At 41.5% G+C, this 348,107-nt stretch carries 324 protein-coding genes, 2 tRNA genes, 1 rRNA gene, 1 other RNA gene and 7 pseudogenes; 196 read left to right on the forward strand and 139 right to left on the reverse strand.

The genetic code is table 11. From position 1 onward, the window contains the following. The 4 genes from rrf to AACW90_RS12765 form a co-directional block, all read left to right on the forward strand. A 5S ribosomal RNA gene (gene rrf / locus AACW90_RS12750) occupies positions 1-113 on the forward strand; the annotation flags it as partial. 92 nt (positions 114-205) lie between these two features. Continuing rightward, positions 206-282, forward strand: a tRNA-Asp gene (locus AACW90_RS12755). A 22-nt stretch (positions 283-304) separates the two neighbouring features. Beyond that, positions 305-381 (forward strand) — tRNA-Trp (locus AACW90_RS12760). Positions 382-633: 252 nt separating this feature from the next. Next, entirely contained in the window at positions 634-1,371 is a 738-nt protein-coding gene (locus AACW90_RS12765; protein WP_390234993.1) for a hypothetical protein, read from the forward strand. A 370-nt stretch (positions 1,372-1,741) separates the two neighbouring features. On the opposite strand, the pseudogene AACW90_RS23100 reads toward AACW90_RS12765, so the two are convergent. Both AACW90_RS23100 and AACW90_RS12775 read right to left on the reverse strand, forming a co-directional pair. Then, positions 1,742-1,966 (reverse strand): annotated as a pseudogene (locus tag AACW90_RS23100) (GPO family capsid scaffolding protein); the annotation flags it as partial. An 88-nt stretch (positions 1,967-2,054) separates the two neighbouring features. Then, positions 2,055-2,228, reverse strand: a pseudogene (locus AACW90_RS12775) (P2 family phage major capsid protein); the annotation flags it as partial. 486 nt (positions 2,229-2,714) lie between these two features. On the opposite strand from AACW90_RS12775, the gene AACW90_RS12780 reads away from it, so the two are divergent. Next, entirely contained in the window at positions 2,715-3,230 is a 516-nt protein-coding gene (locus AACW90_RS12780) for a P-loop NTPase family protein (protein WP_390234998.1), read from the forward strand. A gap of 197 nt (positions 3,231-3,427) precedes the next feature. Here the strand turns inward: AACW90_RS12780 and AACW90_RS12785 are convergent, their stop codons facing one another. Next, positions 3,428-4,951 carry a methyl-accepting chemotaxis protein gene (locus AACW90_RS12785; RefSeq protein ID WP_390235001.1) on the reverse strand — a complete coding sequence of 508 codons (1,524 nt, stop codon included), beginning with the start codon at positions 4,949-4,951 and terminating at the stop codon, positions 3,428-3,430. A gap of 640 nt (positions 4,952-5,591) precedes the next feature. Here AACW90_RS12785 and AACW90_RS12790 point away from each other — a divergent pair. Beyond that, positions 5,592-6,533, forward strand: coding sequence for a sensor domain-containing diguanylate cyclase (locus tag AACW90_RS12790; RefSeq protein ID WP_390235004.1), 942 nt, complete (start codon positions 5,592-5,594; stop codon positions 6,531-6,533). A 188-nt stretch (positions 6,534-6,721) separates the two neighbouring features. Here AACW90_RS12790 and AACW90_RS12795 read toward each other — a convergent pair whose 3' ends face one another. From AACW90_RS12795 to AACW90_RS12805, 3 genes are read right to left on the reverse strand one after another with little or no spacing between them, the layout of a single operon-like run. Continuing rightward, the gene (locus tag AACW90_RS12795) at positions 6,722-7,123 is read right to left on the reverse strand and encodes a GtrA family protein (RefSeq protein WP_390235007.1); all 402 of its coding nucleotides are present in this window, start codon (positions 7,121-7,123) and stop codon (positions 6,722-6,724) included. Continuing rightward, complete coding sequence (locus AACW90_RS12800) at positions 7,110-8,528, reverse strand: ArnT family glycosyltransferase (protein ID WP_390235010.1); 1,419 nt, start codon at positions 8,526-8,528, stop codon at positions 7,110-7,112. Before AACW90_RS12800 ends, AACW90_RS12795 begins: the two co-directional genes overlap by 14 nt. Continuing rightward, a complete protein-coding gene (locus AACW90_RS12805; RefSeq protein ID WP_390235013.1) occupies positions 8,525-9,550 on the reverse strand; it encodes a glycosyltransferase family 2 protein in 1,026 nt (341 codons plus the stop codon). The genes AACW90_RS12800 and AACW90_RS12805 overlap by 4 nt, the downstream gene beginning before the upstream one ends. Before the next feature lie 124 nt (positions 9,551-9,674). Between AACW90_RS12805 and AACW90_RS12810 the strand changes: the two genes are divergently transcribed. After that, positions 9,675-10,352: a response regulator transcription factor gene (locus AACW90_RS12810; protein WP_390235015.1), complete on the forward strand. Its 678-nt coding sequence runs from the start codon at positions 9,675-9,677 to the stop codon at positions 10,350-10,352. Continuing rightward, the gene (locus AACW90_RS12815) at positions 10,349-11,593 is read left to right on the forward strand and encodes a sensor histidine kinase (RefSeq protein WP_390235018.1); all 1,245 of its coding nucleotides are present in this window, start codon (positions 10,349-10,351) and stop codon (positions 11,591-11,593) included. Before AACW90_RS12810 ends, AACW90_RS12815 begins: the two co-directional genes overlap by 4 nt. Here AACW90_RS12815 and AACW90_RS12820 read toward each other — a convergent pair whose 3' ends face one another. The 4 genes from AACW90_RS12820 to rdgC form a co-directional block, all read right to left on the reverse strand. Beyond that, a complete protein-coding gene (locus tag AACW90_RS12820) occupies positions 11,594-11,848 on the reverse strand; it encodes a YfhL family 4Fe-4S dicluster ferredoxin (RefSeq protein WP_390235020.1) in 255 nt (84 codons plus the stop codon). A 132-nt stretch (positions 11,849-11,980) separates the two neighbouring features. Continuing rightward, a complete protein-coding gene (locus AACW90_RS12825; protein WP_195702306.1) occupies positions 11,981-12,214 on the reverse strand; it encodes a hypothetical protein in 234 nt (77 codons plus the stop codon). A 185-nt stretch (positions 12,215-12,399) separates the two neighbouring features. Then, positions 12,400-13,758, reverse strand: a complete 1,359-nt coding sequence (trhP, locus tag AACW90_RS12830) for a prephenate-dependent tRNA uridine(34) hydroxylase TrhP (RefSeq protein ID WP_347997632.1) — start codon at positions 13,756-13,758, stop codon at positions 12,400-12,402. 316 nt (positions 13,759-14,074) lie between these two features. Then, the gene (gene rdgC, locus AACW90_RS12835) at positions 14,075-14,989 is read right to left on the reverse strand and encodes a recombination-associated protein RdgC (RefSeq protein ID WP_275136679.1); all 915 of its coding nucleotides are present in this window, start codon (positions 14,987-14,989) and stop codon (positions 14,075-14,077) included. Positions 14,990-15,258: 269 nt separating this feature from the next. Between rdgC and phoB the strand changes: the two genes are divergently transcribed. Genes phoB through AACW90_RS12850 form a run of 3 tightly spaced genes read left to right on the forward strand, consistent with a single transcriptional unit; the run spans position 15,259 to position 18,255 of the window. Further along, positions 15,259-15,948: a phosphate regulon transcriptional regulator PhoB gene (gene phoB, locus AACW90_RS12840; RefSeq protein WP_195702308.1), complete on the forward strand. Its 690-nt coding sequence runs from the start codon at positions 15,259-15,261 to the stop codon at positions 15,946-15,948. A gap of 21 nt (positions 15,949-15,969) precedes the next feature. Next, positions 15,970-17,268, forward strand: a complete 1,299-nt coding sequence (gene phoR, locus AACW90_RS12845) for a phosphate regulon sensor histidine kinase PhoR (RefSeq protein WP_390235023.1) — start codon at positions 15,970-15,972, stop codon at positions 17,266-17,268. A gap of 15 nt (positions 17,269-17,283) precedes the next feature. Further along, positions 17,284-18,255 carry a PstS family phosphate ABC transporter substrate-binding protein gene (locus AACW90_RS12850; RefSeq protein ID WP_390235025.1) on the forward strand — a complete coding sequence of 324 codons (972 nt, stop codon included), beginning with the start codon at positions 17,284-17,286 and terminating at the stop codon, positions 18,253-18,255. Positions 18,256-18,258: 3 nt separating this feature from the next. Here the strand turns inward: AACW90_RS12850 and ppx are convergent, their stop codons facing one another. Both ppx and ppk1 read right to left on the reverse strand, forming a co-directional pair. Continuing rightward, positions 18,259-19,770, reverse strand: a complete 1,512-nt coding sequence (gene ppx / locus AACW90_RS12855) for an exopolyphosphatase (RefSeq protein WP_390235028.1) — start codon at positions 19,768-19,770, stop codon at positions 18,259-18,261. Continuing rightward, a complete protein-coding gene (gene ppk1, locus AACW90_RS12860; protein WP_390235031.1) occupies positions 19,763-21,865 on the reverse strand; it encodes a polyphosphate kinase 1 in 2,103 nt (700 codons plus the stop codon). Before ppk1 ends, ppx begins: the two co-directional genes overlap by 8 nt. Before the next feature lie 218 nt (positions 21,866-22,083). Between ppk1 and AACW90_RS12865 the strand changes: the two genes are divergently transcribed. From AACW90_RS12865 to phoU, 4 genes are all read left to right on the forward strand, one after another. After that, positions 22,084-24,306 carry an ABC transporter permease subunit gene (locus AACW90_RS12865; protein WP_390235033.1) on the forward strand — a complete coding sequence of 741 codons (2,223 nt, stop codon included), beginning with the start codon at positions 22,084-22,086 and terminating at the stop codon, positions 24,304-24,306. Positions 24,307-24,413: 107 nt separating this feature from the next. Further along, the gene (pstA, locus tag AACW90_RS12870) at positions 24,414-26,063 is read left to right on the forward strand and encodes a phosphate ABC transporter permease PstA (protein WP_390235036.1); all 1,650 of its coding nucleotides are present in this window, start codon (positions 24,414-24,416) and stop codon (positions 26,061-26,063) included. A gap of 2 nt (positions 26,064-26,065) precedes the next feature. Continuing rightward, positions 26,066-26,884, forward strand: a complete 819-nt coding sequence (gene pstB / locus AACW90_RS12875) for a phosphate ABC transporter ATP-binding protein PstB (protein ID WP_390235038.1) — start codon at positions 26,066-26,068, stop codon at positions 26,882-26,884. Between the two features lie 82 nt (positions 26,885-26,966). Then, entirely contained in the window at positions 26,967-27,665 is a 699-nt protein-coding gene (gene phoU, locus AACW90_RS12880; RefSeq protein WP_195702316.1) for a phosphate signaling complex protein PhoU, read from the forward strand. A gap of 31 nt (positions 27,666-27,696) precedes the next feature. Here the strand turns inward: phoU and ppk2 are convergent, their stop codons facing one another. Then, positions 27,697-28,479 carry a polyphosphate kinase 2 gene (gene ppk2 / locus AACW90_RS12885; protein WP_390235041.1) on the reverse strand — a complete coding sequence of 261 codons (783 nt, stop codon included), beginning with the start codon at positions 28,477-28,479 and terminating at the stop codon, positions 27,697-27,699. 252 nt (positions 28,480-28,731) lie between these two features. Between ppk2 and AACW90_RS12890 the strand changes: the two genes are divergently transcribed. The 7 genes from AACW90_RS12890 (at position 28,732) to AACW90_RS12920 (ending at position 33,884) form a co-directional block, all read left to right on the forward strand. Further along, complete coding sequence (locus tag AACW90_RS12890) at positions 28,732-29,151, forward strand: DUF2170 family protein (protein ID WP_390235043.1); 420 nt, start codon at positions 28,732-28,734, stop codon at positions 29,149-29,151. Then, positions 29,148-29,831, forward strand: coding sequence for a PspA/IM30 family protein (locus AACW90_RS12895; RefSeq protein WP_390235045.1), 684 nt, complete (start codon positions 29,148-29,150; stop codon positions 29,829-29,831). Before AACW90_RS12890 ends, AACW90_RS12895 begins: the two co-directional genes overlap by 4 nt. A 120-nt stretch (positions 29,832-29,951) precedes the next feature. Then, positions 29,952-30,977 (forward strand): potassium channel family protein, encoded by a 1,026-nt coding sequence (locus AACW90_RS12900; RefSeq protein WP_390235047.1) that lies wholly within the window; start codon positions 29,952-29,954, stop codon positions 30,975-30,977. An 11-nt stretch (positions 30,978-30,988) separates the two neighbouring features. Beyond that, the gene (locus tag AACW90_RS12905; RefSeq protein ID WP_390235049.1) at positions 30,989-31,621 is read left to right on the forward strand and encodes a YjfK family protein; all 633 of its coding nucleotides are present in this window, start codon (positions 30,989-30,991) and stop codon (positions 31,619-31,621) included. Positions 31,622-31,663: 42 nt separating this feature from the next. Beyond that, a complete protein-coding gene (locus AACW90_RS12910) occupies positions 31,664-32,080 on the forward strand; it encodes a DUF350 domain-containing protein (protein ID WP_275135663.1) in 417 nt (138 codons plus the stop codon). A 16-nt stretch (positions 32,081-32,096) separates the two neighbouring features. Further along, entirely contained in the window at positions 32,097-32,714 is a 618-nt protein-coding gene (locus AACW90_RS12915) for a DUF1190 domain-containing protein (RefSeq protein WP_390235052.1), read from the forward strand. Between the two features lie 3 nt (positions 32,715-32,717). Next, positions 32,718-33,884, forward strand: coding sequence for a glutathionylspermidine synthase family protein (locus tag AACW90_RS12920; RefSeq protein ID WP_390235054.1), 1,167 nt, complete (start codon positions 32,718-32,720; stop codon positions 33,882-33,884). Positions 33,885-34,068: 184 nt separating this feature from the next. Here AACW90_RS12920 and AACW90_RS12925 read toward each other — a convergent pair whose 3' ends face one another. Further along, the gene (locus AACW90_RS12925) at positions 34,069-34,677 is read right to left on the reverse strand and encodes a peroxiredoxin C (protein ID WP_195702325.1); all 609 of its coding nucleotides are present in this window, start codon (positions 34,675-34,677) and stop codon (positions 34,069-34,071) included. A gap of 197 nt (positions 34,678-34,874) precedes the next feature. On the opposite strand from AACW90_RS12925, the gene AACW90_RS12930 reads away from it, so the two are divergent. Next, positions 34,875-35,780, forward strand: a complete 906-nt coding sequence (locus tag AACW90_RS12930; protein WP_390235057.1) for a hydrogen peroxide-inducible genes activator — start codon at positions 34,875-34,877, stop codon at positions 35,778-35,780. Between the two features lie 166 nt (positions 35,781-35,946). Here AACW90_RS12930 and AACW90_RS12935 read toward each other — a convergent pair whose 3' ends face one another. After that, positions 35,947-36,510, reverse strand: coding sequence for a hypothetical protein (locus AACW90_RS12935; RefSeq protein ID WP_390235059.1), 564 nt, complete (start codon positions 36,508-36,510; stop codon positions 35,947-35,949). A gap of 66 nt (positions 36,511-36,576) precedes the next feature. Then, on the reverse strand, positions 36,577-38,175 hold the full coding sequence (locus AACW90_RS12940; RefSeq protein ID WP_390235062.1) for an isocitrate lyase: 1,599 nt from the start codon (positions 38,173-38,175) through the stop codon (positions 36,577-36,579). Positions 38,176-38,310: 135 nt separating this feature from the next. Between AACW90_RS12940 and AACW90_RS12945 the strand changes: the two genes are divergently transcribed. Together AACW90_RS12945 and AACW90_RS12950 are read left to right on the forward strand one after the other, a co-directional pair. Continuing rightward, positions 38,311-39,267 (forward strand): LysR family transcriptional regulator, encoded by a 957-nt coding sequence (locus AACW90_RS12945; RefSeq protein WP_390235064.1) that lies wholly within the window; start codon positions 38,311-38,313, stop codon positions 39,265-39,267. A gap of 118 nt (positions 39,268-39,385) precedes the next feature. Beyond that, positions 39,386-41,551 carry a malate synthase G gene (locus tag AACW90_RS12950; RefSeq protein ID WP_390235066.1) on the forward strand — a complete coding sequence of 722 codons (2,166 nt, stop codon included), beginning with the start codon at positions 39,386-39,388 and terminating at the stop codon, positions 41,549-41,551. A gap of 210 nt (positions 41,552-41,761) precedes the next feature. On the opposite strand, the gene AACW90_RS12955 is transcribed toward AACW90_RS12950, so the two are convergent. Then, a complete protein-coding gene (locus tag AACW90_RS12955) occupies positions 41,762-42,241 on the reverse strand; it encodes a CBS domain-containing protein (RefSeq protein WP_390235068.1) in 480 nt (159 codons plus the stop codon). Between the two features lie 272 nt (positions 42,242-42,513). Here AACW90_RS12955 and queA point away from each other — a divergent pair, with 272 nt between their 5' ends. The 6 genes from queA to AACW90_RS12985 all read left to right on the forward strand — a co-directional run bounded on the left by queA (position 42,514) and on the right by AACW90_RS12985 (position 48,946). Continuing rightward, on the forward strand, positions 42,514-43,563 hold the full coding sequence (queA, locus tag AACW90_RS12960; RefSeq protein WP_390235071.1) for a tRNA preQ1(34) S-adenosylmethionine ribosyltransferase-isomerase QueA: 1,050 nt from the start codon (positions 42,514-42,516) through the stop codon (positions 43,561-43,563). Positions 43,564-43,641: 78 nt separating this feature from the next. After that, positions 43,642-44,766: a tRNA guanosine(34) transglycosylase Tgt gene (gene tgt, locus AACW90_RS12965; protein WP_390235073.1), complete on the forward strand. Its 1,125-nt coding sequence runs from the start codon at positions 43,642-43,644 to the stop codon at positions 44,764-44,766. 165 nt (positions 44,767-44,931) lie between these two features. Next, positions 44,932-45,267, forward strand: a complete 336-nt coding sequence (yajC, locus tag AACW90_RS12970) for a preprotein translocase subunit YajC (RefSeq protein ID WP_195702334.1) — start codon at positions 44,932-44,934, stop codon at positions 45,265-45,267. Positions 45,268-45,288: 21 nt separating this feature from the next. Beyond that, entirely contained in the window at positions 45,289-47,145 is a 1,857-nt protein-coding gene (gene secD / locus AACW90_RS12975) for a protein translocase subunit SecD (protein ID WP_275135674.1), read from the forward strand. 9 nt (positions 47,146-47,154) lie between these two features. Beyond that, complete coding sequence (gene secF / locus AACW90_RS12980; RefSeq protein ID WP_390235075.1) at positions 47,155-48,102, forward strand: protein translocase subunit SecF; 948 nt, start codon at positions 47,155-47,157, stop codon at positions 48,100-48,102. 166 nt (positions 48,103-48,268) lie between these two features. Continuing rightward, positions 48,269-48,946, forward strand: coding sequence for a helix-turn-helix transcriptional regulator (locus AACW90_RS12985; RefSeq protein ID WP_390235078.1), 678 nt, complete (start codon positions 48,269-48,271; stop codon positions 48,944-48,946). Here the strand turns inward: AACW90_RS12985 and AACW90_RS12990 are convergent. The 3 genes from AACW90_RS12990 to suhB form a co-directional block, all read right to left on the reverse strand. Then, on the reverse strand, positions 48,924-49,691 hold the full coding sequence (locus tag AACW90_RS12990; protein WP_390235080.1) for an N-acetyltransferase: 768 nt from the start codon (positions 49,689-49,691) through the stop codon (positions 48,924-48,926). The genes AACW90_RS12985 and AACW90_RS12990 overlap by 23 nt on opposite strands. A gap of 32 nt (positions 49,692-49,723) precedes the next feature. Then, positions 49,724-50,425, reverse strand: a complete 702-nt coding sequence (locus AACW90_RS12995) for a glutathione S-transferase family protein (RefSeq protein ID WP_390235083.1) — start codon at positions 50,423-50,425, stop codon at positions 49,724-49,726. Positions 50,426-50,505: 80 nt separating this feature from the next. Continuing rightward, the gene (suhB, locus tag AACW90_RS13000; RefSeq protein WP_390235085.1) at positions 50,506-51,309 is read right to left on the reverse strand and encodes an inositol-1-monophosphatase; all 804 of its coding nucleotides are present in this window, start codon (positions 51,307-51,309) and stop codon (positions 50,506-50,508) included. Between the two features lie 272 nt (positions 51,310-51,581). Between suhB and trmJ the strand changes: the two genes are divergently transcribed. The 20 genes from trmJ (at position 51,582) to AACW90_RS13100 (ending at position 70,191) form a co-directional block, all read left to right on the forward strand. Then, on the forward strand, positions 51,582-52,310 hold the full coding sequence (gene trmJ / locus AACW90_RS13005) for a tRNA (cytosine(32)/uridine(32)-2'-O)-methyltransferase TrmJ (RefSeq protein ID WP_390235087.1): 729 nt from the start codon (positions 51,582-51,584) through the stop codon (positions 52,308-52,310). Positions 52,311-52,421: 111 nt separating this feature from the next. Continuing rightward, positions 52,422-52,931, forward strand: coding sequence for a Fe-S cluster assembly transcriptional regulator IscR (gene iscR, locus AACW90_RS13010; protein ID WP_195702341.1), 510 nt, complete (start codon positions 52,422-52,424; stop codon positions 52,929-52,931). Between the two features lie 27 nt (positions 52,932-52,958). Then, a complete protein-coding gene (locus AACW90_RS13015) occupies positions 52,959-54,173 on the forward strand; it encodes an IscS subfamily cysteine desulfurase (RefSeq protein WP_195702342.1) in 1,215 nt (404 codons plus the stop codon). Positions 54,174-54,206: 33 nt separating this feature from the next. Further along, on the forward strand, positions 54,207-54,587 hold the full coding sequence (iscU, locus tag AACW90_RS13020) for a Fe-S cluster assembly scaffold IscU (protein ID WP_195702343.1): 381 nt from the start codon (positions 54,207-54,209) through the stop codon (positions 54,585-54,587). A gap of 103 nt (positions 54,588-54,690) precedes the next feature. Beyond that, positions 54,691-55,014, forward strand: a complete 324-nt coding sequence (gene iscA / locus AACW90_RS13025) for an iron-sulfur cluster assembly protein IscA (RefSeq protein WP_195702344.1) — start codon at positions 54,691-54,693, stop codon at positions 55,012-55,014. Between the two features lie 47 nt (positions 55,015-55,061). Then, positions 55,062-55,565: a co-chaperone HscB gene (gene hscB, locus AACW90_RS13030; protein ID WP_390235092.1), complete on the forward strand. Its 504-nt coding sequence runs from the start codon at positions 55,062-55,064 to the stop codon at positions 55,563-55,565. A 97-nt stretch (positions 55,566-55,662) separates the two neighbouring features. Continuing rightward, complete coding sequence (hscA, locus tag AACW90_RS13035) at positions 55,663-57,528, forward strand: Fe-S protein assembly chaperone HscA (RefSeq protein WP_390235095.1); 1,866 nt, start codon at positions 55,663-55,665, stop codon at positions 57,526-57,528. A gap of 33 nt (positions 57,529-57,561) precedes the next feature. Beyond that, the gene (gene fdx / locus AACW90_RS13040) at positions 57,562-57,900 is read left to right on the forward strand and encodes an ISC system 2Fe-2S type ferredoxin (RefSeq protein ID WP_390235097.1); all 339 of its coding nucleotides are present in this window, start codon (positions 57,562-57,564) and stop codon (positions 57,898-57,900) included. 21 nt (positions 57,901-57,921) lie between these two features. Next, positions 57,922-58,116, forward strand: coding sequence for a Fe-S cluster assembly protein IscX (gene iscX / locus AACW90_RS13045; protein ID WP_390235633.1), 195 nt, complete (start codon positions 57,922-57,924; stop codon positions 58,114-58,116). A gap of 162 nt (positions 58,117-58,278) precedes the next feature. Further along, positions 58,279-59,571, forward strand: coding sequence for an aminopeptidase PepB (gene pepB / locus AACW90_RS13050; protein WP_390235099.1), 1,293 nt, complete (start codon positions 58,279-58,281; stop codon positions 59,569-59,571). Between the two features lie 182 nt (positions 59,572-59,753). After that, entirely contained in the window at positions 59,754-60,185 is a 432-nt protein-coding gene (gene ndk / locus AACW90_RS13055; protein WP_390235102.1) for a nucleoside-diphosphate kinase, read from the forward strand. A gap of 269 nt (positions 60,186-60,454) precedes the next feature. After that, on the forward strand, positions 60,455-61,573 hold the full coding sequence (rlmN, locus tag AACW90_RS13060) for a dual-specificity RNA methyltransferase RlmN (RefSeq protein WP_275135684.1): 1,119 nt from the start codon (positions 60,455-60,457) through the stop codon (positions 61,571-61,573). Between the two features lie 58 nt (positions 61,574-61,631). Beyond that, positions 61,632-62,363, forward strand: coding sequence for a type IV pilus biogenesis/stability protein PilW (gene pilW / locus AACW90_RS13065; protein WP_390235105.1), 732 nt, complete (start codon positions 61,632-61,634; stop codon positions 62,361-62,363). A gap of 12 nt (positions 62,364-62,375) precedes the next feature. Further along, a complete protein-coding gene (locus AACW90_RS13070; protein ID WP_390235107.1) occupies positions 62,376-63,335 on the forward strand; it encodes a RodZ domain-containing protein in 960 nt (319 codons plus the stop codon). Between the two features lie 8 nt (positions 63,336-63,343). Next, positions 63,344-64,468, forward strand: coding sequence for a flavodoxin-dependent (E)-4-hydroxy-3-methylbut-2-enyl-diphosphate synthase (gene ispG, locus AACW90_RS13075; protein WP_195702353.1), 1,125 nt, complete (start codon positions 63,344-63,346; stop codon positions 64,466-64,468). Between the two features lie 25 nt (positions 64,469-64,493). Further along, positions 64,494-65,762, forward strand: coding sequence for a histidine--tRNA ligase (hisS, locus tag AACW90_RS13080; protein WP_390235110.1), 1,269 nt, complete (start codon positions 64,494-64,496; stop codon positions 65,760-65,762). Positions 65,763-65,773: 11 nt separating this feature from the next. Continuing rightward, complete coding sequence (locus AACW90_RS13085; RefSeq protein WP_390235112.1) at positions 65,774-66,388, forward strand: YfgM family protein; 615 nt, start codon at positions 65,774-65,776, stop codon at positions 66,386-66,388. Positions 66,389-66,399: 11 nt separating this feature from the next. After that, on the forward strand, positions 66,400-67,557 hold the full coding sequence (bamB, locus tag AACW90_RS13090) for an outer membrane protein assembly factor BamB (protein ID WP_390235115.1): 1,158 nt from the start codon (positions 66,400-66,402) through the stop codon (positions 67,555-67,557). A gap of 186 nt (positions 67,558-67,743) precedes the next feature. Further along, the gene (gene der, locus AACW90_RS13095) at positions 67,744-69,231 is read left to right on the forward strand and encodes a ribosome biogenesis GTPase Der (protein WP_390235118.1); all 1,488 of its coding nucleotides are present in this window, start codon (positions 67,744-67,746) and stop codon (positions 69,229-69,231) included. Positions 69,232-69,948: 717 nt separating this feature from the next. Next, entirely contained in the window at positions 69,949-70,191 is a 243-nt protein-coding gene (locus AACW90_RS13100; RefSeq protein WP_390235120.1) for a zinc ribbon domain-containing protein, read from the forward strand. Here AACW90_RS13100 and xseA read toward each other — a convergent pair. Next, a complete protein-coding gene (xseA, locus tag AACW90_RS13105) occupies positions 70,188-71,519 on the reverse strand; it encodes an exodeoxyribonuclease VII large subunit (RefSeq protein WP_390235123.1) in 1,332 nt (443 codons plus the stop codon). The two genes, AACW90_RS13100 and xseA, sit on opposite strands and share 4 nt — an antisense overlap. A 236-nt stretch (positions 71,520-71,755) precedes the next feature. On the opposite strand from xseA, the gene guaB reads away from it, so the two are divergent. The 3 genes from guaB to AACW90_RS13120 all read left to right on the forward strand — a co-directional run bounded on the left by guaB (position 71,756) and on the right by AACW90_RS13120 (position 75,718). After that, positions 71,756-73,219: an IMP dehydrogenase gene (gene guaB, locus AACW90_RS13110; RefSeq protein WP_390235126.1), complete on the forward strand. Its 1,464-nt coding sequence runs from the start codon at positions 71,756-71,758 to the stop codon at positions 73,217-73,219. Between the two features lie 116 nt (positions 73,220-73,335). Further along, positions 73,336-74,913 carry a glutamine-hydrolyzing GMP synthase gene (gene guaA / locus AACW90_RS13115; RefSeq protein ID WP_390235129.1) on the forward strand — a complete coding sequence of 526 codons (1,578 nt, stop codon included), beginning with the start codon at positions 73,336-73,338 and terminating at the stop codon, positions 74,911-74,913. 196 nt (positions 74,914-75,109) lie between these two features. After that, positions 75,110-75,718: an acetate uptake transporter gene (locus AACW90_RS13120; protein WP_390235131.1), complete on the forward strand. Its 609-nt coding sequence runs from the start codon at positions 75,110-75,112 to the stop codon at positions 75,716-75,718. Positions 75,719-75,805: 87 nt separating this feature from the next. Here the strand turns inward: AACW90_RS13120 and nqrM are convergent, their stop codons facing one another. From nqrM to AACW90_RS13135, 3 genes are read right to left on the reverse strand one after another with little or no spacing between them, the layout of a single operon-like run. Further along, positions 75,806-76,021: a (Na+)-NQR maturation NqrM gene (gene nqrM / locus AACW90_RS13125; RefSeq protein WP_390235134.1), complete on the reverse strand. Its 216-nt coding sequence runs from the start codon at positions 76,019-76,021 to the stop codon at positions 75,806-75,808. An 8-nt stretch (positions 76,022-76,029) separates the two neighbouring features. Continuing rightward, positions 76,030-76,599: a NifB/NifX family molybdenum-iron cluster-binding protein gene (locus tag AACW90_RS13130; RefSeq protein ID WP_390235136.1), complete on the reverse strand. Its 570-nt coding sequence runs from the start codon at positions 76,597-76,599 to the stop codon at positions 76,030-76,032. After that, positions 76,596-76,886, reverse strand: coding sequence for a DUF134 domain-containing protein (locus tag AACW90_RS13135; protein ID WP_275135699.1), 291 nt, complete (start codon positions 76,884-76,886; stop codon positions 76,596-76,598). The genes AACW90_RS13130 and AACW90_RS13135 overlap by 4 nt, the downstream gene beginning before the upstream one ends. Positions 76,887-77,016: 130 nt before the next feature. On the opposite strand from AACW90_RS13135, the gene AACW90_RS13140 reads away from it, so the two are divergent. The 3 genes from AACW90_RS13140 to AACW90_RS13150 all read left to right on the forward strand — a co-directional run bounded on the left by AACW90_RS13140 (position 77,017) and on the right by AACW90_RS13150 (position 79,160). Next, positions 77,017-77,427: a PaaI family thioesterase gene (locus tag AACW90_RS13140; protein WP_275135700.1), complete on the forward strand. Its 411-nt coding sequence runs from the start codon at positions 77,017-77,019 to the stop codon at positions 77,425-77,427. A gap of 126 nt (positions 77,428-77,553) precedes the next feature. Next, positions 77,554-78,468 (forward strand): dienelactone hydrolase family protein, encoded by a 915-nt coding sequence (locus AACW90_RS13145; protein ID WP_390235140.1) that lies wholly within the window; start codon positions 77,554-77,556, stop codon positions 78,466-78,468. Between the two features lie 110 nt (positions 78,469-78,578). Beyond that, positions 78,579-79,160 (forward strand): SOS response-associated peptidase, encoded by a 582-nt coding sequence (locus tag AACW90_RS13150; RefSeq protein ID WP_390235143.1) that lies wholly within the window; start codon positions 78,579-78,581, stop codon positions 79,158-79,160. Here AACW90_RS13150 and AACW90_RS13155 read toward each other — a convergent pair. Continuing rightward, entirely contained in the window at positions 79,157-79,921 is a 765-nt protein-coding gene (locus tag AACW90_RS13155; protein ID WP_390235144.1) for a DNA/RNA non-specific endonuclease, read from the reverse strand. The two genes, AACW90_RS13150 and AACW90_RS13155, sit on opposite strands and share 4 nt — an antisense overlap. A 227-nt stretch (positions 79,922-80,148) precedes the next feature. On the opposite strand from AACW90_RS13155, the gene AACW90_RS13160 reads away from it, so the two are divergent. Beyond that, positions 80,149-80,769: a hypothetical protein gene (locus tag AACW90_RS13160; RefSeq protein WP_390235145.1), complete on the forward strand. Its 621-nt coding sequence runs from the start codon at positions 80,149-80,151 to the stop codon at positions 80,767-80,769. Positions 80,770-80,912: 143 nt separating this feature from the next. Here the strand turns inward: AACW90_RS13160 and AACW90_RS13165 are convergent, their stop codons facing one another. Beyond that, a complete protein-coding gene (locus AACW90_RS13165) occupies positions 80,913-81,122 on the reverse strand; it encodes a hypothetical protein (RefSeq protein WP_390235147.1) in 210 nt (69 codons plus the stop codon). Positions 81,123-81,438: 316 nt separating this feature from the next. On the opposite strand from AACW90_RS13165, the gene AACW90_RS13170 reads away from it, so the two are divergent. Then, positions 81,439-82,128 carry a pseudouridine synthase gene (locus tag AACW90_RS13170; protein WP_390235149.1) on the forward strand — a complete coding sequence of 230 codons (690 nt, stop codon included), beginning with the start codon at positions 81,439-81,441 and terminating at the stop codon, positions 82,126-82,128. A 134-nt stretch (positions 82,129-82,262) separates the two neighbouring features. Here AACW90_RS13170 and AACW90_RS13175 read toward each other — a convergent pair whose 3' ends face one another. Together AACW90_RS13175 and AACW90_RS13180 are read right to left on the reverse strand one after the other, a co-directional pair. After that, positions 82,263-83,249, reverse strand: a complete 987-nt coding sequence (locus AACW90_RS13175) for an ABC transporter substrate-binding protein (protein ID WP_390235152.1) — start codon at positions 83,247-83,249, stop codon at positions 82,263-82,265. Between the two features lie 343 nt (positions 83,250-83,592). Then, entirely contained in the window at positions 83,593-84,267 is a 675-nt protein-coding gene (locus AACW90_RS13180; protein WP_390235154.1) for a tRNA (adenine(22)-N(1))-methyltransferase, read from the reverse strand. 232 nt (positions 84,268-84,499) lie between these two features. Between AACW90_RS13180 and AACW90_RS13185 the strand changes: the two genes are divergently transcribed. Then, entirely contained in the window at positions 84,500-85,792 is a 1,293-nt protein-coding gene (locus tag AACW90_RS13185; RefSeq protein ID WP_390235155.1) for an alpha/beta fold hydrolase, read from the forward strand. Between the two features lie 40 nt (positions 85,793-85,832). Beyond that, the gene (locus AACW90_RS13190) at positions 85,833-86,006 is read left to right on the forward strand and encodes a hypothetical protein (protein ID WP_390235157.1); all 174 of its coding nucleotides are present in this window, start codon (positions 85,833-85,835) and stop codon (positions 86,004-86,006) included. Between the two features lie 109 nt (positions 86,007-86,115). Here AACW90_RS13190 and AACW90_RS13195 read toward each other — a convergent pair whose 3' ends face one another. The 4 genes from AACW90_RS13195 to deoD all read right to left on the reverse strand — a co-directional run bounded on the left by AACW90_RS13195 (position 86,116) and on the right by deoD (position 90,574). Next, positions 86,116-87,744 carry an NAD(P)/FAD-dependent oxidoreductase gene (locus tag AACW90_RS13195; protein WP_390235160.1) on the reverse strand — a complete coding sequence of 543 codons (1,629 nt, stop codon included), beginning with the start codon at positions 87,742-87,744 and terminating at the stop codon, positions 86,116-86,118. Positions 87,745-87,853: 109 nt separating this feature from the next. Beyond that, the gene (locus AACW90_RS13200) at positions 87,854-88,504 is read right to left on the reverse strand and encodes an L-fuculose-phosphate aldolase (RefSeq protein ID WP_390235162.1); all 651 of its coding nucleotides are present in this window, start codon (positions 88,502-88,504) and stop codon (positions 87,854-87,856) included. A 130-nt stretch (positions 88,505-88,634) separates the two neighbouring features. Beyond that, a complete protein-coding gene (mtnA, locus tag AACW90_RS13205) occupies positions 88,635-89,732 on the reverse strand; it encodes an S-methyl-5-thioribose-1-phosphate isomerase (RefSeq protein WP_390235164.1) in 1,098 nt (365 codons plus the stop codon). 134 nt (positions 89,733-89,866) lie between these two features. Beyond that, on the reverse strand, positions 89,867-90,574 hold the full coding sequence (gene deoD, locus AACW90_RS13210) for a purine-nucleoside phosphorylase (RefSeq protein WP_390235166.1): 708 nt from the start codon (positions 90,572-90,574) through the stop codon (positions 89,867-89,869). Between the two features lie 288 nt (positions 90,575-90,862). On the opposite strand from deoD, the gene AACW90_RS13215 reads away from it, so the two are divergent. The 4 genes from AACW90_RS13215 to AACW90_RS13230 all read left to right on the forward strand — a co-directional run bounded on the left by AACW90_RS13215 (position 90,863) and on the right by AACW90_RS13230 (position 95,330). Further along, entirely contained in the window at positions 90,863-92,131 is a 1,269-nt protein-coding gene (locus AACW90_RS13215; protein ID WP_390235168.1) for a NupC/NupG family nucleoside CNT transporter, read from the forward strand. Between the two features lie 61 nt (positions 92,132-92,192). After that, complete coding sequence (gene add, locus AACW90_RS13220; RefSeq protein WP_390235171.1) at positions 92,193-93,344, forward strand: adenosine deaminase; 1,152 nt, start codon at positions 92,193-92,195, stop codon at positions 93,342-93,344. A 15-nt stretch (positions 93,345-93,359) separates the two neighbouring features. Continuing rightward, the gene (locus AACW90_RS13225) at positions 93,360-93,533 is read left to right on the forward strand and encodes a XapX domain-containing protein (RefSeq protein WP_195702383.1); all 174 of its coding nucleotides are present in this window, start codon (positions 93,360-93,362) and stop codon (positions 93,531-93,533) included. Positions 93,534-93,893: 360 nt separating this feature from the next. Continuing rightward, positions 93,894-95,330, forward strand: a complete 1,437-nt coding sequence (locus AACW90_RS13230) for a hypothetical protein (RefSeq protein WP_390235174.1) — start codon at positions 93,894-93,896, stop codon at positions 95,328-95,330. A 39-nt stretch (positions 95,331-95,369) separates the two neighbouring features. Here the strand turns inward: AACW90_RS13230 and AACW90_RS13235 are convergent, their stop codons facing one another. From AACW90_RS13235 to AACW90_RS13250, 4 genes are all read right to left on the reverse strand, one after another. Then, a complete protein-coding gene (locus AACW90_RS13235; RefSeq protein WP_390235177.1) occupies positions 95,370-96,368 on the reverse strand; it encodes a hypothetical protein in 999 nt (332 codons plus the stop codon). A 264-nt stretch (positions 96,369-96,632) separates the two neighbouring features. After that, a complete protein-coding gene (locus AACW90_RS13240; RefSeq protein ID WP_390235179.1) occupies positions 96,633-97,241 on the reverse strand; it encodes a DUF4326 domain-containing protein in 609 nt (202 codons plus the stop codon). Positions 97,242-97,250: 9 nt separating this feature from the next. Beyond that, positions 97,251-97,676 (reverse strand): GNAT family N-acetyltransferase, encoded by a 426-nt coding sequence (locus AACW90_RS13245; RefSeq protein WP_390235181.1) that lies wholly within the window; start codon positions 97,674-97,676, stop codon positions 97,251-97,253. A 305-nt stretch (positions 97,677-97,981) separates the two neighbouring features. Next, the gene (locus AACW90_RS13250; RefSeq protein WP_195702389.1) at positions 97,982-98,230 is read right to left on the reverse strand and encodes a DUF3297 family protein; all 249 of its coding nucleotides are present in this window, start codon (positions 98,228-98,230) and stop codon (positions 97,982-97,984) included. Between the two features lie 523 nt (positions 98,231-98,753). Here AACW90_RS13250 and AACW90_RS13255 point away from each other — a divergent pair. The 3 genes from AACW90_RS13255 (at position 98,754) to AACW90_RS13265 (ending at position 101,761) form a co-directional block, all read left to right on the forward strand. Then, positions 98,754-99,698 carry a sensor domain-containing diguanylate cyclase gene (locus AACW90_RS13255; RefSeq protein WP_390235183.1) on the forward strand — a complete coding sequence of 315 codons (945 nt, stop codon included), beginning with the start codon at positions 98,754-98,756 and terminating at the stop codon, positions 99,696-99,698. Positions 99,699-99,779: 81 nt separating this feature from the next. After that, positions 99,780-100,976, forward strand: a complete 1,197-nt coding sequence (locus AACW90_RS13260; protein ID WP_390235185.1) for a pepsin-like aspartic protease — start codon at positions 99,780-99,782, stop codon at positions 100,974-100,976. Continuing rightward, on the forward strand, positions 100,973-101,761 hold the full coding sequence (locus tag AACW90_RS13265; RefSeq protein ID WP_390235187.1) for an avidin/streptavidin family protein: 789 nt from the start codon (positions 100,973-100,975) through the stop codon (positions 101,759-101,761). The genes AACW90_RS13260 and AACW90_RS13265 overlap by 4 nt, the downstream gene beginning before the upstream one ends. A gap of 15 nt (positions 101,762-101,776) precedes the next feature. Here the strand turns inward: AACW90_RS13265 and AACW90_RS13270 are convergent, their stop codons facing one another. From AACW90_RS13270 to AACW90_RS13290, 5 genes are all read right to left on the reverse strand, one after another. Then, entirely contained in the window at positions 101,777-102,280 is a 504-nt protein-coding gene (locus AACW90_RS13270; RefSeq protein ID WP_390235189.1) for a YgjV family protein, read from the reverse strand. 145 nt (positions 102,281-102,425) lie between these two features. Continuing rightward, positions 102,426-102,851, reverse strand: coding sequence for a GFA family protein (locus tag AACW90_RS13275; RefSeq protein WP_390235191.1), 426 nt, complete (start codon positions 102,849-102,851; stop codon positions 102,426-102,428). Between the two features lie 63 nt (positions 102,852-102,914). Then, entirely contained in the window at positions 102,915-103,283 is a 369-nt protein-coding gene (locus tag AACW90_RS13280; RefSeq protein WP_390235194.1) for a VOC family protein, read from the reverse strand. Positions 103,284-103,422: 139 nt separating this feature from the next. After that, a complete protein-coding gene (locus tag AACW90_RS13285; RefSeq protein WP_390235198.1) occupies positions 103,423-103,605 on the reverse strand; it encodes a hypothetical protein in 183 nt (60 codons plus the stop codon). Next, positions 103,586-103,759, reverse strand: coding sequence for a P-loop nucleotide/nucleoside kinase family protein (locus tag AACW90_RS13290; RefSeq protein ID WP_390235200.1), 174 nt, complete (start codon positions 103,757-103,759; stop codon positions 103,586-103,588). The genes AACW90_RS13285 and AACW90_RS13290 overlap by 20 nt, the downstream gene beginning before the upstream one ends. A gap of 110 nt (positions 103,760-103,869) precedes the next feature. Here AACW90_RS13290 and AACW90_RS13295 point away from each other — a divergent pair. From AACW90_RS13295 to AACW90_RS13325, 7 genes and pseudogenes are all read left to right on the forward strand, one after another. Further along, positions 103,870-104,139, forward strand: a pseudogene (locus AACW90_RS13295) (SDR family NAD(P)-dependent oxidoreductase); the annotation flags it as partial. A 702-nt stretch (positions 104,140-104,841) separates the two neighbouring features. Then, positions 104,842-106,173: a hypothetical protein gene (locus tag AACW90_RS13300; RefSeq protein WP_390235202.1), complete on the forward strand. Its 1,332-nt coding sequence runs from the start codon at positions 104,842-104,844 to the stop codon at positions 106,171-106,173. Between the two features lie 1,328 nt (positions 106,174-107,501). Continuing rightward, the gene (locus AACW90_RS13305; protein ID WP_390235204.1) at positions 107,502-108,131 is read left to right on the forward strand and encodes a helix-turn-helix transcriptional regulator; all 630 of its coding nucleotides are present in this window, start codon (positions 107,502-107,504) and stop codon (positions 108,129-108,131) included. After that, positions 108,131-108,511: a Rid family detoxifying hydrolase gene (locus tag AACW90_RS13310; RefSeq protein WP_390235206.1), complete on the forward strand. Its 381-nt coding sequence runs from the start codon at positions 108,131-108,133 to the stop codon at positions 108,509-108,511. Before AACW90_RS13305 ends, AACW90_RS13310 begins: the two co-directional genes overlap by 1 nt. A gap of 82 nt (positions 108,512-108,593) precedes the next feature. Further along, a complete protein-coding gene (locus AACW90_RS13315) occupies positions 108,594-109,823 on the forward strand; it encodes a dicarboxylate/amino acid:cation symporter (protein ID WP_390235209.1) in 1,230 nt (409 codons plus the stop codon). 11 nt (positions 109,824-109,834) lie between these two features. Further along, entirely contained in the window at positions 109,835-111,025 is a 1,191-nt protein-coding gene (metC, locus tag AACW90_RS13320) for a cystathionine beta-lyase (RefSeq protein ID WP_390235211.1), read from the forward strand. Positions 111,026-111,263: 238 nt separating this feature from the next. Continuing rightward, the gene (locus AACW90_RS13325; protein WP_347997819.1) at positions 111,264-112,175 is read left to right on the forward strand and encodes a LysR substrate-binding domain-containing protein; all 912 of its coding nucleotides are present in this window, start codon (positions 111,264-111,266) and stop codon (positions 112,173-112,175) included. Between the two features lie 216 nt (positions 112,176-112,391). Here AACW90_RS13325 and AACW90_RS13330 read toward each other — a convergent pair whose 3' ends face one another. The 5 genes from AACW90_RS13330 to AACW90_RS13350 form a co-directional block, all read right to left on the reverse strand. Then, a complete protein-coding gene (locus AACW90_RS13330) occupies positions 112,392-113,693 on the reverse strand; it encodes a type II toxin-antitoxin system HipA family toxin (protein ID WP_390235214.1) in 1,302 nt (433 codons plus the stop codon). Further along, a complete protein-coding gene (hipB, locus tag AACW90_RS13335) occupies positions 113,693-113,938 on the reverse strand; it encodes a type II toxin-antitoxin system antitoxin HipB (protein ID WP_390235217.1) in 246 nt (81 codons plus the stop codon). The genes AACW90_RS13330 and hipB overlap by 1 nt, the downstream gene beginning before the upstream one ends. A gap of 411 nt (positions 113,939-114,349) precedes the next feature. Beyond that, the gene (locus AACW90_RS13340) at positions 114,350-115,552 is read right to left on the reverse strand and encodes an MFS transporter (RefSeq protein WP_390235219.1); all 1,203 of its coding nucleotides are present in this window, start codon (positions 115,550-115,552) and stop codon (positions 114,350-114,352) included. Next, the gene (locus AACW90_RS13345) at positions 115,552-116,298 is read right to left on the reverse strand and encodes an HAD hydrolase family protein (RefSeq protein WP_390235221.1); all 747 of its coding nucleotides are present in this window, start codon (positions 116,296-116,298) and stop codon (positions 115,552-115,554) included. The genes AACW90_RS13340 and AACW90_RS13345 overlap by 1 nt, the downstream gene beginning before the upstream one ends. A 977-nt stretch (positions 116,299-117,275) precedes the next feature. Then, on the reverse strand, positions 117,276-118,352 hold the full coding sequence (locus tag AACW90_RS13350) for a LacI family DNA-binding transcriptional regulator (RefSeq protein WP_390235223.1): 1,077 nt from the start codon (positions 118,350-118,352) through the stop codon (positions 117,276-117,278). Between the two features lie 249 nt (positions 118,353-118,601). On the opposite strand from AACW90_RS13350, the gene AACW90_RS13355 reads away from it, so the two are divergent. The 6 genes from AACW90_RS13355 (at position 118,602) to AACW90_RS13380 (ending at position 128,024) form a co-directional block, all read left to right on the forward strand. Further along, the gene (locus AACW90_RS13355) at positions 118,602-120,707 is read left to right on the forward strand and encodes an alpha-galactosidase (RefSeq protein ID WP_390235225.1); all 2,106 of its coding nucleotides are present in this window, start codon (positions 118,602-118,604) and stop codon (positions 120,705-120,707) included. A gap of 125 nt (positions 120,708-120,832) precedes the next feature. Beyond that, entirely contained in the window at positions 120,833-122,599 is a 1,767-nt protein-coding gene (locus AACW90_RS13360) for a solute:sodium symporter family transporter (RefSeq protein WP_390235227.1), read from the forward strand. Positions 122,600-123,412: 813 nt separating this feature from the next. Next, complete coding sequence (locus AACW90_RS13365) at positions 123,413-124,417, forward strand: helix-turn-helix domain-containing protein (protein WP_390235230.1); 1,005 nt, start codon at positions 123,413-123,415, stop codon at positions 124,415-124,417. A 183-nt stretch (positions 124,418-124,600) separates the two neighbouring features. Next, positions 124,601-125,857 (forward strand): carbohydrate porin, encoded by a 1,257-nt coding sequence (locus AACW90_RS13370; protein WP_390235232.1) that lies wholly within the window; start codon positions 124,601-124,603, stop codon positions 125,855-125,857. 67 nt (positions 125,858-125,924) lie between these two features. After that, positions 125,925-127,304, forward strand: coding sequence for a metal-dependent hydrolase family protein (locus AACW90_RS13375; protein ID WP_390235234.1), 1,380 nt, complete (start codon positions 125,925-125,927; stop codon positions 127,302-127,304). 87 nt (positions 127,305-127,391) lie between these two features. Then, positions 127,392-128,024, forward strand: coding sequence for a DUF3299 domain-containing protein (locus AACW90_RS13380; protein ID WP_390235237.1), 633 nt, complete (start codon positions 127,392-127,394; stop codon positions 128,022-128,024). A gap of 233 nt (positions 128,025-128,257) precedes the next feature. On the opposite strand, the pseudogene AACW90_RS13385 reads toward AACW90_RS13380, so the two are convergent. Together AACW90_RS13385 and AACW90_RS13390 are read right to left on the reverse strand one after the other, a co-directional pair. Beyond that, positions 128,258-128,386: pseudogene (locus AACW90_RS13385) on the reverse strand (IS5/IS1182 family transposase); the annotation flags it as partial. A gap of 82 nt (positions 128,387-128,468) precedes the next feature. Continuing rightward, complete coding sequence (locus AACW90_RS13390; protein ID WP_390235240.1) at positions 128,469-129,425, reverse strand: LysR family transcriptional regulator; 957 nt, start codon at positions 129,423-129,425, stop codon at positions 128,469-128,471. Positions 129,426-129,627: 202 nt separating this feature from the next. Between AACW90_RS13390 and nhaC the strand changes: the two genes are divergently transcribed. Continuing rightward, on the forward strand, positions 129,628-131,091 hold the full coding sequence (gene nhaC, locus AACW90_RS13395) for a Na+/H+ antiporter NhaC (RefSeq protein WP_390235243.1): 1,464 nt from the start codon (positions 129,628-129,630) through the stop codon (positions 131,089-131,091). Positions 131,092-131,222: 131 nt separating this feature from the next. Beyond that, a complete protein-coding gene (iadA, locus tag AACW90_RS13400; protein ID WP_390235246.1) occupies positions 131,223-132,380 on the forward strand; it encodes a beta-aspartyl-peptidase in 1,158 nt (385 codons plus the stop codon). Between the two features lie 346 nt (positions 132,381-132,726). On the opposite strand, the gene AACW90_RS13405 is transcribed toward iadA, so the two are convergent. Then, the gene (locus tag AACW90_RS13405; RefSeq protein WP_390235248.1) at positions 132,727-133,041 is read right to left on the reverse strand and encodes a hypothetical protein; all 315 of its coding nucleotides are present in this window, start codon (positions 133,039-133,041) and stop codon (positions 132,727-132,729) included. Positions 133,042-133,583: 542 nt separating this feature from the next. Beyond that, positions 133,584-134,037, reverse strand: a pseudogene (locus AACW90_RS13410) (tyrosine-type recombinase/integrase); the annotation flags it as partial. A 384-nt stretch (positions 134,038-134,421) separates the two neighbouring features. Between AACW90_RS13410 and AACW90_RS13415 the strand changes: the two are divergent. After that, positions 134,422-134,589, forward strand: a complete 168-nt coding sequence (locus AACW90_RS13415) for a hypothetical protein (RefSeq protein WP_390235250.1) — start codon at positions 134,422-134,424, stop codon at positions 134,587-134,589. Positions 134,590-134,891: 302 nt separating this feature from the next. On the opposite strand, the gene AACW90_RS13420 is transcribed toward AACW90_RS13415, so the two are convergent. After that, positions 134,892-135,491 carry a hypothetical protein gene (locus AACW90_RS13420; RefSeq protein WP_390235252.1) on the reverse strand — a complete coding sequence of 200 codons (600 nt, stop codon included), beginning with the start codon at positions 135,489-135,491 and terminating at the stop codon, positions 134,892-134,894. A gap of 94 nt (positions 135,492-135,585) precedes the next feature. After that, the gene (locus tag AACW90_RS13425; protein ID WP_390235254.1) at positions 135,586-136,317 is read right to left on the reverse strand and encodes a RepB family protein; all 732 of its coding nucleotides are present in this window, start codon (positions 136,315-136,317) and stop codon (positions 135,586-135,588) included. A 545-nt stretch (positions 136,318-136,862) separates the two neighbouring features. Between AACW90_RS13425 and AACW90_RS13430 the strand changes: the two genes are divergently transcribed. From AACW90_RS13430 to darG, 8 genes are all read left to right on the forward strand, one after another. After that, on the forward strand, positions 136,863-137,219 hold the full coding sequence (locus AACW90_RS13430) for a DUF4238 domain-containing protein (protein ID WP_390235257.1): 357 nt from the start codon (positions 136,863-136,865) through the stop codon (positions 137,217-137,219). 360 nt (positions 137,220-137,579) lie between these two features. Further along, positions 137,580-138,260 carry an inovirus Gp2 family protein gene (locus tag AACW90_RS13435; RefSeq protein ID WP_390235260.1) on the forward strand — a complete coding sequence of 227 codons (681 nt, stop codon included), beginning with the start codon at positions 137,580-137,582 and terminating at the stop codon, positions 138,258-138,260. 76 nt (positions 138,261-138,336) lie between these two features. Next, positions 138,337-138,525, forward strand: a complete 189-nt coding sequence (locus AACW90_RS13440; RefSeq protein WP_136996120.1) for an AlpA family transcriptional regulator — start codon at positions 138,337-138,339, stop codon at positions 138,523-138,525. Positions 138,526-138,605: 80 nt separating this feature from the next. Beyond that, a complete protein-coding gene (locus AACW90_RS13445; RefSeq protein WP_390235264.1) occupies positions 138,606-139,046 on the forward strand; it encodes a ribonuclease HI in 441 nt (146 codons plus the stop codon). Positions 139,047-139,387: 341 nt separating this feature from the next. Next, a complete protein-coding gene (locus AACW90_RS13450; RefSeq protein WP_390235266.1) occupies positions 139,388-139,837 on the forward strand; it encodes a hypothetical protein in 450 nt (149 codons plus the stop codon). A gap of 133 nt (positions 139,838-139,970) precedes the next feature. Then, positions 139,971-140,351 carry a hypothetical protein gene (locus AACW90_RS13455; RefSeq protein WP_390235269.1) on the forward strand — a complete coding sequence of 127 codons (381 nt, stop codon included), beginning with the start codon at positions 139,971-139,973 and terminating at the stop codon, positions 140,349-140,351. 673 nt (positions 140,352-141,024) lie between these two features. Continuing rightward, positions 141,025-141,651 (forward strand): type II toxin-antitoxin system toxin DNA ADP-ribosyl transferase DarT, encoded by a 627-nt coding sequence (gene darT / locus AACW90_RS13460; RefSeq protein ID WP_390235272.1) that lies wholly within the window; start codon positions 141,025-141,027, stop codon positions 141,649-141,651. A gap of 9 nt (positions 141,652-141,660) precedes the next feature. Continuing rightward, on the forward strand, positions 141,661-142,689 hold the full coding sequence (gene darG, locus AACW90_RS13465) for a type II toxin-antitoxin system antitoxin DNA ADP-ribosyl glycohydrolase DarG (RefSeq protein WP_390235275.1): 1,029 nt from the start codon (positions 141,661-141,663) through the stop codon (positions 142,687-142,689). 255 nt (positions 142,690-142,944) lie between these two features. Here darG and AACW90_RS13470 read toward each other — a convergent pair whose 3' ends face one another. The 7 genes from AACW90_RS13470 to radC all read right to left on the reverse strand — a co-directional run bounded on the left by AACW90_RS13470 (position 142,945) and on the right by radC (position 146,094). Next, a complete protein-coding gene (locus AACW90_RS13470; protein ID WP_390235277.1) occupies positions 142,945-143,181 on the reverse strand; it encodes a hypothetical protein in 237 nt (78 codons plus the stop codon). A gap of 50 nt (positions 143,182-143,231) precedes the next feature. Then, on the reverse strand, positions 143,232-143,612 hold the full coding sequence (locus AACW90_RS13475; RefSeq protein WP_502226696.1) for a hypothetical protein: 381 nt from the start codon (positions 143,610-143,612) through the stop codon (positions 143,232-143,234). After that, positions 143,609-144,376 carry a transcriptional regulator gene (locus tag AACW90_RS13480; RefSeq protein WP_390235279.1) on the reverse strand — a complete coding sequence of 256 codons (768 nt, stop codon included), beginning with the start codon at positions 144,374-144,376 and terminating at the stop codon, positions 143,609-143,611. Before AACW90_RS13480 ends, AACW90_RS13475 begins: the two co-directional genes overlap by 4 nt. A 137-nt stretch (positions 144,377-144,513) precedes the next feature. Then, complete coding sequence (locus AACW90_RS13485; RefSeq protein WP_390235281.1) at positions 144,514-144,690, reverse strand: hypothetical protein; 177 nt, start codon at positions 144,688-144,690, stop codon at positions 144,514-144,516. Between the two features lie 3 nt (positions 144,691-144,693). Beyond that, positions 144,694-145,137, reverse strand: coding sequence for a DUF2787 domain-containing protein (locus AACW90_RS13490; protein ID WP_390235283.1), 444 nt, complete (start codon positions 145,135-145,137; stop codon positions 144,694-144,696). A 46-nt stretch (positions 145,138-145,183) separates the two neighbouring features. Next, complete coding sequence (locus tag AACW90_RS13495) at positions 145,184-145,621, reverse strand: DUF2787 domain-containing protein (RefSeq protein WP_390235286.1); 438 nt, start codon at positions 145,619-145,621, stop codon at positions 145,184-145,186. Then, positions 145,618-146,094 carry a RadC family protein gene (radC, locus tag AACW90_RS13500; protein WP_102478615.1) on the reverse strand — a complete coding sequence of 159 codons (477 nt, stop codon included), beginning with the start codon at positions 146,092-146,094 and terminating at the stop codon, positions 145,618-145,620. The genes AACW90_RS13495 and radC overlap by 4 nt, the downstream gene beginning before the upstream one ends. 478 nt (positions 146,095-146,572) lie before the next feature. Between radC and AACW90_RS13505 the strand changes: the two genes are divergently transcribed. Together AACW90_RS13505 and AACW90_RS13510 are read left to right on the forward strand one after the other, a co-directional pair. Continuing rightward, entirely contained in the window at positions 146,573-147,232 is a 660-nt protein-coding gene (locus AACW90_RS13505; RefSeq protein ID WP_132743393.1) for a hypothetical protein, read from the forward strand. A 3-nt stretch (positions 147,233-147,235) separates the two neighbouring features. Next, on the forward strand, positions 147,236-148,303 hold the full coding sequence (locus AACW90_RS13510; protein WP_390235289.1) for a hypothetical protein: 1,068 nt from the start codon (positions 147,236-147,238) through the stop codon (positions 148,301-148,303). Positions 148,304-148,558: 255 nt separating this feature from the next. On the opposite strand, the gene AACW90_RS13515 is transcribed toward AACW90_RS13510, so the two are convergent. The 3 genes from AACW90_RS13515 to AACW90_RS13525 all read right to left on the reverse strand — a co-directional run bounded on the left by AACW90_RS13515 (position 148,559) and on the right by AACW90_RS13525 (position 150,823). Next, positions 148,559-149,473: an LPD25 domain-containing protein gene (locus AACW90_RS13515; protein WP_390235291.1), complete on the reverse strand. Its 915-nt coding sequence runs from the start codon at positions 149,471-149,473 to the stop codon at positions 148,559-148,561. 116 nt (positions 149,474-149,589) lie between these two features. Next, on the reverse strand, positions 149,590-150,282 hold the full coding sequence (locus tag AACW90_RS13520; RefSeq protein WP_390235294.1) for a hypothetical protein: 693 nt from the start codon (positions 150,280-150,282) through the stop codon (positions 149,590-149,592). Positions 150,283-150,382: 100 nt separating this feature from the next. Continuing rightward, a complete protein-coding gene (locus AACW90_RS13525) occupies positions 150,383-150,823 on the reverse strand; it encodes a DUF2787 family protein (RefSeq protein ID WP_390235297.1) in 441 nt (146 codons plus the stop codon). A 508-nt stretch (positions 150,824-151,331) separates the two neighbouring features. Between AACW90_RS13525 and AACW90_RS13530 the strand changes: the two genes are divergently transcribed. The 4 genes from AACW90_RS13530 to AACW90_RS13545 all read left to right on the forward strand — a co-directional run bounded on the left by AACW90_RS13530 (position 151,332) and on the right by AACW90_RS13545 (position 160,693). Further along, on the forward strand, positions 151,332-153,950 hold the full coding sequence (locus AACW90_RS13530) for a type I restriction-modification system subunit M (RefSeq protein WP_390235299.1): 2,619 nt from the start codon (positions 151,332-151,334) through the stop codon (positions 153,948-153,950). Position 153,951: 1 nt separating this feature from the next. Further along, positions 153,952-155,160: a restriction endonuclease subunit S gene (locus tag AACW90_RS13535; RefSeq protein ID WP_390235302.1), complete on the forward strand. Its 1,209-nt coding sequence runs from the start codon at positions 153,952-153,954 to the stop codon at positions 155,158-155,160. Between the two features lie 9 nt (positions 155,161-155,169). Continuing rightward, positions 155,170-159,006: a type I restriction endonuclease subunit R, EcoR124 family gene (locus AACW90_RS13540; RefSeq protein WP_390235305.1), complete on the forward strand. Its 3,837-nt coding sequence runs from the start codon at positions 155,170-155,172 to the stop codon at positions 159,004-159,006. A gap of 328 nt (positions 159,007-159,334) precedes the next feature. Beyond that, positions 159,335-160,693 carry a Shedu immune nuclease family protein gene (locus AACW90_RS13545; RefSeq protein ID WP_390235307.1) on the forward strand — a complete coding sequence of 453 codons (1,359 nt, stop codon included), beginning with the start codon at positions 159,335-159,337 and terminating at the stop codon, positions 160,691-160,693. A gap of 226 nt (positions 160,694-160,919) precedes the next feature. Here the strand turns inward: AACW90_RS13545 and AACW90_RS13550 are convergent, their stop codons facing one another. Further along, positions 160,920-162,161 carry an integrase domain-containing protein gene (locus AACW90_RS13550; protein ID WP_390235310.1) on the reverse strand — a complete coding sequence of 414 codons (1,242 nt, stop codon included), beginning with the start codon at positions 162,159-162,161 and terminating at the stop codon, positions 160,920-160,922. 183 nt (positions 162,162-162,344) lie between these two features. Further along, positions 162,345-162,712, reverse strand: a transfer-messenger RNA (tmRNA) gene (gene ssrA, locus AACW90_RS13555). Between the two features lie 252 nt (positions 162,713-162,964). On the opposite strand from ssrA, the gene AACW90_RS13560 reads away from it, so the two are divergent. Together AACW90_RS13560 and pbpC are read left to right on the forward strand one after the other, a co-directional pair. After that, positions 162,965-167,620 carry an alpha-2-macroglobulin family protein gene (locus tag AACW90_RS13560; RefSeq protein WP_390235313.1) on the forward strand — a complete coding sequence of 1,552 codons (4,656 nt, stop codon included), beginning with the start codon at positions 162,965-162,967 and terminating at the stop codon, positions 167,618-167,620. 3 nt (positions 167,621-167,623) lie between these two features. Beyond that, positions 167,624-169,780: a penicillin-binding protein 1C gene (pbpC, locus tag AACW90_RS13565; RefSeq protein WP_390235316.1), complete on the forward strand. Its 2,157-nt coding sequence runs from the start codon at positions 167,624-167,626 to the stop codon at positions 169,778-169,780. Positions 169,781-169,836: 56 nt separating this feature from the next. Here pbpC and smpB read toward each other — a convergent pair whose 3' ends face one another. After that, positions 169,837-170,322 (reverse strand): SsrA-binding protein SmpB, encoded by a 486-nt coding sequence (smpB, locus tag AACW90_RS13570; protein ID WP_195702414.1) that lies wholly within the window; start codon positions 170,320-170,322, stop codon positions 169,837-169,839. A 117-nt stretch (positions 170,323-170,439) separates the two neighbouring features. Here smpB and AACW90_RS13575 point away from each other — a divergent pair, with 117 nt between their 5' ends. Then, positions 170,440-170,868 carry an SRPBCC family protein gene (locus AACW90_RS13575; protein WP_390235321.1) on the forward strand — a complete coding sequence of 143 codons (429 nt, stop codon included), beginning with the start codon at positions 170,440-170,442 and terminating at the stop codon, positions 170,866-170,868. Between the two features lie 17 nt (positions 170,869-170,885). After that, on the forward strand, positions 170,886-171,233 hold the full coding sequence (locus AACW90_RS13580; RefSeq protein ID WP_390235639.1) for an RnfH family protein: 348 nt from the start codon (positions 170,886-170,888) through the stop codon (positions 171,231-171,233). 348 nt (positions 171,234-171,581) lie between these two features. Here the strand turns inward: AACW90_RS13580 and bamE are convergent, their stop codons facing one another. The 3 genes from bamE to nadK all read right to left on the reverse strand — a co-directional run bounded on the left by bamE (position 171,582) and on the right by nadK (position 174,825). Continuing rightward, entirely contained in the window at positions 171,582-171,941 is a 360-nt protein-coding gene (bamE, locus tag AACW90_RS13585; RefSeq protein WP_390235322.1) for an outer membrane protein assembly factor BamE, read from the reverse strand. Positions 171,942-172,113: 172 nt separating this feature from the next. After that, positions 172,114-173,775, reverse strand: coding sequence for a DNA repair protein RecN (gene recN / locus AACW90_RS13590; protein ID WP_390235324.1), 1,662 nt, complete (start codon positions 173,773-173,775; stop codon positions 172,114-172,116). Positions 173,776-173,940: 165 nt separating this feature from the next. After that, positions 173,941-174,825 (reverse strand): NAD(+) kinase, encoded by an 885-nt coding sequence (gene nadK, locus AACW90_RS13595; protein WP_390235326.1) that lies wholly within the window; start codon positions 174,823-174,825, stop codon positions 173,941-173,943. A 180-nt stretch (positions 174,826-175,005) separates the two neighbouring features. Between nadK and grpE the strand changes: the two genes are divergently transcribed. The 8 genes from grpE to tadA all read left to right on the forward strand — a co-directional run bounded on the left by grpE (position 175,006) and on the right by tadA (position 181,938). Then, entirely contained in the window at positions 175,006-175,617 is a 612-nt protein-coding gene (grpE, locus tag AACW90_RS13600; RefSeq protein ID WP_390235329.1) for a nucleotide exchange factor GrpE, read from the forward strand. A gap of 273 nt (positions 175,618-175,890) precedes the next feature. Beyond that, positions 175,891-177,810 (forward strand): molecular chaperone DnaK, encoded by a 1,920-nt coding sequence (gene dnaK / locus AACW90_RS13605; protein ID WP_390235332.1) that lies wholly within the window; start codon positions 175,891-175,893, stop codon positions 177,808-177,810. Positions 177,811-177,994: 184 nt separating this feature from the next. Beyond that, complete coding sequence (gene dnaJ / locus AACW90_RS13610) at positions 177,995-179,128, forward strand: molecular chaperone DnaJ (RefSeq protein WP_390235336.1); 1,134 nt, start codon at positions 177,995-177,997, stop codon at positions 179,126-179,128. Between the two features lie 268 nt (positions 179,129-179,396). Continuing rightward, positions 179,397-179,891: a prepilin-type N-terminal cleavage/methylation domain-containing protein gene (locus AACW90_RS13615; protein ID WP_390235339.1), complete on the forward strand. Its 495-nt coding sequence runs from the start codon at positions 179,397-179,399 to the stop codon at positions 179,889-179,891. After that, positions 179,872-180,423 (forward strand): prepilin-type N-terminal cleavage/methylation domain-containing protein, encoded by a 552-nt coding sequence (locus AACW90_RS13620; RefSeq protein ID WP_390235341.1) that lies wholly within the window; start codon positions 179,872-179,874, stop codon positions 180,421-180,423. The genes AACW90_RS13615 and AACW90_RS13620 overlap by 20 nt, the downstream gene beginning before the upstream one ends. Continuing rightward, positions 180,420-180,836 (forward strand): hypothetical protein, encoded by a 417-nt coding sequence (locus AACW90_RS13625; RefSeq protein ID WP_390235343.1) that lies wholly within the window; start codon positions 180,420-180,422, stop codon positions 180,834-180,836. The genes AACW90_RS13620 and AACW90_RS13625 overlap by 4 nt, the downstream gene beginning before the upstream one ends. Further along, positions 180,823-181,248, forward strand: coding sequence for a type IV pilus modification PilV family protein (locus tag AACW90_RS13630; protein WP_390235345.1), 426 nt, complete (start codon positions 180,823-180,825; stop codon positions 181,246-181,248). Before AACW90_RS13625 ends, AACW90_RS13630 begins: the two co-directional genes overlap by 14 nt. Before the next feature lie 180 nt (positions 181,249-181,428). After that, positions 181,429-181,938 (forward strand): tRNA adenosine(34) deaminase TadA, encoded by a 510-nt coding sequence (gene tadA, locus AACW90_RS13635; protein WP_390235348.1) that lies wholly within the window; start codon positions 181,429-181,431, stop codon positions 181,936-181,938. 21 nt (positions 181,939-181,959) lie between these two features. On the opposite strand, the gene AACW90_RS13640 is transcribed toward tadA, so the two are convergent. Then, positions 181,960-182,100, reverse strand: coding sequence for a hypothetical protein (locus AACW90_RS13640; protein ID WP_347997712.1), 141 nt, complete (start codon positions 182,098-182,100; stop codon positions 181,960-181,962). Positions 182,101-182,245: 145 nt separating this feature from the next. Then, positions 182,246-183,823, reverse strand: a complete 1,578-nt coding sequence (gene mltF / locus AACW90_RS13645; protein ID WP_390235351.1) for a membrane-bound lytic murein transglycosylase MltF — start codon at positions 183,821-183,823, stop codon at positions 182,246-182,248. Between the two features lie 295 nt (positions 183,824-184,118). On the opposite strand from mltF, the gene purL reads away from it, so the two are divergent. Both purL and AACW90_RS13655 read left to right on the forward strand, forming a co-directional pair. Continuing rightward, positions 184,119-188,012, forward strand: a complete 3,894-nt coding sequence (gene purL / locus AACW90_RS13650) for a phosphoribosylformylglycinamidine synthase (RefSeq protein ID WP_390235353.1) — start codon at positions 184,119-184,121, stop codon at positions 188,010-188,012. A 471-nt stretch (positions 188,013-188,483) separates the two neighbouring features. Further along, positions 188,484-188,732, forward strand: coding sequence for a DUF3622 domain-containing protein (locus tag AACW90_RS13655; RefSeq protein WP_390235356.1), 249 nt, complete (start codon positions 188,484-188,486; stop codon positions 188,730-188,732). A gap of 238 nt (positions 188,733-188,970) precedes the next feature. On the opposite strand, the gene AACW90_RS13660 is transcribed toward AACW90_RS13655, so the two are convergent. Further along, complete coding sequence (locus tag AACW90_RS13660) at positions 188,971-190,440, reverse strand: aminoacyl-histidine dipeptidase (RefSeq protein WP_390235359.1); 1,470 nt, start codon at positions 190,438-190,440, stop codon at positions 188,971-188,973. 436 nt (positions 190,441-190,876) lie between these two features. On the opposite strand from AACW90_RS13660, the gene vcdP reads away from it, so the two are divergent. The 15 genes from vcdP (at position 190,877) to pgpA (ending at position 203,994) form a co-directional block, all read left to right on the forward strand. Then, on the forward strand, positions 190,877-190,963 hold the full coding sequence (gene vcdP / locus AACW90_RS23105) for a small protein VcdP (protein ID WP_502226697.1): 87 nt from the start codon (positions 190,877-190,879) through the stop codon (positions 190,961-190,963). A gap of 482 nt (positions 190,964-191,445) precedes the next feature. After that, the gene (locus AACW90_RS13665) at positions 191,446-192,735 is read left to right on the forward strand and encodes an NCS2 family permease (RefSeq protein WP_390235362.1); all 1,290 of its coding nucleotides are present in this window, start codon (positions 191,446-191,448) and stop codon (positions 192,733-192,735) included. A 42-nt stretch (positions 192,736-192,777) separates the two neighbouring features. Beyond that, a complete protein-coding gene (gene gpt, locus AACW90_RS13670) occupies positions 192,778-193,236 on the forward strand; it encodes a xanthine phosphoribosyltransferase (RefSeq protein WP_195702432.1) in 459 nt (152 codons plus the stop codon). Between the two features lie 92 nt (positions 193,237-193,328). Further along, positions 193,329-194,585, forward strand: coding sequence for an esterase FrsA (frsA, locus tag AACW90_RS13675; protein ID WP_390235366.1), 1,257 nt, complete (start codon positions 193,329-193,331; stop codon positions 194,583-194,585). A 95-nt stretch (positions 194,586-194,680) separates the two neighbouring features. Then, entirely contained in the window at positions 194,681-195,085 is a 405-nt protein-coding gene (gene crl / locus AACW90_RS13680; RefSeq protein ID WP_275135759.1) for a sigma factor-binding protein Crl, read from the forward strand. Between the two features lie 139 nt (positions 195,086-195,224). Continuing rightward, positions 195,225-196,397, forward strand: coding sequence for a glutamate 5-kinase (gene proB / locus AACW90_RS13685; RefSeq protein WP_390235370.1), 1,173 nt, complete (start codon positions 195,225-195,227; stop codon positions 196,395-196,397). Positions 196,398-196,436: 39 nt separating this feature from the next. Beyond that, the gene (locus AACW90_RS13690; RefSeq protein WP_390235373.1) at positions 196,437-197,687 is read left to right on the forward strand and encodes a glutamate-5-semialdehyde dehydrogenase; all 1,251 of its coding nucleotides are present in this window, start codon (positions 196,437-196,439) and stop codon (positions 197,685-197,687) included. A gap of 180 nt (positions 197,688-197,867) precedes the next feature. Then, positions 197,868-198,317 (forward strand): transcriptional regulator NrdR, encoded by a 450-nt coding sequence (gene nrdR / locus AACW90_RS13695; RefSeq protein ID WP_195702437.1) that lies wholly within the window; start codon positions 197,868-197,870, stop codon positions 198,315-198,317. After that, positions 198,317-199,465, forward strand: coding sequence for a bifunctional diaminohydroxyphosphoribosylaminopyrimidine deaminase/5-amino-6-(5-phosphoribosylamino)uracil reductase RibD (gene ribD, locus AACW90_RS13700; RefSeq protein ID WP_390235376.1), 1,149 nt, complete (start codon positions 198,317-198,319; stop codon positions 199,463-199,465). Before nrdR ends, ribD begins: the two co-directional genes overlap by 1 nt. Before the next feature lie 7 nt (positions 199,466-199,472). Continuing rightward, positions 199,473-200,126, forward strand: coding sequence for a riboflavin synthase (locus AACW90_RS13705; protein WP_390235378.1), 654 nt, complete (start codon positions 199,473-199,475; stop codon positions 200,124-200,126). Between the two features lie 39 nt (positions 200,127-200,165). Then, on the forward strand, positions 200,166-201,278 hold the full coding sequence (gene ribBA, locus AACW90_RS13710; RefSeq protein ID WP_195702439.1) for a bifunctional 3,4-dihydroxy-2-butanone-4-phosphate synthase/GTP cyclohydrolase II: 1,113 nt from the start codon (positions 200,166-200,168) through the stop codon (positions 201,276-201,278). A 203-nt stretch (positions 201,279-201,481) separates the two neighbouring features. Beyond that, on the forward strand, positions 201,482-201,952 hold the full coding sequence (ribH, locus tag AACW90_RS13715; RefSeq protein WP_284191148.1) for a 6,7-dimethyl-8-ribityllumazine synthase: 471 nt from the start codon (positions 201,482-201,484) through the stop codon (positions 201,950-201,952). Continuing rightward, positions 201,952-202,419, forward strand: a complete 468-nt coding sequence (gene nusB / locus AACW90_RS13720; RefSeq protein WP_390235382.1) for a transcription antitermination factor NusB — start codon at positions 201,952-201,954, stop codon at positions 202,417-202,419. Before ribH ends, nusB begins: the two co-directional genes overlap by 1 nt. 100 nt (positions 202,420-202,519) lie before the next feature. After that, positions 202,520-203,494 (forward strand): thiamine-phosphate kinase, encoded by a 975-nt coding sequence (thiL, locus tag AACW90_RS13725; RefSeq protein ID WP_390235385.1) that lies wholly within the window; start codon positions 202,520-202,522, stop codon positions 203,492-203,494. Beyond that, positions 203,491-203,994 carry a phosphatidylglycerophosphatase A gene (gene pgpA / locus AACW90_RS13730; protein ID WP_390235387.1) on the forward strand — a complete coding sequence of 168 codons (504 nt, stop codon included), beginning with the start codon at positions 203,491-203,493 and terminating at the stop codon, positions 203,992-203,994. Before thiL ends, pgpA begins: the two co-directional genes overlap by 4 nt. A gap of 65 nt (positions 203,995-204,059) precedes the next feature. Here the strand turns inward: pgpA and dxs are convergent, their stop codons facing one another. The 3 genes from dxs to xseB are packed head-to-tail and all read right to left on the reverse strand — an operon-like array spanning position 204,060 to position 207,114. Next, entirely contained in the window at positions 204,060-205,952 is a 1,893-nt protein-coding gene (dxs, locus tag AACW90_RS13735) for a 1-deoxy-D-xylulose-5-phosphate synthase (RefSeq protein ID WP_390235389.1), read from the reverse strand. 22 nt (positions 205,953-205,974) lie between these two features. Continuing rightward, positions 205,975-206,859 carry a (2E,6E)-farnesyl diphosphate synthase gene (gene ispA / locus AACW90_RS13740; protein ID WP_390235391.1) on the reverse strand — a complete coding sequence of 295 codons (885 nt, stop codon included), beginning with the start codon at positions 206,857-206,859 and terminating at the stop codon, positions 205,975-205,977. 3 nt (positions 206,860-206,862) lie between these two features. Further along, on the reverse strand, positions 206,863-207,114 hold the full coding sequence (gene xseB, locus AACW90_RS13745) for an exodeoxyribonuclease VII small subunit (RefSeq protein WP_390235393.1): 252 nt from the start codon (positions 207,112-207,114) through the stop codon (positions 206,863-206,865). Positions 207,115-207,523: 409 nt separating this feature from the next. Between xseB and pomA the strand changes: the two genes are divergently transcribed. Beyond that, positions 207,524-208,288 carry a flagellar motor protein PomA gene (gene pomA, locus AACW90_RS13750; RefSeq protein ID WP_390235395.1) on the forward strand — a complete coding sequence of 255 codons (765 nt, stop codon included), beginning with the start codon at positions 207,524-207,526 and terminating at the stop codon, positions 208,286-208,288. Positions 208,289-208,300: 12 nt separating this feature from the next. Next, positions 208,301-209,278 carry a flagellar motor protein MotB gene (locus AACW90_RS13755; RefSeq protein ID WP_390235398.1) on the forward strand — a complete coding sequence of 326 codons (978 nt, stop codon included), beginning with the start codon at positions 208,301-208,303 and terminating at the stop codon, positions 209,276-209,278. Between the two features lie 8 nt (positions 209,279-209,286). On the opposite strand, the gene AACW90_RS13760 is transcribed toward AACW90_RS13755, so the two are convergent. The 3 genes from AACW90_RS13760 to AACW90_RS13770 all read right to left on the reverse strand — a co-directional run bounded on the left by AACW90_RS13760 (position 209,287) and on the right by AACW90_RS13770 (position 213,174). Next, positions 209,287-209,973 carry a response regulator gene (locus tag AACW90_RS13760; RefSeq protein ID WP_390235401.1) on the reverse strand — a complete coding sequence of 229 codons (687 nt, stop codon included), beginning with the start codon at positions 209,971-209,973 and terminating at the stop codon, positions 209,287-209,289. Continuing rightward, positions 209,963-211,567, reverse strand: coding sequence for an ATP-binding protein (locus tag AACW90_RS13765; RefSeq protein WP_390235403.1), 1,605 nt, complete (start codon positions 211,565-211,567; stop codon positions 209,963-209,965). Before AACW90_RS13765 ends, AACW90_RS13760 begins: the two co-directional genes overlap by 11 nt. Before the next feature lie 278 nt (positions 211,568-211,845). Beyond that, positions 211,846-213,174 carry an anaerobic C4-dicarboxylate transporter gene (locus tag AACW90_RS13770; protein WP_390235641.1) on the reverse strand — a complete coding sequence of 443 codons (1,329 nt, stop codon included), beginning with the start codon at positions 213,172-213,174 and terminating at the stop codon, positions 211,846-211,848. A 449-nt stretch (positions 213,175-213,623) separates the two neighbouring features. Here AACW90_RS13770 and thiI point away from each other — a divergent pair, with 449 nt between their 5' ends. The 4 genes from thiI to rlmM all read left to right on the forward strand — a co-directional run bounded on the left by thiI (position 213,624) and on the right by rlmM (position 217,863). After that, positions 213,624-215,072 carry a tRNA uracil 4-sulfurtransferase ThiI gene (thiI, locus tag AACW90_RS13775; RefSeq protein ID WP_390235405.1) on the forward strand — a complete coding sequence of 483 codons (1,449 nt, stop codon included), beginning with the start codon at positions 213,624-213,626 and terminating at the stop codon, positions 215,070-215,072. Between the two features lie 373 nt (positions 215,073-215,445). Next, entirely contained in the window at positions 215,446-216,357 is a 912-nt protein-coding gene (locus AACW90_RS13780) for a transcriptional regulator GcvA (RefSeq protein WP_347998152.1), read from the forward strand. Then, positions 216,347-216,775 (forward strand): DUF423 domain-containing protein, encoded by a 429-nt coding sequence (locus tag AACW90_RS13785; protein ID WP_390235643.1) that lies wholly within the window; start codon positions 216,347-216,349, stop codon positions 216,773-216,775. The genes AACW90_RS13780 and AACW90_RS13785 overlap by 11 nt, the downstream gene beginning before the upstream one ends. Further along, the gene (rlmM, locus tag AACW90_RS13790; RefSeq protein WP_390235408.1) at positions 216,772-217,863 is read left to right on the forward strand and encodes a 23S rRNA (cytidine(2498)-2'-O)-methyltransferase RlmM; all 1,092 of its coding nucleotides are present in this window, start codon (positions 216,772-216,774) and stop codon (positions 217,861-217,863) included. The genes AACW90_RS13785 and rlmM overlap by 4 nt, the downstream gene beginning before the upstream one ends. Positions 217,864-217,900: 37 nt before the next feature. Here rlmM and xni read toward each other — a convergent pair whose 3' ends face one another. From xni to queF, 5 genes are all read right to left on the reverse strand, one after another. Continuing rightward, on the reverse strand, positions 217,901-218,671 hold the full coding sequence (gene xni / locus AACW90_RS13795) for a flap endonuclease Xni (protein WP_390235410.1): 771 nt from the start codon (positions 218,669-218,671) through the stop codon (positions 217,901-217,903). 83 nt (positions 218,672-218,754) lie between these two features. Next, entirely contained in the window at positions 218,755-220,113 is a 1,359-nt protein-coding gene (gene ppnN / locus AACW90_RS13800) for a nucleotide 5'-monophosphate nucleosidase PpnN (RefSeq protein WP_390235412.1), read from the reverse strand. Positions 220,114-220,323: 210 nt separating this feature from the next. Beyond that, positions 220,324-221,898 (reverse strand): GGDEF domain-containing protein, encoded by a 1,575-nt coding sequence (locus AACW90_RS13805; RefSeq protein ID WP_390235414.1) that lies wholly within the window; start codon positions 221,896-221,898, stop codon positions 220,324-220,326. 104 nt (positions 221,899-222,002) lie between these two features. After that, on the reverse strand, positions 222,003-224,273 hold the full coding sequence (locus tag AACW90_RS13810; protein WP_390235416.1) for a tetratricopeptide repeat protein: 2,271 nt from the start codon (positions 224,271-224,273) through the stop codon (positions 222,003-222,005). 24 nt (positions 224,274-224,297) lie between these two features. Next, positions 224,298-225,143: an NADPH-dependent 7-cyano-7-deazaguanine reductase QueF gene (queF, locus tag AACW90_RS13815; protein ID WP_390235419.1), complete on the reverse strand. Its 846-nt coding sequence runs from the start codon at positions 225,141-225,143 to the stop codon at positions 224,298-224,300. A gap of 84 nt (positions 225,144-225,227) precedes the next feature. On the opposite strand from queF, the gene syd reads away from it, so the two are divergent. Further along, entirely contained in the window at positions 225,228-225,773 is a 546-nt protein-coding gene (gene syd / locus AACW90_RS13820) for a SecY-interacting protein (RefSeq protein WP_390235422.1), read from the forward strand. A gap of 4 nt (positions 225,774-225,777) precedes the next feature. Beyond that, positions 225,778-226,554 carry a Zn-ribbon-containing protein gene (locus tag AACW90_RS13825; RefSeq protein ID WP_390235425.1) on the forward strand — a complete coding sequence of 259 codons (777 nt, stop codon included), beginning with the start codon at positions 225,778-225,780 and terminating at the stop codon, positions 226,552-226,554. Between the two features lie 11 nt (positions 226,555-226,565). Here the strand turns inward: AACW90_RS13825 and AACW90_RS13830 are convergent, their stop codons facing one another. From AACW90_RS13830 to AACW90_RS13845, 4 genes are all read right to left on the reverse strand, one after another. Next, entirely contained in the window at positions 226,566-227,009 is a 444-nt protein-coding gene (locus AACW90_RS13830; protein ID WP_275135784.1) for a YaiI/YqxD family protein, read from the reverse strand. Further along, positions 227,006-227,287: a hypothetical protein gene (locus tag AACW90_RS13835; protein WP_390235428.1), complete on the reverse strand. Its 282-nt coding sequence runs from the start codon at positions 227,285-227,287 to the stop codon at positions 227,006-227,008. Before AACW90_RS13835 ends, AACW90_RS13830 begins: the two co-directional genes overlap by 4 nt. A 743-nt stretch (positions 227,288-228,030) precedes the next feature. Continuing rightward, positions 228,031-228,345 (reverse strand): DUF3301 domain-containing protein, encoded by a 315-nt coding sequence (locus AACW90_RS13840; RefSeq protein ID WP_195702462.1) that lies wholly within the window; start codon positions 228,343-228,345, stop codon positions 228,031-228,033. Next, a complete protein-coding gene (locus tag AACW90_RS13845; RefSeq protein WP_390235431.1) occupies positions 228,345-229,391 on the reverse strand; it encodes a DUF3549 family protein in 1,047 nt (348 codons plus the stop codon). Before AACW90_RS13845 ends, AACW90_RS13840 begins: the two co-directional genes overlap by 1 nt. Positions 229,392-229,472: 81 nt before the next feature. Between AACW90_RS13845 and AACW90_RS13850 the strand changes: the two genes are divergently transcribed. After that, a complete protein-coding gene (locus AACW90_RS13850) occupies positions 229,473-229,784 on the forward strand; it encodes a YqcC family protein (RefSeq protein WP_195702464.1) in 312 nt (103 codons plus the stop codon). Continuing rightward, positions 229,784-230,512 carry a tRNA pseudouridine(65) synthase TruC gene (gene truC, locus AACW90_RS13855; RefSeq protein WP_390235434.1) on the forward strand — a complete coding sequence of 243 codons (729 nt, stop codon included), beginning with the start codon at positions 229,784-229,786 and terminating at the stop codon, positions 230,510-230,512. Before AACW90_RS13850 ends, truC begins: the two co-directional genes overlap by 1 nt. A gap of 43 nt (positions 230,513-230,555) precedes the next feature. Here truC and AACW90_RS13860 read toward each other — a convergent pair whose 3' ends face one another. After that, complete coding sequence (locus AACW90_RS13860; protein WP_390235437.1) at positions 230,556-231,545, reverse strand: LacI family DNA-binding transcriptional regulator; 990 nt, start codon at positions 231,543-231,545, stop codon at positions 230,556-230,558. A 359-nt stretch (positions 231,546-231,904) separates the two neighbouring features. On the opposite strand from AACW90_RS13860, the gene AACW90_RS13865 reads away from it, so the two are divergent. From AACW90_RS13865 to AACW90_RS13885, 5 genes are read left to right on the forward strand one after another with little or no spacing between them, the layout of a single operon-like run. Then, positions 231,905-232,960, forward strand: coding sequence for a sugar phosphate isomerase/epimerase family protein (locus AACW90_RS13865; protein WP_390235440.1), 1,056 nt, complete (start codon positions 231,905-231,907; stop codon positions 232,958-232,960). A gap of 13 nt (positions 232,961-232,973) precedes the next feature. Next, complete coding sequence (locus AACW90_RS13870) at positions 232,974-234,131, forward strand: Gfo/Idh/MocA family protein (RefSeq protein ID WP_390235442.1); 1,158 nt, start codon at positions 232,974-232,976, stop codon at positions 234,129-234,131. Then, positions 234,132-235,679 (forward strand): sugar ABC transporter ATP-binding protein, encoded by a 1,548-nt coding sequence (locus AACW90_RS13875; protein WP_390235444.1) that lies wholly within the window; start codon positions 234,132-234,134, stop codon positions 235,677-235,679. It begins immediately after the preceding gene. Further along, positions 235,676-236,698, forward strand: coding sequence for an ABC transporter permease (locus AACW90_RS13880; RefSeq protein ID WP_390235446.1), 1,023 nt, complete (start codon positions 235,676-235,678; stop codon positions 236,696-236,698). The genes AACW90_RS13875 and AACW90_RS13880 overlap by 4 nt, the downstream gene beginning before the upstream one ends. Before the next feature lie 37 nt (positions 236,699-236,735). Next, on the forward strand, positions 236,736-237,710 hold the full coding sequence (locus tag AACW90_RS13885) for a substrate-binding domain-containing protein (RefSeq protein ID WP_390235448.1): 975 nt from the start codon (positions 236,736-236,738) through the stop codon (positions 237,708-237,710). Positions 237,711-237,805: 95 nt separating this feature from the next. Here the strand turns inward: AACW90_RS13885 and AACW90_RS13890 are convergent, their stop codons facing one another. From AACW90_RS13890 to map, 3 genes are all read right to left on the reverse strand, one after another. After that, complete coding sequence (locus tag AACW90_RS13890; RefSeq protein WP_390235450.1) at positions 237,806-238,189, reverse strand: DUF3461 family protein; 384 nt, start codon at positions 238,187-238,189, stop codon at positions 237,806-237,808. 168 nt (positions 238,190-238,357) lie between these two features. Further along, complete coding sequence (glnD, locus tag AACW90_RS13895; RefSeq protein ID WP_390235453.1) at positions 238,358-240,982, reverse strand: bifunctional uridylyltransferase/uridylyl-removing protein GlnD; 2,625 nt, start codon at positions 240,980-240,982, stop codon at positions 238,358-238,360. Between the two features lie 258 nt (positions 240,983-241,240). Next, positions 241,241-242,104, reverse strand: coding sequence for a type I methionyl aminopeptidase (map, locus tag AACW90_RS13900; RefSeq protein ID WP_390235456.1), 864 nt, complete (start codon positions 242,102-242,104; stop codon positions 241,241-241,243). 375 nt (positions 242,105-242,479) lie between these two features. Here map and rpsB point away from each other — a divergent pair, with 375 nt between their 5' ends. The 21 genes from rpsB to AACW90_RS14005 all read left to right on the forward strand — a co-directional run bounded on the left by rpsB (position 242,480) and on the right by AACW90_RS14005 (position 265,189). Then, positions 242,480-243,214: a 30S ribosomal protein S2 gene (gene rpsB / locus AACW90_RS13905; protein WP_195702474.1), complete on the forward strand. Its 735-nt coding sequence runs from the start codon at positions 242,480-242,482 to the stop codon at positions 243,212-243,214. Positions 243,215-243,379: 165 nt separating this feature from the next. Further along, complete coding sequence (gene tsf / locus AACW90_RS13910; RefSeq protein ID WP_275135797.1) at positions 243,380-244,225, forward strand: translation elongation factor Ts; 846 nt, start codon at positions 243,380-243,382, stop codon at positions 244,223-244,225. A gap of 180 nt (positions 244,226-244,405) precedes the next feature. Beyond that, positions 244,406-245,137: a UMP kinase gene (pyrH, locus tag AACW90_RS13915; protein ID WP_195702476.1), complete on the forward strand. Its 732-nt coding sequence runs from the start codon at positions 244,406-244,408 to the stop codon at positions 245,135-245,137. Positions 245,138-245,172: 35 nt separating this feature from the next. Next, on the forward strand, positions 245,173-245,730 hold the full coding sequence (frr, locus tag AACW90_RS13920) for a ribosome recycling factor (protein ID WP_275135798.1): 558 nt from the start codon (positions 245,173-245,175) through the stop codon (positions 245,728-245,730). A 98-nt stretch (positions 245,731-245,828) separates the two neighbouring features. After that, complete coding sequence (uppS, locus tag AACW90_RS13925) at positions 245,829-246,578, forward strand: undecaprenyl pyrophosphate synthase (protein WP_390235461.1); 750 nt, start codon at positions 245,829-245,831, stop codon at positions 246,576-246,578. A gap of 16 nt (positions 246,579-246,594) precedes the next feature. After that, positions 246,595-247,437, forward strand: a complete 843-nt coding sequence (locus AACW90_RS13930) for a phosphatidate cytidylyltransferase (protein ID WP_390235463.1) — start codon at positions 246,595-246,597, stop codon at positions 247,435-247,437. Positions 247,438-247,509: 72 nt separating this feature from the next. Beyond that, positions 247,510-248,718, forward strand: coding sequence for a 1-deoxy-D-xylulose-5-phosphate reductoisomerase (gene ispC / locus AACW90_RS13935; RefSeq protein ID WP_390235466.1), 1,209 nt, complete (start codon positions 247,510-247,512; stop codon positions 248,716-248,718). Next, positions 248,715-250,073, forward strand: coding sequence for a sigma E protease regulator RseP (gene rseP / locus AACW90_RS13940; protein WP_390235468.1), 1,359 nt, complete (start codon positions 248,715-248,717; stop codon positions 250,071-250,073). The genes ispC and rseP overlap by 4 nt, the downstream gene beginning before the upstream one ends. A 104-nt stretch (positions 250,074-250,177) precedes the next feature. Continuing rightward, the gene (bamA, locus tag AACW90_RS13945) at positions 250,178-252,592 is read left to right on the forward strand and encodes an outer membrane protein assembly factor BamA (RefSeq protein ID WP_390235470.1); all 2,415 of its coding nucleotides are present in this window, start codon (positions 250,178-250,180) and stop codon (positions 252,590-252,592) included. A 12-nt stretch (positions 252,593-252,604) separates the two neighbouring features. Continuing rightward, positions 252,605-253,114, forward strand: a complete 510-nt coding sequence (locus tag AACW90_RS13950) for an OmpH/Skp family outer membrane protein (RefSeq protein WP_390235472.1) — start codon at positions 252,605-252,607, stop codon at positions 253,112-253,114. A gap of 4 nt (positions 253,115-253,118) precedes the next feature. Continuing rightward, complete coding sequence (gene lpxD, locus AACW90_RS13955) at positions 253,119-254,138, forward strand: UDP-3-O-(3-hydroxymyristoyl)glucosamine N-acyltransferase (RefSeq protein ID WP_390235474.1); 1,020 nt, start codon at positions 253,119-253,121, stop codon at positions 254,136-254,138. Between the two features lie 119 nt (positions 254,139-254,257). Next, positions 254,258-254,695: a 3-hydroxyacyl-ACP dehydratase FabZ gene (gene fabZ, locus AACW90_RS13960; RefSeq protein ID WP_195704987.1), complete on the forward strand. Its 438-nt coding sequence runs from the start codon at positions 254,258-254,260 to the stop codon at positions 254,693-254,695. After that, complete coding sequence (gene lpxA / locus AACW90_RS13965; protein WP_348000145.1) at positions 254,692-255,480, forward strand: acyl-ACP--UDP-N-acetylglucosamine O-acyltransferase; 789 nt, start codon at positions 254,692-254,694, stop codon at positions 255,478-255,480. Before fabZ ends, lpxA begins: the two co-directional genes overlap by 4 nt. Positions 255,481-255,600: 120 nt before the next feature. Then, positions 255,601-256,755, forward strand: a complete 1,155-nt coding sequence (gene lpxB, locus AACW90_RS13970; RefSeq protein WP_390235477.1) for a lipid-A-disaccharide synthase — start codon at positions 255,601-255,603, stop codon at positions 256,753-256,755. Further along, entirely contained in the window at positions 256,748-257,362 is a 615-nt protein-coding gene (gene rnhB, locus AACW90_RS13975; RefSeq protein ID WP_390235479.1) for a ribonuclease HII, read from the forward strand. Before lpxB ends, rnhB begins: the two co-directional genes overlap by 8 nt. Before the next feature lie 24 nt (positions 257,363-257,386). Continuing rightward, positions 257,387-260,866, forward strand: coding sequence for a DNA polymerase III subunit alpha (gene dnaE / locus AACW90_RS13980; RefSeq protein WP_390235482.1), 3,480 nt, complete (start codon positions 257,387-257,389; stop codon positions 260,864-260,866). Between the two features lie 76 nt (positions 260,867-260,942). Continuing rightward, entirely contained in the window at positions 260,943-261,902 is a 960-nt protein-coding gene (gene accA, locus AACW90_RS13985; RefSeq protein WP_390235485.1) for an acetyl-CoA carboxylase carboxyl transferase subunit alpha, read from the forward strand. 152 nt (positions 261,903-262,054) lie between these two features. Then, positions 262,055-263,368: a tRNA lysidine(34) synthetase TilS gene (tilS, locus tag AACW90_RS13990; RefSeq protein ID WP_390235488.1), complete on the forward strand. Its 1,314-nt coding sequence runs from the start codon at positions 262,055-262,057 to the stop codon at positions 263,366-263,368. A gap of 45 nt (positions 263,369-263,413) precedes the next feature. Next, positions 263,414-263,725 carry a c-type cytochrome gene (locus tag AACW90_RS13995; protein ID WP_275135810.1) on the forward strand — a complete coding sequence of 104 codons (312 nt, stop codon included), beginning with the start codon at positions 263,414-263,416 and terminating at the stop codon, positions 263,723-263,725. Between the two features lie 83 nt (positions 263,726-263,808). Beyond that, positions 263,809-264,147 (forward strand): nitrogen regulatory protein P-II, encoded by a 339-nt coding sequence (gene glnB / locus AACW90_RS14000; protein ID WP_195702492.1) that lies wholly within the window; start codon positions 263,809-263,811, stop codon positions 264,145-264,147. A gap of 172 nt (positions 264,148-264,319) precedes the next feature. Next, positions 264,320-265,189, forward strand: coding sequence for an endonuclease/exonuclease/phosphatase family protein (locus tag AACW90_RS14005; RefSeq protein WP_390235493.1), 870 nt, complete (start codon positions 264,320-264,322; stop codon positions 265,187-265,189). Here AACW90_RS14005 and AACW90_RS14010 read toward each other — a convergent pair. The 3 genes from AACW90_RS14010 to gloB form a co-directional block, all read right to left on the reverse strand. Further along, entirely contained in the window at positions 265,178-265,864 is a 687-nt protein-coding gene (locus AACW90_RS14010) for a YIP1 family protein (protein ID WP_390235646.1), read from the reverse strand. The two genes, AACW90_RS14005 and AACW90_RS14010, sit on opposite strands and share 12 nt — an antisense overlap. After that, on the reverse strand, positions 265,864-267,471 hold the full coding sequence (locus AACW90_RS14015) for a lytic transglycosylase (protein ID WP_390235496.1): 1,608 nt from the start codon (positions 267,469-267,471) through the stop codon (positions 265,864-265,866). Before AACW90_RS14015 ends, AACW90_RS14010 begins: the two co-directional genes overlap by 1 nt. Positions 267,472-267,541: 70 nt before the next feature. After that, entirely contained in the window at positions 267,542-268,300 is a 759-nt protein-coding gene (gene gloB, locus AACW90_RS14020; protein WP_390235499.1) for a hydroxyacylglutathione hydrolase, read from the reverse strand. 38 nt (positions 268,301-268,338) lie between these two features. Between gloB and AACW90_RS14025 the strand changes: the two genes are divergently transcribed. Continuing rightward, complete coding sequence (locus AACW90_RS14025; RefSeq protein ID WP_390235501.1) at positions 268,339-269,085, forward strand: methyltransferase domain-containing protein; 747 nt, start codon at positions 268,339-268,341, stop codon at positions 269,083-269,085. 17 nt (positions 269,086-269,102) lie between these two features. Here the strand turns inward: AACW90_RS14025 and rnhA are convergent, their stop codons facing one another. Then, positions 269,103-269,564, reverse strand: coding sequence for a ribonuclease HI (gene rnhA, locus AACW90_RS14030; protein ID WP_348000187.1), 462 nt, complete (start codon positions 269,562-269,564; stop codon positions 269,103-269,105). Between the two features lie 63 nt (positions 269,565-269,627). Between rnhA and dnaQ the strand changes: the two genes are divergently transcribed. The 4 genes from dnaQ to AACW90_RS14050 all read left to right on the forward strand — a co-directional run bounded on the left by dnaQ (position 269,628) and on the right by AACW90_RS14050 (position 273,265). Then, a complete protein-coding gene (gene dnaQ / locus AACW90_RS14035) occupies positions 269,628-270,365 on the forward strand; it encodes a DNA polymerase III subunit epsilon (RefSeq protein ID WP_390235502.1) in 738 nt (245 codons plus the stop codon). Positions 270,366-270,373: 8 nt separating this feature from the next. Further along, the gene (locus tag AACW90_RS14040; protein WP_390235505.1) at positions 270,374-271,627 is read left to right on the forward strand and encodes a TIGR03503 family protein; all 1,254 of its coding nucleotides are present in this window, start codon (positions 270,374-270,376) and stop codon (positions 271,625-271,627) included. Positions 271,628-271,786: 159 nt separating this feature from the next. Then, positions 271,787-272,371 carry a D-sedoheptulose 7-phosphate isomerase gene (gene lpcA, locus AACW90_RS14045; protein ID WP_195702500.1) on the forward strand — a complete coding sequence of 195 codons (585 nt, stop codon included), beginning with the start codon at positions 271,787-271,789 and terminating at the stop codon, positions 272,369-272,371. Between the two features lie 75 nt (positions 272,372-272,446). Further along, positions 272,447-273,265, forward strand: a complete 819-nt coding sequence (locus AACW90_RS14050; protein ID WP_390235507.1) for a class II glutamine amidotransferase — start codon at positions 272,447-272,449, stop codon at positions 273,263-273,265. A 154-nt stretch (positions 273,266-273,419) separates the two neighbouring features. On the opposite strand, the gene purN is transcribed toward AACW90_RS14050, so the two are convergent. Both purN and purM read right to left on the reverse strand, forming a co-directional pair. Beyond that, the gene (gene purN, locus AACW90_RS14055) at positions 273,420-274,058 is read right to left on the reverse strand and encodes a phosphoribosylglycinamide formyltransferase (protein ID WP_390235649.1); all 639 of its coding nucleotides are present in this window, start codon (positions 274,056-274,058) and stop codon (positions 273,420-273,422) included. A 17-nt stretch (positions 274,059-274,075) separates the two neighbouring features. Beyond that, positions 274,076-275,116, reverse strand: coding sequence for a phosphoribosylformylglycinamidine cyclo-ligase (gene purM, locus AACW90_RS14060; protein WP_390235509.1), 1,041 nt, complete (start codon positions 275,114-275,116; stop codon positions 274,076-274,078). Between the two features lie 170 nt (positions 275,117-275,286). Here purM and upp point away from each other — a divergent pair, with 170 nt between their 5' ends. Together upp and trpB are read left to right on the forward strand one after the other, a co-directional pair. Next, entirely contained in the window at positions 275,287-275,913 is a 627-nt protein-coding gene (gene upp / locus AACW90_RS14065) for a uracil phosphoribosyltransferase (RefSeq protein WP_195702503.1), read from the forward strand. Positions 275,914-276,087: 174 nt separating this feature from the next. Beyond that, complete coding sequence (trpB, locus tag AACW90_RS14070) at positions 276,088-277,311, forward strand: tryptophan synthase subunit beta (RefSeq protein WP_275135821.1); 1,224 nt, start codon at positions 276,088-276,090, stop codon at positions 277,309-277,311. Positions 277,312-277,405: 94 nt separating this feature from the next. Here the strand turns inward: trpB and AACW90_RS14075 are convergent, their stop codons facing one another. Next, positions 277,406-278,650: a uracil-xanthine permease family protein gene (locus AACW90_RS14075; protein WP_390235513.1), complete on the reverse strand. Its 1,245-nt coding sequence runs from the start codon at positions 278,648-278,650 to the stop codon at positions 277,406-277,408. A gap of 252 nt (positions 278,651-278,902) precedes the next feature. On the opposite strand from AACW90_RS14075, the gene AACW90_RS14080 reads away from it, so the two are divergent. Beyond that, complete coding sequence (locus AACW90_RS14080; RefSeq protein WP_390235515.1) at positions 278,903-280,120, forward strand: DUF2066 domain-containing protein; 1,218 nt, start codon at positions 278,903-278,905, stop codon at positions 280,118-280,120. A gap of 211 nt (positions 280,121-280,331) precedes the next feature. On the opposite strand, the gene AACW90_RS14085 is transcribed toward AACW90_RS14080, so the two are convergent. The 3 genes from AACW90_RS14085 to bepA are packed head-to-tail and all read right to left on the reverse strand — an operon-like array spanning position 280,332 to position 282,594. Then, positions 280,332-280,760 carry a DUF2069 domain-containing protein gene (locus AACW90_RS14085; protein WP_195702507.1) on the reverse strand — a complete coding sequence of 143 codons (429 nt, stop codon included), beginning with the start codon at positions 280,758-280,760 and terminating at the stop codon, positions 280,332-280,334. A 10-nt stretch (positions 280,761-280,770) separates the two neighbouring features. Next, positions 280,771-281,121, reverse strand: coding sequence for an arsenate reductase (glutaredoxin) (arsC, locus tag AACW90_RS14090; RefSeq protein ID WP_390235520.1), 351 nt, complete (start codon positions 281,119-281,121; stop codon positions 280,771-280,773). Positions 281,122-281,145: 24 nt separating this feature from the next. Beyond that, entirely contained in the window at positions 281,146-282,594 is a 1,449-nt protein-coding gene (gene bepA / locus AACW90_RS14095) for a beta-barrel assembly-enhancing protease (protein WP_390235522.1), read from the reverse strand. A gap of 204 nt (positions 282,595-282,798) precedes the next feature. Between bepA and AACW90_RS14100 the strand changes: the two genes are divergently transcribed. Together AACW90_RS14100 and AACW90_RS14105 are read left to right on the forward strand one after the other, a co-directional pair. Further along, a complete protein-coding gene (locus AACW90_RS14100) occupies positions 282,799-283,035 on the forward strand; it encodes a sulfurtransferase TusA family protein (protein ID WP_390235526.1) in 237 nt (78 codons plus the stop codon). Then, complete coding sequence (locus tag AACW90_RS14105; protein ID WP_390235529.1) at positions 283,028-284,104, forward strand: AI-2E family transporter; 1,077 nt, start codon at positions 283,028-283,030, stop codon at positions 284,102-284,104. Before AACW90_RS14100 ends, AACW90_RS14105 begins: the two co-directional genes overlap by 8 nt. Before the next feature lie 49 nt (positions 284,105-284,153). On the opposite strand, the pseudogene AACW90_RS14110 reads toward AACW90_RS14105, so the two are convergent. From AACW90_RS14110 to AACW90_RS14180, 15 genes and pseudogenes are all read right to left on the reverse strand, one after another. Further along, positions 284,154-284,291: pseudogene (locus AACW90_RS14110) on the reverse strand (thioredoxin-dependent thiol peroxidase); the annotation flags it as partial. Positions 284,292-285,268: 977 nt separating this feature from the next. Beyond that, complete coding sequence (locus AACW90_RS14115; protein ID WP_390235532.1) at positions 285,269-285,502, reverse strand: hypothetical protein; 234 nt, start codon at positions 285,500-285,502, stop codon at positions 285,269-285,271. A 62-nt stretch (positions 285,503-285,564) separates the two neighbouring features. Then, the gene (locus AACW90_RS14120) at positions 285,565-286,479 is read right to left on the reverse strand and encodes a DUF4868 domain-containing protein (RefSeq protein WP_102522790.1); all 915 of its coding nucleotides are present in this window, start codon (positions 286,477-286,479) and stop codon (positions 285,565-285,567) included. Further along, the gene (locus AACW90_RS14125; RefSeq protein ID WP_102522789.1) at positions 286,479-287,060 is read right to left on the reverse strand and encodes a KwaA family protein; all 582 of its coding nucleotides are present in this window, start codon (positions 287,058-287,060) and stop codon (positions 286,479-286,481) included. Before AACW90_RS14125 ends, AACW90_RS14120 begins: the two co-directional genes overlap by 1 nt. An 89-nt stretch (positions 287,061-287,149) precedes the next feature. Next, complete coding sequence (locus AACW90_RS14130; protein WP_390235535.1) at positions 287,150-288,067, reverse strand: hypothetical protein; 918 nt, start codon at positions 288,065-288,067, stop codon at positions 287,150-287,152. 331 nt (positions 288,068-288,398) lie between these two features. Then, positions 288,399-290,165, reverse strand: coding sequence for a hypothetical protein (locus tag AACW90_RS14135; protein WP_390235536.1), 1,767 nt, complete (start codon positions 290,163-290,165; stop codon positions 288,399-288,401). Then, positions 290,165-291,286 carry a hypothetical protein gene (locus AACW90_RS14140; protein WP_390235539.1) on the reverse strand — a complete coding sequence of 374 codons (1,122 nt, stop codon included), beginning with the start codon at positions 291,284-291,286 and terminating at the stop codon, positions 290,165-290,167. Before AACW90_RS14140 ends, AACW90_RS14135 begins: the two co-directional genes overlap by 1 nt. A 622-nt stretch (positions 291,287-291,908) precedes the next feature. Further along, positions 291,909-292,571, reverse strand: a complete 663-nt coding sequence (locus AACW90_RS14145) for a recombinase family protein (protein WP_102522785.1) — start codon at positions 292,569-292,571, stop codon at positions 291,909-291,911. A gap of 39 nt (positions 292,572-292,610) precedes the next feature. Then, positions 292,611-293,075 carry a thioredoxin-dependent thiol peroxidase gene (gene bcp, locus AACW90_RS14150; RefSeq protein ID WP_372329138.1) on the reverse strand — a complete coding sequence of 155 codons (465 nt, stop codon included), beginning with the start codon at positions 293,073-293,075 and terminating at the stop codon, positions 292,611-292,613. Positions 293,076-293,221: 146 nt separating this feature from the next. Beyond that, entirely contained in the window at positions 293,222-293,707 is a 486-nt protein-coding gene (locus AACW90_RS14155) for a bacterioferritin comigratory protein (RefSeq protein ID WP_372066008.1), read from the reverse strand. Beyond that, the gene (locus AACW90_RS14160; protein WP_390235544.1) at positions 293,707-295,902 is read right to left on the reverse strand and encodes a site-specific integrase; all 2,196 of its coding nucleotides are present in this window, start codon (positions 295,900-295,902) and stop codon (positions 293,707-293,709) included. Before AACW90_RS14160 ends, AACW90_RS14155 begins: the two co-directional genes overlap by 1 nt. A 13-nt stretch (positions 295,903-295,915) precedes the next feature. Beyond that, on the reverse strand, positions 295,916-298,270 hold the full coding sequence (locus tag AACW90_RS14165) for a hypothetical protein (RefSeq protein ID WP_372066003.1): 2,355 nt from the start codon (positions 298,268-298,270) through the stop codon (positions 295,916-295,918). Between the two features lies 1 nt (position 298,271). Beyond that, positions 298,272-299,672 (reverse strand): tyrosine-type recombinase/integrase, encoded by a 1,401-nt coding sequence (locus AACW90_RS14170; protein WP_372066000.1) that lies wholly within the window; start codon positions 299,670-299,672, stop codon positions 298,272-298,274. 91 nt (positions 299,673-299,763) lie between these two features. Then, a pseudogene (gene bcp, locus AACW90_RS14175) lies at positions 299,764-300,096 on the reverse strand (thioredoxin-dependent thiol peroxidase); the annotation flags it as partial. Positions 300,097-300,109: 13 nt separating this feature from the next. Then, positions 300,110-300,652, reverse strand: a complete 543-nt coding sequence (locus AACW90_RS14180) for a glycine cleavage system transcriptional repressor (protein ID WP_275135830.1) — start codon at positions 300,650-300,652, stop codon at positions 300,110-300,112. 207 nt (positions 300,653-300,859) lie between these two features. On the opposite strand from AACW90_RS14180, the gene dapA reads away from it, so the two are divergent. Both dapA and bamC read left to right on the forward strand, forming a co-directional pair. Continuing rightward, positions 300,860-301,738 (forward strand): 4-hydroxy-tetrahydrodipicolinate synthase, encoded by an 879-nt coding sequence (gene dapA, locus AACW90_RS14185; protein ID WP_390235547.1) that lies wholly within the window; start codon positions 300,860-300,862, stop codon positions 301,736-301,738. Positions 301,739-301,796: 58 nt separating this feature from the next. Further along, positions 301,797-302,819 (forward strand): outer membrane protein assembly factor BamC, encoded by a 1,023-nt coding sequence (gene bamC / locus AACW90_RS14190; protein WP_390235549.1) that lies wholly within the window; start codon positions 301,797-301,799, stop codon positions 302,817-302,819. Positions 302,820-302,847: 28 nt separating this feature from the next. Here bamC and AACW90_RS14195 read toward each other — a convergent pair whose 3' ends face one another. From AACW90_RS14195 to AACW90_RS14210, 4 genes are read right to left on the reverse strand one after another with little or no spacing between them, the layout of a single operon-like run. Then, positions 302,848-303,039 (reverse strand): DUF2897 family protein, encoded by a 192-nt coding sequence (locus AACW90_RS14195; RefSeq protein WP_390235551.1) that lies wholly within the window; start codon positions 303,037-303,039, stop codon positions 302,848-302,850. Between the two features lie 4 nt (positions 303,040-303,043). Further along, positions 303,044-303,721: a M15 family metallopeptidase gene (locus tag AACW90_RS14200; RefSeq protein WP_390235553.1), complete on the reverse strand. Its 678-nt coding sequence runs from the start codon at positions 303,719-303,721 to the stop codon at positions 303,044-303,046. A gap of 55 nt (positions 303,722-303,776) precedes the next feature. Further along, a complete protein-coding gene (gene dapE, locus AACW90_RS14205) occupies positions 303,777-304,913 on the reverse strand; it encodes a succinyl-diaminopimelate desuccinylase (protein ID WP_390235555.1) in 1,137 nt (378 codons plus the stop codon). A 15-nt stretch (positions 304,914-304,928) separates the two neighbouring features. Beyond that, complete coding sequence (locus AACW90_RS14210; protein WP_390235558.1) at positions 304,929-305,276, reverse strand: ArsC family reductase; 348 nt, start codon at positions 305,274-305,276, stop codon at positions 304,929-304,931. A gap of 323 nt (positions 305,277-305,599) precedes the next feature. Here AACW90_RS14210 and AACW90_RS14215 point away from each other — a divergent pair, with 323 nt between their 5' ends. Beyond that, positions 305,600-307,513 carry a methyl-accepting chemotaxis protein gene (locus AACW90_RS14215; RefSeq protein WP_390235561.1) on the forward strand — a complete coding sequence of 638 codons (1,914 nt, stop codon included), beginning with the start codon at positions 305,600-305,602 and terminating at the stop codon, positions 307,511-307,513. Between the two features lie 417 nt (positions 307,514-307,930). Then, on the forward strand, positions 307,931-308,215 hold the full coding sequence (locus tag AACW90_RS14220; RefSeq protein WP_195702521.1) for a winged helix-turn-helix domain-containing protein: 285 nt from the start codon (positions 307,931-307,933) through the stop codon (positions 308,213-308,215). Between the two features lie 67 nt (positions 308,216-308,282). On the opposite strand, the gene AACW90_RS14225 is transcribed toward AACW90_RS14220, so the two are convergent. After that, positions 308,283-308,666 carry a DUF4156 domain-containing protein gene (locus AACW90_RS14225; protein ID WP_390235563.1) on the reverse strand — a complete coding sequence of 128 codons (384 nt, stop codon included), beginning with the start codon at positions 308,664-308,666 and terminating at the stop codon, positions 308,283-308,285. A 7-nt stretch (positions 308,667-308,673) separates the two neighbouring features. Beyond that, a complete protein-coding gene (locus AACW90_RS14230) occupies positions 308,674-309,021 on the reverse strand; it encodes a DUF2956 domain-containing protein (RefSeq protein ID WP_390235565.1) in 348 nt (115 codons plus the stop codon). Positions 309,022-309,106: 85 nt separating this feature from the next. Between AACW90_RS14230 and AACW90_RS14235 the strand changes: the two genes are divergently transcribed. The 4 genes from AACW90_RS14235 (at position 309,107) to AACW90_RS14250 (ending at position 313,160) form a co-directional block, all read left to right on the forward strand. Further along, a complete protein-coding gene (locus AACW90_RS14235; protein ID WP_390235567.1) occupies positions 309,107-309,565 on the forward strand; it encodes a DUF2919 domain-containing protein in 459 nt (152 codons plus the stop codon). A gap of 86 nt (positions 309,566-309,651) precedes the next feature. After that, complete coding sequence (locus AACW90_RS14240) at positions 309,652-310,551, forward strand: Dyp-type peroxidase (RefSeq protein ID WP_390235569.1); 900 nt, start codon at positions 309,652-309,654, stop codon at positions 310,549-310,551. A 108-nt stretch (positions 310,552-310,659) separates the two neighbouring features. After that, positions 310,660-311,793 carry a flagellin gene (locus AACW90_RS14245; protein WP_390235570.1) on the forward strand — a complete coding sequence of 378 codons (1,134 nt, stop codon included), beginning with the start codon at positions 310,660-310,662 and terminating at the stop codon, positions 311,791-311,793. 236 nt (positions 311,794-312,029) lie between these two features. Next, positions 312,030-313,160 carry a flagellin gene (locus AACW90_RS14250; protein ID WP_390235572.1) on the forward strand — a complete coding sequence of 377 codons (1,131 nt, stop codon included), beginning with the start codon at positions 312,030-312,032 and terminating at the stop codon, positions 313,158-313,160. 237 nt (positions 313,161-313,397) lie between these two features. Here AACW90_RS14250 and crr read toward each other — a convergent pair whose 3' ends face one another. The 5 genes from crr to cysZ form a co-directional block, all read right to left on the reverse strand. Next, positions 313,398-313,907: a PTS glucose transporter subunit IIA gene (gene crr / locus AACW90_RS14255; RefSeq protein WP_195702528.1), complete on the reverse strand. Its 510-nt coding sequence runs from the start codon at positions 313,905-313,907 to the stop codon at positions 313,398-313,400. A 46-nt stretch (positions 313,908-313,953) separates the two neighbouring features. Further along, positions 313,954-315,681 carry a phosphoenolpyruvate-protein phosphotransferase PtsI gene (gene ptsI, locus AACW90_RS14260; RefSeq protein WP_390235576.1) on the reverse strand — a complete coding sequence of 576 codons (1,728 nt, stop codon included), beginning with the start codon at positions 315,679-315,681 and terminating at the stop codon, positions 313,954-313,956. Between the two features lie 137 nt (positions 315,682-315,818). Beyond that, complete coding sequence (locus AACW90_RS14265) at positions 315,819-316,076, reverse strand: HPr family phosphocarrier protein (RefSeq protein ID WP_195702530.1); 258 nt, start codon at positions 316,074-316,076, stop codon at positions 315,819-315,821. A gap of 298 nt (positions 316,077-316,374) precedes the next feature. Further along, positions 316,375-317,340, reverse strand: coding sequence for a cysteine synthase A (cysK, locus tag AACW90_RS14270; protein WP_275135845.1), 966 nt, complete (start codon positions 317,338-317,340; stop codon positions 316,375-316,377). A gap of 141 nt (positions 317,341-317,481) precedes the next feature. Continuing rightward, the gene (cysZ, locus tag AACW90_RS14275; RefSeq protein ID WP_390235579.1) at positions 317,482-318,210 is read right to left on the reverse strand and encodes a sulfate transporter CysZ; all 729 of its coding nucleotides are present in this window, start codon (positions 318,208-318,210) and stop codon (positions 317,482-317,484) included. 215 nt (positions 318,211-318,425) lie between these two features. Between cysZ and zipA the strand changes: the two genes are divergently transcribed. The 3 genes from zipA (at position 318,426) to cueR (ending at position 322,100) form a co-directional block, all read left to right on the forward strand. Further along, positions 318,426-319,358, forward strand: a complete 933-nt coding sequence (gene zipA / locus AACW90_RS14280) for a cell division protein ZipA (protein WP_390235581.1) — start codon at positions 318,426-318,428, stop codon at positions 319,356-319,358. Between the two features lie 69 nt (positions 319,359-319,427). Beyond that, entirely contained in the window at positions 319,428-321,443 is a 2,016-nt protein-coding gene (gene ligA, locus AACW90_RS14285; protein WP_390235583.1) for an NAD-dependent DNA ligase LigA, read from the forward strand. Positions 321,444-321,713: 270 nt separating this feature from the next. Further along, positions 321,714-322,100, forward strand: a complete 387-nt coding sequence (cueR, locus tag AACW90_RS14290) for a Cu(I)-responsive transcriptional regulator (protein ID WP_390235651.1) — start codon at positions 321,714-321,716, stop codon at positions 322,098-322,100. A 95-nt stretch (positions 322,101-322,195) separates the two neighbouring features. Here cueR and AACW90_RS14295 read toward each other — a convergent pair whose 3' ends face one another. The 5 genes from AACW90_RS14295 to AACW90_RS14315 all read right to left on the reverse strand — a co-directional run bounded on the left by AACW90_RS14295 (position 322,196) and on the right by AACW90_RS14315 (position 326,830). Beyond that, positions 322,196-322,645, reverse strand: a complete 450-nt coding sequence (locus AACW90_RS14295; RefSeq protein ID WP_390235653.1) for an NfeD family protein — start codon at positions 322,643-322,645, stop codon at positions 322,196-322,198. Positions 322,646-322,654: 9 nt separating this feature from the next. After that, positions 322,655-323,575 carry an SPFH domain-containing protein gene (locus tag AACW90_RS14300; RefSeq protein WP_390235585.1) on the reverse strand — a complete coding sequence of 307 codons (921 nt, stop codon included), beginning with the start codon at positions 323,573-323,575 and terminating at the stop codon, positions 322,655-322,657. A 258-nt stretch (positions 323,576-323,833) separates the two neighbouring features. After that, entirely contained in the window at positions 323,834-324,688 is an 855-nt protein-coding gene (locus AACW90_RS14305) for a co-chaperone YbbN (RefSeq protein ID WP_390235587.1), read from the reverse strand. A 355-nt stretch (positions 324,689-325,043) separates the two neighbouring features. Then, positions 325,044-325,871: an SDR family oxidoreductase gene (locus AACW90_RS14310; RefSeq protein WP_390235589.1), complete on the reverse strand. Its 828-nt coding sequence runs from the start codon at positions 325,869-325,871 to the stop codon at positions 325,044-325,046. A gap of 50 nt (positions 325,872-325,921) precedes the next feature. After that, positions 325,922-326,830, reverse strand: coding sequence for a TIGR01777 family oxidoreductase (locus AACW90_RS14315; protein WP_390235591.1), 909 nt, complete (start codon positions 326,828-326,830; stop codon positions 325,922-325,924). A gap of 228 nt (positions 326,831-327,058) precedes the next feature. On the opposite strand from AACW90_RS14315, the gene AACW90_RS14320 reads away from it, so the two are divergent. Genes AACW90_RS14320 through yfcE form a run of 5 tightly spaced genes read left to right on the forward strand, consistent with a single transcriptional unit; the run spans position 327,059 to position 329,889 of the window. Beyond that, positions 327,059-327,793: a DUF1538 domain-containing protein gene (locus AACW90_RS14320; RefSeq protein ID WP_275135853.1), complete on the forward strand. Its 735-nt coding sequence runs from the start codon at positions 327,059-327,061 to the stop codon at positions 327,791-327,793. After that, positions 327,790-328,584 carry a DUF1538 domain-containing protein gene (locus AACW90_RS14325; protein ID WP_275135854.1) on the forward strand — a complete coding sequence of 265 codons (795 nt, stop codon included), beginning with the start codon at positions 327,790-327,792 and terminating at the stop codon, positions 328,582-328,584. Before AACW90_RS14320 ends, AACW90_RS14325 begins: the two co-directional genes overlap by 4 nt. Then, positions 328,574-328,924, forward strand: a complete 351-nt coding sequence (locus AACW90_RS14330; protein WP_195702542.1) for a P-II family nitrogen regulator — start codon at positions 328,574-328,576, stop codon at positions 328,922-328,924. Before AACW90_RS14325 ends, AACW90_RS14330 begins: the two co-directional genes overlap by 11 nt. Continuing rightward, a complete protein-coding gene (locus tag AACW90_RS14335; RefSeq protein ID WP_195702543.1) occupies positions 328,921-329,325 on the forward strand; it encodes a CBS domain-containing protein in 405 nt (134 codons plus the stop codon). The genes AACW90_RS14330 and AACW90_RS14335 overlap by 4 nt, the downstream gene beginning before the upstream one ends. Positions 329,326-329,343: 18 nt before the next feature. Further along, positions 329,344-329,889, forward strand: a complete 546-nt coding sequence (gene yfcE / locus AACW90_RS14340; RefSeq protein WP_390235597.1) for a phosphodiesterase — start codon at positions 329,344-329,346, stop codon at positions 329,887-329,889. Positions 329,890-329,987: 98 nt separating this feature from the next. On the opposite strand, the gene AACW90_RS14345 is transcribed toward yfcE, so the two are convergent. Beyond that, complete coding sequence (locus AACW90_RS14345; RefSeq protein ID WP_390235655.1) at positions 329,988-330,512, reverse strand: regulatory protein ToxS; 525 nt, start codon at positions 330,510-330,512, stop codon at positions 329,988-329,990. 12 nt (positions 330,513-330,524) lie between these two features. Continuing rightward, positions 330,525-331,382 carry a winged helix-turn-helix domain-containing protein gene (locus tag AACW90_RS14350; RefSeq protein WP_390235600.1) on the reverse strand — a complete coding sequence of 286 codons (858 nt, stop codon included), beginning with the start codon at positions 331,380-331,382 and terminating at the stop codon, positions 330,525-330,527. Between the two features lie 292 nt (positions 331,383-331,674). On the opposite strand from AACW90_RS14350, the gene htpG reads away from it, so the two are divergent. The 4 genes from htpG (at position 331,675) to rfaH (ending at position 336,215) form a co-directional block, all read left to right on the forward strand. Next, positions 331,675-333,579: a molecular chaperone HtpG gene (htpG, locus tag AACW90_RS14355; RefSeq protein WP_390235603.1), complete on the forward strand. Its 1,905-nt coding sequence runs from the start codon at positions 331,675-331,677 to the stop codon at positions 333,577-333,579. Between the two features lie 174 nt (positions 333,580-333,753). Further along, positions 333,754-334,398 (forward strand): adenylate kinase, encoded by a 645-nt coding sequence (adk, locus tag AACW90_RS14360; protein WP_390235605.1) that lies wholly within the window; start codon positions 333,754-333,756, stop codon positions 334,396-334,398. Between the two features lie 211 nt (positions 334,399-334,609). Then, entirely contained in the window at positions 334,610-335,575 is a 966-nt protein-coding gene (hemH, locus tag AACW90_RS14365) for a ferrochelatase (protein ID WP_390235608.1), read from the forward strand. Between the two features lie 142 nt (positions 335,576-335,717). Then, entirely contained in the window at positions 335,718-336,215 is a 498-nt protein-coding gene (gene rfaH / locus AACW90_RS14370) for a transcription/translation regulatory transformer protein RfaH (protein WP_390235610.1), read from the forward strand. A 133-nt stretch (positions 336,216-336,348) separates the two neighbouring features. On the opposite strand, the gene asnB is transcribed toward rfaH, so the two are convergent. The 5 genes from asnB to nagB form a co-directional block, all read right to left on the reverse strand. Next, entirely contained in the window at positions 336,349-338,013 is a 1,665-nt protein-coding gene (gene asnB, locus AACW90_RS14375; RefSeq protein WP_390235613.1) for an asparagine synthase B, read from the reverse strand. Between the two features lie 254 nt (positions 338,014-338,267). Continuing rightward, on the reverse strand, positions 338,268-339,848 hold the full coding sequence (locus AACW90_RS14380; protein ID WP_390235614.1) for a cation:proton antiporter domain-containing protein: 1,581 nt from the start codon (positions 339,846-339,848) through the stop codon (positions 338,268-338,270). A gap of 94 nt (positions 339,849-339,942) precedes the next feature. After that, positions 339,943-341,157, reverse strand: a complete 1,215-nt coding sequence (nagC, locus tag AACW90_RS14385) for a DNA-binding transcriptional regulator NagC (RefSeq protein WP_390235616.1) — start codon at positions 341,155-341,157, stop codon at positions 339,943-339,945. A 3-nt stretch (positions 341,158-341,160) separates the two neighbouring features. After that, positions 341,161-342,297 carry an N-acetylglucosamine-6-phosphate deacetylase gene (nagA, locus tag AACW90_RS14390; RefSeq protein WP_390235619.1) on the reverse strand — a complete coding sequence of 379 codons (1,137 nt, stop codon included), beginning with the start codon at positions 342,295-342,297 and terminating at the stop codon, positions 341,161-341,163. Between the two features lie 13 nt (positions 342,298-342,310). Then, positions 342,311-343,114, reverse strand: coding sequence for a glucosamine-6-phosphate deaminase (gene nagB, locus AACW90_RS14395; RefSeq protein WP_390235621.1), 804 nt, complete (start codon positions 343,112-343,114; stop codon positions 342,311-342,313). Positions 343,115-343,366: 252 nt separating this feature from the next. On the opposite strand from nagB, the gene nagE reads away from it, so the two are divergent. Both nagE and glnS read left to right on the forward strand, forming a co-directional pair. After that, positions 343,367-344,842: an N-acetylglucosamine-specific PTS transporter subunit IIBC gene (gene nagE / locus AACW90_RS14400; RefSeq protein ID WP_390235624.1), complete on the forward strand. Its 1,476-nt coding sequence runs from the start codon at positions 343,367-343,369 to the stop codon at positions 344,840-344,842. 164 nt (positions 344,843-345,006) lie between these two features. Further along, positions 345,007-346,674, forward strand: a complete 1,668-nt coding sequence (glnS, locus tag AACW90_RS14405; protein ID WP_390235626.1) for a glutamine--tRNA ligase — start codon at positions 345,007-345,009, stop codon at positions 346,672-346,674. Between the two features lie 108 nt (positions 346,675-346,782). Here glnS and fcrX read toward each other — a convergent pair whose 3' ends face one another. Next, positions 346,783-347,232: a ferric iron uptake transcriptional regulator FcrX gene (gene fcrX, locus AACW90_RS14410; RefSeq protein WP_390235628.1), complete on the reverse strand. Its 450-nt coding sequence runs from the start codon at positions 347,230-347,232 to the stop codon at positions 346,783-346,785. 178 nt (positions 347,233-347,410) lie between these two features. Between fcrX and AACW90_RS14415 the strand changes: the two genes are divergently transcribed. Further along, positions 347,411-347,914, forward strand: coding sequence for a DUF4442 domain-containing protein (locus AACW90_RS14415; RefSeq protein WP_390235630.1), 504 nt, complete (start codon positions 347,411-347,413; stop codon positions 347,912-347,914). The last annotated feature ends 193 nt before the right edge of the window (positions 347,915-348,107 follow it).

A 348,107-nucleotide genomic window follows, 5' to 3' on the forward strand; every position in this document is an offset into this window, starting at 1 on the left:
GGCGACCATAGCATTGTGGACCCACCTGATCCCATGCCGAACTCAGAAGTGAAACGCAATAGCGCCGATGGTAGTGTGGGGTCTCCCCATGTGAGAGTAGGACATCGCCAGGCTTTAACATCGTTTTATCTTTTTTAGAAAAGATAAGGCAAAAACAATCAAAGCTAAGTTTTATAAGACTTCGATTGTCGTAAGAATACCATGTGGAGTGGTAGTTCAGTTGGTTAGAATACCGGCCTGTCACGCCGGGGGTCGCGGGTTCGAGTCCCGTCCACTCCGCCAGTTCTTACAAAAAAACAGTTTTAGGGGTGTAGCTCCAATTGGCAGAGCAGCGGATTCCAAATCCGCGTGTTGGGAGTTCGAATCTCTCCACCCCTGCCATTACAATTGCATATCTATGCAAAAAGAAAGGCCACTCTTCGGAGTGGCCTTTTTGTTTTTCAGATTCTATTTCTAGTAAGTAACTAACCTATAACGTGTTTAATTTGACTCTTGTCACTTTTTCTTCAACGTATCAAATAAAGTTCCTATTGATCCGTCGTAATTCAATTTTAGAATGTGATGAGATATCCAAATTTATGGAAATTATATATGTAAACTAGCGTCCTTACCTTCTAACTATAAGAAAAATAAATGTTTTCATTTTTCAAACGGCTTTTCGATAAACCAAAATCTAACAACCAAGTACCGATCGAACCCCCTGCAATACATGATGAAAATTTTTGGAATAAATTCGAAGAAAGTTATGCAAACCTAGCTAGTCAAGTATCAACTGAAGATAGTCTGCCAAGATTGGATCATAAAGCTAGATCTGGTATTGAAAGCGTTCTAAAACCGATATTAGAGGCAAACTCTTTAAGAGAACAAAGACTAGAACTGCGAGGGTTAGGTCAGATTATCATTTCACGTCGAGCATACACAATGGCTTACTGTGCTAACACAGAGCAATTTAGTTCGTTAGATCAATACTTGAGTACCCTCAAGAGCCTCAACATTGACTTATCAGTTGAAAACGAAATGGAGTTAGTATCCGCGTTAAAAGAATTGTCTCTTTGGTATGCTGTTGTATTGTGTACCGCTGGGGTATTAAATGATCGTCATGAAGGCGGATGGTTTCAGTGTTACGATGTCCTTTATGCACACCATGCTAGTCAATTAATTGAAAGTGCAGAAGCTATTCAATACATATTAAATGATAAAACAAGCCCTAAAGATCCCGCTACAAATGAAGCTATTAGCATTTCTTCTCTAATATTACTGGAAAAGTTTATAGACTCATTTCATCAAAATATTATGCAAGGCGAACCAAAATCCTATAATTTACATAAAATTGCAGATACTTTGGAAAAGAAAGGGTACATCCAAATTTAAATGATAGTTAGCTACTATCTAGATTACTTCATACCACCTTTATCAATTTAGTTGAAAAAAGATCGTTTTTCGTTTCGATTAAAGGTTCTTAATGCAAGCTAAAGAACGTCCAATCTATAGCATAGGTTGATATAGAAGCAGTACCAATAATAGAAAGGCCACTAGAATTAGTGGCCTTGTGTTTGTTCGCTTTAGTTACACATTAAAGATAAATATCTTCCCCATCTTCCTTAATGTCAGACTCACCTGTGAGTGCATTGGCCTGTATGGTTAGGCTTTCGACTTGGGAAGATAATTTCGCTACTTTGTTTTTTAATACGCTGATTTGATCATCTTTTTTATAGAATGAATTCTTCTTCACAACGCTATTGCTAGATGTTGCTGAAAGGTGAATTTGAGTGGTGCCCAGAGAGGATGGATTATCCGTTAAAGCTAGACCTGTTAAATAGGCTTTACCTGTGCCTGCAAACTCTTCTATATACTCACAAGCAGCATGTAATAGTTGTCCCTGCTCAACGGTACGCAGTAGCTTTGAATTAGGCTTTAGCACGGCATACAGCTTGTTTCCCTGTTTTTCTAGCGAAGCAACAGAGCCGAGCGCATCGCCGAATGGCCCTGGCATTTTATGTATCTGGCGCATTATTCTAGTGTTACGCCCAAACGTCTGAACCGAGCTTTTTCAACTACACATTATCGAATTCCACGGTGGCCGCTTTGCCTAGTTGCTCGACCACATACGCCATGTTCATTGACTCGAAGCTTTCAACACGGTTTTTGCTGTCGTTACGTTTACCAACGGACTTTCTAATCGTGTTGCCTTGAATGTAAATAGACAGGTTGTCGAAACTGGTCACCATAAACTATCAGTTCAAGTACTATATCTTATAAGAATTTAGCCCATATATTTAGGGTCTTTAGAAATTCGAGTCGTTTCCCTAATGATGTTAAGTAACCTGACGGTTATCAATTATTATTTGGTGAAATAGACGGCAATGTTGTTGTTTTGGAACTAAAAGCAATAACAATCAATGCTATACGCTAAAATGACTAGTCTACGATAAGTATGCCTTAGAAACGCTATTGAATTATTGAGAAGAACTCGCAAAAGGTATAATCCTCAGTGCAGACGAGACAGGGGATGTTTTTTATATGTATTCATTGACAATCAGGTCCCCTTATATGAGAGTGGTTGAATGAATACAAATTTAGAGCAACATAAAGTACGAATTATCATCATTCCATAGGAATGGTGGGATTTTTGATGCGCTTTTTATTTGTCGAACCCACCCATAAGGTGGGTTTTTTGTATCTGCCTTATGAGTATTATCTCACTAGGAGCTCACATGAGAAAAATAGCCGTTTTTGGTAAGCCGGGCAGTGGAAAGTCTACGGTAAGTAAATCGTTAGCTTTAGCGACAGGTATACCACTTCATCAATTAGATTCAATAATTTATAAGAAGAATGGTGAACTTGTAGAACGCAAAATATTTGATGAAGTACACGAAAGTATTTTGTGCTCGGAAAGTTGGATCATTGATGGTTTTGGACCTATAGGCTCATTTAACAAACGTTTGGAGGCGGCGGATACATTAGTTTATATCGATCTCCCGTATTCAGTTAGTTATTGGTTTGTTACTAAGCGCTTTCTCAAGGGACTCTTTGTAAAGCCAGAAGGTTGGCCTGATGGTAGTTCAGTACTGAAAGGAACAATGGAAAGTTACAAAGTATTAAGGCTATGCCCAAAGTTCTGGAATAATGACTTTATGTCTAGGTTAAGAGAAAACTCGAATAGCAAAGATGTTCACGTAATCAAAACCGTTACCGAGTTGAACCATTTTGTCTTACAGCAATTAAAGTGATACGCATATATCAAACATTTTTGGGTATCAAGACACGCTTACTTATGCGAATGAATCTAACAAGATTAAGCGACCAAACTTGCTTTGTCTAACAGTGAATGGAGATTGTTGGCATCAATTAAATGATTCTGTAGATGAAAGGCCTCTAATCTAGCGGCCTTTCATCTACCTGAAGCCCTTACTGCGGAGTTCTGTCTCTATGATGCTGTTTTCTCGCCAACCTTGAAGAATGACAGTTCATCGTTTAATTCTTCGGTTAGCTCATTTATCGCTTGATTGGCGCGGTTGGTGTCCTCTATACCGTTAAGGTTGCTTTGAACAAGGTTGCTGATATCCTCTAATTGATTTGAAATATCTAACGTTACCGCGCTCTGTTCTTCTGCAGCTGTAGCCACTATGGAATTCACTTCTGAGATGGCCAAGACTTTGTCGGATACATGTTTAAAAGACTCGGTTAACTCAGCCGTCGTTATTTGTGTAATAGTTGTTAACTCAACATTTCTCGTCATCGATTCATCAGCTTGCTTAGATTGATCTTGAAGCAAAGAAACAATAGTTTGTATATCAACCGTAGATTTCTGAGTTTTGCCAGCTAAAGCTCTCACTTCATCGGCAACCACAGCAAACCCGCGTCCTTGTTCTCCGGCCCTTGCCGCCTCTATCGCCGCATTCAAAGCCAATAAATTGGTTTGTTCTGAAATACTATTTATAACATCAACAACAGAGCTGATTTTTTCCGAATGCTCTCTTAACGTATTCACTATCTTCTGGGCGTCATGGATTGATTCATTCACCTCTTTCGTCGTATGGTTTGATTTCATTAACACTTCTTGGCTTGATAAAATGATCTCTGTCGCATCAGATACTGCTTCTTCTGCACGAGCCGCATTCAATGCTACATCACTTGCCGTCGATGATAATTCGGTAGCGGCAGTAGCTACCTGCTCTACAGAAGACATTTCTTCAAGTGAATTGACTTTATTTTTGTCGATTGAGGCCGCTATCTCTTCCTGTTTTGTCGACAGCGATTTCATTTTATGTTGACTCTCAAACGTAACCAGAGACAGTTTTTTAGACAATTTAAACAATGATTCAGCAATCAAGTCCAACTCATTATTTGCCACTTTAGTTTTAAGTTGATAAAGGTGCCCTTCAGATAATTCTTTAAGCCATTGGAGGAGGGTAGGGAGGTTTTTTAACTCTCTTCGGACCAGAAATACTGATAAAAAAGACAGAAGGAATGCCGAAAGTACCAAAAATAACCACCCTAAGGTGTTCGAGTTATCTAAAGCTAATTTGGATTGCTGAAGTTCAACGTTAACCTCGTCTAGCTGGAGAGCGATCAGTTGAGATAAGACTTCTCCTAAATCATCTATCAGAAAATACATTTTTTTTATTAGAACAAAATCATCAATTTTTTTGGACTCATACTCATCAATAATTATTGGTAATTGAGAATGCAGTTCGTGAATTTTCCCTTCCAGTATCAGAGCCAACCTTTCTTCTTCCTTGGTGAGTTTGGTATCCATGTATGAATCAAATATGCCCTTCGCGTCATCTAAAGAACTTTGGACGCCAGATTTGAACTCCTGGTATGACATCAATCCAACGTGCTTTTTATTAGCGGCATCAATAATATTGACAGCGTATAAATCTGAGATTTTTTTTAAACTAGATAACGGAATAACCCTATCTTCGTAAACAGAGTTAAAACTTCGCATAACCTCATTTGCGGTTAGACGATTATTAAAATTCATAGCCAACATGACTAAACTGAACAAAACTGGAACGATCAAAAGTTTCGAAGATATAGATTTCAAATGTAACCCCTTAACATAACTATTTGATATTGTTGGTTTATGTTGATAAGTTTTAATAAATATCGATATACGCTAACTTCAGTATTGGTAATAGTATCAATAATTGCAATGTAATAGATGACAGAAATTATCCGTTCATCTTAGTTTGCGTATTGTTGCAAAACTCGCACTGATTATCTTGAACTCACTTAAATATATGGATTTTAAAAAGATCTTTAGAGCTTCGTTATTCCGGTTAATGTTTCTATTTGGGCTGTTTATCTATAAGCGCAAAAATGCGATGTATGGATTTATATATCAATAGAGACAGCCCTTTCCCTTGTTATTAAACATTGATTTTTTAGGACGGTAAAAGGAGGTAAAATTTACCTGCTAAGAAAGTTAAATTCTCCACACCTACCATAATTAAAGGTTTTATCAGAACTTCCGAAGTATTTATAAAGTTTTCACTCTAATTGGAAAGTGTTTTGTGGAATGCATATCACTTTTGACACAGTGCTCATGTATACTGGTGAAATTACTTACTGATACTAAATGACGCATGGAATGCAAAGATAAGTTATTTACGCGGTATTATACGGTTTTGGATTCGCTTCCCGATCATGTATTTATATTCTCCGAATCAGGCATCTATATTGATGTATACGGTGGGGAAGATAATAGAACGGGTTTCGATTGTAAGCCATTTATAGGTCGCTCTTTGTATGATGTTGCCCCTTCGGAGATGGCCACTAAGTTTCATTCCAATATTCGTCGCGCATTAGATGAGAATGCAACGCAGTTTGTTCAATACCACTTCGCTAATCAAGATATGATTGTGCTCCCTAATGATGTTACCCCTCCCAAAGATCTATGGTTTGAAGGTACGATTAAACCATTACCTATCACTGAAAATGGTGAGAGAACTGTCGTATGGATGGCTCGAAATATCACGCATCGTTATTATTTAGAGGAACGGCTTAAAAGATTATCTGAAACCGATGAATTGACCGGTATTTTGAATAGAAGAGCCTTCATGTCTCACCTTGCCGAAGAACTTAAAAGGTATCACCGGTATCAAACGAATGTGACGTTATTGATGTTGGATATTGATCGATTCAAGAATGTGAATGATCAATTTGGTCATCAGTCTGGGGATGAAGTAATAAAACATATCGTGAATTTGTGCCAATTGGGAATTCGAGAGGTCGATTGTTTAGGTCGAATTGGAGGAGAAGAGTTTGCTATTGTCCTAGGGCATACTGAAATGGATAGAGCGATCAATATTGCTGAAAGAATCAGGAAGTCAGTGTCATCTTGTCCGTGTGAGATCGATGGTTACATGGTTAATGTAACGGTGAGTATTGGTATTTCTCAGTTGAAAAACTCGGATGATAATATTAAGTTTATTTTGTCGAGAGCAGATAAAGCGATGTATTACTCAAAAGGTGATGGTAGAAATAAAGTCACGGTTTATAGGGATAATTTAAGCGACCTCTCATAACCACCGTCATCATTTTTCTGAGAACTATTTTGTTTACATTGTGAACGTATTAAAAGTTAGTCCCCCAGTTTTTTCTATTCTTTCTATTCATTTGCTAAGTATACATCTGACCCCTTTTAATATGTACACGTTAGTCCGGTCAATTTAACTGCCCTAGATGTTATAAAAAGCACTCACATTCACAGATTTTAATGCGGTTCGCGTGTCGCGAATACCCATCGTTCACTTAACAAAAAGTTACTTACCATACCGGCCAATACACCGAGGGCAAGGGCGATATAAACACTTAGAAAATAGCTGTCAATCAAGCTCATAACGAGCTTGAAAACTAAAAAATTAGGTATTGCAGAGAAGCAAGCGACAGAAATAAATTTTTGCCACTGTATAAGCTTGTTGCTTATACAGCGGCTAGAAAATGTAAAGATTCGATTGCCTAACCAGGTTGTGGTGGCAGCAACGATAAATGCGAACAGTCTAGCAACCATCATGTCGAGCTCAATTATTTGGTAGAGTAAGATAAATACCAAGGTGTCGACGACAAAGCCGACACCGCCAACCAAGACAAACTTCAATAATTTAGTGGCGTCCATGACTGACCTGACAATGGTAGAGTGTACGCTTTGAATTTGCGATGAAATCGGTACTGCAACTCAGGTTTTCTCTGGTCATTAACGGTTCTACGCTATTCGCGTTACCAATGAGATAATAGTTGTTAAGTCCAGTCAACATCTCAACAGAGTCGAGCTGTTTAGCTTTGCCATTGCTGTAGAATTGTCCAGAAAATGGGCGTTTACTGACGTAGAAAACAGGGGCGTCAGTTGTAATCTGATTGAAGATAACGCGGTCACTTTTTTCATCGGCTTTTCCTAAGTTCAGGACCAGCATCGTCACCATTAATAGAACGGGCAATACAGCCGCTATTCCTGAAAACCACCTGAAATCCTTATTAGTAACCAGTGATGCGACTAATAATCCTAATGCAGGTACGCCTGGTAATATGTAGGCTGGTAGAATATTGCCTGCCATCGTAAATAAGATGAGAGGGGACAACAACCATAAGAACAGAAAGCTGGTTAAACCTTTGTGAGAAGCAAGTATTGTGCTGTCGTTCTTTCGACGAACCCAGAGTAAAATGGGTAATACTACTGACCATGGGAGTGCAGATTCTAGCCAGAATAGCCAGATCATGCCTCTTGGTTGATCATGGGCGGAGCCGTATAAATCGCCTTCCCATCCACTGACGAAGAAACGCTTAAAGTGCTCACCGACAATGAAGTAGTCGATAAAACCTGGGGTGGCGAGTTCCGCCAAAAAATACCATGGAAGCGCAATGGCAAGCATAAGCGCGACGCCTGTTACCAATGGAAAGCGACGTTTAAACTCTATAAACGCCCCAATGAATCCATGCTGTAAAACTAACCAAGGGAATACCGCGATACCGGTAGTGACTATTGCTACGGGTCCTTTGGCTAATAAGCCACACGCAAGGCCGACAAAAAATAGATATCCCCACCTTTTTGCTTTATCTGATTGAGCTAACCAGCAGTAGTAAAACCCTAACATGGTCATTGTCATGGAAAGAGTTAGTGCCATATCGGTCATTACCGCGCCAGCCGCAATCGAAAAAATGCCACAGGTTGCAAGAACCGTCGCGGCAACCAACGCATTTAAACCGGATTTTTTCGCAAACAAGGCAATTAAGCCAATCGTGAATAAGCCCGCTAACCAATGAGGAAAACGCACTGCAAATTCGTTTAATCCAAACACGTTTATCCCAACGGCGCTCATCCAAGTGAAAAGGGGTGGTTTTCCCCAAAATGGCACACCATAGTCAAACTGAGGAGTAAGCCAGTTTCCGGTTTCCACCATAAGCCGGGCCATTTCGCCATAACGCGCTTCAGTGGTGTCCATTAATGGGTAAGTTGAAAGGGATATTAAGCGTAATAACATCGCAAAACCGAGCATTAGCCATAAGTGATTTTTATTGATATTCACGCGGTATGTCCTAGTTTAACGGTTTGTTTACTTGCAGGTTGTTCATGAATGGATTGTATTAAATAGAGTGGTCGTTGCTTAGTTTCGATGAAGATCCTACCAATGTATTCACCCATCAAGCCGATACAAAGTAATTGAATACCGCCAAGTGCCAATTGGATCACCATAATTGATGGGTAGCCCGAAACTGGGTCACCAAGAAAAACGGTTTTAATTACTATGAATGACCCATAAATAAAGGCCGCTATAGCGGTTAACGCTCCAATAATGGTGGCAATGCGTAATGGGCGAATGGAAAAAGAAGTAATACCATCTACCGCTAGTCCCAATAGTTTAAGGTAGTTCCACTTAGTTTCACCGCAAAAGCGCGCATCGCGCTGGAACGTAATTGTGGTCTGTCTAAAACCGGGCCAAGAAAAAAGACCCTTCATGTAGCGATTACGTTCAGGAAGTTGATTGATATGATTAACTACTTCGCGGCTTAACAATCGGAAGTCACCTACGTTTTCAGGCACTTCTAGTTTCGCAATACTGTTGAGTAATTTATAGAAACAAGCAGCAGAGAAGCGTTTAAACCAGCTTTCACCTAAGCGATCGCTACGTTGCATGTTAACGACATCATTACCTTCTCGCCATTTAGCTAATAAGTTTGGAATGAGCTCTGGGGGATCCTGCAAATCGGAATCTATTAGGATGATAGCTTCGCCCTTGCAGTGTTTTAATCCTGCGCTCATGGCTGACTCTTTACCAAAATTACGACTCAGTGAGATACAACGTATCAAACTCGAAGAGAGAGAAAAGGATTCAACCAAGGCTTGGCTTTTATCTGTACTACCATCATCGATATAGACAATCTCACTCACAATGGGTATCTCATCCAATGTGGCGGTTAAACGGCGATGAAACTCAGGTAACACATCTTGTTCATTATAGAATGGTACGATAACAGACAGTGTAATATGGTCATCTGAATGACGCTTAGGACTGGTTCGTTTTATGGTATGGATAGAATGCGCGGTCATAATTAACTACTCTATAATAAACAACAGAGTGCAATTTAAAGCAAGTGATGTGAAAGAGATGTCGTCGACATATTTTCCACATCAAATAAGCGATCCTTTCTTGAAGGGAACAAGGCGAATTAAGATGAAAAGAGTGTTACTGGTTGAGGATAATCGTGAAATTGCAGGCATGCTATTTGACTATTTTGAGAGCATGAATATGGAACTGGATTACGCTGACAATGGTGCATTGGGTTTAAAACTAGCTTTGGAGAATGATTTCGACATTATTTTACTCGATTTGATGTTGCCCCGTATGGATGGATTAGCCGTTTGTAATAAGCTTCGAGACAGTGGAAAAAACACCCCAATTTTAATGCTCACCGCGTTAGATAGCAGAGATGACCAGTTAAAAGGCTTTAAATATGGTGCGGATGATTATCTAACGAAACCATTTGATCTTGATATTTTACACGCACGAATGGAAGCACTGTTAAGGCGCTATAAGGGAAAAGTCGCAAACAGCAAGCTTACATTTGGTGAAATTACTATTGATCAAAAAACTCGTCGAGCTTACCGTCGAGACAAGCTGTTGGCACTCAATCCAACGACCTATACCATTTTAGAATTGCTCTGCTTAAAAGGACCGGATGTCGTGACACGTAACCAGATTGCTTACCAACTTTGGCAAGAAGATGAACCGAATAACGATGTCTTGCGTAGCCATATTTACCAGCTTAGAAATCAATTAGACAAACCATTTGAATCTGCACTTTTGATCACCGTACCCAAGATTGGTTTTAGGTTGGAGAGTGGAGAATGAAAAAGCCGCTTTTTATCAGTACCAAAAGCATGACTGGACGACTTGCGATGTTTTTTATCGGTGTCTCTATCATGGTGGGTATTTTTTGCTATGCCATTTTTAGTGTGGCATTAGATTGGTCAGAAGACAGAGTGGGTGAAAGACGAATATTATTCGATAGAGATCAAGCGATAGAACGATTTTTGACCGGGGAAAAGGGAAAAATCAGACTGGATATTCTTACCGTTGCTTACAATGACCTCTCTTTGGTCCCAGAGGTTCTTGCACAATATATAGACGGTGAGAGCTACTATTTAGGCGAGACAGAATCTCGTATGCTTTATTTAGGAGAGTATACCGATGGTGGGGTCTCGTTTCCTATCCTTCTTGAATCAGAAATAGATCGAGTTGAATTTAGTGTAGAGGAACGGGTTTATGCGATTGCCACGGTTATATCTATGATCGCTTTAATGATGTTCTCCTTTGGTGCTCTGCTTTATAAACTTTCTCAACGACTGATTGAGCCGATTAATGAGTTAACACAACAATTGGAAAAGAGTCGAGGCGAATTCAGTCAGGAATTTGAGGTACCAGATAGCGCTGCTATTGAATTTCAAACGTTAACCGATGAACTTAATAGCTATCGTTCGGAAATTAAGTCCTTAATTAAGAGAGAACAAGCGTTCGCTCGATATGCAAGCCATGAACTGAGAACCCCACTCACGGTGATGCAAGGTTCTACAAAGCTATTGTTCCGCAGTGAAAAGAATGAATTTCAAGAAAGGCAGATCACCCGCATTAGCGATGCCACCTATCAAATGAGCACTATGGTTGATGCACTACTCAGCTTGGTGCGTTATGAAAGAAGCAAAGATGATGCGCCCGTACGCCGCGTAAAGGCGAGCGAAATTCAAAAAATAGTAGAACAAAATCTGGCTCAAGCCATGGATAAAAAATTAGATTTCGAACTGAATATTAAAGATGGCCCTCAAGTTCAAGCCAGTGAAGCGGTGCTTAATATGGTGGTCGGGAACCTGATTCGAAACGCCATTGCCGCGACGAACAAAGGCAAGATTAGTATAGAGATGACACCGGACAGTTTGTCTGTTCGAGATGAAGGTAACGGGTTAACAGAAACCTATGACGAAAACGGGCACGGAATGGGGCTGCTTATCGTCGATCATCTCTGTCGCCGTTTCTCATGGGGTTTTGTATTAGAGAATCTTGCTGATGGTGGGTGTGAAGCAAGGATTACTTTCTAGTTAAGCTAAACCTTGTATAACAACAAATTTCTCTAAAAGTGCTTCTTCACTTTCTATGTGCTTAGGATCAGTGATGATACATTTAGTGATAGGGCAAACAGATTGACAGGTTGGTATGTCGTAGTGGCCTTTACATTCAGTGCAGAGGTCAGGGTCAATCTCATAGATTTCGTCACCCATTGAGATTGCCGAGTTAGGACATTCTGGTTCGCACATGTCGCAGTTTATACAGGTGTCTTGAATTAGCAGAGCCATGAAATATACCTTGGTAGCAATACGTACGCACAAAGAAGCTCATACGTAACAAGTCACGAGAGCATATTGATAAAGTGGCGCGAAGTGTACCACAGGCTAGAGAGGTGAAAAACAGGTGATGTTAGGAATTAATTATGCTGCTTTTTTACTCGCAGTCGACCAAGAGTAAAGGTCATCATCGGTTAGATTATCAGTAATACGGGCCACAAGATGCAATGCTTGCTTAGTCTGTGATTCGTTGAAAACATGATCGGTAATCAGTGCCCATCCACGAACAATACACTGACTTCCAGATTTAATAATCAAATCAGCAAGTTGCTCTTTACTTTTCTCACAATACGTTTCGATTTTGTAGATGTCATTCATAATACAATTTCACAGTTTCTAGATTAAATTCGTCAAAACTCATTTAATAGAACACAATCACTTAGTTGATTAGATTGTTAATATGCATAATTCATAACAATAAGACAATAGAAAACTTCTGATATTCAGCAATTAAATAGGGTTTATTGAATACAAACCCTATTTATTGAACATGCTATATGCAATTACTTGCCAGTAGGGTTTCTCGTGTCTTCACCATTACTAAAGTTTCTCATTAATAATGCGTATTCTAGGTTTAGTTCTTCAGGAACAGGAATGAAGACAAAATGTCCATTACCCTTGGCATCTTCAATAGATTCTGATTTACGATTTTCCATTGTTTCAAGCGTAAAAGTAATGTTTCCATTTGGTGTCATTAGCTCTAAACGATCACCAACAAGAAATTTGTTCTTAACATCAATTTCTGCCAATTCACCACGGCGCTGACCGGTAAACTCACCGACAAATTGTTGCGTATCAGAAATGGAATAACCGTATTCATAGTTCTGGTATGCATCGTGAGTATGTCGGCGTAAGAACCCTTCTGTGTAGCCACGATGAGCCAAGCTCTCAAGGGTGCCGAGTAGATTTTCATCAAAGGGCTTACCTTCCACCGCATCATCGATGGCTTTACGATAAACCTGTGCAGTACGTGCACAGTAATAAAAAGATTTCGTTCGGCCTTCAATTTTTAATGAATGAACCCCCATCTTAGTCAAACGTTCAACATGCTGCACAGCACGAAGATCTTTCGAGTTCATGATGTAAGTACCATGTTCGTCTTCAAATGCGGCCATTTTTTCATCAGGGCGGTGGCTTTCAGAGAGCAATACAACATCGTCAATCGGTTTGCCAAGGCCAAGTGTATTATCTGGGCGTTCTGTTGCTTCTTGGATCTCTACGATCTGGCCCGAATCACTCTCTTCTGCCTTCTCTACGTTGTACTCCCAACGACAAGCATTAGTGCACGTGCCTTGGTTAGGGTCGCGCTTATTCATGTAGCCAGAAAGCAAGCAACGGCCAGAGTACGCCATGCAAAGTGCGCCATGGACAAAAATTTCAAGCTCTGTTTCTGGGCAATGCTCTCGAATCTCTTCAATTTCTTCTAAAGATAGCTCTCTTGAGAGGATAACTCGCTCGACACCTTGAGTAGACCAAAACTTAACGGTAGCCCAATTTACAGCATTCGCTTGTACAGAAAGATGGATTGCGACATCAGGAAAGGTCTCTCGGACCATCATGATCAAACCAGGATCCGACATTATTAATGCGTCCGGCCCCATTTCAACTATGGGTTTCAAATCTCGAATAAAGGTTTTTAGCTTAGAGTTATGCGGCTGGATATTACATACCACATAAAGCTTTTTCCCCTGAGCATGAGCCTCATCGATACCGATCTGCAAGTTCTCATGATTGAATTCGTTGTTACGAACACGAAGGCTATAGCGTGGTTGTCCTGCGTAGACGGCATCGGCTCCATAGGCGAATGCATAACGCATATTTTTAAGACTTCCAGCAGGTGACAGTAGTTCTGGTTTAAACATATTTATATTCTCTAGTCTGATTGCAAGTCAGAATTGCACTACCAAATAGCGCAATAATTGGGAGCGCGAATATTACGTGAAAAGGGGGGAGTTTCCTAGTAATTTGGTTTTTAATTGCGTACAAATTGAGCGATAAAAAGGTAGAGGGTGTCGATTTTATGCGAGTGAAAGTTGTTTGGGTAACATATATCTAATATTGCCATTTTTTAAAACTATCATTCCTGTTTTTACAAGAATGATAGTTATTCTGGACTTAATCATAGAGTGATGGATATGGTATTAGATCTACCATCGTAGCCACAGATTTAGGCCAAGATTAAGTGGCGTTATTTGTTAACCCACCTAACTCTTTAAAAAGATTAGGTAAGAAGCTCGCTAATTCTGAACTCATCAAAGAGAAGTCAGCATCAAATCGTGCAGCTCGGTCTTCTCTTGGGATATCTTCATTTTGATCTTTTAAATCTTCATTGAATTTCAAGCGTTTGATACTGCAATCATCAGCTAGAATGAAATCGATATGCTCTTGCCAGTTTAGCGCTAGCTTAGTCACTATCTTATCCGCGTTAATGTGGTTAATGATCTCTTCCGAGCTCAGCTCCAGCTTTTTACAGCGAATAACGCCCCCATCTTCTTTAAGTGATTGCAATTCGGCTTCATTTAGCATGGTGATACCTTGCGGTGTGTTACCCGATTTGACCCACTCCGTCATCAAGCCTTCGAGTGGTTGTTCCGGAATAGCAGGAACAACGGGTAGGCTACCGATGCTCTTACGTAACAGCGCCAACACGTCTTCAGCTTTATTAAAACTACTTGCGTCTACCACGATCAGTTCTTCTTTAGGAAGGATCAATACATTGGTAAACTGACTCTTGCTGAAGGCGCGAGGAAGTAGATCGATAACGATATCTTCTTTAATATTGTCTTTCTCATTTTTCTTAAGAGGGCGACCTTCTACGAGTTCCATTGCGTCTATTTTTTCGGCCATCGATTCGTTGATAACAGAGGCCGGTAGCATTTTGTCTTCTTTCTTCGCACAGATAAGAATACGGTTCTCTGATACATGAGTAAGCATGTCACCGAATTTGCCCATTACATTACACCAACCAAATTTGCTTTTATCTTGGCTGCTACATGGCGTGAAGCGAAACTCTTCTAGTTGCTTCTCTAGTTGCTCTACATCAAATTCAATATCACGGTTAAAGCGATATACCAGACAGTTCTTAAACCACATAGTCATTCTCTTATCTTAGATTTAGGCGACACATAATAGGGGAATAATCAAAATTTGTTGAGTGCTTTATACCAAGAATCTCTGTTGCTACGAAAAAAATGCACAGTGTGCTTTCTATAAGTACCGCTAGGATAGGGTATTTTTAGACGACTTGAAGATGTGACCACTATGCGACAGTTATGTGAAAAATAGTTTGCAAAGGTCACAAAAGTGTCATACTTAGCGAAGATAATGCTTAGCGTTGATTAAAACTTAAAGGTTGCTCAATTATGTCTAGAAGGATTCTGGTTGTTGAAGATGAAGCACCAATACGTGAAATGTTGTGTTTTGTTCTTGAGCAAAAGGGTTATCAAGCAGTGGAAGCAGAAGACTATGACGCTGCTCTAAATAAACTGTGCGAACCATACCCAGATCTCATATTACTTGATTGGATGTTACCGGGTGGTTCGGGTATCAATCTAATTAAACATCTTAAGCGTGAAGAGCTTACTCGCAACATCCCTGTTGTGATGTTAACCGCTCGCGGGGAAGAAGAAGATAAAGTTCGCGGGCTCGAAGTAGGTGCCGACGACTACATCACTAAACCGTTTTCACCAAAAGAGCTTGTCGCAAGACTCAAGGCGGTTATTCGTCGAGTATCGCCAACAGCGCTAGAAGATGTCATCGATGTTCAAGGTCTTAAATTGGACCCAGTCTCACACCGAGTAACCGTTAGTGATCAAGCGGTTGATATGGGACCAACTGAATTTAAGATGTTGCATTTCTTTATGACGCATCAAGAACGAGTCTATAGTCGAGAGCAGTTACTTAATAATGTTTGGGGCACAAATGTTTATGTCGAGGATAGAACGGTCGATGTACATATTCGTCGTCTTCGTAAAGCACTCGAACTCGAAGGACACGACAAGCTAGTACAAACAGTACGTGGAGCTGGCTATCGTTTCTCAACCAAAGCTTAAAGGAACTTTTCGGATAAATAGATGGTAGAACAGTTAACATGGAAAAAGCTAGTCTGGTCACTAGCTTTTTTTTACACACCATGGATTATGATTGGCTGGTTGTTTGGCTATATGCCGTGGTTGCTTCTTGCGGCAACGGTCATTCAGCTTTTATGGCATATTCACAATCAGATCCGATTGTCGACTTGGTTGTGGGATGAAAAGCGTCTAACGCCACCCTCTGGTACTGGCCATTGGGAAGGGTTGTTTAATGGTATCTATCGTCTAGGTCAAAGACAAAGAAAGAAGCGTAAAGACCTCACTAATCTTATCCGCCGCTTTAGAAATGGCGCTGAGTCATTACCCGATGCGGTGGTGGTTTTTCGCGACGAAGGCAATATTGTTTGGTGTAATAAGCTTGCCCAACACCTTCTGGGTTTCCGGTGGCCAGATGATTCCGGACAGCCTATTTCTAACCTAATACGTACCCCTGATTTTATTAAATACCTCGGTAACAACGACTTTACAGAACCGTTAGAGATGCGATCTCCCCTGAATGTTGAACGTATGCTTGAGTTGCGTATTGTGCCTTACACAGAAGGTGAGCATTTGATGGTGGTACGTGATGTTACCCAATTGAATCAATTGGAAGGGATGCGTCGTAACTTTTTCGCTAATGTATCTCATGAGTTACGTACACCTATGACGGTTCTTCAAGGCTATCTTGAGATGACAGAAGACCAAGATATGCTCGTCGGTCCTATGTGGCCCAAGGCACATGGCGTGATGACGGAACAATTGAATCGCATGAATGCATTGGTTAATCAGCTTCTTACGTTGTCTAAGATAGAGGCAGCTCCAATGCATGACCTTGATGAGGTGGTGGATGTACCATCCATGCTCGATGTGTTGGAAAAAGAGGCTCAGGCATTGAGTGGGGATAGAGGCCATAAATTTGTGTTCGATATCGATCCGCTGTTAAAGATCCTTGGTGACGAAGATCAACTACGAAGCGCAATATCTAACCTTGTTTATAATGCGGTCAAATATACACCGGACGGCGCGAATGTACATGTCAGATGGTATCAAACCAATATGGGGGCGCATCTGGATGTAGAAGATAGTGGTGAAGGGATAGAACCTCAGCATATCGTGCGACTTACGGAGCGGTTTTATCGTGTGGATAGAGCCAGATCACGTGAAACGGGCGGCAGTGGATTAGGATTGGCAATCGTGAAGCACGCATTAAGCCATCACGATTCGGCTTTAGATATCCGTAGTGAAGTCGGTGTAGGTAGTCAATTTTCCTTTGTTTTGCCAAAACGACTCATCGTAAAATAGGAATGTAGTTTAGGAATGAGAGTGGTTACCCGTTTGTCGATAGTCTGTTTACTCTTCATCACCTTGAGCTTACTCAGTGTGAGCCCCCAGACGTTGGCAAAAGAACTACCGGACTATAATAAAGTATCTGGTTTGTCGGGTAACTTAACCTCGGTAGGCTCCGACACTCTCGCAAGTATGTTATCCCTATGGGGAGAGGCGTTCAAAACGTATTATCCTAATGTTAATGTGCAAGTTCAGGCCTCAGGTTCTTCCACTGCTTCGCCTGCATTAACGGAAGGGACAGCACAATTTGGCCCAATGAGCAGGCCTATGCGACTTAAAGAGCTTGAGGCTTTTGAAAGAGAGCATGGGTACAAACCAACAGAATTGAAGATAGCGATTGATGCTATTGGAATATTTGTTCATAAGGATAACCCTATCGAAGGGTTAAGTTTTTTTCAGATCGACAGTATTTTTTCGTCCACGTTACGTTGCGGTAGTAATAAGCCTTTAGAATATTGGTTCGAGTTAGATGTTAATAGCGAATGGGCGAAACGTCGAATCCAACTATTTGGTCGAAATTCAGTATCAGGAACTTATGGATACTTTAAGAAAACGGCGTTATGCGGTGGAGATTTTAAACGTAACGTCAATGAACTTCCGGGTTCAGCTTCGGTTGTTCAAGCTGTCGCGTCGGGAATTAATACGATTGGCTATTCTGGTGTTGGCTATAGCGTGTCAAATGCAAAACGGCTGCCTATCTCGGTTGATGGTACGCATTATGTAGAGGCGACGAGAGAGACAATTCTGAATGGTGAGTATCCGTTATCGCGATTTCTGTATGTGTATATCAACAAACACCCGGGCAAACAATTATCTCTGATCGAAACGGAATTCATTCGGTTTATCTATTCCAAGCAGGGTCAGGTAGTGGTCGAAAAAGATGGATATGTCGCGATTTCTGCCGATTTAGCCAATAAAGAACTAGAAAAAATTGGGTTGTGACGTTTAGAAATCAATCGCCCAATCTACTTTTTGCCAAAATTCGCTTTCGGTTTCTAGGTCGGCTTGAAGCAGTTTGTTATTATTGAGCCAATCTTTATCTTCACACTCTATCTCCCAATGATCGTCTCCCTTGATCTTGAGATTCAGTTCAGGCAAACCTTCTTCGTTTCTTTGGCCATTCAATACAATGGATAGGCGTAGAATTCGAATGAGTTGGATAATATGCCTTTTCTTGAATAGATTGAACTCCTGCATTTCTTGCAGCTTTAGTGATTTTCGCTGAAAGCGTGCGAGGGTAGCAAGTACAATTTGCTGTTCTTGGTTAAAGCCCGGCATGGTCGTGTGTCGAAGTATATAACTAGAGTGGCGATGAAGCCCCTGATAGCTAATGCTTAGACCAACCTCGTGCAGTAATGCGCTCCACCCCAATAATGAAGAGAGTTCACCATTTCTCTTGATGCCCGTATCGTTAGATACCTGCATTAAAAAGTTCATAGCTTGCTTTCTGACTCTATCGGCATGATTTAAATCAACAATATGCTTTCTTGCTAAGTATTCGGTAGTACGCATGCGAATGTCTGATCGCTCGAAACGTGCCTCCATTTCGTAGAGTAAGCCTTCGCGTAACGCACCATCAGAGAAATGTAATTCTTTAATACCTAGGCCAGTAACAATAGACTCCAGAATCGCAACACCCGCTGCAAATACGGGTTTACGTTCAATCGTCAAGCCTTGAAGGTCGATCTCATCGATGGATTCAAATTCACACAGTGTGTCGATAAGCTTGTTGAGACGTTTAGGGGTTATAACACCATCTTCAAAGCCCAAACCAATTAACACCTCGCGAATAGCCTTGATGGTACCAGATGAGCCTATTGCTGCTTCCCAGCCTTTTTTTCGATAAGGTTTTATGAGCGATTCAAATCGTTGCTGGCTAGCGATACTGGCGTGAGCGAAGTTGGTTTTAGAGAGCTTGCCATTGGCAAAGAACTGATCGGTAAAGCTGACACAGCCCATCAGTGTGCTGTTGACTAATTCTGGCTCAAACGCCTGGCCGATGATCATTTCGGTACTGCCGCCACCAATATCAATGACAAGCTTACTTTTTGATTCTGGTTGAGTGTGCGCGACACCTGCATAAATGAGGCGAGCCTCTTCTACACCGGGAATGATTTCAATTGGGAAAGGCAGTACCTCGCGTGCGCGACGCATAAAGGCATTCGCATTTCGAGCTTGTCTTAGTGTGTGTGTAGCCGCAATACGAACATTTTCTGGCTCAAATCCCTGTAATCGCTCTGCAAACATTGTAAGACAATCCAGACCACGAACGATGGCGGCTTCATTAAGTAATTTGTCTTTAGGGTTTAAGCCTGAAGCAAGCCGCACACGCTGTTTGTGGCGACTCACTATCTGTAGATCTTCTCCAACAATGTGTGCAACAACCATATGAAAGCTATTTGAACCCAAATCGATTGCAGCGACTTTACGTCTTTGAAGGTCTATTTTTTCATTCATCTTCTATCGAATTCTCATGTTCTATTCTGGTCTGCTTTTCAACTTGCTTGATGTAATCGTAAATAGCAAGTTGCGAGCGAATTTTTTTCCGGTTACCACGAGGTACATAATCGTTGTTCATGCCGCTATCAATAACACGAGCTTTCATCGTATCCGTGAATTGAATATTAATTATATCTATAATACGTTGTTTAAGTCGCTCATCACGTATAGGTACCGTAACTTCAATTCGATAATCGATGTTACGCGTCATCCAATCCGCCGATGAAATATGCACCGATGGATTCCCGTCGTTTTCACAGATTATTACCCTAGGATGCTCTAAGAAGCGGTCTACAATGCTGATAATTTGAATGTTATCACTAATCCCTTCTACTCCGGGAACAAGTGAACACATACCGCGAATAATCATCTTTATCTTCACACCAGCAGCGCTCGCACCATATAGCTTGCTGATTAACCCTTTATCAACTAGGTTGTTGATCTTAAGGGTTATGCCTGCCTTTTTACCTAATTTTTTGTTCGCAATTTCCTGGTCGATTAGCTTATAAAGTCGACTTCTGGAGTTGCGGGGAGAAACAATCAGATGATTGAATTTGACGGGCCGATAGGGGTTTTCAATATAGCCAAATACGTTGCGTACTTCTTCAACAATTTCTTTGTCTGCGGTTAGAAGTGCAAAGTCGGTATAGATACGGGCAGTTTTTTCATGGAAATTACCGGTACCGACATGAGCATAGCGAACGATTTCACCCTCTTCACGACGGGAGATAAGCAGTAATTTTGAATGGATTTTCAGTCCGGGAGCGCCAAATTGAACGTGTACCCCAGCGTCGGTTAATACCTTAGACCATTCAATGTTGGCTTCTTCATCAAAACGAGCCTGTAGTTCAACCACAACCGTTACGTCTTTGCCACTATGTACCGCATCAATCAGCGAGTTCATTAGCTTAGAGTTTTTAGCGACCCGGTAGATATTGATCTTAATGCCACGAACCTTTGGGTCAAAAGAGGACTGACGGACTAATTCTGCGACATGATCGAAGGTGTGATAAGGGTAATGAAGGAGAATATCTTTAGCTTTAATCGCGTCGAAACTGTTGTTATACCCTTCAAAGTCGGCACAGGTCAATGGTGGTAATGGTTTGTTTTCAAGATAGTCTCGACCGACATTTGGGAAGCCGATAAAATCTTTGAAGTTATGATAACGGCCACCGGCTATGAGGCTGTCATAGTTTGATATTTTGAGCGTTTCACACAAAAAATAGAGTATCTCTTTAGGCATCTCTCGTTCATAGACAAATCGAACAGGCATTGCGGTTAAACGCTGTGCCACGCCTTCAGACATTTGTTCTAGTAAGCTGTGTTCAACCTCGAACCCCAAATCATATTCAGCATCACGAGTCATCTTCATCGAATAGCAGTGCAGTTCTTCATATTCAAAGAACCCTTGGAAGATATCATCTAAGCAGTAACGGATAATGTTATCGAGCAAAATGATGGTTTTTCGACGCTTGCCTTTTTGTTCTGGAACCATAACAAAACGAGGCAATTGATCGGTTGGGATCTCAATAAGTGCGTATTGAGCTTTATCTTTTTTCTTTTTCTTTCTCATTTCGACCGTTAAATAGGCGTACTCATCTTTTAAGAAAGAGAGTACGTCGATATCTTCCGTCATAATAAGGGGAGAAATATGGGGCAATACTTCTTTTCTGAAGTACTTTCTGATCCATTTCTCTTGCGGCTCGCTCAATTGAGTTTCATTAACTAAAAATATACGGCGACGAGCCATCTCTAAGAGTAGTTCGTTGTATAGCTCGGCAAAGTCTTTCTCTAATTGAGCCGCTTTGGATTGCATCTTCGCAAGAAGGTTTTTTCCGTCGTCTTTATTACCGCTTTCTTGGGCAATAAGAATTCGTCGTTTTACATCAGAAAAACGGACTTTGTAAAACTCATCGAAATTATTTGAATAGATACCTAAGAAGCGGATGCGTTCAATCAGCGGAACGGTTTTGTCTGCTGCTTCTTGCAATACACGCTCATTAAAAGATAGCCAACTTAACTCTTTATCGATATAAAGTTTTTCTGCACTCATGATACCTTCCGACAAATAATAAGGGAGTTTACCGATCATCCCCTAAAAACAGGGAAAAATAGATAGTGAAAGGTAGGCCCTTTCTGTTACATAATTATTTCAATGTTGCCTACTTTTGTTTTTGGTGGCGTTTTTCAGTTGTTTACAACTTTATTGTAATGTAACTGTCACGTAAACGAAATATTATTGATGCGCTGATAAAAAGGATTAATTTCACCATGGCAAACGCCGAATTTTCATTAAACGAACGAGATAGGGTGAGGTACGTAAAGGATCGCTTAGCTCGTTTTGTCGTGAAGAGTGGTGGTATTGGTATCCTTGCGGCTATATTGCTTATCTTTTTTTACCTCGTATCGATGGTTCTGCCTATATTCTCTAGTGCTGAAGTAAACCCATTAGCCGACTACAGCTATCAACAAAAGAACAACGCGATAGGCATCGGTGTTGGAGATTACGGCGAAAATGCGTTCGTATTCGATGATGTTGGTCAGCTGGTTTATGTTGGGTTCGAACAAGGGGAAGCCAAAACATTACTGACGACAACTATTCTTGAAAATCCAGCCACATTTGCAAAGAGTGCCCAGTCACAAGGTTGGTATGCTTATGCAAATGATAATGGCGAAGTGCTGGCAGTAAAACCCGGCTTTAATGTGTCTTTTACAAATGATGGGCGCGTACTGACACCGGATCTAAAAGTGTTTAATGATGGGAATTCTATTCTTATCGATGAGAAAAAAGGCCCAATAGAGCAGTTCGCGTTTTCTATCCAAGATGAGATAGGTACGTTTGTTGCTGTGTCGACTTCCGGTGATGTGAACGCGGTTCGAATGAGTCAAAAAAATCAGGCAGGGACTGATGAACCAATCTGGCAAGCAAAGCAGTTAGAGTTACCTACATTTCCTGACCGTATCGATCAACTGAATCTATCTCCAGATGGTAAACAACTGTTTCTTTTATCGGAAGATGGCTTGATGATTGCTCAGCTTACGAAAAATCGATTCCATGCTCGTGAGTTTGTCGATTTGTCTCGTGGTAAGGTAGAAAAATCCGTCAAGCAGATCAATCTGCTCTCAGGTGCGCACTCTATTCTTGTCACACACCAAGACAATACGATTTCACAGTGGTTTGACGTGCTCAAGAGCGGTGAGAGGGTACTGACTAAAATTCGTGAGTTTCCGTTGAGCGAAGGTAATCAATTTCTATTGACGGATACCTATCGTAAAGGTTTTTATAGCTTTACAGAAAATGGCTCAATGCAGAGCTTTTATTCGACCAGCGAAAATCAGCTATTTTCAGGAAAAATCTATCTTCAACTGCCCAACATCGTTGCTATGTCGAACAATGAAAGCTATCTCATTGCGCTCGATAATAAAAAGCTACATATCCATGAGTTAAAAAATGCTCACCCAGAGGTCACCTTCTCTTCCATCTGGAGAGAGGTTTGGTATGAAAGCTATCCTGAACCTCAATATGTGTGGCAATCGACCTCTGCTAGTGACGATTTTGAAGCGAAATTTAGCTTGGTACCCATTGCATTTGGGACCCTTAAAGCGACCTTCTATGCCATGTTGTTTTCTGTCCCTCTTGCGGTGTTTGGTGCGGTGTATACGGCGTATTTCATGTCCTCATCGATGCGAAAAATTGTTAAACCATCGATAGAAATTATGGAAGCACTGCCAACCGTTATTATTGGTTTCTTGGCTGGGTTATGGTTAGCACCAATCGTCGAGTCCTACTTAACGGGCGTGGTTTTGATGCTCATTATGCTGCCTGTATCGGCTATATTGATGAGCCTGTTGTGGGCGATGATCCCCAAAGCGATAATGAGTCGGTTGCCTATCGGTTGGCATGTGGTGATCCTTATCCCTGTTATATTGATTGTTGGTTACACAAGTATCCATTACTCCGTGGACATTGAGCATTGGTTATTTGACGGGGATGTTCGAGTTTTTCTTGCTGATAATGGTATTAGCTACGATCAACGAAATGCTCTGGTGGTTGGTATCGCAATGGGATTTGCAGTAATCCCGACGATATTCACCATCGCCGAAGATGCCATTTTCTCTGTGCCGAAACACCTTTCTGACGGCTCATTGGCATTAGGTGCTACTCAATGGCAGACACTGCTTTATGTTGTTTTACTAACCGCAAGCCCCGGCATATTTTCGGCGATAATGATAGGATTAGGCCGAGCGGTAGGTGAAACTATGATAGTTCTGATGGCTACGGGTAATACGCCAATCATGGATTTTAGTATCTTTGAGGGGATGCGAAGTCTATCCGCGACGATAGCGGTTGAAATGCCAGAAACGGAAGTGGGTGATACGCACTATAGGGTTCTATTTTTGGCAGCGTTGATCCTATTTATATTTACATTTGCCGTAAATTCGCTCGCCGAATTGGTTAGACAGAGACTTAAAGATAAATACAGTTCAATGTAGGTTGAGCCTAAATTGGTCGTCCCATATTACTGTGTTGTCACTGAGGAATAATAGCCATTCTGCTGGTAAGTTTTAAAGAACCACAAATTTTAGGAATGAATTGATACGTGTTTTTTCAATGGATAAAATCAGGAAAGCCTTGGATTTGGCTTACAGGAGGAGCAGTCAGCGTTAGTCTGGTATCTGTTTTCGGCCTACTATTACTGATTGGTTGGAAAGGCCTCGTCTATTTTTGGCCTATGCCGTTGTCTGTGTGGACGGATGAGGGCGGTAATAAAATTGCAGGGCAGGTTTATCAGCGTTCGACTATTCCGGTTTCTCGCTTGTCTCATAGGCAAGAGAGCCTACCCAAAGAGGTGATTGAAGCGGGTAGTGTTGAACAACTTAGCATTAAGGTTGCGAATAGAGAGCTTTACCCACTCGATTTTATATCCGTATTGAAACCGAATCTATCCGAGCCAGAATATCCCCAAGATTGGGTGGTATTAGAACGCACTCAAAACGGCTCTTTTTTTGGTAAGCCACTAGCATATGTCACCGAGAATGGTCGATATACTTCGAATGTAAAATCTCACCTTAAATATGGTGTTGATTTTGGTAATTCAATTCGTGTTGAAATTGATCGTATTCTAAATGTAGAAGTGCGGGAGATTGGTTGGGAGCTAAGTCAGATACGGCTCAAGAAAAGAAAAGTAGAATTTGAAGGCGAGCTAACGACGCTTTACTTAGATGAATATGACGAGAAGAAAAAGGCATTAGAGTCGCTTATCTCAGAGGCTGAAGCGAAACTCGCTCAACTCCGTTCTAAACTGAGAAGTGAATACTTGGTAATAGAGGAGATGTCAGGTGGTGTACATCAGATCCCTCTTATTGATATTCTGGATGCTTGGTATCCTAACGATATGACGTATTTGGAGCAGTTTTTTCATTGGACTAAGCAAGCCCAAAAATTTCTGTTAGATGACCCAAGAGAAGCTAACTCAGAAGGGGGCGTCTTCCCTGCCATATTTGGTACGGTTTTCTTGGTTCTAATGATGTCGATTATTGTGACCCCTTTAGGAGTGTTAGCGGCTGTTTACCTACACGAATATGCTGAAAACAATGCGCTTACCCGAACGATTCGAGTTGCGGTGATCAATCTTGCTGGTGTGCCCTCCATTGTATATGGTGTTTTTGGGCTCGGTTTTTTTGTTTATACTATTGGTGGATCGATAGATGAGCTTTTTTATGCTGATAAACTGCCGACACCAACATTTGGTACGCCCGGAATACTTTGGTCGGCATTAACCCTAGCTTTGCTCACTCTGCCTGTGGTAATTGTCTCTACGGAGGAAGGTTTAGGTCGTATCCCTTCTTCAGTTAGAGATGGTTCTTATGCGCTTGGGGCGACACAGTTTGAAACGTTGTGGCGTATTGTATTGCCAATGGCTAGCCCCGCAATTATTACAGGGTTAATCCTAGCCGTAGCACGTGCTGCGGGAGAGGTGGCCCCCCTTATGTTGGTCGGTGTTGCCAAGTTGGCACCGAGCTTGCCCGTTGACGGCCATTATCCGTATGTGCATCTTGAACGTAAATTTATGCACCTTGGTTATCATATATACGATGTAGGTTTTCAGACGCCAAATATAGAAGCAGCAAGGCCGTTAGTTTACGCCACTTCCTTCCTGTTGGTAATGGTGGTGGTGGGCTTAAACTTAACGGCTATAAATATTCGCAATAATTTGCGAGAAAAATATCGTGCATTAGGACAAGATTAATCATGTTTTCAGTTAGTTCAACACTGGGTTATGAATCACCTTTAGATGTGCAAAACTTAGCCGATAAAGATACGGCTATCGCGATAGAAAACCTCAACCTGCATTATAAAAATGGTCAGGCGCTTACGGACGTCTCAATGCGAATTCCGAAAGGCAAGGTGACCGCTTTTATCGGTCCGTCAGGTTGCGGGAAATCCACATTATTACGTTGTATTAATCGAATGAATGACTTGGTGGAAGGGTGTCGTGTGGATGGCCGAGTTTATTTACATGGTAAGAATGTTTATCAAGAAGATGTCGATGTAGCCACACTACGACGTCGCGTTGGCATGGTATTTCAAAGGCCAAACCCTTTCCCAAAGTCTATCTACGAAAACGTAGTCTATGGCCTTCGACTCAAAGGGATTAGAACCGCCAGAACATTGGACGACGCCGTAGAGCAGTCACTGCGAGCCGCGGCGCTATGGGATGAAGTAAAAGACAGGCTACATGAAAATGCCTTTGGCCTTTCAGGCGGTCAACAACAAAGGTTAGTTATCGCGAGAGCCATCGCGATCGAACCGGAAGTGCTGTTACTCGATGAACCGACCTCTGCCCTCGATCCGATATCGACATTGACCATTGAAGAGTTGGTTAATGAACTGAAAACGAAGTACACCGTTGTCATCGTCACTCACAACATGCAACAAGCAGCAAGGGTAAGCGACCATACCGCGTTTATTCACCTAGGAAAGCTCATCGAATACAACGACACAGATTCAATATTTACCTCGCCTACAAAAAAACGTACCGAGGATTACATAACTGGCCGATACGGGTAATCTATGCTTGTTCCATCGAACAGGATTCATCTGTACAGTGATTGAGTCGAATTGATACCACCGTTAATTTAATAGGCAAAAAATGCATTTTGGTCGTCATATATCCGGACAGTTTAATGTAGAACTCGAATCTATCCGAACCCATGTGTTAACCATGGGTGGACTGGTTGAGCAGCAGCTTTCATTCTCAATGCAGGCACTAAACAAAGAAGATATGGAGCTTGCACAACAGGTGGTTCGTGATGACCACAAAGTGAATGCAATGGAGGTCTCTATTGATGAGGCCTGTACGTTGATCATCGCTAAGCGTCAGCCAACGGCGAAGGATTTACGCTTAGTGATGGCAATAATTAAAACGATAACGGATCTCGAGCGTATTGGTGATGTCGCGACTAGGATTGCACGTGTTGCATTGGAAACACCTTCAACAAAACATAAAAATTACCATGTTTCATTAGAGACCTTAAGCCGTCAGGCGATTGCGATGTTACATCAAGTCCTTGATGCGTTTGCTCGAATGGATATTGATGCCGCAGCAGAGGTATACAAGCTTGATAACCAGCTGGACACAGAGTACCGAGCGGTGATAGAGCAGCTTACCAAGAACATGATGGAAAACCCGAAAAATATCCCGAGTATTTTGCAAGTTATGTGGTCAGCAAGGGCGATCGAACGAGTGGGCGACCGCTGTCAGAATATCTGCGAATACATCATCTATTTTGTGAAAGGTAAAGATGTGCGTCATCTGGATGAAGATGATATTGATGAGCACATCAAATAGCCTTTCTTTTGTTACGGTGACGTGAGAATACCTACTTTTCCAAATACTCAGGTACATAAGATTGTTCCTCAATCGGCGCTCTTATGTAGCCGTCTTTGTTAATGTTGGGCAGCGTGATTTCAGGGAACTCTATGTCATGGTATTCGATACTCGATAATAGGTGACTAATACAATTGAGTCGTGCACGTTTTTTATCGTCTGATTCAACTACCCACCAAGGACACTGCTTGGTGTCGGTGTAATTGAACATCTTATCTTTCGCTTCGGAATATTCCGCCCATCGGCTACGAGACTCAAGGTCCATTGGGCTAAATTTCCAGCGTTTGATCGGAGTGCGGATCCTTTCTAGAAAGCGTTTTTCCTGTTCCTCATCGGAAACGGAGAACCAGTATTTAAGAAGGATAATGCCTGAACGGGTTAACATACGTTCAAATTCTGGACAGGAACGTAAAAACTCTTGGTATTGGTCGTCATCGCAAAAGCCCATGACCTTTTCAACGCCAGCGCGGTTGTACCAACTACGATCAAAGAGAACGATTTCACCCGCGGCTGGTAGGTGAGTGACATAACGCTGAAAATACCACTGTGTTTTTTCTTTTTCTGTTGGGGCGGGGAGTGCAGCCACGCGACAGATACGAGGATTAAGCTTCTCTGTTATTCGCTTAATGACGCCACCTTTACCAGCTGCATCACGGCCTTCAAAAATAACGACGACTTTAAGACCTTCCTGTTTTACCCAGCTTTGAAGTTTAACCAGTTCAACCTGAAGTTTTTCCAGCTCTTTTTCGTATACTTTTTTATCAGTTTTTGCCATACAAGATCTCCTCGTGGTTGCCATAATGTTAGCAACTATCAGAAAAAGAAAAAGTTTTGCCAAATGAAATTGAGAGGGTTAATGCACGTTGGATGTTATTTAATAAATTAGTAGACTGTTTCGAATGACACAGGCAGTAACACTATGCTATGGACAGGGTGAATCTCAATGCGTAGACTGTGATTTGCTGCATTAAAAATATATACTTTATTTCAATAACATACGGTTTTTCTTAATAGATACGGTGGAACTATGATTTGTCAATCTCCAGATCTAATCTCAGCTCTTAAAGAGCATGAAGGTTGGGTAGTTAAAGAAAATGAAAATACATTAGTCATTACCAATGAAGATAACATTGACGCATTTCTTGCCATATCCGGTGAGCAGATCCTTGTAGAGGTTCTTCTATTTAGTAAAGATCAAGTAAAGAACTCACAAGATCTTAACGATTATGTGCTGAAAACCCATAAGATGTTCCCGTTAACAACGATAGGCATCAATGAGATTGACGGCGATGAGTATTATGTTGCGTTTGGTTCGCTTTCGTCTCAGTCAAAATTAGAAAGTGTCATTATAGAAGTGGCAACCTTGTTTCGTAATGTCGAAGCATTTATCGAATTATATCAAGAGTTTCTAGTAGCGGGTGAACAAACAGTGGAGAGTGGACAATGAGTGTTTGGAAAAAACTATTCTCAGCGGTAAAGGGTGGCGCAAATGAAGCCGCTGAATCCGTTGCTGACAATCAAGCCTTGCGTATATTGGACCAAGAAATCAGAGAGGCGAAAACAGAATTACGCCGTTCTGATGAGGCGCTAGTGAGTATTATTGCAAAGCGTAAAATGTCACAAAACAAAGTCAATGCGTTTGATAAAAGCATCGCTGAATATGAAAATCATACTCGTGTAGCGATGGAAAAAAGCCAACAAGAACTTGCTCTTGAGTGCGCTCAAAAAGTCGCTAACTTAAGAAATGAACAAGAAGCAGAAAACGTGTATTTAGAGCAATTTAAATCATCTGCACAGAGCATGAGTACGAATATCGCTCAAGCGAAAGATAAGCTTCGTCAACTTGAGCAACAGGTCGATGTTGTGAAAGCGAATGAAGCCGTGCAGAAAGCGCAGTCCGCGGTTTCTGCGACAAATGTGGGTGCGAATGCAAAAATGCATACCGCTGTGGAATCGTTGGATCGGATTAAAAAGCGTCAGGAAGAGAGATCAGCACAACTTGAAGCCGCGGCAGAATTAGCAGACGTAGCATCGGGTAGCTCTCTAGATAAGAAACTAGCAGAAGCTGGGATAACCTCTGGCCAATCATCAGCAGAAGATGAGTTAGCTCGAATTCTGGGTAAATAAAAAAACAGAGTAAAAATGAAAGCATCGCAAGGTGCTTTTATTGATTTATACAGACTTGTTTAGATGGGTGGTTTAGCGCCGCCCATTTAGATCGTGGTCTATTGAAAAGAGGGAACGAATATGTCGTTATGGCTGGCGATGCGCCAATGGACGGTTCGTCACTTAGGTCAGTTAACCGGAAGAAACCTTGTTTTCTTGCTTATAGGTTATATTTCAACAAGTTGGTTGCTTCTTCATCTTGTTGGCGAGTCTGATCTTACGAATTCATTCAGTGTATTTATTTACTACTTGGTCGTGACGGCGTCTACTGTGGGATATGGTGATTTTTCGCCTGCTACTGATATCGGAAAATGGGTAACGTCGTTATTTATCATTCCAGTGGGACTCGGTCTATTTGCAATCGTTGTAGGGCAAGTGGCAAGTCTTCTTGTGGAATCTTGGCGTAAAGGATTAATGGGGAAGCGGAGCCTTAAAATGAAAGATCATATATTGGTGCTCGGTTGGAACGAGAAACGTACATTAAATATGTTAGACATGCTTTTGCATGAAGAAAAAAAGAATCGCGCTATCGTATTATGCGCCTGTGCGGAGATAGAAAACCCACTCCCAGGTGTTATCGAATTTGTCTCAGTTCCAAGCTACGTAGACAGTGTAGAAATGGCTCGAGCAGGGATCGCTGAAGCGAGCTGTATTATAATTGATACGCCCGAAGATGACGTTACGTTGAGTGCAGCACTTTTTGTGAGTGGTCAAAATTCTCATGCACATATTTTGGCGTATTTTAATAACGAAGAATTGAGTAACCTTCTCAAAAAGCATTGTCCAAATATCGAATGTATCCCTTCGGTATCGGTTGAAATGCTGGCTAAATCTGCGGTTGATCCTGGTTCTAGCTCTCTTCATCAAGAGTTGTTGAGCACCACGACAGGTATGACTCAGTATTCTGTTATTTATCCTTCCAATCATTCAACAACGTTGTTTGAAACCTTATTCCACTCTTTCAAACAGAAACATGATGCCATATTAATTGCCGTCGATAATGGCAATGGCCTGCAAATTAATCCAAACCTAAAAACAGAGATAGCAGAGGGTATGACCCTTTTCTATATCTCAGATGAGCGAATTTCAGATGTTAACTGGCCTTAATAGGAGCGAACATGTTTGATTGGTTTAAAAAGAAAGAACAACAACCTGAGCCGCTTAGTGCTCCTGAAGTTCTAGGGATGCGTCTAGGTGGTGCTATCGAGTTAGACGATCTCAAGTTTCGCTTAATAGAAGAGTATCTGACAATAGAAGGTGCTGCTCGAACTCAACTTATTAAAGCCGTTGGAGAAGTAAAATTAGACGGTCAAACGCGGTTGTTACGGTTTTATACTGATGACGATGGGTACTTTCAGGTGCTGCAAAATGGTAAAACAGACGCCGATGTAACGGAAGTGAAACTGGTTTATTTTTATGAAACAAAACCGGTAGACAGTGTTAAGCAGTGGGAACATTGGCTTGCCACAGAGTTGGTTTTACCGAATAAAAAACTTGATGAATACACGTTTTACAAAGCTTGGGATAATGAACGCCCGGTTGCGATGACAGAAAAAACATGGTTTGAAGATGGCAGTGTGACTGAAACAGACCAATTTGCGATGGTTTATGAAAGAGAAGTTAACTCAGAACTGTTTGAAGGTTTACAAATCATCGCGGAAGAGAAAGTTGAAAACAATCAAACACAACGTAGTGTCGTTTTTAGCACCAGTATTGATGTGTCACCAACTGATTTTAGAATTATTGGTTGATGGTAATGACAAGATTAAACAATAATTATTTAAGGGATTAGCATGCAATTACTAATAGACTCCATTGGAAATGTAGGGGCATTCTTGCTCTATTTTTCTCTCTCATTGGCATTTTTACTACTCTTCAAGGTGGTTTACGTCCGATTTACTCCTTACGATGAGTGGGCATTGATTAAAGATGGAAAGAACATTTCCGCCGCAGTAGCACTCGCTGGCTCTATACTTGGTTATAGTTTGGCCATTTCGGGCGCGGCAAGTAATTCAGTGAATATTGTTGATTTTGCTGTTTGGGGCGTGGTTGCATTTTTAGCGCAAATTGTGGCTTTCTTCTTAGTTCGTTTTACCTTTATGCCCAAGGTTGTCGAGCGAATAGAAAATGGTGAGATTCCTGCTGGTATAGTGATGGCCGCGACGTCAGTTTCGGTTGGATTGTTGAACGCAGCGTGTATGACTTACTGATAAGGAGATTGTGAGGATGAAAAAAACCAAACAAGTATCTTTGCAACGAATGCGAAAGTCATGGCGTCCATTTGCACAAAGTTCTCTTTCGGTTGCCGTTGTTTCCGCCATGTTAGCAGGGTGTGGTGATACTGAAGATGCCACTATCTACCAAGGTGTCGATGATTGCTCTGGCGATAATCCAGATTTTGCCGAGCAATGTAAGGCTGCCTATGAGTACGCGCTTGAAGAAGCAGGTCGTACGGGGCCAAAATACAATACTGAAAATGAGTGCTCTCAAGAGTTTGGTGCGAATGCCTGTGTTCAAGCTCCGCGTTCTAACTGGTTTATGCCCGCAATGACGGGCTTTATGTTTGCCCGCATGATGACGAACAATCGGCCGTACTACTCGCAACCTATGTATTCCTCGCGCTACCCCGGTAGTATTTTTCATGATCGCTGGGTTAGCTCTGATGGTCAGGACTACGGATCCAGTCGTTACAAGAAATCGACAGTAAAGGTCGGGCGAGATCAGATGAAGCCGAAACCTACGGCAACTAAAACCATGTCTAGAGGTGGTTTTGGTTCAACCGTTTCTGCTAAATCTAGCTGGGGAAGTAGCAAATCATCATCAAGTAAAAGTTGGGGTGGTTAAGTCATGTTGAGGGTCGACGCGAAAGAAAGAAAGCACTGGAAAGCGCTGGCAAAAGAGTACGGCTTTGGTTTTCATTCAGTGTATGAAAATCCTTATTGGGATGAGTCGGCTTACTATCAGTTTACCCTTGAACAAATAGAAAAAGATATTGAAGATCCAACTGAAGAGATCCACCAAATGTGCCTACAGGTGGTGGATAAAGTGGCTGGGGATGATTATTGGTTACGAAAATTTCAAATACCAGAACCGATGTGGGAAAACGTACTGACATCATGGAAGCAAAAAGAGTCGTCATTATATTCGCGACTCGATTTTGCCTATGATGGAAAAGGGGCGGCAAAATTATATGAAAACAATGCTGACACGCCCACGTCACTCTACGAAACGGGTTTTTGGCAATGGCTATGGTTAGAAGACATGGTGAATAGCTCTCAGATACGCCGTGATGCAGACCAATTTAACCTTCTGCAAGAGTTACTGATAGAACGCTTCCAAGAAATTGCTATACAGCAACCAGGGCAAACACTACATTTCAGTTGCTGCAAGGATAGCGTCGAAGATCGTGGTACCGTTCAATACATTGAAGATTGTGCTCTAGAGGCGGGTTTATCTACGTCTTTTGTCTTTACTGAAGATATTGGTCTTAACAACAAAAAAGAGTTTGTTGATCTCAATGACCAAGCTGTTCGCTGGATGTTCAAGCTCTACCCGTGGGAGTTTATGTTTAGGGAGCAGTACGCGAGTAATTTACAAGAAGCAAAGGTTAACTGGCTTGAACCTATGTGGAAATCTATTATTAGCAACAAGGCATTATTGCCTTTGCTTTGGAAAATGTTTCCTAATCATCCAAACTTGATTCCTTCTTTTTTCCCCGACGATAAGAAGATAAGCAGCCTAGGTGACTACGTCATTAAACCGCTTTTCGCTCGTGAAGGTGCCAATATATCCATTGTAGAGAAAGGAAAAAAAACACTGCAAACGGATGGCCCTTACGGAGAAGAAGGTGTTATTTATCAAGCATACCACCCATTACCTAAGTTTGGTGATAACTACACGTTGATAGGTAGTTGGCTGATAAATGATAAGCCAGCAGGCATGTCTATTCGAGAAGATACGTCAAGAGTGACTCAAGACTTATCACGTTATATTCCGCATATTATTCTTGATTAGTTAGCTTTTTAGATTGGTATAATACTAGAATCGTGAAAAGGGCAAATAATTAAATAAAAAACCCAAGCTTTCGCTTGGGCTTTGATCTTGGGCTGATGATTACTTTATAACTGATTGGCGAGCGTTTTACGCTTTTATATTTTGTCCAACCATAAACCTGCGTTGAGGACAGGCTTAGCAGTAATTACTTGTTTAAATCGTCTTCGTGCTCAGCTAGGAAAGCGGCAACGCCAGTTGGAGTCGCGTCCATACCTGCTTTACCTTCTTCCCATTGTGCAGGGCAAACTTCGCCATGTTTTAGGTGGAAGTTTAGTGCATCAACCATACGCAGCATTTCGTCGATGTTACGACCTAGTGGAAGATCGTTAACGACTTGGTGACGAACAACACCTTCATCATCGATTAAGAAAGAGGCGCGGAAAGCAACGCCAGCTTCTGGGTGCTCGATACCGTATGCTTGGCAGATTTCGTGCTTAACGTCAGCAGCGAGTGGGTATTGAACTTTACCGATACCGCCATCTGCGATAGCTGTGTTACGCCATGCGTTGTGAGAGAATTGAGAATCGATAGAAACGCCGATAACTTCAACACCTTTGTCTTGGAAGTCTTGGAAGCGTTTGTCAAAAGCAATTAGCTCTGATGGGCAAACAAAAGTAAAATCTAGTGGGTAAAAGAATACTACCGCCTTTTTACCTTTAGTGAATTCTGCGAAGTTGAAGTTATCAACGATTTCGCCGTTACCTAAAACAGCTGCAGAAGTAAAATCTGGGGCTTGACGTCCTACTAGTACCATTTTCTTGCTCCTAATTAAGTATTTTCTTCAAACCATTTGGTTTGAGTTTGTGTTTCTACAAGCAAACTATAGTACATAATTGTGCATCTAAAAAAGCGAATTAAATAGATTGATTTAATCGAAAAAAGCGATTAGGTTGATTTGCGTCTTATTGAGAAACTAAACAGTAAATAAAATGGTTGGCACGGATAGATAATATGAATAAATGGCCCAGTCTAAAACAGCTGCACTATATCGTAACACTACATGAAACACGGCACTTTAGTAACGCCGCAGAAAAATGTTTTGTGAGTCAATCTACTCTAAGCAAAGGAATACAAAACCTCGAAGAGATGATTGGCTGTCCTCTTTATGAGAAAAAGGACAAAAAAAGTCCGCTTGTATTTACGCAGGCTGGCGAACTGGTAGTGACTCATGGCAAAGAATTGCTGGCTAAAGGGCAAGATCTCATCGAGTTGGGCAAACTCTGCCAAGGTGGAACAATGCAGGGTCAACTTAGAGTGGGCTGTATTCCGACAATTGCTCCTTTTCTTCTGTGCGATTTGGTGCAAGAAGTGAATCAACGATTTCCACAGTTGAATCTTCTGCTAAGAGAAGATACCACGACAAATTTACTGGAAGCATTGAAACATGGCCAGATGGACGTGTTAATTTTGGCTCTACCAGTCGATATTGGAAATATGCATAGCAAGGTTGTTGGGCAGGATCCTTTCAGGATGGTGATTAGTCGTAATCAGGCCGATGGGATTCGAGTTCCGATAAAATATGATGAATTGCCAAACGAATCCGTGTTTTTATTAGAAAATGAGCACTGCTTAACGGAACACGCGGTTTCGGCCTGTAAATTAACGGACAAAGATAAGATCAATCCATTTACGGCCACGAGTTTACATACGTTGGTACAGATGGTCGCTAATGGGCTAGGGACAACATTTATCCCACAGATGGCGATCGAACATGGATTATTAGAAAACCAAAATTTGATTGTTGTCGATCCTCCCGGTCAACAGGCCTATCGAGATATCGGTCTTGTTTGGAGGCCAAGTTCCTCGCGATACGAGACATTTGAGAAATTAGCTGAAGTGGTTTCTGAACTTATGTAATACCAATCGAAAAATGAGTAAACCATGAACTTACTTAACTTGGAATAGCGACCATTTAAATCGTCATATGAAATAAAAAAACATTGGAAGATGGGCTTGGCCTTCCAATGTTGAAATCTTACGTGGTCAGTTACACGCTAGTTCAATATTACCTAATCTCGTCTATTTAACTTGGCAATACCTCAACGCAAGCATGGCTAACGTCTTGGTCGATATAGGCCATTCCCAATTTATTGAGAAATGCCATACGGTCGGCTTTCATAAGATCAATGTCGGGTGCTGCGAGGCCGCAACGTTCATAGATTATTGCTAGATGCGCCATAAAGTGCTCACCAGTTTTCATTAATAATAGGCTGGCTGCCCCTACATCGGGTTTCACAAAAATACGTTGTTTTTCCGACAAGTTTACCGCTAACACAATAGGTTCTTCCTTTCCTTCAAAGCGTACCGTACGGTTTTGAACGGCTTGCTCGGCCCAATAAAAGGCCAGCTCTTTACTTTGAGTTAAGAAAATCGGTTCTTGCGATTCTGTATAGCGATTACCAATGGTCGCCATGGTACTGATGGCGGCTTGGTTTAACGCTTTATCTCCTGAACGCTTTAATCCTTGTCCCTGTATTGAAGTGAGCAAAGCTGAAGAGGTGCCGTGGTACCAAACATCATTCGTTTCAAAACCATCAGACGTGAGTATTTGTTTTGCATCTTGAAGGTGAGTAGGAATTTGAGTCATTTTTGGCATCCTCATATCGGCGTTTAGTACCGCCACCCATAAGGGGATGGCGGACTTAGCAGGGGGTTAGTTAAACTGGTTAGAAGTATTCAAAGCACCACCGGCTTTAAGTGCATTTTCACCGGCGAAGTACTCTTTGTGATCATCACCCAAATCAGAACCTGACATGTTTTGGTGTTTAACACAGGCGATACCTTGGCGAATCTCTTTACGTTGTACGCCTTTAACGTAGCCCAGCATTCCTTGGTCACCAAAGTATTCTTTAGCTAGGTTGTCGGTAGACAACGCTGCGGTATGGTAGGTTGGCAGGGTAATTAAATGGTGGAAGATACCTGCATCGCGAGATGCATCTGCTTGGAAAGAGCGAATTTTATCATCCGCACGAATAGATAATTCCGTTTCATCGTATTCAACACTCATCAAGCTATCTCTGTGATAAGAAGAGACATCTTCACCTGCTTCTACCATGGCATCATAGGTTTGTTGACGGAAATTAAGCGTCCAGTTGAATGAAGGTGAGTTGTTATAAACAAGCTTCGCATTCGGGTGAACCGCGCGAACCCCATCCATCATCTCTTTAATCTGGCCAATATGTGGCTTCTCTGTTTCAATCCACAAGAGATCAGCCCCTGCGTTAATCGCTTCGATACAATCAAACACACAACGGTCTTCACCGGTTCCTGAACGGAACTGATATAAACCGGAAGGAAGGCGCTTAGGGCGAACCAGTTTTCCGTCACGATTAAAGCAAACATCGCCTTCAGCCATCTCTGAAACATCGATCTCTTCAGCATCCAAATATGAGTTATAGACATCACCTTGGTCACCGGGTTCTTTAACCACTGCGATTTCTTTCGTAAGACCAGCACCTTGTGAGTCAGTACGGGCAACGATAATACCGTTATCGATACCTAACTCTAGGAATGCATAACGAAGAGCGCGAAGTTTTGCATGGAAGTCGGCATGAGGAACCGTTACTTTACCATCCTGATGGCCGCACTGTTTTTCGTCCGCTACTTGGTTTTCAATCTGTAAGCAACAAGCACCGGCTTCGATCATCTGCTTAGCCATCAGATACGTGGCTTCAGCGTTACCAAATCCTGCATCAATATCGGCAATAATTGGAACAACGTGGGTAACATGGTTATCGATTTGATCTTGAATTGACGCTTGCGCAGCCGTATCACCAGATTCACGGGCATTGTCTAACGCGCGGAATAATCCGCCCAGCTCTCTCGCATCGGCTTGGCGTAAAAATGTGTACAGCTCTTCAACTAGGCCAGCCACCGAGGTTTTTTCATGCATTGATTGGTCTGGCAGAGGGCCAAAATCAGAACGAAGTGCAGCAACCATCCAACCGGAAAGGTAAAGGTAGCGTCCATCTGTCTTTCCACCAAAATGTTTCTTAACAGAAATCATTTTTTGTTGGCCGATAAAACCGTGCCAGCAACCTAATGACTGAGTGTAGTTGGAGTGGTCATCATCATAAGCCGCCATATCAGCACGCATAATATTTGCGGTATATTGGGCGATATCTAAACCTGTTTTAAATTTGTTTTGAGCACGCATACGAGCGGCAGATTCTGGACTAATTGCATCCCACGGGGCACCAGCTGCATTTTTAGCAGCTCCGATTGTGTCAATGTCTTTATTTATTTGTGACATAGGTATTCCTCGTTCCATGAAGTTGAGATGTAGACCAAAAAACTGGTCGATTGCTAGCGGTTAGGCATGGACAAAGTTTAACCATTCATGTGATGATTTAGCTAATTTATAGCTATTATATTCGGTATTTATTATATGAATGTAGCCAGAATCGATCTCAACTTATTGGTATATTTAGATGTTCTGCTTCGAGAGCGAAATGTTACTCGCTCTGCAAGTCAACTTGGTATCACACAACCGGCAATGAGCAATGGACTTAAACGTCTGCGTGACCTATTTGGTGACCCATTATTGATACGAACAAGCGAAGGAATGGTGCCAACGGAACGTGCTCAGAAGCTACAGCCAATTATCAGGAATGTTTTAGCGAACGTTGAAAAGGCGGTGCAACCGACAGCCGAATTTTGCTCTGAGGATAGCGATCGGTTGTTTCGTATTATGGCGAGTGATTATACTGAATCGACTCTGATTCGAGCACTATTGAAGCGATTAGGTACCGTCGCGCCCAAAGTTCGTTTGGATATTATGACACCAAGTGATGTGAGCTACCAAGATGTGGAACAGGGAACAGTAGACATTGTAATTAACCGTTTCGACCATATTCCACAATCGTTTCATCAGACCAATATCTGGCATGACACCTTCTCGTGCCTATTCAGTTGTGATAGTCCAGCAGCAAAACAATTTGATTTAGACGTTTATCTTCAAGCGCAACATGTGTGGATCAGCAAAACAGGAATGGGGACGGGAGTAGGAGTGAATCCTAGCGATTCTCAAAAGTTAGGGTGGGTCGATGCTGAATTAGTTCGGCTAGGGAAAACGCGCAATATTACGGTATTTACTCGGCACTATTTAGCGGCTGTTCTTCTAGCGGAAGAGACAAACCTGATTGTAACCATTCCAACCAAAGCCGCCCAGTTACAGATGAACAATCCTAAGCTGATGATCAAGCCAGTTCCATTCCCTGTTGCACCGTTTGAACTAAAGATGGCATGGAGTCCATTGTTGCAAAGTAACCCCGGTCATCAATGGATGCGTCGTCTTATTAAGGATGTAGCCAGTGAATTAGAAAGCGGTATTACTGCTCAATAAACAGACATACCTATATTCATGTAAAAAATACTGAATATAAAAACTATAAATTATCTAAATTATTATCTGCTCTCTAGTATAAAATACATACTATAATCGGTAAAACTAGAGAGATATTATGAGCAATCGCATTCAACAGGGCGGCTTACAGATTGATAGCACCCTCTACGCATTAGTAAATCAACACATTATTCCTGGTACCGATCTTAATGCCGATGATTTTTGGCAATCGTTTGAAGCAATTCTTGATGACCTTGCACCTAAAAATAGAGCGTTGCTGGCTAAGCGAGAAGATCTACAACGTCGTATTAACGAGTGGCACAAAGCGCGTTCAGATAAGGCGCTAGATCCAATTGAATATAAGCATTTTCTACAAAAAATTGGTTATCTCGTTGTAGAAGGTGAAGATTTCCAAGTGTCGACAAGTAACGTTGAACCAGAAATTTCTACACAAGCAGGTCCTCAGCTCGTTGTGCCGATTATGAATGCGCGTTTTGCTTTAAACGCGGCTAACTCTCGTTGGGGAAGCCTGTATGATGCACTTTACGGTACCGATGTTATAAGTGAAGAAAGCGGAGCTGAAAAAGGCACGCAATTTAACCCAGTTCGTGGTGCTAAGGTTGTCACATACGCTCGAGATTTTTTAGATAGTGCGACCCCTTTAAATGGAGCGTCACATCATGATGCCATTCGTTATACGATTAGCAATACGCTGAATGCCACTTTGAGCAACGGAGAGCAAGTCACGTTAATGGACAGCTCACAGCTGATCGGTTATCAGGGCGAAAGCACTGCGCCGACGGCTATCCTTCTCAAGCACAATAACCTGCACCTAGAGATTCAAATCGATCCAACAACACCTATTGGCAAGTTAGACAAAGCAAGCGTAAAAGACGTTGTTATTGAATCGGCTCTGACCACTATTATGGATTGCGAGGATTCTGTCGCCGCGGTTGATGGCGAAGATAAAGCCTTAGCCTATCAAAACTGGCTGGGCCTAATGAAAGGCGATTTGCAAGAATCATTCGATAAAAATGGTAAGGCTGTCGTACGCAAAATGAGCGATGATCGCTACTACACTAATATGCACGGGGGTGAGATCTCGTTGAAAGGCCGCAGCATGCTGTTTATACGCAATGTTGGTCACCTAATGACAAGCCCTGCGATATTGGATTCTGTAGGTAACGAGGTACCAGAGGGCATTATGGATGGCATGATCACCTCACTGATAGCCATGCACGATTTAAAAGGCAATAGCCCATTTCAAAACTCAACAGCGAACAGTATCAACATCGTTAAACCTAAGATGCATGGCCCCGAAGAAGTGGTGTTTACCACAGAGTTGTTTGGTCGTATTGAAGACGCTCTGGGTTTAGAACGCAATACGATTAAGGTTGGGATTATGGACGAGGAACGTCGTACATCCGTTAACCTGAAAGAGTGTATCCGTGCCGCGAAAGAGCGTGTGGTCTTTATTAATACTGGCTTTTTGGATCGAACCGGTGATGAAATACATACCAGTATGGAAGCCGGACCATTTGCGCCAAAAGTTCAATTAAAAACCATGACTTGGATCGGGGCTTATGAAGACCAAAATGTGGATATAGGTTTAGCGTGCGGTCTTAAGGGTAAGGCTCAGATAGGTAAGGGCATGTGGCCAGAACCAGATAATATGGCCAAAATGATGGGAGCCAAGATTGGTCATCCTCAAGCGGGCGCGAACACAGCATGGGTGCCTTCTCCAACAGCTGCAACACTGCATGCCTTGCATTATCATCAGGTGAATGTGCCTAGTCGCCAAGAGGAATTGCGGCATCGTGCGCAAGCGAGTGTGGATGACATTTTAACGATTCCGCTACTGGGGGATCAAAAGCTGACCGCGGATGATATTCAAAAAGAGTTGGATAACAATACCCAAGGTATATTGGGTTATGTGGTTCGCTGGATAGACCAAGGTGTCGGGTGTTCTAAAGTACCGGATATCAATGACGTCGGCTTAATGGAAGACCGCGCAACATTGCGAATATCTAGCCAACATATTGCAAATTGGCTGCATCATGGAATATGCAGCAAAGAACAAGTGATGGAAACCATGAAGAGAATGGCGGGTATCGTTGACCTGCAAAACGCGGGTGATGGCAATTACCTTAATATGTCGCCTAATTTTGATGGGAGTATTGCCTTTTCAGCGGCGTGCGAACTTGTCTTTGAAGGATGTGCACAGCCAAGCGGGTATACCGAACCGGTGTTGCACGCAATGCGTTTAAAGCTTAAAGCGCGATAGTTTCACTATTTTAGAGATGGGTCTCATCATACTTTATTCAATGAGGTCACCTCTTTGAAGGGGTCATACCATACGGTCAAAGGCAAGCACTTCGAACTCCCTATCATTTCAGTGAAAAGGTTCTTTTTTACTAAATGATAGGTGTAAAACCACACAACAATAGACAGCATTTTTATTGAAGAAATGATGTCTATTGTTACTTTCTCAAGCTCAAAACTCGTTGTTATATTTTTCTGTTTCTAATTCTGTAAATTCATCGTCACTTGGTTCTATCTCTTCTTGTAGTTCAAGAAGGTGAATAGCAATGGTTACAAAATCACTGTCAGTAATAATGCCGACTAGTTCCTGATTAAAAACAACCGGTAAACAACCGACTTTGTGCTTTTGCATATAAACCGCACTTTCTTTTAAGCCAGCATGAGGATCAACACTCATTACGTTTCTACGCATAGCGATATCCAAAGGGGTAGTCAAGGTATGAGATTGATCTTCAGGTATCTTTTGTAAGCTAGACTCTTGTGCCGCTAATACATCCCTTTGGGTGACAACGCCAAGCAACCTATTTTCGATATCCACTACAGGGATATGGCGAATATCGTGTTCTTCCATTAAATGTTTTGCATCTGATAATGAATGGGACCGCAAAAGCGTGTGAGGGTTGCGAGTCATCATGTCTTCAATTTTGATCATCTCGACCTCCAAAGGGGGCGTTATAAAGTGAACGAATAAACTTAACTATAGGAGGGTTTATAGGATTTAACTGAGAGCCAAAGCAGTATTCTTAGCCTCAGTTACAAACTTTTACAAAACAACAATGGATGATATTTTAAGGAGATAGAAGCGGGATGAATGCGTGATGAGTATTTGTCCACTTTATTGCTAGCAGGCCTTGCTATTAATGGTATGCCCCCTATACTACGCTCCTGCAAATTTATTCGTTAAATAGAGTTAAAGACAACACAATGCAAGTTTCTGATTTCAGCTTTGAGCTGCCCAATGAACTGATTGCTCGCTATCCTATGGCAGAGCGCACAGCAAGCCGATTACTTCAACTTAACGGCATTTCTGGTGAGGTAACGGATCGTACATTTAAAGATGTCCTCGATCTTGTTGAAGAAGGCGATTTGTTAGTCTTTAACAATACACGCGTCATACCCGCTCGACTTTTTGGCCGCAAGGCTAGCGGTGGGAAGATAGAAGTACTCGTTGAACGTATGCTCGATGAGCATTCAATCTTGGCACATGTGCGCTCGTCTAAATCGCCAAAACCAGGAACCGAGCTATTTCTTGGTGAAAATGACCAATTTAAAGCGGAGATGGTTGCCCGTCATGGTGCGTTGTTTGAAATTCGATTTACATCGGATAAAGCGGTATTAGAGATATTAAACGAAGTGGGTCATATGCCACTTCCTCCTTATATTGATCGTCCAGACGACGATGCAGACAAAGAGCGCTATCAGACGGTTTACAATGAAGTCCCAGGAGCCGTTGCTGCACCAACTGCCGGATTGCATTTTGATGATGAGCTTCTAGAAAAAATTCAAGCTAAAGGTGTTGAATTCGCTTTTGTGACATTGCATGTTGGTGCGGGTACATTCCAACCTGTAAAGGTTGATAATATTCTCGATCACCATATGCATGCAGAATATGTCGAAGTTTCTCAACAAGTCGTTGACGCCGTTAATGCAACGAAAGTCCGTGGTGGCCGAGTGATTGCGGTGGGTACTACGTCGGTTCGTTCTTTAGAAAGCGCAGCACAAAGTGCCGTCAAAAATGGGACAGAATTGGTTCCTTTTTTCGACGACACAGAAATATTTATCTATCCTGGTTACCAATATCAGTTGATTGATTGTTTGATCACTAATTTCCACTTACCTGAGTCAACATTGATCATGTTAGTGAGTGCGTTTTCAGGATATGACAATGTAATGGCAGCCTATGAGCATGCCGTGAATGAAAAATATCGCTTCTTTAGCTACGGCGACGCGATGTTTATCAATAAAAAAATCTAATTTTTATCTCTAGCAGTAACGTTACGGCTAGAGAGCGACACATAAGTCAGACTGTTTCTCTGGCACATCGGAGGTTTCGTGAAATACGAACTAATTAAAAAACAGGGCAATGCCCGTCGTGGTCAACTTCAATTTGAACGTGGGACAGTTGAAACACCTGCGTTTATGCCTGTAGGTACTTATGGTACGGTTAAAGGCATGACACCTGAAGAAGTGAAAGGTACGGGTGCAGAAATTTTACTAGGTAACACTTTCCATCTTTGGTTACGTCCGGGTCAGGAAGTAATGAAAATGCATGGTGACCTACATGATTTCATGAATTGGCATGGTCCAATCCTTACTGATTCAGGCGGTTTCCAAGTATTTAGCCTTGGTGATATCCGTAAGATAACCGAAGAGGGTGTGCATTTTCGTAACCCTGTGAACGGCGACAGAATCTTTATGGATGCGGAAAAGTCTATGGAGATTCAAAAAGACCTAGGCTCTGATATCGTGATGATATTCGATGAGTGTACACCGTACCCAGCGACCCACGATGAAGCCAAAAAGTCGATGGAGATGCCACTTCGTTGGGCGCAACGTAGCCGTGATCATTTTGACAAGCAGGAAAATCCGAATTCATTATTTGGTATTGTGCAAGGTGGCGTATTTGAAGACCTGCGTGATGTTTCTGTTAAAGGCTTAACCGAGATTGGTTTTGATGGTTATGCGGTGGGTGGTTTGGCTGTTGGCGAGCCTAAAGAAGATATGCATCGTGTGCTTGAGCATACATGCCCTCAACTTCCGGAAGATAAGCCCCGTTACCTGATGGGTGTGGGTAAGCCAGAAGACTTGGTTGAAGGTGTTCGTCGCGGTATCGACATGTTTGATTGTGTTATGCCAACCCGAAATGCCCGTAATGGCCATCTATTTGTTACTGGTGGTGTGATCAAGATCCGTAATGCGAAACATAAAACGGATACAGGATCACTAGATTCAGAATGTGACTGTTACACTTGTCAGAATTATTCGAAGTCATATTTGCATCATCTTGATCGTTGTAACGAAATATTAGGTGCAAGACTGAACACTATCCATAATTTGCGTTATTATCAGCGATTGATGGCAAGTATTCGTAAGGCGATTGACGAGGAGCGTTTCGAACAGTTCGTAGAAGAGTTCTACGCACGTCGAGACCGAGACGTACCGCCATTGAATAAATAAGAGCACTGATTAGACGATTATTATGTGTCAGGGATGCAATTAAGGTCGCTAACGCATAGAAATCGAACGACAATAGCTCAATATTTTGGAGTAGACCTTGAAATAAGGAAACTACTCCCCAATTTCTTATAGCAATTAAAACCTTAAAATAGAGGACGTTTTTGAATGAGTTTATTCATTTCTCAGGCTCACGCAGCAGCTGAAGGCGCGGCACCCGGTGGTGGTTTCGAGATGATAATCATGCTCGGCATGTTTGCAGCCATTTTTTACTTCATGATTTACCGCCCGCAATCTAAGCGTGCAAAAGAGCATAAAAACCTAATGTCAGCGATGGGCAAGGGTGATGAAGTGCTTACTAGTGGTGGTCTTGCTGGCAAGATTAGCAAAATCTCTGAAGACAATGATTATCTTGTGATTGCCCTAAATGACAACAATGAAGTAACGATTAAGAAAGATTACGTTACTGCAGTGCTGCCAAAGGGTACGCTCAAGTCTTTATAATTCAGCTAAAGGGTCCTTACTGTGCTGAACCGTTATCCTTTGTGGAAGTACCTGATGGTCGTGTTTGCCATTGCTATCAGTGCGCTATATGCCCTTCCAAATATCTACGGTGAAGATCCGGCTATTCAAATTACAGGGGCGCGTGGCGCCTCTGTTGATATGTCAACGCTGGATGCTGTCACTAAAACTCTTGATGAAAAGAGCTTATCAAATAAATCCATAGTATTAGAGAATGGATCGATTCTTGTTCGTTTTAACGACACAAATACTCAAATTAGTGCTCGCGATCTTGTTAGCGAATCACTAGGCGAAGATATTATTGTTGCGTTAAACCTTGCTCCAGCTACGCCTGACTGGCTTGATTCTATCGGTGCTACACCGATGAAACTTGGTTTGGATTTACGTGGTGGTGTTCACTTCCTAATGGAAGTGGATATGGATGCGGCTATGGTTAAATTAATCGAGCAGCAAGAGGAATCTTTCCGTACTGAACTGCGTGAAGAAAAAATTCGTTATCGTGCTATTCGTAAGCAGGGTAAAGAAGCGGTAGAAGTCGTACTTCGTGACGCAGAGCAACTGGCTCAGGCAAAACAAGTTCTCTCTTCACTGCATGCGGATATGAGTTTTGTTGATTCTGAATCGAATGGCAATTTCTCTCTTACAGCCACATTTTTAGAAACACGCTTAGCAGAAGTTCGCAATTATGCCGTTGAGCAAAATATCACGATACTTCGTAATCGTGTCAATGAGCTTGGCGTATCTGAGCCGATTGTTCAACGCCAAGGCGCTAGCCGTATTGTTGTTGAATTACCGGGTGTGCAAGATACTGCACGCGCCAAAGAAATTCTTGGTGCAACGGCAACGCTTGAATTTCGTGAAGTAGACGATAAAGCGGATTTAGCAGCAGCGGCCAGTGGGCGTGCACCTGCGGGTAGCGAGATTAAAACCGATCGCGATGGTCGTCCAGTGGTGCTTAAAAAGCGCATTATTCTTGGTGGTGAGAGTATTACAGACGCCAGTTCAAGTAATGATGAATATGGTCGTCCTCAAGTTAATATCTCACTGGATAGCGAAGGTGGCAGCAAAATGTCAGCATTCTCGAAAAAGAATGTCGGCAAACTGATGGCAACCATATTTGCAGAGTATAAAGACAGTGGTCGCAAGAATGCTGAAGGCAAAGTTATTTTGTCTAAGCACGAAGAAGTTATTAACCAAGCGACGATTCAAACCGCTCTTGGTCGTAATTTCCGCATTACGGGTATCGATTCACAAGCAGAAGCACACAACTTAGCGTTGCTACTTCGTGCCGGTGCTTTGATTGCACCAATCTCTATCGTTGAAGAGCGTACCATTGGACCATCAATGGGTCAGCAAAACATAGATATGGGTATTCAGGCGTGTATCTGGGGTATGATCGCAGTAATGCTATTTACTCTGGTGTATTACCGTACGTTTGGCGTAATCGCTTGTATGGCATTGAATGCAAACCTGATTTTGATTATTGGTGTAATGTCGATGATACCAGGCGCGACGATGACGCTACCGGGTATTGCCGGTATCGTATTGACCGTTGGTATGGCGGTGGATGCGAACGTACTGATTTTTGAACGTATACGTGAAGAGCTACGGGATGGACGTAATCCGCAACAGGCGATTCATCAAGGTTATTCAAATGCATTAAGTACGATTGCCGATGCGAACATCACGACGTTAATTACTGCAATTATATTATTTGCAGTAGGTACTGGCGCGATAAAAGGCTTCGCAGTTACGCTTTCTATCGGTATCTTGACCTCAATGTTTACTGCCATTATTGGTACGCGCGCTGTCGTGAACCTTATGTATGGTGGCAAGCGCATTAAGAAATTGTCGATCTAAGGAAAAGTTATGTTTCAGATAATGAAATCAGACAAAATGATCGACTTTATGCGTTGGTCGAAAGTTGCATTTGTTTTATCAATCTTAATGATCGCGACATCAATCGGTGCGCTTTCAACGAAATGGTTGAATTGGGGCCTAGATTTTACGGGCGGTACATTAATCGAAGTTGGTTTTGAGCAACCTGCTAATCTAGAAAAGATTCGCGGAGCGTTACAAGCTGAAGGTTTCGGTGATGCTACGGTTCAGAATTTTGGTTCTGCACGTGAGGTTTTGGTACGCCTTCGCCCTCGTGAAGATATGACGGGTGAAATGCTTGGTAATCAAATACTAGACACGATTAAGTTAGGTACTGGTGAGCAAGTAGAGATGCGCCGTATCGAGTTCGTAGGGCCTAATGTTGGTGATGAGCTAACCGAAGCGGGTGGTTTAGCCATTATTGCGTCGCTTATTTGTATTCTGCTTTATGTTTCCATGCGTTTTGAATGGCGACTTGCAGCAGGTGCGGTGTTAGCACTGACTCATGATGTCATTATTACGCTAGGTATTTTCTCATTGCTAGAGATTGAAGTTGACCTAACCATTGTCGCTGCTTTGTTGACGGTTGTGGGTTATTCGCTCAATGATACGATTGTTGTATTTGACCGAATACGTGAGAACTTCCGTAAGATGCGTAAGGGCGAATCGATTGAAGTAATGAACAATTCGATTACTCAAACACTGAGCCGTACTCTAATTACATCTGCAACCACGTTGTTTGTTGTTATCGCACTGTTTACACAGGGCGGAGCAATGATTCATGGCTTTGCACTAGCACTTCTATTGGGTATCACGGTTGGTACATACTCTTCAATCTACGTGGCTTCGGCGCTAGCATTGAAACTGGGTATCCAGCGTGAGCACTTGATGCCTGCTCAAATTGAGAAAGAAGGTGCAGAATTTGACGAGATGCCATAACAGAAAATGTTGAGTGTCTTATTAAGTTAAACAAAAACCGTAGCGAAAGCTGCGGTTTTTGTTTATCGCATCTTCAAAACGTAATCACAAATTTTTTGCTTTGTTTTGAATCTTTAAGTTGAATCGGTTAAGTTTCATAATAAAAACACAAACTATCGGTGTAACATTGAGTCGTATAGAAAAACAATTTCAGATGGTTGAAATTATACGCAGCAGGCGAGTGACAACAGCTTCTTACTTAGCGGAACGAATGAATGTATCCATCCGTACTATCTATCGTTATATCAATGATCTTTGTTTGTCTGGTATACCTATAGTGAGTGAAACGGGTGTCGGATACCGGCTCGATAAAAGTTTCGATATGCCACGCCTGATGTTTACTGAAGAAGAGCTGCTCGCTCTGTCTCTCGGTGCTAAACTAGTCCAGACATGTTCAGATGAATACTTGAGTGACGCTGCAAAGTCACTATTACAAAAAGTACAGTCTGCGATTCCTCAGCATAAAAAACATGTCATCAACCAGATAATTCTCCATACCCCTTCACAACTTATTAATGAACAACAGAAAAAAATAATGTCTATTTGTAGAATGGCTATTGATAGGCAAATGGTTCTTCATATCCAATATAGTGATGCAAAAGAGACACAAACTCAGCGCGCTATACGCCCATTAGGATTGGCCTTTTGGGGGAATGGTTGGACGCTAGCAAGTTGGTGTGAAATACGTGAAGACTTTCGAGTTTTTCGATTGGATAGAATACACAATGCATACTTAACAACACGTGCATTCACAATTAATAATGAAATAAGCTTGGATGCCTTTATTCTTTGTCAGATGGAATAAATCTATCAAAACGGCTATCCATACACGCACTAATATCTGTGGTTATAAACATACCATTATAATAAAGGCTGAAAATAGTGGCGGGTGATGGACAACTCTGAGCCATCTCTTTGGTCTCAAGTTTAATTACCTTAAGTGCGATTTCACGTTTATGGCAGCTCTCAACTAAAGAGTGAGTAACATGGTATTCGGAATAGGGACACCGGTTTGAATAATAGACAACACACCCTTCAACATCGACGTCGCTTTTTCTAACGCAGTCTGAAAATTTAGGTTTTTCATCGTTGTGTTCGAATGAAAGGGAGAGTAAAACAAAATCACTTTCAGTTTTATCAGTGACTATGAAGCCCTGATTAAGTAACCATTTAGTGTCACTCATAAAATGATTTTTCTTTTTCCCAACGACAGTGACTAGCCCACGCATGTTTGCTTGCTTAGCGTCCTCTACGGCTTGTGCTAACAGCTGTTTTCCATGGCCATGATTCTTATATTTACCCGATACCCAAAAGCAGCCAAGCGCTAAATAGCCGGGTGCTTCAATGGGTAACCACGCACTTTCTGCAGGACCATACTCAATGAATACTTTCGCTCTTTCATTTAGGCGCCTAAATACATACCCGTTATCAAACTCTTTTGATAGCCAAGATTTTTTCGCTTCATAACTATCGCGGCATTTTTTATCAGAATAGGCGCAGCAAATGTGTTCAGACCCAATAGTAGATGTAGACAGTGCAATGTAATTCATATGACTACTCATTCTAATTAAGAACTAAAAAACTAAGGGTGACTTGTTAGTAGAAGCTCACTCTCAACCCTTGAAATATAATCGGATAATTGAGGATATTGTCGGACTACCTCTGTTAGTTGTGTTGGCATATCCTGAGAATCAATATTCTTAATTATGGCATATGCAAACAGGTCAAAATAGCCTAATTTTTCGCCACAAATAAATAAATGATACGTTAAATGCGCATTCAGAGCTTGGATATCTTTTTGACCCTCAAGTAATATTTCGTCGAGTGTAAATCGGCCAATACCTTGAGAATATAGATCTTTCTTTACCTGAGCCCTTGAACGCCTAGAGATCATGGGTCTCAATGGCCATTTTAATGACCCAAAAATGATGGGTTCAAAACGTTCCCAGCTTGAACCAACCATCCAACGACAATACACCATTACCCAGTACAAGTGATCCTCTAATAACCTTTGCCACGCTCTTCCTTGGCTCACCTGTCTCTCATCTAATCCTGTTTCGATGGCATACTCTGAGATGAGCCTCTGAATGATCAATTCAGAATCACCAAGCGTTTCACCTTGAAATTCAATATAAGGCATTTTTTTGTAAGGACCGTGAAATGGTAGCGCATGCTTCTTAGTGAAAGGGACTTGGTAGTAGTGCATGAACAGCTCTAGCTTGGCGCAGAAAGGGCTGGCATTGATACCATCAAATTCAGTGGCTGCTTGTTTTAATACAATCATATTCATTCCTTATGTAATTATCTGAGCATAAAAAAAGCCCCCATCTTTCGATGAGGGCTGGATAGATTGAATTCTGGATTCTATTTTAGAATGGCACTGTTACCGTTTTCACGGATATGCTTTAGAATATTCTTAGTTCCGCGGGCACTTGATGCAACGACGTTACCAGATTCCATGTAATTTGTACCACCGGCGAAGTCAGTTAGGATAGCGCCAGCTTCACGAGCGATAAGTTCACCCGCAGCCATATCCCATGGTTTAAGACCAAGCTCAAAGAAACCGTCTACACGGCCAGCCGCTACATAACATAGATCAAGCGCTGCTGAGCCCGCACGACGAAAGTCAGAACACTCAGTAAATAGTGATGTCATGATTTTAAAATAAGCTTCAGAATGTTGTTTCTGCTTGAATGGGAAACCTGTTCCTAGAACAGTACCTTCCAGATCTTTAAGTTGTTTTACGCGAATACGTGAGTTATTTAGCTGTGCGCCAGAACCACGTTGAGCGGTGAAAAGCTCATTTAACATTGGGTCATAAACACAGGCAACTTCAGTTCTGCCGTTCATACGAACTGCAATTGAAACTGAGAATTGAGGGAAACCTTTTACAAAGTTAGTAGTGCCATCTAGTGGGTCAATGATCCATTGCACGCCTTTATCTTTGCCTTCGATTGTGCCGACTTCTTCTGCAAGGATGCAGTGATCAGGATAGGCTGCTTTGATGATATCAATGATGATAACTTCAGCTTCTTTGTCTACGTTCGTTACGTAGTCATTACTACCTTTTAGTGTAGCTTCGATTTTTTCAGCGTTTTCTAATGATTTGGCAATATGATTGCCAGCTTTTCGCGCAGCGCGAATAGCGATATTTAGCATAGGATGCATAAATTTATACCCAACAGATGTTAAAGAACAGAAAGCGGCCGCGAGTATAGCAGAGCTATCAAAAAATGGAAGTGGTTATTTTTTGCACTATGGAAGGTGGTGAAGAAGGGTATCGATAGATGGATATCAGTTTAGGTTTTAATTTGGCTTGTATGCGGAATATTTAACCAATAATTTTCTGCTTATATTGAGCGAACAGTCGCACTCTCAGTTTCCCGGAAACCCTAGCTGTGCTACCATTCTACGGTTTTTCAAATTGGGCAATTTTGAGCATGTTAGATAACGTTAAAGTAATACTCATTGGGACATCTCATCCCGGTAATATTGGTTCTGCTGCACGGGCAATGAAAGTCATGGGGCTAAGCCAACTTGTTTTGGTCAAGCCGGAGTGTGAAGTCGATGCCCAAACTCGAGCATTAGCGGCAGGGGCGGCAGATATCGCTCAAAATGCAGTTATAGTCAATAGTTTAGAAGAAGCGGTAGCCGATTGTGGATTGGTTGTTGGTTCAAGTGCACGTTCTCGCACATTAGAATGGCCAATGCTTGAACCAAGGGAGTGTGGTGAAAAGTTTGCTATTGAAGGTGAAAATCACCCTGTTGCGCTGATTTTTGGTCGCGAACGCACCGGGCTCACAAATGAAGAGCTGCAGGCCTGTCACTATCATGTTTGCATTCCAGCGAATCCAGAATACAGTTCTTTGAACCTTGCTATGGCAGTACAGACGCTCTCCTATGAAGTGAGAGTTGCCCATCTTAATCGTTTACAAAGTGGTTACCCAACGCGTGTAGAAGAGTATCCACGTCACAAAGAGCTAGAGATGTTCTATGAACACCTTGAAAAAGTGATAACGAGTACCCAATTTATTGCTCAGGACAAACCCAATATGGTGATGACTAAACTGAGACGATTATTTAATCGCGCTCGACCAGAGTCTCAAGAAATCAACATTTTAAGAGGAATTTTAACCTCTGTTGAGAAGCAGTTACCAAGCAAAGAATAACCCTTTTTATTGAAAGGTTAAATACTTGACTAATTTAGTCAAATAAATACTTGACCAATTTAGTCGGGTATGAAAAACTCTTACTATATTAGACATAGCAAAGAGTGTGATATGAGACTTACATCTAAAGGAAGATATGCAGTAACTGCAATGCTAGATGTAGCACTTAATTCCCAAGAGGGACCAGTGCCACTAGCCGATATATCTGAGCGCCAAGGTATTTCGCTCTCGTATTTAGAGCAATTATTTTCAAAACTGCGCAAGGCAGGTTTGGTGGCCAGCGTAAGAGGCCCAGGTGGTGGTTACCGCTTAGGTAGACAAGCGTTTGATATATCTATCGGCATTATTATTTCTGCCGTTGATGAGTCCGTTGACGCAACAAAATGCGGTGGAAAGAGTGGTTGCCAAGGTGGCACACGCTGTCTAACTCATACGCTCTGGCGGGATCTAAGTGATCGAATAAGTGATTTCTTAGACAACATCACGCTTGGTCAACTTATGACAGATAATGAAGTACTAGAGATCGCTGATCGCCAGGGAATTGAACTGGTGGTTAATAACGGGTATACACAAAAAACAAAAAGCACTGTCGAGCCCATCAGTGCAAATGTTCGCTCATAGCGGCAATTTTTTTCACTGGAGTAAAAAATGAAACTGCCTATTTATTTTGATTATTCAGCTACGTGCCCTGTTGACCCAAGAGTCGCAGAAAAAATGGTTCAGTGTATGACGATGGACGGTAATTTTGGTAACCCTGCATCGCGTTCACATCGTTATGGCTGGCAGGCAGAAGAAGCGGTAGACACCGCTCGTGAGCAAATCGCCGATCTTATCAATGCGGATCCACGTGAGATAGTTATCACATCCGGCGCAACAGAATCAGATAACCTTGCCATTAAAGGTGCTGCACATTTTTACGGTAAAAAAGGTAAGCATATTATTACCTGTAAAACGGAGCATAAAGCGGTTCTAGACCCTTGTCGTCAGTTGGAGCGTGAAGGATTTGAAGTAACGTACCTTACGCCGGAAACAAACGGTCTTATCGACCTGAATAAATTACAAGACGCATTGCGTGAAGACACAGTTTTGGTCTCGTTCATGCATGTAAACAATGAAATTGGTGTCATCCAAGACATCAGCTCTATCGGCGAGTTATGCCGTGAACGAAAAATTATATTCCACGTAGATGCTGCTCAGTCTGCGGGTAAATTACCTATTGATGTGCAAGAGATGAAAGTAGACCTTATCTCTTTCTCTGCTCATAAAGTTTACGGACCAAAAGGGATTGGCGCGTTATATGTTCGTCGCAAGCCCCGTATCCGTTTAGAGGCACAAATGCACGGTGGTGGTCATGAACGCGGATTCCGTTCTGGTACTTTAGCTACTCATCAAATTGTTGGTATGGGTGAAGCGTTCCGTATCGCTAAAGAAGAAATGCAACAAGATTTCGACCATGGATTAGCGATGCGTGAAAGAATGCTTGCGGGCCTTGAAGGCATGGAAGCATTGACGATTAACGGTGACCTTGAGCAACGCTTACCAAATAATTTAAATATCAGCTTTGCTTTTGTTGAAGGTGAGTCTTTATTGATGGCACTGAAAGACCTTGCGGTATCTTCAGGCTCTGCTTGTACATCAGCGAGTCTAGAGCCATCTTATGTTTTACGTGCTCTTGGTCTTGACGACGAACTGGCACACAGCTCGGTACGATTCTCTTTTGGTCGTTTTACGACAGAAGAAGAAATTGATTACGCGGTTCAACAAATTCGTGTTGCCGTAAGCAAGTTACGAGACATGTCTCCTCTATGGGATATGTATAAAGAAGGGGTTGATTTGAGCTCGGTAGAGTGGGCCCATCATTGATCTTAATGAAATAGAGGATTCGAGGAAAAAATTATGGCTTATAGTGAAAAAGTAATCGACCATTATGAAAACCCACGCAATGTAGGGTCTTTTGATAAAGAAGATCCAAGCGTAGGTAGTGGCATGGTAGGTGCACCAGCTTGTGGCGACGTGATGAAGCTACAGATTAAAGTGTCACCAGAAGGTATTATCGAAGATGCGAAATTCAAAACCTATGGTTGTGGTTCCGCTATTGCTTCTAGCTCATTAGTTACAGAGTGGGTCAAAGGCAAAAGTATTGATGAAGCCGCAGCGATCCAGAACTCAGAAATTGCAGAGGAACTGGAACTTCCACCCGTAAAAGTGCATTGTTCTATTCTTGCTGAAGATGCGATCAAAGCAGCAGTATCCGACTACAAAAAAAAGCATCAATAATAGCGATTGCTAACGGTAGCGCCGTTAGCTAATTATTAGCATTAACTGGAAATAAGGGAGGGTTTTCCTCCCTAGTACAAGAACGAAATTCTAAGGTTTAAGTATGGCCATCTCGATGACTGAAGCGGCAGCAAGCCGAGTACAAACATTTCTTGATAACCGAGGTTCAGGTATTGGATTGCGTCTTGGGGTGAAAACCACGGGGTGCTCAGGAATGGCGTATGTGTTGGAGTTTGTTGACCAGTTAAACGAAGAAGATGAAGTGTTCGAGACGAACACGGTTAAGATTATCATTGATCCAAAAAGCTTGGTTTACCTTGATGGTACTGAACTAGATTTTGTGAAAGAAGGCTTAAATGAAGGCTTTCAGTTTAATAATCCGAACGTAAAAGATGAGTGTGGTTGTGGTGAAAGCTTTACCGTTTAACTGCTATTTCTAGTTCTCATCTCTCTAGCAAACTGGAACTTATCTTAATGACTCATTTTGAACTATTCGGGCTACCTATCCAATATGAATTGGATGGTAGCCTTCTTTCTTCTAAGTTTAGAGACTTACAGCGTCAATTTCATCCCGATAATTTTGCAATGGCTTCAGAAAGAGATCGTCTTCTGTCAGTGCAAAAAGCGGCGCAGATAAATGACGCGTATCAAGCATTAAAGCAACCCATTACTCGTGCAGAATATATCCTGATGCTTAACGGCTTTGATATTAAGGGCGAGCAAAAAACATTGCAAGATCCGGTGTTTTTGATGGAGCAAATGGAGCTTCGCGAAGAGTTAGAAAATATTGCTTCTGAAGATGACCTGTTTGACTTTGACATCAAGGTCAGCAAAATGTACAAACAAATCCTACTCGATGTTAAAAAAGAACTCGATGAATCCCTTTGGGAACAAGCGACCGATCGAGTACGTAAACTAAAATTTATTGTAAAACTTAAAAATGAAGTTGAGCGCGTTGAAGACAAACTCGTTGGTTAATCAACAGGTCAGATACGAAACTCAATTTTGTTGTAAAAATTAAGAATAAAATTGAGCATGTTGAATAAGATATTCGCGGCTCAAATAAGGACGCTCAATGTTATTGCAAATTGCTGAACCTGGACAAAGCCCAGCGCCACATGAAAGTAAACTTGCTGTCGGTATTGATTTAGGCACGACAAACTCACTTGTTGCCTCTGTACGAAGCGGTACCGCTTCACCTTTACCGGATGAAAACGGAAACCATATTCTACCTTCAGTTGTCTACTATCAAAATAAAAAACACCAAGACCAAGGCCATCAAGTTGGCGCTGAAGCGAGAAGTTACGCTCAAACAGACCCCAGTAATACCATCATCTCCGTGAAACGACTTATTGGTCGATCATTGGCTGATATCCAAACACGTTATCCATTGTTGCCATATGATTTCCTTGAAAGTGACAATGGTTTGCCATTACTGCAAACCAAAGCCGGTGTTAAAAATCCTATCGAAGTGTCGGCTGATATCCTAAAAGCGTTAAACGAGCGAGCTGAAAATACATTAGGCGGAGAGTTAGAAGGTGTTGTCATTACGGTTCCCGCTTATTTTGATGATGCGCAGCGAGCCGGTACAAAAGACGCGGCAACATTAGCAGGAATGAAGGTGCTCAGGTTACTCAATGAACCTACCGCAGCGGCTATCGCGTATGGACTAGACTCGGGAAAGGAAGGCGTTATCGCGGTTTACGACTTAGGTGGCGGTACATTTGATATCTCCATTTTGCGTCTTTCTAAAGGCATATTTGAAGTACTTGCTACTGGTGGTGACTCTGCGTTAGGTGGTGATGATTTCGACCATTTGATCGCGAATTATTTCCAGAAACAGCTCGGGTTAGCGTCCCCATTATCTGCGCAACAAAACAGAGCATTATTGGATGCGGCGACAGAAGCGAAAATTGCCCTATCAAAAGAGCCGTCCGCCGAAGTCTCTCTTTTCAATGAGACGTGTGTGTTAACACGTGACGAATTTGAAAGCCTGATACAACCCCTCATTAAGAAAACACTGCTTTCTTGTCGCCGTGTATTGAAAGATGCCGATGTGGAGAGTGAAGAGGTGTTAGAAGTCGTTATGGTTGGAGGGTCAACTCGTATTCTTCTTGTACGCGAGATGGTCGGAGACTTCTTTGGTCGCACGCCACTTACCACAATAAATCCAGATGAAGTGGTCGCTATTGGTGCCGCGATTCAGGCCGATATATTGGTTGGCAACAAGCCTGACTCTGAAATGCTATTGCTAGATGTTATCCCGCTTTCATTGGGCATTGAAACCATGGGTGGACTGGTCGAAAAAATCATTCCACGTAATACCACAATACCTGTCGCTAAAGCACAAGAGTTCACAACCTTTAAAGACGGGCAAACAGGGATGATTGTGCACGTCACACAAGGTGAACGAGAGCTAATTGACGACTGTCGTTCCCTCGCTAAGTTTTCTCTTAAAGGTATTCCTCCAATGGCGGCTGGTGCCGCTCATATACGTGTGACCTATCAGGTTGATGCGGATGGGTTGTTGTCTGTTACCGCGATGGAAAAAAGTACAGGGGTTCAAGCCGAGATTCAGGTTAAGCCTTCGTACGGACTCAGCGATGATGAAATAGCTAACATGCTAAGAGACTCGATGACGCATGCTCGAGATGATATGGAAGCGAGAGCATTATCAGAGCAAAAAGTTGAAGCTGACAGAGTAATCGAAGGATTAGTCGCCGCGATGAAAGCCGATGGTGATGCATTGCTTACGGATGACGAAAGTAAAGAACTTATAAAAGCCATCGAAGCATTGATTGCGCTTCGAAATGGCAATAATGCAGATGCAATAGAGCAAGGTATTAAAGAAACGGACAAAGCGAGCCAAGAATTTGCGTCTCGTCGAATGGATATTTCGATTCGTCGTGCACTTTCGGGTCAATCTGTTGATGATATTTAGTTTGTTGTACTGATTTAAGAGTAGGAAGAGAATATGCCCAAAATAGTTGTATTACCCCATGAAGATCTTTGCCCTGAAGGTGCAGTGTTGGAAGCAAAATCAGGTGAAACAGTTCTTGATGTAGCGTTAAAAAATGGTATTGGAATTGAGCATGCGTGTGAGAAATCATGCTCATGTACAACGTGCCATATCGTCGTTCGTGAAGGGTTTGATTCTCTCAATGAGAGTGATGAAATAGAAGATGATATGTTAGACAAAGCGTGGGGGCTTGAGCCTGAATCCCGCTTAGGTTGTCAAGCTATCGTCGCGGATGAAGATCTCGTGGTTGAAATACCAAAGTATACGGTTAACCACGCATCAGAAGACCACTAAGTTTACGAAAGGGAGCAAATGATGAAATGGATTGATTCTCTAGATATTGCGATTGAATTGTGTGATTTGTATCCAGATACTGATCCTAAAACGGTACGGTTTACTGATTTACATAAATGGATCACAGAACTGGAAGGGTTTGATGACGATCCTCAACGTTCTAATGAGAAAATATTAGAAGCCATCATTCTCTGCTGGATGGATGAAATGGATTAATCGTAAGATTAATGTTGAAGAGTAAAAAGTAATTAATTTAAAAAATAGAAGGGCATAGCCCTTCTATTTCGTTTGTAATAGTGACAACTTAGACGGTAATTACGATCGCCGAAAAAAGACGCAGTTATAAAAAAAGAGCTGCATATAGAGCTAGGAGAAATTATGTCTACACAGATGCAAGTACAGATATCAAAAGATCAAGCGGATGCCCAATGGGGCGAAAAAGCGGTTATTTCATTTAACGAAAATGGCGCGCAGATACATACAAATGGTTCACACGATACGGGTGTTATTCAAAAAGCGGCAAGAAAACTTGAAGGCAATGGAATTAAGTCAATCCAATTAGTCGGAGATGGCTGGGGACTAGAGGAAGTTTGGACTTTTTTACAAGGATTCCGTTCTCCAAAAAACAAAGGTAATGTGGATTGGACTGCATTAGATGATGCCGATCAAAAAGAGTTAGAAGCAAGAATAAAAACCACTGATTGGGTTCGCGATATAATCAATAAACCAGCAGAAGAGGTAGCGCCAAGGCAGCTTGCTTCTATGGCGGGTGAGTTCATAAAATCGCTCTCTCCAGAAAACGTTACTTACCGTATTGTCAAAGATAAAGATTTGTTGTCAGAAGGTTGGACAGGGATTTTTGCTGTGGGTCGTGGTTCTGAAAGGACATCGGCAATGCTTCAGCTAGATTACAACCCAACGGGCGATAAAGATGCTCCTGTCTTTGCTTGCCTAGTCGGTAAAGGTATCACTTTTGATTCTGGTGGTTATAGTTTAAAACCTTCTAACGGCATGACATCGATGAAGGCTGATATGGGTGGTGCTGGTACTATTACTGGTGGTTTAGGGTTGGCAATTCTTCGCGGTTTGAATAAGCGCGTTAAGCTTATCCTATGTTGTGCAGAAAATATGGTGTCAGGTCGAGCACTAAAACTCGGTGATATCATTACCTATAAAAATGGCAAAACTGTCGAAATAATGAACACAGATGCGGAAGGGCGTTTGGTTTTGGCTGATGGCCTGATCTTTGCCAGTGAGCAAAACCCAGAGCTTATTATAGACTGTGCTACGTTAACAGGCGCCGCTAAAAACGCATTGGGTAACGATTTCCATGCACTGTTGTCTTTTGATGATGAGTTGTCCCATAAAGTATTAACCAGTGCAAACGAAGAGAAAGAAGGTCTGTGGCCATTACCATTAGCCGACTTTCACAGAGGTATGTTACCTTCCAGTTTTGCCGATTTGTCTAATATCAGCAGTGGTGATTTCGCACCCGGTGCGAGTACCGCCGCCGCCTTCTTATCTTATTTTGTAGAAGACCACAAAAAAGGATGGTTACACTTTGATTGCGCAGGCACTTATCGTAAATCGGCCAGTGATAAATGGTCCGCTGGTGCAACCGGTATGGGTGTCCGCACATTAGCGCGCTTTCTTGTTGACCAATCAAAGTAAAAGATAATATAAAGTCATTAATTAAAATAATAAGGTGGTTTATACCTCTACAATTAACCTAAATGGTTACCTAATAGAATGGGTATAAAACCACCGAATAAACGTCGTAAAGTCAATCAGCATAAACCTTACACATTTCGTAATAAGAATAGTGAAGGTAATAAAAGTAAAAAGGAAATTATATGGCCCTTGAAAGAACATTCTCAATTGTTAAGCCTGACGCAGTGAAGCGAAATCTTATTGGTGAAATATATAACCGTATCGAGAAAGCGGGTTTACGTGTCGTGGCAGCAAAAATGCTTCGCTTAACGGATGCGCAAGCGAGTGGTTTTTACGCAGAGCATGAAGGTAAAGAGTTCTTCCCTCCTCTAAAAGAGTTCATGATATCAGGTCCAGTCATGGTCCAGGTGCTTGAAGGCGAAAATGCCATTGAACGCTATCGAGAGCTTATGGGAACAACCAACCCTGAGACTGCCGCATGTGGCACGATCCGTAATGACTATGCCTTGAGCATGCGTTTCAACTCGGTGCACGGTTCAGATAGCCCTGCCTCAGCAGCTCGCGAGATAGAGTTTTTCTTCCCTGAATCAGAGATTTGTCCCCGAGTAGAATAGTGTCGTCGGATAATGTTGCTAATTGAATCTTGAGCGTTTACTTTGTTCACTTCTCGAATCTGGGAAAACAGACTAGATTTTGGGGAAAAGACGTTCAAGATTCTATATTCTAAGTAATCAATCCCTTACCTACCAAGTGTGTTTCAACCCTTGTTGTACCTGATTAAACGCTGTACAATTCGCGCCCTTATTTATAATTAACTTGATGATACGCACAATGCGATCAGGTTATTTAGTATTTTGAAAAACAACTGTCGTCGAGAGGTCACATGACTACTGCAAAAGTCAATTTAATGGATTTTGATCGTAAAGGACTTCGCCATTTTTTTATTGAAGAATTAGGTGAGAAAGCCTTCCGAGCAGAGCAGGTGATGAAATGGATCTACCAGTTTGGCGTAGATGACTTCGAACAAATGACGAATATCAATAAAAAGCTACGCGAAAAATTACTGCGTGTCGCTGAGATCCGCGCTCCCCTTGTATCCGATGCTCAGCATTCGTCTGATGGCACTATTAAATGGGCTATGCGTGTTGGTGATCAAGATGTCGAAACGGTCTATATCCCAGATGATGAACGCGCGACATTGTGCGTATCTTCTCAAGTTGGATGCGCCCTTGAATGTACGTTTTGCTCGACGGGTCAACAAGGTTTTAACCGTAATCTAAGGGTATCTGAAATTATTGGTCAGGTATGGAGAGCGGCGAAAGAAATAGGATTACAAAAGGATACTGGCCGACGTCCAATTACCAATGTGGTAATGATGGGGATGGGTGAGCCACTTCTGAACATGAAAAACTTGATACCAGCATTAGAAATTATGCTCGATGACTTAGGTTTCGGACTATCTAAACGTCGCGTGACCGTATCTACATCGGGTGTGGTATCTGGTTTGGATCAGATGACAGGTGTTATCGATGTGGCTTTGGCCGTGTCATTACATGCTCCGACAGATGAACTTCGTAGCCAGATTATGCCGATCAATGATCGCTGGAGCATTCAGGATTTACTTGCTTCCATTCATCGATATGTTGACTCGTCGAACGCCAACCGTGGCAAGGTTACGATCGAATATGTTTTGTTGGATCATGTAAATGACGACATGCAACATGCAAGACAACTCGCAGAAGTAATGAAAGGTACACCTTGTAAGATCAATTTAATTCCATTTAATCCTTATCCTGGTTCACCATACAAAAAGCCAAGTAACTCTCGTATAGATCGTTTCCAGAAAACACTAATGGAGTACGAACATACGGTAACAGTACGTAAAACACGCGGTGATGATATCGATGCAGCGTGTGGTCAGTTAGTTGGTGATGTGATCGATAGAACAAAACGAACAAAACAGAACCAGCTTGGGGAACCAATTCCGGTAAAATCAATCTGATAAGATTGCAATCATTGAATCGGGTGTGACCCGTGCGCTTATTTAAGGCTTTGATTCAATGGTTAGATGGGTTGTAACAACATTTCTTGCATGCATAGTGACGGGTTGTGTTACAGTTACTGAGCAAGATATGAGTGGTAGAAATAGTGATATTGAAGCGGCAGATGCAAGAATAGAGCTTGGTTTAGGCTATCTTGCTGATGGAAATAGACTAAAAGCAAGAGAGAACCTTGAATTAGCTATAAGATACGCACCAAATTACTACCGAACATTGAATTCAATAGCTTATTATTATCAGTTAGTTGGCGAGAAAATACTTGCCGAACAAACGTATATAAAAGCATTGCGGGAGTCTCCAAAGAACAGCGAAGTGCTTAATAATTACGGTGCATTCTTATGTCGACTTGGTCAATATGAAAAAGCCGACGAGTTTTTTACCCGTGCAATTAAGCAGCCTTCAAACTATCAAGTGGTTGATAGTTTAGAAAATGCAGCGATATGCTCATTAAAGAGTGGTAACAGAGCAAAAGCAGAGCATTATTTTACGCGTTCTTTGGATTATGACCCACACCGTTATTTCTCACTGCTTCAATTGTCTAAATTGGAGTCAGAGAATGGGGATTATAATGATGCAAGGGTTAGACTAATTAAATTTCACGATAGGTTTGGATACCAATTGAGTAGTCTACATCTGCTTATAGAGTTAGAAAATAAAGCAGGTAATAAAGCGTTAGCAAATGAATACGCTAAAATACTTAAGGTAAAATATCCGAGCTCTACAAAAAATTAGAAATACATAGCTATGACTACTGAAAAAGAACCAACTATAACTGAAGAAGTGGTAGAGACCGTTGCTGGAGTACAGGCAGGGGATATGCTTCGTACTAAGCGTGAGCAACTGGGTATTTCTCAAGAAGAGATCGCCGACCGATTAAGGTTGAGACTCACTATTATTCAAAGTATCGATGCAAATAACTATGAATTTGATCAAGTCGCTACGTTTACACGCGGCTATTTACGTTCTTATGCAAAAGCGGTTTCTTTAGATGATAAAGAAGTGCTTGCCTCTTTAGATAGCTTTAAAGAAGCGCAGCACTCAGATCATGAAATGCAAAGTTTTTCTCGAAAAACCAAGAGAGATAAACATGATAGCCGCATAATGAAGCTAACGTGGATAATATTTGTTGTTATTATCGGTATTTCTTCTCTCTGGTGGTATCAAAACCAACAAGATACTTTAACGGAAGTCAGCACGGTTGATGTTGTGACGCCTGTTATTGCCGCTGAACCTCCACAATCAAATGAACCAGCTTCTCCTGACCGTTCTCAATTTGAGCAGCCTGAAGCGGTGACACTTCCAGCAAGTCTTGACGATGATCAGGGTAAGCCGGTAGAACAGATACAACAAGAAGCGGCTGAGCAAGCCGCATTGCTAGAGAAAGCAAATGGCGAAGCGGCAGTGATGTCCGAAGTAGAAACAGAAATCGTCATCACGGAAGATAACTCTGAACCGTTGGAAAAAAGCGGTAATGAATTAGCCATGACCTTCTCTGCCGATTGTTGGGTGCAAGTGAAAGATGCCACCGGCAAAACGTTTGCTACTGGTGTTAAGAAAGCAGGTAGTACTATTAAATTTGCTGGAAAAGCACCGTATAAAATTATTTTGGGTGCGCCTGAAGGCGTGTCGATGACATTTGCGAATGAACCAGTTGACCTTTCTGGGTATAATACTGGCAAAGTAGCAAGATTCACCTTACCTTAGAAGCTAATATGCAACACGAATCCCCTATTAAACGTCGCTCATCGACCAGAATATATGTCGGCGATGTCCCTATTGGCGACGGCGCACCAATTGCTGTGCAATCGATGACCAATACACGTACTACTGATGTGGCTGCAACTGTCGCTCAAATACGAGCTTTAGAAAAAGTCGGCGCTGATATCGTTCGAGTTTCTGTTCCAACGATGGATTCAGCAGAAGCTTTTAAGCTGATCAAACAACAAGTCTCTATTCCCCTTATCGCAGATATCCATTTTGACTATCGTATCGCCCTGAAAGTGGCTGAGTACGGAGTAGACTGTTTACGAATTAATCCCGGCAATATCGGCAATGAAGGTCGAATTCGTTCTGTAGTTGATTGTGCTCGCGATAATAATATACCGATTCGTATTGGCGTTAATGGTGGGTCGTTAGAAAAAGAAATCCAAGAGAAGTATGGTGAACCTACACCCGCCGCTCTCGTAGAATCAGCAATGCGTCATGTTGATATACTTGATAGGCTCAATTTTGATCAATTCAAAGTGAGTGTAAAAGCCTCGGATGTTTTTCTAGCAGTAGACTCTTACCGTTTGCTGGCACAAAAAATAGATCAACCATTGCATTTAGGTATTACGGAAGCGGGTGGAGCAAGAGCGGGTTCCGTTAAGTCAGCGGTAGGGCTCGGTTTGTTGTTGTCAGAAGGTATTGGCGACACATTACGAATTTCTCTAGCCGCCGATCCTATTGAAGAAATTAAAGTGGGTTTCGATATTCTGAAATCGCTGCGAATTCGTTCTCGAGGTATTAATTTTATTGCTTGCCCAACTTGTTCTCGTCAAGAGTTTGATGTGATAGCAACGGTAAATGCTCTGGAACAGAGGTTAGAAGATATTACCACTCCAATGGACGTATCTCTTATTGGTTGCGTAGTAAACGGACCCGGTGAAGCGGAAGTTTCTCATTTGGGACTTGCTGGTAGCGCAAGAAGAAGTGCGTTTTATGAAGATGGTAAACGAACCAAAGAGCGCCTTGATAACAATGATCTTCTCGACAATTTAGAAGCGAAAATTCGTGCAAAAGCCTCCATTTTGGACGCGAAACAACGAATTGATATAAACCAAATTGAAAGTAATTAATCTCAACGATTTACGGTAATAGACAGTGGCAAAAACAATTCAAGCAATTCGAGGCATGAACGACTGCCTCCCAACTGACTCACCACTTTGGCAAAAAGTAGAGAGCACAGTAAAACAAGTCATTAGTGCTTATGGGTATAGCGAAGTACGTATGCCTATTGTTGAGCAAACGCATTTATTTAGCCGTGCAATTGGTGAAGTGACCGACGTTGTCGAGAAGGAGATGTATACCTTTGAAGACCGCAATGGGGACAGTTTAACGCTGCGCCCTGAAGGGACCGCAGGTTGTGTTCGTGCTGGTATTGAAAATGGTCTTCTGTATAACCAAGAACAACGTCTTTGGTATATGGGACCGATGTTTAGACATGAACGCCCTCAAAAAGGACGCTATCGTCAGTTTCATCAAGTGGGTGTCGAAGTGTTTGGTCTTAATGGTCCAGATGTCGATGCAGAATTGATTATTATGACAGCACGTTTATGGCGGGAATTAGGCATTGCGGATCATGTACGTTTAGAGTTGAACTCAATCGGTTCTCTAGAGGCTCGTGCTAACTATCGTGATGCATTAGTTACGTATCTTGAACAGCACGAAGATGTTTTAGATGACGATTGTAAACGTCGTATGTATACCAATCCTTTACGTGTATTGGATAGCAAAAACCCAGAAGTACAAGCTATTTTAGGTGATGCGCCAAAGCTATCTTCATTTTTAGATGAAGAGTCAGTGCAACACTTTTCCGGCTTGTGTGAACTTCTTGACTCTGCTGGAATCGAATACCAAGTTAATGAACGTTTAGTACGCGGTTTAGATTATTACAATCGAACCGTATTTGAATGGATTACAGAAAGCTTAGGTGCTCAAGGTACGGTTTGTGGCGGAGGTCGCTATGATGGACTTGTTGAGCAATTAGGTGGAAAGGCGACACCTGGTGTCGGGTTTGCTATGGGCTTAGAGCGTCTAGTCTTACTACTCGATACATTGGGGTTAACTGATGTACGTCGTAATGTTGATGTGTACTTAGTTACCGCAGGTGAAGGCACCATGAAAGCGGGTATGAAGTTAGCCGAACAATTACGTGAAACGATACCGAGTTTACGTGTTATGACCCATTTCGGTGGCGGTAATTTTAAGAAACAATTTAAGCGCGCAGACAAAGTCGGTGCAGCAGTTGCATTAGTGTTAGGTGAGAATGAAGTTGCCGAGAATACGGTTGTGGTAAAAGACCTCATCGGTGGATCGCAAACAACAGTCGCACAAGCCGATGTTGCAGCTCAACTAATAGAATTGGTTTAAGAGGATTTAAAGTGGAATTGTACGATAGCGAAGAAGATCAAGTTCTAGCCATAAAAGATTGGTGGAAAGAGAACGGTAAAGCCGTCATTTTAGGTGGTGTTATCGGTTTTGGTGGATTATTTGGTTGGCGTTTTTATCAAGATTCAGTCATCGAAGCAAAAGAGGCTGCATCAGATAGTTATTCACAAGTGATCGAGCAACTTGCAACCAAAGGTGTTGCCGCCTCTTCTCAAGTGGAGAGCTTTATCGAGTCGAATAAAGACACTGAATATTCTGTTCTAGCCGCACTCCAGCTTGCAAAAGCTCAGGTTGATGCTGCTAAATGGGATGAAGCATTAGCGCAACTAGAGTGGGCAAAAGCCAATACTAAAGATATAGCGATAGGGCCAATTGCCAGCTTCCGCATCGCTCGAATCCAAGCTCAAAAAGAACAATTTGATGACGCGTTAGCAACACTTGGCGCGTTAGATTCTAAAGCATGGGCAGGCAGAGTCGCAGAACTTAAAGGTGATATTTTACTGCGCAAAGGCGATAAAGATGCCGCATATAGTGCCTACACTGAAGCTCAACAAGCAGCAGATGCAAGCCAAGATATCCAGTTTAAGTTGGATGATCTTGCCAAGTAAGGGCTGAAGTAATGAAGAAAACACTCAGTCGAGTATTATTAAGTACCGCTATTGTTGTTGGACTTGCGGGTTGTGCTAGTGAGGAAGACACAGTGGTTATGGCGCCTGTTCCACAGGTTAATAGCCAGTTTACTCCAAGCAGCGATTGGTCTGCGGAAATAGGCGATGGTGCTGGCCAGTTCTTTTCAAAGCTGCAGCCTGTATTTGCCTACGACAAAATATTTGTCGCTAGCCGTGATGGTGAAGTCAAGGCGTTGGATCCTGAAAATGGCAAAATAATTTGGAAGATCGACCTTCAAAAAGAAGGTATTGCCCGTTTATCTGGTGGCATAACGGCGTCTTATGGAAAGCTGTTTATTGGTTCTGAGAATAGTGAAGTTATCGCACTTGATAACGACACAGGTGAAGAGCTTTGGCGTCAACAAGTCATGGGTGAAGTATTATCGAAACCAGCGACTGAGAATAACCTTGTTATTGTTAATACAAGTCGCGGTATTTTAGAAGCTCTTGACTCTGAAACAGGCGAACAGGAGTGGACGATAAGTACAGAAGTTCCCAACCTAACATTGAGAGGAGATAGCTCTCCATCTACCGTGTCTGGTGGTGTTTTTTGGGGAACGGCGAATGGTCGTTTAGCCGCTGCAATTGTCGCTCGTGGTCAGTTAATATGGCAACAACCAATAGGTATTCCAAAAGGTGCAACTGAAATAGATAGATTGGTTGATGTTGATTCCTCACCCGTTATCTTGGGTGGTATGCTTTATTCCGTTGGCTTTAATGGTCAATTAATCGCCATTGACTTGCGTTCAGGTGCGCCAGCATGGAAGCGTACCTACTCGTCGACCTTGGATATGGCAACAGATGGCTCTGATTTGTTCTTAGTTTCAGACAACGATCATATCGCTGCTGTTGATGTCCGTAGTGGTACCGAAATCTGGACAAATAAATTGTTAGAGAACCGTTTGCTCACTGCGCCTGCGCTGATAAATGGCTATTTGGTCTTTGGTGATGCGGAAGGTTATTTACATTGGTTGGATACGGATACCGGTGAATTTGTTGCTCAGCAGTTGATCAATGACAGTGGTTTTGCTGTCGGTCCAATTGAAGTGAACGACGGATACCTGATTACGACACGTGACGGTAAAATCCGTAAGTTAAAAATCGACTAGATCTTAACTCAAATAATGAAAGTGTGATAGAATTCACGTTCGGCTCCTGACTTTGCGGTCAGGAGCCGTTTTGTTGTAAAAAATAACGCTTGCTGAATTGAGTTGTTGTTGAATTGAGTAGTTATAGGTAAGTCTTCAAAAACTTACCTATAACTACATAATAGAATGTTTTTTGTAGAGGTTGTTATGATTCCTGTTGTTGCCCTTGTAGGGCGTCCAAACGTAGGCAAGTCTACGCTGTTTAACCGATTAACACGTACGCGTGATGCACTTGTTGCAGACTTTCCTGGGCTGACTCGTGACCGAAAATATGGTCAGGCTAAACTTGGCGAACATGAATTTATTGTTATTGACACCGGTGGTATTGACGGCACAGAAGAAGGTGTCGAGACCAAGATGGCGGAGCAATCACTTGCTGCTATCGATGAAGCCGATGTTGTGTTGTTTATGGTCGATGGTCGTGCGGGTTTAACCGTCGCCGATCAAGCAATTGCGCAACACCTGAGAAAGATAGAAAAGCCTGCTATGCTTGTAGTCAATAAAGTTGATGGCGTTGATGCAGATGCAGCAAGTGCGGAGTTCTGGCAACTTGGTATGGATAAAATGTACCAAATTGCGGCCTCTCAAGGCCGCGGTGTCACGGTATTGATTGATCTCGCACTGAGCCCATTTGCTGAAGCTTTGAATGAGAAAGAAAGAGGCGACGTTGAAGACCTAACTGATCTTGTTGACGATGATGAAGAGAAGCTGGAATACACAGAAGAAGAAGCGGAAGAAGAGTTCAAGCGCTTGCAAGATCAGCCAATTAAATTGGCTATTATCGGTCGTCCAAACGTAGGTAAATCGACACTGACGAACCGAATCCTCGGTGAAGAACGTGTGGTTGTTTACGATATGCCTGGCACCACTCGAGATTCTATCTATATCCCAATGCAGCGTGATGAACGCGAGTATGTGTTAATAGATACGGCTGGTGTTCGTCGTCGCAAGCGCATCAACGAAACAGTAGAAAAGTTTTCTGTGGTGAAAACGCTTAAAGCAATAGAAGATGCTAACGTCGTGTTGGTGGTTATCGACGCACGTGAGAATATATCTGACCAAGATTTGAGTTTGTTAGGTTTTGCATTAAATGCAGGTCGCTCCATAGTTATTGCGGTAAATAAGTGGGATGGTTTAGATACCGATATTAAAGCTGATGTTAAGAAAGAGTTGGACCGTCGATTAGGTTTTATCGATTTCGCTCGTATTCACTTTATCTCTGCGTTACATGGTACGGGTGTTGGTCACTTATTTGAATCTGTTCAAGAAGCCTATAAATCGGCAACAACACGTGTTGGTACTTCTGTACTTACCCGTGTAATGAAAATGGCAACAGATGACCATCAACCACCGCTTGTTCGCGGACGTCGTGTTAAGCTTAAATATGCTCACGCTGGTGGCTATAACCCACCTATTGTGGTTATTCACGGAAATCAAGTTAAAGCGCTTCCAGACTCTTACAAGCGCTACCTAATGAACTACTATCGCCGTTCATTAGAAATTATGGGCACGCCAATTCGTATTCATTTCCATAACAGCGAAAACCCATTTGAAGGTAAGGTTAACAAAATGACGCTCTCTCAAGGACGCAAAAGAGACCGCGTATTGAGTATGATGAAAAACAGAAAAAAATAGTTAGAAAGCGCCTTTAAGGCGCTTTTTTCTTTCCCCTTATAAAATACCTTCAAAGAAATGAGCGATCGTCCCTCTGGTCTGCGCCCGAAGGATCACAAAATATAAAATAAAACTTTCGTCAATTCCGTAGAGGCGCAATACTGTCCTTCAAGAAAGGTATTCATAAATTCACACCATTACCCTTTATAGTCACCATTCAAAGGCCTCTATTTTGTAGGTTAATGCTGTTCGGTTAGTGCGAAATACTTCGTCATTCCCGTGAAAACGGGAATCTTGGTAATATTAGATCCCCATTTTCATGGGGATGATGTCGGTTTTCGTGAAAACGGGTCAGTTTCCGTCAGGATGACAGGTTTAAATAACCTTAAACGATCAGCATTGTTTATTTTATACGTGGATTTTTATGGAAGCATGAACATGCCTCTGTTTATCGATAGATTACTGCCAAGTGAATTTCGATATTTATTTATTATTGATCAACTTTGAAAAATCCTGCGATCTAAAGTTAAAACTGATCAATTAAGAATAATAACCTGTGTAAAATGCATCTGCAGGATATGTAACTTATGCTTTCGGGTTGTGTGTATATTTATGTTCTTAATAGGGTAGATCGCTGATCAAAATTGATAAAGCAGAAGATCTGACGAAGATCTTTTTTTGACCAGTTATTTAGTAGCAATGAGTATTAAGGTTTAATTAAGTTTGTTGAGGAAGAGTATGTCGGTTGAAAATGTATGCCCAAAATGCAGTAGGTCATTGGAATGGCACGAAGGATCCTATCACTGTAACGATTGTGATGTCTCCTACACTAAAGTGGCGTTTTGTCCTAAGTGTGAAGCAGAGTTAGAAAAACTACAAGCTTGCGGTTCGGTAAGTTACTTTTGTAATAGCTGTAATGAAATGAAATCTAAATCCGCCGTTCGGATTGAGTTTCAGACTCAAGGTGAGTCATTCTGCTAGTTTACGGTGGAGATAATTTCACCATCAACGAATTGGGTGATCATTTGGTCACCCTTTTCCAATCTAGACGCATGAGATATAACCGTTCCTGCGCCATCCTTACTGATCGAATAACCGCGTTTTAAAGTCGCTAACGGGCTAACCGCATCCAACTTTTCTGCATGAAGCGCGAGGCTATGCTTCGACATCAACATGGTGCGATGGATAGCATCGATTAACTTTTGTTCTGCTTGAATCAACGCATGCTTATGTTGATTCAACTGTTTATCAGGGGAATTAAGATCTAATCGATGGCTTAGGTTCTGGATTTGATGTTGTCCTGAACGTGTCTGTTCTTCGATCGAGCGGATCAAACGAGATTCTAGATCATCTAGTCTCTGGCTCTGTTGCTCTAAACGATAGCTAGGGTGTTGTTTTTCAAGTCGGTGGTTGGACTGCTGTAGCAAATAATGCCGTTTAGATAGGTTTACTTTAACGGCATTTATCAAACGATTTGTTCGGGAATGCAATGCCTGTTCTTTATGGCTTTGATCTCGACTTACTAGCTCTGCCGCTGCGGATGGTGTTGGTGCGCGAACGTCAGCAACAAAATCAGCGATAGTAACATCGATTTCATGACCTACCGCACTGATAATGGGAATGTCGCTTGCGGCAATGGTTCTAGCAACCACTTCATGGTTGAAACACCAGAGATCTTCTAACGAACCACCGCCACGGCCGACGATCAATACATCACATTCATCACGAGCGTTTGCTCTGCCAATGGCTTGCGCGATTTCGAACGTTGCCGCTTCTCCTTGAACCGTCGTTGGATAGACAATGACAGGCAGGTTAGGGTCTCTGCGTTTAAGAACATCTAAGATATCGTAAAGAGCAGCGCCTGTTTTAGAGGTGATGACACCGACGCACTTCGGGTTCTCTGGAAGCGGTTTTTTTAAAGACTGAGCAAAAAGACCTTCCGCGGCCAATAGCATTTTGAGTTTATCAAACTCTTGTTGTAACTTGCCGTCGCCTTCTGGCTGCATGCTTTCAATGATTAGTTGGTAGTCTCCGCGTGGCTCATAAAGAGACAGGCGTGCCTTGACCAACACTTGATTGCCGTTTTCAGGTCTGAATGTTACCCGGCGATTATTTCCGCGAAACATGGCGCACTTAACCTGAGCGCGGGAATCTTTTAGAGATAAATACCAATGCCCTGAAACCGGTGCAGAAAAGTTAGAAATCTCGCCGACTAACCAAACGATACCCATCTCGTTTTCCAGCAGTAAACGAACTTCTGCATTGAGACGGGACACGGTAAATATGTTTTGGTTGCTTTGCACAGACAAGAGAATACCACGGGACGTGAGTATGGAAATTAGCGGCAATATAATACATAGCAAGAGGGTTAATGCAAATTAAAAGTTAAAAAATGAGTAGCGAAACGATTGCGTCGTGCGTATAATCCGTTTGCAATATCAATTTAGATTCAAATTTGATTCATCCTTATTATGCGAAACGATAAGGGTGAATTTTTCGTATTTAACCTCGGTTTTTAAAAAAACCATAGTTGAGAGATATTGCAATGCTACGAATAGCAAAAGAAGCGCTCACTTTTGATGACGTTTTACTCGTCCCCGCACATTCGACAGTTCTTCCTAATACAGCGGACCTTCGCACTAAGTTAACCAAAAATATTTCGCTGAATATTCCTATGTTATCGGCCTCTATGGATACGGTTACAGATGCTCGTCTTGCCATCGCTTTGGCTCAAGAAGGCGGTATCGGTTTTATTCATAAAAACATGTCCATTGAAGAGCAAGCTGAACAGGTTCGTTTAGTGAAAATCTTCGAAGCAGGTGTGGTTTCGCATCCGGTGACCGTTAAACCAACCAATACGATCGCAGATGTACTCGCTCTAACCGAAAAGAACGGTTTTGCTGGTTATCCTGTTGTTGCTGAAAACAATGAGTTAGTCGGTATTATCACTGGTCGTGATATCCGTTTTGTGACTGACCTTGATAAAACAGTCGATCAGGTGATGACACCAAAAGCACGTTTAGCTTCCGTTAAAGAAGGCGCATCTCCAGAAGAAGTTCAAGAAGAGATGCACAAAGCTCGTGTAGAAAAAGTGTTGGTTGTAAACGATGCGTTTCAACTAACGGGTATGATTACTGCAAAAGACTTCCACAAAGCAGAGCGTAAACCTAACGCCTGTAAAGATGATAAAGGTCGTTTGCGTGTTGGTGCCGGTGTCGGTGCCGGTGCTGGTAATGAAGAACGTATTGCTGCACTTGTAGAAGCAGGCGTAGACGTACTGCTTATCGATTCTTCACACGGTCATTCAGAAGGCGTACTTACTCGTATTCGTGAAACCCGCGCCGCTTATCCTAATCTAGATATTGTGGGTGGTAATGTTGCAACAGGTGCCGGTGCAAAAGCGCTCATCGACGCTGGTGTCAGTGCGGTGAAAGTGGGTATAGGCCCGGGTTCAATTTGTACTACTCGTATCGTAACGGGTGTTGGTGTACCTCAAGTAACGGCGATTTCTGATGCAGTAGATGTTGCAGAACAATATGGTATTCCTGTTATTGCTGACGGTGGTATTCGTTTTTCTGGTGATGTCTGCAAAGCAATCGCTGCGGGGGCATCTTGCGTCATGGTTGGCTCAATGTTCGCCGGTACGGAAGAAGCGCCGGGTGATATCATTCTTTATCAAGGTCGCTCATACAAATCTTATCGTGGAATGGGGTCTCTAGGTGCGATGTCTCAAGGATCTTCAGACCGTTACTTCCAAAGTGATAATGCCGCAGACAAACTTGTTCCTGAAGGTATCGAAGGTCGTATTGCTTATAAAGGTCGCTTAAAAGAGATTGTTCATCAGCAGATGGGTGGTTTACGTTCGAGCATGGGCTTAACGGGTTCGGCAACCATTGAAGATATGCGCACTAAAGCAGAATTTGTTCGTATCTCTGGCGCTGGCATGAAAGAGTCCCACGTACATGACGTGCAGATAACGAAAGAAGCGCCAAACTACCGTTTAGGTTAATTTTTTGTAATCTAGTTATCGATGTGAACAAGGTTAAAGCGATAGGCTTATGTTCACATCGATTGAGAATTGACTTGTTATAGAGTTATATCATCAACCTATTTTGAGAAGAGAAAATGACAAAAGATATCCACGATCAACGTATTTTGATTTTAGATTTTGGTTCTCAGTACACACAGCTTATTGCACGTCGAATTCGTGAAATTGGCGTTTACTGTGAATTGTGGAGCTGGGATGTCGATGAAGCGGATATCCGTGAATTTAATCCTAACGGTATTATTCTTTCTGGAGGACCAGAGAGTGTGACACAAAATAATTCTCCACGAGCGCCTCAATACGTTTTTGAAGCCGGCGTTCCTGTATTTGGTGTCTGTTATGGCATGCAGACAATGTCAGAACAACTTGGTGGCAAAGTCGCGAGTTCTGATGAACGCGAATTCGGTTACGCGCAAGTCAAAGTGATTAGTGAATGTGAACTGTTTAAAAACATCGAAGATGCGATTGCTGAAGATGGTGCACCACTGCTAGATGTTTGGATGAGCCACGGAGACAAAGTGGTTGGTATTCCATCTGACTTTGCTAAAGTTGCAGAGACAGATACCTGCCCATTTGCGGCGATGGCAAATGAAGAGAAAAGATTCTATGGTGTTCAATTCCACCCAGAAGTAACGCATACCCGTCAAGGTCTGCGCATGCTAGAGAATTTCGTTCTCAATATCTGTGGCTGTGAAAAGCTGTGGACTTCTCAGTCCATCATTGAAAATGCGGTTGCTAACATAAAAGAGCAAGTAGGGGACGACGAGATTATCCTAGCATTGTCTGGTGGCGTGGATTCCTCTGTTGTCGCTATGCTTGTGCAGCGAGCGGTTGGTGATAGATTAACCTGCGTTTTTGTTGATAACGGTTTGCTACGTTTAGATGAAGGTCAGCAAGTGATGGATATGTTTGGTGATCATTTTGGTCTGAACATTATCAAGATTGAAGCGGAAGAGCGCTTTTTAAGTGCATTAGCTGGTGAAGCCGATCCAGAGAAAAAACGTAAAATTATTGGCCATCAATTCATCAACGTATTTGATGAAGAGTCGAAGAAGCTTAAGAATGCCAAATGGCTTGCGCAAGGTACTATTTACCCTGATGTGATCGAGTCGGCGGCTTCTAAAACAGGTAAAGCGCACGTAATCAAATCCCACCATAATGTTGGTGGCCTTCCTGATGATATGGAAATGGGTTTAGTTGAACCATTACGCGAACTGTTTAAAGATGAGGTTCGTAAGATTGGTCTAGAGCTTGGCCTTCCATACAACATGTTATATCGCCATCCATTCCCTGGCCCGGGTTTAGGTGTTCGCGTATTGGGTGAGGTTAAAAAAGAGTATTGTGACCTTCTTCGTCGTGCAGATGCAATCTTCATTGAAGAGCTTCACAATGCCGACCTTTATAATAAGGTTTCTCAAGCATTTACGGTTTTTCTTCCTGTTCGCTCTGTTGGCGTGATGGGCGATGGTCGTAAATATGATTGGGTTGTGTCATTGAGAGCGGTAGAAACTATCGACTTCATGACCGCAATTTGGGCGCATTTACCATATGACTTCTTAGGAAGAGTATCCAACCGAATCATAAATGAAGTGGATGGAATTTCTCGAGTGGTATATGACATCTCTGGTAAGCCGCCAGCGACGATTGAATGGGAATAAACGTCTGATTACTTGTCCGTAATTCGTACCCCAAAAACCAGCTTTTGAGCTGGTTTTTTTAATCTAAATTTATGCAATGTATTTTTTTGTTTTTGATGTGGAATAACAGTTGAACCTGAACAAAATTTCATCTAGTATGCGCCATCTTCAACTATTTTTTATTTTGTTCAACTATTTTTGATAAGGTTAAGACCAGATGTCGACACAACTAGCTAACCCAGCACCATTAGGTTTAATGGGCTTTGGTATGACAACGATCCTTCTGAATATCCACAATGCAGGATTTTTCCCGATGGATTCAATGATCCTAGCGATGGGTATCTTTTACGGTGGTATTGGTCAAGTTATCGTTGGCATTATGTGTTTTAAGCGTGGTGATACATTCGGTACCACAGCATTTAGTTCTTACGGCTTATTTTGGTTGACGCTTGTTGGTTTAATCGTAATGCCTAAAATGGGACTAGCGGCAAGCCCTGAAGGGTTTATGGGTTGGTATCTTACTCTTTGGGGTATCTTCACTGGCTTTATGTTTATCGGTTCTCTTTGTTATCCAACGGCGAAGCAAGTGGTTTTTGGTTCTCTAACTATTCTGTTCGCTCTTCTTGCCATTCGAGATTTCACGGGTAGTGAATTTGTTGGTACGATTGCCGGTTTTGAAGGTATTTTCTGCGGAGCGAGTGCGATTTACTTTGCTATGGCGCAGGTTCTTAATAACGAGTTTGGTCGTGAAGTCATGCCTGTCGGTAAGCCATTTATTGGTCGCACTAAAAAAGAGATAGTAATTGCAGAGCAAGCACCAGCTTAAAAGCAATAAACCACACGGTTAACAATAGACTTTACTTAAAAGGCTTTAGTGAAAACTAAAGCCTTTTTTGATCTTCTGTCTGACCCGTTATGTAGTGGAATTAGTATTGTTGTCTTCTGGTTCTGAAATCTGATAAAGCTTATGTTCATCACAAACCGTCTCACAATTACACACCTGATCGACACCGACATTGCTTAGCCCACCACAGCTTCCCTGTATGGTTTTTTTATTAAAAATAACGCCAATGGCCATTAATAAAATAACGATCAGAAAAAAACCAAAGGTTATGAGCATCGTTGTCATGTCGAAACCTACCTTTTATCTAATGGAGATAGGGACGATATAGGATTCATCTGTCTGAACATCGCCTTTCCATGGCCGGGACCACGATTAACGGCACTACGCTTTTCTGCATTATGAAGGCCCGCTCGATGATGACCAGCACCATGATGACCAGTTCCATGATGGTCAATGCATCCGTTTGAATGTTCCGAGCAACCACATGAATGTCCAGAACATCCACCTTTTTGTAGGTGTTTTTTTGAAGGACGACCTTGAGTTGATTCAGTTAGTTCGATCATCGAGCTACTTATCGCTGATGCCACCGGTGTTTGCTGTGCAACTTGAAACACACGAATGCCGGAACTGAGTAATTTTCCGAGCGCTCGTTCACCTATGTTGCGCACGATGACCGCATCGGTCTTCATTTTTTTAATGAGCGTGATGCTGTCTTTTTTGTCGCTACAGGATGAATTGCCACCTGCTGCTGGGTTGATTGCGTCGTGAATAAATGAATTGTCTGCATTTATGAAAGCGAATTGCTTGGCTTTCATAAAGTGGTTAGCGACGCATTCTCGGCTGTGTGGGATAGCATAAATCATTGTTCTGACTCCTTATTTTCTAGAACAAGTGCATTACCTTCTACTAGACAAGAAGCAACCTTAAATCGAGCACGATTTACGATATTGCCAAAAGTCTGCCTTGAAACTCCCATTTGATCTGCTGCTTCCTGTTGACTCAATTTTTCAAAGTCAGCGAGTCTTATCGCTTCGAATTCTTCAGCTAGTATCTCTACCTTCTTTAGTTTTCCGAGCGGTATCCCATTGGGTTTAAAGCAGCTGTGTGCAGGTCGCCCACAAATGCGACGGCATTTTTTGGGTCTGGCCATAATTTCTCCTAAAAGAGTTTCAATTAAACTATACGTCAGTTATTGGCATATGCCAATAAAAAGGTTGGGTTAATTTATAGCATATGCTATAAATTATGCATGAAAGCCGCTTTAATCACTAGGGTATAAAATGAAAAATGTTAAGCCAAATAGCCACAACAACTGTATTGCATGTGGTGAGTCGAACTTCAACTCCAACTCACTTCAATTGCAGTTTTCATCTGACTCCGAAAATAGCGTTATGACAAAGATAAAACTTGATGAATCCTACCAAGGGTATCCGAACGTGTTACATGGTGGAGTGATCAGCACCTTATTGGATGCGGCGATGACACATTGCCTGTTTGCTCGACATTTAGAAGCCATGACAGCGGAGTTGACCGTTAGGTTCATTAAACCAGTACCGATTAATCAAGAGCTAGTTGTTGTTGGAACTTGTGTTGCGGAACAAAGAGGAATGTATAAATTGACCAGTTTTATTTCACTAAATGACAATATATTGGCTCGCGCTAAGGCCAAATTTCTTCTTATAAAAGCGTAAATTATTGTAAATACCTCTCATTACCAAATACATCAGACTAGACTTATTAAGAAAATGATCCGATGGGCTTAATCAACCGTAGAATATCCAGTTGATCGATATTTCTATAAAAGGAGAAAGGTGAGTATGGATACATCAAGTCAGTTAAAAAATGATACACAAACTTTAAGGCCAATCCCACAGGAAGCTTTTGATTGGTATGATGAATACGCGCACGGTCTTATTGACCGCCGTGAATTTATGGCACGATTAGGTGGGCTTGTCGCTTTAGGTTTTACTATGACGGTATTGTCTAGTGCGTTGATACCTAATTACGCCAATGCTGAGCAAATTTCATTCAATGATCCTTTAATTAAAGCCTCTTATGTCAAATATGATTCTCCTAAAGGGCATGGAGAATGTCAGGGGTATTTGGTTGTGCCTGCAAAATTAGAGAGTAAGGCGCCTGTCGTATTGGTTATTCATGAAAATAGGGGCCTTAATCCCTATATAAAAGATGTTGCTCGACGCCTTGCAGCGCAAGGTTTTATCGCTTTTGCACCTGACGGGCTGTATCCGTTAGGTGGTTATCCGGGTAATGATGATGAAGGACGTACCATGCAAAAAGGCATGGATAAAGTGAAATTAGAAGAAGACTTTATCGCCGCCGCTCAGTTTCTGAAGTCTCATGAAATGAGCACCGGAAAGTTAGGTGCGGTTGGTTTTTGTTATGGAGGTTACATTGTCAATATGCTTGCCGCGAGCATCCCTGAGCAACTTGATGCTGGCGTTCCGTTCTATGGCACTCCTGCTGCAGAAGCGATTCGAGATAAAGTTAAAGGGCCGCTTTTACTTCAATTTGGTGAATTAGATAAACGAGTAAATGGCACATGGCCGGATTATGAGAAATCATTGATGGCGAATAAAGTGGATTACACTGCCCATATTTATAAAGGTGTTAATCACGGGTTCCACAACGATTCTACCGGTAGATATGCACCGGAAGAAGCGGAGCTTTCTTGGGCAAGGACGGTTGAATTCTTTAATCAACATTTAGCGTAATGGAAGGAGCCCTTGTTAGCCTGAAGGGCTTCGGTTTCAACGTTTGATATGTAACTGTTCTATACTTTAGACACGAAAATTAGCAACGTGTAAAAATTATGTGCGGAAGATTGAACATCATAGATGATCCGTTAGCCGAAGCCGTAAGTGAGGCGTTAGGTCTCCGTTTTTTTGCTAAAACCAACTCTGATCTTTGTCCCTCTCAACAGGTCTCTGTTGTTGGGAAAGCGGATTACTCACTGCATCAGTTTGAACTTTTGTGGGGGGTTAAACCGAGTTGGGCCAATCGTGTGATCATCAATGCTCAGGCTGAGAGTGTGGCAAGTAAACCGACGTTTGGCTCCTCATATATAAGTCACAGAGTCATTGTTCCTTGTTCCGGTTGGTATGAATGGAAAGAAGAGAAAGGAAGTAAGCAGAAATATTTGTTTTCTGATAGTGAAGACAGACCGTTTTATATGGCAGGTATCGCATTAGCGAATATCCAGAATCTGGTGACGTTAACCACTCAATCGAATCCACAGTGTGCAGCCATTCACCACAGAATGCCGTTGTTACTCAGAGACAGTGATGTGGACTCTTGGTTATATGGCTCGGTAGAGCAAGCCAATGCGTTATTGTCTCTGCCCTACCAAAGAGAGTTGAAGATAACGACGAACGAGCCGCTATCTCAACAAGGGGGTCTTTTCTAGTTACAATCGAGTCTGGTTGCCATCTTAGTACTGTCTGTCAAGGATTGGGGCAATGCGTATGCTAACAGTGGTTGCAGCGTTTTTAGGTCCGTTAACGTGTTGCAAAAATCAGCATTTTTATCTATATCTTGAGACATTATAAATACCGCCGCTTCGCCTTTGCTAAGGTTTTTATTCGGTTTGTAGACGATTTTGTAATAGGCAGAAGGAATTCTATGAGGTTCATCGGCGGCAGGTAATACCATGGCGTCTTCTGAATAAATTGGCCCACTTATCACATATAACGAGTCTCTAAACTCTGCTTTCTCTCTCACCCTGCTTTCGAGTTCTTGCCATGCATTCTGATTTAAAGCACTGGATTGGGGGGTGATATTACTTAAGTAATTTAACGTGTACCAATATTTGTTACCGGTAAAGCTGGCGAGTGGAACCTGATGCCCTCTGTCGGTTTTTAGTTGTTTATAAGCATTCTTGTAATCTTTCTCTTCTAGTGTTTCATCTTCTGAAAGCAGGGGTTGATTCTTCCAGTCCCTATTTGTGTGCGTACCAAAGTTTTGTACATCCACTTCGTAGGCAACCCAGTCGGCAAATTTTGTGGTGGGGTTTTGGGATAACGCATAAAGTCGTTCAAATATCATGGTATTGCCATCTATTTGGATTTCTGGACAACCGACAGGACAGTGTGGACTTTTTATTTTTGTTGATGAATTTGCCACAGACAAAGGCAAAGACACTAAGAAGAATAAAGCGAGATTTTTCATTATTATATTCCTAACCGTACATAGTACTGATTAGGTTAGCAGGTTGCTGTGCGGTATCAAGGTTGAGAGGTAGCGTCCAACGGTTTTTCCTGCAGTACAAATGATGAGTTAGAAGTGTTGGATTGATGATGTCGCCTGCAATTATAGGTAATGAACATTGGATGTATTTATTTGTCTTCGCAAAATTGGGCTATCTTTAAATTAAACAATTATATAGGGACGATAATATGAGTTTTGATTGGGTAGAATGGTTTGGGTATTTAGCGTCGTTAGTGGTATTGGTCTCACTTACTATGACTTCCATCATTAAGCTTAGGGTGATCAATTTTATTGGCTGTGTCTTATTTGCCATGTTCGCGTACTTTATAGACTCGTATCCTACAATGTTCATGAACATTGGTATTGCGGGCATCAATATTTATTTCTTATGGAAAATCCGAACCACTAAAGAACAATTTACCTTAATTACCGAGTCGGTTGGTTCAGAATACTTTGATTATTTTGTTTCAAGTTATAAGAGTGAAATAGAGCTTCAAGTGTCGACAACGGAGTTAAAAGGGGCTGATACGGCCTTTTACATGTTGAGAAACAACAGTATTGCTGGTGTGCTCGTGGGCAATATAAGCCCTGAAGGCGAGCTGTCAGTATTACTCGACTATGTCACACCTGAGTATCGTGATTTTAAACTGGCCCACTACTACTATGTATCGAATCCTAATGTGATTAAAGAAAGAGGAGTCAAGGTACTAAAAGCGTACGCTACAACCCCCGAGCATAAAGAGTATCTGCTTAAAGTTGGCTTCCATATAGTGGATGAAAATGAAGGAGTATATTTTAAAGAGCTTTAGGTTTGAAAAAAGCATGTTCATTGATATCTACACCATTACCTCGATATTGTTAATCAATCACTTGTCCAGATTAGTATTAAACGTTCAGTATGCGTAAAAAATGGGTTAGCGAAGGCTAACCCATGAACTGACTAAGGGGGAATTCAGTGTTGTGTGTCAGCCTCAAAATAAGGTTTATAGACATCGGCTAATGACTTGTTTTTTGCTTTTTGCTTTCTTTTTTTTGTGATTGATAGGGGCGTTTCTTGTGATTTGATTGCGTCGGCGTGTTGTTGTGCTGAATGTTGAAAGTGTGAACTTTGCTGAGCCATTTTTCTGGCTTGATTGACTCGATTGATTACATCCTGGAGCATAAGCAGTACCTCACTTCAATGAGAAATTAAATACATACTGTTCCATTTAACATTAGTCCTACTTGCTAATTTAGTCAACCCGAAATGAATAAGTGTACTCTTTGTTTTAGACTGTATTAAGCAAGGATATTCAATTGGTTATGTTGATGTATTGTGAAGATAAACACTGGTCATTAGGTATTACCTATTTATCCGAAATGAGTAAATAAACAACGTGTATAACCTAGGTTGTTTTTTATATTCCTTAGGGAATGGTTGATAATTATCGGTGAGCAAGGATAATGTTTAGCCCACTCAACTCCATAATGTGCCCGTAATGCGCCTTGATAAATTTGTTTGTAAAAGTACTGAATTAACAAAAGTTGAAGCTATAAAACGAATAAACGCGGGTGACGTTTTGGTTAATCAGTGTATTACGACGAACGAGTCGACTCAGGTGCATGAAAAAAATACGATAATGCTTAATGGTGTTGAATTAACGGCTCGTGATTTTCGCTATATTATGATGCATAAACCTGCCGGTACTATTTGTTCCAATATCGACGAAGTTTACCCATCTCTGTTTAATTATTTAGATATTGAAAAAACCACCGAGCTGCATATTGCGGGTCGCTTAGATGCGGATACAACAGGGTTGGTTTTGATTACGGATGATGGACGTTGGTCATTCAATATCACAGTGCCCACGAAGCAGTGCAACAAAGTCTATCGAGTCGGTTTGTCGCGTGTGATTTCGGATGATGTTGCCTTAACGTTTAAAAAAGGTGTGAAGCTGCAAGGTGAACAGCAATCAACGTTGCCTGCCATATTGGATGTTATTGGCCCCAAAGAGGTGCTTTTAACCATCACTGAAGGTAAGTTTCATCAGGTTAAGCGTATGTTCGCCGCCGTAGGTAACCGCGTTGTTTCGCTTCATCGTGAAGAAATTGGAGATGTTTGTTTGGATGTTCCGGTTGGACAGTGGCGTTATTTGACACACGATGAAGTTATTTCCTTTACCAAGTAAGTTAATCGGCATGAATGTACACCTAGATATTCGACGTTCTTTGCTCGTTGAACAAAAAATAGAGCGTCCTGCGAGGGCAGAACACTCTATAGAACCTTAACAGAGCGGACAGTAAAAACTGGCCATATTATCAATTAAAGAGCGTTAGCCACTTTGTCGGCGACTTCTGGAGATACCCATTTTCGCCAAATCTCAGGCTGCTCAGCCAAGAAGTACTCCATGGCACCTTCGCCATCGGCCTGATTTTCTTCTATCCAAGCGAGTACAGCACTCATTTCTTTATTGGTAAAGCTACGCTTATTCAGGTAATCCGTTATTTGAGGTTCGCGAGCGGCGAATGGTTCAGTGATGATCGTCGCCACTGTCGACGGTGGATACATGGTAACTTTAGGCGATTCGCAATCATCGATTGTGGTGCAACTAAGAAACTCTTCGATATCGATGCCTGAACCGAAATCGACCTTGACCATATCGTATCGACCAAAGATGGCGGTTGGAGCCCAGTAGTAACCAAACCATGCCTCTCCACGTATGTTCGCTTTGGCAAGTGAGCCTGATAGTCCCGCACTTGACCCTGGATCAATGAGGTCAAAGCCGGCTTCATCCAGTTTTAGAGCTCGAAACAGATTGGTTGCCGAAATTTGGCAGTTCCAACCAGCAGGACAGCCATAAAATGCTGAAGCATCAGGGTTTTCTGGATGCTTAAATAATTTAGCGTGCTTGATCACACCCTCAATAGTCGCCATCTCTGGGTATTTGTCCACCATGAACTTAGGGACCCAAAAGCCTTCTTCACCACCATCGCTCAATGAAGCACCACCATAACGTATCCGTTTGTCGGCGACACCTTGGTCTAACAGTTTTTTAGTCGCATTCGTCCACATTTCAGGGGCAATATCGGGCTCACCTTTCTCGAGCATCGAAGTACTGGTTGGTGTGGTGTCTCCCGGGACTAATGATGCCTCGCAACCAAAACCTTTCTCAAGAATAAAACGGTCGACGCTCGCCATAAAGCTCGCAGACGTCCAGTTCATATCTGCAATAGTTACTTCTCCACACCCTTCATCGGCCTGTACCGAGTGGCTCACGACAAATAGCAAGGCTAGTAGTCTGATTTTCATTTCTCTCTCCATTTAGTGAAATACGTCCATGTTTCGGCCGATAGAATACATAAAATATACTTAGAGCTCAATCAATTACTTTACTAATGATTAATTGATAAGAGAAAAGAGTAAAGTGTCACGAAGTGCATAATGTAGACGTTAACCCAGTAAAATAGGTGCTTTTTGCCGATATTCGCCCACCTTTACAGGGGCGCGATTAGTAGCTCATCTTAATTGTTAAATGATGTAACATTATTTTAATTAGAGTACTAAGTATTTTGCGGAGGATTGTGATAGGTTGCCATTTCTTTTTGTGTAGATTCGTAACCGGTACGGTAGAATTTCTGCTAATAAGGCTGAATCAGTAAGAGATCTTTACCGAACGATACGCATCAATGATGGGCTGAACATCGGTTGTGTTGCCCTGTTGAATTCGGCTGTAATGGTTAAGCGTTTTATTTAAGTAATTTTCAGCTATTGCAGCTTGATTCGATGATTCAGGTTGCCAAATTTTTTCGCCAACCGGACCAATTTTCATGTTTTCTTGTTTCGTTGACGAAACCAAAATAACTTCATAGAAGCGTTGGTTATCTTCAACGAGAACTTCGTGTTTCAATCGATAATCAAGCTCAATTAGCTTTTGACGTAATGCAAATTGGTGATGAACAGGACAGAGTAAAAAATCAATATCTAAACCTGAATGCTTCTGATGAATTGCATCGATGAACTTGATCATCAAATCACCGCCAACGCCAGCAATGATAATTAGAGGCTTCCCTTCATATTGCTCTAAAGGTAGCTCGGCGACGTCAAGACAGTGAGTCTCCCATGCTGAACTTGAGTAAAAACGATGAAGCTTACCGTTTAATTCAGCCATTAGTTCGGGCACTATATCAACAAAATGGATCGTTGATCTGACCTGTCGAGACAATAAAGCTGCACCAAGAAAACCGTGATCACAGCAGCAATCCCAAACGTGGGCATAGCCCGATGCCACCATTTGTTCTATTTGTATTAATCTCTTACTGAGCTTCAAGGAAACCACCTACTAACGGTTAAAAACGAGCGCATTGTAATGGTTTTCTTACGTTTAGCGAAGTAGGTTAACCGAGTTTATTATGCTGCCTATCTTTTCTTTACGCTGATGTATGGTTTATCAAATTATGGTGCCGTTTAAACCTTAAATAGTGTTAATATTTTTGTGGCTGAGGGGTGATTTGTCACTCTCACACTACATCACATATGTTACCAATAATAAGGACATCTGAGTGCAAAAGCGTTTTATTGATGGATCGACCCTGTATCGCCAACACCGTTTTACATTGCCGCTTAATTATCAAGATGATGAGGGTGAACAGATTCAGGTGTTCGCCCGTGAGCTTGTTGATTTAGCCAAAGATAACGACGATCTTCCTTGGTTGGTTTACTTTCAAGGTGGTCCTGGTTTTCCGTCACCACGGGTAAGCGGTGAGTCGGGTTGGTTAAAACGTGCACTTCAAGACTATCGCGTTCTTTTGTTAGATCAACGAGGTACAGGTAACAGCTCAGTGGTTAATCAAGAATCTCTCGCGCACCTGTCTGCTGATAAGCAAGCCGAATACCTTTCTCACTTTAGAGCCGATAATATCGTACGCGACGCAGAAGCGATTCGTGAACAGTTTGGTATCGAACAATGGGCCACATTAGGGCAGAGCTTTGGTGGTTTCTGTACGTTGTCTTACCTATCGTTATTTCCACAAAGCTTACTCCGCTGTTATGTGACAGGCGGAATTCCTTCGATTTATCGACATGCCGATGATGTTTATATGGCGACCTATAAGAGGGTAACGGATAAGAATAACGCGTTCTTTGCTCAGTTCCCGCAAGCCCAAGACATGTGCCGTGATATTGCCCAATACTTACTTGAAAACCAAGTGACATTGCCGAATGGTCAACACTTTACCGTTGAACAGTTTCAGCTAATTGGAATCAATCTTGGGCGTGGTGGGGCAAATCTACCGCTCTATTTCACGCTAGAAAGTGCCTTTATTGAGGTGAACGGCGACAAACAACTAAGCTACGGTTTTTTGAGCCAAATGCAGCAAGAACAGAGCTATCTCACCAATCCCATATACGCTATTCTGCATGAATCTATCTACTGCCAAGGTTTTGCATCAAACTGGTCAGCGCATCGCGTTCGTGAACATTATTCTCAGTTTAACTATCGAATAGGGGAAAGGTTCTGCTTCACTGGAGAGATGGTATACCCATGGATGTTTCGTCAGCTAAAGACATTAGAACCACTACGCGAAGCCGCCGAGATGTTAGCAGAGAAAGAAGATTGGGGAGATCTGTATAATGCTGAGACGCTGAGTAAAAATAGAGTACCTGTCGCTTGTGCTGCCTATGCAGATGATATGTATGTTGAGCTTGATTACACCCGCGAGACATTGGAGAATATTTCGATGTCTAAGGTATGGATTACCAATGAATATGAACACAATGGTCTCGGTGTCGACGGTGAAAACATCCTTGACCGTTTAATCACCATGGCGAATGCGTTAGACAACCTACCCAAATAGTCCATGCATTTTCAAGAAAAATAGCTCAACGGGAAAAACGATGACAAAGAAAGTAGTGCAGTTTGAATACGAGAAAGAAACAAAGAATAGTGTTCGCTATAAGGAAGTTCCTGATGAAGGAACCGCGCCTATTCTGGGTTCTCTGTATGTTCAGAAATGGTTTGCTGGTAATAGTAAATCGTTAGAGATAACCATTGATAAAAAAGACGACTGACAACCAATAAGGGAAGGCACACGGACGTTTTACGATCCGTAAGTACTTTCCCTTATTCAAACTAGAACGGTTGCTTCTTAGTTGTCACCGTTTACGGGCAATAAAGCGTTTATGCTCGACGGTTCTTAAGCATATCCAGTGCAACTGCTTCTGCGATTTTGATACCATCAATACCAGCAGACAGAATGCCACCAGCGTAGCCAGCGCCTTCACCACCAGGATACAAACCTTGAGTATTAATGCTTTGGAAATCAGCACCCCGTTTGATTTGCACCGGTGATGAAGTACGTGTTTCAACACCGGTTAGCATTGCGTCTTTACTATCAAACCCGCGAATCTTCTTAGCAAATGCAGGCAGAGCCTCGCGAATCGCGTCAATGGCAAAGTCTGGTAACGCATCGCTTAGATCCGTCATTTTTACGTTCGGCTTATAGGATGGCTCAATCGCTTCGAAAGGCAAGCCTTGACCAGCCGCTAAGAAGTCACCCACCATTTGTGCTGGTGCGTCGTAGTTACTTCCGCCCATCACATAGGCATTACGTTCAAGCTTACGTTGCAATGCTACGCCCTGTAGAGGGTCGTTGTTAAAGTCCTCAGGCGAAATACCGACCACTATCGCGCTGTTTGCATTACGCTCGCTACGAGAGTATTGACTCATACCATTCGTGACAACCGCATGCTCTTCGGACGTCGCAGCGACCACAACGCCACCGGGACACATACAGAAGCTATATACCGAACGACCATTTTTACAATGATGCACAAGTTTGTAATCTGCGGCCCCTAGAATTGGATGCCCAGCATTTTTGCCAAACCGAGCTTGGTCAATCATTGCTTGTTTGTGTTCGATACGAAATCCGATTGAGAAAGACTGCGCTTCCATATGCACGCCTTTGTCATGCAGCATCTGGAACGTATCTCGGGCACTATGACCGATAGCCGCAACAACATGTTGACTGTTGATCACTTCGCCACCGTTTAACGTTACACCCGTAACGTGCTGATCGTCACCAGTGCCTTCAATGTTTATCTCTTCTACGCGTGTTTCAAAGCGAATATCGCCGCCGAGTTCAATGATGTTCGTGCGCATCTTCTCGACCATGGTCACCAATTTGTACGTACCAATATGCGGTTTGCTTACGTAAATAATTTCTTCTGGTGCGCCAGCAAGAACAAATTCGTTTTTAACTTTTAGGCCAAGAAAACCGGGATCTTTTACTTGGCTATATAATTTCCCGTCAGAAAACGTACCCGCGCCACCTTCACCAAATTGAACATTAGATTCCGTATTCAATTCGCTAGTACGCCAAAATCGGAAGGTGTCTTTCGCACGTTCGTGTACGGATTTACCTCGCTCCAATACAATGGGCTTAAAGCCCATTTGAGCCAAGATTAACGCCACAAATAAACCACATGGACCCATTCCGATCACGATAGGACGTTCAGTTAAATCAGCGGGTGCGCTAGCAACATATTTGTATTCGGTATCGGGAGAAATTCGCACGTTTTGATTTTGCTCAAACCTTGCTAATAGCTGTGCTTCATCCACCTCTTTTAGCGTTATATCTAAGGTGTAAATTAGGGTGATTTGATTCTTTTTCCGGGCGTCATAACCACGTTTAAATACATGGATATCAACCAACTGTTGCTCAGATAGTGACAGCGTCTCTAAAACATAATCCTGTAACGCATTTTCACTGTGATCTAGCGGTAATTTTACTTGGTTGAGACGTATCATGATTCACCTGATAATTGGCCGAAAAAATAATCGCGTAGTCTACGTGATCTCTCTCAAAAATGTAATAAACATTATCACGTCAAAACAACAATCCTTAGGTAACACGTCACTATTTTTTAGGTGGTTGGCCATATGTTTTAAATTTTTCCTGCATCAGTGTCATCTCATCTCGATCTAGGATCACAGGGGCACCAAAGCTTGAGGCAATACAATGAATCTTGGCGCAGTGCTCAATCTCTTCAGCAATCTGGAATGCGGCGTCTAAGGTTCCCGATCCGGTAAGTAAACCATGATTGGCCAGCAAGACGGCTCGACGATCTTGCATCGCTTCAAAAGCAGATTCGGCTAGTTCTTGAGTACCAAAAGTTTGGTATTGCGCGCAACGAACATTATAGCCTGAAAAGGCGACCAGATAATTTGAAGCGGGAAGTGACTGTCTCAAGGTTGCAATGGCGGTACAGTAAGTGGAGTGAGTGTGAACCACAGCATTGATATCTTCTCGGCGATCATAGAATATTTTATGCATACCCCATTCGCTTGATGGTTTGCGAATCGAATCAATACAGTTTCCATCCATATCCATGATAACGACATCTTCCGGTTTGGCTGCAAAGTAATCGACACCACTTGGACTGATTGCGATTAAATTCTGTTCTCTGTTATATATCGAAACATTGCCGCCGGTACCAACGGTAAGGTTATGGTTTACGAGCTTTTTGCACGTTTCGACAATGTCGATTCTCTCTTTTTCAAGTAGCATGTTCTTTTCCTATACTGGAGTATGTTGATTTTTCGAGGTCATGAGGTAGTAATTCAACGAATTCAATGGGTGTTGATAAGTGGGTTAATGCCTTATCAACACCGAAGGGAAATATGAATTGGACGGCGTGTTATCGGTCCATGATGTCTGCAAACATCGCCTTTAAAGCTTCGTTATTAGCTTTGCATACGCCCTTTTCGGTAATCAAACCGGTGACCATTTCTGCAGGTGTTACATCGAATGCATAATTGCCACATTCTGTACCTGTCGGTGCAGTATTGACAAAGCTGCGTTGCCCATTTGCGTCAATACCTTGCACATGAGATTGTTCTTTACCATTGCGCTGCTCAATCGGTATTTCTTTAACTCCGTCCCATACGCTAGGATCGATAGTTGGCGATGGCAGTGCCACATAGAAAGGCACATTATTGGCCTGTGCAGCGAGTGCTTTTAGATAGGTACCGATCTTATTGCACACATCACCGCGAGCCGTCACACGGTCAGTACCCACAATGACCATATCCACTTCACCATGCTGCATTAGATGTCCACCGGCATTGTCGGCAATTAGGGTATGCGGGACACCGTGACCACCCAGCTCAAAAGAGGTCAACGCACCTTGGTTTCTTGGGCGAGTTTCATCAACCCACACATGGATATTAATGCCTTCATCATGCGCCAAGTACATTGGTGCTAGTGCCGTACCCCAATCAACGGTTGCGAGCCAACCCGCGTTGCAATGGGTCAGGATGTTAACGGCTTCTCCGGGGGCTTTATTTGCGGCGAGTTCGCGGATGATCTCTAAACCGTGTAGGCCAATGCTGTGGTTTATTTCCGCGTCCTCATCACAGATGATGGCGGATTCTTCATAGGCCACTTGTACACGATCCTGCGGCGGAGTTTGTCGTAAACGCTGGCAGATTCGGTCCAGTGCCCATTGTAGATTAATCGCGGTCGGGCGAGTTTTTACCAACGTTTGATAGGCGGATTCTATTGCCTTATCACTGTTATCGACAGACATGGCAAAGGCCATACCGTAAGCTCCCACACAACCGATCAAAGGTGCGCCACGTACTTTCATTGAAATAATGGCCTCTGCGGCTTGTTCCATGGTGGAAAGCGTCAGAATTTCAAACTCATAAGGTAATTTTTCTTGATTAAAGATATGGATGTTTTTGTTATCCGTTGCCTGCCAAATAGAGCGATAATGTTTGCCGTCAATTTTCATATTATTTATTTAACCTAATCTGTGTAGAGTCACCAAAGGCATTCACTCTGGTGGTCTCTGGAACGAATTAATAGCCATTGGAACTATTAATAGTCATTGGAATTATTAATAGATGGTGCCGCTTATGAGCGCACTTAAAGCTCGACTGCCGTGTCGAGTGCCAGTTCAATCATTTGATGAAGCGACAATTCACGTTCTTCAATTGTGAGCATGCCACCATTTTTAATGTGATCGGTTGTGGTCAATATGCCTAATGCCTTGGCACCGAGTTCCGAAGCGACGGCATAGAGTCCTGCAACTTCCATCTCGACACCTATGATGCCGTATGTTTCAAGTACTTCGAAAATATCTGGATTTGGACCGTAGAAAAGATCACAGGTGAATAGGTTACCCACTTTGACGTTTAGATCTTGCTTACGTGCTGTGTTAACGGCGGTTTCTAATAAGTGATAGTCAGCGATGGCAGCAAAGTCGTGCCCTTTGAATCGTTCACGGTTAGCTTTAGAGTCTGTGCTTGCACCCATCGCAATAACAATATCCATCAATTGAATATCATCTCTAACTGAGCCACAAGAACCGATGCGGATTAGGTTCTTAACACCAAAGTCTTTTATTAATTCATAGGCATACATAGAAATTGAGGGAATACCCATGCCATGAGACATTATCGATAAACGTTTCCCTTTATATATGCCGGTATAACCCAACATATTGCGTACTTTGTTTACCTCAACAGCATCTGTTAGGTAGGTTTCTGCAATGTACTTTGCTCGTAGAGGGTCGCCAGGCATGATGACTGTTTCTGCAAAATCATTAGGGTTGGCTTTAATTGCTAGCGCCATATTTTTTCACCTTATATACGTTATTTTCTCCATTGTTAAATTTAGTGGCGGTTAGTTTAGTGACATATATCACATCTAAAACTGGAATAGATATTGGTAGGTATCTCGTTATCTTTATGAGTTGAAATTATAATTTTTTTGTCGTTAATATAAGATGTTGTTGATTTATGGATAACAAGCTATTGGTGTCAGGCTAAAGGGTAGTAAAATGAGCTATTCATCACGTAATTATTCATGCTAGTTATGAGAAAGTCATCTCCAGTATGAACCTAATTAATGGAAAAAATTATGGAACTAGTTATTAGTATTGTAGGAATTGTCGCCTTGTTTGGTGTCGCTTATTTGCTGTCTGAAAATAAGAAGGCCATCAACTTTAGAACGGTTGGATTCGCATTTGGTATCCAATTAGCCCTTGGTGGTCTTATCTTGTACTCATCGATTGGGCAAGACATCATCTTGTCTATGGCCAACGGCGTTTCAGCGGTGATTGGTTACAGTAATGATGGGATAAGTTTTTTATTTGGTGGGCTTGTTAGCGACAAAATGTACGAACTGTTTGGTAGTGGCGGTTTTGTCATTGCTTTTAAGGTTTTGCCAATTATCGTGTTCTTTTCTTCTTTATCCGCCGTTCTGTACCACCTTGGCATTATGCAGTTTGTCGTCAAATGGATAGGTGGAGCACTGCAAAAACTTCTTAAAACCAGCAAAGCTGAGTCAATGTCTGCCACTGCAAACATTTTCTTAGGAGTGACAGAGGCACCTCTTCTTATTAAACCCTATTTGCCTACTATGACACGCTCAGAGCTATTCGCGGTAATGTGCGGTGGTTTAGCCTCTATCGCAGGCACCATGTTAGCGAGCTATGCACAGCTGGGTGTGAGAATGGAATATCTGTTAGCTGCTTCTTTTATGGCGGCACCGGGTGGATTGCTATTTGCAAAAATACTGATACCTGAGACAGACAAAGTAAATGATGTAAACCCAGAGAAAGCGGAAGAAAATCAGACGCTAAATATCATTGATGCTGCGGCAACAGGGGCTTCTAACGGCGTGAAGTTGGCGATCGAAGTGGGTGGTATGTTGTTAGCATTTGTTGGCTTAGTCGCGTTGTTTAATGGATTGTTAGGCGGCGCGGGCAGTTGGGTTGGGTTTGATAACCTAAGCTTGCAACTGATCTTGGGTTATTTGTTTTCTCCTATCGCGTGGTTAATGGGGGTTCCTTGGAATGAAGCAACGTTAGCGGGTTCATTCATTGGTCAAAAGATAGTGATTAATGAATTCTTTGCCTACATTAACTTAGCACCATATCTGAGTGGTGACGCCATCGTCGGGGCAACGGGTATGCCGATGACGGAACGCACCCAGGTGATCATCTCCTTTGCATTATGTGGTTTTGCTAACATAGGAACGGTAGCAATAGCCATTGGTGGGATTGGTGGAATGATCGCAGAGCGTCGTTCAGAAATAGCCTCTTTAGGTTTTAAGGCGCTTGCTGCGGGTATTTTGTCGAACCTAATGGGGGCGACGATAGCCGGAATATTTTTTGGCCTAGGTTAACCAAATAAATAGCTAGAATGAAATTGTCTGATTAACGTTAAATGAAATTAGAGGTCAAATTATGGATACGAAACTTCCAAAAGTCGTGCTTCATGAACATATTGAAGGCACAGTGACACCAAAAATGGCGCTTGTTTTAGCGGAAAAATACAGTGTTACCCTGCCAGCGAACTTTATTTACCAAGAGGGTAAATATAGCCGTAGTGAATTTCCAAATGGTCGTTACAATTATAATGAATCTGATTTTGGTGCCTTTGTTACCACCTATGATACTGTCGCGGCTTTAGTGCGAGCGCCAGAAGATTACTATTTGATTGTTAAGGATTACTTGTCTCGTAATGCTGAGAAAGGCTTGGTTTACTGCGAGATTATTACATCAGCATTCCATCTGTGTTACACCGAACAAGAGGATGGTTCAGGTGAACTCGATAGCGAGAAATATCATCAAATCATGGACGCAGTAGAACGTGCAATTGCCGAGGTAAAAGCGTTATATGGTACTGAAACGCGACTACAAGCGTGTGGGGTTCGCCACTTGAGCCTAAAACACCTAAATTTGAGTGCGGATTTTATCCAACAGCAACCAAGAACAGTCATCACTGGCTTTAATATTGCTGGCAACGAATTAGCGGGGACGTTTTCTGACTTTACCTATGTACATGAGTTGGTCGATCAAATCCCGTTGGATAAATCCTACCATGCTGGTGAAATATGCGGGCCAGATAGTATTCGTCAGGCATTGAAGTATGGTGCAAAACGTATCGGTCATGGCATCGCGGCAATCAAAGATGAGGCATTAATAGAAACACTTATTTGTGACAATATTACCCTTGAAATTGCCCCTACGAGTAATCGAATACTGGTCTCTGAATTGAATCAGTCTCTTGAGCATCATCCGCTGCGTAAGTTGTATGAAAAAGGCGTACGTCTTTCTATTAATACCGATGATGCTGGGTTATTTGGAACCGACATTGGAAAGGAATACCATATTGCAGAAACACAATTTGGTTTCACAAAAGTCGAGCTGTTAGATGTCACCTTATGTGCACTTGAAGCGGCGTTTGTAGAGAATGATGTTAGGGATAGGCTGATTAAGCAAACTTATCGGGAAATGAAGGAGCAAGATTGGCAGGATCTTACGGCTCTGTGCACTGCGTTACCACAAGGTGCATTACAGAAACGTTTGGCTAATCGTCTTCAGTTTCGCCCCTAAGGATAGGAGTCTATTGTGTTAAATGAAGTTTTGTTGGCCGTAACATCAGGCTTGATCGTCGGTATTTTTTTTACAGCAGTAAAGCTACCCATTCCCGCTCCACCGGTGTTGTCCGGCGTCATGGGGATTGTGGGCGTATATGTAGGTTCTATTATTTATACCAAATATATAAGTGTGCTTTTTTCCTGAGCAAGGGCTAGGTTAAGTATCAAAACGATTTAATCTTAGATTGAATCGAATTCTATAAAAAGGGAATACTGACCTAGGTGAGTATTCCCTTTTGACTATATGATTTCTGTAGCTCAAACCTTGTTGATGATAGGTATCTTGTTCATAATGTTTTCACACCAATCTGGACAAATAACTGATCAACAATATAGTTGCAATGGAGCCGACATTAATGGGCAGCGTAACCCATGGCTAAGCGTATAAGAATTCTTGAGTGGTTGGTGGGATGACATTGATACTGATCACAAACGTACTTAGCTTGGTATAATGTAATAATTAAGGTTGCAAAGGGGAATTTAATCAGTGGAAGAGGATCTCAAAATGGTGTTTCCCGAACCGTACAACGGAATTCAAGTTAACTACTGTGTTTCAACAGGGTGTGAGAATTTTGGTCAAAGCGACCCCAGTTTGTATCAAACGGTGCATAACACCAAAGCCCTGAATATTTATCACTGTCCAAAATGTGGCGCTTATCCGCAGGTTATTAATAATCGTTCCGTTTACCAAACTATTGAGCATCAAAAACGATATCATGCATTATCTCTTACCTCTTGCCCAAACCGTGAATGTTCCTCTAAATCGCTTGCAGTACATGCGTTTCCGGAACGCTATAGAGCATTTGGCAAGACCAATTCACTGAAGCAGCGCTATCAATGTCGATGCTGTGAGACTGTTTTTACCGACCAACTTTCGTGTATGAATCCACATAGTGAGGCGCAAAACGCGATATTTTACGGCATGATGTATTCGTTCGGTGTACGTAATATTTGCCAGAAGCTAAATATTACCGCTAAAGCATTTTATAAGTTGCAGCATGGCATGGTCGATAGGCTCAAATATATTGCGCATGTCAAAGAAGAATCGTTTTATAACAAAGTAGAAAAATGCAATGTATCAACAAGCTATGAGTTTTTGGGCGAGCAACAAGCGGCCATGATCATTGCAACAACGCATACAGAAAGTGGTTATGTTTTGGCATTTGATACGAATTTCACAACGGACATGGAACCGGAGTGCTTGCTTGCCGTTGAACCTAGCCTGTCGACTCGCTCACCTGTTGAACTCCCTGAGAAGGGCGATTTGATAATGAGCATTACGGCGCAATATGAAGCCATCATGTCGAGAAAGAACTACCTAGATCCAACCAGCAATGACCGACCAGTAATGCACTCCTATAAAGGCCATTTAGCCTTGCCATATTTAGCCAGTTTTGCACATGCATTGGTACTAAGAAAAAAGCTGCAACACAAATCTCATCGTTACTACTTTGTTGAACAAGATACGATGTTGAGAAATGCCTTTATGAATGCATCTTTGCAAGATTTATTGCGTTCAGAAGACCACCTATTTTATTTTCGAGAAAGCGCCCCTAAAATGACGTGGTTCAATGAGAACAAACTTAATATTCGTCATATAGGCTGGTGGCAAGATAAATGGGGCTTTCTGTCCGAAGGGGATAAAACCAAGGGTGCTTGCCATATTAAAGGGCAAGGCTTGTCAGTCGAGCAGTGGGAAAAGCTATTACAAGAGACGAGTTTGGATAGGGTTCAGCACTATCTTGATGCCGCTAAGGCTTTCTTCCAAGGTTTAGGGACAACACTTAACGAACAATCGATTAACGATTGGCTGCATGTCTTTACCGGTTACTATAATTTTTGCTGGCCGCATCGCGATGGTAAAACGCCTGCGCAGTTACTCGGTTTTTTTGACCGGCCTATGACCTTAGGTGAGCTATTAAACGGCTATAAATTGAATTAGGGCCTAGACGGGGTCTAGACCCTTTTAGCATTAAGGTGCTTACTTAAATTCACCTAACATGTAACGGTAGAATGATGGGTTAACCCATACTTTTGTTGCCACAACATCGTAGTTTTCAGCCATCGCACGTACTTGTTTTTCTTGGTCTTTTGCTTTCTCTGGCAGAGACATTAGGTCGGCTTGATAATGATCTATTATCACGCGATTTTCAGTTAATATTTTGTAGTCTGCCATTTCAGTATATGAACGATAGAACGGCTGCCACCATGATTCAAAAAGTAGACCTTTTTCATCAGCACTGTCTTTTTTTGCATACTGATTGATCAAATCCATAAAGCTTTCTTTACGTTTTTGTGTTTGAAATTCAAAGTCTAAATTATACTCTTTAACCACAGAAACCATTTTGCCACTTTCAAGTGTTGTTACTGGGTAGGTTGGCTCGCCCCACTCTGGAAGATATAAAAATGCAGACGATTTTGGTGTGAGTTGTACTTTTGGATCAAAACCTTCACTCTTCATTAGATACAGTAATTGGATGGCGTGCTGGATATTATTGTGGCCGTATCGGATCATCAAACTTTGATTAAAATTTGATTCATCTAGCGTGTCGACAACGTTATAGCCGGTAGTCAGGCCATTATCGATGAAACTGTTCAGCAAGCTCAGTGTTTTTTTGTCATCAATCACCTTGGAATTGTTCCAAGTTTTGCTTACGCGCTCGACGATGTTTTTGTCGGAAACATTACCAATATAGCGTTCAGACTGATCGTTTTGATCCGCAACAAAATGATTAAGCTTGTCAGAAAGTGTTTTTGCTTGACCCAAATCGCTTGGGGTGATTACGCTCATATCAATGAGTAAAGCATCCGCTTGTGTTGCATCACTTATGCCGGTTACTTTTACTATTTTTTCTTGGCTATACGTCAGTGCTAACTCACTAAGGTTAAGTGCTTCTACCGCTTTTCCTGTCGTCATATCACTTGCATGTGATGCCAAAGGAAACAGAGCCAAGATGATTGCTGTTCTGATTAACTTCATTGTTATTCCTCATATTCATGTAGGGATTATTATTAAGGCTGAATTGACAGCTTTAAGATTGCACCCATTTTGAGTACTAACCTTTATTGATAATGTGATGAATGACATCAATTTAGTTAAAAAGAAGCTTGTGGTAGGGGTGGTTGCTTACATGTAATTTTTGGTCATTATTTGCGTAATTATATGTCATTAAACAACTCAAATGGATAACGAAATAAATATAATTTTTTCAGTATTTAGGACGATCTATTGAGTCATTGACACCTATCGACCATCATCATATGTATTTAAATAATCAGCGATGATATCACCGTGACAATCGTCTGGTTTACAGAAACAACCAAGTCGCTTCCCTGCAAGCGTCAACATACTTATTTTGGTGATGTTCAAAAAATTGTCGTAATCAAAATCATATTTATACTTTCTTAAAACCTCGTTACGATCATCACCACCAGCACCAATAGGGTATGGATTCCCCCATGGAGATCCTCGACCAATATATTCAAACTGCTCGGTGCTTTGCCTTCCGTTATAGACAGGATCTCTTGTTACGTTGACAACCCGAGTAATCTTAATTCTTTGCACACTCGTTTTGACAAAGCCTTGTCGTAAGGCTTTTACTTCATCAACAAACTCTTCTCCATCGCTAAATACAATGGCGTGAGTTATGTTGTGCAACGCTTTGGTTAGTGGTTGTTCAATTTGTTCGTATGCGAGGTTATGTTGCTTTGTATACTGGGCACCAAATTCATTATGGTCATCGGTAAAAATAAGTTGTGGGGACACCAAGTTTTCGAGCAGCATAGACAACTTTCTACTGAACTTTGAGTAGCTTTTGAATAAAGTTGGATAGAGAACAAGAACACAATTCATATCTGGTAATTATATTAAATTCATGCCCATTTTGTAATACGCCACGTCACTTTTATAGAAACGTTCCCCCTGCGAAAGCATACCGAAACGCGCGTAAAAACTTAATGCTGACTCTCTTGCATCACACCAAAAATATTGGATGTGGTGCGTTCTCAGATAAGCGATCACTTCTTTCAACACTGCCGTTCCGATGCCCAGTCCTTGGAATTGAAACTCCGTCGCATACTTGCGTAAACGGGCCTTATCGCCGTCGACATATACAGAGGCAACACAAACGAGCTCTTCATTTATAAAAGCCCCAAAGTGAAGGCCATCTGCATCTCCTTCCACATAACAAAATTCGGGCGGCTTATCTGGCCATAAAACTCGATGACGAACAGGAATGGTTTGTGTCCAGTCGATTTGACGAATATCCATTGCGCCTACTTCCTTCACTATTTATCGCGTTATTTAGACGGTCATACGCCGTGTTTCTCGTTCAGATAGTGCCAATTTTCACGCGCCATTACAATCAAGGTACGAGTAGTCTCATTGCTTTGATTAGCAGATTAAAATGATTTGATGGTTTGTTGGTGTTATGACGGTTGAACGCGGAAGAAACTCTCTTTCAAACAGTATTGGTATGTTATATCGTGCAGCACAAACAGATTAGTTGACGTTATGGTAAGCGCCAAAACGTAATCTATAGAGCCTACAATTTTTCGGCTCTATAGATTACTCAGATGAGGTACAAATACGACCTAACTGTAAAAAGCTTCGACAACGCCTTTTAGCTTAATCAAAATGGGTTGTCCACGACGGTCTACCGCTTTAGGTGATGGGATTTTCACCCAACCTTCACTGATGCAATATTCCTCAACATCAAAGCGCTCTTTGCCGTTAAGTCGAATACCAATTTTGTGCTCGAAACATTCGGCCACATGATGTGGGCTGCGAGGATTGCCCGAAAGGTGGTCTGGTAAAGCGGGTTGCGATGTAGTGTCATTCATGTTCGAGGTCTGCAATAAATAAAAAGTTGCGCCATTGTAGACAATGTAGACCTAACGCTCAAGAGCTGTAATAGAGGTTAGAGGCACAATGTTAATCCAAAAATTCTTAATACAAGATTCACGAATATCGAAAAAGTTAATAAAGACAGTCAGCGTATAACTAAGTGTGTTCATACTGTGTCTGTTTTGTCAGATTTTTCGTTTAGATTGGACGATGTCTGGTTTTGAAAAACGAGCACACCGTAATGGTTTTCTTGTCTTTAGCGACGTCGTTTAATCTGGTCTATTATATTGCCTGTCGTATTCGATTTTGTTTTGGTACGGGTTATCGATCCATTGTTGGCTTTGTCGCGTTCAAGGTTATTTACTTTTCAAGCTAATGCGCTTCGAATGCTTAATGTTCTATATGCGACTTAAGTGATATGATTGACTGTAATTTATACAACAATGCGATCAAGTAGTCGCATTTTTTTTGAGTATTTTAAAATTTTATTGATTGCTACGGATAGAGAAGGCTTGTTAGATGGATTTGAAAAATCGATATTTTACGGTGCTAGACGCTTTGCCAGATCATGTATTTATTTTCTCTGAGTCCGGTATTTATATCGATGTTTATGGTGGCGATGATAATGCTACCGGTTTTGACTGCAAGCCATTTATTGGACGGTCACTTTATGATGTTGCGCCTCCCGACATGGCCAAAGAGTTTCATTCCCACATAGTAGCGGCTTTGGAGTCGAACAAAACTCAGCTTGCCCATTATAAGTTTGATAAGCAGGATATGATTGACCTACCAGAGCATGTCCCGTCTCCACAAGAGATCTGGTTTGAAGGTATTATTAAGCCTCTTCCATTAATAGAAAACGGTGAGCGTACCGTTGTGTGGATAGCCAAAAATATCACGAAACGCCATCTACTAGAGCAACGATTAAAGGTGTTATCAGAGATCGACGATTTAACGGGTATTGCCAATCGACGATCATTTACTAACGCATTAACAACGTCTTTAAATGAGTACCAATCACGTGGCCGAAGCTTTTCACTTATCATGTTAGACATCGATCGCTTTAAACGTATTAATGACACATTAGGGCATTCTTATGGCGATGATGCTATTCAGTATGCTGTAAAAGTGCTTAAAGCTGAGTTAAACGAATCGGACTGTTTTGGACGAATTGGTGGTGAGGAATTTGCCATTATTCTCAATGATATTGACTTAGAAGATGCCACTATCATTGCTGAAAAGCTAAGAGATAAGCTGGAAAAAAGCAGGTTTATGGCGGATGAGTACGAAATAAACCTTACGATAAGTATCGGTGTCACGCAGGTCATTAAAACCGATAGCGATGTGAAAAATATATTGGCGAGAGCAGATAAAGCCATGTACCACTCCAAGAATACCGGGAGAAATAAGGTCAGTATTTATTCCCTTGAGATTGATAAAAATAATTTTTTATCAACTGGATGAACCTCAAACATTTTATGGTTATGCAAAAATAGAGAAGATGGTCAAATGAAAGCCTAAGTGACGAATTAGAAGGGAGTGTTAGTGAACTCATCAAAAAGTACAGGTTTGGAACTTCCTCTCCAACGAGGGCCGTTCCAAAATAATGGGGCAACACCTTGGTATTGTGAACTTGGTATCGGCTCCCCCAGTCAAAAGCTCAAAATATGTTTTGATACAGGGAGCAACTTCAATTGGGTAACGTCTAGTTTATGTGCAGAAGATAGTTGTAAGCATTACGCCGATTCTCGATTCAACATGTCCGCTTCTTCAACCTTTGAATGGATCAGTACAAAAGAACAATCTGTGAGTTTTGGTCCCTGGGGAACCATGGAAGTTGAAACAGGAAGCGACAGATTGTCGTTTCCGCACGTTACTCATGCTTACGAATTTTTTACCGATCTATTCCTTGCTAAAGCGTATTCAGGCTCACAGTTTGAAGAGTTGGATTGGGATGGTGGAATAGGATTACCTAGCAGCCAGAATAGCTCGATGAATCAGGTGAATAACGCGTCTCCTTTCCGTTTCCATTATTCTGCGAATGATAATGGGTCCCAACCGAAATTTGATTTCTTTTTACAGCTTGTACAAATGGGGCTAGTCAGTGAGAAAACGCCTTATATCTCATTCCTGACTGAATCTGTCGGCGTAAATGATGCCATTGGGAGCATCGGTTTTGGCCGGTTAGACAAGTCGTATGCGTCTTCTCGAGAGTATATATATCTGCCTTGGTCATGCTATCAAAAAGAGGCCAGTTACCTGTGGAGCTCATCGGGTGCATCAGTAAGCGTAGCGGGTAAACCTGTCGGGACAGATATGTTTTTCTCACTCGATAGTGGTTCATCACAGTTCAAAGGCGATGAACGAGTGTTATCTCAACTGTTCGATCTAACGAAAGACAACAACCCCGTTGTGTCCATTTCGTTATCTGATGAAACTGGTCAAGAGTACGGCAGCTTTGAAATTACCAGTGATATCTATAAGTGTGAGATTGAAGCAGGCGAGAAAAAGGGTCAAATAGTGTCTCAATTTCAAGGCCTTTCGGGTGCAGACAACATGCTATTGGTTGGGTCGGTACTGATGGATCACCTGTACACTGTTTATGAGTATGAAATGGTGTCTGGTAATGATATTCAACCCAAAGGGGTTTGGGTATTTAACAAACACGGTGGTCCTAAAATTATCAAGACGAAACAGACCTCTCCGGCATCGCTATTTAATAACCTAAACGAGGAATCATGATGAACGAAGGTTTGGCAGGAATGTGGGTTAACTCATTTGGCTCACAGATGTCTCTTGTTATTGACGGTACAACGTTACGGGGAACATATTCTTCGCACACAGGGTCGACCGGTTCGTATTTACTGGTGGGGAGTTGTTCTGCTTATCAGCCTTCTAAAGAGCTTGGGCAGAGTATTGCAATGGCTATCTATTGGAAGAATATCGAAGATGGGGTTAAAGATGAAAGCTGGCACTGGGCTGGTTCTATGTGCGGGCAGCTTCAGTTAGATGGCAGAATGACTTTGACTAACTCAATTGTGGTCTCTGTGCCCTTCGAGAGTTTTCAAAAAGGCAACTACATAGATGAGTTAGTCTTTACCAAAGCAGATGACGCAGAGCAACCTGATATCTCGATTATCAAGAATGGCTTAATGGATCTGCAATCCGATACAAAGGCCTACCCAGTCGCGGGGAAATGGGTAGGCTTAGATGACGATATAGCGCTAGATGTTTATCAAGTAGACGTAAAAACGGGATTGACTAAAGCCATGCTGACAACCGCGGACACAGATGTTCCGCTGTTAGGTTTTATAGATACTGATGTAGAGTTAAACATGGCTCAAAGCATTAGTCTGACCGGGTATTGCTCGGATTCTAATGAAACGAGCTCTATCTCAGGGATGCTGAACTATGGTCGAGATCATCTTATTTTATATTCATGGATGGCGGGACCAACATCACCTCAAGACAGTTTTATGCAAACTAGATTGGAAAGCATAACACTAAAAAAAGTAATAATTGAATAGCGGATAGAGCTGAATTTAAACGGCGCTACTTTTTCTATAATAGTGCCGATAATAACCAATTAAGTTACTGGAAATAAAGAGAACTTCCATAATAACGGCGGTTGGAGAGCCGACTAAGTAATTGTGAAAAAGCCAAAAAGTCGTGCCCACCACCATAAGCTCTCTTAACCGACGGTCGTCCTTGTTAAAAGCCGCCACGGTTTGAAAAATCGATCCTAAACAACTCAATACACTGACTAGCCCGGCATAAGTAATAAAGGTAGCCAATACCGAGGCAGAGCAAAATAAGTACTTAAGCTTTGACGAGGTAGAAAATACACTCATTAAATAACGGGTAGTGGCGATGACCATTAGACTTGCCGCTGTCCATTGTTCTAGCAAAATGAAATGGCTTGAAATGAGGATACCAGCGCAAAATAGGCATGCGACAATCTTCTTCCTTTCTTTAAACTGAAAAGACATCAAGTCAAAGCCAATGGCTATTGAGACTAAGACCTGAGATAAAAAAAATGCCGACACTTGAACCTCCAAAGAATATCGCACTTAATTAACTTGCGCAGCACAACGCAATACGATGCTTCTGTGTTGCGTCATAACTATAAATATTGAATAGCATTAACAATGCAATGCGTTGTGGGTGAGATGGTTTAGTTCGTTAAATCGGCTAGACCGATGAAGCGAAATAAGCTTCGATCTCTGCCTTTGTCAATTCTTTGGTTTCGTTTGAAAAGCAATAGTAATCTGGACGCTGATCACTAAAGTATTGCATGCTCATCGCCAAACCGTTGAGTTCTGGAAACAAGCCGACTGGCATGTTGTAGCCGCCAGTTTTGTTGAGGCGATAGTAAAGATGTGTTCCGCATTCGCCACAAAATCCACGGGTTGCCCAAGGCGACGATTTGTATTCTTTCACCATTTCAGCATTTTGAAACTTAACATCGGTACCACACTGAACGGCAAAAAACGGACCGCCACCCCAAGATCTGCACGTATCACAGTGGCAAACTGTAAATTTGGGGTTGACCTCATGAGCCTCTATTTTGACACTTCCACAAAGACAACTCGCGAGCTTTTTATCTGATTCAACCATTCTTTTTATCCTCTATTTCTACGTGTTGGCAATCTATATAAGTAGGTTGTGATGACAAAGTAGCTAATTGTACACGCTAATTTCTACCAAATTATTATCTGGGTCCAAAAAGTAGACCGACTCAATTTGACCCATGGCTCCCGACTTATCGACAGGGCCTTCTATGATCTCTATTTTTTCGTTCTTTAAGTGCGCGACAACATCGTTCAGGCTCCAATGAGTGATAAGACACAAGTCACCAGAGCCAACGCGAGCATTATTTCGTGGTTCTTGCCCTAGCGTTTGAAGGTTGATTTTCTGGTTTCCAAACCTTAGCGCCTTGCGCCCGTTCGCAAATGCAATCTCATCCATAAGCAAAACCCGGCGATAAAACGTCACCGAAAATTCAATATCAGAAACAGTCAGAACTACATGATCAATATGACTTATCATTTTGTCCCCTTGTATTAACACCTTGATAGTCAAAGAGCAATGCCCTCTTCCTTACCCAAGATAACATATCATAATCGCCGACGTTAAGCTTAGCGCTTAAATCTCAGAGTATTGAACGGGGCATTTTTACGAGAGTAATTTACGTGTGGACAACTCGTGCTTCCGATAGCTCATCGGCCACTGGAGGCTCGAAAAACGTTTCCATCATGTTAAACATACCAAGCGTCACTTCTATAGAATAGGTCTTACCTTTCGCATAAAAGCCAAATTTGACCTCTGCAACGTTGATCCTTTTCTGTTGCCTATGTTGAAATAATCTCATCGGAACACGACATTAAATCTTGCGGGACATCCGGTATAAATAATTTACTCAGTCGTTCATCTTCAGAGAATCGAATGGCACTATGTTGTTCAGCGATTTGATGTGCGATGGTTGATTTTCCAACGCCAATAGGGCCGCAGATTAGATGTATCATTACGTACTCACTTATTGATATAACGTTTAATGCGTATGCAAGCAGAACTTACCTTGAACAATTAAACCGTCGCTAGCAGCCTCACGTTTACGATTGGGGTTTCTGGGTTGGGGTTAACTCAATCCGTTGCGCTTGAGGCAATCAAAGACGGCATTAGGGTTAACTCGGTTGCCCCAGGAGTCACTTGGACACCTCGTTGGGAAGAACGACAGGTATCGCAAAATCCCAATATTCGTAGTGAAATAGAACCACACATACCAATGGGCCGATTTGCGGAAACGACAGAAGTAGCGAATGCTATCGAGTGGTTGAGCTCAGATAAAGCAAGCTATGTAGTGGGCCACACGCTCGTTGTTGATGGTGGATTATCGTTGGTGTAGATGAAGGGGGGGTCTAATATCACCAAGATTCCCGTTTTCACGGGAATGACGATGACCACTTTTTCTTAAGTGAACAGCAACAAGGACAGCCATCTTATGAAAAATAGCGTCGGTTTGCATAAAACCCACTAATGCCTTGTAAAACGAAGTATCCCCAGAGACCATAAGTCATGTCAATTTGGGTTGGGTATGAGCACACATCGAACGAATAGTCGAAGTCGATTGAGCACTATAATTCTAATAGGAACGTTCGCTCATACCTATCTAATATTACTCGGGTTACTATCTGAAGTTCTTGATATACGTCGACAATTTCAGGCGAATACTATCAAAGATAGAAGAGTATTAAGTTACTTCACCCTTGGGAAACGAGTATTCAAAAACAATTATCTAGTTATAACAGTGTCATCTTGGCGAACAACGATTAATACCTTCTGCCAAAAAATTCAACTTGCTCAAGATCTTAGGGTTTAAGTTTGTGGGGATCCCTCAGTGACTGTCCTTATTGTCTGGGGGAGTTTTCAAAGTTTGAAATGGTTGCCTGTTTTATACTAACAGCTTGGTAAACAATACCGAGCAGAAGGTGGGGTATGCGTTTTTACCGGATCACGATAATAACGCAATGTATTATTGATAAAAAACAGGGTAAGAGAGGTGATCAATATATAAACTGTATAAAACCTTTGCTGCAGCGTATTGATTATGATGAAAATAGTTTACAAACTTCTCTTTGTGTTGGTATGTGTCGCGTTACAAATTGCCCCGGCGAATGCAGGGTATTGTACAGATAGTAATTGGGACAAAGCCAAAAAACTCTATAACAAAGCCGAAGACCGCTACAATGTTCAAGTCAACGAGTTTAATGAACAGGTTGCTATTTACAATTCATTCAACTTTATATATTCCCAAATTCCAGAAAGCACCACTAATGAGAAATTATATCGACAACTACAAAGAAAAAAATATACCGCAGAGTCGAATAGTAATGCTTTGGAGGTAATTAGGATAAAGCTAATAGAAATTAGAAGAACCACGGTGAAGTCAAAAAATATGTGGGATAAATTAGCAGAGTATTGTTACGACGAAGACCGATATGATGATTATAAGTCGGGCCGAAATAATATGAGAAATGCTATTGGTGTGAAAGAGGACATTGACGACCTTAATGAGAAAATTCAAGGGTTCAAAAAGAAGTATAGCAGAGAGGTCACTTCTATTCAGAGTGTTGTTTTTGTTGAACAACAGGTTGGAAGTGAACTTACTTGTAATGAAGCATGGAAAAAAACTAATCACATTGAAGAGACGAATGACTCTTTTAGTTATTTCCAAAACTTTCTTGAGTCAGAGCATCATTCTAATAGTCGTCACTCATTAAATCTTCGTCTAATATCGGCGGCAAAATCTGAATATTTCGATGTAAACAATGCCGAAAAGGCGGAGTACGTTAGTAAACTAGTCGATGCCCTGAACCTTTTAATTGCTGGCTTTACTAAAATTATAGATGGTGAGTCTAATCACTTGAATCTAGGATCCAATACGTCAACGATAATAATAGAAGAACTTTATCAACAAAATCGTGATGACTTTCCTTTTGAGCTTACTCATGATCTTTTACGTGGAGGGATAGAACTGAACCCGACGCAAGTCAACGCTGCTAGAGAGTTTTCGATACAAACTCGAAATGAGTTGATGGAATCTAGGAAAATATTTCTTGTTGTTCTCGATAGAGACGCTGACAAAAATAAACGAGTGTATTTTCGATATAATGAGCCGTGTACTCCAGGTGTCAAAGCGCAAAATAAATCCACGGTTATAGATGGCCTGTCTTTATCATTTACCTATGTTTGTGCAGAAGATGCTGAATCTCAAATGACCTACATATATGCTATTCCAGATACCCAAGAAGCGATGGGCAAGTTAGTCACTACTTTTAAAAAGAAAGTTTGGGTGGATGCGCAATTATTAGGGATTCAATCCGATTATCTTGTCAAGTTTTGGGCGAATGGATTTACTCGTACCTGGAATGGGCTATAGCGTATAAATTTGGGTAGGCTGCGGTGTGATTTGAACTCTGTATGGCCAGTTATTCTTGACCACTTTATACCTAAGCTATCATTTTGTAGAGTACTAGGGATACAACAAGGACAGCTGTCTTATCGTTGGATTAGATGCGGGGGGTTTGTGTTTGGTTGGTTTAGAGGTCATTTAGGCGGCCTTTGATGGACATTTATTCTAAGGCTTTGTGTGTGTTTGTTTTAAAAGGTGACTTTCCTTTTTTATCCTTAGGTTTTGAAAAATTTGATGTTTCGGTTAACTTCAGCTACTTCAAATTACGTGAGCCACCTACAAACTGGTGACTAGTTTTATTCATCTACTGCAAATAAAACTACTACTAAATGCTGGCTTTAAGGTCCATCTTGCGACTTTGCTTGATATCCGCATAGAAGAAATAGACATAAATCATATACGTGACAATAGTTAATAGTAGGAAGAAAGACATAGCAGTAGCTTGCCCCTTGAATATGGCGATTACCATAGTTATAGCGATTAAGATTCCGCTAATAATTCTACAAATCAGATTGAATGCCATTGCTGATTTCTCATCTAATATTGATGTTATTACTGATATTGCATAAACAAGCAAAGCTACAATAGAACTGCCCATCCAGTTTAAATTTTGGAATAGATCTAACAAGGACAGCCATATTTTGAAAAACAGCATCGGTTTCCAAAAGATCCACTAATGCCTCGTAAAACAAGGGCGTTTTGACCACTGCTCGAAGCCAACACAACACCTTATTATCATTGTGTCTCGCGGATTGTTAACAAGACTACGAACGACTACGGCGAAGACTACGGAGCCTGTCCATTTAGTTATTTATCGAAAGCTCCCATGAACCACAAGGGTGAGAGCTCGGCAAATGCGGAAATTAAAAAGCAGTCCACACGCACAGTGCTTCTTCAATATATTTTTATTGGTTTATAACATTTTCAATTTTTTAAGGCATTTGTGCTGTGCTGAATTTTACAAAAGTCGAAGAACGGGTGCCTTGATTACATGGCGTAATATCACTGCTGATTAAGGGGTAGCCTACCGGGAAACTGAGAATTAATTTAGTTAAGTTCACAGTGCTATTGTAACAACTGAACAACATTATTTGTTGTTTTAAATAAAAATAATAACAATTAGTTATTTGTTCTTACTTTTAATGTGGAATGAAAATAGAAAGATGAATTTCCTTCATGTTGATGTGGATAATTTATCAATATAGAAATTTATTATTATGAGGTACTTTTATCACCATTAGAGACACATCTGAAGACCATATTAATCTTCATTGCTTTTTTGGACGTATAGACTCATGAAAATAGAAGTAGACTTAAGTATTTTAGTCAAATTTATTGCTGGCGTTATAGGGTCACATTGTGAAATCGTAATACACGATTTAACTGATTTGTCCAATTCTGTAATTATTATCGAAAATGGTTACCTTACGGGAAGAAAGGTAGGGTCACCTGCAACAAATTTAGCATTGCAAAAGATAAAAAGCATCCAAAATGGCAGTAATGAGCCTTACTCGTTGAATTATCGAGGTCGGGTACAGAATGGAATAGAGCTACGTTCATCGACTCTCATCATCTCTCAAAATAGCATTCCCACCTACATGTTATGTATAAATATTGACGATAGTAAAATTGAACATGCAATAAATTCTATTAAATCAATATTACCTAGTTACGAGGTTAGAAACTCGAAAGATGAAACCTTTCATAATTCGATAGAAGATGTCAGCAATAACATTATTCAACAAACAATGAACGAGATGGAAATCAATGATTTGTCTCGATTGTTACTTGATGAAAAAGTTAGTTTTGTTAAACAAATTGACGAAACTGGCTTATTTACCATAAAAGGTAATGTTCAGAAAATTTCCAAAATGATTGGAATTTCAGATCAAACTTTATATAGATACTTAAACAAGGAAATATAATGCAAGTTAATATTTTATTTGCAGAATCAGCACCTAAAGCCGTGGGTTGTTATTGTCACATGGCAGTCATCGGTAATACCGGTTATATATCTGGCCAATTACCTCTGAACCCTATCTCAATGAAAATTGAAGGAGAAACAGCCAAAGAACAGACAGTCCAATCACTTAGTAATTTATTGTCCATTTTAAGTGAAAATAATTTATCCAAAAAATCGGTAGCAAAAACGACCATCTATTTAAGCAATATCTCTGATTTTTCAGAGGTTAATGATGTTTATAGCTCATTTTTTGGTGACCACACACCCGCTCGTTCTTGCTTTTCAGTACAAGCATTGCCTTTGGGTGCGTTAGTTGAAATAGAAGCAATTGTTGCTATTTAATCAGCATCAAACTAATAAAAAAACATTCTATATTACGATAAAGCAATTTATCAATTTTAATTCTAAATAACGGAAAAAAATTATGTGGAAAAAACTCGAACCTTACAAATCATCCCTCGTGTTGCTATTGGCCTTATTCTTAGGTGGCACTTTCGGTGTAATAGCACCTGAAATGGCAATTAAATTAAAACCTTTAGGTAAAATTTTTCTAAACCTCCTTTTCATGATTATCGTTCCTCTTGTAGGAATCAGCGTAATGTCCTCTATTGCTGGCATGAGTGACCTTAAAAAACTGGGGAAAATATTAGGTATTATCTTTTTTGTATCTATTGCAATGTCTATTATTCCCGCGCTTGGGGTCATTGGTCTTGCCAGTATTTATGACCCAGCGCAAGGTGTCACTATTGACTTGAGTCAAGAATTTACAGGTGGCAGCGGAACCATGGATTTCGTTAGCATGTTTACGACGAATGATTTTTCTGGACTCCTTTCTAAATCGAACATCTTAGCGTTAATTGTCATGTGTATTCTTGCAGGTGTTGCTATTGGTCAGTCTGGTGAGAAAGGCAAGCATATTGCTTATCTATTAGATTGTGCAAACGAAGTAATTATGAAGATTGTTTCTATCATTATGACCGTCGCTCCAATTGGTTTAGGTGCATTCTTCGCGGCAACAATGGCAGAGCAAGATTCTGCGTTATTAGGTACATTTGCACGTGCTATTGGCTTGTTCTTTGTGGCTTCGGCTATCTATTACGTAATTGGGTCAACCGTTTATTCTTACATTGGCGGTGGTACAAAAGGCGTGAAAGCGTTCTGGGCGAATGCTATAGAACCAACGATTACTTCTCTTGGTACTTGCTCATCACTTGGTACACTACCAGTTAATATTCGTGCAGCTAAGAAAATGGGTATTCGCGAAGATATCGTAGATATTTGTTTACCTCTTCTCGTGAACCTTAACAAAGGCGGGGTAGCAATGATTGCTGCGCTGAAGATTGTATTTATCTATTCTGTTCTTGGCCTTCCTTTTACTCCAGACGTTTTCTTTATGGCAATGGCTATCGCTGTTTTGTCTGCAATTATTGTAGGTGGTGTACCCGGTGGCGCGTTCTTGGGTGAAATATTCATCGTAACTACGTTAGGTCTACCTTTGGAGACGATTCCTATGCTCGTGGTTATCGGTACTATTACTGATGCACCTGCAACCTTAATTAACGTAATCCATGACCTAAATGCAACTCAAATTGTAGAGCGTTTCATGGGTAAAGAAAAACAACAAGATGTTTCTATTGAAACTCAAACGGCATAACGGAAAACAAAATGACTTCAAAAAAAATGGAAACAAAATTAGTTACTGCTGGACGCACAAAGCGCTTTCAACAAGGTTCTGTAAATCCAGTTATTCAACGAGCATCATCTTTAGTTTTTGATTCAGTGAAAGCCAAAAAAGCAGCAACAGCAAAACGTGGTGAAGGTGAATTGTTTTATGGTCGTCGCGGTACATTAACTCACTTCTCATTCCAAGAAGCGATGTGTGAATTAGAAGGCGGTGCAGGTTGTGCACTTTACCCTTGTGGTGCCGCGGCTATATCCAATGCGATCTTATCTTTTGTTCAGCATGGCGACCATGTGTTAATGACAGGAGGTGCTTATGAGCCAACACAAGATTTTTGTAACGTTATCTTAAAGGATATGGGCGTATCAACGACTTATTACGATCCAATGATTGGATTTGGCATAGAGGGTTTGATAGAAGAGAATACTAAGGTTGTTTTCTTAGAATCTCCGAGTTCAGTGACAATGGAAGTTCAGGATATTCCTGCAATGGTTGCCGCAATTCGTAAAGTTAAGCCGGAAGTTATTATCATGATTGATAATACATGGGCAGCAGGTATTTTGTTCCCAGCTTTAGAGTACGATATTGATATCTCTATTCAGGCAGGTACTAAGTATATTGTGGGCCACTCCGATGCAATGTTGGGAACGGCTGTTTCAAATGAACGTTGCTGGGAACGTCTACGTGAACGTTCTTACTTAATGGGACAAATGGTTGATGCTGATACAGCTTATGTCGCTTCCCGTGGTTTAAGAACAATGGGAGTTCGCTTAAAACAACATGCAGAGAGCAGTATTAAAATTGCTCAATGGTTAAGTGAACGTCCGGAGGTTTCCCATGTGAATCACCCTGCGCTGCCTGGTAGTAAGGGCCATGAGTTTTACGTAAGAGATTTTCTTGGCTGTAATGGTTTATTTTCTTTTGTTCTAAATGAGCGTTTATCCAATGAGCAGTTAGAAAATTACCTAGATAATTTTCAGCATTTTAGCATGGCCTACTCATGGGGTGGTTATGAATCATTGGTGTTAGCAAATCAACCTGAAGAGCTTGATGCCATTCGACCAGCAGGAGGTGTTGATTTCTCAGGCACGTTGATTCGACTACACATCGGACTAGAAGATTCAGATGACTTGATAGAAGATTTAGATAAGGGATTTTGTCGAATCACTAGTTAATCGTCATGGTTACTTAGCCTTTATAACTATGAAATATATAGTTATATTATAAAAAACTGTTTACCTCATGGCTGAGTAAAAGGAACCTCCATCATCTTTGGGGGTTTCTTTCAGATATCAACGTTGCCTTGATTCAGTATACGAACATGGCAATTTTTTATTGCCGAGGTTTACACAACTCAATAGTCAAGCTACATTGCCTTCGGATATTCTACTCACATTTAATTGGCGAAAGTTTATGATTGAAATTAAACATCTTCGTACTTTGTCTATTCTGCGAGATACTGGTTCGTTAATTGCGACAGCCAACACTCTTTGCTTAACCCAATCAGCCCTATCTCATCAGCTTAAAGATCTAGAGCAACGATTAGGATGCCCACTATTTTTAAGAAAAACTCGCCCAGTACGCTTTACAGCAGAAGGTGATGTTTTATTGATGTTGGCTGATGAAATTATACCTAGAATTAAGGCTACCGAGCATACATTGGCCAACCTAAAAGAAGATCCGAGTGGACGTTTACACATGGCTATTGACTGTCACTCTTGCTTTCAATGGTTAATGCCTGCGCTAAAGGAATATCAGACTCATTGGCCCAATGTAAAGCTTGATTTTTCCTCTGGTTTTGGTTTTGAACCTTTACCAGCAGTGATTTCAGGTGAATTAGATTTAGTTATTACTTCTGACATACAGATCAAAAGTGAAATCCATTATGAACCTTTATTTGATTTTGAAATGAAGTTGCTTGTCTCACCAAGTCACCCATTTGCAGCAAAAGAGAGAATTGAAGCAAAGGATCTTTTAAACGAGACAATATTGATTTATCCAGTTCAGAAGCAGCGATTGGATATTGTAAAGCACTTCTTGCAGCCAGAAGGAGTAGAACCTAAAGCATGGAAACAAGCGGACAATACCTTGATGTTGGTTCAAATGGTCTCTGCTGGTTTAGGTGTCGCAGCACTTCCCAATTGGGCGGTACATGATTTTTCTCGTCAAGAACTTGTCGTTAGCAAATCACTTGGAGAAGGTTTATGGTTAAGACTATTTGCAGCAATTCGATCCTCGGAAGTTGAACGCCAGTATTTTAAATCTTTTTTTGCGATCGCTAAACAACAATGCTACACCAATTTAACGGGTATTAAAGCCCCATAATTCTAAATATAGTCTGCAAATTGACAGTATCAAGATACAACAAGAAAGATACAACAAGGGAGTTGAACTAAAGTTTCATTTTAATCTATATAAGGCCTGTAATGGATTATACTAATTTGATGTTACTTTCAGTGTTACATTAAAATCCTGCCTAAAAAGGAACTGAACTCGCGTCCGTTTATTATAAGGTAGTCCGAAATTAGAACATTTATATAGCTAAATCTTCTTAATTATCTTCTTAGCATTCTCAAAAATTGCGTCTGAGATGTGCTCAGGAAAATCCTTTGGTAGATTCGCTTTTACTTGTAAGATCGCTTTAGGTAGCGCATCTTTCATTTCATCCATTATCTTTTGCATCTTATCTTGATTAAAGTTTACAGCTTTCGCCGTATCTAAAAAGTGACGAGGTAAGATTTTATTCACCTCATACTTTTTTCCTTTCGTCGCTTTTAATCCCATCGCTAGTTTTAGCTTTCTAATATTGAGCCCTTTGCCCCCTAAGAGTGGGTAAGCGGACAAAATATCGTAGAACGGGGTTAGGCTATAGCTACCTCCTTTATCAATGTAGATAGAGAAGTTTTTAGCGTGTCCGTCTGTCGCGCCTATAATCCATTGAAACACTTGGAATCTCATGAAGTTATACTGATCTTCTAGGGCATTGCTTGAGCCCATTAGTAACGCCATGATCTGGGCGATGCTAGGACCACCCTGAGATTCGTATTTGATTGATGATGGCATGCCAAACACCTGGCAAATATCTTCTTGAGGAAGGCGAATCAAACCTGACTTGTCTTTCGTCCAGCGTCGATCAAATCGTTCTACTGCTAGCGCTTTAAGGCAATCTGTTTCGATTATACTAACGTTAGGAACGATAAATCCCAGAGCTCTGGCTAGCGCAATGCAAAGGTATTCGTTCTCTACACTGTCTTTGAGATCCAGTGTTGCATTGGCTTGTTGTATTTCACCTATTGGTAGTTTGATAATATGGGTTGTTGGCGTGTTTCCTTTCGGTATACACCATTGTCCGTTTACGAACAGGAGGGCCGTTTTCTCTTGAGCACCTGCTACTGATATTCTAAAGTCTTCTTCTTCTTCAAGCATCCCGAGTGGAATATCTGACTTATATCCAGAGAGCACGGCTTCTAGCTTCTTATTATCCAATACTTCGTAGTTGAGTGGTTCTTTTTTGTAGGGAAGATCGGGTGGGAGCAATGCAATTGCACCGACGCTATCCTTACCGACTTCTTTAAGGAGGTCGAAGGGCTGTTTGGATGAAGCTTTGTACCTAGAAACGATCCTATCTCTGACCTGTGGGCTATCTGGTAAGAGGTTATCAAAATAGTTTATAACGGCATCTGAAGTTATTGGGGGCAATTGAAGCTTTAAAGATAATGATATTGGGCGAGCTTTAGCATTATTTACCCAGCTTTTATCATATTGAAAAATATGGGCTCCATTCTTACGTTTTTCCAAAGCACCAACAAGTTCACCATTCATGTATGCTATTAGCTTTTGCATTACCAACTCTCATCATTTTCATCTAGCGGAGCCACTAGCGTTTTTTCTTGGATACTAAGCGTTAGATCCATTGCTTGGATAAGCTTAAAGAAGGTAGAAAGTGTTGTTTTGTTGGGGTTATTCTCAAAGTTAGAGATGGTTGCTTGCTTTATTCCAACCTTTTTCGCCAGCTCTGATTGAGTCCAGCCGTTCTTTTGACGTATCAGGAGCATCATGTCTGCTAGTTGTTTTGGACTATATACCATTTGTTTCAGCCCTCAATTAGGTTGAAGTATCCTTTAGTGGGTATAAAGGCTAACATATCCTCACAAGGGGGTAAAGGCTCATATATCCTCACAAGGGGATATGTTGGCCTTTATACCTTAGTGGGGTTAAGGTAACTTTGCTTTACTAAGGTATAACTTCACTAACATACAAATGCCAAAAATATTTAAGGCGTGTAGATTGTGTAGGTAATGTGGCTTGACGCTGATTTCTGGGACATTAACGTGATCTACAACGTCAACAAGAACAATCATCTTATCAACGGTCAAGTTTTGGGTGAATGGATTTACTCGTACCTAGAATGGACTATAGCGCTTCTCTTATAGTGTGTGCCCTCATTGATGATTGACAATGTTACACAGCAGCTCTTTTTTGAACGATTATTCTATCGCTTAAGCTGTGGTCACTCTTTTTGTCATAAGGGATGCGCAACAACCCATTAGGCACAATATAAAGACAACATAAAATGCTCCATAGTTGCCCGTTTTGTCGATAACTAAAGCAAAGATAGGGGACCCGATTGTAGCGCCTAAATTTCCTAATTGAGCTATTGAACCATTCCCCATTGCTTGCTCTTTGGCATTTTTTGATAGAGCAGGAATTAAAGTAAATGTCCCACCCTGAACAATTCCGGATAGGAATAAAAGTAATGTAGCACTAGAAACAAAATAACTTGAAGTCTCAGCAAATAAAACAGTCATAAATGTTGCCAGCGCAACCCCACAGTATGCTGTAAATACAAGGTACGAAGGCCGTATATAGTATTGAGATAAAAACCCAGAAAGGAAAGTACCTGCAATGCTGAAAAGAGGGAGAGTTATGAATAATATTGCTTGAATACTATTATCTTGAGACATTCTCGGGATGAAAGTTAATAATGATACAAACATGCAAGTGTGGAATAAGAAAACAATACCGGGTAAACATGTTCTAGGGTTCAAATAGACATCAATAGTATCTCTCAAAAGGCATTTAATGTTGATTGAAACAGATACAGATTCGTATGATTGAACATTTTTATAAATGAACAAAAAATAAGTCAATATAGGCAAAGATATGACACCATGACTTAAGTATAAAACTGACAAACCATAGGCATTTAAGATGTAACTTCCTAACCAGCCTGAAATAGCAAAAGCAACACCAAAAAACGTCCCCCATATTCCCATGACTAAAGAGTGATGTCTTCTGGCAGAGCTGCGTAACATCAGTGTTGGAGCCGCAACAATGATACCCAGATGGGATATGCCTTCTATTATTCGACTAATGAACAATATAGGATAATTGGGTAGGAAGGATTGAATTATTGATAAAGCCCCACCAATACTTAAAGAAGTGACTAATACTCTTTTATAACCTAAGTTTCCGGAGAGAACACCAGCCACTGAGCCAAAGAAAATGCCAACAAGACCTACTACAGATAGTAGAGCTCCTATTTCAGAACCTTCTTTTTGATAAAACAGTATTAAGCTATCATAGGAAATTGAGTATTTTGCAAACTGCATAGCGGCAAATATACCCGCACCCCAACAAATGAAGATATCGAGCCAAGAGGTGTTTGTTCTTATAGTGCCTAGTGCTGAAGAATTAGGCATTAAATTAGCCCTAACATTCGAGGTAAATGTTCGCAACAATTACAAACCTTTAGCTTTCCTGATGAAACTTCAACGACGTAATGGATCATAGCTTTTGGTACTTGAGAATTTTGAGGTATTGTGAATTGTGGTTCGATCGTAAATTGGCCCGTTTTAGATAATTCCCAGCTAGAGGACTCACTTAGAAACAATCTTGAATCTCTCATGGCCTCTGCATTATTGTCAGTAAGCTCATTTGTTATATGTGAATTATGAGGAGTTAATGAATGTAAAGACGGTAATGTATGTCCGTAATTGTAGCCATTGTCTGTAGAGCTCCAAGTTTTACCTTCATAGCTATATTTGCTTATGTTTTTTAAAGTTTCTGTGGCATTAATTGCTATAGTTTCAGTTAGTAGTGAAAATAATGGTTCATCACTTAGTGAATCACCAAACGCTATTGATTCTTCAAATTTTAAGTTTTTAATTTTGCAAAGATTACGAGGTATTATAGGTTTGTCATTGGGTGTTAGTGTTTTTATATCACCGCTTGTATTTGGAGGGTATGTACTACTAAAAACAAAATAAAAGCCATATTTTTTGAAGTGTGAGGAAAATATATCTTGGGACATTGTTATTAAACAGCTAGTACCACCATTTCGTTTTATAATAGCAAGGCATTCAGATGTTCCGTAAATTTTTTTTGCGTTTGAAAAAGCTTTATGAGACAGCTCTGGGTCAATATAACCCCACAAAATAGAAATCAATCTAGTAAACTCAGTTGTGGGTAATTAATTTTTTTCGAATGACTTTTAAAGTTCGAGTAGTTCTTTTTTGTACCCAACACTTTTGCCAGTTCAATTAAGCCAGTAGTGTTAATTAGAAGAGTTCCATCTATATCGAATATATACAATCTGTTTTGCATATTGACCCTCTATTTTTAAGGTTACAGTAGTTGTATCGGGTTTATGATTAAGTACTTTTATGAAAGTGAGAGATAAACTTTGCATTTAGCTATCTGATTATGCAATAGCATTTATGCTAAATATAAATTTCCTAATGCTAAATTGTGTTTAAATATGTATGGATGTTAATTAAATAACGGTTTAATTATTCAAAAAGCCATATTTTTAAAAGCGAATCTTATAAAGGCTCAGAATAGATCTATATCGCTAGGTGCATTTCTAAGGATGTCGATGCAGTGATTTAAAAGATGGTTCCTATGCTAAAGACCCACTAGATGCGGCAGTTAACATTGATGGTGATCACATCTTAGTCAATAAGGCTACTGACTCATTTCTGCCCCATTGTGAACCAGAGCGGGATTGAACTTGATTTCAAACCCCGCGATTTAACTAACTTTTTCTCATGCCTAGAACTCTAACTATGTGGTCAAATTTGATAATTCACTATAGGTGTGCACATGACGGGAGGTGATTTTTTTGTGGCTGTATTGTGGCACTTGTACAGCCGAGCCTAGTAGACGCAGTAAAAAAACGCAGTGACTGAAAAATATCAAGCAGCACCGGACCTTAATGAAGCTATTTATGTTTGCCAAGCTAAACAGGGTGCTAGCCTGACCGAAGTCTTATAATACTGGGGTTAGAGTATTACTTCGAAGCACGCGGATGTGGCCACGAAAGGCTACAATCTCAGTGGTGAACCTTAATACCCTAGTGCTAATATCTTCTTTATTTAATTAAATCGATGCCCCTACTCTGGGGCATCGTTACTTCTTCCTCATCTACTCTGGTAGCAGAGCTTCAACCTGTCTCAACAAACTTTGAATATCTTGTTTTCGGTAGCTTTTATCAAGTTTTGTCTTACTGCTTTTACGCTTAATAAGTTCTACTGGAACACGAACCTGTGCTGGTGATAATAGTACTTGTGGATCTTGATTCTTAAGGGTGATGGCTTGGATGACCGCTTGTCGTCCAATTTCAGTAAAGTTCTGCTTAATGGTTGTGAGGGGCGGGTTGAAGTAAGCGCTGTCCTCAATGCCATCGAACCCCACCACTGCAACTTGCTCAGGCACCGGAATATTGACTTCGTCCAACGCCCTTAAAGCGCCAAGGGCCATCTGATCACTGGCGACTACTATTGCATCAAAATGGATTTGCTTGGCAAAGGCATCTCGAACCGCAAGGTAGCCACTTTGAGCCTGCCAATTACCCTGATATTGGTAACAAATGTGCTTATTGGCACTCTCTAGCTCATGAATCCAGCGTTGTAGACGTATGTTGGATGCACTGGACTCTTTAGGCCCACTGATCAGCATAAAGTCTCCACGCTTCCCCTCAATAAGGTGAGTGATAGCCAGCGCTGCACCCACGGCATGCTCCCCATGAACAAAATTCACGGGGGTGTTATCCGGTACATCAATAAAGATTAAATGTAGGTTTGGAAATTGCTCGACCAGTGATACCGCATCTTCTGACGTTAGCGGAGCATTAAAGATTATACAGTCGACTTGCTGGGCGATAAGCTCTCGTATTGCTTGCTGAATGTTCTCTATTGTCGGCTCGGAAACGACGGAAAATGCGGTACCAAAGTTGAGTTCATGCGCTTTTAGACGTACCTCATTAGCAATCAGTACCGCACCATGTAGCGCCATATTCAGTGTCACTAAGCCTATGTTGGTTGATTTTGCTCGGCTCAACATCTGTGCGCCTTTATTGGGAACATAACCGAGTTGTTTGATGGCTTTGTTCACTTTTATACGGGTTTTTTCCGCCACACTTTCAGAACCATTCGTCACGCGTGAAACGGTTTGTGTTGATACGCCTGCTAATTTGGCGACGTCTTTAAAGGTTACGCTCATTTCGATTAATCGCTGTTTATTTTTCCACAAATACAACTGTAACTAGATTAAGGTAAAAAAACTTTGTCTTAGTTCAAAAATGTCGTTAAAAACACTTCTTTTTGTTCTCGAAAACAGTAGATCTGTGACAAGATTTAGTGGTTTTTAGGTCGAGCTGGATCACATTATTCTAGGTTTTTGCTATTAATTCATCCTGTACAAAGCAAACTGAGCTCAATTAATGATTACGCAAACAAAGTTGGATTTTCTATGAGTAAGCTTGTACATCTACAGAGTAAGAATCACAGTTTAATTATTAAAACAGAGCGTGTTCCAGAGATTCTTCACTGGGGCGGTAAGATCGCTCAGATCGACGAGGACCTATTGCTTTCAACTGAGCGTCCAATCTCTCAAGCTCGCCTCGATGTGGATGTACCACTTTCACTTTGTCCAGAACTTGGTTGTGGACACTTTAATGCTCCGGGTATTGAAGGTCACCGCGATGGCTATGATTGGGCACCTGTGTTTAGCCTGACTTCAGTGGCTGAAAATGACAATCAAGTGACCTTTGTCATGACTGATGATGTGGCTAAACTTGAGTTAACGGTTGAGCTAAAGCTATATGTCGATACGGATGTACTGCAAAAACGTACCGCAATAAAAAACTTAGGTGATAGCCGTTACTACCTTGGAAAATTGTCATCGACCTTGCCACTACCAAACCACGCAAATGAGTTAATGACGTTCCACGGTCGCTGGTGTCATGAATTCCAAACTCAGCGCCAACGCTTTGAACATGGTGGGTTTATGCAAGAGAACCGTCGCGGACGTACGTCTCATGAGAATTTCCCTGGTTTATTTGTCGGCACCAATGGCTTCAGTGAGCAATTGGGCCAGGTGTGGGGCTTCCACCTTGGTTGGAGTGGTAACCACCAAATGCGTGCAGACGTTCGTAGTGATGGTCGCCGCTTTGTACAGGCGGGTGAGCTACTGCTTTCTGGCGAGTCGATTCTTGAAGCGCATGACAGCTACCAAACCCCTTGGTTGTATGGCTGTTATAGCAACTCAGGTCTTAACGGTATTTCTCAGCGTTTCCAGCAGTTTGTTCGCGACAATATTGTGAAATTCCCAGTTGAAAAGCCTCGTCCAGTGCATTTGAACACTTGGGAAGGTATCTACTTTGACCATAAACCTGAATACATCAAACAAATGGCGACAGAAGCGGCTGAAATGGGCGTTGAGCGTTTCATTATTGATGATGGCTGGTTTATTGGTCGTGACGGTGAACGTGCCGCTCTAGGGGATTGGTATCTCGATGAAGTGAAGTACCCGCAAGGCCTAGAGCCTGTGATTAAGCATGTGAATCAACAGGGCATGGAATTTGGACTATGGGTTGAGCCAGAAATGGTAAGCCAAGACTCCAATCTATACCGCAACCACCCAGATTGGGTGTTGGGTTTGCAAGGCTATCACCAACCGTCGGGTCGTTGGCAGTATGTGCTTGACCTACAAAATCAAGGTTGCTTTAACTACCTGTTCGAACGCCTGAACGACTTGTTAGCTCGCTACAAGATCACCTACTTAAAATGGGACATGAACCGCGAGTTGGTGCAACCAGGACACCAAGGTCGGCCTGCGGTACACGGTCAAACTCAAGCGCTTTATCGTTTAGTCGATGAACTGAATCGTGCACATCCAGAGGTGGAAATCGAGTCATGTTCGTCGGGCGGTGGTCGCATTGACTTCGAAATTCTTAAGCGTACCCAACGTTTTTGGGCGTCAGACTGTAACGACGCGCTAGAGCGTCAAGCGATCCAAAAAGGGATGAGCTACTTCTTCCCGCCAGAGGTAATGGGTGCTCATATTGGCCCTGATGAGTGTCACTCAACCAATCGTCGTCACGGAATCAATATGCGTGGCGTAACAGCGTTGAGTGGTCACATGGGTGTAGAGCTTGACCCTGTGAAAGAGTCCCAAGAAGAAAAAGCGGCGTTTTCTCGCTATATCGCTCTGCACAAGCAATACCGTCACCTGCTTCATAGTGGACGTAGCTTCCGCATCGACCCTGCGGATAAGAATCAAAATATCTACGGAGTAGAAAGCGACGATGAAATGCTTATCACGGTTTGCCAGCTTGCGATGCCTGACCACGCATTGCCTTCACCGCTTCGAATTAGCTGCTCGGATATTGATGCGAAGTATGAAGTGCAAATTGTGGAGATGCCGCAAACCAGCTTCCAGCTGATGAAGCAGCGCCCTAAGTGGTTGGATAAAACATTAACGCTCAGTGGCGATAACTTGAAAGAAATTGGGGTGACGCTACCTATTCTTGACCCAGAGTCTGCGTTGATCGTTCATCTACAAAAAATCCAATAATCGGCTAATCAACAAAGCCATAATTCGAAAATAAAGAATCAAGTAGGGACGTGGAGCAAGTCAACCTCGCGTCCTTGCCAAAAACTCAATCTAATAACAAACCCATAATTTAAGGATAAACAAATATGCCAATGACAATCCTACTGTCATTCTTTTTCTTCACAGGCCTTGTGGTGTTCTTCACTTGGTCACGTGTAAAGAATCAGAAAAATGACTCCAAAGACGGTTTCTTCCTCGGAGGCCGCAGCTTAACTGGTGGCCTAATTGCTAGTTCACTTATCCTAACCAACCTTTCTGCAACCAGCTTTGTAGGGATGAGTGCGCTGTCCTTTAAAGGCAATATGTCGGTAATGGGTTATGAAGTTGCATCGGGCATCACGCTTATTATCATCGCGCTGTTTTTGGTTCCTCGTTACCTAAAGCAGGGTATTACTACGATCCCTGATTTCTTGGAATCTCGCTACGACCTATCAGTAAAGCAGTTTGTAACGGTACTATTCCTTCTAAGCTACATCGTGAACCTGTTACCAAATACGCTGTATGCGGGTGCAATGGTGATTGGTGGCATTTTTGATATCGAGACCATGCTAGGTATTAGTCGCTTCCAAGCTATCTTACTTATCGCGTCAGTCATCGGATTCTTAGGCTTGTTTTATGCGATTTACGGTGGTCTAAAAGCGGTGGTAATTGCAGACACTTTCAATGGTGTTGGCCTAATCGTGGGTGGCCTGATGATTCCAACTTTTGGTCTTATCGCACTTGGTGACGGTAGCTTTATGGAAGGTGTAGATGTCATCACGACAAACGCGACAGACAAGCTACAAGCTGTGGGTGCAGAAGATGATCCGAACGTACCATTCTCGACCATGTTTACAGGTCTACTTCTTGTGAACCTTTACTACTGGGGTACTGACCAAGCGATCATCCAACGTGCACTAGGTGCGAAAAACCTCAAAGAAGGCCAAAAAGGAGTCATCCTAGCGGGCGCAATTAAAGTGGTTACGCCGCTATTTCTAATCATCCCAGGTATCATTGCTTACCATATGTTTGGTACCGCTGACTCAGCGGGTCAAAACTACGAAGCTGACACCATGTACACGCGTCTAGTCAACGAAGTACTGCCCAAGCCATTGGTCGGTTTCTTCCTAGCAGCGATGTTTGGTGCGATTCTATCAACCTTTAATGGTGTTTTAAACTCATCAACAACGCTATTTACACTGAATGTATATAAGCCTCTATTTGATAAAGAGAGCAAGCTTTCGGATGAGCAGTTAGTAAACAAAGGGCGTATTTTTGGTCTATTCATTGCGATTCTGTCAGTAGGTATTGCACCGTTCATTATGTTTGCGCCAAACGGTCTGTTTGACTTACTACAACGCTTAGCGGGTCTGTTCAGTGTGCCAATCTTTACTATCGTGTTCATGGGTTACATAACTAAGCGTGTCCCAGCGGTAGCGGCAAAAATATCTCTGGCAGTGTTTGTTGCGGCGTATGGTATCGTTCAATTTACTCCAGCAGCAATGCACAATTACCTTGGCCCACTTAAGCCACTGGCGGAACTGCACTTCTTCCACCAGTTAGCAGTACTGTTCGTGATTTGTTGTGGCCTAATGTTCATTATCGGTAAAGTTCGTCCTCGTGATACTGACTACGTTCTTCCAGTGAATGAAGCGATGGATATTAAACCTTGGGAGTTCCGCTTCGAGGCATCGGCGGTGATTCTTTACATGGTGCTGGGTGCGTACATTACGTTCTCTGACCTTGGTCTTGTGGCAGGTGACACTTCCTTCATGGTGACTTACGCACTGTGTGGCATCGTAATTATTGGTGGTATCTTTGCGAGAATTAAGAGAAAGAAAGCTAAAGTGGCTAGTAGGTTAACGACAACATAACACGTCGTTTGGATAATTATTGGCTTTCAATTTAGTAATTAATACGTTTCGTACCTCTAAGTATGAAGCGTTTTTTTTTGCTCATATAACAAGAAAGCTATCTTATTATGCCGATTTTTTAATCGGTGTTGCTGTCCACACTGATTTATTTACGTCGTGGATGAATAACTTCGAATTATTGTAATTTTTTCTTCCCGCAAATTTGGTCTGCACCTTCATTACTGGGCAGTATGGTAAGTGAGTTTCCCTACCTGTAGTATTGGTTAACTGCTAATTTAGCAAAAACCTGTAGCTCATTTATGTCCAAAGACGTTTCAGCGAGTGTTGTAACTCGCCTTTGCCCCAAAACAATTCAAAATAAATTCTCGTTCATATCATGTTAATGTGTATATCCCATACTAAAAGTTATCCGAATTCAATACGTCTAATAATTACGGTTCACTTAGCTATTCAATTTCGCAATGTGAATGTTAGCTGATTTAGTGCAAATTGAACCGGAAAAAAGTGACGGTATCATGTTAATATTAGAAGCGATTATTCGAAGGCGGATAACATTATTCGTTATCCTAGAGGTGAATTAGAAGGTACTCTAAAGCTCTCTGAGCACGAGTTTTTTATGGAGGTTCTTCTTTGGTTGAGAAAAAATCAAAGACTGCGCGCCTACCACTCAGAAAGTAACTCCTATTATTTAGTTATTGCTCAGCTTATTATTTTGATAAAAACTTAATCCGAATACAAAATAAAATAGGAAAAAACGCAATTTTTCACGACTATCACTTCTTAAATAACATACTGTCGTAGTGAGTTCATTTTATGAATAGTAATCAAGCCCCTGATATCCCGTTAGTTTTACGTGATAATGTCGAGTTTTTTGCTTCTATGTTTAAGGACATCGACGACAAGACGTACTCATTACTACGAGCCGCGACGATACCCAATGATATATACAGCGAAACTAACTATGAGTACTTACCAGAGTCTTGTTTAAAAAATTTTTTGGAAGTTTTGGCGCAACATCTAGAAGGCGACAGACTCGGTTGGTTATTCCTTCGATCATGCAAAGAGTCTTTTATTCCACGCATGCTTATGACGATTTCAGAAAGGAGTTCCCTAAAAGATGCACTAGAGCAATTTTGTGAAAACCTCAAAAAAGAATCTACGGCAGCCAATGTCTACCTCGAACAGAAGCGAGGAGAATGGTGGTTAGTGCGGGAGAAAAGTGGTGTAGAAGAAGCATGGTTTAAGTACGCTGAAATGTTTTCTGTTATTTGCATGGCTGAACTTTTAAGAGCTCTAACTGATGACCAATGGAGCCCCAACAGGATTGGTATTCAAAGCCCTTGTATCGAAGATTTTTCCAAATTACGTTCACTAGAACAGGCTCAATTCTTTGTTGAAAGAGCAGTGACTGCCGTTGAAATATCAGAGGAGTTACTTTTTTCACCAGTGAAGATAGAGGCTAATGTTAAACGTCGGGAAATTCTGACGTCCACTAAGAACCTCAATGGATTAAGCTTCAAAGAGCAATTTGAACTGGCAATCATACCTTATTTATCTATGGGTAAATTACCCATCAAACTTGCCGCAGAAATATTGCGTATGAATGTGAGAACACTACAGCGACGACTTAGCTCGGAGGGCATTGTATATAAGCAGTTTATAGAAGAACTCGTCTTTGAAAAAATAGCTTACCATTTACGCTCCAGTGACGAATCCATCATTCAAATTGCCAATCGTTTTGGTTATTCTGACTCGGCTCACTTTTCACGTTCATTCAAACGTATCTTCAATCAATTACCTTCGACTTATCGTAAGTAATCAAAATAAGACTGCTTATACGGTAAAATTAGTCGAACTGTCATCAAATGGCTGTTGAATGTAATTCGAAACCTGCTAGTCTAATAAAGTCTCATTTTTATTAACAAGTTGATTACAAGAGTATCACTTAAATGATAATTTTCTTGTTCGAAAAACTCTCCTGTCGAAAAGGAAATCGATTGAATGAGAACTTTCTTTAAGCATAAAAAGACACTTCCTCTGTGTTCCATCATTGCTAGCGTGTTTCTCGCTACTCCCGCACTATCTGCAAATTTTGAAAGCCCAGACTCTGTCAAAAATACAATCGCTCAACAAAAGCAGCAACAACTCGATTGGAGAGAAAAATTAGCAGCAGACGGATTTCGCTTTGGTGTCGACTACTTTTCACTTGGTATAACCTCAAACAACGGGGCGAAAGGAGATTCTGTCAATGCAGCCTCTGGTGTCGCAAGGCTCTATGGAGCATGGGACCTATTCAATCAAGGAACAAACAACAGTGGTAGCTTGGTCTGGAAGATAGAACATCGCCATGCTTATGGAGATAACTCTCCAAAGAATTTGGGGTTTATTGATAAAGATAATATCGGCTATGTCGGCTTAATTGCACCAGCATTCAGTGATCAAGGTTTTCGTGTTACCGACTTGAATTGGAAACAGAAAATCAGCGATGGCAAAGGCACTATCATCATCGGGTGGCAAGACGTTACCAACTATGTTGACGTCTATGCACTAGCAAGTCCTTGGTCCGGTTTTACCAATCTCGCTTTCTCAACTGGCTCGGGTGTTATGGGACTTCCCGACGACGGCGTACTTGCCCTTTCGGCAGGACACATGGTTACTGACAACTTTTACGTTGTCACCGGTATCGCTGATGCAAATGGTGAATCCGATGATATCTTCGAAGGATTTAGTACAGTATTTGGCAGTGACGCCTCGTATTTCTCTACATTAGAGCTGGGTTGGACCGCATCACAGGATCAGATTTATACCGACAATTTCCATGTCACCTTGTGGAATTTTGGTGACGATACTCGACACAACTTGGGTTATCCAGGGCCTGGATATACCGATGGTGGTAAAGGTATTAATTTCTCTTGGAGCCAATTCTTAACACCTCAAATTATGCCTTTTGTTCGTGGTGGTTTCTCTGAAGGGCAGGTTGCTCTATACGATAAATCACTGAGTGCTGGGCTAGGCTATTTTGGCCTTGGATCACCTAAGAATAACCTAGGCTTTGCTATCAACTGGTCAGAGATTAACGAAGAAGTATTGCAACCAAATGCGAACTCAGACCAACAGTGGGCATCTGAACTGTATTACAACATGCAGTTTGGAGAACATGTACAAGTAACACCGGATATTCAATACATCAAAGATCCTTCGTTCTCTAATGAAAGCAACGCTTGGGTATTTGGTGTAAGGGCAAGAATATTTATCTAGCTAAAGTTAACGTCTAATCTCGTTTTTTCAAATGCATTAGGGACACATAAACTATAAGGAAATAACAATGAAAAGAACTCTACTTGCCTCATCGTTAGCACTGGTTACGACATTTAGCTTTGCTGCAGAAGAGGCTCAACTCCCGCAAACGTTGTTTCAAAACGTTGATATCTTCAATGGCACTGAAAACAAGTTATATGAAGATCATTTTGTCTTGGTTGAGGGTAATATCATTACCTCTATATCGAATAAAGACATTGATGTACGTGACGATGCCGTTGTCATTGATGGCACAGGTAAAACCTTAACTCCCGGATTTATAGAAGGTCATGCGCACTTGATGCTAATGGGACCAAGCTTACCGGCGATGGAATCCAACACTACATGGGAAGATTTTGCGATTCACGGCACGCGTATGGCGGAAATGTACCTGATGCAAGGTTTTACAACGGTTCGAGATGCTGGTGGTGCTAATGGTGGTCTGCGAAGAGCTATTGATGCAGGTGAAATTGTTGGTCCTCGTTATTACCCTTCTGGTGCATTCTTGAGCACGCGTGGTGGTCATGCTGACTTTGCAAATTACACGGCGCCTGTCGGTGAAGAGACCAATTTTAGTCGACTCAACATGGCTCAAGAAGTAGACAGCGTAGCGGAAGTTAAAAAGTATGCGCGTAACAATTTCCGTATGGGGGCGACACAGCTGAAATATATGCAGTCTGGTGGTGTTGTTTCGGCGTTTGATCCGTGGCAATTATTGGCGGGCTCTCCTGAAGAAGTAGGCGCGGCAGTAGCTGTTGCTGATAGCTATGGCAGCTATGTGATGGCTCACTCTTACAGAAAAGAGGCAATTATAGATGCGCTCAATGCAGGTGTTAAATCGATCGAGCATGGATTTATGTTTGACTGTGAGATTTCAGAGCTCATGAAAGAGAAAGGGGCATACATTACAACAAATTTGACCGCCTTCGATCCTAATCTGTTGGAAATTCCTGCGGTTAAGAATGTATCGTCAAGTTTAGCTAAGGCGAAATCAGCTTCAGCGGCATTCGTAGATTACATCCCTAATATGAAAAAATGCCCAGCTCCAAGAGCTTTCCAAACGGATTGCGTAGGCTCAGTCGATGCTTGTAACATACAGGTAGCTTACGAGAAGAAATTGAATAACGATTTCTTTGGGCCCTTTGAGTCGTTAAAAACATTGACTTCTGTTGGTGGCGAACTAGTGAGTTTATCTGGAGAGTTTATGAACCCATACCCAGACGCTAAATTAGGGGTAATCGAGAAAGGCGCTTATGCCGACATCCTTTTGCTAGACGGCAACCCACTTGAAGACTTCAGCGTCGTTGGTACAGGTGATCAGTGGTTTGGTGCTGAGAAACGACCAGAGTCTCCTGAGTCTATCCAGATCATTATGAAAGACGGCGTTATCTACAAAAACATTCTTTAACTAGGTAGTAATGTGGTTCATCGGATATCAACTGTCCCGATGGGCCACTTCATTCTTAGCCCATCGACCTAAAAGCGAACTAACGCATTGAATAGATTAATTACGCTCCTTTTACCAGTTGTTTCATTTTCTGTTTTTTCTACTGAAATGGCTTTGTTGGAATGGGATGATCTCAGACCAACACAAACACAAAATCAAATCGTGCTACCAGAGTTAAGCTACCAGCAACGGCTAGCGCTACAGGAAGTTTTTACTCTATCTCAGTACGATGACCCAGAAGCTGTGGCTGATTTGGCTGCGTTAAAAGAAAATCTTAAAACAGATGGTTTGGATACTGATGCTCTTTTAAAATTGCGCGCAGAATACATTGAAAGCCAGCAACAGATGGCAGAAGCCGTTACCACTGAATTTGATGGTCAAAAAGTACGTATTCCCGGCTTTCTTGTTCCGGTTGAGTTTTCAGCCCCTTTAGTCGCGACTGAATTTTTGTTAGTTCCTGTGGCGGGTGCTTGTATACATATGCCTCCTCCTCCGGCAAACCAGATTGTACGAGTCTCTTACCCAGAGGGGTATAAAGTCGAGACTGTGCAGTATCCAGTTTGGGTTGAGGGTGTAATTTCGTCGAAGTTAGAAACTGACAATGTCTATCTTGTTGACGGTCATACTGATGTGGTTATGGGTTATACAATGTATGCTTCTTCGGTGAAAGACTATCATTAATTTAAAAGGTCGGTAATGTAGTGGTACGGTGAAATCGACCACACGCTTAGAAGTTTTCAATATATTAAGTAATCTATGAAATACTAATTTAGTAGAGCCGCTGACACACTTCTGTCCAGAGACGTGCCAGCGCGGTTTCAGCTCACACCACAAATAAGAAAATACAAACGATTTTAAGGTGTATGTCCCATTAATATATTTGTTAAGTCACTGAATACACACGGTCTACCTTATTTTTGTTGTTTGGCTTGTTTCCATTGAGTTATAGCTTCTTCATCAATCCAAAAAGTCAAAGAACCATGATTAATTAGAGCTTTGTTGTACTTCTTCCTGTTGGTTGTTTTGTAACAAGGTTTCGACATAAGGCTACGATTGTTAATGAATGTAGCCGATCAGATTGTAGCTTTTTTTATTTAGTTCCATCGAATTACGCAACAAAGCCTACTAACCCTTGTAACCATAATGACGAAGCTCTTCTTCGGACAGTTTTAATATTTCTGGGGTATCTTCAATAAAGTTAAACAATTCAGAAATAACGTATCTAAGTCTTTCTGTCATGTATTCTCTGTCACGGTAAGCAATATAAAAAGATTGCTCTCTAAATACCTTTCCTTCAAATAATACTAAGGTCTTTTCTGGTGACATTAGTCTAATACTACCAGGCGGTATTAATGACAAACCCGAGCCCTGCTCTGTAAGTGTCGCGGCAATATCAAATGAATCTACAGAAATACGGCTAGGGACTTCACAATGCCCTGTGTGTCCTTCTTCAGTAGTCCAAGAGCAATTGGTGCCAGCTTCTCTGTGGAGTGACGTATGATTAATAATGCCAACAAAACGTTCGAGTTCAGTCGGTTGCTTTGGTATCCCACCGTTTGCTGATAAATACGTCATCGAACCAACAAAGTACTTTCGAAAGGTTGCTAGTCGTCTGGCTATTAAAGATTGATCTTGAATCTCCATTGGGGTAACTAATATATCGAATTCTCCCATAGTATAGGTCTGGCTTGGGTTGATGGTTATAACATCGATTTCGATTTCTGGTTGTTCTTCCAAAATTCTTGGAATAATGTGAGTACATAGGTGACGAGCAAAAGAATGGGACACACCTAACTTTACCGTCCCTTTTAATTCCGAACGTTTACAACTCAATTGCTCTATAGAGAATTCAAGTTTACTCACAATCTGTTTTGCTGTTGATTTAAATGCTCCGCCATCAGGAGTTATTTTGATAGCGCTGCCGTACTTTTGAACCAGTTTGATGCCTAAGTCTTTCTCTAACACTTTAATTCTGCGACTGACTGTTGAAGAACTGGTATCGCAAATAACAGCAGCCTTGGTAATACTGCGAGTCTTACAAACAGCGAGAAAAATTTTGAGATCGTTAATATTCATGTTCATAACGGTTTTTCGGCAATAAATAATGGCTTGTTGCAGAATTTGCAATAGAACGTTGCAAAATGTGTGTAGCTAAGAAATTGATTATCAATACACTGAATATGTCACTGGTCACTTTATACTCAGTGAATACATTAGGGAACAAATCGTTTATATACAGTAATGTTTATAAAATCAATTTATTTGATAATAAGAAATAGGGACTATGCAAACACAACGAAAAATTTCAAAGGTTGCCGCGTTTATTCCGGTGATCTCAATGCTACTTCTATTAGGAGTAGGATATGGGTATTTCCATTGGCGAGCAGAACCATTATTGCTTATAGCGACTGTTATTGCTGGCTTAGTAGCGTCATCGGCTGGGTATAAATGGGATGAACTTCATGAAGGTATTTTAGAGAAAATTAACCAAGGAATGCCAGCAATTTTGATTCTAATCTCTGTTGGTTTTTTAATTTCCACATGGATGTTTTCTGGAACTATTCCAATGGTTATTTATTTTGGAATGCAGTATATTTCCCCTGAATATATTTTGATGGTTGCTTGTATTGGGTCTGCAATAATAGCCACTATGACAGGAACAAGTTGGGGATCAGTTGGTACTGTAGGCGTTGCCTTCATGGGGATCGCGACAGGTCTAGGTGTTTCACTTCCTGCAACGGCGGGCGCTGTTGTCGCTGGAGCATACTTTGGGGATAAGCTTTCTCCACTATCTGACACAACCAATCTTGCACCGTTAGCAGCCGGGTCTTCGCTCTATGAGCACATTGGTCATATGCTTTACACCACAATACCAGCAATGCTCCTTTCTCTCCTTGTCTATTATTTTGCTGGCAGCTCTGAGTTTATGGGAACGGAAACCGCCACACCAGAAAAAATGGAAACAATGCTTACTACGCTGAACATAATGTTTGAGTGGAATGTAGCGCTTCTTCTTCCAGTTTTGTTGGTATTAGTTGGAGCTGTTCGTAAATGGCCTTCTCTTATCGTTATGGCCGCGGCTTCAGCAATTGCATTTATAATGGGTCTTGTTATTCAGGGCTTTGATGCGAGTGATGGATTTACAGCCATTGTTAAAGGCTTCAACGTTTCTATGGTAAATCGTGAAGGCTTTGATAGCTCAGCCGCTACTTGGGAAGTTACTCGCCTTATAAATCGCGGTGGCATGATGAGTATGATGGGCACCTGTCTTATTGCGTTTTGTGCATTTGCTTTTGCCGGAATAATGTCAAAATCTGGTGCGCTTGATGTTATTTTAGAAACTCTGTTGAAGAAAATTGTGTCAACTGGTGGGCTTATCCTTACAACTGTTGCTTCTTGTATCACTATGGCAATTGTTACTGGTTCTTCATACCTGTCTATCCTTATTCCGGGAGAGATGTACCGTGATGAATACAAGCGTCGTAACCTAGCTGCAAAAAACCTGTCACGTACTTTGGAAGATTCCGGTACCGTAATGGTGCCTTTGGTTCCATGGTCTATGGCTGGTGTATATATGACTTCTACTTTGGGCGTTCCAGTATTGGATTTCGCGCCTTGGGCTGTGTTCTGTTACGTCGGTTGGATATTTGCAGTTATTTACGGTTATACCGGTTTTGGTATTGCAATTGATGACAGTGTAGAAACCGAACCTGAGACAAAACGTACACCGACAACAGAGACAGTTTAAAGACTGAATCAATGTTGTTTTTTCCGGCTCTACTGTCTTTGTTTGTTAAAACAGTCGAGCTGGTATACAACACCGCAGCTACTCTCAAATAGAAAAGATCATTAATAATAAGACCTAAAAGTAGATATGTAATGCTGAAACTTGTTAAAAACGCTCGAATTTATGCACCTGAAGAGCTGGGTGTTCAGGATATTTTGATAGCGGGTGACAAAATAGTGTCCATCGGCCAATTGTCTGATGCTGTAAATGTTCCTGATTTGATAACCGTAGATCTTGAAGGTCGAATCGTCACCCCTGGCCTGATAGACCAACATGTACACCTAATTGGTGGTGGTGGCGAAGCTGGCTTTGCTAGTAGAACTCCTGAAATACAGGTTTCAGCTATTGTTAAGTATGGGGTAACTTCCGTGCTTGGTTTGATAGGAACCGATTGTGATGCTCGCCATCCGTCGACCTTGAATGCCAAAGCCAGAGCGTTAACAGAAGAAGGCATAAGTGCTTGGATGCTTACGGGCGGCTACAACGTCCCGTCGCCAACGATTACTGGGTCAGTGCGCAAGGATATTATTTATGCCGAATCATGTATTGGAGGCAAGCTAGCGGTATCTGACCATCGTGCTCCTCATATTAGCTATGAAGAATTTATCCGTTTTGTTTCTGATTGCCGTATCGCCGGTATGCTGACAGGAAAGGCGGGTACGCTTACCGTTCATTTGGGCGATGCACCTCAAGGGTTTGAGCTGTTTTTTAGATCTCATAAAGAGTCAGCGATTCCGGTTCAGCAGTATATACCTACCCATGTTAATCGAAATAAACGCCTATATGAAGAAGCACTAGAATGGGCTGTAATAGGAGGCAGAATCGACATTACTTCTGGTTTTACAACTGGGGATAATATTGTGACAACTTTGGACGGTATTATAAGAGCTCGCGAGAGTGGAATTGCGGAGGAGTGCATTGCTGTTTCTTCTGATGCTCAAGGATCTATGCCAATTTTTGATGACAAAGGCAATATTTCAGGTATTGGCGTTGCAGAGCAAGAAGGGCTACTAAAAGCGGTTCAAGACCAAGTAAGCGAAGGATATTCACTTTCACAGGCGCTTCCGCCAGTTACTAGCACAATAGCGCAATGGTTGAAACTGAAAGGCAAGGGTGTTATTGAAGTTGGGTCCGATGCTGATTTGCTCGTTTTAGACGACGACTTGCAACTGCTTCAAACGTGGGCAAAGGGAAACTGTGTTTATAAAAATGGCTCTGCTCAGATCCGAGGGATGTTTGAATCAAAATAATGATTCGTTGATGACTTTTTTAAATGACGAGACCTAGCAATACTTTAGGTTCTCGCCATTTATGTAGTGATACTTGTCATTTTTATAGTTATAAGAGTAAGCGAATCTACCTTTTTAACTCACCAAAATCAGTAACTAAAACCAATGCCTAGATTGGTAACAATAGTATTGTCATAGGAATAACATCCTTCCTCGTGTAGTAAATACCTATTAAATTAGGAATTGTATTTTCTTTGATTAGTATACTTTTCCCATATAGTTAAATCGATTTCGATATCAAATCAGCTTTTAACAACCCGCCTTTAGTCAAAAGCTTCGCCGAAAAGTTAGGATTTCTTCTTTGCTTTTAGGCCATTAGGATTTTCTGTAGTCCTTCCGCTTCCAGTAAAAAAATATTAATTTCAGTATTCATATCAACAGCATCAATAAAATCATCGAAAAAAGCAGGAGCGACTATTAATACTTGAGCAACACGGTGTCCGCTTGCCTCACAACGCTTCACATAGGCCTTAACTTGTCTTGATGAGTACTTAGTAAATTGACCATTTTTGAATGATTTAGCTTCTCCAATAATCACATCGTCATTTTCTAGCGATACGATAATATCTGCCTTGTCTTTAACAGTATTGATATCCTTTCTTAGGTCTTCATCTACATTCATACCTAATTGTTCCAGTATGGCGGGTATGATGTAAGTCATGTTAGGTGAAGCAGAACTCATGTGTGGATTTTGGCTTACTCTGTGGCTAAGGAAAGCATATTATTTACAAGTTAGTTATAAATATAGCTTCCCAAACTACCATTATGGGAAGTTGCAAAACCTTATGTTGTCTGGCTATAGTTAAATAACTGAGCTGAACTTTCCTCTTTACAGTTTTGATACGTAAAAGGTAGTTAGATTGGTATGTCTTTTAAAGCTGAAATTGGAAGCAATCGATACATCTTATATTACGGCGTACTACTTTTTTCTGCATGAGTTCTTACTCATTTTTAAGTTTCACATCTTGGATTCTGGCCGCCCCTTTTTTATGGATCTCTGTCGCAGTAAGCGAAAGTTACAATGATGCAAAAAGTATACATGCATGCAAGCCTTCAATAGTGATTCACAACGCGTGGCATTTTTAATGCAATGTTTGGTATCCTAACGTTGTTCACATGCTACGTAGTTATTAAGCCTTAACTTCAAAATTGAGGCTAGTTCAGTTAGCTCACTACTTTCAACTGCTTAGTCCCAGTAACCGACAAGCTCCCCTTAGAAGCCACTTCAATATGCCCACTCCACCACATCATCATAGGCCTGCGACGTTCAAAGTAATCTGTGCGATTGTAAGCACTACGAGTTTGATTATCGTCAACGTGGGCTAAGGCTGCTTCAATAAGATCAGATTCAAACCTCCGCTCGTTAAGTGTGGTACTCGCCAGAAAGCGGAGTCCGTGGCTAACTAACGTTCCTGCGAACCCCATTCTCTTCAATGCCATATTAGCCGTTTGTCTATTACAAGGCTTTTTAGGATCTCGGTCTGAAGGAAAGATAAATTCTCTGTGTCCACTTATCGGTTTCATATAGTCGAGTAAAGATAACGCTTAGTCTCGTCATCGTGTACCGTTGCCACTCTATAAGGCAACGGATAGTCTTTTTGATACCAGCATAAGCGACTGTCCTATTAGCTTTGATAGGTAATCAAGACAGCAAGGATAGATTGCCCAAAAACACCAAATCCCTCGCAGCACTCAACCAAACGTTTGACAACTTAGGTAGTGAACCTTAACCTTGCGTGGCACTGGCAAAATCCAGTGTCAGGATTAGACCCCTGCAACAAAAACCACAAGACACATAGCTATCAGTTTTATATGTGGCTTTAGCGTACCTATATGATATGGCTTGATCTATTAAGCGGTATTGTCAGAATTATGGTGGGCTGAGCGAGGCAACCTTCGGGTTGGCCGTTTCTTGTGGGCGGTAGGTCTAACCTTGTTCAGCTCACCACCCAATGATTAGACCCTTTGTGTGGTGATGTTCTAACGACCACAGGAGGTAGTAATGCCTAATTCCAATCAAACCCCAAACCAAGATTTTTACACCCAAGTCGAAGAGTTCATTCTCCGTAGCGCAGAAGAAGATATTTCTAACTCTCAAGCCAATAAAAACGACATCGCACTGTTTCTGCTTTCTATGTTGGCGCAGCATAAACGAGATCATGTGACTTAGTTAGGATGGAATCTTGAACCGATATTAACTGTTTGATATATAAATATTATTTATATTATTACAGGCAATAAAAAGGCCACCCGAAGATGGCCTTTCCAATGCATTGGTGGGCTGGCGGGAGTTTAATTTGTCTGGTAACTTATTGATATTAAATTAATTATGTGTGTTTACAATCTGTCAGGAATACTTTTTGGAATACATAAAAATTAAGTGATAAAAATCACGTTTTTTGAATTTTCAACGTTTAGAACCCACTACAAAATTTGGTTGTACAAGGTTACGCGTTACGAATCACTCTTAACTTACAGTTCACCATTATACTGGATAGGCTTTCTATCAATACCAATATCTTTACGGATTTCGTTAATTAATGATAAAGCGAGCTGCCTGACTTCGTCCCATTCATAAGATGCATTACCATAAGAAATTAGCAACAAACGATCTATTAGTGCGTCTTGAGAATCCATTACAGCTTGAGGTGCAAGCATTCCAAGGTATCCATATAGTCGTATACGATCTTTATTGAAGCTTTCTAGTGCTAGCTTTGCCTCTTCTGGCGAAAGCTTTCGTGTATAGTGTGCATCAAATGCAGCTAATATCTCCGCTATGGCATCAATAACCATCCTATAGATAACAGTCTTGTCGGTGTGATTATTTATTAATCTTTCTTTCGCTATATCTAGCTCTCGTTTTGTGGTTTCTAATTCACTAGCCAATTTGTTTTTTTCTTGTTCTAGAATTCTTTGCGCCCAGACTTTGCCTAACCAACTAGATAGCCCGAAGAAAATCACTCCGGCAGAACTGACGGAAGCCAAGAAACCAGCTGAAATTTTGAAAATACTATCCCACTCCAAAATACTTTCCTTTAAGCTGCGTTTGTTTTGTAAATCATGATAATACATAGGTTAGACTACATTGCGCGTGCCTAAAAGCAACCAGTATTCACACTTAAAGTATTCTGCTGTTAGCTGATATTTTTTCGTCTAAGTCATTTGGTTAGGATTTAGATCTATTGGCTTCTGCTGCTGCATTTATCAGGATCTCAATGGTTTCGTTCATCGTTCTTCCACTATCTTGAGCCAGTTTTTTAAGGTTCTTCTTCGTTGACTCATCAACAACCAAATTAAAACTAACCTTCTTTTCCTTTCTTATTTTGTTCCTGTATTTCACTTGTCCCCAAGCTTGCCTCATTTTAATTATGAGTAGTTCTCGCTCAGCATCTGTTATATCCAAGACATAAATTAAAGCAGGGGCAGTAATGTGAATTAGTTCTTCAATATTGAGGATAGATGGTGCTTTTTTTAATGTAATGTTTTGCTTGATGTAATTTTTAAGCCACAATCCTTGTTCTCTATTGTTCTTGTCCAACCATGATAGTTTGTTTTCATATTTATATTTTCTATATAAATATGAAGTTTCATTTACAAAATTACCTCGAATTGAATAGTCAGAATTCATATTTATACAAAATTCAATAAATATTGAAAGCATGTCACTACTATCATAAGCATCGTAGTCAGGAACTATATCCATAAGTCTTTGCTTGTTAACAAGTCTCTTGTTTTTTCTTGATACAACATTTCCACTTTCAGAAAAGTTGCGTATATGTACAAATAAATAGGCAAAAGAAATGCTTATAGGATCCTTTTTATCTATAAACCTAAATTCTCTTAAGTTAAGTATTTTTCTTTCTTGTTTAACCTCTTCAGAAATATCAATTTCAGGCATTTTAATTACTCAGTAGCTTTTGTGATAATTTTGTATCATTTTTACGGAGTTTTTTCAAATGTTTTACAACTGTATATATGTGTCGTGGGTTAGATTTAAGACACATACTTTAGCATTTTTCAAGGTTTATGGCTGTTTTGTGGGTAGTGTTGGTCATTTACCTAATGTTCGAGTTGCAGCTATGTAGGAAATCTCAGCCGGAGTCCTTTTTTATCTGAGAATTGAATTTGCAAAATAGGTAGGAGGGATAATTATAGTGAATATAAGTTTTTAACATGCCTAACTAAAAAGATTGAATCGGTATTAGTAATGTGTAACAGAATAATAATTAAAAATTACATTGGTCATATTACTTATGGGATTAATAAAAGGTAATGTTGGGGTGAAATCAAGAACTACAAGTGCTAATTAATATAACGGGTATGAACTTAATTAACTAGATGGTATTGGGAAATATGTATATATTGAATTCTATCTCTATAGAATCATTCAGATTATAAAGAAGGTTTGAGATATCATTGTAAGGTGCCTGCTTTTCTTTTTACTTGAAGAACTTTTCTTCAGATGGAAGTGGAAAGTCACTCAATGTATATAACATTTCAAGTAACCGCTATATTTCAAATGGTAATTTGAAATATCAATGCTATGAGCCTTGTTGCTATGGTAAGGACTTCATCATAGAAAATGTTTTTTCAACAATTGAGGGAAAAGCAGCAACTATACTAAAATGTATATTAGTAAAAACGGATTTTCCAAAGCCTTTCAGTGAAGAACATTATGTATTGCTGCTATTGCACTATCTCACGATTACAAATACGGAGCTGTCCATGGTTGGTTCTGAAGGAAAGGAGGTGAGAGAACAGGTTAAAGCATGTCGTCTAATTGAGAGGGGGGGGAGATAAGGTTAAGCTCTAATGAGTCCTATGGTTAGTAGTAACCACTCTGCCTTTAATACCATTTAGTGGTCATTTAACTTGATAGCAAAACGATCTTGCTATTAGTTAGGCTGTAAAACCCTCAGGATGTTGTTTCTTAAATGTTATAAAAATTCGAGTGTGAATTTGTCTTGTCAGAATGATGTTTTTAATGAAACCAAAAGTTAGGTAACGTCTGTCTGGTTAGTATTATTACGTTAATAGTTAAATATCTACTACTCCCTCACATCATCACATATCCCTGAGTCACACCAAGTGACTCACAGTACACCATTATAAATAACGGCATCAGCCTATCTATGAACCTAAACATAGGAATAGATAGCAATGAATGTACGTTCTCGAAAAAACAAAAACCTTAGACTCACCACCAAGAAAACATTTCTTGGTCATCCTATCCAGACAGCACACGGTCCATTATATCTCGACTACTTAGAAAAAATGCACGACACCATTGAACGAGCATTAGATGGCTACCCTCGTCTCATGGCTATCCGTGTAGATTTGAGATTTCCAAAACTAAGATCCAATGAAGAGGGTGGCAATGTCATAACTGACTTTATCCGCTCGTTGCAGTCACAGATAGCTTACTCTGGAAAGCGAAAAAAAAGACAAGAGGGTGGTAGGGTTCATCCCTGCAAAGTGCGAAATGTTTGGGTTAGAGAACGTTCTACCTCAATGAATGAGCACTATCACTTATTACTGATGTTCAATAAGGACAGATTTAACTGGTTAGGAAAAACTCAAACACCAGATGATAACTTAGGCTCCTTTATCGTGGAGGCATGGGCAAGAGTCGTCGGTGTTGATTATGATGAGGCAAATGGATTAGTACATTTCTCAAAAAGAAAAAATAGTGACAGCGTGGTTATTCATCGCTTGAACCGTAACTCTGATGACTTTGACGATGCGTTTGATGAGCTGTTTAAGCATGTAAGTTATTTAGCTAAAGAAGATACGAAGCATTTTGGTGATCGTAGAAGGAGTTTCGGGAGGAGTCAGCGTTAACTCAGGTTAGAGCTGCTGCATTTTTTTACAGCGGTGGCTCATCTCATGGGTATATACAAACAGGAGACTATTCCCAATGAGATTCTTAAGACTGAAAGAAGTAATAGCGTTGACGGGATTAGGTCGTTCAAGCATCTATAAGTTTATGGAAGAGAATACCTTTCCTAAAACGGTGTCACTGGGTGGGCGCGCTGTTGCATGGGTAGAGAGTGAAATCGAAGAATGGATGGAGCAGCGTCTAGCACTGCGAGAAAGCCAAAGCTAACCGCAAACAACAACGAACACAGTTATCACATCAACAGGGAGCCCACGAAGGCTCCCTTTTCAATTATAGAGAGAAATAAAATGAGTTTTTCAATTTACGTAGATGGTGCAGCACCTAACAATCAACACGGATGTACACAGGGTGGGATTGGTATTGCAGCTTTTAATGAGCACGGTGAACTAGAGTATCAAGATAGCATCACTATCAGACGCAGTACCACCAATGCAGAATTAGAGCTAACGGCCTTAATCGAAGGCCTAGAGTATGCACAGGATGGCGATGTCATCTACTCAGACAGTGATTTTTGTGTAAAGGGTTATAACGGTTGGTTAGATAATTGGAAGGATAAAGGCTGGCGTAAGTCAGACAAGAAGCCAGTAAAGAACCGTCATCTATGGCAACAAATCGACGAACTGCGTTCACAGAAATACGTAGAGGTGAGAAAGGTCAAAGCTCATTCAGGTGATAAGGGTAATGACATGGCAGACTTGTTAGCCGTTGAAGCGGCAGAAGCCGAGTAAGAAGATAGAGCACAGCGTGTTGGCAAACCGCTAGCAGGCTGTGCGGTCGTATTTATGCTTTATCCCTAGGGACAGTGATTTGTATTTAGAGTAGCGTTAAGCGTTTTTATAGATAACATATATCTTAACTATGGTGGCGTGAGAGGATAACCTTTATCCGACAGAATCGCTTGGTGATCGTATTTAATTGTATAGTTACTCTAAATGATTTATGCCCAATAAGTTTGGCACTCCTAGTTGAAGGTTGTTTTTGTGGCAGAAGTACAATGAGTTAGATTAAATTACAGTATTGATTACACCTTAATTCAGTGTTGTATGCTTATACAAAAATGGAGATATTAATGGCAATTTTCGGTGCAGGTTCAAACTGGGGTGGAACTGAAGTTAAAAAAGATTTTTTTGAAAACTGCAAGTTTGTGCTTGGCTGGAATGAAGACAACTCTAAAGATCTTTACGAGGCAGTTTCTCAGCTAAAGGTTGGCGACATTATTTACCTAAAGAGTGTGAGTCCGAGATATATTCGTAATATCGAAGTTAAAGGTATCGGTATTGTTACTAAAAGTTTCATTCAATGCTTACAGTCCGGAGAGTACGGTGATGTCGACATATCGGATTGGAATGCACTTTTCATTAAGGTCAACTGGATCAAGCAAACAAGCTTCATAATTGAAGTGCCAGATAACGAAGGGAAGTTAACAAATGTACGTCCAGCGACGTTTTATGAAGAGTACCTTCCTTATATTCAAGAAATAATAGTGAATGAATTAACGTCGTCGTTGGCACGGGTATAACAAGAGATTATGTCCTATTCCAACGCTCGGCATTGTCAGTTTGGGTTGATTTCAGTGTCAATGGTGACAAGGTTTAGGCAGAGTGGTAGCGTTGTTCACCACTTAATGCGACGTTACATTTTTTGGATCACGTATGAATTTAGAGTCTTTGAGAAAAAAATCAAAAGTTGAATTATGGACGTCAGTTCCAATCTTATTGCTGGCTGTGATAATTCCAACATTATGCTGGTTTGGCATCTTAAAGGGAAGCATCGATGCATCATCGTGGTTCCAGCGTAGTGGCTCCATTATGGTTTTGTTTGCTGTCTGGGCTGAATTTAAGCTATTTAAACTGAGTGCGAACCTTAACCCTAGAAGTAAGAATGGACAAACTTGGGAGGACTTAGGCCATGCCGACGTTCTTCACAAAGAGTTTGTGGGTTATTTAGCTACGTTTAAAATTATTGCCGCAATGCTTGCCATAATGGGCACATTGATATGTGGGTATGGTGACTTAATTCATAGACACTGGTAGTAAAAATATAATAAAGGATTTAAGAGTGATTCCCAATACCTGACATTTACATTTTAAGGGTGGGTGATAGCGTTACTCACACTTTAATGCAGCATTAATTTCGGCTCTTCCGTACCTGATTTAATCCGAAAGACCTTTGCACGAACGCGTGCCCTAAAGAGCTTTTGTCCAGAGACGTGCCAGCGAGAATGCGGCTACCTCAGAAATGCCCCAAAGCTATTTAGAATATTTGATCCAAATGTTTGACGTCTCCAGATTCAACTAAATTTTTCTAATGTTTGGAGGGCAGTAATGCCTGCCCTCTTACTTGCTTATTTATACAGTTTATTGGGTTTATATGGTTGTAAAGCATCAAAATGGCTTATTTTTCCGAGAAGTCTGGCTCATTTTGTCGGTAGAATAATTGATAAGTTATTTTTAATCTGTGTATTTGTGTTATTCATCCCTAAGATAACGCGCATTGTTAAAAAGTGACAACGTGCCGCCTCTTTTTACGTGATGGCAGAATGTGATATATATGCTTTATTTTTTAGTTGCTTATGATAGATTGGTCGAAAGTTAGGCAAGCAGAAAAATAAGCCTGGCTGTTATTAAGAATGTTAGGGCAATCTTCAAATCTTGCGAACATGAATGTATAATGGCGCAATATTATATTTATAATTAAGAGCTTAAAGTGACAGCGTATCCAAATCCGACACCGATCTATCATTTTACACATATTGATAACTTACAGAGCTTAGTCTCTTCTGGGGGATTGATCTCGAAAAATGCTGTTGATGCTCAGTCTATTCAATATAAAAACTCGGCGTATGCGAGTGTCCAAGGGCATCGTGAACAGTTCCCTGTGCCTGTTGCACCTTATGGTGTGATTCATGATTACGTTCCATTTTACTTCAATAGCCGCTCTCCAATGTTGTACACAGTTAAAATGGGTAACATTTCGGGTGTTGATATGCGTGATGTTGTTTTCTTCCAAAGCACGGCTCAAACAATTGAGGGTGCTGGGAAGGCTTTTGTATTCACGGATGGGCATGGAATTATGTCCCTGACGGATTACTATAACAAACTGTCAGAGATGCATAATGTCCCATGGCAGGTTGTACAAGCGCAATTTTGGGGGGCTTATCCTGACGGTAAGCGTGAGCGTCAAGCCGAGTTTTTGGTTCAAAATTTTGTTGAGTGGGCTTTAATTGACACAATTGGCGTCTATAATCAGGCTATGAAGATACGTGTTGAAAGTATTATTCAAAACCTTGCATATATACCTAAGGTTGAAATTAAACTTGGCTGGTATTTCTAAGGAGGGTATATGATCAAATTTACATCTGGAAATATGCTAAAAGACTCCTCGGAGGCAATAGTTAACACCGTTAATTGTGTTGGAGTTATGGGGAAAGGCTTGGCTCTTCAATTTAAGAAGGCGTTTCCAGACAACTTTAAACTATATAAGTCGGCATGTGATAGAAAGGAAGTAAAAATAGGTGAAGTATTCATTACCGAATCTGGAGATATGTTTAACAAAAAAATTATTGTTAACTTCCCGACTAAAGATCACTGGCGAGGGAAATCTAAGTATGAATATATCGAGTCAGGCTTGGATGACCTTGTAATTAAAATACGAGAGTACGGAATTAAGAGTATCGCAATTCCACCTTTAGGTGCAGGGTTAGGTAGTTTGGATTGGGAAAAAGTTAAATCAATGATAATTGATAAACTTTCTCCGCTTATAGATGTAGAGGTTTTTATATATGAGCCTAACTCAGCTCCAGAATCAAAAGAAATGATTGTAAACACAAAAACTCCTAATATGACTAGAGGCAGAGCTTTATTGTTAAAGGTTCTTGGTATCTATTCTGAAAAAGGGTATGAATGTACGAAAATAGAAATTCAAAAGCTAGCATACTTTCTTCAGGAATCAGGGGTTGATCTTAAACTAAATTATCAAGCCCATAATTTTGGTCCATATGCGGAGAATTTGAATCATGTCCTTACTCATATTGATGGTCATTTTATATCCGGATTTGGGGACAGAGTATCTAAATCTAGTATAGAGATAATTAATGATTCGCTTGAAAAAGCTGACGAATTTTTATCGACCGAGCCAGAGTATAAAGACTCGATTGATAGGGTCAAGAAGCTCATTAGTGGGTATGAGACACCATTAAGTATTGAAGTTTTAGCAACAGTACATTGGGTTATCAAGCATGAAGGGCATAACTCCTCTGATTTTGATTCCATCAAAGAATTTATTGCTCAGTGGAATGACCACAAAGCCTCTATCAAAGAAAAGTATTTGAAAAAGGCTCTAATCCAGCTTCAAACAAATTGTTGGGTATAAATTGCCCATACAAAGCATTTAAGAGTGATTCCTCACGCTTGGCAGTTTCGCTTCGCTCAAGTATAGCCAAGCGTGCATCACACCTTAATGCGGCGCTACTTTGCCAAACCTAATCCATAGCATTCTAATGTGGTAATGTAACTGACTCAGTTTTGTCCAAAAGTGTTTTAGAAGGGAAGCTGATGTACAGAAGCAAAAAAAGAATGGGGGGGCGTGATTGCTCCCCATTGTCATTTTTAGCCTTTGCTGGTGGTATTACTTTTCTGTGATCGCTTCACAACCTTTAGGAACCGTAATTGACGATACCTGTTTTCCTGCGTTTAGGGCTGCTTTCACATCCTGTTTGTATTGAGTGCATTTGCCTACACTGACGTTGACCGCTCCCGTTTCTACCGATGGATTACCTCCAAGCGATCCACCACCTTGAGCCAAAACAAAAGGTGATACTAGGGTAGTCAGTAGAACAAGTGTGTTTTGTACGATGCTTTTCATGATTAATCCTTATTGGTAGTTATAAATAGATGAGTTGTTTTGCTTTCGATTTAGAAGGTGTAAACAAAGGTGCCAGCCGTTGAAGTGACTTCAATTTCTTTCACGTTCTCTACGGTGCAGTTGTTGCTGTACCCCGTATAGGTTTCACCGAACTTCAATTGAACGTTTCTAGATAGCTCTGAGGCCGTACCAGCTGGAATACGACAATTACCTCGGTTAATCACAACGTCGGTGATGACGGTGTTATCGGTAATCGCTTGTAGGTCAAAGACTAAGCTTCCCCAATGAGAGTTAGTGGAGATCGCTACTTCTATATCAGCAACTGCTTCTGGTGATTCTTCTTGCTCTGTGCATCCTGTTGCTCCGATAAACAGGGCCATCATCACGGCGTATCGAACCGATTGGTTTAGTCGATGTTTTATTTTTGTCATGGGTTTACTCTCCTCATTGGTGAGTGAAATTCTGGATAGCCTGCCTCTTCGTGAGCCAGCATGAACTGCTCAACATTGAAGTCAGAGGGATAGGTAAATGAAAATGTCGATACACTGGCCTCATCGATGAGTGGTAAGGCAACGGTGTGTATTGGATGTTGGTCGGATAACCGAAAGAGCAGCAAGAGCGCGTCACACTGAACCGAGAGCCCCAGTGGTTCAATGAGCGTTTGCTCCTGCTGCAAAGCTTGGCTAGAGACCTTTAGCATTCGGTTGTTAAGTAATGCTTCATGGACTGACCCTAAGACTTGTCGCTGCTTGTTACTCCAGCTTCTCGTATTAGGTAGGTTGAGGTGTACTTTGCTTAGCCAAAGTCGTTCTTTTGAAATAGCTGAGGCCTTGCCCAGTAAGGGTTTGTCTCTCTCCGAGGACCGACCCTGTCCATAATTCAGTGCATCAGGAATAAGCGGCTGTAAGTACTTGTTAGTCAGTTGCCAATAGAGCATTTCTTGCTTATTGAACGTCAGTAACTGCTCGGATGTTTTTCGGTAAACATGGGGCATGCTCATCGAATCGCACTCTACGTTAAACACTTCCACAATGATGTCATCGAGATAACGTTTGATGCTGCGCGTGGTGCGGTGGATATCGATTAGGGCTAACTGCTGCTGCAACTCCCTAACGGTGATCCATCGATGTTGAGGAATAAGCATCAGCGTGTGCAGCAAAGCAGATAAGCCTTCAATGCTGGTTTTATTGCTCATGACTACTCTCTCAATACATAGCGCTCCATGTTGGAGTCGGACATTTAATGTCGGGAGAATAGAGGTGGGTTCGACACATAATGTCCAACGGTTAAAGCGCCATCAATCGGCTTAGCGAAAGCGTGAGTCGATTAACATTATCGACGGTTGTTTTTATCTCTCAGCTCTGAAATTGCTACCAGTAACCCAATCAGCAGTACCACGAGAAAGCCCAAAGTCGTTAGGGTTCCTATGGCACCAAAGAAAGGGGAAAGAGAAAGTAACGTGATGAGTGCAGAGAGAAGCTTGATGGTTTGTAGGAGAAGGGAAGTCATGAGTTATTGTGGGGTAAGGGTAATATCGTCGAATGCCTCCATCTCGGCGTAAGCGAGAAAGTTGCTCTCCCACAATTGATACAGCTCGACAGCCTCACGGTTATCTTTCATTGAAAACCAGCCGTGATAGCTTGCAAAACATTGACGAGCACGAAAATCAAAATCCAAATTCCGCTCAAGCTCAGGGTAATAGTTCCCCATATAAGCAAAGTCCGTGATGTACTCAATACACCATTCTCCTGTTGAAGATTGGCAAATAGAAATTTCGACAGGGTGAAAGCCACCAGCATCCGCACTGTAACTTTTATCACGAAAGTTAAAGACCACATGACGGCTGGTGGAGAGCGTTTCATTGTTAAGCAAATGAGCTGAGTAACGCTCATTAAGCAAGGTATACATCTTCTTAGAAACTGGTAGGGGTAATGACGTAAAGGCTAATTGGGACATCGACAGTCCTCCTTGTTTAGGGATAAATCAGAAAGTAGGTAGGGGATTAGTTAAACGAGCTGACTAGCGAGAGTTGCACGCTATCAAAGACGTTTCGGGTTAGGTGGCGAGTTAATGCGTTCATCCAAGCGGTGAGCACTTCTTGCACTTCTGGATAAGATAAATCCGTGGTTCCTGTATCGGGTTGATAGAACCAACGATTAGCAAGATGAAAGTACAGCTCTGGCTCTACTGAAGTACTGTTGTCATTAGGGTAAGAAAAGCTCGCAAAGAACACGATAAGCCAAGGCTCTGAGATTGACTCTCGTTTGAGTTGTATCTCAATCGGGTGAAGTCCTTGGCGATGGTGGTAGTAACTCATTTGACGGCAGTTCAGTACCAGTCGCTCAGCATGCTCAGGTAGTGTGTGACCTGCTAGAAGGCTCTCTAATGACGAGAGCAGTGCATCATTGATGCTGATATCACCATAGTGTTGTTCAATCATAACCAGCCTCGCTCAGCAAATGAGGTGCAGGTTTCGCCTGTTACGATATGGTCCAATACGCGCACATCCACCAGCGCTAAGGCGTCCTTGAGTCTTTCGGTTATACGTCTATCCGCTTGTGATGGGGTAGAGTCACCGGAAGGATGGTTGTGAGCCATGATCACCGCAGCTGCATTGACCTCTAACACCGCTTTTACTACTTCTCTTGGGTAGACACTGGCGGCATCGACGGTGCCATGAAAGAGCTCTTTAAACTCAATCAGTCGGTTTTGGTTATCCAGTAGCAGTAAAGCAAATACTTCACGCTCATAGCTGCCTAGCTTGCAGCGTACATACTCTTTAGTGGCGTTAGGACTAATTAAGGCATCACCACGCACATAGCGCGTGGCGAGTATCTCAGCGGCATGCTCTAGGATTTCATTCTCCTGATAGCGCTGTTGTTTTTTGTAATCAGAATTTTGGGTAGTTGCCATTACGGGCTCCTGTCGGATTCAATGGTGGGTATTCACATTGATGACATATGCCTGAATATTTTTGGGGTTAGGGTGCGAAGCGATGGAAGATCATAAGGAAAGATGTGTTATTGAAGAGGGCGTATGGTTTGTTAGCTTTAGAGGTAGGTTAGAGAGGGAATCTGATGGCGTTAGAATGGAGGTGTGATATGACAGGACAAATCGCTTGATGAACACAAAGTTATTGGGTCTTTGCTCTAAATAATTTGTGGCCCATTGTTGGATGGACCTTTTACTCATTCATATCTATTCATGAGGTTTTGCCCTACTAAAAGTCATCCATTCTTCTAATGCTGTTCGTTGTGAATCCTCATGTTGTATCACGGGATAAATTCGACTAACCCAAGAGTTGTCGCATTACAATGACGGGCTATAAGATCAATTGCTTAGGCTTATGAAACCACATACAATGTTGGGACATTAGAGCTTAGGGAAGAACATGAACTATCATCACATTCCTCGTTTTATAACTTTCTTGTCGTCTCTTAGTATTAGTTCAATTTTATGGGTTTGTTTACTTGGCCTTGAGTTTAAAGAAGCCATTGATAATCAGTTTAATGCTTTTAAATTGATTGAACCTGCGCAAGATGAAAGTCTAATCCCCTATCAAGTTAATAATGAAATGTGGGATATATTGACAACACAATCGTTCTTTTTGTATTGCGTCTTTGCGCTCATTTTATCGTTCTTGGCTACGAAGTTATTAACATCGATTATCAAGAGACAAACCACAAAAGATTTAGATGTGGGTGAATCACACCAAGTTAAAGTTATTCAATTTTTTCACTATGAAAATGAATTGCTTTTAAAGTCTAGTGCACTGATAACCATAATCACTGTACTGTACACATCATCGAGCGAGCTTGCTTTAATCGCTACATTGTTACTTTCAATGTACTCGCCAATTTGGCCATATAACTCGTTAATTCGCCAAAGCGGCATAGCTTTAGTAAAAGCTAGAATAATACTGGAAAGCGGCATTGAGGAAGATTTTGTTGTCGTCACAACTAAGAAAATAATACAAGAATTTACATATGACCCAAGTAATCCTCAGCCGATGGATATCTTGCTTTACAATAAAATTTCAATCGTCAGGTGATCTATGACTAAACCGAGTGCTTCCAAAACCACAAGCGTATTAATGCGAACTGAAGCCAATCAACTATTCACTGAGCTTAAATCCAACACAATAGCTTCAAACTCAGTGAACCATTTTGTGCTTCACCACACAGCCCGATCCAAGGTATTTGATAACGTTACAAGCTACATCCTTAAAACAACAAAAGGGATAAACGCTGCAAACTACCTTACAGAACTAGTGATGGATAATTTTGCTTCGGTCAACACCATAGTAGATTTGATAGAAGATGACGGTGCCGTTCGAACTGAGGCTGATTGTTGGGGGTGCTTAGACCTAAACGATCCAATTAACTTAGATTTGCATGGTCTTTTCTCCTCTCTGATAAACACTTTAAATGTCGCTAAGAGTAACCCTAATAAAACGGTTAACAAGGAAATTGCAAACATGGGTGTTGTGTCGTTTATGGTCAATGTACCAAACGACAAAGACATCAAAGTACACGCAATTCAACGAACGACCGATGTCGGTAAGATGGTAATTGATGGAAGCAAAAAAGCTTTTTACCGGAAAGGAAATGAAGCCTACATTGTGTCAGACGAGCGCTATAAAATTAACCCTGATTATGACTTCTTTTTGATCTCTAAAGGCAAGAAATTCTACTTGTTCGTCAGTCATTTTACTCACTTTGTATATACAGCTGGTTATGACGAGGTACAGAACAAACACGTTGAACTTGGTTTTGCTGATCTAGTAAGCGATAAACTTATCACTGAAGAAGTGAAAGACCAATTTGGTACCTACATTAATAGCATGGGTGTTCGTGAGAAAAATCACTTCATCAGAGCTATAAATAAAGGCCAGCATAAATCTTGGAAGACCTTAAAAGAACAACAAGAACAAGCAAATGAAGGGCTTCCAAAAAATAGACAATGGAAAATGAAGTTCAATGCTAAAGGCGAATTAATCCATGATGGAACAAAAGAAGGAGTTATGGAATTCGTGAAATTCTTGTCACACACAATTGTTAAGAGTGCTAGTGACTCCAACGTTATTTACGATGTTTCCGGTTGGACTCCATCCTCGAACTAACCTAATTATAGAGCATAGTTCTAAGACAACAGGGCTATTGCCCTATTAGTGAGCTGCTATAGTAATACTGGGAACTTGCCCAAGTGGCTTTTATTTTAATTAATGCTTTGGTAAATGAACCACCTCACTAAAACACTTTGTCCAAAAATCATTTGCAACCTCTTGCTGCTAGACCTAAGCATCAATCGACTCTAGAGAACTGCGAACAAAAAAATCACACCACCTAGAGAGAGGCGAATTGCTCGCCTCTCTCTTTTACTCGCGTACCGCGATCTCACCTAAAGGCACATACCGTGCTTTATTCTCATCTCTATAAAAGTTTCGCTTTTTGATTTGCCATCCGTAGCGAATGTATTTGGTATCGGTTAGGTAATAGCCTTCCCCCATAGCAAAGCGTTCACGGTGTTCAACGCTTTTCTCTGGATCGTTAAGAAAAGCCGTTTCAGGGTGATTAAGGCATGCTTTGCGCAGCTCAGGGAATAGGTTTCGAGAGTGTTTCGACCAAGCGAGAATAATAGTCTTCAACGTTTTGGTGTGAAACTCTCCTGTATACGGCTCACTGCTTTCAGCGTCATAGTCAGTCAGTGTGGCAACAATCACGCCCTTTGCCCATTGTGGTACTTCTAAGGTCTCTTGAAACGCCTCCTCCGCTTGTTGGTGTTCACGCCACGCTCTTTCCCGATCCTGTTGTTTGGCTTCTTCTTTTGCGGCTTCTTCAGCTTTAGCTTGCTCCTCGACCTGTTTAACCTGCATACGCCCTAGGTCTACGAATGAGTGGTCCAACTCATAAGTGTTAATGAGTTCGATTAACTGCTGGTGGTGTTTGTCATAAAGCCAAGGCTTATCGACATCCCCTTTATGCTGACGGTAATAACGAGCCATACTTAAGCAGTGCTCAGCAAAACCTTGGTCATTACCACCACAGCCTAAATCTAAGCGGCATTCGTGCTGATGTTCATTGTCAAAGGTCACGGTTACTTTTGTTTTGTCGTACCCGCCTAATGGGTTGCGTTTAGCAACCTCCAGAGCTTTCTTTTCGAACTCACTAAAGTCATAGAGTGTCTCTTCAGTGAATTCCCGAGACTCAGACCAGTGGACAAGTACCGTGAGTGGTTTGATTTTTTTTGCCTCTGGCATAAATGATGAGTCTGATTTGTTTGTTGATGGCATGAGTGTTTCCTTTTTACGAATAAAATAAAAAAGACCACCTTGATAACAAGATGGCCTCTAGAGTGGTGGGTGAACGTGTTTGTGGGTTGTTAAGCTGGTGGGGTGTGCTTAACGGATTAGATAGAATGCCTCTTTACAGCGTGATAGGGCGGCTCTGAGCCATTTATCCAGCACTTGCCTTGGTAGCCATTGATGAGCTGCTGAAAGAGCCACATCTCAAAAGCAGACTTGGGTTTTATTGCGACATCAAAGCCATCGTCATCAAATCGTTGCCGTTCTTTCCAAGTTACATCTAAATCACTTAGCTGCGTTTTTAACTCATCTAGTTGGGTTTGTTTTGAGGTATCTAATGGTGCTTTAAGCCAGACCTCTAGGGTGTGACAATACGGCATCACTCCATAGTCTTTAGGGAGATTCAGAGTGTTACGTAATGCACGTATCCAACCTTCTGCTTTGGTGTCTCGACCATTGAGTTTGACATCTCCTGATTCAGCGGCTGCTGACCAGTCACAACCGTATTTCACGAGTAGTTGGTTGAATGTCTTTACACTACAGAACTGCCAGCTACGTGCTCGTTTGTTTGTCTCCGAGTCAAAGAGATTACTAGAGCCAATGAGCATGTGGAGCATGAATAGATCTTCAGCTCGTAGCGTTAGCCCGTAACGCTCATACAGGGCTTGTTTAAGTTCGCTGGTGCTTCGGGTGTCAGTATGGTTTAAACGCTCTTTGAAGAAGGTACAGGCTTGCTGAGCGACATCTTCTTTTGGTACACGCAATGCGAGTTGTTCATAGACAATGTCATAGGACATAAAGGGGGTCTCCTGTGAAAGAGTAAGGTAGTAAAATCATGGTGATACTAGAAGCTAGGGGGGAGGTAGAGTGGCGGTGGTTATCAATTGCGCTCTGGTATTAGGGGCTACGCAGCTCGATTGGGTTGTAGGCTCCCTTGGCTAAGTTAGCGATAAATTTGGATTCCCATAGTGTGTATAGCTTGTTGGTGTTGGGTGCGCTCATACTCTTTAGACCAGAGTATCGAGTGAAGACCGTGGCATGAGTGAAATCGAACTCAATATCTAGCTCAAGTATCGGATAAGGGTATCCATTGAAGCTGAAGTCAGTGATGCAGAGGATTGTGTACTTGTTGTTAATGTCTTTCTTCAATGCAATCTCAATAGGGTGATAGCCTCCATGTTCAGCGGAGTAGTGCTCGTTACTGTAGTTGATGATGTGATGACCATCTGCGAGATCTGCGTATTTATTTAGAACGTTGTTTAATGTCTCTAGAAGAGCCAGGGAGGTAGGCAAAGCTGTTTTGTTGAATGAAGTCATGGGTAAGCGGTTTCTATGCATAAGTGGCTCCTTTTCGACTAATGGGGTTATGCATAGTGATGAAATATATTTGAAAAAATTTTGATTCAAATGGATGGCAGGGGTAGAAGGACGTGATACTGAATGGGGAGTCATTTCGACTAAAACAAAAAATTCATATATGAAACCGGAGTGCTGAAAGTTTGGTTTTGCGCATTGTTGATTCTTCAATTTTCCCGTATTCTCCGTGTTTCAAAATGGATAAAGAATTAGCGAGTGTACAACTCGGTGGTTGCTGAAATAGTAGCGATTAAAAAAATCAGCGACATAGTTAAAGTCAGCTTAGAAAAGCACTTAGAGACTTGCCTTTAAAGATCGGCTCCCATCGGTTTCAAAGTCGGTGGTTTTTGGCGTTTAAGAGTGAAGCTCTTGAAGCCTAGATACCAGAGCAAGAAGATCCGGTTTAACTGAGTCCCTAAACACAATATGACGAACATGTGCCGACTGTTTTCACGATGTCGGTCAATAATTGAAATGAATTGAGTAAAATATGAATAAGCAACAATTAGCGGCAAAAATCTGGGAATCAGCGAACCAGATGCGTTCAAAGATCGAAGCAAACGAATACAAAGACTACATCTTAGGGTTCATCTTTTATAAGTACCTCAGCGATCAACAGGTGCAGTTTGTCACCAAAGAAGGGATGACGCCCGATGAAATCAAAGCGCTAACAGAAGAAGACGCTGAAACAGTCAAATACATTCAAGATAACCTTGGCTATTTTATTGCTTACGAAAATCTGTTTTCAACGTGGGTTGATCCAACGTCCGACTTTGATGAGTCAAACGTACGTGATGCACTTTCTGCTTTTAGCCGTTTGATTTCTCCTACTTACAAAAAGTTGTTTGAAGGCATTTTTACTACCCTAGAAACAGGGTTAAGCAAACTCGGTGAAAGTGCGGGTAAGCGAACTAAAGCTATCAGCGACTTGCTGCACTTAATTAAAAGTATCCCTATGAACGGTCAGCAAGGCTATGACGTTCTGGGTTACATCTACGAGTACCTGATTGAAAAGTTTGCGGCTAATGCGGGTAAAAAAGCCGGAGAGTTTTATACGCCTCATGAGGTCTCGGTTCTCATGTCGCACATCATCGCCCATGAACTAAAAAATAAAGACACCATTGAGATTTATGATCCAACGTCCGGCTCTGGCTCACTCCTTATCAATATTGGTGAGGCCGTCGAAAAATACGCTAAAAACAAAGACAGCATTACCTATTATGCGCAAGAGTTAAAAGCGAACACCTATAATCTCACCCGTATGAATCTGATCATGCGTGGTATTAAAGCCAGCAACATTAAAACCCGCAATGGCGATACTCTAGAAGACGATTGGCCATACTTCGATGAGAACGATCCACAAGGCACTTACGATGCCTTATACGTGGACGCTGTTGTCTCTAACCCGCCGTATTCACAACAATGGGACCCTAGCTATAAAGATAGCGATCCACGTTATTCGCGTTTTGGTCTAGCCCCAAAAACTAAAGCCGATTTTGCCTTCCTATTGCACGATCTCTATCACCTAAAGCCCGATGGTATTATGACTATTGTATTACCTCATGGGGTGTTGTTCCGTGGTGGTGAAGAGGGGGAGATCCGCAAGCAGCTTATTGAGCAGAACCACATTGATGCCATTATTGGTTTGCCGGGTAATATCTTCTTTGGTACGGGTATTCCAACCGTGATTTTAGTACTCAAACAAAAGCGTCAGAATACCGATGTATTGGTTGTTGATGCTTCTAAGCACTTTACTAAAGAAGGCAAAAACAACAAGCTGCAAGCGAGTGATATTAAGCGCACTGTTGATGCTGTGATCAATCGAGAGAGCGTCGATAAGTTCTCGAAAGTAGTGAGTAAAGAAACCTTACGCAATAATGGTTATAACTTAAACATACCACGCTATGTAGACTCTTCAGCTGCGGCTGAAAGCTGGGACTTACACGCCACCATGTTAGGCGGTATCCCTAACAGTGAGATTGATGAACTCAATTCATATTGGCTTGCTTTCCCTGAACTACGCAGTACCTTGTTTGCGGCTAAATCTTCCGCATACAGTGAGTTGACTATAGCTAAAGACGCAGTCAATACCAGCATTAGCAGTCACCCACAGGTAGTAGAGTTTATCGCAGGTTACAAACAAGCCTTTGCAGGGTTTGATGGCGACTTAAACACTAAACTTATTAAAGGTTGGGAAGGGGTTAACCGTAATCAACAAGAAGCTTCATTAAGTGTTGAACTCTTTAACCGCCTAAGTCCTATTGCTTTAATCGACAAATATCAAGCCTATCAGCTTCTAAACAACCAATGGCAAATCATTAGCGCCGATTTAGAAATGATGCAAACTGAAGGTTTTGATGCGACTAAGCAAGTTGAGCCGAATATTGTTATCAAAAAGACAAACGGCAAAGACACTGAGGTACAGGACAAAACGACGCCATGGAAAGGTCACATATTACCTTTTGGCTTAGTGCAAAAAACTCACTTAAGTGATGACCTAGCAGCTCTGGTTAAACAAGAGAGTCGTTTGGCTGAAATCTCCAGCTCTCTTGAAGACATTTTAGAGTCCTTAAGTGAAGACGATAAAGAGCTAGATACCGTCAAAGAAAGCAAAGACGCTTTTGTTAATGCTGAAGTAGCAAAGGCTGCTAAGACTTTCTTGAAAGAGCAGAAAGACAGTAACGTTAAGTTCACAGAAGACAGTCTTGTGCTTGAAGAAAGCTATAAGGCCAAAATTATCCATGCTAACAAACTTATCAATGAAGAAAAAGCACTGAAGAAAGCAGTGAAAGAAGCGGCAACTAAACTGCACCTTAAAACGAAAACCACCATTGAAGGCTTAAGCGACGAGCAAGTGAAGAATCTGCTGAATCTAAAATGGATCGCTCCATTAAGTAGCGAACTCGCTGCGATGCCAAGTAGCTTGATTGCCCAGCTAACCAACAAGGCACAAGTCCTTGCGGATAAATACGCTGTAACCTATTCGCAAGTCGCGAGTGACATCAAAACCACTGAAGATGAATTAGCGGAAATGATGAGTGGTCTCACAGGTAACGAGTTCGATATGCAAGGCTTGGCTGAATTCACTAGCTTGTTGAAGGGTGAGTAAGATGAATTTAGATAAAAAGGTGCCTGAGATTCGGTTTGCAGGCTTTGGTGGAAAGTGGGACAAAAAAGAGTTGGGTACTGATGTCGCTGATATTATTGGTGGAGGTACTCCTAGCACTTCAATATCTGAATTTTGGAACGGTGATATCGATTGGTATTCGCCTACTGAAATTGGCGACAATGTGTATGCTGAAGGTAGCCAGAAAAAAATTACGGCTCTAGGCCTTAAAAGTTCATCTGCAAAGATACTTCCGGCTGGTAGGACGGTTCTATTTACTAGTAGGGCTGGCATCGGGGATATGGCTATTCTTGCTAGTTCAGGAGCTACTAACCAAGGCTTTCAATCTTTTGTTGTGAAAGAAGGGTTTTCACCTTATTTCATTTATTCTATCGGTAAACAGATTAAAGAGTTTGCACTTAAACATGCATCAGGTTCGACATTTTTAGAAATTTCAGGTAAGCAGCTTGGACGTATGGAGATCCTGATACCTTGCGAAAAAGAACAAGCCACCATCGGTAACTACTTCCAAAAGCTCGACAGCCTAATCAACCAACACCAACAAAAGCATGACAAGCTCAGCAGCCTTAAAAAAGCCATGCTGGAAAAAATGTTCCCCAAGCAAGGTGAAACCGTTCCAGAAATCCGCTTTAAAGGGTTTAGTGGGGAGTGGAAAAGTACCGCTCTTGCTGAACTTGCATTGTTCAACCCAAGAGAAGATCTACCTGCGAGTTTTAAGTATGTTGATTTAGAGTCAGTTAAAGGAACGTCTTTAATTGGATATAGAAAAGAACTAAAAGAAAATGCCCCCTCAAGGGCCCAACGTCTTGCAAAAAAAGGAGATGTTTTTTTTCAAACGGTAAGGCCATATCAGAAAAACAACTACTTATTTAATAAAGATGACGACGATTTCGTATTTTCAACAGGTTACGCTCAATTACGGCCCTATTATGATGGCGACTTTTTGCTGAATCTAGTTCAACGAGATCCATTTGTTAAGGATGTACTAGATAATTGTACGGGGACCAGTTATCCAGCAATAAACGCATCGATACTAGCTGGTCTGAGGGTGCAATATCCTGAATCGAAAGAAGAACAAGCCGCCATTGGCAGCTACTTCCAAAAACTTGATACGCTGATCAACCAACACCAACAACAGATCACCAAGCTCACTAACATCAAGCAGGCTTGCTTGAGCAAAATGTTTGTTTAAGGAATGACCATGACCATTTTTAAAACCGAAGCAAAATTTGAGCAGGCTTTTATTGAGGTTCTCACCCAAAAAGGGTGGGAGCCTGAAATCCTCAAAAACAAAACTGAGGCCGAGTTACTGCAAAACTGGGCAAACATTTTGTTTGAAAACAACCGCCAACAAGATCGCTTAAACGATGTGCCGCTGACTACCACTGAAATGCAGCAGATTATTGAGCAGATCAAAGAGCTGAAGACGCCGCTCAAACTCAATGGTTTAATTAATGGTAAGACGGTCGCGATTAAACGAGACAACCCTGATGACTCGCTGCACTATGGCAAAGAAGTCAGCTTGAAAATCTATGACCGCCAAGAGATCGCTGCTGGTCAAAGTCGTTACCAAATTGTGCAGCAACCTAAGTTCGAACGAGGTAGCCCGTTACGTAACGACCGTCGTGGTGATGTGCTGTTGCTAATAAACGGTATGCCCGTTATTCATATTGAGCTAAAACGCAGCGGCGTTCCGGTAAGTCAAGCGGTCAACCAAATTGAAAAGTACTCTAAAGAAGGCATTTTTAGCGGCCTATTTTCGCTCATCCAAGTCTTTGTTGCCATGGAGCCTGATGAGGCTAAATACTTTGCTAATCCGGGGATGGATGGCAGATTTAATCCCGACTATCAATTTCATTGGGGAAATTATAATAACGAGCCTAAAAATCACTGGAAGGATATTGCATCTGATCTGCTATCGATCCCGATGGCGCATCAGTTAATTGGTTTTTACACCGTCGCTGACGATAGCGATGGCGTACTTAAAGTCATGCGTAGCTATCAGTATTACGCCGCTAATGCGATATCGGATCGAGTTGCTAAAACCAACTGGAAGCAGTTAGGTGGTGTAAACAATAAAGATAGGCTGGGTGGTTATGTATGGCATACCACAGGCTCTGGTAAAACCATGACCAGCTTTAAGTCAGCACAGTTGATTGCTCAATCAAAAGACGCCGACAAAGTGATCTTCTTAATGGATCGCATTGAGCTTGGTACTCAGTCTCTCCTTGAATATCAGGGTTTTGCAAGCGATGGGGAAGTGGTACAAGCCACCGAGAATACTCATGTACTGGTGACTAAACTAAAGAGCACCGCTCCTGCTGATACCTTAATTGTTAGTTCGATTCAAAAAATGAGTAATATTTTTGAAGAGGCGGATGATGAGGGCGTCGCAACAAACTCGGCTGATATTGAAAAAATTCGTGATAAGCGCTTGGTGTTTATTATCGATGAGGCGCACCGCTCAACGATGAGTGGAGGTACAGAAGATAAAGAAGGCATGTTGGTAAGGGTGAAAAAAACCTTCCCGAAAGCTCTCTTTTTTGGTTTTACTGGTACGCCCATTCATGAAGAAAACCAAGTTAATAGTAATACGACCACTGATGTCTTTGGTAACGAGCTGCATCGCTATAGCATCGCTGATGGCATCCGTGACGGTAACGTATTAGGCTTCGATCCTTACAAAGTCTCTACCTTTAAGGACGGCAAACTTAGAGAAAAGATCGCCTTACAACAAGCTAAGGCTGACGCGGTTACTGATGCGATGGCAGAACCTGTCAAAAAGAAAAAATTTAATCACTTTATGAATGATGTGCCGATGGCGGGTTATAAAGATGCCACAGGCAAATATCATAAAGGCATTGAAGACTATGTTCCTAAAAGCCAATATTTGACGGACGCTCACCAAGAAAAAGTCGTCGCTGACATTTTAGATAAATGGGATGTGCTTAGCCAAGGCAATAAGTTTCACGCCATTTTAGCCACCAATAGTATCGCTGAAGCGATTGATTATTATCGCCGTTTAAAAGCAGACAAACCTGAGCTAAAAATATCGGCCCTATTTGACCCTAACATTGATAACGATGGTAGTGGTGACCGTGGCCCGACGTTTAAAGGTGACGGTCTAGAAGAGATTATGGCCGATTATAACGCCCGCTATGGCCTAGAGTTTGATTTTGCTCGTCATTCGGCCTTTAAAAAAGATATCGCTGCGCGGCTTGCTCATAAAGAACAGTACAAGAATATTCACAAAGAGTCTTCAAAGCAGTTGGATCTACTGATCGTGGTCGATCAAATGCTGACTGGTTTTGATTCCAAGTGGTTGAATACCTTGTATTTAGATAAAGTGATTAAATACCAGAATATTATTCAGGCTTTCTCGCGTACTAATCGTTTGTTTGGTCCTGACAAACGTCACGGTATTGTTCGTTATTATCGCTATCCACACACCATGGAGAGGCACATTAATGATGCTGTCAAACTCTACTCTGGCGACAAGCCTATTGGGCTGTTTGTTGATAGGTTGGTAAGTAATATTGACCTTATGAATGGGGTGTCGGCGGATATCTCTGAACTGTTTGCTAGCGCTGGTATTGAAAATTTTGAAACACTGCCAGACGATGTCGAGCTTTGTGCTAAGTTTACCGAATTATTTAATACCTTTAACAAGCACCTAGAAGCTGCCAAAGTACAAGGTCTGAATTGGGAGCAGTCTACCTATACTGACTCATTAGAAGGCGAGAGCGGTGTTGAGCGCGAGGTCACTCTGGCTATTGATGAACTCACTTACATGAGTTTAGTTCAGCGCTATAAAGAGCTTGCTGGCAAAGGGGGCGGCAATGGTGAAGGAGCAGGTGGTGATGTCCCATTTGATATCAGTGGTTATTTAACTGAAATTGACACTGGTAAAATCGATGCCGACTACATGAATAGCCGCTTTGATAAATATCTAAAAGAGCTTAATCAACACCAAGACTCTACCAGCGTTGAAATAACCCTCAATGAGTTACATAAGTCATTTGCGTCACTTAGCCAAAGCGAACAAAAGTATGCCAAGCTCTTTTTGCACGATTTGCAGCGTGGAGATGCGCAGTTAATTGAAGGTCATACTTTTAGAGACTACATCAATGACTATCAAAACCAGAAGGAACAGCTACGAATTGCCGCTATTGTTGAGGCTCTTGGTTTAGATAGGGATTTACTTCTTCAGTTGATGAATGGTGATGCTAATGAGCAGAACATTAACCGTTTTGGTCGCTTTGATACGCTGAAATCAACGGTCGATAGAACTAAGGCAAAAGTCTATTTTGAACGTCTTGAAGGCGCGACGATCCCCCCGTTCAAACTGAACATGCGCATTGATAAGTACCTCCAAGAGTTTATCTTTGGGCAAGCGGAGGATTTTCTGGAAGATAGTCGAATAGACACTCACGAAGAGAGCCAAAATGTTTCCCCTAAGCCGTTTGTTTTTGGTGGTATTAAGCTCTATCGAGCAAACCAAGTTCTAGAGCTTGAAAACGCTGTTGAGTTGGGTTCAGTTACCTTTAAAACAGATACCTTGTATGAAGACAATCCCGCTTCGTTATTATCAACAGGCTGCTACAGTGAGCTAAAGGAACTTGGGGTGGTGTCTTCTCATGTTTTAGATACGACGCTGACTGCACTTTTAGAGCTTGAACTGGTCACAAAAGATCTTGACCTTCCTCTTTATCAAGAAGGTCAGAGTGGCATTGTTTGGGCCCTCAAAGAGGCAAGAGAGGGGAGCGTAGTTGACGAGTTCATTGCTGTTGTTGTTCAATATGCTGGAGATGAAAGCTATAAGCCATTTATCGAAAATGTTATCTACGATGGTGCAAAAAGCGTTCTGTTTGCCAGCTTTGTTGTATTGCCAAAAATGGCATTCAGCAAACTAAAAGCTAAGCATGAAGAACAAAAAGAGCGTAATGCTGAAAAGTCTGCAATTGAAACTTCGCCAAACGTCATTGATTTTAAAATGAATAAGAAGCTAGCAGAAAAATGGAAAGGCAGTCAGCACTAACATTGGGGACAACCACAACATAAGCTGAATGCAAAACTAGGGGAGCTCACCTTATAGTAGCTCCCCGTTATATTCAAAATTAACCTCGAACATTCGCAAGTAATGGTATGGACACTGCCCATCTCAATAACCCGATGCTCAACTAGAATTGGTTGAAGATAAGGTGAAAATGAAAACAAAAACAAGGTGGTTTTATGGGGCGCTCACTAAGCAAAGCACTGCTATCCCTAATTAAATTAATGAGTGATGTCATAGCCAAGTGATTTGTATTGTTAGGAACAGCTATTGACATCAACCCCAAACGAAAATGACCGGAATGAGTAGCGGTATGGCCAGATATTTACCAGATAACTATACGAACCAAGAATTAGATTTAAAAATAGAGTTAGTCAATCCTGCCATGGCTGAAGTTTATTACACCCCTCCTGCCGATGAGTTATGCATGCTCGATGGGGATGTTGGTGAGTATAAAACTCATATAGCAACATTCTATATACAGTATAGCTGCATATCGATATACCCTATTATTACTCTTTTTCCGCACACTGAGTACTTAAAACCTAAGTATACTAACATACGTGAAATAGTAGTTCATATGGAGGATGTGGAGTTACCTGAAAGTTCAAATGATGTGGAGGCACAGCTACTTGATCTTCCAAGTGGCTTTGTGAAGGATATCAGATATGGTCTTGGACTTACAAAGGAGTACCGATTCATTATTGATGCCGTCGAGCGGTTCACTGAATGCTCTATGTTAGAAATTGGATCAGATAAAGAAACTGGCGAGAGTGAAGGCTGTTTTTACTTGAGCTGGAGTGATTATGAGGATATGCGTAAGGTCTGTAATCGATTGACTAACCGAGCTAGAAAAGCAGCTCGTCTCACTAAAGAACGTGCAACCTACAACCATCTAGCATTACGCTTGGGAAGGCCGCAGAAAACGAAAGAGCTGACTAATGATGTTATTTCTAGGATGTTGCGTTTAAATATATCACCTTCGGATAAGCAATCCGCACTAGAGCTTGTTACTCAGGATAGGTCTGCTATTTCAGCATCAACGCCAGAAACATTGGGAAAATTACGGTCAGATATCGAGTTAGTCACTCTGGAACGTCTAATCGAACAGTTCGAAGAACTACTTGGAAAAAGAACTAAAGAAGATACTTGGCAGAAGTTGTTTAACGAGAATCCGTTCATACTTTCTCTGACGTTTGGGTATCCAGCCATTAAGGTACGAGATCAAGCTTCTGTAGGTGGTAAACGTTTATCCGGGAATGGAGAAAAAATTGCTGATTACTTATTAAAAAACCGAATTACAAATAATCTAGCAATAGTAGAAATCAAGAAACCATCAACTCAGCTTCTACATAAATCGGTATATCGAGGGTCCGTGTATTCAGCGAGCGCAGATTTATCAGGTTCTGTAACTCAAGTGTTAGATCAACGATATCATTTAGAGCAAAATATCGCATCTATCAAAATGAACTCTAGAGTTTACGATATCGAGTCTTATGCGATAAATTGTGTCTTGGTTATCGGGATGTTACCTAGCGATGATGATATGCGAAAGTCCCTTGAATTGTATCGACGTAACTCAAAGGATGTACATATTGTAACATTTGACGAATTACTCCTGAAGCTTAAGCAGCTGATGCAGTTTTTATCGTCAGAGGACGTCCGTGACTAAGGATAGTACGTAAAAGAGCGTTTCTATCGAAAACATAGGGGCAGTTTTGTTATTTGCTCAGAGACGCTTACGATAAACGAGCCAGTTTGTCACTTGCTTATTTAGCAAAGCACTTAGCTCATAATGTTCAGAAACCGTTACCGGCAAGCTGCATTTTTTTATCTAAAGCCGAAGATATGTTGTGAAAAAGAGCAGGAAGCCACATGGCTTCCTGTACGTTATTATTTTACCCAGCTAATTTTAATCCCTTTCGTCCTGCCAAAGAAACATTCCCTTCAGCCGCAGCAGTAATATGCTCACTCCACCAGCTCATCATTGGTCGCCTGCGTTCGATGTAGTCTGTGCGATTGTATGCGCTTCTAACTTGGTTCTTATCTACGTGAGCGAGTGCGGCTTCAACTTCATCAGGACCAAATCCTTGTTCATTGAGCGTTGTACTTGCGAGGGATCTCAAACCGTGGCTCACTAGTCGGTTCTGAAACCCCATTCGTTTCAAAGCCATATTAGCAGTCTGGCTATTACAAGGTTTTTTAGGATCTCTGTCTGAAGGGAACAGAAAATCTCGATGACCGTTAATTGGTTTAAGTTCTTCTAATAATGCAATAGTTTGCTCAGTTAGAGGTACTTTGTGCTCTTTTCTTTTTTTCATCCTTTCTGCTGGGATAATCCAAAGTTTGTTTTCTAAGTCGATTTCTTCCCATTTAGCACCTGCTGCCTCGGCAGGCCTACTCATCGTGTGTAGTTGCCACTTAATTAAAAAACGAGTCACTTTCTTAATAGACGCATTAGCAATAGCATTCATCAGTTCTGGTAGCTCATTGGGCTTCAGAGCTGCCATATTTTTTTTCTTCGGTTTTCGAAATCCAGAATAGATTTTATCAATAGGGTTATAGGTGAGCTTACCGACGTTAACGGCATATACCATTATCTCGTTTAAGCGTTGGCATAAGCGTTTCACTGTTTCAAGACTACCTTTAGCCTCTAAGGGTTTTAATTTCTTGATAACGGTTTGAGCATCAATCTTAGAAATAGGGTAGTTGCCTAAATCAGGAAATATGTGTAGTTCCAAAGAACGCCAGATATCATCAGCATAGTTTGGCGTGACACTCTCTTTTTTTCTTTCAAACCACTCTTTAGCTAAATTGAGTAATGTGTCTTCTAACTCTTTTTGCATTTCAGAAAGTTTTGAGTTTCGGGCTTCTTTTGGATCTATGCCATCAGCAACAAGCTCCCTTGCTTCTATTGTCTTTTTACGGGCATTAGCTAGGGATAATTCAGGGAAGGCACCTAAACCCATGTTGATGCGTTTTTTAGTAATAGGGTGGCGGTAATTGAAGTTCCATAACCGAGAACCATTTGTCCTAACTCGTAGCTGTAAACCGTCACCGTCTGAAAGAACATAATCCTTCTCTTTAGGCTTTGCGTTGGTAATCGCTTTACTTGTTAGTCTAGTTGCTCTAGTTCCCATGGGGCCAACTCCTCAAATAAATGGTATTCCAAATACTAGCATTTATTGCTTGGAATACCACGTGGAATACCAAAGAGTATGGAAGGTAGAGAACGCTACGGACGCTGATGGACTATAAGTCATTGATTTTATTATATTACAGGCAAGAAAAAAGACGCCCTAGGACGTCTTTAAACTTATGATTGGTGGAGCTGGCGGGAGTTGAACCCGCGTCCGAAAATCATTCATCATTGGTACTACATGCTTAGTCGATCTTTAAATTCACCAACTACCTGCGAACCGACACGCTAGTAACTGACTATCCTGAATTAGTATTCGCCCTTTTCCTCTCAGGAGGGAAAATCCGGGCTAGCTAGTTTGGGTTTGATCCCTTGTTGTTCCCCGTCTTACAAGCGGAAGCTAGGGCAAGAGAGCTCTTGGCAGGTTATTAAGCTGCTAGTGCGTAGTTTTCGTCGTTTGCGACTATTTTTTTGCGGCTTTTTAACGTGGCAAACCGCACCACGGCATGCACCTCAGACTTCAGAATTCCCGTCGAATCCTGGATCAGCCCCAAGTGGTTCACGAGCATAGTAACAGAAAAGTACGCACTGTCTAGTTTCCAGTGGTTAAGTGTCGAATGTTTGTTCGTATTTCAGAGTGACGCGGTAAGTCTGCCTGTATATGGGGGCTAAATATTCAACACTGTGTAGCACTTATTGTTCAAGTATTTGATAAATACTTGAAAGTTGATGTAGATAATCAATACTGGACGTATAGATAACCATTGGTTAGCTGAAAAATGGATAACAAAAGGAAAGGAATAAATGAGTAATGTAAAATGGTGTCGTTCTCGCTCCTTATTCACAACGCTTATGTATTTGCAGCACGTAGTTAATACTGGGCTCGTTGCTGTACTTATAATGTTCACTACTCTTTTTTCTTTGCCATCTTATGCGCAGCAAACGCCTAGCATTACGGTTGTGGGAAATGGCCCCTTAGTGCCTCAATCTGCACGGCAATCCATTCCAATTAGTTACATGAATATGAACTTCGTCGATATTGAAATTCTGAAAGTGACCAACCCTAATGAGTTATTACAAAACTATTACCTGCTTGATCGTCTTTCCGCATGGGAATTGCGAGAAGTTCAGCATGCGTATAGCAGCGTATTTTCCGATCGCTATGAATTACCAAAAGCGGAACAAGATGTATTAACTTCAGCAAGGGTCCCTATTCCCCATACACTCTCATCCGGGTGGTATCTGGTGGTCGTCAAAGCGCCCGGTGACTATAGTGATTTTCAAGTGAAACATATGTTGCTTACCGATATTGGCATACAAGCAAGACTCAATAGTCATGAAGGTACATTGAGTGTTACTCGTCTATCAACTGGAGAAGCCGTGGAAGGGGCCGATGTTGGTCTAATGCAAGCCGGTGAATGGATTGAATCAAAACAGACGGACGAGAAAGGGCTAGCCCACTTTTCGAAAGAAAGCATCGATACCGATATGGTGATTGTGTCTAAAGGCGATGAGTACTCAATGCTGCCTATGCGAGAGGTGCCTCTTGACCTTTCTGAGTTCAATATTGGTGGTCGCCAATACAGAGAATACGAAGCCTATTTATACAGCAACCGAGATCTTGTTAAACCGGTTGAGAGCCTACCGATAAATATCTTATTAAGGGATAGTGATGGGCGAGCGTTTTTGTCTGAAGAGCGCGTTGACCAACTGTTTTTAACTGTCATTGACCCAGAAAAAAATGCGTTATTGCAGCAAGCATTACCATCAACGTTTTCTGGTTATTATACTTATAATCTCCAAACATCAACCAATTGGCAAATGGGTAGGTACACCGTAGAGGTGCGTATAGACCCAAGTGATCCTAACCCTATTAGCCAATACCATTTTCAACTAGAAGAGTTTGTGCCAGAGAGAATGGATTTGCTTATCTCTGATTTAGCGCCATTTGTTGTGGCTGGGCAGAATAATTCTGTGAATTTAGAAGGCCGTTATCTGTTTGGAACCCCAGCCGCCGGTAATGTGCTGAAAACAGAAATAACGTATCAGCCGGTACAACATTTTAACGGCAAATACCGCGACTTTTATGTAGGGAAGCGCTTTAATCTCGACCATTATTATCAAGAGCTTGATGATAAAAAACTGTCAGATCAAGGTACGTTGACGGTAAATCTGCCAACACCAAAGCACAATACCTTGAAAGGGCCTGTTGAAGTTGAAGCCAATTTTGCTTTACAAGAGTCGGGTGGGGCAGCAATACAGAGAAAAGTGCGCTTTACCACATGGCGAGATAGCCTTATCCCTGCGATTAAACCTGCCTCAGATTCTTTCGCTTATCAAAGTGAAGCTGAGTTTGAAATTGCCTTGCTTACTGCCGATGGGCAGAGCCTTAGAGAGGGACGGGTAGAGGTGAGCTTAGAGTACAACCAAGGGCCGTATTATTGGGTATATGAAGAGGGCAGCGGTTGGAGCCGTGAAGAACAGCAAGAATGGGTGAACATTTCTAAGAAAACAATAGAGTTGGCACAAGAAGCACAGAAAGTAAATTATGGCGTGGAGTGGGGAGACTACCGGTTAAAAGTGGTCGAACTTACTCAAGGCACTGAATCGATATATCCATTTTACGCAGGTTGGTATCAGGGTAATCGTCAGATTAAAATGAAACCGGGTCATCTCAATATCACTACGGATAAACGCAGATATAGTGAAGGCGATGGGTATTCAAACGTCACGGTTAATAGCCCAATGGCCGGTTCGTTACTGCTCACGCTTGAAGGTGATACTATGCTGTGGTCGCAGCGGGTTCAGGTTAAAAAAGGCGATGTGCAAATAAAAGTGCCGTTAGTCGATATTGAAGGTCAGCCACTTGAGCGACATGATATTTTCCTTACGGCTACGTTAACAGGGATATCTGGAGAAACACCTAAGCGTTACCTCGGTATTGTGCCTTTAATGTTAGATCGTAATCAGCGGGAAATAGCACTTTCTATAGAGCTGCCAGAGCGCATAGAGCCGATGAAAAAGCTCTCAATTCCTATCGAAGCTACCAATTTATCCATTGATACTCTAAGTGATACATGGGTAACCGTCTCGTTGGTTGATAAAGGCATCACCAACCTTACTCGGTTTATGCCAACCGACCCGTATCATTACTTTTTTGACCAGCGTCGATACAGTGCTGATATTGTGGATCTCTATTCAAGGCTATACGAGTTAAGGCCGGACCCCTTTGCTCAATCTCGTTTCGGTAGCGATCTTAATAAAAGATTAGAGAATAACAATGACGATTTAGTCGATAGTAAAACCATTGTATTAATGTCTCAGCCCCACAAACTTGTCGGTGGCAAAGTCGTTATTGAGCTAGATATCCCCGACTATAATGGCGAGGCTCAAGTCGTGGTGACCGCGTTTAACAATGAACAAGTTGGGCAACTAGTTCAAGATAACACCATTAGTATGCCTGTGGTTGCCGAGCTGAGTATTCCTCGCTTTGTGGTACCGGGTGATATCACGACAACAACGATCGATATTTTCAATAACAGTGGCAAAGATAAAACGTTCACGTTGGTGCTTGAGGCAAGCGAAAATGTAAGTGAAGCCGCCCCGTCGTATATCACATCCTTGTTTTCGGACGGTTCGTTATTTAAGAAAAAACTCAGGTTAGAGAACGGTGAACGATGGAGCCAAAATGTCGCATTTATTCTTGATTCTGACAATTTAACAGAGAGAGCGATACTGCAACTCAAGGTAAGTGATTCATCGCAAGAAACGAATATAGATCGTCAGTGGAGTATACCGATTCGTGCCGCTATGCCATGGGTTAGTCAGGCGAAATCTGTGAAGTTATCTGCCAATCAATCGTACCGTGTGCCTGCCTCTTTATGGAATGGTATGTCCGTTGTTCAAGGTCTAAGTGGGGAAGTTCATATCAGTGCAAAACCCATATTAAGCGTGACAGAACAAGCGAAAGGGCTATTACGCTATCCTTATGGTTGCGCAGAACAAACCACGAGTAAAGCATGGCCATTTTTACTTGACCATCCTGAACTACAAACCCTTCAAAATAGCGCGATACAGCAGCAATCGGAGTCCGTTAATAAGGCGAGTGATAAGCGAGAGCTCATTGCCGATGCGATTAGGCGTTTGAAGAATATGCAAAAAGAAAACGGCGGATTTGGGCTGTGGGATCGCTACGGACCTGAAGAGTATTGGCTTACTCTTTACATTACTGAGTTTTTGACAGAAGCCGAGCGTATTTACCCTAATATTGCGCCACAAGGGATGTTAGAAAATGCCTACAGACGTATTCAACAATACCTTAATGATGACGATGATGAGTCGAACTTACTTTCCAAAGTTTATGCTGCTTATCTACTGAGTGAGCAAGGGTTAATCAGTTATAGCGATATCAATTATGGGCACGATACCAGTGTATATAACACCGAGCTATCTCGCCTTCATCTCATTGCTACTTTTAATAATGTTGGGGCGACGAATACCGCCAAACTTGAATTAGAAAGTGTCAGAGCATCGCGAAACAATACTATCTATTATAATGATTATGGTTCCGATATTAGAGATTTATCCTTAGCGATATTGCTGCTAAATAACATCGCTAAAAATGAGGAACTAAGGAGCCTAGCACTCGCGCTTCAGGCTGACTACATTGAAGAAGTTGCCGCGAGTTCGGCAGAAAAAAACTGGTTAAGCACCCAAGAGCGTGCGGCGTTATTAAGAGCTGCAGTGCTTACAGAACAAGAAAACAGCAGCCAGTTATTATCCGTTTCAATTGATGAAAAAGTACAACAAAAAAGCGGTAAAATCAGCCAGTTGCTTGACGAAAATATGGAGATAACCAATCAGGGTGAAGATCCTATCTATCTTAAGGTGTTGGCTCAAGGTTATATGCAAAACATCAAGTTTATAGAGCCAGATCATTCGTTCAATACCATCAAGGTAATGCAGAGTGACAAAGTAAACAGAAGTTGGCGTGTGAATGGAAAATTGGTTGATGATGCGGATTCAGATAAACCGTTTCACAAGGTAGTGAATATAGGCGATAGAGTCACGGTTAACCTTTGGTTAGAATTAGATGAAACCATCAATAATGCGTTGATAGTGGACCGAATTCCCGCAGGTTTTGTGTTAGAGAACCCAAATCTTGGACAGGGTGTCACTATTTTCGAAGAACAAGAGCAAGAACATGAGAAAAAGAAGGAGCGACATAGCGATAGTCTCCATACAGAATATAGACACGATCGATTCGTTGTCTCTACGCATTTAATTAAAGGAAAACAGTATCGATACGCCTATACCATGCGAGCTGAAGTGCAGGGGAAATACACCGTGCCACCTATTTATATCGAATCTATGTACCAACCAGAAAAACATTATATAGGTGGGCGAGCCGCTTCAATTTCGCACCAGCAGCACAGAGTAAGCATTAAGGCGTTGCAATAGGATATGCCACGTTTTCGGCAGCTATATCGTGGCTTGATTATTGGCCTTGTGTTATTTACCGGGATGGTGGGATTGTTGAACCACTTGTATCCGTTGCCAGAGTTATATCCCAACGGCCATTCAACGGTGGTGACGTCTCGACATGGTGAGGTGTTGCGATCATTTGCTAACCGAGAAGGTATACACAGTTATCAAGTATCATCCGATCACGTTGATGGGTTTTACCTTGATGCTTTGTTGAACTACGAAGATCGCTGGTTTTACTATCATCCAGGTGTTAATCCATTGTCACTTATTAGAGCGACATGGCAATGGATTGACAATGGATATGTTGTCTCTGGTGGTTCAACCATTACCATGCAGGTTGCGCGACTCATTGACCCTCATTCGCGTTCTATTTTGGGAAAAATAAAGCAGGTATGGCGAGCCTTTCAAATAGAGTGGCGCTATAACAAAGAAGAGATACTTAATTACTATCTTAACCTAGCGCCATTTGGAGGAAATATTCAAGGTGTAGAGGCCGCCTCGCTACGCTATTTCAATAAGTCCGCAAGAAAGCTCACCAAAAATGAAGCGGCGCTTTTGGTCGTATTACCACAACGCCCTTCATTAAACCGACCAGACAGATACGCTGAGCGCGCTAAAGCAATGAGAAATAAAGTGCTCGCGCGCCTGACCAAAAATGGCCTTATTTCGCAAGAAGAATTTCAACTATTAGCGAAAGAATCGGTAAAGGTAAAGGAAGATGTGTTGCCTTTACTTGCGCCTTTGCTAAGCAGAAAATTGCAAAGAGAAAACCCCAGAAGTACCGTGATCACGACAACCATTGACTATGAACTTCAACAAAAAGTGACCAAGTTAATGTCACGTTTAAAGTATAGCCTGCCAAGAAAAACATCATCGGCGGTTGTGATTGTAAACAATAAGAACGCAGAGGTTCTTGCTTATCAAGGTTCGGTGGATTTTACCGACCAGCAACGATTTGCACACGTAGATATGGTACAAGCCATTCGCTCGCCGGGCTCGACACTCAAACCTTTTATCTACGGCCTTGCGTTAGATCTTGGCATTATTCACAGTGAGAGCTTACTTAGTGATATTCCATCATCGTTTTCTGGCTATAAACCGAACAATTTAAGTGGCGAATTTATTGGTGCTGTGAGTGTAAGTAATGCACTAAAACTTTCCCTTAATGTTCCGGCTATTCAGGTGTTCAATCGTGTTACTCCAGAAGTGTTTGATGAAAGACTGGCTCAAGCGGGTGTTCATCTTCAACATAAAAAAGCGAATCTGAGTGTTGGCCTTGGCGGCACAGGGACAAACTTAATGGTTTTAGCGAGCTTGTATCGTTCGTTAGCAAACCATGGGTTAGTGAATGATTTGAGATTGATGAAGGATCAGCCATTGAATAATGCAAAACCATTACTTAGCGATGCAAGCAGTTGGATCATCTTTGATACGTTAAGTGACCTTAGCGCTCCGGATCGAGTGGTACCAAGCGCGAGAAGAAAAATAGCGTGGAAAACAGGAACCAGTTACGGTTATCGCGACTTTTGGTCTGTAGGGGTTAGCTCTGATTATACCGTAGCGGTATGGGTTGGGCGACCGGATGCAAGCCCGTTAGTTGGTTATCTTGGAGCCACTCAAGCGGCACCAATAATGTTTGATGTGTTTGATTTGTTACCAAGGGATATCAGCAAGATTAAACAACCCGCTTTAGTGAGTAAGGTGCTAACTTGTTGGCCAAGCGGACGGTCTTATGCCAGTAATTTGAATGGGCCTTGTCTAAGAAAGACGCAAAGTTTAACCATTAATCGATTAACGCCACCTAGTATGCAGACTAATGGAAGTTTTGTTATAGGTGATCGGTGGCCAGAAGCGCTTAATACATGGCAAAAGAAGCATTCGATACTCGTAGATAGCGCTCAACAAGCTAAAATTGCCATTACCAGCCTGCGAACGGGTCAACATTATTATCAATCGCAACTGGAGTCTTTGCCGTTAACCGTAAACAGTGAAAGGAAAGAGGTTCGGTGGTTTGTTAACCATCAACCGTATTTTAAGAAAAAACTCGTTCTTGCTGAGTATAAGAACGAGGTTAAAATAAGTGCCTGTGTGAAAATGATTTGCGATCAAAAAATCATTCACGTGCATGAATAAAAATAGAGTGCCGCTCTTGGAGAGTGGTACTCTATTTCACGTCAAAACGAAAATGGTTAACGCAACTTACTCTTCATAATCCGAGCTTTATCGCGTGCCCAATCTTTTTCTCTCATATCAGTGCGTTTATCGTGAAGTTTTTTACCCTTCGCCACACCAACTTTGATTTTGACCCAAGAACGCGACCAATAGAGTGTTAATGCGGCAAGTGTCATGCCTTCTCTGTTGATTCGTCCAAACAGGTTGTCCAGCTCTTTTCTAGAAAGCAAAAGTTTGCGGACACGAGTCGGGTTAGCAACAACATGCGTTGATGCCTGATTTAAAGGGGTAATGGTCATCCCGCTGATAAAGGCTTCGCCGTCTCGCATAAAGACATAGCTTTCTGCGATATTAACTTTACCTTGACGGAGTGATTTTACTTCCCAGCCTTGAAGCTCCAAGCCAGCTTCTACTTCATCATCGATAAAGTATTCGTGGCGAACTTTCTTATTTTGAGCAATTGTATTGCTCGTAGTTTTGGATTTTGAATTTTTCTTTGCCATAATGGCGCTATTATACGGATTGACCCTCTATTGGGGAAACCTTATTTTTACTTTCCGCGTTGATAAATAATAATAATCCTTGTCGTTAGATGAGCAATAGATGTTACGAGAAAATTTATGCCACAAGTTAGACGTTCAGCACTCGTCTCTTTTAGTACAAAGCAGATGTACGATCTCGTCAATGACGTAGACAAGTACCCAGAGTTTTTGCCAGGTTGCTCAGGTTCAAAAGTACTTGAGAAGAGTGATAACACCATGAAGGCGTCGGTCGATGTATCGAAAGCCGGTATTAGTAAAACCTTTACTACCATTAACCGCTTAACCAAAGATACCGTCATTATGATGGAGCTGGTCGATGGGCCGTTTAAGTCTTTGAAAGGGGGCTGGTATTTTACCATGTTAGATGAGTACGCCTGTAAGGTAGAACTTAAGCTGGATTTTGAGTTTTCTAGTCGTCTTGTTGAAATGGCATTTGGTAAAATATTTAATGATTTAACGAATAATATGGTCAATTCTTTTACTCAAAGAGCCAAACAGGTTTATTAGTCGACCTGAAAAAGGAGATATCCCGAGTGATTCATGTAGAAGTGGTGTATGCCCTACCAGACGAACAGCGTGTGTTTACTCAGCTAGTGAGTAAGGAGCTAACGGTAGAAGAGATAATAAATCATTCTGGAATATTGGAGCTGTATCCCGAGATCGATCTTAAGAAGAATAAAGTGGGCGTATATAGTCGCAATGTAAAACTGGATGCTACCGTTCGAGATAAGGACCGAATAGAGATCTACCGACCATTATTGGCCGACCCTAAAGAGATTCGGCGTAAAAGGGCTGAACAGGCGAAGGCAAAAGGTAATGCGGATTCTGTGACCGGTGGTAAGCCAAATGAGTCTCGAAAAAATGCAGTGTAAACAAGTCCTTCTAACCGCTATTTTACGATAGATGTGACGATACAAATAAAACCCTCACTTGCGCGTAATGCTGTTTGGTTAAGGTTATCGATACCTATTGCCCTAAGGAAACTAGTGTCATCTCCACGAGACCAGCGTCATCTCCACGAGACCAACGTCATCTCCACGAAACCAGCGTCATCTCCACGAAAACCAACGTCATCCCCACGAAAACCAACGTCATCCCCATGAAAATGGGGATCTAAATTCATCCAGATTCCCGTTTTCACGGGAATGACGAGAGGTTAGAGTACTGACCGGACGGTATTACACTTGCGAGGGGATAGTGTTATTTAAATAGCCGATTATCTAGTTCAAGCCTTCGAAAAACTTTTCACCAGTAGGGAAGTCTCCCTCAACAGCAAGCAAGGTTCCGGTGTCACTAAAGTTAACAAAAAGGTTTTTCTGAATAGGGTCACTATGGCCTTTTTGATGGTGATAGATGTAATACCACGTATTTGGGTATCCATTTTCTACCAGCATAGGCGAGCCCATCACATAACGAACTTGTTCTTTCGTCATGCCAAATTTCAATTGATCAACCGCTTGTTGCTCAATGTAGTTACCTTGATTGATATCTATCCGGTAAACCAATTTTTCTGCCAGAGAACAGCCTGTAAGCATTGTTAATGCTAGAGGAACGGCAACTAACCACTTCTTAAATCGCATAGTTGGAAATTCTTTATTAATAAATATATTCGCTAAAACTCGCCAGATGATAAACAAGGTTGGCCGAGAAGTAAAAGAGGTATTACCTCAAGTTGAATATAAGACCGCGAAATTTGCTATTGGTTGCAAAAATAGCGGCTATAAATAAACAGACGAAGAATTACTCAGCAAATTAAGCCGCCAATAGTTCTTTTGCGTTTGCTATGGTGGATTCGGTAATCTGGCTACCACCAAGCAAGCGGGCTAACTCAGAAACACGTTGCTCTTCGTTTAATGAATTCATCTGCGTTTCGGTCTTTCCTGCTTTAGTCTGTTTGGCGACAAACAACTGTTGATGACCACAACCGGCGACCTGTGGTAGATGCGTCACACAAAGGACTTGGGTCGATTCACCTAAAGTACGCAGCATCTTACCCACTACCGCAGCGGTTGGTCCGCTTATACCTACATCCACTTCATCAAATATCAGGCTTGGTGTATCCACTTTTTGAGCTGTGATAACCTGAATCGCCAATGAAATACGCGACAGCTCGCCACCAGAGGCCACTTTAGCAATAGGTTGCAATGGTTGGCCTGGGTTAGTAGAAACCAAGAATGTGACGTAGTCGATGCCAAGTGGCGTGGTGCGGCTATGATCTTGCTCTATGTTGATATTGAATTTGGCTTTTTCCATACTGAGTTCATGCATACTATGACTAATGAGCTTGTTGAGCTCTTTTGCATAACGGCTTCTGGATTTGCTTAGCTTTTCGGCACTAGTAATGAACCGTTGGTGCATAGCCTCTACCTCTTTTGCTACGGCTTCTAGCCTTTCATCCGAGCAGTCAAGATCGTCTATCTGTTTAAGCAAGTCTTGGTGGTGGACATATAAGTCATCGGCCAACACATGGTGCTTACGAGAAATAGACATCACTTTTGAAAAGCGTTCTTCAACATAGACCATTCTTTCGGGATTGATGTCGACGGTTTCTAGGTAGTGGCGTAGTTCGCTGCTGGCTTCCTCTACCTGAATAATGGCCTCGTTCAGCATGGAAGGCAGCGCGCTTAATGAGCTATCTAGATCCGCCAGATCGATGAGAACTTGGTTTGTTGATTGAAGAAGTTGTAAGGCATTTACCTCTTCACCCTCGTACAACGTGTGGATCGCCGATTGGCAACTAGAGGCGAGCTCGCCACTATTGGATAGACGTTTGTGTTCCTGTTCGAGTTCTACAAACTCATTTTCGCCAAGAGAGAGCTCATTCAACTCTTTGATTTGGTATTCCAAAAGCAGTTTCTGAGCTTGGTTTTCTTGGCTGTTCTGTGTTAATTCATCTAATTGATTTTTAACCAGACGCCACGCTTGATAATGGCTACGAGATTTATTGATTAATTCTGAATGCCCTGCATATTGGTCCAGCATAGAAAGTTGATAATCGCTCTTCATCAATTGATGGTGCGCATGCTGGCCATGGATGTTGATCAGGTGTTGCCCAAGAGATTTTAATTGAGAAAGAGGGACGGGACTGCCGTTAATAAAGGCTCTTGAACGACCGTCTTTAGTGATAACTCGACGAAGTATGCACTCACTTCCGTCAAGTAACTCATTGTCTTCTAACCAGCGCGTTGCGTGAAGGTTATTGTCGAGCTGAAAGGACGCGCACACCTCGGTTTTTTCTTCACCTTGACGTACCATCCCGGCCTCTGCTCTGTCACCAAGGCATAAACCGAGTGCATCAATCGCGATGGATTTACCTGCGCCTGTTTCACCAGTAATGGTTGTCATTCCAGTAGAAAGCTCTAGCTGAAGAGACTTAACGATCGCAAAATTATTAACACTTAAATGAGCCAGCATTTTAGTAACCCTGTATGAATGAACAACACTGTATAAAGAAACAGTATATACTGTTTCTTTATACAGTAAAGTTATCAAGGTGACTTTTTTGTGAGCGATTTTGTATTTTTGAGATCTGAATTTGCGCCAATGGTTTGCCACATTCTAAAAATGGTTCGCTACACCTTAGAATAGTTTGCTTGACCACCCAAGTTTATTACGTAGGACGTGGTAATAGCTGTAGTCTTCGGGGTGTATTAGCCGAAGCTTATTGGGGCTTTGAAATATGATCACTTCGTCACCCGGTGATACAGGCAAGGAAACTTGTCCATCACAGCTTATTTCTTGAATGCCTCTGTTGTCTGGAGAGACCATCAGTTTCACCTTGCTATTGCCGTCGACAACCAAGGGGCGGCTAGACAGAGTATGTGGGAACATAGGCACAATAGAGATGGCGTTGAGACTGGGCGAAAGAATAGGGCCGCCACCAGAAAGGGAGTAGGCTGTTGAACCTGTCGGAGTGGCAACAATCAGGCCGTCAGAACGCTGAGAAAAGGCAAAGGTATCATCAATATAGACTTCAAATTCGATCATACGAGCAATTTTACCCGGGTGAAGAACCACTTCATTTAACGCGGTATTATGGCTTTTCAGTTGACCATCTCGATATACCTCTGCTTCTAGAAGAAAACGCTCTTCTTCAACGAACTGTCCGTTAAGTACCTTTTGCAACGGTTCTTTAAATTCTTCAGGGTCAAGATCGGTTAGAAAACCGAGATTACCACGGTTGACACCGATGACAGAGATATCAAAACGGGAGAGAAGTCTTGCGGCACCAAGCATATTTCCGTCACCACCTACGGCAATAGCGAGGTCCGCTTTTGACCCAATATCGACTAAACTTGTAAAAAATTGGCCTTCGATATCATCAAGAATATCACGAAGACGATCATCAATAACGGCGTTATAACCCTCAGAGACAAGCCAATGGAACAAATCTTTATGAGTTTGTACCGCTTTGTGATCTCTTGGTTTTCCAATTATGCCAATGGTTTTAAAAGGCTTTTTCATGAAGATAATCCAATTAAAGATGAAAGGACGCGTTTAGCGCTTGAATCATTAATATCAATCCCCATAATAAAGGCAACTAAATCAAATACGCGAGTGTTTTATTTAAGTTTAGATGTCCGCGTCTCTTAAATTGATAACAAGACTTGCGTTAGAAACTAAATTCCGAAGTTTGGAGAAAGCATGAGTAACAAAGAAAACAAAATTGACCAAGAAGAACTAAATCAAGAAGCAGTAGAACAAGAACTCGATTCCGATGTGGGTGCTGTAGGTACAGATGGCGATATTGATTGGAATGAGACCGATGCAATTGATGAAGAAGAATCAAAGATTGCACAATTAGAAGCCGCACTACTTCAAAGTGAAATGCGAGTGAAAGAACAGCAAGAGTCTGTTCTACGCGCAAAAGCAGAAGTAGAGAACATGCGTCGCCGTTCTGAACAGGAAATGGATAAAGCACGTAAATACGCGCTGAATAAGTTTGCTGAAGAACTATTACCGGTTATTGATAACCTAGAGCGCGCTATTCAAGCGGCCGATGTTGAGAATGAAGCGGTGAAACCTTTACTAGAAGGTGTTGAGCTAACGCACAAGACATTTATTGACACTGTGGCTAAGTTTGGTCTTAAAGAGATTAACCCAGAAGGTGAGGCGTTTAACCCTGAATACCATCAAGCAATGTCGATTCAAGAGAGTGCCGACCATGAACCAAACAGCGTCATGTTTGTGATGCAAAAAGGTTATGAGTTAAACGGGCGAGTTATTCGTCCTGCAATGGTGATGGTTTCTAAATAACCTTCCTTCGGGATGCGATCTGTCCTGAATGCAACTTAGATAAGCTGGATAGTAATCAATGGATGAACGGGGTGCTTTTGGGCAACCCGTTTTTTTGAATAAAAGAAAATGGTGAATGTTTTTTTTATCCTATCCCTTGAAAAGTGATTCAATGCCCTTATCTAAGGTGCAGACACAAAACAAACATTTGGAGATAGGGGGTTGAATCCCTATTCTCCGTCCCCATTTAATGGGATATAGAAATTGAATAACTGAATTTTCGGAGAGAGTCTGATGGGTAAGATCATTGGTATTGATTTAGGTACTACTAATTCATGTGTTGCTGTATTAGATGGCGACGCACCACGCGTAATAGAAAATGCTGAAGGTGAGCGTACAACGGCTTCCGTTATCGCTTATACAGACGGCGAAACGTTAGTAGGTCAACCTGCTAAGCGTCAAGCGGTTACTAACCCGCAAAATACAGTGTATGCGATCAAACGTCTGATCGGTCGTCGTTTTGAAGACGAAGAAGTTCAACGTGATATCAAAATCATGCCATTTAAGATTGTTAAGGCTGATAACGGTGATGCTTGGGTTGAAGCGCAAGGCCAAAAAATGGCGGCACCGCAAATCTCTGCAGAAATTCTGAAGAAAATGAAAAAGACAGCTGAAGATTTCCTCGGCGAAGAAGTTACTGGCGCGGTTATCACGGTTCCTGCTTACTTTAACGATGCTCAGCGTCAAGCGACGAAAGATGCAGGCCGTATTGCTGGTCTAGAAGTTAAACGTATCATCAACGAACCAACTGCAGCGGCTCTAGCCTATGGCCTAGACAAAAAAGGCGGCGACCGCACTATTGCTGTTTATGACCTTGGTGGTGGTACATTCGATATCTCTATCATCGAAATTGATGAAGTAGAAGGCGAGAAAACGTTCGAAGTACTTGCAACGAATGGTGATACACACCTAGGTGGCGAAGACTTTGATAACCGTCTCATCAACTATTTAGTAGACGAATTCAAAGCAGACCAAGGTATTGATCTTAAAAACGATCCTCTTGCAATGCAACGTGTTAAAGAAGCCGCTGAGAAAGCGAAGATCGAACTATCTTCAGCGCAACAAACGGACGTTAACCTACCTTATGTTACTGCGGACGCGACTGGTCCTAAGCACATGAACATTAAAGTGACTCGTTCGAAACTAGAAGCACTAGTAGAAGACCTAGTTCAACGTACTCTAGAGCCTCTAAAAGTTGCTCTAGCAGATGCAGACCTTTCTGTTGGTGACATCAACGATGTAATCATCGTCGGCGGCCAGACTCGTATGCCTATGGTTCAAGCTAAAGTTGCGGAGTTCTTCGGTAAAGAAGCACGTCGCGATGTAAACCCTGATGAAGCCGTTGCCATGGGTGCAGCAGTTCAAGGTGGTGTACTTGCTGGTGAAGTTAAAGACGTTCTACTTCTAGACGTTACTCCTCTGTCTCTTGGTATTGAGACAATGGGTGGTGTAATGACTAAGCTTGTTGAAAAGAACACAACTATCCCAACAAAAGCGAACCAAGTCTTCTCAACGGCTGAAGATAACCAAAACGCGGTTACTATCCACGTTCTTCAAGGTGAGCGTAAGCAAGCAACATACAACAAATCTCTAGGTCAATTTAACCTAGAAGGTATTCAGCCTGCGCCACGTGGTATGCCTCAAGTTGAAGTAACATTCGACCTTGATGCTGATGGTATTCTTCACGTATCTGCGAAAGATAAGTCAACAGGTAAAGAACAGAAGATTACTATCCAAGCTTCTGGTGGCTTAAGCGACGAAGATATCGAGAAAATGGTACAAGAAGCAGAAGCGAACAAAGAGACGGATAAGAAGTTTGAAGAGCTTGTGAAGACTCGTAACCAAGCGGATCAGATGATTCACGGCACTCAGAAGCAAATCGAAGAAGCAGGTGAAGCACTTCCAGCTGAAGAGAAAGAGAAGATTGAAGCGGCTATTAAAGAGCTAGAAGACGTGAAGAATGGCGACGATAAAGAAGCTATCGACACGAAAGTTCAAGCCCTAATGACCGCGGCTCAAAAACTGATGGAAATCGCTCAACAGCAAGCACAAGCGCAAGCTGGTGAAGGCGAAGAAGCTGGCCAACAACAAGCGCAAGATGACGATGTTGTTGACGCTGAGTTTGAAGAAGTTAAAGAAGACGACAAAAAATAATTGAAGTGATTTCTTCCCCTTGTAAGGAGGAAGAAATCAATGGATTATTTGTAGTCTCAATATATGTTGCGGGCGTTGGAGTTTTCTCTTTCGCCCGTAAATTTGTAAATAATGAATCTAACTAGATAATGGTTTATTGCCATTTTCTAGTTAGATTTGAAGCAAGTAAACGGTATTTGAAAACATGTCAAAACGTGATCTTTACGAAGTCTTAGGCGTAAGCCGTGAAGCCTCAGAGCGAGATATTAAAAAGGCGTATAAGCGTCTTGCGATGAAATTCCATCCCGATAGAAATCAGGATGATGATCAGGCTGGCGAAAAGTTTAAAGAAGTAAAAGAAGCGTATGAAATCTTAACCGATCCCCAGAAAAAAGCGGCCTATGATCAATATGGCCATGCTGCTTTTGAACAAGGTGGTATGGGTGGCGGTGGCCAAGGTGGTGATTTCGGCGATATCTTTGGTGATGTTTTTGGTGACATTTTCGGCGGAGGTCGTCGTGGTGGAGGTCAAGCGCGCGCTCAACGCGGTGCTGATCTTCGCTATAATATGGAACTCTCTTTAGAAGATGCCGTTCGTGGTTGCGAAAAAGAGATTGAAGTTCCTACTCTTGTAGAGTGTGAAGTTTGTGACGGTTCTGGCGCGAAGAAAGGTTCTAGCGCGCATACATGTGCAACCTGTCATGGTCACGGCCAAGTGCAGATGCGTCAAGGTTTCTTTGCTGTTCAACAAACGTGCCCAACCTGTAACGGCAAAGGCAAAACAATCAAAGACCCATGTAATTCATGTCATGGTCAAGGTCGTAAGCAGAAAACCAAAACACTTAATGTTAAGATCCCAGCTGGTGTGGACACAGGTGATCGTATTCGTCTATCTGGCGAAGGTGAAGCTGGAGAACAAGGTGCACCAACCGGTGATTTGTACGTTCAGGTTCATGTACGCGAGCACAACATCTTTGAACGTGAAGGCAACAACCTCTATTGCGAAGTACCAGTGAGCTTTGCTCAAGCAGCGCTCGGTGGCGAAGTTGAAGTACCTACACTTGATGGCCGTGTAAACCTTAAGGTGCCAGAAGAGACACAAACGGATCGCTTATTCCGCATGCGTGGTAAAGGTGTGAAAGGCGTTCGTGGCGGCGGTATTGGCGACCTTATTGTGAAGCTGGTTATTGAAACGCCAGTGAAACTAAGTTCGCGTCAAAAAGAGCTGTTAAAAGAGTTTGAAGAGACGTGTGCTGGTGATGCTGCTAATAAGCACAAGCCTAAATCAGAAGGTTTCTTCAACGGTGTTAAGAAGTTCTTTGATGATTTAACCAACTAGGTTGATGAATGAAATTAACATGATAAAAGCCACTCACCGTAGTGGCTTTTTTGTGCCTAAATTTCGGCCAGTATTTTCGGGTTAGATCTCTACTCTGTAAGATAACAAGACAGTGGTTCCAGCTATTGTTCTGAACTCCCTCCAAATTGTTCTTTCTTCGTTTAAACGTTTCTATTTTAGTTGATAGCATCACTTCCTACGCATTGTTATGCCAAGCGAAGCCGTTTTGTGAGCGATGACTTTACTCGCTTGGTATCAGGAGCCATTGATGAATCGAGCTTTTACCTTAATCGAACTTCTTGTTGTTCTTTCCGTATCGGGTGTTTTGTTGTCTGTCGCCTTGCCTAATGTTCAATTGTTTTATCAAAACTATCAACTTAGGCAACTGGCGGTGGAGCTGAGAAGGTTCTTCAGTCAAGCACGAGTAGAGGCACTGACGAGACGACAAGATCTCTGGATACGATTTTCGGTAAGCGATGGAGGGAGTGTGAATGGTTGGCACTTATCTTTAGTAAAGCATAACCGAGTGACCGATGACGACAATGAAATTGCATCTACTCAGGGAGAGGGCATACCGCTTTCTCCTTCTTGGACATCAGTCAAACTGGATGGCAGAACAGGACGAGTATTAGAAAATGGTTACCTGTTGATAGGTGATAAAGCGGCGGGTCGCGCCTCATTGAAACTGATCACACACCATGTTACTGGGCGAGTGAGGATATGCGCTATTGGGGAGAACTTTTATGGCTATTCAAAATGTTAGTAGCATAAGAGCGCTAAAATGTGCCAATGGAAGTGGATTCACCTTAGTTGAGATGCTTGTGACGAGTACGTTGATGGCGTTAGCGATGACCACTTTAACCTCCATTACAATTGCGAGTAGTTCTGCCACTCAGAAGGAGATTCAACGGCTTCTTCTGCACAGTGCGGTTTCTGATTCATTACGTTTTATTCAGGATGATCTTAGAAGAGCGAGCAAGATAATAAGCTCAGAGTCAGAACTGAGTTACGTCTATCGAGAGGGTGACGAGGTTATCTATTCCGAGTTTAAAGCCGATAGCAAAGAGCAAAAACTTAAATATTGTACCTACAAGGTAACGGACCAATCTATCAATTATCAGTGCCATCCTTTCTATTCGGTGTTTGATCAGACGCAGATACGTCTGGTTAGCTTTACGGTCAAAGAAACGCAGATGAGCGGTGTTGAGGCTGCCCTATTTGATTTATCACTGACGGCTTCTTTGGTTGATACTGAGGACCAATTTAACCTAGCAATAAGCGTAGCAATGCGATGAAAACGAAACAGAAAGGGGTTGCAGTATTGATACTGTGTCATTTTTATCTATTAGCGGTGCTCGTTTTGTCTATGGCTGGCTATTCTGGCGTGTTTACGCAGTATAAAAGGGGACAGAGCGAGATTGAGTACCGTAAAAGGTTTTGGCTAGCGGAGGCAGGGTTAGAATGCGCTTTCGCCCTGTTCGCGAGTCAGTCGGTAACGAAATTAATGGTAATAGATAAACAGGTAAGCGAATGCAGCCTACCGTTTACAGTTAAGGTGACGTGGGTATTGGATATTGGAAAAAATGATAAACAGTACTCGATAACCTCGACGGTAGGAAGCCTGTCACTTTACCGTCAATTACTGGTTAGTGAAAAACCTAAGTATCGCGTTGAGTGGGTGGCAGGGAGCTGGCGTGATTTTATTTAAACAGGGTCGTGGATTTGGGCTGATGGAAGTACTTATCGTTATGCTCCTTATTTCGTTTTCTATCTTAGGGTTAGCTCAACTTCAAATCGATACACAGAGAAGTGCTCGGCTGGCCCAACGACAACAAGAGGCATTGTACCTAGCTGAATCTACGTTAGAGCAATTGCGTTTAAAAGGTGGCAGCTTAGAAAGCCGTGTTCAATTCTCTAAAATGACTCGGTTTCCAAAAAAGGTCGAGGTATTAAATGCGGAGGAAAGCCATCGATATACGGTGACGTCAACAATCACGGACCTAGGGAGCATTTCAGGCCTAAAACAGCTTGAAGTAGAGGTTAGCTGGCGCGGTGTTTCGGGTAACATTCGTCGCTTAATCCTAAAGAGTGCGCGATACAATACCAATGCCACTCAATAACAGGTCAGATGAAATGTGTTCTCATAGGGACGCCTTGAGCGGCTCGCGGATACGAACTCATTTTAACAACGTAATTAATGTGCTTGATATAAGGATGATGAATCGCGTTAACAGGTTCCATTTTGACGCTCAGCTACGCTACAATACGTTATAAATATTGACTGCGACAAGGCTGCTCCATTGACGACCGACACGAACCCATTTTCTGAACAAGATGCGTATTTTATGCGCCAAGCTATATCGCTTGCTCATGAAGCTGAATTGGCAGGAGAAGTACCCGTGGGTGCTGTTTTAGTTAAGGATGGGGAGATTATTGCTCGAGGATTTAATCGTTCTATTTGTGATCACGATGCTACCGCTCACGCTGAAATACAGGTGTTAAGACAGGCGGGGCAAGTACTAGAGAACTACCGTTTAGTCGATACCACTCTATATGTCACTTTGGAACCATGCCCTATGTGCGCAGGTGCGTTATTGCATAGTCGAGTAAAACGCGTTGTTTATGGTGCGCCGGATCTAAAGTCTGGGGCTGCTGGAAGCGTGCTCAATCTGTTTGATACCCAAGCGGCTTACCATTATGCCGATGTAGAGGCCGGATTATTGGAAGATGAGTGCCGAATTCAGCTGCAATCTTTCTTTAAACGAAGACGTAAAGAGAAGAAAGAGTTAAAAACAGATCAAACCGTCTGAGTTTCTTATGGAGTAGAGAAACTAGTCAAATGTTTCGCCATGAACATAAGCTCTGTGACGCCAGATCACTTTCTTTTTATTGTTGGCCAGCATTCTTTTTCGACGGTTCGCTGATGACGTTTTCGTCGCGAGGCTTTTTGACTGCTTTCTAATAGAGTGCATTGTCACTCTCCTTTTTATGTAACCCTAATTTAGGTTATGTCGTTTTATCATTTTTTGTAAGCGTTCTTTATAAAGATAGTTTATTACCAAATGATGAATAGCGCAGATGAAAAAAAAGCAGATAAATGAATTATCTGCTTTTCGATTATTGCTGTACCGACTTTTCTTGTTTTGGTTCTTTCTGTTCTGATGCCGGCTCTTTCTCTTTTGCTGCTGGAAGTAGGGTTGATTGCCCTTTCTCTGGTGGGCCTACCAGTTCCCCATTCTCTTCTGGAGGCAATGGTACGTCGATAACCTGTATACCATCAATATCGATATCAGCGCTTAAGGCTTGCTGCTGTTCAACGTGACCAATAATAGATTGATAATAACGTCGAATGTTCTCGACATAGTTTCTGGCTTCATCTCCTCGGGCATAGCCGTATCGAGTTTTACTGTAATATTTACGTTTTTTAAGCAGCGGTAATCGCTCTTTTACATCGGCCCAAGAGTCGGGGTTGCCCTTTTGTGAACGTGTTAGGCGACGAGCATCCATCATGTGTCCGTAACCGACGTTATAGGAGGCGAGGGCAAACCAAATTTTCTCATGCTCTGGTATGGAATCAGGTACCCGTTCAACAATACGCTGTAGATACTTGACGCCACCTAAGATAGCTTGTTCTGGGTCTAGGCGATTCTTGACGCCCACGAGCTTCGCTGTGGGCAGCGTAAGCATCATCATGCCACGAACGCCTGTCGGTGACGTTGCTCTAGGGTTCCAGTGTGATTCCTGATAAGAGAGGGCGGCTATTAAGCGCCAATCAAACTTACCTGCGTGTTCTTTAAAGAGGGATTCCCATTTTGGTAACTTGCTATCCAAAGCTCGAACAAAGGCGCGGGTATCGACGTAATCGAAGGTTTCTACGTGACCAAAGTATTTTTCTTCAAGTGTGGCCAAATCACCCGATTGCTTTATCTCTCCAAAAAACTCTATCAACAGGGCGTAAAGGCTTTCGTCATCTGCTTTTCTCATATACCAGGAAATAGGCTGGTCTTCGGTCAGTTCGAGTGCGAGCGCAATATCTGGGTATAGACGTTGGGTTAAAGAGAGCTCTACTGAGTCGGCAATGGTATAAGCGAGCTCCCCGGTAGAAACCTGTCGAAGTAGATCTTTTACATCGGAGTCCTTGCTGGTGGAGTATTGCAACGTAGGGTATTCAATCTTAAGATTTTCTAATGTTGGCACGAAGTGAGAGTCTGAAACGATTGTTAAGATGTCTTCAGGGTTCTTTTGTTGCCTTGCGACTAAGTTTTTAATGCTTCTTGGTTTCCAACTTCCTGCTTTGTAGACAAGCTGTTGGCTAACATAATAGTACGCGGGTGCAGCGCGAAATGACTGTATGCGATCCGGTGTTTGGCTAATACCCGCCGCAATAATATCGATTTCACTGTTTTTTAATGCAGGGAACAACCCGGATAAACGATAAGCGGGTTTCATTTCTAGTCTTACACCGAGTTCGTCGGCAAAGCGTTTTGCAAGCTCATAATCTAAGCCAGTAGGGCCGTCGGGACCAATATAATAGGCGAGTTGGTTATTCAGTGTACCCACTCTTAACACGCCTCTTTCACGAACTTTATCTAATTCACTTTTTGGATCAGATTCGATCTGACAACCGGCTAAGAAAAGCCCAAAAATAAGTATGAGAGATGTTTTGTACCAGTAATGGTTAAAAAAATTACGCATTAAAAGAGGTTCTTTATCGATTGACTATGCTCTTTATAGCAGAGCTGCAATGTTCGGCAAAGAATCATTAAAGAAAACAGTGACTATTTGCAGGTTATAAGCTATTTCTAGCTTTATTGGCTGGATTATCAAAAAATGACGCAAACGGTTGCTTTTGGTGTTACGTCACAAAACTTTTTCCTCTATAATACGGCCAAAACAGGTAGGTGAAATTGGAATAAATTCAATTTTTTATTATAACATATTGAATTTATTCCAATATCAACTAAATCAATTGCATAAGAGACCTAAGCACATGAGAATTTTGCGTGGCTCCCCAGCTCTATCTGAGTTTCGAGTTAACAAGTTACTAGAACTTTGCCGTGAACAAGATCTGCCAATTACAGATATTTACGCTGAGTTTATGCACTTTGCCGACTTAACCGCTGACTTAAATAGCGAAGAGGTTGAAAAAGTAGAAAAATTACTTACTTACGGTCCAACTATTCAAGAACACGAACCAGCAGGAAACCTACTGTTGGTGACACCACGTCCGGGCACAATTTCACCTTGGTCTTCTAAGGCAACCGATATAGCGCGCAATTGTGGCCTAAGCAAGGTTAGGCGATTGGAGCGTGGTACCGCTTATTATGTTGAGTCATCGTCAACGCTTTCACCTTCACAACTTGTTCAAATCCATGCACTGATTCACGATCGAATGATGGAAGTGGTGTTTACCGATACAGACAGTGCCGCGCAGTTATTTAAGGTTGCAGTTCCTGCTCCGGTTGCCGATGTCGATATCTTGTCTGGTGGTCAACAAGCATTGGAAGAAGCGAATATCGCATTAGGCCTAGCGTTGGCCGACGACGAGATTGACTATCTAGTCGAGAGTTTTACAAAACTAGGTCGCAATCCAAATGATATTGAATTGATGATGTTTGCTCAGGCAAACTCTGAGCACTGTCGTCATAAGATTTTCAATGCAGATTGGACTATTGATGGCGTAGATCAAGAAAAATCATTGTTCAAAATGATTAAGAATACGTATGAAACCAACAGCGAATATGTTCTTTCTGCTTATAAAGATAATGCCGCTGTTATGACCGGATCTCATGTTGGTCGTTTCTTCCCTAACCCTGATAACCGTCAATATGATTATCATCAAGAACTCGCGCATATTCTGATAAAGGTGGAGACACATAACCACCCAACGGCGATTTCTCCTTGGCCGGGCGCTGCAACTGGTTCTGGTGGTGAGATTCGAGATGAAGGGGCGACGGGCATTGGTGGGAAACCCAAAGCGGGCTTGGTGGGCTTTGCCGTCTCTAACCTGCGTATTCCTGGTTTTGAACAGCCTTGGGAAACCGACTTTGGCAAGCCTGGCCGTATCGTTAACGCCTTAGATATTATGTTAGAAGGTCCTCTAGGTGGCGCGGCTTTTAATAACGAATTTGGCCGACCAAACCTGCTTGGTTACTTCCGTACTTATGAAGAAAAAGTGAACTCTCACAATGGCGAAGAAGTTCGTGGTTACCACAAACCAATCATGATCGCTGGTGGTTTAGGCAACATTCGTGATGAGCATGTTCAGAAAAAAGAGATCCCTGTAGGTGCAAGCTTAATTGTGCTCGGTGGTCCAGCGATGAATATTGGTTTGGGGGGCGGTGCGGCATCTTCTATGGCGTCTGGTCAGTCCGCTGAAGACTTGGATTTTGCTTCTGTTCAGCGTGAAAACCCAGAGATGGAGCGTCGCTGTCAGGAAGTGATTGATCGCTGTTGGCAGATGGGTGAAGAGAATCCAATCGCCTTTATTCATGATGTTGGTGCAGGTGGTATTTCTAACGCATTGCCTGAGTTAATAGACGACGGTGAGCGTGGTGGTAAATTCCAACTGCGTAACGTTCCGAATGATGAGCCGGGTATGAGCCCATTAGAGATTTGGTGTAATGAATCTCAAGAGCGCTATGTTATGGCTGTTGCACCAGAAAATATGGCGTGCTTCGATGCCATTTGTAAGCGTGAGCGTGCACCATATGCTGTGGTTGGTGAAGCGACAGAAGAACGCCATCTAACGTTAGAAGATTCACACTTCGACAACACTCCCATCGACATGCCATTGGACATTCTTCTTGGCAAAGCGCCTAAGATGCATCGCGATGCGACAACCTTGAAAGTAAACAATTCAGCAATGGATATGGCAGGTATCGAAGTAAACGAAGCATTAGACCGTGTGCTTAGATTGCCAACCGTGGCAGAAAAAACCTTCCTGATTACTATCGGTGATCGATCGGTAACGGGGCTCGTTGCTCGCGATCAAATGGTGGGTCCTTGGCAGGTTCCTGTAGCAAACTGCGCGGTAACCGCAGCAAGTTATGATACCTACCATGGTGAAGCCATGTCGATGGGTGAGCGCACCCCAGTGGCCTTGTTAGACTTTGGCGCTTCTGCACGCTTAGCTGTAGGTGAATCACTGACCAATATTGCCGCCACGGATATCGGTGACATTAAGCATATTAAATTGTCTGCAAACTGGATGTCGCCATCTGGTCATCCCGGTGAAGACGCCGGTTTATACGAAGCGGTGAAAGCCGTGGGTGAAGAGCTATGCCCTGCACTTGGATTAACCATTCCTGTTGGCAAAGATTCGATGTCGATGAAGACAAAATGGGAAGAGAACGGCGAACAGAAAGAAGTGACGTCACCACTAAGTCTGGTTATTACTGCATTCGCTCGAGTTGAAGATATACGTAAAACCGTGACGCCACAACTGCGCACGGATAAAGGCGAAACCAGTCTACTTTATATCGATTTGGGTAACGGTAAAAACCGTATGGGTGCAACTGCATTTGCTCAGGTATACAAGGCGTTGGGTGATAAACCTGCGGACGTTGACAGCGCAGAACAGTTGAAGGGTTTTTACGACGCTATTCAGACACTTGTTCGTGAAGGCAAGGTGATGGCTTATCATGATAAAGGCGATGGCGGTCTTATTGTAACACTGGCTGAAATGGCCTTTGCAGGGCATTGTGGCCTGAGTGCTGATATTGCATTGCTGGGCAGCGATACGTTGTCTACGCTATTTAATGAAGAGCTTGGTGCTGTCATTCAGGTTCAGAGTGAATCCGTTGAATCGGTTCTGGTTACCTTAGCCTCCTTTGGTTTAGCGGAGCTTAGCCATGTCATTGGCGAAGTCGAGCGGTCGGACAGCATCGTTATTAGCTATGACGATACTGTTGTACTTGAGCGTTCTCGTACAGAACTCCGTACTATTTGGGCTGAAACGACGCACAAAATGCAAGGGTTACGTGACAATCCTAAATGTGCCGACCAAGAGTTCGCTGCAAAATCTGACGACAGCGACATAGGGCTTAATGTCGACCTTAGTTTCGATGTTCATCAAGATATCGCAGCACCTTATATTCTAAAAGGTGCGAAACCTAAGATGGCTATCTTGCGAGAGCAAGGTGTTAACTCTCATGTAGAAATGGCCGCTGCGTTTGATCGCGCGGGCTTTGAAGCAACCGATATACATATGAGTGATATATTAACCGGTCAAGTGGTACTCGACGAGTATCACGGTTTAGCCGCTTGTGGTGGCTTCTCTTATGGTGATGTACTTGGTGCTGGTGAAGGTTGGGCGAAATCTATCTTGTTTAACAGCCAAGCGAGAGATCAGTTTGAAGGCTTCTTTAAGCGTGAAGATACGTTCTCTTTAGGGGTTTGTAACGGCTGCCAGATGCTCTCTAATCTACATGAACTCATTCCCGGTGCAGAGTTGTGGCCACGATTTGTTCGCAATGAGTCCGAGCGTTTTGAAGCTCGCTTTAGTTTGGTTGAAGTCCAGAAATCGGATTCGGTTTTCTTTAGTGGTATGGAAGGGTCTCGGATGCCTATCGCGGTTTCTCATGGCGAAGGTCAAGTAGAAGTACGTGATATAGAACACCTAAATGCGATAGAAAACTCAGGCACGGTAGCGGTCCGTTATGTTGATAATTTAGGTAATGCAACCCAGCAATACCCAAATAACCCGAACGGTTCACCTAACGCGATTACTGGTTTAACGACGACGGATGGTCGAGTTACCATTATGATGCCACACCCTGAGCGAGTATTCCGCACGGTTGCTAACTCCTGGGCCCCTGATTCATGGGGCGAAGATAGCCCATGGATGAGAATGTTCCGCAACGCTCGTGTGAACGTTGGCTAAATAACAGTTAATTGGATATTGAAACGCCCTTAGTTTACAAAAAACTAAGGGCGTTTTCATTTTCTAAACCAAATCTATAGCCATTCCTTGGACACTCGTATATCTGTGAAAATATAATATAGTTTGATTAACGTATCGAATTTTCGTCATCCTCAAGAAAACCAGCATCACCCCCATGAAAACCAACGTCATCCCCATGAAAACCAACGTCATCCCCATGAAAATGGGGATCTAATATCACCAAGATTCCCGTTTTCACGAGAATGACGAAGTATGTAGCATTAACCAAACAGCATTACACGAAAGTAGGGATAAAGACTCTTTTCTCTGTTAAGTTGTAAAATTGAAATTATCTTCGCTTTTTATTGGAGATCACCGAGCCAAATTTACAGCAATTGTTCCTCTGATATGGTTTAATGCGCGGATTGAAAAGAGTAGTGGCTCTTTTATGTACAGTGAGTAGGAAAGAAAATGAGTGTCAGTAAAAAGTTTAGCTATAAAGTTATTGAAAAACGAAATGGCTGGGCTGCCGAAATCGTTCGCCAAGTCACCGCTCAACGTACAGCGGTATCTAAGCGAGAAATGGGTTTTGAAACTGAAGCAGAAGCGATAGCATGGGGCGAAAGAGAGTTGCCAGCATTTATTGCAATGCAAGCTGAGAGAAACAAACGCAAATCTGCAGACCGCAAATCTGCAGAGCGTAAAGCAGAAAAAGAATAGAATTTATCTTTTGATAAGGTAAATAAAAACAAAAAGGGCAGGCTTTTGTATCTACGAAAGCCTGCCCTTTGTTTATGTCAATCGTAATACTAACAATTATGTTATACCAACCTAGAAAACTAGCGGGTTAATGATATAGATATAATGGAGCAGACATCAAAGGGCAAGGATACCCTTTGCTAAGTGAACATGGATGTCTTGAACGGCCTGCGGAATTATCTCTATATTAATTGCATTATTACTTCTTCGGTATGTTTTCCAAAATTGCCACCATTTGCTCCCAATAGAGGGCAACGGTATCAATCTTCACTTTCTCGTCTGGAGAGTGAGGGAATTTAATAGTTGGGCCAAAAGATAACATATCCATATTTGGATATGGTTCCTTAAATAAGCCACATTCTAAACCAGCATGGATAACCATGATGTTTGGTTTTCTACCGTAAATACCTTCGTAAGTATCTCTAAATACGCTCATGATTTCTGAGTTAGCATCGGGTTTCCAACCGGGATAACTACCGTTAAATTCAACCTTAGCATCGGCAAGTTTCGCGATCGATGTCAGCATACCTTCAACGTGGCTACGACCTGAATCGATTAATGAGCGAACCAGACAAAGCACGGTGATCTTATTCTTCTTGGTGTTAATAACACCAACGTTTAAAGAGGTTTCGACTACGCCTTCAATGTCATCACTCATTCGGATAACACCGTTTGGACAGGCATTAAGTGCCTGAATAAATCGTGTTTGAGATTCTACGCTGATCATCTGAGAGTTGGTCTCGGCGACTTCGTAGTAAGAGAGGATTCCCGTTTCCACTTTGCCTAATTCTGCTCTTAGCATGGCGATGAACTGAGTAAATAGTTCATTTAACTGCCCTTCATTAACCATTGGCAGTGCCACGGTAATAAAGGCTTCACGAGGAATTGCATTGCGAAGGCTACCGCCTCTGAATTCGACTAATTGAAGCTCGAGCTCTTGGGCATGGCTCGCAAGGAATCTCGCGAGTAGCTTGTTGGCGTTACCGCGTCCTGTATCGATATCACAGCCTGAGTGACCACCTTTAAGCCCTTTTATTGACAGCTCTCGGGTAACGTAGCCTGTTGGTATCTCTTCTCTTTTAATATCAAAGGTAAGCGCACCATCTACACCGCCGGCGCAGCCCATGTACACTTCACCTTCTTGCTCAGAATCCGTGTTGAGTAGAATGTCGCCTTCTAGCCAACCATTCTGTAAGCCAAATGCGCCAGTCATCCCTGCTTCTTCATCGATAGTAAGAAGCACTTCTAAAGGACCATGTTTTATGTCATCTGAAGCCAGTACAGCCAAGCAAGAGGCCATGCCCATGCCGTTGTCTGCACCCAGAGTCGTTCCTTTTGCTGTTACCCATTCACCGTCAATGTAAGGTCTAATAGCGTCGGTCTCGAAGTTATGTTTTGTGTCGTCATTTTTTTGCGGCACCATATCGATATGAGCCTGAAGCACAACACCTTTGCGGTTTTCCATGCCTTCCGTTGCTGGTTTTTTTATAAATACGTTACCAGTAGGATCTCTTTTGACTTCGAGCTTTTGCTCCTGTGCCCAATTAATAATGTATTGGGCGAGTTCTTCTTCGTGCTTAGAAGGGTGAGGTATAGAGCAAATTTTATCAAAAAACTGCCAAATGAGTGTCGGTGACAGAGAACTGATTTCCGAGTGATGTTTAGACACAGGTAACTCCTATTTTTGTCCAAAGCTTTAATTTGAATTCAACTTAATAGCGCAACAAAGACATGGTTAATAGCTGAACCCATTGGTGATTCGGATTCAACAATCATCATTATAGAATGATTCAATCTTTGACGAAGTAAAGAAAGCACGCATCATATCACCCAGACTTTAGTTACAGAAGTGGAATCACTCTGAGATATGACGTAGATAAAAGAGGTTTTCAATACGCCATACTCATTGTGTAATTTAATAACGTAAAATAAGATCAAAACAAAATAAATGTGATTCAAGTCACCTTTATTGTTGTAATTTTATTTCATCATGATATAGTATTTCCGTCTTCCAAAATGAAGACACATTGCTCAAAGGATGAGCCCGAATATCGCCTCCACGGAACCGAGAACATAGTTTGTTTAATTGAATTAAGGTGATAGATATGAAAGGTTTAGTTTCTTCAACATTTTGGGTTTCACATTCTGTATATACCCAGAATTTTCAGTATCCTATTAGCTTCGGTTACTAATTGTAATCGCGCTATTGTGATTTGAACTTAAATGTTCGCCCCCAATATTAGAATTTTTGGCAACCGTTAGGTTGTTCTGATTCAAGCGCTACTTTTATTGAAGTAGCGTTTTTTTTATTCAGGCAATGTAATCCATTACATTGTTTGGCGTTTTTATCAATAGGTATTGATTATTATTCTTACTCTCTATTTTCTGTAGCTTATCTACGTAATTAGGCAATAAAAACAGCAGTTAATTAGTCAATGGGATAAAAAAACACCACATTGATAACTGCATGATCTTTTGGTATAAATTGCTTTAAAACAGGTAGTTAACTTTATTTCTTTGCCTATTTTCATTTACTCATCTTCATGCTCGCGAATAAAAAACCATTTTATATCCTAATCCTGCTGGAAATTGCCATTTGATAACTTTATAATTCGCGCCAATCGTTTACGCAATCGTTTACTTAACTTTATGAATTATATTTTAGGGACTAATTATGCTGGAAAAGCTGTTTAAACTCAGTGAGAACAAAACCGATGTTCGGACTGAAGTTATCGCAGGTGTGACAACCTTTTTAACCATGGCTTACATCATTTTTGTAAACCCTGCGATTTTGTCTGAAACCGGAATGGATCGCGGTGCTGTTTTTGTTGCTACCTGCCTTGCTGCTGCTATTGGTTGCTTCATTATGGGGTTTGTTGCTAACTATCCAATTGCTCAGGCTCCAGGTATGGGCCTAAATGCATTCTTTACCTATTCAGTTGTTTTTGGAATGGGCTACACATGGCAAGTTGCACTTGCGGCAGTGTTTGTTTCTGGTCTGTTGTTCATCCTATTAAGTATCTTTAAAATTCGTGAGTGGATAATTAATTCTATCCCTATGTCTTTGAGAACCGGGATCTCTGCTGGTATCGGTCTATTTCTCGCATTTATTGCCTTGCAAGGTTCAGGCATTGTTGGTGATAACCCAGCAACGTTAGTTTCTATTGGCTCAGTGACGTCTCTACAAGCTATCTTAGCGGCAATAGGTTTTTTCATTACTATCGCCTTAGTACACAGAGGTTTTAAAGCGGCAGTAATGATTGCCATTCTTATTGTAACGGTACTTGGTATTATTTTCGGTGATGTGCAATATCACGGTGTTTTCTCTATGCCACCGAGTATCGCGCCTACATTTATGCAGCTTGATTTTAGCTCTATATTTGAAGTGGGTATGATCTCCGTTGTGTTTGCTTTCTTATTTGTTGACCTGTTTGATACTGCCGGCACTTTAGTTGGTGTAGCGACAAAAGCTGACCTTATAAAAGAAGATGGTAAAATACCTCGTCTAAACCGTGCTCTACTTGCTGACTCTACCGCAACATCGGTGGGTGCGTTATTGGGAACCTCTAACACAACCTCTTATATTGAAAGTGTTTCTGGTGTTGCGGCCGGTGGTCGTACAGGATTAACTGCAGTTGTCGTTGGCATTTTATTCCTACTTGCATTATTCTTCTCGCCATTAGCAGGTATGATCCCAGCATATGCGACATCAGGCGCTCTATTTTATGTAGCAATTTTGATGATGTCTGGATTGGTATCTATCGATTGGCGTGATCTTACAGAAGCGGCCCCTGTGGTAGTTATCTGTTTGCTTATGCCGCTTACTTACTCTATTGCAGATGGTATTGCGCTTGGCTTTATTTCTTATGCAGCTATCAAAGGATTGAGTGGTAAAGGTCGGGAAGTTCCAGTGAGTGTTTGGGTTCTTGCTGTCGTTTTTGTACTAAAATTTGCTTTCGCTTAATTATTGAATAAGTGTGAAAAGTCCAAACAGGTTAATAATAATATGAGTAACAAGTTCATCATTACTTGGGACAATATGCATATGTATTGTCGTCAACTCGCTGAGAAGCAGATGCCTGCTGAACAGTGGAAAGGCATTCTCGGTGTAAGCCGTGGTGGTTTGGTTCCTGCGGCGATTTTGGCCCGAGAACTAGGTATTCGCTATGTTGATACTATCTGTATCTCTAGCTATGATCATGATCACCAACGTGATATGACGGTTGTTAAAGCGCCAGAAGGTGACGGTGAAGGTTATCTGATCGTGGATGATCTTGTGGATAGCGGAGACACTGCTCGTAAGATTCGGGAGATGTATCCTAAAGCAAAATTCGTTACCGTAAGCGCTAAACCAGCAGGCGCTCACTTAGTTGACGAATATATTGTCGATATTGCTCAAGATACCTGGATTGAACAACCGTGGGATATGGAAATCGCCTACGTTGACCCAATCAACAGAAAATAGTTATTTATTTATGCAAATTTGAAAATGCTCCTGTATAGGAGCATTTTTTTTTATATGATGTAATTAATTATGGCCTAACACAGTAGTGAACTATGTCTGATTCCAATGCAAATCTTTCTGAAACGCTTTTCAAAAAGCACAAGCAAGCTAAAGAAACTTCTGGCTTGATAAACTATATGCCCAGTAGCGTGGAGTTTCTCAAGGAAAAAAAAGAGAAAGACCATTACGCTTGGTATCGTAATGTTCGTCGCTATCAGTGGATATGGCAAGGGATAGACCCAATAGAACAAGAAGAAGTATTGTCGAAGATCGCTTCTTCCGAACATTCCAGAACCGAAGATGAATGGCTAGATACCGTTATCGGGTTTCGTTCTGGTAACTGGGCGTATGAATGGACACAGCTTGGAATGCGTCATCAAAAGCTTGCTGCTGCCTTGTCGAGAGAGAAAGAGTCGGGAGAGAAAGCTTCCGATGAGTTTTTCTATGCTAGCCTCTGCTACAGTATCGCTGGTTACCCTCACCTGAAGGGGGATAACCTAGCTATTCAAGCTCAAGTGTTAGCAAATTCCGCGCACGATGAAGCCATGAAGATGAGCAAATACGTGACTCGTCAATTCGAAGTCTCTTTCCAAGGCAAAAAAATACAAGCCAACTTGCACCTCCCTAATACAGATAAGCCGCAACCTGTAGTGATGGTTAGTGCGGGTTTGGACAGTTTAAAGACCGACCTGTGGCGGATTTTTAAAGACTATTTAGCTCCGATGGGAATTGGTATGTTAACGATTGATATGCCGTCTATTGGGTCGAGTAGTCATTGGCAATTAACCGAAGACTCTTGCAAGTTGCATCGTGCGGTTCTGAATGAACTGCCTAACCTGCCTTGGGTCGATCACCACAAAGTCGGCTTATTGGGTTATCGCTTTGGTGGCAATGCCATGCTAAGGCTTGCATTTATTGAGCAAGATAAAATCAAAGCCTGTGTAGTGATGGGGGCGCCGCTTCACGATACGTTCTCGTCACCTGAAAAAGTAAAAAACATGCCCAAGATGTATCTGGATGTACTGGCCTCCCGATTAGGAAAAACAGCGGTAGATGTACACAGTTTAGCCGGACAAATGATGGCTTGGTCGTTGAAAGTTCAAGGTTTTTTGACAAGTAAACGTACAAAAGTACCAGTTTTAGCGTTGTCATTAGAGGGCGATCCTGTTTCTCCCCACTCAGACAATCGACTTGCCGCAATTTTTAGTCATTATGGCAAAGCGAAGCAGATACCATCCGATTCTATTTCCGTTGGGTATGAGCAATCACTCGATTTAGCGATTAAGTGGTTGGAGGATGAGTTAATTTGATAGCAGTTTCGTTGTTTTCTGTATAGCATAGAAATGTTGCGCAACATTTGGCACTGGAAGTTATAAATAATAATTATATCGATATGGAGTATCGTATGGCGAACAAGGTGGTTAGCCCAACTCATTTTCGACTGATAACGGCGTTAAGAGCAATAGGCCCTTATCTAAGAGAGTCTGAGTCGCACGATGGCAAATATATATTTGACTGTCTTTCTGTTTGTGTGGATGACACAAAATCTCCAGAGTTACGTGAATTTTGGGGTTGGTGGATGGAACTCGATTCCTCCAAGGAAGACGATGCTGTAAATGGATTCATCGCAAAATTTCAAGTCGGCAAGTACAACACCGAAGGTAATTGGGTTACGGCAAATGTGCCGAAAAAATTCAAACAAGAAGTTGCCCGAACCCAAGAAGAATTTCTGAAGAAATTAAGCAAAGTACTTGAAGAGCGTTTTGCTTTGGAGTTTACCCTTCATGATGAGTCAGAAGAGTTTGTCTAATTTGTGTTTTTAATGTGAAAAAAGCACTTTCACAGTAAATAATAATAAAAAGGCGCATTTATGCGCCTTTTATGCTTGTACAAATTAAGATGGATTGTTAAAACATCTCTTCGAATTACAACTTTATGTAGTAAGGCAAATGACAACTCAACAACGCGGGCAAGCATCGCAACCCAAAACGGTAGTGGGTCACAAGACAGATGTGAGTCACAAAACAATAGTGGTTAAGCTTGGAACCAGTGTACTCACTGGTGGTACTTTGGCGCTAGACAAAGCTCATATGGTTGAGCTCGTCCGCCAATGTGCGTTACTTAAACAACAAGGGCATGCCGTTGTGATGGTTTCTTCGGGAGCCATTGCCGCAGGTCGTGAACATTTAGGTTACCCCGCACTTTCCAATTCAATGGCGAGCAAGCAAATGCTTGCTGCAGTAGGCCAAAGCCAGTTGATTCAGGTTTGGGAATCGTTGTTTTCTCTTTACGGCTTAAAGATTGGTCAGATGCTGCTCACTCGAGCCGATCTTGACGATCGTGAGCGTTTCCTTAACGCTCGAGATACCATTAATGCATTGATTGAAAACGATATTATTCCCATAGTGAACGAAAACGACGCGGTGGCAACCTCTGAAATAAAGGTGGGTGACAACGATAATCTATCGGCGCTTGTGGGGATTTTATGTGGTGCAGATAAATTACTGCTATTGACGGATCAACCGGGTTTATTTACCGCGGATCCTCGAACAAATCCTGATGCTAAATTGATTCGAGAAGTGACGACGATAGATGAAACGTTGCGCAAGATTGCTGGTGGGAGTGGGACAACACTGGGAACCGGCGGTATGGCAACCAAACTCCAAGCGGCTGATATTGCGCGAAGAGCAGGTATTGAAGTCATCATTGCGGCAGGTAGCGCAGAGAATGTCGTCGCGACGTCTATTAGTCATAGCCCACAGGGTACGAAATTTGTTGCCTTACCAGACGCGTTGGAAAATCGTAAGCGTTGGATACTTGCAGGGCCAGCCGCTTTAGGCGATATTATTATCGATGATGGTGCAGTGAAAGCGGTAGTAGAAAGAGGCAGTAGCCTGCTTGGTAAAGGGATAGTGAAGGTGACAGGGCAGTTTGCTCGAGGTGAAGTAGCAAGAGTTAAAAACAAAGCGGGTCAGCTTGTTGCTAAAGGTATCGTTAGCTATTCCAATAAAGATTTGGTTAAAATAATTGGTAAACACAGTAAAGATATTAATGCGATCCTAGGTTATGAATACGGTTCAGAAGTGATTCATCGCGACGATCTTGTGGTTATTAAAGAGTAACCCGTCAATTATTTAGGGTTTAAAAGTAAGGAAGAAGGCGTGGAACTAATTCAAATGGGGCAAGCCGCTAAAGATGCTGCTTTTCATCTTGCGACGACACCAACAGCACAAAAGAATAGAGCGCTTGGCTTTATTGCGGATGCGCTAGAAGCGAACGCAGAAACAATTCTGACTGCCAACGCAAAGGATATCGAAAAAGGACGTCTGGCTGGGATGACAGAGGCCCTATTAGATCGCCTTTTGCTTAATAAAGATCGGCTCACTGGTATTGCGAACGATGTCAGAAACGTGATTGGTCTTGATGACCCCGTAGGCAGTGAGATAGACAGCAAGGTACTTGATAATGGTATGTCATTGTCGCGCCGTCGTGTACCGCTTGGTGTTGTGGGGGTGATCTATGAAGCTCGCCCGAATGTCACCATTGATATTGCCGCGTTGTGTCTAAAAACCGGTAATGCAAGTATCTTACGTGGCGGCAAGGAAACCTTTTTTTCCAATATGGAACTGGTTAAGGTTATTCAATCTGCATTAGAGAAAGCGGCGTTGCCAGCCGCGTCAGTGCAGTACATCGAAAAACCAGACCGTGAACTTGTTTCTAAACTGCTTAAGCTCGATGACTATGTGGATATGATTATTCCACGAGGTGGTGCTGGTTTGCACAAAATGTGTAAAGAGAACAGCACGATCCCCGTGATTATTGGTGGCTTTGGTATCAGCCATATATTTGTCGATGAAAGCGCTGATTTAGAAAGGTCACTTTTGGTCGTTGAAAACTCAAAAGTACAAAGACCATCAGCGTGCAACTCTTTAGATACCTTATTGGTACACGAAAAAATAGCCAAAGAATTTTTGCCAATGCTTGCCGATAAACTGAATGGCAAGGCCACCTTAGTGGCAGAAGCGAAAGCCAAAAAACACTTAACGAATGCCAACGCGTTGAGAGATGCTCAAGCAGGTGATTTTGATACCGAATGGCTCGCCTTCACATTGGGGGTTAAAGTGGTTCAGGACGTACATGAAGCCGTAGACCACATGCGTATTCATAACGCGAGTCACTCGGATGCAATTATGACGAACAGTATTGAAAACGCGGAAATATTTATAAACTCTGTTGGTTCTGCTGCTGTCTATGTTAATGCCTCGACTCGCTTTACTGACGGAGCTCAATTTGGTTTGGGAGCTGAGGTGGCGGTATCAACTCAGAAGCTACACGCTAGAGGGCCAATGGGTCTGGTAGAGCTGACGAGTTATAAGTGGGTTGGTAAGGCGAATTATTTGATTCGCCCGTGACCGACGGTTTGTTTTAAATCACGGCTCTTAAATAAATAGTGCGTTGTTTAAAATAAACAATGAGTAAAACAGGGGCTCTATCACAGAGCCTCTTTGTGTTTCTCTCGCCACTATTTTTTAATTCCGTTAAACTAGACCCTAACGAGATACTGAATAGTTTAACTACATTCTGGAGGTGGTATGCATTGCCCGTTTTGTTCTGAAAATGACACCAAAGTTATCGACTCTAGGTTGGTGGCAGATGGCCATCAGGTTCGTCGCCGTCGCCAGTGTTTAGCCTGCAAAGAACGATTTACGACATTTGAAGGCGCTGAGTTAGTGATGCCTAAAGTCATTAAGTCTAATGGCAATCGCGAACCATTCAATGAAGATAAAATGGTTGGTGGTATACAGCGAGCGTTAGAAAAACGCCCCGTTAGCGCCGATTCTATAGAACTAGCAATTAGCAATATCAAATCTAAACTCCGAGCAACTGGCGAGCGTGAAGTACCAAGCAAAATGATCGGTAATTTCGTGATGGAACAGCTTAGAGAATTAGACAAGGTTGCCTATATTCGTTTTGCTTCGGTATATAGAAGCTTTGAAGACATCAGAGAGTTTGGTGAAGAAATTGCTAGGCTCGAAGATTAATGCCCAGTCAACGTTCTATTATAGACACATCATTTAGCCTTTTTGATTATCAGATGATGTCTCGTGCTATCGAGTTAGCTAAGAAAGGTTTGTATACCACAGCTCCCAACCCTAACGTTGGTTGCGTGATTGTACTTGACGGCGAAATCGTCGGTGAAGGCTTTCATTATAAAGCTGGAGAGCCGCATGCTGAAGTGTTTGCGCTTCGAGAAGCACAGGATAAAGCACAGGGCGCTACGGCTTATGTGACTTTGGAGCCGTGTTCTCACTATGGTCGTACGCCACCTTGTGCCGAAGCACTGGTAAAAGCGAAGGTCGCGAAAGTTATCTGTGCAATGCAAGACCCAAACCCGCAGGTCGCAGGTCGAGGCATTAAGATCCTACAGGACGCTGGTATTGAGGTTCAGGTTGGGCTATTAGAAGCTGACTCAATGGCACTTAACCCTGCTTTTATCAAACAGATGCAAACAGGAATGCCATTTGTACAGCTTAAACTAGCGGCAAGTTTGGATGGAAAAACGGCACTAAAAAACGGTGTTAGTCAATGGATAACGTCACCTGAAGCAAGGAAGGATGTTCAATCATATAGAGCGAAAGCGGGGGCCGTGTTGTCAACAAGTAAAACCGTGATCGATGACAACGCTTCTCTGAATGTTCGTTGGGATGACCTACCTAAAGCGATTCAAAATACTTACCCTCAAGAAGATCTACGTCAACCCATAAGAGTGATATTGGACAGAGGCTTAGCACTTACAAAAAGTCTCAAATTATTTCAGAGCGATGGTGAAATAGTCCAGATTTTGGCTTGTGATTCAGGGTCTAGTTTAGACTCAAACGGTTTGTCCGTTGTTCTCAAAGAGGCACAGCTAGACCTCGAAATGGTATTGAAGCAGTTGAATAAACAACATCAAGTTAACCATATTTGGGTGGAAGCAGGGGCGACCTTAGCGGCAAGTTTTATTAAGCAGAATCTTGTCGATGAGCTTATTATCTATTTAGCCCCTAAATTGATGGGAACCGACGGGCGTGGGCTGATTAATATGCTAGGTTTAGAAAGCATGGAACAGGCCATCAATCTGGATATCAAAGACATTCGTATGGTTGGGTCAGATATTCGAGTTATTGCAACAATCAAACAGGAAAGTTAAAAAAGTCATGTTTACAGGAATTATTGAGGCAGTAGGAAAGCTAAGCGCTATTACTGCCAAAGGCGAAGATATCTCCATTACAGTTGATACTGGTAAATTGGATATGTCTGACGTGAAACTCGGCGACAGTGTTGCGACCAACGGTGTCTGTTTAACCGTTGTTGCTTTTGGTTCGCGCAGTTATACCGCCGATCTCTCATTGGAAACCTTGAATCTGACAGGTTTTACCCAATATAAAGTGGGAGACAAAGTGAACTTAGAAAAGGCAATGTTACCAACGACGCGATTTGGTGGACATATTGTCTCTGGCCATGTGGATGGTGTAGGGTCGATTGTTGAACGAAATCAAGTGGGTAGAGCGATAGAGTTTTGGGTGGAAATACCAAGCGATATTACTAAATACGTTGCCTATAAAGGCTCAATTACCATTGATGGTATTAGCTTGACGGTGAACGAGTTGAGAAAAAATGCCTTTAAATTAACCATTGTTCCTCATACTTCTGAAGAGACGACAATGGATGATTTTCAAGTGGGTAGAAAAGTAAACTTGGAAGTCGATGTATTAGCAAGATATATGGAACGGTTACTTCAGGGAAGCTCTGAGCAGCAACCTGAATCCAAAATTACGATGGAATTTTTACAACAAAATGGTTTTGCTTAAATCCATTTTTTGTATGGGAAATTAGATAGGACGACGACAATGCCAATTAGTACGCCAAAAGAAATTATCGAAGATATCCGTTTAGGAAAAATGGTTATCCTTATGGATGACGAGGATCGTGAAAATGAAGGCGATATTATTATCGCAGCTGAACATATCACACCTGAAGCTATCAACTTTATGGCGACACATGGTCGCGGCCTCATCTGTTTAACCATGACAAAAGATCGATGCGTTAACCTTGGTCTTGCTCCAATGGTGCAAGATAACAACGCTCAGTATACGACGAATTTCACAGTTTCTATTGAAGCTGCAGAAGGGGTGACCACCGGAATTTCAGCGTCTGATCGCGCAGTGACTGTACTTGCTGCGGTAGGGAAAGACGCGAAAGCGGCTGACCTTGTACAGCCGGGGCATATATTCCCACTGACGGCGCAAGACGGTGGCGTATTGACTCGCGCTGGTCATACAGAAGCGGGTTGCGATTTAGCACGTTTAGCGGGTCTTGAACCTTCATCGGTCATTGTCGAGATTCTTAATGAAGATGGCAGCATGGCTCGCCGTCCTGACTTGGAAATTTTCTCAGAAAAACATGATATCAAGGTAGGCACTATTGCTGACCTTATCGAGTATCGAAACAATACCGAAACGACGATTGAACGCGTTGCGGAATGTAAGCTCCCAACCGAGTTTGGTGATTTTGATTTGGTGACATATCGCGACACGATTGATAATGAAATTCACTATGCACTGCGCAAAGGTTCGGTTAGCGCCAATGAAGCATGTTTAGTTCGTGTTCATTTGCATGATGTGTTTACGGATCTACTTCGTTCAAATAGAAATGCAGATCGTAGTTGGACATTAGACACCGCGATGAAACGTATCGGTGATGAGGGTGGTATTTTAGTTATTTTGGGCCATGAAGAGTCTAGCGATCTACTTGTTCACCGCGTGAAAATGTTTGAGCAACAAGATAAAGGTCAAGCACCCACTATGGCTAAAAAGCAGGGTACGTCTCGTCGTGTTGGTATCGGCTCGCAGATTCTTGCTGATATGGGTGTGAGTAAAATGAAATTATTATCTTCGACGGATAAACGCTACCACGCTCTTGGTGGTTTTGGTTTAGAAGTGGTTGAGTACGTGACAGAATAATTTTTATTTATTCGTCATACCTGAAGTTGCAGTTACGTTAACAGCGTTGATTCACCCCAATCACTTAGCACATCTAAGTTCATAGGGATTCATTCGTTTGTTGTCTCGTGGCAACTTCAATTGTTTTGGGTATAGATATTGCTCACAAAATTGTGCTAGAATCCGGCGATTCTTACTGGATGAATATAGTTGAAGGAAGGCTTATGAAAGTGATCGAGGGCGGTTTCCCAGCTCCAAATGCAAAAATTGCTATTGTTATTTCTCGTTTTAATAGCTTTATAAATGAAAGTTTACTTTCTGGTGCTATCGATACTTTAAAGCGTCACGGACAAGTGTCAGATGATAACATTACTGTTGTTCGCTGCCCTGGTGCCGTTGAATTACCTCTCGTTGCTCAACGCGTAGCGAAGACAGGGAAATTTGATGCTATCGTATCTTTGGGTACGGTTATTCGTGGTGGTACACCTCACTTCGATTATGTTTGTAGTGAATGTAACAAAGGTCTTGCACAAGTTTCTCTGGAGTACAGTCTTCCAGTAGCATTCGGTGTGTTAACCGTAGATACCATCGATCAGGCTATTGAGCGCGCGGGAACCAAGGCTGGTAATAAAGGTGCAGAGGCTGCACTAAGCGCACTTGAGATGATCAACGTTCTTTCAGAAATCGATTCCTAATGGGGGCAAGTGTGAAACCAGCCGCACGTCGTAATGCACGTCAATTTGCTTTACAAGCAATATATTCTTGGCAAATATCGAAAGATAATGTTGCCACAATTGAAGAACAATTTTTATCTGGTGGTAAGTATGATGAAGAAGAGCATCATGCTGCTGAACCTGCATTGGTTGCGCCAGAAACAGACGTTGCTTACTTTCGTGACTTATTGTCAGGTGTTGTACAAAATCACACTAAGTTAGATAGCAAACTACGCCCTTACTTATCTCGTCCTATGCAAGATTTGGATATGATGGAGTTAGCGCTTTTACGTCTTGCTATGTATGAAATGACTCAACGCGCAGATGTACCATATAAAGTGGTTATCAACGAAGCAATTGAGTTGGCTAAAGTATTTGCTGCCGAAGACAGTCATAAGTTTGTCAACGGTGTGTTGGATAAAGCCGCACCGCACGTACGTAAAAAATAAAAATTGAATAGATAAAAAGGTCGGCTTTGCTGGCCTTTTTTGTTTCTATTCAACAAGCCCTAGGCCATGAGTCAAACTAGAGAATCGAGAGTCGCTAAAAATGTCCGGTGAATTTAGTTTAATAGAAAAATATTTTTCCAATCGTCAGACCCAACGTAAAGATGTTCAAATCTCGCTTGGCGATGATTGTGCGGTTGTTCGATCGCCAGATAATGTTCGTATTGCAATAAGTACGGATACCTTAGTTGCTGGTACTCACTTTCTCCCAGATGCAAACCCAGCTTGGGTTGCCCATAAAGCGTTGGCCTCGAATCTAAGTGATTTGGCCGCAATGGGAGCAACACCCGCTTGGGTTTCATTGGCGTTAACTCTCCCAGAACAAGATGAATCTTGGTTAGCCCCTTTTTGTGATGCATTCTTTGAATTAGCAGACTATTTCGGTGTTCAACTGATCGGTGGTGATACAACCAAAGGGCCTTTGAGCATAACCCTAACGGTTCAAGGGTTTGTGCCTGAGAACCGAGTTCTTTGCCGCACTGGTGCTCATGTTGGTGATTGGCTTTACGTGACCGGGGAGTTGGGCGACAGTAAAGCAGGGCTTGACGTTATTTTAGGCAACGAAGATCGAAGCAAGCCGTTCGCTGATAAACTAGAACGTCACCATTACATTGCTACACCAAGGATATTAGCCGGACAAGCGCTGATTAATATTGCGTCAAGTTGCATTGATATTTCTGATGGTTTAATTTCAGACGTTCAACATATACTTAGATGCTCACATGTAGGGGCGATGATTGATATCAGTGCGCTGCCGCTTTCAAGTGAGTTACTGGACTTTTGCGTTGACAGGGAAAAAGCACAAAGGTTTGCCCTGACGAGTGGTGAAGAGTATGAGCTTTGCTTTACGGTGCCAGAAGAGCATAAAGGTAGCTTAGAGAGCGCGTTGGCTCATATTGGTACCAAGGTTACCTGTATCGGTCAGATCCGCCCTGAAGGAATATTTGACCTTATTAGAGACGGCAAGAGAGTAGACTGGCAGCTTAGTGGTTATGACCATTTTAAGGACGCAGAATGACAAATCCGTTAGACAGAATATCTTTGGCGAATCCTTGGCATCTACTTGCCACTGGATTTGGTAGTGGGTTATCACCGATTATTCCTGGTACGATGGGAACATTGGCGGCCATTCCATTCTATTTTTTATTGGTTCAGTTGCCTTTACCTCTTTATATCATTCTGGTCGTTATTTCCTGTTTCATTGGGGTAAAGATATGCCAAATTACGTCGGACGATATGGGCACACACGATCATGGCTCAATTGTTTGGGATGAATTTTCGGGCTTTTGGATCACCATGAGCTTTGTGCCTATGATGAACCTTCCCGTAACTGATTGGAAATGGCTGGCGACAGGGTTTGTGCTATTTCGCTTTTTTGATATGGTAAAACCGTGGCCGATTGGCTGGCTCGATAAGCGTGTACACGGAGGCTTTGGCATTATGATTGATGATATTGTTGCCGGTGTCATGGCTTGGATTGCTTTGTTCTTGGTTGGAACCTACGCCGGTTGGATTTAGGCGATAAAATAAAAGTGTTAAGTAATAGAAAAGCGAGGTAATGGTATTGCCTCGCTTTTCTATTCTTACTTCGCGATATATTCTTGAATTTTAGCTTCAATGCCTGTTGCATCCAAACCGAGTTCGATATGCAGCTCTTCCTGTGTACCTTGAGCGATGAACTTATCAGGCAAGCCGATGTTGAGTACCGGTTTGATGAGCTTTTGTTGCATCATAAATTCAACGACACCAGCACCAGCACCGCCGGCAATTGCGTTCTCTTCTACCGTTACGATGATATCGTGGCGGCGAACTAATTCTTTGATGAGTGCCTCATCTAATGGTTTAACAAAGCGCATATCCGCAACAGTAGCATCGATATTTTCAGCTGCGATAACGGCACTCTCTAGCATGGTACCAAAGCTTAAGATCGCCACCTTCAGTTCGTTAGAGGCCGCTTTTTTCGGGCTGTTTTCTCGGATAATAAGCCCTTTGCCTATCTCTATTGCTGTCATCGTGTGCTCTAGCGGCTCACCTATACTTGTCCCTCTAGGATAGCGTACAGCGCTTGGGCCCTGATGTTTGTGCCCAGTATATAGCATTTGACGGCACTCGTTTTCGTTACTCGGTGCCATGATAACTAGATTTGGAATGCAGCGCATAAAGCTGAGGTCAAATGCACCTTGGTGAGTCTGACCATCAGCACCGACTATACCTGCACGATCTATCGCAAACATGACAGGCAAGTTCATAATAGCCACATCATGGATCAACTGATCGTAACCACGCTGTAAGAAGGTAGAATAGATAGCGACAATAGGGTTGTAGCCAGCGATAGCCATTCCTGTTGCTAAGGTGATTGAATGTTGCTCTGCAATAGCGACATCAAAATATTGCTTAGGGTACGTTTTAGAAAAACGAACCATGCCTGAACCTTCACGCATCGCGGGTGTGATTGCCATGAGTTTTGGATCTTGTGCGGCCATGTCACAAAGGAAGTCACCAAATATTTTAGAGAAGCTTGGCTTGGTGCCGTTGCTTTTCGGTAAGCTGGTTTCCGCGGGATTAAATTTAGGGACGCCATGGTATCCGATAGGATCTTTTTCAGCAGGCTCGTAACCTTTGCCTTTCTTCGTCATAATATGCAGGAACTGTGGGCCTTTTAACCCACGCATGTTCTTTAGTGTCTTAACTAACTCGTTAACATCGTGGCCATCAACAGGACCGATATAGTTAAAACCTAGTTCTTCAAACATGGTTCCCGGAACAACCATGCCTTTAAGGTGTTCTTCAGTTTTTCGAACCAGCTCTTTGATTGGTGGCATACCAGAGAGTACTTTTTTGCCCCCTTCTCTAATAGAGGTGTATAGGCTACCGGAAAGAACCTGAGCAAGATGATTGTTAAGCGCTCCAACATTCTCCGATATTGACATCTCGTTGTCGTTCAATATAACCAACATATCCGAATGGATATCCCCAGCATGATTCATCGCTTCAAATGCTATGCCTGCTGTAATGGCACCATCACCAATAACACTGACTATTTTTCTCTCTTTCCCTTCTTTTTCGGCACAAATAGCCATGCCTAAAGCGGCACTTATGGAGGTTGATGAGTGTCCAACGGAAAGTGTGTCGTATTTGCTCTCTTCTCTCCAAGGGAATGGATGAAGACCATCTTTTTGACGAATGGTCGGGAGTTTCTCACGACGGCCCGTTAAAATTTTATGAGGGTAAGCCTGATGGCCAACATCCCAAATGAGCTGGTCGAATGGTGTGTTGTAAACATAATGCAGTGCAACGGTTAATTCAACGGTGCCTAAGCCAGACGCTAAATGCCCACTTGATTGGCTTACAGAATTTAATAAATACGTACGCAATTCGTCACAAAGTTTTGGTAAAATTTCCTTTGGAAGGGTACGTAGTTCTTCAGGCGTATCAGCAAGAACCAATGTAGGATATTTCGAAATATCAAGAGTCATAAAATATTCAGCGCTTATAATGTTAGTTTTTGCGCTCGACAACGTATCGGGCGAACTCTTCGAGTAACTGCGTATTGTAAGGGATTGCATCCAATGCATGAAGTGCTTCTTGCAAAAGAGTTTGTGCTTTTTGCTGAGCACCTTCTAATCCAAGTAAAGATGGATAGGTGGCTTTATTCAAGTTTTGATCCGAACCTTGCGGTTTCCCAAGGGTTTCCGTATCACTAACAATATCCAATATATCGTCTTGAACCTGAAAGGCCAAGCCAATCGCGTCTGCATATTTGTCTAGCAAAGGAAGGATAGATTGTCCTTTTTCTCCAGCTGCCAAAGCGCCAAGTTGGATGGCGCACTTTAATAACGCACCAGTTTTATTTGTATGAACAGCTTCGAGCTCTTTAAGTGATACGTTTCTGTTCTCAGCATAGAGATCGAGTGCTTGTCCAACACACATCCCTTGCGCACCAGACGCTTTCGCTAGCGCTTGTATCATTGATACCCGCTTTGTCTCACCAGAATCTGAGAGATGTCCTTCTGCGAGGATAGTAAATGCCAGTGTTTGAAGAGAGTCACCAGTAAGAATGGCGGTCGCTTCATCAAATTCGATATGACAGGTAGCGTGTCCACGCCTAAGTTCATCATCGTCCATTGCAGGCAGGTCATCATGAATCAAAGAGTAGGCATGTATACATTCTATCGCAGAAGCAGGCGTGTCGAGTTCGTCCAGCGAACAGCCGAGCATTTCACCCGTGACATAAACCAGAAATGGTCTTGCCCTTTTTCCACCCAGTAGTAACCCATAACGCATCGCTTGGACAAGAGGTAGCGCTTGATAGTCCAGCTTATCTAACCATGAGTCTAACTGAGCTTGGTTGCGTTCTTGATAGAATGGTAATGATGCCAACATGGATTAATCTTCTCTTGAATGCTCATTTTTAAAATCGGACAGCGGTGCATTGTCATCTTTTTCTAATAAGATAGAGACTCGTTGTTCTGCCTGAGTAAGCTTGGTTTGGCCTTCACGGGCTAACGAGATACCGCGTTCAAAGTGCTTCAATGAATCTTCTAGAGCAAGATCGCCGCCTTCAAGCTGTTCTACAATGGAATCGAGCTCTTCTAGCGTTGCTTCGAAGGTCATATTTTCAGGTTTTTTTGTGGCCATGATCTGTCTGCTTTTATTGAGGTGAACGAAACTTACTCTAGAGTGGATTGATGGTCAATTGGAACGATCACAAGTGACAAACTTTTCTCACATACTGTAAACATTATCTCGCGTCCGGCGAATATAATCCATACCCAGTTTGGTATAAGTTAATTTCACGGTCTAAAGAGTAAAGGTAACGTTGGGTTTATAGCTTATCTACGATTAAACCAAGCGAAACTGCGTGTTTATTTGTTGAATTAAGAAGACTTACTTGGAAATTTTCTATGCAGGGCTTATCCTGAGAACGATTCGGATTTTGCAAATATTGATATTTTTCAAACAAATCATTAAAAGATCGCGACTAGTGGCCGATAGAATGACTATCCCATGTTGATTGCATTGAACAATTTAGCATAAGAGGTGCTTAGTGGATTTAGCAACATTAATAGGTCTGATCGGAGGATTCGCCTTCGTGATAATGGCAATGGTGCTTGGTGGCAGCATTGGCATGTTTGTCGATACCGTCTCGATCTTGATCGTTGTCGGGGGCTCGACTTGCGTAGTTTTAATGAAATTTACCATGGGCCAATTTTTTAGTGCTTTTAAGATTGCCGGTAAAGCGTTCATCTTCAAGACGGATGATCCTGAAGAACTGATCGCCAAAGTTGTTGAGATGGCAGACGCCGCGCGTAAAGGTGGATTTCTTGCGCTTGAAGAGATGGAAATTACCAGCAGTTTTATGCAAAAAGGTATTGATTTGCTTGTTGATGGTCACGACGCAGAAGTGGTGAGAGCGGCAATGCAAAAGGATATAGCCTTAACCGATGAGCGTCATGTTCAAGGTAGTTCTGCATTCCGAGCCTATGGTGATGTGGCCCCCGCAATGGGCATGATAGGTACATTGGTTGGGTTGGTTGCTATGCTTTCAAACATGGATGACCCTAAATCGATTGGTCCTGCGATGGCGGTTGCGCTCTTAACAACACTATACGGTGCTGTGTTAGCTAACATGGTGTTCTTCCCTATTGCCGATAAACTTTCTTTACGCCGAGAGCAAGAAAAATTGAATCGCCGCCTTATTATGGATGGTGTACTCGCCATTCAAGATGGTCAAAACCCTCGCGTTATTGATAGTTATCTGAAGAACTATCTCAACGAGAAGAGACGTGTTCTAGACATCGATAACGAGTAAGGAAGCGGAACAATGGATGAAGAAGATGATTGCAAATGTCCGCCCCCCGGCGCACCTTTATGGTTGGCAACCTTCTCAGATTTGATGTCACTTCTGATGTGTTTCTTCGTACTTCTACTCTCGTTTTCCGAGATGGATGTACTGAAATTCAAACAAATTGCTGGCTCTATGAAGTTTGCATTCGGTGTGCAAAACCGATTGGAAGTAAAAGATATACCTAAAGGTACAAGTGTTATCGCGCTAGAGTTTAGGCCGGGTAGACCAGAGCCTACGCCTATCGATGTTATAATGCAGCAAACCATTGATATCACTCAGTCTAGTCTCAACTTCCATGAAGGGGAGTCAGCAAGGGCGGGTGGTAAAAATAGAGAAGCGGGTGAACAGACGGGTGGTCAGTCGCCAGAAACGTCGACAAAGATGAATCAAAACACCCAATCGGAATCAGAACAAGAGCAAGATCAGCAATCGCAATCTGATGCGCAAGCGCAAGCAGAAGCGATGGCGCAAGAAACCGACGCACTAGAAGAGACCATTAAGAAGGCACTCGAGCGTGAAATTGACCAAGGCGCCATTGAAGTTGAAAACCTCGGTCAGGAAATTGTCATTCGAATTCGAGAGAAAGGGGCTTTTCCTGGAGGATCGGCGTTCTTACAACCGAAATTCAGACCATTGGTAAGGCAAATAGCAGATCTCGTGAAAGATGTTCCGGGAATTGTTCGCGTTTCAGGGCATACGGATGATCAAATTTTAGAGTCAGAATTATATCGTTCAAACTGGGACTTATCGTCACAACGTGCAGTGTCAGTCGCACATGAGATGGAAAAAGTGGCAGGCTTCGACCATGCAAGATTGAGAGTTCGGGGTATGGCGGATACTGAGCCACTAAATGGAAACGCGACATCCGCACAGAGGGCTAAAAATCGACGAGTTGAAATCGGCATATTGCAAGGTAAACCGCAGTATAGCGATGAGGTAAGTGTTGGTCAGTAGTGGCTGATTTATCTCTCTACAACTTGATATAAACGACGAGGCCTACCGCCGGTATTGTAATTCAACACTAGGCGGATCAGGCCTTCTGATTCCAAAAACTCCAGATAGCGTCGAGCCGTAACACGGCTCACATTCATTCGTTTACCGATATCCTCTGCTGAAAAATCAATCATTGCTTCTCCGTGAAGAATTGTTTTGAGAGAGTTCAACGTCGTGATATCGATACCTTTAGGGGTTATACGCAGCTTTTTTTCCGGCATTTTTCGTAGTATCTGATCTATCTCACCTTGGTCAACAGTTGTTCTTTGAGATAACTGTTGTTTGAATTGTTTATAGTCGGTTAACGTTTGGTGGACTCGAGACATTCGAATGGGTTTGACGAGATAGTCGATAACACCGAGTTGAACGACTTTTTCAACGGTTGCGGTTTCTCTTTCTGCTGTTGTCATTACAAAGTCGCATTGTGCCTTTTTTTCGCGTAGCTGGCGTATGACGTCAATACCGTTGCCATCAGGCAATGAAATGTCTACAAAGATAAGCATTGGTTTGTACAATTCAAATTGTAATAGAGCTTCTGCGCAGGTTTCGCTGACCGCAACCACGTTAAACTCCGGGAGTTGATTGATGGTGGACTCAAGTGTGTAGCTTGCCCTAACATCGTCTTCGAGAATCATTACGGTGTATTTAATTGTCATTTTCTACATCACTCTTATCCAAGTAAATACTGAAAAGTGTGGTCTGTTTATCGGTTCGTTCCCAATCAATACTTCCATGAAAGTAATCAATAAGTTGCTTGACTAAATACAGACCAATTCCACTATGCTCATCATCGTGTTTGGAGCTCACACCAAATTCGAGAATATGCTCCGATATCTTATCGGGCACACCCGCGCCGCTATCCTGAACCTCAAGGATAATGTGGCTACTGCGGTCACTTAGGTACACAGAGACTTCAGGGTTAACATTGTTTCTATTTTGCCATGATGCCAGTAATGCATTGTCGATCAGGTTACCGATAATAGTAACGAGTTTCTCCGATGCGTTTTTTTCGTAATTCGATAGATTACTGTCCACATCGATGGTGTATTTTACACCAATCTCTGATGCCTTATTAAATTTTGCGAGCAATATACTTGCTACGGCACTGTCTGTAATCGACATCACAATGTTGCGGAGAACGGATTGATAGCGATCCGTCTCTTGTTGAATAAAATCAATGGTCTCATCGTACTTACCGGTTTGTAGCATGCCTGATATTACATTGAGTTTATTGGAGTATTCATGTGTCTTGCTTCGCAATATTTCTGAGTAATTCTTTAGGTAATTGACCTCACGTTCTAGTTCGTCATGGCTGAGGTTTGCAAAAAAGACGATGGCGTGACCGAGTAGACCCTTCGAAGTGTTAATAGGATAAATGTTGGCACGATATTTCAATTTTCCAATCATAAATTCGCCCTGATGAAACATACTTTGCTTTGAAAGTACAAGGTGACTTAATGAAGAAGAATAATGAGCTAAGGAGTGGTTAATATAGTCGTATCTATTCGATGCCCCCATGGAAAGCATTTTAATGGCACTGTTGTTTATGGTGGTGATATTCATATTGCTATCGACAGCGATAATCGCATCTCGAATACTGTCAAACACCATCTCATGTTCGTGAAATTTGTTGACTATAAATTCCGGTTCATAGTCTAGAAAGGTTCGTTTTATCTTAAATACAAAGGCAAAAATGGCCGCGATTCCCAACAGGTAAACACTCCCTACTATTAGGCCTATATCACTAAACTTCTTCAGAAGAATACTCGAGGTTTTTACTGATAAATAGCCAATGCAAATAGCGCCTATGACTTCGCCATTAAGACGAACAGGGGAAAAGTTGCGAATGGCTTCCCCCAGAGAACCGGATGCAACACTACTGTATTCTTTACCACTCTCCAGAGCAGGATAGATATCATCTCCAATAAAGTGTTTGCCAATCTTGTCTGGAGTAGGGTGGCTTAACCGCATTGCGTTTCTATCTACGACAACGATGTAGGAGGCATCCGTGCTTTTTCTTATGTCTTCAATGTAGTCTTGCAGTTCATATGTTTGATTTTTATTTTTTGCATCGACAGCATTAATGACGACCGGGTTATGGGCAAGCACGCGAGCGAGTTCTAACCCTCTTGCTTGAAAACCTTCTTGATGAGAAGTTTGCAGTAATAGCAAAATAGCCGTTGTCACGATAATAACAATAAAGGAGGACGTGGCGATTGTTGTTAAGGCTAGGTAACTCTTCAGTTTCATAATGATGACTCAATTTACGGATAGCGACTTCAATAAATATCATTTGATGACGAAATATGAGTATAGCGAGCTTTATGATTGATCTGATATGTGTTGAATCAGTAAATGTGCATCTCTGTACATTTATGCTGCCTTTCTCAGGCTGAATTGCCAATTTATTACGTTGGTGTTGTTGATGTTGTTGGTGTTTTTTTGTTTGTGATTTAAAAGTTAAAAAGCCATTCATTTTTAATGAATGGCTTTTTAACTCAGTATACTCAGAGGTTAAATATAACCCATTAGGTGAGGAATACTTGTCCTAGTAAATAACCCACTATACATGCAGACACGACCCCGATTATACCGACAGACATGAATGAGTGGTTAAAGTACCACTTACCAATTTTAGTCGTGCCTGATGAATCGAAATTCACTGTGGCGATATCGGATGGGTAATTAGGTATAAAGAAGTAGCCATATATTGCTGGCATAATACCAATGAGCAGTGCAGGGTCTAACCCTAGACCAATACCAACGGGTAGCATCATACGCGCAGTTGCCGCTTGAGAGTTAACCACAACGGAAACAATAAATAGAGCAAATGCGAATGACCAAGGGTAATCCGTAACCATTCCAATGATGCCGTCTTTAAACTGTGGTAACGCGTACTTAAAGTACGTATCAGACATCCAGGCAATACCGAAAATAGCGATTGCGGCGACCATACCGGACTTAAATACCACGCCTTCAGGCACTTTACGAGGATCGGTTTTGGTTGCTAATAAAATAACGCCACCAAAAGCAAGCATCATCATTTGAATGATTACTGACATTTTGATCGGCTTTTCACCCTCAACAATAGTCCTAAGTTCTGGAAGCATTGCGACAGCGACAATGGTCAACAAAGCGGTAATAAAGATAAGAACTGAGTTGCGAGCAGATGCAGGAAGAACTTCATCTAGTGTCGTTGATGTTGTTTTAAGAATTTTATCGCGCCAAACCGGATCTTTTAGGCGACGTTGATATTCTGGATCGTCATTTAGTTCTTTACCACGGCGTACACTATACAACGCCATCAAGAACGTACCCGCAAGTGTTGAAGGTACCGTGACCATGAGAATAGAAACCAATGTAATATCCGCTTGAATATTAGAGAGCTGTGCAAGGTAATAGACCACTGCCGCAGAAATTGGTGAAGCTGATATCGCGATCTGCGATGCTACTGAGGCCGCCGCCATAGGTCGTTCAGGTCGAATGCCATTTTTAAGAGCAACATCACCAATGATCGGCATAATTGAATATACTGCGTGTCCCGTACCTAACATAAAAGTCATGGTATAAGTAACAAAAGGGGCGATAAGAGTGACATTTTTCGGGTTCTTACGCAGTATTCTTTCCGCGACTTGAAGCATAAATTTCAATCCGCCAGCAGCTTCAAGAATGGATGCACAGGTCACTACAGCAAGAATGATTAACATAACGGTGACTGGTGGAGATGTAGGTGGCATTCGGAAAATAAACACTTCCACAACCAATCCAATACCAGAGACGACCCCTAGCCCAATGCCACCATAGCGTGAGCCCATATAGAGCATCAGCAATAGAAACAAAAACTCAAGATATAACATCATTTATCCTTATTTTAAATTGTGTTTTATATAAATTCGCCCTAACTCTTCCTTTGTTTGCTTGAGAGAAAAACTAGTAAAATTCATATGGTTATTTTTTATTAATACAGTTTATCAATTGATCAAAGAAGGAAATCAGTGTCGCGAGTTATTGTAACTAATTGCACCTTTTGTAACTTTTGTAAGTAGGTATGTAGTTGTTATCGCTTGCTCCTGGTGATTCTAACTCATGGTGCTTAAAAAGTTGCCGTAGCTGAGTCCTTGGTTCTTTGGCTCTTGGGGCTTTTATTTTCTTAATTTTTTCGTGAATTCGTGTATAGTGTTGCGCCTTGGTTTTATAGCTTTGTGCTTGTCTACGTTTGTGATTTGGCTGCATGGTTACAGGGCGATCCACATACTAACGAACCATCAAAATACGAGTGATCCATCCATCTATTAGTGAACTACTTATGAAATTTATTGTAAAGCCCCATCCAGAGATTTTTGTTAAGAGTGAATCAGTGCGTAAGCGTTTTACTCGTATTTTGGAATGTAACCTTCGAATTATTATCCAACGTAGAACAAAATCTGTTGCTGTATTCAATCGTCGTGATCACATTGAAGTGACAGCTAATAGTGATGAGTATTTCCAAGAAGTTTTAACGATTCTTACCCATACACCGGGTATCCATCATGTATTGGAAGTTCAGCAGTCTGAATTTACTGATATGCATGATATCTATGAAAAGGTGTTGAAATTAAGCGGTAAGTTAATCGAAAACAAGACATTTGTTGTTCGTGCGAAACGTCGTGGTAAACATGAATTTACGTCAGTCGCTCTGGAGCAATATGTCGGTGGCGGTTTAAATCAAGCGGTTGAAAGTGCAAAAGTTAAGCTTAGAAACCCTGATGTGACGGTTAATATCGAAGTAGAGCACGAAAAGCTAAATCAAGTTATTGCTAGATACAAAGGGCTCGGTGGTTTTCCTCTAGGCACACAAGAAGACGTATTGAGCTTGATTTCAGGTGGTTTTGATTCTGGTGTCTCTAGTTATCTGCATATAAAACGTGGTTCAAAAACGCATTACTGCTTTTTCAATTTAGGCGGTCCAGCCCACGAGATCGGCGTGAAGCAAGTGTCGCACTTTTTGTGGAACAAATATGGCTCATCAGCCAAAGTTAAGTTTATCTCGGTCGATTTTGAACCTGTCGTGGCGGAAATCTTAGAGAAAGTTGATGATGGCCAAATGGGTGTTGTCCTAAAACGTATGTTTATGCGTGCAGGTGGCATGCTGGCAGAAAAATTTGGTATTCAAGCTCTGATTACAGGTGAAGCATTAGGGCAGGTTTCAAGCCAGACATTGACGAATTTACGTCATATTGACGGCGTTACCGATACGCTAATACTCAGACCACTAATCAACTGGGACAAAGAAGATATTATCGATTTGGCTCGTGTTATTGGCACCGAAGATTTTGCTAAGGTAATGCCTGAGTATTGTGGCGTTATTTCGAAAAAACCAACGATAAAAGCGATTAAAGAAAAGCTAGAGAAAGAAGAAGAAAACTTCGATTTTTCTATCTTAGATGATGTGGTTTATAACGCTCGTATGATGGATATCCGTGATATTGAGAAAGAGAGCCAAGCGAAGGTGCCAGACGTTGAAATGGTTGCTAATGTGGACGGAAATGCCATTGTATTGGATATCCGCAGCCCTGATGAAACCGAGGACAATTCGCTCGTCATTGATGATGTAGAGGTTAAGCATTTACCTTTCTATAAGTTAGCGACCAAGTTTGGTGACTTAGATCAGTCTAAGAGTTACCTGCTTTATTGTGATCGTGGTGTGATGAGTCGTTTGCAAGCGCTTTACTTGAAAGAGCAAGGCTTTGATAACGTGAAGGTGTACAGACCTTAGCGTGTTTGTAATAAGCTACCTGTAAGTGTAGAAAAGCCAGCATCTATTTGTTGGTTTTTTTTTGCTTAAAATATTCAAAAAAAAAGCACTGCCATAGAGACAGTGCAAAAATAAATACTTTGACAGACAGGTCAAATTAATACAGAAAGATTGGTTTGCATCAATTTGATTGATGGAAACCTAGGTAAGTTATACCCAACTCGAATTCGAGATTTGCAAACACAACAGTGCAACGAATAACCAATTGGTAAGAAACCAAGCCGTTCAGGCTATCATTGCGGGATGAAATATAGAATTTCTCTAGCCGTCAGGCAATCGACATTTTATAATGCTTCAGATAATAAAAACTAATGCATAGAAACTAAGGTCTAGAATGTCTAGAAGATTACCTCCGCTAAACTCTTTAAAGGTTTTTGAAGCGGCTGCACGACATCTAAGTTTTACTCGTGCCGCAGAAGAATTATTTGTTACGCAGGCAGCGGTAAGCCATCAAATTAAATCGATCGAAGAGTTTCTTGGCCTGAAATTATTCAGGCGTAGAAACCGTTCTTTATTGCTAACGGAAGAAGGGCAAAGTTATTTCCTTGATATTAAGGATATCTTTAGTGCCATTGCAGAAGCGACAGACAAAGTACTGGAGAGAAGTGAGAAAGGCGCGCTTACGATTAGCCTGCCTCCGAGTTTTGCTATTCAGTGGTTGGTTCCTCGTCTAGCCGATTTTAATCAGCAAGAGCCTGATATCGACGTTCGCATCAAAGCCGTGGATTCAGATGACAATTTTTTAACCGATGATGTTGATGTCGCTATCTACTATGGACGAGGTAGCTGGCCCGGATTAAGAATAGACAAACTATATCAGGAATTTTTGATCCCACTATGCTCACCCAGTTTATTGATGTCGACCAAATCACTTACCGGTTTAACGGATTTAAAAAATCACACGTTATTGCATGATACGTCGAGAAAAGAGTGGAAGCAGTTTGTGAGAAATAATGCAATAGAAGGGGTTAATGTCAACCATGGCCCAATCTTTAGCCATTCGACGATGGTACTGCAAGCCGCTATTCATGGTCAGGGTGTTGCGCTTGGAAACAATGTGTTGGCTCAACCAGAATTAGATGCAGGTAGATTGGTTTCCCCATTTGATGAAGTCTTGCTTAGCAAGAATGCGTTTTATGTCGTTTGTCATGAAAGTCAGGCGGATACCGGACGTATTGCAACATTTAGAGACTGGATGATAGCGAAGGCGGCGAGTGAACAAGAGGCGCTTTATGATGGCAAATGAGGCAATCAAATTGAACCACAGGCGATCGGCTAAATTACTGGTTATTTCCGGTGTTTCAGGCTTCATTTTTGTTGCTCTGGGAGCGTTTGCTGCCCATAGTCTACAGTCTATGTTATCGGACTATTTCATTGCCGTATTTAAGACGGGCGTGCAATATCAAGCGCTACATACCTTAGCAGTTATGGCGTGCGCCATATTATTAAGGTTTAATTCTAACGAAAAAGTACAAAAAGGGCTTTTCAGAGCGGCAATTTGCTTTATTATCGGCATCCTTTGTTTTAGCGGCAGTCTTTATGGGCTCGCGCTGACAGGGATGAAATGGTTTGGTCCTATTACTCCAATAGGTGGGGTAATGTTTCTGATTGGCTGGGTTTTCTTTGTGTACTCAGCATTACATATAAATGAGGTTGCTCAGTGAAACAAGTGATGCTTTATTGCCGTTCTGGTTTTGAAAAAGAGTGTGCAGGTGAGATTCAGGATAAGGCTAATCAACTAGAAATTTTTGGTTTTCCTCGCGTGAAGAAAAACGAAGGTTATGTTCTATTTGAGTGTTACCAAGAGGGCGATGCTGAAAATCTGATCAAAAAAATAGACTTTCAGACCCTGATATTCGCACGTCAAATGTTTGCTGTTGCAACGGAGTTTCAAGCACTACCAAGTGATGATCGAATTTCGCCGATATTGACCACATTAGATGGTATTGACGCTTTTCCTACCTGTGGCGACATCCGCATAGAAACACCGGATACAAATGAAGCCAAAGAGTTGCTTAAATTTTGTCGTAAATTCACGGTTCCTCTTCGTCAAGCGATGAGAGGGAAAGGCCTGCTATACAAAAAAGAGAATACCAAAAAGCCGATGTTACATATCTGCTTTGTGGCACCGGGGCACTGTTTTCTTGGTTATTCATATCCAGATAATAGTTCAGCCTTTTTTATGGGCATTCCTAGACTTAAATTCCCATCGGATGCGCCGAGTCGGTCAACCTTAAAGTTGGAAGAGGCGTTCCACGTATTTATTCCAAGAGATGAATGGGATACGCGGTTAGCGCCGGGAATGTGGGCGGTTGATCTTGGTGCTTGTCCAGGAGGGTGGACGTATCAATTGGTCAAACGATCTATGTTTGTTCACGCTATCGATAATGGCATGATGGCAGATAGCCTGATGGATACAGGGCAGGTTAAACATCACATGGTAGATGGCTTTAAGTTTGAACCACAAAAGAAAAATGTGACATGGCTTGTGTGCGATATGATAGAGAAGCCCTCTCGCGTTGCTCAGTTGATGGGAGAGTGGATCATTCGTGGTTTAGCGAAAGAGGCGATATTCAACCTTAAGTTGCCTATGAAGGGCCGTTATGATGAAGTTTTAGGAGATATTGAGAACTTGAAGCAATTTCTAGAAGAACATGAGGTCAAATATCGACTTCAGGCGAAACATTTATATCATGATAGAGAAGAGATCACGGTTCATATTCAATGTTTGTCGAATATTTCACCGAGATAGCTAGGGTCTGTTGCTTGGTTCATTCTGAACTGAGCAACTAATTAGGAGTATATCGAATATCCTGCAAATTAAACCCGAGTTGAACATCGGTTTTGAGTGATGAAATTTGCTTACATATCTTCGCTAGCTCTATATGTTCTTCAAATTTTTTGCGATATTTCTCGACCAACTCAGCTGAATTATAAGCTTCTTCTATACTGCCAAATTGGGTCAATATCTCTTTGGCCGCTTTTGGCCCAATACCAGGAATACCGGAAACCTGACTGGAGCTTATTCCTGTGAGCCCCCAGTAATCAGAAAGTTGACTGGGTTTAACGCCAAATTCATTCTCTACAAATGTGGCATCTAACCAACGATGCTGGAAATAATCTCTGATTTGCAATGTAGGCGCTAAAAGCTGGCAATAGCCTTTGTCTGTCGAGATGATGGTGACGGTTTCCCCGTGTTGCGCTACTTTTACAGCAAGTGTTGCCACGAGATCATCCGCTTCATCCCCGTCGGATAGAAGTGAATCAATTCCCAATTCCCACCATGCACTTTGAATGCTGTCCAAGCCTTGTTGTAGCGCTTCTGGCATAGGTTTACGATTTTGCTTATATTTCGGTAGCAGTTTTGCTCTCCATCCCCTGTCTTGAAGATGATGATCGAAAACAGCGATGATATGAGTAGGCGTTGATTCTGAAAGAATACGATTGAGGGTTCTTTTGGTGGTCTCTATTGTTCTGGTTATGTCATTAGGATCAGGCTGAGCCGAGTGTACTCGCCTTATAAGATTCAGTGCATCAATAATCACTAGATGTATAGACATAGTTTTCCAATAAAATAAGGACTTACCGATAAGCCCTTATTCTACTCAATTTAGTTAGCTAAGTAACCTTTGATATTGTTTTCTTACTTACTTGCTATTTTATAGCATGGGATATATTCCGAACCGGGCAACTTCATTCTTTGTTGGGTAACGAAGTCATTGAGTAATTTGTCCATTTTTTCCATTAGCTCTGAATCACCATCGATGATAAATGGGCCGTACTCTTCAATCTCTTTTATGCCTTCTGCTTTGACGTTGCCTGCCACGATGCCTGAAAATGCCTTTCGTAGATTAGACGCAAGGCGCTCTGTTGGCTGATCCATGTGTAGATCTAAATTAGCCATGTTTTCATGGGTAGGATCAAAGGGATGTTGAAACTCTGGAGATACGGTTAATGACCAGTTGTAGCTGTAGGCATCTTCGGTCGATTGTCTGTGTGCTTTAACATTTGGGATGGCCTCTTTGATAATACGAGCGGCTTTTTCAGGATCATCGACAACGATTTGATAATGCTTCCGAGCTTGTTCACCAAGTGTATTACCGATAAACGTATCGATTGAATGGAAGTATGCTTCGCTCTCCTTCGGTCCTGTTAAAACGATAGGGATAGGTTGATCCGCGTTATCTGGGTGCATCATAATACCCAGAATATACAAAAGCTCTTCTGCTGTTCCTGGTCCTCCGGGGAAGATAACGATGCCGTGTCCCATTCGAACAAACGCTTCTAGTCGTTTTTCAATATCGGGCATGATGATGAGTTCATTGACGATAGGATTTGGTGGTTCGGCGGCAATAATGGAAGGCTCGGTTAAGCCAATATACCGTGCATCGTCTTTGCGCTGTTTGGCATGACCGATAGCGGCCCCTTTCATTGGTCCTTCCATTGCTCCGGGCCCACATCCAGTACATATATTTAGGTCTCGTAATCCTAATTCATGCCCAACCTCTCGAGTATATTGATATTCGTTAGGGTTGATGGAATGACCGCCCCAGCATACGACTAAGTTCGGTTCAATACCGGGATGAAGTGCGCCAGCATTTCTTAAAATAGCAAAAACCAAATTGGTAATATGTTCGGGGTCATTCTGTTTTTCTCTGTGTATTTGAGCCACATGCATATTGACATAGACTATATCGCGAAGCACAGAGAAGAGATGTTCTTGGATTCCGGTAATAATGGTGCCATCGACAAAGGCATCTTTTGGGGGATCGGTTAGTTCGAGTTTAATACCGCGTTCTCGGCTAACTACATCTACATCAAAGGTCTTATGTTTATCGAGTAACTCTTGAGAGTTGTCGGTATGGCTGCCGGAATTGAGTACGGCCAGAGTACAGTTTCGATAAAGTTGATAGAGATCGCTCGACGCTTCTTTTTTAAGGCGCTTCACTTCTAGTTGAGAAAGTAAATCCATACTGCCAGCTGGGCTAATATGTGTAATCATATGATCCTCCTTACGATAGGAAGTATTATTATTGGTAGGTGTTAACCCTGTAGAGATACTATAGGTAACCTTGCAAAAAGTATGGTTTAACTCATTGAAGATTAAGGACTATAGCTTTAACCATATACGCCAATGATGTAGGAGTACAAGTGAAATAAGGTTTTTTCTATAAGAATTGGTTTAAAACAGGAAAAAAAGAGAAGGATGAGGTTACTTGATAACTATTTGATTGCTGCCATTGCGTTTGGATTCATTAAGTAGAAGATTTAGTCGATCCAATACCTCTTCTGGCGTATCAGTATCTCTTAAAGATGTGCACGCTGCCGATGCTGTCACACTGATGCTTTGATCTCTGAACTTAAAGGGCAGTCGACTAATATGTAGTTGAATTTTTTCAATAAGCGCGCGGCTCTCTTTCATTTCGATATCAGGAAGAATCAAGATAAACTCTTCACCAGAGAAACGCGCAACGATATCGATATCTCTTGCTTCTTTTGTAATGGTACGAGCAATGATTTTGAGTGCTTTATCACCAGCGGTATAGCCAAAGCTGTCATTGATCAATTTGAAGTTGTCGATATCGAGAAGAACAAGACAGATTTTGTTTTGTGCACGAATCCATTTGTGATATTCAAGTTCGAGTTTTTCAAGGAATGCGGTTCGGTTGAATACCTTGGTCAAAGGATCGATGAGGATGCGTTTTGCTTGGTCATCTAACCGGCGTCGATGATCTTGAGTTAATTCGTACAACCCCTCCATTTGGCGACCATTGTGCTGCATTCTTTCAATGACAGAACTTTCTCTTTGTTCGTTGTGTTTTAGGCGTTCAGTCAACATGGTGATCTGGTCGAGCAATGGTTTTACTGCCGATTTTGCGCTTTTGAGGTCGACGGCTTTATCTAGTGCTTCTTGGCTTTCATTGGAGATATCCAGTAGCTGCGTTGCCATCTGTTTTCGATGTTCTGAATAGGCATAGGTTTGCTCAGTATTTTGGTTTGAGCTTTTGATGACATTACTTAGTGAACTGTTAACTTGAGTTAAGAACAGTTCTGATGTCTTGCGTTCGTAATGAGTGCCTTCAATGACCAGTTTTAGTATCTGTAGGGTAAGCTCTATAAGTGCTTCAGTACCGACACCAACCAATAACTTTATTCGAATATCATTGAGTAAATCACCAGATTCCCCATCAAAATCAAGCTCACTGATCAGATGTTGTAACTCTTCCGCTAACTTGTTAAGTAGTTCCTGATTGACTTCGGGTGTTTTTTGTAACGAATGAGCACTACTCGACGTAATGATTTTGATGGCTCTTTCATAGATAGTAAGTAGCCGAGTGGCTTGGTCAAGTTGGTTATGATTTTTTATTGACGGAAAACTCAATAAGTTTCTTAGATCACGTTTAAGTTGCGCGGGTAGCCCAGGTATGCGTTGCAGCGTTTCGCCGCTATGTCTTACTCTGTCATCTAGATGAATTTTCTGTTTTTCCATTGTATTACTGTTTTGTTTGAGCATGCGCTCGAGAACGGCCAAGCGAGGAATCAACTTAGATATATCTTGCTGTTGTTGAAAAGCGGCTTTCAACGATGAGACGGCGGCATCAAGTTCAACATTGTACCCCATACACGCGGTACTTAAGTTTGTCACAACCCTCTTCAGGACTTGCGCTTCCCTCGAATGCTTGAATGAAGCATCTCGGTGTTTAAGTCTTGCTTCTTCTAATTGTAATTTAAATTGGTCGATCTGCTTGAGAATTTCTTGCCGACCTGCAAGATTTAGTTCACTCATATATTAAGTAGATGGCGCACATTGGTCCTTGGAGTAATACATCTAAATGATAATAACAAAAATAACTAGTAGGTCATTCAAATTATCGTACAACAACCAGTAAATTATTCAATGATACTTAATTTTATGATGTTGTCCTCAATTTTATCACTAGAATCAATTTTTATTAGGCCGTTTTCGATAGCAGAAAGGCATGCAGACCGAATATCGTTACTGGCAAAGCTCGCAGCGGGTGCATTTTCTATTGCTCTTAAACAGACCCATTGATTTCCACCATGTTGGTGATTTTGTAATCGGGCAAGGTTAGAAGCCATTAATAATATATCTAATAATTCTTTGTCATTTATAGCAGTATAGGCTCTGGGCAGAAATGGATAGTCGGCAATGCCAGCTCTAATAGTTCTATCAAGTAACTTTTCGGGTTTAAATTCTTTTACCCAATTATGTATTTGTTCAAATAATTGGCTGGCCGTTTTATTTGGGTTGGTGTTTGGTTCAACATATAAAAACATACCGTCAGCAAAATGATAAAGCCTTGCAGGGCTGTCCAGTTTTGTCTTAATAAATGCCCCAAATTCTGCTTCGAGCTGAAGACCAGCATTGTAACCTTGTTGAAGGTAAGCGGTTCTTAAACTTGGTAACTCAATCATGATAAAACGGAGTTTATCGTGGAGAGGTTCATTGATCAGTTCGCCCGTTTTCCATTGTTCAAAGTTGGCACTACTTTGCTCTAGCGAGGAGGGTAATTTTACATTTAATAATCGGAAGTTACGTAAGCCAGAACGAGGGTGCGTATAGTGGTCATTGTAAAGGTCATTTAGTTTGTTTCTCATTCTTCTATTCACAATACCACGTCGAACAAAAAGTATTAAAATGAGCAATGAAATAGCAAATAATGTCGTGCTTGCATATTTAAAACGCACTTGCTTTTCATTGCTTTTTTGCAACAATTTTGACTGGTCTTTATAATGTAAAGATTGCTCGATAAATAGTTTTTGTTCTCTAAAATCATTTTCTGAGATAGTTAATAATTGTTGCTGTTTAGCGGTTATTAATTGGTCATACTTTTTACCACTACTAAATGCTTCAGAATAATTATTTAAATATTCATATGTTTTTGTAAGAAGAAGATACGCATGGAGCTGAATATTGCTATCGTCTATTTTTTGGCCAATTAAAAGTGCCTTTTTTGTCAGAAATAAGCTTTTATCAATATTGGTTTTCAAAAACTCTAATTCAGCACCAAGTAAAAAAGAGGTGGCCATTAAGTTGTCTATTTTTGCATAGGCTAGTAATTCGTTTGCTCGTTGCAGATATTGTTCTGTAAGAGGGTAGTTATAAAGCTGAAGATAAGTTTTTGCTAGATCCAATCGTAACTGAATAATTTCTGCCGTATTTCTATTGACCGCATCGGTGTCTAGTACGTTGAAGTAATGAACCAGTGCGAGGTTGTATCGACCTTGAGAGTAGTAGATATCAGCCATGTTTTTGAGAATATCGGCTAGATTACTTGAGCTCTCGTAGTTGTCATAAAAATCGGCCGCCTGAGATAGATGCTCTAACGCTTTATCTAGAACAGACTTTTTAATGAACAGATCGGCGATGATACGGTTTATCTTGGCTAACAAGACCGGTTTATCTTTCTCTATGGCGGACCAATAAGCCGATAGTAATTGATAAAGAGCCTGATTATAGTTCTCGTTGGTTAAATAATACTCACCTAAGATAATCTGATGTTTTATTAATAGCTCTTCTTGATCAAGTTTGATTAACAGGTTATTTGCTTGAGAAAAGTAATCAAGAGCCAGCGTATTGTTTTGTAGTGATATGGCGATTTCTGCCTTTAACATCAGTAACTGGTACTTTAACTCCGTGACCGAAATGGTGTGTTCACTGCTTTCTAATTTCTCTTCAACGTTTGTTATCAGTGGGGTTATCTTGTGCTCATCCTGGGTTAGTCGCCACAGTAAAGTGGCTTTTAACAATTGAATTTTTAGCACCTGGTTAGGCAGATTATAGGTTTTGGCAAGCGTTTCTGCCTGTTCAATACTAATTATTGCTCCCCTAGAATCACCCAAAATGTACTTTGCTTTTGAAATGATTTGTAGTGCCTTAATACTGGTAATAGGCGTACGAACGGCATTGTCGGTGGATTGCTTTTGGATTTGCTCTTGGCTCTTCTCGGTTAACGTCCTTGCGCTCAGAAATTGTTGAGCGATTTTTTTTGAACGCTCAGGAACAATTTCGATCAGCTTTTCTGCTTCTTCTAAAAGGGTTGTTGTGGCCCCTTCAGCGAGTGCTGCCGTTCCATACAGAATGGTGGCACACAATAATACAGCCGAAATAATGAATCTAGAAAATGCAGATATTGACATTAGTTTGTTTTACACCTTGCTAAGCTATTGGCGAGCTAATCTATGATTGTGTTGTGGTGCGGACGATTCTGACGAGCGATATGGGTTGATATCTAATCCACCTCGACGCGTATAACGTGCACATACCGTTAGAGAATCTGGAGAACAATATCGAGTAATATCCATAAAGATTCTTTCTACACACTGTTCATGAAACTCATTGTGCTCTCTAAATGAGATGAGATACCTTAATAGAGCTTCTCTATCGATTCTCTTACCCGTGTATTTAACCTCTACACTGCCCCAGTCTGGCTGATTGGTAATCAAGCAATTCGATTTTAAAAGATGACTGTGTAACGTTTCGGTTACCTGTTCGTTTGAAATGGACCCTTTTAGAAAATCAGGATCAAACTGATAGTCGGACACCTCAATATCTTGATCATCAATACATTCCCCGTTCATAGTCTGAATAGGTTGATTTGTGAATGATGACAAAGGGTTGAGAACCACTTGAACCGTCTCACCTGCACAAGCTGACAGGTCTTTTTCTAGTGTTTCCGTTACCTTATCCCAATTTGCAAACGGTGTCTGATTGAAACTGTTTAAATAGAGTTTGAAGGACTTCGATTCGATGAGGTTCAAACTGGTCGCAGGAATAGAGACATCGCCTATGGCGACTTGTGGAAGTCCTTTGCTGTTAAGCCAAGATAGTTCATAGAGTGTCCATACGTCGCACCCCTTAAAAGGAAGGGTCTTTGTCAGGTTAAGATCATCTCGATTTAGACTTCTTGGGACAGGTTGCAGTAATGTAGGGTCATACTGTTGACTGTATTCTGTTTTTTGTCCAAGAGTTAAACCAACAAGTTCTGCGGAATTTGAATATTTGCTCATACTAAAATGCATTTATCGATTAGAATAACCAAGATTCTACTTAATCGCGTATACGCTGTCATTAACTCAAGTCAAGGAGGGTACATGACACAACCTGTGGCGGATGCTTTGCATCACTTTTCTGTTCAGTATAAACAAGCCTGGCAAGATAAATATCAAACATTACCTATGAATGAAGAGCTCGTTGGGTTGGTTTCCCCCTGTGTGGAAAAAAACACGGGTGATGCGATTTATTGGCAGCCAGTTCAACGAGACAAAATGGCTGATTTTGCTAACGTAGAAAATGGCATTGAAATTGATTTACATGACGACATAAAAACATTTTATGGCTATCAATATAGTGCTGATATGGAAGCTAACTGGCAAGATAAGCCATTTACTCTGCTGCAAGTTTGGAGCGATGAAGATTATACTCGCTTACAAGAAAATATATTGGGTCATCTAGTGACACAAAGGCGATTGAAGTTGAAACCAACGGTATTTATTGGGGTGACTGACGCCGAATTGGACGTTATTTCTATCTGTAATATTAGCGGGAATGTCATATTGGAAAGATTGGGAACAGATAAGCGCGATGTCTTAGCGCAAACGGTGGCTGAATTTTTGACTGACATTGTACCAGAGGTATAGCAAGATGATTGTTGCTGAATTACAGTTTGAATGCTTTGACAACACGACGATTTCTGCGGTCGACAAAGGCGTAAATGGCTTGATGGAGGCGCTTAGGTATAATGGTCAGATCCTCGGGAGAGAGTTTCCTATCGTCATGGGCGATGGAGTATTTTATGTAAGGGCTGTTTGTCCTGAAGAGGAGAGCCTTCATCCTGACAACCACTCTGACTATGTTAATGTTTGTATAAAAGCGTTATCTGAAGCGAGTCTGTTGTCCCCTAAGGTTCGCTTGGTAGGAAGAGATCTAAACTCTGAAGAGGCTGCCGAACAAGAGGTACCAAACTGGCAAGTCTTGTATACAACCTATGTTCATACCTGTTCTCCATTACGAAGTGGGGAGACGCTTTTACCCATCCCACTTTATAGAAACTCAGCAACGTTAAATGGCGATCACAAAGCGGTTATTAAATGGCAAACAGAATGGCAAGCCTGCGATGAATTGCAGATGGCAGGTGGTTGCAAGGCTGAACATGCCGCTCTTGCGGAAATTACTCAGATTGATAGTGATCTATTCCGTCGAGGGTGGGATATAAGAGGGCGTATTGAATATCTAACTCAAATTCCGACTTACTACTATTTGTACCGAGTTGGTGGTGAGGGGCTTAAAGAGGAAAGAGAAAGAAGGTGTCCGAAGTGCGGAGGAGAGTGGCTTTTAGATAACCCATTGCATGATGTATTTTATTTTAAATGCGACAAATGCCGCATTGTATCTAATATCAGCTGGGATCAATTGAAGTAATAGATTTAAGATTATCGTTTCGCTAATACTCTATCCAAATGATTAGCAAATTCTCTTCGATCTGTTTGAGACAGCGCACTTGGTCCGCCGGTTTGAATACCACTAGAACGCATGGTATCCATAAAATCTCGAATATTTAATCGAGCCTTTATGGTTTCCTTAGTGTACAGCTCACCTCTAGGGCTTAGAGCAAGCGCACCTTTGGTGATGACTTCATCTGCCAAAGGAATATCTGAGGTAATGATTAGGTCACCTTTTTCTACAAGTCGAACAATTTCGTTATCCGCTACATCAAATCCACTTTCTACCTGGATGGATTTGATGTTCACGCGTGTCGGTACCGGTACTCTATGGTTTGCCACAAATATGCATTCAACGCCGGTTCTTTCTGCGGCTCTAAATAGTGTTTCCCTAATAACTTTAGGGCAGGCATCAGCATCAACCCATATCTTCATTTTGTTGCCTCTAATGCGTTCAGCTTAGTACTTAATAGAGCAACTTGATGTTCAAGTTGCTCTATTCGCTTTTCTAAATCGAGATCCTTTTTTTCTGCAATTTCTATTTTAGGGATAGATTGATTGCCTTTCCAGCTTTTGATTACGGCGATAATCGCGGGCATGGGGATACTCGTTGTCAGTTGAGCTTTGACGAGAGCAATGGTTGGTTTTTTGCCTGAGGCATGAATTTTTTGCAATGCCTGTTCAAGCTCAGCCGATACGTCTTTGGTTAGCATTTAGAACTCCACTATTTCTTTATCTTTATATCCTACTTTGTCCTTCTTGAGTTATCTAGAACTTACGGTCTATATGTTTCGTCAATCACTCCGAGTATTATTCGAGACCATGGTCATTTTTATCGATGACATCTCCTTAATTGAGAATGTCTAATCAAGAAGTTACTTGTAAGAGATCTCTTACAAATGTGTAAGAGAAGTCGATAATGCCTATAGTTATTTGTGTCTTTTCTGTGATTAACTAATTGTTTTTTAAGTGTTTGGTTTTGTTTTACTCGTTTCTTTAGCAAGAATACTACTGTAAGTGACTTGTTCGAAACTCTAAAGATAGTAATCTTATCTTCGTCAACAGGACGTTGACAAAGGATTTAGGAATAACCAAGGGTTTGGTTATCTTCAGGAAGAAGTGAGATTACTAGGATAGTAATCTAAAAGGACAAAGGACATTGCAGGATGCAACGTTAGTAGGATGCTAGCGGCAAGGATTTGCGATGGAACACCTGAAAGGATCAGGCAGGGAACCGCATCAGGATGATGTAAAGGACACCGCTCAAGGAACAAGTGATGTTTGCTAACGAGGAACGTTAGTAGTTAGGATGACTAGGACACTGCTAGGATGGCGATGTAAAGGATAAGCTGACGGATTCAGCACTATTATGGATGATGCATGGAGCATATTTGGTAGCTGGATTGCTGCAAGTAAGATCATAGCCCCGATACGAAAGTATTGGGGCTTTTCTTTTTTATAAAATGGAATCACCCATCCGGTAAGGTGGGATATTGAAACGTACTGGTCTAAAACCTCGCATAATGACATTTGCTTGATAACAGTCATCACCTAAGGCTGAAAACTCAAATTGATAAGCGGTATGCCATTTTAGTTTTCCTTCTGGCGTTTTTATTCTATGCGAACCAAATGAAACACTTAAAAGTTGTAAATCGAGTTGATCGCACCGTTTAGCAATCGCGGCTTTTGCCAATTCAGACTGTCTTCGTTGTTGCCAGAATAGAAAACAACCAAATCCCAGTCCAATTATTGCCAATAGATCGCTAATCATTATTTCGCCTTCGATTTGGTGGATTGTTGTAAGCTAACAAGAGCGGTGGCTAATTCGTCTGAAGGGTGGCTGTGGAGTAGTGGCAAAAGCACTAAGCGAAGCGCGGGTTGCATGACAAGATCAGTAAACAATTGATTAAATAATTTTTGATTGCCAGTTTGTGCCAACCTTAACAGATATTGTTCCGCTATTTTTGGGTCTTCCAGCGCATGCCAAGATCGACCTGCAATACCAACCAGTATCTCTTGATGACTTAACAGTGGGCTGAGTAGTATCGCGCTGACAAGTGTTCTCAATTGCGTTGAATGCGCGCCTGATAGGGCTCTAACGTATGCCGATACCAAAAATAGATCTGGGTTGCTAAAAGCGCACTCTTTTTGAGCGAGTTCTAAAAGTGTGTTGGATAGCTTTTCAGAAAGGTCGGTGTGTTCTAATACGCCCAGTAATGCGTACTTTGGTTCACTGGGAATATGGCGCAATGATTTTCGAATAATGACACCATTCTGTTCTTGGTGAATTCGAGCACATATATCAGCAATACCTTGTAAGCCAACGGTCTGCCATTTATCCCAACCTAAACCCCCATTAAAATAGTGCTGAGCATGCTCATAGTATTGACTCGTTTGCATGTTTAAAAGGGCGCGGATCTGGCTGTGAAAAACAGCCATTTTGTCTTCGGAAGGTTTGAATGTATAAGGATTATTCGCCAGCTTTTGTTCTTGTTGCTCATCCAACTTTCCTCCTAATCTTGTCCCCATTGCTTCAACAACATATTTTATGAAGTTACCAATATCTGATTGCTTTAACAAACCTCTTTCATCAAGAGGGAACTTTAGAAACCAGATCCAAGGCTGTTTTTCTTTATTCCAATAGGCTATAGCGACATGAGCTTGTCGTTGTAGAGGATATGGATAAGGTTGTTGACCTAGTTCAACATTAGAAAATAACGTATTCTCAACTGATAGGATACGTCTCCCTAAATCAAAAATTTTGTATTCACAACCACTATTTTTTAGCAGTTGAGTTAGGGTCTGAATGTTTTCCATTTCGTTAATTACTCTATTGGTCTTTGGTTAATAAATGGTACTCTTACCGAAAATTTCAAGGTGGCAACGTGCAATATTCTTATGACTGACGATCTTCCTCTATTTACTCTCCTGCAAGAAACCGAAATCTGCTTACAACGACTGTGCCTTTGGGACAGTGAAGAACCGGAAGAAAGTGCGCTACAGAGTAAAGAACCTTTTGCGTTGGACACATTAGAACCTGAACAATGGTTGCAATGGATATTCATCCCGAAAATGAGAGAAATGTTAGAGCAGCAGCGCGTTCCAAGTGGTTTTGCTATTTCGCCTTATTTTGAAGAGGTTTGGAAGATGGAGACCAAAACATTGGAATTGATAACGCTGTTGCATAGGATTGATGAGGAGTGTCAATAATGCTCGAGATTCTCTTTCAGGATGAATACATCATTGCGGTAAACAAACCTGCAGGCATGCTTGTTCATCGCTCTTGGTTGGATAAGTATGAAACTCAATTTGTAATGCAAACATTACGAGACCAAATAGGTCAGCATGTGTTCCCACTGCATCGGTTAGATAGGCCGACTTCTGGTGTATTGGTTTTTGCTTTATCAAGTGAAGTTGCATCAGAAATGATGCCTTTGTTTGCCAATCATGAAATGAAAAAAACCTATCATGCGATTGTTCGAGGATGGATAGAAGAAGGCGACACGCTTGATTATCCACTAAAACAAGAGTTGGATAAAATTGCGGACAAATTCGCTAAAACAGATAAAGAACCGCAAGAAGCGGTTACCGATTATCTTCCGTTAGCTGAAGTTGAGGTGCCATACTCGACGGGTCGTTTCCCTACCAGTCGATATTGCCTTGTTGAATTAAAACCTCATACGGGTCGTAAACATCAGCTACGTCGTCATATGGCGCATCTACGGCACCCTATTGTCGGGGATACGTCACATGGTGATGGTAAACATAATCGATTATTTCGCGAAAACTATCAGGCTCATCGACTATTTCTACACGCAACAGAACTGCAGTTTGTTCACCCTTACACCCATTCTGATGTCTGCATTGAAGCGAGCTTCGATGATTGTTGGCTAAGGCTAATGGCAGAATTTGAGTGGAAACACGTGTTAGCGAATTAGCACTCAGGGTACATTACCTGGTTGATTTTGCAGTTATAGTTATTTATTTAGCCGCGATAGTTGAGCTGCTTCTTACTATAAGTTGTGTCGGTATGACGCTGTCTTGCGGGACTTTTTCGCCCTTAAGAATCTTTGTAAGAACTTGCATCGCAGTTTCGCCTAATTGTTTTTGAGGTTGACGAATCGTGGTTAATTGAGGGGTCGTATATTGCGCAAACAATAAGTCATCAAAGCCGACAATTGAAAGTTGTTTTGGAACGTCGATACCCATCTCTATTGCTGCACGCATAGCACCTAGTGCCATCATATCGTTAAAACAAAAAAGTGCCGTCATTTCGTATTGGTTAGCGAGCCTTTGAAAGGCAGCGTAACCAGAATGAAAACTAAAATCTCCAGATTCAAACGCGTTGTCGTTGATGTCAATATTGGCGTTGCTCTCTGCTTTTATATAGCCTTGCTTTCGGTCACCACAGATCGGGTTTCCCATTGGGCCAGTGATGCAACCAATTCTTGTATGACCGAGTTCAATTAAGTATTCCGTTGCTCTTTTTGCGGAGTCAAAATTGTCTACACGGACGGTTGGGATAGGGAAACCACTAAAATATTCGCAGGCCATGACAATCGGAATGTTGGCCCCTTTCTGAATATCACTTGGAAGCTCCGATGTTAAACTGATGATCCCATCGGCTTGTTTTGTTCGAACCAAATCAATGTATTCTTTTGCCTGTTGCACAGTATGAACAGAGTCACCGAGAAGAACTTTATAGCCTTCTTGTTGGGCAACCAATTGTATTCCTTTGACGATATCAGCAAAAAACATATTGGCGATATCAGGTAATATGACAACCACAGTTTTCGATTCGCTTTTACGCAAATTTCTGGCAATGGCATTTGGTGTAAAACCGCATTCAGCTATCGCTAATTCTACTTTTTTCCGATTTTTTTCCGATACTTTTTCTGGTGCTGCCATCGCTCTGGAAACGGTCGCGGTAGAGACGCCAGCAAGCTTCGCAACATCTTTTATTGTGGGCATGTTTTCACCTGAATGACTATCTATTTTACGTGACAGTATACTGGACGATTATAATTGTAACGGATTACAATTTTATGAAAATTAGTTTTCTGGTTATGAAAAAGATTAATTGTATATCAGGTCAAATATCTTGTTGTAAAAGTGTTCGTTTTTTCTATATTCATCACATTCCCATGCTAATTAGACTAATAATTGTCTAGTTATTAGACTATATTTGAATTCATGCACAAAAATGATGCGTTGGATCTAATTGGTTTTGACACTGGATTATTAAGATATTCAACGCATTTTTATTAAGTTTTTTTTGTAATCGATTACAAAAATGCGTTTTGGCTCGCGTTGTTAGGTAAGGGAATATTATGAAAGCTATTAAAGGTCCAGCACTGTTTCTTGCGCAGTTTGTAGGGGATGAAGCGCCATTTAATTCGTTAGAGAATATGGTGAGATGGGCGGCAAGTATAGGCTATAAAGGGGTCCAGATTCCTACCTGGGACGGACGATTATTTGATCTGGAAAAAGCGGCAGTAGATGTCGAATATTGTCGTCAACTTAAAACCATGGTTGCCTCATATGGTGTTGAAATTACCGAACTAAGTACTCACCTACAAGGGCAATTGGTTGCTGTTCATCCTGCCTATGATGAGATGTTTGATGGTTTTGCTCCTCCTGAAGTTCATAAAAATCCTAGCGCAAGACAAGAGTGGGCAGTAAATCAACTAATGCTTTCTGCTAAAGCGTCTAAAAATTTAGGATTGACCGCACATGCTACTTTTTCGGGCGCACTTTTATGGCCATTTATGTATCCATGGCCACAGCGACCAGCAGGGTTGGTCGAGGCAGGATTTGCCGAATTGGGTAAGCGCTGGAGACCTATCTTGGATGCGTTCGATGAAGCTGGTGTCGATGTATGTTACGAAATCCACCCAGGTGAAGATTTACATGACGGTATTACATTCGAAATGTTTTTAGCTGAAGTGGATAACCACCCAAGAGCCAATATTTTGTATGACCCAAGCCACTTTGTTCTTCAGCAGCTTGATTATCTCGATTTCATTGATAGATACCACGATCGTATTCGTATGTTTCATGTAAAGGATGCGGAATTTAATCCTACTGGGCAGCAGGGCGTTTACGGAGGCTATCAAGGATGGGTGGAAAGAGCGGCTCGATTCCGCTCTCTCGGTGACGGTCAGGTTAACTTTAAAGGTATTTTTTCCAAACTGTCTCAGTATAACTTCGACGGATGGGCTGTCGTTGAGTGGGAATGCTGTTTGAAGCATCCAGAGTCAGGTGCAGCGGAAGGGGCAAGGTTTGTTTCAGAAAATATCATTAAAGTAACAGACAAGGCCTTTGATGATTTTGCAGACGCGGCGACCGATGACTCGGCTAATTTACGCATACTTGGACTGAGCTAAAGGAGACGAAGTAATGGAGAAGATTAGACTCGGTATGGTAGGCGGTGGCATTGGGGCGTTTATAGGTGCGGTGCATAGAATTGCTTCTCGAATTGATGGCCGCTATGAGTTGGTGGCAGGTGCATTAAGTGCTGATCCTGCAAAGGCAAGAGAGTCTGGAATAGAACTCGGGCTTTCGCCTGAACGCATTTACAGTGATTTTCATGAAATGGCAAAAAGAGAGGCAGCTCGAGATGACGGAATAGATGTGGTGTCTATTGTAACGCCTAATCATATGCACTTTCCTGTCGCGAAGGCATTTCTGGATGCAGGCATTCATGTTATTTGCGATAAACCCTTAACTTCAGATCTCGCCGATGCATACAAGCTACAAGAGATAGCCAGCAAGAGCGGGCAGTTGTTTGTACTTACGCATAATTACACTGGCTATCCTTTAGTTCGTCAGGCGAAACAGATGATAGCCGATGGTCAATTAGGCAAACTTCGGGTTATTCAAGTGGAGTATCCGCAAGATTGGATGAGTACAGATACCGAACACTCAGGCAATAAACAAGCTGAGTGGCGAACGGATCCCAAACGATCTGGTCCGGCTGGTTGCCTTGGTGATATTGGAACACATGCCTACAACTTAGTGCGGTTTGTCAGTGGCCTTAAATTGGATCAGGTGAGTGCAGAGCTAACCACGTTTGTTGATGGTCGTCAGGTGGACGATAACGTCAGTGCAATGCTGAGGTTTGAACAGAACGTGAAAGGAATGTTATGGAGTAGTCAGGTTGCTCCAGGCAATGAAAACGGTCTGAGAGTTCGTGTTTACGGAGAGAAAGGGGGGCTGGAATGGTCGCAAGAAAACCCAAATCAATTGGTGTTTAGCCTTTTAGGCGAAGCGGTTCAAATTTTGACACGAGCGGGTAACGGTTATTTGGAGACGGCACCGTATTTAACAAGGACACCAGGCGGACATCCAGAAGGTTACTTAGAAGGCTTTGCCAATCTCTATTATGAGGCGGCGGATTGCATTGTAAAAGCGAAAGCAGGTGAATCAACAGAGCAAGTGTTGAGTAAAAGCCTTCTACCTCAATTGAAAGATGGCATTGATGGGATGCGTTTTATCAGTGCTGTTATCGCATCATCTGAGCAGAACAGTAATTGGGTTTCTATCGAGGACTTCTAAATGGGTAAACATGTAGACGAACCACTTTTACGCTTAGATTCAATCAAGAAGGATTTCTCTGGAGTACAAGTACTTCATGGTATCAGTATTGATATTGTGGCTGGAGAGGTTCTTGGAATACTGGGTGAGAATGGAGCGGGTAAGTCTACATTGCTCAAAATAATTAATGGAATCTACCACGCGAGCAGTGGAACGATTTCGATTGATGGTTCACAAGTGGAGATTCGTTCCCCATCCGATGCCAAGAAACACGGAATAGCGATGATCCCTCAGGAGTTTAATTTAGTCGATAGCTTAAATGTGTTTGAAAACATTTTTCTGGGACAAGAAATAAAAAAAGGCGCGTTGTTAGATAAATATTCTATGCGTCAACGAACGGTTGAACTCCTATCAATGCTCGATACAGAGCTTAATCCAGACGCTCTCATAGAAGATCTTAGCGTTGCTGAAAAGCAGATGGTTGAAATTGCGAAGGCGTTGGTTTATGACGCTCGAATATTAATTATGGATGAACCTACGACCGTGCTAACTAGCTTAGAAGTTGATGTTTTGTTTACTTTAATTGATAAGTTGAAAGCCCAAGGTGTCACCGTTCTATTTATTTCTCACAAACTCAAAGAAGTGAAAAGATTATGTGATCGATTAATGATTCTTAGAGATGGAAATTTAGTGTCTCTTGATAATGTGTCTGAGATAAATGAGCAAGATATGGCGACCAAAATGGTTGGGCGGGAACTGAACCAAATTTTTCCTAAAAAATCGATATCAACGAAAGAAGTGGCATTGAAGGTGTCGAATTTATCGCTTAAAGGGGGAGAGGGGGGAAGCATCGGTTTTCATGTTCATAAAGGTGAGGTTCTTGGCTTTGCTGGGCTGGTTGGTAGTGGTCGAACAGAAGTTGCCGAAGCCGTAATGGGAATAAGAAAAAAACAATCTGGACAGATAGAGGTATTTGGAGAGTTAGTCGATATTCATGATATTAAACAGGCAGTTCAAAAGGGGCTTGCCTATCTAAGTGAAGATCGCCAAGGACGGGGTTTAGTCATGGGATTTGATCTTACAGAAAACATCAGTTTAGTTTCTCTTCCGCGCTATACCAAGGGGTTAATTAGACACAAATTAGCCCGAACTAAAACTGAGCAATATGTCTCTCAGTTTGATATTAAAACCGCGTCATTGGATACCGAATTGCAATACCTAAGTGGTGGAAATCAACAGAAAGTTTATCTGTCGAAATGGATGGATACCGAACCGAAAATCCTTATTTTGGATGAACCGACAAGAGGGGTAGATGTGAATACTAAGAAAGATATTTACCACTTTATTCAAAACTTAACAGAGCAAGGACTTGCCGTGATTGTTATCTCGTCTGAAATGGAAGAACTGATAGGGCTGGCACATAGAGTCATGGTTATGCGAGAGGGTAAATTGCAAGGAGAACTAGAAAAAGAAGCGATTACAGAACAACGAATAATGTTATTGGCTGCAGGATTGCAAGCCGAAAAGACCGAGACCCAACACACACCTTCTGAGAAAGTGAGCGCATGAGTGAGGCCGCAGAGATGAATAATAAAACCCTAGCGAGTAATCAAACAGAAGACAGAGTTCCAACCGCAGAGGCATCGTGGCTAAGTAAACTCAATTTTGGCAGCCTTGCCCCATTGATTGCTTTATTTGTATTGGTCATATTATCGGCTATTGCGAGTGAACACTTTCTTATTCCCAGAAATATAACGAATGTCTTGAGACAGGTTTCTTATACTGGGATTATCGCGTTAGGAATGACTTTCGTGATTATTGCTGGTGGCATCGACTTATCTGTCGGGTCAATGCTCGCTCTAGTTGGTGTATTAGTTATTATGCTGCTCAATTATCTAGGCGATGGTTGGACTGCTGTTGGTATTGCCATCATAGGGGCGATGGTTTTAGGTGCATTCTTTGGTGCAATTAATGGTTTTTTGACAACCAAAGGGAAAATAGCCTCCTTTGTTGCCACATTGGCAACCATGTCAGTATACCGCTCTCTCACATTATATGTAAGTGACGCGGGTGAGGTAGTCTCGAACAATCAACACTATCCAGACGTTGGAACAGGATACTTTTTGGGTCTTCCTGTTCCGGTTTGGGTGTTTTTTATCCTCGCAATATTAGGCCATATTTTATTAAAGCATACGGCATTCGGTCGTCATGTTTGCGCTGTGGGTTCTAACCCGAAAGTGGCCGCATATTCAGCTATCAATGTTGAACGAATCTATTTTCTCACCTTTGTCATTCTCGGTTTTGCCGTCGGTATCTCAGCGGTAATGCTGTCATCTCGGCTTAACTCGGTTAGTCCTGGAGACGCGGGTCTATTTTATGAACTGGATGCGATTGCTGCTGTGGTTATCGGTGGTACATCCTTATCAGGAGGAAAAGGGTCCCTTTGGGGAACCGTCGTTGGTGCCATTATTTTGGGCATCATTAATAACATGCTTAATTTACTAGGGGTTAGCCCCTACCTACAAGGAACAGTGAAAGGCTTAGTAATACTAATTGCAGTGTTGATGCAATTTAAGCGGACAAGTTGAGCCAGACACTATTATTGAGAACAAAGGAGAACTACTAATGCAACTCATAAGAAAAATTGTTCAGTTGAGTTTTGGTATAGCACTTGTTGCTATTTTAGGTACATCACAAGCCTTTGCAAAAACATACAAAGTTGGTGTTTCAGTACCTTCAGCAGACCATGGTTGGACCGCTGGATTGTTGTGGTGGGCAGAAAAAGCAGTCGCGGATCTTAAGGAAACAGAAAAAGATTTTGAATTCTATGTCGTTGCGGCGAGTTCTGGATCTAAACAGGTAGGTGATGTTGAAGATCTAATGATACGTGGTATTGATGCACTGGTTATTTTGCCTCACAACCCAGCGACCTTACAGAAGGTTATAGAAGAGGCTTATGACAGTGGAATTTATACGGTTGTTGTAGACAGAGAACTCGCTCATCCAGCTCAAAATGTGTTTATTGCAGGGGATAATGCCGGTCTTGGTAGTGTGAGTGGAAAATGGTTAGCGGAAGAGATGGATGGCAAAGGCAAGGTTGTTGTCATCGAGGGTATGTCGATTCCCATTAACAAGCAACGTGTCGATGCATTCAATGCTGAAATCGCCAAGCATAAAGGTATGGAGATTTTAGACAGTCAGCCAGCCGATTGGTCAACGCAAAAAGCCTTAGCCGTGATGGAAAACATGCTGCAACGTCATTCTCGTATTGATGCAGTTTGGTGCCAAGATGACGATATGCTTAAAGGCATTATGCAAGCAATTAAAGAGTCTGGTCGCACTGAGATTAAAACAGTATTGGGTGGCGCAGGATCTAAAGACATCATGAAAATGGTTATGGACGGAGACAAAGTGGTGAGGGCAACGGTTACCTATCCACCGAGTATGGTTGCCTCTGGTGTCGCATTAGCGGTTACGGGCTTAAAAGGTGAAAAATTAGGTAAGATGTATCACACCGTTCCTTCTCGAGTGATACTCGCGGCTGAACTTGTCGATAAGAGCAATGTAGATGATTTCTATATGCCAAGCGCAGCATACTAATTAGCGATTTATACGCCTGCATAGGTTTATGATTTGATGTATTAAAAAAATGGCCCAGACAGATTGTCGGGGCCATTTTCTATAAGGTTTCTTAGCTACTTGAGTTTTTCTAAGTCAGATTCGATTTCGTGAATCTTGCTAGACACCACTTTTTCTAAATGACGGAGATCGGATAGAATTTTCTCTTTAAGATCTTTTCCATTCAGTTTCGCGGGTCTTGTTATTTGATTGAGTTCATCAATGACAAGTGTCAGGTTGCGGTTGATCTCTGTAACTTCTTTATATTGATGGGTTCCACCATCAACCAAAACATTTTTTATTTGTCTTGGGTATTTAAATTTCACACTCTTCGCAAACAGTTCTCCTTTTTGTTTGTGAAAATAAATTTTTAACACATCCTTGTGAGCTTCTTGGCGTAGTGAATAGCGCTCTATTTGCTTAGGATCATGAATCCCTAAACCAGTAAGGTTTGGATACATAGCTTACCTCTTGAATTATTGTGTCAAATACAGTGTGTGATAATTAATTAACTGAATTAATTAGTATAACTTTAGCAGTGTAAAAGCTTAGTAGATAGATGATTTTTGTCGAGTAGAAAAGAGTTGTGGACGAGATCGCGATCTGCTCTCTCGTCATGGTTTTTTATGCTACCTATCTGCTAGTTCTGAAACATTTTTCACTAACATGTTTCTTAGTTCTACTTGTTCGTGATCTAACAGTGATTTACCAGTAGAAGAGGTGATAATAAACAAGTCTTGCGCTCGCTCACCAAAGGTGGTTATTTTTGCACCGTGGAGATGTATGTTCAGTTGGGAAAAGGATTCACCTACCGTTGCTAGAAGACCTGGAAAATCTAAGGCCACAAACTCCATTAATGTCCTTTTTCCCGTTTTGGTAGGGATAAAATCAACCTGAGTTTTCACATTGAAATGTTGGAGTTGCCTCGGTGCACGCCTCACTCGAACTTTCTTTGGACCGGTATGTTTTAGAGTCTCAGTTAAACGAGAAATTAAGGTATCTTGGAATTCTTCTTTTATAGGATCGCCATTTTGGTCGAGGATCATAAACGTATCGAGTATATACCCATCTTTGCTACTCATAACCTGAGCATCATGGACATTGAGGTTACAGCGATCTATTTCAGCCACAACGCTAGCGAATAGTGCGGGCTGATCTTTAGAATAAACAAAGATCTCTGTGCCTCCACGGGTTGCTTTTTTGCTAACCAGTATAAGAGGTTGTTCCACATCATTATGTCGTAATAAATGGATGCAATGCCAAGCGATCTGTTTATGAGTATGCCTTAAGAAATAATCTGCTTTAAATCGTTGCCACAGCAGTTCGATCTCTCTAGCAGAAAAACCTTCCTTTCTTAATAGGGCTGATGATAATTGTTGGTTGTGACGAATTCTATCGCGAACATCGACAGGGTTTTCAAGTCCTCTACGAAGCGCTCGTTGCGTAGAATGATACAGCTCTGCTAATAGCGTTCGTTTCCAACTGTTCCACAGTTCAGGGTTGGTGGCACATATATCAGAAACGGTCAGGCAAACTAAATAATCAAGATACTCATCATCACGTACCGTTTTAGCAAATTCAGCGATGACATCGGGATCATAGATATCACGTCGTTGAGCGGTTACAGACATCAGTAAATGGTTTTTCACTAACCACGAGACAAGCTTGGCTTCTGGTTTCGATAACCCATGCTCTATACAAAATGCGTAAGCTTCAACAGCACCAATTTCAGAATGATTCCCTCCGCGGCCTTTACCTATGTCGTGGAAAATGGCGGCAAGGATAAGCAATTCTTTTTTTTGCATCCTCGGGTACACTTCGCAACAAATGGGGTGTTTCTTGTGGTTCTCTATATGACTAAAGGCATGGATATTTTTGAGCAGTCGCATGCTGTGTTCATCCACGGTGTAAACGTGGAAGAGATCAAACTGCATTTGACCAACTATTTGACTCCATTGAGGAATATAGGCCGCGATAACGCCGAGTTTATGCATTAGTGGAAAGGCGCGATACAACGAATTTGGATGGCGACATAATGCGAGAAATTTTTCCCTCGCTTCCGGTATGGTATGAAGAAATTTATTGAGACGACGTCTAGCCGTCCTGAGTTGACGAAGTGTTGCAGGTGCGACGCTGTCTATGCTTGAGTCGTTAGCGATATGAATGAACATATCTAATATGGTTTCGGGTCTCGCTTGGAAAAGTGCGGGTTTTTTTGCCTCAATAAGCGCGCCTCGACGCTGAAAATCATCGTCAAGATCTTCTGCCGGTAACTCTTCACCATCGTTGATAATCGCTTGCTCAAAAAGCTTAATAAGCATCTTGTTTAATTCGGCAACACGTCTTAGTGTTCGGTAGAACTCTTTCATCATCATTTCAACAGGGATGTTGTATTCCCCAGTAAAACCTAGATGTAGGGCAACCTGTGCTTGGTGGGCAAATGTAAGTCGGTTGTCGTAGCGTTTTAACTCCATATGAAGGGCAAACCGAACACGCCAAAGATAATCTTGGCACTCGACTAATTCACGATATTCTGCGTCGGTGAGAAAGCCGTATTTGCTCATCTCTAGCAAAGACGTTGCACCAAAATGTCGTCTTGCTATCCAACTTAAGGTATGGATATCTCGCAGGCCACCAGGGCTAGATTTTATATCTGGTTCAAGGTTATAGGTTGTATCGTGGTAGCGGGCATGTCTCTCTTTCTGCTCGGTTATTTTTTGTTGGCAGAAATCCACGCTAGGCCAAAAATTTTCTGATAAGACAAGCAACTTAAGTTTTATGAAGGCCTCTTCACTACCGCAAAGAAGGCGAGCTTCCTGCAAGTTAGTCGCGACAGTAAGGTCGCCACTGCCTACCTCTGAACATTCTTTTATGGTTCGTACCGCGTGACCAACCTCTAACTTTAAATCCCATAACAAGGTAATGAATTCACTGACCTTTGTGCCCAGTTCTGTGGTCAATGGTTTGTCAGAAAGGATGAGAATGTCGATATCTGATAAAGGATGTAATTCGCTTCTACCATAACCACCAACCGCAATTAAACAGAGGTTTTCAACATCTGAAAACTGGTAATAACGCCATAACCTTTGTAATAACTGGTCCATATATTCTGAACGGGCGAAGACCAAATCAGTGACTGGTTGATGCTTAAGAAATTGGTCATTTTGGTCATTTGATAATTTGTCGAGCTGATTCTTAATGTCCGTAGGATTGAGTTGAGAATCGTCGAATTTTAATGGAGATAAATTGGGCATTCCTTGCCATCCGTGCTTGAAACCAATATTGAGACCAATGTAACAGTAGATAAAGGCATTGGAAAGGTCTGTCGAGGTCACTTATCAATGAATGCTAAGCGGTTATAAATTTGAAATGTAGCGACAGCTAAATAATAAGCGGGGTCAAATAGGAGAAAAGTCATCGCTTCAATAGTATAAAAGGACAAAAGTATAAAAGGACAAATTTTGGTCATAAAAAATCCTCACTATAAGCGAGGATTTTTTTAAAGATTATGATTACTTGTTGATTAATACTCTAGGAATTGTCTCTTCAGCGCGAAGAGTCAGTACTTCACAACCGGTCTCAGTCACCAGTATGGTGTGTTCCCATTGTGCAGAATTTTTCCCATCCCCAGTGTATACCGTCCAGTCATCTTCAGAGTCTACGCTACAACCAAACTTTCCGGCATTGATCATGGGTTCAATCGTAAAGATCATACCGGGTTGAAGGATACGTCGATCGTTGTTCTTATAGTGAACGACTTGAGGTTCTTCATGAAACTCATCCCCGATGCCGTGACCACAGAAATCTTTGACGATAGAGAAGCGAGGTGTCACACCTTTGATGTATTTTTGTATTGTTGTACCGATGTCACCGATGGTGTTTCCCGGTCTTACTTTACGCATTGCTGCATATAGTGATTCTTGAGCAACCATACATAGACGTTTGTCAGCCGGATGGACATCACCTACAAGGAACATTTTCGATGTGTCGCCGTGATACCCCTGCGGACGTGTTTCTAGAGAGACCGTACTGTCGTTTGGAATGATGACGGTAATATCGACGTTGACGATGTCGCCATCTTTCAGCACACCAGGTTTTGATTTACCAGTAGAACCCATTGCATCGTCTGTAGCGGGTATACCGTGACAGACGATATGGTTTACTGATGTACAGATAGATTTAGGAAAACCGTGGTAATCGAGTGGCGCAGGATAAGCACCATTATCAATGATGAACTTATAACAAATTTGATCAAGCTCTTCTGTTGTTACCCCAGGTTTTACAAAGGGTTCAATCATCTCTAGAACTTCAGCAGCCAATTTGCCTGCAATTCTCATTCTTTCAATTTCTGCGGTGTTTTTTATCTTAATCGTCATCTGTTTTCTCTAATTCTTTTTGTACGTACAGGGTACTTATGCAACGTATTCTACCAGTGAGTAGGCTAAGTGCAATTGAATTCCGTTATCATTTAGCATTACTTAAGACAAAAAGGTAAGTAGAAATCTACTTTTGTGAGGTGAATTTTCTGGCTTTTTGACGTCGATTTGTGGTATAAAGCGCGCCGGAGTTATGAACTGTTCTCTTTGACATTATGAATGTCAGCGAAGCTTTTTTGCTCCATTAACTTTTATCTTTAAATCACACACGTACCGACACATGTTCCGGGGTGCTTTATTGTGGTCTGCAAGACCAACGAATAAAGTCGGATACATGGGGTATGTGGAGGCCTAACCCCGTAAGAGGAATTTAAAATGGCAACTGTATCAATGCGCGACATGCTTAAAGCTGGTGTTCACTTCGGTCACCAAACTCGTTACTGGAACCCAAAAATGAAACCATTCATTTTTGGCGCTCGTAATAAAGTACATATTATCAACTTAGAAAAAACGGTTCCAATGTTCAACGAAGCACTAGCTGAGCTAGGCAAAGTTGGCGAGAAAAAAGGTAAAGTTCTTTTCGTTGGTACTAAACGCGCAGCATCTGAAGCTGTTAAAGAAGCTGCTATCAACAGCAACCAATACTATGTTAACGCCCGCTGGTTAGGCGGTATGCTAACAAACTATAAAACTGTTCGTCAGTCTATCAAGCGCCTTAAAGAACTTGAAGCTCAAGCTCAAGACGGTACTTTTGAGAAACTAACTAAGAAAGAAGCTCTAATGCGTACTCGTGAAATGGAGAAGCTAGAGAAATCTCTTGGTGGTATCAAAGACATGGGCGGCCTACCTGACGCATTATTCGTAATCGACGCTGATCACGAACACATTGCAGTTAAAGAAGCTAACAACCTTGGTATTCCAGTATACGCTGTTGTTGATACTAACTCTAACCCAGACGGTATTGATTACATCATTCCTGGTAACGACGACGCAATCCGCGCTGTACAGCTTTATCTAAACGCTGCTGCTGACGCTGTTAAAGAAGGTCGTAACCAAGACGCTGTTGTAGCTGTTGGCGAAAAAGACGGTTTCGTAGAAGAAGCTGAGTAATAGCGGACTTCTGACGTTAAACTTAGTTTTTGTAAAATAGGTGTGTTGAAGAAACATAGTTTCTGAAAGGCGCTTTAAACATTAACTAAGTTATAGTTAGAATCAGGGGCCCATAATTTAGGCCCCTTATTTGTATCTTATCCTGAATAAACTGAGGAATAGAGAATGGCAACTGTAACTGCTGCTCTAGTTAAAGAACTTCGCGAGCGTACTGGCGCTGGCATGATGGATTGTAAAAAAGCGCTTGTTGAAGCGAATGCTGATGTTGAATTAGCGATCGAAAACATGCGTAAAAGTGGCGCTGCTAAAGCCGCTAAAAAAGCAGGTAATGTTGCTGCTGAAGGTACTATCATCATTAAACAAGCTGATGGTTTTGCTGCGCTTCTAGAAGTTAACTGTCAAACTGACTTCGTAGCAAAAGATGGTAACTTCTTAGCGTTTGCTAACGAAGTCGCTGATGCTGCTGTCGCTGAGAAGCTAGACGCGGCTGCTCTTCAAGCTAAATTTGAAGAAACTCGTATCGAGCTTGTTGCTAAGATCGGTGAAAACATCAGTATTCGTCGTGTCGAGTATATTGAAGGTGTTAGCCTTGCCTCTTACCGTCACGGTGAGCGTATCGGTGTTGTTGTTGCAGGTTCTGCAGAAGAAGAGACTCTTAAGCACGTAGCTATGCACGTAGCTGCTTCTAAGCCAGAATTTGTTAACCCTGAAGATGTACCAGCTGACGTAGTTGAAAGAGAAAAAGCGGTTCAAGTTGAAATCGCAATTAACGAAGGCAAACCAGCGGAAATCGCAGAGAAAATGGTTGTCGGCCGCATGAAGAAATTCACAGGCGAAATCTCTCTAACTGGTCAAGCGTTTATCATGGAACCGAAGAAAACAGTTGGTGACATGTTGAAAGAGAAAGGTGCTTCAGTTTCTAACTTTGTACGTTTAGAAGTTGGTGAAGGCATCGAAAAAGCTCAAGAAATGAGCTTTGCTGACGAAGTTGCTGCGGTACAAAAAGGGTAATCCTTGATGTAATCGTATTGAAAGAGACCGTGGCCTTGGCTACGGTCTTTTTATGAATGCAATATAGTAAAATTTGAATCAGATTATCTAGCTATGATGAATGAACGTTTAAATTGAAGCTTGGTTAAAGCGTAAATTCATGACAGCTAATCAATAACTCTACTCGGGAAGGTAAACTCCATGACGACAAACCCAAAACCTGCGTATCAACGTATTCTATTAAAACTTAGTGGTGAAGCTCTTCAAGGCGAAGAAGGCTTTGGTATCGACCCAGCAACTCTTGAGCGAATGGCCCAAGAGGTTAAAGAGTTGGTTGAATTGGGCGTTCAAGTAGGTTTAGTTATCGGTGGCGGAAATCTGTTCCGTGGCGCTGGACTTGCTGAAGCGGGAATGAATCGTGTTGTTGGTGACCATATGGGAATGTTGGCTACCGTGATGAATGGTTTGGCCATGCGTGATGCACTGCATCGTGCTTATGTGAATGCACGTGTTATGTCGGCAATCCCACTTAAAGGGGTGTGTGATGATTATAACTGGGCAGACGCTATTGCTCAATTACGCCAAGGTCGTGTTGTCATTTTCGCAGCGGGTACAGGTAATCCATTTTTCACGACTGATTCTGCTGCTTGTTTGCGCGGAATTGAAATAGAAGCGGATGTAGTTCTCAAAGCCACCAAAGTGGATGGTGTATTTACGGCAGATCCTGTAGAAAACCCGGAAGCAGAGCTGTATGATAAGCTATCTTACAACGCAGTCCTTGAGAAAGAGCTGAAAGTAATGGATTTAGCGGCATTTACATTGGCTCGTGACCACAATATGCCAATCCGCGTATTTAATATGAATAAACCAGGCGCACTTCGTCGCGTGGTGATGGGTGAAGCAGAGGGTACACTGATTAGCAACGCTGATTAATTCATTCAAATTAGTTAAAAGTTTAAGGTGAAAACGTGATTAACGAAATCAAAAAAGACGCGCAAGAGCGCATGGAAAAAAGTGTTGAAGCGCTAAAAGGTACGCTTAGTAAAGTACGTACTGGCCGTGCACATCCAAGCATACTTTCTGGTATCACAGTCGAGTACTATGGTGCACCAACACCGTTAAACCAAGTAGCCAACGTGATAGCGGAAGATGCACGCAGCTTGGCGATAACCGTATTTGACAAAGCGCTTACTCCTTTAGTTGAGAAAGCTATCATGAAGTCTGATCTAGGCTTAAACCCAATGTCTGCTGGTACCGTTATTCGCGTACCACTTCCTCCGTTAACGGAAGAGCGCCGTCGTGATTTAGTTAAGATTGTTCGTGGCGAGGCTGAAGGTGGTCGTGTTGCTATTCGCAATATTCGTCGTGATGCTAACGGTGATCTTAAGGGATTATTAAAAGACAAAGAGATCTCAGAAGATGAAGATCGCAGAGCACAAGACGATATTCAAAAGTTGACTGATGCCGCGGTGAAGAATGTTGATGACGTTCTTGCGGCAAAAGAAAAAGACTTAATGGAAGTGTAGTTAATAACTACGTCTAATGTGATAAAACGCTGTGCTAACAGCCCAGCGTTTTTTTTATGCTACTATTTCGAACCAATCAAATTTATCAATTTATAATTATGCCTGATATCCAAGTCTCCTCGTCTCATTTTCCGAAACATATAGCCGTCATTATGGATGGAAATGGTCGTTGGGCAAAAGCACGAGGTAAACCTCGCGCTTTTGGTCATCGAGCAGGCGCTAAAGCGGTAAGGAAAACGATAACAGGTGCAGCAAAGTTAGGGGTTAAAGCCATTACTCTTTTCGCTTTTAGCAGTGAAAACTGGCGTAGACCGGAAGAAGAAGTAAACCTACTTATGGAACTCTTTATTTCGGCTTTGACACGAGAAGTTAAAAAACTACATAAAAACAATCTGCAACTGCGGGTTATCGGTAACGTCAGTCAGTTCAACTCGAAGTTACAGAAAAAAATTGCTGAAGCGGAAGTATTGACGACGAACAATAGTGGTATGGTTGTGAATATTGCGGCCAATTATGGCGGCAAATGGGATATCGCCGAAGCAGCAAAGTCCATTGCTATAAAGGTTCAAGAAGGATCTTTACAACCGAGTGACATTACTGAAGAACTATTTGCAAAAGAACTTACTATGTCCGATTTGCCAGAGGTTGATCTTCTCATTAGAACCAGTGGTGAATGTCGCATAAGCAATTTTATGCTTTGGCAGCTTGCTTACGCAGAAATGTATTTTACGGATGTACTTTGGCCTGATTTTGATGAAGATAAGTTAGTGGACGCCGTCTCTTGGTTTGTCAGTCGAGAAAGAAGATTCGGCTGCACTAGCGGACAGATAAAAGCTTTAATGGATTAAATCTAAGGTAACGCATTTGAAACAACGAATAATTACAGCGTTAATACTAGCCCCACTAGCAGTGTTGGCTATTTTTGAACTCCCTTTGCCTCTTTTTCTACTGGTTGTAACCGGTATCACCGTTTTAGCACTTTGGGAGTGGGCTCAATTTGTAGGTAGTCAGTCGCGCTATTTGGCCATGATTCCTACCTTGACGTGTTTGGTAATCAGTTATTGGGTTATTCCTTCTGACGTTGTCAGTTTAAACCAATTAACTTTTTCTCATATGGCGTTATTGATTGTCGCCTCAATCTGGTGGCTGATAGCGAGTGCGTTAGCCATAACCTATCCTAAATCAACCCGTTTTTGGCAACACTCTAAAGTATTACGACAGCTATTTGGTGTCCTAACTGTTTTGCCATTCTTTTGGAGCCTTCTAATATTAAGGGCTCAGAATATTGAACTAGAGCCCTATCATGGCGCTAAATTAGTGTTGTTTGTCTGCTTACTTGTCTGGGCTGCAGACAGTGGAGCCTATTTTACTGGTAAAGCATTTGGTAAACGTAAAATGGCACCGAATGTGAGCCCAAATAAAACGATTGAAGGGCTTGTCGGTGGTATCGTTGTTGCACTCATGGTGGGATGGTTTACCGCCAGTATTTTTGATATTCATTTTTCAAGTGTTGCTAGCATGATCATCATTACTTTGGTCACCGTCATTATTTCTGTTCTCGGCGATCTTGTTGAGAGTATGTTCAAACGAGTGTCTGGAATTAAAGATAGCAGCAATATTATCCCTGGGCACGGTGGCGTTCTGGATAGAATTGATAGTTTAACGGCTGCTTTTCCAGTATTTACACTGCTCTATTTCACAATTTAGCCGCCTCAAAAGGTATTCTAAATACCTCTTGAGTAATCTAACGACCATTCTATTTACGGCGGTTTTTTCTTGATGCAAAACATAACAATTTTGGGTGCAACAGGTTCAATAGGCAGTAGTACGCTTAAGGTTATTTCTGAAAACCCAGACAAGTTTTCTATCATAGCGCTTACCGCTGGTACAAATGTAAGTGCTATGAAGGCGCTTTGTATCAAATGGAAACCTAAGTTTGCTGCAATGTCTGATCTGAAGGCAGCCAACTTATTAGAGAAAGAGCTGAAATCTCTTAATTTGTCCACAATTGTTGTTGCGGGGGAAGCGGGTTTAAGTTTTGTTGCTTCTTTAGATGAGGTCGATAGTGTTATGGCGGCCATTGTAGGCGCTGCCGGGTTAGCTCCAACAATGTCGGCAGTCAAAGCGGGCAAACGTATTCTATTGGCGAACAAAGAAGCATTAGTTATGTCAGGCAGGTTGTTCATCGATGCCGTTGAGCAATATGGTGCAGAACTACTTCCTGTTGATAGTGAACACAACGCTATTTTTCAATGTTTACCAGAGCAAGTACAAAAAAGTGTTGGTCGATGTGATCTTGATAAGTATGGGATAGATGCGATTTTGCTGACTGGATCTGGTGGTCCATTCCGCTATACCGATGTAGATAAACTTCAACTGGTGACGCCTCAACAGGCCATTGCACACCCCAACTGGTCTATGGGGCCAAAAATCTCTGTCGATTCTGCTACCATGATGAATAAAGGGTTGGAGTTCATTGAAGCTAAATGGTTATTTAATTGCCAACGAGAGCAGTTAAAAGTGATTATTCACCCTCAATCAGTGATCCACTCAATGGTTCAATACAGAGATGGTTCAGTTTTGGCGCAGATGGGGGAACCGGACATGTGTACTCCTATCGCGCTGACTATGTCTTATCCTGAAAGAATATCCTCCGGTGTTTCGCCACTCGATTTTACGAAGGTTGGCGAGTTAACATTTTTAGAACCTGACTATGCCAGATACCCTTGTCTTAAACTTGCTATTGATGCTTGTTATGAAGGGCAACATGCGACAACGGCGATAAATGCAGCAAACGAAATTGCAGTCAGCGCATTTTTGAATAAACAACTGAACTTTACTGATATTGCTGTTGTCAATGAACGAGTACTTTCTAAGGTTTGTTCAGAATCGCAACACTTGGTTATGGATAACTTGGAAAGCTTGCTTGAGCTAGATAGAATGGCTCGTCGTCTTGCTCATGAAGTGGTTAGAGAACGCTCATTATGAATGATATTTTATGGAATTTCGGCAGCTTTATAATTGCTTTAGGCATTTTAGTTGCTGTACATGAGTTTGGTCACTTTTGGGTTGCACGTAAGTGCGGAGTAAAAGTCGAGAAATTTTCCATTGGTTTTGGTAAGTCTCTTTGGAAAAAAACAGGAGCAGACGGAACGGAATACAACATATCAGCGATCCCATTAGGTGGGTACGTCAAAATGTTGGATAGTCGAGTAGATGATGTTCCCGAATCAATGTTGCCGCAGGCCTTTGATCGTAAGCCACTTTGGCAAAGAACCGCTGTTGTCTCCGCAGGACCACTATTCAATTTCTTATTCGCGATTTTCGCTTATTGGCTAGTATTCCTTATTGGTGTTCCAGCGATTAAACCCGTTATTGGTGAGGTTACTCCAAATTCTATTGTTGCACAGGCAGGAATAGAACCTGGAATGGAACTTATTTCTATTGCAGGTACCGAAACCTTAGATTGGGAATCAGTCAATATGAGATTGGTCTCGCATATAGGCGATGATCAAATGGTCATGACGCTGGTTCCAAGCAAAGGATACGGGGTCGAAGAGACCAAAATATTAGATATAAGAAACTGGAAGTATGATCCCGAAAAAGAATCGGCGATGCAGACGCTGGGTTTCTTGCCTTATCGACCAGAAATTTTCACCTCTATTGCTAATGTTGCGCAAGCGAGTGCTGCTGAATTGGCTGGAATAGAAGTTGGTGACAAAATCGCGTCTATTGGTGGAATGATAGTCCAAGACTGGCAACAAGTCGTTGATGAAATTAGTTCTTCGCCGAACCAGACACTAGAGTTAATTGTTGAACGAAACGGCGTTTCTACTTCATTACAATTGACACCAGCAAGTAAAGAGTTGTCTAGCGGTAAGGTGATCGGCTACGCTGGCATCGGACCTAAAGTGGCAGACTGGCCAGATGAATACAGATTTGATCTACAATATGGTGTGTTTGAATCTGTTGGAAAAGCGTTTGACAAAACAGAGCAAGTTATCGCTCTTACATTTAGCATGCTTAAGAAGCTTGTGGTTGGTGATGTTGGTCTAAATAACTTAAGTGGACCAATTTCCATCGCCAAAGGTGCTGGAGCAACAGCGGGTTATGGCCTTGTCTATTTTTTAGGGTTTTTAGCGTTGATAAGTGTGAATCTAGGCATAATTAATTTGATGCCATTACCTATTTTAGATGGTGGCCATCTGCTATTTTATGCTATTGAAGCTGTTATCCGAAAACCTGTACCAGAAAAAGTACAGGAAATGGGCTTTCGAATTGGTGGAGCAATTATTTTCTCCCTAATGGCGATAGCTGTTTTTAATGATTTTATGCGTTTGTGATATCGATATACTCAAGAGAAGGCAAAGTGATTTACTTAGCGTTTTCTTGAGAATACAACCAAGCAGAAAGCAATCAGAAGTATCAAGGAATAGTCAGAACCGGTATGGCAATTAAGCAATTACTACTCGCTACTCTTTTAGTCGCAAGTTCAACAGTGAGTAGCGCAGAGCAGTTCACAGTGAAAGATATCAAGGTGGAAGGATTACAACGTGTTGCATTAGGTGCGGCTCTGTTGAAGATCCCCGTTCGTGTTGGTGATAATATCAATCAACAAGATGTCGCCGATATCATAAAAGCGCTATACAACTCCGGTAACTTTGAGAACGTCAAAGTATTGAGAGATGATGATGTACTTGTTATTCAAGTGCAAGAGAGACCGACGGTAGCGAACATCTCGTTTTCAGGTAATAGTGCGATTAAAGAAGAGCAACTGCAGCAAAACCTAGACGCTTCAGGTGTAAGGGTAGGCGAGGCTCTTGATCGAACAACCTTAAGTCAAATTGAGAAAGGTTTAGAGGATTTCTACTACAGCGTTGGTAAGTATAACGCTACCGTACAAGCCGTAGTGACTCCACTTCCTCGAAACCGAGCGGACCTAAAGTTCGTCTTTTCCGAAGGGGTGTCTGCAAAAATTCAGCAGATTAACTTCATTGGTAATGAGGTTTACGATGACGAACAACTTTTATCTCGTTTCGATCTGAATGTTGATATCTCTTGGTGGAATTTTCTTGCTGACGATAAATATCAAAAACAAGTACTGGCGGCCGATTTAGAAGCACTTAAGTCATTTTATCTAAATCAAGGTTATTTGAAGTTTAAAGTTGATGCGACTCAAGTAGCAATATCGCCAGATAAAAAAGGCGTATACATCACTTTAAACTTGGATGAAGGTAAGCCGTATACCATTGAAAATGTCGTTTTCAAAGGCGAATTGATTGGTAAAGAGTCTGAATTCGAAGAGATGGTTCCATTTGAAGACGGTGATCTCTATAACGGCGCATTGGTCACGGGATTAGAAGAAAACGTTAAAAAGACCATGGGCGAAGCAGGTTACGCCTATCCCAACGTTTTTACACAACCTGAATTCGATGATGAGAATCAAACCGTCAACCTAACCATCAATGTTGAAGCTGGTAATCGTATTTATGTTCGAGATATTCGTTTTACGGGTAATAACTCGACAAAAGATGAAGTGCTTCGACGTGAAATGCGTCAAATGGAAGGTAGCTGGTTAAACTCAAAAGCGATCGAGACCAGTAAATCTCGACTCAACCGTCTAGGTTTTTTCGAGACAGTGAACGTACAAACTGTGCGTGTACCGGGTACAGATGACCAAGTTGACTTGGTTTATACGGTTAAAGAAGCGAACTCCGGAAGTATCAATTTTGGTGTTGGTTATGGTACTGAATCTGGTATTAGCTTCCAGGTTGGCTTACAACAAGATAACTTTGCGGGCTCTGGTAATCGTGTTGGCGTCAATGCCATGATGAATGACTATCAGAAAAACATAACGTTAGAGTACCGAGACCCATACTGGAACTTAGATGGTGTGAGTTTGGGTGGCAAGGTTTTCTACAATGAATTTGAAGCATCTGAAGCCGGTATTGTTGATTATACTAACCAGAGTTACGGTACAAGCTTGACCTGGGGTTTCCCTTTTGATGAGCTCAATTTCTTTGAAATAGGTTTGGGTTATACACACAACAAGATTTCTAACCTAGATTCTTATGTCCAGATAGAACAATTCTTGAAAGCTCAAGAAGATAACATAAGTAGTTCAGGTGAATTAGAAGTTGATGATTTTGATATTACTCTGACATGGACACGTAATAATCTAAACCGAGGGTACTTCCCTACGGCAGGTAATCATCAGAGAGCGTCATATAAAGCGACAGTGCCAGGGTCAGATGTACAGTACTTTAAGGCTCAGTATGATGTTCGTCAGTATTACCCATTGACGAAGAAACATGAGTTCACACTGCTCCTTAGAGGACGACTTGGCTATGGCAATGGTTATGGGGCTTCCGATGACGGAAATGATAACCTGTTTCCATTCTACGAAAACTATTATGCAGGTGGTTTTACTACGCTCCGAGGCTTTGGTTCTAACTCTGCAGGGCCAAAAGCGGTATACGATGAAGGCGTAGGTAATAACCCTAATTACGCGGCAACTGACGATGCGGTTGGTGGTAATGCGGTCGCGCTCGCGAGTGTTGAGTTGATTGTTCCAACCCCTTTTGCCTCTGAAGAGATGCAAACCCAAATTCGCACTAGTGTATTTTTTGATATGGCGAGTGTGTGGGATACAGAGTTTAATTATTTAGAGAATAATATTTCTTATGGGGAGAAATATTATTATGATTATTCTGACCCAATGAATTATCGTGCGTCTTATGGTGCAGCGGTACAATGGATGTCTCCGATGGGGCCATTAGTTTTCTCCGTTGCGAAACCAATTGAAATTTATGAAGGTGATGACGAAGAATTTTTCACTTTCACAATAGGTAGAACCTTTTAAAAGGAAAATGTTTTGAATAAATTAGTTAGAACTGTTGGTCTTAGTCTTGTTGTTGCAAGCTCTGCATTTTTTGTTAACGCAGCAGAAGCCGCCCAAAAAATTGGTTATGTTAGTACGGGCTATATCATCAGTAAGTTTCCTCAGCGCGAAGCTATTGTTAAGAAACTTCAAGCAGAATTAAAAGATGATAGAGCTGAGTTAGAGAGGCTTCAGGCATCGATGACCAAAAAAAGCCAAGAGATTGAACGTAATGGCGCTCTACTTGGTGAAGAAGGTATTCAGAAGTTAAAAATTGAAATCAGCCAACTCAACGCTGAAGGTCAAATTAAGCAAGATGCCTATAAGAAAAAAGCACAATCTTTAGATGTTAAATCTAGACAGCAGATGATTGCCGTTATTCAAAAAGCGACCACTAAAATTGCCGAAAAAGAAGGCTATGACATGGTTATAGATAGTCAAATACTTCTTTATTCAAATGAAGAATCAAACCTAACTGAAAAAGTACTAGCAGAGCTTAAATAATATTATGCCTAGAGTGACTCTTGCTGAATTAGCCGTGATTACCGGTGGTACATTACATGGTGATGGCGATGTCGTTGTGACCTCTGTCGCCCCGATGGACACATCCGGTGAAGGTCAGATTACCTTTCTTTCTAATGTGAAATATCGTAAGCATTTAGGCGAATGCCAAGCTTCTGCGATAATGGTGAAAGAATCGGAGTTAGAACTTTGCAAGACTAACGTATTGGTCGTATCCGACCCGTATCTAGCCTATGCCCTTGTTGCTCAAGCCTTAGACTCGACACCAAATCCGGCGAGTGACATCCATGCGTCCGCTGTTGTCGCAGACGATGTGACGTTGGGTGAAGGGGTAACCATTGGTGCCAATGCAACGATTGAGTCCGGAGTCACGCTTGGAGACAACGTCTCCATTGGTGCTGGTTGTTTTGTAGGTAAAAACAGCGTGATTGGTAGGGAAAGTAAGCTCTGGGCTAATGTATCTATTTATCATGGTATTCAGATTGGTGACTTATGTTTAATCCAATCAAATACAGTGATAGGTTCCGACGGATTTGGTTATGCGAATGACAAAGGTGAGTGGATTAAAATTCCTCAAGTCGGCTCGGTTAGGATCGGCAATCGGGTAGAAATTGGAGCATGTACTACTATTGATAGGGGTGCACTAGATGATACCGTTATTGAAGATAACGTCATTCTAGATAACCAGCTGCAAATTGCTCATAATGTGCAGATCGGATATGGCACCGCCATTGCGGGTGGTACAATCATTGCTGGTAGTACGTCTATTGGTAAATACTGCATTATTGGTGGTGGTTGCGTTATCAATGGTCATATACAGATTGCAGATCAGGTAACGATAACGGGTATGGGTATGGTGATGAGAAGCATACCAGAGAAAGGGATGTTTTCGTCCGGCATACCAGTGCAACCCAATAGAGAGTGGCGAAAAACAGCGACTCGAGTGCATCGTATAGATGAACTAAATAAAAGACTGAAAGCAGTAGAGAAGAAGTTGGGGTCATAATCACCATCAATCTCTACTCATTACTGAAAAGGTCTGCAAATAGCGGATCTTTTTCGTTTATAATTACAACCAATTGAATTGTTAATAGGAATATGGTTTTGACTACTGAAAAGAAAACAATGGATATCACAAGAATTCAGGAATTACTTCCACATCGTTATCCATTTTTACTGATAGATAGAGTGACTGAGTATGTAGAAGGCAAATATCTTATTGGCTTGAAAAATGTATCAGTAAATGAACCTCAGTTCACCGGCCACTTTCCAAAGATGCCTATTTTTCCCGGTGTACTTATTTTAGAAGCAATGGCACAAGCCACGGGTTTACTTGCTTTTGCTACGTTTGGTGCGCCAAAAGAGAACGAATTGTATTATTTTGCTAGTATTGATAAAGCAAAGTTCCGTAAACCTGTTGTTCCAGGTGATCAATTGGTTATTGAAGTCGAGTTTTTAAAAGAACGTAGAGGCATTGCGGTATTTACTGGCGTTGCGAAAGTAGATGGCGCTGTAGTCTGTTCTGCTGACCTTAAATGTGCACGTAGAGAATTCCAATTATGATCCATGAAACTGCTCAGATTCATCCAAGCGCAATCGTAGAAGATGGCGCAGTTATTGGTGCAAATGTTAAAATTGGTCCATTTTGTACCGTTGATAGTAAGGTAGAGATTGGCGAAGGAACTGAGCTTTTATCACATGTCGTGGTAAAAGGTCCGACGAAAATAGGTAAAGATAACCGTATCTTTCAGTTCGCTTCTATAGGTGAAGAGTGCCAAGATCTGAAGTTTGCGGGCGAAGACACTCGCCTTGAAATTGGAGATCGCAACACAATTCGTGAGAGCGTAACCATGCATCGCGGTACGATTCAAGATAATGGTATTACTAAAGTTGGTAATGATAACCTGTTTATGATCAACGCTCATATTGCGCATGATTGTATTGTCGGTGATCGCTGTATTTTTGCTAATAATGCGACGCTTGCAGGGCATGTGACTATTGGTCAGCAAGCAATAATTGGCGGCATGTGTGCTATCCACCAGTTCTGTCACGTAGGTGATCATGCGATGCTTGGTGGTGGTTCTATCGTTGTGCAAGACGTACCGCCTTATGTTATGGCACAAGGTAATCATTGCGCGCCTTTCGGTATTAATATCGAAGGTCTTAAAAGACGTGGTTTTGAAAAGAAAGAGATCCACGCGATACGTCGAGCATATAAAGCGTTATATCGTAACGGCAATACCGTTGAAGAAGCGAAAATAGAGATAGCGAAAGAAGCGGAAGAGTTTGCCGGCGTTAAACTATTCTTAGAATTTTTAGAGAATTCGTCTCGTGGAATTATTCGTTAATTATTAAGAATGAATGGCGAACATTTTAAAAGATCGTAACACTGTTTACGGTCTTTTTTGTCTGTACAGTTTCTTTATTGATACACTTTTTTGTTTATACAGTTATAGGGAATGGAATTTATGCCTCAATCTCGTCCTCTTGTAATCGGCATTGTTGCTGGTGAACTATCAGGAGATACTCTGGGCGAAGGCTTTATTAAAGCAATCAAACAGCAAGTGCCTGATGCGCAATTCGTCGGTATTGGTGGCCCTAAAATGAATGCGCTAGGTTGCCAGTCGCTGTTTGATATGGAAGAGCTCGCGGTCATGGGGTTGGTGGAAGTGTTAGGTCGATTACCTAGGCTTTTGAAAGTGAAGGCTGAATTGGTAAAGTACTATACGTTAAATCCCCCGGATGTGTTTATTGGTATTGATGCGCCTGATTTTAATCTGCGTTTAGAGAAAAACCTTAAAGATTCGGGTATTAAAACGGTCCATTACGTGAGTCCCTCCGTATGGGCTTGGCGTCAAAAACGGATTTTTAAAATCGAAGCAGCGACCAATCTCGTGCTGGCTTTTTTACCATTTGAAAAAGCGTTTTATGATAAGTTTAACGTACCATGCGAGTTTATTGGTCATACTCTTGCAGATGCCATTCCATTAGAAAACCCTAAAGAGCAAGCGAGAGAAATACTTGGCTTAAATCCAGACAAAAAATGGCTCGCAGTATTGCCGGGAAGCCGTGGTGCAGAGCTAAAAATGTTGGCACAACCATTTATCGAAACGTGCAAAAAACTCCACCAGAAACACCCCGACCTCGGTTTTGTCGTTGCGTTAGTCAACGAAAAAAGGCGGCAACAGTTTGAACAAGTTTGGAAGACTCTGGCGCCTGAACTGGAGTTTACCTTAGTTGATGATACCGCTAGAAATGTGATTCAAGCCTCTGATGTGGTGATGTTAGCTTCAGGAACGGTGGCTTTAGAATGCATGCTAGTTAAGAGACCAATGGTTGTCGCTTATAATGTAAATCCTATCACTGCGTTTATCGCTAAACGTTTAGTTAAAAGTGAGTTTGTTTCTTTACCTAACATCCTTGCGGGCAAAGAGATGGTGAAAGAGTTTATTCTAGAGGAGTGTCATGCTGAAAACCTCTTCAATGAGGTTGATAGACTGCTCTCTAATGACAATGTTGAGATGCTAGAAAAATTCACAGAAATGCACCATTGGATTCGCAAAGGGGCCGATCAACAAGCCGCAACGGCAGTATTGAAATTAATGGGCAGATTGAATGATTAAAGAATTTCCTCCATTTGAATATCCACAAGGGTTCCGCCTATTCGCAGGTGTTGACGAAGTGGGTCGTGGGCCTCTTGTCGGTGATGTCGTCACCGCCGCCGTTATTCTCGATCCCAATAACCCTATCGAAGGCTTAACTGATTCAAAAAAGCTTTCAGAAAAGAAACGATTAGCACTTTTTCCTGAGATTAAAGAGAAGTCACTCGCTTGGTCAATTGGACGTTGTTCTCCCGTTGAAATAGATCAACTCAATATTTTACATGCCACAATGCTTGCTATGACTAGAGCGGTAGAAGGGTTACATATTCAACCCGATTTTGTATTGATTGATGGAAACCGGGTACCTGATATAGTGATGCAAGCTCAAGCCATTGTGAAAGGCGATTTGCGAGTAGCGGAAATCAGCGCCGCTTCCATATTGGCGAAGGTAGTACGAGACAAAGAGATGGAAGAACTGGATAATCAATATCCAGAGTTTGGCTTTGCTAAGCACAAAGGCTACCCAACTAAAGCCCATTTTGAAGCTATTGATAAATATGGTGTGATAGAACAACATAGAAAGAGCTTTAAGCCAGTTAAAAAAGCGTTAGGTCTCTGTGAGTCCTAAACCTTGAACGAGTAACCAAAAATAATGTCTGACCCAAAATTTATACACCTAAGAGTGCACAGTGATTATTCCATGGTTGATGGACTGTCTAAAGTCCCGCCATTGGTGAAAAAGGTTGCCGAGCTTGGAATGCCAGCAATGGCGCTCACTGACTTTACTAACTTATGTGGATTAGTGAAATTTTACAATACTGCGCACGCCTGCGGGATAAAGCCAATAATTGGCGCAGACTTTGCTATGCAGTCCGATCTCTTTGGTGATGAGTTAACTCAGATAACGGTTATTGCTAAAGATAATAAGGGATATAACAACCTTACATTACTCATATCTGAGGCATATCAAAGAGGTCACGTACAGCATCAACCTGTTATTGATAAAGATTGGTTAGTGAACCATAAAGAAGGGCTGATCATTCTCTCTGGCGGTAAAAATGGCGAAATAGGCAGAGCGTTACTCAAAGGTAATCAACCCTTGGTTGATAGCTGTGTTGAGTTTTACAATACTCATTTTCCTGATCATTTTTATTTAGAGCTGTCGCGAACGGGAAGAGCAGACGAAGAGAGTTACTTACATTTTGCACTCGAACTGGCTGATAATGTAAGACTGCCAGTCGTCGCGACGAATGAAGTTGTGTTCCTTCATCCCGAGCAGTTTGATGCACATGAAATTCGTGTCGCGATACATGACGGATTTACTCTGGTCGATCCGCGAAGACCTAAAAATTACAGTGCTGAACAATATTTGCGCACTGAAGACGAGATGTGCGCTCTGTTTTCAGATATCCCAGAAGCCCTTGAGAATAGTGTCGAGATTGCGAAACGATGTAATGCTACGGTTCGATTAGGCGAAATTTTCTTGCCAAATTTTCCAACAGAAGGGATGAAAATTGAAGATTATCTGGTTAAAAAATCAAAAGAAGGTTTAGAAGACCGCCTTGAGTTTTTGTTCCCAGACGAACAAGTTAGATTGGATAAACGAGCAGATTATGACGAACGTCTTGAAATAGAACTTAAAGTAATTAACCAGATGGGATTTCCTGGTTACTTCTTGATTGTAATGGAGTTTATTCAGTGGTCGAAAGACAATGATGTGCCAGTTGGCCCTGGTAGAGGGTCTGGTGCAGGTTCTTTGGTAGCTTATGCGCTAAGCATCACGGATTTAGACCCACTGGAATACGACCTCCTGTTTGAACGCTTCCTAAACCCCGAACGTGTATCTATGCCCGATTTCGATATCGATTTTTGTATGGATAAACGAGATCAAGTGATTGATCACGTGGCAGAAATATATGGTCGTGATGCCGTATCACAGATTATTACCTTTGGAACCATGGCCGCTAAAGCGGTGATTCGAGATGTTGGTAGGGTGCTTGGCCACCCATATGGCTTTGTTGACCGCATCTCTAAGTTAGTTCCACCCGATCCTGGTATGACCCTTGAAAAGGCATTTAAAGCAGAGCCTCAGCTTCCAGAGATTTATGCGGCTGATGAAGATGTAAAAGAGCTTATTGATAAGTGCCGAATCTTAGAAGGCGTAACACGTAATGCCGGTAAACACGCCGGTGGCGTTGTTATTTCTCCTACTACGATTACGGATTTTGCACCAATTTATTGTGATGCTGATGGGAATTTTCCTGTTACTCAATTTGATAAAAATGACGTAGAAACCGCAGGGCTGGTGAAGTTTGACTTTCTTGGTTTGCGTACACTGACCATTATCGATTGGGCGCTTGGCTTAATTAATCCTCGTTTGAAAAAAGAAGGGAAAGATCCGGTTCGAATCGAATCAATTCCACTTGAAGACCCTCGTTCATTTAGAAAGCTACAAGATTCTGAAACCACCGCCGTATTCCAGTTAGAATCCCGCGGTATGAAAGAGCTTATCAAACGACTTCAGCCAGACTGCTTTGAAGATATTATCGCATTGGTGGCGCTTTTTCGCCCGGGGCCATTGCAGTCTGGAATGGTAGATAACTTTATTGACCGTAAGCACGGTCGTGAAGCGGTATCTTACCCAGATGAAACATGGCAGCATGATTCGCTTCAAGAGACGTTAGAACCTACCTACGGCATTATCTTGTATCAAGAACAGGTAATGCAGATTGCGCAGATCCTCGCGGGATATACGCTAGGCGGCGCCGATATGTTGCGGCGTGCGATGGGTAAGAAAAAACCGGAAGAGATGGCAAAGCAGCGTTCGATATTTGAGCAAGGAGCTATTGATAACGGTGTCGACGGTGAATTGTCGATGAAAATATTTGACCTTGTAGAAAAATTTGCAGGGTATGGCTTTAATAAATCGCATTCAGCGGCTTACGCACTCGTTTCTTATCAAACCCTGTGGCTGAAAACCCATTATCCAGCTGAGTTTATGGCGGCGGTTATGACGGCTGATATGGATAACACTGAAAAGATCATTGGGTTGGTGGACGAATGTAACCGAATGAAGTTAAAGGTTTTACCACCAGATATTAATGCTGGAGATTACCGATTTAATGTGGATGAATCTGGCGCGGTTGTTTACGGTATCGGAGCGATTAAAGGTGTCGGTGAAGGGCCCATTGAAAATATCATTGAGGCGAGAAATAGCGGCGGTCATTTCAAGGATCTCTTCGATTTCTGTGCTCGTATAGACCTGAAAAAAGCCAATAAACGTGTCATCGAAAAGTTAATCCAAGCTGGTGCGTTGGATCGTTTAGGTCCGCATAGGGCGGCCATGATGGCGTCAGTCAACGCGGCAGTGAAAGCAGCGGGTCAATATCATCAAGCTGAATCATTTGGTCAGTCTGATATGTTTGGTGTGTTAACGGATGCACCAGAAGCGGTAGAGCAAGCTTACGCACAGGTGCCTGAATGGCCAGAGAAAATATGGTTGGAAGGAGAGCGGGAAACTTTAGGGCTTTATTTGACCGGACATCCAGTTAATGCATATTTAAAGGAACTTGCGAAGTACACTAGTTGTCGACTAAAAGATGCAACGGTAACAAGGCGCGATCAAAGTGTAACTTTGTCTGGCTTAGTTATTGCGGCAAGAGTGATGACAACTAAGCGTGGATCTCGTATTGGTCTTATGACATTAGATGACAGATCGGGTCGAATTGAGGTAATGATGTTCTCCGATGTGTTGGATAGGTACGCAGAATTACTAGAAAAAGACAGAATATTAGTGATTTCTGGACAGGTCAGCTTTGATGACTTCAATGGTGGCCTTAAAATGTCTGCGCGAGAAGTGATGGATATTGGTGAAGCCCGTGAGAAATATGCTCGTGGATTATCAGTATCGATTATGCAGTCGCAAATAAATGCTCAGTTTTTTGAACGATTTAGTGCAATATTGGAGCCACACAAAGCGGGAACCGTTCCAGTAAATGTGTATTATCAAAGGGAAGATGCTAGAGCAAAGCTCGCATTGGGAACTGAATGGCGAGTAACGCCAAATGATACATTGATAGACGAATTAAAACAGTTACTTGGGAAAAAACAAGTAGAACTCGAATTTAACTAAATTCAGTTGTGATAACCTAATCATTAGCTATATTGTTTATAGTGGTTAATCGCAGCTGTTTAACAAAGGATTCATGATGAGCCTGAACTTTCTAGAATTTGAAAAGCCTATTGCTGAACTAGAAGCAAAAATCGAAGCACTTCGAGATATGTCTCGCCACGGTGGTGATACAACGGTGGATCTAAATAAAGAGATTTCTCAATTAGAAGAGAAAAGCTTAGAGCTTAAAAAGAAAATATTTAACGATTTAGGTGCATGGCAAGTTGCACAACTTGCTCGTCATCCTCAGCGTCCTTATACATTAGATTATCTTGAACATGTATTTACTGAGTTTGAACTTTTAGCTGGCGACCGTGCTTATGGTGATGATAAAGCTATTGTTGGTGGTATGGCTCGTCTAGATGGACGACCAGTTATGGTTATCGGTCACCAAAAAGGACGCGAAACGAAAGAAAAAGTAATACGTAACTTTGGTATGCCAAAACCAGAAGGATACCGTAAAGCGCTTCGATTAATGCAGATGGCTGAGCGTTTTAATATGCCAGTTATTACCTTTATCGATACGGCTGGTGCTTATCCCGGTGTCGGTGCAGAAGAGCGCGGACAATCTGAAGCTATCGCTAGGAATCTAAAAGTGATGTCTGGTCTGAAAGTGCCTATAATTTGTAATGTGGTCGGTGAAGGTGGTAGCGGTGGTGCATTAGCTATTGGTGTTGGTGATTACGTCAATATGCTTCAATATTCGACCTATGCCGTGATTTCTCCTGAAGGGTGTGCTTCTATCCTTTGGCGTGATTCAGATAAGGCTCCACAAGCTGCTGAAGCGATGGGACTTGTCGCGCCACGTTTAAAAGAATTAGAGCTTATTGACGAAATCATTGAAGAGCCATTGGGTGGTGCGCATCGTGACCCTATTCAGATGGCTAAGAATATGAAAGCCAATTTAATTAAACAACTCGATGAGCTCGTTGAGTACGATAGTGAAACATTGCTTGAGCGAAGATACCAGCGTTTGATGAACTATGGTTATTGTTAAGATTGAAGCAAATGAAAACGGATTAAGTTAGAATAAAACGGACCTTTGGGTCCGTTTTATTGTTTTTAACCGTAAACGTAAGCTAATCATCATGCAATTTAAGACCATTTCTCTCTCCTGTGATTGATTATGTAAACAATTGAGGCCCGGCTTTGTTAGATACTCTTACTTCATGTCTTGAAAAATACCGACAACCCCACAGCCGTGTTGTTTTGGCATTAAGCGGTGGTGTTGATTCAAGAGTATTGCTGGATCTGCTTGCGCGTTATCAGGCAGTACATAAAGAGGTGACCTGCTTAGCGGTTCATGTCCATCATGGATTAAGTGATAATGCGGATGAATGGGTATCTTGCTGCCAGACTTGGTGCGACGACGAGGGTATTGAGCTGTTCATCGAGCATGTTGAACTCAATTTAGCTCGTCAAGTGAGCACAGAACAAGAGGCTCGCAACAAGCGTTATCAAGCCTTAGAAAAATATGTCAAAAGAAACGATATATTGATAACTGGCCAACACAATGCCGATCAGATGGAAACATTCTTATTGGCTTTGAAAAGAGGTAGCGGTCCTAAAGGGCTATCTGCAATGCCTGAATGCGCTTCTTTTTCCGACGGTTTATTGATTCGTCCTCTCTTAGCTATCAGCCAAGTCGCGATAATTGAGTATGCGCATTCTAAACAACTAAACTGGAATGAAGATGAGAGCAATCAGAATACTCAATATGATCGAAATTTCTTGCGGCAAGAGGTCATTCCCAAACTGAAAGCGCGATGGCCAAACATAGAACAGTCCGTATTAAGAAGTAGCAAGTTGTGTGCGAATCAAGAATCGCTCATTAATGAATTATTAAATGAAAGGCTAATACAGTTGACTGACGTGGATGGTAGTTTATCTATCCTACAACTAAGTCAACAGAGTGAACTTGCTAGAAATCAGTTGCTAAGGCTTTGGCTTAGCGCTAGGCACAGTATGATGCCCTCTTTAGTGCAATTAAGCTTGATTTGGAAAGAGGTTGCGTTAGCAAAAATAGATGGTAACCCTAAAATAAATATCACGTCTGGAGAAGTGAGGCGCTTCAAAGGTCGACTCTATTTTGTGGACAAAATACCAGATGTTACGTCATGGTCTGATTCGCTATCTTTCCACCAACGACTGGCGCTACCTGAAAAACTGGGTCATATTCAACTTATTGATACATGTGTAGGAACATCGCTGTCGCTGCGTACTCCTAAAAAAAATGAACGAGTATGGGTTCATTTTAATCCACAAGGTTTGACCGCTCATCCCGTTGAACGAGAACATAGTAGAAAGTTGAAAAAACTGTTTCAAGAATATGAAATACCGAGTTGGTTGCGTACGCGAACACCCATTATTATGTATGGTGATCAGCTCGCTATGGTTGCAGATCTTTTTGTGTGCAAAGAATTTCACGGTGATGATTGTGAAATTCTATGGGATAAAGTATAAGAGTGTAAGCTCAATAATTAGAATATATAAATTAAAGGAAGCGTTATGAATAAGTTAGTAACTGGATTAGTAATGGGTACGGTGTTGTTTAGTGGTTCTGTCTTAGCTGGTGACCCAGTGGCAGGAAAAGCAAAATCAATGGTATGTGGAGCATGTCACGGTGTTGCTGGTATATCGGCCATTGACGGTTATCCGAACCTAGCTGGTCAAAACGAAAAGTACATTATTTCTTCAATTAAGGCTTATCGTAACAAAGAACGAAATGGCGGTAATGCAGCAATTATGCAACCACAGGCTGGAATACTCAGCGATCAAGATATCGAAAACTTGGCAGCATACTATTCGCAAATGAAGTAAGTTTTTCAGAATGTCAGTGTTGGTTATTTCGTTGATTTCAATAGTAATGCTGTCATAGATGTAGGTAAGATTAAGGGACTAATATGAAAAAAATTGAGGCAATCATAAAGCCGTTTAAATTGGATGATGTTCGTGAAGCGCTAGCAGAAGTTGGTATTACAGGTATGACAGTATCTGAGGTCAAGGGTTTTGGTCGTCAAAAAGGCCATACAGAATTGTACAGAGGTGCAGAGTATGTGGTTGATTTTCTGCCAAAAGTGAAACTTGAAATCGTTGTTACTAGCGATGTCGTTGATCAATGCATAGATACAATAATTGAAACAGCTCAAACGGGTAAAATCGGAGACGGTAAGATATTCGTTACGAACGTTGATCGTGTGGTACGAATTCGTACTGGCGAAGAAGATGAAGATGCTATCTAAGAGTGGTTGAATAAAAAAGGGGCTAAGGCTCCTTTTTTATTTTCTATTCTTAAACATCTACTTCTAAGGTGGTGGTTACCTTTCAAATCGGCTTGCTTTGTAAGTGGATTTTCACCTCATCTTTATAATCTCATTGTATAAATGATTTTTTAGTTAGCGGTAATAATAAGGTATGAAGAAAGTCATTAAATCGATTCTAATACTGTGTGCATCCCTTGTTGTATTGGTATTATTTTCTTTTCAGATTGTTTTTGATGTACCCGAACAACCTCAACAACTCTTGTTAAGTCACGATCAAACGCAAGTTACGCCTATCTGTTACCAAAACCCATCACCGAAACCTATTGATAAAAATGGTCATATTAACCTTTTGGTCTGGAATATCTACAAACAGAATCGAGATAATTGGGAACCGGCACTTAATCAATTTAGTCATGGTGCACAACTACTTTTGCTTCAAGAGGCGAGCCTTACAGACGCTTTTAAGATGTGGATTGAAAAGCAATCGTGGGGAAGCAATTACGTAAAAGCATTTTCGGCTTTTGATATCAGCGCTGGCGTGGTTAATCTAGCCTCTAATTTCCCTATTACGGCTTGTGCATTTAGCGCCAAAGAACCCTGGTTAAGATTACCCAAGTCAGGATTATACGCTCGGTATCTATTATCTAATGGTCAGCAGCTTGCCGTTGTTAACGTACACGCCATTAATTTTTCCTTGGGTACAACAGAGTACCGGCAGCAGCTTTCTCTACTGAGAAGAGAACTCATGCATCATGTTGGCCCAATCATTATGGCTGGAGATTTTAATACGTGGAGTGAAGATCGACTTGCAGAACTAAATAAACAGGTTGCGAAACTGGGACTTCATGAGGTGAGATTTGACCCTGATAACCGAAAGCTTTTCGTCAATGGTTTGCCTCTGGATCATATTTTTTATAAAGGGCTAACATTGATAAATGCAAAAGCGCCCGTAACGGACGCTTCGGATCATAACCCTTTAATAGTCAATTTTAAGTTCAGTGACTCACGACTAAAAAATTAAAATGTATAAAGCCCAGATGAGGTAAAATCCAAGCCAAGGAAGGGCCGAAATAGCAAGAGCCTGACGTTTGGTAAACTCAGTCCAAGCCCCAATAGCAGCATAGCCGAGCACAATGTACCACGGTAGTAACAAAGGCAAGGCACGAGCAAAAGAAGACCATTCATTCGTTAGCGGTAGTTTTAGTAAACCATTCAAACTGTTCAAATCCGCTGCATAACTCATCACATTGCCATGATTGATCAAAAGACTCACATAGCTTGCAAAGTCACCGAGAACGGCTGGAAATATGACGACACTGGATGCCGCAAACCATTTCCAATAACCGTGCTGATGACGGCTAGGTTTTGCAGCTAAGAAAAACCAAAATGCAAGTAAACCAATATTTAGTGTTCTATTAAATACTGCATTTAGAATCTCACTTGCCATAAGAGTATTTGGCTCAAGTAAGACAATTTTATCTGGGGATGTTGCTTGAAGTTGTTCGGTTAGGTTGATTTTTAACCATTCGAAATCAACAATATCGAAATAATAACCCCAAAATAGGAATGGAGTTAACATTAGAAGTACATAGGTTTGCCAGCCCCAAGCGCCTCTTTTATAGAGTGCTGCGAAGCATGAGGTTGGAGCTCGAAATATATCAACAACCATGGATAATGGATTACTAGAAGGAACTATCATACGCTGACCTTAGTGACATCGACATAAAGCTTAAGGCTCTGGCCCGGCTTGATGTACTTTTTCTTAGCCAGATTGTTCCATTTTACAATATCTGAGCTCTTAACTTTAAATTTATTCGCAATACCACTAATGGTGTCTCCTGTGCGAACTTTGTAATGAACGGTACGCATAACGGCGCCGTCACTATTATTTTTCCAGATGACGAGTCTTTGACCAATTTTTAATGTGTCTTTGGGGCCCATACCATTCCATTTGGCTAAAGACTGATATGAAACTTTATGCTTTCTAGAAATTGTCCATAGGCTATCGCCACTTGAAACGGTGTGAGTAACCTTAAACTTCCCTCTGGCTGTTGACTGTGTTTTGGCCAAACGATTTTTTGCACTCAGTGCATAAGCCTTGTCACCTTTTGTCGATGTTGGAATCATCAAATGCTGTCCAACACGAATCATATTTCCGGAAAGGTTATTCGCTGTTCTGATTATCTTACTTGTTGTTTCATGGTCTCTTGCTATGACACTCACTGTATCGCCAGATTTCACCTTATAGCGAATAAGTTTCACACCTTTACCTTGGTTTTCTTCTACCGATTTATTGAATGGTTCGACAGCGTCGAGTGGTAATAAAAAGTGAAAGGGTCCTTCAGGTGCAGTGGCCCATTGGTTATAGGCTGGATTGTAGCTTTGCAGTTCAGTGACAGAAAGCCCTGCGTAGTTCGCCGCTATTGCGAGATCAAGTTGCTCTTTTGGATCAACGCTTTGCAATACTGGTTTGTTTGCAATAACAGGGATGCTGATACCATACTTTTCTTGGTTAGCAACAACATCCGCTAAAGCAAGTAATTTTGGAACATAGCTGCTGGTCTCTTTAGGCAGTTCAAGAGAGAAAAAATCTATCGGCTTCCCCGCTTTATTATTTTTAGTTATCGCTCGAGAAACACGTCCGCCGCCGCTATTGTAGGCCGCGATGGCATGATTCCAGTTACCATCAAATCGTTTGTTCAAATAGGTTAAGTAGTCTAACGCTGCATCGGTAGCCGCGGATACATCACGTCTTCCGTCATACCAATAGTTTTGTTCTAAGCCATACATCTTTCCTGTACCTGGTATAAATTGCCATAGTCCTGCGGCGCTACCATGTGAATAAGCAAAGGGGTCAAATGAGCTTTCTACCACGGGCAAAAGTGCAAGCTCTAGTGGCAAGTGACGTTGTTCTATTTTCTCTACTATTAAATAGAGGAAAGGCTCCGCTCGGCTAGATACGGCAGCTAAATGATTCGGATGGCTAATAAACCAATTGCGATAGTAGTCGACACTTTTGTGATCGGGAACCTCTAGTTGTAACTGAATTGCAATACGTTCCCAAACGTCATCGCGATTCCAAGGTGTAATGTCCGGTTTATTGATATCACTTTGTGACGGTGTCGTACCACCGTTAGCAGACGCTATCGTATCAGTATTACCATTATTTACAGCACTCGAACTAGAGTCTGATTGATGGTTGGTGCCAGTGGTCGAGTTTGTCTCAGAAGAAGAGTCAATTTGTTGAGTCGTTTGGCAACCTGCCAACAGAAGTACCACGATCCAACTAAACAGCGTTCTCATTTATCTAACCTTGTTAAAAATTGACTGCTGATGATACTTGCGCTCATATACAGTGACAAGCTAGAAAACGTTAAAATGCGTTCTTCCACTCTCTTAAAGCAGTAAAGACTCCTATTGCAGACGTTTCTTTTGTTCTATTCGCAATGGAATTAATGATGCTAGGTTGATCAACTCGCAAGAAAGGATTAATAAGTTTCTCTCTTTGCAACGTTGTGGGTAGCGTAGGCTTTCCTTCTGCTCTCAATCGAAAAACGTCTTCACGATAGGCGAGTAAGTTTTGATTATCAGGTTCTACAGCCAACGCAAAAGAAATATTCGAGCTGGTATATTCGTGCGCTGGGTATACCTCTGTTTCATCGGGGAGGGCGAGTAATTTATTTAAAGACTCAAACATTTGTTCAGGCGTCCCCTCAAAAATACGCCCGCATCCTGCTGAGAATAAAACGTCGCCACTAAAGAGTTTACCATCGCCGACATAGCCAAGGTGTCCATTGGTATGCCCAGGAAGGTCAAGAACTAAGAATGTTTCATCAAACAGTGAAAACTGCGCTCCACCATTTAAGTGGTGGGTAAGGTATGGAATATTTTCTTTTTCAGGGCCTACAATTTTTATGTTTGGAAAGGAATCCAATAGAGCGGCAACGCCACCAATATGATCGCTATGATGATGGGTAACGAGTATGGCTTCCAATGTAAGACCATGCTGATGGAGATACTCTAAGACTGGCGTTGCGTCACCGGGGTCAACAATCGCACAACGTTTATCGCTATTTTGAATTAGCCAGATGTAATTGTCATTGAATGCGGGTATGCTCTTGATGGTTAACATTTTATTCTCCAGCAATGAATTGTAAGTTTAAGGTATCGATGAAACCAGCTCGTACTGCAAAAAAAATCGAACAACCTCACTCATGGCAGCATTTAAAAAATGGTGCTTGGGTATCCGAATCCATCCAGATGAGGCTAGACGAGTGGTGCCCTAAATTATTTGGTTATCACATGCTAAAGCTTGGTGGACTTAGTTGTGAGATAGCAAGTAGAATGTGTAATATTCAGCATCAAGTCAACCTTGATATCAAAAACTCACAGCATACTGTCATTGCAGAACATTACGACCTTCCCTTCTTAGAAAAAAGTATCGATGTAGTGCTTCTTGCTCATCAGTTAGATTACTGTAGTGACCCTCATCGTCTGTTGCGTGAAGTAGATAGAGTGATGGTTGACGATGGGTATCTAATTATTACTGGTTTTAACCCTATTAGCCTGATGGGGCTCTCTAGCTTAATGCCGTGGAGGAAAAACAACCTGCCATGGAGTGGACGTATGTTTACTCCAAATAGAATTAAAGATTGGTTAGGCTTATTGAACTATCAGGTTGTGCACATTGATAGGTATGCTGTATTTCCAATGAAACATCCATTTTGGACTTGGTTGGAGAATAGCATGGGTGATCGATTAGTACCTTGTGGCAGCCTCTATTTTATTGTCGCGAGAAAGAGAACCTATCCACTCAAGTTGATTAAGCCTCACTGGCGATTAAAACGAAAATTATCGCCAGTAGGCGTGAATATGAGAGTAGAAAGCCGCGCTGAATCGACGAAGAATAGCGACTAGCAATTCGAAGCGTGAAATTAACCTTCATAACCTTCATCAATATCTGAGGGCGCTTCCGCAGCGGCTCTTGCTATCTCATCGCATATTTCATTTTCTCTATGCCCAGCATGCCCCTTAACCCATCGCCAGTCGACGATATGACGGGATGCTTCGAGATCAAGTGCTTTCCAAAGGTCCGCATTTTTCACCGGTTTTCTGTCGGATGTCTTCCATTCGCGCTTTTTCCAGTTATGGATCCATTTAGTGATGCCTTGACGAACGTATTGGCTGTCCGTAGTCAGGATGACATGACAAGGCTCTTTCAGCGCTTTTAATGCGACGACTGCTGCTAGCATTTCCATTCGATTATTTGTCGTTAACGTATAACCGTTGGATAGCTTCTTTTCTGTTTGTTTATATCTAAGTACAATGCCATAACCGCCGGGCCCGGGGTTACCTAAACATGATCCATCGGTGAAAACTTCAACTTGTTTCGTCATGATTTGATACTATTACTCGATAAGCCTACTTCAATATAAATATAGTCTGACATACATATCATTATGAATACTAGTAACAATTCGAACCAACAACGAATCGTGGTACTTGATACCGAAACAACAGGTATGAACCAAGAAGGTGGACCCACCTATTTGGGGCACCGAATTATTGAGATTGGTGCTGTAGAGATCATTGATAGAAAGCTCACTGGTAAGCACTTTCACGTTTATATAAAACCGGACAGGTTGATTCAAGAAGAGGCCATTGGTGTTCATGGTATTACCGATGAGTTTCTTCGTGATAAGCCCATGTATCGAGAAGTCCATCATGAGTTTTTAGACTTTATTAAAGGTGCGGAACTTGTCGCGCATAATGCACCCTTTGATGTCGGCTTTATGGATTCTGAATTCGAGAAGCTTGATCGTAGTATTGGTAAAACAAGTCAGTACTGTAACATTACCGATACGCTTGCCATGGCAAAAAAAATATTCCCAGGCAAGAGGAACAACCTCGATATTCTATGTGAGCGCTATGGAATAGATAATTCGCATCGAACATTACACGGAGCTTTACTCGATGCTGAAATTCTAGCCGATGTTTATCTACTCATGACGGGTGGACAAACTTCTTTGGCATTTACTGGTGATCAACAATCAAATAGCGATGGCGAATCGATTAGACGAGCACTATCTGAAAGAAAATCTCTTAAGGTTTTACGTGCATCTGCCGATGAAATAGAAGCACACCAAAAACGTTTGAATATCGTCGAGGAAGGCGGAAGCTGTCTCTGGCGACAATAGAGGAAACTATGTTTAGGATTCTGTTCTTTTTAACCTGCATTTTGACCAGTTTCTTTAGTTGGTCACAAACAGAATCATCTGTTTCTTTATTGGACAACCGATTTAGGGTTGATCCAACAATCGAACAAATATCTTTTGTTATTTATAGAAAATCCCGGTCTCGATCCGTTGTATTGGTGCGTCCTGATGGTGAAAAGTACTATTCATGGGATCATCCGGAAACTGTATCTTGGTATGAAGAAAATGGTATGGATATTATTTCCATTGAGGATCCAATGCCAGGGCCATGGCAAGCCGTCGGTAAGGTGACACCAAGAAATAATATAAAACTGTTATCTGATTTACTGCTCCACGTTGATAAATTTCCCAATCGTTTATATCAACAAGAGACGATAAAATTCACTGCTCGTCTTACTCAAGACGGTAATCCACTGGTGCTCAAAGATTTTTTAGATCGAGTACGGCTTCGTGTCAATTTTATTCATTTCGTAGAAGATGAAGAGAACCCAGAGATCACCTCTGAACCGGAGTCAACAACCCTAGGCTCCTTTCTAGATGACGGGCAAGGCTTGGATGAAATCTCTGGTGATGGCGTTTTTACTGTGGCATTGCCCATTACGGTTGCCCCAGGTAAATATAAAGCCAGAATTACCTCTGGAAATGGCGTTTTTTTAAGAGCGGTTGAGCAAACAGTACTTGTGTATCCTTCTCCCATCACGGTTGGATTTATTCAATCAAGGGATGATAATGAAGGGCATCTGGTGACGATTACCGGTGAACAGGGAATGGTGTTGCCAGGTACTATTGCGGCAAGCATAGAGCAAACGACACCAGACAAACGAATGATCCTTACCCAAAGTAGTGTCGACTCAGAAGGTTTTACAACTGAATTCACTATGACCAATGATCCGCACCCAGGCAAACATACTTGGAAAGGTACGGTATACGCAACAGAAGGCGCGGCGAAAAGAGAACTCATCATTCAACTGAAAGAGAAAGCATTCAGCGTGATGAAAAAGCTTGATATTGAACAATCAACCCAAGAATATCAGCGTATACAGGAAGAGAAGCGCAGAGCATTTGAAATAGAAAGAATTAGGCGTGACAGAGAAGAAGCAAGAATGACAGGCATGTTGACCATACTGGTAGGGAATTTGGTGGTTATTATTCTTGGCCTTATCATCTGGTTTGTGATTAGAAAGCTGAGAACGCGCAGAGTGTCAGCACCAGAGATGCAACTGGACGCCCCACCTAAACGGTGAGCGACAAAAAAATAGAAGAGCTTAAGGCTCTTCTATTTTGTTATATAGCCTCTCTTTTTTATGTTAATCCTCAATTCTTTTCTCTTATTACTCGACACTCGAAATCAAAACTAGGTAAACTCTGAGTAATCTTATTCCCTCGAAACAGTGAGAGTCACCATGTATCAAGATCTAATTCGTTCAGAATTAAATGAAGCGGCAGAAGTACTAAATAAATTTTTAAGTGATGAGCACAATATTCAACAGATAGAAGCAGCAGCCAAGATGATTGCAGATTCTTTCAAGCTTGGCGGTAAAGTTCTCTCTTGTGGCAATGGTGGCTCACACTGTGATGCGATGCATTTTGCCGAAGAATTAACAGGTCGATATAGAGAGGACCGCCCGGGATACGCGGGTATCGCTATCTCTGACCCAAGCCACATGTCTTGCGTGAGCAACGACTTTGGTTATGATTATGTATTCTCACGTTATATTGAAGCGGTTGGTTCTTCAGGTGATGTGCTATGGGGCCTGTCGACTTCAGGTAATTCAAGTAACATTCTTAAAGCAATAGAAGCCGCGAAGAAGAAAGGAATGAAAACGATCGCTTTGACAGGTAAAGATGGCGGTAAGATGGCTGGATGCGCGGATATTGAAATACGTGTGCCCCATTTTGGTTATGCAGATCGAATTCAAGAGATTCATATAAAGATCATTCATATTGTCATTCAATTAATAGAAAAAGAGATGGCAAAAGATTTCTAAAGAACTGTTCGAACGGGTCTTTAAATAGTAGAGCACTAATGCTCCCTTGATAGTTTAGTCGTTAAAGGTTTTCAAATGTGTGAATTGCTCGGAATGAGCGCTAACGTGCCAACAGATATTTGCTTTAGTTTTGCTGGATTGATGCAGCGAGGCGGTAAAACAGGGCCTCACAGTGATGGATGGGGCATTACCTTCTATGAAGGAAAAGGGTTTAGAACATTTAAAGACCCAAACCCAAGCTATAGCTCAAAAATAGCCGAGTTGGTACAGAACTATCCGATTAAGAGTTGTGCCGTCATTAGCCATATTCGACAGGCTAACAGAGGCGGTGTGAACTTAGAAAATACTCACCCATTTACTCGTGAATTGTGGGGGAAGTACTGGACATTTGCTCATAATGGGCAGTTATCTGGCTACGAATCATTAGAAATGGATCGATTTAGACCGGTTGGAAAAACAGACAGTGAGTTGTCGTTTTGTTGGATACTAAATAAATTGAGCTCAAAATATCCAGAACCACCACAAGATATTGTGGAGATGTTCCGGTATATCGCCGAATGTTGCGATGAATTAAAAGAGTTTGGTATTTTTAACATGTTGCTCAGTGATGGCGATTATGTAATGACGTATTGTACGAATCATCTTTACTGGATAACTCGTCGAGCACCGTTTGGTAAAGCGAGCCTTATTGATGAGGATATGACGGTTAACTTTCAAGAAGAGACAACGCCAAATGATGTTGTGACTGTCGTTGCGACACAGCCATTAACAGACAATGAAACGTGGAACAGAATGAAACCAGGAGAGTTCAACCTATTTCATTTTGGTGAAATTATAGGCTGTAATTCAGAGAGTCTGGTTGATATCCCGTTCGCTCCACCTAAGCAAAAATAATAACATCCGCATGCGAGTTGAATTTTTGGACAGTTCGTTTGGTAGAGAATAAACAGGGTGTAATGAAGAATAAAAAAACAGCGATTGCCTATTTGGCCCTCGCTGTTTTTTATGTCTGATACACAGATTTTCATGAATGAACCACAACACACGGTTAGTCTGCTGCGTATCCCAACTTACCCAGAACTTCACCATCAAGAACGGCGTTATTATCGACCATTGAAAGTCGACCTTCTACAAACCAGTTTACCGTCAATGGGTAGATGTCATGTTCTTGGGTCTGGACCCTTTCAGTCAGTGTTTCCGGGGTATCTTCAGAGAATACAGGGACTTTAGCTTGTAAAATGACAGGGCCGCCATCGAGTTTGTCAGTGACAAAATGCACGCTGGTACCGTGTTCCGTATCACCGGCATCTATTGCTCTTTGGTAGGTATTTAATCCTGTATATTTTGGCAGAAGAGAAGGGTGGATATTGATCATTTTACCAAGGTAGTGAGAAACAAATTCGCGACTAAGGATGCGCATATACCCAGCCAAAATAATTAGATCTGGCTGGTATTTATCTATTTGCGTCATTAACTCAATATCAAATAAGTCTCTGGATTCAAACGCTTTAGGATCGATAAAATTGGCGTCAATATTTGACTGTTTAGCCCTTTCAAGGCCATACGCATCTGCTTTATTGGAAAAAACAGCAACGACTTCAGCATTGGCTATTTGTGTTCCACAAGCATCAGTAATTGCTTGTAGATTGCTACCATTTCCTGAAATGAGTACGACGATCCGTTTTATCATGTTTGAATTAATCCTTAGTTTATTTCTACCTGTTCTTCGCCTTCAGACGCGTCCGCTATTTCACCGATAATCCAAGCGTTTTCGCCCTCAGATTGCAGTAACTTAACCGCTGCATTGGCTTGTTCTTTGGGTAAGGCGACGATAAGGCCCACACCACAGTTAAATGTTCTATACATTTCAAAGGTTTCTACGTTACCTTTTTCTTGTAACCAGGTAAAGATAGCAGGCCATTGCCAGCTTTTTCCATCAATAACGGCTTTTGTACCTTCGGGTAGTACTCGAGGGATATTTTCCCAAAAACCACCACCTGTAATATGCGATATTGCATGAATATCGTGCTCAGCAATCATTTTAAGTGCGGACTTGATGTAGATCTTGGTGGGTTCCAAAAGTTGATCGCCAATTGAGCGTCCATTGAGCTCCTCTGAAAGATCTGCATTGGAAACTTCGATGATTTTACGTACTAAAGAGTACCCATTTGAATGGGGACCACTAGAACCAACGGCGATAAGTGTATCGCCAGCAGCTACTTTTGAACCGTCGATAACGTCGGCTTTTTCTACAACACCAACACAAAAGCCTGCTACGTCGTAATCGTCACCCTCGTACATGCCCGGCATTTCGGCGGTTTCACCACCAATAAGTGCGCAACCAGCTTGAATACACCCTTCACCAATACCGGTGACAACTGCGGCCGCTGTATCAATATCAAGCTTACCGGTTGCATAGTAATCAAGGAAAAATAAAGGCTCACCTCCTTGAACTATCAGGTCATTGACACACATTGCAACAAGGTCGATACCTATTGTGTCATGCTTGTTCATATCCAAAGCGAGACGAAGCTTTGTACCTACGCCATCTGTACCGGATACAAGTAGTGGTTCTTTATATTTGGTTGGTAGCTCACAAAGGGCACCAAAACCGCCGATGCCACCCATTACTTCTGGGCGGCGGGTGCGTTTTACAACACCTTTAATTCGGTCTACTAAAGCATTACCTGCATCAATATCTACACCAGCGTCTTTATAACTAAGAGAAGTGTTATTGCCACTCACGGGAAGTCCTCGTCATGATAGTTTGGATGTGAAAATCGGCGTTATTCTAACCGAGTTGCCGCAATAAGGAAAACGATTGCGTAAGGTTTTTTTTCGTTACATTGATTCGGAAAAAACTTAAGAAAACATGTATAATCACAAGGTTTATTAGAAAATCGTCGGAGATGGAAATGAAAGTTGTTGAAGTAAAACACCCTTTAGTTAAACACAAAGTTGGTTTAATGCGCGAAGGGGATATCAGCACGAAGCGTTTTCGTGAGTTGGCTACAGAAGTGGGTAGCCTGTTAACTTATGAAGCGACTGCAGATTTCGAGACAGAAAAGGTAACTATTGAGGGCTGGAATGGCCCAGTAGAAGTAGACCAAATTAAGGGTAAGAAAGTTACTGTTGTTCCAATCCTACGTGCTGGGTTAGGTATGATGGATGGAGTATTAGAGCATGTACCTAGTGCACGTATCAGTGTTGTTGGTATCTATCGTGATGAAGAGACGTTAGAACCTATTCCGTATTTCAACAAGCTTGCTTCGAATATTGATGAGCGTATTGCACTCGTCGTTGATCCAATGCTTGCAACTGGCGGCTCAATGATAGCAACAATCGACCTATTAAAAGATAAGGGTTGTAAGCATATTAAAGTCTTGGTTTTAGTTTCTGCACCTGAAGGGATTGAAGCACTTAAGAAAGCGCATCCAGATGTAGAGCTTTATACGGCCGCAATCGATGAGAAGCTAAACGATAAAGGTTATATCGTTCCAGGTCTTGGCGATGCTGGTGATAAAATCTTCGGAACTAAGTAGTCATTTAGTTTAAGAATGAAAAGGGTTGCTGTTTTACAGTGACCCTTTTTTGATCTTATGTACTAGTTTGCGAGAGCAGTATCACGAAGTGAATAAATAGCCTCTAAAGCATCTACCCTCTAACTTGGCCTCGTTGTAATCTAGAAACACACAATGTCAGTAAGGGGTTTATCCATGAAAAATAGTTTTGAACATACATTACCCAACGAAGAAGGGTATTTTGGCGAATATGGCGGCAGTTTTATCCCACCACAACTTGAAGTGATCATGAAGGAAATCAATGAGGCTTATCAGAGTTGTCGTCAAGACCCGCTATTTCAAGATGAACTGGCTAGGCTTTATAAACATTTTGTTGGCCGTCCAAGTCCTATTTTTCATGCTCAGAATCTGTCGGAAAAATATGGTGTAGATATCTACCTAAAAAGAGAAGATCTCAATCACACTGGCGCTCATAAAATAAATCATTGTCTTGGCGAGGCGTTACTCGCTAAAAAAATGGGTAAGAAAAAAATCATTGCAGAGACGGGTGCAGGCCAACACGGCGTTGCATTGGCGACCGCTGCCGCACTTGTAGGACTTGAGTGCGATATATACATGGGTGAAGTGGATATTGCAAAAGAGCACCCTAACGTGGTCAGAATGCATATTTTGGGCGCGACAGTTATACCTGTTTCGCATGGAAGAAAAACCCTAAAAGAAGCAGTAGATTCGGCATTTGAAGCGTATCTGCAAGATCCTATTACTCAACTTTATGCGATTGGTTCTGTTGTCGGTCCACATCCATTCCCTATGATGGTACGAGATTTTCAATCAATCATTGGTAATGAGGCCAAAATCCAATTCGAAGAGATGACCGGGAAGCAACCCGATAATCTTGTCGCATGTGTAGGTGGTGGTTCTAACGCAATGGGACTTTTCACCGCTTTCTTGGACAACGAAAAAATTGCTATTCATGGTGTAGAGCCTGCAGGGCGAGGTCTTGAAGTCGCAGGCGAACATGCAGCAACGTTAACGTTGGGCGAACCAGGAATCATGCACGGCTTTAAATCCTATATGCTTAAAGATAAAGACGGTGAACCACAAGAGGTATATTCCGTTGCGAGTGGATTAGACTATCCATCTGTGGGGCCTCAGCACAGCTATCTTAAAGACATCGGACGTGTACAGTATGGTACGGTAGATGATAAAGAAGCGATCGATGCATTTTTCGAACTCTCCCGCTTAGAAGGTATTATCCCTGCAATAGAATCGTCTCATGCGGTTGCTTATGTCTTCAAATTGGCAAAACAAGGATTAAAAGGCAGCGTTTTAATCAACCTTTCTGGTCGTGGTGATAAAGACATCGACTTTGTCGTTGAAAATTATGGTCAAGATTACGGTATTACGTCGACGTTATAGTTAAGATAAATTAAAAGGTTGCGAATGTTACGCAACCTTTTAATTTTATATATGAACTCAATTATATAACTTAAAAGAGGTGACAGTTGAAAAACTAAGCATCATCGTCTATCTGGGCATTATCGACAACGTGGTTCTCACCTAGGTCATGAGGTAGCACTAAGTTTAGGATTATTGCCACAATACCGCAAAGGCTCACACCTTGTAGGCTGAACTCGCCGATACCAAAAGCCATACCACCAATACCGAACACTAATGTTACCGCGACAATCGCAAGGTTACGCGACTTGTGTAGATCAACGTTATTCTTAATAAGTGTATTCAAACCAACCGTTGCGATGGAACCAAACAGAAGAATCATGATGCCTCCCATGACTGGCATAGGGATGGTTTGTAGAATAGCCCCCAGCTTACCGACTAACGCAAGCACAATAGCGGTAACCGCTGCCCAAGTCATAATGGCAGGGTTGTAGGATTTGGTTAGCATAACAGCGCCAGTCACTTCGCTATATGTTGTATTTGGTGGCGCACCAAACATAGATGCAGCCATCGTTGCGATACCGTCGCCCATAATTGTACGGTGAAGGCCCGGTTTCTTAAGATAGTCCTTACCGGTGACATTAGAGATTGCAAGCATGTCACCAACGTGTTCAACCGCGGGAGCAATTGCAACAGGGATCATAAATAGGATCGCGTTAATGTTGAATTCTGGTGCAACAAAATTAGGTAGTGCTATCCAAGCGGCTTCCGTCACTGGGGTGAAATCTACGACACCAAACATTAAGCTTACGACGTAACCAACAAATATACCGCCAAAAATAGGCAGTAATCTCATAAAGCCTTTTGCAAATACGCTAATAGAGATAACGGACAATAGAGATAAACTGGAAATCCATAGTGCTGCGTTTGCGTCAACAAGTTGAGTTCCATCAGGTGTTCTACCTAGAGCCATATTAACGGCAACAGGTGCTAGCCCTAGGCCAATGACCATTATCACGGGACCTACAACAACAGGTGGAAGTAGTTTATGAATGACTTCCACGCCTTTAGCTTTGATTACCGCACCAAGTACAATATACATAAAGCCAGCAGCCATAAGGCCACTCATTGTACCTGCTATACCCCAAGTTTGTACGCCGTACATTATTGGAGCAATAAACGCAAAAGAAGAGGCTAAGAAAATTGGAACAGAGCGTTTAGTGACAACTTGAAAAAGAAGCGTACCCACACCCGCACCAAATAGTGCTACGTTGGGGTCTAATCCAGTTAATAGAGGTACAAGAACAAGTGCTCCAAATGCAACGAATAGCATTTGTGCGCCCATAAGTACGTTAGTCATGATTCCCATCCAAAATAGTTAGTTAAATAAAATTCGCAGGATTCTATCACTTATGCAAACGTTTGCCTTGCGGTTTAGATCAAAAAAAAGCACGAAAGTTAGGATAGTTTTACCGTGATAATGTTGAATGACGAATCGCTGAGATATCTGGCGACCAAGTTCTGACGAGTTAACTTGGTAGTGTTCCTCTTTCTCGTTATACTAGAATTGCTTAACTTGTTTTATTCACCATTCATTTTTCTTAGGGGCAGCATGCGCTATTTAGTTGTTTTGTTTATTGGAATACTCGCTTTACCTATTCAAGCATCTGTAAAAGTCGATGTTTTTAGCTCAGAAGTTGTTTTAGATGATAGTCAATCGGATGCGGAAAAAAGTGCCAAATCGCAGGGGTTGAAGCAGGTAATCATTAAAGCATCTGGTGATAAGAATGCGATCAATAGCCCAGTGGTTAAAAAAGCGCTAAACAAAAGCGGCGTATATCTTTCTCAAATTGGATATGGAGAACAGTTTGGGCAGAAAAGTCTAAAGATGATTTTTAACCCACCTCAGATCCAATCCTTGCTTAGTCAAGCCGATCTGCCTTATTGGTCGAACATTCGTTCTAGCCTTGTCGTTTGGGTGATCCAAGAGGGGCAGTACGGTCGCGAAATTTTGTGGGAACATACGGGCAGTAGTGCTTTAAATCAGATTAAATTCTTTTCAGATCTACGTGGTTTACCGATTACCGTTCCTGTTGGGGATATTGAAGATGTTACTAGTATCGCGGGACCTGATTTATGGGGTGGGTTTACAGCACCGATAAGTAAAGCAAGTCAGCGTTATGCGTCAGATGCTGTGCTTGTTATTCGCATTCAAAAAGCGGCTGATGGCAGTTATGTTCGTTGGACTTTGTATGATGAAAAACCAGAGTATATTGTGGAGTCTAAGCGCGAACCTGTCGTTGGAAGTGCGAGTGGGGATACCTTCAAAGCATTGGAAATAGCTATCGATGAAGTAAGTAATTACTACGCACGTAGAAGCTCAATTAAGTCGAGTGGAATATCAGAAAGTACGCTTGCCGCACGATTTATTAACGTCGCATCTGTACAGAGTTTTTTTGCATTAGAACACATTCTAAAAGGGCTAAATTCTGTCGCCAGTGTTGATGTTGACAAAATTGTCGGCAATGAGGCGACGTTTACTATTCATTTACTGGGTTCTGAAATTGATTTTGAATCGGAAGTTATTCAGAACAACCATATTCGCAGATTCGAACCAGAGGTGTTATTTATACCTAAGCCTAATGATAACGGTGTAGTACCTGAAATTGATGGTGTTACGAACAACGTTGAGAAGAACACGGAGGCAGTATTGGCTGAGCAAGGGACAGGTAGTGCTGTTGTTCCGGTAATTGAAGGCGTCGCCGTTAACATCCCACAAGAACCTAAGGTTGTGGAAGTGACACCATTGTTTTTTGAATGGATAAAATAAACACACGTACAACTGATCAGAGTATGTCCATTCCAAATAAAAAAGGCCCGTTAGGGCCAATGCTGATCATTTAAGAACAAAGTATTCGTCGTCATTCCTGTGAAAACGGGAATCTGGGTGGGTTTAGAACCCCACTTTCGTGGGATGACGGAGTTTGATGTCTTAAGTTAACAGCATTACCCGATAGAGCCTTTTAAAATTGTGTAAATGACTATTTATCAAATCTCTCTTTTTCTTGTTTTTCTACTTCCGATAACCTTGGCAACTTCAGTCCCAGTTCTCTTCCTCTGTTTCTTGCATAAAGTACGTTTCCTGTAAAGGCACAGCAAACTAACAGTAATTCTACTGCAGCAATCCATCGTTCACCTTGGTCAACATATAGAATAGTGAGTGAATGCAGGAAGTAGAGCATCAAAACAAAGTTTGCCCATGCGTGGGTATAGGCTTTACCTGTTAATATTCCTCTCAATGGAAATAGTAGCGGGATGCACCAACCAATAGCGGCTGTGAAAGGGTTAATATGAGGATGTGGCGAAATAAATATCTGCCATAATGCTACCCAGCATAAAAGTGAAAGGTATCCACAAAGCGCTAGATAACGGTATTGTTGGGTTTTAGGTAGAACCGGATTTTCTTCCATTATTCGCTCTCTACACTATATCCAAGACTTGTTCTGGTGGGCGACCATGTCTTGCTTTGCCGTTAGCTACAACAATAGGACGCTCAATGAGTTTTGGGTTCTTTGTCATTGCTTGAAATAGCTGGTCATCGGATAAACCGTCATCGGCTAAATTGAGCTCTTTGTACACCGCCTCTTTGGTTCTCATCATACCGCGTACACTAGACAATTCTAGCTGTGAATAAAGTGTTTTAAGGGTTTCAATTGACGGGCTGTTGTCTAGATACGTTACTATCTCAGGTGTAATACCGTTTTCTTCTAGAAGCTGTAAGGTTTGTCTGCTTTTTGAACACCTAGGGTTGTGATAAATCACGACTGTCATGGAGTTTCTCCTTTTTTTTAAGAATTATTGTAGTGATAAAAACCGATCGCGCTGAACCATAAGCTGGTCGACTCTCGCATCATACCTTGCTTGTTCTAGGCTACCAAGTGTCGCTAATTGACTCGCTTGAGTGAAGTTTTGCAATGCTTTATTCCAATTCCCTTGAAGAGCAAGAATTTCGCCAAGAGCGGCGAGATTTTCGTCTGATTTACCTAATTTACCATAGGCATCCGCAAGGAGCTGCCAACCATTCATATCATTGGGAAGTTCATGGGTGTATTTTTGCAATACGCTCACGGCTTTCTGATTTTCGTCACTTTTAATCAGAGCATTAGCATAGTTAACGATCAATACAGGGTTATTCGGCTTTTTACTCAAGGCATTTTCGAGCATTTTAACCGATTTATTTGGGTTCTCTTGATAGATGTATAGATCAGATAATGCATCAAGGTAGAATTCGTTCAGAGCATCTTGCTTGAGTAAAGCCGACAAAATAGGCTCTGCTTTCTCTAATTGTTTATTGTCGAGATAAACGAGCGCTTGCCCGTATTTATACGTAGGTTCTAGTGTTGGATTGTTTTTCTTTAGTCTTCTTTCAAACCAATCAAGCGAAGCTGCTGATTCTATGTTGGCGTATCTAGCCACGATTCTTGCTTTAGCAAGATGATATTCTATTGACGGGCCTAATTTCATTGGCGAGTATTTTTGTGCTCTTGCCCTTGAGTCAGTAATACGATCTTGTGGTAATGGGTGAGTCAGTAACATTGGTGGAGGCGTACTCGCGTAGCGATATTCATCCGCTAATCGACCAAAAAATGTTGGCATTGCGTAGACATCAAAACCGGCTTTGGCCAATGTGCTAATCCCAAATCGGTCGGCCTCTTTTTCGTTACTGCGAGTGTAGTTAATTTGACTCTGCATATTACCTGCAGTGGTCGCCGTCAAGGCGGCAATTCCGGCTTCTGGAGAGGCGATAGCAAGCAATAATGAACCAACTAACGCGGCCATTGTCGCCGGGGACCGCCTTGCTTGGTCTTCCATACTTCTCGCTAAATGGCGTTGCGTTACATGGGCGATTTCGTGTGCCATTACCGAGGCGAGTTCACTTTCGCTACTCGCGTGTAAAAATAGACCGGAATGTAAGGCGACGTAACCACCAAAAAATGCAAATGCGTTAATGTTTCGATCCCTAATCATAAAGAATCGAAATGGAGTTTTGACGTCTTCAGAGTTGGCAACGAGCTTATGACCAAGGTTGGTAATATATTCGTTTAATACCGGGTCATTAATAATGGGGCGACTGGCTCGAAGCATGCGCATATAGGCATCACCGTAGATCAATTCTTGATCAATAGTGAGGGTGCCAGCTGCTGCCGTACCAATATCAGGTAATTCGTTGTTATTGGCAATAGCGGGTAGAGTCAGCGTGGTTGCCATTACCAAAGCGATTAAGGACCGTGTTTTTTTAAGCATTTTTATTATATGAACTCCGAGAACGTTTCGAGTTAAGACAGCAAAAAACTGCCTTGGTTCGTCTTTGCCTTAGCAAATATAGCGAAATAAAGCGTGTAAGTTGTAGATTTATTTTTGTGACGTAAAAAGTTCAGTTGAAAAGAGAAGCCCTTTTTATCAAAACCCTTTACAATAATCTCTTTATAATAAGCATCACACAATAGAATGAAACCCTATATTCTTAATTTACGTGAAGAGCGTTGTCCTATGGCGCTATTAAGAGCCAAAAGGGAGCATGCTAATTCAGGTGGTAGAGCATTTATTATTCTGATTCGTGATTTGAGTTCTTTGAGCGATATTGTTCGTTTTTTTGAAAAGCACAATGTTTTAGTGCATGTTGAAGAAAGACAAGATCACTATGTATTGACAGTAAGTAATAAGAGAAGCTATCTAGATGTTTGATATGGTTAGTCGTTGGTATAAAAGACGTTTTTCGGATCCACATGCGGCGAGTTTAATCGCCATTCTGCTCGTTGGATTTATTACCATCTATTTTTTCGGGCACTTACTCGCCCCTTTGTTAGTGGCCATAGTGCTTGCCTACTTGTTAGAGTGGCCAGCTAGTCAATTGGTTCGTTTTGGTCTTCCGCGTGTTATCTCCGTTATGATGGTTCTGCTCATTTTTGTTGGCGTTATGATTCTAGCCGTTTTCGGGTTAGTACCAACTATTTGGAATCAGGTTGGTAATCTAATCAATGACATACCGACTATGTATAATGGCTTCCAAGGATTTTTGAATACCATACCAGAGCAATACCCAGAACTTGCTAACCTTCAAATTGTTGAGTCTATCTTTGAAAATACCAAAACTCAGGTGTTGGGGTTGGGTGAAACAGTAGTAAAAGGTTCTTTGGCATCGTTGATTAACTTGGCGGCTCTGGCTGTTTATATGATTCTTGTGCCGTTATTGATTTTTTTCTTGCTCAAAGACAAAGAAGAAATGTTGTCTATTTTGAGTGGCTTATTGCCGCAGAACCGCCGTCTAGCCACAAAGGTTTGGCAAGAGATGAATCTACAAATAGCGAACTATATTCGCGGTAAAGTGGTTGAGATACTTATCGTTGGCTCTGCTAGCTACATAACCTTTGTTTTGTTGGATCTAAGATACTCAGCATTACTTGGCGTTGCCGTGGGTCTATCGGTTCTCATTCCTTACATTGGTGCGGCAGCCGTGACCGTTCCTGTGGCAATTGTTGGTTTGTTCCAGTGGGGTGTAACCCCTGAATTCTATTGGCTACTTGCCACCTACGGTATTATTCAGGCGCTAGATGGAAATGTATTGGTGCCAGTATTATTCTCAGAAGCCGTCAATCTACACCCCGTTGCGATTATAGGTGCAGTACTTGTTTTTGGTGGGATGTGGGGGTTCTGGGGAGTGTTTTTTGCTATACCTCTTGCCACGTTGGTGAAAGCGGTATGGAATGCGATTAAGAATCAGGAAACCTCTGGTGCATTGATGATTGAAGAATAAAAATTCCGTCATTCCTGTTTTAACGGGGATGACGGTTATATTCGCGGTACTATTTATTTAAGTAATCTAGAATGACTTCATGATGGGTTTTGGTTTTAAATTTATTGAAGACCTGCTCAATAACACCGTCTTCATCAATTAGGAATGATATTCGATGAAGGCCATCATAAATTCTGCCCATAAGCTTGTACCCTTGGAAATATTCTAAGACATTTTTTTTGACGATTATTTGAAAACTCTACTTTTAACAGTAAGTTAAGTTAGTTGATTTTATTTTTGAACTCTAATTATAACAGTTGTCATAATTTTTTGTAAATTGGGCTGTTTTGACGATTATTCAAGTGAAAATCTGTCATAAAAATTTAGTTAATACTACAAGATTATCAATATTTGGTGTGAATAGTCGCCACATCATTGGACGCTAATACTCTTCCTTTTAAGAATTCTTAAATTCACTAAGAATTGGTAAGAAACTCCCCATGAGCTTAACTCATGAACCAATCGATGCAATTCAAAACTACACTTAGGAGCCGATGGAAACGTGTTTTGGTGTAACGTCTCTGGACATTTCCGTGTTGTGTACTTGCTAATTTAGCAATTAGCGGATTAGTGTGGGTAAGGCAAAGGTATGATAGTCGTTTGCTCTATACGTCCTACTGCTGGCCTATACCTAATTGATGTATCATGAGAGGCAGAACTTCTTCAGCGACAACAGACGACAATTTACCTATATGTTCAGGTAATATCTGCTCCCCCTTCCTTTAGCCCTATTTCCTCAAATGCTTTTTGTAAGGCGACATTAATTACTCGTGTTCTTTCTTGCTCAGAGTGCAACTGCAAGTGACTAGGGACAATTGAAGCTATTGCATTTGCAATAGATTGTTCAGGTATAACTTTATAATCATAAGCATCTTGTATTTCAGTAAGAGAAAGATCTAGGTCAACTCTTAATTCTAGTTCTGTTCCAGAAACAGGATCTATTGCATATTGGTGAGAATGACTCTCCTTGACCTAGACAACCAACAACTCGTTGCATTCCAAAGTATTCTGCATAAAAAAGATTAAGCCTGTTTTCTGATCACCTCGCACCGCTAAACAGTGTAATGGAACCCCTGTAGGGCGGTTAGATATTAGGTCTCTAACATAGTAATAGCCAAAACAAGCCTAGGCATTTTTGGCTGTCAAATATGAAATTGCATCTTGACACATTCCCGTAGATTGATTGGCATCACTAACCACTGCTAACGCAGACTTTACTATAGAACGCCCTGCGTCAGTACCACCAAAACTTAGCTTAAATTTAATCATCTCAGGGCTATATGTAGATTTAACCTGAGCATTTTCTAGAAAGGAATTAATGTCGGCATTTGGGTACTTTCTGGCTACACCTTTAAGCATTCCTTTTGCTTCTAGCATTGTCCTAGCTTGAATAGAAATTTGAACTTTGTCACTAACAACACTTACACTTGAACGGCATCTGGCACATCGTAAATATTTGCGGTTATTTCACTCATTAAGCGGTGATCTAAGAGAACTTGAAGGATAGTACTTGTTGTTTCAGCACAAGGGACAATAGTGTTATTTGCTAAATCAAAGTTAAGCCCCCAACCTCTAGCTGTATTTATAGCCATTAATTTTGTTATAAAGTTGGGGCTCGTATAGACCTTTTTATCTTCAATAACTCCCATTCGGCGTAACTGCATTGAATTAGTACCAACATATTCAACGATAGGCTGTAAATCAGAGAATAAATTACTAAATGAAGGATTTTGTTGTAGTTGCGTAAATGCCTGTGAGTATGCCTCACGATATTTCATAGATGATTCGAAACCGCGCTTATTCGCAATAAATGCAACATTATTAATAACATAAAAATCAAAGTTCTTTTCAATCGAGAAACTATTATCTACTACACCTGATAGTTCGCCATTTGTAAACACCATATTAATATACTTATTAGGATATGAAGTTTTCCAAGTCGAGGTAGATCTTTTCACTGCATATACGGTCACACCATTTGCTATGTATTTAACTACGTAGCCATTAGAACCTTTTAAATCATTGCTATCATTTATTCGATGCTCTGGTTCTAAACGATCAACTAGTGCCTTCAAATTTGAAAAATTTGTTGTTGTAGAATCTAGAGTTAGACAACTGTTTTCATTTGTCTGAGCAATATAAGAATATGGAGAATGTTCTGTAATTCTCTCTATTTCCGTATTTACAAATGTTTTAAATTGCCGATTAAGGTCAGTTTCCGTTTGAACATAAAAGGTTCTAAATTTTTCCTGTGACCTACTATTTTTAAAAACCCATAAATGTGGTGTTGCATTGGCAAAGTCAAATGCTCTTAATAATTGAAATTCAGCATCCATTAGTTTGTATCCTTTGAAATGTAAAAGTCTTGAATTGATTGAAACTTATAATTACCAGGGGTTAGAGATCCTTTCTTCAATACTCGAACGTCCCTTTCTTCATCATTTATTACAATTTTTGCTTCATATAATTTCCAACCAAACATTAATAAAATTGGGTTCATTATTATTTGCCCTGACTTATAAGTAATTGCAAACATCCACAGTAAAAACACCACGAACCCTAACATTTTCTCAGGAGCGTCATAACTTATCCCCATAAATGAAACTACGTAAGGAAACACGTAATTAATAATGTCATTCGGAATTGTTTTTGAGCTTTTAACTTCGCCATCAAAAGGATAGGAAATTTTTTTCAAAGATATGTTTGAAATGATTACCGAAATGATGCTAATAACAATGAAAATAATTGAAAAATATGGATGTTGAAACGGATTAAATAAGCAATTGTCTATGTCAGAAAAATCGCAAAATGAATTACTCCACCATGATATAGGTATGTCTTGCACTGCTAGAATTAATGCTAGTGGCAAATACGATCCTAAAAAAATTATAAATCCAGACGTAAGTTTAAACTGCATATATTAAGACCATTTCGATATCCTTGAGAAAATGTATGAGGCACACACCGTGCCAAAGCGCCTAACTCCTCTTGAGGCGTTTGTTAGGTTTACTCTACTTTCACTGTCCTCATGAACATATCTGGCGTCATGACTTTGGTCTTTATGCCAAATGTTGTGTATACAATTGAAGCCTTTTCAACCATTTTTTCGTCTCCACAGACAAAATACCTAGAACTTGATGCCAGAAGAACATGTTCAGCATCTGTCGTTACATTATTTGTATTGTTTCTTCTATCGATGGTTTCCCAATATGCTGGAAAGAAAACTAAAATGTTATATGAGGTAGTAATTTTTTCACCAAAAGGAATCGTATCGGTACTTTTCCCTGTAATTGAAAGAAAAGAATTCACGATACTTTCAAAGTTCTCTGTTATTTCTTCCTTTGTAGATAACCAATACTTATAAAGTGGCATATTTTCTATGGCTGCAAATGCAGGATTACCTAAAGCCATGACTTCTTTCAGTGAAGCTCTAAATTTTTTTTGAATTCTATGATCATTTAGTATGTCAACTCTCAAAGCTTCTACAAAATCCATTAAAAGCTTCGGGGACATTTTCCTTCCATTTTTGTCTAGATAAGGAACAACAATATTATCAGGTGACAGTTCATCTACAGCTACTTCATACTCATCGAAAAGTAAAAAGCTAGCGACACTTTGACCTGCAATAGTAGAGTCTTCTTTTACTGCATCAAAAACTTGCTTAATTGGAACCCTTTCAATTAAAACATCTTCATTGTTCTGAGACAAACCTACACAGTAACCATCAGAAACCCTCTGTGTCTCAGCAAGATCCTTATTTACATATTCTTCGCTACGACAACGCGACAAGTCACGCATATGAGCGCATGAGAATGGGGTTTTATACTTTCTTTTTACAGACTGTATAGCGCTATTAAACTCTTGACCTCTGCGTGTTTGAAACAAGTCTTGAAAGACATTCCAGTCTAAATAAATTGATTTCATTTATGTTACCTAACCCCTGCTAAACTCAAAAACCTAATGCTTTATAGATTGATTTTTTCCATATTTGCATTCCGTCCATATTGCTGTCATTCATTATGAAACTCTACCAGTATGAACCTATTGTGTGAATCGAAAGAAAATTTCGGGAAAAAGCGACGGAACATTTCTGTATAGCTCTCCACCCCACCACATGGATTAGATTAATTTGGTCTGTTCTAGAGCATTCGTGAGAGTCGGTTCGGACGCTCTATAAAAGTTTGGGGCAGTTCCGAGTTGCGAAGTGCCAACTGTCCCATTGTCTTCCGTGGAGGACTACATCTCAGTTGTTCGTTTAGATGACAGTTATATCGATGGTATCTTCATGAAGTTCTTGATGATTTTCTAGTGATTGAGAAAGAAAACCACGCTCTATCTTTCCATCGCCTACGTAGAACAGCTTTGAGTTAGTCGGGAAGTATGCGTTTTGAACTTCTTTAACTCTAACTTTTTCGATAGGTTTAATTTCTTCGCCTTCTTCAGGGCTAGAGCCTTTAACATGCTCTGATATTGACACAAACGTCTGAGTATCACTTGGCAGATTCTTCCCAACAAATGACAGAATAGTCGCCAAGTTAGTATCATCAATATCCTCCTTGAGAATAGCGTCAAGCAAGAATGGTAGTCTATGGGCTGTTTTCGATTTCATTATCATAGCGTTTAAAGCAAAGTGATAAGCCATGACGGTTTTGTGAAGTTCAACACCTTGACGAGGGAAAGAGTGAATTTTATACAAATCCAGATACCGAGAGTCGGTTAAAGGCTTCAGCTCTAACTGTGATGTGTACTCTGTAAATATCTTCTCGAATGCCTTTTCCTTCCTAATTCGTGAGAAGATCGTCTCTTGTTCTGTGACCATAGAACCTAGAGAGTGTTTAACGCCTTCTAACTCGCTCTCCGAGTGCTCAATATCTGCTTGCATTTGCTTGTATAGCGTAATATTTGCTTTATTTGTCACCCATTGTTCAAAAGTAACTCCGTCTACGTTTTTGTCCAAAAGTACGCCATAATCATTAAAAATTTCATTATCGATAGTCGTCATTTTCTTCTTAGACGAGTTTATCTTGGATTTTTTATCGATTAGCTTATCTGTAATGTGAGACTCAAGTTCGACAGTATCATTATATTTTTGATAATGGCTGTACAATCCTTCAAGAGAGTATGACAGAACCTGCGTGCAGGCTGGACAGCGATCAATATCGTTGTAATTCTGTTTCTTGATATTTCTCTTGGTTCTTTTTAGGATTTTATGATGATTCTGCAATAGAGAAAGTTCATTACAAAGCTTTATGTACTGGTTTCTTTCCTCCTCTAATGAATTTGACTTTACAACGTAATTTTCAATATAGGATTCTGCTTGCTCGCCAAACGCTTCGTCGACCAAGTTAGAAAATTGGAACTCTGCTTTCTTACTGTATCGTTTGAGATTGTTTATATCAGCAGATAATCGATCTCTTTCCTTTGTTAACCTTCTATGCTCTACGCGATCAAAGCTATTACTTATACCCAGGTAATAGTCTAAATAGTCGTCTTTAAATCCCTTGTAATATTGAAGATTAGAGAATGACTCGCGCAAATATACCCAGCCGACAGACTGAGAAATATAATATGGCAAAAACATGCTTTCGAGTGGAGCTGATTTTAGTTCGCCTTTTTGCTCAAGAATAAGTGAAAATCCAACTAAATCTCTTATGTAGTCCTTTAGTCTAACGTGCTCAACACTGTTATCAGCATCTATTCCATGGAAAGGAACTATTTTCCCATTTGGCTCTTTGACATAGATGGATTTTGAGTCTCTTACTATGGTATAAGATTCCTCAATACCACCTATTTTCTTAGTAAGGTCTACTCTGAAAGTCGGCTGATATGAGAGAATTTCATCTAAATTTTCTCTAACGTCATTCACACCAAACGCATACAATAGGCTCTGGATCAAAGAGCTTTTACCTGATGTGTTGCGTCCACTAATTATGTTTACACCAGGTGAAAACTCTTTACTGAAACAAGAGTTATGTGATTCTGAGCTGACAAATAATCTGTTGAACGTAATTGTTGTGTTCATTACAAGGCCTCACCGTGGTGCTCTACAAATGCGCATAAAGTACAGAAGAAAATATCAATATCTCTTAGATTGATGCTATTTTTACTTTTAATATCAGAAACGTATGCCTCAAACATTTCTTCATGGCTGTAGTAGTCCATAGAGTAGTCATTGTCCTTAACAAAGCTTTTGATTATCTGATGTTCGTTATTCATCATGTCCTTTAAAAGTTCAAATGTGTTCCTAATATAGTTTTCATGACTATTTTGGATACCTATAGGAACTCGAAACTTACGGGCTAATTCTGTTGAGTGATCTCTCCATAGCTGGAATGTCTTTTGGTCTGTTTCAATGATATCAATCGCTTTCTTGATTTCATCGCCCTCAACCCTCTTAGAACTGTCAAGTAAGGTAATAACTTTGTCTTGGTTGTAAATGACTTCAACTTCCCTAAACAGGCTAAGAAGCAACTCAACGGCAGCGAAAGAATCTGATACATATGGAAACTTCCTACTCATTAGCCCGACTAGGCAATCTTTTTGTGCACTCTTTGTCCGTGGAAAATCCACCCATTGGATATGTAGATTATCGAGTTCAGGTTTGTGGTAAGTAAGTTTTTCCTTGCTACAGAAACTGTCTACTTTCTTGGTGATTTTGTCTTTGATATCTTCAGGAAAGGAATCGTATTTACACTTACAGTTCTGCTCGTTAAGGAGGCTTGATAATTCCTTTTTTCCATCATCCTTTTCTTGCTTATTCGGCGTGTATTTAAGCTCGATGTCGGAGTTGGATACAAACGTTAGCTCATGAGTATAACTTTGACATTTTGGCGCTGGGTCGTTTCTGAGGTCGTTTCCAACTTCAAGCATCTTAGCTATCACTTCAGAGAAACGCTCATTTATCGTCCAGACCTTGCCTGAAAGCTTTTTGGCCTGATAAGAATGCACTTCTTCGATATTGCTGCGGCAGTCTGTTCTGTAGCAGAATAGGAAGTCGTCATGATGCTCAATACTCAGAAAGAACTCTCTTCCTTTGAATCGATTATATTCGTTCAGGAGTATGTACAGCGCACAATTGCGCTGAAACTCGAACCCCAATAAAGCATCAATACCCGAGTTAGCTGATTTTTTTCTTTTACTCAAAGCTTCACCTTAATCAAAACCCTCATAGCAACTTCATCAGACAATGCTGTTCACCTTTAAACTTTGTGACATATTGCCACTAAAGTTGCTCAGTATGGAGGAACAGATTTTGCTTCTATATTCCTGTATAGAAAAACATTTTTGCATACTTTAGGTAAAACGCATATCCCACCGCGCTCATATTCAGTTGTTTTAAGTCAAAGATTAGCTACTTAAAGTGAGGGGCAGGTCTTGCCATTCGCCTATACATTAGCTTTATTATGGCAAGCATCGATAATGAGATGTTAAGCGTAACTTTACTCCAACTTTTAGGGCAAAGGCGGTTCTAGTGGTGATCGATACGACAGAATCGCTTGGTGATCACATGCTAGTGGTGATCGTTCTGGCCCGTCTCTGGATACAAACGTTTTAGAATTTTGGCTCTAAGCCACTTCTGTCTCACTGTAAGTTCTCAGTTCGAAATTGAGAAAGTTCGAAATTGAGAAAAACGTCAGAATAAAACGCCCAATTGAGAAAAACGTCAGAATAAAACGCCCAATTGGGAAAAACGTCAGAATAAGGAAGCCAGCGGGGAAAGCATAATTAAACGAAATGGGGCAGATAGTGGGGTGCTTAAAGTAATCTATACTTGCTCTAAGAACATATCAGTCTGAAATTCAGCTTTCTTATTATGAAGCCCACGAGCTTCTAACCAAGAGTAAAATCGACTTCTGGAAATCGATACGCCACGCTCTTTAAGCTTTCTTAGAATTCCAGCTTTGGAGGTATTGTTATCAATAAGGTTCAATATATAGGCGGTGTGTTCATCAAGTTTTGATTTAACTTTCTGTCCCTTCTGACGACCAGATGGTAAGCCTTTAGCCTTACGTTTAGCGTGGCCTGCTTTAGCCCTCTCAGAGCGCTTCTGAGCCTCTACAGCACTAGCAAAAGATTCCCCTATAACGGTAAAAATGATTTCTGCATTGTCGGCGTTCTTTGCGTTTATGAGGGTGTCGTTGTATGCCAAATGTAGTTCACCGTATGAGGCTATCTGGCCGATAGCGCCGACTAGTTCCATAACTTTACTGCGCCCAAGTCGAGTGATGTCTGATACGATGATGCTTTGTTGTGAAGCTATAAGTGAAGATAGTTTTCTATCACTCAGTTCTGTCTTGGAAGCAGATACATGCTCTTCAATCCAGTCAGATATGAATATGCCACGTTTATTAGCGTATGCCTTGATAGCTTCTCTTTGAGATTCGCCATCTGCTTTTCGTGAATCTGATACTCGAATGTAGCCAATCATGTCTGCTCCCAAAGTAGATAGTTAGTAGCTCATAGAAGGTTATTTGCTGTTTAGGTAGTCCAACACGACCTCATGGTGATCTTTGGTCTTGAACTTGTTAAATACATGCTCAAGGTTGCCTGACTCATCAATCAGGAAACTTGTTCTTACAACGCCCATGTTTTCGCGCCCCATGAACTTTTTGAGTTGCCAAACACCGTACTTCTCACATACTTTGTGTTCTTCATCGGCTAACAGAGTGAAGTTTAGCTCTTGCTTGTTGATAAAGTTCGTCAGTTTTTTCGGGGTGTCTGGGCTTAAACCAAGCACAACAACGTTGTGGGCGTCTAATTCAGCTTTAGTGTCACGCAGTCCTTGAGCCTGAACTGTGCATCCAGGAGTTGAAGCTCGTGGGTAGAAGTAGAGCAGTACCTTCTTTCCTTGAAGCTCAGAGAGCGTCACTGGGTTATTGTCTTGGTCATTCAGAGTAAAATCTGGTGCAGTTTGTCCAGCTTCGATTATCATCGGTTTAATCCTTACTTTCTAAATTAATGTTATGTGTCGTTGAGTTCTTCACTCTGTCCTTTTTAGTGCATTTTTGTTTCGTTAGAGTGTTCATTTTTATCAATAACTATCTGTCCTGTCTAGTGATTACACTATACAGGATGCTTTTATCTAAAATCTCCTTTGATAAGATTATCTGGCCTTGCTTTGACTACCTTGTCCATCGCTTTTTCACGCTCACTTTCATGTAACATACCCATAAGCTCTTCAACCATCTTTAAGTGACTAGCAGCTTGTATAGCTAATGCTTGCTCATGGCATCTAGCGAGATCTAGATACTCTTTTTTCTTTTTATTTGCTTGAGTTTTATCGTTTTTCAGTTGTTTCACTTCCGCTTGTAATACATCAATAGGTGATTGGTTTGAGTCATCCTGAGCCACGCGAGCTTCGAGTGATTTACTCTTCACCATAGCTTGAACATCCTCATGCCTGCGCAGTGATCCAACAGAAAGCCCTGCTTCTTTCTCTACGGTACTATTGTTGATTTTTAGCTTGCCTTCTCGGTTTTTTTTTCTGAGCTCGCGGTTTTCAGGTTTACTCTCTAACAGTCGTTCTAGGGCTCTTATTAGCTTGTTTTTAGTAGCTTGTGTCATTACGCAGTTACTCCGAAAGGTATTAGAAGTTCCTTTACTTCATGTGGCATTTCAACAGGTTCATAAGCTATATCTAAGTCATTCATAATTCGCTCGGCAGCGGTGATTTTGATATATGCTTCACTTGCTGTTTGAGGCGTTAACTCATCATGCTCAATATCCCATAACATATTGATTTCAGCTTCTTTGCGTTTAGCCTCCGCAAAAACAGCATCTACAATGTAGTCGTTTTTACAGTCCACACATTCTAAAAGGTTGACCTGTGTGCGCAGGCTGCAACTTGTTGAAGTGCAGTAAACGCCAGGGGCTACTGCATGGATGTGACGTTTTTGATCTCGGATTTGTTTTTTCCAGTAATTGAGCGATAGCATGTCGTCATCGACTTTATCTTTGAACAGGTTGCGTTCAGCCTTCATCATGTTTTTGGTGAATTCTTTACCTTTACCTCCAGCAACGCGTTCTTTATTCGCCAGCTTCTTATAGATTTTTAGGTAGATCTGAGCTTTTTTATCAACCCTTTCATCATCAATAGCGCAAGCCAAGCTTTGTTTTTGCTTTCTGATTTTCTGGAATTTACTGGCATTCTTAGCATAATGCCTTGTCATCGCCATTGATACGTGGCTGAACTGTTGCTTGAGTTGTGGAAACGCGCAAAGCTCGAAGCCGATAAGGTAGTAAGCAAACGAACGGCGAAGCTGGTGTCCTGAGAACTCATAGTCGTCACCCACATTAAACGAAAGGTTAGGGTCGGAAATCTTCAAGTCAATTACATCGTCATTGGTTAACACAAGTTTTTCTGCCAATGTGCCTTCAAACCAACTCGCAATATGCTTTCCAAGTTGGTCTTTAGTAATAGCTGCATAGTCCTCCGTTACCTTATGGAAAAACGTTTTGCTATCAGAATAACGCTTTCTAAGTGGTGAATGTAGCGCTTGTAGAATCTCGTAAGCCTTTTTTCCGACCTCTGTAGTCACAAACTCATCTTGCTTTGATTGGGAGCCTTTGACCGTTTTTGACAGGTCTGCATGAATAATATGAATGATTTGGTTGGATATAGTTTCTTCTGAACACCCATTTGTCGTATGTAGGTGAAAGATTTCATCAATACGCATTCCCGTTCTAGACATTAACGCCCATAGGCAAACGCCGTTGAGTTGTTTAAATAATGATCGTGCCTCTTTAAGCCCTATAACTACTCTGTTACCAACCTTCAATGTTCTATCTGGATGGAAGTTGTCGGCGTATTCAAGGCGTATTACGGGCTTGTGCCTGTATAGCAACTCAAGGGCCATTGTTTGTGTCGGATTACTTAGTGCGAGAAAATCAGCTTGAAAGTCAGTTGTTCTTTTTTTATTACCTTTATCTGTCTTAGTTAAATACCACTTAAGCCCGCCATTTTTTAATATTGCCTCATCGCTGATAAGGTACTTTGCATACTCTTGATAGGCTTTGTCATAATAGGTAGTAATGTAATCGGCTAGCTTGCTTAGTTGATCGCGAATTGGGTATATCTCGTTAACTAATGCTTCTGATTTTTGAAGTCCTAAACAATATAATCTCTGTGGTATAACTGTATATTGCTCAGTTTCTTTAAGAGCTAAACCAAAATCGGATGCCGCTAATTTCTTTTCAAAGTTAATCTCAAACGATAGGCCTTTTGCCTCAGATCGCAGCTTGTTGAGAGCTATATAGGTTGTATCTCGCTCGAAGTCGATATCAGTGAAGTCGCTCAACACCCAAGACTCTAATAGGTCAAAACTTAAAAACTCAAAGCTGTTGTAACCTTCACTTAAAAGGGCGGGAACGAATTTCTTTAAGATAACGACAGTCTTGTAGATGGAAAGAAAGGAGTAATCTTTGGACGATAACCACATCATCTTTAAAGCAAGCGTTATCAGTTGAATCCTGAGGTTACGCTCCATCACTTTTCCATTAAGCGTGAAGTCTATAGTGGATGTTTGGGTAGCATTTGGCTCAAAGAAGCCTTGAAGTTTTCGCCATGCGGCATTGTCCCCAATTTTACCCAGCGATTCGCCAGTGACGCTAAATCCAATATCTAGTACTTCAAGCTCATCCAACTTCCCCCTCTTTATTGCAGGCCTTAATACGTCATTCAGGTAATTTGTGTAGATTCCAACATTGTTTTGCGCCTTTACAATGGCACTTTGTCTGTCTACGTTAGGTAGCTTTATCATGGCTAGCTCCTCATTATCGGTGTAAACCTAAAATAGCATGGTCAGTTGATACTCTAGGGTGACGCCCGTTTTTCAAAAATAATGCCATGGCACCTTCGTATACCTTCTTACTTGCTCCGTCCAGAGTGAACTCAAAAGCTTTGATTTTTTCGTGGACTTCCTCTTTCGCATTGGGGTACTGGTTTAAGGATTCTTTCAACACGTCAATGAAAGAAATAAGTTTATAGATAGATTGAACCTCATCGACGGCTTTGGCCGATTGGCATTTATGGCACATATCATATTCAGTGCATGGCAATGGTAATTTCATTGCATTATTGGTTTTTCGCTGCGTACTTTTGCGTCCTTCAATACTTTGCTCACCATTACAATAAATGCCATTTGGGTTGGTTTTTGATTTTTCTTCTTGTTTCTTTTCCCATTCTTCATGCGCAAGCATGGTAATACCAAGCTTGGCTGCAATCGCAGATTTAGCTTGCTCTAAGGTCGAGTTGTCATTTAAATGTTCTATGACTTGTATAGCTTGTGAGATGATTATTTTGTTGAGAGTCGGATCACCATTAACATAATGTTTGTCAATGGTCGAAAGCAGGTTTTGAAGGACACTCTGAACCCCACTTTTACCGCTGTTGGAATATACTTGGTTACTGGTCATTTCTCGCCAGCGGCTCGATTGGAGTGAAATGAAGTATTCACCTGATTCAACTGACCACGTATTCATTAGGTTGGACGAAATAGGGGTAACTCCATCCCAGTCCCTAGGAGCTTGTTTGCTATTGCCTCGTTTGAGCAACAATCGCTCATGATTTTTAGATTTTTGCTTATCTGCCAACTCTGTGGCGAACTGTTCAATATCTTGGATAACACGCTTATTCGCAGCAGAAATAGAGAAGCTATGACTGTCACCATTTCGGTAATTGAACGAAACACGGATTTTGCCATCGGAATTTTTCTCTGAATAAATAAGTGGTAGTAAAATGCCCTTGAGTGACAAGTCTGTGTAGCACGATAAAATGCAATAGGCGGCATTAGTTGCGCCATGTGTTGAGCTTGCTTTTGAGCAAGGGCGAGCTACTTTACTTATGCTGACTCTACCAAGTTCATTAGTTTCTTTGGTTAACTCGATAACATGTTGGTTTCGATAGCTATAAAATAGCTCTTTAAACCAAGGAAGGCAGGATTTCCGAGTGGGTGAGAGTAGGTTTAACTCCACTACTAAATGTTTGTTTATTTCGTTTACATGAAAGGAGCCGTTTTTCTCTCCTTGGTTATTAAGAGTGAATAGTAACTCTGAACCTTCTGCGTCACCGCCGTATAGTGCTGAAAGTGCCTCAAGGGTTTTAATGAATTTTACTCCATCACGCTTATCAACATCGAAGCTCTCATTGGTAAAAACAGCGTCTACCTCTTTGTTTGCTCGTGCTTTAAAGCTCGACACTTTGACTACCTGTAAGCTTTTATCCCGCTCACTAGTATGAATCGTAACTGGATGGGCAATGCTTTGTACGTCGCTATCGTTCAATGAGGTAAAAAAACATATCAAGTGATAGGCCGCTCCCATCGTTAGATTAAACGCAGCGGAAGGTTTTACAGACGCCCCATTTTTGCTTTGACCATGTGTTTGAGTTTTTAAAGCGGTTTGAATTGAAATTACTTCTTGGTGTCCCTCGAAATCAATAACGACAGGAAGTTCGTCAGGCAGGGCTAGATTTTTTTCTTTAGCTGCAATGAGCTGCGGAGCTAAGGTGAAAAATAACTCACTCAACCGTGTTACAAGTGTTTTTTCTTCAAAACTTGAGTAGCCTTTGTATGGCGTTCTTTCGCCAGTAAACCCTCGGTGCTGGGTTGCCCATAATTCTGAGGGGAGTCCGCACCATACAAGTGCTGTGCGAAGAGATGAAGTGATAATCGATGCTGAGACTTCTTTGATGCCTAACCTATCACCGTGATTCATTTCCCAGAGCTTTTTTGATGGGTGGTACATTTTAATGCGATTTCTTAATTCACCATCATTTCCCGCGTATTTCAAATAGCCAACTTCGCTAAAAGGGTCAACGCTTAAAGCGTCGCAAAAGGCAATGTAAGCTCGTAATGTCTCGTAATTTCCAGTGACGGTTCTTGCAGACTTTCCATTATCAAAATACTTATGGGCTTGTTTGCAAAAGCTTCTCAAATAAGAAGTACGGCTTTTGATTTTGTCATTATAACTATTTGCACCAACGTGTAATAAGTGTGATACATCAAAGTCGGTTACTGTCCTGCTTTTGGAACCCTTATAGGGAATAGTGAGGTGTAACGCAGTGACATTTTTGTTATTTCTAATATGCTTTACTGTCTTTGAGTTTTTAGAAAGTGGGCTTTTTGCCATGCTACCACCCTCCGTTTATCTTGCGGTTTTTATTCCTTGCGACTCTTAATTGGACATCGAATTTATTCATGAACTTAATGTATTTTTCTGTAGTTGATGTGCTTTCATGTCCCATTAGATCTGCTAATTCACCCATCAAAGAATCATAAACAACCTGTCGTTTCTGAGACTCATTCCAAAGCCAATGTGTGGCGTAAGTCGAACGCAAGTCATGAATTCGATAGTACCAGCTCGTCTCTATTGCTCGAATGTGCTGTCTCAGCACCCCAAAATGCACTTCTAGAGTATTTTCTGTATATGGTCGCCCTTTGTTGGAGACAAAAAGATACTCAGTAGTATCTTGTTCTTTTTTAGAATCAATCAGCTCTTTTCGTCGAATTAGGTTCTTTTGCCGCTGGCTACTTTCTTTGTATTGCTCTAATTCTTCATATAGTGCGATAGGGATTTCAATGGTGCGTGGCTTACTACCTTTGGTGTGTGTGATGTGTACTGGCACCACCTCTAGTCCACTGCAATCCTTGTCACCAATATTACGAGCAGGGAAATGGGTAGCTTCATCAACTCTTGCTCCTGTCTCCACGCATAATTTAAGCATCAAGGAAATGGTCTTTGGTAATATATCTAGATGTTGATAGAACAGCTCCTTATGATCGAACGGCATAGGTTTCAACTTTTTATACGTAGGTGTTTGATCGCTTTTGGGAAACATCTTCATGATGTTTGATACTTCATAGAGTCGCTTTGCGCCAGACTGGGTATGACCAAGCACGTCGTGTTGATTGATACCTTCGTAACCTTCCACTTTGCTAAAGTGTGTCAATATATGGTCATTGTCATTCTTGATGTAACCGTATTTTTGCATCCATTTATAAAAACCAATGACAGCACCCATATAGCTTTTTGCAGAGTTAAGCGAATACGCTTCGTTACCAGTTGCATTTTTTTTAGAGCGACAGTTAGCTAAAAGGTGTTCAGCAAAGCGCCAAGGTGCACCTTCTTCTTCATACTTCGATAATGTTTTATAAGTTAAATATTCAGGTGGTATTTGATTATCGTTTTCGTCAAGTTGGGGCTGATGGGTGGAATCTAAGTAACGAGTAAAAGCCAGTAAGCCCTTTGCAATTGAGTCAGTATCCTTGATTGCCTCTTCACCACGTAGTTTAGATACAAGGTAAAGAGATTGTGGGTAAACAACCTTCCCATCGGGCGCAATGATAATATCTGTTTTCTTTAGGCGTGATTCTAGATTAGAAGGGGAAAGGTAAGGGGAATAAGTCACCATTCCAGTTTCAATACTGACGCTCTCTGATACTTTTAGTTTTGCTAACGTATCTACCTCAATGGATAGTAAACGGAAGTCGTCATAAATATCAGAATGTTTTTCCTCATGTGTTTCTATCACAAAACAACCCTCAATATGTTACCTACATATCAAAGATAGATTTGTCATAAAAAATAGTCAAGGTTTTCTGTCATTAAAGTTATTCAGGGGTGAACTTCTTCTCACCCCAGACACCAAACTGATCTGCCGCTGCATGATCTTCATCTGAAAGAAGCGTGAAGTTGAGCTCATCTCTTTCAATAAATTTACCTAAGCGTATTACTGGATCGATACTTACACCTAGTACAACCACATTATGATCATCTAACTGCTTCTTTATGTTTCTAAGTCCTTGAGCTTGAACAGTACATCCAGGGGTCATCGCTTTTGGATAAAAATAGAACAGTACTTTCTTTCCTTTAAAATCAGATATAGAGGTCTCTTTCCCATCTTGGTTGAGCAAAGTGACATTAGGCGCACGCGTCCCTGCCGTTAATGTATCCATTACAGGCTTCCTTTTATTGGCTGTTTTTTATAAAATTTAGAGAACCTTGCACCGTTAATGTTGCACAAAGTTGATTGAATTCTTCTTGTAATTGCATCAAATTATATTCTGCCTCAACCGTGGCACTCATCGCGATTTGGAATAAATTGTTATCACTGCTTAATTTATGTTTATCAATAGTTTGAGCACTCAGCGATGCTAAGCCAATATTTCGATCGGCGAAAAACTGAGTAAATTGCTCGGTTAATCCTTTCTTATCATCAGATTCAATAAAAACCTCAATAGTGTAGCAGTGAGAAAGGTCTTGATGAGGGGAGGTTCGTTTCATCATGGTGATGAGCCCGTGTTCTTGACCAAGAACAGGGAGAGTGGTCTCCACGCGAGTAATATGGTTGGCGTTTCCCGAAACCAACATTAACAAAGTGAACTCACTGCCAAACAGTGCGATTCTGCTATCTACGATGTTACATCCTGAACGGGTAACAAGATGAACAACTTGGTTGCATATACCAGGGCGGTCTGTTCCTACAGCTGTAATTACTAGGTGTTGAGACATAATATTTAATTTTTTAATGTGTTATTTATAAATACTAGCACAGTTGGTATTTGGATAAATAACAAACGAGTTTTCGTTGGGTTGTTAGATTAATGGATAAATGTGCAATTATTCCACCGTTTAGTGTAAAACATCACACTTTAATCCCTTGTGTTACCTGAGTTTCATGCATTATTATGCAAGTAGTGAAATTAAAGGGAGATAGACATGTTTTCAGGAAGTATTGTTGCGTTAGTTACCCCATTTAAAAGTGATGGTGAAGTTGACTACGACGGCCTAAAAAAATTGGTTGATTTCCATGTGGAGTCAGGCACCGATGGTATTGTCGCTGTTGGAACCTCTGGTGAATCAGCTACGTTAACTATTGAAGAGCATGTTAAGGTAGTGAATAAAATAGTTGAGTGTGCTGATGGCCGTATCCCTGTAATAGCTGGTACAGGTGCGAATGCGACTCACGAAGCCGTAACGTTTAGTCGCTTGCTAAATAATTCTGGTATTGTTGGTGTCCTCAGTGTGACGCCTTATTACAACAAGCCAACGCAAGAAGGTTTATATCAACACTTCAAAGCGGTGAACGATGTAAGTGAAGTGCCCGTCATTCTTTATAATGTGCCGGGACGTACTGCGGTAGACTTGTTGCCAGAAACGGTCGCTCGCTTATCGAAGCTTGAAAACATTGTTGCACTTAAAGATGCAACTGGTGATTTAGAAAGAGTTGCTATTCACCGTGAACTTTGTGGCGAAGATTTCGTCTTACTAAGTGGTGATGATGCTACCGGAGTAGAATTTGTCCGATTAGGTGGTCAAGGTGTTATTTCGGTCAGCAATAATGTCGCGGCGAAACCGATGGCAAAATTGTTCAATCTCATGAAAGAAGGTAAGTACGAAGAAGCCGCTGAGATTGATAAACGCTTAACATCACTACATAAAAATTTATTTGTTGAAGCGAATCCAATCCCAGTTAAGTGGGCTGTTCATCAGATGGGCCTTATTGATGATGGCAGTATGCGTTTACCGCTGACAGTGCTTTCTGAGGAAGCACAGCCTGTTGTGAAGCAAGCGTTAATCGAAGCTGGAATATTATAAGTTAGAAAATAAATTCGAGATGGATTCATTTTTGTCTCGAATTTTATTAGGAGTGCTAATGAAGTTTTCTCATCAGCTAGTGATTGGTTCACTGGCTGTTCTTGTTTTAAGTGCGTGTTCAGGTAGTCCAGAACAAAGACGCCAAGCTAAAGATGATTTCGGATATCTTGAAACCGTTCCTTTTGAAGGTTGGACAATTCAAGAAGGAGCGAAAGGCGAGTTTTATCCCAATTATGAGATTCCTACGGGAGATTTTGATGGAAGTATAGGCCGTAGTGTCGATATTCGCCCCCCTCAACAGATATTGGAACTCATACCGGGTGCTCGCTCTGAGCTCAAGGATGGGGTTGTAACGATGTGGCTTATCCGAGAGGATGAAATGAACAGCGTATGGACAACGGTCCAAGAGATGGTTCTCGACAGGGATATTAAACTTAGAGTTAATAACGATAAACTCATCGAAACAGATTGGATTTCATGGCGTTCAGAAGATGAAGAGAAACTTATTGAGGCTCGCTATTTGTTTGAACAATTTAACGCGAATAGTCGTTATGGGTTTCGTGTTAGTCTCATTGATTGGCGAGAGAATGGTTCTGCTGAAGAAGTAAGTCGTACCAATAAAGAAAGGTACAATACATTTATGACGAATGTTATTACTTCGACCTACGATCAAAAATTGAGAGCAGAAGCAAACCGAAAAGCACTTCAACTTGTTAAGCAAATTCCGATAAGCATGGGCAAGGATAGAAGTGGCTTGCCTGTTATTATTGCACGTGCGCCATACAATGTTTTTTGGCAGCGTGTAGTCAGCGTATTACCTGAAGTTGGTTTCCAGCTTGAAGAACGTAATCAGTCCGAAGGTTTGATCAAGGCCAAGTACTCTGAACCAGATGATGAGTTCTGGACCTCTATCGGTACTAAGCCTCTTAGTCTAGAAAGCAAAACGTACACCTTTCTGTTGGGGGATATGGGGAACCGAACCTCGATTAATGTTACCGATAGTGCGGGTAAACCCGTTACTGCCGAAGTACTAGAATCGATTGTTCCTACCCTTGCTGCTGTGATTGAAAAACAAGAGTAGCGTTAAAACTAAATAACAAAAAGGGACACTATTTTGTGTCCTTTTTTGTTTGCTTTTGACGTTCTTTGTCTAGTTCGTTTAGTTTGTCTAAATCACTTTTTTTCTTGTCTGGTTGGCCAAACTTCATATTGGCGGTGTACTTAAGTGCCGCAATGTTACCCACTACGACACTGAGTATAATAATGCTGATCACCCAAGGGTTTAAAAGAAAGTCAATCATGTTATTAATCCTTGCAAATGTTGGTGATGTATTGTGAGTAGATAGCATCAAAATTGGCTGCAATGGTTTGTAAATCCAACACTCCTTCTATTGCTAGTGTTTCTAATATTAATGAGGCTGATAATTCAGCTAAACATGCTTCGCTACTTTCCCGATGGCTTATATGCCAAGGTTCTGCTGCAACGCCTCTGAGATCTCTTTTGTACGGAAAGAAAAAGCCAAAGAGTGAAAGGTGTTCACACAGCCAGTTATAAAAAGGTGCCTGATGGCCCGCTAAATATTCCCATGGTTCCAATTGCAACCTACTTCCATGAGGCAATAGGTTTTTTGCATAAACATCGAAATCTGTGCCCCAATGATGCCGACTCGCGCCCGGCAAGGCTGACCATCGCAAGATAGCAAAGAGACGCTGTTGTTCCGTGAGTGTGCTAAAAACAATGGGTTGGCTTTGATCGTCTAAAATGACGGCTTGACCCGAACACTTTCTGTTCCAGATTGACTTTTGTCGTTGGAAATCTCGAAACCCACTTGCTACCTCTAGTTGGAACCCAGCCTTACTGGCAGCAATAACAAGGCGCTCTATATCTTGTTCTATCAAATAGTTGACCTTGATAGATTGATATTCAGTCTGAATAACCTTTAAGTGAGATTCTGTTAACCCTGTTAATTGCTGCTTATTCATTTGATTACTTCGTCGCAGAGGTCTATTCCCATCCGCAGTCTACTCATATCTAGTGTCATAGAGCTAACAGCTTTTGAAGCGTTTTCTCATACATGTCGGTCAGTTTTTCTAGATCAGCGATGTTGACGCATTCGTTTACTTTGTGAATGGTAGCATTTACTGGTCCAAGCTCGATTACCTGACAATTCATACGAGCGATAAAACGACCATCTGACGTCCCTCCTGTAGTGAGGAGTTGTGGTTTGGTGTGATTGATCTCTTCAACGGCTTCAACAACGGCTTCTAACAATGCGCCATGGTCGGTTAAAAATGGGTCACCATTAAGAGTCCAATTTACATCATAATCTAACCCATATGAATCGAGTGTAGAGTGAATTCGACGTTTTATCTCATCGTTATTTAGCTCTGTACTAAAGCGCATATTAAACTGTACGTTAAACTCTCCAGGGATCACATTTGATGCCCCCGTTCCTGCGTACAGGTTTGGGATTTGCAAGCTAGTGGGTGGGAAGTAAGCATTACCATCATCCCATTTTGTTGTTACTAACTCGGACAGTGCTGGTAGTGCTTGGTGTATAGGGTTATTTGCCAAATGAGGGTAGGCAACATGACCTTGAATACCCTTAATCTTAATGTCTCCGGTGATTGAACCTCGGCGACCATTTTTGACAATATCACCCGTGAAATGAGTGCTTGAAGGTTCGCCTACAATACACATATCAATATTTTCATTGCGAGCCATCAGTGTTTCAATCACCTTGACCGTACCGTTAATGAATGGCCCTTCTTCATCCGATGTGATAAGAAAACCTATCGATCCCTTATGATCAGGGTGTTGAGCAATAAAGCGCTCCACAGCGACAATCATACAAGCCAAAGAGCCTTTCATATCAGCAGCACCACGACCATGCAAATGGTCATCGATAATAGTCGGTTCAAAAGGTGGAGTATGCCACTGCTCTAAAGGACCAGACGGCACAACGTCTGTATGCCCAGCAAAGGCAAATAAAGGTGCTTCAGTACCGCGACGAGCCCAAAAGTTGGTGGTATCGTTAAATACCATTACCTCAATGTTGAACCCCAATGCTTTCAGTCTGTCTATCATGACTACTTGGCATCCGGCATCTTCAGGTGTGACGGATTGTCGACTGATCAAATCTTTAGCTAAAGCCAATACTGGGCTGTCATTCATGTTAGAAAAATCCTTTTACTTGAAAATATCTGAATATTGAGGGGCTTTAAAGCTAATATGAAGCTGACCGTCTACGTTAAGTATAGGTCGCTTAATCATGGCTGGATGTTCTACCAGCAATGGAACGACAGATTGTTGATCTACGCTCTCTTTTTGCTCTTGAGTCAATTGACGATAAGTTGTCCCTCTTTTATTCAGTACCTGCTCCCAGCCTAGTTGCTGGCAAAAATCTTCGACAAGGTTGCTATCAACCCCGTTTTTACGGTAATCGTGAAAATCAAAACTAATATCTGCCTCTTGTAACCATTTTTTGGCTTTCTTTATGGTGTCGCAGTTTGAAATACCGTACATGGTAATAGTCATCTTTATTCCTTTATTGTCGCTTTAACGTGAATCCTATCAGGAACCTGCCTATCAGACAAAATATCAACGAAATCTAATCTATGACACATTTTTTCCAGCAGGCAGTTAACTTCTGGAAATACGAGTAGGTCTACCATCAATATATCGCTGGATTATGTTTTAATAAGGGAGCGGTTGAGTATGTATGCGCCCCACATATCAACATTAAACCGTTTTTTGTATGGTTCAGTATTCCCAAGATATCGGGATTGTATTAATCTTACGATTGAAAAAATAAACTATAATTAACAATAAATTAACGTCTATTCTCTAAAGAGTTGTCTATGAATAATATTCTCAATTTTAAAGGCCGCATCATTACCGCGGCAATCACTTTCCTGATTTTATCGATGGGTATTTTATCCTATGTCTCATTTAACCGGTTGGCCACTGTCGCGACAGAAGGAGCCGATAGTTATTCAATGTTGCGCATTCAACACGGTGCAGAGCAAACATCAGATTTTATTAGAGGTATAAAGCAAGATATTGAGGTTGCAGCTGATCTATTTATTGGTTTGAAAGGTGATGATGAGGTGATGTCACTGCTAACTAATATCGATAAATTGTCACATGCTACAGCTATTGTTGTGGGCTACGAAGACGGTAGTGCCTTGAATAGTAACAAAGGTCGGTACGACGCAGGTAAATACGATCCGAGAGTACGAGGCTGGTATACTGCTGCAAAAAATAGCCGAAAAACGATTATAACGGATATCTATACAGGTAAATCAACGGGTACGCTAATGGTCAGTATCGCCACGCCTTTTTACTCGAATAGTAAACTTGATGGCGTACTTCTTGCGGATGTAGAACTGACAGCACTGACCAGGATTGTTGAAAAATCCGTGTTCAATGGTGCCATTGCGGCGTTATATGACAATACTGGATTGACTATCGCATCGACGGGCGAAGTTGATGTTCCTGGCCAATCCCGCCTTTCAGATTTTGCTGAATTGGTTGGGGTTGAAAACGCGATGTTGACCGAAGATAAAGGCGTGTTTGAGTTCTCACTGCTTGGTACGGATAAAGTCGCATTTTTCCAGACTATTCAGCTAACGGATGATACTAAGTGGCACATATTAGTAGGATTGGATAAATCGGTTGTCTACAAGGTTCTGGATGAATCATTAGCTTCTTCCGTTATCACTACAATAATACTGGTTATTGTTTCTGCCATACTGCTTTCCCTAGTGCTTGCTCAAGCTTACAAGCCAGTATTGGCGCTAAAGAAGACCGTGCAAGACCTTTCAAGCGGAAATGGTGACCTTACCAAACGTCTACCAATCACGAGATCGGATGACCTTGGTCAAATATCAGAAAATATCAATATCTTTGTGGAAAACTTACAGAGCATGATGCTGGATATTTCGCAGGCGTCGACCCACATTAGCGGTAGCATTTCCGGCTTGCAGGAACTGACAAGAAACAATGCCTCTGTACTAGGTCAGCATAAAAGTGAAACAGATCAAGTGGTTGTTGCTCTGGATGAAATGAGCGCTACATCAAATGATGTCGCTAAAAATACCGCTGATGCAGTTGAATTTACAGGTAAAACAAATACCCAAGCGGAAGCGTCAAAGCGGGTCGTGACCGGAGCAACTCAGACGGTAAGTGAACTCGTTGAGCGAGTTGAGGAAGCTTCTGGTCATATTAATCAAATGGGCAATGAGATTTCTGAAATTGCGGATGTGCTTAAAGTCATTGGTGATATCGCGGATCAGACCAATCTGCTCGCACTAAATGCGGCTATTGAAGCGGCACGAGCAGGAGAGCAGGGACGAGGGTTTGCTGTTGTAGCAGATGAAGTTCGCGCATTGGCATCTCGCACTCAACAAAGTACCTCTGAAATTCAAGGTACCATCAATCGATTAACCAGTAGCTCAGAGAAGGTGATTAGCACCATGATCAGCACTAAATCTAGTTGTGAAGAGGCTTCCACTCAGACATCTCTGGTTGTTACTGACCTAGACCAGATCAGTAACTCAGTTGAGGGGATCAATAATCTAAACTTGCAGATTGCCACAGCAGCAGAGCAGCAGAATTCAGTTGCTGAAGAGATTACTCGTAATATGACGAAGATTCAGGAAATGGTTCAGCTTATTTCCGCGAGTGGAGTCGATGCTGATAATGAAGCCTCGGCGCTTGCGGCAGCAAATAGTCAACTGACAAGTATTGTCGGACGTTTCAAGCTTCAATAATTATTACGTTGTTTCGTCATATAGCAGGTTGACGGTTTCTAATAGAAGGTCAGAAGCTTTTCGTTCTGACCTTTTTGATGCACGTCACTTAGTGCATTTGTCGCCAACCTTAACGGTTGTTTCGCCTTATCGTTAAAATAGTACATCTACTCAAAACTTGTAATGCCGTATAGGGTAAATATCACCTCTATTCTTTTTATTGTTGCTTTAACGCAAGCCCTATCAAGAACCTTCCGATCAGATAAAATAACAATTAAATGTAATCTATTGCACATATTTCCTTAAATGGAATTAAGAATGTGCACTTATTGATCAAACGCAAAAACAATCATAGGGAAAAAGAAATAATGGCACACGTTGTGAATTTTATTTATTGAAATCAATAGTCCTCTAGACAAAGTAGTAATGGAGATATCGATGGAGTTGAGTCCTGTTTTTGCGAGAAGGCTGTATTTGGCGCTTTTAGTAGAAAATTTAGATAGGCCGAATGTGCCTAAATTGATCGAAAAAACTGGGTGGCCGCGTAGGACGATTCAAGATGTGCTGAAAGCATTACCCGGCATAGGGATTGAACTTATGTTTGTTCAAGATGGCCGAAGGCATAATGATGGTTACTATCAGCTATCTGATTGGGGGCCTTTTGATAGCCAATGGGTCCTGGAACGAAAAGTAGAAATAGCATCTACACTCGGTTTTCGTTGAACCCAAACTATAATAGATTATTTTTCACATGAAAGAAGCGCCTTACAATAGATAGGCGCTTTTTTGTCTAATTGAGGTCGTTATTTATGATGTTAATTGGAAGAGACAAGTCGCCATCAGGGTAATTGCATAGGTAAGCGGTGCCAACGAATGTAACTGATGTTGTAAAATCAATTGGACTGAGCAAAAATACAGTATTTGCACCCATCTCATGCGCATTGTTTTTCATCTCGTTTAACGCCCCTCGAATCATGGTGTCGTTAGCAAAAAAAAGGTAGCTATACCAATGGCCTTCATTGCCGGTTACTTCACCCCTCCATTCACAATACTGAAATCGGTAAACGCTATCCGTACGAATATGTACCTGAGAAGCCTCAGAGAGCAAAGTCTTGCTAGGTATGCTACACCCGACCAAGAAGCTGACACAAAAAAAAGAGAACCATTTTAGCATGACGACCCTAACCTAGAGATAAATAAGCAATAAATGCAATCCAGCTTACTAATAGTAGTAGCCATGGGGCTAATTGGTTGCTTTTTTTTGCGGGTGCAGGCTCGATTTGCGCAGCCTGAGTATCGTTTTGATCATTGGATGTAGTCTGTTTCTCTTTTTGATGCTTTTTTCGTGCTCGATCGGCTTGTCGACTTTTTTCTTTTTGCTGTTTTTTATATAGAGCAATGCCCTTTTCAATACCCTGAGCAATCAGTTTTGTTTGGTCTTTAGTTTGCCCTGGTTTTTGTGTTGCTTTGGCTATTTTCATTGCTTCCGCTTGTGATTCAGGTGAGATCTGGTTTTTATTGATTGTCATAGAGGTTCTTACAGAAAAATGAGTAACCTACATAGATTATATGATATATCCTCTTAGATAAATAAATTGATGTAGTTAGTGATAAGTGCGTTATTCAATAGAAGAGTATGACAGTGACGGATTCTTAAAAGCGCCCAAATTGCTTTGGGTAGGCTGGTTATTTTTAGCAAAGGCTTGGATCATCTTCATCGTCGCGGGAGCGAGCAGGGATATGGGAGCGAAGCTTTTAGAAATTATATACCCCGTACATGCAGCGTTATATCTTGGTTTGATCATGGGTTTTCCTGTGTTGGTCCTAATTTGGCTACTTGGTCTTCGCAAACCGGATAGAAAAAGAATCTGTAGAGTGGTTTCATATGGAAAAATTACAACGATACTAACGGTATTGATCCAAATGGGGCTCGTTATCTATCAAATCTATCTTGATAATATTCAATTTGGTTGGGCGAATGCAGTTACGCTGTTAGGTCTCATTTGGTTGATGATCTATATTTCGAAAAGCAAAAGGGTAAAAGATTGTTTTCGTTCACCATTATTAAGCTAAGAGAATGCACGGATAGTTTTAATTCAGTACATTCAACTATATATAATATAAATTAACTCGTTAGATGAATTTTTTGGAGACACGTTATGGCAAAATATCAAACTGCTATCGTCCCTGGGGCGGGACCATTCGCACTTTATGTCCAAATTAAGGTTAAATCACAGCCAAAAAAAGTAGTGCAGCAGTTAAAAATGATACCGAGATTAGTGGAAGAACTGAATAAAAGCCAAGTGAATGCCGATTTAACTTCTTCCATTGCGTTTAGCAAATCGTTTTGGAGCCAAACTAATCAACCTGTCCCTGACGAGTTAATCGATTTTATCCCTCTTGGTGAAGGGACAATTATTGCGCCTGCAACGGATGTTGATGTGCTCATTCATTGTCATTCTAATCGTCATGATTTGCATTTTTATCTGCTTCGGAAATTAATGACAGAAATTTCAGAGTATGTGGACATTGTGGATGAAACCTACGGTTATCGTTTTATGGATGCCAGAGATATGACGGATTTCATAGACGGAACAGAAAATCCAGTTGGTGACGAAAGAAGAGACGTTGCCATTATTTCTGGCGGTATTTTTTCCGGTGGCAGTTACGTTATGGCTCAACGATTTATTCATAATTTACCAGCATGGAATAGATTATCGGTAACAGCACAAGAAAAGGTCATTGGACGAACCAAGCCAGACTCCATTGAGCTTGATGATGTTCCTGCTGCCTCGCATGTAGGACGCGTCGACATAAAAGAGGAAGGGCAGGGGCTGAAAATTGTTCGACACAGCTTGCCTTATGGTTCAGTTACTGGCGACCATGGTTTATTATTCCTTTCTTACTGTAACACCCTACATAACATCAAAGTTATGCTAGAGAGTATGTATGGTGTTAGTGATGGAAAAAGTGATCAAATGTTGCGCTTTACTCAAGCAGTAACGGGGGCTTATTTCTTTGCGCCATCAAGTGACATGTTACAAGCATTAGAGGTTTAATTGACCTTGTATTCTGTCCCCAATGAGAGTCATTCTAGGCTCTCTTTTGCCTAAAGTTTTTCACTGAAGCGCCGATAACAGTCTGAGACCCCTATTTAAGAAGGCGCTATGGCTGTTACTGTTAATACCAATGTTTCTGCATTGATTGCACAACGAAATCTAAGTCTGTCAACGAATATGTTGAATCAGTCTTTAGAACGCTTGTCTTCAGGAAACCGTATTAATAGCGCCAAAGATGATGCTGCAGGCCTACAAATTTCCAATCGCCTCAATTCTCAAATGCGTGGATTAGATGTCGCTGTTCGTAATGCAAATGATGGTATTTCTATTATGCAGACGGCAGAAGGCGCCATGAAAGAGACCACCAACATTCTCCAACGAATGCGAGATCTTTCTCTTCAGTCATCGAATGGCTCGAATAGTAAGTCCGAGCGAATGGCTATTCAAGAAGAGGTGACGGCGCTAGATGATGAACTTAATCGTATTACCGAAACGACATCATTTGGTGGTAATAAATTATTGAATGGTAATTTTGCTAGTGCGTCCTTTCAAATAGGCGCATCGTCAGGTGAGGCCGTTCAAGTAAATTTAGAAAACATGCGTTCTGATACTAAGAATATGGGTGGGTTTAGTTACATTGCTAACGGGTTGGCTGATAAAGAATGGCAAGTTAAGCCCGGACAGAATCATTTGGTTATGCAATTCACCAATAATCGTGATCAAGATGAAACGATTCATATAAAAGCGAAGCATGGCGACGATATTGAAGAGTTAGCCACTTACATTAATGGACAGACCGATACGGTATCGGCGTCAGTGAATGAGGATGGACAGTTACAGGTATATATAGCAGATGATAAATCAGGCGGTAGAATAAGTTTTGGCGGTAATCTTGCCAATGAACTTGAGATGTCTGGTCCAATCATCGAAACTGTGCATGATTTAGACCTTACCACTGTAGGGGGCTCTCAAAGAGCGGTTGCTGTTATAGATAGTGCGATGAAGTTTGTTGATAGCCATCGTTCAGAGCTTGGTGCTTATCAAAATAGGTTTAGCCACGCGATAAATAATCTCGACAATATTCACGAGAATATAGCCAGTTCTAAGAGTCGAATCAAAGACACCGACTTTGCTAAGGAAACAACACAGATGATAAAACAACAAATACTTCAGCAGGTGAGCACGACTGTTCTAGCACAGGCGAAACAAACGCCTAATTTAGCACTAACCCTGCTGGGTTAAATTCAACGACCGCTCTCGGCCGTAAATTCAAGAACTTTAATCTTTACTTTAAAAAACTGACTATTTTATTACTCTCTTCACGTTTTCCTTCTCAAAGGCATTTTTTTCTAATTTTTCTAAAATTTTATCTAAAGAATTCCCAATATAAGCCGTTATAAAAAGTAACTTTGAGAGAACTACTTGGTTTTCCGAGACGTCGGAAACCGCTTTAACGGAAAATCAATTGGAGAATCACCATGGCAGTAAATGTAAATACAAACGTAGCCGCAATGACAGCACAACGTCACTTGTCTGGCGCCGCGAGCGACCTAAACAGCTCAATGGAACGCCTATCTTCTGGCTTTAAAATCAACAACGCAAAAGACGATGCAGCGGGTCTACAAATCTCGAATCGTTTGAATGCACAAAGCCGTGGCTTAGACGTAGCAGTACGAAATGCAAACGACGGTATTTCGATTGCCCAAACCGCTGAAGGTGCGATGAAAGAAACATCGAACATCCTTCAACGTGTTCGTGACTTGTCACTTCAATCTGCCAACGGCTCTAACTCAAAACAAGAGCGTGTAGCGATTCAAGAAGAAGTAACGGCACTGAACGACGAATTAAACCGAATAGCGGAAACCACATCATTTGGTGGTAACAAACTGCTTAACGGTACGCACGGAACGAAATCTTTCCAAATCGGTTCAGATAATGGTGAAGCGGTCATGCTAAGCCTAAAAGACATGCGTTCAGACAATGCGATGATGGGCGGTAGCGCTTACAAAGCTGAAAACGGTCAAGGTAAAGACTGGGCTGTATCGAAAGATGCAACGATGGTTATCGGCTTGACGAACAAATCTGGCGATGTACAAGAGTTTACCGTTAATGCGAAAGCTGGCGACGATATTGAAGAGCTAGCAACGTACATCAATGGTCAGCAAGATGCAGTGAGTGCTTCGGTTGATGAAGACGGTCGTCTGCAAGTTTTTGCTGGTAACAATAATGTTGAAGGCGAAGTGTCATTTAGTGGAACCTTAGCGGGTGAGCTTGGTATGGGCCCAGCAACAGCGGTAACGGTCGATACTCTTGACGTGACTTCTGTCGGTGGAGCGCAAGAAGCGGTCGCTGTTGTAGATGCTGCGATGAAGTATGTGGACAGCCATCGAAGTGAGCTTGGTGCATTCCAAAACCGTTTCGACCACGCAATCAATAACCTAGACAACATTAACGAGAATGTTAACGCGTCTAACAGCCGAATCAAGGATACTGACTTCGCGAAAGAAACCACCGCGATGACTAAGTCTCAAATCCTGCAACAGGCGTCAACGTCAATACTTGCTCAAGCGAAGCAAGCACCGAATACAGCACTTAGCCTACTCGGTTAATTCTGACAGCAATATCCGTGTCATCTCTTTGAACCCAGCCTATATGGCTGGGTTTTGTTGCTTTAAGGAAAGCGATTTCAGCCTATATAGATATCTTAAATCAAGAATTGAATAACGTGAGGAAGAACTAAGGAGAAAGAACGAAGTTTGTTCAGTTCCAGTCTTAAAAGGTATAAAAAAACCGCTGATGTAAACATCAACGGTTTCTATTTCGTTACTAAGCGCTAATCGAATGAATTATTTCGTTACGCGTAGAACTGGGTTCTCACCAACAACAACAGAACCAGAAAGCTTATTTAGCTCTTTGATTTCGTCCATGTTAGATATAACCACTGGTGTTAAAGTTGATTTTGCATTTTCTTCTAGGAAGGCAAGATCAAATTCAATTACTGTGTCGCCTACTTTCACTGATTGACCTTCTTCAGCGATACGCGTAAAACCTTGACCTTTCAGCTCAACAGTATCAATACCGAAGTGAACAAACAACTCAACACCGTCATCCGACTCAATAGAGAAAGCGTGGTTTGTTTCAAAGATTTTACCAATAGTTCCGTTTACTGGAGCTACCATCTTGTCACCAGAAGGTTTGATCGCGATGCCATCGCCAACAATTTTTTCTGCAAAAACAACATCTGGCACATCTTCGATGTTAACAATTTCACCAGATATTGGTGCGATGATTTCGATTGCCCCCGCATCAGCGCTATCATCAGATACTAGCTTTTTAAGCTTGTCAAACAGACCCATGTCGTGCTCCTAAACGTTTAATTTTATTCTATTCTATTGGATTATATTAGCAGATGGATTTTTCTGCGATAAATTTTTCAACATGAGCTTCAATTTCTGCCGCAGTCGCCATTTCTAAAGCTTCATCAGCCATAGCTTTTACTTCTGCGTAATCCGCACCACGAATTATTTTCTTAACGCTAGGAATTGAAATACCACTCATACTAAATTCGTCTAGGCCCATACCCAGAAGAAGTAGAGTTGCGCGTTCGTCACCAGCCAACTCACCACACATACCAGTCCACTTACCTTCTTTGTGAGAGGCATCAATCACTTGCTTGATAACGGTTAGAACAGCAGGTGACAGCGGATTGTATAGGTGAGAAATCAGTTCATTACCACGGTCTACAGCTAGAGTATACTGGGTTAAGTCGTTAGTACCAATACTAAAGAAAGAAACTTCTTTCGCTAAATGGTGTGCAATTGCCGCTGCCGCTGGAGTTTCGACCATAACACCGATCTCAACTTGCTCGTCAAACGCTAAGTCTTCAGCACGAAGTTCGGCTTTATACTCTTCAATTGCTTGTTTAAGCTCACGAATCTCTTCAACAGAGATGATCATTGGGAACATGATACGAAGTTTGCCGTGCGCAGAGGCGCGTAGAATACCGCGAAGTTGGTCACGAAGAATTTCACGACGATCTAAGCTGATTCGAATGGCTCGCCAACCAAGGAATGGGTTCATTTCTTGGGGTAGGTCTAAATAAGGGAGGTCTTTGTCGCCACCAATATCCATAGTACGGATAATAACGGCTTCGCCTTCCATTGCCTCAGCAACTTCTTTATAAGCTTGGTATTGTTCTTCTTCTGTTGGTAGAGACGTACGGTCCATAAACAGAAATTCAGTACGGTATAGACCAACACCTTCACCACCGTTGCGAATGATACCATCACAATCTTTAACGGTACCGATGTTACCGCATACTTCAACTCTGTGGCCATCAGTAGTAATAGCGGTAAGATCTTTTAGTTTTGCTAGCTCTTCTTTTTCTGCGATGAAAGTATCACGGATACTTCGAGCTTCAGTAAGCTCTGCTTCAGAAGGATTAACAATAATTTTGTTGTTGATTGCATCTAGAATCAACATGTCACCGTTCTTAACTTGAGCCGTGACGTTGTTTGTACCAACAATAGCTGGAAGCTCTAAAGAGCGAGCCATAATGGATGTGTGTGATGTACGCCCACCAATGTCACATGCAAAACCTAATACGTAGTCTAGGTTGATTTGGGCTGTTTCAGAAGGGGTTAGGTCGTAAGCGACAAGAATAACTTCTTCATCGATATTGCTAAGAGAGACGAGGTTAATGCCAAGTGCATTTTTTACAAAACGAGAACCGATATCGCGGATATCCGTTGCGCGTTCTTTTAGATATTCATCATCTAAAGATTCTAGTGCTACCGCTTGCTCTTCAATAACTGTATAGATTGCATTATCAACATGCATCTTGTCATGTTTTACGAGTGTTAAAATTTCTGCCTCTAACTCTTCGTCTTCAAGCAACATGATGTGGCCTTCGAAAATGGCTTCTTTTTCTTCGCCAAATGTTTCTAGAGCTTTTTGTTTGACAATATCAAGTTGATACGCGGATTTATCACGTGCTTCGTAGAAGCGTTTAACTTCAGCTTCAACTTGGTCGTCAGAAATTGAGTGAGTATTTAGAACAATTTCGTCTTCTTGAAGAAGTAGTGCTTTACCAAAAGCAATACCAGGAGATGCTAGAATGCCGGAAATCATAGCCTTACCTTAATTTGGTCAACAGTAAAAGAGAGTAGAGTGGTTAACTAAGTATATGTAGTAGAGTTTTGCCGCTAAGTCCAACAAAGCCATTTTGCTTTTAACAAAATGGCCTTGTATTTTGGAGTGCTTGGCTGTTACTCAAGTGTATCCATAAGTGCTACTAGGTGGTCTACAGCAGCTTGAGCCTGTGGGCCTTCAGCAGATAGAGTAACAACAGTACCTTTAACTAGGCCTAGAGTTTGAAGCTTGAATAAGCTTTTAGCGCTAGCGCTTTTACCGTTAGAAGTCACAGTGATATCTGCGTCGAATGATTTAGCTTCTTTAACAAACTGAGCCGCTGGACGAGTGTGAAGACCGTTTTCCGCAGTGATTTCTACTTGTTTTTGATACATGTGATATTACCCCAATCGATTTATTTATTGTTTAAGTACTAGTTTAACTCAACGATATGTCTTGCCCACAAATACAAAGTGAAAATAAGACATATGTAAAACCATTTACCAGTAAGATAAGATATTTGTATTTAAAATATACCTTATCTCTTAATTTTCTATCTATATTGTTTTATTTCTAGCTTCAAAATAAAACATATCCCGATAGTACCAAACGATTTACAAGGATCAACAAAAAAGCCCCATAAAGGGGCTTTTTTAACGCAAAATTTGATTTAAGCACACTTTTATTACAAATTTACTGCGCGTTTTCTTTTTCTGTAAACAATCCAGAAAATAGAGCCGTACTTAGATAGCGTTCACCAGAACTTGGTAATAGGGTCACAATAGTCTTACCTTCAAATTCAGGTAACGCGGCAATGCGGTTCGCTGCTACAACGGCTGCACCCGATGAAATACCAGCAAGAATACCTTCTTCTTCCATTAATCGGCGAGCCATTTCAATCGCTTCATCAGATGTGACGGACTCTACGCGGTCAATCAACGACAGATCTAGGTTTTCAGGGATAAAGCCTGCACCGATACCCTGAATCTTATGTGGGGAAGGTTGGATATCATCACCTGCTAATGCTTGGGCAATCACTGGAGATTCTGCAGGTTCAACAGCAACAGAAGTAACCGCCTTGTCTTTGCCTTTGAAGTAGCGTGCAGTGCCTGTGATGGTACCACCTGTGCCAACGCCAGCTACAAACACATCAATTTCACCGTCTGTGGCATCCCAAAGTTCAGGTCCAGTCGTCTGTTCGTGAACGGCTGGGTTTGCTGGGTTATTGAATTGTTGGAGAAGAAGATACTTTGCAGGGTCGCTTGCAACAATTTCTTCTGCTTTAGCTATCGCGCCTTTCATACCTTTGGCCGCTTCAGTTAACTCTAGTTTTGCACCGAGTGCTCTTAGAAGTTTACGACGCTCAAGGCTCATTGATTCTGGCATTGTTAAGGTGATTTTATATCCGCGTGCTGCAGCAACAAATGCCAGAGCAATACCAGTGTTACCACTTGTTGGTTCAACAAGTTCTACACCCGCTTTCAATTTACCGGACTGTTCTGCTTCCCAAATCATGTTTGCACCGATTCGGTCTTTAACACTAAAACTAGGATTACGAGACTCTATTTTGGCTAAAACATTGCCGCCGCTTACTCTGTTAAGACGAACAAGAGGAGTGTTACCAATTGTTAGAGAGTTATCTTCAAAAATTTTGCTCATTTATAGTTGTCCTTTTCTACACGCGATTTCATATGTTGTGTTGTTGTTAAGAATAATAAGCCGTATTAAAAAAAGCAAAAAGACCCAAAAGTTATAACATATTAATGAACGTTCGAATTATCGTCATATTTTTTTGAATTTTTAGTGCTTATCTTTAAACTCTTCTACCCACATCGCTGTCGCACCGCATACTGCAATTGGCATAACGAACAAGTTTAATATAGGTATAGCGGTAAAAAATGCGACACAAACGCCAAAACCATACGCTTTGGATTGATTCTGCTTAAGATCTTGGCGCATTTCGTGAAATGATATTTTGTGATTATCAAAAGGATAATCGCAATATTGAATAGCCATTACCCATGCAGAGAAGACAAACCAAAGTACCGGACCTATTGTTTGGCCTAAAGCAGGTATAAATAATAGGATAAATAATCCGATCGCTTTAGGTAGAAAATAGACGATTTTTTGTAGTTCACGAGCAATAATGCGCGGGGTATCTTTAATAATACTAATGAGGTTTTGATCACTGTCTAACTTGCCACAGAGTTTTTCTTCGACTTTTTCCGCTAGTAACCCATTAAAAGGCGCAGCAATTAAATTTGCTAACGTACTAAAGATATAGGAAAAAGTACCTAAAATAGTAATGGTCAGTACTGGCCATAATAGATACGATAGCCAGGATAGCCAATCTGGTATATAGGATATCCATCCTGTTATCCAATCGTTAAGATGGGTGAACAAGTAAAAAAGGGCGCTACCGACTAAAAGTATGTTAGCCAGCAAAGGAAAAAGAACAAATCTGCGAATACCGGGAGTTAAAGCTAGTTTCATTCCTTGGAAAAAATAGCCAAAGCCACTCTGTTTCATTTTTATTTCTCTTTGTGAAATGTTAGAAAGGTATTGTACCTATGGGTTATGAAACTTTCAAAATGAGAAAATCGTGGTAGCTGTCACATGGTCTTAGCAACTACACGTATTAATTTATTCAAAAACTTCATACACTTTTGGTAAAGTAGGTAGATTAACCGAATTTTATTCAATTTGATGTTGATTTTTTCATCAGATACAGCAGAGAGTGAACAATGCAGGAATTGCGATTAGTACTCATTATAGTTGGTGCGCTAGCCATAGCCGCACTTCTTTTTCATGGGCTTTGGACAAGTAAGAAAGAGAGAAAAAGTAAATTCGCAGAAAAATCTGTCATTGATAGCGATCGTTTAGAAACGTCTCCAGTGGTTTCTGATGATGATTTTGACGTAGTCTTAATAGATAAAAAAGAAGCGGCATTTGGTGTTGATAGACGCTTCTCTCATGATCCACTTGGTGTTGATGACCCGCTCGACGTCGAAGAAGAGCTTTCGGCGCAAAATAGAAGCGTTGAGGCAGATGATTTTCCTCACGTCGTCTTAAATGATGATATTGATGCTCCGTTAGAGGAAAAAGTCATATTTACCGATGCTGAAGATGAGGTTATTTTTAAACCTAAAAAATCGCTTTATGAACTAGATGAACCTAAGCTCGCGTCGATGAACAGTGAAATGGACGTACCCCCAGAATTAGCAGAAGAAAGTGAAGACGACGAAAAGATGCAGGTTATCGTTATCAATGTTCATTGCTCGGGTGACGAACCGTTTGTTGGGACAAAGCTGTTTGATAGTATGCAACAAAACGGATTGCTTTATGGCGAGATGGATATCTTCCACCGCCATAATGATATTTCGGGAACAGGAAAAGTACTTTTTAGCGTTGCGAATATGATGCATCCGGGTACGCTAAAACACGATAACCCAGCAACCTTTACCACTAAGGGCATCTCATTTTTTATGACCCTACCTGGTTTTGGTGAAGCGGATCAGAATTTTAAAGTGATGCTAAGAACCGCCCAACAGATCGCGGACGATTTAGGTGGTAATGTTCTCGATGAACAACGAAACCTCATGACACCGGATAAGCTATTGAGTTTTCACAATCAAATAAGAGCATTTAAAGCTCGTAGCGCCCAGAAAGAAGTGTGATAAAACAGGGTTCCGGATGGGGCCCTTTTTTATACTATTAAGAAGAAAAAACGGGATTAGGAAAAAAACATGCCTCAGTCGGTCGAAGAAAGACTCATTCAACTTAAACAAGAATTGCATTATCACGGCGTAAAATATTATGTTGAGGATGCTCCTCAGGTGCCAGACGCTGAATATGACCGTTTGATGAGAGAGCTTCTGGATGTAGAAGCGCAGCATCCCGAATTCGTTTCAATCGATTCCCCAAGCCAACGTGTGGGTGGATCGCCGCTAGAAGGTTTTACCCAAGTTAAGCATGAAATCCCCATGCTATCGCTCGACAATGCGTTCAGCGATGATGAGTTAGATGCGTTTAAAAAAAGAATGGATGACCGAGTAACCGGCCATGAAATCAAAACTTTTTGTTGTGAACCGAAACTCGATGGATTAGCGGTTAGCCTATTATATGAAAACGGTGTGTTGGTTCAGGCTGCCACTCGGGGAGATGGGAATACAGGGGAAAATATCACCGAAAATGTTCGAACTATAGCGGCGATCCCTTTGATACTTCAGGGGAAAGGTTGGCCTACTCGAATAGAGGTTCGAGGTGAAGTGTTTATGCCCAAAGCGGGGTTTGAAAAACTCAATCAAGACGCACTTAAATTTGGCACCAAACCTTTTGTTAACCCAAGAAATGCGGCCGCAGGAAGCCTAAGACAATTGGACTCTCGCATCACAGCGAAGAGACCTTTAAACTTTTATGCTTACAGCGTTGGTGTTATAGAAGGTGGTGAGCTTGAGGGCAGCCACTACGACCGGTTTCTTCAACTGAAAGGTTGGGGGCTGCCTATGTGCCCTGAGACCAGTCAGTTAGACACTCTCGATGCAGTAAAGGCCTATTACCTAGATATTTTGCAACGCAGAGAAGCACTCGCTTATGAAATCGACGGTGTGGTTATCAAAGTCGATGATATAGAAACTCAAGAGCAACTCGGTTTTGTTGCAAGAGCACCTCGTTGGGCTATTGCGTATAAGTTTCCAGCGCAAGAAGAGCTCACTAAGCTCAATGATGTTGAGTTCCAGGTCGGACGAACTGGAGCGATAACACCCGTGGCGAAACTTGAACCCGTATTCGTTGGTGGTGTGACCGTTAGTAATGCAACATTACATAATGCAGATGAGATAGAACGATTAGGTATCAAGATCGGTGACACGGTTATTATTCGTCGTGCAGGCGATGTCATACCACAAATCACCAGTGTGGTTTTAGATCGTAGACCGGATGATGCTTCTGACATTATTTTCCCAACGGATTGTCCTGTCTGTCATTCTTCCGTGGAGAGAATAGAGGGAGAAGCCGTTGCTCGTTGTAGCGGCGGGCTGGTTTGTCAGGCACAGCGTAAGGAGGCGTTGAAACACTTTGTGTCTCGTAAGGCGCTTGATGTTGATGGGCTAGGGGTGAAAGTGATTGAGCAGCTTGTCGATAAAGAAATGGTCGACTCTCCAGCGGATCTTTTTAAGCTCTCAGCAGGGCTATTGACGGTTCTTGAACGTATGGGGCCAAAGTCCGCTCAAAATGTGGTTAATGCATTACAAGCCTCAAAAGAAACAACCTTACCTAGGTTTCTTTACTCATTAGGTATAAGGGAGGTCGGGGAAGCAACGGCAGCAAACCTAGCGGCGCATTTTAAAACCTTACCAGCAGTCCAAGATGCCACATTGGAGCAGTTGGTCGAAGTTTCAGATGTTGGAGACATCGTTGCCAAACATGTTGTTTACTTTTTCAAGCAAGAAAAAAACCAGTTAGTCATTGCTGATCTACTCAAACAAGGTGTCCATTGGACCGAGATTGAAGAACTATCAGAGGATGAGCCTCAACCTCTTGCAGGTAAAGTCGTCGTGTTAACCGGGTCACTCTCACAGCTGAATCGAAATGACGCAAAAGCAGCACTACAGGCACTTGGAGCCAAGGTTACGGGTAGTGTATCGAAAAAAACGGATATTCTATTTGCCGGTGAAGCCGCAGGCTCTAAATTGACAAAAGCACAAGAACTAGGGATAGAGATTCTTGATGAGCAGGCATTGGTCGATTTACTGAAAATATAAATCGTGGTCTCGTTTAGGTCAGTGAATGATAGCTGGGCCTTGCCTGTAATGCTGTTCACTTAAGACATCAAACTCCGTCATCCTCACGAAAGTGGGGATCTAAACCCACCCAGATTCCCGTTTTCACGGGAATAACGATGAATACTTTTTCTTAAATGAACGGCAATAGAGCTTTGCCTAGTTTTTTAGTGTTCGTATATGAATCAGTATGAGATAAACTAATATGCGATATACAGTCTCTATTACTTTTCACTGGTGGTGTTAAATATGATGAATATTAGCCAAGTTTCGAAAGCGACGCAGTTATCTTCAAAATCTATTCGACTGTATGAAGATAAGGGGTTGATCTCGGCTCCAGTACGTTCAGTTAATGGATATCGTCAATACAGTGACTCTCATATCGAGGAGTTATTGATTGTCGCGAGAGCAAAAAGAGTCGGCTTTACACTAGAAGAATGCAAAGCCTTAGTCCATTTAGCGAGCAATTCAGAAACGACGAGCGCTGAAGTAAAAAGACGTGCAGAAGAAAAATTGTTAGAAGTGAACGCAAAATTGGATGAGCTGACGGTGATAAAAAACCAGTTAGAAAAGTGGGTAGCGGAGTGCCCTGGAGATTCTGGTAATGCATGTCCCATTATGGATGATTTAAAATCGTAATCAATTGTTGAGTTTTTCGAACTACATCATACAGTTTGAAGCTGAACATGTATTATGGGCTTTAATTTTCTCATTAAAGCCCATGATTTAACGTTTTAAACTGGCTCGATGGTAACGACAATACCATCCACATCAACGACCTTGACTAGCGTCCCAGCGGCGATGTCTTTATGGGTTCGAGCCGACCAAGTGGTATCACCCAGTCGGATACGACAGTTTCCCTCTTGTACGTCTTCTTCAAGCCTTGTTATCTTGCCAACTAACTGCTTTTCTCTTTGATTAAGTGAACTATTGGCCTCTGACTGCACATCTTTTTTAAACTGATACCGCCACCATCCCCAAGTTGTTACTAATGAAAAACTTGCGAACGTAATCCATTGTAACTGCCAGCTCATCGGCAATAACGCAAATAAGACGCCGACCAATATAGCGGATATGCCTAACCATAAGAAATATCCAGCAGTACCAATGAGTTCACCTGAAAGCAACACAAGCCCAAACGCTATCCAATGCCAGTGGTTAACTTGGCTGAGTAGTTCTATCAACATGTATTCTTACTTCTCATCTTTTTGATGCTTGAACATCTCAGTAATGCCTGCAATAGAGCCCATTAAGCCCGATGCCTCTAGAGGTAACATGATTATCTTACTATTTTCTGCTTGCCCAATCGATTTAAGAGCGTCGGTATAACCTTGTGCAATAAAGTAATTTACCGCTTGCATATCGCCTTGCGCAATAGCGTTCGATACCATTTCGGTTGCTTTGGCTTCGGCTTCCGCCGATCGTTCACGCGCTTCAGCCTGCAAAATAGCCGCTTGCTTTTCACCCTCAGCTCTTAAGATAGCAGACTGTTTATGGCCCTCAGCCTTGAGAATCTCAGCCTGACGGACACCTTCTGCTGAAAGAACATCTGCGCGCTTATTTCGTTCTGCCTTCATTTGAGCATTCATCGCGGCGGTGAGATCTGCTGGTGGTTGTACGTCTTTAATCTCGATACGGGTGACTTTTACACCCCAAGGATTAGTGGCTTCATCCACTATCGAGAGAAGTTTAATGTTAATCATGTCTCTTTGGCTCAGCATCTCATCTAATTCCATAGAGCCAAGAACCGTACGAATATTGGTGAGGGTCAGATTTTTGATTGCATGTTCGAGGTCGTTGACTTCATAGGCCGCTTGTGCCGCGTCGACGACTTGTACAAAACAAACCGCATCAATGGTGACATTGGCGTTATCTTTAGAAATCACCTCTTGCGCCGGAATGTCAAGCACTCGTTCCATCATGCTGATTTTTGATCCTACACTGTCAACAAACGGGATGATTAAGTTCAGGCCAGGTTTCAACGTATGGGTATAACGTCCAAATCGTTCAATCGTCCAGTTACTCCCTTGAGAAACCGTTTTAACACCAGCGGCTATAAAAGCAATGGTGACCACGATTAAGACCGCAATGGTAATAAGTACATCTAAAGCCATGTTATATCCTTTTTTATTTTTGTCTGAAACGTAATGTCAGCCTGTTGAACAATAATAAAATTATTCAGCCTTAAAATATGCCTGCTTCCGCCACAACTTCAAGTAATAAGCTGTTTTAGTGACATTATTTTGCCAGAATATCAAAGTATAGACCGCGATTAAGATATCTTGCGGGCTATTCTTCGCTAACGTATAAATTCGCTCAGAGATAGCCAACAAGGTTCATTGGGAAGAGTGAGTTAATTGATTTAATCCGACTTAATAGAGCAATGAGTATAGTTGTCGACGGTATTTCGCTGCGGTGCTGTTTCCTTGACCTAAAGCGGAAAGAATATCCATGAACGACTTTTTCATCTCGCCATCCACCACATTTAAATCTTTTACTAGAAATGACCACAGTAACGCTAGTGACTCTTCACTTCTAGCAACTTGGTGATATTGTAATGCGAGCTCAATGGCCACTGTTGCGTCGAGTGGATTTTTGTTAAGGCGATTTTCTAAAGCTTGTATCTCTGGGCTATCAGCGGCTTGATCATGCAATTCTAACTTTGCGACTAAACCTTTATAGTAATTGTCTTGATATTCTAGTGGGATATGAGCAAGCAGCGCTTTTGCTTGTTCAAATTGTAGGGTTTCTATTAGACAGTCGGCGGTGGCGAGTTTTATATCACCCCTTATTTTTAACGCTTCCGATAAGGTATTGATTAAAGATAATGCGAGTTCGTGTTCACCTGCTTGCAGTTTTTCTTGTGCTTCTTTTAATGTTAATTCGTCTTGGCTTGGCAAATGCTTACTTAGCATTTCCTTTATGGCTTCAATGGTTTGAGGTCCACCTAATCCGTCTACGGGTTGGCCATTCATAAAAAGAGCAATAGTAGGAAGTGCTTGCACACCAAATTGACTTGAGATCGCTTGTTCTTGTTCACAATTGAGCAGTGCGAGAGTAAATGCGCCTTTATACTGTTGAGACAGTGTTTGTAACGCTGGGATTATCTCGGTGCTTTCTGGGCTCATCGGTGCCCAAAAGTGGATGAGAACAGGATGCTGAACAGATTGCTCTAGAACTTGTCGAAAATTTTGTTCGTTCAACTCTACGATATTCTCAGGCTGCATGCGATTTCCTTAATTAATATTGTTTCTCTTTAAATAGGGGTATGAAGGTCTAATATCAAGAGTGGCAATCCTTAAGAAACAAAAAAACGTCCAATGTGGACGTTTTTTGTTCAAACTCTGGGGGGAGGGCGCTACAGCGTTAAGATAAACAGTAGTGCAACACCCACACCAATCCAATTTAGCTGGTTTAATGTCATCGTCTTCACCGAATGTAACGCTTAAAGGCCTATATGGTATTTACCATCATAGTAATGGTATATACATTGTATTACAGAAACATGACAGTCTTATCAAATTCGAGAGTATTTTGAGCAAAAAAGGGTAATAACTTTTTATTTAGTACGAATTTTCATCTTCACGCTGCTTTTCTAAGTATTGCGTCTAGCCATCGTCCGGGCATTATTCGTTTTAATATGGCAAACACTTTGGTTGGTGTCGTGATTCGATATCGTAGCTTTGGCCGTTGCGACCTTAAGGCATCTAATAATGGTCCTATTATTGAATCGGCAGGTAGAGCGAATGCATTTTTGGATTTTGTATCGGCTAATCTCGCCAGTTGGACTTGATAAGCACTTTTATGTGCACTGTTGCTGATATCTATCCATTGCTCAAACTTTAATAAAGCATTTGCCCGAAACTGTGTCTCTATTGGCCCGGGTTCAATAATACTTATTTTTATATTCGTATCGAATAACTCTAAACGTAAGGTATCGCTCCATCCCTCAACGGCAAACTTAGATGCATTGTATGCGCCACGATATTTCATGGCGGCAAAGCCAAGTACAGAGCTGTTTTGAACAATGCGCCCAATTCCTTGTTTTCGCATATAAGGTAATATTTCACACACAAGTTGGTGCCAACCAAAGAAATTGCTTTGGAACTGTTCTTTGAGCGCTTGTACTGGCAGGTCTTCAAGTGCACCGGTCTGGCCATAGGCACCATTATTAAAAAGCGCATAGAGTTTGTGATCACAGAGGTGCATTGTTTTCAGTACTGCTCTTGAGATACTTTCCGGGTCATTGAGATCTAACTGGATGCAGGTTAAGCCTTCTGTGATAAGTCTTTGTACATCAGCTTCATTCCGGCATGAAGCGATCACATTAAACCCTTCTTTCTGCAATGCGTGGGCACAAACATAGCCAATGCCTGAAGAGCACCCTGTGATGAGAATCGTTTTTGACATAGTGTTCATCTATTTTCTCTGAATAAACTTGATGAATGATCGTCACACAGTCAACGTTGTAGTAACGATTTCATTGCTGGATCGAGTCTAGAATAGGTGAAGTTAAAGCCTAGTTCAGTTAGCCGTTTGGGTTTTGCTCGAATACTATCGAAAAGTAAGCAGCTTGATTCACCCATGACAAGATTAAAAACCCATTTCGGTGTCGAGAATAATAATGGTCGATGTATTGTCGAGGCTAAGCACTGACTAAATTCTGCGTTGGCTATAGGATGAGGAGCGCTAAAATTAAAGTAACCACTCGCATGCGGAGTGTCTAACAGAAAAAGAAGACCTTTAACCATGTCCAATATATGTATCCAAGGCATATATTGTTTGCCATTACCTAAGCGACTTCCAGCACCAAACTTAAACGCTGGTAGCATCAAGGGGAGAGCGCCTCCTTTGATGCCTAAAACCAATCCAGTTCGAACGATGCATACGCGGGTGGATTCTGACTTAGCTTGTTTAGCAATGGACTCCCATGTGGAGCAAACATGATGAGTAAATCCCTCATGGTAGGCACTCAAGGATTCATCAAAAGAGTGACCTTGTTGATCGCCGTAATAACCAACCGCGGACCCACTGATAAAGGTTGCGGGGGGATTGGTGCTTGCGTGAATGAGCTCAACGAGCTTTTCTGTAATAGACCAGCGGCTGTTGCATATTGCTTTTTTTTGTTTATGACTCCATCTTTTTCCGGCAATGGGTTCCCCAGCAAGATTGATAACGGCATCAATGTCATTAAAATTATTGTAGTCATCTAGGCTATCAATATAGGTGATGTTGCCTAAGTCAGCATGCTGAAGTTTAGATTTTGCTGCGGTGATATTTCGAGTGAGAAGTACAATTTGATGTATCGAGAGTTGTTTGACCAATTCTGAACCGATAAAACCTGTCCCACCAGTTAGCAATATTTGCATGTGCCCTCCTTAGCGAATGATTTTTGAGCTCTAATTATATACCCAAGTTGCTAAGGTCTGTTGATTTTTCGCGGTTAATTTTAATTCAGATCGACAGATCTTGGTCAAACTAAATAACCTGAGCTTTAGTCAAATATCTCATTTTTGTAAAATAAAAGAGATAGTTGTGGACGTGATTTTAACTTTTGACCAACATAAGAATAAGAGAATATTCTAAAGGGAGGCGCCATGAAAGCATTGATAGCATTATTTAAAGCGATGCTTGGAAGCCTGCGTGATCTTCTCCCTATCATCATCGTTATCGCTTTTTTTCAGCTCGTTGTCCTGCAAGAGCCTCTTCCAAATATAATGTCTATTCTTTTGGGCTTATTATTTGTTGTCCTCGGGCTCACCTTTTTTATTTTTGGTTTAAATATGGGACTATTTCCCATCGGGGAAAGCATGGCTCAATCTTTTGCCCGTAAAGGTAGTGTTTTTTGGTTAATTTTGTTCGCGTTTTGTTTAGGATTTGGAACCACGATAGCAGAACCCGCTTTGACCGCGGTTGCGCAAGAAGCCGCTGAAGTTGCTGCGGAAGGTGGCGTCATTGCACAAACCATAGAAGAAATGGACGATTATGCGAATGGACTTAGGATAACCGTTGCGCTTTCGGTGGGACTAGCAATTGTCATTGGCGTGGTTCGTATTCTTAAAGGCTGGCCTATTCATATTATGATTACAGGTGGCTATATAGGGGTAATTATTCTGACTTGGTTTGCACCCGAAACTATTATCGGCATCGCGTATGACTCAGGAGGGGTAACGACGTCTACCATCACCGTACCATTGGTAACGGCATTAGGGGTTGGATTAGCGTCGTCTATCAAAGGACGAAATCCAATGCTTGATGGCTTCGGATTGATAGCTTTTGCCTCTTTGCTTCCTATGATGTTTGTTATGGTATATGGGATGGTATTAGCATGATTAATGTCTCTCAATTTATCGATACTTTTACTGGAACGGTGCTCGATGTTATCCCAATTGCGACCATTATTTTCGGATTTCAGCTAGTAGTACTTAGAAAGCCGATTGCTAATTTAACCAGTGTCATTCTTGGCTTCTTTTACGTCATTCTGGGATTGTCCCTATTTTTGTTAGGGCTAGAGTTGGCGCTATTTCCATTGGGTGAAACGATGGCTGAGCAATTAACCGCGCCTGAATTTCTTTACTCTTTTAAAGACAACCTCACAGAGTCACTGAGCTGGATTGACTATTATTGGGTATATCTTTTTGCGTTTTCGATTGGATTTAGTACCACCATTGCCGAACCATCCTTGATTGCTGTTGCTATCAAGGCAAATCAGGTTTCAGGTGGTTCGATTAGTGTTAATGGCTTACGTATTGCCGTGGCGTTAGGTGTTGCTATCGGGATATCTTTAGGGAGCTATCGAATCGTCGTTGGCGATCCTATACATTATTACATCATGGTCGGCTATATCGTGGTGATTATACAAACAAATTTTGCCCCTAAAATGATAGTGCCATTAGCCTATGATTCAGGTGGTGTAACAACATCGACAGTGACTGTACCGTTAGTTACTGCATTGGGTTTAGGCCTTGCTTCTACTGTTCCAGGAAGAAATCCTGTTATAGATGGTTTTGGCTTAATTGCGTTTGCAAGTTTATTCCCAATTATTTCAGTCATGGCTTATGCCCAAATTACTCAATGGTTAAATGCAAGATCTGTTTCTAAGGAGAATGAGAATGCGCTTTAAACTAATAATCGCATTTGTGGAAGACACAAAGACAGATACAGTTTTAGATGCTGCGCGCTTAGCAGGCGCTACTGGTGCAACCGTCATTAACAATGCTAGAGGGGAGGGGCTAAATCAAAAGACCACTTTCTTTGGTCTTACGTTGGAGGTTCAGAAAGATGTTCTTTTGTTCGTGGTGGAAGAGCATTTATCGAGACACATACTGGAGACCATTAATACCGTAGGCGAATTTGATCAAGAGTCAGGGCAGGGCATCGCAATACAGATTGATATTGAAGATGCGGTTGGGGTTGCTCATCAGATAGAAACATTAACGAAGGTCGTAGAGGAAGAGCTATGAATCAGCACAAGGTTGTTAGAGTTCGAGATGTAATGGCAAATTCTTATGTCATGGTTGATGGAATAACAACGGTCAAAGAAGGTATTCGATTGGCGAGGCTGCATGTTGTAAAAGCACTGGTTGTAAATAAACGAAATGAGGATGATGAATACGGTATTGTGTTGATGAACGATGTAGCGAAAAAAGTATTGGCGCAAAATAGGTCCGTTGAGCGTACTAATATCTATGAAATCATGACGAAACCAGCCCTTTCAGTAGACCCGGATATGAATGTGAAGTATTGCGCTCGTCTCTTCGAGCGTTTTGGCGTAAGTCGCGCACCAGTGATAGAGGATGGTAAAGTTATTGGTATGGTGAGTTACAACAATATTGTTGTGAATGGTATGGCTTTAGACGCGTAAAACAAGAGATAAAACGTCATGAAATTATTTTTTGCTTCTGACCTGCATGGTGCATTACCTGCAACAGAGCTTATGCTAAAAAAATACCGACAGTCTGGTGCCGACTATTTGATAATTTTAGGCGATATTTTAAATCATGGCCCAAGAAATCCTGTCCCTGATGGGTATCAACCTGCACAGGTTGCTGAGCGACTAAATGAATATAGCAGTGAAATAATCGCAGTACGCGGCAATTGCGATAGTGAGGTAGATCAAATGCTACTTCAATTTCCAATGCTTGAGACTAATGCATGGGTCTTGCTTAGCGGTGGCGTGCGAATATTCCTAACTCATGGTCATATTTATAATAGCGAAAATAGACCACCGTTAAGGGTAGGAGATGTGATCGCGCATGGACATACTCATCTACCCATTGCGGAAAAAGTGGCCGACCAGTTTATCTACAATCCAGGTTCTATTACCTTCCCTAAAGGAGGACATGTTGCAAGCTATGGTATTTATGAAGAAAAAACCTTTAAAGTACTGTCGTTTGCTGATGAGGTCTTAAAGCAAGTCAGTATTTGATCTCGAAAAATTGTCTTAAAAAGAGCGCCACTTCTTTCTACCGTAAAAGTTACGGTAAAAAGGAGTGGCGCTTTGAATATCAGTTAACGCATAAATTATTAGTATGAAGAGAGAATACGTGAGCCATGATTTAGGCTAGTAAGCAACATGGCTTTCGTATTGATTACATCCACTCTACGACTCTGCTCTGCGTCCATGATAAACAGTGTTTTTACTATACCTAACTGCTCTTCGGTAAAATCCACACTCGTATTCGTCGATGTTTCTTTGAATTCTTTTGGGTTAATCAGCAAGTAATTATCACTCAATTCCCATTGTCCTGTTTCAGAAATATTCATAACTGAAGTGATTTGATCCTTTTTTTCGAACATCGTGAGACGAGAGACTCGTAGATACGTTCCGTTGGGCAAATATTTAACATTGCTGTTGACATAGACCTTGGTCAAAATACCAAGTCTATTGGTATCACTTTTTTGTAACTCGGGTGAGACATAGCTGTTCATGGTCGATTGCCACTCTCGAGACGTCAGTTCTTTCTCTAATTTGAGATCTGAACCGAAGTATAGCCAAGCGCTAAAAATCACAGAAAGAATGAGCACAACATATGCGTATTTTTGATTGATCATGTCCTACTCCTAATTCTTACACAAAGCGGATATATCTTGCTGCTTTGCGATGAGCTGAATGGTAATGTTTTCCGGTGTATTTGACTCAGAATGAACATAATTCATGATTAAGTTATTGTTAGGTCCAGCAGTAACGATAATCTCTATCGGCTTTTGCTTGTGTCCAGCAACATACGCGGAGACACATTTGTTAATCAGTGGCTGCCAATCATCTAATGGTGGGTGATTCTCTGTTGTTCGTAATGGTATATTTTCGACCGTATCAATTAATCTAAAATTAGATTTTGCAGGCTCAATTGCCATATAGACAAAAATGGGTAATAGCGCTGCAATAATAAGAATTACCTTCGTTATCAATCGTTCTTGCTTATTCGAAGTTGAAATAAGTTGCTCATCCACGACGGGTTTGACGTGCGTTTGATCAGCCTCGGTTTCCATGGCGTCTATGAACACTTTATCCGATGAGAAAACGATGTCTTCAGTGTTCTCTTGATTAATTTCTTGGATGCTCGATGATAACGGAATCGTTTTCTCTACATTTGCAATAAACTGATAGCCCCGTTTAGGCACGGTTTTGACAAACTTTGGCGCTTTGGTTGAATCTAGTAGCACTTTTCTTAGTGTCGATATGGCTTGAGTTAGGCTAGAGTCATCAACTTGAAATCCTTGATCTCTCCAGACAAACTCATGGAGTTCATCGCGAGTTATTATCTGATTTGGGCGTTCACAAAAAAGCAAAAGTATTCGACTTTCATTGCTACCCAAACGACTTAGTTCATTACCATCTATTTTATCGATAATGGAGTTGTTGTTCGGATCAAATACAAATCGTTGTGCCAGAAGAAATTTGGTACCTACGCTACTCATTGATTATCTTTTACACCTTAAGTGATTGAATAAAAAGTGGAATATATAGAGAATGCATGTATTCACTAGACTAATGATATAAGACTTTTACAAATTTTGATAAAAACTTAGCGCAGAATAAACAAAAATGTTTGTAAAAAACACTGTTTTTATGAAACTTGACCTTGAATTTACAATTGCGAACCCTATCTATTAGCCATCAATAGGCGCTATTTAAGGCTAATTAATAAACTCAACAGCGAATGGCGCTTAAGCCAGTCTGCTAAGTGAACCTAAAACGAATGGAGTTAAAATGAGCGAAACAGCAATACAAGACAAAGAAACTCGTGGTTTTCAGTCGGAAGTAAAGCAACTACTTCACCTAATGATTCACTCACTTTATTCAAATAAAGAAATTTTCTTACGTGAGTTAATCTCAAATGCGTCGGATGCGTCCGACAAACTTCGCTTTCAGGCTCTTTCAAATGGAGATTTGTATCAAGGTGATGCCGATCTTGGAGTAAAGCTAGCGTTTGATGCTGAAGCGAAAACACTAACGGTTTCCGATAATGGTATCGGTATGAGTCGTGAAGACGTTATCGAGCATCTAGGGACAATAGCGAAGTCGGGTACGGCAGAGTTTTTCTCACATCTTTCTGAAGACCAAAGTAAAGATTCACAACTTATTGGTCAATTTGGTGTCGGTTTCTATTCTGCATTTATTGTCGCTGATTCCGTTACTGTACGAACTCGTGTAGCGGGTTCTGGTACGGAAGAGGCCGTTCAATGGCATTCCTCTGGAGAAGGCGAGTACACGATCGAGACCATCAAGAAAGAGTCTCGAGGTACAGATATTATTCTTCACATGCGTGAAGACGGTGAAGAGTTTCTATCAGAATGGCGTTTACGTGATGTCATTGGTAAATATTCTGATCACATTGGTATCCCCGTTTCTATCTGGACAAAAGAAAAAGATGAAGAAGGTAACGAGAAAGAAGAAGGTAAGTGGGAGCAAATAAATAAAGCTCAAGCACTTTGGACTCGGAATAAATCTGATATCGATGAAGAGGAATACAAAGAGTTTTACAAACATGTTTCTCATGATTTTGTTGATCCACTTGTGTGGACGCACAATAAAGTGGAAGGTAAAAACGACTATACCAGTCTGCTTTATATCCCGGCGAAAGCACCTTGGGATATGATGAATCGAGATCATAAAAGTGGTCTAAAACTTTACGTACAACGCGTATTTATTATGGATGATGCCGAGCAGTTTATGCCGACGTATCTGCGTTTTGTTCGTGGTCTTGTTGATTCAAATGATCTACCTCTGAATGTATCTCGTGAGATCCTTCAAGATAACAAGGTGACGCAAACATTGCGTAATGCTTGTACTAAGCGCGTATTGACGATGCTTGAACGTATTGCTAAGAATGATGAAGAAAAATATCTTTCGTTCTGGAAAGAGTTCGGTCAAGTGTTGAAAGAAGGTCCAGCAGAAGACTTTTCTAACAAAGAGAAGATTGGTGGGTTGATGCGCTTCACTTCAACAGAAGTCGATTCTGCAGATCAAACGGTGTCGCTGGCTTCTTATGTTGAGCGTATGAAAGAAGAGCAAGACAAGATCTTCTATCTCACCGCGGATAGCTACGCAGCGGCCAAAAATAGCCCGCATTTAGAGCAGTTTAAAACGAAGGGAATCGAAGTTATTCTTATGTGTGATCGCATGGATGAATGGCTAATGAACTACCTTACGGAGTTTGATGGTAAAACATTCCAGTCTATTACTAAAGCAGGGCTTGATCTTAGTAAATTTGAAGATGAAGCAGAAAAAGAGAAGCAAAAAGAGGCTGAAGAAGAATTTAAATCGGTTGTCGATCGTACTAAAAACTACTTAGGTGGCCGTGTTAAAGAAGTACGCACAACGTTCAAACTTTCCAATACTCCAGCGGTTGTTGTGACAGACGACTTCGAAATGGGTACCCAGATGGCGAAGCTATTAGAAGCGGCGGGTCAAGAAGTACCGGAAGTGAAATATATCTTCGAAATCAACCCTGAGCATGAACTAGTTAAGCGTATGGCTGATGAAGCTGATGAAGAAGCATTTGGCCGCTGGGTCGAGGTGCTACTCGGGCAGGCGATGTTATCTGAACGTGGAGCAATGGAAGACCCAACTCAATTCTTAGGTGCTATCAACACACTTTTGACTAAGGTGTAAGAGAATAGATCTCGGTTAACCCGTAAACTACACAACAAGCCCGCATTCTGTGCTAGAATCGCGGGCTTCATAATCAATGAAAATCATAAATATTATACCCAAACTCATCGTTACTCGCTGGCTAAAAAGAAGCACTGTGAGCTTCGGTATAAATTAAAATAAAGAGGACATGTCATGCGCATTATTCTACTCGGTGCCCCAGGTGCTGGTAAGGGAACACAAGCTCAATTCATCATGGAGAAATACGGGATTCCGCAAATCTCTACAGGTGATATGCTACGTGCAGCTATCAAAGCCGGTACTGAGATGGGTAAAGCTGCTAAAGCTGTTATCGATGCAGGGCAGCTTGTTTCGGATGAAATAATCTTAGGCATAATCAAAGAGCGTATCGCTCAAGCTGATTGTGAAAAAGGGTTTTTACTTGATGGCTTCCCTCGCACTATCCCACAAGCGGATGGTCTTAAAGAGTTGGGCGTTGCCGTTGACTATGTTATCGAAATTGATGTAGATGATAGTGTTATCGTAGAACGTATGGCAGGTCGTCGTGCTCATTTACCTTCAGGCCGTACATATCATGTTGTATTCAATCCGCCGAAGGTTGAAGGCCAAGATGACGTAACTGGTGAAGATCTTGTCATCCGTGATGACGATCATGAAGATACAGTACGTGCTCGCCTTGGTGTATACCATGACCAAACGTCTCCTCTTATCCAATACTATGGAAAAGAAGCTGAGGCTGGTAACACGACGTACCTTAAGTTTGATGGAACCAAAAAAGTTGCTGCAGTAAGTGCAGAACTAGAAGCCGCCCTTTCCTAATTGCAGCTTTGTTAAGTAAAAAAGAAAGAGATAAAAAAACCGACATTTGAGTCGGTTTTTTTATGCTTGTGTCTATTTTTAAATGCCATTTTAAACTCGTTCTAAGTTTTTATGTCCATTCTAACAGTGCGAGCAAGAAATCTTTGTTTAAGTTAATGTGACAAGCTAAGCTATGTCAACGCTCATTGATTATAAAAATAAGTATTTTCGGATGGAATTGAATTCAAATAAAGGTGTGTTAATTGTTAACTTAGGGACGCCTGACGCGCCAACTCCGGCAGCGGTTAAGAAATTTCTAAGCCAGTTTTTACACGATCATCGTGTTGTTGATATGAACCGCTGGCTATGGTGCCCACTATTACATTGGGTAATACTTCCAGTACGAACGCCAAAGGTCGCCAAGCTTTATAAGAGCATATGGACCGATGATGGGTCACCGCTCATGGTGCATTCCAAAAATCAGGTAAGTAAGCTGGAACAAAAACTGGGCATTCCGGTCGAGTTAGGAATGACTTACGGGAACCCAAGCATGTTATCGGGGATTGAAGCACTTCAACAACGAGGTGCAGAACAGATAATTATCTTACCGCTCTATCCTCAATACTCTCGAACGACAACAGCAGCGGTAGAAGATGCGAAAAATAAAGCGTTCTCAACGTTAAAAAATAGCCCTCAAAATACACTGATTAATGATTATCACGATCATCCTCTCTATATATCTGCATTAGCAAATAAAATTCGGGATCATTGGCAAGAACACGGGAGAGGGGATTACCTACTCTGTTCGTATCATGGTATTCCTCAACGATATGCTGATAGTGGTGACATATATCCGATACATTGTGAAAAAACGACGGAATTGCTTGCTAAGGCGCTTGGATTAACTGAACAACAAATCGGGATGAGCTATCAGTCTCGTTTTGGTAAAGAAGCGTGGTTGAAGCCCTATACTGATGCGACTTTAAAGTCATTAGCTGAACATTCGGTTAAGACTCTCGATATAGTAACGCCAGCATTTTCATGTGATTGCTTAGAAACCTTGGAAGAAATAGCTCAAGAGTGCAAAGAGATATTTGTTGAGGCTGGTGGTGAGAAATTTCGTTATATTGACTGTTTAAATGACGATGATGATCACATTCAAATGATGGCGGAACTGGTTATTCCGTACCTTAGTTAACACCAAATAGTTCGAATTCAGGTTAAATAAAGAACATCTTGGTTAAGATTTGAGTATCCAAAAGTGATTATGCATGCTGATAGTTTTTCCTATCGATAGATAGTGTTAGCATAAAAAAAATTATTCAAAGAGAGCGAGATTTATGAGGCATTGGTATCTTCTCTATTGTAAGAGAGGCGATCAAGCAAGAGCGAAAAGCCACTTGGAAAATCAAGGTGTAGAATGTTACTACCCCGTGGTTGAAATTGAGAAAGTAGTTCGTGGCAAACGAAAAATGGTGACAGAACCGCTTTTCGCATCGTATATGTTTGTAGACTTTGATTATGAAGATGGGCCGAGTTTTACAACGGTACGCTCTACGAGAGGTGTTGTGGATTTTATTCGTCGTGGCAGTTATCCCATCGAAGTACATAGTAACTTGATTAGTGAGCTAAAAGAGTTCGAACAGAATTCAGTGTTGTACCGCAGTGTCACTTTGCCTGAAACGGGACAAGAAGTCGTCATTACAGAGGGGCATTTTGTTGGTGTTGAAGCGATTTATAAAGAGCCTGATGGTGACAAACGTTCGATTTTGCTCATTTCCTTGATGAATCAAACTATCCCCGTGTCGGTGGATAATAAAGATATAGAATTGAAATAGTTTTTAATATCATGTTAAAAAGCCTGTTAATTATAACAGGCTTCTTTGTGTCGCTATCATCACGATTGATAATACATTAAATGGTCAGAGAACCATCGCCAACGTGATGATAACAAACGTACTCAGCTTAATATTAGTAAGAATCGTTGTGAACCGCCTGTATAGCGCGTCCAGAAGGGTCGGCCATATTTTTGAATGTCTCATCCCACTCAATAGCTTTCGCTGAAGAGCACGCGATAGAAGGGCCACCAGGTACACATTCTGCCGCTGATGGTAGAGGGAACTGCTCTTCAAAGATCTCACGGTACATATAGCCTTCTTTTGTCGCTGGCGTATTGTATGGGAATCTAAACGCGGCATTCTCTAATTGCTGATCGGTAACTTTCTCTTCAGCAAGCTCTTTTAGTGAGTCAATCCAACCATATCCGACACCATCAGAAAATTGCTCTTTTTGACGCCATGCGATGGATTCTGGTAGGTATTCTTCAAAACACTCGCGAAGGATGTGTTTCTCCATTTTACCGTTGCCACACATCTTATCTTTTGGATTGATACGCATTGCCACATCAATAAATTCTTTGTCTAAGAAAGGAACTCGTCCTTCAACACCCCAAGCCGCTAATGACTTGTTTGCACGAGCACAGTCGAACATGTTTAAGGCAAGTAATTTACGAACCAACTCTTCATGCATCTCTTTGTCGTTTGGTGCTTTATGGAAGTATAAGTAACCACCAAATATCTCATCAGCACCTTCACCAGAAAGTACCATTTTGATACCCATAGCTTTGATTTTACGACCTAATAAGAACATCGGAGTTGATGCTCTGATAGTCGTAACATCGTAAGTTTCGATATGATAAATAACATCACGAATAGCGTCGATTCCTTCTTGAACTGTATAAGTCATTTCATGGTGCACTGTGCCTAGCTTATCGGCTACTTCGCGTGCAGCAATAAGATCGGGAGCGCCTTCTAATCCAATTGCGAATGAGTGCAATTGAGGCCACCAAGCCGCTGACTTCTCGTCATCTTCAATACGCATAGCCGCAAATCGTTTGGCTACTGCTGAAGTAATCGAGGAATCTAAACCACCAGAAAGAAGAACACCATAAGGAACGTCAGTCATTAGTTGACGCTTCACTGCATCTTCTAACGCTTGCGTTAGCTCTTCTTTGCTTGAAACATTGTCTTTGACTGCATCATAATCCATCCAATCACGTTGATAATAACGTTGAGGTTCAGCGTCATCAGAACCGTAGTAACTACCTGGAGGGAATTCGCTAATCGTCTTACATACAGGCACCAATGCTTTCATTTCAGACGCAATAAAGTAGTTGCCATGCTCGTCAAAGCCCTGATACATAGGAATTATGCCAATGTGGTCACGACCGATTAAATAGGTGTCTTTTTCCTCGTCATAAAGAATAAACGCGAAAATACCGTTAAGCTCTTCGAGTAATTCTTCACCAAGCTCTTGGTACAAAGCAAGAATGACTTCACAATCTGAATCTGTTTGAAAATCATATCTATCTGCGTATTTTGCGCGAATTTCTTTGTGGTTATAGATCTCACCATTAACGGCCAATATGTGTTTTTTGTTTGGGCTATACAGGGGCTGAGCGCCGCTGTTGAGGCCAACAATAGATAAACGTTCGTGAGCGAGAATTGCTTTGTCTGAGGCGTAAATACCAGACCAATCAGGGCCACGGTGACGAAGTTTTTTCGACATTTCTAACGCTAATGGACGTAGAGCAGCGGCATCGCTTTTAATGTCTAAAATGCCAAATATTGAACACATAAATAAAAATCCCTATTAAATTCCGTTACAGCAATATGCACAATTTGCCAGTATCGTTAAAAAAAGCAACCATTAATTGTGAATAAAATCACTAATCAGGGTTATGATTAGAAAATATTTAATAATATCGAAAATAAGTGAATGAAATCTAATTCGCGCTGCTTTTTGCACCAGAATTATGAATATTGCACCAATCCGGAGTTTTTATGTACCGGAACGAGTTAGAATTCACGAAATTGGCTATTCAACCGATCCTAATCAAATTTAGGGTTAAGTTGTTCAGTTACGTGTTTAGCAAACCCACTTCCCGCTTCGTTATAGATATTGAATGCGGCATCGGCACCGAGCTCTCGCATCGCCTCAACTTGATCTGAATAAGCCGCTATTGCTGCGGTTTGGCCTGAATAGTGCTTCAATTTTAGCTGTTCTAGTGCAAGCTGGTTACCCTGATGATGCGGCATGGCTAATAAGACTAATTTTACGTTGCCGGTATCTAAGATTCGTTCCCAAAAGTCCGGATCAGTCGCATCGCCACAGATAACATTTCTATGTTCAGCTTGGTGCTGTTTTGCTGCGTCGGGGTGCAACTCGACACCCAAACTAATCCTTCCATGTTGATGGGTGAGTTCATCGTATGCGCCTGTGCCTATGCGACCCATACCTAAAATAAGTACCTGAGCGCTACCCGGGTTAATACGCTGATCCATCATATTTAGTTTTTCTGCGCTGCGCTCTTTGAGCCATTTTGATGACCGTTGATATAACGAATGGCCAAACCGATTAAGCGGAGCTGCAATAATAAATGAGAGTGAAACTGCGATCGCTATAGAGGCTAACATATCGCCGGATAACCACCCCATTTTGAATGCTAAACCACCCACAATTAGACCAAACTCACTGTAGTTAAACAGCGATAGAGTGGCTAACAATGAAGTACGTACTCGAAACTTGAAGCTATTGAATATCAAGTAATAGAGGATACCTTTAACTGGAAGGAGTAATAAAAAGAGTAGCGCAGTTACTGCACCTGATAAGGTTGGTTGCTCTGCGAGGCCGATGTTTAAGAAAAAACAGACTAGAAATAGTTCTTTAAGATTAAACAGTGATTTGGATAGCTCGGATGACTTTTTGTGGTCTGCGAGGAGCATGCCTAAAATGAGTGCGCCGAGATCAGGCTTTAATCCGACAAATTCGAATAAGCCCGCACCAAGTACCAATGCCATGAAAATACCATAAACAACAAGCATTTCTCCGTGACCAACGATACTGAGTAGTCGATAAAAAATAGGTCTTAAGAATGGCAGCAAGAAGAGAAATAACGCATACCATTCAGGCACTTTTCCTGTTGAAATGCTTAAAAACAGCACCGCAAAAATGTCTTGCATAACCAAGACACCAATTGCAATTGTCCCATAAGTTGCATTCATTTCCCCCTTTTCTTGTAAGCTTTTTACTGCGAATACTGTACTAGAAAATGAAAGGGCAAAGCCGAGCAATATCATTTGTTCTAACGACATTAAACTGAACGTTGTAACGCCGAGTAGTTTGAATGCGGCGATCGATAGGGTAAAAAAGAGCGTAGATAACAAGTTATGTGCAGTTGCGCCCGCCCAAATTTCTTTGGATAGAAGGGTCTTAACATCGAGCTTTAGGCCAATAGTAAATAGCAGTAGTGTTACACCTAGATCAGCTAAGAGTTCGATGGTTTCATTCGACTGAAAACCTAGAAAATTTAGGCCAAACCCTGCAATTAGAAAGCCAACGAGTGGTGGAAGGTTACATTTTAATGCAAGAAAGCCTGCTGCGAATGCAGATGATATTAAGATGATTTCCATATACACCTATTGTGCGGTTTATGTTTGAAGCCGCCATAAAAAATGGGTCATGCTTATTCAAGCATAACCAGTGGTGTCTGGCGAGGAGAAAAGACTACTCTTCTAGAAGTTTTTGCAACAAAACACCATTCAACATCGCTCTTTTAATCATGGAGAATGCACCCATGGTCGGTTTTGCCTCTAATTCCGATGCGACAATGGGTAGACCCGTATGGAAAGTGGTGAGAGATTGAGCTTCAACATTTCGACGAATAGCGGGAAAGATAAGCTCAGCGGCTTGAGTGATATCGCCAGCAATGATGATTTTTTGTGGGTTGAAGAGGTTTACGGTAACGGCAATAACCTTACCCAATTCATTACCAACGCGAATCAAACTTTGTTTCGAGAGTTCATCGCCTTCCAATGCATGTTGACAGACATCCACCATCGTTATTTTATCGAGCGAAGATAGAGATGAAGGGTGGCCTTTACTAATGAGCGCCATGATGCTTGCCAAAATTGCAGGATTAGAGGCCACTGTTTCTAAGCAACCAAAATTACCACATTGGCATTGGCTTCCGAGTGGATCTATCTGGATATGGCCAATTTCGCCTACATTCCTATTTGACCCCAAAAATACCTGCCCATTAACAATAATGCCTGCTCCGGTGCCGCGATGTACGCTGACTAAGATGGAATCTTTGCAGTCTTGGCTTGCTCCAAAATAGTGTTCTGCTAATGCTTTTCCTCGAATATCATTGCCTATAAAGCACTCAACATTAAATGCCTCCTTAACAATGCCACTTAGCGCAAAGTTGTCAATATCAGTATTGGGGATATAGTCTACAATCCCCTTTACCGGATCGACTAAACCAGGAAGAACAATGCCAATGGCAATGAGTTGATTGATTTTATCTTTATGTTCGTCAAGAAACGATTGGATATGTTGAATTAAGCCAGATTCAAGATCTGACTGGTTTAAATAGTTAAAAAGGCTGTGACTACTAACAAGCTCAACGCCGTCAAGATTAAAGAGGCTAAGTTGAACGTAGTCGCGCCCGAGTCTGATAGCAACAGAATGGAATGGTTCCCCTTCTGTTGTCAAAGAGATAGCTCTACGACCACCTGTGGATGCTTGTTGAGCGACCTCTTTTATAAGGCCTCGTTTCATTAACTGGCGAGTGATTTTGGTAACACTTGCGGGTGCCAATTGACTAACATCAGCAACCTGAATCCGCGAAATGGGACCTTGTTGGTCTATTAGGCGATATACCGCCGCGCCGTTTAGTTGTTTAACAAGATCTACGTTACCTATTTGTCCGCCAGTCATACTTTAAGTTTGCTCGTATTGTCCGTTTACAATTGTCGCAAGGACGTTGAAGTCACGGTCAAAAATAGCAAGGTTTGCAATCATGCCAGCCTTGAGTTGACCTAGCATTTTGTCTGCTCCAATAGCTTTCGCTGGGTACAGTGTTGCCATGCGTAGTGCTTCATCCAATGCGATACCGACGTGCTCAACCGTATTTTGCACTGCTTCTATCATCGTCAGTGCTGAGCCACCAAGTGTGCCATTTTCATCGATACACTTACCATCCCGGTAATATACTTTTTTCCCAACAAAAATAAAGTGATCCATCTCCGCACCAGCTGGAGCTGTGGCGTCTGTCACTAATACAAGCTTTTCGCCTTTCAATTTATGGGCAATCCGGACGTTTGGATAATCAACATGAAATCCGTCGACAATAATGCCAGCATAGACGTCTGGTGTGTCAAAAATAGCCCCAACGACACCGGGTTCTCGCCCAGTTATCGGTGTCATAGCATTATGTAGATGGGTGGCAAAACTTATTCCCGCAAGAAAGCTCTGTCTTGCTTGCGCATAGGTTGCGTTAGAGTGGCCTATCGAAACCACAATGCCAGCGTCACTTAAACGGCGTATGTGCTCCGGATCATTTTGTTCGGGAGCCAAAGTAACCTTGGATACGACGTCATTGTTTAGACAGATATAATCGATCATGGCGTCATCAGATACACGAATGAAGTCTGGGCTATGTATGCCTTTTTTCATTACATTTAGATAAGGCCCTTCTAAATGTAAGCCCAAGGATTGGTGCTTATGCAGAGCATTATACTGGCGTTGTGCCTCAACCGCTTGTCGCATATTCGCGTCTGAAGAGGTGATCAAAGTCGGCAGAAAACTGGTACAGCCAGATTTAAGATTGACCTTGTGCATGGTGTCGAGTGTTTTCGTTGAGATGTCGTCGTTAAACATCACCCCACCACAACCATTCAGTTGTAGGTCAATAAACCCAGGGCTTACATTCGCCCCACCTAGATCCATTAATTCTATGTCATCGGGCAATTCTGACTCTGGGCAGACAGAACAAATTTTACCATCTTCAATTATTACCGAGAAATTCTCGAGAATATCGCTACCGGTAAATATTTTGCAGTTGGTTAGCGCATACATAAGCAGAGTCCTATTACTTGAGGTTTTTGATGTTTTCGGCTTCTAACTCTTTAAAGTACTTGACGGTCTTAACTTTTAGTTCTTGTGTTGCCGCGTCATCGCACACGATAACCGATTTAGCGTGTAACTGAAGTGCTGAAATCGTCCAAAGGTGATTAACACTGCCTTCAACCGCTGCCTGAAGCGCCAAGGCCTTGTTGTGGCCTGATACCAATAACATGACTTCTTTTGAATCGAGAAGCGTGCCGACACCTATTGTTAGCGCATATTTTGGTACTTGATTTATATCACCATCGAAGAATCTAGAATTAGCGATTCGAGTATCTTCTGTCAACGTTTTGATTCGAGTACGTGAAGACAGTGAAGAGGCGGGTTCATTAAATGCAATGTGTCCATCGTTACCAACACCACCCATGAACAGATGAATTTGGCCGTAAGACTTAATTCTCTCTTCGTACTGTTTGCATTCAGCTTCATGATCATCGGTGCTTCCATCTAGCAAATTAATATTTTTTTCTTGTATATCAACATGATTAAAGAAGTTTTCATACATAAAGGTACGGTATGACTCAGGATGATCAGAAGGAAGCCCAATATATTCATCCATATTAAATGTGACGACGTTTTTAAAGCTTACTTCGCCTGCATTATAAAGTTCGATAAGGTGCTTATAAGTTTTTAGTGGTGAGCTACCAGTTGGTAAACCTAATATGAATGGGCGGCCCTCTGATGGCTTGAATTTATTGATAGTGTTAATAATGTGTCTAGCTGACCATAAGCCGACTTCATCAGATGTTTGTAGTGGTATAAGTCTCATCGTGGCACCTCATTTAAGTTTAGAAAACAGGTAAATATTATTACTCTAATGACATTAATTCGAATCATAAAATAAGTTTTATGATCTAGCTAGCAAAATATACCATTACGACTAAAAATAGGTGACTAGTATCACAAAAAACGTGCTTTTAATTTGCGGAGTGAAATTAAAGTCATACACTAAATGTGACTAAATTGAAGGGGTGAAATAAGTCCTTCACACTAAATGGACATCCTATAGGGGGAACTCACGATGAATATTCTTGGATATTTTCAAAAAGTAGGTAAAGCACTGATGGTACCAGTTGCTACATTACCTGCAGCAGCAATACTAATGGGGATCGGATACTGGATCGATCCAACAGGTTGGGGTGGTAATAATGCGTTTGCTGCTTTTTTAATTAAAGCCGGCGCGGCAATTATAGATAATATGTCAGTGTTGTTTGCCATCGGTGTGGCATACGGTATGTCTAAAGACAAAGACGGTGCTGCTGCATTGGCTGGTTTTGTTGGGTATATGGTTATTACAACACTATGTAGCGCAGCGTCAGTTGAAGCTATAGGCCTAGTGACTTTGGATGCAGGTTCTACGCTTGCCTTTAATAAAATAGGCAATCAGTTTGTAGGTATCCTGTCTGGTATTGTTGCCGCAGAGCTTTACAACCGTTACTACCAAGTTGAACTGCACAAAGCACTCGCGTTCTTTAGTGGTAAGCGCTTAGTTCCTATCTTGACTTCTTTCGCGGCTATTGGCATCTCTTTTGTTCTCATGTTTGCTTGGCCTCTCATTTTCGGCGGATTGATTTCATTTGGTGAAAGCATCGTAGGTCTTGGTGAAGTAGGTTCTGGGCTATATGGATTCTTTAACCGTCTACTTATCCCTGTTGGTTTACACCATGCATTAAACTCAGTGTTCTGGTTTGATATGGCTGGTATCAATGATCTTGGTAACTGGTGGACACCAAATGCAGTAGAAGCAGGTGTCGGTGTTGTGGGTGAAACAGGTCGTTATATGGCGGGTTTCTTCCCTATCATGATGTTTGGTCTACCTGGTGCAGCACTTGCTATCTACCATACGTCTAAGCCTGAGCATAAAGCTCGTGTTGCTTCAATTATGATTGCGGCTGGTTTTGCATCATTCTTCACCGGTGTAACTGAACCACTAGAATTCTCATTCATGTTCCTCGCTCCTATGTTGTATGTATTGCATGCTGCATTGACAGGTCTATCTCTTTACATTGCAGATATAATGAATTGGACCGCTGGTTTCGGATTCTCAGCTGGTCTTGTGGATATGATACTTTCTGCTCAAAATCCATTGGCAAACAAATGGTATATGCTGATTGTTCAAGGTTTCGCATTCTTCGGTATTTACTACTTCGTATTCCGTTGGGCTATCATTAAGTTCGGTCTTAAAACACCTGGTCGTGAAGACGATGAAGACATCGCAGAAATAAGCTCTTCAGCGGTTAGCGAAGATTCAGCAGAACTTGCAAAGAAATACCTACAAGTTCTTGGTGGTCACTCTAACCTACAAAGCATTGATGCTTGTATCACACGTCTACGTCTTACTGTTAACGACATGGATTTGATTAACGAGAATCAACTTAAAGCACTAGGTGCGATGGGTGTGGTAAAACTTGGTGGAAATAACCTACAAGTTATCCTCGGTCCACTTGCTGAAATTATTGCTGGGGAAATGAAAAATATCCCTGCTACTGATAGTTAATAAGTCATTACATTACATTTATTTGTAAAACCTCCCATATGGGAGGTTTTTTTTGTTCTGCCACCAAGTAAATTAACAAGAATTGTGCTGTTTTGGTTGTGTAAATATGGCGAATCGTGGATCATAAACAAAATTATTTTTGACAATACACTAGAGGTACATAGATGACTGAAGCTGAGGCTCGTCCATCAAATTTCATTCGCCAAATCATTGATAAAGATTTAGTGGAAGGCAAACACACTAGCGTGCATACCCGATTTCCGCCGGAGCCAAATGGTTATCTGCATATTGGTCACGCTAAATCCATTTGTTTGAATTTTGGTATTGCTCAGGACTATCAGGGTCAATGTAATCTTCGTTTCGATGATACAAACCCTGAAAAAGAGGACATCGAGTATGTAGAGTCGATTAAAAATGACGTGCATTGGCTAGGTTTTGAGTGGTCTGGGGATATACATTACTCTTCTAATTACTTTGATGATCTTTATCGCTATGCCGTTGAGTTGATTAATAAGGGCTTAGCGTATGTCGATGAACTTAGCCCCGATCAAATCCGCGAGTATCGTGGGACATTAAAAGAGCCGGGTAAACATAGCCCATATCGTGATCGCAGCGTTGAAGAAAACCTCGCATTATTTGAAAAAATGCGTGACGGTGGATTTAAAGAATCGACAGCTTGCTTACGAGCCAAGATTGATATGGCGTCTCCATTTATGGTAATGAGAGATCCGGTTATTTATCGTATACGTTTTGCAGAGCACCATCAGACGGCTGATAAATGGTGCATTTATCCAATGTACGATTTTACTCATTGTATTTCTGATGCCTTGGAAGGGATCACTCACTCAATTTGTACATTGGAATTCCAAGATAACCGTCGTCTTTACGATTGGGTTCTGGATAATATTTCAATTAAATGCCAGCCTCATCAATATGAGTTTAGCCGCTTAAACCTTGAATATACGGTTATGTCTAAGCGTAAACTGAATCAATTGGTGACTGAAAACCTTGTAAATGGTTGGGATGACCCACGTATGCCGACTATCTCTGGCTTACGTCGCCGTGGTTTCACCTCGGCTGCTATTCGAGATTTCTGCCAGCGTATTGGTGTGACGAAACAAGAGAACATGATTGAGTTTGGTTCTCTGGAGTCCTGTATACGTGACGATTTAAATGAGAATGCACCTCGCTCAATGGCTGTGCTTGATCCTGTGAAAATCGTTATTGAAGATATTGAAGCTGGCAAGATAGAAACACTAAATGTCGCTAATCATCCCAATAATCCGGAGATGGGTAGCCGAGAAGTGCCATTTACTCGTGAAATATGGATTGAACGAGATGACTTCCGAGAAGAGGCAAACAAAAAGTATAAGCGTCTTGTATTAGGAAAAGAAGTACGCCTGCGTGGTGCATATGTCATCAAAGCAGAACGTATTGAAAAAGACACGGAAGGTAACATAACGACTATTTTCTGTAGTTATGATGTAGATACATTGGGTAAAAACCCAGCGGATGGCCGTAAGGTAAAAGGCGTGATTCATTGGGTATCTGCTGATAAGGGTTTACCTGCTGAAATTCGTCTGTACGACCGTTTATTTACGGTACCAAACCCAGCAGCAGAGGATGATTTCAAGGCAGTAATTAATGCGGAATCGTTGCTCGTTAAAAATGGTTTTGTTGAACCAAGTTTGTGTAATGCACAAGCAGAAAAAGGCCTACAATTTGAGCGTACGGGTTATTTTTGTGTAGATAGTAAAGATTCTAAACCAGATGCACTGGTTTTTAATCGTACCGTTGGTCTGCGAGATACTTGGGCAAAAACGGGTGAATAATGCTTAATGCCAATTGATGTGTACTATCAAGTACATTTCAATTGGAGCTTAGCCAGTAAATAAAAAAGTACAAAAAAACCAGCGATTTAGTCGCTGGTTTTTTTTAATCTAATTTTTTATTTTATGTAAGTCTGGATTTTCTTTACAGTTACCAGCATTACATTTTCCGTAAAGATAAAGGCTGTGGTTAGTCAACTCAATATTGTATGAAGTTGCTATCTCTTGCTGGCGTTTTTCTATCATATCATCAGAAAATTCAATAACTTCACCACAGTCTAAACAAACTAGATGATCATGGTGATACTGTGTTGATAGTTCAAATACCGATTTACCACCTTCAAAGTGGTGACGAGTAACAATACCTGCGTCATCGAATTGATTTAGCACGCGATAGACTGTTGCTAAGCCTATTTCTTCACCTTGATCTATCAGCAGTTTGTACAGTTCCTCTGCACTAATATGCTGGCATTGCGGTTGTTGAAGCACTTCAAGTATTTTTAAACGAGGTAATGTAACTTTCAGTCCCGCATCTTTAAGCGCTTTATTATTATCTGACATATTTCTTCCTGTAGACGAACTAAATCGTAAATGCGACAGCATCAATATTACACATTATAAGGTAGCATTCATTAACATTAAACCTCAAACGTCTGAGGCTTAACAAGAAAAGTTTGTAATGTGGCACTAATTTCAGATATTGTACGCTACTAATAACATTTTGTTAACAGAGATAATTATGAATAAAACTGTAGCAAAGGTGTATAAACCAAACATTGTTAAATTTGCTCTCAACATTTGGCCACCTTTTTGGGGGGCTGGTATAAAAATCATACATATTAGTAAAGACTTCCGTAATGTTAAAATGAAGCTTAAATTACGTTGGTGGAACAAAAATGCAAACCGAACCCAATACGGCGGGAGTATATTCTCTTTAACCGATCCTGTTTACGCGCTTATGTTAATGGGGATTTTAGGGGAACGTTATTTTGTGTGGGATAAAGAGGCGAGTATTAACTTCATCAAACCAGGTAACTCAGACCTGCATGCTGATTTTCTAATCTCCCAAGATACATTGGACGATATCTTCGCGAAAACAGCGGATGGAGAGAAATGCTTTCCAGAATTCATGATCTATGTAAAAGATATTCATGGAACCGTCGTCTGTGAAGTTCAGAGAAAGCTTTATGTGCGGAAAAAACCCAAATATAGAGAAAATGAAGATAAAATAAGTGCTTCTTAAATAAGATGAGCATCACTCGCTTAAAGCTATCACAGAAAGTCATCCCCACGAAAGTGGGGATCTAATTGTACTACCGACCTCATAGGTAACACTTTAAACCGGTCACATAGGTAACACTTATGTTGGCCGGATTACTCGACCAACTACTTCATCTACGATCCCTAATTTTAGAGTTCCAAAATGCAGCAACCAG

The sequence above is a fragment of the Vibrio frigidus genome, from assembly GCF_042465995.1.
Classification (GTDB): domain Bacteria; phylum Pseudomonadota; class Gammaproteobacteria; order Enterobacterales; family Vibrionaceae; genus Vibrio.

Bases quoted from the DNA above. Each gene is read 5' to 3' on its own strand.
- AACW90_RS14080 (WP_390235515.1), top strand. From the start codon at position 278,903: ATGCGCTATTTAGTTGTTTTGTTTATTGGAATACTCGCTTTACCTATT.
- AACW90_RS13770 (WP_390235641.1), bottom strand. From the start codon at position 213,174: ATGTTATATCTTGAGTTTTTGTTTCTATTGCTGATGCTCTATATGGGC.
- AACW90_RS13535 (WP_390235302.1), top strand. From the start codon at position 153,952: ATGAATTTAGATAAAAAGGTGCCTGAGATTCGGTTTGCAGGCTTTGGT.
- pstB (WP_390235038.1), top strand. From the start codon at position 26,066: ATGTTTTCAGTTAGTTCAACACTGGGTTATGAATCACCTTTAGATGTG.
- fabZ (WP_195704987.1), top strand. From the start codon at position 254,258: ATGGATATCACAAGAATTCAGGAATTACTTCCACATCGTTATCCATTT.
- asnB (WP_390235613.1), bottom strand. From the start codon at position 338,013: ATGTGTTCAATATTTGGCATTTTAGACATTAAAAGCGATGCCGCTGCT.
- dxs (WP_390235389.1), bottom strand. From the start codon at position 205,952: ATGACTCTTGATATTTCGAAATATCCTACATTGGTTCTTGCTGATACG.
- AACW90_RS14380 (WP_390235614.1), bottom strand. From the start codon at position 339,848: ATGGAAATCATCTTAATATCATCTGCATTCGCAGCAGGCTTTCTTGCA.
- AACW90_RS12995 (WP_390235083.1), bottom strand. From the start codon at position 50,425: ATGATTGTATTAAAACAAGCAGCCACTGAATTTGATGGTATCAATGCC.
- AACW90_RS13160 (WP_390235145.1), top strand. From the start codon at position 80,149: ATGAGTTTTGATTGGGTAGAATGGTTTGGGTATTTAGCGTCGTTAGTG.
- AACW90_RS14265 (WP_195702530.1), bottom strand. From the start codon at position 316,076: ATGTATCAAAAACAAGTAGAAATCACTGCGGAAAACGGTCTTCACACT.
- purL (WP_390235353.1), top strand. From the start codon at position 184,119: ATGAGAATTTTGCGTGGCTCCCCAGCTCTATCTGAGTTTCGAGTTAAC.
- cysZ (WP_390235579.1), bottom strand. From the start codon at position 318,210: ATGAAACAGAGTGGCTTTGGCTATTTTTTCCAAGGAATGAAACTAGCT.
- AACW90_RS14305 (WP_390235587.1), bottom strand. From the start codon at position 324,688: ATGCAGCCTGAGAATATCGTAGAGTTGAACGAACAAAATTTTCGACAA.
- AACW90_RS12810 (WP_390235015.1), top strand. From the start codon at position 9,675: ATGAAAAGAGTGTTACTGGTTGAGGATAATCGTGAAATTGCAGGCATG.
- AACW90_RS13285 (WP_390235198.1), bottom strand. From the start codon at position 103,605: ATGAGATTATTTCAACATAGGCAACAGAAAAGGATCAACGTTGCAGAG.
- AACW90_RS13825 (WP_390235425.1), top strand. From the start codon at position 225,778: ATGATTGTTGCTGAATTACAGTTTGAATGCTTTGACAACACGACGATT.
- AACW90_RS13315 (WP_390235209.1), top strand. From the start codon at position 108,594: ATGTGGAAAAAACTCGAACCTTACAAATCATCCCTCGTGTTGCTATTG.
- AACW90_RS13835 (WP_390235428.1), bottom strand. From the start codon at position 227,287: ATGCTAACCAAAGACGTATCGGCTGAGCTTGAACAGGCATTGCAAAAA.
- ligA (WP_390235583.1), top strand. From the start codon at position 319,428: ATGCCTCAGTCGGTCGAAGAAAGACTCATTCAACTTAAACAAGAATTG.
- nqrM (WP_390235134.1), bottom strand. From the start codon at position 76,021: ATGACAACGATGCTCATAACCTTTGGTTTTTTTCTGATCGTTATTTTA.
- ispC (WP_390235466.1), top strand. From the start codon at position 247,510: ATGCAAAACATAACAATTTTGGGTGCAACAGGTTCAATAGGCAGTAGT.
- AACW90_RS13195 (WP_390235160.1), bottom strand. From the start codon at position 87,744: ATGATACGTCTCAACCAAGTAAAATTACCGCTAGATCACAGTGAAAAT.
- ppnN (WP_390235412.1), bottom strand. From the start codon at position 220,113: ATGATTACACATATTAGCCCAGCTGGCAGTATGGATTTACTTTCTCAA.
- AACW90_RS13865 (WP_390235440.1), top strand. From the start codon at position 231,905: ATGAAAGCTATTAAAGGTCCAGCACTGTTTCTTGCGCAGTTTGTAGGG.
- vcdP (WP_502226697.1), top strand. From the start codon at position 190,877: ATGAAAGGTTTAGTTTCTTCAACATTTTGGGTTTCACATTCTGTATAT.
- rfaH (WP_390235610.1), top strand. From the start codon at position 335,718: ATGAGGCATTGGTATCTTCTCTATTGTAAGAGAGGCGATCAAGCAAGA.
- AACW90_RS13780 (WP_347998152.1), top strand. From the start codon at position 215,446: ATGTCTAGAAGATTACCTCCGCTAAACTCTTTAAAGGTTTTTGAAGCG.
- AACW90_RS14215 (WP_390235561.1), top strand. From the start codon at position 305,600: ATGAATAATATTCTCAATTTTAAAGGCCGCATCATTACCGCGGCAATC.
- AACW90_RS13070 (WP_390235107.1), top strand. From the start codon at position 62,376: ATGACTACTGAAAAAGAACCAACTATAACTGAAGAAGTGGTAGAGACC.
- AACW90_RS13510 (WP_390235289.1), top strand. From the start codon at position 147,236: ATGACTAAACCGAGTGCTTCCAAAACCACAAGCGTATTAATGCGAACT.
- AACW90_RS13365 (WP_390235230.1), top strand. From the start codon at position 123,413: ATGAATAGTAATCAAGCCCCTGATATCCCGTTAGTTTTACGTGATAAT.
- AACW90_RS13450 (WP_390235266.1), top strand. From the start codon at position 139,388: ATGGCAATTTTCGGTGCAGGTTCAAACTGGGGTGGAACTGAAGTTAAA.
- AACW90_RS13705 (WP_390235378.1), top strand. From the start codon at position 199,473: ATGTTTACAGGAATTATTGAGGCAGTAGGAAAGCTAAGCGCTATTACT.
- AACW90_RS12795 (WP_390235007.1), bottom strand. From the start codon at position 7,123: ATGGACGCCACTAAATTATTGAAGTTTGTCTTGGTTGGCGGTGTCGGC.
- AACW90_RS13440 (WP_136996120.1), top strand. From the start codon at position 138,337: ATGAGATTCTTAAGACTGAAAGAAGTAATAGCGTTGACGGGATTAGGT.
- AACW90_RS13415 (WP_390235250.1), top strand. From the start codon at position 134,422: ATGCCTAATTCCAATCAAACCCCAAACCAAGATTTTTACACCCAAGTC.
- AACW90_RS13480 (WP_390235279.1), bottom strand. From the start codon at position 144,376: ATGAGCAATAAAACCAGCATTGAAGGCTTATCTGCTTTGCTGCACACG.
- zipA (WP_390235581.1), top strand. From the start codon at position 318,426: ATGCAGGAATTGCGATTAGTACTCATTATAGTTGGTGCGCTAGCCATA.
- AACW90_RS14105 (WP_390235529.1), top strand. From the start codon at position 283,028: ATGTTTGATATGGTTAGTCGTTGGTATAAAAGACGTTTTTCGGATCCA.
- AACW90_RS13485 (WP_390235281.1), bottom strand. From the start codon at position 144,690: ATGACTTCCCTTCTCCTACAAACCATCAAGCTTCTCTCTGCACTCATC.
- AACW90_RS13885 (WP_390235448.1), top strand. From the start codon at position 236,736: ATGCAACTCATAAGAAAAATTGTTCAGTTGAGTTTTGGTATAGCACTT.
- syd (WP_390235422.1), top strand. From the start codon at position 225,228: ATGACACAACCTGTGGCGGATGCTTTGCATCACTTTTCTGTTCAGTAT.
- AACW90_RS13520 (WP_390235294.1), bottom strand. From the start codon at position 150,282: ATGTCCTATGACATTGTCTATGAACAACTCGCATTGCGTGTACCAAAA.
- htpG (WP_390235603.1), top strand. From the start codon at position 331,675: ATGAGCGAAACAGCAATACAAGACAAAGAAACTCGTGGTTTTCAGTCG.
- suhB (WP_390235085.1), bottom strand. From the start codon at position 51,309: ATGCATCCTATGCTAAATATCGCTATTCGCGCTGCGCGAAAAGCTGGC.
- AACW90_RS13200 (WP_390235162.1), bottom strand. From the start codon at position 88,504: ATGCTACTTGAAAAAGAGAGAATCGACATTGTCGAAACGTGCAAAAAG.
- AACW90_RS13620 (WP_390235341.1), top strand. From the start codon at position 179,872: ATGGCTATTCAAAATGTTAGTAGCATAAGAGCGCTAAAATGTGCCAAT.
- AACW90_RS13155 (WP_390235144.1), bottom strand. From the start codon at position 79,921: ATGAAAAATCTCGCTTTATTCTTCTTAGTGTCTTTGCCTTTGTCTGTG.
- AACW90_RS13640 (WP_347997712.1), bottom strand. From the start codon at position 182,100: ATGCACTCTATTAGAAAGCAGTCAAAAAGCCTCGCGACGAAAACGTCA.
- AACW90_RS13665 (WP_390235362.1), top strand. From the start codon at position 191,446: ATGCTGGAAAAGCTGTTTAAACTCAGTGAGAACAAAACCGATGTTCGG.
- AACW90_RS13170 (WP_390235149.1), top strand. From the start codon at position 81,439: ATGCGCCTTGATAAATTTGTTTGTAAAAGTACTGAATTAACAAAAGTT.
- AACW90_RS14330 (WP_195702542.1), top strand. From the start codon at position 328,574: ATGCGCTTTAAACTAATAATCGCATTTGTGGAAGACACAAAGACAGAT.
- xseB (WP_390235393.1), bottom strand. From the start codon at position 207,114: ATGGCCACAAAAAAACCTGAAAATATGACCTTCGAAGCAACGCTAGAA.
- dapA (WP_390235547.1), top strand. From the start codon at position 300,860: ATGTTTTCAGGAAGTATTGTTGCGTTAGTTACCCCATTTAAAAGTGAT.
- AACW90_RS13340 (WP_390235219.1), bottom strand. From the start codon at position 115,552: ATGCCTAATTCTTCAGCACTAGGCACTATAAGAACAAACACCTCTTGG.
- nagB (WP_390235621.1), bottom strand. From the start codon at position 343,114: ATGAGACTTATACCACTACAAACATCTGATGAAGTCGGCTTATGGTCA.
- queA (WP_390235071.1), top strand. From the start codon at position 42,514: ATGCAAGTTTCTGATTTCAGCTTTGAGCTGCCCAATGAACTGATTGCT.
- AACW90_RS14230 (WP_390235565.1), bottom strand. From the start codon at position 309,021: ATGACAATCAATAAAAACCAGATCTCACCTGAATCACAAGCGGAAGCA.
- rnhA (WP_348000187.1), bottom strand. From the start codon at position 269,564: ATGACGAAACAAGTTGAAGTTTTCACCGATGGATCATGTTTAGGTAAC.
- guaB (WP_390235126.1), top strand. From the start codon at position 71,756: ATGCTACGAATAGCAAAAGAAGCGCTCACTTTTGATGACGTTTTACTC.
- ptsI (WP_390235576.1), bottom strand. From the start codon at position 315,681: ATGATTTCCGGCATTCTAGCATCTCCTGGTATTGCTTTTGGTAAAGCA.
- AACW90_RS12925 (WP_195702325.1), bottom strand. From the start codon at position 34,677: ATGGTACTAGTAGGACGTCAAGCCCCAGATTTTACTTCTGCAGCTGTT.
- mtnA (WP_390235164.1), bottom strand. From the start codon at position 89,732: ATGAAAATTGACGGCAAACATTATCGCTCTATTTGGCAGGCAACGGAT.
- AACW90_RS13120 (WP_390235131.1), top strand. From the start codon at position 75,110: ATGTCGACACAACTAGCTAACCCAGCACCATTAGGTTTAATGGGCTTT.
- AACW90_RS13995 (WP_275135810.1), top strand. From the start codon at position 263,414: ATGAATAAGTTAGTAACTGGATTAGTAATGGGTACGGTGTTGTTTAGT.
- AACW90_RS14300 (WP_390235585.1), bottom strand. From the start codon at position 323,575: ATGGCTTTAGATGTACTTATTACCATTGCGGTCTTAATCGTGGTCACC.
- AACW90_RS13495 (WP_390235286.1), bottom strand. From the start codon at position 145,621: ATGATTGAACAACACTATGGTGATATCAGCATCAATGATGCACTGCTC.
- cueR (WP_390235651.1), top strand. From the start codon at position 321,714: ATGAATATTAGCCAAGTTTCGAAAGCGACGCAGTTATCTTCAAAATCT.
- pbpC (WP_390235316.1), top strand. From the start codon at position 167,624: ATGCCACGTTTTCGGCAGCTATATCGTGGCTTGATTATTGGCCTTGTG.
- ribD (WP_390235376.1), top strand. From the start codon at position 198,317: ATGCCCAGTCAACGTTCTATTATAGACACATCATTTAGCCTTTTTGAT.
- AACW90_RS14180 (WP_275135830.1), bottom strand. From the start codon at position 300,652: ATGTCTCAACACCTAGTAATTACAGCTGTAGGAACAGACCGCCCTGGT.
- adk (WP_390235605.1), top strand. From the start codon at position 333,754: ATGCGCATTATTCTACTCGGTGCCCCAGGTGCTGGTAAGGGAACACAA.
- AACW90_RS13760 (WP_390235401.1), bottom strand. From the start codon at position 209,973: ATGACAATTAAATACACCGTAATGATTCTCGAAGACGATGTTAGGGCA.
- AACW90_RS14130 (WP_390235535.1), bottom strand. From the start codon at position 288,067: ATGAAATCAATTTATTTAGACTGGAATGTCTTTCAAGACTTGTTTCAA.
- AACW90_RS13435 (WP_390235260.1), top strand. From the start codon at position 137,580: ATGAATGTACGTTCTCGAAAAAACAAAAACCTTAGACTCACCACCAAG.
- ppx (WP_390235028.1), bottom strand. From the start codon at position 19,770: ATGAATGAAAAAATAGACCTTCAAAGACGTAAAGTCGCTGCAATCGAT.
- AACW90_RS14085 (WP_195702507.1), bottom strand. From the start codon at position 280,760: ATGGAAGAAAATCCGGTTCTACCTAAAACCCAACAATACCGTTATCTA.
- AACW90_RS13425 (WP_390235254.1), bottom strand. From the start codon at position 136,317: ATGCCTGAAATTGATATTTCTGAAGAGGTTAAACAAGAAAGAAAAATA.
- radC (WP_102478615.1), bottom strand. From the start codon at position 146,094: ATGGCAACTACCCAAAATTCTGATTACAAAAAACAACAGCGCTATCAG.
- AACW90_RS13840 (WP_195702462.1), bottom strand. From the start codon at position 228,345: ATGATTAGCGATCTATTGGCAATAATTGGACTGGGATTTGGTTGTTTT.
- pgpA (WP_390235387.1), top strand. From the start codon at position 203,491: ATGACAAATCCGTTAGACAGAATATCTTTGGCGAATCCTTGGCATCTA.
- xni (WP_390235410.1), bottom strand. From the start codon at position 218,671: ATGTCTATACATCTAGTGATTATTGATGCACTGAATCTTATAAGGCGA.
- AACW90_RS12990 (WP_390235080.1), bottom strand. From the start codon at position 49,691: ATGAATTACATTGCACTGTCTACATCTACTATTGGGTCTGAACACATT.
- AACW90_RS14195 (WP_390235551.1), bottom strand. From the start codon at position 303,039: ATGATTGACTTTCTTTTAAACCCTTGGGTGATCAGCATTATTATACTC.
- proB (WP_390235370.1), top strand. From the start codon at position 195,225: ATGACAACTCAACAACGCGGGCAAGCATCGCAACCCAAAACGGTAGTG.
- AACW90_RS13540 (WP_390235305.1), top strand. From the start codon at position 155,170: ATGACCATTTTTAAAACCGAAGCAAAATTTGAGCAGGCTTTTATTGAG.
- AACW90_RS14310 (WP_390235589.1), bottom strand. From the start codon at position 325,871: ATGTCAAAAACGATTCTCATCACAGGGTGCTCTTCAGGCATTGGCTAT.
- AACW90_RS13515 (WP_390235291.1), bottom strand. From the start codon at position 149,473: ATGCCATCAACAAACAAATCAGACTCATCATTTATGCCAGAGGCAAAA.
- AACW90_RS13805 (WP_390235414.1), bottom strand. From the start codon at position 221,898: ATGAGTGAACTAAATCTTGCAGGTCGGCAAGAAATTCTCAAGCAGATC.
- bamA (WP_390235470.1), top strand. From the start codon at position 250,178: ATGGCAATTAAGCAATTACTACTCGCTACTCTTTTAGTCGCAAGTTCA.
- AACW90_RS13845 (WP_390235431.1), bottom strand. From the start codon at position 229,391: ATGGAAAACATTCAGACCCTAACTCAACTGCTAAAAAATAGTGGTTGT.
- AACW90_RS12950 (WP_390235066.1), top strand. From the start codon at position 39,386: ATGAGCAATCGCATTCAACAGGGCGGCTTACAGATTGATAGCACCCTC.
- AACW90_RS14120 (WP_102522790.1), bottom strand. From the start codon at position 286,479: ATGGATGCTGAATTTCAATTATTAAGAGCATTTGACTTTGCCAATGCA.
- AACW90_RS13165 (WP_390235147.1), bottom strand. From the start codon at position 81,122: ATGCTCCAGGATGTAATCAATCGAGTCAATCAAGCCAGAAAAATGGCT.
- AACW90_RS13275 (WP_390235191.1), bottom strand. From the start codon at position 102,851: ATGGTTGAATCAGATAAAAAGCTCGCGAGTTGTCTTTGTGGAAGTGTC.
- hscB (WP_390235092.1), top strand. From the start codon at position 55,062: ATGACTCATTTTGAACTATTCGGGCTACCTATCCAATATGAATTGGAT.
- AACW90_RS12765 (WP_390234993.1), top strand. From the start codon at position 634: ATGTTTTCATTTTTCAAACGGCTTTTCGATAAACCAAAATCTAACAAC.
- AACW90_RS13420 (WP_390235252.1), bottom strand. From the start codon at position 135,491: ATGTATTATCATGATTTACAAAACAAACGCAGCTTAAAGGAAAGTATT.
- AACW90_RS13015 (WP_195702342.1), top strand. From the start codon at position 52,959: ATGAAACTGCCTATTTATTTTGATTATTCAGCTACGTGCCCTGTTGAC.
- AACW90_RS13130 (WP_390235136.1), bottom strand. From the start codon at position 76,599: ATGATTTATGCTATCCCACACAGCCGAGAATGCGTCGCTAACCACTTT.
- AACW90_RS14135 (WP_390235536.1), bottom strand. From the start codon at position 290,165: ATGAACACAACAATTACGTTCAACAGATTATTTGTCAGCTCAGAATCA.
- pyrH (WP_195702476.1), top strand. From the start codon at position 244,406: ATGACGACAAACCCAAAACCTGCGTATCAACGTATTCTATTAAAACTT.
- AACW90_RS13135 (WP_275135699.1), bottom strand. From the start codon at position 76,886: ATGGCCAGACCCAAAAAATGCCGTCGCATTTGTGGGCGACCTGCACAC.
- lpxD (WP_390235474.1), top strand. From the start codon at position 253,119: ATGCCTAGAGTGACTCTTGCTGAATTAGCCGTGATTACCGGTGGTACA.
- AACW90_RS12815 (WP_390235018.1), top strand. From the start codon at position 10,349: ATGAAAAAGCCGCTTTTTATCAGTACCAAAAGCATGACTGGACGACTT.
- fcrX (WP_390235628.1), bottom strand. From the start codon at position 347,232: ATGTCAGATAATAATAAAGCGCTTAAAGATGCGGGACTGAAAGTTACA.
- AACW90_RS14145 (WP_102522785.1), bottom strand. From the start codon at position 292,571: ATGATTGGCTACATTCGAGTATCAGATTCACGAAAAGCAGATGGCGAA.
- AACW90_RS12890 (WP_390235043.1), top strand. From the start codon at position 28,732: ATGATTTGTCAATCTCCAGATCTAATCTCAGCTCTTAAAGAGCATGAA.
- AACW90_RS13785 (WP_390235643.1), top strand. From the start codon at position 216,347: ATGGCAAATGAGGCAATCAAATTGAACCACAGGCGATCGGCTAAATTA.
- AACW90_RS13390 (WP_390235240.1), bottom strand. From the start codon at position 129,425: ATGAACATGAATATTAACGATCTCAAAATTTTTCTCGCTGTTTGTAAG.
- AACW90_RS14325 (WP_275135854.1), top strand. From the start codon at position 327,790: ATGATTAATGTCTCTCAATTTATCGATACTTTTACTGGAACGGTGCTC.
- AACW90_RS12910 (WP_275135663.1), top strand. From the start codon at position 31,664: ATGCAATTACTAATAGACTCCATTGGAAATGTAGGGGCATTCTTGCTC.
- AACW90_RS13255 (WP_390235183.1), top strand. From the start codon at position 98,754: ATGGATTTGAAAAATCGATATTTTACGGTGCTAGACGCTTTGCCAGAT.
- accA (WP_390235485.1), top strand. From the start codon at position 260,943: ATGAGCCTGAACTTTCTAGAATTTGAAAAGCCTATTGCTGAACTAGAA.
- AACW90_RS13475 (WP_502226696.1), bottom strand. From the start codon at position 143,612: ATGACAAAAATAAAACATCGACTAAACCAATCGGTTCGATACGCCGTG.
- AACW90_RS12820 (WP_390235020.1), bottom strand. From the start codon at position 11,848: ATGGCTCTGCTAATTCAAGACACCTGTATAAACTGCGACATGTGCGAA.
- AACW90_RS13355 (WP_390235225.1), top strand. From the start codon at position 118,602: ATGAGTAAGCTTGTACATCTACAGAGTAAGAATCACAGTTTAATTATT.
- AACW90_RS13350 (WP_390235223.1), bottom strand. From the start codon at position 118,352: ATGAGCGTAACCTTTAAAGACGTCGCCAAATTAGCAGGCGTATCAACA.
- grpE (WP_390235329.1), top strand. From the start codon at position 175,006: ATGAGTAACAAAGAAAACAAAATTGACCAAGAAGAACTAAATCAAGAA.
- rnhB (WP_390235479.1), top strand. From the start codon at position 256,748: ATGATTAAAGAATTTCCTCCATTTGAATATCCACAAGGGTTCCGCCTA.
- dnaJ (WP_390235336.1), top strand. From the start codon at position 177,995: ATGTCAAAACGTGATCTTTACGAAGTCTTAGGCGTAAGCCGTGAAGCC.
- AACW90_RS14115 (WP_390235532.1), bottom strand. From the start codon at position 285,502: ATGCTTAAAGGTGTAGCCAGAAAGTACCCAAATGCCGACATTAATTCC.
- AACW90_RS14220 (WP_195702521.1), top strand. From the start codon at position 307,931: ATGGAGTTGAGTCCTGTTTTTGCGAGAAGGCTGTATTTGGCGCTTTTA.
- trpB (WP_275135821.1), top strand. From the start codon at position 276,088: ATGAAAAATAGTTTTGAACATACATTACCCAACGAAGAAGGGTATTTT.
- AACW90_RS12915 (WP_390235052.1), top strand. From the start codon at position 32,097: ATGAAAAAAACCAAACAAGTATCTTTGCAACGAATGCGAAAGTCATGG.
- rdgC (WP_275136679.1), bottom strand. From the start codon at position 14,989: ATGTGGTTTAAGAACTGTCTGGTATATCGCTTTAACCGTGATATTGAA.
- AACW90_RS13265 (WP_390235187.1), top strand. From the start codon at position 100,973: ATGATGAACGAAGGTTTGGCAGGAATGTGGGTTAACTCATTTGGCTCA.
- AACW90_RS14350 (WP_390235600.1), bottom strand. From the start codon at position 331,382: ATGAGTAGCGTAGGTACCAAATTTCTTCTGGCACAACGATTTGTATTT.
- AACW90_RS13870 (WP_390235442.1), top strand. From the start codon at position 232,974: ATGGAGAAGATTAGACTCGGTATGGTAGGCGGTGGCATTGGGGCGTTT.
- AACW90_RS13250 (WP_195702389.1), bottom strand. From the start codon at position 98,230: ATGAATGACACTACATCGCAACCCGCTTTACCAGACCACCTTTCGGGC.
- iscA (WP_195702344.1), top strand. From the start codon at position 54,691: ATGGCCATCTCGATGACTGAAGCGGCAGCAAGCCGAGTACAAACATTT.
- AACW90_RS13140 (WP_275135700.1), top strand. From the start codon at position 77,017: ATGAAAAATGTTAAGCCAAATAGCCACAACAACTGTATTGCATGTGGT.
- AACW90_RS13190 (WP_390235157.1), top strand. From the start codon at position 85,833: ATGACAAAGAAAGTAGTGCAGTTTGAATACGAGAAAGAAACAAAGAAT.
- trmJ (WP_390235087.1), top strand. From the start codon at position 51,582: ATGTTAGATAACGTTAAAGTAATACTCATTGGGACATCTCATCCCGGT.
- AACW90_RS13860 (WP_390235437.1), bottom strand. From the start codon at position 231,545: ATGCCCACAATAAAAGATGTTGCGAAGCTTGCTGGCGTCTCTACCGCG.
- rseP (WP_390235468.1), top strand. From the start codon at position 248,715: ATGAATGATATTTTATGGAATTTCGGCAGCTTTATAATTGCTTTAGGC.
- AACW90_RS13505 (WP_132743393.1), top strand. From the start codon at position 146,573: ATGAACTATCATCACATTCCTCGTTTTATAACTTTCTTGTCGTCTCTT.
- AACW90_RS13755 (WP_390235398.1), top strand. From the start codon at position 208,301: ATGGATGAAGAAGATGATTGCAAATGTCCGCCCCCCGGCGCACCTTTA.
- iscR (WP_195702341.1), top strand. From the start codon at position 52,422: ATGAGACTTACATCTAAAGGAAGATATGCAGTAACTGCAATGCTAGAT.
- AACW90_RS14240 (WP_390235569.1), top strand. From the start codon at position 309,652: ATGGCAAAATATCAAACTGCTATCGTCCCTGGGGCGGGACCATTCGCA.
- AACW90_RS13445 (WP_390235264.1), top strand. From the start codon at position 138,606: ATGAGTTTTTCAATTTACGTAGATGGTGCAGCACCTAACAATCAACAC.
- AACW90_RS12865 (WP_390235033.1), top strand. From the start codon at position 22,084: ATGGCAAACGCCGAATTTTCATTAAACGAACGAGATAGGGTGAGGTAC.
- frsA (WP_390235366.1), top strand. From the start codon at position 193,329: ATGTCTGATTCCAATGCAAATCTTTCTGAAACGCTTTTCAAAAAGCAC.
- AACW90_RS13655 (WP_390235356.1), top strand. From the start codon at position 188,484: ATGAGTGTCAGTAAAAAGTTTAGCTATAAAGTTATTGAAAAACGAAAT.
- AACW90_RS13100 (WP_390235120.1), top strand. From the start codon at position 69,949: ATGTCGGTTGAAAATGTATGCCCAAAATGCAGTAGGTCATTGGAATGG.
- cysK (WP_275135845.1), bottom strand. From the start codon at position 317,340: ATGAGCAAAATTTTTGAAGATAACTCTCTAACAATTGGTAACACTCCT.
- AACW90_RS14200 (WP_390235553.1), bottom strand. From the start codon at position 303,721: ATGAATAAGCAGCAATTAACAGGGTTAACAGAATCTCACTTAAAGGTT.
- metC (WP_390235211.1), top strand. From the start codon at position 109,835: ATGACTTCAAAAAAAATGGAAACAAAATTAGTTACTGCTGGACGCACA.
- yfcE (WP_390235597.1), top strand. From the start codon at position 329,344: ATGAAATTATTTTTTGCTTCTGACCTGCATGGTGCATTACCTGCAACA.
- AACW90_RS14125 (WP_102522789.1), bottom strand. From the start codon at position 287,060: ATGCAGTTTAAACTTACGTCTGGATTTATAATTTTTTTAGGATCGTAT.
- lpxB (WP_390235477.1), top strand. From the start codon at position 255,601: ATGCCTCAATCTCGTCCTCTTGTAATCGGCATTGTTGCTGGTGAACTA.
- glnB (WP_195702492.1), top strand. From the start codon at position 263,809: ATGAAAAAAATTGAGGCAATCATAAAGCCGTTTAAATTGGATGATGTT.
- AACW90_RS14335 (WP_195702543.1), top strand. From the start codon at position 328,921: ATGAATCAGCACAAGGTTGTTAGAGTTCGAGATGTAATGGCAAATTCT.
- AACW90_RS12895 (WP_390235045.1), top strand. From the start codon at position 29,148: ATGAGTGTTTGGAAAAAACTATTCTCAGCGGTAAAGGGTGGCGCAAAT.
- ispG (WP_195702353.1), top strand. From the start codon at position 63,344: ATGCAACACGAATCCCCTATTAAACGTCGCTCATCGACCAGAATATAT.
- AACW90_RS13765 (WP_390235403.1), bottom strand. From the start codon at position 211,567: ATGAAACTGAAGAGTTACCTAGCCTTAACAACAATCGCCACGTCCTCC.
- nagC (WP_390235616.1), bottom strand. From the start codon at position 341,157: ATGACTGGCGGACAAATAGGTAACGTAGATCTTGTTAAACAACTAAAC.
- AACW90_RS13330 (WP_390235214.1), bottom strand. From the start codon at position 113,693: ATGCAAAAGCTAATAGCATACATGAATGGTGAACTTGTTGGTGCTTTG.
- nrdR (WP_195702437.1), top strand. From the start codon at position 197,868: ATGCATTGCCCGTTTTGTTCTGAAAATGACACCAAAGTTATCGACTCT.
- nhaC (WP_390235243.1), top strand. From the start codon at position 129,628: ATGCAAACACAACGAAAAATTTCAAAGGTTGCCGCGTTTATTCCGGTG.
- fdx (WP_390235097.1), top strand. From the start codon at position 57,562: ATGCCCAAAATAGTTGTATTACCCCATGAAGATCTTTGCCCTGAAGGT.
- uppS (WP_390235461.1), top strand. From the start codon at position 245,829: ATGCCTGATATCCAAGTCTCCTCGTCTCATTTTCCGAAACATATAGCC.
- rpsB (WP_195702474.1), top strand. From the start codon at position 242,480: ATGGCAACTGTATCAATGCGCGACATGCTTAAAGCTGGTGTTCACTTC.
- ribH (WP_284191148.1), top strand. From the start codon at position 201,482: ATGAAAGTGATCGAGGGCGGTTTCCCAGCTCCAAATGCAAAAATTGCT.
- trhP (WP_347997632.1), bottom strand. From the start codon at position 13,758: ATGTTTAAACCAGAACTACTGTCACCTGCTGGAAGTCTTAAAAATATG.
- AACW90_RS13810 (WP_390235416.1), bottom strand. From the start codon at position 224,273: ATGTCAATATCTGCATTTTCTAGATTCATTATTTCGGCTGTATTATTG.
- AACW90_RS13300 (WP_390235202.1), top strand. From the start codon at position 104,842: ATGATGAAAATAGTTTACAAACTTCTCTTTGTGTTGGTATGTGTCGCG.
- nagE (WP_390235624.1), top strand. From the start codon at position 343,367: ATGAATATTCTTGGATATTTTCAAAAAGTAGGTAAAGCACTGATGGTA.
- AACW90_RS12805 (WP_390235013.1), bottom strand. From the start codon at position 9,550: ATGACCGCGCATTCTATCCATACCATAAAACGAACCAGTCCTAAGCGT.
- der (WP_390235118.1), top strand. From the start codon at position 67,744: ATGATTCCTGTTGTTGCCCTTGTAGGGCGTCCAAACGTAGGCAAGTCT.
- secF (WP_390235075.1), top strand. From the start codon at position 47,155: ATGTTTCAGATAATGAAATCAGACAAAATGATCGACTTTATGCGTTGG.
- AACW90_RS14225 (WP_390235563.1), bottom strand. From the start codon at position 308,666: ATGCTAAAATGGTTCTCTTTTTTTTGTGTCAGCTTCTTGGTCGGGTGT.
- AACW90_RS12940 (WP_390235062.1), bottom strand. From the start codon at position 38,175: ATGTCACAAATAAATAAAGACATTGACACAATCGGAGCTGCTAAAAAT.
- upp (WP_195702503.1), top strand. From the start codon at position 275,287: ATGAAAGTTGTTGAAGTAAAACACCCTTTAGTTAAACACAAAGTTGGT.
- AACW90_RS13625 (WP_390235343.1), top strand. From the start codon at position 180,420: ATGAAAACGAAACAGAAAGGGGTTGCAGTATTGATACTGTGTCATTTT.
- phoU (WP_195702316.1), top strand. From the start codon at position 26,967: ATGCATTTTGGTCGTCATATATCCGGACAGTTTAATGTAGAACTCGAA.
- bamC (WP_390235549.1), top strand. From the start codon at position 301,797: ATGAAGTTTTCTCATCAGCTAGTGATTGGTTCACTGGCTGTTCTTGTT.
- AACW90_RS14210 (WP_390235558.1), bottom strand. From the start codon at position 305,276: ATGACTATTACCATGTACGGTATTTCAAACTGCGACACCATAAAGAAA.
- AACW90_RS13230 (WP_390235174.1), top strand. From the start codon at position 93,894: ATGGTGTTTCCCGAACCGTACAACGGAATTCAAGTTAACTACTGTGTT.
- dnaE (WP_390235482.1), top strand. From the start codon at position 257,387: ATGTCTGACCCAAAATTTATACACCTAAGAGTGCACAGTGATTATTCC.
- yajC (WP_195702334.1), top strand. From the start codon at position 44,932: ATGAGTTTATTCATTTCTCAGGCTCACGCAGCAGCTGAAGGCGCGGCA.
- iadA (WP_390235246.1), top strand. From the start codon at position 131,223: ATGCTGAAACTTGTTAAAAACGCTCGAATTTATGCACCTGAAGAGCTG.
- map (WP_390235456.1), bottom strand. From the start codon at position 242,104: ATGACGATTAAGATAAAAAACACCGCAGAAATTGAAAGAATGAGAATT.
- hemH (WP_390235608.1), top strand. From the start codon at position 334,610: ATGGAATTGAATTCAAATAAAGGTGTGTTAATTGTTAACTTAGGGACG.
- nadK (WP_390235326.1), bottom strand. From the start codon at position 174,825: ATGAAAAAGCCTTTTAAAACCATTGGCATAATTGGAAAACCAAGAGAT.
- AACW90_RS12825 (WP_195702306.1), bottom strand. From the start codon at position 12,214: ATGAATGACATCTACAAAATCGAAACGTATTGTGAGAAAAGTAAAGAG.
- AACW90_RS13560 (WP_390235313.1), top strand. From the start codon at position 162,965: ATGAGTAATGTAAAATGGTGTCGTTCTCGCTCCTTATTCACAACGCTT.
- AACW90_RS12920 (WP_390235054.1), top strand. From the start codon at position 32,718: ATGTTGAGGGTCGACGCGAAAGAAAGAAAGCACTGGAAAGCGCTGGCA.
- pepB (WP_390235099.1), top strand. From the start codon at position 58,279: ATGTCTACACAGATGCAAGTACAGATATCAAAAGATCAAGCGGATGCC.
- hipB (WP_390235217.1), bottom strand. From the start codon at position 113,938: ATGGTATATAGTCCAAAACAACTAGCAGACATGATGCTCCTGATACGT.
- AACW90_RS12905 (WP_390235049.1), top strand. From the start codon at position 30,989: ATGTTTGATTGGTTTAAAAAGAAAGAACAACAACCTGAGCCGCTTAGT.
- AACW90_RS13370 (WP_390235232.1), top strand. From the start codon at position 124,601: ATGAGAACTTTCTTTAAGCATAAAAAGACACTTCCTCTGTGTTCCATC.
- gpt (WP_195702432.1), top strand. From the start codon at position 192,778: ATGAGTAACAAGTTCATCATTACTTGGGACAATATGCATATGTATTGT.
- AACW90_RS14050 (WP_390235507.1), top strand. From the start codon at position 272,447: ATGTGTGAATTGCTCGGAATGAGCGCTAACGTGCCAACAGATATTTGC.
- truC (WP_390235434.1), top strand. From the start codon at position 229,784: ATGCTCGAGATTCTCTTTCAGGATGAATACATCATTGCGGTAAACAAA.
- deoD (WP_390235166.1), bottom strand. From the start codon at position 90,574: ATGGCGCTAGCAATTAAAGCCAACCCTAATGATTTTGCAGAAACAGTC.
- tsf (WP_275135797.1), top strand. From the start codon at position 243,380: ATGGCAACTGTAACTGCTGCTCTAGTTAAAGAACTTCGCGAGCGTACT.
- hscA (WP_390235095.1), top strand. From the start codon at position 55,663: ATGTTATTGCAAATTGCTGAACCTGGACAAAGCCCAGCGCCACATGAA.
- gloB (WP_390235499.1), bottom strand. From the start codon at position 268,300: ATGTTAACCATCAAGAGCATACCCGCATTCAATGACAATTACATCTGG.
- bamE (WP_390235322.1), bottom strand. From the start codon at position 171,941: ATGCGATTTAAGAAGTGGTTAGTTGCCGTTCCTCTAGCATTAACAATG.
- AACW90_RS14250 (WP_390235572.1), top strand. From the start codon at position 312,030: ATGGCAGTAAATGTAAATACAAACGTAGCCGCAATGACAGCACAACGT.
- glnD (WP_390235453.1), bottom strand. From the start codon at position 240,982: ATGCCCAATTTATCTCCATTAAAATTCGACGATTCTCAACTCAATCCT.
- darG (WP_390235275.1), top strand. From the start codon at position 141,661: ATGATCAAATTTACATCTGGAAATATGCTAAAAGACTCCTCGGAGGCA.
- phoB (WP_195702308.1), top strand. From the start codon at position 15,259: ATGTCTAGAAGGATTCTGGTTGTTGAAGATGAAGCACCAATACGTGAA.
- AACW90_RS14245 (WP_390235570.1), top strand. From the start codon at position 310,660: ATGGCTGTTACTGTTAATACCAATGTTTCTGCATTGATTGCACAACGA.
- AACW90_RS14315 (WP_390235591.1), bottom strand. From the start codon at position 326,830: ATGCAAATATTGCTAACTGGTGGGACAGGTTTTATCGGTTCAGAATTG.
- AACW90_RS14415 (WP_390235630.1), top strand. From the start codon at position 347,411: ATGAATAAAACTGTAGCAAAGGTGTATAAACCAAACATTGTTAAATTT.
- AACW90_RS14075 (WP_390235513.1), bottom strand. From the start codon at position 278,650: ATGACTAACGTACTTATGGGCGCACAAATGCTATTCGTTGCATTTGGA.
- iscX (WP_390235633.1), top strand. From the start codon at position 57,922: ATGAAATGGATTGATTCTCTAGATATTGCGATTGAATTGTGTGATTTG.
- AACW90_RS13305 (WP_390235204.1), top strand. From the start codon at position 107,502: ATGAAAATAGAAGTAGACTTAAGTATTTTAGTCAAATTTATTGCTGGC.
- bcp (WP_372329138.1), bottom strand. From the start codon at position 293,075: ATGATAATCGAAGCTGGACAAACTGCACCAGATTTTACTCTGAATGAC.
- AACW90_RS13455 (WP_390235269.1), top strand. From the start codon at position 139,971: ATGAATTTAGAGTCTTTGAGAAAAAAATCAAAAGTTGAATTATGGACG.
- AACW90_RS13575 (WP_390235321.1), top strand. From the start codon at position 170,440: ATGCCACAAGTTAGACGTTCAGCACTCGTCTCTTTTAGTACAAAGCAG.
- AACW90_RS13490 (WP_390235283.1), bottom strand. From the start codon at position 145,137: ATGTCCCAATTAGCCTTTACGTCATTACCCCTACCAGTTTCTAAGAAG.
- AACW90_RS12850 (WP_390235025.1), top strand. From the start codon at position 17,284: ATGAGAGTGGTTACCCGTTTGTCGATAGTCTGTTTACTCTTCATCACC.
- AACW90_RS13530 (WP_390235299.1), top strand. From the start codon at position 151,332: ATGAATAAGCAACAATTAGCGGCAAAAATCTGGGAATCAGCGAACCAG.
- AACW90_RS14015 (WP_390235496.1), bottom strand. From the start codon at position 267,471: ATGAGAACGCTGTTTAGTTGGATCGTGGTACTTCTGTTGGCAGGTTGC.
- glnS (WP_390235626.1), top strand. From the start codon at position 345,007: ATGACTGAAGCTGAGGCTCGTCCATCAAATTTCATTCGCCAAATCATT.
- AACW90_RS14160 (WP_390235544.1), bottom strand. From the start codon at position 295,902: ATGATAAAGCTACCTAACGTAGACAGACAAAGTGCCATTGTAAAGGCG.
- crr (WP_195702528.1), bottom strand. From the start codon at position 313,907: ATGGGTCTGTTTGACAAGCTTAAAAAGCTAGTATCTGATGATAGCGCT.
- AACW90_RS13360 (WP_390235227.1), top strand. From the start codon at position 120,833: ATGCCAATGACAATCCTACTGTCATTCTTTTTCTTCACAGGCCTTGTG.
- AACW90_RS12790 (WP_390235004.1), top strand. From the start codon at position 5,592: ATGGAATGCAAAGATAAGTTATTTACGCGGTATTATACGGTTTTGGAT.
- phoR (WP_390235023.1), top strand. From the start codon at position 15,970: ATGGTAGAACAGTTAACATGGAAAAAGCTAGTCTGGTCACTAGCTTTT.
- AACW90_RS13405 (WP_390235248.1), bottom strand. From the start codon at position 133,041: ATGAATGTAGATGAAGACCTAAGAAAGGATATCAATACTGTTAAAGAC.
- AACW90_RS13280 (WP_390235194.1), bottom strand. From the start codon at position 103,283: ATGATAAGTCATATTGATCATGTAGTTCTGACTGTTTCTGATATTGAA.
- AACW90_RS14100 (WP_390235526.1), top strand. From the start codon at position 282,799: ATGAAACCCTATATTCTTAATTTACGTGAAGAGCGTTGTCCTATGGCG.
- thiI (WP_390235405.1), top strand. From the start codon at position 213,624: ATGAAATTTATTGTAAAGCCCCATCCAGAGATTTTTGTTAAGAGTGAA.
- smpB (WP_195702414.1), bottom strand. From the start codon at position 170,322: ATGGCAAAGAAAAATTCAAAATCCAAAACTACGAGCAATACAATTGCT.
- lpcA (WP_195702500.1), top strand. From the start codon at position 271,787: ATGTATCAAGATCTAATTCGTTCAGAATTAAATGAAGCGGCAGAAGTA.
- AACW90_RS13525 (WP_390235297.1), bottom strand. From the start codon at position 150,823: ATGCATAGAAACCGCTTACCCATGACTTCATTCAACAAAACAGCTTTG.
- pilW (WP_390235105.1), top strand. From the start codon at position 61,632: ATGGTTAGATGGGTTGTAACAACATTTCTTGCATGCATAGTGACGGGT.
- AACW90_RS13215 (WP_390235168.1), top strand. From the start codon at position 90,863: ATGGAACTAGTTATTAGTATTGTAGGAATTGTCGCCTTGTTTGGTGTC.
- AACW90_RS12955 (WP_390235068.1), bottom strand. From the start codon at position 42,241: ATGATCAAAATTGAAGACATGATGACTCGCAACCCTCACACGCTTTTG.
- AACW90_RS13175 (WP_390235152.1), bottom strand. From the start codon at position 83,249: ATGAAAATCAGACTACTAGCCTTGCTATTTGTCGTGAGCCACTCGGTA.
- dnaQ (WP_390235502.1), top strand. From the start codon at position 269,628: ATGAATACTAGTAACAATTCGAACCAACAACGAATCGTGGTACTTGAT.
- AACW90_RS13290 (WP_390235200.1), bottom strand. From the start codon at position 103,759: ATGATACATCTAATCTGCGGCCCTATTGGCGTTGGAAAATCAACCATC.
- lpxA (WP_348000145.1), top strand. From the start codon at position 254,692: ATGATCCATGAAACTGCTCAGATTCATCCAAGCGCAATCGTAGAAGAT.
- nusB (WP_390235382.1), top strand. From the start codon at position 201,952: ATGGGGGCAAGTGTGAAACCAGCCGCACGTCGTAATGCACGTCAATTT.
- AACW90_RS13240 (WP_390235179.1), bottom strand. From the start codon at position 97,241: ATGAATTGTGTTCTTGTTCTCTATCCAACTTTATTCAAAAGCTACTCA.
- ribBA (WP_195702439.1), top strand. From the start codon at position 200,166: ATGCCAATTAGTACGCCAAAAGAAATTATCGAAGATATCCGTTTAGGA.
- rlmN (WP_275135684.1), top strand. From the start codon at position 60,455: ATGACTACTGCAAAAGTCAATTTAATGGATTTTGATCGTAAAGGACTT.
- AACW90_RS13890 (WP_390235450.1), bottom strand. From the start codon at position 238,189: ATGTATCCAAACCTTACTGGTTTAGGGATTCATGATCCTAAGCAAATA.
- dapE (WP_390235555.1), bottom strand. From the start codon at position 304,913: ATGAATGACAGCCCAGTATTGGCTTTAGCTAAAGATTTGATCAGTCGA.
- crl (WP_275135759.1), top strand. From the start codon at position 194,681: ATGGCGAACAAGGTGGTTAGCCCAACTCATTTTCGACTGATAACGGCG.
- AACW90_RS13145 (WP_390235140.1), top strand. From the start codon at position 77,554: ATGGATACATCAAGTCAGTTAAAAAATGATACACAAACTTTAAGGCCA.
- iscU (WP_195702343.1), top strand. From the start codon at position 54,207: ATGGCTTATAGTGAAAAAGTAATCGACCATTATGAAAACCCACGCAAT.
- AACW90_RS14005 (WP_390235493.1), top strand. From the start codon at position 264,320: ATGAAGAAAGTCATTAAATCGATTCTAATACTGTGTGCATCCCTTGTT.
- AACW90_RS12930 (WP_390235057.1), top strand. From the start codon at position 34,875: ATGAATAAATGGCCCAGTCTAAAACAGCTGCACTATATCGTAACACTA.
- recN (WP_390235324.1), bottom strand. From the start codon at position 173,775: ATGCTGGCTCATTTAAGTGTTAATAATTTTGCGATCGTTAAGTCTCTT.
- AACW90_RS14025 (WP_390235501.1), top strand. From the start codon at position 268,339: ATGAAACCAGCTCGTACTGCAAAAAAAATCGAACAACCTCACTCATGG.
- ispA (WP_390235391.1), bottom strand. From the start codon at position 206,859: ATGTTGGCATCATTACCATTCTATCAAGAACGCAACCAAGCTCAGTTA.
- AACW90_RS13310 (WP_390235206.1), top strand. From the start codon at position 108,131: ATGCAAGTTAATATTTTATTTGCAGAATCAGCACCTAAAGCCGTGGGT.
- guaA (WP_390235129.1), top strand. From the start codon at position 73,336: ATGACAAAAGATATCCACGATCAACGTATTTTGATTTTAGATTTTGGT.
- AACW90_RS13875 (WP_390235444.1), top strand. From the start codon at position 234,132: ATGGGTAAACATGTAGACGAACCACTTTTACGCTTAGATTCAATCAAG.
- AACW90_RS12900 (WP_390235047.1), top strand. From the start codon at position 29,952: ATGTCGTTATGGCTGGCGATGCGCCAATGGACGGTTCGTCACTTAGGT.
- AACW90_RS12945 (WP_390235064.1), top strand. From the start codon at position 38,311: ATGAATGTAGCCAGAATCGATCTCAACTTATTGGTATATTTAGATGTT.
- AACW90_RS13375 (WP_390235234.1), top strand. From the start codon at position 125,925: ATGAAAAGAACTCTACTTGCCTCATCGTTAGCACTGGTTACGACATTT.
- AACW90_RS13615 (WP_390235339.1), top strand. From the start codon at position 179,397: ATGAATCGAGCTTTTACCTTAATCGAACTTCTTGTTGTTCTTTCCGTA.
- ppk1 (WP_390235031.1), bottom strand. From the start codon at position 21,865: ATGAGTGCAGAAAAACTTTATATCGATAAAGAGTTAAGTTGGCTATCT.
- AACW90_RS12780 (WP_390234998.1), top strand. From the start codon at position 2,715: ATGAGAAAAATAGCCGTTTTTGGTAAGCCGGGCAGTGGAAAGTCTACG.
- AACW90_RS14040 (WP_390235505.1), top strand. From the start codon at position 270,374: ATGTTTAGGATTCTGTTCTTTTTAACCTGCATTTTGACCAGTTTCTTT.
- thiL (WP_390235385.1), top strand. From the start codon at position 202,520: ATGTCCGGTGAATTTAGTTTAATAGAAAAATATTTTTCCAATCGTCAG.
- AACW90_RS14165 (WP_372066003.1), bottom strand. From the start codon at position 298,270: ATGGCAAAAAGCCCACTTTCTAAAAACTCAAAGACAGTAAAGCATATT.
- AACW90_RS14320 (WP_275135853.1), top strand. From the start codon at position 327,059: ATGAAAGCATTGATAGCATTATTTAAAGCGATGCTTGGAAGCCTGCGT.
- bepA (WP_390235522.1), bottom strand. From the start codon at position 282,594: ATGCTTAAAAAAACACGGTCCTTAATCGCTTTGGTAATGGCAACCACG.
- AACW90_RS13850 (WP_195702464.1), top strand. From the start codon at position 229,473: ATGACTGACGATCTTCCTCTATTTACTCTCCTGCAAGAAACCGAAATC.
- nagA (WP_390235619.1), bottom strand. From the start codon at position 342,297: ATGTATGCGCTAACCAACTGCAAAATATTTACCGGTAGCGATATTCTC.
- add (WP_390235171.1), top strand. From the start codon at position 92,193: ATGGATACGAAACTTCCAAAAGTCGTGCTTCATGAACATATTGAAGGC.
- AACW90_RS13830 (WP_275135784.1), bottom strand. From the start codon at position 227,009: ATGAAGATATGGGTTGATGCTGATGCCTGCCCTAAAGTTATTAGGGAA.
- mltF (WP_390235351.1), bottom strand. From the start codon at position 183,823: ATGCGTAATTTTTTTAACCATTACTGGTACAAAACATCTCTCATACTT.
- AACW90_RS13325 (WP_347997819.1), top strand. From the start codon at position 111,264: ATGATTGAAATTAAACATCTTCGTACTTTGTCTATTCTGCGAGATACT.
- AACW90_RS14155 (WP_372066008.1), bottom strand. From the start codon at position 293,707: ATGACACAAGCTACTAAAAACAAGCTAATAAGAGCCCTAGAACGACTG.
- AACW90_RS12935 (WP_390235059.1), bottom strand. From the start codon at position 36,510: ATGACTCAAATTCCTACTCACCTTCAAGATGCAAAACAAATACTCACG.
- AACW90_RS13880 (WP_390235446.1), top strand. From the start codon at position 235,676: ATGAGTGAGGCCGCAGAGATGAATAATAAAACCCTAGCGAGTAATCAA.
- queF (WP_390235419.1), bottom strand. From the start codon at position 225,143: ATGAGCAAATATTCAAATTCCGCAGAACTTGTTGGTTTAACTCTTGGA.
- dnaK (WP_390235332.1), top strand. From the start codon at position 175,891: ATGGGTAAGATCATTGGTATTGATTTAGGTACTACTAATTCATGTGTT.
- arsC (WP_390235520.1), bottom strand. From the start codon at position 281,121: ATGACAGTCGTGATTTATCACAACCCTAGGTGTTCAAAAAGCAGACAA.
- AACW90_RS13545 (WP_390235307.1), top strand. From the start codon at position 159,335: ATGGCCAGATATTTACCAGATAACTATACGAACCAAGAATTAGATTTA.
- bamB (WP_390235115.1), top strand. From the start codon at position 66,400: ATGAAGAAAACACTCAGTCGAGTATTATTAAGTACCGCTATTGTTGTT.
- ndk (WP_390235102.1), top strand. From the start codon at position 59,754: ATGGCCCTTGAAAGAACATTCTCAATTGTTAAGCCTGACGCAGTGAAG.
- AACW90_RS12785 (WP_390235001.1), bottom strand. From the start codon at position 4,951: ATGCGAAGTTTTAACTCTGTTTACGAAGATAGGGTTATTCCGTTATCT.
- AACW90_RS13470 (WP_390235277.1), bottom strand. From the start codon at position 143,181: ATGAAAAGCATCGTACAAAACACACTTGTTCTACTGACTACCCTAGTA.
- ppk2 (WP_390235041.1), bottom strand. From the start codon at position 28,479: ATGGCAAAAACTGATAAAAAAGTATACGAAAAAGAGCTGGAAAAACTT.
- AACW90_RS13235 (WP_390235177.1), bottom strand. From the start codon at position 96,368: ATGAAGTTAATCAGAACAGCAATCATCTTGGCTCTGTTTCCTTTGGCA.
- AACW90_RS13550 (WP_390235310.1), bottom strand. From the start codon at position 162,161: ATGGGAACTAGAGCAACTAGACTAACAAGTAAAGCGATTACCAACGCA.